This is a genomic window from Streptomyces roseoverticillatus (assembly GCF_000719265.1).
GTDB lineage: Bacteria > Actinomycetota > Actinomycetes > Streptomycetales > Streptomycetaceae > Streptomyces > Streptomyces roseoverticillatus.
Window position 1 is genome coordinate 57,672 of sequence record NZ_JOFL01000006.1, and the last position, 461,373, is coordinate 519,044.

A 461,373-nucleotide genomic window follows, 5' to 3' on the forward strand; every position below is an offset into this window, starting at 1 on the left:
CGCACGCGTCCTGCTCACCGTGCACGGCGACGGCACCGCCGAAGGACCGCTGCTGCATCGTCACCGGCTCCGCCGCGACCCTCACCCCCCGCGACAACGGATGGGATGTGCGCGAAGGCGGTCCGGTCCGGCTGTGGGAGCGGATCGAGCGCGTCCTGAGCGCGTACGACGAGGCGGGCCGGCCGGGACCGGAGACGTTCACCCTGCACGTCTGCAACGGCGGGCAGCACCTGCGGCACCCGCAGCTGCCCGGCCTGCCGCTGCCGAGGCCCTGACAGCGGGTCAGGACGCGGTACGTTCCACCGAAGCCGTGCGCCGCATGATCCACGCCGCTCGCCCGCACGGAGCACGCACAGCTCGCCACAGCCCTATTGCCTGTTTCTGCCTTACTCCGGCTGCCCTCCGAATACGCGCTCACCGAGGCCGGCCGGAGTCTGGACGCCATCGCGGACCAGCTCGACACGTGGGGCCGCTGGTATCGCGACACGTACCGGGCGGCAGACGGCGCGGCGGCGGCCGTTGCGGCGGCGGACGGCGCGGGAGAGGGCGGCCCGGGGGAGGGGAGGTCTGACGGCGTGGCCGGGACTCCCTGAGGTGCGCCCCGGGCGTGCGACGGGAGCGCGGCTCCGTCTCAGACGGCGCCGGCGCGGCGGATCGTGATGTCGCCGGCCGAGGTGATGGCGTAGACCTCGGCCGTCTCGGTGGCGCTGCCCGGGCCGTCGGACACCGTCAGGGAGTTGAGGACGGAGCCGGCCTTGGTCCGTACGTCGAGCCGCGCCGCCGTGCCCTCGGCGATGCCGATCTCGATGCGGCCGCTCGACGTGCCGAGGACGATCGTGTCGCGGACGACCTCGCCGATCCGGATGTCGCCCGAGGTGGTCTTGGCCTCCAGGGTGGCGTGGGCCTTGCCGACGGTGACGGTGCCGTTGGCCGAGCGGACCCGCAGCTCCCCGGTGGCCTCGCCGACCCGGGTCTCGCCGTTGGCGTTCTTGATCACCGCCGAGCCGGCCAGGACGCCGACCCGTACCGCGCCGGATCCGGTTGTGATGCCGGCCGTGCCGTCCACCCGGTCCGCCGTGATGTCCCCCAGCGAGGTGGTGAGGGTGGCCCGGCCGGTCTCCTCCAGCCGGATGTCGCCCGCCGACGTCTTGATCCGGCACTCGCCCAGCAGGCCGTAGCAGTGGAAGGCCGCCAGTTGCCCGGTGCCCTCGATGTCCGAGCCCGCCGGCAGGCCGATCGTCACGTCGACGGACCCGGACCTGCCGAAGAGGCGCGGCTTGGGGCCCTTGACGAGCAGCCGGCCCGCGGTGAACTCGACCCGCGTGTCCTCGGCGGCCTTGGCGTCCGCTTCGCTCCGCGGGTCGCTCGGGCGCACCTCGACGGCCGTGCCGGTGCGGTCGCCGGCGTCGAGGCGGACGTTGCCGATCGCCAGGTCGACGGAGACGGAGATCGGCTGCGGCGTCTCGAAGGACGTCTCGAAAACTGGCATGACTGCCCCTCCAGGTGGACCGGACGGCCGTGCCCGCCGGCCGGATGCGTAGTGCTGCTGCGGTGCCGGGCGGCCGGCGCCGGGAGCGGTCAGGTGACCCAGCCGGTGTAGTGCTGGCCGCCGCGCGGGGCGCGCCGTTCGGGGCGGCGGGCGCGGTCGTCGAACTCGAGCATCGCGGACACCGCCCGGACCAGCCAGGCGTTGACCGAGAGCCCCTCCCGGCCCGCGGCTTCCTCGATCCGCGCCTTCAGGTGCTCGGGGGGCCGGAAGTTGATGCGCGACGTGGCGCCGTCCTCCGCGCCGGCCGGCGGCAGGGGCGCGGCGGGCAGCGGCGGCACGGCGCCGGCGTGCGCGAAGTCGTCGCCGGCGTCGCCGGGGCCGTGCTCGGCGGGGGGAGGAGTGACGACGAAGCTGGGGTCGAGCCCCCGCAGGCGCACCTCCACCGAGCCGGGCGCCAGCTCGCGGGTGATCTCGTCCGCGGCGGCCGACAGGGCGTCGAGCAGGACGAGCCGGACGGCGGAGGAGAGCGGTGCGACGAGCCGCTCGGCGAGCTCGCGCGCTTCCGCGTCACCCGCCTCGGCCGCGACGAGGAGCTCCTGCCGCAGATTGTCGACATACCGCATCAGTTCCATGGCGCCATCCTTGCAGCGCCGTGGCGCCACCAGCAAATCTCCGGTCCCCGCCGGGCCCCGCACGCAGGCCGGGCGCGGACCACGCGCGCAAGACCCTGTCAGCCGTATCGCCGGACTCCTTGGCCGCCGCTGTGCCGCCGCATACGATGTCCCGGCGCGCAGTCCGAAGGTCTTCTGAGTCATTCCGGCCGCCCGGCACGAGGCGGTGACGGCCGGCGCAAGGTGGGGGCTGATGACGACCGATCAGGGGGAAGCCGAGCGCTTCGTGAGGCAGTTCGCCGCCGAATCCGGTCTGGACGACGACGCGCTCCGCGCACGCCTGGCCGCGATACGCCGGGAGATGGCGGAGACCGGCGGCTACCGCCACACTCCCGAGGAACTCGCCTTCGGCGCCAGGGTCGCCTGGCGCAACTCCGCGCGCTGCATCGGCCGGCTGTACTGGCGGAGCCTGCGCGTGCGCGACCGCAGACACGTGACTGACCCCGCGGACGTCGCCGCGGAGTGCCTGGCCCACTTACGCGCCGCCACGAACGGCGGCCGCGTCAGGCCCGTCGTCACCGTCTTCCCGCAGGACGACGCCGAGGGCCCGCCCGTCCTCATCTGGAACGAGCAGCTCATCCGCTACGCCGGCTACTTGCGCTTCGAAGGGGGCTGCACCGGCGACCCCAAGGGGTTCGGCCTGACGGAGCTCGCGACCAAGCTGGGCTGGGAGGGCGCGGGCGGGCGGTTCGACGTCCTGCCGCTGGTCATCCAGACCCGGGAGCAGGGCCTGCAGTGGTTCGGCGTCCCGCCGGAGGACGTCCTCGAAGTGCCGCTGAGCCACCCCGCGCTGCCCTGGTTCGCGGATCTCGGCCTGCGCTGGCACGCCGTTCCCGCCATCTCCCACATGAGGCTGCGCATCGGCGGCATCTCGTACTCCGCGGCCCCCTTCAACGGCTGGTACATGGGCACGGAGATAGGCGTCCGCAACCTCTGCGACGCGGACCGCTACGACATCCTGCCGGAGGTCGGCCGCAGGCTCGGCCTCGACACCTCCTGCGCGCGCACCCTGTGGCGCGACCAGGCCCTCGTCGAGGTCAACCGCGCGGTCCTGCACTCGTTCGACGCCGCGGGCGTCACCATCTCCGACCACCACACCGAGTCGGCGCGCTTCCTGCGCCACGTGGACAGGGAGGAGACGGCGGGCCGGGCCTGCCCCGCCGACTGGTCGTGGATCGTCCCGCCCATGTCCGGCGGCCTCACCCCCGTCTACCACCGCTACTACGACGAGCACCGGCCCCGCCCGGACTTCCACCTGGACGACGGCGCCCGCCTGCGCGCCCAGGGCATGGCGGCGGAGGAAAACCGGCCCGGCGGCCCGCCGTACGGGGGCGCGGGGCCCGCCCGGTGGGCGTCGCGCACGGGCGCGGGGTGACGGGCCGCCGTTCGACGGGGACCCCCGGGTCCGGCGGCACCAGCACGGCGTAGCGGTCCAGGGCCTCCCGGTCGCCCGCCACCGTGAGCGGGCTCGTCCGGGCCGCGGGCCGCAGTCGGGAGGAACGGCGGTCCACCCGCTCATTCCGCCACCGGAGGCCGCCCCGCCTGGAATGATCCGAGCAGGCACAGGGGGGAGCGGGAAGCGTGCGCGTGACGCTGAGGCAACGGCTGCGGTACTGGTTCGACGCCACCATGGACCGCGGGACCCCCGCCCTCATCGGCTGGCTCGCCCTCGCCTCCCTCCTGCTGATCACCTCCATCACCGTCCTGGTGGTGCTGAGCACCGACGAGGAGACCGAGACCAACGGCGGCTGGCCGGGCGTCGCCTGGATGAGCATGCTGCGCACCCTCGACCCGGGCACCATGGGCGGCGACACCGGCGGGCCGGTCTTCCTGGGGCTGATGCTGACGGCGACCGTCGGCGGCATCTTCATCGTCAGCGCGCTCATCGGCGTCCTCACCACCGGTCTGGACAACCGGCTCCAGCAGCTCCGCAAGGGCCGCTCGCGCCTCGTCGAGCACGGGCACACGATCATCCTGGGCTGGTCCGAGCAGGTGTTCACGGTGGTCGCCGAGCTGGTGGAGGCCAATCAGAGCGAGCGCCGCTCGTGCGTGGTGGTCCTCGCCGACCGCGACAAGGTGGGCATGGAGGAGCAGATCCGCTTACGGGTCCCCGGCACCGGCCGCACGCACGTCATCTGCCGCTCCGGCAATCCCCTCAAGCGGGCGGACCTCGAACTCGTGAGCCCGGACACCGCCAGGTCGGTCATGGTGCTGCCCCCGGGCGGGGACGACGGCGACACCGGCGTCATCAAGACGCTGCTGCTGCTCAACAACCGGACCTGGTCCGGCCGTCGCCGCCCCCACGTCGTCGCGGCCGTGCAGGACTCCGGCAACCTCTCGGTGGCCCGCCTCGCCGCGGGAGAGACCGGCCTGGTCGTCGACGCCGAGGACTTCGCCGTGCGGCTCGTCGCCCAGTCGCACCGGCAGACCGGCCTCTCGGCGGTCTGCGACGAGCTCCTCAGCTTCGTCGGCAACGAGATCTACCTGCGGCCCGAGCCCTCCCTGACCGGCATGACCTACGGCGAGGCCCTGCACTGGTACGACCTCGGCGTCCTCATCGGCATGCGCCGGACCGACGGCCGGGTGCTCGTCAACCCGCCGATGGACACGGAGATCCAGGACGGGGACAGCATGGTCGTCGTCGCCGAGGACGACCTGCTCATCCGCCTCGCCGACACCACCGTCCCCGTCGTGCGCACTGCCATCGCCTGCAGGCCCGGGCCGGTGTCCGTCCCGGACCGGACGCTGCTCATCGGCTGGAACTCCCGCGGACCGAAGATCGTCAGCCTGCTGGACCAGCTCGTCCGCCCGGGCTCCGTCCTCGACATCGCCGCTCCGCGCCGGCCCGCGCACGCGCTGGCCGTCCCCCGGGCGAACCTCACCCTGGGCCACCGGGCCTGCAGCCCGACCAGCCGGCGCTCGCTGGAGTCCCTCGGCCTGGGCGGCTACCAGCACATCGTCGTCCTCTCGGACGAGACCGTGCCGCCCGACCTCGCCGACGACCGCACCCTGGTCACCCTGCTCCACCTGCGCGACATCGAGATCCGGCTCGGCGACCCGTACTCGATCGTCACGGAGATGAACGACGACTGCAACCGCGAGATCGCCCAGGTCACCAAGGCCGACGACTTCATCGTCAGCACCAAGCTCGTCTGCCTGCTGCTCACCCAGCTCGCCGAGAACCCGGACCTGTACGACGTGCTGTCCGACCTCTTCGACCCCGCCGGCTCCGAGATCTACCTCAAGCCGGCCGCCCGCTACCTGCGGCCGGGCGCGGAGGCCAACTTCGCGACCGTCATCGAGGCGGCCCGGCAATGCGGCGAGACCGCCATCGGCTACCGGCTCGGCGCGCTCAGCGACAGGCCGCCGTTCTACGGCGTCTTCCTCAACCCGCCCAGGAGCGCGGCCCTCGCCCTCGGCGACGGGGACCACGTGGTCGTGCTCGCCGAGCAGTGACGGGGTGACGGGCGGGGACACGCGCCGTCCGGTGACGGCAATCTTCTGGCCACAGGCGCTCTCCTGAGGGATCTTGTACTGACACCGCAGGAACGGCAAGAGAGAGGACCCGACAACAGTGAGCTCGCCAACCACGGGGGACCCGGGCACCGGCACCGAGGGGTACAAACGGAGCCTGGGCTCCCGGCAGATGCAGATGATCGCCATCGGCGGCACCATCGGCACCGGCCTCTTCCTCGGCGCCGGCACCGCCATATCCCAGGCCGGCCCCAGCCTCATCATCTGGTACGCCGCCGCCGGCGCCGTGCTCTTCCTCGTCATGCGGGCCCTGGGCGAGCTGCTCACCCACCACCCCGTCTCGGGGAGCTTCGCCGACTACGCGCACCGGTTCCTCGGCCCGTTCTGGGGGTACGCGACCGCCTGGACGTACTGGATCATGTGGGTGACCACCGGCATGGCCGAGATCACCGCCGCCGGACAGTACGTCAACTACTGGTACCCCGGCTTCGACCAGTGGAAGACCGCGCTGATCTCCCTCGTGGTGCTGGCCTGCGCCAACCTGATCTCGGTGAAGATCTTCGGCGAGCTGGAGTTCTGGTTCGCGATCATCAAGGTGACGGCCATCGTCGGCATGATCCTCATCGGCCTGGGCGTCCTCATCATCGGCTTCGGCGACGCCGGCGACACCGCGTCCGTCAGCCACCTGTGGGCCGACGGCGGCGTCGCCCCGCACGGCGTGTGGAACTCCCTGATGACCCTGCAGATCGTGCTCTTCGCCTATCTCGGCGTCGAGCTCGTCGGCGTCACCGCGGGCGAGACCAAGGACCCGGAGAAGAACATCCCGCGGGCCATCAACAGCCTGCCGCTGCGCTTCGGCCTGTTCTACCTCGGTGCCCTCTTCGTCATCCTGTCCGTCGTCAGCTGGCAGGAGTTCCACCCCGGCACGAGCCCGTTCGTCGCCGCCTTCACCAGGATCGGCATCCCCGCCGCGGCCGGCATCGTCAACTTCGTCGTCCTCACCTCGGCGCTGTCCTCGTGCAACGCCGGCGGCCTGTACGCCACGGCCCGCATGCTGCGCACCGCCGGCCTGAACGGCCACGGCCCCGAGGCGCTCGGCAGGCTCAGCAAGCGGGGCGTGCCCGCCACGGCCGTCGTCGTCTCGGCCGTGGTCATGGCCCTCGGGGTGCTGATCAACGCCATCGACCCGGAGCACGCGTTCGCCTACATCACGGCGGTCTCCACCGGCGGCGCGATCACGGTGTGGAGCATCATCCTCGTGACGCACCTGAGGTACCGCCGGGCCGTGGCCGCGGGCCTGGCGCGGAAGTCCACGTACCGGATGCCGGGAGCCCCGTACACGAACTGGATCGCGCTCGCGGCCTTCGCCTTCGTGACCGTGCTGATCGCCTGGAAGTCCGAGACCCGCATCGCCCTCTACGTGGTCGCCGTCTGGTTCGCGCTGCTGGGTGCCGGCTACCCCCTCGCACGCCGGCGCGCGGCCCGTACGCCCCTGGCGGCGGTCCCCGCGGACGACCCCGCGACGAGCGCGACGCGCGGCTGACCCCGGCCGGCGCCCCCTCCTCGGGGGCGCCGCTTCCGCATGCCCGCCTGTCAGTTGCCGCCGAAGGCTCCCGCGAACGGCACCCGCGTGGCAGCATTTTCTGACCGGTCGGCGGTGACACACGCCGGCCCGAGGGGGGCTGAGTGACGTGGCGGAGCCTGTGAGACGGCCCTTGGGGACCGAGGGCATCGAGGCACTGTTCCAGGAATGCCGCACACAAGTGCAGGACGGGCGCGCGGCGGCGGGCGGGCGCGGGCTGCCCGTCGTGGTCCTCGTCGGGACCCGCGGCAGCGGGCGTACCACGGCCCTCGAATGGCTCGGCTTCCTCGGCTCGCACCGCCCCCACGCGCTCTACGACTTCGCGTCCGCGGGGCCGCGCCGCCCGCACGAGGTCGCGGGCCGCCTCGCCTACGGGCTCTCCCACCGCTTCGCCCGCCAGCCCGCCCTGCTCTTCCCCCGCCTCACGCTGGGCCTGCTCGTGGTCGACCCCGGCCTCTCGCTCGACGCCCACGACTCCCGCCGCGCCGGCCAGCAGCTGCGCCGGGCCCTGTACGACGCCCACGAGCACACCGTGGCCGCCGACCGGGCCGCCGAAGTCGCGGGCCTCCTGCAGGACCTCAACCTCCTGCAGATCCCCGGCATCGGCCTGCTGGCCGGGCTGATCCGGCGCCCGCCCCGGATGCCGCTCGGCATCGCCCGGCGCACCGGCTTCTCCTGGTACGCCGGTCCGCACACGCCGCTGCACGAGCTCGTCGCCCTCAACCAGCTCAGCAAGAGCGGCACCGACGCCGACCGGGCCGCCGTCGACCGGCGGCTGTGCGAGGCCTTCCTCGCCGACCTGCGCGGCGAGTTCGCGCGCCGCCGCCGCGACCGCAACTGCGTGGTCCTCCTCGACAACATCGACGCCCCGGGCGGCCGCGGCTTCCTGGACCTGCTCGTGCAGCTGCGCGAGGCGAGCGGCACCCCCGACCCGCTGCTCGCCGTCGCCACCGCCTCCGACGCCGGCAAGGTCCCCGGCCCCTTCGCCCCCGGCCCGGCCGGGGTGCGGATCCGCACGCCCGAGCAGGCCTCCTACGCTGACTGGGAGCGGTCCGTGCCCGACCCGCCGCCCGACTCCTCCTGGCGGTGGTACTGCGTCCAGCTGCGCGACCTGACGGCGGGCGAGGTATCCCAGCTCGGCGCCGGCCTCGCCGACCGCCTGCCCGAGGCGCCCCCGCTGGTGCACCGGCTCACCCGCGGGCACGCCTGGAGCGCCCACCGGCTCCTGGAGGCGGCGGCGCACATCCCCGGCCGCGGCGACAACGAGGAGCTGCTGCGCGGCATCCTCGCCCGGCCCGCGCCCCCCGCCGACGAGGAAGCCGAGCCCGGGCCCGCCCCGCTCGGCCGGGCCGTCCTGCAGGGCCTCCTGGAAGACCTGAGCGAGGAGCAGCGCGCCGCCCTCGTCGAATGCTCCGCCGCCCGCGAGTTCGACACCGCCTGCGACACCGACCTGCTGGACGCCTTCTCCCTGCGCACCCGCAACAGCCTGGCCCGCGAGACCGGCAACCGGCTGTGGCTGACCTCCGCCGTCCCCCAGGACGCCGGCGCGCGCGGCGGCCGCGGCTCCGGATACCTGCAGGACGCCCATCCGCGCCCGCTGTCCGCGCACCCCGTCCTGCACCCGTGGCTGCGCCTGCTGCTCCTGCAGGAGCTGGCCCGCAGCAGCTCCCGCTGGGACGAGGTCCACGAGCTGCTGCAGGACTGGCACGCGCGCCACGGCCACCCCCTCGACGTGCTCTACCACGCGCTCGCCCGCGGCCGGCTCGACGACGTCGTCGGCCACCTCGCCCGCGGCCTGACGGACCTGCCCGGCACCGACGCCTGGCTGTACGAGCTCTACGCCGTCACGGCCGCACCCCCGCGCACCCCGGTCCTGCCCGAGCAGACGGCCACCCTGCGCGTGGACCGGCTCGCGGAGGAGCTGGCCCCCGCCTCCTTCGCCGCCCCCGACCGCCGGGCCCTCACCATGCTCGTGACCGCCCTGTGGCTGGCGGGCGACCCGCGCAACCGGATGCCCGCCGCCCGGCCCGAACTCAACGACACGATCAGCTCGATGTTCCAGAGCCTGGCCATGCACTCCGACCCCCGCAGGGTGGGGCTCAGGCACGAGGCCGCGAAGTACGTCTGACCGCGCCGCAGCGCGCGACCGCCGTCCGGCAAGGAGCCCGCCCATGCCCCTGAACCGTCCCAGCCCACTCGATCCCCTGCCGCCCTGGTGGAAGGGCCGGCGGGGGATCGCCGCCCTCGTCCTCGTCCTGGCCCTCCTCGCCGGAGGCGGCTTCTGGCTGCTGGGCGGGGACGACGACGGCGAGGACCGCTGCGCCGAGGACGTCCCGGGCCTCGTCCTGGCCGGCTCCGGCGGCGACCGCGAGTGCATCGGCGTCATGAACGAGACCGCGTACGCCTTCGACCCCCGGCTGAAGGACGTCACCGAGAAGATCGCCGCCGAGAACCGGCGGGTGCGCGACCAGTGGGAGGAGCCCGCCGCCGGCCGCACCCCCGTCCCCTACGTGAAGATCGCCCTGCTCACCCCGATGACCGCGAGCGACAGCAGCGTGCTGCCCATCGAGGAGATCAGGAGCAGCCTCGAAGGGGCCTACACCGCGCAGTGCCGCGCCAACGTCTGCCCCGGGCTCTCCGCCGTGAACGCCACCGGCATCCACGGGCGGACGCCCCAGATCCAGCTGGTCCTCGCCAGCGAGGGCAGGAACCAGGTCCACTGGCGGCCGGTCGTCGAGCAGCTGGCCGGCATGACCGGCGGCGAGCACCCGCTCGTCGCCGTCGCCGGCATGGGCGTCAGCGTGCCCGAGACGCAAGCCGCCGCCGACGAGCTCGCCAAGCGCAAGATCCCGGCGATAGGCGCCGTCCTCACCGCGACCAACGTCAACTCCGAGCGCCTGTTCAAGGTCTCGCCGCCCAACACCGACTACGCCAAGGCGCTGCGCCGGAGGCTGGACCGGCTGCCCGCCGAACAGCGTCGCGGCTACCTCGTTTTCGACAGCCGGGACGACAATTTCGTCCGGACCATGCGCCAGGCCTACGACGAGGTGTTCGCCGACTACATCGACAAGCGCCGCGTCTCCTTCGTGGGCACCACCGGCCCGCGCACCGAGGGCATGCCCAGCCTGTTCTTCAATGCCTTCAACAACATCTGCCTGACCAAGTCGGAGCTCGTCTTCTGGGCGGGCCGCGGCCGCGACCTCGCCGACCTCGTACGGTCGCTGTCCTCGCGCAGCCAGTGCGGGCACGACAAGCCCATCACGATCGTCGTGGGCTCGCAGGGCGCCGTGCAGCAGGCGAACGACGTGACGGGGCTGCTCAAGGACAGCAGGATCACCATCCTGGAGGCGTCGGCGACCGACACCGAGCAGTGGATCAAGGGGAACGGGGCGCCGAGCGGCTTCAAGCCCTTCCTGCAGAGCTTCCGCGACCTCAAGTTCCCCGACAAGGAGCTCTCCGACGGCTACGCCGTCATGCACCACGACGCCGTGCTGACCGCCGTGTGGGCGCTGCGCATGGTCACCGGGCAGACCGGCCGGGAGACGCCGGGCGTGCAGGACGTCTTCAACCAGCTGACCAACCTCCACGACGCCGCCGTGGTCCCCGCCGCCAGCGGGGACCTCAGCTTCGACGACGCCTCCGACGGCTGGCCGCACAACAAGCCGGTGCCCATCATCCAGGTGCCGGGCGGCTCCGCGGATTCCGGGCCGCTGTACAAGACGCCGTAGCGGCGGCCCCGGAAGCGGCCGGGGTCAGTGCCCGAGCTTCCGCTTGAGCTCCGCCTTGTTCATGTGCGACCGGCCGTGGAGGTTGCGGCGCTGGGCCTCGGCGTACAGCTGGTCGTACGTCGGGCCCTCGGAGCCGCTGTGGGAGCGCTGACCGCCCCGCCGGGAGGAGGACATGTCCTGGATCGAGGACTTGCTCGCCGTCTTCGCCTCCCCGGACCGGGCGCGCTCCTTGTTGACGGTGCGCGAGGCGATCTCCTTCGCCCGCTTGGTGCTCTCGCCGCGATCCTCGGCGCTCTCCTTGATGTGCTCGTACTGCCGTTCACGCTTGGGACTGGAACCTCGAGGCATGATGTCCATCCTTATAGCGATTGCTTACGTTTTCACCCTGCCCGCGGTGTCACGGCATCGCAACCGTTCGGGGCGGGCGCGCGGGGCCGGCGCCGGTCACCACAGGGCCAGCAGCGAGACCAGCCCGATGCCGGCCACCGTCCAGGCCACGTAGTCGCCGACGTGCCCGGAGTGCAGCCGGCGCAGCGGCGCGCTACCCGGCACGGCCCGCGACCTGCGGCCCACGGACAGGGCGGCGAGCCCGACGGCGAGCGCGGCCGACAGCAGGCCGAGACCGGCGCCGGTCCACGTCCACCAGTCGTACGCCCCTGCCGGATGTACGGCAGGGCGGCCGTCCAGGACCGCCGCCGCGTAGCCGCCGTGATCGGCGAAGGCCTCCGCGGCGGTGGTGACCGCGCCGGTGAGCCCGGGCACCGTGCCCACGGCCAGCGCCCCGGCCAGCAGCAGCGCCGCCACCGTCACCATGGGGACGGGCGGGCGGCGCACGCGGCGGCCGGTCTCGGGCTCCTCCTCCCCGCCGGCGGTCTCCGGCCCCTCCGACCCCTCCTCGCCGTCCCGGCCCGCCTGCCCCGCGCCGAGGAAGACACGCGCGGCGACCCGCAGCACCGCTCCGCCGGTCACCGCCGAGACGAGCACGAACAGGGCCGGCAGCCAGGGGGACTGCTCCTCCACGAGCGCCTTGCCGAGGCTCGTGCCGAACGGCGGCAGCCCGGCGAGTGCCAGCCCGCCGGCGGCGAAGAGCAGGCCCGTGCCCGCGGTGTCGCGGCCCTTGCCGTGCAGCTCGCACTCGTCGACGCTGCCGTGCCGGTCCAGGAGGATGCCGGTGCAGGCGAAGAGGGCGGCCTTCGCCCCGGCGTGCCCGAGCACGTACAGCGCCGTGCCGGCGATGCCGTGCGGCGTCAGGAGGGCGATCCCGGTGAGGAACAGGCCGGTGTGCGCCACCGTGGAGAACGCCAGCAGCCGTTTGACGTGCCGCTGCTGCCAGCACATCAGCGCACCCGCGAGGGCGCTCACCACCCCCAGCACCAGGAGGGTGCGCCGGGCCCCGGCGGCCGGGACGCCGCCCGGCCCGGCGAAGACCGTCGTGTAGACGCGCGCGGCGCCGTAGCCGCCCATCTCCACCATCACGCCGGACAGCAGCATGCACACCGGCGTCGGCGCCACCGCGTGCGCGTCGGGCAGCCAGAAGTGGAAGGGCACGGCCGCGGCCTTGACCAGCAGCGCGGTCAGGATCAGCACGAACGCGGCGACGACCAGGGCGTCCCCGCCGCGCCCGGACGCGCCGGCTGATTCGTCCAGCGCCCGGCCCGTCTGCGCCATGCCGAGCTCGCCGGTGCGGGCGTACAGCAGGCCGATGCCGAGCAGGGCGGCGTAGCCGCCGAGGGAGTTGACGAAGCCGAAGACCAGCGCGCCCTGCACGGGGCGGGCCTCCTCGACGCGGTAGCCGGTCAGGGCGTAGCCGACGACGCCCATGAGCTCGAAGAATACGAACGCGTCGAAGAGGTCCCCGGTCAGCGCGAAGCCGCACATGCCCGCCTGGAAGAGCAGGACCAGGGCGGGGAAGGCGCCGCCGTGGCCGTGCGGCGGCTCGTCGAAGTAGTGCCAGGAGTAGGCGAGCACGGCGACGACGAGCAGCGAGGTGAGCGCGGCGAGGCCCAGCCCGATGCGGTCGCCGACCAGCACGATCCCGACGCTGTGGCCGTCCCGCGGCCCCCAGGCGCCGAGCCAGGAGACCGCGGGCGGGCGGGTGAGGGCGACGGCGGCGAGCCCGGCGGAGGCCGCGGCGGCCAGCCCCGCGACGGCCTCCGCCACCGGGCGGGGGACGTGGCGGCCGCCCGCCACCAGCAGGGCGGCACCCAGCAGCGGCACCACGACGATCAGCGGGAGCAGCCGGCCCATCGCGGCTCAGCCCTTCAGTCCGGACAGCTCGTCCGGGTCGATGGTGCCGTGCCGTTTGGCGGTCTGGACGACGAGGGCGAGCAGCAGGGCCGTGACGGTCGCGCCCACGACCACGTCGGTGAGGGCGAGCGCCTGGACGACCGGGTCGACGACGGTCGCGCTCGTCGGCGCGTCGGAGAAGACGGGGGCGGTGGCGCCCTTCCGGTAGCCGACGGACAGCAGGAGCACGTACGTGGAGGACTGGGTGACGGCCAGGCACCCGACCGCGTGGATGAGGTTGCGGCTGGTGGCGATGCCGTAAACGCCGGCGAGGAAGATCCACCCGGCGATCAGATAGGGGAGCAGGCTCACGCGCTGCGGTCCTCCTCCCGCTCGCCCTCGATCTCCAGGGCCTGGGCGAGGAAGTGCGCCAGCAGCACGACCACGGCCGAGGTGACCTCGATTCCGACGGCGGCGTTCAGCAGCGGCACCGTCCCGCCCGAGGAGAGGGTGTTGAACGTACCCAGAGGCAGGACGTTGGCCAGGTAGGCCGAGCCGGCGATCAGCCCGGCCGCGCCGAGCAGCACGTAGGCCGCCTCGCCGGCGCCGTCGGCCAGCTCGTACAGACCGAGCGGCCGGAAGCGCTCCAGGGCCGGGTAGTCGACGGCGATGTACAGCAGGTGCAGGGAGGTGGCGGCGACGACACCGCCCTGGAAGCCGCCGCCCGGGCTGAGCTGGCCGTGCGCGATCACGTAGAGACCGATGAGCAGGGTGACCGGCAGCATCAGGCGGCCGTAGCGGCGCAGCGCGGCCGGCACGCGGACCGGCTCCGGCGCCACGCGCTTCTCGTCGCGGGTCCGCCGCAGCAGTACGACGGTGCCCAGGACACTGGCGAACAGGACGCTCTCCTCGCCGAGGGTGTCGAAGGCGCGCAGGTCGAAGTTGACCGAGGAGACGGTGTTCGCGGTCCGCTGCTGCAGCGCGGCGCGCACCGCCCGGTCGCCGTAGGGGTGCCAGGAGCCGCCGAAGCCCGGCAGCTGCGTGCAGGCGGCCGCGTACAGCGCGGCCGTGGCCAGCAGCCCGGCGGCCAGCACCCACAGCCGTACGCGGCGCGTCACTTCGGACGCCCCTTGCGCTGCCGCACCTTGCGGACCGTCAGCAGGATCATCAGCGGGGTCACGGCCGAGCCCACGGCGAGCTGCGCGAGGCCCACGTCCGGCGCCTGCAGGACGGTGAAGAGCACGGCGAGCGCCAGGCCGAGCAGCGAGAGCACGATCGCCTGCCGGGCCGGGTCCCGCTGCAGCACGGCCGCCGTGGCCGCGGCCGCCACGAGCACCAGGACGGCGACGACGAGCGCGTCATCCACGGCGCACCGCCCACGAGGTGACGGCGCCTCCGGCGATCAGGAGCACACCGATGAAGATCAGTTTGATCGTCGCGCGGCCGGGGCCGGCCGCGATGCACATGGGCACGACGGTCGCGGGCGCGCCGATCAGGACGGCGGGGGTCAGCAGCCGCGTCCCGGGCGGCCGCGCACCCGTCTCGTCGCCCAGGAGACGCGTGAAGACCAGGGTGCCGGCGGGCCCCAGCACGGCGACCACCAGGGCGAGGTCGGCATAGGACGGGCGCCCGTAGCCCTGGGCCAGCAGGAGGAAGACCAGGCACAGCAGGAGCGTCGCCATGTTCTGGGCGACGACGCGCCGCCCGGCCGTCCCGCGCGCCGCACCCCACAGGCAGGGCCCCAGGCCACCGACGACGAGCACGCAGGCGGCGGCGAGCCACCAGTTCACCGGTCCGCGGCCCGGCGGGCACCGCGCGCCGCCCACGCCGCGAGCAGGGCCGCGCCCGCTCCGACGGCGAGCTCCAGCGTGTCGGGCCGGCTGATGAGCACGGTCCACACCGCGGTGAGCCCGGCCCACCACGCGAGGACCTCCGCCACGACCCCTACGATGCCGCGCGCCATCCGCTCCACCTCCGCCGCTCGCGGGAATGCCCCAGTATCGGCCTGCGGGCCCGGCGATCCGGCGGACCGGCCGGGCGCGTGTCGCGGGGCGTGTCGTGGGGCGCGTACCCGCCTTCCCGCACACCATGGCCGCGGGCGTGTGCATGCCCGGCACCCGCAGGGGTACTCCGGCCACGGAGAGGAGCGGAGGGACGGCGATGGCGGCGAGCGGAGGGCAGGGCGGTGGTCGCCATGAGTCGCCCGAGGAGCGTGCGGACCGGCGCTGGGGCGAGCTGCTGCAGGAGGTGCGCGTCACCCAGACGGGCGTGCAGATCCTCTTCGGCTTCCTGCTGACCGTGGTCTTCACCCCGCGCTTCGCCACGCTCGACGGCACCGACCGCACCATCTACGTCGTGACCGTGATGCTGGGCGCGGCCACCACCGGCGCCCTGATCGGCCCGGTCTCCTTCCACCGGATCGTCAGCGGGCGCCGCATCAAGCCGCAGACGGTGGCCTGGGCCGCCCGGCTGACGCTGGCCGGGGTCGTCCTGCTGTTGTGCACCGTCGCCTCGGCGCTGCTGCTGATCCTGCGCGTCGCGCTGCACAACGCCGCCGTCCCCTGGCTGGTGGCGGGCATCGTGGCGTGGCTCGTGCTGTGCTGGTTCGGGCTGCCCGGCTGGGTGCTGCACCGGTACCGGCCGAAGGACTGACCCCGCACATCCGCACGAGGGATTCCCCGGATCCCGTGTTTCCCCCGCCCGGGACCGGTCACCCGTACCACTGTGGCGGGAAGCGCGCAGCCCCGCCGCGAGCCGATCGCGACGCCTCTGCGAGAGGGAGAGCCCCATGTCCACCAAGGTGTCCGACCACCTCCTGGAGCGCCTGCGAGAGTGGGGCGTCGACCGGGTGTTCGCCTACGCGGGTGACGGCATCAACGGCCTGCTGGCCGCGTGGGGCCGGGCGGAGGACAACCCGCGGTTCATCCAGTCGCGGCACGAGGAGATGTCCGCGTTCGAAGCCGTGGGCTACGCGAAGTTCTCCGGCAGGGTGGGCGTGTGCGCGGCGACGTCCGGGCCGGGCGCGATCCACCTGCTCAACGGCCTCTACGACGCCAAGCTCGACCACGTGCCCGTGGTGGCGATCGTCGGGCAGACCAACCGCAGCGCGATGGGCGGCTCGTACCAGCAGGAGGTGGACCTGCTGAGCCTGTTCAAGGACGTGGCCTCCGACTTCTGCGAGATGGTGACCGTCCCCGAGCAGCTGCCGAACGTCCTCGACCGGGCCATGCGCACCGCGTACACGCGCCGCACCGTCACCGCGCTGATCATCCCCGCCGACGTGCAGGAGCTCGACTACGCGCCGCCGCAGCACGCGTTCAAGATGGTCCCCTCCAGCCTCGGCGTGGCGCCCTACGCGCCCGTGCCCGCGGACACCGAGATCACCCGGGCCGCGGAGCTGATCAACGCGGGCGAGCGGGTGGCGGTCCTCGTCGGGCAGGGCGCGCGCGGCGCCCGCGCCGAGGTCGAGCAGCTCGCCGACGTCCTCGGCGCCGGGGTGGCCAAGGCGCTGCTGGGCAAGGACGTGCTGCCCGACGACCTGCCGTACGTGACCGGGGCCATCGGCCTGCTGGGCACCCGGCCCTCGTACGAGCTGATGCGCGACTGCGACACGCTGGTCGTCGTCGGCTCCAGCTTCCCGTACACCCAGTTCCTGCCGGAGTTCGGGCAGGCGCGGGCGGTGCAGATCGACATCGACCCCTTCATGGTGGGCCTGCGCTACCCCTTCGAGATCAACCTCGTGGGCGACGCGCGGGAGACCCTCACGCGCCTGCTGCCGCAGCTGAAGCCCAAGGCCCACGGCGACTGGCGGGCCGGCATCGAGAAGAACACGGCCCGCTGGTGGGAGGTGATGGAGCGGCGCGCCGCGGTCTCCGCCGACCCCGTCAACCCCGAGTACGTCTTCCACGCCCTGGACCCGCTGCTGCCCGAGAACGCGATGCTGACCGCCGACTCCGGTTCGGCCGCCAACTGGTACGCGCGCCACCTGCGGATGCGCGGCACCATGCGCGGCTCGCTGTCGGGCACGCTGGCCACGATGGGCCCCGGCGTGCCGTACGCCATCGGCGCCAAGTTCGCCCACTCCGACCGGCCGGCGATCGCGCTCGTGGGCGACGGGGCGATGCAGATGAACGGCATGGCCGAACTCATCACCGCCGCCAAGTACCACAAGGAGTGGCAGGACCCGCGGCTGGTGGTAGCCGTGCTCAACAACCAGGACCTCAACCAGGTCACGTGGGAGATGCGTGCCATGGAGGGCGCCCCGCAGTTCCTGCCCTCGCAGGCGATCCCCGACGTGCCCTACGCCGACTTCGCCCGCTCCATCGGGCTCGACGGTGTGCGCGTGGAGGAGCCGGGCGGCGTCGTCGCCGCCTGGCAGCGCGCCCTCGCCGCCGACCGGCCCTTCGTCATCGACTTCCGCACCGACCCCGCCGTGCCGCCTATCCCGCCGCACGCGACCCTCGACCAGATCGAGGCCGCGGCCGCCGCGGTCCTCAAGGGCGACAGCGACCGCGCCGCCGTCGTCCGGCAGGGGCTCAAGGCGAAGCTGCAGGACATGCTGCCCGGCGGCCACAAGCGCCGCGCGCACGGGGAGGGTGACGGCTCGTGAGCCCGCTGCCGCGCCGGAGGGGAAGGGCCCGGCCGGCGGGCCCGGCGCCCTACGTCCTGGACCGCATGGTGCGCAACGTCCGCCACGGCAGGTTCGAGCGGACGCTGTCCCTGCTGACCGCGGCGGGCTCCCTCGTCACGGCGGCGGAGATCTACCTGGAGCACGACCGCGCGAGCTTCGGCAACCGCGTGATGTGGTGGCCCGTGCTGCTCGGGCCCGTCGGCGCGGCCGCGGGCGTCGCCGGGTTCGCCAGCGAGCGGATGGCCAAGACCGCCCTGCCGCTGGCCTCGGCTGCCATCGCCGCCAACGGCCTGCAGGGCACGTACCTGCACGTCCGCGGCATCGCCCAGAAGCCCGGCGGCTGGTCGATGGCCCGCTGCAACATCGAGCTGGGACCGCCGCTGTTCGCGCCGCTCCTGGTGACGATGGTCGGCGGCATGGGCCTGCTGGCCGCCCTGCTGCGCCGGGAGCGGTGACGGTGACGACACCCGGGCGGCACAACCCCCGGTTCGCGGGGTACGACGTGCTCGCCCGGGCCGGCACCTGGGACGCGGCCACCTCCGGCGTCGTCCTCTCCCGCACGGCCGTCCAGCCGGACCTGCGGTTCTTCACCCTCGCCGAGGAGGCCGTGGCCCGCCCGCTCTTCGACCACCTGCTCGCGCAGTGGGACGAGCCCCGGGTGCCGGTCCTGCAGATGGTCGACGCCCGCCTCGCCGAGATGCAGACCGACGGCTGGCGGTTCGCCGACATGCCCGAGGACGACGAGGCGTGGCGGCGCTCGCTCGCCGGCCTGGACGACGACGCCCGCGCCCTGCACGGCGCCCCCTTCGGCGGCCTCGCGCGCGAACGGCAGGCCGCGCTCGTCCAGGCCGTGCGCGACACCGGCTCCGCCCGCTGGCACGGCATGCCGGCCGGCCACGTGTGGGGCCTGTGGACGCGCTACACCGCGACGGCCTACTACTCCCACCCGTGGGCCTGGAACGAGATCGGCTTCGGCGGCCCGGCGTACCCGCGGGGCTACGTGAGGCTCGGCCTCGGCCAGAGGGAACCGTGGGAGGTCCAGGACCAGCACCCGGTGGACCCCGTAACGGATTCCGAGCAGGTTGTGGGCAGTCGTTCCGCCGGGGCGGAACGGGTGGGCACAACCGACCACCGGGCCGCCCCCGGCCGCCGGCGCGGCCCCGCGGCAGCGGCCCGCGCCGCGGCCGGCACCCTGCGGCTCACCACAGCACCCACCGGCCGCCTCCGCGCCCGCAACGCCTCCGCCTGGCTCCTGCCCCGCAGCGACCAGCGTTTCGACCGCGCCCTCGTCGACGGCATGCGCCGCTACGAGGACGGCGACGAGGTGGACCTCGTCGTCGTCGGCTGCGGAGCCGGCGGCGCCACCCTCACCCAGCGCATGGCCCGGCACGGCTGGTCCGTGGTCTGCCTGGAGGCGGGCCCGTTCTGGAACCCGGACACCGACTGGGTCAGCGACGAGGCCGGCTCGCACCACCTGTACTGGACGGAGCCGCGCGTCGTCTCCGGCACCGACCCGGTCCCGCTGGGCGCCAACAACTCAGGCCGCGGCGTGGGCGGTTCGACCACGCACTTCGCCGGCTACGCGCCCCGCTTCCACCCTTCCGACTTCGCCACGCTCACGGGCGACGGGGTCGGCGCCGACTGGCCGCTGCGCTACGCGGACCTGCGCGCCTCCTACGAGCGGATCGAGCAGGAGCTGCCGGTCGCCGGGCAGTACTGGCCCTGGGGCGACCCGCACCCGTACCCGCACGCGCCGCACCCCGTCGGCGGCAACGGCGAGGTGTTCCTGCGCGGCGCCGCCGCGCTCGGCATCGGGGCGCGCGTGGGCCCGGTCGCCATCGCCAACGGCCGCTTCGGCAACCGCCCGCACTGCGTCTACCGCGGCTTCTGCCTGCAGGGCTGCAAGGTCAACGCCAAGGCGTCCACCCTCATCACGCACGTGCCCGACGCGCTGGCCCACGGCGCGGAGATCCGCGCTGACTGCATGGTCACGGGCATCGAGCTCGACGCGCAGGGCCGCCTGGCCACCGGCGTCCGGTACCTGCGCGAGGGCAGGGAGCGCTTCCAGCGCGCCCGGGCGGTCGCCGTCGCCGGCTACTCCCTGGAGACGCCCCGGCTGCTGCTGAACTCCGCGTGCCGCCGCTTCCCCGAAGGGCTGTGCAACGACTTCGACCTCGTCGGGCGGTACGTCATGGTGCAGGGCGCGCCGCAGACCTCCGGCCGGTTCACCGAGGAGATCCGGGCCTACAAGGCGCCGCCCCCGGAAGTGTCCTCGGAGGACTACTACGAGACCGACCCCGCCAAGCCGTACAAGCGCGGCTTCTCCCTGCAGACGGTGTCCCCGCTGCCCATCGTCTGGGCGGAGCACGTGTCGGCGCAGGGCCACTGGGGCGAGGACCTGCGCACGTACATGCGCGACTTCGTGCACTGGGCGACGCTGGGCGCGCTGTGCGAGCTGCTGCCCCTGCCGGACAACCGCGTCACCCTGTCGCAGGAGAAGGACCGCTACGGCCTGCCCGTCGCCCACTTCTCGTACAGCCAGTGCGACAACGACCGCATGCTCATCCGCGCCGCGCAGACCGTCATGGAGGACGTCCTGCGCGCGGCCGGCGCCACCGAGGTGATCACGATCAACCGGTACGCGCACCTCGTCGGCGGCTGCCGGATGGCCGCGGGCCCCGAGAGCGGCGTCGTGGACGCCGACCTGCGCACCTTCGCCGTGCCCAATCTGCTGGTCACCGACGGCAGTGTGCTGCCCACCCAGGGCAGCGCCAACCCGGCCCTGACCATCATGGCGCTCGTCGACCGCGCCGCCGGCCGGCTGGCGGCCGGGCAGCGCAGCGGTCTGCGCGCGCCCGCGGGAGCCCCGCGGTGAGCGGCCCGGGCCCGGACGGCCCGGTCGTCGAGGGCGTGACGGCGGCCGTCTACACGGTCCCCACCGACGCGCCCGAGGCGGACGGCACCCTGACCTGGAACTCCACGACCCTCGTGCTCGCCTCGGTGCACTCCGGCGACACCACCGGGACCGGCTGGACCTACGGCTCCCCGGCCACCGCCGACGTGATCACCGATCAGCTCGCGGACGTCGTCGCCGGCCGCCGCGCCTTCGACGTGCCGGCGGCCAACGAGGCGATGAGCCGCGCCGTGCGCAACACCGGCCGGCCGGGCCTCGTCGCCGGCGCCCTCTCCGCCGTCGACATCGCCCTGTGGGACCTCAAGGCCCGGCTGCTCGGCCTGCCGCTCGTACGGCTGCTCGGCGCGTGCCGCACCGACGTGCCCGTCTACGGCAGCGGCGGCTTCACCACCTACGACGACGCGCGCCAGGACCGCCAGCTGCGCCACTGGACCGAGGAGCTCGGCATCCCCCGCGTCAAGATCAAGATCGGGGAGTCGCGGGGCGCCGCGGAGGACCGGGACCGCTACCGCGTCGCCCACGCCCGCCGCAGCATCGGCGACCGCGTGGAGCTCTACGCCGACGCCAACGGCGCCTACACCGGCAAGCAGGCCGCACGGCTGGCCCGGCACCTCGACGCCCACGGCGTCGTCTGGTTCGAGGAACCCGTCTCCTCCGACGACCTCACCGGCCTCGCACGGCTGCGCGACACGGTCCTGCCCGACGTCGCCGCCGGCGAGTACGGCTACACCCTCTCCTACTTCGGCCGCATGCTGCAGGCCGGCGCCGTCGACTGCCTCCAGGCCGACGCCACCCGCTGCGGGGGCATCACCGTCTGGCTGCGGGCCGCCGCCCTGGCCGAGGCGGCCGGCATCCAGATCTCCGCGCACTGCGCCCCGCACGTCCACGCCCACGCGGCGGCCGCCGTGCCCAACCTGCGCCACCTGGAGTGGTTCCACGACCACACCAGGATCGAGTCGCTGTTCTTCGCCGGAGCCCTCGACCCGGGCGGCGGATCCGTACGCCCGGGCGCGGAGGGCACACCGGGCCACGGACTCGTGCTGCTCGCCGGCCGCGCCGAGCCGTACCGGGTCCGCTGACCCGCACGGACGACCGCACCGGTCGCCGCCTCCCCAGGGACCCCGAGGGAAGGAAGACCATGAGCCAGACCGTCGTCATCACCGGCGCCAGCGCGGGAATCGGCCGCGCGACGGCCCGCATGTTCGCCCGCAAGGGCGCCCGCGTGGCGCTGCTGGCCCGGGGCGAGGCCGGGCTGGAGGCCGCCGCGGCCGACGTCGCCCGGCTGGGCGGCAAGGCCCTCGTCCTGCCCGCCGACGTGGCCGACCCCGCGCAGGTGGACGCCGCGGCGAGTGCCGCCGAGGAGGCGTTCGGGCCGATCGACGTCTGGGTCAACGCGGCCTTCACCTCCGTCTTCGCCCCCTTCACCCGGATCACGCCCGAGGAGTACGAGCGCGTCACCGCCGTCACCTACCTCGGCTGCGTCAACGGCACCCGGGCCGCGCTGCGCCGCATGCTCCCGCGCGACGCCGGCACCGTCGTCCAGGTCGGCTCGGCGCTCGCCTACCGGTCCGTGCCCCTGCAGTCCGCCTACTGCGGCGCCAAGCACGCCGTCAACGGCTTCACCTCCGCCGTACGGACCGAGCTGCTCGCCCGGCACAGCCGCGTCCACGTGACGGTCGTGCAGATGCCCGCGGTCAACACCCCGCAGTTCTCCTGGGTCCTGTCCAGGCTGCCCAACCACCCGCAGCCCGTCCCGCCGATCTACCAGCCCGAGGTCGCCGCCCGCGCCGTCGTGCACGCCGCACGGCACCCCCGGCGCAAGCAGTACTACGTCGGCGCCTCGACCCTCGCCACGATCCTGGCCGACAAGGCGGCCCCCGCCCTGCTGGACCGCTACCTGGCCCGGACCGGCATCTCCTCCCAGCAGACCGACGAGCAGGCACGCGCGGACCGGCCGCACAACCTGTGGGAGCCGGTGGACGACGCCGGCGGCGGCGACTTCGGCGCGCACGGCGCCTTCGACGAGCAGTCCCACGCGCACTCCCCGCAGGCGGCCGCGGCCCGGCACCCCGCGCTGCTCCCGGCCGCCGCCCTGCTCGCCGCGGGCGCGGCGGCCCGCGCGGCCCTGCGCCGGCACAGGCGCGGGAGGCCCGTACGCGGTGCGTGACGGCCGGGCGGCCGGATGTTTCCCGCCCGGGTGTTTCCCCCGCGTCCCCGTGGATACCCGGGGGCCGAAGCCCCGCCCTCCAGGAGGACACCCCCGATGACGGAATACGGCTACTTCCTGTCCACCGAGGAACACGGCCCCGCCGACCTGGTCGAACAGGCGCGCATGGCCGAGCAGGCCGGCTTCACCTCCCTGTGGATCTCCGACCACTTCCATCCCTGGAACTCCGAGCAGGGCCAGGGCCCCTTCGTCTGGTCGGTGATCGGCGCGCTCTCGCAGGCCACCTCGCTGCCCGTGCGGACCGCCGTCACCTGCCCGCTCATCCGCATCCACCCGGCCGTCGTCGCCCAGGCGGCCGCCACCGCCGCCGTCCAGCTCGACGGGCGCTTCCGGCTCGGCGTGGGCAGCGGGGAGGCGCTCAACGAACACATCCTCGGCGGCGCCTGGCCGCAGGCGGCCGTACGGCTGGAGATGCTGCAGGAGGCCGTCCAGGTGATGCGGCTGCTCTTCGAGGGCGGCGAGGTCAGCCACCACGGAAAGCACTACACCGTCGAGAACGCCCGGCTGTACACGGTCCCCGAGGAGCCCGTGCCCATCGACGTCTCGGCGTTCGGGCCGACCGCGACCGAGCTGGCCGGGCGCATCGGCGACGGCTTCCTCACCATGGCCCCGGACGCCGAGGCGGTCGACCGCTTCCGGCGCAGCGGGGGCGGTGCCAAGCCCGCGCACGGCGGGCTCAAGGTGTGCTGGGGCACCGACCGCGACGAGGCCGTCCGCACCGCGCACCGGCTGTGGGCCACCGAGCAGCTCCCCGGCGAGCTGGCGCAGATCCTCCCGACTCCCCACCACTTCGAACAGGCGAGCGAGCTCGTTCCGGAGGAGCGCGTCGCCTCCGCGGTGACCTGCGGGGACGACCTGGACGCCCACCTGGCCGCGATCGGCGCCTACACCGACGCCGGGTTCGACACCGTCTACATCAACCAGATCGGCCCCGACCAGCGCGGCTTCTTCGACTTCTACCGCAGCAAGGTGCTGCCGCAGCTGCCGGACTGAAGGGCCCGCCCCGGACCCCACGGGAGGAGACTCCATGACCATGCGGATCGCGTTCCTCGCGGCACCGGAGGGTGTCGAGCAGATCGAGCTGACCGACCCCTGGCAGGCCGTCATGGACGCCGCCGGAGCGCCGCGGCTGGTGTCCACGAAAACGGGCCGCATCCAGGCCTACCACCACCTGGACAAGGCCGACGCGTTCGCCGTCGACGAGGACGTGGACACGGCGCGCACCGGCGACTTCGACGGCCTGGTCCTGCCCGGCGGCGTCGCCAACCCCGACTTCCTGCGCATGGACGACCGGGCCGTCGCCTTCGTGAAGGCCTTCTTCGACGCCGGCAAGCCCGTCGCCGCCATCTGCCACGCTCCCTGGACCCTCGTCGAGGCGGACGTCGTGCGCGGCCGCACCCTCACGTCCTGGCCGAGCCTGCGCACCGACATCCGCAACGCGGGCGGCACCTGGGTGGACGAGGAGGTCGCGATCTGCACCGCGGGCCCCAACACGCTGGTCACCAGCCGGAAACCGGCCGACCTCAAGGCCTTCTGCGCCGCCGCGCTCGCCGAGTTCCGCAAGGCCGCGGGCGCCTGATGCCCGGTCCGGGGCCGGAGGGCTACGACGCGGGCCCCTTCGTGCCCGAGAAGGCGGACCTGCGCCGCCTGCGGGAGGCCGCGGCCGGCTGCCGGGGCTGCCCGCTGTACCGCGACGCCACGCAGACCGTCTTCGGCACCGGCGAGGCATCTGCCCGCGTCGTGCTCGTCGGTGAACAGCCCGGCGACCAGGAGGACCGCCAGGGAGAGCCGTTCGTCGGCCCCGCCGGAGGCGTCCTGAAACGGGCGCTCGCGGAGGCCGGCATCGACCCCGCCGAGGCCTACGTCACCAACGCCGTCAAGCACTTCAAGTTCGAGCGGCAGGAGCGCGGCAAGCGCCGCATCCACAAGACCCCCGGCCTGCGCGAGATCAGCGCCTGCAAGCCCTGGCTCGCCTCCGAACTGCGGCTGATCGACCCGGAGGTGGTCGTCGCCCTCGGCGCCACGGCCGGCAAGTCCCTGCTCGGCCCGTCGTTCCGCGTCACGCAGCAGCGCGGCGTCCCGCTGCTGCTGCCCGCGCCGGACGGCACGGGCGAAGGGGACGAGAGTGAGGGGGCGGGGGCGCTCGTGGCCACCATCCACCCGTCCGCGGTGCTGCGCGCGGACGCCGCGGCCCGCGCCGAGGCCTACGCGGGCCTGGTGTCCGACCTCGGCGTGGCGGCCCGGCTGCTGCGCGGGTGACGCGGGTGAGCACACGCGTTTTCCTGCGCGGGAGCGGACTCGCGCGACATGCTGAGTGCATGTCCGATCACAGCGAGCGAGTGCCGGGGTACCGGCAGATCAGGATGGCCGCGCCCGACGCCCCGGTCGCCGCCCTGGCGGACGAGGAGGCGTGGCGGGCCCGGGACGCGTACCCCGGCATCCTCGGTGGCGGCGGGCCCGTCTTCGGCGTGGCGCGCGAGCGCGAGGAGGGGGGCTGGGAGGTGCTCACCCGCTTCGCCGACCCCGCGCCGCAGGACTCCCGCGACACGATGGCCGCCCTCTTCCGCCGGGCCGCCCGCGACGCTGAGGCCGCCGGCGACGAAGCCGCCCGCGATGAGTACCTCGCCGCTGCCGGACAGCTGGACTGGGAGGCCGTCGACGAGATGACCGTCCGGGGCGTCCGCCACCGCGTCGTGCGCGCGGAGCAGTTCATCCGGACGGGCCCCGACGGGCCCGAGCCGCCGCGCCCCTCCGACCCCGACCCGGCTCCGGTCGGCCGCTCCCACGAGGTGCCCGACCCCGTCCGGGGAATGGTCATCGACACCCTCCAGGCCACCGGCATGTCCGAGGGCATTCTCAAGGTCGAGCTGCTGTCCCTCGTCCGCGGCCCGGGCGGCACGCCCGCCGGCGCGCGGGCCGACTCCCTGCGGGCCGCCTCCACCCACCCGGGCGGCGTGCTGCTCCCCGTCACCTACATGATCGCGGAGCGGTCCGGCGACGGCGAGTGGGAGCCCGTGACCGGCGGCTGCCACACCCCCCAGGGCGCGCGCGACGCCCTCGCTCTGGACCTGCGGGTGATGGCGCCGGTGCTGCGCAGGCTGGACGAGGCGGAGCGCGAGGAGTACGCCCGGGCGGCGGACCGGCTCGACGCCGAGCGCGGCCCCGAGGCTGCGGTTGCCGGGCGGCGCTTCCGCGTGGTGCGCATCGAGCGGCTCGTGCGCATCGGACCGGACGGCCCGGAGGGCCCGCGCCCCTCCGACCACGACCCGCAGCCCCCTGTCAAGGTGCACGACCAGCAGCTGCGCGAGGAGGGCCTGGTCCCCGACGAGGAGGACGACGAGTACGGCGAGGAGACAGAAACCTGCCCGGAGGTACGCGAGATGATGGCGCTCGCCGAGAAGGAGCGCGAGCGCAGACGGCGCATCGAGGAAGCGGGATAGTGCAGGATACGGCGGGGCCCGGCAGCGCGGGGCCCGGCCTTTCGTGCCTAAACTGGTGACGTGCAGAGGGGGGTTGGCAGAGGATGAGTGACGAGAGGGGCGGTCCGGAACGGCGCCGCCTCACGGTGGCGCAGAAGCTCGACCACCTGCTCAAGATGCGTGCCGGGCCCAGCGAGAACGGCAAGCCGTCCTACAAGAAGCTGGCCGCGGAGATCGCCGCGCAGTCGGGCGAGACCTTCTCCAGCGTGTACCTGTGGCAGCTGCACCGCGGCGAGCGCACGAACCCGACACTGCGCCACCTGTGCGCGATGGCCTCCTACTTCGACGTGCCCGTCTCCTACTTCACCGAGGACGACGTGGCCCGGCGCATGATCGACGAAGAGGTCCTGGCCGGCCGCGAGCTGGACCAGGCCATGGCGGAGGCGGGGGTGAGCGCGGTCTACCTGCGCGGCGACCTCGCGGCGCTCTCCCCGGAGGGGAAGCGGATGGCCGCCGACATGATCCGCCAGCTCCGCGAGCTGGAGCAGGGGACGCGGCGCCCCTAGCGCGCGCCGGGCCCCGGCCCGCCCCTCCCACGGCCGGAGCCCCGCCCCGGCCCTCCGGCCAGGACCTTGCAGGCGGGGGATCCCACGAGCCACGGACGCCGCACGGCAGGCGGCGTCCGTGGCTCCGTCATGCCGGTTGAAATGCCCCAACTCTCAAGTTAGGGTCACCTCTTGTGTCGCCATAAGCTACGGTGAACCAATCATTGGTCAGTTTGTTCATACGAGTTAACGTCTTCGACTTCACGGTCCGGCCTCCTGAGACACATCACTACCCACGGCATCACGGCAGCAAAGGCCGGGCCGGTAAACGGGGGACCCGGGGGAGTGGCATGCAGCTCCGGGACGGCCCGCCGCCTTACGGGGAGGGCACGCGTGCACGACATCCTGAAGGCCGCCGGCGCCGGCCGCGGCCAGAGCATCCTCATCGAAGGCACGGCCGGCATGGGGCGCACCAGGCTCCTGCGCCACGCCATGGACCAGGCCGGCGAACACGGCCTCCACCTGCTGTCGGCGCGGGCCCGCGCCTCCGAGCAGGACGTCGAGTACAGCGTCGCGCAGCAGCTCATCGCCGGCGCCCGGACCCTCCTGGCGGGCACCGCCCCGGAAGCGGACGGCCCGGTCACCTGGGAGGCCCACCAGGGCTGCCCGGCCCCCTACGCCGCACACCCCGCGCCCGGCTCCGCGGCGCTCCACCCGCTCGCCCGGCTGCTCTCCAGCGGCACCCCGCTGATGCTGGCAGTCGACGACCTCCAGTGGGCCGACACGGCCTCCCTGCGCTGCCTCGGCTACCTGATGGCCCGTCTGGAGAACACCCCGGTCGCGGTCGTCGCCACCGTCGCCCTCGGCGAGACCCCCGGCGACCCCGTCCTGGCCGAGGTGCTCTCCTCCTTCCGCCACCGCACGCTGTTACGGGGACTCTCCGCCGAGGACACCGCCCGCGTCGCCGCCGACGCCTTCGCCGCCCCCGACCTCGCCCCCGACTCCGCCGAGGCCGCCCCCGACCTCCGCTTCGTGGAAGCGTGCCGCACCGCCACCGGCGGCAGCCCGTACCTCCTCGAAGCCCTCTTCCGCGTGATGCGCCTGCACGGCCTGCGCCCCGACGCCCGGGCCGCGGACCGCATCGGCGACCTCGCCCCGGTGGAGGTCGCCGACACCCTCCTGCCGCGCTACGACCGGGCCTACCCCGGCGCCGCGGCGGTGCTCCAGGCCGTCGCCGTCCTGGACGGCTCCGCCACCACCGCCGTGATCGCCCGCCTGCTCGGCCTGGACGCGCTCGGCGCGGCCGACGTCGTCGACTCCCTCGTCCGGGCCGGCGCCCTCACCGGGGAGGACGGCGTCGTCCGCTTCGCCCGGCCCGTCCTGCGCACCGCCGTCCTGGCGCGCGTTCCGCCCAGCCGCCGCGACGCCCTGCACGCCCGCGCCGCCCAGCTGCTCCACGAGTCCGGCGCCCCCGCCGAGCGCGTCGCCGCCCAGCTCCTGCGCGTGCGCAGCACCCTCGGCCTGCACTGGACCTGCACCGTGCTGTACACGGCGGCCGGCGAGGTCATGCAGCGCGGCGACACCGGCCGGGCCCGCGCCTACCTCCACCGCGGCCTGGAGGAGTGCGAGGGAGCGTGCCGGGGCAAACTCCTGCGAGCCCTCGGCCGGATCGAGCTCGCCGCCGACCCCGCCGCCGCGGTGGAACACCTGCGGAGCGCCCTCGCCCTCGAACCCGACGCCGACTGCCGCGCCGACATCCGGCTGTGCACCGCCCACGCCCTGCAGCTCCTGGGCCGCCCCGAGGAGGCCGAGCGCGTCCTGCTGGAAGGCGTGGCCGAGGCCCGCGGCGCCGAGGAGGACACGGCGAGCGTCCTGCGGGCCGAGCGCTGCCTGCTGCGCGAACTGAACGCTGTCGACACGGTCGTTGACGCGGTGGTCGAGGCGGACTGCGCCGGGGCCGCCGAGCCGCTCCCGCCGGCGGCGACGGCGACCCCCGGCGAGCGCCACACCAGGCTCAGCCTCGCGGCCTTGCGCTCCTCGCGCCGCGGCGAGGGGCGCGACCGCGCCGTCCACCAGGCCCGGCAGGCGCTGCAGGAGGAGCACGTCAGCCTCGACTGGCGCATCGCGACTCGCACGGTGCCCCTGCAGGTGCTCGCCCGCGCCGACGAGCTGGACCTCGCCCTGTCCGAGTGCCGCGCGCTGCTGGACCGCGCGCGGGCCGAGGGGTCGCGGACGCTGCTCACCATCGCCCACAGCATGCGCGCCGAAGTGCGCTACCGCTCCGGGGACGTGGCCGGCTGCCTGGAGGACGCGCGGGCGGCCCTGGAGCCGGCCGGGGCCTCGCCCTGCGGGCACTGGAGCCGCACGGGCCAGGCGATGGCGGCGGTCGTCGCCGCGCTGCTGGAGACCGGCGAGCTGCGGGAGGCCAACCGGGCGCTGAGCGACTTCGGCCTGGACGCCGACGTGCCGGAGGGCGCCCACTTCGCGGCCCTGCTCTTCCATCGCGGGCGGCTTCGCGTGGCCTGCGGCCATCCGCAGGCCGGCCTGGCCGACCTGCTGGAGTGCGGCCGCCGGCTCGGCGCTGCCGGGCAGCTCAACCCGTCCGTGCTGTCGTGGCGTTCGGAGGCGGCCCTCGTCCACGCGGCGCTCGGCGAGCGCGACGCCGCGCTCGCCCTCGTCGACGAGGAGCTCGGCCGGGCCCGCCGGTGGGGCGGCCGCCGGGCGACGGGCCGGGCCCTGCGGGCGGCGGGGCTGCTGGCCAAGGGCCTGGGCGGCGAGGAGGCGCTGCGGGAGGCCGTCGAGGTGCTGGAGGACTCCGCGGCCCGGCTGGACCTGGCCCGGGCGCTGACCGACCTCGGCATCCTGATGCGCAAGTCCAGCCGGCTCGGCGAGGCGCGCGAGCACCTGCGGCGCGCGCAGTCCCTGGCCGAGCAGTGCGGGGCGGCCGTGCTGGCCCAGACGGCCCGTCAGGAGCTGCTGGCGGCCGGGGCCCGGCCGCGGCGGCCGACCGAGGTGGGCATCGACGCCCTGACCCCGACCGAGCGGCGCGTCGCGCTCATGGCGGTGGCCAAGTTCACCAACCGGGAGATCGCGGCGAAGATGTTCGTCACCCAGCGCACGGTGGAGCTGCACCTGAGCCGCGTCTACCGCAAGCTGGCCGTGACGGGCCGCTCCGGCCTCGCGGAGTACTTCGCGCGGCCGGAGAGCGGCTCCGCGGCCTCCGACCGGCCGGAGTGCGCCGCGGAGCCCGCCGCCTGGTCGGGCGCCCGCGCCGGGTGACCGCCCGGCGCGGGCGCGCGGCGCCCCTCAGGCGCCGCGGCCGGCGAAGCCGAGCCGTTCCTCGACGGCGATGCCGTACCAGTTCAGCTGCCGCACCTTGTCCGGGTTGCTGGTCAGCAGCCTGACCCGGGAGACGCCCAGGGCCCGGAGCATCTGGGCGGCCGCGTGGTAGTCGCGGGCGTCGTCGGCGAGGCGCAGGCCGTGGCCCGCGGCGCCGGCGCCGCGGCCGCGGTCCGCGGCGCTGTACGCGTCGAGCTTGTCGTAGAGGCTGACGTCCCTGCGGCCCTGGCCCTCCTGGCGCAGGTAGAGCAGGATGCCGCCCTCCTCGGCCACCCGCTGCAGCGACTCGTCCAGCCGCGGCCCGCAGTCGCACCGGCCCGAGCCGAGGACGTCGCCGGTCAGGCACTCGGAGTGGACCCGGACCAGCGGGACGGCGGGGTGGCGGGTGTAGGACACCGCGATGTGCTCCAGGCCGTCGGAGAGCCCGTCGAAGGTGATGACGTGCGCGGTCTGCCAGGAGCCGTCGGCCAGGTGGAGCGGGATCTCCACCCGGGACCGGACGCGGGCCCCGCCCCGGCGGCCGCCCGCCGGGGCCGGCGCCTCGCGGTTCAGCACGTCGCCGTTCAGCACTTCGGGCACTGTTCCTCCCAGGGAGATGCTTGCGCGCCCGGCGCGTCACTCGCACCGGTCGCTCCAGCATCGCCAACGAAGCCGCCGCGGACAGCACGGACCGGCCCGGTACAGCGACCGAAGCTTTTCCGCGTCGCGTACCGAACCGGATCCGTGCCGGGGCGGGATACGGCCGTTGATCAGGCCGTTCGCTCCGATTCCTGGAGCGGTGCCGAGGCTGCCGGCGCCTCCCCGGAGCCGCCGTCGCCCTCGCCGGTGCGCCTGCGGACGGCGGTCCGCAGGCCGGCGGCGATGCCCAGGAGGGCGCACGCGGCGGCGATGACGTAGATGATGCCCAGCCCGCGGCTGTCGGCCCAGTCGTGCGAGGAGCCGTAGGCGGTGATGGCGGTGCCGAGGCCGGTCATCACGGCCACGGACAGGGTCTCGCACAGCTGCAGGCTCGAACTGGCCGAGCCCTCCTTGCCCTTGGGCGCCAGCGACAGGACGATCGTGGTGACGGCCGGGTAGACGAAGCCCATGCCGAGGCCCGCGACGGCCCAGCCGACGATGGCGAGCGGGACGCTCTTGAGGTCCGTGCCGACGGCCAGGGCGATCAGCGCGTCACCGGCCACGAGGAGGACGAAGCCGAGGACGACGCGGGCGTGCCGGCCCTTGCCGCCGCTGCGCGTGTCCAGCTTCGCCTGCAGCCAGGCGCCGCTGACCCAGGTGAGGGCGCCCGCGGACAGCGCGAGGCCGGAGCCGAGCGTGCTGAGGCCGAGGACGCGGGTCATGCTGAGCGGGAAGAAGGACTCGCCTCCGTAGTAGGCGGCGCTGACCAGACCGCGCACGATCATGCCCGCGGGCATGCCGCGGCGGACGGTGAGCGTGCCCGCCGGGAGGAGCTTGTTCAGCACGGGCAGCGTGATCGCGACGCCGGCCACGACCAGCGGCACCAGCACGGCGATGTTGCGGTTCTCCAGGCCGGCGAGGAGCGCGCCGACGCCGAGCACCAGCAGCACCGTCATCGGCAGCCGGTTCTCGCCCGGCGTGCCGTCGCCGGTGGGCTTGAGCCCCCGCATCGCGGGCAGGGTGAGCAGGGCGGCGACGGGCACCAGCGGGACGAGGATCAGGAAGACCACCCGCCAGTTGGTGGCGCTCGCGATCGCGCCCGCGACGGCCGGGCCGAGCAGCGCGGGCAGCGTCCACGCCGAGGCCACGAGCGCGAGCATCCGGGCGCGCAGCGCGTCGGGGTAGGCGAGGCCGACGATCAGGTAGGCCAGGGCCAGCACGCCGCCGACGCCCAGGCCCTGGAGGATGCGGCCGGCGAGCAGGACCCACCAGTTGCCGGCGATCGCGGCGACCACGCAGCCGATGACGAAGACGATGAAGGCCTGCACGTACGGGCGGGTGGGGCCGCCCTTGTCGGCGCCCTGTCCGGCGGCGATGGTGCCGAAGAGATTGGCGAGCATGAACGCGGTGAACGCCCAGCCGAAGAGGTGGACCCCGCCGAGGTCCTCGGCGGCCTCGGGCAGGACCGTGGCGACGCCCAGCCAGAGGAAGGCCACCAGCGTGACCGACGTGATCAGTCCTAATGACAGCGCGCGGTAGCGGGGGGAGAGGACGCCGCCCTCGGCAGGGTCTGCGGCGGGCGCCCCGGTGTTGTCGGTCATCGGACCTCCGAACCAGTTCTACATAGGCAATTTCCTATTTAGGAGATCCACTATATAGGCGCTGTTTGATAACCTGTCAACGTGAGAGAACCAGTGGAGGACAAGACGGACGTCGCCATGCTCCGGGCGCTCGGACACCCCGTGCGGCTGGGCATCATGCGCGCGCTCGCGGCCGAACCCGAGACGTGCGCCTGTGACTTCACCGACCTCTTCGAGGTCACCCAGCCGACCATCAGCCAGCACCTGAAGGTGCTGCGCGAGGCCGGCCTCGTGGTCACCCGCCGCCGCGGCACCCAGATCTGCTACTCGGTCCGCCCCGAGGGGCTCGACCGGCTCCACGAACTCCTGACGGCCATTCAGCCGCCCCGGCTCGCCGCGGCCGGCTGACCTGCCGGGCCCGCCCCGGTGCCCGCGAGGACACCGGGGCCGGCCGGGTGCCTTCAGCGGACCGCCTCGAACAGGACGATGGGCGGATTGGCCGAGAACCCCTCCCAGTAAGCGGCCCCGAAGCGCGCCAGCGCCGCCTCCGGCACGTGCAGCGGCACCCACGACACCCGGGCGAACCCCGCCGCCGCGAACGCCGCCTCGTACACCTCCGGCCGGATCAGGCAGGTCTCGAAGGAGACCGGCGGCTCCAGCGCCGCGGTGACCCGGATCCGGGTGCCGAACGCCGAGGCCTCCAGCGGCTCGAAGGCGAAGCCGTACGGGTCGGGCCGCGGCCCGTCGAAGGAGAAGCGCGGGTTCTGCGTCACCCCGATGAACCGCCCGCCGCGCGGCAGCCGTTCGAAGGCGCCGCGGCACATGGCCGTCAGCGTCTCCTCCTCCCGCGCGTAGTTGAGCAGGTAGGCGGCGGTCACGACGTCGAAGCGGCCGAGGTCCGGCAGGTCCGCCGCGTCCGCGGCCACGTAGCGGGTGCCCAGCGGCGCCCGCTCCTCGGCCGCCCGCGCCGCCGCGACCATCGCCTCCGAGACGTCCGCCCCCACGACCCGGTCCGCGCCCAGCAGCTTGGCCTGACGGGTGTAGAAGCCGTCGCCGCACGCCAGGTCGAGGACGTCCAGCCCGGTCACGTCGCCCAGCAGGGCGAGGAAGCTCGCACGCTCGGGATGGACCGTGGGCAGCGACCGCGCGTCCTCCCAGCGCGCTCCGATCACGTCGTACTGCGCTGTGGTGCGCTCCTGGCTCATGGGGGGTCTCCTCCGGTGGGCGGGGCCCCGGCCGTGACCGGCCCGGGGACGGTGGTGGGGGCGCTCACCGCACCCCGGAGCCGGGCGTGCGGGTCAGCCCGGCCACGTCCTCGGGGCGCAGGGGGATGCGCGGCAGGTCGAGGCCGGTGGCGTCCCGGACGGCGGCCGCGACCGCGGCCGGGCTGGAGATGTTCGGCGGCTCGCCCACGCCGCGCACGCCGTAGGGAGCGTGCGGGTCGGCCAGTTCGAGCACGTCGACGTGCATCGGCGGCACGTCGTGGACGGTCGGGATCAGGTAGTCGGTGAACGAGGGGTTCTGCATCAGGCCGCCCTCGACCCGTATCTCCTCCATCAGCGCGAGCCCCAGGCCCTGCACGGTGCCGCCGTGGATCTGGCCCAGCAAGGCCTGCGGGTTGACGGCCTTGCCGACGTCCTGGGCGGTGGCGATCTCGACCGCCCGGACGAGGCCGAGCTCGACGTCCACGTCGACCACCGCCCGGTGCGCGGCGAACGCGAACTGGAAGACCGAATCGCCCTGCCCGGTGTGCGGGTCCAGGGGGAACGTGGGCCGGTGGTGCCACTCGACGGTCTCCTCGACGGCCTCGTCGCCCAGCACGTCGGCCAGCTTGCACAGTACCTGGCCGCCCGCGCCGGTGACCGCACCGCCGGACAGGCCCGTGGCGGTGCCGGGCCGCCCCAGCAGCCGGTCCGCGCGCTCCAGGACGCGGGCCCGGACGGCTTCCGCGGCCGCCTTGACGGCGCCGCCGGTGACGTACGTCTGGCGGGAGGACGACGAGGGCCCGGCCGAGCCGAAGGAGCTGTCCCCGAACTCCACCGCCACCTGCTCGACGCCGAGTTCGGTCCGCGCGATCTGGGCCTGCACCGTCACCACGCCCTGGCCGACCTCGGCCGCCGCGCTGGTCACCACGGCGCGCACCTGCCCGCCGGCGGACTCCAGCCGGACCCGGGCGGTGGAGTAGTCGTCGAAGCCCTCCACGAAGCCGACGTTCTTGAAGCCGACGGCGTAGCCCACGCCGCGCACGACGGACTCCCCGCGCGAGGCCGTACGGGCCAGGTGGGCGCCCTCGGGCGGCGCCGCGGGGGGCATCGGCCGGTCCCGCACCCGGCGCAGCAGTTCGGCGACCGGCGCCGGGTGGTCCAGGACCTGCCCGTTGGCCACCGCCGACCCCTCGGCCACCGCGTTGCGGACGCGCAGCTCCACCGGGTCCATGCCGAGCTCGCGCGCGAGGCGGTCCATCTGCGACTCGTAGCCGAAGCAGGCCTGCACGGCGCCGAAGCCGCGCATCGCCCCGCACGGCGGGTTGTTGGTGTAGACGACGCGCACGTCCACTTCCGCGTCCGGGACCTCGTACGGGCCGAGGGAGCACGTCGCGACGGTGCCGGCGACGGCGGGGGAACTGGAGGAGTAGGCGCCGCCGTCGAGGACGATCGAGGCCCTGACGTAGACGAGCCGGCCGTCGCGGGTGGCGCCGTGCTCGTAGGCCATCCTCGCCGGGTGGCGGTGCACGTGGCCGACGAACGACTCCTCGCGGGTGTAGCACATCTTCACCGGGCGGCCGGTGCGCAGGGCGAGCAGGCAGGCGTGCGCGTGCATCGACAGGTCCTCGCGCGCGCCGAACGCCCCGCCGACGCCCGCCAGGTGCAGCCGCACCTTCTCCCGCGGCAGGCCCAGGGCCGCCACGACCTGGTCGTGGTCCACGTGCAGCCACTGCGTGGCGACGTGCAGGGTCACGCCGCCGTCCGGGTCGGGCACGGCCAGGCCCGACTCCGGTCCCAGGAAGGCCTGGTCCTGCATGCCGACCTCGTAGACGCCGCGCACCACGACGTCGGCGGTGAGCGGTTCGCCGCGCGCGGCGCGGCCGCGCCGCAGCGGGACGTGGCGCAGGAGGTTGCCGCCCGCGTGCACGGCGGGGGAGTCCGGGGCGAGGGCCGCCTCGGCGTCGGTGACCGGCGGCAGCACCTCGTAGGCGACGCGCACCAGCTCCGCGGCGCGGCGGGCCGTCTCCGGGTCCTCGGCGGCCACGACGGCGACCGGCTCGCCCTCGTAGCGCACGGCGTCCACGGCGAGCACCGGCTGGTCGACGACCATCGCGCCGTGCAGGTTGCGGCCGGGCACGTCGCGGTGGGTCAGCACCGCGTGGACGCCCGGCAGGGCGAGCGCCTCCGCGGTGCCGACGGCGAGGATCCGGGCGCGCGGGTGGGGGCTGCGCAGCGTGGTGCCCCACAGCATGTCCCGCGCCTCCAGGTCGGAGGAGTAGGCGAAGGCGCCGCGGACCTTGAGCGGTCCGTCCGGGCGGGGTGCGCTGTCGCCGACCGCCCCGGGCGTGCGGCGGGAGTCCGGGGTGTGCGGGGTGTACGGGGTCACGGTCGGGCCTCCAGGGCGCGCGTGCGGTCGGCGGCCAGGCGGACGGCGTCGAGGATGTGCCGGTAGCCGGTGCAGCGGCACAGGTTCCCCGCGAGGGCGTCCTTGATCTCGGCCTCGCCGGGGTCGGGGCAGCGGCGCAGCAGGTCCTCGGTGGCCATGAGCATGCCGGGCGTGCAGAAGCCGCACTGCACGGCGCCGCAGGCGAGGAAGGCCTCCTGCACGGGGTGCGGCCCGTCCTCGCCGGCCAGGCCCTCGACCGTCTCCACGCTCCGGCCGTGGGCCTGGGGCGCGGGCACCAGGCACGCGCACACCAGCACCCCGTCCAGGTGGATTGAGCAGGAGCCGCACTGGCCCTGCTCGCAGGCGTTCTTCGCGCCGGACAGGCCGAGGCGCCGCCGGAGGACGGACAGCAGGCTCTCGGTGCCGGCGACGCCGTCGATGTCGTGCTGCTCGCCGTTCACCGTCAGCGTCAGGCGCACGGTGCCTCCTTCGCGCGCCGGTCCGCGCAGTAGTCGTCCCAGGCCCGGCCGAGGGAGCGGCGGGCCAGGACGGCCACCGCGTGCCGGCGGTAGGCGGAGGAGCCGCGCACGTCGTCGGCGGGGGAGGCAGCCGCGGCGGCCAGTTCGCCGAAGCGGGTCAGGACGCTGTCCGGGAGCGGCCTCCGGGACCGCCACAGCCGCCGCTCGGCGAGCTCCCCGGCCACGAACCCCTCGGCCTCGCACGCCGGCAGGGGCCGGTCCGCCGCCGCGCCGATGCCGGTGCCCACCCGGCCCCGCGAGGGCCACAGCGCCACCGCGAAGGAACAGGTCGCCACCACCAGGGCGCCGCGCCGCCCCGCCTTGGCGTAGCCCTGCGGGCCCTCCGCCTCGGGCACCCGCACGGCGCGGACCAGCTCGTCCGGCGCGCGGACCGTGCGGCCCGGGCCGGTGTAGAACTCCCGCACCGGCACCCGCCGGGTGCCGCGCGCGGACACCAGCTCCACCTCCGCGTCGCACGCCAGCAGCACGGGATGGACGTCGCCGCCGGCCGAGGCGGTGCCGAGGGCGCCGCCCACGGTGCCGCGGTTGCGGATCTGGCGGGAGCCCACCGTGCGGGCCGCCGCCGCGAGCCCGGGCAGCGGGCCGGCGAGTTCGTCGGCGAGCCGGGTGTAGGGCACGGTCGCCCCGAGCCGGACCCGGCCCGCCGAGCGCTCCCAGCGGGCCAGGGCGGGGATCCGGGTGAGGTCGACGGCGGCGGGCGGGCGCTCCCGGCCCCGGGCCAGCCGCACCATGACGTCGGTGCCGCCGGCCACGGGCACCGTGCCGGCGCGGGCGGCCATCGCGTGCAGCGCCTCGTCCAGCCGGTCGGGCAGGAGGAAGTCCATGGCGGCCGGCAGGCTCATGCGGCCCTGCCCTCGGTGCACTTGGCGCAGTGGAAGAGCGTCCACGGCGGGTTGGCCCGGAAGTCGTCCCAGTACGCGGGCCCGTGCTCCAGCTCCCCTTCGACGGACAGCCGCACCGCGTCCCAGGAGCAGTCGCAGAAGCCGGCGGCGGCGAAGGCCTCCTCGAAGGCCCGGCCGGACGGCAGGTAGGCGGAGAAGCTGATCCGGGGGTCGGTGTGCGCGGTGACGCGGATCCGGCCGTCGTGCGCCGGGTCCGGCTCCCGCTCGAAGGAGAAGCCGTACCGCTTCGGCAGCGGCCGGTCGAAGTCGAAGTCCGGGTGGGCGACGAAGGCCCGCAGCGCGCCTCCCGCGCGCAGGTTGCGGGCGCAGGTCCGGGCCATGCGCTCCAGCGCTTCGGGCGAGTCGGCGTAGTTGAACAGGTACGCGGCGAGCAGCACGTCGAACTCGCCGAGCCGCGGCAGCGCGGACGCGTCGCCCACGGCGTACTCGACGCCGAGGTGCGTGCGCTCCTCCGCCGCCCGGCAGGCCTCGATCATCTTCGGGGAGATGTCCACGCCGAGCACGCGGCCCGCCCCCAGCCGGCGGGCGTGCCGGGTGTAGACCCCCGTGCCGCAGGCGAGGTCGAGCACGTCCTTGCCCCGGACGTCCGCCAGCAGACCCAGCACGCTGGGCCGTTCCACGAACCACGTGAGCGGCAGCGTCTTGGACAGCTCGTAGTCCTCGCCGATCCGGTCGTACTGCAGGTCGTCGTGGGACGCGCGCGCCGCGCTGCCGTCCGCTGCATCGGCCATGGGGAGCCTCACCTTCTTCCGGAGCTGAGGACTCCAGATTCGGCCGCCCACCGGGTCCGCAGATCACGGAGCGGCCCGTAGCCTTCCCCGGAGCAATTGGGTGCCGGTACCGAGACGACAGCCGGCCGCCGCCGGGGGCGCGTGCCGCCGCCCGCCGGCGGCAGCACGCGTCAGGCGCAGGACTCGGCGGCCTCGGGCTCCGGCAGGTGCAGACACGCCGCGGGCGACAGCCGCTCGTCGTCCGCCGCCAGGCTCAGCGCCCGGCGGTCGGAGATCGACAGCTTGCGGTACACCCGGCTCAGGTGCATCTCCACGGTGCGCCGGGTCACGTACAGCCGCCCGGCGATCTCCCGGTTGGTGAGCCCCTCCGCGGCGAGCAGCGCGGTGCGGCGCTCGGCGGGGGTGAGCGAGGCGGGGCCGATCTCGGTGTCGCGGCGCGGGCGGGCACCGGCCTCGATCATGTCCTGGCGCAGCTCCTGGACGAGGAGGTGCGCCGCGCACTTCTCGGCCAGCGCGGCGGCGGCCCGCAGGTGCTCCCGGGCCTGCCGCGTCTTGCGGGTCCGCATCAGCTCGCGGCCCAGGTCGCGCAGCACCCGCGCCTCGTCGAGCGCGGCGCCCGCCTCCCGCAGCAGCTGGGCGGACTCCGCGAGGACCGCGGCCCGCTCCTCGCCGGGCCCGAGCAGGCCCGCGGCGCGCAGGGCGACGCCGACGGCGTGGGGCGCGCCGAAGTCCCGCGCGAGGGCCAGCTCCTCCCGGACGAGCCGCCGGGCCGCGTCCTCGTCGCCCAGCCGGGCGTGCGCCAGGGCCGCCTCGGAACGCCAGGGCCACAGCGCCGGGTTGGTCCAGCCCCGGTGCAGCAGCAGCCGCCCGCACTCCTCCAGGTCCGCGAGCCCCGGCCCGACCCGCCCCAGCGCGACCTGCAGCCGGCCGCGGTGGAACAGCAGCCCGGGCAGCGTGACGGCGGGCACCGCGTTCTCCAGCCCGGCCTCCAGGAGGACCCGCTGCGCCTGATCGAGGTCACCGGACTCGTACAGGGCGCTGCCCAGCCAGCCGCGGGCCGCGGCGGAGCCCAGCCACTCGCGCCCGGCCGGCTCCGGGCCCCGCTCCAGCGCGCCGTGCGCGGCCTCCAGGCACTCCGTCAGGCGGCCGGAGCGGAAGGCACATTCGGCGAGCACGGCCCGGGCGAGCGCCGCAACGGTGCGCGAGCCCTCCTCGGTCGCCGCGGTGAGCAGGGCCGCGCCGTGCTCCAGGGCCTCCTCGGCGGCGCCCGAGCGGGCCAGGACGAGGACGAGACCGAGCCGCATCAGGGCGTGGTCGTTGACGGTGGTGACCGGTTCGCCGAGCGCGAGGCGGGCCTGCTGGACCGCCTCGGCCCGCTGCGTGCCGCCCCACTGCGCGCCCATGGCCTGCGCCGCGGCCTCGGCGCGCCGCACCCACGGGCACCGGGCGACCTCGCTCAGCTGCGCGGGGAAGGCCGGAGCCGGTGCGCACGACGGCTTCGGACGGGCGCCGCGGCCTTCGAGGAGCTCCAGCAGTCCGCGTACGGCGCGGAAGCCCGCCCGCAGCTCCTTCGGGGCGCCGGAGCGCTCCAGCTCGCCGGACTCCTGCTCGACGATCCGCAGGGCCTCGGGGACGTCGCCGGTCATGGCGGCGGCCTGCGCCAGGTCCAGCAGGGCCATGGCGCGGTGCTCGGTGCCGCCCTGGATGAGGCCGACGGTGCGGCGCAGCCGGGCGACCGCGTGCTCGGGGCCGTCGGCCAGTTCGATGTGGCCGAGCCGGCGCAGCAGTCCGGGCTCCTCTTCCGGCCCGCACTCGGCGAGGCCGCGCTCCAGGCAGACGCGGGCCTCCGCGAGCGCGCCGCCGGCGAGCGCCGCGTCGGCCGCGTCCACGAGCAGCCGCAGCGCCCAGCGCTCGCCCAGGGGAGCGGAGGGCAGCAGGTGCGCGGTGATGCGCTCGCGGGGGGCGCTGCTCGCGTAGAGGGCCCTGGCGGCCTCCGCGTGCAGCCGGGCCCGCTCGCTGGGCGGCATCCGGGCCCGGAAGGAGGCCATGACGAGGGGCTGGGCGAAGCCGATGCCGTCCTGGCCCTCCGTCAGGACGCCCCAGTGCACGAGCCGGTAGAGCAGGTCCGCGGCCTCGCCGGCGCCGATGCCGGCGAGGTGGGCGACGAGCGGGGCGCTCGCCCCGGGCGCGACGATCGACACGGCGTCGAGCACCGCGCCGACCCGGGAGGAGCTGCCGTCGAGCCGGGTCAGGAGGGTCTCGGCGACCTCCACCGGGCCCAGTCCGGCCACCCGGTGCGCGGAGACGACGCCCGGCGCGAGGCCCGTGCGCCGCAGCTCGCGCAGCAGCGCCTGGAGCAGCAGCGGATTGCCGCCGGTGGCCGCGCGGCAGGCCCGTACGAGGCCGGGGTCGGCGTGCTCGCCCGTGAAGGCGGACAGCAGATAGGCGACGCTGTCGCCGTTGAGGCCCTGCAGCACCGCGCGGCGGTGGAAGAACGAGGCGACCCCGGCGGGGGACTCGGCGCTCTGCGGCCCGGCCCCGGGGCCCGCCGGCCCTGGGCGGTCCACGCCGAGGGTGGCCAGCAGGAAGACCGGCAGGCCTTCCAGACGGGCCGTCAGATAGCCGAGCCAGCGCAGCGACGGGGTGTCCGTCCACTGCAGGTCGTCGATCGCGACCAGCAGGGGCGCGCCGGCCGTGGCGGCCGTGATCAGCCGGTGCATGCCGGCGGCCTCCGCGTCCCCGTCGCCCGGGTCCTCCTGCGCCGGGTCCGTGCCGAGCAGGCACAGCAGCTGGTCACGCATCTGGTGCAGGACGCCGTGGGCCCGGCTCCGCTCGCCCGGTCTGGCGCGTGCGGAGACCGTCCCGAACCCCCTGCTCCGGGCGGTCCGCAGCGCGGCCCGCACCAAGTGCGACTTGCCGGTGCCTATGCCCCCCTCCAGCAGCAGGCTGGCCCCCATGCCGGCCTCCGCTGCGGACAGGCCCCCGTCCAGGGCCGTCATTTCGCTGTCGCGGCTCAGCAACAGTCTCTCCCTCCCCTCGTACCTGCCGGGCCGTCACGGCGCCCGGCCCCCCGCCGCCCCCCGTACGCCGGAACCCGTGCGTCAGAAACCGTCGAAGACCCCGTGCCGGTGGCGCTCGCGCCAGGCACCGGTGGCCACGCCCTTCAGGACGACCTCGACCACGTCCTCCGCGAGCGCCGCGGTCACCGGCAGGTGCCCGAAGAGCACCCGGTAGTACGTGCTGGACGCCAGCATGTCCAGCAGCAGGTCGATGTCCGCGTCGGGGCGGATGTCCCCCCGCCGGATCCCGCGTCGCAGCGCCTCGGCCGTCGAGGCCCGGCGCGGGTGGAAGAAGCGCTCCAGGAAGAGGGCGTCCAGCTCCGGCTGGTCGGCGAGGTCGGCCACGAGGGCGGGCAGCACGCGCCGCCCGAGCGCGGTGCCGAAGGCCTGGCTGAGGGTGCCGATCCCGGCGATCAGGTCGCAGTGGGTGCAGCCGGTGTCCGGGGTCGGGGCGGTGCCCATCGTGGTGACCAGCGCGTCTACGACGAGGTGCTGGCGGGACTGCCAGCGCCGGCGCAGGGCGGGCTTGCTCGTGCCCGCACGGGCGGCCACCGCCTCAAGCGTCAGGTTCCCGTAGCCCGACTCGTTGAGGAGCTCCATCACCGCGGCGGGCACGGCTGCGTCGATGCGGCCGTCCCGCGGCCTGCCTGTGCGCTGCTGGCCGGCCTCGCGCTCTTCGGCCACCGCGCCGTTCGGGGTGTTCACCATGCGGCCAGTATAGGTAATCTGCTATTAATTACGTCCCGGAACGGAACGAAACTTGGGAGGTCGTTGTGTCGCAAGATGTGAACGAGAGGACGGAAGGGGCCGGTGAGCCGCTCGCGTCACCTGTCGCGGAGGGGGGCACGCCATCCTCGGCCGAGGTGCCGGCCGGGGGATCGGAGAGCGTGTTCGGCGGGGCCTACCGCGCGCTGACGCTCGGCGTCATCCTCTCCGTGAGCATGGTCGCCTTCGAGTCCCTGGGCGTGGCCACGGTCCTGCCCGACATCGCGAAGGACCTCGACGGCCTGGGCGCCTACGGCTGGGGCCTGTCCGCCCTGATGCTCGCCAACATCATCGGTACGGTGGTCGCCGGCCGCGCCGCCGACCGAAGCGGTCCCGTGCGCTCGATGGCCATCGGCATGCTGGTCTTCGCCGTCGGCTGCGCCGTGGCGGGCGCAGCGCCCACGTGGCCGCTCTTCCTGCTGGGCCGGGCGCTCCAGGGCCTCGGTGTCGGTGCTGTCATGAGCATGGCCTACACGGTGATCGGCCTCGCGTACCCCGAGAACCTCAGGGCCCGCATGTTCGCCCTGCTCTCCTCCGCGTGGACCATCCCCTCGCTGATCGGCCCCGTGATCGCCGGCACCCTCGCCGACTTCACCAGCTGGCGCGGCGTCTTCCTGCTGATGCTCCCCCTGATCGCCATCGCCGCCCTCCTCACCCTCCCGGGCCTGCGCCGCCTCGAGCGCCCGGCCGGCACCGCCGGCAGCAGCGCCCCCGCGGGCCCCTGGTGGAAGAGCCCGCTCGCCGCCAGCATCCTGCTCACCGCCGGCACCGCCCTGCTCCTGCAGGCCCTGCTGCTCAAGAACATCGTGCTGCTCGTCGTGCTCGCCCTCGTCGGCATCGCCGTCGCCGTGCCGACCCTGCGCCAGGTGACCCCCGCCGGCACGCTCAGCCTGCGTGCCGGAGTCGGTGCCGGCATCGGCATCCGCTTCCTGCTCTGCGGCGTCTACTTCGGCAGCGAGGCCTTCCTCCCGCTCGGCCTGCAGGAACTGCGCGGCGTGAACGCCTCCCTGGCCGGCCTCGGCCTGTCCGCCGGCGCCATCACCTGGGTCGTCGGCTCCGCCTGGCAGGCCAAGCGCGACGGCAAGGGCAACGGCCGCACCGGCAGCGTCACCATCGGCTTCACCATCCTCTTCGCCGGCCTCGTCGTCATGGCCGCGGCCGTCCTCGTCGAGGCGATCCCCCCGCTCGTCGCCATCGCCGGCTGGGCCCTCGGCGGCATCGGCATGGGCATCGGCTTCAACGCCGCCACCACCGACACCCTCGAACAGGCCCCTGCCGAGCAGCAGGGTCTCGTCAGCGGCTCCCTGCAGCTCGCCCAGACCCTTGCGACCGGTCTGATCTCCGGCATCGGCGGCGCCGCCATCGCCATGGCCCACCAGCACGACTCGACCACCCGGGCCGGGCTCCTGTTCACCTTCGTCATCACCGCGGTCCTCGCACTGGCCGGCGTCCTCGTCTCCCGGCGCCTGCGCCCCGCCCGGGCCGCCTGACGCCCGGGAACCAAGCACCTCAAGGAAGGAGACCGACCGTGGAGAACGTCCTCCTGCTGGGACTGAGCGCCCCCACCGAAGACGATCCGTACGGTGACCGGCTGCTTCGCGCGCTCTCGGCCCCCGGAGCCTCCGGCACCCGGCTCGTCGTCAGCACGGCGCCCTCCGTGCTGGCCCGCGCCGGCAGCGAGATCATCGCCCCGTCGCACCCCGTGGCCGACGCGCTCCGCCAGATGGCGTCGCTCGCCGACGGCATCGTCCTCACCACGCCCGAGACGGACGGCGCGCCGCCCGCCTCGCTGCGCACGCTCCTGAACTGGCTGACCTGGCCGACCGAGGGCTCGCCCCTCGTGGGCAAGCCCGTGGCCGTCCTCACCACCTGTGAGGAGCCCATCGCCGAGCAGAAGCCGTACTCCGAGGTCGAGCGGATGCTGTTCACGGCCGGTGCCACCATCATCGGCCCGCGCACCATCGTGCCCCGCGTGACCCGGGCCCTGCGCGAGGAGCCCGACGGGCAGGTCTCCTTCGGCGACCCGGGAGCGGCCGTGCGCCTGCTGTTCCACATCCACCGCACGGCCGCGGCCGCCCGGGAGAACGCGGGCCTGCCGCCCGCGGAGGACTTCCGGCCGTGGCTGCTGTGACGGCGGACGCCGGAAGGCCCCGACGGTGAGGACCGTCGGGGCCACGGGGGAACCGGCCCGCTGCCGGGCCGGCCTGCTCAGGCCGCCGTGCAGCGCAGCATCACCAGCGGCGGGTTGGCCAGGAAGTCCGCCCAGAACTCCGCGCCGAACGCGGCGAGACCGTCCTCCGGCACCTCGAGCGGCACCCAGGTGATGCCGGTGAAACCGGCCTGCCGCAGCGCGCCCTCGTAGACCTCGCGCCGCGGGTAGTTGGTCACGAACTCGATGGGCGAGTCCAGGAGCGCGGTGATCCGCACCCGCGGGCCCACCTCGCCCTCGCCCACCGGCTCGTAGCGGAAGCCGTACTTGTCCGTCGGCGGCCCGTCGAAGCGGAAGTCCGGCGCCTGGGTGAGCACGAAGAACTCGCCGCCCGGCCGCAGGTTGCGGTGCACGCCCCGGCACATCCACTCCATCGTGGCCGCGTCGTCGGCGTAGTTGAGCAGGTACACCGCCGTCGCCACGTCGAAGTGCCGGTCGAAGACCGGCAGGTCGGCGCCGTCGGCGACCTGGTAGCGCACCCCCAGGGGGCTGCGCTCCTCGATGGCCCGGGCCGCGGCCACCATCCCGTCGGAGACGTCGACGCCGAGGACGTCCGCCGCCCCCAGCCGCCTGGCCTGCCGGGTGTAGAAGCCCGTGCCGCAGGCCAGGTCCAGCACGGAACGGCCGCTCAGATCGCCGAGCATCCGCACGAAGCTGCCGCTCTCGGGGTAACGCGCCATGGGCAGCGACTTGAAGCCCTCGTAGGCCTCGCCGATGTCGTCGTACTGCTGGACGGTCATATGACTTCCTTTTCGAGGGGGGTGTCAGAGGTGGCGCCCGCGGACACGGGCTCGCGGCGCAGCCGGTCGCCGGCGAGGGCCATGCGCCGGCCCTGGTGCCGGGCGGCCGCCAGCGCCTGCGGGGTGGGCAGGGCCCCCGCCGACCGGGAGTGCGACGTGCCGTACGGATTGCCGCCCGCCGCGAAGACCGCGGGGTCGGTGTAGCCGGGCGGCACCACCACCGCGCCGCCGTGGTGCAGCACGTTGTTCAGGGCGAGCAGCGCCGATTCGCTGCCCGCGTGCGGCCGGGGGGTGCAGGTGAACCCACTGGCCGGCTTGCCCGCCAGCGGTCCCGGGCCGTCCTCGGGCTCCAGCGACTGCAGGAAGCCCAGCATGGAGGCGGCCATGGATCCCGACCGGACGCGTGCTCCGAAGAGCAGCGAGTCCGCCCAGGCCACGTCGTCCGGGGTGACGACGGCCGCCGGCGGGGCGCCGCCCGCGGGTCCGGGCAGGCCCGCCTCCCGCGCGGCCGCGGGCCCCGCCAGCCGGCGCAGCCGCACCTCGGCCCCCAGCTCCCGGGCGCCCGCCGCGCACTCCTGCGCCAGCATGCGGACCGTTTCGTCCTCGGCGCAGTGGACGACCGTGACCCGGGCGCGGCCGGCCGTGTCGTCCGCCCGGTCGGCGCGCCGCACCCGTGCCGTCGTGACGGCCAGCCGGTGGCCGGCCGCCCACGCGGCGGCCAGGTCGGCCTCCCCGACGGTGCCGTCGCGCACCGCCGAGACCGACAGCCCGTACGGATTGCCGCCCGTGGCCCGGCACTCGGCGCTGAAGGGGTCGGAGCCCAGCACCCACGCCCCCCAGTGGTAGACCGTCTGGAACAGCGCCAGCAGGGTGGCCTCGCGGCCGCCGTGCAGACACGTCGACGACGTCATGCCGGTCACGATCCGGTCGGCGAGCAGCCCCTGGGACCACAGCGGCGAGGTGCTCTCCAGGAACCGCTTGAACGGCGAGGAGGGGTTGCCGAAGTACGTGGGCGTGGCCAGCACCAGGCCGTCGGCCCAGAGCACGTCCTCCGGCGCGGCCTCCGGCTCCGGCCACGCCGCCACCGCCTTGTCGTCGGAGACCCGCACCAGCCGCACCTGCGCGCCGTACGCGCGCGCACCCTCGGCCGCGGCCTCCGCGAGGGCGCGCATCGTGCCGCGCCGGCTGTGGTGGACGACGGCGATCTTCGGGGTCACGGCGCCTCCTCCGGCTCCCGGCCGGCGGCGAGCGGGCGGGAGCGCAGCACCAGCCGGACGTCGTCGCCGAGCCGGGCGACCTCGTCCAGCTGCAGCCGCAGCGCCTCGCTCAGGGTGCCGGCCCCGAACCCGTCGAGCACCGCGCGCCCCCCGCCGCCGAGCAGCACGGGTGCGACGTAGGCCACGACGCGGTCGAGCATGCCCCGGGAGGCGAACTCCGCGGCGAGCCGTGCGCCGCCCTCCAGCAGGACGGAGCGCAGCCCCCGCTCGTAGAGGGCGCCCGTCAGGGCCGCGAGGTCGAGCCGGCCGCCGGTCTCCGGGAGGGCCAGGACCTCGTGCCCGTCCGGCAGTTCCGGCCGGGCGGCCGACTCGCCGACCACCACCAGGGTCGGGGCCGCGTCGTCCAGGACCCGCGCGCCGGGCCGGATGCTTCCGGTGCGGTCCAGCACGATCCGCAGCGGCGGCTTCCCAAAGACGCCGTGGCGCAGCCCCAGGTGGGGGTCGTCCGCGCGGAGCGTGCCCGAGCCGACCAGGACCGCGTCGTGCGTGGCGCGCAGTCCGTGGGCATCCGCCCGGGCCTCCGGGCCGGTGATCCAGCGCGAGGTGCCGTCGGGCGCGGCCGAGCGCCCGTCGAGCGTCCCGCCGAACTTCCACGTCACGCACGGCCGGCCGAGCCGGGTCGCGGTCAGCCAGAGCTCGTTGGCCCGCTCGGCCTCCTCGCGCAGCACGCCGCCCACGACCTCGATCCCCGCGGCGCGCAGCCGCCCGGCGCCGCCCGCGTGGCCGGGCACGGGGTCCGGCACCGCGTACACCACCCGGGCGACCCCGGCGGCGAGGAGCGCGTCCGCGCACGGGCCCGTACGGCCCCGGTGCGCGCACGGCTCCAGGGTGACGACGGCCGTCGTGCCCCGCGCGCGTTCCCCCGCGGCGGTCAGCGCCTCGACCTCGGCGTGCGGCCGGCCCGCCCCGAGGTGGAAGCCCTCGGCCACCGTGCCGCCGTCCGCGTCCAGCAGGACGCAGCCGACGACGGGGTTGGGGCTGGTGCGGCCCAGGCGGGTGACGGCGAGCTCCAGAGCCCGGCGCATGGCCGCCCGTTCGGCGGGGGTGGCGGTGAGCGCCGCCGTCACGGCGTCTCCGCGAGCCGGAAGCCCATCGCGTAGATCTCGCGCTTGTACCAGCCGTGCCGGCGCCGGCAGCGGGCGAGGTCGCCGAAGCGGGTGAAGCTCCCGCCGCGGGCGACGCGGTAGGCGCCCTGGGTGACGGCGAGGTCGTCGGCGATGTCCTCGCCGCCGGGGTAGGCGGCGTAGTCGTCGGCCACGTACTCCTCGACATTGCCCGCGAGGTCGTGCACGCCGAACGGCGAGCGGCCGGCCGGGAAGATCCCGATCGGCGTGGTCGCCAGCGGCCCCTCCTCGACGGTGTTGGCGGCGCCGGGGCGCCAGTCGTCGCCCCAGGGGAAGTCGCGCCCGTCCCCGCCGGAGGCGGCGTACTCCCACTCGGCCTCGGTCGGCAGCCGGAACCGGCGCCCGGTCCGGGCCGAGAGCCAGGCCGCGTAGGCGTCGGCGGCCTCGGGGCTCACGGTCCACACGGGGTGGTTGGCGAGCTGCTCCGGGTAGACGCCGAAGCGCCAGCTGGTCGGCAGCTCGGGGCGGCCGGTGTCCTCCAGGAACAGCCGGTACTCGGCGTTGGTGACGGGGTGCAGGGCGATCCGGAAGGCCGCGAGGTCCGCCTCGTAGACGGGGCACTCCTTGGCGATCCACTCCTCCTCGACGCCCGCGTGGCGCCAGCGGCCGGTGACCGCGGCCACCTCGCCGGGCGCAAGGCCGAGCCGGACCCGCGCGGCCGGCACGTCGGCCATCGGCGGGTCCTCGGGGCGGATCCGCGGGTCGCCGGTCAGGCCGAGGACGGTGCCGGCGGCGTGGCGGCGGGCGAACGGCTCGGCGGGGTCCTCCGCCACCCCGACGAGGACGTCCGGCGCGGCGGCCAGGAGGTCCCGGTGCCCGGCCAGGAGGTGCTGCGGGCCCCGTGCGGCGAAGGCGTCGGGCAGGCCCATGGCGGCCCGGTCGGTCAGGGTGTTGGGGTTGGCGAGGACGACCGGCGTGGTACTGCTGGTCATGTATTACCTTCCGTGAACGGCGGGGGCGGGGCTGCCGGCGAGCTCGGCGAGCGGCACGGCTTCGGCGAGGGCCCGGTATCCCGCGTCGTTGAGGTGGATGTGGTCGCCGCCGTCGAACGAGGCCCGGACCCGCTGCGGATCGGCCTGGTCGCGGACGGCCGCGTCGAAGTCGACGACGGCGTCGAAGTCGGCGCGGGCGGCGGGGGAGCGCAGGGCGGCGTTGACCTCGGTGCGCGCCTTCTCGGCCTCCGGGGTGTAGAAGGGCGAGTCCTTGAACGGCGTCAGGGTGCCCACCACGACCCGGATGTGCTGCTCGTGCAGCCGCCGGGCCATGCCGCGCAGCCCGTCGAGGACCTGCGCGGCGCTCGCCCGGGGCTCCAGCTGGAGGTCGTTGATGCCTTCGTAGAGGACGGCGGTGCGCACGCCCGGCCGGTCGATGACGTCGCGCTGCAGCCGTTTCGCGGCGGCCGTCCCGCGCTGCGGCCGGTCGGTCTCGCTGCCGTCGCGCAGGATGCGGTTGCCGCCGAGGCCCTCGTTGAGCACGCCGAGGCCCCGCGTGGCGGGGTCGGCGGTCAGCCGGCGGGCGAGGGCGTCGGTCCAGCGGGCGTTGCCGTCGAGAGTGGACTTCACGCCGTCGGTCTGCGAGTCGCCGAGCGCCACCACGGTGCCGCGCGCGCCCTTGCCCCGGACGTCGACGCCGGTGAGGAAGAACCAGGAGGTCTCGGAGCGGGTGAACGCCCCGTTCGCGGCGTCGGCCGCGTGGTCGCCCGGCTCCGAGACGTAGTTGGTCTGCTGGGCGAGCCAGTGCCAGGTCGTGGGGCCGGTCGGCTTCGGCAGGTGGACGCTCACCAGCAGGTCGCGGTCGGCGGGCACGTCGAAGGGGACGGGGTCGCTGACGACCTCGGCCCCGACGGGCACGGTGGTCCCGCCCGCCCCGTTGAAGGTGACCGGCCGCAGGGTGCCGGCGACAGGGGCGGGGGACGGCCCCGGGCCGGGCAGCGCGACGGTCGTCCGGCCGAGGGACAGCGGGGCGCTGCCGTGGGCGTTGGAGAAGCGCAGACGCAGCTCGCCGCCGGCTGCCGAGGTGTGCACGACCATGCGCACGGTGCGGTTGTCCAGGCCCTCCTTCGAGATGCCGTCGGGCGCGGCGGGCGCGGGGGCCGTGCCCCAGGTGCCGGTCCAGCCGCTCGCGTCGGCGTGCGCGGACGGCGTCCCGAGCAGCATGCAGGACAGCAGCGCGGCCGTTCCTGCCGCGGCGGCGCGGCGGTGGGTGTGACGGCTCATCGGCCGTCACCCTCGGTGCGGCGGAAGGTGCTGACGAGGTAGGTGAGGTCGCCGACGGCGCGGGGCACCTGGTGGGACCCGACGAGGGCGAAGCCGTGCCCGCCGACGAGCCCGGTCAGCTCCTGCTCGGTGAACTCGCGGTAGAGGCGGTTGCCGGCGTTGGCGTACAGGCCGCCCTTGCCGCCCGTCGCGTTGAAGACGGAGAGGGTCAGGAGGCCGCCGGGGCGCAGCAGCTCGTGGACGCGCCGCAAGTACGGTCCGTACGCCTCGGGGTGCTGGTGGTGGAAGCAGCCGTTGTCGAGCACCGCGTCGTACTCGGCGGTGCCCGGCAGGTCGAGCGCGGCCGTGGCCAGGAAGCGGGCCCGGCCCGGGTGCCCGGCGGTGAGGGTCTCCCACTCGGGGGAGGCGACCAGGTCGATGCCGGTCACCCGGTGCCCGCCGGCGAGGAGGATCGCGGCGTCGCGGCCGTGACCGGTGCCGATGTCGAGGACGTGCGCCTCCGGGGCGCCGGGGGCGTCCGCTCCGGCCCGGGCGCGGAGGGCGTCCATGAGCAGGCGCGGGGCCTGCCGCATCGCCTCCTCGCCGGTCCAGATGTCGCGTCCGCCGGCGTAGTGGTCGACGAAGTCGCTGCGCAGGACGTCGGCGTAACGGGTCTCGTCGAGCGGGGTGGCTTCGGTCTGCTCGACCGTGTACCGGTCTGCTATGGAATGGCTTTCGGCCATGAGGGACGGTCCTTCGTCTGCTGGAGCTCGGGTGGTGGTCGGTGCCGGGCGCTCGCGGGCATGGGTCGCGGGGAAGGCGGGCGCAGCCCTCGCCTTCCCCGCGACCGGTCCTGCTCGCCCCCGCCCTAGACGGCGGGCGTGTAGTACACCCGGCCGTCGTACGACGACGCGGCGAACGCCTTGCGCTCCTCGTCCCAGGTGAGGGACGAGATGCCCGCGGTGGTCGGGCGGACGACGGCGGTCCACTCACCGGTGGTGCGGTCGTAGAGCGCGATGCGGCCGTTGTAGCTGCCGGAGGCGACCACGCGGCCGTCGCCGGAGGCGGCGACGCACTTGATCGAGTGGGTGTGCGGGGTGTCGAGGACCTCGGCGCGCTGCTCCGGGTCCCAGATGCGCAGCTTCAGGTCGCGGCTGACGCTGGCGAACCAGCCGTCGCCCAGACCCGCGCAGCCGTTGGCGATCCGGTCGTGCGCGTCCTCGATCGTGGCGACCTTGGTGAGGTCGGAGATGCGGTACCAGGTCGCGGAGGCGTCGGCGGCCACGGAGAAGATGAGGTCGCCGGAGACCGCGACGCCCTTGACGGCGTTGGTGTGCAGCGGCAGGTCCTCGACGTGCTCGGCCTCGCCGGCGCCGGTCAGGCGCAGCAGCAGGCCCTCGCCGGTGTAGGCGCCGACGACCGCGTAGGAGGCGCCGTCGCGCTCGAAGGCGGCACCGCAGTTGAGCGGGGAGCGGTGCTGGTGGAGCTCACGGCCCGTCAGGGCGTCGAAGACCTTGCCGAGCTGGCCGCCGGAGAGGACCAGGCCGCCCAGCGGGGTGAGGAAGTTGCACAGGCTGCCCGTCCCGGCCACGACGGCGCCCTCGCGGTGCACGATGCCCGCGTCGCCGATGGTGAGCGCGCCGGAGGCGGTGGGCAGCACGGCGTTGACGCCCTGGGTGGGCGGCACCTCGGCGCTGTCCCAGGAGCGGCCCTCGTAGTCGTAGCCGCGGTAGCCGGCGCCGAAGGTCGCGAAGACCAGCCGGGAGCCGCCGGCGAAGGCGCAGGAGCGGGGCCAGACGTCGTCGGGCAGGGCGGTGGTGTCGCGCCGCTCGGGGCTGCCCGAGGCGACGTCCCACAGCTGCATGGTGCGGTCGTAGCTGAGGCTGACCAGCAGGTTGCGGGCGTCGTCGAGGACCAGGCGCTTGATGCCCGCCTCGTGGGCCGGCAGCACGGTGCGCTCGGTGGGGCCGACGACGATGATCTGCCCCTCGTCGTTGCCCGCGAAGATGGTGCCGCCGGAGGAGATCGCGATGGTGTCGGTCTCGATGCCGTCCATGTCGAGGTCGGCGATCAGGCCGCCGGTCTCCAGCGACCAGCGCTTGATGGTGCCGTCGTCGCTGGAGGAGATCAGCTCGTCGCTGTCGCGGGCCCACTCCACCGAGATGACGTCGGCGGTGTGGCCGGCGAAGCGGGCGACGAGGGCGCCCGTGAAGTCGTAGACCCGCACCCGGTGGTCCCGGGAGGCGGTGGCTATGAGCTCCTTGGACGGGTGGAAGACCGACATCTCCACGTCGTCCTCCTGGTCGGCGAGGACCGCGACCAGGCGCAGGTCCGGCACCGTCCACAGGCGGGCGGTGTAGTCGCTGGAGGAGGTGACCAGGTGGCGGCCGTCCGGCGAGAACGCGCACTGGTTGGCCAGGTGGTCGTGGAAGGAGCGGGCGAGGGCCGTTCCGGTCTGCTGGTCCCAGCAGATGACCTGGTTGTCGTAGCCGGCGGTGGCGACGTAGGCACCCTGCCACGCCGCGATGCCGCTGATGGGTCCCCGGTGCTGGATCACGCTGTTCCTTCCACGAGTTCGATCGAGTGGCCGCCGTACTCGGCCTTGGCGCGCAGGTAGTGGTCGTTGTTCTCGTTACGGAAGATTCCGGTACGGACCTGCTCCGCGATCTCGATGCCGTACGAGGCGAGCTGCGCGGCCTTGTCGGGGTTGTTGGTGTGCAGCCGGATCCGCGTCACGCCGAGCGCCTGCAGCATCTGGGCGGCCGAGCGGTAGTCCCGCAGGTCGTCCGAGAAGTTCAGCTCGCGGTTGGCGGCGAACGTGTCGAGGCCCTGGTCCTGCAGGCGGTAGGCGTCGAGCTTGTTGTACAGGCCGATGCCCCGGCCCTCCTGGCGCAGGTAGAGCAGGACGCCGCCGGACGCGGCGAGCAGCTGCATCGACTCGGTCAGCTGCGGACCGCAGTCGCACCGCGCGGAGCCGAAGACGTCGCCGGTCAGGCACTCGGAGTGCAGCCGGACCAGCGGGACGTCCGCGATCGGTCCGAACTGCACCGCCACGTGCTCGAGCCCGTCGCCGAGCCCGGTGAACGTCACCATCTGGCCGGGCGTCCAGGCCCCGTCGGCGCGCTGCACGGGGATCTCGACGCGGGCTCTGACGCCCACGGACCCCTCCGGCGGTTCCACCGACGCCCCGTGCAACGGGGTGTCCTCCCCATTGAGTGTTTTGGGCACTGCTTCCTCCCGTAGAACGAGCACGCCCCGAACCCCCGGGGCGCAGTTCCAGCATGGATGCGGAGGGCGGCGCGGACAGCACGGTCCGTACCGGTACGGGTACCGAGATCATTTGACGGCGGTACCGAACCATCCGGTCTGTTGATTGGGAAGACCGAAGCTTTCAGTGCGTCAGTTCGCGGCCCGGGAACCGGACGCTTCGGGATCTTCGGCCGGAGTTACGCACTGGAAAACCGGCCATCCGGTACCGTATTCCGGTTCGGTGGGACCGCAGGCACGACATGCCTGGTTGCACGGGCCGCACGGTCGATCGTCGTCGAGGCCGGCGAGCTTCCGCCACTACTCTTTCGGGCTAATCCCGCGCCCGGCGGGAACCGGCGCCGGGCCCCGCGCGGGTACCCCTCGCGCGTGTACCGCGACCTGCGTAACCGCCCCCCGCGGCGGTCCCCGCGCTGCTACCGTCGCGCGGCATGGAGCAGCTCTTCAGCGACGACGAACTCGCCCTCATCACGGAGGCCGCGCAGGAGTCGGGGATGGACCCCCGCGACTGGGTCCGTGCCGTGGTCCTGCAACTCCTCACCGACGACGCCTACATGGAGGACGATCCGCCGGCCGGCAACGGCCACGGCCGGGGGGACGGCCGCCCGCCGTACCGGCCGGACATGGAGCACGCCGTCTGGCCGGTCACCACGCACCGCGGCTCCGGCCGCAACATGCACGAACTGCACCACGCGGGATGCTGGGTACCGAAGGGCGGGGAGGAGACGATCACCACGGCGCAGGCCCGCGAAGAGCTCCTCGCCCGCAACGCCCTCCCGTGCGAGGCCTGTCAGCCGGAACGGTTCCTTACCCCGCTGGTCTAGCCGTCCCCGACAAGGGCTGCCGAGGCGCGCGGCGGCCCGTGCACGGCCCCGCCGGGGCGCGTGCACGGGCCGCCCGTGCGATCTCCTGCCGCTACGCTGCGGAGGCCGCCACCGGTTCCTCCTCCGGGGCGAGGAGCGAAGCGACGTGGCCGGCCAGGCCCTTGGCCGTCGGGTAGTTCCACAGGACCGTCACCGGCAGCCGCACGCCGAGCAGCTTCTCCAGCTGGGCGCAGACCCGCATCGACATCACCGAGTCGAGCCCGAGGTCGGTCAGCGGCCGCTCCGGGTCCAGTTCGCCCGCCGGCATCTTCATCTCGCGCGCCAGCCGTCCGGTGATCTCGTCGTGGACGCGGGCGGCGAGCTCCTCCGGCGGCAGCTCGCGCCACCGCGACGGCGCATCCGCCGCCTGCGCGCCCTGCGCCTCCGGGCCGGGCGCCGCCGCGGCGTCGTCCGCCGCCGTTCCGTTCTCGTGCAGCGCCCCGAAGCGCGTCCCGGGCAGCCAGGCCCGCAACTGCCCCCGCTCGTCGCTGATGACGATGTCCACGGTGTCCGTCGCCGGGTCCACGAGACGGATGTCGACCCAGCCGGTCTCCGGGGCCTCGCCCACCACCCGGACCTCGCGGATGTGCGCGGGCATGCGGACCGCGGGCGGGCCGCCGTAGATGACGGGGACGATGCCGAGCGCGGCGTCCAGCAGCGGCGCCCACGTGACCTGGTCGCCGGGCACGGCGGGCGCGTGCACGCGGGCGCGGATCACGCCCTCGCCGGTGTGCAGCTCCTCGACCGTCCACGGCCAGGCGATGCCCTCCACGCCGATGGCGTCCAGGCGGCCGATCACCACCGACGGGTCCGCGGCGGTGAGGCCCGCGGGGGCGGCCACGCAGAGCATGCCCGCCGGGAACGGCGGGGCGTCCGCGGCCATCGTGGACGAGGTGGTGTGGGTCAGCCAGTTGCCCGGCCCGGTCGACCCGGACGGGCCCGTGGGCCGCGTGCTCAGCCGCAGCGTCAGCCCCTCCTGCACGACCTGCACCTCGCGCGGCGTCGCCAGGGCCACCGGGAACTTCAGGGAGACGTCGAACAGCGCCTTGCTGCCGCCCTGCCCGGGCGCGGCCTCCAGGAACGTGTGGATGATCGAGGAGGCGGGGACGATCGACGTGCCGTGCAGCGCGTGGCCGCCGGGGAACGGCCGCACGGAGTCGTCCAGATAAGTGTTCCAGATGCGCAGCGGCGTCGTACCGGCCACGTCCACCGGCGGGCCGAGCAGCGTGTGCCCGGTGACGTCGTGCCCGTGCGCGACGACGGCGCCCGCGGGCAGCACCGCGTCGGTCCAGTAGCGGCGGTGCTGCCAGGCGATCGGGGGCAGCTCCGCGACCGGGCCGGCCGGGTAGTGCGCGCTCCAGTCGACCCTGGCGCCGTGGCTGTGCAGCGCGGCCAGGTTCAGCAGCAGCGTGCGCGCCTCCGGCTGGTTGCGGCGCAGGGTGTGGGCGACGTGACCGCCCGCCACGTCCAGGTGGGCCAGGGTCTCGCCGATGGAGTGGGCGACGACCGGGTGGGGCGAGACCTCCAGGAAGCGGCGGTGCCCGTCCTCGGCGGCGGCGGTGACGGCCTGGGCGAGGCGCACGGGGTTGCGCAGGTTGGCCACCCAGTAGCCGGCGTCGTGAAGGGCCCGCGCCCGGGGGTCGTCGAGGGCGGTGCTGTACAGCGGCACCTCGGGCGTACGGGGTTCCAGGCCGGCGAGGGCCTCGCGCAGCGCTTCCGTCAGCGGGTCCATGTGAGCGCTGTGGAAGGCGACGTCGGAGTTGACGGGGCGTACGGGTATGCCTTCGGCGCCCCAGTCCCGGACGAGGGCGGCCACCGCCTCCGCGTCGCCGGAGACCACGGTGGAGCCGGGGGAGGAGGCGATCGCGGCGCAGACCGCGGGGTTCCCGGCCAGCCGGGCGGCCACGTCCTCGAAGGGCAGCGCGGCCATGGCCATCGCGCCCTTGCCGGCGACCCGGCGCAGGAGCGCGGACCGGCGCCCGCTGAGGCGCGCGCCGTCCTCCAGGGACAGCGCGCCCGCGGCGACGGCCGCGGCGATCTCGCCCACGGAGTGGCCGATGACGGCGGCGGGCCGGTGCCCGTACGAGCGCCACACCTCGGCGAGCGCGACCTGCACCGCGAAGATCATCGACTGGGCGCGGTCGACGGCCTCGAAGTCCCCGGAGACGATGGCCTGCCTCGGAGAGAAGCCCAGCTCGGTGCGGAACACCGGCTCCAGGCGGTCGATGACGCCGGCGAACACGGCGTTGTCCGCAAGGAGTTCACGGGCCATGCCGGACCAGTGCGAGCCGTGCCCGGAGAAGACCCACACCGCGCCGTCGCCGGAGCCCGGGCGGGCCGTGCCCTCCGCGACGTTGTCCAGGTCCTGCTCCTCGCCCCCTTCCGCGGCCACGGCCCGGAGGGCGGCCACGAGCTCCGCCCGGCCGTCCGCCACGACGGTGACCCGGTGCTCCAGGTGGGAGCGCCGGACGGCCAGCGTCTGGCCGACCGAGGACAGCGGGGTGTCGGGTTGCCGCTCCAGCCAGTCGGCGAGCCGGCACGCGTACTCCGCGGCGCCCGCCCGGTTCCGGTAGGACAGCGGGAACAGCCGCGGTCCGCCCGGCAGCGGCTCCTCTCCGGCGCCCTCGGCGGGCTCGGGCGCCTCCTCCAGGACGACGTGGCCGATCGTGCCGCCGTAGCCGTACCCCGAGACGCCCGCGCGCCGCGGCGCGTCGCCCTTGGGCCAGACCTGGTGCTCGGTGACCAGCCGCAGCCCCCACTCCTCCCACGGGATGTCCGGGCTGGGCTCGCTCGTGAGGACCGTCGCCGCCATTTCGGCGTGCCGGAGCATCAGCGTGGCCTTGATGATGCCCGCGACGCCCGAGGCCGGCTCGGCGTGCCCGATGTTCGACTTCACCGAGCCGATCCAGCAGGGCTTGTCGGCGGGCCGGTCCACGCCGAAGACCGCGTGCAGGCCGGACGCCTCCACCGGGTCGCCGAGCCGGGTGCCCGTGCCGTGCGCCTCGATGTAGCCCGCCGTCGCCGGGTCCAGGCCCGCCCGCTGCCAGGCCAGCCGGAGCAGGTCGCGCTGGGCGTCGGGGTTGGGGGCCATGATGCCGCTGGTCCGGCCGTCCTGCGCGACGGCCGTTCCCTTGATCACGGCAAGGACGCGGTCGCCGTCGCGCGTCGCGTCGGACAGCCGCTTGAGGACGAGCACGCCGCACCCCTCGGCGCGCCCGTACCCGTCGCCCTCGGCGTCGAACGGCTTGCTGCGCCCGTCCGGGGAGAGCGCGCCGGCCGCCTCCAGGGTGAGGGTGTAGGCGGGGGAGAGGATGATGTTCACGCCGCCCGCGAGGGCGAGCGAGGTCTCGCCCGTCAGCAGGGACTGGCAGGCCAGGTGGACGGCCACCAGGGAGGCGGAGCAGGCCGAGTCCAGCACGAAGCTCGGCCCGTGCAGGTCCAGCACGTGCGAGACGCGGTTGGCGATGCCGGTCAGCTGGGCGCCGATGCCCGTCCAGGGCTCGATACGGGGCAGGTCCTCCAGCAGCCGGCGCCCGTAGTCGTCCGAGCAGGTGCCGATGTAGACCCCGGCGTCGGACCCGGCCACCGAGCGGGGCGCCATCCCGGCGTTCTCCAGCGCCTCCCAGGCGACCTCCAGCACCAGCCGCTGCTGGGGGTCCATCAGCTCGACCTCGCGCGGGGCGATGCCGAAGAATTCGGCGTCGAATCCGTCGACGTCGCCGATGAAGTTTCCCGGCCGCTCGGCCCTGCGCAGGGCCTCGGTGAACTCGGGGCCGATCCGGGTGTAGGCGCGCCAGCGGTCCTCCGGCGTGGATTCCACCGAGACCTTCCCGCCGGCCAGGAAGTCCCAGAAGGATTCGGGTGAGTCGATGCCGCCGGGGAAACGGCAGCCAATGCCGACGAGAGCCACTGATTCTTGAATGGGCATGCGTGTCTATTCCGTTCGTCGCTGCGGGCGCGGATGCATGACTGGACTTACGCACGAGTGAATTCTTGATGGCTTCTTGACGCGTTATGCGGTCCTTGTACAACGTTCACACGCTGTGTATGGCCGGTCCATACAGGACGGCGGACGTTGTCAACTCGGGGAGCGCAACGTCTGCTGTGTGAACGTCACGACCCCGTAGGAAGAGGGGTGTTACCCACGGTCACCCACCGTTTCAGGCCAGTAAAAGCGGCCGGTACGGGGCCGATTTTGCAGTACGTTCCGCCGTGTCCCATGATTGTGACCGCGCGTCAGGCGGATGCCGGCGCTTCACGAGTGCGTGATGCATGCGTTCTCGTTGAACAGTCAACCGGAGGGCGGCGAGCACCGGCTCCGCCCGGCCGGAAACCCATCCCTATTCTCTGAAGCAGGCAAAGGCAGCATGCCCGTCCATCAGCTATCGGACCTCATACGTTATGTCCGTCACAACTCCCCGTTCTATGCGGACCTCTACGCGGACCTCCCGCCGGACGTGGACTGCCTCACCGACCTGCCGGTGGTGGGGCAGAGCGATTTCTGGGCGGCCAACACCCTCCAGGACAATCGCGTCCTGACCGCCCCCCTCGAAGAGGCCTCGGTCTTCAAGACGGGCGGCACCACCGGCGCCCCGAAATTCTCCTGCTACACCCGCGAGGAATGGCAGGAGTTCGTGACCGCCTTCGGCCACGGCCTCGTCGACGCCGGGCTCCGCCCCGGCCACCGCGTCGCGGACCTCTTCTACGCCGGGGAGCTCTACGCCAGCTTCCTCTTCATTCTCGACTCCCTCTCCCACGCGCCCGTGAGCAGCGTCCGCCTGCCCATCGGCGGCGGCGCCCCGCTCGAGACGACCGTCCCCACCCTGCGCGACTTCGCCGCCCAGGTCGTCGCCGGCACCCCGACCACCCTGTGCCGCCTCGCCGAGCACCTGATCGCCGACGGCGAGCAGCTGGCTGACGTCGAGCTGCTGTTCTTCGGCGGCGAGGCCCTCTTCGACGACCAGCGCCGCCTGCTGGCCCGCGCCTTCCCCAACGCCGAGCCCCGCTCGCTCGGCTACGCCAGCGTCGACGCAGGCCTCCTCGGCCGCCCCGTGCCCGGTGCGGCGGACGCCCGCACGCACCGCGCCTTCACCCCGCACACCGTCGTCGAGATCCTCGACGACGCCACGGACGAGCCCATCCGCGAGGCGGGCCGCCCCGGCCGCGTCGTCGTCACCCAGCTCTTCCGCCGCCTCATGCCCGTCATCCGCTACCCCGCGGGCGACCGCGCCGAGTGGACCGACCCCGAGGCGGGCGTCTTCCGCATCCTCGGCCGCGCCGAGGAAGGCGTGCGCGTCGGCCCCGTCTCGCTCTACTCGCAGGACGCCCAGGCCGCCGTCGCCGCCGCCGACACCGACGGCCGCGTGGTCGGCATGCAGCTCGTCGTCCGCCGCTGGGACGGCCGCGACGGCCTCGTGCTGCGCCTCGCCGTCTCTCCTGACGACCCCGGCTCCGAGGACCCGGCCGGGCTGGACGCCCTCGCCAAGTCCGTCGTGACGGAGCTCGAAGAGGCCCGCCCCTTCTACCCCGACGCAGTCAACACGGGCTTCGTCCACCCCCTCTCCGTCGAGTGGGTGCGCCACCGCGACCTCGTCGTCAACCCGCGCTCCGGCAAGCTGGTCCGCGTCATCGACGAAAGGCCCACGGCATGACCGCCGCCCCCGCGGCCGGCCGCCGGCTGCCGCTCGTCCTGCGCAACCGCGCCTTCGGCGCCGTCTGGCTCGGCCAGGTGCTCACCCAGGCCGCCGTCCGCATGTTCCAGGTCGGCGTCTCCTGGTGGCTCGTCGCCTACGCAGTCTCCGGCGGCAACGGCCTCGCCTCCGGCCTCTTCATGGCCGTCAGCACCCTGCCCGCCGTGGCCCTCGCCCCCGTCGTCGCCCGGGCGATCGGCCGCTTCGCCCACCGCTCGGTGCTGCGCACCGCGGCCGGCGGCGCCGCCGTGGCCGCGACGGCCCTCGCCGCCTGGGCGTACGCCAGTGACCTGCCGATCGCCGCGGCCTACGCCGCGACCCTCGTGCTGGCCACCTGCCAGGCCTTCTTCGACCCCTGCCTGACCACCTCCGTCCCCGAACTCGTCGACGACGAGGACATCGAGGCCGCGACCGGCTTCGAGCTGTCCACCCAGTCCCTCGCGAGCCTCGGCGGCGCCCTCCTCGGCGCGCTCATCGTCGACCGCGCCGGCATCCCCGGCCTCGCCGCCGGATGCGCCACCGCCTACGCGGCCGCCGCCGTGCTCATCGCGACCGTCCGCTTCCGCACACCGGCCGCGGGCGAAGGCGAAGGGGAGGCGGGCGACGAGGCCGGCCCGCGCACGCTGCGCCAGGTCCTGGCCGGACTCCCCTTCGTCCGCGCCATCCTGATCTGCTTCACCGCGGCCAACCTCTTCACCACCGCCGTGTTCATCGTCATGCCGCTCTACACCAAGTCGGTGCTGCACGGCGACGGCGCCACGGTCGCCCTGCTGGAGGCCGCGCTCGGCACCGGCACCCTCATCGGCTCCTTCACCGGCGCGCGCGTCCCGGGCCGGCCCACCGCCGTCGGCTCCGCCTGCCTCGGCGCGATGGCCCTCGCCCTCGCCGTCCCCGGCCTCGTCGGCGAACGCCCCGTCATCGCGGGCGCCCTCGCCGTGACCGGCTGGTGCGTCGGCGTCATCGGCGTGCGCTTCGTGGCGCTCTTCCAGCGCCTCGTGCCCACCGCCGACAAGCCCGCCTTCTTCGCCGTCATGCAGGCCGTGCTCGGCGCCACCTTCCCCGTGGCCTCGCTGCTCTTCGGCCTCCTGGGCGACCACCTGTCCGCCCAGACCCTGTGCCTGATCCAGGCGGCCGGCCTCGTCCCCGCGGCGTTCGCGCTGGCCCTGCTCCGCGGAGGTCCGTCGGACGGCCCGGCGGAAGCGGCTGCGGGCGGACCCGCGGACGGGACCACGCAGGAGCCTGCCCGAACGACTGCGGGTGAGCCCGCGACGTCGTTCACGGACGGGTCGCCGACGGCGGCCGCGGGGAAGCCCGCGGAGGCCATCGCTGTGGCCTCCGCGCCGGCACGCGCAGGGGAGTCCGCCGAGGACTTCCCCCGTACCCCGGCGGCGGCCGACGCCGCAGGAGGCGCGAGGTGAGCGCCCCGGCCGTCCCAGCCGTCGAGCAGGCCGCGCCCGGTGACATCGCCGAGCTCCGCCAGCTCTACTACGCCGTCTACGGACCGCACTACCCCACGGCGCTCGGCACCGACCCCGCCGTGATGGCCCGGCTCATCGAGGACCCGCACACCCTCTGGCTCGTCACCCGCTGCCCGCGCACCGGAGCCCTCACCGGCTCCGCCGCGGTGCACGGCGAGCCCGGCAGCCGCCTCGGCCGCCTCGAAGGGCTCGCCGTCCACCCCGGCCAGCGCGGGTCCGGGATCGCCGGCCTGCTCACCGACGCCCTGTGCCGGCGCACGCTGGACGCCGGCCGCCTCGACTCGGTCTACGCCACGGTCCGCACCGTCAGCGCCGGACCGCAGCGCGTCGTCAGCCGCAACGGCTTCCGCCCCATGGGCGTCCTGCCCAACGCCGTGGACGTCGACAGCCGCGAGAGCCTCGCGCTCTACGCGCGTTACTCGCCCGGCGTGCTGGAGCGGCGCGCCCCCGTCGCCGAAGTGCCCGGCCCGCTCCTGCCCCTGCTGCGCACCGCGGAGCGGACCCTGGGCATCAGCTACGAGCACACCCGCGCCACCGCCCCGGCCCCGGCCCCCGCGGCGCCCCCCGCCGCGGAGCTGGAGATGATCGAGGCACCGGCGTTCGTCCGCCGCCGCTTCCGCGACCGCTTCCCCGACGCGGCCCACTGGTTCTACCCCCTGCACACGCCCAACGTGCTGCTCGTGCCCGACGACGGGAGCTTCGAGGTCTACGGCTGCCTCAACCGGGCCGGCGGCTACTGCGCCCTCGTCGCCTCCCACCCCGGCCCGGCCGGCGCGGCCGCCCACCTCGAACCGGTCACCCGCGCCCTGACCCGCGCCGGCGCCGGCTACGTCGAAGCCCTGCTCCCGCTGGACCGGCACGACCTGCTCTCCGCCGGCCTCGCCCAGGGCTTCATCCCCAGCGCCCTCTACCCGGCCATGCGCCGGGAGGGCGACGGCTTCCACGACTACGTCGTGATGTCCCGGACCACCGAGCAGATCGACTTCCGCGGCATGGTCGCCGACGCGGCCCTGCAGCCCTTCCTGGATTCCTACGTGTCGGCCTGGGCGTCGACGTATCTGCCCTCACGCGAGGTTGCCTCATGACACTCACCGCACCCCTCAACCCCCATCTCGCCCCGGTCACCGTCCCCGACCCGGACGCGCTCGCACACGTACAGCGCCTGTGCGACCTGACCGACCCCTACACCTCCGGCCCCGCCGAGGAGGAGCTGTTCGCCGCCGCCATGGCCGAGAGCCACGCCTGGCACCGCGACCGCTCCCCGTTCTTCCGCGACCTCCACACGGCCACCGGTGAGGACGCGCCCTACCGTGCGCCCCTCGTCCACGCCAACTTCTTCAAGCGCCACGAAGTGCTGTCCATCCCCCGCGAGGACGTCCACCTGCACCTGACGTCGTCCGGCACCACCGGGCAGAAGTCGCAGATGTTCTTCGACGAGTGGACCATCCGCTCCGCCCAGCGCATGGTCGCCCGCATCTTCGAGCGCAACGGCTGGATCACCCCCGAGCAGCCCGTCAACTACCTGCTCTACAGCTACGAGCCCGCCCGCGACCTCAAGCTCGGCACGTCCTTCACGGACAACTACCTGTGCGACTTCGCCCCGGCCCGCCAGGTCGAGTACGCCCTGCGCAACACCGGCGGCGGCCACGAGTTCGACCCCTTCGGCTGCATCGCCGCCCTGCGCCGCTTCGCCGAGGACGACGCCCCCGTCCGCATCCTCGGCTTCCCCGCCTTCCTCTGGTTCACCCTGGAGCGCATGCGCGCCATGGGCCTGCCGCCCCTGCGGCTGCCCGAGGACTCGCTGATCATCCTCGGCGGCGGCTGGAAGGGCCACACCGACCAGCAGATCGGCAAGCACGAGCTCTACGCCCGCGTCACCGAACAGCTCGGCATCCCCTCCGAGCGGATCCGCGACACCTTCGGCTCCGTCGAGCACTGCATCCCCTACATCGAGTGCTCCCACCACAACCTGCACGCGCCGGTGTGGTCCCGGGTGTTCATCCGCTCCACCCGCACCCTCGAACCGCTGCCGTACGGCGAGAAGGGCTACCTGCACCTCGTCTCCCCGTACATCACCTCCGTGCCCGCCCAGAGCGTCGTCATGGGCGACCTCGCCTCCCTCCACCCCGGCGAGGAGTGCGGCTGCGAGCTGGAGACGCCGTGGTTCACCATTCACGGCCGCGCCGGAGTGAGCCGCAACAAGAGCTGCGCGGTGGCCGCCGCCGAGCTGATGAAGGGAATGTCATGACCGAGGCAGATTTTTCGATGGATCCGATGAACCACCACTACTGGCAGGGCGCCTTCATCGGCGACGACGAGGCCGCACGCCGCCTGCAGACCCTGCCCACCGCCGTCGAACAGGCGCTTTCCGCCCCGCTCGACACCGAGACCGTCCTCGCCGCCTGCGACACCCTGGCGAAGGCCCTGCGCGACCCGGCCCACCCGGTCCGCGCCCGGCTGGCACCCCACGTGCCCGCCGGCGAGGACGCCGGCGCGCTCCTCGGCGAGCTCGCCGCCTTCCTGGACCGCGGCGCCCTCAGCCGCAAGCTCCGCCGCGAACTGGGCGGCACCGCGCCGCAGCGCCTGACCCGCCCCGACGCCAAGGAGACCGTCTACGAGGCGTGGGCCCCCGTCGGCCTCGTCGCCCACATCGCCCCCGGCAACGCCGCCACCGTCGCCCCCCTCAGCCTGATCGAGGGCCTCCTCGCCGGCAACGTCAACGTCCTCAAGACGAGCAGCGCCGACACCCTCCTCGCCCAGCACCTCCTCGCCGAGCTCGCCGCCCTGGACCCGACCGGCGCCGTCGCCGACCGGGTCATCGTGCTGCGCTTCTCGTCGGGCCGCCAGGCCTGGCTGAAGCTCATGTGCGCCCCGGCCGACGCCGTCGCCGTCTGGGGCGGCGAGGCCGCCGTCGAGGGCGTCGCCGCCCACGTCCCGCCGGGCGCGCGCCTTGTCGAGTGGGGCCACAAGATCTCGTTCGCCTACCTCACGCGCGACGCGTGGGCCGACGAGGCGACGCTCGCCGCCCTCGCCGCCGACGTGTGCCTCTTCGAACAGCAGGCCTGCTCCAGCCCCCAGGTCGTCTACCTCGACACCGAGGACGCCGACGAGGTCTTCGCCTTCGCGGAGCGCTTCGCCGCCGTCCTCGCCGGGATGCCCCCGGCCGAGGAGGAGCCCCTCGACCCCGCCGAGGAGGCCGAGCTCACCACCACCGAGCTCATCGCCCGCCTGGAGGAGCACCTCGGCCTGACCCGCGTCATCGCCGCCCCCGACGGCTCCTGGCGCGTCATGGCCGACACCCGCCCGGCGCTCACCGCCTCCCCGCTGCACCGCAGCGTCTGGGTCAAGCCCCTGCCGCGCAAGGGCCTGATCGGCGCCCTGCGCCCCATGCGCCGCTACCTGCAGACCGCCGGCATCGCCGGCAGCCGCACGGACGTCGCGGAGCTGTCCGCCACGGTCCTCGCCGCCGGCGCCACCCGCGTCACCCCCGTCGGCGCCATGACCGCCGGCTACTCCGGCGAACCCCACGACGGCGTCTACGCCCTCCAGCGCTACAGCCGCCGCGTCGCCGTCCAGGCCGACGAGCGCTTCGCCACGACCGCCTGCCTCGACGACCTGGCCCGCGCAGCCGACTTCCCGGCGCCCACCGGACCGCTGCTGGACAAGGCGGCCGTCCAGGACCTCAACCGCGACGTCGCCCGCGGCGACGCCGAGCTGTACTTCCGCAGCGGCGGCAGCACCGGCGCCCCCGCCCTGTCCCTCTTCAGCTGGGACGACTACGACACCCAGATGCACGCCGCCGCCCGCGGCCTGCTCGCCGCCGGCTACGACCCGGCCCGCGACCGCACCGCCAACCTCTTCTACTGCGGCGGCATGTACGGCAGCTTCATCAGCTTCTTCTCCATCCTGGAGCGGCTGGGCGGCGTCCAGATACCCATGGCCGCGGGCCCCGACCACCGCGCCACCGCCGAGGCGATCGTCGCCCACGAGGTCGACACCCTCTTCGGCATGCCCTCCTACCTCTGGCAGCTCCTCCACGAACAACAGGACGCGCTGCGCTCGTACGGCGGCATCCGCAAGATCTTCTACGGTGGCGAGCACTTCACCGAGGAGCAGCGCCGCACCCTCGCCGAGACCTTCGGCATCGAGGTCATCCGCTCCATCACCTACGGCAGCACCGACCTCGGCCCCCTCGGCTACCAGTGCGCCGAGAGCACCGGCAGCGTCCACCACCTCCACGCCGACCTGCACACGCTGGAGATCCTCGACGTCGCCGCCGACAGGCCGGTGGAGCCGGGGGAGACCGGGCGACTGGTCTTCACCACCCGCGCCCGCCGCGGCCAGCACCTCGACCGCTACGTCATCGGCGATCTCGGCCGCGCCCTGCCCGGCCGCTGCCCCTGCGGCAGCCACGCCCCCCGGTTCGAACTCCTCGGCCGGCTCGGCGACGTGATGCGCGTCGCGACGTACTTCCTCAACTACCGCCGCTTCGTGGCGATCGCGGAGGAGAGCCTGCGCTTCGTCGGCGAACTGCAGGTCCTCCTCGGCCACGACGGCCCGCGGGAGAGCCTCACGGTCCGCATGGAGCGCACGGCCACGACGGACGCGGACGCGGCCCGCGAGGCCTTCCTCGCCGGCTACCCCGAACTGCGCACCGCCGTCGACGAGAAACTGCTCGCCCTCACCGTCGAAACCGTCGACGGCGCGTCCCTGGACCGCACCCCGGCCAGCGGCAAGCTGCGCACGGTGGTGGACAACCGGTAGCAGACGCCCCGCGCATTGACGAGCGCCCGCCCCTGACGGAGCGACCCCGCGTCCCTTAGGGGCGCGGGGAACTGCGCGACCAGCCACGGACGGCCCGCAGGTGTCCAACCGCGCCTCCGGTGGAGGTCTCCGGCTGCCAGTCGGCCGCAAAGGCACGGGCCGGGTTGGCGACGAACACCTGCTGTGTGAAGTCCTCGCCGAGTTCCGCTGCCAACGCCGGCCGAAGCCTGCGCAGCAGGTACGGCATGCCCGGGCCGTCCGCCGACGAGCGGGCCGCGGCCGTCGTGGTGTCGCCGCCCAGCAGGACCCGGTCGGCGTGGCCCGCCCCGGCGAGGGCCGTCAGCGCGTCGAACAGCCGCCAGTCCGTGGCGTGGTGGGCGCGCGACGGGCCGTCGAAGGCGAGGAAGGCCCCTTCCCGGGCGGCCCGGAGCGGCGCGCGCAGGTCGGGGAAGCGGTTGAGATGGCCGAGGACGACCCGGCCGGGCGGGACGTCCAGCTCCCCGCACAGCAGGTCCAGCACCTCCAGGGCGCCCGTGCCGAGTTCTAGGTGGACGGCGACGGCCGCGCCCGTCGCGTGGTGCGCCTGCGCGGCGGCGGCCATGACGTGCCGCGCGTGCTCGTCGAGGCCGTGGAAGCCCCCGGCGACCTTCACCAGCCCGGCCCGGACCGGCCCCTCCGTCAGATCCCGGACGAACAGCTCCGCGAGCCGGTCCCGGTCGCGCTCCAGGTACTCCCGTGCGTAGTGCACCGCCTGGTGCAGCCCCGTCGCGGCGACCACGTGCGCCCCCGTCGCCGAGGCCAGCGCCGCGAGGTCGGCCCGCCGCCGTCCCATCCCACGGGGCGTCCACTGCACCACGGCCTGCCCGCCGAGCGCGCGGAAGGCGCGCAACTCCTCGCCCGCCGCTTCCGCGTCGTCCAGCTCCTGGCCGGGCAGCCGGGGGCTGCGCATGAACAGGTGGTCGTGCGCGTCGCAGACCCCCAGCTCCGCTGCGGGGACGTCCCCCAGAACGGTCCGTACGACAGGCCTCACGACGACTCCTCCGGTCCGGGCGTGCAAGCGACATGATCACTGTAACGGGTGAACCGTTACGATGTCCGCATGACCGATGAGGACCGCCTGGCCTTCCGCTTCGACTGCGGTGCCACCTGGCTCAACCTGCTCGCCACCCGCGGCCGGCACTTCAGCGCGCACCCGGTCGAGCGCCTGGCCACTGCGCAGCGGCTGGCGGAGTGGCTCGACCGCAGCGAACTGCCGCCCGCCCGGCCGCCCGGCGCCGAGGACCTCCGCCGCGCCCACACCCTGCGGGAGACCCTGCGCCCCCTCGCCCTGTCCGTCGCGGAGGAACGGCCGCCGCCGGCCGAAGCCGTCGAGGGGCTGACCCGTTTCCTCGGCGAGGAGCACGATCCCGTACGGCTCGTCGCGGCGGACCGGCTGCTGCGCGAGCCGCCGGCCACCACGGGAGCGGCCCTCGCCCGCATCGCCCGGCAGGCCGCCGACCACCTCACCGGCCCCGAACGCCGCACCCTCTCCGTCTGCCCCGAGCACGACTGCCGCGGCGTCTTCGCCAACCCCACCGGCCGCCGCCGTTGGTGCCCTTCACCGTCCTGCGCGAGCCGCGGCCGCGTCCGGGCCTTCCGCGAGCGCCACCGTACGACCTGAGGCGGTGTCAGCCGTCCGGTGACGCCGCCCGGTGGAGGGCGCGAGCGAGCACCCTCCACCGAGCGGCGGCGAACAGCCTCCGCGGAGCATTCCTCCGGCGCCGAGCAGACCTGACCGCCCGGTACGGCACCACCGGACTCCGTCAGCCGACCGGCTGGCCGCCCGGAGCCCGCACCGGCGCGCGCAGCAGCGTCGTCAGCCGGGTGCCCGACGTGCCCAGGCCCGTCGGGGTGCCCACCGGCGGTGCCGAGAGCGCCGGGGTGGTGGCCTTGTGGCGCAGGAGGTCCTCCTCGCCGTAGCGGCGGCAACCGTGGTGCCAGTTGAGGATCCCGGCCATCCAGTCCTGCAGCTCCCGGGCGTACTGCCTGAGGCCCGCGCGGGCCTCCTCGTCGAGCTCGAAGTCCTCGAAGAGGACCGGCAGCTGATGGTCGACCACGTACTGGAACTCCCGCATCCGGGAGGCCAGGAGATCGCTGACGATGCCCAGCGCCTCCTCGCGCCCGCAGTCGAAGAAGTTCCCGACGACCAGCACGGCGTTGTGGATCTCGCCCTCGAACTGGATCTCCTTCTGGTACGAGAAGACGTCGTTCATCAGGATGGCGTAGTCCATGGCCGCGTTCTCCATGGCCTGCACCGGCTGGGTGCGGTAGATCTCCGGCGGCACCGCCGCGCCGAGGCCGTTGCGGCAGAGCGTCAGGGTCATGTCGGACCCGAAGGTGTGGCGGCGCATCTCGATGTAGTCCACCGGCTCGGGGACGCGGTGCTGCTTCTGGTTCCACAGCTCCCACAGCCAGGCGTCGAGCATCGCCTTGACGGCGGCGTGGAGACCGGCGCGCTCCTCCCTGCTCATGGCTGCGGTGGTGCGCGCCCACAGGTCGGCCAGGCCGAGCTCCAGGACGTGCTCCGGGGGCGGGGTGACGGGGGAGTCCACCGGCATGAACAGCAGGAGCCGCTCCGTGCAGGCCTGCGCCGCGGCCATGCCGGCCGCCCCCGTGTGCCCGCCGAACACCACGGGGTAGTAGTCGTCGCCGTACGTGCCCCAGGTCAGCCAGTCCGTCGCCACGTCGAGCTCCTCGGCGGTGCCTTCCGGGTGGAGTCCCGCGGCGCACAGGGCGAAGTCGTAGTCCGCGAGCTTCTCCTCGGTCCACAGCCCGGAGCCGGGGAGGGCCGGGTCGGGGGCCAGCATCCCCATGCGGTGCCCCCAGGCGAGGTTGTTCCGCCGGGAGGCGTCCAGGTGGGGGTTGAGCCGCAGCGGGTACGGCATGGGGAAGTCGGGCAGCGGCAGGTGGCCCACCGTCTGGAAGGGCACGTGCGTGTGCTTGCGCAGCCGCGCCGGCGTGGACGCCACGACGGAGGCGAACTGGCGCGCCGCTGAGGTGCCCAGCCCGAGCGGCCCGCCGAGCAGCGCTTCGGGGGTGTTGACCGCGTCCTGCGGGGCGTCGTTCATGTAGCGGCTGGAGCGCATGTGCCATTCGTGGCCGCCGGACTGCCAGTCCTGGAGCCCCTTGACGTAGGCGAAGACGTCGTGCCGGGCCTGCGGGTCCAGGCCGTGGAGCTCGAAGAGCGGCGCCAGTTCGGTCAGGGCGGTGTGCTCGAACTGCTGGAGCCGTGAGGTGAGCCAGTCGTTGACGGTGTCGGCGGCCTGCTGGGTGCCGCAGCCCAGGAACCGCTCCAGCACGAGGACGGCGTTGGCCAGCTCGCCCTCGCTCTGAGTCTCCCGCTCGTACGAGAAGAGGTCGTTGCGCAGGTGCACGCTGTCCGCGAAGGTGTCCTTGAGCACGCGCATCGGCCGGCTCGCGGCGATCGCCTCGGGGACCTCGGCGCCCGCCGCGAACTCGACGAGGCCCGCCGACCAGGGGGCGCCGCCCACCTTGCGGCGCATCTCGATGTACTCGACCGGGTTGGCGATCCGGCCCTCGTTGATGTTGGACAGTTCCCAGATCGACTCGTTGAGCAGGTGCCGCGTGCTCTCGGTGAAGCGGCGGCGCCAGTCCTCCGACATGGCCGGGGCCGTCCGGGCCCACAGGTCGGCCAGGCCCGCCTCGACCTGGTTGGTGGGCTCGGGGGTCTTGCCGCAGTCGAGGGGCATGAAGGCGGGCAGCCGGTCGAGATAGGCCTTCGCGCCGGCCATGTCACCGGTGCGCTTGAAGACGTCGAGGAAGTGGTCGTCGAAGAAGAACACCCAGACGTACCAGTCGGTGACGAGATCGAGCACCGGGCCGGAGGCCTCCGGGTGGGTGTACGAGCACAGCAGGGCGTAGTCGTGCGCGTCCAGATCCGCCTCGTCCCAGATGCCGGAGCCCTCCAGCATGTTCATCTCGCGGGCCCAGGCCCTGGAGTGCTCGCGGGCGCCTTCCAGATGGGGGTTCAGGCGCGCGGGGTAAGGCATGTAGAAGGAGGGGAGTTCGAAGGGGTGTGACATGGCCGCCCACGCTAGTTCGCGTGCCCCGGGCAGGTAGATCGGAAGGTCGTATTTCCCCTCAATGAGGTGAAAGCCGGAGCCCGCCGCTTAAGGATCTTTAAAACGGTGACGCCGCTTCCGTGCGGGACGGCGCACCGGCGCACGCCGTCCCGCACGGTGACCGCCGCACTACCTTGCGTACCGAGATCTGTTCGGCCCGCGTAATGTCGGCCCCATGGGCGATGAAGCGCTGCAGAAGGACGTACTGGACGAACTGGGCGAGGACCGCATCCAGGAGCTCGCGGGGGAGCTCGGCACCGACGCCGACGGGGCGACGCAGATGGTGCGCGAGACCGTCGCGGCCCTCCCCGAGGACCTCACCCGCGAGAACGGCAACGGAGCGGCCCCGGCCGGAGCGGCCGGCCTCGGCGGGTTCGGCGGTCTCGCGCAGGGGCTGGGCGGCACCGGCCTAGGCGGCGGGCTGATGTCCGGCGTCCTCGGCAGGATCACCAAACCCGTCGCCGAGACCGTCGCCAAACGTACGGGCCTGCCGGCCGCCCAGGTCGCCCGGGCGCTCGAACTGCTCCTGCCCGTCGTCATGACCGCCATCGCCAAGCGCCGGGGAAGGAAGCGGTAGACCGCACGGCCCGCGGGACGGCCGCCGCACCGCCGCGGCCGTCCCGCCGGGCGGCGGCGGGCGCAGGCCCCGGGGGCGGCCGGCGGCTCCCCGCGGCGGATCCGGCGGGCGCACCGGGCGGCTCGCATAACATCGTGCTGTATCCCGGCCCCGCACAGAGGGCCGCCGCCAGCCGACGATGGACCCCCCGAGTGCCCCGATCCGCCCGTCCCGACGCCGGGAGAGCCGTGCCGCGCCCGCGTACCGCGCCCCGCAGGCGCCCCCTGCGGGCGCTCGGGGCGCTGGCCGCGCTCGCGGCGGCGGTGACCGCGGTGACGGGGTGCGCGAGCGCGGGCGAGCCGGTCGGCGCCGGACGCACGGCCCCCGCCTCGGCGCCCTCCAGGCTCTGGCCGCAGGCGACGCCCGCGCCCTCGCCGAGCGGGCCGCAGCACGACGGCGAGACGGCCGAGAAGGTCCCCGGCGTCGCCCCCGTCCCCTCCGGCGACATCCACAAACTCGATGCGTACGCCCTGGTCAAGGCCGAGGTCGCGGCCAACCGCAAGACCACCGGAGCGGACGCCCTCGACGACGCCACCGCGGCCAAGCTGGCCTCGTCGTGCTCCGCCGCGCGGCAGCAGCGGAACTGCCCCATGCGCAAGCCCGTCTACAGCGACCTCACCGGCGACGGCCGCGACGACCTGGTCGTCGGCATCGAGATGGAGGACCACTTCCTCTCGCTGCGCGCCTACACCCTGGTCAAGGGCGAGCCCACGCGCGTCCTGTCGACCATCGCCCAGCCCTCGTCCATCGAGGTGGCGGGCCGCGACCTCATCGTCTGGGAGCCCTGGACGACCCCCCACTACGCCCTGCGCTCCGTCTACACCTGGAACGCCCAGACCCACTACATGGACTTCCGGCGCTACGAGATCCGCCGCGCCGAGAACCCCGCCTCCTCCGGCACGCAGCGCGACGGCGAGGGGCGCTCGTGACCGCCGCCCGGCCGCGGGGCCTGCGGGCCCGGCTCCGCAGGCTCTCCCGCCTCGGCTCGCTCTACGGGAAGTTCACGCTCTTCCTCGCCGTCGTGTGCTGCGTCGTCGCGACCGTGCTCGGCGTCCTCGTGCACGTCATCGTCACCCGCCAGACCGTTCACCAGGCCCGGTCCGAGGCCCTCGCGCGGCTCGACTCCGCCACCAAGGCCTACGCGTCCGGCGACCCGATGCACCACCCCGCGTCCCTGAACCCGTCCGACCTCCCGCGGCGGCTCCGGGAGATGGCGCTGCGCGGCGAGCGCGGCACCGCCCTCGGCGACCACGACGGCACCCCCACCATGTGGGCCGCCGGGCCCGCCGACGCCGGCGTCATCACCGCCCGCTTCGACTACCGGCACAGCAAGGACACCATCGACGGCCTCGACCGGGCCATCGCCGGCTCCGCCACGCTGGCCATCGGCGGCACCCTGCTCATCGGCGTCTTCGCCGTCTCGCGGGTCACCCGCCGGCTGCACCGCACCGCCGACGTGGCCCGCCGCATCAGCGCGGGCGACCTCGACGCCCGCGTCGCCGACCCGCGCACCACGCGCCCCGCCCGCGAGCAGGACGAGGTCGCCGCCGTCGCCGCGGCGCTCGACGCCATGGCGGGCACCCTGCAGGCCCGGCTGCAGAGCGAGCAGCGCTTCACCGCCGATGTCGCCCACGAGCTGCGCACCCCGCTCGCCGGCCTGCAGGCCGCCGCGGACCTGCTGCCGCCGGGCCGCCCCACCGAGCTCGTGCGCGACCGGGTGCAGACCCTGCGCCGCCTCACCGAGGACCTGCTGGAGATCTCCCGGCTCGACTCGCTGACGGAGCAGGCCGACCTGGACGCGCACTTTCTCGGGCAGCTCACCGAGCGGGCCGTCCGCGCCTCCGGACTGGAGGCCGAGGTCCACGTCGTACGGGACGCGTGCGTGGAGACCGACCGGCGCCGCCTGGAGCGGGTGCTGAGCAACCTGCTCGCCAACGCCCACCGGCACGGCCGCCCGCCCGTCGTCGTCACCGTCGACGGCCCGGTCGTCTCCATCCGCGACCACGGCGAGGGCTACCCGGGCTACCTCCTCGAAGGCGGCCCGCAGCGCTTCCGCACCGAGCCGACGCGCACCGGCGGCAAGGGGCACGGCCTGGGCCTGACCATCGCCATCGGCCAGGCCCGCACCATCCACGCGGAGCTCACGTTCGCCAACGCCCCCGGCGGCGGCGCGCTGACCACCCTGACGCTGCCCGAGTACGACGAGTACGCGGCGCGGCCGGAGGAGCCGGAGTAGCCGGGCGGCCCGGCCGCGGCGGGTCGAGCCGCGGGCGCCGGTGCCCGGCGACGTGCCGGCGCACATTACCTCCCGCCGTAACGGCGTATCACCACGACGGCGGGGGTCCGGCGGACTCCGGAGATCTGTGGATCAGGCCGCTCGAGCCCCGGCGGGGACCGCGGCCCGGGTGCCGAACCAGCGGGACAGCGCGCCGCCGAGCGCGCCGGCCGCGTCCGGGAGGGAAGCCGCGTCCGCGGCCCACGCCGTGAAGCCGTCCGGGCGGACCAGCAGCCCCGCCAGCTCCGGGCACTCCGGCGCCGCGGCGGTCACCACCGACACCCGGTCGCCGTACCCCTCGGCGGCGGCCCGTATCGCGGGCGCGTCCGCGAGGTCCAGGAGGAGGGCGCGGCCGTCGTGGAGGTGGTCGGCGAGCCTGCCGCCGCCGGCGAGTTCGAGGTCCGGGGCGCTGCCGCCGACGAGCGGGTGGTCGCCGGGTGCGGCCATGGAGTCGTGGCGCTGCCACACGCCGGAGATCTTCTTGGTGAAGAACGTCGTGCCGGCGACGGTGTTCGCGTACTCCGCGACCACCTCGCGCAGCGCCATCGCGTGGGACTCGGGCCGCATCAGCGCGACCTGGGCCCGGGTCCACTCCAGCACCCAAGCGCCGATGGGGTGCCGCTCGGCGGTGTAGGTGTCCAGCAGGCCCTCGGGCGCCCAGCCGCGTACGGTGGCGGCGAGCTTCCAGCCGAGGTTCATCGCGTCGCCGATGCCGAGGTTCAGGCCCTGGCCGCCGAACGGCGAGTGCACGTGGGCGGCGTCCCCGGCCAGCAGCACCCGCCCGGAGCGGTAGTCGGCGGCCTGGCGGGCGTTGTCGGTGAAGCGGGTGGCGGTGTGCACGGCGGTGACGGTGACGTCGGCGCCGGAGACGTGGCGCAGGGCGGCCTGCAGCTCCCCGGCGGTGATGGGGGCGTCGCGGTCGGCGGGCGGCCCGTCGAACTCGACGGTGAGGATGCGCCCGGGGAACGGCCCGTGCGCGTAGGTGCCCGTGGGCGTCCGGTTCCAGCCCTTGCCGAGGGCCTCGGCGCCCTCCATCGTCACCATCGCCTGATGCCCCGTGATGGACGGGTCGGTGCCGGGGAAGGCGAAGCCGCCGAGCTTGCGGACCGTGCTGCGGCCGCCGTCGCAGCCCACCAGCCAGCCCGCCCGGACCGCGGTGCCGCCCACGTGCACGGTGACGCCCTCGTCGTCCGCGTCGAAGCCCGTCAGCTCCGCGCCGCGGCGCACCTCCACGCCCAGCTCCGCGGCCCGCTCACCGAGCAGGCGCTCCAGGGGTTCCTGGGGGACGAAGCCGACGTCCCCGGCCGGGCCGGCGCCCGCGAAGTCGGGGTCGGCGGTGTCCAGCAGGGCGCCGCTGAGCGGGATGCCGGCGAAGTGCCCGGCGAACTTGGGCGGCATCTTCACCGGGCCGCCGCGGCCGCCCTGCTGCTGCGCCATGAAACCGCTGATGCGGTCGAGGTTCTCCTGCTGGATCGCGGCCAGGGCGGGCAGCAGGCCGCGCCGGTAGAAGGCCTCCGCGGAGGGCGTGTTGATGGCCCCCGCCTTGATGGTCGTGTCGACCTCGGTCAGCCGCTCGACGACGAGGACGTCCACCCCCGCCAGCCGCAGCTCGCACGCCAGCGTCAGCCCGACCGGTCCTGCTCCTGCCACAACAACGTCGTAGTCCATAGCCTTGACTATAGTCACTAAAAGTTTATGCCGGGTATAGTTTTCTCCATGATTTCCGACCCGGCTTCCCGGCCCGCCCCCGACGACGGACTCTCCCTGCGCGAGCGGAAGAAGCAGCAGACCCGGCAGCGGATCTCCGACGTGGCCACACGGCTCTTCGCCGCCCGCGGCTTCGACAAGGTGACCGTCGCGGAGGTCGCCGAGGCCGCCGGCGTCTCGGCGATGACGGTCTTCAACCACTTCGCGCGCAAGGAGGACCTCTACCTCGACCGGATCCCGGAAGCGCTCGCCCTCTTCACCCGGGCCGTCCGCGAACGGCGCCCCGGCGAGACCGCCGCCGAGCCCGTCCGCCGCCTCTTCCTCGGACTCGCCGACGCGCGCCACCCCCTCGGCGCCCTGGGCGACACGTTCCCGGCGTTCTGGCGCGTCATCCTGGACTCGCCCGCCCTGCGCGCCCGCGTCCGCGAAGCCGTCGAGGAACTGGAAGGCGCCGTCGCGCAGGCCGTCGCCGAGACGACCGGAGCCCGCCCCGGCGACCCGGTGCCCCGGCTGACCGCGGCCCTCACCGTCACCGCCTACCGCACCGTCTGCGCCACCACCATGGCCCGGCTGCTGGCGGGCGAGCGCGCTGACGACGCCGCCCCCGGCCACCGCGCGCTCATCGACACCACGTTCGACGCCCTGGAGGCGGCGCTGCGGGCGCTCGGCGGCCCGGCCCGCGCGCCCGGGAGCCCCTGACGCGCCCGGTGTAGCCTCAGCCGCATGCCACCGCAGCCTCGCCGCCACCGGCCGTGGACCGCGGCCCTCGTCGAGGAACGGCCCCGCCCCGAGCGCATACGGACCCGCGCCGGGGGCTGGCGGCTCGCCGTGGCCACAGTGTGCTTCGGCGCCTTCATGGGCCAGCTCGACGCGAGCATCGTCACCCTCGCCTACGGCGGGCTGCGCAGCGAGTTCCACGCCTCGCTGGCCGCCGTCGAGTGGGTCTCGCTGGCCTACCTCCTCACGCTCGTCGCCCTGCTGGTGCCGGTGGGCCGGCTCGCGGACGCCCACGGCCGCAAGCTGTTCTACCTCTACGGGTTCCTGGTCTTCACCCTCGCCTCCGCCGCCTGCGCCCTCGCCCCGTCCCTCGGCGTCCTCGTCGGGTTCCGGGTGCTGCAGGCCGCCGGGGCCGCGATGATGCAGGCCAACAGCGTGGCCCTGGTGACCACCAGCGCCCCGCGCGGGAAGATGCGCGCCGCCCTCGGCGTGCAGGCCGCGGCCCAGGCCCTGGGGCTCGCCCTCGGCCCGACCGTCGGCGGCGCCCTGGTGGCCGGGCTCGGCTGGCGCTGGGTCTTCGCGGTCAACGTGCCCGTCGGCGTCGCCGCCCTCGTCGCCGGCCAGTACCTGCTGCCCCGCACCCGTACGCGCAGCCCCGTGGCCGGTGCCGACCGGCTCGGCCCGGTGCTCCTGGCGGTCGCGACCACCTCGCTGCTGCTGGGCCTGTCCATGCTGTCCGGCCTGTCCGTGCCCGTCTGGGCCGTCGCCGCCCTGTTCGCCCTCGCCGCCGTGGCGGCCCGGGGCTTCGCGCTGCGCGAGCGGCGCGCCGCCCGCCCGCTGGTCGACCCCGCCCTGCTGCGGCGCCGGGCCGTCGCCACGGGGCTCGCCGGGGCGCTCGGCGCCTACCTCGTCCTCTTCGGCCCGCTCGTGCTCGTGCCGGTCGTGCTGACCGGCGCCGGCTCCTCCGAGCTGCACGCCGGACTGGTCCTGACGGCCCTTCCGGCCGGCTTCGCGCTGGCGGCGACCTGCGCGGACCGCGTCCTGCCCGTGGCGCTCGGCGACCGGGCCCGGTGCCTGCTCGGCGCGGCCGTCGCGGCCGCCGCCCTGGCCGCGATGCTCGCCCTGCCGCTGACCGCCGTACCGCTGGTGCCGCTCCTCGCGCTCCTCGGCCTGGGCCTCGGCACCTTCACGCCCGCCAACAACGCCCTGGTCATGGGGGCGGTGCCGGCCTCCGCCTCCGGCACCGGGGGCGGGCTGGTCAATATGGTCCGCGGCCTCGGGACCGCCCTCGGCATCGCCCTGGTCACCCTCGCCCTCCACCTCTCCGGGGCGGCCGGACCGCACCGGGCCGTCGCCGTCCTGCTGGGCGTCGCGCTCCTCGTCGCCGTCGCCGTGGCGCTCGGCCCGCCGACACGCCGTAACACGAGCCGCACATCACCCGGACGACCCGCACGAGGCGCCGGACGCTAGCGGGACAAGTACCGTCCGCGGCATGAGGTCCGTACTCGCACCCTCCCTCTCCCTCCCCCTCGCCGCCACCCTGCTGGCATGCGGTCTCACCGGCTGCGCGAGCCGTGACGAGGCGGCAGGCCGGCCGGATCTGACCCGCTATTACGACCAGGAGATCTCCTGGGAACCCTGCTCCCGGGAGCAGGACAGGACGGTCAGGGACGAGACGCGCAACGCCGGCCGCACGGCCGAGTGCGCCCGCCTCACCGTCCCCCACAGCTACGACGACCCCGCCAAGGGCGAGCTGCGGCTCGCCCTCATGCGCTACCGCGCCGCGGACCGGGACCACCGCCTCGGCTCCCTCGTCGTCGGCTTCGGCGGCCCGGGCGCGTCCGGGCTCGGACAGCTCGGCGCCCGCGGCCCGGACGGCTTCGGCAAGGCCGCCGGCCGCTACGACCTCGTCGCCTTCGACCCGCGCGGCGCCGGCGCCAGCTCCCCGGTCCGCTGCGGCACCGGCGACGGCCTCCCGGACGCCGCCCGCGGCCGGGACGACGACGCGGACGGCGCAGGCGACGCCTCCGAACTCGCCGACCGCATCGGCGACCGGGCCAAGGCCCTGCACGACTGCGCCAAGCGCACCGGGCCCGTCCTGCCCTACCTCGGCACCGTCCACGCCGCCAAGGACCTGGACGTGCTGCGTGCCGCCCTCGGCGAGGACAGGCTGAACTACCTCGGCTACGCGCAGGGCACCCGGCTCGGCGCCGCCTACGCCCACCGCTACCCGCACAAGGTCGGCCGCATGGTCATGGACAGCGTCGACGACCCGGCGCCCGACCTGCGCAGGAACGCCCTCGCCCGCACCGCCGCCTACCAGAAGGCCCTGCGCCACGCGGTGGAGATCTGCACCCGGCGCGGCGACGAGGACTGCATCCTCGGCTCCGACACCGACCGCGCCATGGAGACCGTCACCGCGGCCTTCAACCGCCTCGACGAACACCCGCTGCCGTGGGTGAACGGCACCACCCTCGACCGGGAGGCGGCCGTCACCCAGACCATGGGCCTCCTGCGGTCCCGCGAGGGCCTCCCCGAGGCCCCCAACCTCCTCGCGGCCATCGTCCACCGGCTGCGCCCCGGGGAGGCCGCGCACATGGCCCGGGAAGCCGTCGCCCGCGCCGGCGGCAAGGACACCGGAGACCGTGCCGGTGCCGGTTCCGCGACGGCGGCCGTCAACTGCGCCGACACCAGGAGCCGTTACACCGCCGACCAGGTAGCCGCCGCCTACGACGACTTCGTCGAGGCGTCCCCCGTCTTCGGCCCCGCCCTGGCCGCCGGCATGGCCGCGTGCACCGGATGGCCGCAGGCCGGGGACGACGGCTCCCACGACGTCGCCGCCCCCCGCGCCCCGAAGATCCTCCTGCACACCCCCGAGTTCGACCCCGCGACCCCCGTGGCGTGGCTGCGCCGCATGGCCCGGGCCCTCGGCCCGTCGGCGGTCACCATGACGGACACGGGCGGCGGGCACGGCGTCTACGGCTCGTCGGACGCCGACTGCGTCAACGAGAAGGTCGACGCGTTCCTCCTGGACGGGAGGCTGCCGGCCGACCGGACCCGCTGCACCTGACGCACCGGCGGCCTTCCGGTGCTCCATTGGAGGGGGAGTGACGGCCGGGCTGATGCGCCACGCCCGGCACCCGGGCAGGCATCAGCCCGTAGGGCGTCACCGAACGAAATGGAGTGTGCAGGATGCGTATGGGACACCGGTTCACGGCCGCAGCGGCAGCCCTCGTCCTGGCGACAGCACCGGCAGGTGCCGCGCTCGCCTGCGACAAGGGGGAGGAGACGGACAAGAAGACGGAGTACACGGCCGAGCACACGGCGGACAAGAAGTCGGAGAAGAAGCCGGGAGAGCAGCACGGGAAGAAGCCGGGGAAGAAGCACGGGAAGAGGACGGGGACCAGGGCGGAGACCGACGGCGCCTTCCTGAGGACGGCCCGCCAGGCCGGTCTGGCGGAGATCGCCATGAGCAGGGACGCCGCGAAGAACGCCGTCATGCCGTGCGTCAAGAAGACGGCCGAGACCCTCGTCAAGGACCACACCACGATGGACAAGGAGCTCAGGGATCTGGCCCGCCGCCTGAAGGTGACCCTGCCCGGCAAGGAGACGACCGAGCAGCGCAGGTCGCTGCGCGACATGCGCAAGAAGGCGCACAAACGGGAGTACGACACGCTCTGGCTCAAGGCCGCGGAGGCCGGGCACGTCCAGGCCCTCGAACTCCTCGACGACGAGATCGCCAAGGGGAAGAACGCCGAGGTGCGCGAGGCGGCCCGGATGGCGAGACCCATCATCGCCGCTCACCTGGCGAAAGTGCAGGTGTGCCAGAAGGAACGCTGACGGGCCGCCGGCCGCGGGCCGCCCCGGCGCTCAGCCGGCCGCGGCCGGCGGCTGCTCTCGGCCCGGATCGTCGAGCGCGGCGTCGGGCTCGGCGTGCGGCCCGGCGGCGCTCGCCTCCTCCGGCGCCGCCCCGAGGAGCACCCTCGCGGCGGGCGGCGCGCGGCAGGTCCGCCCGCCGCCCGCATATTTCAGGCTGCAGCTATCTTTCCCGCCCGAACCGCCACTGAAGCATTCATCTCCGCCGGAACCCATGCAGTTCCCGGGAGGCTCCCGGCCACGGCGAAGCCGATGTATCGGCCAATGAAGTCCCGGCGTGCGTAGCCCTGCTGCAGCCGCCCCCGTCCGTCGTTCTACGGGGGTCGGCCCGTATCTGATGGGGTATCAGTCGGTCGTATCCGGAGAAAAGCGGCCGGGGGACGGCCGGACTGCTACGGAATTGAGACAGGCCTGGTCATGCCCTGCCCTGCCCGCATGGCATCCTGGGCCGTCATGAGTTCTGCCGGACGGGATCGGCGGATGTCCGGGGATTACGAGGATGCATCAATGAGACTCTGCTTCCTGGTGGAGGAGCAGTACCGGCACGACGGCATGCCGGTGGATGTCATCCGCCAACTCAGGTCCTGGGGCCACCACGTGGACGTGCTCAGGCCCGGCGGCTCGCTCCTCAGGCTCTCCGACGCGGTGGCCGCCGGCCGCCACGACGCCTGGGTCCTCAAGACCGTCTCCGGCGGCCCCGGCCTCACCCTGCTGGAAGCCGCGGCCGGCGCCGGCCTCACCACCGTCAACGACGCCCGCGCCATCCGCGGCGTGCGCGACAAGGTGCTGGCCGCCGTGACCGCCGAGCGGCACGGCCTGCCGGTGCCCGTCACCTACGCGGCCCTGCGCATCGAGGACTTCGCGGAGGTTCCCGCGGCCGCCTACCCGCTCGTCGTCAAGCCCGCCGACGGCAGCTCCGGCCGCGCCGTACGGCTCGTGCCCTCCCCGGACCGGCTCACGGACCCGGCCTCCCGCGACGAGTCGCCCCACGGCGGCATGCTCATCGCCCAGCCCTACGTCCCCAACTCCGGCACCGACCTCAAGGTGTACTGCGTCGACGGCCGGCTCTACGCCACCGAGCGCTGCTCCCCCCTCCACCCCGACCAGCCCGCCGTCGAACGGCAGGTGCCGCTCGGCGCGGAGGTGGCCGCCATCGCCGCCCGCGTCGGCGAGGTCTTCGGCCTCGACCTGTACGGCGTGGACGTCGTCCTCGGGCCCGACGGCCCCGTCGTCGTCGACGTCAACGACTTCCCCAGCTTCCGTCAGGTCCCCGACGCGGTCGCCCGCGTGGCCTGGGCGATCCTGCGGCTCGCCGACGCGGGAGGCGAGCGGCCCCTGCCCGCGGCGGGCGCCTCCGCCGCGCTGCCCCTCGGCGGCGCCCCGGGCGGCGACGCATGAGGATAGGCCTGCTCACGCCCTCCCCCGACCACCCGCTGCTCGCCGCCGCCACGGCTCTGCTGACGCCCCGCCACCACGTGGCCGCCCTGGACCCCGCGACCGCCGCCGACCCCCCGGTCGGCGACCTCGCCGACGTCTACCTGCTCAAGACCCGCACCCCCCGTGCCCTCGCCTTCGCCCGCCGCCTCGAAGAGCGCGGCGCGCCCGTGCTGAACTCGGCCGGCTCGACCGCGCAAGTCCAGGACCGGACCGCCATGGCCGGCATCGCCCTGCGGGCCGGCCTCCCCTTCGTCGCCACCGCCACCGAGCCCTCCCTCGTGGGCCTGGCCGCCCGCGGCGACCTGTCCTACCCCGTCGTGATCAAGAGCCGGCACAGCCGCCGCCACGACCTGGTGGCCCGCGTCGACGACCCCGTACGGCTCGCCGTGCTCGCGGCCGAGTGGGGCGACGAGCCCGTCGTGGTGCAGCGCTTCACCCCCAACGACGGCTGGGACCACAAGCTGTGGGTCGTCGGCGACCACGTCTTCGCCGGCCTCCGCCGCTCCGAACTCGCGCCCCCCGCCGGCACGGGCACCGAGTCCCTGCCCACCGACCGGCTGCCGGCGGGCTGGCTCGACGTCGTCCGGCGCGTCGGCGAGGTCTTCGCCCTGGACGTGTACGGCGTCGACCTCCTCGACGTCGCCGGAACGCCCCTCATCGTCGACGTCAACGCCTTCCCGGGCATCCGCGGCCAGTCCGGCGCGCCGGAGGCGCTGGCGTCCTTGACGCTCAGCACGGCGGCGGGCGCGCACCGCCCCCGCGCACTGGCCCCGGCCCAGCCGGTGAGCTGACGGTCTTTCTTCCGCCGCGGCGGCGAGCGACCACTGGCGTGGTGCCCGGCGGTGCCGAACGGTCTGAGGCGTGGACGGCACCGCCGGTCAGGCCGGTGGTGGCTGAGCGCCGCGGCGGCGGGTTCATGGAAGACAGGGCCTGCGTCTGCTGGGAGCGGCCCTCGACCGCGGGTTCGTGGGGGTGCGCCCTGCGCCTCAGGGCGGGCCGCCGTTCGTGCGGATGGTGCGCGAACCCCCGCCCGTACGGGACAAGGGGATTCGACTCATCCGTCCCAGTTGTCCGCCCCGTCACAGTCCGCGGCCCGGGCCGGCCCGGGCCGTGACTCTCTCCCTCCGCAGCCGTTGACCCGGCCAGATCAGTCCTCATGCAAAACGGGGCTGCCGAAGGCCGTACGACGATCCCACCCGGAGCGCCGGCGGGCCCGGGCCCCGCGCCGGCGGAATCCGCGCGGCGCCGGAGACCGGGCTACCGACCGCCGTCCGCGCGGGCCGTCGCGGCCCTTCCGACCGGCGGCCGTCTCTCGGCGCGAATCCGCGCTGTGACGGCGGGAGACGGCCGCCACACCTTCGTGAGGGACACCGACGCCGAGGTGAGGGAACCCGCATGAGCCTGCTCCGCAAGATCCGTGAGACCGGCCGGGTGGCCGAGGACGCCCCGCCCCGCCCGGCCGGGGACCCGCCGCTGGGCGCCGCGGAACTGGCCGGCTCGGCCCACGTGCGCTGCATCGACGCCGGCTCCTGCAACGGCTGCGAGATCGAGATCGCGGCGGCCTTCGGACCGGTGTACGACGCCGAGCGCTACGGGGCCCGCCTGGTGGCCTCGCCCCGCCACGCCGACGTGGCCCTCGTGACCGGCGCCGTCACCCGCAACATGGCCGAGCCGCTGCGCCGCACCGTCGCCGCGATGCCCCGCCCCCGCCTGGTGGTCGCCGTGGGCGACTGCGCGATCGGCTGCGGGGAGTTCGCCGGCGGCCACGGCGTGGAGGGCGCGGTCGGCGACGTCGTCCCCGTCGACCTGCAGGTGCCGGGCTGCCCGCCGGAGCCGGAGCGGATCGTGGCGGCGCTGCGCGTCGTGACCGGCCGGTGAGCCCGTACGGGACGTTCCGGAAGCCGGCGGCGGGGGCGGCGGGGGCCGGAAGACCGGCGCCCGGGAGCCGTTCGATAGGCACTCGCACCCGTACCCGTACCCCCGCGGGGCAGGCCGCATGAGCTCGGCCGAGTCCGCGACGGTGGTGGCCGCGGGCCTCGCCGGCGCGGGGGTGCTGGCGGGCATGCTCCTGCCGGGCCGGATCCGGGTCGTCGCCGTGGGCCTGTGCACGGCGGGGCTGGGCGGCGCGGGAGTCGCGGGCGGCGTCGCGGCCCTGGGCGGCACCCGCTGGTCCGCGCACCTGCCGGGCCTGCTGCCGCTGGCCGGACTGCACCTGGCCGTCGACGCCCTCTCGGGGCTGTTCATGGCCGTCGCCGGCGCCGTGGTCCTGGCGGTCGCCGTGTACGGCATCGGCTACGCGTCGGGGCGCGGCCCGCGCGGCCCCGCCTCGCGCGGCGTCCAGTCGGCCCTGCCGGTCTTCGCGCTGACGCTGGTGCTGGTCCCGGCGGCCGCCTCCGTGTCGTCGTTCCTGCTGCTGTGGGAGGCGATGGCGGTGACGTCGCTCGTCCTCGTCCTGGCGGACCAGCGCGAGCGCTCCACCGTCCGCGAGGCCGGCGTCTGGTACGCGGTGATGACGCACTTCGGGCTCGTCCTCCTGCTGGCGGGCCTCTCCCTGTTCGCGGCCGGCGCGGGCGGCGAGACCTTCGCCCAGCTGCGCGCCGGGGCGAGCGGCATGTCCCCGGGCGCGCGCGGCGCGGTCTTCGTCCTCGTCGCGGCGGCGTTCGCGTCGAAGGCCGGCATGGTGCCGCTGCACCCGTGGCTGCCGCGCGCCCACCCCGAGGCGCCGAGCAACGTCTCGGCGCTGATGAGCGCCGCGATGGTGAACCTGGGCGCGTACGGGATCATCCGCGTGAACTTCGAACTGCTGGGCGGCGGGCCCCGCTGGGGCTGGCTGCTCGTCCTGGCGACGGGCGCCCTGTCCGCCGTCTACGGCATCCTGCAGGCGGCCATGGCGTCGGACATCAAGCGCCTGCTGGCGTACTCGACGTCGGAGAACCTCGGCCTGGTCCTCATCGGCGTCGGCGCGGCGGGCCTGTTCGCCTCCTCCGGCTACCCCGTCCCCGCGGCCCTCGCCCTGGCCGCGGCCTTGCTGCACGTCACCAACCACGCCGTCTTCAAGGCCCTGCTGTTCTGCGCGGCCGGCTCCGTGGTGCGCGCCACGGGCGTGCGCGACCTCGACCGCATGGGCGGGCTGCGCGCGCGGATGCCGGCCACCGCCGGCTTCTTCGCGGTGTCGTCGCTGGCCGCGGTGGCCCTCCCGCCGGGCAACGGCTTCCTCAGCGAGTGGCTGCTGCTGCAGTCCCTGATCCACGGCATGACCGTGCCCGGGGTGTCCACGGCGATCGTGCTGCCGCTCGCGGTCGCCGTCATCGCCCTGTCGGCGGGGCTCGCGGCGGCCGTGTTCGTCAAGGCCCTCGGCGTCGGCTTCTTCGCCCGGCCCCGCAGCGCGCGGGCCGCGTCCGCGGAGGAGAGCCCGCCGCTGATGCACCTCGGCATGGGCCTGCTGGCCATCGGCTGCACGGCCCTCGCGCTCGTGCCCGGCACCCTGGGCAACAGCCTGTCGCGAGCGGTCGCCGCGGCCGGGCTCCACGGCGGCCGTCCCCTGGCGGGCGGCGGCCTGGCGCTGAAGCTGGACCAGGTCGCCGCCTCGCTCTCCCCCCTGTGGGTGACGGCGGCCCTGCTCGCGGGCGTCGTCGCCGCGTCGGGCCTCATCCGCCTCACCACCCGCCGCGGGCGCCGGACGAACGCCCGGCTGTGGGACTGCGGCGGCGGCGCCCCCACGCCCCGCATGTCGTACACGGCGACCTCCTTCGCGGAGCCCCTGCAACGCGTCTTCGACGACGTCCTGGAACCCGAACAGGGCGTCGACGTCACTCCGGTGCGCGACTCCGCCTACCTCGTGGAGCGCGTGCGCTTCCGGCGCAGCGTCCCCGACCGGATCGAGCACCGCCTCTACCGGCCCGTCCTGGCCGCCGTCGAGTCCCTCGGCCGGGCCGCCCGCCGGCTGGCCCCCGGCAGCGTGCACCGCTACCTCGGCTACGGGTTCTTCGGTCTCGTCGCTCTCCTGCTGGCCCTGGCAGTCGGCTGGTGAGCGCCACCGCGCACGAGGAGACGCCGTGAACGGCACCATGACCGCCACCGGCACGGCCGCGGTGACCCTCCAGGTCGCCCTGGTCGCCGCCGGTGCACCCCTGCTCGCCGGACTGATGCGGCAGGTACGGGCGCTGCTGGAGGGCCGGGTCGGGCCGGGGGTCACCCAGCCCTGGCGCGACCTGCGCAAACTGCTGCGCAAGGAGGCCGTGACCCCGGCCGGCACCGGCCCGGCCTTCCGGCTCGGACCGCTGGTGCTGGTCGCCACCACGGCCGTCGTCGCGGCGCTCGTCCCGCTGGCCTCGACCGCCACGCCCGTCAGCGGCGGCGCCGACCTCATCCTCGTCGTGGCGCTGCTCGCGCTCGGCACGGTCGCCCTCGCCCTGGCCGGCCTGGACACCGGCACCGCCTTCGGCGGCATGGGGGCCTCCCGCGAGATGACCGTGGCCGCGCTCGTCGAACCGACGATCCTCCTCGCGGTGTTCGCCCTGTCGATACCGGCGGGGTCGACGAACCTGTCGGCCATCGTCTCCGGCGGCATCCACGACCCGGTCCGCCTCGCCTCCCCGGCGGGGCTGCTGTCCACCGCGGCCCTGGCCGTCGCCGTCCTCGCCGAGACCGGCCGGCTGCCGGTGGACAACCCGGCCACCCACCTGGAACTGACGATGGTCCACGAGGCGATGGTGCTGGAGTACGCCGGACCCGACCTCGCCCTGGTCGAACTCGGCTCCCAGATGCGGCTGACCGTCCTGCTGGGCCTGCTCGCCTCGCTGTCCGCCCCCTGGGGCATCGCCACGACCGCCTCCCCGGCGGCCCTCGTCCTCGCCCTCGTCCTGCTCGCGGTGAAGGTCGCCCTGCTCGGCGCGGCACTCGCCGCGGCCGAGGTGTTCTGGGCCAAACTTCGGCTCTTCCGCGTGCCCGAGCTGCTGGCCGGCTCCTTCCTGCTGGCACTCCTCGCGGTGACCGCCTCCTACTTCCTCACGGGAGAGTGAGTGAGGGACTCATGACCGACAGCGTCTACACCCAGCTGCTCGACCTGGCGTGCGGCGCGTTCCTGCTCGCGGCCGTCGTCGTCCTGTGGCTGCGGCAACTGTCCTCGATCGTCCAGGTGTTCGCCCTCCAGGGCGTCGCCCTGGCCGCCGTCGCCGCCCTCCTCGGCCTGCACGAGGACCGCCTCGGCCTGCTCGCCGTCGCCGCCGGCATCGGCCTGCTGCGGGCCGGCGCCCTGCCGCGCCTCATGCTGCGCGCCCTGACCGCCGGCACGCCGCACCGCTCCCATCCCCACTACGAGGAGGACGTCAGCGAGAGCCGCGAGACGCGACCCCTGGTCAACGTCGCCGCGTCCCTGCTGAGCGCGGCCCTCCTCACCCTCCTCGCCTACGCCGTGTCCCGGCCGCTGGTCGAACTGCACTCCACGCCGGCGACCCGGGCCCTGCCCGTCGGGCTCGCCGTCGTCCTCATCGGCTTCTTCACCCTGGTCACCCGGCGCCGCGCGCTGGCCCAGGTGGTCGGCTTCCTGCTGCTGGACAACGGCATCACCGTCACCGCCTTCCTCGCCGCCTCCGGAGTCCCCCTGATCGTCGAACTCGGCGTGTCCTTCGACGTCCTCCTCGCCGTTCTCGTCCTGCAGATCCTCACCACCCGGATGCGGGCCGCCTTCGGCGGCACCGGTATCGACGACCTGCGGGAGCTACGCGACTGATGACGCACGCCACCACCGCACTGCTGCTGACCGCGCCCATCGTGGTGCCGCTCGCCACGTCCGCCGCGTACGCCGCGTCCGGCCTGCGCGACGCGAAGGCACGCGCCGGGGCCGCCGCCCTCGCGCACCGCACGCCGCGCCGGCGCGGCGCCGCGGCGCCCGTGGCCACGCTCGTCCTCCGTCCGGGCCGCGGCCCCGCCGCATACGGCACGGCACCGGCCGACGGCTCGCCGTACCCGGCCCGGGGCGAGTCCGCCTGGCCGGGCGGGGCGCCCGCGGCGCCTTCGGACCTCGGAGCCGGATCCGGCGGCCCGGCCAAGGGTCCGGGCGTGTCCACCCGGGCCGGCAGAGGCGGCTCCGTGCCGTCCGGCCCCGGCACCGGACCTGACGGTTCCACCGGCCCGGGCAGGGGACCGGGCTCGTCCGCCCGCCCCGGCAGCGGATCCCCGGCACCTTCCGGCCCCGGCTCCGGAGCCGGTACGGGATCCGCCGCGGCCGCCTGGTCCGGCGCTCCGGCCGGCACCGCCCCGGACGGGATCACCCGCTCCGGCAGGGGATCTTCCGTGCCTCCGGGCGGACCCGGCACCCGGGCCGGGGGAGGCGTCCGCCCCGATGCCGGAACCGCCACATCCGCCCGGCCCGGCGCCGGACCCTCCGCGGTGCCGCGGCCCTGCGGCGCCCCCCGCACCTGGGGGGCACTCCGCGCCGCGCGCAGCGGCCCCGTGCCCCGCCCGCTCACCGGCCGGCTCGGGCTCGTCTCCCCGTTCGCGATCCTCACCTGCGGGGCCGCCCTCGCCTGCACCGTCCCCGACAGCGGTCCCGTCACCGCCTACGGGCGGCTGCTGCGCGCCGACGCGCTGACCGTCTGGATGCTCCTCACCGTCGGCGCGGTCGCCTGCCTGGCCTGCGCCGCCAACCCCGCCCACCTCGCCCACGAGCGCACCGACGAACCCGCGGCCCGCCGCTACCTCCTGCTCGTCCACGCCTTCCTCGCCGCCATGAGCGCCGCGGTCCTCGCCGCCAACCTCGGCGTGCTGTGGGTCGCCATCGAGGCCACCACCATCGTCACGGCCTTCCTCGTCGGCCACCGGCGCACCCGCGCCTCCGTCGAAGCCGCCTGGAAATACGTGGTGATCTGCTCGGCGGGCATCGCCCTGGCCTTCCTCGGCACCGTCCTCCTCTACTACGCGGCCCGCCAGGCCGGCATCCCCGAGGCGGACGCCCTGGACTGGCAGGCCCTCAGGGCGCACGCCGACCGGCTCGACCCGTCCGTCACCCGGCTGGCCACCGGCCTCGTCGTCCTCGGCTTCGGCGCCAAGGCCGGCCTCGCGCCCCTGCACGCCTGGCTGCCCGACGCCCACAGCCAGGCACCCGCGCCCGTCTCGGCCCTGATGTCCGGCGTCCTGCTCTCCGTCGCCTTCGCGGGCCTCCTGCGCTACAAGGTGATCGCGGACGCGGCCCTCGGCACGGGCTTCACCCGCACCCTGCTCGCGGGCGTCGCCGTCCTCACCCTCGCCCTGGCCGCCGCCCTCCTGCTGGCCCAGCGTGACTGCAAGCGCATGCTCGCGTACTCCAGCATGGAGCACATGAGCCTGATCGCCCTCGGCACGGCCGTGGGCAGCCCGCTCGCCCTCTCCGCCGTCCTGCTGCACATCGCGGGCCACGGGCTCGCGAAGACCGTGGCGTTCTGCGCCTCCGGCCACATCGCACGGTTGTGCGGCACCACCCGCATCGGCAGGATCCGCGGACTGCTCGCCCACTCGCCCTGCCTCGGCACCGCCTTCGGCGCGGCCGTCGTGGCCCTGCTCGGCCTGCCGCCGTTCGGCCTCTTCGCCTCCGAACTGGGCATCGCGCGTGCGGGGTTCCTCTCCGGCCCCCGCTGGGCCCTGGCCGCCGCCCTCGTCCTGATGCTCGCGGCCTTCGCCGCCCTGGCCGCCCGCGCCGCCCGGATGCTCCTGGGGCCGCCGCCGGGCGAGGACGACGAGGAGGAGCCCGTACCGCTGGGCGCCGACGCCGCGGCCCCCCTGGTCGCCGGCCTGGCCGCCTGCGCGGCCCTCGGCGTCACCACCGGGCCCCTCACCACGCTGCTGTCCGAGGCCGGCGAGATCATCGGAGGCCACTGAGCATGCAACCGGCCACCGCGCACCGCACCGTCACCGACATCGGCCCCGCCGAACTGCCCGGCAGAGCCGCCGACCTCCTGGTCGGCGGCCACCGCCTCGCCCTCGTCGCCGCCCACCACGACAGCGCCGACGAACCCGGCGGCCGGGCCGTCCGCGTCGTCTACCTCTTCGTCGCCGGCCCGCCCGACACCCGCACCGAACTCCACGTCCGCCTCGATCCGAAGGCCCCCGAACTCCCCACCCTCGCCCACCTCTCCTTCCCCGCCGGCCGCTTCGAGCGCGAGATGCGAGACCTGCACGGCATCGTGCCGCTGGGCCATCCGCTCCCGCACCGCCTCGTGCGCCACTTCCACTGGCCCCGCGGCTGGTACCCGATGCACCCCGACGCCGGCCCGCCCCCGCCCTTCGCCGAACCCGAGGGCCCCTACCCGTTCCTGGAGGTCGAGGGGGAGGGCGTCTACGAGATCCCCGTCGGCCCCGTCCACGCCGGCATCATCGAACCCGGCCACTTCCGCTTCTCCGTCGTCGGCGAGACGATCATCAAGCTCAAGGCCCGGCTGTGGTTCGTCCACAAGGGCATCGAGAAGCTCTTCGAGGGCCGCACCCCCGACCAGGGCCTGCCGCTCGCCGAGCGGATCAGCGGCGACACCGCCGTCGGCCACGCACTGGCCTACTGCCTCGCCGTGGAGGAGGCCACGGGCGCCCACGTCCCCCTCGACGCCCGCCGCGCCCGCGCCCTCCTCCTCGAACTCGAACGCCTCCACAACCACGTCGCCGACCTCGGCGCGCTCTGCAACGACGTCGGCCACGGCATCCTGCACGCCCGCGCCCAGCACGTCCGCGAACGCCTGCTGCGCCTGAACCAGGAGGTCACCGGGCACCGGCTGCTGCGCGGCGGCGTCGTGCCCGGCGGCTCCGTGCTGCGCGCCGTGCCCGGACCGGCCCGGCTCCGGGAGCTGGGCCGGGAGATCCGTGACATCGTCACCCTCGCCCTCGGCCACACCACCGTGCGCGACCGCTTCACCGGCACCGCCCGCCTCGACGTGACCGCGGCCCGCGACCTGGGCTGCCTCGGCTACGTCGCCCGGGCCAGCGGCCTGTCCACCGACGCGCGCGCGAGCCACCCCTTCCACGACCACGGGGGAGCGCTGACCATCCCCGTCCACACCACCGGTGACGTCCTGGCCCGCTTCCTCGTCCGGGCCGAGGAGGCCGAGGCCTCGCTGGCGACCGCCGAGCGGCTCGCGGCCGGGATGGAGGCGGGCCGGACCACGGGGACCTCGCTCGCCTGGCCGCCGCTGTTCGCCCGCGGCACCCGCCGCGCCGGCGTCGGCATCGTGGAGGGCTGGCGCGGCACGATCACCACGCGGGTCGAGCTCGGCGCGGGCGAGACGCTCACCCGGGTCAAGACCGTCGACCCGTCCTTCTTCAACTGGCCCGCCCTGCCCGTGGCACTGGCGGACACGATCGTCCCCGACTTCCCCCTGGCCAACAAGAGCTTCAACCTGTCGTACGCGGGCAACGACCTCTGACGCCTACGCGGCCCTCACACGTCGGGGTCGACATTGTGCAGGCGGGCGAGGCGCAGCACGTCGTCGAGCTCGTCGGCCGCGACGGCGGCTCCGTAGGCGTCCCCGTCGGTCTCGGCCTCCGCAAGGGCCTCCCGCGCCTCTCGCACGCGCCGTCGCACGGCCTCGGCGAATTCGCTCACGACGGCCCCCAGCACGATGGGCATGAACAGGCGATTCCTTGAATTCTAGAGCCGATCCGGCCCGGTGGCGCCCCGCGAACCGGCTCCTGGTTCCGCGGTCGTCCGTGCCGACCTGCGGCCCTGATACCCACCGAGTCCGGCACCGGGCCCGGAGCGCAGGTCCTCCTCGATCATCGCTTCCGGTCCCGCCGCCATCCGTTCCCGCAAACGCGCCCTGTTGGCCCTCCAGTCCGGCCCGGCGACGTAATGGCGCGGATGCTCCAGGTGCAGGCAGGCGAGGGAGGCCTCGGTGTGCCAGCCGCGGATCAGCGGGGCGCGCGAAGCCACCTTCACCAGCAGGTCGTCGTCCTCGCAGCCCCAGCCCGTGTAGGCCGTGCAGTACCCGCCGACCTGCGCGAACCACTCCGCCGGCAGGAGGAGCTGGCCCCAGTGGAAGGGCGGCTGGCGCTGCATGTGCTCCGGGAGCCCGAACACGTACGCGGCCGGCGGCGGCCAGACCATCGGGGTGGACATCCGCAGGGAGCCCGCGCCCAGCATGTCCCGTTCCAGCCGTTCACCGGTGTGGGGGACGAGGACCGGGCCGGGGGCCCCCGTGACGTAGCAGACCCGCCCGGCCGGCGCCGCGACGCGGATGCCGACGGGCTCCGGCACGCCGGTGCGGGCCAGGGCCGGGGCGCCACCGGGCAGCCGGTACATCCAGGGCTGCGCGAGCGCGGCGCCGTCCGCCAGCCGCAGGGCCCGCCGCAGGTAGTCCCGGCCGAGCGGGAGGACATCGGTGTCCGTCAGGCACAGGAGGGGAGAGCGGGCGGCCGCGGCGGCGATGTTGCGCAGCACGCCCGCCGAGCGGATCTCCGGGTCCGCGCGGATCACCCGCCCTCCCGGGAGGTCCACGTCCAGGTCGCCGGCGGTCGCCACCACCACTTCGCAGGGCACGTCCTGCGCCAGCCAGGCCGCGGCGACGCCGGCCAGGCCGGCCCGGCCCTGGTGGTCCCCGTAGAGCGGCATGACCACGGTCACTTCGGGCATGAGGACCCCTCCTGCCGGGTGCGGCGCCACCGCGCCGACTGGCTGATCTCGACGCGGTTCTTCCACAGGTGCAGCAGGTGGTGCCAGGCCGCCGGCGCCTGGGCCGCCAGCAGGTCGGCGTGCTTGCCGAGGATGTACTGCTGCTCGTCCACGAACAGCTCGCCGGGGGAGGCGAAGGTGAGCGATGCGGCGTGCCGCCGGTAGGAGAAGAGGGCCCGGGGAATGACGTCGCCCTCCTGTCCGGCCCGCTCCAGCCGTATCAGCAGTTCCACGTCGTCGAGCGTCGGCAGCCGCTCGTCGTAGCCGCCGACCGCGGCCAGGGCCGAGCGGCGCAGGAGGCGGGTGCGTTTGCCGCCGGTGTTGAGGAAGGACATCAGGACGGGCACCGTGCCCAGGGGCGCGTCCATGGCGTTCACCAGGCCGAAGTGCCGTACGTAGCAGGTGACGTGAGCCAGCTCGGGTGCGCGCCGGAGCGCTGCCATGGCGGTCGCCAGGCAGTCGTGGTCCAGCAGGTCGTCCCCGTCGAGGGGAAGGACGAACTCCCCGCCGGCCGCGGCGATGCCCGCGTTATACGCCGACCCGGGACCCCCATTGGGTTTGTCGACCTTGACGACACCGGTCAGCGCGTCGAAGGCGGCGCGGGTCGCGGGGTCGGTGGAGCCGTCGTTGACCACGACGATCTCGACCCGGGGGTGGGTCTGCGCCCGGACCGAGCCGAGGGTCTCGGCCAGCCAGCGGCCCTTGTTGTAGACGGTGATCACCACGGAGACGGTGGGACAGGAGACGGTGGGACAGGCGTCCGGGGCACCCGAGGTGTCCGGGGGAAGAGCCGAGTCCGCCGTCCCCGGTCCGGCGACGGGCTCCCTCCGTGGGCTTCGCCGTGCCTCGCGGTAGGCGTCGACGAGCTGCCGCCCGGCGGTCACCGGGTCGCCGTAGGCCCGGACAGCGGCGGACGCGCGCGGGGCGACCTCGTCCAGGAGCCGTGGACCGGCACCGGTGAGCCGGCCCAGCAGGCGGGCCAGCGCGTCCGCGTCACCCGCCGGCGCGACGAACCCGGACCTCCCGTCCGTGACCAGCTCCGCCGTGCCCCCGCCGGAGGCGCACACGACCGGGCAGCCCTGGCTCATCGCCTCCAGCGCCTCGTAGCGGCAGTTGTCCCAGCGCGCCGGGACCACGCACAGCAGGCTGCTGCGCCACAGGCGCACCCGGTCGGGAACCGCGGCGGGGTCGAGGAAGGTGACGCGGCCGCGCAACGGGCCGGTGACGAGCCGGCCGAGGTTCCGGTCGCCGGGCAGGCCCGGCCCGTGGCGCCCGGGCCGGCGGCCGAACAACGTGAACGTGAGGTCCGGGTCGGACCGGGCGAGCCGGGCGGCGGCGGTGAGGAAGACATCGACCCCGCCCAGGGGCCCGACCGGCCCGGCGAACGTCACCCGCCGCGGCGGACGAGGGCCGTCCGGCGGGCGGGGAACGAGGTCGGCGGGGGAGAGCGGGTAGGGACTGCTGCGGCATCTGTCGTTGAGGGCCCGCGCGTATCCGGCGGCCCGTTGCGAGGGGAGCAGCAGCAGGTCGGCGTGGCGCAGGCAGTACTCCTCGGCGTACGCGGTCATGGCGCGGTCGGTGTCCCCCGGCTGCTCCCCGCTGAGCGGGGCCGTCAGCGCGGCGGGCGCGTGCACCCGGACGGTGAGTGCGGTGTCCCGGAACTCGCCGAGCAGCCGTTTGGCCCGGATGGTGGTCAGGCCTTCGCCGTCGCGCTCCGGGAACTCCACCGCGTCGAGCCCGGATTCCGCGGCGAGGGCGCGCAGAGCTCCGTACACCCGGTCGGCATGGGCATGCGCGGGCGTAGCATAGACGTACCCTTCGGGCCGCACGGGCAGCGGGACGGGCAGCAGGCCGCATCGCTCCGCGGCTGCGAAGTCACCGCCGGCCGCCACCAGGTGGACGCGATGGCCCCCGCGCACGAGCTGCCGGCCGGCGTTGAGGACGTATCGGCTCGTCTGGTCCCACGACGGCCGGAACTCGCGGACCACCAGGGCCACCCGCAGTCCCGCCCGTCCTTCCGTTCCCGCTTTCACCGCTGCCGGCAGCACGGGGCTCCCATCATCATGGCATCGGCGCTTTTCCCCGCCTCTTTCTCCGCCTCCGGTAAATGCAGCACCGTCAGGTTCCTTACGACGGAGCTCGTTCCGTCGTAAGCCGGCTGCGCAGCGATGGTCAGCAATTCCCGCCCCCTCGGCAGTGGAACAGATGTGGCATTTCTTGGCGGCCCCCGGCGTCGCCCGCGCGCTGGCCGAAAATCCCATGGCCCTGTTCTGCGGAACCGGTCCCGGACCTATCGTTCCGGAAATGACCCGGAACATCATTGAAGTGAGCGTGATAATTCCGCTCTACGGGCACCACGCAGGGCGGGCGAGCGTCGCCGCGGTGGCCGCCGCGTGGCTGTCCCAGGACGTGCCCTGTGAGGTGATCCTCGCCACCGCGGGCGACATGCACCTCGGCGACACCGGCGGCGCACGGCTGCTGTGCGCCCCGCCCGGGCTGCGCGCGCCGGGACTGCTGCGCAACGCCGGGGCGGCGGTGGCCCGCGGCAGGATGCTGTACCTCTCCGACTCCGACGTGGCTCCGCTGGGGCGCGACTACCTGAGCCGGGCCCTGGCGGCGGCCCGGGACCACGGCGGCGCCTGGGCGCAGCCCTGGATGTACCGGCTCGACGGGCCCGCGAGGCGTGCCGCCGTCGTCGACCTGCGCCCCGGGCCGGGCACCGGCGGCCGGCCGTACTGCATGGTGACCGCGGACTCCGGCGGGACGCTGCACCCGTGCCCCGGCGAGGTCATCTCCCGTCAGCGCATGGAGCACTGCGGTGCGGTCACCGAACTCCCCGTCATGTACCCGCCGCCCGGCACGGACAGGCACCCCGGCGACCTGCGGGAGTGGCGGGCCCCCTTCCACTGGGGGGCGATGCTGCTCGGACGCCGGCTGTTCGAGGAGGTGGGCGGCTACTGCCGCGGCTACTACGGCTGGGGCTGCGAGGACGACGACCTGTTCGTGAAGGTCGCCTCGCGGGCTCCGGTGGCCATGGGCTGGGCCGATCCCGGCAGCGGCATCGGCTGCCTGCACTTCGAGCACCCCTACCCCTACAGCGGCACGCCCGAGCGGGAGGCCAACAGCACCCTGTACGCGCGGCGGGTGGCCGAGGGAGCGGCCGCGATGATCGAGGAGGATCTCACCGGCGCGCGGGCGGCCCGCGTCTGAGCCGGCGACGCCCGCCGCCCTCACGGGACCAGCTCGTAAGCCTCGACCCCCGGCCGGCCGGCTGCGGTGCTGCGCCGCAGCCGGTGCCGGGGGAACCGCCGCCCGGCCGCCGGCCGCTGCAGCATCCTGCGGTAGCGCTCCAGGGACTGCCCGAGGCGGGCCTGCTCGGCGGCCCGCGGTGTACGCCGGCCCTCGTGCCGCAGATGGAAGGACACCCAGTCCAGGGCCGGCACGACGAAGATGCCGCGGGCCGCCATCAGGGCCCCGAAGGCCAGGTCCTCCACACCCCAGCGGGTGGCGTACTCCTCGGGGAAGCCGCCCGCCGCCACGACGTCGGCGCGCTTGACGCAGAGGCTGTGACTGCTGACCATGCCGGGCAGGTCCCAGAAGCCGATGACCCGGCCGTGCCCGAAATCCTTGAAGCGCCGGCTCTCGCGGACCAGCTCGAAGGAGGCCCGGTCGCAGCGCGGCACGTCCCGGTCGGCGGTGGTCTGCAGATACCGGCCGCCGCCCTGGTCGCTGAGCCACCGCCAGTCCCTGTCGATGCGCGGTGCGTGCGAGCCCGCCGGGGCGAAGAAGACCTCGGGGCCGGTGTCCTCCCGGAAGCCCGTGAACAGGCAGCCCTCGGTGTGCTGCTGGCGCAGCGCCGCCAGGGCCGTCATGGTCGCGGGCACCCGCATGTCGTCGTCCAGGAACACCGCGGTGGAGCCGCGGGCCACGGTCAGCCCGATGTTGCGGGCCGGGCCCGCGCCCAGGCCGACGGGGTTGCGGACGATCGTCACCGGCACGGTGAGGCCCGCGTCGAGCACCACCTGCCGCACCGGTGGACCCGATCCGTCGTCGACGACCACCACCTCGAAGCCCCTCCAGACCTGGGCCTCCAGCCCGGCCAGCGTCCCGGCGAGCGGGCGGGCGCCGTTGTAGGTGGGGACGATCACCGACACCGGCTCCGAGATTCCTTCGGGCACCCGGCGGAGGGGGCCGGTCAGGGCGAGGCCGGTGCGGGCGCGAAAGGACCGCTCGACGCCGGAGTAGTCGTTGCCGTGCGAGCGCAGCCCGTCCGCCGCGGTGACCGCCGTGGCCCCTGTCATGACCGCCTGACCAGGTAGGGCGGCATGACCAGGAGATCGATGTCCGGGCTCGACGCCATGAGGTCCACCCCCTGCCCGGGGGTGAGCACCATCGGCTGCCCCTTGGTGTTGAGCGAGGTGTTGACGACCCCCGGCAGCCCGGTCTCCTCGCCGACCGCGGCGAGCAGCGCCCCGAACCCGGTGTCCGACGAGGGGACCAGCTGCGCCCGTGTCGTACGGTCCACATGGACCCCCGCGGGGGCACGTTCGATGCGCTCGCGGCCCACCAAGTGCATGTTGAGCATGTAGTCGCTCAGCCCCCGGACCGCGGGCTCCATGTCCAGCGCGGCGAAGCCCCCGGCGGTGAGCGAGAGCGCGGCCGGCCGCCATGCCTCACGGCCCTTGACCCGGTTGAGGCGGTCCAGCGTCGTGCGGTGCCGGGGCGAGGCGAGCAGGCTGCGGGCCCCCAGGGCGCGCGGTCCGAACTCGCTCGGCCCGTCGAACCAGGCGACCACCTCGCCCTGGGCGATCGCGGCCGCGGTCTCGGCGAGCAGCCGGTCGTGCTCCACGGCGACACCGGTGCAGCCGACGCGCTCCAGCGCCTTCTCGACCGCCCCGATGGTCACCGGCGGTCCGAAGAAGACGGGCGGGCCCGCCTCGGCAGGCAACGGCGCGGGAAGGTTGCCGGACAGGGCCTCCGCGAGCAGGGCGGCGCCGAAGACCGTGCCGCCGTCGTTGGGCGCGACCGTGCCGGAGACCCGGGCATAGCCGCTCTCCAGCGCGATCCTGCGGTTCATGTGCGCGTTGAGCGCGACCCCGCCCGACAGCAGCAGGGTGTCCTCGCCGGACAGCCTGCGGGCCCGGGCGGCCAGGGCGAGCCCGGCCTCCTCCACGGTCAGCTGGGCGTCGGCGGCGAACGGCGCGTAGTCGAAGGCGTTGGCCGAGGAATCCGTGTACGGGAACACGTTCTCCGCGAAGGCGGTGACCCACTGCTTGCCCAGCTTCTCCCAGCTCAGACCGGTGGCCAGGTCGCCCCGCAGCCGCCGGTCGAGGGAGAAGCCGCCGGTCGAGGCGTCGAAAGAGACGAACCGCATGTCGCTGGTGCGCCCGTAGGAGCTCAGCCCCATCAGCTTGCCGGCGCCCCACCAGCCGAGCTTCGCGTACGCCGCCGCCGCTCCGTAGAACACGCCGAGCGACCAGCTCTTGTCGTAGCGCTCCAGGAGCCGGAACCGGCCGTGGTCCACGTGGAACAGCGACGTCGATCCGTCGCCGCCCCAGCCGTCGGCGACCAGGATGTCCGCCGTGTCGTACGGGTTGAGGAAGTAGGCGCCCGCGGCATGGCACAGGTGGTGGTCGAAGAAGCTGATGTCACGCGTGCCCAGTCGGGACGCGAGGTTCGGCAGGATCGTCGCGGTGAGGGCGTCGGTGACGTGCACCCCGCAGGGGATGCCGGCTACTTCGGTGACGGGCGTGCCGGGAGGAGCGTCCGCCCACGCGTACCCGATCGCCTGGATGTCCCGGGGATGCACGCCGAAGGCGTCCAGCAGCACCCGCACGGCATCCTCCGGGCCCTCCCCGGGGGCGTGCCGCCGGCGGCTGACGCGTTCCTGCTCCAGCGCGCCGACCACCTTGCCGTCGATCGCGAGACAGGCTGCGCCGTCGTGACAGCCGGGGACGTCGGGGCGGCCGATGAGACCGAGGACGATCATCCGCACCTCCTGTGGGGGAAATGACCTGCCGCATCAGAGTGACGCGGTGCGGCCGCGCGGCCGCGCACCTGATTGACGAATGTCCTTATCTCGTCTTTGTTCGGCCGGTTCGGTGGGGTTGCGGAATGCGCTGGAGACGGCCTTTCGGATGGCTCCGGAGAGCGAACGACGAGCAGGGAAACGATTCGCCGGCGGTGTGCTGCAGCGGAATTCCGGCCGCAATTCTGCGCGATGGTTTTCGGCTGCCCGCGTATCGTTTCTGCGGAAGGGTCGGGCGGGTTTCCGAAAAGCTGGTCCCGCTGTTTCACGGGGTTTTCCGGCTCTTCGTCGTGCCGCGCCCTGGTGGCGCAAAAATGACCCCTGGGGCCGCCGAAACCGTTTGCCGCCGCGAGTGACGGTGGGTAGTGTGCGGGCCAATGCCCGTACGTAGCGCAGCGGCAAGCGCGCCGTCACGAGAGCGGAGGTGTGGGAGGCCCCCGGCTTCCGGACGCCGTATGCACTGGAGGGGACCGGGGCCGGCGCGGGCGCGTCGGCGGCGCTCGGGCTCGTCCTGCCGGCCGCCGCGGAGGTGGACGAGGCCGGGCTGGTGCCCGACCGCTCCGCGGCCAACTCCTGGTCCGTGCGCATCGGGGAGCTGGACCCGGCGGAGCTGCTGGAGACGCAGCTGGTCAACGCGCTCGCCCCCGCGCTCCTGTGCGACCGGCTGCTGCCGCTCCTGCTGGCCTCGCCGCACCCGCGCCGCTACGTGGTCAACGTGACGGCGGTCGAGGGCCGCTTCGCCGTGCGCAACAAGTCCGCGGGGCACCCGCACACCAACATGGCCAAGGCCGCGCTCAATATGCTCACCCGCACCAGCGGCCACGAACTCGCCGCCCGCGGCGTCCACATGTGCAGCGTCGACACCGGCTGGATCACCGACGAGAATCCGGCACCGAAGAAGGAGTGGATGGCCGCGCACGGCTTTCGCACCCCGCTGGACATCGTGGACGGCGCGGCCCGGGTCTACGACCCGATCGTGCGCGGCGAGGCGGGGGACCCGGTGTCGGGCGTCCACCTCAAGGACTACCGCGTCGCCGACTGGTGAGCGGGCCCTGGGGGCTCGTCAGGCCGCGCCCTCCACGCTCCACCCCGGCACCTGGAAGCGCGCGGTGATCGCCGAGCCGTCGACCTCCTCGCCGCAGCAGCGGCAGACGACGGCCGGGTCGAGGTCGGCACCGCAGGAGTGCTCGAACACTGTCGGCGGCACGTCCGCCAGATGCCGGTCGCCCCAGCTCATCAGCATGATGAGGACGGGCCGCAGATCGTGCCCGGCAGCGGTGGGGCAGTACTCGAAGCGCGCCGGTCGTTCGCTGTAGGGAACCTTTTCCAGCACCCCCGCTTCCACCAGTCGGCGCAGCCGGGAGGCCAGGATGTCGCGCGGGGCCCCGGTGTTGCGGGCGATCGCGTCGAAGCGCCGGACTCCGAAGAAGACCTCACGCAGCACCAGCAGGGAGTACTTCTCGCCGACCACGCCGAGCGCGTCGGCGATCGAACAGGGGCGCGGCTTCGTCATGTTCCCCATCGTAGAACAGCTGGATTTGCTTCCCCAACCCTTCCGGTGGGGCGCATCCGTTTCATCAGCCGGCCCACGGGTCTCACGGGTGCGCCGCCTCGATCAGCTGCCGCAGCGCGCCGTAGTAGACCTCATGGTCCGTCATGCCGGGCAGGATGACGTCCATGCCGCCCGTCAGGACGGGGAACTCCGCGGGGTCGAGCGCGGCCAGCGCGGTACGGGTGTTCCTGACGGTGAGCGCGGGCTCGCGGTGGTCGACGAAGGTGGCGCTGCCGAGCGTGAGCAGGTACATCCGCCGGTAGGTGCGGAACGCCTGCTCCGGCGTCATCCCCGCGGCGATGCTGTCGGCGAGCGCGGGCTCGACCAGGCGGGCCAGCAACTGGGGGCTGAGCCAGGGGCGCGAGCCGCGCAGGGCGACCAGCCCGGGGTGCGCGGTGAGCAGCTCGTACAGCGCCCGGAAGCGCCGCTCCGTGGCCTCGGCCCAGCCGGTGCCCGGCGGGATCTCGGGCAGCCCGGCGGCGAGGTGGTCCGTACAGAGGTCGATCAGGCCGCCCAGGTCCGTGCAGCGGCGGTGGATCGTCGCGTGGGACACGCCCAGCCGCTCGGCGAGGGAGCGGAAGCTCAGGGCGGAGGGGCCCTCTTCGTCGATGATCGCGAGGGCGGTGCGGGCGATGAGGTCCGGGGTCGCCCGGGCGAGGGAGGGAGATTGCCGCGGCATGTGTAACACCGTATCGTACGGTGTATCACCCGGTTGCCGCACCTGCCGGCCGCCCGTGCTCCGAGGAGAGAACCCGTGCACGACCTCACCTACGGCGACGTCGAAAAGGCCGCCGCCCGCATCGCCGGCCGCACCCGCCCGGTCGCCGTCACCTCCGCCGGCCCCGGCCCCGGCCGCGCGTGGCTGGCCCTGGAGTTCATGCAGCACACCGGTTCCTTCAAGGCGCGCGGCGCCTGGAACTTCCTGGCCGCCCACCGCGAGGCCGGCACCCTGCCCCCGGCCGGCGTCACCATCGCCTCCGGCGGCAACGCCGGACTGGCCTGCGCCTGGGCCTCCCGGCAGCAGGGCCTGCCCGCGACCGTCTTCCTGCCCGGGAACGCCCCGCAGGTGAAGGTCGACCGGCTGCGCGGCTACGGCGCCGACGTCCGGCTCGCCGGCACGGAGTACGCCGAGGCGCTCGCCGCCTGCGAGGAGTTCGCGCGCACCACCGGCGCCCTCGCGAGCCACGCCTACGACCACCCGCTGATCGCCGCGGGCGCGGGCACCCTCCTCGACGAGATCCGCGCCGGCGTCCCCGGCCTGGACACCGTCGTCGTCGCGGTCGGCGGCGGCGGGCTCTTCGCGGGCGTCGCGGCCGCCGCCCGGCACCACGGCATACGGACCGTCGCCGTCGAGCCCGTCGGCAGCCGGGCCCTGCACGCAGCCCTGGAGGCCGGGCACGTCGTCGACGTCACCGTCGACTCGGTCGCGGCGGACGCCCTCGGAGCCCGCCGCGTCTCCGAGACGGCCCTGGCCGCGGCCCGCCACGCGGACGTCACCTCCCTCCTCGTACCGGACGAGGCCGTCACCGCCGCGCGGCAGGCCCTGTGGGACGAGCGCCGCATCGCGGTCGAGCCCGCCGGAGCCACGGCGCTCGCCGCGCTCACGCCGGGAGGCCCGTACGCGCCCGCGGAGGACGAGACGGTCGCCGTCGTCCTCTGCGGCGCCAACACGGACCCGTCGGACCTGGTCCGACGCGCCTAGGCCGGGTCTCTGCGCTCCGACGCGGCCGGTCCGGCACCGCCGGACAGCGCCGTCGTGGTCGCTCGCCGTTGCGGCGGGAGGATGAAGCAGTGCCTCCCCGTATGAACCGCGCCCCTATGTTCCGCCGCTGTGGTGAGCAACCACTGTCAGCGTTTTCGGCGGTGCCGGGTCTACCTCGGCCCAGGGGCCCCGGAAGCGCCGGCACGGCCCCGGCGCACCTGGGGCGACAGCAGCACGGCCGCCGTCGCGGCGACCACGACGCCGGCACAGCACAGCAGGCCGGTGCGGGGCCCGGCCGCCGCGGCGAGCGGGCCGGCCGCCAGCATGCCGAGCGGGGCGCAGGCCAGCGAGCCGAACCAGTCGTAGGAGCTGACCCGGGAGAGGGCTTCGGCCGGCACGTCACGCTGCAGCGCCGTCGCCCACAGCACCCCGAAGACGTCCCCCGCGACCCCGGCGGCGAACGCCGCCGCCGCGGTCGGCCAGACCGGCGCGTGCATCCCCAGCAGCACCATCGGCAGCGCGGCCGGGAAGGTGGCCAGCACCGCGACGAGGATGGGGCGCCGCGGTCGGAGCCGCGCCGCGATCCCCGCGCCCGCGATCGTCCCCAGCGCCTGCGCGGCGACGACGTAGGACCACTCCCGCACCCCGCCGGGGCTCTCCTCGCTCGCCAGGGGCCCGAGCACGCCCACCGCCGCGCTCTGTGCCGCGACGACGAAGGCGTACTGCAGGACCACCGCCCACAGCCACTGGCGGGAGGCGAACTCCCGCCAGCCGTCGCGCAGGTCGCGCAGGCCCGGGCCGCCGCGGCGGCGGTGCGCGCGGGCCGGCCGGATGCCCGCGATCAGTCCGGCGCTCGCCAGGAAGGTGAGGGCGTCGAGGGCCAGCGCCCAGCCCGCGCCGACCCCGGCGACGACCACGCCGGACAAGGAGAGCCCCAGCACCATGGCGACGTTCATGCCGATCCGCAGGGCGGCGTTCGCCTCCGTGAGCCGTTCGCGTGCGACGATCTCCGGGATCACGGCGGTCATCGCCGGCGCGAAGAGGGCCGTGGCCGTTCCGGCCGCCGCGGCGAGCACGGCCAGCGCGGCGAGCGGCGCGTGCCCCGTCAGGCTCATGACGGCGAGGCCCCCGTAGGCCGCCGCGCCGGCCAGCTCCGCCGCGACCATGAGCCGTATGCGCGGTATTCGGTCCGCTATCACCCCGCCCACGAGCACGAACAGCACCTGCGGGAGCACCTGGCAGGCCAGCACCAGCGACAACCGGCCCGGCGTGGCCCCCGGGAGGGCCAGGACCGCGAAGGCCAGGGCCACGCGCGCGAAGCCGTTGCCCAGGACGGAGACCGCCCGGGCCCAGGAGAGCAGGACGAAGTTGCGGTCGCGCAGCGGGGGAGGAGCGGCCACGGGCTCGGACGGAACGGGAGGCGGCGGCAACGGCGGTGACGGCCGTTCGGACGGAGGATTCACTCTTTCAGTGTCCGATGCACTGAAGAACAGAGCCGTCGATTACGGGGCAGAGAGGAGATTTCCGGCCGTTCACGACTGACGCGTCCGTACCTGCCGGAGGGCGGCATCCGGCCTCTACCATGGAGAACTGCGCATGCGGAACAACGATCCGGAGGGCCGGAGCACCAGAACCGGCCGTACGGGAGGGGCCGATGGGAGCGCGCGGCACCGTGGTGCTGGACAATGCGATCGCCGCCTACTACGAGCGCGTCCAAGCAGCGCTCGACCACGTGGCGGCCGCCCGCCACGACCCGCCGGAAGGCTTCTCCCCGGGCCCCCGCCTGCCGCCCCTGACGGAACGGCTCCGCACCTTTCTGTCCGTATCCGGCCTCGCGGCGACGGACCTCGGCGCACACCGCGGCACCCGGCTCTCCCTCCTCGACCTCATGCGCAACCCGGGCACCCGGACCACCAAGACCATGGCCTCCCTCGTCATCGTCGCGCGCGCCGCACACCACGTGCACAGGACCGGGGAGCCCCTGATGCTCCTCACCCCCTCCTCCGCCAACAAGGCCACCGCCCTGCGCGACGCGGTCCGGCGCGCCCTCGACTGCGGCCTCGTCGCCCGCGACGAGCTGCGCATCGCCTGCGTGGTCCCCGAGGCCTCCGCCGGCAAGGTGTGGCGGACCCGGCTCGCCGACGACCCGGAGCTGCGCCGCCGCAACCCGGTCCTGGTGCACGCCGGCCCCGGTGCGGCCGTGAAGGCCCTGGCGAGCGAGGGAGCCGCACGGCACGCGGCGGGGATCGAGCGCCTGACCGGGGTCCGCGTCTGGCACACCCTCGACCTCGACAACTACCGGGCCGCCGACACCGTGCGCGCCTGCTTCGAGCACGCATACCTGCCCCGGCCGGAGGGCAGCACGCGATGGCACGCCCACGCCGTCTCCAGCGCCTTCGGGCTGCTCGGCCACCACCTCGGCACCGTCCTCCTCGGGGAGGGCACCGGCAGGCCCTCCGGCTACCTGCTCGTCCAGCACCTCGCGACCCCCGACATGATCCTCGACCTGCACCGCGGCACCGCCCCCGCCTACCGGCACGACCCCGCCACCGGCCTGTACGCGCAGGACGGCGACCCGCGCTTCCCGGCCGTCACCCACGACCCGGCAGAGGTCCTCGACCCCACCTTCTACACGAGATCGCCCGCCACGGCCCCCGCGATGAGCGGGCTGATCCGGGCCCACGGAGGCGACGGCCTGGTGGTCTCCCGGCACGAGTGCCTCGGCCGGTACGACCAGGTGCGCGCCCTGGTGGCGCCCGCGGGGATCCACCTGCCGGCCGACCCCCGTCGGCTGCGCGAGTGGTCGCTGGTCATGGCGATGACCGGCACGCTCCTCGCCGTCGAACGCGGCCTGGTGGAGGCCGACGAGGTCGTCGTGCACGGCTCCGGCTCCTACACGTGCGACGACTTCACGCCCCTGCCGCCCGCGGCCCGGCAGCCCGCCGGCAGCGCCGGCGACGTCGGCACGGCCCTCCGCGCGGCCGCGCGCCAGGAGCCGGCCTGATGCGTACGGGCATCGTCATCCTCCCCGAACACCCCTGGCCAAAGGCCCGCCGGCACTGGCGGCGCGCCGAGGAACTCGGCTTCCACCACGCCTGGACCTACGACCACCTCTCCTGGCGCTCCCTGCGCGACGCACCCTGGTTCGGCGCGATCCCCCTCCTCGCCGCGGCCGCCGCCGTCACCACCCGCATCCGGCTGGGGCCCCTCGTCGCGACCCCCGCCTTCCGGCACCCGGTGGTGCTGGCCAAGGAGCTGATGACGCTCGACCACATCGCGGGCGGCAGGATCGTCGCGGGCCTCGGATCGGGAGCCCGCGGCTACGACGAGAACGCCCTGGGCGGCCCGCCGCTCGCCCCGGCCGCACACCACCGGCGCTTCGCCGAGTTCGTCGCCCTCGTCGACCGCCTGCTCCGGCAGGACGTCACCGACCACGACGGCCCCGCCTACACCGCCCGCGGCGCCCGGATGATCCCCGGCTGCGTACAGCGCCCGCGCCTCCCGCTCGCCGTCGCGGCCACCGGCCCGCGCGGCATGCGCCTGGCGGCGCGCCACGGACAGGCCTGGGTGACGCACGGTGCGGCCGCCGCAGCGCCCGGCACGTACACCGAAGCCGGCGCACTGGCCCTGCTGAAGCGCCGGTCCGACGCCTTCCAGGAGGCATGCGAAGAGACCGGCAGGGCGCCCGGCGGCACCGACCGCATGGTGCTCGGTACCCGGCTGGTGCCCGGCCTCGCGGACTCGCCCGGACGCCTGCTGGATTTCGCCGGTGCGTGTGCCGCCCTCGGCTTCACCGACCTCATTCTCCACCGGCCCCGTCCGTCGGGGGTGTTCGGCGGGGACGCCGAGGCGTTCGAGGACGTCGTCGCCGGCGCGATCCCGGAGATCGAGCGGCTGTGACCGGCGACGGGAAGAGCACGCGACCCGGCTCCGGCCACGCACCGGACGCCTACGGGAACACCTTCGGCGCCGTGTACGACGACTGGTACCCCCTGGAGTTCGCCCACGGCGCGGAAGCCGTCGCGGCCCTGGCCCGGTACGCGGGCCGCGGCGAGGCCCTCGAACTGGGCGTCGGCACCGGCCGCATCGCCATCCCGCTCGCGCGGCGCGGGGTCCCCGTCCACGGCGTCGACGTCTCGCCGGTCATGCTGGAGCGCCTGCGCGCCAAACCCGGCGGGCACCTCGTCCGCACCGTCCTCGCGGACATGGCCGACCCGGACGCCTGCGACCTCGGCCGCCGCTTCACCCTCGTCTACTCCGTCTTCAACAGTCTCTTCTGCATCCCCGCCCAGGCCCGGCAGACCGCGAGCCTCGCCGTCGCCGCCCGGCACCTGGCCCCCGGCGGCCGCCTCGTCGTCGACCACCAGATGCCCGCCGACGTCGCACCCGGGATCTCCGTCCGGCACTTCCACGCCGCGGACGACGAGGTCCGCTTCTCGCTCGTCGACTGCGACCCCGTCACCCAGATCATGAAGCGGCGCACCGTGGCCGTCACGGACGACGGCGTCACCTCGTACCGCTCGGTCATCCGCTACGTCTGGCCCGCCGAGCTGGACCTCATGGCGGCGGCCGCGGGCCTGGTCCTGACGGCGCGCCGGGCCGACTGGGCGGGCACACCCATGCGCCCCGGCAGCCCGGGCTGCGTGTCCGTCTACCGCCACCGAACCCACGAAGGAGACCCGGCAGGATGACGGCCCCCGCCCTCCCCGCCGACCGCCGCGCCCCGGCCAGGGCCGCGGCGCCCCGCCGCGCGGCCCTGCGGGCGAGGTACGCCTGGGACACCGACCCCCGCCTGGCGGCCCTGCGCCTGCGGTGGGACACCGCCCTGCGCACCGCGCACCCGCTCACCGCCTGTTCACCGCCCCGCAGCCCGGTCCGCCTGCGCTACACCGGGCTGCGCGACGGCGCCCGCCACGTCCTGCCGTTCCTCGCCCGGCAGGGCGTGGAGACCACGGCGGCACGGACCGGAGCGCCGGGGGAGCCGGCGGACATCGAGCTGTCCGGCGTCCCCGCCCGGCAGGCCGGCCCGCCCGGCCCCGCCGGCGTCGTCCTGCCCTTCCGCATCCAGCTCGCCGTCCCGGTCGGGGACGGCCCCGAGGCCCTGCGCGCCCGCATCTCCGACCGCGAGCGCCGCGCCTTCACAGCCCGCCGCGCCGCGGCGCAGTGGACCTGGCACGTCGGCACCGGACCGCACGCCTTCGACCACTTCTACGAACACATGCACCTGCCCACGATGCGCCGCCGGCACGGCGCCGCCACCCGCAGCCTCCCGCCCGGCCTCGCCTACGAGTGCCTCTTCCGGCGCGGAATCCTCTTCTTCCTCGTCCAGGACGGGGTCCGCGTCGCCGGAGTGCTCTGCGCCCGCCCCCGCGACGGCAGCGTCCTGACGATGCGCCTCCTCGGCGTCCTCGACGGGGCCCGCCAGTACTACACCGGCGGCGCGGTGCGCGCCCTCACGCACTTCGCCCTGGAGTGGGCGTGCGCGAACGGCTGCGCGTCCGTCGGCCTCTCCGGCTGCGAGCCCTTCCTGAGCAAGGGCATCTTCCAGTTCAAGCAGCGCTTCCACCCCGAGTGCCGGCTGCCGGACGACCACTTCGGCGGCAAGCGGCTCGTCCTGCGCGTCCTGCGCGACACCCCGGCCGTACGGGACTTCCTCGCGGCCAACCCCCTCGTCGCACTCGGCGGCGACGGCCTCGAAGCCCTCTACTTCCACGACGCGGACCGGCCGCCCCGCACCGACCTGGCCTGGAGGTGCCCGGGCATCCGCCGCGCCCGCCACGTACCGCTCGCCACCTTCACCCGGGGCCTGCCCCGGGAGGACGGCCCACCCCGCGGAGGCAGGCCATGACGACGCACGCCACGCCGCAGCACCACCCCTGGTTCGGCTCGTACGCCCTCGCCCGGCCGCCCCGGCTCGGCGCGGCCGGCGTCCGCGACGTCCTCCTCCGGGAGATGGACGACATCGGATTCCACCAGGACCTCGTCTCCGCCCGGCCCCTGCTCGTGCCCCCGCGCAGCGCCGCCGAGCTCTACGGCGCGGCCGCCCGGCTCCTCGCCCTGCTCCGCAAGGCCCTGCTCGCGAGCGGGCCCACGCCCCGGCACCGGATGGCCGCACTGGGCGCCGACGAGTCCCTGCACCCGCTGTTCACCGACGACCGGACCGAAGAGCGCTACTGCGCCTGCATGGCCCGTCCGGACGCCGTGATCGGGGAGCACGGCCCGCAGTTCCTGGAGTTCAACGTCGGCGGTGCCGTCGGAGGAGCCGTCCACACGCACATGCTGACCCGGGCCTGGCGGCACGTGCACGCGGACGGCGGCCGGCTGCCCTTCGACGCGCCCTCGCTGTTCGGCGCCCGCCGCCGCGTCTTCGCCACCGCCTGCGAAGAGCTGCGGCGGGCCCCGGGCGTCGCCCTGCTCGGCACCCTCCGCGACCTGCCCGGCGTACGGACCACCCGCTACTTCGACGCCGAGGTCCACCACCTGCGCCGGCACGGCTTCGCCGCCGAGTTCTTCGAGCCCGAGGAGCTCGACCGCGGCCACGGCCCCGACGGCCGCTTCCGCTACCCCCTTGGACTGCGCCACTTCACGGTCACCGAATGGCGCCGGCACGGCATCGACCTCGCCCCCGTCCGCAGGGCCCTCGACGCCGGCTGCACCTTCCTCGCCCCGCAGACCGCCTTCCTCGTCTCCAACAAGAAGGTCCTCGGCTGGGTCTCCGAAGGGCTCCCCTGGATGACCGCCGCCGAACGCGCACTCGTGCGCCGCTACCTCCCCTGGACCCGGGTCGTCAGCGACCGCCGCGTGACCTGGCGCCGCCGGGACACCGGCCTCGGCGAGCTGCTGCTGCACCGGCAGCGGCGGTTCGTCCTGAAGAAGGCCGTCGGCATGTGCGGCGACGGCGTGCTCCTCGGCCCGTCCACCGACCCGGCGGTGTGGCGGCGCGCCGTCGAGGCGGCCCTGCGGGACGAGGACAGCATCGCCCAGGAGTACGTCGAGGCCGGCCGCTGCGCCGCCGAGGTGACGGACGGGACGGAGTCCGGCACTCGCCCCGCCACCATCGCCCCGCTCCTCGGCCCGTACGTCATGGCCGGCAGGCCGGCGGGGTGCCTGGTCCGCTACTTCGCCGACGGCACGAGCGGCATCGTCAGCATGTACGGGCACGGAGCCCTCATCAACGTCCTGCTGGCCGCCCGGTAGCCGGCCCCGGTCCGGCCGCGGCCAGCGCCACCACCCCCGTCGCCGTCTCCAGCAGCGCCGGCCGGTGGGTGACCATGACCACCGTCCGGTGCGCCACCAGCCGCCCCAGCGCGGCCACCACCAGCCGCTCCGCCTCCGCGTCGAGCCCCGACGTCGGCTCGTCCAGCAGCACGACCGGCGCGTCGGCGAGCAGGGCGCGGGCGATCCCCACCCGCTGGCGCTGCCCGCCCGACAGCCCGCCGCCGCAGTCGCCGAGCCGCGTGCCGAGCCCGCCGGGGAAGCCGTCGGTGAACGTCGTGACCAGCGCCGCCTCCGCGGCCGCCCGCACCTGGTGCGGGCTCGCGTCCGGCCGCGCGTAGCGGATGTTGTCGGCGATCGTTCCCGCGAACAGGAACGTCTCCTGCAGCACGGCCGTCACCTGGCGGCGCAGCCACTCCTCCGGCAGGTCGGCCGTCGCCGTCCCGTCGATGCGCACCGTGCCGCGCGTGGGCCGGTACAGGCCCGCGACCAGCGCGAGCGCCGTCGACTTGCCCGCGCCGTTCGGCCCGGTGAGCGCGATCCGCTCGCCGGCGGCGATCTCGAGGTCGAGGCGGTGCAGCGCGCGGCGGTCCCCGTAGTCCATCGACACCCCGATGAAGTCGACACGGCCCCGCGCACGGGGCGGCAGAGCCCGCGCGCCGGCCCGTACCGGTGCCCGCAGCGGGCACGGCTCGGCGAGGACCGCGGCGACGCGCTCGGCCGACGCCTGCCCCTGGGCGAAGGTGCCGGAGAGCTTGGACAGCGCCCGCAGCGGGGCCACCATGCCCGTCAGATAGCCGATCGCCACCACGAGGTGGCCGGTGCTCCACCACCCGCGCAGCACCCCCACGCCGCCCGTCCACAGCAGCGCCGCCGTCGCGGCGGCCGTGACCGACTCCAGCAGCGGTACCCGGCGGGCCTGGACGTCCACGGCCTCCAGGCCCGCGCCCAGCACGCCGTGGCTGCGCGTCGCGAAGTCCCGGTCGTGCACGCCGTGCCCGCCGAAGGCGTGCACCGTCCGGATGCCCTGCAGCGCCTCGGCGACCAGGGCCGTCAGCTCGCCCTCCGCCTCCCGGCGCCGCCGCGCCGCCCGGTGGCCGCGCCGCCGGTTGCGGACGCCGAGGAGCAGGACCGCCGGGACGGCCGCGACGCCGATCAGGCCGAACCGCCAGTCCAGCAGGAGCAGCGCGGCCGCGTAGCCGGTGACCGAGAGCACGCCGGGGAAGAGCACCGAACAGAACGCCACCAGAGCGTCCTTGACGTTCCCGCAGTCGGTGATCACCCGGCTCGCGGACCCGCCCACGGTCTGCCGGTCGTGATAGCTCAGCGGCAGCCGCTGCAGGTGGGCGAACGTCTCGCGGCGGATCGCGGCGCTCATCCGCTCGCCCGCGCCGTTCATCAGCCGGTCGCCCGCGTAGTCGAAGGCGGCGGACACCAGCGCCACCAGCACGACCAGGGCCGCGGCAGCGGTGAGCATGGCGGTCCGGTCCGTGCCGAGGACGTCCAGCAGGAGGCCGAGGGGGTTGCCGCGCGAGGCGCCCGCCCCGAGCACGTGGTCGATGACGGCGGCGACCGGCCAGGGCGTCACCAGGTCCGCGGCCGTCTCGCAGAGCCGCATCCCGACCCCGAGGGCGAAGGGCCGGCGGTAGGGGGCGCCGAACCCGCGGAAGAACCGCAGCAACTGCCGGCGCTCCGTGGACGGGTCCTTCATCAGTGCTCCCAGCCGGACCGCGCCGCCGCGGCGGCCGGGCGCCGCCCGCAGGCTGACGTTGTGTCAGCCGTTCCCATGGTCGGCACGGCGGCGCCGCGCGCAATGCGGCACGCTGCCGGGCCGGCGAATCACCTCCGGAAACACCGGGCGCGACCACCATGCGGACGGCGCGGGACGCCCCCGGGCGCGTACGGACGCAGGAGCGGGCCGGCGGCAGGCGAGCGCGGGGAGCCCCGCCCCGCGGCCCGGACGGCGGCCCCGCACGGGCGTACGCCGGCTTGTCCCGTTCCTCCGTCCGGCGTGCGCCGGAGCCACTAGGGTCGGCCGGGTGCGCAGTCGCCTGTACGTCGCAGCGTTCCTGGCCGCCCTCGCCCTGACGGCCTGCAGCAGCTCCGGGCCCCCGCAGCCGCCGGCCCCGTCCGACGGGCGCGCGGCCACCCGGTCCGACGGCGCGGAGCTGCTCTACCGGGGCAAGGGGCGGGCCAGCGCGCAGAACCCCGCCTTCTCGCCGGACGGCAAGTCCGTGCTCTTCACGCTCTTCGAGGACGGCTACAACGAGGGCGCCGCCGCGCTGCGCGTCCTCCCGCTGTCCGGCGGCGGCACCTCCGGCCGCCCGAAGACCCTGCTCGACGAGGCCGACAAGGCCGCGGTCAACCTGCCCGGCTCCAGCTGGCACCCCTCGGCCGGGGTGACCTTCGCCTCGGACCGGGAGGGCGGCCGCGACGAGGTGTGGGTGATGCCGCCCGGGGGCGGGCGGCCCTCCCGCGTCACCGAGCACGGCGGCGACTCCGGCTACCTGGAGCCCAGCTTCTCGCCCGACGGGTCGTGGATCGTCTTCCAGGAGATCCGGGAGAAGGACTCGGACCCGGGGGACGGCGGCAGCGCGCTCGGCTCCCTCTGGAAGGTCCGGCGGGACGGCACCGGGCGCACCCGCCTCCTGGACGGCCCCGCCACCGGCACGGACAACCGCCAGCCCAACTGGTCGCCCAAGGGCGACCGGCTGGTCTTCCAGCGGCGCGAGCGCGGCGCGCGCACGTGGGCGCTGTACGTGATGAACGCCGACGGCAGCGGCCTGCGGCGGCTCACCGACGGCCCCGGGGAGCACACCGACCCGAGCTGGTCGCCCGACGGCGGGTCGGTGGTCTTCTCCTCCACCGCCGGCGGCCTGGAGGTGCCGCAGATCTTCGTGATCCCGGCCGGCGGCGGCCGCCCCGCCCGGGTGACCACGCGCGACGGCGACTACGACGGCGCGCCGAGCTGGTCACCGGACGGGCGGTGGATCGCCTTCGAGTCCCACCCGGGGGACGAGGACCGACCGTCCTCGCTGTGGCGGATCCCCGCCCCCGGAACCGACGGGCCCTGAGGGGCCGGCAGGCTGGTGGTGTCGGCAGGCTGGTGGTGGCTGTGGGCTTGTGGTGACGGCGGTCGGCCGGCAGTGACTGCCGGCCTGCGGTACGGCCGGCCTGCGGTGACCGTCAGCCGGTGGTGACGGTCAGCAGCGAGTACTGGGAGACCGTCAGGGACAGGGTGGCGGTGCCGCCCGCCGTCTGCCAGGCGACCGGCTCCGGAGCCGGCGAGGCCCCGTCCGGCGAGCTCACCGTGGCGGCCAGCACCTGCTTGCCCGCGGGCAGCTTCAGCGCGACCGAGCAGGCGGCCGGCTTGGTGCTGAAGGCCGCCGGGGTGTCACCGAAGCCGGTGAAGTTGACCAGCTGGACGACCGTGTCGGCGCCGAGCCGGCTCACCTCCATGTGGATGCGCCGGTCGCCCGTGAGCTCCACCGCCGGCGGCGCCGCCGCCCGTACGGGCGCGAGCAGCTGGTCGGCGCTCGCCTGGTCCGTCTTCGCGAGGTAGCTGCGGCCGGCCAGGTCCTTGACGTACCAGCACGTCCCCTGGCCGAAACGATTCTGCTTGGTTGCCGGCAGCGGATCGCCCTTGCGGAACCCGAGCACGTCGGCCAGTGCGTACTCGCTGCGGGCCGTGCCCAGCTCGTCGAGGCCGGTCGGCAGGGGGCCCGTGACGACGACCGTCCCGCCGCCCGCCACGTACTCCCGCAGGACCGCGGCCTCCGCGTCGGAGACGGCCTGCAGGTTCGGCAGCATCAGAACGCGGTACGGGGCGAGGTCGGCCGCGGCCAGGTGCGGGCTCGGGACGGTGGCGAAGGGGACGTGGGCGTACACCAGCGCCTTGACCGTGCCGCGGAACTCGCCCAGCCACGCCTGGGTCGTGCAGCTCTCCTCCGCGCTGCCCGAGGCCCACCAGTCCTTGACCCCCGACGGCGCCTTCGCGTTGGCGTACATGCCCGTGCCGGCGGAGGGGCTGACGTAGTCCCGGGAGGCCGAGGAGTGGTAGACGCCGACCTCGGCCGCCGGCACCGCGTCGTAGAGCTTCTGCTGGTTGGCCGCGACGAAGGCGTACATGCGGGTGCGCATCGCTTTGTCGGTCGTCTCGTTCTTGAACGGGCTCTTGACCTCGTACGGATTGCAGCCGGCCGCCAGCAGCTCGGCCATCACCAGCGACGCGTCGTCGGCCTTCCAGCCGTACGAGAACGCCCACGCGGGCTTCGCCCCGCTCGCGGCGCGCGCGTACTTGTACATCGAGATCAGGCACGTCCAGTCCGTCGCCGTGGCGTGGCGCATCCCGTCGTAGTTGCCGAGGATGTCCACCTCCCAGACGTGGCTCACGCCCTCCGCCTTGCGCAGGTACGCCCCGTCGAGGCCCACCAGCGTCGCGTACTGGTAGTCCATGCTCACCGTCTCGACGAAGGTGACCAGGTCCGGGTTGACCGACCGGCCGGCGGCGGCGATGTCGAGCTGCCACTGGTTGAGGTTGCGGTGGCGCCACTCCACGTAGCGGCGGAAGGCCAGGTTCGTGAAGTCGGCCTTGGCCGGGAGGGCGAGGCCGGTGTCGGCCCTGAAGGCGTCCGCCGCCCAGGTGGAGCCGTCGCACCAGCTCATCGCCCCGTCGAAGTAGATCGGCACGTCCGGCCAGACGGCGTCCACGCCCGTGGCCGCCAGGGCCTTGATGCGGCCGAGGTAGTAGTCGCGCCAGGGGGAGTTGGGGCTGAGCCAGCAGCTCTCGTCGCCCGGGTCGACCCAGACGACCAGGCTGCCGTAGAAGACGTTGGGCTTGCCGTCGAGGGAGCGCTGCACCCAGGACTTGCCCTCGCCGTTCTTGTAGAACGACCGGCTGTTCTCGCCGCCGACGCTGATGAGCTCCAGCGACGGGTAGTACATGACCACGCGGATCCCGGCGGCGTGCGCCAGCTCCACGAAGCTCTTGACCTTGCCCATGTGCTCGGTGAACTCGGCGGGCGTCAGCCAGTTCGACAGCACCGTGTCGAGCTCGATGACGCTGACGTTCTGCGCCTTCAGCGACGTGATCACGGGCTTCATGTCGCGCACCGGGTCGGCGTCCTCGTCGAACGTGCCGTCGGCCAGCCGGGCGTAGCGGCTCCACTCGGGGAACAGCCCCTGCCGGGCCGCGGCCGGCGCCCAGGCGGGCTCGGCGCCGGAGGCGTCGGGGAGGCGGGGGAGGAGCTGTGCGGCGAGCGCGCCGCCGCTCACCCCCAGGCCGGTCCGTAACAGGGCTCTCCGGCTGAATCTTCGTATACCGCTCATGGATGTCCCCTCGGTTTCACAACGGTGTGACGGGGTCTGCACGGTGCCCGCAAAGTCTGCCCGACCACCCCCGCGGGGGCGGACGGATTCCGGATACGGCGGCGCGACGACCCCTCGCCGGGGCATCTGCCATCAGAAGGAAATCGGCCCGATATCGCTCCCGTACGGAGTAGCCGCGGAGGCACCTTTCCGGCCTGCGGTTAACACATCTCCAGACGACCGAACCGCGAGGAGTGCTGGCATGGCCGAAGTGAAGCTGACCGCCGAGACGCGCACCGACTTCGGCAAAGGTGCCGCCCGCCGCATCCGCAGGGAGGACAAGGTCCCCTGCGTCATCTACGGCCACGGCGCCGACCCGCGGCACGTGTCGGTGGACGGGCACGCCCTGCTGATGGCCCTGCGGACTCCGAACGTGCTGATCAACCTGGACGTCGGCGGCAAGAAGGAGCTCGTCATCCCCAAGGCCGTCCAGCGCGAGGCCCTCCGTGGCTTCCTGGTCCACGTGGACCTGCTGATCGTCAAGAAGGGCGAGAAGGTCACGGTCGACATCCCGATCCACACCGAGGGCGAGCTCGCCCCCGGCGGCAACCTGCTGGAGTACATCCTCAACGCCCTCCCGGTCGAGGCCGAGGCCACGCACATCCCGGAGGGCGTCACGATCTCCATCGAGGGCATGGAGGCCGGTCACACCATCCACGCCAAGGACATCCCGCTGCCGCGCGGCACCAGCCTCGCGGTCGACGGCGAGGACGCCGTCCTGCAGATCGTCGCGGCACAGACGGAGCCGGTCGAGGAGGAGGAAGCCGAAGAGGAGGAGGCGGAGGCGGCCGAGGGCGCACCGGCGGAGGAGGCTGCCGCTCCGGAGGGCGAGGGGGGCGGCTGAGAGGGGCGGGGCGGCCGCGGCGTACGGGGGGCGGCGGTTTTCCGGATACGGGGCCGGGCCCGGGGCGCGTGCTGCGCCCCGGGGCGGCGGTTCGGGCCGGGGTGGCGGTTCAGGCCGCGCGCGGCAGCGGCTTGAGGACGCCGAAGACCGCGCCGAACTGGTCGGCCAGCCAGGCGATCCGGCCCACGTCGGGCACGTCGTCGGCCGGTGCGACCACCGAGCCGCCGGCCTCCTGCACCTTGGTGACCGTCGCGTCGGTGTCCGTGACCAGGAAGTACGGGAGCCAGCGGGACGGCCCGGCCGCCTCGCCCCCGCCGGGCGCGGGCGCGATGCCGCCGAACGCGGCGTCGTCGCCGCTCGCGCCCGCCAGGGAGATCAGGGTGTAGGTGCCGACGGAGAACTCCTTCTCCTCCGTGCCCCACCCGAACAGGGCGTGGTAGAAGGCCCCGGCCGCCGCCGGGTCCGCGGTGTGCAGCTCGACCCACAGCAGGGTGCCGGGCTCGCAGACCTTCTCCAGGCCCTTGACGGCGCCGGGCTGCCAGAGGGCGAACTCCGCGCCGCCCGGGTCGGTGAGACAGGCGAGGCGGCCGGCGTCCATGACGTCGGCCGGCGCGACCCGCACGGCGCCCCCGGCCTGCTCGGCCGCCTTGACCGTGGCGTCGGCGTCGGGCGTCTGGAAGTACACCGTCCACGCGGGGCTCGCGCCCTCCTCCGTCAGCGGCCCGAGCGCCGCGACGCTCTTGCCGTCCTGCAGGAAGAAGCCGTAGCCGCCGGCGTCGGGCCCGGCGGACTGCAGTTCCCAGCCGAAGACCGCTCCGTAGAACTCGGCGGACGCCGCGGTGTCCGGGCTGCCGAGGTCGAGCCAGTTGGGTGATCCGGTCACGAAATCTGTGCTGAGCATGGTGGGTGCTCCTCCGGCGGATGCGCGCGGGGGCAACGGATACGCGCGAGGCCCCGTCACCGCGGGCGCGGCGCTCGGCGTCCCCCGACGCGTCTCAGTCTTCCACCGCTCCCGGAGCACCGCGCGACGCGGTGACCGAGGGGCCACCGGCGCGCGGAGTCGTTACCGGCGCGGTGCGGGGCGGCCGGAGGACGGGCCTCCGGCCGCCCCGCACCGGGTGACGGTTCAGATCGCTGAGATCAGATCGTCGCGGCGTCGATGACGAAGCGGTAGCGGACGTCGCTGGCCAGCACCCGCTCGTAGGCCTCGTTGATCTGCTCGGCGCGGATCAGCTCGATGTCGGCGCCGATGCCGTGCTCGCCGCAGAAGTCGAGCATCTCCTGGGTCTCCGGGATGCCGCCGATCATCGAGCCCGCCACCGACCGGCGCTGGGTGATGAGGGCGAAAGCGGCGACCGGCTGCGGGTTCTCCGGGGCGCCGACCTGCACGAGCGTTCCGTCGGTCTTCAGCAGGCCCAGGTACGCGTTGAGGTCGATGTCGGCCGAGACGGTGTTGACGATCAGGTCGAAGCTGCCCGCCAGCCGCTCGAAGGTCGCCGGGTCGGAGGTGGCGTGGAAGTGGTCGGCGCCCAGCCGCAGGCCGTCCTCCTGCTTGCGCAGGGACTGGCTGAGGACGGTGACCTCCGCGCCCATCGCGTGCGCGATCTTCACGCCCATGTGGCCGAGGCCGCCGAGGCCGACGATCGCGACCTTCTTGCCCGGCCCCGCCTGCCAGTGCGCGAGCGGGGAGTAGAGGGTGACGCCGGCGCACAGCAGCGGGGCCGCCGTGTCCAGCGGAATGGCGTCGGGGATGCGCAGGACGTAGTTCTCGTCCACGACGACGTGCGTGGAGTAGCCGCCCTGAGTGATCTCCCCGTCACGGCCCGTGGCCCCGTAGGTGCCGACCATGCCGAGCTCGCCGGTGCAGTACTGCTGCAGGCCGGCCTTGCAGTTGGCGCACTCGCGGCAGGAGTCCACGAAGCAGCCGACGCCGACGCGGTCGCCGGCCCGGTAGCGGGTGACGCCGGAGCCGACGGCGGTCACGACGCCGGCGATCTCGTGGCCCGGGGCGAGCGGGAAGTGGCCGTCGTCGCCCCACTCACCGCGGACCGTGTGGATGTCGGAGTGGCAGATGCCGGCGTACTTGATCTCGATGAGGACGTCGTGCTCACCCGGCTCCCGGCGCTGGACGGTGATCCGCTCCAGAGGAGCCTTGGCCGACGGGGCGGCGTATGCGGGAACAGTGGTGTGGGTCATGCCCGCCATCGTGCGCCCGCGCCGGAGGCCCAGCCAGAACCCGGTCGAACGTACGCACGCGGTTCCTACTACTGGCAGTGTCACCCTGGCCCCGCGACCGGCCCCGGCGCCCCGCGCATACTGGTGGGCATGGACCAGCGCACCGAACTGAGTGAGTTCCTCCGCAGCAGGCGGGCCCGGCTGCAGCCCGCCGAGGTGGGCCTCACGCCCTACGGCGGGCGGCGCCGGGTGCCCGGCCTGCGACGCGAGGAGCTGGCCCAGCTCGCCGGTGTGAGCGTCGCCTACTACACGCGCCTGGAGCAGGGGCACGGCCAGAACGTCTCCACGGCGGTGCTGGAGGCGATCGCCGACGCTCTGCGGCTCACCAGCGCCGAGCGGGACCACCTCACCCACCTCGTCCGCCCGAGCGTGAAGAAGGCGCGGCCGTGCCGGCCGGCCCGCCCGCAGCGCGTGCGCCCCTCGGTGCAGCACCTCATGGACAGCATGGAGAACACCCCGGCCTACGTGGTCGGGCGCCGGCTGGACATCATCGCCTGGAACCGGCTGGCCTGCGCCCTCCTCGGCGACTTCGACGCGATGCCCGCCGGGCAGCGCAACCTGGCCTGGCAGATCTTCCTCGAACCCGCCACGCGCGAGCTGTACACCGAGTGGGAGAAGAAGGCCGCCGACGTCGTCGCTTTCCTGCGGCTCGACGCCGGCCGCTGCCCCGAGGACCCGCACCTCGCCGCGCTCGTGGGCGAGCTGTCCGTCAAGAGCCCGGAGTTCCGCTCGCTGTGGGCCGCCCACAACGTGGAGGACAAGGGCTTCGGCGTCAAGAAGCTGCACCACCCGGTGGTGGGTCCGCTGACCCTGTCCTACGAGACGCTCGTGCTCCCGGCCGACCAGAACCAGAACCTGATCACGTACCACGCCGAGCCGGGCTCGCCCTCCGCCGAGTCCCTGCGGATCCTGGCCAGTTGGGCGATGGAGAGCTCGGACATGTAGGGGGAGCGCTGACTTCCCGGGGACCGTCAGGGGCGAGGCGCGCCCATGGGGTTGGGCACGGGCAGCGCGCCGCTGTCGACGAGGTGACGGCTCAGCGGGACGGCGAGGCGGATCGCCTCCTCGGTGCCCTCCGTGCCCAGGGCGACGAGGGGTGACGAGGCCAGCCGGTCGGTGTCCTCCTCCAGCCGCCGGCGCAGCGTGTCACCCGCCCCGGTCAGCCGTCCTTCGCCGTCGAGCACGCCGCGCTCGGTGAGCCTGCGGCGGCTGTCCCCCCACTCGGCCTCTGTCCAGCCGCGGTTGTCCTGGACGGACGCCAGTGGCACGTTACCGGTGGCCACGTGCGTGAACGTGGTGTCCAGACCGCCGAGGCCCGCGTGGACGGCGGCGAGGACGTGGCCGTCACCGCGGTGCTCGCGCAGGACGGTGGCCGCCAGCCAGACGCGCGCGGCGGGGCCGGCGGGCCGGGGCACCCGCGACCAGGCCGCGGCCAGCGGCCTCCCCTCGAAGCCGCAGCCCGCCGCGGCATGCTCCAGGAGCTCGGCGAGGCGGGCGAGGGAGCGGCCGGACCCCGCCGGAAGCGTACGGTCCAGCGCGGCCCGTACGGCTTCGGTACGGGCCTCCAGCACGGCTTCGGGCGAGGCGTACGCCCAGGCGTCGGGGAGCGAACGGGCCACCATCGCCGGAGCGAACACGTGGAACATCGCCGCCACGGGCGCCGGCCCGACCGCTCCGAGCGGGGCCGCCCGGCCGGCGAAGTACCCCATCCACCAGCTCGGCAGACCGAGCGCGCGGGACGCGGCGGCGGGTTCGGGAGCGAAGTAGACGAGGGCGTGCAGGGGTTCGACGGCGGTCCAGAGCCGCCGGGCGGGAGAGGACTGCGGCACGCTTACCTCCAGATCACTTCGAACTCCTGCACAAATGCCGGACGTTGACGCATCCTACGACGGCGGAGCTGCGAGCGAGCCGCCCACCCATTCGCTCACTCGTTCCGCAATCGTGTGGGCGTGGCAATGCCGCGCCCACCGAAGGGTGATTCCGCCGGATGGATCAGCGCCCGTGGATAGCTGGAGGCGTCGCACTGCATCGCACCGCACTGCAACGCTCTGCCACCACGAAAGGAATCCCGTGCGTATCCGCCGCGCCCTTGGAACCGTTGTGTCCGCACTCCTGCTCTCCACCCTCGCCTCCGCACCCGGGGCGCACGCCGCGAACGGCACCCTGAGCGTGGACTACTCGCGCTGCAAAGCGGGCACCGGCATCACCGGAGTGGCCTGCTTCCCCGAGGAAGTGAGCAGGAGCGAGAAGGACCCGCAGGACGGCAAATGCTTCAGCCTCCTCACCGAGAACCGCGCGAAGATCCTCAAGCTCAGCAACAACACCAACCGGACCGTCTTCTACTACACCGACCGCCACTGCACGAAGGGCGCCCGCGGCCTCGGCCCCGGCCGCTCCCTGACCAACCCGGCGGTCCGCAGCGTGCGCTACCCGCTCCCGATCTGATACCGCCCGGCCGCCGGGGACGAGAGGATGACCTCATGACCGTGATCACTCTCGTCCGGGGCGACATCACCGAGCAGCACGTCGACGCCGTCGTCAACGCCGCGAACTCCTCACTTCTCGGGGGCGGCGGCGTCGACGGCGCCATCCACCGCAAGGGCGGCCCCGCGATCCTCTCGGCCTGCCGCGACCTCCGCGCCTCCCACTACGGCAAGGGCCTCCCCACGGGCAGGGCCGTCGCCACGACCGCGGGCAACCTCCCGGCCCGCTGGGTGATCCACACGGTGGGCCCGGTGTGGAGCGCGGAAGAAGACCGCTCGGACCTGCTGGCGTCCTGCCACCGCGAGTCGCTGAAGGTCGCGGACGAACTGGGCGCGAAGACGGTCGCGTTCCCGGCGGTCTCGACGGGTGTTTACCGCTGGCCGGTCGAGGACGCGGCCCGCATCGCGGTCGAGACGGTGCGAGAGACGGAAACGTCGGTGGAGGAGGTCCGCTTCGTCCTCTTCGACGAAAGGGCGTACGAAGCCTTCGCGTCGCAGGCGAGCTGATGCATCTGTCCGTCCGGAGCGTTTGCTGATGCCCGGGCCCTCAGCCCTGCATTTGGGCGTGGTGCGCATATCGGATAGCCGGCGCGTGTGCGAGAAGCAGAATCAGCAGCCCTTCGCCCACCGGACTGACGGCCCCCGAGGACGGTTACGAGCCGACGCCGCCCCCCGCAACCCCACTGGGGGAGTCCGTCACTCCCCGGCCTCGACGTACCGGAATTCCGGACCAAAGGCCATCCCGCTGCCATCCGGCAGTGGGATCTGCATCAGCTGTCGCGCCGGATCTTCCAGTTTGCGCATCTCCCCGACGGCTTTGGTCAGCAATTGTGCCGGCGTAGGCGAACTTGACTGATCCGCCTGCCAGGCCTGTTCGAGGAACCGAAGCATCGAACTGTAATGCTGATTGAAGGTGTCGAGGAGTACGCGCACCTCACTGGCGACCGGAATCCCTCCCTGCTCCCAGCCGCCGCTGGGGACTGTTCCCATGCGGGAGGTCTGTGGCATGGGAATCTCGGCGCCCTGGAAGTCGAACCGCTGCGGGTCGCTTGACACCAGGACCAGTTTTCGGCCGTGGAAAATCTCCCGGAAGGAGTAGAAGTGGGCCAGCTCTCCCGGCGGTCCCGGGAAGGGGTTGTCCGGCGACGCGGCAGTTCCTTCACCCTGTTCCTTGATGATGGTGATGGCAGCCTCTACGTCTTCCAGTGATGCGAGTGCGACGACATCGTTCCCCTTGCCGTGGGACGACATGTTCCTGGTGACCTGCTTGGTTCCCTTGATGAGCTGCGGCTGGCTGCGGAACGCTTCAAGGATTTGCGTGTAGAAGGCCCCGATGGATGTGTGGACTTCCGCGTCCTCGACGACAGGGTCGTCGGGCCGCTCGATCTGGGAGTACATGTCGACCGCCTCCCTGGTCAGTCCGGTGAGCGAAACGGACAGCTCAGGCCGTACGCCGCCGGGCAGTGGTCCGGGATACTTCGGCACCAGCGCCGCGTCGGCGATCCGGGGGGCGCCGCCGATGGTGGTGAGCATGTTGCAGACCAGGCCCATGTGGGACATCTCGTCGAAGACGATTTCCTTGATCGTTTCGGAGACGTCGCCGTCACGGTCCGGATCCTCGATCGACCAGAGACCGCACAAGTAAGGGGGAAGCGTCGCCAGCTCCAGCAGGACCGCCTGCTGCAATGCGTTCTTGAGCCACAGCTCGTCGTGTTCCTCGGCGGGCACCCGCATCAGTTCGACGATCAGATTGCTTCGATAGTTGAGAACCGTGGACACAACGCTCTCCTTCTCGCTTGCGGGATCCTGATTCATTGTGAAACACGGCGCGTGTGCGTCATCGGAGGTGCGAGACTGCGCTGGCAGAGTTCATTCGTACGGTCGGCGTGGGCTGTCATACGCCGGAGCAGTGCTCGGAGAGGAATTCCTGCGGCTCCCGGTAGGGGTTCCCGTGTTGATCACTATCGCTTTCACCTGTTCGGCCGCGGCTCGTCGGAGTGCGAACCGGCACGAATGGACGTACGAGCGTCATGGGCGCCGCGCATCTCGAAGAAGGCAGGCCTTCGCGGAGGTGACCGTAGAAGAGTAACGGTGCTCCTGGAGCCCGCCTTCACCCGCGACGCCGTCGGGCAACCTCGTGCTCGGGTGAACGCAAGTCGGCAGTCGGGAGTAACCGAGGACGCGATGCCCGAGTCGCGCATCACCAAAGAATCCACCAGGCTGGACATCAGGTCCTGCACCGCCCACGGCAACCTTCTGCTGCCTCCGACTGATCCAGGTCAGACGGACCCATCCACGGTAAGGGCCTCTGTTCCGGCACCGGCCACCCTGCATGCCGGCCCGGAAGACGTCACGTTCCAGGCTCGATGAAAGGGTCCGACATGCCCGTCGATCTCAAAAACCCCCTGTCGTGGAAGAATGCCACCGGTGATGCCGACACGATGCTGCAGAATCTGCAGGCCAATATTCTGAAGGGCCACATACGCGAGCACCTTCACATCCTGCTGCTGCAGTTCGGCCAGGGCGCGGAAGGCACTGCGGAGGCGCGGGCGTTCCTGACGGGGCTGGCCCCGCTCGTGAAGCCGGCCAAGACGCAACTTCAGGAAGTGAAGGCCTTCAAGGAGAACGGGCCGGAAGACGTGTCGGACGTGCCCTATGTCGGTGTGGGGCTGACGTTCGCAGGCTACAACCAGCTGGAACTGGCGGACCGGGCCCCCTCCGATGAGGCTTTCAGGAGGGGGATGCGGGACGACGCGACCCGGGAAAAGCTCGGAGACCCGGAGGTCGCGCAGTGGGAAGCCGGCTTCCAGGAGGCGATCCACGCCGTCGTCCTGGTCGGCGGCGCCGAAACCGGACCGGTGGAAGCCAAGCTCCAGGAGATCGAGGGTCTGCTGACGGGCTCGATCCGTGTGCTCGGCAGGGAGACGGGCCGCGGCATGCACAATGAGAACGGTGACGGGATCGAGCACTTCGGCTATGTCGACGGACGCAGCCAGCCGCTGTTCCTCACCGAGGACCTGGAGGAAGAGCGCCGCCGGACCGACGGAGTCTCCGTATGGGACCCGGCCCAGCCACTGGAACGCGTACTGGTCGCGGATCCGGCCGCACCCGACCCCGCGACGGACTTCGGCAGCTACTTCGTGCTGCGCAAGCTGGAGCAGAACGTCCTGGCGTTCAAGCAGGCGGAGGAAGCCCTCGCCGATGTGTTGAAGCTTGAGAACAACGACCGCGAGCGAGCCGGTGCGATGCTCGTCGGCCGCTTCGAGGACGGCACTCCGCTCACGCTGCAGGCCATGCCCGGAGCACACAGCCCGGTGATGAACAACTTCAATTACGCCAGCGACGGCGCCGCCGACAAGTGTCCGTACCAGGCACACATCCGCAAGACCAACCCGCGCGGGTCCGGCGGCTTCGAGTCACCGGAGGACGAACGCGTCCACCTGATGGCGCGGCGCGGGCAGACCTATGGCGAGCGGTCCGAAGGCGACCTTCCCGAGACCGGCGTCGGCCTGCTGTTCATGGCATTCAATTCCGACATCGAGAACCAGTTCGAGTTCACGCAGCACCAATGGGCCAACAGCCCCCGCTTCCCGAAGCGCGCTGAAGGTGAGTCGGCCCCCGGTCTCGACCAGGTCATCGGGCAAGGCGATCGTCCCCCGGCGACCTGGCCGCGGGTGTGGGGCGAGGTGGAGGGCCAGGAAGTCCCTGCCATGGCGCAGGCCGTGACCATGAAGGGCGGCGAGTACTTCTTCATGCCCTCGCTCTCCTTCCTGCGCAGTCTGTGACCGGCACGCACCGGCCACCATGAGCTGGAGGTGCGCTCAGGCCGGGAGCGTGCCGGCTATGTCTGCTCAGGCGAAGGTCTCGCCGGTGGCAGGGGTGAGGGCGGACAGGTCAACGGGCTCGCCGGATGCGAAGCCGGCCAGGGCGATGTCGGCATCAACCGCTTGCCATGCGGCGTCGAACTGGGGCCGGCCGAGCTCGAAGGTAGGGCTGGCGAAGATGCCGTCCGCCGCCAGCGCCGGATCGGGGTGGGGGTTGTGGTGGAGCTGTTCGGCCCGGTCGCGCAGCTCCAGCATGATGGGCACAGCCAGGGCCATGACGCGGGGCTTGCCGTTGAACGCACGGTCCAGGCAGGTGAGCATGGCCGCGTACCGGGAGTTGAACTCCACGGCCTGGGCGTAGACGTCGCTGGTCGCGGCGAACCGCTTGTAGTAAGCGACCTTCGAGTCGCCGCGGATGCGATGGGTGTCCTCCCAGCTGACGTCGATCAGCGGTCCGCTGGGCGGGTCCTTGGGCCGGTCGTGCGGGCCGTAGCTGCGGCCTGTGCGGATCTCGTTGAAGCGGAAGTAGTGGGCGAGCGTCCGTTCCTCCTTGAAGATCAGATCGTTGCTGTCCCAGATGGTGTCGCTCACGCCCTCGCCCTGCTCGCTGATCACCCGCAGCGCCAGGCGGGCGGACTCGGTGTCGTGGACGGCGAAGACCTCGCCACCGGAGTTGTAGAAGTCGTCCGGGCCCACCTGGAGGTGCTCGCGGCCCGGAGGGAAGACTGCGTGCTCGCCCTCCCTGTCCACGATCTGCAGCAGGCCCTGCCACAGGGCGTCGTAGAACTGCCCGATGGAGGTCCATCCGGAGCCCTCCTGCAGCGGGGGTGTCATCGAGCGGGGCTGCTCGATGCGCAGGAACGTCTCCAGCGCGTCGGGCGAGAAATGCCGTAGCGGCACCGGGGGTAGATCATCGCTGCTGAAGGGGAGCTTGGCCGGGTACTTCCCTACGAACTCGGCGCGGCCCACCCGGGGACTGCCGCCGACTGCGTTGAGCAGGTTGGCGGCCAGCGTCATGTGCAGCATCTCCTCCATCAGGACGCTGCGGATGGCGAAGTAGGCGGTGCGGTTGGTGCCGGGGCGGATGGTGTACATCCCGGTCATGTAGACGGGGATGGTCAGGTGCTCGACCTCCATCGCAGCCTGGAGGAAGGTGCGCAGTTCGCCGAGGTCCCGCGGGACGTGGAAGCCCTTCTCGTGCAGTTCGGTCGCGGTGATCACGCCGTCGCCTCCGTCGTCTCGGGGGTGCGGATCTCGACGGGCCGGCGGGCGGTGGCCAGGGAGTCGTGGATCCGTTCGGCGCTGCGCAGGGCCAGCGCCATCATGGTGATCGTGGGGTTGCTGGTGCCGACGGACGCCATACTGCCGCAGCCCACGGCGTAGAGGTTGTCGAACTCGTGGGTCTTCTGGTCCGCGTCGACCACCGAGGTCGCCGGGTCGCTGCCCATGATGTGGGTACCGGCCCCGTGGCCCGCCCCGCTGTACGCCAGGTCCGCACCCTTGTGGACGAAGTGCCCCAGAGGGGGGACACCGTCCCGTGGCGCATGGTCGGTAAAGTCGTACGCTCCCATGCGATGGAAGATCTCCCCGGCCACCGCCCGGGCGGCCAGTGCGCCATCGCGGACGTGCTCGTTGAGGTCGTAGGTGATGACGGGGCGCGGGTTTCCCATGGCGTCGCGGTGGCGGCTATCGAGGGTGACACGGTTGCCGGGGTCGGCAGACTGCTCCACGGCGAGCTGCAATTGCAGCTGGCGGCCGACGGTGGAACCCAGCAGCCGGCGCAGCTCCGGGCCGAAGACGCCGTCCGGCCGCACTTCGCCCTGCTCGTCGCCGCCGATGCCCAGGGCGGTGGCGACGTTGCTCATCGGCGCCCCGGTGGCCCAGCCCCAGCCCCAGTTGCCGATCTCGATGCGGAAAGGAGCCCGGCGGCGGCGCCCTTCGCCGAAGCGGAAGACCTCCCAGCCGGAGGTGTGCCCCGGACCCCGGAACGGCCCGACCGGCCCCTTGCCCTCCGCACCGAGGGCCCAGCTGAGCACGGTGGGGTGGTCCATGAGGTTCCGGCCCACCTGGTCGCTTCCGTTGGCCAGCCCCGAGAAGAGCAGCAACCGGGCGTTCTCGATGGCGTGGGCGGCGAGCACCACCACGTCGGCCTCGACGACGTACGGGCGGCTGACGGGCGAGGCCGGGTCGGTATACGTGCGGTACTCCACCCCGGACACGCTGCGCTCACCCGACGTGCGCACCCGGGTGACCACACAGCGGTTCGCCACCGTGACGGAGCGCGGGAAGGCCGCCTGGATACGCAGGGGCAGGGACTTTGCCTGGACGGGACAGATCGGTACGCAGCTGGCGTTGCCCACGCAACGCTCGCCGAAGTTCGGCAGACCGACCGCGCCCTGGACCCGGAAGGCGGCATCGGGACGGTAGCGGGGGTTGGGCGTGGAGTTGCGGGCCTGCGGCAGGCCGTAGAGGGTCAGCTTGTAGTCCCGCTCGGCCACCGGATCGGTGATGAACTCCCCCTCCACCGCCTCTTTGCAGTACCGGTCGATGTAGCTGTGCGGGATCTCCTGCATCGGGTACTCGTAGCGGGAGTCGTGAACGACGCCGAGGTTGTGCTGCTCCTGCCCGTTACCGGCGACGCCCAAGAGCCGTTCGGCCTCGGCGTACCAGGGCTGGAGCTCCGCGGCGCTGATGGGCCAGTCGCGTCCGTACCCGTAGCGCGTGCGGGTCTCGAAGTCCTCGTCGCACATGCGGGGGACGGCGCCCAGCCAGTGCATGGCGGTACCGCCCAGAGCGCGCAGGTAGTCGGTGCCGTACGGCAGCGGCCCGTTCTGGGCGAAGTAACCGCCCGCGGTGAACTCGGGCTCTCCGGGCCGGGGGTTGCGCACCGGTGCGAGGTCCAGGACGTTGGGCGAGGGCGCGGCGGCGTTGGGCCGGTAGGCGGAGTTCGGCACCTTCGCGACGGCGGAGCGGAAGGTGGACAGGGTATCCAGGAAGCCGGGCCAGGTGTCGGTGTCGCCGTTTCCGGCCTCCAGGACAAGGACCTGCCAGCCCTTGTCGCCCAGCCGCTGGGCGAGCGCGCTGCCGGCCCAGCCGGCGCCGACGATGACGACGTCGTAGCGGCGGCGGGCCGCGGCGTCGGCAGTGATGTGCTCCGTCATGCCCCGCCCTCCTCGACGGTGCCGGGGGCCGTGGCCACGGGAACCTCGGACGGGGGGACATGACGACCGGCCCGGAAGCCGGGCAGCAGGTGGGCGGGGATGTCCTCGGGCGAGACCTCGGCATCGAGGCCGGTGCGGTAGGCGATGTCGCGCACGCCGAGTCCGGCGCGCAGTTCCTGGACCTCGGGCGGTGCGGGCGGTCTGACTCCCCAGGTGCCGAAGCCGGGCGGTTTGGCGCCCGAGGGATGGCCGTGGAAGGTCCGCCACACCAGCCCCTCCACGTAGGCCTCCGGCGCCACGACGAACTCCGTGTTCGCCTTCTCGCGCCGCAGGTCGGAGTGGGCGGCGGGGGCCAGCCGGGGCCAGGCGCCGGTGTACCAGAGGTAGACCAGGGCGCGGGCCACCTCCCGGTGGGTGGGCGTCAGGTCCTGTGGGCCGCCGCCGTCCGTGACCGCCTGTTTCCACGCGGTCCAGAACCTCTCGAAGTGCTCCGGCCCCACCTGGCGGCGCGCGGTGTCCAAATACGCCCCGGCCATATCGGTCGCGTACAGGTCGAATGTGGTGAAGCCGGTGAGTGGCACACAGAACTTCACGAAGTCCTGTACATCTGCCGTCGCCGCCGGATCGGCCATTGCGCTCCTCCTATCGGGAAGGCCCGGTCCCGGGTCCCATTCAACTCTGCCAGGGCAGGAGAACGGCCTGTCCGGGCCGCCACCAACGGGTGAATACCAAGGGCATATTCCAGCCAGCGCGGGCAGAGCGCTGAACGTCCGCGCGACGGTCGGCGGGCTGACCAGTGAAGACGTGCAGGCCACCAGCACGGCCGAGTCGTGGGTGCCCCGTTTGCCCTTTGCCTGATGCGGCTTCCCGCGACCGTGCTTAGCGTCGCCTGGAGAAGGGCCCCTCTCGTCCTGCGGAGGCCCAGCAAACCCCGGAGGACCCCATGCCGGATCCAGCTCGCCCGCCGCTGGTGCTGGACAGTCCGGAGTTCCTTGCGCGAGCCGAGAACTTCGCCAATCTGATGAGCGTCCCGGACTTCCAGCAGCGCTTCTTCAGTGACCCCTCGGGCACGGCGGCGGCAGAGTTCGGGCTGAGGCTTGACACCGCGCGACTCAGCCGGGCCAACCGGCTGACCTACACCCTGCTGGCTGACCCCGCCTTCAACACTTGGGCCGACGACTTTCAGACCCGCGCGACCGCGGTGCTACCCCGAGGCGCCGGAAGTGTCGCGGAGCTGAAGGCTGCGAAGAGCCGGTTCCACGAGGAGTTCGTCGCCTCGATCAGGGCACATCTCGCCCCGGAGACCGTCGCCGGCCTCGAGAGCCTCAAACCCGGCCTGCTGGTAGCCGAGGACGACATCGCCATCCTGCTGCTGGTATTCCTCGTGGTCGTCGTAGTAGCCGGCGTGGAGGCCGCGCGGCCGGACGAGGCCCTGTCCCGCAAGACCGTCCAGATGGTGTTGCGGCAGCTCAACGACGAACAGATCATCCAGATCCGCGCCGGGCAGGCGGCGCTCGATGAATGAGCCCAGCACCGGCACAACCGCGCCACAAGCAGCCGTCGGGATTCTGGACCCGCTTCCGCAACGGCGCATTCTCTCACTGCTCCTGACCTTGCGCTGCACGGCGGAGTGCGGGGAGTGCGGCACTCAGAGCAGCCCACGGGTGAGAACCAGGCTCCCCGAGGAGGAGGCCGCCCGTCTCATTGACGAGGCGGCAGCTGATGACTACAACCTGGTGGCCTTCACCGGCGGTGAGCCGATGCTCTACGGCCGTGGCCTCCCCCGGCTGATCCGGCGGGTGACTGATCACGGTATGCCGTCACGGATGGTCTCCAACGCCTTCTGGGCGCGCACACCGGACAAAGCCGCCCGAGCGCTCGGCCCCCTCGCCGACGCGGGCCTGGGGGAGCTGAACGTGTCGACCGGTGACGAGCACGCACGCTTCGTGCCGATCGAACAGGTCCTGTACGCCATTCGGGCCGGCCTCGACCGGGGTCTCACGTGCGCCGTGATGATCGAGACGAGGGCCGCCAACCGCATCTCCGGGCGGACCCTGTCCGAGCACCCTCTGTTCCACGATCTCTTTACCTCGTCCGAGCGGGAGGCGCTGACGCTGTGCGAGAGCCCGTGGATGCCACTCGACGAGCATGAGCGTTTCTCTTACCCGGAGGGCACAACGATCAACGCCGGCAACCTGTTCCGGCGGAGCGGCTGCGACAGTGTCATCGACACGGTCACCGTCCTCGCCGACGGCCGCATCATGGCCTGCTGCGGGCTCGGCACCCAGTCGATCCCGGAGTTGCAGGTCGGTCAGGTGCCGACCGACGGGGTCCGCGAGAGCCGGCGCCGGGCCGAGGCGGACTTCCTCAAACGGTGGATCCGGGACGAGGGTCCCGAACGGATTCTGGCCTGGGCCGCGGCCCGGGACCCGAGGATCGTTTGGGAGGACCAGTACGCGCACCGGTGCCAGGCGTGCAAGCGGCTCTACAGCGACCCTCTGGTCGGCGACGTCGTACGCGCGCACTACGAAGAGAAGGTTCTCGACGTGCTCACCAGCGAGTGGCTGATGCACCACTCGGTGCACCCGTCCCGTCGTGCGGGTCCGCGGACGCTCCCGCCGGCGCCTGTCCGTCGCAGCTGAGAGCCGGTGTCGTGCCCGTGGACGTGCCGCGGTACGACATCGCTCCATGCCGCAGGACTTGAAACTGACGCAGCGGAAACTTGGACGATCGCTCCGTACGGAACGTACGGCTCACCCGGCGATCCCCATCGGAGGCATGCGTCATGCTGCGCGGCAAAGGCATTCACTACGACACCGGCACCTTCCCCAACGGCGACACCTCGCGCCCCGTCTTCGACCCGCGGGACGCCGAACGGGACATGCGGGTCGTCGCCGAAGACCTGCACTGCACCGCGGTCCGTATCACCGGCGGCGACCCCGACCGGATCGAGACCACGGCGCGGTACGCGGCGGAGGCGGGACTGGAGGTCTGGTTCTCGCCGTTCCCCTGCGAGCTGACGGACGCCGAGATGCTGCCGCTGTTCGCCGACTGCGCCGAGCGGGCGGAGCGGCTGCGTCGCGACGGCGCCGAGGTCGCCCTGGTCACCGGCTGTGAACTCAGCATCTTCGCCCGCGGCTACCTGCCCGGCGACATTTTCAACGAGCGCATCCCGGTACTGGCGGGTCCCGGCCGGGAAGCCGTGCTCCGGGGCATTCCCGAGAAGGTCAACGCCTTCCTGGGGGAGGTCGTCGGCACCGTGCGGCCGCTCTTCGGCGGTCGCGTCAGCTACGCCTCCTGCCCCCTGGACGGCGTGGACTGGTCCCCGTTCGACGTCGTGGGCCTGGACGCCTTCCGGGGCCTGCGCAACGCCGCCACCTACCGGGCCGACCTGCGCGCGGAATGCGCCCGCGGCAAGCCTGTCGCCGTGATGGAGGCCGGCTGCTGCACCTACCGGGGAGCGGGGGACCACGGTGGCGCCGGCTGGTACATGGCCAAGGAGAGCGATGGCGTCACCCTCAAGCCCGGCCTCGTGCGCGACGAGGGCGAGCAGGTCCGGTACCTCGACGACCTCATGACGGTCTTCGAGGAGGTGGGCGTCGACTCGGCCTTCTGGTTCAGCTTCGCCGGCTTCAGCACACCCCACCGGACGTCCGGGCCGGACGAGGATCTCGCCTCCTACGGCATCGTCAAAATTCTCGGCGAAGACAGCGGCTACCCCGCCGGCCGGCGCACTTACCCGGACATGCCCTGGGAACCGAAGGAGGCGTTCCACGCCCTTGCCAGGCACTACAGGGCGTCCGGGGCCCGGCGTTCTGCTGATCTCGGCGTGCGATCCGCCCAATCTCCAGGCACAGCCGACAATTACCGCAACCAGCGATGAACCCCTCTTGAGCGCCTTTACCAATCCTGTGCACCAACCTCAACTGATGTTCCTGGAATTGGCTGGTTATGATCGGCACTCACTCCGAAATGGCCGGCTGTTGTACGAGGACTGATGACTCTCACAGGATCCGAAGGTCCGGGCGAGCCGGTACGAAGAGTCCGACGACGGGCCGTGCACCTGCGTACCTTGCTCGTCTGGCTCGCGGTGGTGCCCACCGTGGCGATGGGCGTCCAGGTGCTCATCAGCTCCGACCGCTCGGTGCAGGAGTCCCGGCACCTGCGCAAGGACGTGGTGGCCGGCAGGCAGACCGGCGTGCCCCTGTACCAGCTGATGACCGCGCTGCAGTCCGAGCGCGCGATCACCGCCGCGTGGTGGTCGGGCATGCCCGTGTCCGGCGCCGATCTGCGCGGCCGCCGGGCCGGCACCGACCGGGCCGTGGCCGTGTTCCTGAAGTCGTCGGACCTCGATCAGGTCCATTCCGACCGGGCGAAGGACCGCCTCCGCGATGTCGCGCGGCGACTGGCCGAACTGGGCGCCCAGCGCGAACGCACTGACGCACGCCACGGCGGCCCGGACGACACCGTCGACTACTACACCGACTTGATCAGCGGAACGATCCGTTGCTACGGAGACTTCAACCACGTCGACGACGGCGGGCTCACGCAGGAGGCGACCTCGCTCGTGGCCCTCTTCTCGGCAGCGGAAGTGGTGGCTCGCGAGGATGCCATCCTCGCGCTGTCGGGCCCCTCCGGAAAGCTGACGTCCGCCAGGTTCCGTGAATTCGTCGAAGCCGTGGGCGCGAGCGACTATCTGTACGACACGATCGCCCTCGATCTGCCTCTCGACGACCAGGACGCCCTCCAGCGGATCCTCACCTCGAACGCCTGGCAGACCAAGTCCCGCATCGAGAACGCGATCGCCTCCGAGCACCGGGACGTCTCTTCCGGCTTCGTGCTGCCGCCGGACGTCAGGGAATGGCGGGCGGCCTACAGCACCTTTTCCGCCCAGTTGAACACCCTCGACGAGAGCGAGCTGCAGGAGCTGCTCGCCCACTCCGACGACCGGGCGGCGCAGCTGGAGAATCAGGTCGTCCTGCTGGTGGCCGCCAGCGGTGCCGCCCTTCTGCTGGTCGTCGCCGTCGTGGTCTTCACCACGCGTTCGGTCCTGCGCCGCCTGCGTTCTCTTCACGATCGCACGGTGACGGTCGCCGAGGAGACCCTGCCGGACGTCGTGGACCGCCTCCAGCGCGGAGAGGCCGTCGGCACCGGCGCACTGCCGCGGCCGGAGGGCGAACAGGATGAGGTCGGACGGATCAGCGACGCCTTCGCCCAAGTCGTCGCCGTATCCGTCGAGGGACACCAGAAGCTCGCCGACGAGCGACAGGGCTTCAGCGTGTTCGCCTCCGGTATCGCCGCACGGACCGGGAACCTGGTCAGCCGTCAGCTCGCCCTCACCGAGCACATCCAGGACACCTACGGCCAGGACGAGGCACTCCTCGCGGACCTCATGAGGTCCGATCAGCTCACGGTGGGCATGCGGAGGCAGATCGAGAACCTGCTCATCCTGGCGGGCGGCGAGGTCCCCGACCCGCACATGGAGCCCATGCGCATCGCCGACCTGCTGCGGGAGGCGGCCGCCGAGGTCGAGGACTTCCGGCGCATCGACCGGCACGCCTTGGACGAGACCAGTGTGGAGGCCGGCGTGATCAGCCAGCTCAGCCACCTCCTGGCAGAGCTGCTGGACAACGCCACGCGCTTCTCCCCACCGACGGCGAGGGTCGCCGTCCGGTCCGAACTGGTCGGGGACGGCCTCTGCATCGAGATCGAGGACCGTGGCCCGCGGGTCACCACCGAGAGGTACGAGGAGATGAACGGCCGGCTGCACTCGGCCCCGCCGTACTCCGTGCTGGCCCGGAACGCGCACCGGCTCGGCCTCTTCGTGGTCGGCCACCTCGCCGACCAGCTCGGGGCGACGGTCACGCTGCGCCGGTCGGCGTTCGGCGGCACGTCCGCCGTGGTGATCGTCCCAAGCGGGCACCTCGTGCCGACCCGGGAGGGCACCGCGGTGCCCGAGCCGGCGAACGAGTCCGCGCCCGTACCGCGGCACGCACAGCCGGCCGAGGAGGGGCGGCCGAAGCTCGTCGTGCAGCAGCGGACCGGTGATCCGGCGGGTGACCCCGCCCCCGGCGCGCCGGAACTGCCGCGCCGCCTGCGGAAGGAGCAGGTACGACAGGCAGGGAACACGGCGCCGGAGGCACCGCCCCGGACCGGCTCCGGAGACGTCCCCGGCCGGCCGGCTCTCCCTGAGCGCGTCCCCCAGACCCACATCGCCCAGCGGCTCCGCGAGCCGCGTGCGGCCGAACCGGCCGGCCAGGACGCCGCCACGCCCGAAGAGGTGGCCGACGCCTGGGCGGACTACGAAGACAGCACCAGGCAAGTGGAACTCGAGCTCCGACAGGACCAGCCATGACGACGACACAGAACGATGCGATCTACAGCATCCTGGACAACAACCTGAGCAGGATCGCGGGGATCCAGGGAGCCGTACTCCTCGCCAACGACGGGATCAAGCTCAGCGCCTACATGCTGGAACGGGACCAGGCCGAACGGGTGGCCGCGGCGGCCTCCGGCATCGCGTCCACCATGAAGGCCATCTCGCGGGAGATCGACGGGGGCGGAGTGATCCGCCAGCTCGTCGAGATGGACGACCGGTACCTGTGCATCGTCGGGTGCGGATCGGGCAGCACGCTGATCGTGGTGGCCTCCCGCAAGGCACGGCTCGGAGAGCTGGGCGGCGAGACGGTCCGCGCCGCGCAGGCGCTCGGCGAGTGGCTGGACACCCCCGAACGCTCACAGGCGCCCACCTCGTAATGGCGGCCGACCCCCAGCCCGGACGGCGCCGCCGGACGCGGCTGTACGCCCTCACCGATGGGCGTACAGCCGCATCCCGGCATGGTCTGACGATGGACACCGTGATCACAGCGGCCGCCGGCCCCGGTCACGGCGGCCTGCCCACGGAGTGGCAGGAGATCCTCACCATGTGCCCGTCGCCGAACGGACGGGCGGTCGCCGAGATCGCCGCCCGGATGCGGATGCGGCTGACTCCCATGGTGGTCCTGCTCGGCGAGCTGCTGGAGCGCGGTCTGATCAGCCACCGGCCGCCGCTGGACGCCTCCGAGACCTCCAACGTCCACCTGCTCATGAAAATCAGGGACAACCTTGCCCGACTATGACACCGCCGCACCGGAAGCGTCCCCCGTCAAGATCCTCATAGCCGGGGGCTTCGGAGTCGGCAAGACGACGCTGGTCGAAGCGGTCTCCGAGATCGATCCGCTGCGCACCGAGGAGCGGCTGACGTCCGCGGGCGTGGGGGTCGACGACCTCGACGGCATCGAGAGCAAGACGGCGACCACGGTCGCGATGGACTTCGGCCGCATCACCCTCACCGACGCCGGAGTGGTCCTGTACCTCTTCGGCACTCCGGGCCAGGAACGCTTCTGGTTCATGTGGGACGACCTGCTGAACGGGGCGCTCGGGGCGATCGTCCTGGTCGACACCCGGAGGCTGGACCGCAGCTTCGCCGCCGTCGACTTCTTCGAGAACCGCGGACTGCCGTTCATCGTCGGCGCGAACTGCTTCAACGGTGAGCAGCCGTACACCATCGAGGAGATCAAGGCGGCACTGCACCTGAAGGACCCGGACACCCCCGTCCTCCTGCTCGACGCCCGTTCCCGGGAGGACGTCCGCGGCTGCTTGCTCTCGCTGCTGGACCGGCTCATCACCCGGGCACGCGTCACCGCGCCCGTCTGACCGCGGATGGCGAGGTGCCGATCACGTCGCGCGCCGGCTGAATGCGTTGGCCGCCCACGCGGCGTCGCGTTTCCCGCCGTCCTGCCGGGCCTGCCGGAGGCGCCGGAGTGCCCGGCCGGGGGCTCCTTTACCCTCGTGCAGTCGGGTCGTCCCACGCCTTACGGAGCACGATGCATTCTCGTACCACCTCGCCCGGTGGGGCCGCCGGCCTGCTGCTCGAGGACTTTTCCCTCGAAATGACCGGCAAGGACGTACCGGCCCTCGAAGAGGCCGGACGGCTCCTCCCCGGGGGCACGCGTGTCAACGTGACCTTCCTCGGCAACGAAGGGCCGGCGATGCGGCTCACCGCCGCCCGCGCGGTGAAGGCCCTCGGCTTCGAGCCCGTTCCGCACGTGTCAGCCCGCCGGATGCCCTCCCGCGCGGCGTTCGAGGAGTTCCTCTCCCGGCTCCGGGCGGACGGGACGTCCGGACAGGTCTTCGCGGTGGGCGGAGACCCGGCCGTGCCGGAGGGGCCGTACGAGGACGCCCTGGCGCTGATCCGGTCGGGGCTGCTGGAGCAGTACGGTGTCCGGCAGGTCGGTGTCTGCGGCTACCCGGAGGGGCACCCGGTCATCACCGGCCCGCGGCTGTGGTCGGCGCTGGAGCAGAAGACCGCCGCGCTCGCCGAGCGCGGCATAGCCGGTCACATCATCACGCAGTTCGGTTTTGACCCCGACCCGGTCCTCGGATGGATCGAGGAAGCGCGGGAGCGCGGTATCCACCTGCCCGTCAGGGTCGGTGTGCCCGGGCCCGCAGGGGTGCGCAGGCTCCTGGGATACGCGGCGCGGTTCGGCGTCGGTACCAGCGCGGGCATCGCCCGGAAGTACGGCCTCTCCCTCACCCACCTCATGGGGACGGCCGGCCCCGACCGGTTCCTCCGCGCCCTCGCCGAGGGCTACGACCCGCAGCGGCACGGCGACGTCAAGTTGCACTTCTACACCTTCGGTGGCCTGCGGGCCACCGCGGAGTGGGTGGCGGGCTTCCGCGAGGCGAGCGCGCCGGCTTCGTAGCGCGCGAAGCCTCGCGGCGTGTCCGGTGCGGGCCGGGGGGCGTCCCGCGCGACGCTCGCCGATCGGCCGGCTCGCCTCGCGCCGGCCGGACGCCTGCGCCCGTGTGACCCGGAGCAGGCCGCCGAGCGCTTCCTCGTCTTGCTCAGCGGCCCCTTGGAGGCCCGCTCCGGGCCGGGCACCCGCCGCGTCCCCGCCGCCGAGCTGCACGGCCTGGCTGACGCGGCCGTGGACACCTGCCTGCGGGCGTACGGCAGCGACTGAGCTTCAGGGACCCGGCCTGCTCTGTGTCCGCGGCAGTGACCGCAAGACGGCGCGGGACACGGCAGCGGAGGGCGGCTCGGTCGAACAGGGATTCACGAGGCCCTGCTGTCCGCGCGGCGTTTCACCCGCACGCCGCGCAGGCAGTATCAGGCTGATGAGCCGTTGTGTCCCTCCGCTGCGGTGGGGATTGACGCCGCCGCAGCTCGCGGCGGCCTTCGCCCGCGAAGTCGCCCGTTCCGCCGAGAGCGTCACGGCGTGAGGGCGGAAGGAGGCGCCGGCCGGAGCGGGGCTCCGCGGGTGCTGGTGGTCTCGGGCAGCATGGGAGCGGGGCACGACGGCGCTGCGCGGGAGCTCGTCCGCCGGCTCCGGGGACGCGGCGCGGACACGGTGTCGCATGATTTTCTCGACGCGTTACCCCCGGTGCACCGGCGACTGCTGAAGGGCTGGCACACGTTCACCGCCCGGCACACGCCACGGCTGTTCGACTGGGTGGCGCGCAGCGAGGAACGTGAGTCGATCGTCCGTGAGCTGACGCAGCGGGTGTGCCGCACGGCTCGAGGCGAGGCGGCCCGCTGGGCGGCCGGCGGCTTCGACGCGGTGGTTTCGGTCTTTCCCCTGGCCACGCAGACGCTGGGCATGCTGCGGGCGGACGGTGAGCTGGGCATCCCCGTGGTGTGCTGTCTGACCGATCCGGCACCGAACCGCCTGTGGGTGCATCCGGGGGTCGATCTGTACCTGACGGCTTTCGAAGCGACGGCGGTGGAGGCCGCGGAACGCTACGGAGTGACGATGTCGGTGGGCGGGCCGTTGGTCGCTCCCGTGTTCCGCCGGCCAGTGGACGAGACTGTGCGGCGGGCGGTGCGTCAAAGGCTGGGGGTGCCACCGGGGCGGCTGATGGTGCTGATGGTGGCGGGGGCCTTGGGCTCGGGTGATGTGATGGCGAGCGTCGCTGCGGTGCGGGAGGTGCCCGGCATCGTGGCTGTGGTGCTGTGCGGCCGCAACGACCGGCTGAGGCGGAAGGCGGCGGGTCTGCCGGGCGTGGTGGCGCTCGGCTGGCGTGACGACGTGCCGCAGCTGATGGCTGCGGCGGAGGTCCTGGTGCACAATGCCGGGGGCCTGTCACTGACCGAGGCGCTGGTCGCCGGCTTGCCGGCGGTCAGCTACCAGGTGCTGGCGGGGCACGGCAGGCAGAACGCGGTCACCCTCGCCCGTGCGGGACTCGTGCCTTGGCCCCGCACGCCCGGGGAACTGGCCGAGGCACTGCACCGACAAGCGTCCCGCGGCCGGGTGCCCCCTCTGCCCGCGGCGTCGCCCGGGACGGCGGAGGTTGTCGAAGCGTTGGCCCTGCGCGGCCGCACGGGGTGACCGGGCCGCGCCGCCTTCGGCGTCAGTCAGCACGGGACTGTCTGATGCGGCGGCGGCCGGGACGGAACGCGCCCGGCCCCGCTCTCCGTTTAGAGGTTGTTGACCGTTTATACAGTGACGCCCGCGATGGTCGAGACCAGTCAGCAAAGTACGTACCAACCCACCGGAAAGGTCTCGCAATGTCGATGGCAACGAACCGCTCGGTCATGACCCGCGCCGCATCCGTCGCGGCCGCCGCGATACTCGCGGCCACCGGGCTCCTGGCCGCCGGCGGCACGGCACACGCCGTGCGCACGGCCTCCGACACCCTCACCAACGGCGGCACCCTGGCCCCGGGCGCCGGCCTGGACAACGGCGACGCCCACCTCGTCATGCAGCGGGACGGAGACCTCGTCCTCTACACTTCCGGCACCAACGGCGCCGACCGGCAGCTGCGTTGGCACTCCGGCACCACCGGCGAGGGCAACAGAGCCGAGCTGCGCGCCGACGGCAACCTCGTCGTCACCGCGCAGGACGGCGCCGAGCTCTGGCAGAGCCGGACCGGCGGCACGGACTGCTCGCACATGCCGTGGACCAAGCTCACCGTCCGTTCCCATGGCGACATGTCGATCCTGGCGGGGCAGGACAGCGAGGCCCCGTACTACGTCCCGCTCTGGTCGGCGTCGTTCGGCCTCCAGCCCTCCTGCGGCCGCTCCGCCCGGTGAACGCCCCCGCCCCGGGACTGAGACTCGCCCTGCTCGGCCCGGTGCGGGCCTGGTACGACGGTGTGCCGGTGGATCTCGGTCAGTCCAGGTCGCACGAGGTGTTCGCGGTCCTGCTGGCCGCCGCCGGCCGGACCGTGGCATTGCCGCTGCTCGTGGAGGGGGTGTGGGACGAGGGCGACCGCCCGTCCCGGGCGGAGCACTCCATCCGCACCCACGTGTGGCGGCTGCGCCGGGCCCTCGCCCAGCACACCGCCGAGCCGCTGCTCGACACCGTCGGGGGCGGCTACGCGCTCCGGGTGCCCGCCCATGCCGTCGACACCTGGACGTTCGAACGCGCCCTGGCGCGGGCCGAGGAGATCCGGGCCGCGGGCGGCACCGCCGGGCAGGCCCGCGACATCCTGGCCGGCGCCCTGGAGCTGTGGACCGGCGAACCGCTGGCCGGACTCCACGGCCCCCACGCCCGCGCGCTGCGCGCCCGCTACGCGCAACTGCGCCGCTCCCTGCTGGAGGCCCGGCTCGAACTCGACGCCGAGCTCGGCGACCGGCCCTGCCTCGTGGCCGAGGCGGGCGCCCTGGTCATGGAACACCCGGCGAGCCAACGGCTGCGCGCGGTGCAGATGCTGGCGCTGTACCGATCCGGCCGCCAGGCCGAGGCCCTGGGCGTGTACGAGGACACCCGGCGCTACCTCGGCACCGAACTCGGCCACCTGCCGCCCGCGGAACGCGCCCCCGGCGCCGGACTCGCCGCGCTGCACCAGCGGATCCTGCGCTCGGACCCCACCCTGCGCCTTCCCGGGACGGATCGCCGGCCGCAGGCCCCGGGCGGTGCCTTCCCTTCGCCCGTCGCCGGCTTCACCGGACGCGACGAGCAGCTCCGGGAGCTCACCGGCATGCTGACCCGCCCGGACACCCCGGCCGTCGTCGTCTCGGCGGTCAACGGCATGGCGGGCGTCGGCAAGACCACCCTCGCCGTGCACGCCGCCCACGCACTCGGCGACGACGCCTTCCCCGACGGACGCCTCTACGCCGACCTGCGCGGCGCCGACGCCGCGCCCCTGGATCCGCATGCCGTACTGGCCACCCTGCTTCGCGGGCTGGGCACCGCGGACGAAGACATCCCGGAGGATGCCGGCGAGCGCACGGCCCTCTACCGCTCACTGCTGGCCGACCGCCGGATGCTCCTGCTGCTGGACAACGCGGCCTCCTGCGAGCAGCTCAGACCGCTGATCCCCGGCGCCGCCGACTGCGCCGTCCTGGTCACCAGCCGCGCCTGGCTCACCGGGCTGGCCGGGGCGCGGCACTTGCGGCTGGACGTCATGCCGCCTGCCGAGGCCCTCGGCCTGCTGCGGCGGACCGCCGGCCGGCGCGCCGTGGACGCCGAGCCCGAGGCCGCCGCCGCGCTCGTGGCCGCCTGCGGTCACCTGCCGCTGGCCCTGCGGATCGTCGCCTCCCGCCTGGCGGCGGAACCCGGCCGGTCCCTCGCCGGCATGGTCCAGCGCCTCGCCGGCGAACGCGGCCGCCTGGACGAACTGCGCTCCGGCGACGCCGCCGTGGACGCCGCCTTCGAGCTCTCCTACGCCACGCTCACCACCGAACAGGCCCGCGCCTTCCGGCTGCTGTCCGCGCCGGACGTACCGGACCTCGCCCTGCCGAGCGCCGCCGCCCTGCTGGGACTCGGCACCGAAGAGGCCGAGGAGCTCCTCGAATCCCTCGTCGAACTCAACCTCCTGGAGTCCCACCGCCTGGGCCGCTACCACTTCCACGACCTCGTCCGCGCCTTCGCCCGGGCCGCGAACGCCCGCGAGGACCCTCCCGCGACGACCTCCCGCGCCGTCGCCCGCCTCCTCGACTTCTGCCTGGCCACCGCCCGCAACGCCGACGCCGTCGCGCACGCGGCCGAGCCCGACGAACGGACGCTCATCGACGCCGCACCGGCCTCGCCCGGCCTCGCCTTCGCCACCGCGCAGGAGGCCACCGACTGGATGCGCGAGGAAACCGCCCTGCAACGCGCCCTGATCGCCCGCGCCTGCGCCGACGACGGCCTGCCGCTGGCCCAGGCCGCCGATCTCGTCGACCGGCTGAACACCGTGCTCTCCGGCATCACCCACCTCACGGCGGTGTCGGAACTGGCCCGTCAGGTCGCCGAGGTCGCCGCCGGGCGCGGCGACCGGCCCTCCGAGGCCCTGGCCCGCTACGTACGGGGGAACGCCCTGTGGCACGCCAACTCCTTCCCCGAGGCCGAGTCGGAGCTCCACCGCAGCCTCGGACTCTGCGACCGCGACGCCGGCCTGCGGCTGCGCGCGTCGGCCCACCTCACCCTGTGCGCCCACGCCCGGGTCCGCGGCCGCTTCGACGACGCGGTCGTGCACGGGGAGGCGTCGGTGCGGCTCTTCCGCACGCTGGGCGCGGCGACCGCCGAGGGCACTGCGCTGGGCGAGCTGGCCTTCAACTACGCCCGTCAGGGCCGCCTTTCCGAGGCGCGGGCGGCGGCCGAGCGCGGAGCGGAGCTGCTCGGCGGCCGGGAGTCGGTGTCCACGGCCATCGGCCTGTACTACCTGGCCCGGGTCCTGCGTCTGTGCGGCGACCGGGACGAGGCCCTGCGCCGGGCCGGTGCGGGCCTGGTCCTCTTCCGCGCCCTGAACGTGTCCTCCTTCGAGGCCGCGTCGGGCAACCTGATCGCCGAACTCCACGCCGAGAAGGAGGGGTACGCGCTCGCGGCACGGACCGCCGAGACGTTCCTGCCGCTGGCCCGCAAGGTCAGCGCGATGCTGGAGGGCGGCCTGCTCAGGACCCTCGGCCGCAGCCTCGTCCACCTGGGGCAGCAGGCCCGCGCCGACGCCTGTCTGAGGGCCGCCCTGGAACTCTTCGAGGGGCTCCACGCCGAGCAGGACGCCGAACAGGTCCGCGGGCTGCTCGCAACGGCTCCGTTCAGCCCGCGGTGAACGGTGGGCGGAAGTCTCCGCGGCACAGCAAGAACCGCCACCCCCCACCGAAACGTCCCCTACGTCGGCGACGCCATGAACGACCAGGCCGGCTCGGTCAGCTTCGACCGCTGACCCCGCACGCTCCGGAGTGCCCCGTGGAACCCCCGGCCGCGTTCGCCGTTCCGTCGGAAGAGTCGGAAGACACGAGCCGGTCGTCACCGTACCGGCGGGACGGCCGCGCGGCGGATCAAACCGGTCGGTCGGGATCCGCAAGTTGCCGGAACAGCCCCCGTGAGGCAGCCGTGCCGGCCCCCGTCGCCGCGAGTCCCCCGCGCCGCAGACGGGCCGGCCTGTTTCTTCTCTCTTCGCTGAGGTGGCTGCCGCCGGTGCTGCCGGTTCCGGCGGCCGGTGCGGCCCGTGGTCGTGGGCTGCGCCGGGTGCCGGCGAGGTGTTCCCGGCCGGACGCGCGGGCTCCGCGGAAGAAACCCGGCGGCTCCATATGTTTTCGTATGCGGGCGGTCACACCTCAAACCGGGCATTCAGGAGTTTCCTTCGGGCATCGAAGGCCGCTCCGCGAGGCCCGGGCCGGTGCCGGCGTGAAGGCGGGAGGCCGGGCGAGCCTCCGGGCAAAACGGTCGAAAGGTGGTGGCGCGCTGTCCGAAACTCCTCTCGGGTGTGACTGAAATCTATCGCCGTGGCGCGAAGTCGCCTGGCTGTTCGGGGGCGTTCGGGGCACTTCGTTCCATGATCAAGAGCTGTGGACACGGCGGATTGGCTGACCCTAGGATCCAGCTGGCCTGACCGGAGAAGGTCGGGGAATTGGCCGAATCAGTCGCTGGCTTTTCGATATCCGGGGGAAAATTCAATGCCCAACCCCACCGTGTGGAATGTCGTGCTCGACGCGGGAGCTGACACCGACATTGTGCTCGCCGCCGATTTCCCGGTGACAGGCCGGAACGAGGGGGGATTCGCCGACCTGGCACCCGGTCTGAACCTCGACTGCGCCCTGTGGCAGACGGTCGCTCCGGTCCGCGACCCCGGAACGGACGCCCTGGGCGACGCGTACCTGGAGCCCTGGCTGTCGGAGGTCGCCGCGAGCGGGCGGAAGGTCCGTGCGGTGATGGGATATTGCGCGGGCTCGGTGTTCGCCGGCGTGCTGGCCGAGAAGATCGCCGCACAGCAGGGGACCGCCCCGCGCGTGATCGTCTTCGACCCCGAGCTGGTCGACGTGCCCACGGTGCACCTCCAGTTCGGGCGCGTGATCGGCAACATGACCACCGTCCTGACGGCGGAGGAGATCGACGAGCTGTCCGGCACCGCGGAGCGGCTCGTCGCGAAATCCGGCATCGCGCCGGCCGAGTTCGCGGCCGGGCTCTACGCCGCCTTCCGCCCGATCGGCTCCGCCGCCCTCCGCCGCGCCGGACTGGACGAGGACTACGCCGGGGAACTGGTCGCCCTGGTCGGCTCGTTCATGTCCTACCTCGCCACCGCGGCCGGCCTCGACCCGCGGCCGGGCTGGCAGCGGGCCACCGTGATCACGTCCGCCAGCGAGCGCAGCGGGCTGAACCGCATGCGCGCCACGCCGGGCATCGCCCCGATCGAGGTCGGCGACGAGCAGCGCTTCGAGGCCGAGCACCGCGACCTGCTGCGCACCCCCGAGGTCACGGCGACGGTGGCCGGCGTGCTGGCCGCCCGGCCGGGAGCGGACGCGTGAGCAACGACCTGCCGGCCGGCCACGTCCGCCCGCCCCGCAAGGAGAGCACCCTCTGGCTGCTCGACGAGCTCGTCCCGGACAGCGGCGCTAACAACCTCTCGCTCGCGATACGGGTGCGCGGCCGCCTCGACGCCGCCGCCACCGCGAAGGCCGTCCAACTGCTGGTGGAGCGCTTCGAGGTGCTGCGCACCGTCTACCACCGCGACGAAGCCGGCCTGATCAAGTCCGTACCGGCGACCATGGCAGCCGGCCTGGAGGAGGCGGAGCACCACGGGGGCGAGGAGGACGAACTCGCCGCCCTGACCGCCTTCGTGGCCAGGCCGTTCACTACGGACGGCAGCCCTCTCGTCCGGGCGCTGCTGCTGCACGGCAAGGACGGGGACGTCTTCTGCCTGGCGCTCCACCACGCCGTGTCCGACGTCCAGTCGACGGCGATCCTGCGTGCCGGGTTCGTCTCCCTCTACGAGGCCGTGGCGGCCGGTGAGCCGCCCGTCCTCGCCGAGGTCCCCGCCTGGCACGGACCGGAGACGTCCGAGGAGAGCCGGCAGTACTGGCGCGAGAAGATGGCGGGCTTCCGCTCGTCCGGCCTGGAACTGTGGTGCGAACAGCGGGAACAGGCGGTGACCACCCTCCGGGGCGACGAGGTCACCCACGTCCTGTCGCCGGAGGCCCACGAGGTGGTGCGCCGCCTGCAGCGCGAGCTGCGGGCGCCCGAGTCGGTCGTCCTCCTCACCGCCTACGCGGTGCTCCTCGCCGCGCACGGCGCCGGGCCCGACCTCACCATCGGCTCGCCGGTCAACACCCGTCCCCGCGAGGCGGTGGACACGGTCGGCTACCACAGCAACCTCGTCACCCTGCGCCTCCTGCTGGAGCAGAACGCAAGCTTCCGGGACCTCACCGCCCTGACCCGGCGGACGTTCATGGAAGCGATGGCGCACATGGACGTGCCCGCCGACGACGTCCTCGACATGGTCGAGCGCGACGGCACGGGCTGGCGCAACACGCTGTTCAAGCACGTGTTCAACTACGTGCCCTTCGTAGAGGACCAGCGCACCTTCTCCGTCGCCGGCACCGAGGCCGAGCTCGTCGTGGTGGAGAACGGGTTCAGCCAGTTCGACCTGGAGTTCTTCGTCTCGGCCAGCCGGGAGACCGCCACCGTGCGCGCCGTGTTCTACACGGGCGTGCTGGACCGCGCGGACGTCGAACTGATGGTCCGCCGCTACGACGCCCTGCTCGTCGCGGCGGGCGCCGCGCTCGACGCCCCGCTCGCCTCGCTGCCCGTCTGGTCGCCGCAGGACCACGCCGTCATCGACCCGGCCAACGCGACGGACCGCGCGATCGCACTGCCGACGGTCCTCGCGGGATTCGCCCGCCGCGCCGCCGCGAACCCCACGGCACCGGCCGTCCGCGACGGCGACAGCACGGCCACGTACGGCACGCTGTGGTCCGCCGCGGCCGACACCGCAGCCCGGCTGACCGCGGCCGGCGTACGGCGCGGCGATGTCGTCGCGCTGCTCCTGCCGCGCGGCGCGGCCCTGGCCGCCTCCGTGTTCGGCACCTGGCTCGCGGGGGCCGCCTACCTGCCCCTCGACCCCAACCACCCCGCGGAGCGGCTGGCGTACCAGCTGGAGGACGCGGGCGCCCGGGCCGTGATCACCGGTGCGGGAACCGAGGCGCCCGCCGGATACGCGACCGTGCCCGCCGCCGACTGGGAGAACGTGCCCGAGGCACTGGTGGACGTGGCGGCGGCGGAGGCCGCCGGAGCCGACGACCTCGCCTACGTCATCTACACCTCGGGATCGACCGGCAAGCCCAAGGGCATCCCGATCAAGCACCGCAGCCTCGTCAACCACATCGTCGACTACGCCGACCGCTTCGGCGTGGCCGGCTCGGCGCGCCCCACCGGCTGGCTCAGCACGTACAGCTTCGACACCTCCTCGCTCGAACTGATGATGCCGCTGCTGCACGGCGGGCACACCGTGGTCCTCCCGGACGCGGCGCGGACGGACGGCGACCTGCTGGCGGCGGCCGTCACCGCCCACGACATCGGCTTCCTGCAGGCGACCCCGACCACCTGGCGGCTGGTCGCCCGCGAGGCCGGCGAGGTGGTGGCCGGGCGCACGATCCTCACCGGCGGCGAACCCCTTCCCGCCGAGCTTGCGGACACGCTGCTCGCGGCGGGCGCCGAGCTCTGGAACGTCTACGGGCCCACCGAGAGCACCATCTGGGCGACCGCGGGGCGCATGAGCACGGACCGCGCCGGAAGGGTGGACGTCGGCTCGCCCGTCGCCAACACCCGCGTCTTCATCGCCGACCCCCACGGCCGGCCGCTGCCGGTCGGGGTGCGCGGCGAGCTGTGCGTCGCCGGCGTCGGCGTCGCCTCCGGCTACCACGACCGGCCCGGGCTGACCGCCGAACGCTTCGGCGAGAACGCCGCGTACGGGCGGTTCCACCGCTCCGGTGACGTGGCCTGCTGGCGGCCCGACGGCCGCATCGACCTGTTCGGCAGGGTCGACCGGCAGGTCAAGCTGCGCGGCAACCGGATCGAGCTGGCGGAGGTGGAGGCCGTCCTGCTCGGCCACCCCGACGTCGAGGCCGCGGCCGTCGTGGTCGTCGGCGATCCGGGCGCGGACGGCTCCCTCGCCGCGTTCGTCCGCGTGCCGGGCCGCCCCGAGGCCGTCGACGAGCTCTGGGACCACGCCCACCGGCAGCTGCCGCGCTCGGTGGTGCCGCATCGCTTCATCGCCGTGGACGCCTTCCCGCGTACGGGCAGCGACAAGGTCGACTACCTGGCCCTCGCCGAGCGCGCGGCCCGGCAGCACGGCCCCGCCATCGGCGGCGGCACCGCCCAGGCCGCCGGCGACGACCTGACCGCGACCGTCCTCGGGCTCTTCGCCGAGCTGCTGGACCGCACGGACCTGGACGCCGGCTCGCACTTCTTCGCCAACGGCGGGCACTCGCTGCTGGCGGCCGCACTCGCCCAGCGGATCAAGGACATCACCGGCATCCGGCTCGCGCTGACCGACGTGTTCGAGACTCCGACCCCGGCTGCGCTGGCCGAGCGGCTGCGCCGGCTCGCCTGACGGCACCGAAAGAGAGACATCCATGGAAATCCTCAAGCTGGCCGTCAGCGGCTGGTTCGCGCGGGCCCTGGCGGTCGCCGCCAGGCTGGAGATAGCGGACATCCTCGACGGCGGTGCGATGACGCCGGCTGAGCTGGCCGAGCGCACCGACACCGACCCCGAGGTGCTGTACCGCCTGCTGCAGATGCTCACCGTGCCGGGCGTGCTCGAACGGGACGGCGAGAAGTTCCGCCTGTCCGAGGCCTACGCCCCGCTGCGCGCGGACCACCCCTTCACCCAGCGCCACTTCGCCATCCTCGCCGCCGAGCTGTACGACGACGCGTTCGCCGGCCTGATGCACACCGTCAAGACCGGCCGCTCCGGCTTCCAGGAGGTCTTCGGGCAGTCGCTCTACGCCTACCTGGAGAACGACTCCGAGACGGCCGAGCTCTTCGACAAGGGCATGGTCGACCTGGCGACGCCGGTCGCCCACTGCCTCGTCGAGAAGCACGACTTCAGCGGTGTGAAGAGCATCGTCGACGTCGGCGGCGGCAGCGGCGGCCTGCTGCCCGGCATCCTGGCCGCCCACCCGGGCGCCCGGGGCACCGTGGCGGACCGCGCCAGCGTCTGCGCCCGGGGCCGCGAGGGCCTGGGCCGGGTCGCGGACGAGGCGGTCCTTACGCGGATCACCTTCACGCCGAGCGACTTCTTCGCGGAGGTGCCCCCGGGCGCCGACCGCTACCTGCTGAAGAACGTGCTGCACGACTGGACGTACGACAACTGCGTCCGCATCCTGAGCACCGTCGCCACCGCCATGGCCGGCAGCGCCGAGGGCGCCCGGCTGCTCGTGGTGGAGCCGCTGGTCGAGAACGACATCGACGGCTGGCGGGCCATGTTCCAGGCCGTGGCCTGCGACGAGGGCACCCTCGGCCTGGACGAGCCGGCCATGCGCCGCGCCCTGGAGGAGGCCGGCTTCACGGTGGAGTCCGTGGCGCAGCTGCCCACCGGCCACAAGGTCCTCGAAGCCTCCCTGCGCGCCGCCTGATGCTCACGCCCGTCTTCCTGTTCGCGGGCCAGGGCTCGCAGTACCACGGGATGGGCAGGTGGCTCCACGGGGCGGACCCCGTCTTCCGCGAGACCCTCGACTCCCTCGACGCGGTCGTCCGCGAGGTGCGCGGCGACTCGGTGGTCGAGGCGATCCACGCGGACGGACACGGCCCCGAGCGCCCGATGACGCGGTTCGCGCTCACCCAGCCGGCGATCTTCATGGTCGAGTACGCCCTGGCACAGATGCTGAGGTCGCACGGGTTCGCACCCGGTGCGGTGCTCGGCGCCAGCCTGGGCGAGGTGGCCGCGGCGGCGGTCGCGGGGGTCTTCGATCCCGGCGACTGCCTGCGGTCCCTGCTGCGCCAGACCGAGCTGTTCGAGGCCGAGTGCCCCCGCGGGGGCATGCTCGCCGTCCTCGCCGACGTGGGGCTGGCCAGGCGCGACCCGGTCCTGGCTGCGGCCCACGTGGCCGCCGTCAACTCGCCGGAGAACTTCGTCCTGGCGGGCACGGCCGGCGACCTGGACCGGATCGAACGGCACCTCGTCGCGACCGGCGTCCTCTGCCAGCGGCTGCCCGTCCTGTTCCCCTTCCACTCGCCCCTGATGGACCCGGTGGAAGGCGCCTTCAAGGACCTGATCGGCGGACTGGCCACCAAGCCCGCCACCGTCCCGCTGATCTCCGGCACCACCGGCGCGACCGTGCACCTCCCCGACCCGGCCCACCTGTGGCGGGTGCTGAGGGACCCCTTCGACCTGACCAAGGCCCTCGCCCCGCTCCTGGAGCGGGACGACCTGCTCTTCCTCGACCTGGGCCCGTCCGGGTCCATGGCCAATCTGGTGCGGGCCGCCCTGCCGGCCGGCAGCACGTCCCGCGTGCTGCCGCTGCTGTCCCCGTACGCCCGCGACGAGGTGCTGTACCGGGCCGTGCTCGACGCGCGCCCGCTCCTCGCCGCCCCCGCACCACGAACCGAGGTGAAGCCCATGAGCACCCCCGTGGCGACGCAGGACCGGACCGCCGCCGGCGGGAAGACCCTCGACGTCTACGTCTTCCCCGGGCAGGGCGCCCAGGCCAAGGGGATGGGCCGGGAGGTCTTCGACCGCTTCCCCGGCCTCGTCGCCCGCGCCGACGCCGTGCTCGGCTACTCCCTCCGCGAGCTGTGCCTGGAGGACCCCGGCCGGAACCTGCGCGACACCCGCTACACCCAGCCCGCGCTGTACGCCGTCGACGCCCTCACCTGGCTGGCGGCCGTCGGAGAGGGCGGGCGGCTGCCGGACTACGTCCTCGGCCACAGCCTGGGCGAGTTCGCCGCGCTGTTCGCCGCCGGCGTCTTCGACTTCGAGACCGGGCTGCGCCTGGTCGCCGAGCGAGGCCGGCTCATGGGACAGGTCACGGGCGGCACGATGGCCGCCGTCTCGGCGGTCGACGCCGCGCTCGTCGAGCGGGTCCTGCGGGACGGCGGCCTCGACGAGATCGACATCGCCAACTACAACGCGCCCAGCCAGACGGTGATCGCCGGTCCCGCGGAGGCGGTGGGCCGCGCCCTGCCCCTGCTGAAGGAGGCCGGAGCCCGCTGCGCGCCCCTCAACGTCAGCGCCCCGTTCCACAGCAGGTACATGGCGGCGGCCGCCGAGGAGTTCGGCCGGCTGCTGGAGCGCACCCCCTTCGCGGCACCGAAGATCCCGGTGATCAGCAACGTCCACGCCAGGCCCTACGAGGCGGGTGAGGTGGCCGCCACCCTGCGCCGCCAGATCGCCTCGCCGGTGCGCTGGACGGACAGCGTCCGGCTCCTGATGGGGCTGGGCGACCTGCGGGTGCGGGAGCTCGGCCCGGGTCAGGTGCTGACGAAGCTCGTCGACCGGATCCGCACCGAGGCGACCCCGATCCCCGCGGCGGAGACCACCGTGCCCGCGGCCCCGGTCCCGCCGGCGCCGGTCCGTGCCGAACCCGCGCGCAGCCGCCCGGTCGCGCCGTCGCTGGGCTCGGAGGCCTTCCGGCGGGACTACGGCGTACGCCTCGCCTACGCCGCGGGCGGGATGCGCCGCGGCGTCAGCTCGGTCGGCCTGGTCGCCCGGATGGCCCGGGCCGGCCTGCTGTCCTACTTCGGCGCCTCGGGGCTCGCCCCCGCCGAGACGGCGGCGGCCGTGCAGCGGATCCGCGAACGCGTCCCCGCCGGAGCGCCGTTCGGGGTCAACGTCACCCATGACCCCTTCGACCCGCGCGCCGAGGACGCCCTGGTGGACGTGCTGATCCGGCACGACGTCCGGTTCGTGGAGGCCGCCACCCACGTCGAGGTGACGCCCGCACTCGTACGCCACCGCCTGACCGGTGCCCGGGTGCTTCCGGACGGCACCGTGCACGTCCCCCGTAAGCTGCTGGCGAAGGTCACCCGGCCGGACGCCGCCCGCCTGTTCCTGTCCCCGCCGCCCGCCGCGCTGACGCAACGGCTGGTGGCCGAGGGGCTGCTGACCGCCGAGGAGGCGGAGGCCGGGCAGCGCGTCGCGCTGGCGGACGACGTCTGCGCGGTCGGCGACGCGGGCGACCACTCCGACCTGGCGACCCTCTGGGCGCTGCTGCCCGCGCTGCGCCGGCTGCGCGCCGAGCTGGGCGGCGTCGCCGAGGCCGTGCGCATCGGTGCCGGCGGCGGGATCGGCACCCCCGAGTCGGCCGCGGCCTCCTTCGTGCTGGGCGCCGACTTCGTCCTCACCGGCTCCGTCAACCTGTGCACGGCCGAGAGCGGGATGAGCGCCGCGGCCAAGGACCTGCTCCAGGACGCCGACGTGCACGACACCGCGTTCGCGCCCTACGGGGACCTGTTCGAGCTGGGCGGGCGGGCGCGCGTGCTGCGCAAGGGGGTGCTCTTCCACGCCCGCGCGGGCAAGCTGCACGACCTGTGGCGCAACTACGACGCCTGGGAGGCGGTGCCCGCCGCGGTGCGTTCCAAGGTGGAGCGCGATTACCTCGGCGCCCCGTTCGACGAGGTCTGGGCACGCCTCGGCCGCACCGCCGAACACGGGCTCGACCCCAAGCGGCGCATGGCGCTGGTCTTCCGCTGGTACTGCGCGCAGGCGAGCACCTGGGCGATCGACGGCACCCCCGGCCGCGTCGCCGACTACCAGGTCCCCTGCGGACCGGCACTGGGGGCGTGCAACCGCTGGCTGGCCGGGACGCCGCTGCACGCGTGGCGGGACCGGCACGCCGACGAACTGGCCGACCGCCTGATGACCGAGGCCGCCGCAGTCGCCGGCCCGGCGGCCTGAACCGCGGCCCGGCACCGGGCGAGGCCGCCCGTGTGCCGGGCAGGGGCCCGAGCCGGGCGCGAAGCGACACCGAGCACGAAACGAAACACACGAGCAAGAAGCGAGGCCGACCGAATGACCGAAACCTCCGCTCCGGAGCCCTCCACCGAACCCGGCACCTCAGCCAGTGAGTTCGACCTGTCCGACCCGGCGTTCATCACCGACCCGGCGGCGGGCGAGCGGTGGCTGGGCGGCCCCCGGCCGGTCTGCCCGGGGAAGTTCGCCGACGGCAGCCCCATCTGGGTGGCCACCGGCTACCAGGACGTCAGGAAGGTGCTGAGCGAGCCGACGCTGCGCAGCCGCCCGCCGGGCGACTCCCACCGGGAGTCCATGCTCAGCCGGGGCATTCCCGAAGACATCGTCGACATGTTCGACTCTACGCTGCTGACCATGGACGGCGACGACCACATGCGCGTGCGGCGGCTCGTCACGCGCGCCCTGTCCGCCCGGCGGATGCAGACGCTCACCCCTGCGATCAACCGCGTGGCCCACCGCCTGCTGGACGACCTCGCCGCCAAGCCCGAGCCCGACCTGATCGCCGACTACGCGCACCCGCTGGCCATCATCGTCATCTGCGAGCTGCTCGGCGTCGACGAGGACTACCGCGAGCAGTGGCGCGAGTGGAGCGAGACCCTGGCAGCGGCCCTGCGCCCGAACCCCGAGCAGTTCGCCCCGGCGGTGCGCGGCATGGCCCGGGTGACCAGGGAGCTGATCGAGGCCCGCCAGGCCGAGCCCCGGGACGACCTCATCTCCGAGCTCGTGCAGATCCACGAGCAGGACAGCGAGCGGCTGACCGACGACGAGCTGGTGGCCCTGGCCATGGTCCTCGTCCAGGCCGGTCACGAGACCGTCCGCAACCTCATCGCGCTCGGCGTGTTCACCCTGCTCCAGCACCCCGACCAGCTGCAGTTGCTGAAGGACGACCCGTCCGTCGCCGGCCGGGCGGTCGCCGAACTCGTGCGCCACACCGCACCGGTGAAGCACACCTTCCGGCGCTTCGCCACCGAGCCCGTCGAGATCGGCGGGGTGACGGTGCAGCCCGGCGAGGCCATCCAGGTCGTGCTCGCCGCGGCCAACCGCGACCCCGGCGAGTTCGACCAGCCGGAGCGGCTGGACCTCACCCGCGAGCACAACCCCCACCTGGGCTTCGGCCGCGGCGCGCACTACTGCCTGGGCGCCAGCCTCGCCCTGATCGAGGGAGAGGTCGCGCTGAACGCCCTGTTCGAGCGCTTCCCCGACCTGGAGCTGGCGGCCGAACCGGCGGAGATCGCGCCGCGCTACCTGCTCTCCATGCAGCGGCTCCCGGTGCGCCTGTCGCCGGTGCCCACGAGTTGCCCCGTGACCGGGTGAACGGAGAGAACATGCTGTACCGAGAGATGTTCAAGTCCAAGATCCACCGGGCCACGGTGACCCAGGCGGACCTGCACTACGTCGGGTCCGTCACCATCGACGCCACCCTGATGGCCGCCGCGAACCTGCTGCCGGGGGAGAAGGTCGACATCGTCGACATCGACAACGGCGCCCGGCTCAGCACCTACGTCATCGAGGGCGAGGCCGGCAGCGGGATCATCGGCATCAACGGCGCCGCCGCCCGGCTCGTCAGCCCCGGCGACCTCGTCATCATCATCTCCTACGCCTCCATGACCGAGGAGCACGCCCGGTCGTACGAGCCCAGCGTCGTCTTCGTCGACGCGGACAACCGGCCCGTCAGCACCGGCTCGGACCCCGCCGGCGTGCCCGACGGCTACGGCCTGGTGCGCGGCGACACCCTCGGCGCGTGACCGCTCCCGCCCCACTCATCGGAGACCGCACATGAGTTCCACACCTGACGTCATGGCCGCCTTCACCAGCGGCCTCGCGGACATCAACCTCGACGACTCCGGCGCCCCCAGCACCAGCGCGAAGTCCGCCGGCATGAAGTCGGCCAGCGCCACCATCTACGACATGGCCGCCACGCTGTCCGGCAAGGGCGACCTGTGGAACTGGGGCATGTTCGACGCGGACCTCGCCGAGGAGATCCGTGCCCGCGTGCCCGGATTCGGCGCGCCGTGGACCGACGGCTTCAGCGAGCAGCTCTACTTCCTCGCCCTGCGGGACCTCCCGATCGGCCTGGACGACTACGCGGGCAAGGAGGTCCTGGAGGTCGGCTGCGGCATGGGAGAAGGCCTGAACTTCCTCTCCCGCGTCGCCCCCGGCGCGCGGATGACCGGCCTGGACCTGTCGCCGAAGGCCGTCGCCCGGGCGACGGCCACGCTGTCCCGGGGCGACGCGCTGCGCTTCGTCCACGGCGACGCGGAGGACCTGCCGTTCGAGGACGGCTCGGTGGACGTGCTCGTCAACATCGAGAGCTCGCACACCTACCCCGACCTCGGCAAGTTCCTGCGCGAGGCCGCGCGCGTGCTGCGCCCCGGCGGCCACCTGAGCCACATCGACGTCTACACCCGGCAGCGCACCGCGACCATGCGGCAGGCGGCCGAGGAGACCGAGGGCCTGGACTGGATCGCCGACAACGACATCTCGGACCGGGTCCGCGCGGCCGTGCGCCGCCGGATGGCACCGAACAGTCACTTCCGCACCATGCTCGGCAAGCAGCGGATGAACCCGCTGATGCGGCAGGTCGTCGCGCACAGCCAGATCCTCATGTTCGGCGGCATGTTCGCCGGCTATCAGCCCCCTTCCTCGATCAAGGTGCTCAGCAAGCTGGGCATCGTGCCGTGGATGAGCGGGCTGCCGATGGAGAGCTACCGCCACCAGATCGCCGTCCGCCGATGACCGGCCGCCCCGCGCCCAGCCGATCAGATTGGAAGGGGGAGCCGTGAGCGTCCAGCTGTTCGCCGTCGCCGCCGGCAGCGAGGACCTCCTCACCGCCGTCCTGTACGCGCACCTGGACCGGATCCGGGCCGGGCGGTCCCTGCCGCCGCTGGCCCGGTACTGTCACGACGCCGCGACGGGCACGGCCGGCCCGCACCGCGCCGCGCTCGCCGTCGAGTCGTACGCCGATCTGGAGCAACAGCTCGAGGAGGTGTGCGCGGGCGAGACGGAACGCATCCCGGCGGAGCTCGCGACCCGGCGGCCCCGGCTCGTGTTCGTCTTCGCCGGACAGGGCGCCCAGTGGCACGGGATGGGCCGCGAACTGCTCGCCACCGAGCCGGTGTTCCGCGACATGCTGCACCGCTGCGACGAGCTGGTCCGCGAGTTCGCGGGCTTCTCCGCGATCGAGCAGCTGCGGCTGCCCGCCGAGGAGACCCGGCTCGGCGACTTGGACGTCCTGCAACCGACGGTGGTGTCCCTGCAGTTCGCCCTGACCGCCCTGTGGCGGAGCTGGGGCGTGACGCCGGACGCGGTGGTCGGGCACAGCATGGGGGAGATCGCCGCCGCGCACACCGCCGGTGCGCTGACCCTGCGCGAGGCCATGATGATCGCCTGCCGGCGCAGCGCACTCCTGCGCCGGATCGCCGGCAAGGGAGCGCTGGCCGCGACGGAACTCTCGCCAGCCGAGGCGCAGGCGGTCGCCGCGGCCAGCGGCGGCGCGATCAGCGTGGCCGGGGAGAACAGCCCCCGGTCCACCGTCCTGGCCGGTGACGACCGTTCGCTCGCCGCGCTCGTCGCGGAGCTGGAAGGGCGGGACGTCTACTGCCGGGTGATCAAGAGCACGGTCGCCTCGCACAGCCGCTACGTCGACGAACTGCGCGAGGACCTCGGCACCGCCCTGGAGTCGCTGGAACCCGCGCCCACCCGGGTGCCGATGTACTCGACCGTGACGGCCGGGCCGGTGCCCGGCACCGAACTCGGCGCCGGGTACTGGATGCGCAACCTCCGCGAGCCGGTGCGGTTCGCCGCCGCGGTGGAGAACCTGTTCGCCGCGGGGCACGAGGTGTTCGTCGAGATCAGCACGCACCCCGTGCTGCTCAGCCCCGTACGGCAGACGCTCGAACACGGCGAGCGGCAGGGCCGGCTGCTGCCCTCCGGCAGGCGGGGGGAGGAGCGCCGCTCGGTGCTCTCCTCGCTCGGCGCGCTCTACGCCTGTGGCCGGGAGCCGGACTGGCCGGCGCTGTTCCCGGGCGGGCGGGCGACCGGCCTGACCCCGTACCAGGCGGCCGTGCTGGACGCCGCGCGGCTGCCCAGGCCCGTACCGGCCGAAGCGGCGGCGTAACAGCGGGAAGGCCGTGGGCCCGAGTCGTTACGGACTCGGGCCCACGGCCTTCCGGGCTTCCCGGGTCTTCCGGGCGTCAGCGGCCCTTGCGGTTGATCTTTATGCTGGCCCGGTCGGTCGACACCGACTGCAGGTCGCGGCAGTCGGCCCCGAGGCGGCGGACGGCGGCGGTGCACAGTTCCTCGGCCATCGCGTGCACGACGTCCTCGGGCTCCTTCTCGTCGGCGGGGATCAGCACGCGGAAGGTGAATCCGTTGAGCGCCCGCTCGTAGGTAACGGTGCCCTCCTCGGTGAACCGGGCGCTGAACACGTCGTGCTGACTCGCGACGGCCTGCAGCGCAACGCGCTGCTCATCGGTCAGCTGTGCGAACTTGCCCTTGGTGAGGACCTGGAAGGTCGTGCTGCTCATATCAGGTGTCTCCAGATGCGTGCGGTGTCGGGGGCTGCCGGTGGCGCGGCTCAGGCCGTCTCCCCCCGCCGCACCCGGTGGTGGGGCAGGAGGAACAGCAGGCCGGCGACCGGTACGAGACCGGCGGCAGCCCAGTACAGGGTGTCGCTGTACGTGGCGACGAACGTCTTGGTGCGGATCTCGCCGAGCGCGCTGCCGATCGCGCTCATGCTCTCGGGGTCGCTCTTCCCGGCGAGCGCGGCACAGCTGCGCGGCACCTTCGTCAGGTCGTCCTGGCCGAGCGAGTCGGTCGCGCAGTCCTTGACCTCCGCGGCCTGCCGGGCCGCCACCGTCCGGTGAGCCGGCAGGACCCGGTCGGCCTGGGGGCCCGCGTTGCCGGCCAGGGCGGAGAAGAAGATGCCGCCGATGATCGCAACGCCCAGCGCGGCACCGAGCTGACCGGTCGCGTTGATGATGCCGGACGCGGCGCCCGCCTCCTGCGGCTTGACCTCCCTGAGGACCAGCGCGGTCAGCGGGGGCATCAGCAGGCCCATGCCGGAACCGAGCAGGATCATGGACGGGACGGCGTGCCACGAGGTGATGTCCGCGCCCAGCCGGTCGGCCGCCCAGGCGTACGAGGCGATGCCCGCCAGCATGCTCAGCGCGCCCGCCACCAGGCAGTACCGGCCGTAGAGCGGGGAGAGCTTGCGCACGGCGAGGCCGCCGACGAGCGGGACGCACACCGAGAACGGGATGGCGGTCAGGCCGGTGTGCAGCGCGGTCCAGCCGAGGCCGCCCTGCAGGTAGAGCGTCCAGCTGAGGAAGAAGCCCGCGGGTACGGCGCTGAAGAGCAGCTGCACGCCGATGCCGGCGCTGAAGGCGCGGACCTTGAACAGGGACAGGCTCACCAGGGGCGAACCGTCCTTGCGGGTCTTGAGGCGCTGGTGCACCACGAACAGCGCGATGACGGGCAGCGCGGCGACGAGCGCGACGATGCTCCAGACCGGCCAGCCGAGCTCGCGCCCGAGTGTCAGGGGCAGCATCAGGAGCAGCAGCCCCACGATGGCCAGCAGCATGCCGACGATGTCCAGCCGCTGGGCGTGCGGGGACCTCGACTCCCGCATCCACTTCCCCGCACCGGCCAGGGCCGCCACGCCGATCGGGAGGTTGACCACGAAGATGCTCCGCCAGCCGAGGTCCAGCGGGCTCCACTCGACGAGGGCGCCGCCGACGACCGGACCCGAGACGACGGCCAGGCCGATCATGCTCGCGTACAGGCTGACGACGCGCCCGATCTCCTGGGGAGCGAAGGAGACGTGGATGAGCGCCAGGACCTGGGGCACCATGATCCCGGCGGTCAGGCCCTGCAGCGCCCGGGAGGCGACCAGCATCTCGGTGTTCTGCGCGGCGGCGCACAGGGCCGACGAGAGCACGAACCCGGCGACGCCGGTGAGGAACATCCGCTTGCGGCCGAAGATGTCGCCGAGCCGGCCGCCGGTGATCAGGAGGACCGCGAAGCTCAGCGTGTAACCGGCCGTCATCGCCTGGACGGCGACGGCCGAGGCGCCCAGATCGCGCTGGATGCTCGGGATCGCCACGGTGATGATGTTGGAGTCGAGCAGGTCCATGAAGGTGGCGACCAGCAGGACGGTCAGCGCGAGCCACCGCTTCGGGTCGGGCTCGGGCGCGTCGGGCAGTAAGGGCGTTTCGGGGGCGGTCGGCTGCTCCGTCTGCCCTGCCTTGTTCATGGATTCTTCTCCAGGTTTTCAGTTGGTTGCGTGTCGGACGGCTGCGCAGGGCCGGTGCCGGCGAGGGCGGTCCAGGACCGCATCAGGAGCTCCACCACGTCCACGACCGTGTCCGTGCTGCTGTCGGCGGGGGAGAGCACGCGCTGGATGGACAGGCCGTCGTCCAGGGCGTGCACGATGAGGGCCAGCAGCTCCACGGGGGCCGGAGTGGTCACGCCGCGCGCGGCGAAGCCCTGCGCCAGCCCCTGGGCCAGGGCCGTCCGGGAGCGGCGCTCGAGATCCGCCAGCACCGGCAGCAGCTCCGGGCTGTCCCGCAGGCCGTAGAGCCACAGTTCGGTGCGCAGGGCGAGCCAGCCGGCGAGGTTCCGGTCGCGCTCGACGTGCCAGGAGCGCAGGTGCTCGATCATCTCGTCGTAGGACCCCGCCCGGCGGCTCATCGCCTGGACTTCCTCCAGCTCGTGGCGGGTCCGCTGTTCGAGCAGGGCCAGGACGAGCTCGTGCTTGCCCTTGAAGTTGCCGTAGAACGCGCCGCGGGTGTAGCCGGCGCGCTCCACGATCTGCTCGACCGACGTGCCGTTCACCCCTTGTCCGGCGAAGAGTTCGCCCGCCGACCGCAGGAGCTGCTCGCGGGTGAGTTCCCGGCTCTGCTGCCGGGTGAGCCGTTTGGTGATGGTGATCGCCTCCCTGGCGAGCCGCTGGGATACGAGACTGTATCCCAATACGGTCCTGTATCTGAAGTGGCGTCAAAAGGCCTCGGACCGCCGACGGCACGGCGAAGGGCCGCCACCGTGCCCGGAGGGTCGGTGGCGGCCCTTGGAGGAGAGGGGCCCGCGGCGGCGGGGTCAGCCGGCCGGCGGCACCGGGACCCGGAAGCGGTTGATGGCCGTCAGGTGCTTCTCGCGCAACTCGCGGTCGCGCACGCCGAGTCCCTCCCGCGGGGCCAGGGCGAGGACCCCGACCTTGCCCAGGTGCAGATTGCGGTGCACGTCGTACAGGGCCTGTCCCGTCTCCTCCAGCGCGTAGGTCCGCGAGAGCGTGGGGTGGATCCTGCCCTTGGCGATGAGGCGGTTGGCCTCCCACGCCTCGCGGTAGTTGGCGAAGTGCGAGCCCACGATGCGCTTCAGCGACATCCACAGGTAGCGGTTGTCGACGTCCTCGCCGCCGGTCAGCTCGCGGATGCGCTTGCCGAAGCGCTTCCACTCGCGCGGGTCCTGCTCGTGCTCGTCCTTCCAGAACTTGTAGCCCTCGGCGGAACGGTCGATGACCGCCTCGGCGCCCATGGCGCGGCAGATCTCCGCCTTCTTCTCGCTGGAGACGACGCAGACGGGGTTCGCCCCGCCCGCCAGCGCGAACTGGGTTGCGAACGCACCCACTCCGCCGGACGCGCCCCAGATCAGGACGTTGTCGCCCTGCTTCATCCCCGCGCCGTTGCGGGACACCAGCTGGCGGTACGCCGTGGAGGCGACCAGCCCCGGGGTGCCGGCCTCCTCCCAGGTGAGGTGGGCCGGTTTGGGCATCAGCTGGTTGGCCCGGACCAGGGCCAGATCGGCGAGGCCGCCGAAGTTGGTCTCGTAGCCCCAGATGCGCTGCTCGGGGTCGAGCATCGTGTCGCCGTGTCCGTCCGGTGACTCCAGCTCCACCGACAGGCAGTGCGCGACGACCTCGTCGCCGGGCTTCCAGGCGTTGACGCCCGGCCCGGTGCGCAGGACGACGCTCGCGAGGTCGGAGCCTATGACGTGGTACGGCAGGTCGTGCCGCCGGGCGAGCGGCGACCGGGCTCCGTACCGGGTGAGGAAGTCGAAGGTCGGCAGCGGTTCGAAGACCGACGACCAGACGGTGTTGTAGTTCACGGAGCTGGCCATCACGGCGACCAGGGCCTCGCCCGGGCCGAGTTCGGGCACCGGCACCTCGTCGAGGTGCACGGACTTACGCGGGTCCTTGTCCCGGCCGGCGAGCCCGGTGAACAGGTCCGTCTCGCTCTTGTGCAGGGTGACGGCCCGGTAGGACGCGGGGAGGGCGAGTGCGGCGAAGTCCTCCGGCGCCGCGTCCCCGCTCACGATGGCACTGACGATGTCCTGCATGCGAACCCCTCGGAAGTTGGGAGGTGTACGGATGGCGCGGTCGGTGCGCGGCCGGCGCACCGAGCGGTTCATGGGACGGCCGGGCCCGGCCGCCGGTCCTGCGGCGCGATCGTGGTCTACCGGGCCGGGCCGGGCGGCGTCGCCGCGTGCCGGCCGGATGCGGCGGGGCGGGGGATGCCGGGTGCGGGCACCGTGATGGCGGTGGCCACGAATGAGGCGCCGTCACGGGTGACGGTACGCCACTGCCCGGTGAAGCCGTCGATCCGGCGCCCGCCGACCACCGGACCGGGCACGTTCAGCGAGCAGTCGAAGGTGCCGTTCTCCGGGTCGGGGATGATGACGCAGTCGCCGAAATCCAGCCACAGGCCGGTGAGCGGGAACCACGTCTTGTACGTGCTCTCCTTGGCGCTGAAGAGCAACCGGTCCCAGTGCACGGCCGGATGGGACCGGGTGAGCCGGTCCAGGACGCGCCGCTCCTCCGGCAGCGCCACCAGCTTCTCGATGCCCGCGGGCAGTGGAGCGTGGGGCTCGGCATCGATCCCGACCGAGGCGACCGCCGTGTTCCGGGCGACCGCCGCAGCGCGGTATCCGTCGCAGTGGGTCATGCTGCCCACGATCCCTTCGGGCCAGACGGGGGCGCCGCCGGGGCCGCGCAGAATCGGCCCGGGGGCCACTCCGAGCCCGGCCAGCGCCGTGCGCGCGCACAGCCGGACGGTCGCGAACTCGCTGCGGCGTTTGCCGACCGCGCGCGCCACGAGGCCGGCCTCCTCGGGGTACAGGTGGGCGTCCGGGGGATCCGCGAAGAGTTCCACGACGGTGACATCCGGAAGTAGCCCTTCCAGAAGGCTGGTTCCGGTACCGGGAACAGCCGTGTTCCGGCCAGGTGCGGATCCGGGGGCAGGAGGAGGGTCCGCGGTGAGCCGCCCTGCCGGGCGGCGTGTCCGTATCAGACTGTTCAGGGACGAACCCGACTCCTGATTACCTGTCATGACTGAAGCCTAACTCTTGCAGAAACGTTCATGATCGGCCAGGATGCGTCTTGTCGAAGCGTGTATTCCAGCCTCGGACCAGCGGGTTCGGACATCGCGTGACCGACAGTTCTGCTGAAGGCCCGCCATCGCGCCGGCGGATCGCCGCGCCCTCGCACGGCCTTCAGAGCAATGCGTCACAAGGGGGATGTGATGTTGGGGTATTGCCGTTTGCCATGGCCTGGGTCGGTTTGTGCCGCCCGGGTTTCTGTGCCTGTCGTCCGATTCGCTTGCGCAACCGCGTGCTGAGCCGTCCGGTAGTTCTCGGCCTGCCCGCGCTCGCCATCGGCGGCCTGTCCGAGAACTGGCTGTTGCGCGAGGCCGGTGACCTCCACTGGTCCCTCATCGGGGAGCACTTCGGACTGCCCGTCGCCGAACTCGCCGACGCGGACGGCAACCGGCTGCTGCCCGCCTTCGTCCGCGCCCGGATCACCGCGGCCGACTCCCTGCGCGCCTTCGCCGAGCACGACGAGGGAACGCTGAGTGGCACGCTGACCAGGATCGACGAGCAGACCTTCGCCAGTGACGTCCGCTTTTGCACGGCGACGGCGAGCGTGGGCGTCCGGCTGCTCACGGCCTTCGTCCGCCGCGGTGCCGGCAACTGGCTCACCCCCGGCACGCCGCAGGGAGAGGGCCGCGCACCGGTGGCCGGGCCCGGCGCCGAACTCATCGAATTCCACCGCGGGTTCCGTGCGCAGCTCGGGGCGGCCCCCGACGGCGCGGAGCTGTACAGCGACACGTACGAACTCAATCCGTTCGCGGACGTGAACGCTGCCGGACTGCTGTACTTCGCCTCGTACCCGCACATCAACGACCGCGGCGAGCGCAAGTTCGCGCAGTCGCGCGTGCCGGACGGGGAATGGGCCGCCGAGGCCGTCACCGTCAGCCGCGACATCGTCTACCTCGGCAACTGCGGCCTCGACGAGACCGTGCGCTACCGGCTCGAGGAATGCCGGCCGGAAGCGGACGACCGGGTGGCGCTGACGTCGTTCCTGCTGCGGGAGAGCGACGGAAGGCCGCTCGCCCGGATCCGCACCGTCAAGTCCCTCGCCCGGCCGGACGCCTTCGCGGCCCTGTGGGGCGACGGCGCAGCCGGGTCCACGGAGCCCGCCCCCGCCGGACCCCGCCCCACGGCACAGCTGCCCGGCGACCTCGAAGCCACGCTCCTGGCACTGATGGAGAACGTGCTCGGCCGGCCCGCCGGTTCGCTGTCCCCGGACGAGGACCTGCGCCACCACGGACTGGACAGCCTGGCGCTGTCGGAGGCCGTCGTCCGGCTCGGTGAGGAGACCGGGCTGGAGATCGACCCCGGCACCATGTTCCGGGCGTTCACCGTCGCCGCGATGGCACAGGTGGTGCGCGGCGAGCACCGGGCTCCGGCCACCTCCCCCGCGGCCACCGCCCCCGCCTCCGGCGCCGGGGCGCCCATCGCCGTGATCGGCATGGCGGGCCGGTTCCCCGGCGCACCGAGCGTGCCCGGACTGTGGGACCTGCTGGGCCGGGACGAGGACGCCGTGCGGGACATCCCGGCCGACCGCTGGGACACCGCCGCGCACCCCGGCATGGTCGGCAAGGCCGCCCTGCTCGACGACATACGCCGCTTCGACCACGAGTTCTTCTCCATCAGCCCGCGCGAGGCCGCACTGATGGACCCCCAGCAGCGGCTGCTCCTGGAGGTCGCCTGGGCGACGGCCGAGGACGCCGGCGTGGACCCGTCCTCGCTGGCCGGCACCCGCACGGGCGTCTACGCGGGCGTGTGCCACTCCGACTACGCCGCGGTGCTCGCCGAGCACGCCGGCGACGACGAGCCCCACTTGAGCGTCGCGGTCTCCCCCTCCCTGGTGGCCAACCGGGTCTCCTACGCCCTCGGGCTGCGCGGGCCGAGCGTCGCCGTCGACACCCTCTGCTCGTCGTCCCTGGTGGCCGTCGCGCAGGCCGTCGCGGCCCTGCGCGCGGGCGAGTGCGACCAGGCGATCGCCGGCGGCGTGAACGTCCTGTGCGACCCCGCCCGGCACAACGCCTACCAGCGCACCGGCGTGCTCAGCCCGCGCGGCCGCTGCCACACCTTCGACGACGACGCCGACGGCTACGTCCGGGGCGAGGGCGTGGGCGCCCTGCTGCTCAAGCCGCTGGACCGGGCGCTGGCCGACGGCGACCGCGTCCACGCGGTGATCCGCGGCGCGGCCGTCAACCACGGCGGCCGGGCACGGTCGTTCACCGCGCCCAACCCGGACGCGCAGGCGGACCTGCTCGTGGCCGCGTACGACGAGGCGGGCGTCGACCCGGCGACCGTCGGCTACATCGAGGCGCACGGCACCGGCACGCGCCTGGGCGACCCGATCGAGATCTCCGGCATGGTCACGGCGTTCGAGCGGCTCTACGACCGGTGGGGCCACCCGCGTCCGGCGGAACCGCACTGCGGCGTCGGCTCGGTCAAGACCAGCATCGGCCACCTGGAGGCGGCCGCCGGCATCGCCGGAATGATCAAGGTGATCCTGGCCATGCGCCACCGGACCCTGCCCGCCGGCCGCAACGTGCGCCGCCCGAACCGCATGATCAGGACCGAGGGCACGCCGCTCCGCCTCCAGCTGGAGCGGACGGCGTGGGAGGCACCCGCCGGCGGCGGACCCCGCCGGGCCGGCGTCAGCTCCTTCGGGATGGGCGGCACCAACGCGCACGTCGTCCTGGAAGAGGCGCCGGAAGCGCCCGTGCCGCCGGCCCTCACGGGCCCGGTGACCGTCCCCGTGTCCGCCCGTACGCCGCAGGCCCTGCGGCGAGCCGTGGCCGCGCTGCTGGACGCGGTCCGCTCGCCCGAAGCCCCGTCCTTGGCATCGATCGCCCGCACGATGCGGACGGGCCGCGCGGCCCTGCCGTGCCGCGTCGCCGTCGAGGCGGCCGACCTCGGCGAACTGGCCGCGAAACTCGCCGCGGTGCTGGAGAACCCACCGGCCGGGACCCCCCTGCCGGACACCGGAGCGCAGGGAACGACCCCCGACGCCCCGCCGGTGTCCCTGCCGACCTACCCGTTCAGCCGTGACCGGCACTGGGCGGCGCCCATTCCCGGCGCCGAATTCCTCACCACCGCCTGGGAGGACGCGCCCGCACCGGCCACCGGCCCCGACGGCCGGTTCCTGGTGGTCACCACCGACCCCGCGCTCGCCCGCACGGTGCTCGCCGAGCGGGGCGTCGCGCACGTCCCCGGCGACCCCCTGCCGGCGCTGAACGGGCTGACCGGCGTCGTCGACCTGGTCGACCTGTCCGCACCCGGCACCCTGGTCACCGAGCGCATCGCCCTGCTGCAGCAGGTGCTCACCGACCTGCCCCGCACCGGGCTGCGCTGCGTGCACGTCAGCGGCGCCGAGCGGTCCGTGCTCGCCGGTTTCTACCGTTCCCTGTCCGGCGAGTTCCCCGGCGTCCACGGGCGGACCGTCCGCGTGGACGGCGGGACGGCGGCCGGCCTGGCCGCCGCCGTCGCGGCCGAGACGTCGGCGGCCGACCGGGAGACCGAGATCCGCTACGAGGGCGCCCGGCGCCGCCGCCCGGCGGCCGTCTTCGCCCCCGCACCCTCCGGTGACGACCTGCTCGCCGGCATCGGCAGCGGCGCCGTGCTGATCACCGGCGGTCTGGGCGGCATCGGGCTGCGCCTGGCGGCCCATCTGGCCGACCGCGGCGCCCGGCACCTCGTGCTGGTCGGCCGCTCCCGGATGCCGGTGCGCAACCAGTGGGCCGCCCTCGCCGCCGCTCCCTCCACGGACCCGGTGCTGCGCGCCCGGCTCACGGCGCTGCTCGACCTGGTCGAGCGCGGCGTGACACTGACCGTGCGCACCGACACCCTCGACGACGTCACCTCGCTGCGCCGGCTGATCGGCCGGGCCAGGAAGGAAGCCGGCTCGCTCGACGCCGTCTTCCACTGCGCGGGCGTGATGGACGCGCCCGCGTCGTTCCTCTCCCGCACGGCCGAGGACGTCGCCCGGGTGCTGCGGCCCAAGGCCGACGGCCTGCAGGTGTTGTGGTCGGCCTTCGGGTCGCGGCCGCCGCGGCTGATGGTGCTGTTCTCCTCGGTGGCCGCGGCCGTGCCGCGCCTCGGCGCGGGCTACCTGGACTACGCGGCGGCGAACACCCTGCTCGACGACTTCGCGGCCGCCCGCGCCGCCGAGTCCGGCTGCACGGTGCGCTCCCTGCGCTGGCCGCTGTGGCGGGGCGTGGGGATGGGAACCGACCGGACGAGCGCGAGCGCTGCGCTCGGCATCCCCGACCTGGCTGCGGGCGACGCCCTGGAACTGCTCGACCTCGCCCTGCGGGTGCCCGGCGAACCCGTGCTGCTGCCCTGCCGGGCGGAGCGCACGTCGGTGGCCGCGGACGAGCTGTACCTGGCGCCGGCGCGCACCGCCCCGGTTCAGCCGGCGCCGCCGGCCTCCGCACCGGCCCTCCCGCCCGTCGGCGGCGCCGGCACCGAGCCCGACGGCGGACCCGGCACGGCCGCTGACCTCGACTGGCTGATCGACCTGGTGGCCCGCACGACCAAGGTCGAGCCCGCGCTGCTGGGTCCCGGGACCGCGCTCGGCGACGTCGGCGTGGACTCGCTGCTGATGGCCGAACTCGTCCGCGACCTGGAGGCGGAGCTCGGCCGCCCGGTCGACCCGAGCCTCCTCCAGGAACACCCGACGCTCGGCGGGCTCGCCGCCGCCCTCGGCGCGCCGGCCGCAGTCAGCGCCTCCCTGCCCGCCGAGCGCCCCGCAGCCACCGCCGCGCCGCGGCCGGTCCCCGCGCCCGACGGGAAGCCGGTGCCCATCGCCGTGATCGGCATGGGCTGCCGCCTGCCGGGCGCCGCCGGCCCCGCGCAGCTGTGGGAGGTCCTGCTGGCGGGAGGCGACGCCGTCACCGAGGTGCCGGCCGACCGCTGGGACGCCGCGTCGCTGCACAGCCCGGACGGCGGGCCGGGCCGCAGCACCAGCAGGTGGGGCGGGTTCCTGGACGACGCCGCCCTCTTCGACCCGGAGTTCTTCGGTTTCGGCGACGAGGAGGCCCGGCACCTGGACCCGCTGGCGCGCAAGGCGCTGGAGGTGTCCGTGGAGTGCCTGCGGGACGCCGGATACCGCGAGGACGAGCTGCGGGGCCGCTCCGTGGGCGTCTTCGTCGGCACCCGGACGGGCAACCACCGCGCGCACCTGCAGCCCCCGAAGCGCGAGTACATCGCCGGGGTCAACCAGAACTTCGTCGCCGCGCACATCTCGCACTTCCTCGACCTCACCGGTCCCAACCTCGTGGTCGACAGCGCCTGTTCGTCGTCCCTGGTGAGCATTCACCTGGCGGCGCAGAGCCTGGCGTCGGGAGAGACGTCCATGGCCCTGGCCGGGGGCGTGGACCTGCTGTTCGACGAGGAGCCGTACCTGATGCTCAGCGCCGGCAAGGCGCTGTCCCCCAGCGGCCGGTGCCGCACCTTCGACGAGTCCGCCGACGGCCTGGTCCCCGGCGAGGGCGCCGGGATGGTGCTCCTCAAGCGGCTCGACGACGCCCGGCGCGACGGGGACCGCGTGCTCGCCGTGATCGAGTCGTCGGGCGTGAACAACGACGGCAGGACCATGGGGCACACCACGCCGAACGGAGCGGCCCAGCGCGCCCTGGTCTCCGGCGTGCTCGCCCGCGGCGGGATCGACGCGCGGACCGTCCGGTACGTCGAGGCCCACGGCACCGGCACGATGATCGGCGATCCGATTGAGCTCCAGGCGCTGACGGCCGTCCACCGGACGTACACGGACGACCGCGGCTACTGCGGCATCGGCAGCATCAAGAGCACGATGGGACACCTGCTCAGCGCGGCCGGCGTCGCCGGTTTCATCAAGTCCGTGCAGATCCTGCGGCACGGACTGCTGGTGCCGACCCTGCACTGCCGGCGGCCCAACCCGCGCTTCGCGTTCGCCGAGTCGCCGTTCTTCCCCGTCACCGGGGTCACGGAGCTGCCGCCCGGCAGCCGCGTCGGCGTCAGCGCCTTCGGCTTCGGCGGCACCAACGCCCACCTCGTCCTGGGCGCCGGCACACCCGGCGAGCCGGGCAGGCCACCGCTGCCGCCGCCCGCCTACGACCGCAGACGGTTCTGGCGGCTGCCCCCCGCGCCCGCCCCGGCCGCGGAACCGGTCCGTTCGGCCCGGCTCGACCTGATCCTCACGTAACCCCGGCACGTCACCGGCGCGCCCGGGCCGCTTCACGCCCCGCCGCGCATCGCCGATCACCAGGAGAGAACACGTGGACCGACGGTCCGTTCGCTGTGCCCTGCTTTTGAACCGGGACAACCCGATCGTCGACGACCACCGGGTGCACGGGGTCCGCACCCTGCCCGGTGTCACCTTCCTCGACATCGTCCACCGGCTGCTCGTCGCGCGCGGCATCCCGCTGGACGGGACCGAGCTGGGCGACGTGCTGTTCGTCGAGCCGGTGGTCACCACCGAGTCCTTCGACCGCGAGCTGACCGTCGAGCTCGTGCCCGACGGCGCCGGCTTCCACGTCACGGCGACCAGCCGCCGCGTGCAGGACGGCACTCCGCTCGACGACGCGGTGACCACCCACCTGAGGGCGACCCTGCGCACCGGCCTGCCCCCGCTCACCGGCACGCTCGACCCGGCGGTTCCCGGCACCCCGGGTGACGTCGATCAGGTGTACGCGACCGGCCGGTCGGCCGGCATCGAGCACCGGGCCTTCATGCGGTGCGCGGGCACCCTGCGCGCCGGCACGGACCGCGTGCGCGCCGAGATCGCGCTCGGCGACGAGGCCCGGGCCACGGTGGGGGACTTCCTCCTCCACCCCGCCCTGCTCGACGGGTCGACCATGCAGTCGTACGCGCTCGCGTTCGACGGGGCCGACGCCGACGGACGCCCGCTCATCCCCCTGCACATCGCCTCCTTCCGCGCCGCCCGCACCCTCGGCGACGCCTGCACGGTCGACCTGCGCCTGAGGCCGGCCGGGGCCGGCGACGAGGCGGCGAAGGACATCGTGAAGGCGGACATCGACCTGTACGACGGGTCGGGCGTCCTCGCCGCGCAGTTCACCGGCCTGACCTTCAAGCGCATCCGCTCCGCGGCGGCGATCACCCGGCTGACGGAGGCCGCGCCGTCCGCCGCTCCGGTGCCCGCTCCGGCCCCCGCCGCCCCGGTCGCCCCCACGGCCACGGACGGCGAACCGGCGGACCTCCGCGCGGAGATCACCGAACTGGTCCGCCGGACCGTCGGCGACCCCGCCCTGGAAGTGGACCCCGACCGCGGCTTCTACGACCTCGGCCTGGAGTCGACCCACCTCCTCACCCTGGTCCGCGCCCTCGAAGAGCGCTGGGACGTCGCGCTCTACCCCACGCTCCTGTTCGAGTACCCGACCGTCGACGCGGTCGCGGCCCACCTCGCCGGCCTGTTGCCCGACGACCCGCGCCCCCGGGCGGCTGCCGCCCCGGCGGAGGAACTCCCCGCCCTGACCGGCGCCCTGACCGGCGTGTGGCAGGAAGCGCCCCGCCCCCGGACGCCGGCCACCGCGTCGCTGCTGGTGATCGGCGACCTGAGGGTCCGGCCCGGGCAGATCACCGTCCGGCGCGGTCCGGCCTTCCGCCGCGTCGCGCACGACGAGTACGAGCTGCGCACCGGCGAGACCGGTGACCTGCGGCTGCTCCTCGACGACCTCGGCACCCCGCCCGAGGCGGTCCTGCACGTGGCGCCGCGCGACGACGCCGGCCTCCCCGAGGACGTGGAGACGGCCTGCCATGAGGTGCTCGCCCTGGCCAAGGCCCTGGCGGCCCGCCCGGTTCCCGTCGTGTACGCGGGCCCGGCACCGGTCGCCGCCGCGGTGTCCGGCCTGGCCCGCACCGTACGCCTGGAGCAGCCGCGCCTCGCGATCACGGCCGTCGAGTGCGACGAACACGCCGAACCGGAGGCGCTGCTCGCCGAGTTCGGCGATCTGTCCGAGGCGTGGGTGCGGCACGCGGCGGGGCGCCGGTACGTCCGCCGTTACCGCGAGGCGGCCCTCGGGACCGCGGCCCCCGTCCGGAGCGGCGGGGTCTACCTGATCACCGGCGGCGCGGGCGGCATCGGCCGGGAGCTCGCCGCCCGGCTGACCGCACGCGGGGCCACGGCCGTCCTGGCCGGGCGCTCACCGCAGCCGTCGCCGCCGGCCGGCCACTACGTCCGCGCCGACGTGACCGTCTCCTCCGAGGTGGACGCCCTGGTCAAGGACGTCCTGGAGACGCACGGCCGGCTGGACGGCGTCGTCCACGCGGCCGGAGTGCTGCGGGACGGCCTGTTCGCCGCCAAGCCGGCCGCGGACCTCTCGGCGGTCCTCGCGCCCAAGGTCCGCGGGACGGTGCTGCTCGACGAGGCGACCCGCCACCTGGACCTCGACTTCTTCGCCGTGTTCTCGTCGGTGACCGGCGTCGCGGGCAACGCGGGCCAGAGCGACTACGCCGCCGCCAACGCCTTCTTGGACGCCTACGCCCGCGAGCGCGGGCTGGTCTCCCTCGCCTGGCCGCTGTGGGCCGACGGCGGCATGCGCACGGACGCGGCGGCCGAGGCGCTCTTCCGCCGCCAGGGCCAGGCCGCCCTGCCGACGGCGGACGGACTGGACGTGTTCGAGCAGGCGCTCGCGCTGTCCGGCACCGAGGTCGTCGTGCTCCACGGCGACCCTGAGCGGGCCCGCGAAGCGCTGGGCCTCGTCGCCGCCGACCCGGCCGCGCCGACCGCCCCTGCCGCTGCGGATCAGCCGGAAGCCCCGGAGCCCGCACGCCGTGCGCCGCGCTCGGCCGCACTCCCGCAGGCGAGCGACGCCGGCGGGGACATCGCGGTGATCGGCGTCGCCGGCCGCTACCCCATGGCCGAGGACCTCGACCGGTTCTGGACCAACCTGCGCACCGGGCGCGACTGCGTCACCGAGATCCCCGCCGAGCGGTGGGCGTCAGCCGGCTTCTACGAGCAGGGCCGCAACCCCGGGCGCTCGTACAGCAAGTGGGGCGGGTTCCTGGAGGGCATCGACGAGTTCGACCCCGCCTTCTTCCGCGTCACGCCGCGCGAGGCCGAGGGGATGGACCCGCAGGAACGGCTGTTCCTGCAGACCTCCTGGCACGCCCTGGAGGACGCCGGCCTGACCCGCGCCGACGTGGCCGGACGCTCCGTGGGCGTCTTCGCGGGCGTGATGTTCACCCAGTACCAGATGCTCGGCCTGGGCGCCGAGGACCGGCTGCCGGTGCTGCCGACGTCGTTCTCCTCGGCCGTGGCCAACCGCGTCTCCTTCTTCCTCGACCTGCACGGCCCCAGCCTGGCGCTGGACACGATGTGCTCGTCGTCCCTGACCGCACTGCACCTGGCCTGCGAGAGCCTCCGGTCCGGCGACAGCGAACTGGCGCTCGCCGGTGGCGTGAACCTCATCGTCCACCCGTACAAGTACCTGCACCTGAGCCAGGTCGGCTTCGTCTCCACCGACGGCCGCTGCCGCGCCTTCGGCGCCGGAGGGGACGGCTACGTGCCCGGCGAGGGCGTCGGCGTCGTCGTGCTCAAGCCCCTGGCCCGCGCCCTGGAGGACGGCGACCGCGTCCTCGGCGTGATCAAGGGCAGCGCCGTCAACCACGGCGGGCGGGCCGGCGGCTTCTTCGTGCCCAACCCCGCCGCACAGGCCGATGTCGTCCGGCGGGCGCTGCAGAAGGCGGGCGTCGAGGCCGCCTCCGTCGGCTACGTCGAGGCGCACGGCACGGGCACGGCGCTCGGCGACCCCATCGAGATCACGGCACTGTCCCAGGCCTACGGCGACGCGCCGGGCCGGCTGGGGTCGGTGAAGTCCGGCATCGGCCACCTGGAGCCGGCCGCCGGCATCGCCGGGCTGACGAAGGTCCTGCTCCAGCTGCGCCACCGCACCCTGGTCCCGTCCCTGCACGCCGCCCCGGCCAATCCCGCCATTGACTGGGACGCCACGGGCCTGAAGGTGCAGCGCGAGGCGGAACCGTGGCCCGCCGCCGCGGACGGCACCCCGCGCCGCGCCGCCGTCAGCGCGTTCGGCGCGGGCGGGGCCAACGCCCACGTCATCGTCGAGGAGTACCCGCAGCCGCCGGCCGCCCCCGCCGCCGCGGCCGGGCCGCAGGTCGTCCTGCTCTCCGCACGCACCCAGGAAGCCCTGCGCGAACTGGCGCAGCGCTACCTGGAGCCGCCCGCGGGCGACCGGCTCGCCGAAGCGGCCGCGCTCGCCGGTCTGACGGGCGCGGACCCGGAGGCCGAACTCGACGAACTCGGCCTGGACGCCGACGACCTGCGCAGGCTGGCGCGCGCGCTCGCGGAGCGCTTCCCCGGCTCCGCCCCGCACGTCGACGCCCGCTCCACCCTGGCCGGCCTCGCCGCGGGCCTGCCCGCCGGCGCGGGACCCGACGCCCCGCTGGCCGACATCGCCTACACCACCCAGACCGGCCGCGAACCCATGGCCGAGCGGCTCGCCGTGGTCGCCTCGGACACGGACGAACTGCGCACGGTGCTCCGCGCCTTCCTGGACGGCTCCCGCACGGCCGGCTACCGGGGCACCGTCACCGTCACCGGCGCGGCCGGCGCCGCCGCCCCGGATTCCACGGACCCCCACGTGCTGGCCCGCAGCTGGGCGGCGGGCGCCGCACCGGACTGGCGCGCCCTGCACCGCGGCCGTACGGCGCGGAAGGTGGCGCTGCCGCTCTACCCGTTCGCCCGCGTACGGTGCTGGGTCGACGCGGCGCCTGCCGTGCGTGCCGCGTCCGCGGCGCCTGCTGTGTCCGCCGCCCCTGCCGGGCCTGCCGCGCCCGTCGTACCCGGTGCATCGGCCGTGTCCGGTGCGCTCGCCGTGCCGGTTGTGCCCGGCGTGCCCGCCGTGTCCGCCGCGCCTGCGGACGCCCCGGCCCCCGCTCCCGCCCCCGCGCAGCAGGGTCCGGAGCCCGCGCCGGAGGCCCTCCCGGTGGACGTCCCTTCCTGGGAGGCTTGTGCCGCCCCCGCCGTGTACCCGGCGCCCGCCGGCCCCGTCGTGGTGCTGCACGCTCCCGGACGCGAAGGCCTCGCCCGCGAACTGTCCGCCCGTCACGAGGGCGCGGTCCTCGTAGAACTGGGCGCACCCGTGCCCGTCACGCCGCGCCTGGTCTACGTCCTCACCGGCACCACGGACGCCTCCGCCGCGCGCGAGACCGACCGCGTCGCGGCCGCCGAGGCCACCGGCGTCAAGGCTCTGGCCCGCTACGCCCGCCAGTGGTCCCGCCTGCCCGCACTCGACTGGGTGGTCGTCACCACCGGCGCCGCCGCCGCACCCGGCCGCGGCGTGAGCGACCCGTACGCCGCCGGTGCCACCGGCTTCGCCCGGGTCCTGGAGAACGAGCACCCCGGCTGGTCGGTCGCCACCGTCGACCTCGACCCCGCCCACGAGTCCGCGCAGCTCGTGACCCCGGCGCCCCGGGGAACCCGGACGGCCTGCACCGGGGCCGTCCGCCACACCCAGGTCCTGCGCCCGGCCCCGGCCACCGGCGCTCCCGTACCGCTCCGCCGCGGCGGCACGTACGTGATCATCGGAGGTGCCCGCGGCATCGGCGCGGCCATCGCCCGCCGGCTCGTCGCGGACCGGGACGCGCAGGTCGTCCTGGCCGGCCGCAGCGAACTGCCCCCCGGCACCGCCCTGGGGGAGCGGATCCGCTACGTGCGGGCCGACGCCACCGACAGCGCGCAGCTCGCGGCCCTCCTCGACCGGGAGGGCCCGGTGCACGGCGTCGTGCACGCCGCCCTGGTCCAGCGCGACCGGCTGGTGCGCAACATGTCCGACGAGGACCTCGCGGAGAGCCTGGCGGCCAAGTCCGGCGTCGCGGCGGCCCTGGCCGACGCGCTGCGCGGACGTCACCTGGACTTCCTGGTGTTCTTCTCCTCCGCGCAGTCCTTCCTCGGCGACCCCGGCCTCGCCAATTACGCGGCCGGTTCCACCTTCCTGGACGCCTACGCCCACGCGCTCGACGCCCGCCTGCCCTACCCCGTGCGCGCGGTCGACTGGGGCTTCTGGGGCACGGTCGGCGCGGTGGCGGGCGACACCCACCGGGACGGCCTGACCGCGGCCGGCTTCCGGTCCATCACGCCCGAAGCGGGATTCGCCGCGCTGCTGGAAGCACTGCGGCAGCCGGCGCCTCAGGCCGTCGTGGTGCCCGGCACCGCGGCGCTGCGGGAGCGGATGGGAGCGACGAGAACGGAGACGACGGACGTGACCACCACGGACGGTGGACAGCAGGGCACCGCCGGACCGCGCGTCGTGGAGGACTTCCACGCGCTCGACCGGCGGATGACGGAGGTCGCCACCGGCGCCCTGCTGGCCCTGCTCGACGACATGGGCGCCTTCGGCGGCCCCGGCCCGGACGCGGACGAGGTGTCCCGCCGGATCGGCGTCACCCCCCGCTACGAGCGGCTGCTGCACACCCTGCTGGACATGCTCGCGCAGCACGGCCTGCTCGAGGCCGACGGCGGACGCTTCCGCCCGGTCCCGGACGCCCTGGCCAAAGCGCGCGCCGGCGGACACCTCCGGCGGCTCGGCGAACTCGCCGGCGCCCACCCCGAGTCCGCGGTCTTCGTACGGCTGCTGGCCCTGTGCCTGGGGCGCTTCCCCGAGCTGCTGCGCGGCGAACTCCTCGCCACCGAACTCCTCTTCCCCAAGTCGGGCACCTCCCTCATGGAGGGCGTCTACCGGGACAACCCCATCAGCGACCTCTACAACGACCTGCTCACCGAGCACCTCGTCGGGCACGTCCGGCGACGCCTGGAGGAGCTCCCGGCGGACGCCAAGGTCCGCATCCTGGAGGTCGGCTCCGGCACCGGCGGCACGTCCGCGGGCCTGCTGCGCGCGCTGAGCCCCTACGGCGAGCGGGTCGAGTACTGGTACACCGACCTGTCGGTCACCTTCCTCGCCCACGGCCGGCAGGAGTTCGGCGAGCGGTACCCGTTCCTGCGCTTCAAGCGCCTCAACCTGGACAGCGACCCCGTCGCCCAGGGCTTCCCGGCGGACGGCTTCGACGTCGCGGTCGCCGCGAACGTCCTGCACGCCACGTCGGACGTGGGCCGCGCCGTGCGCCACCTGCGGGGCGTGCTGCGCACCGGCGGCGAGCTGGTGTTCAACGAGCTGACCACGGTCACCCTGCCCGCCACGGTCACCTACGGCCTGTTCGACGGCTGGTGGGCCCACGACGACACCGGCCTGCGCCTGCCCGGCTCGCCGCTGCTGGACGTGCCCGGCTGGACCCGGCTGCTCGCCGGCGCCGGCTACCAGGTGGCGGCCGCGATGCCGGACTCCGGCGCGACCACCCGCAACTTCCAGCACGTCGTCGTGGCCAGGGCCGTGGACACCGCCGCCGCACCCGGCGGCGAGGCCGCGCCCTCCTTCACCGACGCGCTCCTGACCCTCACGGCGGACGCCTCGGGCATCCCCGTAGGCGACCTCGACCTCGACCGGGCGATCGGGGACTACGGCTTCGACTCCGTCAGCTACAGCCTCCTCGCGAGCCGGCTGAACGACGAGTTCGGCCTGGACGTGACGCCCGCCCTGTTCTACGAGACGCCCACCCTGCGCGCGTTGGCCGACCGCCTCGTGCGCGACCACGCCGGACTGCTGCGCGCCCCGCAGCCCGCCGCTCCCGCACCCGCACCCGCCGGCCACGTCGCCGCCGGGGCGGGGGAGGAGCGGCCGGAGCCGGCCCCCCTCCCGGCACCCGCCCCCGCGGCGCCGGCGTCCGGATCCGCCGGGTCCGAGGAGATCGCCGTCATCGGCATGGCCGCACGGATGCCCGGCAGCCGCGACCTGGACGAGTTCTGGCAGCACCTGGTGGCGGGCGACGACCTGATCACCGACGTGCCCGCCGACCGGTGGGACCGGCACTCCCTCCCCGAGGGCGTGCACGCCGGCCGCGGCGGCTTCGTCCACGACGTCGACGTCTTCGACCCCCTGTTCTTCGGCATCTCCCCGCACGAGGCCGCGGGCATGGACCCGCAGCAGCGGCTCGTGCTGCAGGGCGTGTGGACGGCGCTGGAGGACGCCGGCCTTGCGCCGGGCGCCCTCGCGGGCTCGGACACCGCCCTGTTCATCGGCGCGGGGTCGAGCGATTACGAGGAGGTCAGGAAGGCCGCGGGCGTACCCGTCGACGCCCACGCGGCCACCGCCACCACGCACTCCATCCTGGTCAACCGCGTCTCCTACCTGCTCGACCTGCACGGGCCGAGCGAGCCGGTCAACACGGGCTGCTCCAGCTCCCTCGTCGCCATCCACCGGGCCGCGGAGGCCATCCGGTCGGGGGAGTGCGATGTCGCGGTCGCCGGCGGCATCAACCTCATCCTGTCGCCGCACAACCACGTCCTGCTCAGCCGCACCGGCATGCTCAGCCCGACGGGCCGCTGCCAGGCCTTCGACGCCCGCGCCGACGGGTTCGTCCGCAGCGAGGGCTTCGGCTTCGTCGTCCTGACCCGGGCGGGCCTGGCCCGCGCCCACCGCGTGCGGGCCTGGCTGCGCGGCACCGCCGTCAACCACGGGGGCCGCTCCCGGTCCCTGACCGCGCCCAACCCGGCCGCGCAGGCGGCGATGATCGTGCGGGCGCACGAGCGCGCCGGCACCGACCCGGCCACGGTCGGCTACCTGGAGACGCACGGCACGGGCACCGAGCTCGGCGACCCGGTCGAGATCAACGGCCTGCGGGCGGCCTTCGACGAACTGTTCCGCCGCCGCGGCGTCCAGCCGCCGGCCGAGCCCCACTGCGGTCTCGGAGCGGTCAAGGCGAACATCGGTCACCTGGAGTCCGCCGCCGGCGCCGCCGGAGTCGTCAAGGTGCTGCTCGCGATGGAGCACGCCGTGCTGCCGCCCGTGGCCGGCCTCGGCGAGCAGAACCCGCACCTGCGCCTCGACGGCAGCCCCTTCCGCCTGGTCCGCTCGGCTCAGCACTGGCCGAGCCCGGCCGGCGCCCCGCGGCGCGCGGGGGTCAGCTCCTTCGGCTACGGCGGGGTCAACGCCCACGTCGTCCTGGAGGAGGCCGGACCCGCGCAGCAGCCGCAACGGCCGTACGGCCCCTGGGTGTTCCCGCTGTCCGCCCGTACCCCCGAGGCGCTGCGCCGGTACGCGACGGCGCTGCTGGAGGCCCTGGACCGGGCCCCGGACCTGGCCGACACGGCGCACACGCTCCAGCACGGCCGGGACGCCATGGAGGTGCGGCTGGCGGTGACCGCCGGTGACCGGCACACGCTCGCCGCCGCGCTCTCGGCCGCCGCCCAGGGCGCGGACCACCCCGCGCTGGCCCGGCCCGCAGGCACCACGACCGCCGACCGCTGGGTCGCGGGAGAGCGCGTCGAGTGGCCGCAGGGCGGCGTCCTCATCCCGCTGCCCACCTACCCGTTCGAGCGCCGCCGCTGCTGGGCGGGCCTCGAGGACCCGTCCACCGGGACCGCCGCCCAGGAGCCGTCCGGCGAGAGTGCCGCCACGGCCCCCGCGGGCCGGTACGCGCCGCGCTGGCAGCCCGTCACCGCCCCGGTCGCCGCCTTCCCGGCCGCCGGCCCGGTCTGGGTGCTCGGCCGCGACGACCACCCGGCCGCCGGCGTCCACCGGATCGGTGACGCGCCCCTGGAGTCGCTGCCGACGCCCGTCGCGGTCCACGCCGTGGTCACCGGCGAGGCCGGTGTCCTGGACCTGTTCCGCATCGTCAAGCACCTGCAGTCGCGCCCCGCAGCGGCCGGCGAGCTCTCGCTGACCGTCGTCACGCGCGGCGCCGCAGGAGTGGACTCCGCTCCCGCCGACCCGTCGGCCGCGGCCGCGCTGGGCCTGGCCCGGTCGGTGCGGCACGAGTGCGAGCGCTGGCACGTCAGCACCGTCGACGTCGGAGCGGCCGACCCGGTCACGGTCTCCGTCGCGGTCCCCGGCGACTACGCGCTGCGCGCCGGGCAGTGGTTCCGGGAGGTGCTCCGCCCCGTCGACGGCGGGGCGCCGGCCGCACCCGTGTTCCGCGAGGGCGGCACGTACGTGATCACCGGGGGTACCGGTGACCTGGGGCTGGACATCGCCGAACAGCTCGTGAAGCGATACCGGGCCAGGGTCGTCCTCGTCGCGCGCTCCGCGCCGGACGCGGCCAAGGCCGCCCGCATCCGGGCGATCGACCCGTCCGGGAGCTCGGTGGAGATCCACCGGGCCGACGCCGCCGACCCGGACCGGCTGCGGGCCGTGTTCGAGCGCGTGGGTGCCGTGCACGGCGTCCTGCACTCGGTGACCGTCCCCGGCGACCGGTCGCTGGCGGCCATGGACGAGGAGTGGTTCACGCGCGCGCTGACGGCGAAGAGCCGTACGACCGCCGCGCTCGCCGTGGCGCTGGGCGACCGCCCGCTCGACTTCCTCGCGGTGTTCTCGTCCGTCCAGTCCTTCCTCGGGAACCCCGGTCAGGCCGCCTACGCGGCGGGCTGCACCGCCCAGGACGCCATCGGGCGCGCGCTCGCCGCGCACCTGCCCTACCCCGTCCGGGTCCTCAACTGGGGGGCCTGGGCCGGCTCCGCGCTCACCGAGCGCCACCGCGACCGGCTGGTCGCCGCGGGTGTCCACCCGCTCTCACCACAGGCGGGATTCGAGGCGCTGAGCCAGGTGCTCGGCGGACAGGAGGTTCAGGTGGCAGTGGTCTCCGGTACGGACGGCTTCCTCGCCCGCATCGGCGTCCCGGTGGCGGCCGCGGCCGGGCAGCGGCCCGCGGTCCCGGAGCCGGTCGTCGCCCCGGCGGCCGCTCCGGTGCCCGCCCCCGCGGTGGCCGCCCCGGCCGCCGGCGGATGGCGCGAGGCCGCGGCCGGCGAACTGCTGGGCCTCCTGCACGAGGTGGCGGGGATCCGGCCGGGCGAGCTCACACCGGACGACCTGCTCAGCCGCTTCGGCTTCGACTCGATCATGTACACGCGGCTGAGCCACCTGGCGAACGCGCGCTGGGACCTGGACCTGACGCCGGCCGTGTTCTTCGGCGTGGCCACCGCGAACGACCTCGTCGACAAGGTCCTCCGGGACCACGGGCCGGCCCTGGCTGCCTCCGTGCGTCCGGCGGCCCCCGCGCCCGCCCCCGCCCCGGAGCCGGACCCCGCCCCCGCGGCGTCCGTGCCCGCGCCGGTGCGCACCGCGCCCGCGGCCGTCCCGGCGCCCTTCACCGGTGAACCCGCCGCCGTGGCGATCGTCGGCATGGCGGGCCTGCTGCCGGACTCCGACGACCTGGACGAGTTCTGGCAGCACCTGACGGCCGGTGACGACCTGGTCCGCGAGATCCCGGCCGACCGCTGGGACTGGCGTCGCCTGCACGGCGAGCCGGAGCCCGGCCGGTTCCGCACGACGGCCAAGTGGGGCGGGTTCCTGCGCCGGGTCGACCTGTTCGACCCGCAGTTCTTCGGCATCTCCCCGCACGAGGCCGTCGCCATGGACCCGCAGCACCGGCTCGTGCTGGAGGCCGCCTGGACCGCGATCGAGAACGCCGGCATCCGGCCGTCCTCGCTCTCGGGCACCGACACGGGCGTCTTCATCGGCAGCGGTACCTACGACTACTTTGAGCTGCAGCACGCCCTCGGCGTTCCGCTCGACGGGTACAACACGGTGGGCCGGGCGCACGCCATCATGTCCAACCGTGTGTCCTACCTGCTGAATCTGCGCGGCCCCAGCGAGACCGTGGACACCGCCTGCTCGTCGTCGCTCGTCGCCGTCCACCGGGCGGCCGAGGCCATCCGGCACGGCGACTGCGAGGTCGCGCTGGCGGGCGGCGTGAACGTCATCGCCTCGCCGACGCTGTTCGTGGACATGAGCCAGGCCGACATGCTGAGCCCCGACGGCCGCTGCCGCACCTTCGACGCGAGCGCCAACGGAATCGTGCGCGCCGAGGGCGTCGGCGTGGTGGTGCTGAAGCGCCTCGACGCGGCCATCGCGGACGGCGACGTCATCCACGCCGTCCTGCGCGGCAGCGCGGTCAACCACGGCGGCCGCACCAACTCGCTGACCGCCCCCAACCCGGACGCGCAGGCCGCCTGCATCGTCAAGGCGCACCGCCGCGCCGGGGTGGACCCGCGGACCGTCACCTACGTCGAGACGCACGGCACCGGCACCGAACTCGGCGACCCCGTCGAGGTCGAGGGACTCAAGACGGCGTTCGCGGAGCTGTACGCCGACCACGGCGCCGAGTGCGCGGAAGCGCACGTGACGCTGGGCGCGGTGAAGACCAACACCGGCCACCTGGAGGCGGCCGCGGGCGTCACCGGCCTGATCAAGGCCCTGCTCGCGATGCGGCACCGGGAGATCCCCGCGAACCTCCACCTGGACGCCCTCAACCCGCACCTGCGCCTCGGCGGCAGCCCGCTGCGGCTGCCGGACGGGCGCGAGCCCTGGCTGCGGGTCCGCACGCCCGACGGGGCCGAGGCCCCGCTGCGGGCCGGCGTGAGCTCCTTCGGCCTGGGCGGCGTCAATGCCCACCTGGTCGTGGAGGAGTACGGCGAGGAGGTGCCCGCCGCGCCGTCCGGCGCCCAGGTGTTCGTCCTGTCGGCCAGGGACCCGGAGCGGCTGCGCGGCTACGCGCGGCGGCTGGCCCGCTGGGCCGCGGACAACGAGGAGGTCGCCCCGGCCGCCCTCGCCCACACGCTGCAGACCGGCCGCGAGGTGTTCTCCGAGCGCCTGGCGATCGTCGCCGGCTCGCTGCGCGCGCTGGTGGCGGGCCTGGAGGCCTGGCTGTCCGGCGGCAGTGCCGACGGCGTGTTCACCGGGGACGGCTCGGACGCCACCACGGCGCTGCTGCTGGAGGGCGCGGAAGGCCGCCGCTACCTGCGGTCCGTGGTCGACGCCGGCCGCCTCGACAAGGTCGCCCGGCTGTGGGTCGGCGGTGCTCCGATCGACTGGACGGAGCTGTGGCAGGGTGCGGCCCCGCGCCGCGTACCCGCACCGACCTACCCGTTCGCACGGGAGAGCTACTGGCTGACCCCCGGCCCCCGGTTCGACGCCGTCCAGGCCGCCGAGTCCGGACTGGTCGCCGGCGGTGCCGAGGACCGCGACGCGGCCGCCGTACCCGCCGAACCCACCGAGTCCGTCCAGCAGGTCGAACAGGTCGAGCACGCCAGGCCCGCCGAGCCGGCCGAGGCCGTCCGCCCCGCCGTGCCCGCCGTGCCCGTGGCGGCCGCGCCGGCCGCCGGCAGCGACCCCGAGGCCGCCGTCCGTGAGCACGTGCGCGGACTCCTGGCCGCGCACCTGGGCATGCGGCCCGACCGGCTGCCCGTGGACCGGGTGCTGTCCGACGCCGGAGTCGACTCGCTGGGCCTGCGCCGGCTGAGCCGCCGCCTCGGCGCCGACTACGGCGCCGAGATCCCGGCCCGGATGTTCGGCGTGGCCCAGACGGCGCGCGCCGTGGCCCGCGCCGTGTTCGAGGCGTACGGGCCCCTGCCGGGGCGCGAGGAGGCCGCCCCGGCCCCCGCACCCGCACAGGACGCCGCGAAGGCCCCCGAGCAGACCGGGGACAGGATCGCGGCCCTGCTGACCGGTCTGCGCGACGGATCCGTGCGCGTGGACGACGCGCTGGCCGCACTGAAGGGAGGGACGGGCCGATGAGCACCGAACTGCGCGAACTGCTGGCGGCGATCGCCGCCGGTGAGATGTCCGACGACGTGGCGGAGCTCGTGCTGCGGGGGCTCGCCGAGCCGGCGCCCGCACAGGAGCCGGTCCGGGCGGCGGAGCCGGAGCCGGAGCCGGGCCCGTACCCGCTCAGCCGCGGACAGGCGGCGCTGTGGGCGATCCACGCGAACAACCCGCAAGCGTCCTCGTACAACCTCCCGCTGGGCCTGTGGCTCGGCGACGGCGTCGACCCCGGCCGGCTGGCCGAAGCGCTGGCCGCCGTGGTGCGCCGGCACCCCGGGCTGCGCATCGCCGTCCGGCTCGACGCCGGCGGGCCGGTGCAGGAGATCACCGACCGCCCCGCCGAGGTGACCCGGCTGGACCTCCGCCACGTCACCGACAGCGAATTCGCCGCCCGCGTGCGGAACCTGGTGCGCCGTCCGTTCGACCTCGAGCACGACGCGCTGTACCGCATGTGGCTCATCGCGGCCCCGGACGGCGGCACCCTGCTGCTCCTGGTTTTCCACCACCTGATCACCGACGGCGTCTCCAGCCACCTCCTGCTGCGCGACATCGTCGCCTGTCACGAGGCACTCGCCGGGGGGCGGCAGCTGCCGCCCGCCGAACCCGCCACGCCGTACGCCGAGTTCGTGCGCTGGCAGCGGGAGATGCTCGCCGGGCCCGAGGCCGGGGAACACCGCGACTGGTGGCTCGACCGGCTGACCGGCGCCTCGACCGCGCCGGTGCTGGAGGCGATCGCCGACCGCCCCCGTCGCGCCCCCGCCGCGCACGACGCGGGCGCGATGGTGCAGCTGCGGCTCTCCGAGGCCACCTGGAGCGCGGTCCGCAACACCGCCCGCGCGGCCCGGCTGACCCCGTTCAGCGTCGTCCTCGGCGCCTTCGCCGCCCTGCTGCACCGCCACTCCGGGCACCGCGACATCAGCGTCATGGTGCCGACCGACGGCCGCCCCTCGCAGCGCTTCGACCGCACCGTCGGCTACCTGATCAACCCGGTGGTGCTGCGCCTGGACTGCGACCCCGGCCGGAGCTTCACCGAGCTCATGGACGCCGTCCACGCGCGGATGGCGGAGGCCGAGGACCACGCCGCCTACCCGTTCGCGTCCGTCGTCGACGACCTGCGCCGCACCTCCGACGCCGAAGCGGGCTTCGACATCGGCTTCTACATGCAGCAGGGCGTCGGCGGCGACCAGGACATGGCGGCCGGGCAGACCGTCTTCCGGGACGCGCTCGACCTCACCCAGGAGGGCGAGAACGACCTCGTCGTCGAGGTGGTCGTCCGCGGCCCCGGTGCGCTCGTGTACGTCAAGTACGACCCGGAGCGCTTCGACCGCTCCACCGTCGAGCGGCTCGCCGAGCACTACCGGCTGCTGCTGGAGGCCGTGATGGCCGACCCCTCCCGGCGCGTCGGCGACATCGCACTCGCCACCGACGCCGAGCGCGGGGCGGTCGAGCGGGCCAACGCCACCCGCCGCGAACGGCCGCGCGACGTCACCGCCGCCGGCCTCGTCCTCCGGCAGGCGGAACAGGCCCCGGAACGCATCGCGGTGGTCGACGCCGAGGAGTCGCTGACCTACGCGGAGCTCGCCGGGCGCACCCACGCCCTCACCCGGGTCCTCACCGCCCGCGGCGTACGCCCCGGTGACGTCGTCGGCGTCCTCGTGGGCCGCCGGGCCGCGCTGGTCACGGCCCTGCTCGCGATCCAGGCCGCCGGGGCCGCGTACGTCCCCCTCGACCCGGACTTCCCCGCGGCCCGGCTCGCCCACATCGCCACCGACGCGGGCCTGGCGGCCGTGGTCCTCGACCCGGACCTGGCCGGCCGGCTGCCCGACGGCACGCCCGGCGTCCGCATCCCCCTGACCGGCCCGGAGACGGCCGCTCCCGCTGCCCTGGTTGCCCGCCGCGACGGCGACCTCGCGTACGTGCTCTACACCTCCGGGTCGACCGGAGAGCCCAAGGGCGTCGAGGTCAGCCACGGCAACCTCGTCAACCTGCTCGACTCGACGGCCGTCCGCCCCGGCTGCGCCGAGGACGACACGCTGCTGGCCGTGACCACCGCGGGCTTCGACATCTCGGGCCTGGAGCTGCTGCTCCCGCTGACCCGCGGTGCCACCGTCCGCATCGCGCCCTCGGAGGCGCTGCGGGACGGCTTCGCGCTGGCCGACCTGATCGGCGAGTCGGGCGCCACGATCGTCCAGGCCACCCCCGCCACCTGGGAGATGCTGCTGCACGCCGGCTGGACGGGACGGGTGCGCAGGATCCTGTGCGGCGGCGAGGCGATGACCCCCGAGCTCGCGGACCGCCTGCTGGACCGGTGCGACGAGCTGTGGAACATGTACGGCCCGACGGAGACGACCATTTGGTCCTCCACCCAGCGCGTGCGCCGCAACCGGCCCGTGACCGTGGGCACTCCGCTCGCCAACACCACGTTCCGCACGGCCGGCCCGGACGGCGCTCCCGTGCCGTTCGGTGCCGTGGGCGAGCTGCTGATCGGCGGCGACGGCGTCGCCCGGGGCTACCGCGGCCGCCCGGAGCTGACGGCCGAGCGCTTCGTCGAGGACCCGTCGACCGGCGAACGCCTCTACCGCACCGGGGACCTGGCCCGCTGGTCGCCCACCGGCGAGATGGTCGTGCTCGGGCGGGCCGACCGGCAGGTGAAGCTGCGCGGCCACCGCATCGAGCTCGGCGAGATCGAGGCCGCCGTCCGGCGCACCGGCGAAGTCGGCGACGTCCGGGTGGTCGTGCGCGAGGACCTGGCCGGGCAGCCGCAGCTGGTGGCGTTCGTGACGGGCGGCGCGGACGCCGCGGCGTCCGCCGCACGGCGGATCGCCGCCTGGCTGCCCGACTACATGGTCCCCTCCCGCACCGTGGCCCTGGCGCGGTTCCCCCTGACCCCCAACGCGAAGGTCGACACCGGCCCGCTGACGGCGCTGCCCCTCGACGAACTGGTGCGCCGCTTCGGCCACGGCGGCCCGGCCGCCGGCCCTGCGGCCGTGCCGCCCGTGGCGGAGCCCGCGCGGCCCGCCGCGGCCGGCGGCGACCTCGTGGCGTGGCTGCGCGAGACGACGGCGGGGGTCGCCGGGGTGCCGGCGCAGGAGATCCCCGTGGACCGGCCGCTGGGCGAGGCGGGCTTCGACTCGATCGGCTTCACCCGGCTGGCGGTGGCACTGCGGGAACGCTTCGGCATCCCGGTGCGGCCCACGGTCTTCTACGCCCACCCGGACCTCACCTCGCTCGCGGCCCACCTCGGCGAGGCCCACCCCGGGGCGTTCACCCCGGCCGCCCCGGCACCCGCGCCGTCCGCGGCACCCGCGGTCGCGCCGGCCCCGTCCGCCGCGGCGGACGGCTACCCGCCGGTGGCGATCGTCGGCATCGGCGGGCGCCTGCCGTCCGCCGCCTCCCTGGAGGAGTTCTGGGGGCACCTCGCCGCCGGACGCGACCTGACCCGGCCGTACCCGCTGGAGCGCGGATTCTCCGACCGGGTCTTCCCCGAGCGCTTCCGCGGCTCGTACGTCGACGACGTGGACGCCTTCGACGCCCAGCTGTTCCGCATCTCGCCCCGCGAGGCGGCGCAGATGGACCCGCAGCAGCGGTTGCTGCTGCACGCGGCGCACGAGGCCGTCCTGGACTCGGGGCAGGTCCCGGCCGCGCTGGCGGGCAGCCGCACCGGCGTCTTCGTCGGCCTCAGCGGCGCGGACTACCTGAGCCTGCTCGGCCCCGGCTCCCCGGAGATGGGCGACCACTTCCTGATCGGCAACGTCGCCTCGATCGCGGCCAACCGCATCTCGTACGTCTTCGACCTGCACGGCCCCAGCGCCGTCTTCGACACGGCGTGCTCCAGCTCGCTCGTCGCCGTCCACCGCGCGGCCCGCGCGCTCCAGCACGGGGACTGCGAGATGGCCCTGGCCGGCGGAGCGAACCTGCTGCTCTCCCCGCACGGGTTCACCGGCCTGCGCCGCGCCGGGATGCTCAGCCCCGACGGCCGCTGCAAGACGTTCGACGAGCGCGCCGACGGCTACGGCCGGGGCGAGGGCGTGGTGCTCCTCGCGCTGAAGCTGCTGGACCGCGCCCTGGCCGACGGCGATCCGGTGCACGGCGTGCTGATCGGTTCCGCGGAGAACCACGGCGGGCACACCCACTCGCTCACCGTGCCCAACCCGCAGGCGCAGCGCGAGGTCGTGCTCGCCGCACACCGGGCCGCCGCGGTGGCGCCCGACACGATCGGCTACATCGAGGCCCACGGCACCGGGACGCCGCTCGGCGACCCGATCGAGATCGACGCCCTCAAGGAGGCGTTCGGCCGGCTGTACGGCGACTGGGGCATCCCGGTCGCCCCCGAACGGACCGGTGTCGGGTCCGTTAAGACGAACATCGGCCACCTGGAGGCCGCAGCCGGGGTCGCCGGCATCGTGAAGGTCCTGCTGGCGATGCGTCACCGCACGCTCCCCGGCCTGGTGGACCTGCGCGCGACCAACCCTGAGATCGACCTCTCGGACAGCCCGTTCCGGATCCAGTCCGGACGGCAGGCATGGGAAACACCCGACGGCGCGCCGGCCCGGGCCGGCGTCAGCTCGTTCGGCATGGGAGGCAGCAACGTGCACGTGGTAGTGGAAGAGGCGGGAAAGCGCTGATGAGCCGCAACACCGAAGACAGGACCGCTCGACTGGTCGTGCTGTCGGCCGACGGCCGGGAACAGCTCGACCAGTACCGTGCGGAACTGTCGGACTGGCTGGACGCCCACCCGGCGGCTTCCCTCGACAGCGTCACGCACACGCTGCGGACCGGCCGGGAGCCGCTCCGGGAGCGTCTCGCCGTGGTCGTCACGGACATCGCCGGGCTGGCCGCGCGCCTGCGCGACGGCGACGGCGTCGTGACCGGCACGGCGGCCGCTGACGCGCCCACCGGCGGCCCGGCCCGTACGGACGACCTGACCGAGGCCGCCCGGCTGTGGGTCGCGGGAGCGGACGTCGCCTGGCCGGAGCTGCCCGGCGGCCGTCCCGCCCGCCTCTCCCTGCCCCGCCCGCCCCGGCCGTCCCGCCGCTACTGGATCAGCCCGCCCGCCGCGCTGGCCGACGGCCCGGCCGAACGGCTGCTGACGGGCAACGAGTTCTACCTGCGCGACCACGCCCTGGGCCCGGTCCGGATCCTGCCCGCCGTGGCCGCCCTGGAGTTCGCGGTGGCCGCCGCGGCCCGGCTCGGGCACGGCCGCGCGACCGGCATCGTCAATGTCCTGTGGGCCCGCCCCGTGCTCGTCGAGGACGAGCCCGTGCGCGTGCGCCTGGACCTCCGGCAGGCCGCCGACGGCGTGTCCTACGAGGTCCGGCGGGTGGACGGGAGCGCCGCCGGCGCGCTGTGCTCCACGGGCACGCTCCGCTTCGATGCCCCGCAGGAGGCTTTGCCCCTCGACCTGGAGGCCGTCCGGGCCCGGCTGCCCCGCACGTCGACGGCCGACGAGTGCTACGCGGTCTTCAGCGCGCTCGGCGGCGGCTACGGCCCGAGCCTGCAGGGCCTGCGGTCGGTGCGGTCCGCGCCGGGCGAGGCCCTGGCGCACGTCGCGGTGCCGGAGGCCGCGGACGCTCCCTTCACCGACTTCACCCTGCACCCGTCCCTGCTGGACGCCATGCTCCAGGCCTGCCTGTGGACCGACGAGGACCCGGCCGCCCCGCGCGCCCGGCAACTGCCCTTCGCCCTGGACGCCGTCGACATCTTCGGCCCGCTGCCCGAGCGGGGCTACGTGCACGCCGTCGCGACCCCGGCCGGCCACGACGTGACCCTCGCCGACGAACAGGGCCGCGTGTCCGTACGCCTGCGCGCCGTCGTCACCCGCGCCGTGGACGGTGCCGCCGGGCTCGACGCCACCGTCGCCGCCAACCTGCTCGTGCAGCGCTGGCAGGACGCGCCGGCGCAGGCCGCCGACGGCCGGCCCGTGCGCACGGTGCTCCTCGGCGGGGCGACGCTCCCCGGCGCCGAGCCGGCCACCGAGGACGCCGTCTTCCCGTGCGCAGAGGAGCTCCTCGTCGTCCGCGCCGTGGACGGCGACCCGCTGCCCGGCCTGCTGAGGCTGTTCCGTGCCTGGTCGGCGCAGCCGGCCCCGAAGCCGGTGCGGGTCCTGCACCTGTTCCGCCCGGCCGGTACGGCCGAGGACGCGCGGGTGTACGCCCTGGACGGCTTCGGGCGCGCCCTCGCCAACGAGCACCCCGACTTCCGCGTCGCCGTGGTCGGCACCGGCGACGCCGACCCGGCGGCTGTCCTCGCCGCCGAGGCGCGCGGCGCCCACGAGTTCCGGGTCCGGTACACCTCCGACGGCCGCCGGCAGGTGCTCCGGTGGGGGAGCGTCGAGCCGGCCCCGGCGCCGCTCGCTCCGCGCGGCACCGTGCTCGTGACCGGCGGCGCCGGAGCCCTGGGCCGCCACCTCGTCACGCACCTGGGCGGCACCGCCCGCTACGTCCTGACGGGGCGTTCGGCCCACGCCGGCCTCGCGGACCTGCGCGCCGCCGGTCTCGACGTGCACTACCTTCCGGCCGACCTCGGCGCCCCCGGTGCCGCGGCGGACCTCGTCGAGCGCGTCCACGCCGCGTTCGGACCGATCCACGGCGTGCTGCACCTCGCAGGGACGACCCGCGACGCGCTGCTGATCCGCAAGACCGACGAGGAGACCGCGGCCGTCCTCGGGCCCAAGGTGCGCGGCACCCTGGAACTCGACCGCGCCACGGCCGGCGACCCGCTCGACTTCTTCGTCGCCTTCTCCTCCATGTCCGGCGCCGCCGGCAGCCCCGGCCAGACCGACTACGCCTACGCCAACCGCTTCCTCGACGCCTTCGCGGAGTGGCGGCGCGCGAGCGACCGGCCCGGCCGCAGCCTGTCCGTGCTCTGGTCGCTGTGGGCCGACGGCGGCATACGCGTCGACGCCGACGAGGCCACCGCCGCCCGGATGGCCCGTCAGGTGGGCCTGGTGGCCATGCCGACGGACGCGGCGCTGGACGCGTTCGACCGGGCGCTCGGCCACGACGGCGATCACGTCCTGGTCGCGCACGGCAACCTCGCGCGCCTGCGCCAGGTGCTCGACGCACCGGCGCCGGAGCCGTCCGCACCGGCCGCTCGGCCCGCGCCGGCCGCTCGGCCCGCCGTGGCCGCCGGTACCGCTCCTTCTGCGCCGGCGGGCACGGAACGGCCGGTCGCGGCCATGGCCGAGGACTTCCTGCGCGGGGTCCTCGCCACGGTCTTCGAGTTCCCCACGGAGGAGATCGAACCCGACGTCGCCTTCGAGCAGTTCGGCATCGACTCGCTCCTGATCATGGACTTGACCCGGCGGCTGGAGGACGACTTCGGTTCGCTGCCGAAGACGCTGTTCTTCGAGTACCAGAACCTGCGCGACCTCGCCGACTGGTTCACCGAGCACCACGGCGCCCGGATCACGGAGCTCGCCGCACCGGCCGCCCCGCTCGCACCGGCGGCCGTGACCGAGACCGCGTCCGCGCCCGTGGCCGCGGCCACGCCCGCGGTCATCCCCGCTCCGGCCCCCTCCGCCCCGGCACCGTCCGGCCCCGTGCCCATCGCCATCGTGGGTGTCGCCGCGCGGTTCGCCGGGTCGGACACCCTGGAGGAGTTCTGGGCCAACCTGCGGGCCGGCCGCGACCTGGTCACCGAGATCCCGGCCGACCGCTGGAACTGGCGCGACTACGACCAGGCGACCCCCGCGGACCGGGCCGCCCCGTACAGCCGGTGGGGCAGCTTCCTGCACGGCATCGACAAGTTCGACCCGCTCTTCTTCGGCGTGTCGCCCCGCGAGGCGGAGATCATCGACCCGCAGGAGCGGCTGTTCCTGCAGACGGCCTGGCACACCATGGAGAACGCCGGACGCACCCGCGCGGACCTGCGCGCGCGCCGCGTCGGCGTGTACGTGGGCGCCATGTACGGGCTCTACCAGCTGCACGAGGCCGAGGACGGCCGGATCGGCGCCTCGTCCCACGCCTCCATCGCCAACCGCGTCTCCTACACCCTGGGCCTCACCGGACCCAGCCTGGGCGTGGACACGATGTGCTCGTCCTCGCTGACCGCGATCCACCTGGCCGTGCGCGACCTGCGCGCCGGCGACACCGACATGGCCCTCGCGGGCGGCGTCAACCTGCACGTCCACCCGTACAAGTACCGCTTCCTGGGCCAGGGCGGCTTCACCTCCAGCGACGGCCTGTGCCGCAGCTTCGGCGCGGACGGCGACGGATACGTTCCCGGCGAGGGCGTCGGCGCGGTGCTGCTGCGGCCGCTGGCGGACGCCCTGCGGGACGGCGACCACATCCACGGCGTCATCCTCGGCTCCAGCGTCAACCACGGCGGCCGCACCAACGGCTTCACCGTCCCGAACCCCGTCGCCCAGGGCGAGCTGGTCGAGCAGGCGCTGCGCGAGGCCGGCGCCGACCCGGCGTCGCTCGGCTACCTGGAGGCCCACGGCACCGGCACCGCCCTCGGCGACCCGGTGGAGATCCGCGGCCTGGCCCGCGCCCTGGGCGCGGCCGGCCTGGCGCCGCGCAGCCTGCCCATCGGGTCGGTCAAGTCCAACGTCGGCCACCTGGAATCGGCCTCCGGCATGGCCGGCCTGTGCAAGGTCCTGCTGCAGATGCAGCACGGCGAGCTCGTGCCGTCCCTGCACGCCGACCCGCTCAACCCGAACATCGACTTCGACTCGACCCCGCTGAGCGTGCAGCGCGAGCTCGCCCCCTGGCCGCGGCCGGGCAACGCCCCCCGCAGGGCGGGCCTGAGCTCCTTCGGCGCCGGCGGGGCCAACGCCCACCTCGTCATCGAGGAACACCTCCAGGACCGCGCGGCGGCGTCCGGCGACGAGCCGGGCCCGTGGCTCTTCCCGCTCTCCGCCCGGGCGCCCGAGCGCCTGCCCGTCCTGGCCGCCCAGCTGGCGGACGCCCTCGAAAGCGAGCCGCGGACGCGCCTCGCCGACGTGGCCTTCACCCTCCAGCAGGGCCGGGAGGAGTGGGCCGACCGCATGGTCGTGCTGGCCTCCACCGTCACCGAACTGGTGGCCCGCCTGCGGGGCGCCGGCACCGAGGGGGTCTGGACCGGCAGCGCCCGCGGCCGGGCCGCCGCCCGGGCCGCGAAGCCGGTGAGCGACGCCCCGGCCGACATCGCCGCGGCCTGGGCCGCCGGCGCGAGCGTCGCATGGCCGCGGAACGGCGGCCGGCGCGTGCCCCTGCCGGGCTACCCCTTCGAGGAGCTGCGCTGCTGGCTCACCGACACCATCTGGTCGCCGCCCGCGCGGACCGCGGCCGGCCCGGCCCACCCGCTGCTGGACGAGGTCGACCCGGCCGGCAGCCTCGACGGGCTCACCTACCGGACGGCCTTCGGACCGGAGCACCCCTACATCGACGGGCACCGCGTCGGCGAGACCCGCCTGCTGCCCGCCGCGGCCGTCCTGGAAATGGCCCGCGGAGCCGCCGAGGCGGCGGGCGCGGGGCAGCGGCTCCGGCTCGCCGGCGTGCGGTGGCTGCGGCCCTTCGTCGTGGACGGCACCGAGCGCTCGGCCAGGATGCGGCTGCGCCGCGGTGACACCGGCCTGGCGTTCGACCTGCGCGACGACGCCGGCGAACTGCTCGCCCAGGGCCGGATCGACACCCTCGCCGCGCCCGCCGCGGAGACCGTTCCGCTGGAGGCCCTCCAGGCCCGCATGAACCGCCGCCACGAGGGCGCCGCCCTCTACGCGGACCTCACCGCGGCCGGCCTGTTCTACGGACCCGCCCTCAGGGCCGTCGAGTGGATCGCCGCGGGTGACGGCGAGGCACTGGTGCGGCTGCGGCTCCCCGCCGAGGCCGCTCCCTTCGCCGGCTGCGCCCTGCACCCCTCGCTGGTCGACGGCGCCCTGCACGCGTTCGCGGTGCTGCGGGACCGGAACGCCGGACCCGCCATGGTGCCCTACGCCCTCACCGCCGCCGAGGTCTTCGCCCCGGTGACCGACCTTGCCTACGCACACGTGACGACCGCCGGCACCGACCGCTACGACCTCACCTTCACCGACTCCGCCGGGAGCGTTGTCGCGCGCCTGCGCGACCTCTCCCTGCGCCCCGCCCCCGGCACTGCCCCGCAGCAGGCCGTGGCGGCTGCCCCGGCCCTGGCCCCGGCCCCGGCCGCACCCGCGGCCGCCGGCGCGTCGGCCGACGACCTGATGTTCGTTCCGCACTGGACCGCGCTGCCCGAGCGCCCCGCGGCCCTGGCCGGCGGCACCACCTGGCTCGTGCGCGGCCCGGAGTCCGCCGGGCTCGCGGCCGCTCTGACGGAGCGTCTGGGCGGCACCGTCGTCGAGGTGGGCCCCGACCGGGTCGCCGACGCCACCGGCCGCCCCGACCACGTCGTCCTGCTCGCCCCGCGCGCCGGCGCCCGCACCGACGACATGCACGTCCTCGACGCGGCGCAGGAGCAGGGCGTGCTCGCCCTGTTCCGCCTCGCCAAGGTCCTGCAGCGGCTCGGCTCCTCGGTCCGGCTCACCGTCGTCACCGAGGACGCGCTCAGCACGGCCGGCGAGCCCGTCCGCAACCCGTTCGCGGCGGCCCTGCACGGCCTCGCCCTCTCGCTGGCCCAGGAACACCCCCGCTGGCGGGTGGCCGTCGTCGACCGGTCGTCCGCCGACCAGCCCTCCGCGGACGTGCTCGACGTCCCCGCGGGCGGCCCGTACGCGCTGCGCCGCGGCGTGCTCCACCACCGCCGGCTCGTCCCGGCCACGGCCACGCCGCCCGCGGAGCGCATCCGCCACGACGGCACCTACCTGATCCTCGGCGGTGCCGGCGGCATCGGCCTGGAACTGACCGCGTGGCTCGTCCGCACCCACCGGGCCAAGGTCGTCCTGCTCGGCCGCAGCGAACTGGACGCCGCGCGCCGCGAACGCCTGCGCGCCATCGACCCGAGCGGAACGCTGGTCTCCTACCGGCGCGCCGACGCGACCGACCCCGTGGCGCTGCGCGACGCCGTCGCGTGGACGCGCGCCACCCACGGCGCGCTGCACGGCGTCTTCCACGCCACGATCGTCCTGCGGGACCAGACCGTCGCCACCATGGCCGAGGAGACCTTCCGCTCGGTCCTGGAGGCCAAGACCCGTACCTCGGTGGCCCTGCACGCCGCCCTCGGCGGCTCGGCCGATCTCGACTTCGTCCTGTTCTTCTCGTCCGCGGTGGCCCTCGCCGGCAGCGCCGGCCAGAGCAACTATGCGGCCGGGTCGACCTTCGAGGACGCCTTCGCCCACCACCTCGACGACGTGCTGGGCGCCCGGGTCGCCGTGATCAACTGGGGCTACTGGGGGACCGTCGGCATCGTCGCCGACGAGCGCAACCGCAGCCGGCTCGCGGCCGCCGGAATCCACTCGATCACCCCGGAGGAGGGGATGGCCGCCGTGCACGCCGTACTGGGACGCCAGGACCGTCAGGTCGTCGTGGTCAAGGCCGACGCCTCCGCCCTCGCCGCCGTCGGCGCGCAGCAACGCACGGACGGCCCCGCGGACGGTGAGGCACCGGCGAACGACACCTCTCTGGTGCCGTCGCTGGCGGCCCTCCCGCCCGTCGCCCGCCTGCTCACCGAGGCCGACGACGCCCGCCTGACCGAGGTCATGTGCGGCTGGCTGTGGACGCTCTTCCGGCAGGAAGGCGTCTTCCTGACCGCGACCGAGCAGTGGACCCCCGCGGCCCTCGCCGAGCGGCTGCGCGTCGTCCCCGCCCACGGCAGGCTCTTCGCCGAGCTCCTGCGGCAGCTGACCCTGTCGGGCCACCTGAACGACCGCGACGGGCAGTTCGCCCCCGCCGGGCGCCCGGCCGCCGAGGACCCCGAGGGCGACCTCGTCGCGCTGTGCGAGCAGAAGCCGGCCCTCAACCGCTTCGACCGGCTCCTGCGCCCGTGCATGCAGAACCTGTTCGGCGTCATGCGCGGCACCGTCCGCGCCACCGACGTGATGTTCCCGGGCGGTTCGACCGCACTCGTGGAAGGCGCCTACCGGGGCAGCCCGGTCGTCGACCGCGCCAACGAGCTCGTCGTCGGCGGCGTCCTGGACCACCTGACCGGCCACGACGGCCCGCTGACCGTCGTCGAGATCGGCGCGGGCACGGGAGGCACCACCGCGAGCGTGCTGCCCGCCCTCGCCGCTTCGGGCGCGGACGTCACGTACGTCTACACCGACATCTCCCGCGCCTTCCTGCAGCACGGACGGCAGCGGTTCGCCGAGGAGCACCCGTTCGTCCGCTTCCAGCAGCTCGACGTCTCGGGCGACCCGGCGGCGCAGGGCTTCGAGCCCGGCAGCGCCGACCTGGTCGTGGCCGCCAACGTCCTGCACGCGACCGCCGACCTGCTCGGCACCCTGCGCGCGGTGGCGTGGCTGCTCAAGCCCGGCGGGCGGCTGGTGCTCAACGAGGCCAGCAGCAACGTCCTGACCGCCACCCTCACCTTCGGCCTGCTCGACGGCTGGTGGCTGCACCGCGACGCCGAGTTGCGCTTGCCCGGCTCACCCCTGCTCTCCGCGCCCGGCTGGCGCAAGGCGCTGGCGCTCGCCGGGTTCGCCCGCAGCCGCGCCCTGCCGGCCGACGAGGGGCTGACCCAGCACGTGGTGCTCGCGCACACCGCATCGGACGCCGTGCCCCCGGCCGCCGTGCCCGCGGCCGCCGTCACGGCCGCCGCGACGCCGGCGCGCGCCGGGGAGCCCGCACGCGCCGCCGAGCCGCCGGCGTCGTCCGGCGGGGGCGCCGAGGCGCTGGCCGCGGCCGCCCAGGAGTACGTGAAGGACGCCTTCGAGCGGATCCTCCAGGTGCCGCGCGACCGGCTCTGGCTCGACGAGACGTACGAGAACTTCGGCGTCGACTCGCTGACCGTGCCCCAGATCGTGGACGTGCTGTCCGAGCGCATGGGGGAGCTTCCGGCGACCCTGCTGTTCGAGTACCCGACGATCCGCGAGATCGCCGACCACCTGGCCGACCGGCATGCCGACCGCGTGCGCGCCCTGCTGCCCGAGGCGCCCGCGCCCGCCGCGGCCCCGGCCGTGCGGGTCGCCGAGCGGACTCCGGAGGAGTCCCGCCCCGCGGCCGACCAGCGCATCGCCGTCGTCGGCATCGCGGGCCGCTACCCCCTGGCCGACGACCCGGACGCGTTCTGGGCGAACCTGCGCGCCGGCCGCGACTGCGTGCGCGAGGTGCCGGCCGACCGGTGGGACCACCGCGACATGGCCGACGTGGACGGGCAGAAGCCCGGCCGCTGGGGCGGCTTCCTCGACGGCATCGACGAGTTCGACCCCCGCTTCTTCCAGATGTCGCTGCGCGAGGCCGAGCTCACCGACCCGCAGGAACGCCTCTTCCTCCAGACCTCCTGGCACGCCATGGAGGACGCCGGATACACCCGGGCGCGCCTGCGCGGCAGCCGCGTCGGCGTGTACGTGGGCGTCATGTACGGGCACTACCAGCTGTTCGAGGACGAGCGGGGCCTCGCGGGCGGCATGGGGTACGCCTCCATCGCCAACCGGGTCTCGTACTTCTTCGACTTCCACGGGCCGAGCCTGGCGATCGACACCATGTGCTCGTCGTCGCTGACGGCCATTCACCTCGCCTGCGAGGCCCTGGCGGCCGGGCACGCGGACTACGCGCTCGCCGGCGGCGTCAACCTCGCCCCGCACCCGCGCAAGTACCGTCAGCTCGCGGCCGGCGGCTTCACCGGCGAGAGCGGCCGCTGCCGCAGCTTCGCGGCCGACGGCGACGGCATGGTGCCCGGCGAGGGCGTCGGCGCCGTCCTGCTCAAGCCGCTGGCGGCCGCGGAGCGCGACGGCGACCGGATCCTCGGCGTGATCCTCGGCAGCGCCGTCAACCACGGCGGCAAGACCGGCGGGTTCGCCGTGCCGAGCCCGTCCGCCCAGGCCGAGGTCATCGCCGAGGCACTGCGGCGGGCCGGCGCCGAGCCGGCGAGCGTGTCGTACGTCGAGGCGCACGGCACCGGCACCGCGCTCGGCGATCCGGCCGAAGTGGCCGGGCTGTCCCGGGCGTTCGGCGCCCTGCCGCCCGGCTCGGTCGCCATCGGCTCGGTGAAGTCCTCCGTCGGCCACCTGGAGTCGGCCGCGGGCGTCGCCGCCCTCACCAAGGTGCTGCTCCAGATGAAGGCCCGCGAACTGGCCCCGTCGCTGCACGCGGACACCCTCAACCCGGCCGTCGACTGGAACTCCGTGCCGTTCCGCGTCCAGCGCGACCTCGCGCCGTGGCAGGGCGCCGGTCCGCTGCGCGCCGGCATCAGCGCCTTCGGCGCCGGCGGCTCCAACGCGCACCTCGTGGTGGAGGAGTACCGCGAGGACGCCCGGAGCGGGGCCGTCTCGGGCCCGGCCGTCTTCCCGTTCTCCGCACGCGACGCGGAGGGCCTGCGCGGCGTGGTCGAGCGGACGCTCGCCTGGCTGCGCACGCCGGCCTCCGGCGTCGCGCCCGAGGACATCGCCGCCGCTGCCGGCGTGCCCGTCACGGCGGTGGACGAACCGCTCGACGAGCTGGGGCTCGACCCGGCCACGATCGTGCGGCTGATCGGCCTCGGCGACGCCGTACACCCGGGGACCGTGCACGGCGGGACGACCCTGCGCGAACTGGCCCGCCGCGCCGGCGGCACCGGCGACGCGGACCTCGTCCGCCTGGCGTACACCCTGCAGACCGGCCGGGAGGCCATGGCCCACCGGTTCGCCGTCGCCGCGCGCTCGGCCCGCGAACTCACCGATGCCCTGGAGGCCTTCCTCTCCGGCCGGCCCACCGGGCACACCGCCGTCGTCACGGCGGAGCCCGGCGCGGCCACCGTGCCCTCCGCGGCCGATCCGGACGGCGTGGCGCGCCGCTGGGCCGGCGGCGAGGTCGTCGACTGGGCCGCCGCCTATGACGGCCCGGTGCGCCCGCTGTCCCTGCCCGGCTACCCGTTCGCACGGACCCGCTGCTGGATCGACGCCGTCACTCCGGCGGCCGCCCCGGCGGCCCCGGCCGCCCTGCCGGCCTGTGCGCGGGACGGTCAGACGCTCGGTACGGTGCTGCGCCTGCTGGGCACGGTCAGCGGATACCCGGTCACCGACCTCGACCCCGCGGGCTCCTTCCACGAGCACGGCCTGGACTCGCTGAGCCTGATCCGGCTCGCCGACGAGGTCTCGAACGCCTTCGGCGTGTCCGTAGGCCCCGACCAGCTGCTCGCCACCCCCTCCCCGGCCTCGCTCGCCGCGTGGCTGGAAGCCGAACACCCCGCGGCCGCGGCCGCCGCAGCGCCGTCGGCCGAGCCCGCTCCCGCCGTGTCCGCCCCCGCCCCGGCCGCCGACGACCCGGTCGTGATCGTCGGCATGGCCGGGACGCTGCCCGGCGCGCAGGACCTGGACGCGTTCTGGACCGCCCTGCAGCGCGGCGGCGACCTCTTCAGCGAGGTGCCCGCCGACCGCTGGGACAGCCGTGCGCACTACGGGGACCCGGCGCGGCACCCCGACCGCACCCGGGTCACCCGGGCCGGTTTCATGCCGGACATCGACCGCTTCGACCCGCTGTTCTTCGGCATCTCGCCGCGCGAGGCCCGCTGGATGGACCCCCGGCAGCGGATGCTGCTGCGTACGGTGTGGGCGGCGCTGGAGGACGCGGGCATCGACCCGGCCCGCCTCGCCGGAACCGACACCGGGCTCTTCGTCGGCGTCGGCTCCTCCGAGTACGCCGAGCTGGTGCAGCGCTCCGGCACGGCCACCGACGCGTACTCCTCGACCGGGCTGACCCCGTCCATGCTGGCCAACCGCATCTCCTACCACCTCGACCTGCGCGGCCCCAGCGAGCCCGTCGACACGGCCTGCTCCAGCTCGCTCGTGGCCCTGCACCGCGCCGCCGAGGCGCTGCGGCTCGGCCACTGCGACACCGTCGTCGCCGGCGGCGTCAGCCTGATGCTGTCGCCCGTCACCTTCGCCTCCCTCGAACGGGCCGGGATGCTCAGCCCGGACGGCGTGGGCCGGGCTTTCGACAAGGACGCCGCGGGGTACGTGCGCGGCGAGGGCGTCGGCGCCGTCGTCCTCAAGCGGCTCAGCCGCGCCCTGGCCGACGGCAACCCCGTCCTCGCCGTGCTGCGCGGCACCGCCGTCAACCACGGCGGCCGGTCCAACTCGCTGACGGCCCCCAACCCGCGGGCCCAGGCCGAGGTCATCGTGCGGGCCCACCGCGAGGCGGGCGTCGACCCCGCCACGATCGGCTACATCGAGACGCACGGCACCGGTACGGTCATCGGCGACCCCGCCGAGACCAACGGCCTGCGCCAGGCGTTCACCGAGCTCTACCGCGACTGGGGCCACCCCGCGCCGGCCGCTGCGCACTGCGCCCTGGGCGCGCTGAAGAACACCATCGGCCACCTGGAGCCGGCGGCGGGCATCGCGGCCGTGCTGCGCGTCCTGCTGTCCATGCGGCACGGGCGGATCACCGGTGACCCGCACGGCCCGGAGCGGAACCCCCACCTGGCCCTGGACGGCACGCCGTTCGAGATCGCCGTGGACGGCCGCGCCTGGGCGCCCGCCGCGCCCGGCGTACCGCGCCGCGCCGGCGTGAGCTCGTTCGGCTACGGCGGGGTCAACGCCCACGTCGTGCTGGAGGAGTACCCGGCCGACGAGCCGGCCTCGGACGGCGGCCCGGCCGTCGTCACCCTCTCCGCCCGCACCTCCGAGCAACTGCGCGCCTCCGCGCAGGCGCTCGTGGACGCCCGGGACACCTGGTCCCACGACCTCGCCGGCACCGCGCACACGCTCCAGGCCGGCCGCACGGAACACGCCGAACGCCTGGCGTTCGTCGCGGACTCCGGCGAGCACGCGGTGGCCACGCTCCGCCGCTTCCTCGCCGGAGACCCCTCCGGCGTCCACGTCGGCCACGTCGACCGGCACGCCGACCGCGCGCCGTTCGACGGCCACGGCGACGACGAGACCGCCGCGGCCTGGGCGCGCGGCGCGACCGTCGACTGGTCCGCCCGCACGACGGGGACGCCGAAGCTGCGCTCCCTGCCGCCGTACCCCTTCGCCGCCGAGCGCCACTGGTTCACCGACGGCGCCTCGCCGGCGACGACTGGCAAGGAGCGGAGCGGAGCGGCGCCGGCCGCTGCCTCGGGGCCCGGTGCGGCGCCCATGCCGTCCGGCACCCGTGCGCTGTCGGCGGAGGCCGCACGCGGGTCTGCGACGGGATCCGTGACCGGGTCCGCACCGGGGTCTGCGACCGGGGCAGCGACCGAATCCGCGACCGGGGCCGCCTCCGTGCCCGCCGCAGGCGAAGCCGCGCCCGTCAGCCTCTTCGCCGCCGGGTGGGTGGCCGAGCCCGTGCCGGCCGCCGCGCCGCACGCGGGCCGGGTGCTGGTCTTCGGCGACCTGCCGGTGCCCGGCGCCGTCCACGTACAAGCCGGATCCGCGTACGCGGACGACGGCTCCACCGTCACGATCCGCCCCGGCGAGCCCGAGGACTACGCCCGGCTGCTCGCGACGCCGGCGGACCGGATCGTGCACCAGTGGCCACTGCTCGAACCGGACCGCCAGGACCTCGGCTTCGAGTCGGTGTTCCTGCTCGTACAGGCCATGACGGCCGCGCCCTCCCGCGCCGCGGCACGCATCCAGGTCCTGGCGCCCGAGGGCGCCCTGGCGGAAGCGTGGGGCGGGTTCGACGCGTCGCTGCGCGCCGCCCTCCCCGGCACGGCCTTCGGCGTCGTGCACGTCGCCGGCCGCGTCGCACCGGACGCCCTGATCGCCGAGGTGACGGCCGGACGGCTCTCCGGAGCCGCGATCCGTCTCTCGGCCACCGCCCGTGCCGTGCGCGTGCTCTCGGAGACCTCCGCCCGCCCCGTCACGGACTCGCCCCTGCGTCCGGGCGGCGTCCACCTGGTGACCGGCGGCGCCGGCGGGCTCGGCCTGCTGCTCGTCCGCACGCTGCTGGCGCGCGGTGCCCGGGTGGCCGTCACCGGCCGGTCCTCCGCCGGGGACCGCGCCGCCGAGCTCGCCGCACTGCGCGCGCTCGGTGACGTCCGGTACTTCCAGGCGTCCGTGGACGACCCCGCCGCCATGGCCCGGGTCGTGGCGGCCGTCAAGGACGAGTGGGGCGCCCTGCACGGCGTCTTCCACCTCGCCGCGACCGCCTCGCGCACCCCTCTGCCGGACAAGGACGTCGCGGAGTTCCGCACCCACCTGCGGGCGCGCTTCGAGGGCACGCGCGTGCTCGACGAGGTGACCCGCGACGAACAGCTCGACGTGTTCGTCCTGTACTCGTCCCTCGCCGGACTGCTCGGCGACTACGGCCTCGTCGACTACGCGGTCGGCGCCCGCTTCCTCGACGGCTTCGCCGAGGAGCGCGAAGTGCTGCGCCGGGCCGGCCGCCGCAGCGGCCGCACGGTCTCGGTCGACTGGCCCATGTGGCGTGCAGGAGGCATGCACGTGGACGCCGACGACGAGCGCCGCTACCTCGCCGGCACCGGCTTCCGCTACCTGGAGGCCGACGAGGGCGAGCGGCTCCTCGACCTCGTACTGCGGCTGGACCGGCCCCAGGTCGCCGTCCTGCCCGGCGAACCCGAGCGGATGCGCGAGCGCGTCGAGGCGATGCGGATCCGGGAGACCGAGCCCGCGGTCCGCGCCCCGCAGTCGGTCGCCCCGCAGACCGGCGCGGCGTCGACGGCACCGGCCGATCTGACCGGTCTGACCGGCCTGTTGCGGACGATGGTCGCGGAACTCGTCGGCCTGGCGCCGCGGGACCTCGACCCGGAGGCCGGTTTCGGCGAGTACGGTCTGGACTCCTTCGGGCTCCAGTCCCTGTCCGTGGCCCTGGAGGAGCGCTACGGCGTTTCGGTGCCGACGACGACGCTGTTCGGCGCCAACACGATCGAGAAGCTGGCCCGTCACCTGCTGTCGGAGCACCCCGGCCTGCTGGAGCGCGACGCGCACCCGGCAGCCGTGGCCGTCGCCGCGCCCGCACCCGCCGCCGCGGTCGAAGAGCCGGCCGTCGCCGCCCCTGCCGTCACGCCCGCCGACGGCGACGCCGTCGCCATCATCGGCATGTCCGGGCGCTTCCCCGGCTCGCCCGGACTGGAGGAGTTCTGGCGGAACCTCGCCGAAGGGCGTGACCTGATCACCGAGACGCCCGCCGACCGGTGGGACTGGCAGGAGGTCTCCCGGCGCTTCGGCGGCACCGCGCGCTGGGGCGGCTTCCTGAGCGACGTCGACCGCTTCGACCCGCGGTTCTTCAAGCTCTCGCCCGCCGAGGCCGAGGTCATGGACCCGCAGCACCGGCTGTTCCTCGAACAGACGTGGGCGGCGCTGGAGGACGCCGGCTGCCGGCCCGACCGGCTCGCCGGCCGCCGGGTCAGCGTCTTCGCGGGTGTGCAGTTCAACGACTACGAGACGATGGTCCTGCAGGGCGAGCAGGTGAACCCCCACGCCGGCACCGGGCTGGCGCGGACCATGCTGGCCAACCGCATCTCGTACCTGCTGGACCTCAAGGGCGCCAGCGAGAGCGTCGACACCGCCTGCTCCAGCTCCCTGGTGGCGCTGCACCGCGCCGTGCGCGCACTGCGCAGCGGGGAGAGCGAGATGGCGATCGCCGGCGGCGTGAGCCTGGTGCTGTCGCCGCAGACCGTCGTCGCCGGCAACCAGCTCGGCGTGCTCGCCCCCGACGGCCGCTGCAAGGCGCTGGACGCGCGGGCCGACGGCTACGTCAAGGGCGAGGGCGTCGGCGTGGTCATCCTCAAGCCGCTCTCGCGCGCCCTCGCCGACGGCGACCGGGTGCACGCGGTGATCCGCGGCAGCGCCGTCAACCACGGGGGGCACGCCTCCTCGCTGACCGCCCCCAACCCCCTGGCACAGGCCGATCTGCTGGTCGACGCCTACCGGGACGCCGGGGTGCCGGCCGAGACGCTGTCCTACGTCGAACTCCACGGCACCGGCACCGCGCTCGGCGACCCGGTGGAGATCGACGGCCTGACCCGCGCCCACCGCACCCTGAGCGCCGGACCGGCCACCCCGTGCGGCATCGGCACCGTGAAGAGCAACATCGGCCACCTGGAGCCCGCCGCGGGCATCGCGGGCGTGATCAAGGTGGTGCTGGCCATGCGCCACCGCACGCTGCCGCCGACGCTGCACCTGCAGAAGCTCAACCCGCTGATCGACCTCACCGGCACGCCGTTCCGGCCCGTGCTGGAGGCCGCCCCGTGGGAGCCCGCGGACGCCGGCGGGGCACCCCTGCCGCTGCGCGCCGGGGTCAGCTCGTTCGGTTTCGGCGGGGTCAACGCCCACGTCGTCCTGGAGGAGGCGCCCGCCGCGCCGGCCTCCGTCGTCGCGGACGGCGAAGCGGAAGAGGTGTTCCTGCTCTCCGCCCGCGACGAGGACGCCCTGCGCCGGTACGCGGCGGCGACGGTCGCGTTCCTCGACGGCGAGGACGTCCCGCCGCTGGCCTCGCTCGCCCGCACCTCCCAGACCGGGCGCATCCCCATGGCGGTGCGCCTCGCGGTGGTCGCCCGCTCGACGGGGGACCTGCGCGCGCGGCTGGTCGCCTTCCTCGACGGCGGCCGTGCCCACGGCGGCTCCGACGGCGACCACGGGTGGCTGTCCGAGCCGGAGGGCACGAGCTACCTGGCGCGCCTGGTCCGCGAGGGACGGCTCGACCGGCTCGCGCGGCTCTGGGAGGAAGGCGCCGGCATCGACTGGAGCGCACTGCGCACCGGCCGGCCGCCGCTGACCTCCATGCCCACCTATCCGTTCGCCCGCGAACGGCACTGGCTCCCGGCCGCCGCCGCTGCGGACGTACGACAGGACGAGCAAGGAAACTCCTCCCTGCTGCTGGTGAAGGACTGGGAGGCCGCTCCGCTGCCGCAGGGCGAACTGCCGGGCAGGCTCATGGTCCTGGTCGGAGCCGAGACCGATCCCGGCGCCGCCGCGGCCTTCGGGCCCGGCGCCGTCGTGGTCCGGATCGACGAAGCCGGGAACGGCGGCGGCGACGCCGCCCGCGCGCGGATCGTGGAGTCGGCCGGCCGGGTGGACGCCGTGATCGACATGGCCGACGCCTCGGCCGTGCCGGTCGCCGCCGCGACCGCCGACCCGTTCCGGATCGCGCTGCTGCGCGACCTCGTCGGCGCGCACCGCACCCGCGGTCTCGCCTACCTGCACCTGACCCGCGGCCTGACGACGTTCCGCACCGAGCGGCCGACGCTGCGCGGCGCCGCGTTCGCCGGCCTGGTCAGGATGCTCACGGCCGAGTACCGCGGCGTCTTCGCCCGCACCCTCGACCTCGACACCCTTACGCCTGCCGCCGTGCGGTCGGCGGTCGCCGCCGAACTCGCGGCGACCGACCCGGTGACCGAGGCCTGCGTCCGGGCGGGGGTGCGGCACCGTCCGGTACTGCGCCCGGCCGCCCCGGCCCCGGCGTCCGCCGGCTGGTCGGCGGACCTGGCCGGCCGGACCGTCGTCATCACCGGCGGCACGGGCGCGCTCGGCCGGCTGGTCGCCGCGCGGCTTATCGAGCGGGGAGCCGACCGGCTCGTCCTGCTCGGCCGCTCGCCGATGCCCGCCCGCGACACGTGGCCCGCGCTCGTCGCAGACCCCGGCACGGACGCGGCCCTCGCGGCGCGCCTGCGCGACCTCATGGCGCTCGAACGCCCCGGCGTGCGGGTGACGATCGAGGCCGCCCCGTCGGACCGGATCGCCGAGGTCCTCGACCGGGCCCGGCAGCAGATGGGCCCGATCGCCGGGATCGTGCACTGCGCCGGGCTCGGCGTGATGCGCGACCCCGCCTTCGTCGGCAAGCGGATCGAGGACGTCCAGCAGGTGCTCGAACCGAAGACGACCGGTCTGCAGGCCGTCCTGGACGCATGCGTGAACGACCAGCTGCGCTTCGTCGTGCTGTACTCGTCCATCGCCGGACAGGTGCCCGCGCTGGCCGTGGGCATGAGCGACTACGCGCTGGCCAACTCCGCGCTCGACCGCGTCGCCGAGTACCGGGCCGCCACCGGCGGACCCCTCGTCAGGTCGCTCCAGTGGCCGAGCTGGCAGTCGGCCGGCATGCCCGAGGTCGACACCCCCGCCTACCGGGACCTGGGCCTGCGGACCCTCGACCCGGAGACGGGGCTCGCCCTCCTGGACCGGGCCATGACCGGGGCCGACCCGGTCGTCCTGCCGTGCGTCGTGGACGCCGCGCGCTTCGACGCCGCCGCGCTCCTCGCGGTGCCGGCGCCCGGCCGCAAGCCCGGTTCCCCTGCCGCGGCCGCCCCCGCGGCCGCCGCGCCCGCCGCCCCGGCCGGGACCGGCCTGGTCCGGAAGGTGACCGAGGTGCTCGCCTCGACCCTCCGCATGGACGCGGCGAAGATCGGACCGGACGAGGACTTCGCCGACCTGGGCGTGGATTCGATCATGGTCGCCCAGATCCTCGCCGCCCTGGAGCGCGAACTCGGCGTCGTCGCGGAGCCGTCGGCCATCCTGGAGAACCCGACCGTGACGCTCCTCGCGGCGGCCCTGCGGGACGAGGTCCCGGCCACCGCGTTCGCGGAGCCGGCCCGGGAGTCGGGCGCGGAGCCGGTCGTCGCGACGACCGTCGCGGCCCCCGCGGCCGCGGCCGTGCCGGAAGCGGCGCGTGACGAGGACGGCGCCATCGCCGTCGTCGGCATCGCCGCGCACTTCCCCGGCGCGCCCGACCACCGGGCGTTCTGGCGGAACCTCGTGTCCGGGACGGACTCCGTGACCGAGGTGCCGGCGTCCCGGTGGGACGCGGACCGCCTGTGGCGGCCCGTGCCGGAGCCCGGCACCACCGTCAGCAAGTGGGGCGGCTTCCTCGACGGCATCGAGGACTTCGACCCCGAGTACTTCCGCCTCGACCCGGCCGCGGCCCCGCACGTCGACCCCCTGGTGCGGCAGGTCCTGGAGACCGGTGCGGAGTGCCTGGCCGACGCCGGGCTCACGCCCGAGGAGGTCGCGGGCCGGCGCGTCGGCGTCTTCGCGGGCGCCCGGAGCGCGAACTTCGGTGCGCACCACGGCGCCGCCGGACCGCACTCGATCAGCGGGATGGCACAGAACTTCATCGCCGCGCAGCTGTCGCACTACCTCGACCTGCGCGGGCCGGCCGTCGTCGTCGACTCGGCCTGCTCCAGCGCGCTCGTCGCGGTGCACATGGCCGCGCGCAGCCTGCGGACGGGGGAGTCGGACCTGGCGTTCGCGAGCGGCGTCGACATCCTCCTCGACGAGGTGCCGTTCGTCGGCATGAGCGGTGCGGGCGCGCTCTCGCCGACCGGCCGCTGCCGTACGTTCGACGAGCGGGCCGACGGCATCGTCCTCGGCGAGGGCGCCGGCACGATGCTGCTCAAGCGCCTGGCCGACGCGGTGCGCGACGGCGACCGGATCTACGCGGTCATCGAGGGCAGCGCCGTGAACAACGACGGCCGCACCATGGGCATCACCACCCCGAACCCGCGGGCCCAGCGGGACGTGATCGAGGCGGCCTGGGCCGACGCCGGCGTCGCCGCGGACCGGATCGGCTACGTGGAGGCGCACGGCACCGGCACCATGATCGGTGACCCGATGGAGCTGAAGGCGCTCACCGAGGCGTTCCGCGGCTTCACCGACGAGACCGGGTTCTGCGGCGTCGGCAGCGTGAAGACCAACATCGGGCACACCCTCAGCGCCTCGGGCATGGCCGGCCTGATGAAGGTCGTGCTGTCGGTCCACCACGCGCAGCTGCCGCCGACGCTGCACTGCGAGACCCTCAACCGGCGCTTCCGGTTCGACGAGTCGCCGCTGTTCCCCGTACGGGAGCCGCGCGCGTTCACCGGCCGCGACGGGACGCGCCGCGGCGCCGTCAGCTCCTTCGGGTTCGGCGGCACCAACGCGCACATGGTGGTGCGTCAGGCGCCGGACGAGCACGTGGCGACGCGCTCGCCGCTGGACCCGCCCCGCTACCGGCGGCGCCGGTTCTGGTTCGACGCGCCCGTGGAAGCGCCCTCCGAAACGCCCTCCGAAGTGCGCGCCCAGGCGCCCGTGGAAGCCGACCGCCCCGCCGCGGCGGCGGAACTGCCCGCGCCGTTCTTCGAGCTCAAGTTCTAAAGCATGCCGGAAGGAAAGAAATGAAAGCGTTGGACGGCCTGACCTGCACCGTGGTGGTGCGCGGGACCGACCCGGTGCTGCGCGACCACAGGGTGCACGGCACGCGCATCCTGCCCGGCGTGTCGTTCCTCGACATGATCTACCGGATCCTGCGTGCCCGCGGCGTCGACACCGGCCGGGCCGAGCTGCGCCGCGTGCTGTTCCGCAATCCCGTCGCCGCCGGACCGGAGTTCGACACCGAGCTGCGGCTCGCGTTCACCGCGGACGGCGACGGCTACCGGGTGTCGGTCACCGGCACCCGCCGCCCGTCGGGCGAGGCCGAGCCGGTGCTGGACTGCCGGCTGTACCTCGACGTGCCCTTCCCGGAGGAGTCCGTCGACCTGGCCGCCCTGCGCCGGGCGCCGCACACCGCGGACATGGCGGACCTGTACGCGCTCGTGCGGGGGACCGGCATCGAGCACGGCGACTTCATGATGGCCCGCGGCACCCTGCACGTCGGCGACGGCGAGCTGCTGGCCGACCTGTCCCTGAGCCCGCAGGCCGCGGCCTACGCCGGCTACTTCCACCTGCACCCGGCCGCGCTGGACTCCTCGACGCTGCTGCCCACGCAGTTCGCCGTGGGCGGGGCCGGCACGGCGGCGCGGCCGTACATCCCCATGCTCATCGAGTCGTTCCGGGCCCGCGGGCCGGTCGGGGCCCGCACCCTGGTGCACGCCGTCCCGCCCCGCCCGGCCGGCCCGGACGGCGACCTGACCACGTGCGACCTGCGCTTCCTCGACACGGACGGCGGCGTCCTGCTGTGGTTCCGCGGGCTCACCTCGAAGCGGGTGCGCGACGAGGCCGCCATCACCCGGCTGGACGGCGCGCCGGTGGCGGCGCGGCGGACGGCTGAGACCGTCGTGCGCGGACTGCTCGCCGAGCGCCTCGACCGCGCGGACTTCGACGAGGAGGCCGGGTTCTACGAGCTGGGCCTGGACTCCACGGCGCTGCTGGGCATCTCCGCGGACCTGGAACGGGCGTACGGCACCGACTTCTCGCCCACGCTGCTCTTCGAGCACAACACCTTCGCCGGCCTGGTCGACCACCTCCGGGACCTCCCGCTGCCCGCGGCCGCGGCAACGGCCGCGGTCCCGCGGCCCGTCGTCGCCGCCACGGCCCCGCCGGAAGAACACCCCTCCGAGGTCGTCTGGTTCGAGCCCCGCTGGCGGTCCGCACCGCTGCCGTCGGCACAGGCCCCGGCCCCGGCCTCCGTCCTGACCGTCGACGCGACGACCCCGCGCGACTGGTCCGCCCTGCTCGCGGCGACCGACGCGTCGGACGTGCTCTGGACGCCGGCCGACCCGCAGGACATCGAGGGCGAGGCGGTCGCCCTGACCGGGTTCGCCGCAGCCCTGCTGCGCACCCGGAAGAAGCAGGTCCGGATCGCCTGTCACCTGCCGGCCGACGCACCGGCCGCCACGGCCGCGGCGATCGCCGGCCTGTTCCGCACGCTCCGCATCGAACAGCCCGGCGTGCACGCGGCCGTGGTGCGCTCGCCGCACGCGGCCGACGCCCTCGCCGAGCTCGCCGCGGGCGCGCCCGACGCGGACGTACGGTACGAAGCGGGCGAGCGCCGGGTGCGCGACGTCCGGCCGGTGCCCGCTCCGGACACACCGGCGAGCCTGCGCGAGCGCGGCGTGTACCTGATCACCGGCGGGCTCGGCGGAGTGGGCCTCGCCCTCGCCCGCCACCTGGCGCGTACCGTACGGGCCCGGCTCGTGCTGTGCGGGCGGACGGCGGCCGAGTCGTCGGTGACCGCCGAGCTGACCGCCCTCGGGGCCGAGGTCGCCGTGATCGCGGCCGACGTCTCCCGCCCCGAGGGCGTGCGCGCCGCGATCGACCACGCCCTGTCCCGGTTCGGGACGCTCCACGGCGTGGTGCACGCCGCCGGTGTGCTGCGCGACGGGCTGATCGCGGGCAAGAGCGCCGACGACGTGCGCACGGTGCTGGCGCCCAAGGCCGCCGGGGCCCGCCACCTCTACGAGGCGACCCGCCACTTGGACCTGGACTTCCTCGTGCTCTGCTCCTCCACCGCCGCCGCGTGGGGCAACCGGGGCCAGGCCGACTACGCCTGCGCCAACGGCTTCCTCGACGGCTTCGCGGAGGACCGGCCCGGGGTCGTGTCCATCGGCTGGCCCGGCTGGGCGGACGGCGGCATGCAGCTCGACGCCGGCGCCCTGCGGAGCATGGGCCTGACGGCCATGGACACGCCGACCGCGGTGGACATCATGCTGCGGGCCGTGGGCAGCGGCCGGCCGCACGCGGTCGCCCTCGTCGGGGACGCGGCCAGGATCACCGAGCAGTTCACCCCGAAGGAGCCCGAGGCCGAGCCCGTGGCCCCCGAGCCCGCCGCCGCAGAGCCCGGGCCCGTAGCCCCTGCGCTCGTCGCCGCCGGGGCGGCGCCTGCGCCCGCGCTCCCCGCCGGGGACCCCGGCGACGACGCCATCGCCATCGTCGGGATCAGCGGGCGCTACCCGCAGGCCCGCACCCTCGACGAGTTCTGGGCGAACCTCCGCGACGGCCGCGACAGCATCACCGAGGTGCCCGCCGGCCGCTGGGACCACGGCGCGATCCACACCGACGCCAAGGGCGTCCCCGGCCGCTCGTACGGCAAGTGGGGCGGATTCGTCGACGGCGTCGACGAGTTCGACGCCGCCTTCTTCCACATCTCGCCCAACGAGGCCGCCGTGCTGGACCCCCAGGAGCGGCTGTTCCTCCAGGAGGCGTGGCACGCCTTCGAGGAGGCGGGACACGCACCCTCGTCCTGGCGCGGGCGGGCCGTCGGCGTGTTCGCGGGCGTGATGTACAACCAGTACCAGCTGCACGGCGTCCGCGCCGAACCGGGCCTGGTGCCCTCGTCGTTCAGCGCGTCCATCGCCAACCGCGTGTCGTTCTTCCTCGACCTGAAGGGGCCGAGCATCGCCCTCGACACGATGTGCTCCTCGTCCCTGACGGCGATCCACCTCGCCGTCGAGGCGATCCGGCGGGGCGAGTGCGAGGCCGCGCTGGCGGGCGGCGTCAACCTGCACGTCCACCCCAACAAGTACCTGCTGCTCAGCCAGTCCTCCTTCCTCTCCACCGACGGCCGCTGCCGCGCCTTCGGCGAGGGCGGGGACGGCTACGTGCCGGGGGAGGGCGTCGGCGTGGTCCTGCTGCGGCCGCTGCGCGACGCGCTGCGCGACGGCGACCACGTGCACGCCGTCATCCGCGGCACGATGCTCAACCACGGCGGCCACACCGGCGGATTCTCCGTGCCCAGCCCCGTCTCGCAGGCCGCACTCGTGGAGCGGTCGCTGGCGGCGTCGGGCGTCGACCCGGCCGACGTCGGCTACGTCGAGGCGCACGGCACCGGCACCAGCCTCGGCGACCCGATCGAGATCACGGCGCTGGAGCGGGCCTTCGACCGGGCCGGCGCCGGCCGCGGCCCCTGGCCCATCGGCTCCGTCAAGTCCAACGTCGGACACCTGGAGTCCGCGGCGGGCATCGCCGCGGTCACCAAGGTGCTGCTGCAGATGCGCCACCGCGAGCTGGTGCCCTCCCTGCACGCCGAACCGCTCAACCCGGCCGTGGACTGGGCCGGTTCACGCTTCCGCGTCCAGCGCGCCACCGAGCCGTGGATCCCGCGCGAGGGCGCGCCGCTGACCGCGGCCATCAGCTCCTTCGGCGCCGGCGGCGCCAACGCCCACGTGCTGCTGGCCGAGCGGCCCGCCCCCGAGGCCGCACCGGAACCGGCCCGGCCCCGGCTGTTCGTGCTCTCCGCGAAGGACGCCGCCCGGCTGGACGAGCTGGTCGCCGAGCTGCTCGCCCACCTGGAGCGGGCCGGCGGATCCGGCGCCGGCGCCGCCCTGGACAAGCTCCTGACCGAGGCCGCGGGTTTCCCCGCCGACCCCCGGGAGCCGCTGGCCGAACTGGGCCTGGACTACCCGCGGCTGGCCGCCCTGGCGCAGCGCATCGAGGAGGTCTTCGGCGTCCGGCTGCCCGTCGACGGCAGCACCACCCCCGCCGAACTGGCGGGCCGGCTCGCCGCGACGGCCCCGCCCGTGGACCCCGCGGCCCTCGCCTTCACGCTCTGGGCCGGGCGCGACCACCTCGACGAGCGGCTCGCCGTCGTCGCCACCACCACGGCCGAGCTCGCCGAGGCCCTGCGCACCGGCGAGGGCTGCCACCGCGGCCGCCGGCGACGCGCGGCCGCACCGGCCTCCGGGGACGACCTGCAGGCTCTGGCCCGCGCCTGGGCCGAGGGCGCCGAGATCACCGTCCCCGCGCCCGCACACCCGCGCCGGCTCTCCCTGCCCGGCTACCCGTTCGCCCGCGAGCGGCACTGGGTCGACACCACCCCGGCGGGCGCGACCGGCCCGGCGGCGCTCGCCGAACTGGTGGAGCTGCCCGACCGGCACGTGTTCGCCACCCGGGTCGGCAAGGCGGACCAACCCTGGCTGGCCGACCACACCGTGGACGGCACCGTGCTCGTGCCCGGGACGTACTTCGTCGACCTGGCCCTGCACGCCGGAGCACGGCTCGGCGCTCCCCGCATCGCGGAACTTGTCACCCACACACCGCTGCCGGCGGCCGAAGCCGAACTGCGCCTCGTCGTCTCCCCGCCCTCGGCGGACGGACGGCGCGCCTTCGACATCCACGCCCGCAAGGCCGCGGACAGCGCCTGGACCGGCCACGTGACCGGCACCCTCGCACCCGCCCCCGAGACCGCCCCCGACACGCAGACCCTGCCCGGTGACGCCGAGGAACTCGACGTCACCCGCCTCTACGAGACCCTCTCCGGGTACGGACCCGCCTTCCAGGGCCTGCGCCGCGCCTGGCGCACCGCCGATGCCGTCTACGCCGATGTCGTCGTGCCCCACGGCGACGCCGGGCCCCACGGCCTGCACCCGGTGCTGCTCGACGCCGCCCTGCACACGGTGGCACTCGCCTCGACTCTCGACGGCGACCGCCCCTACCTGCCCTTCGCCTGGTCCGGCGTGCGCGTCCACGCCCCGGGTGCGACCGCCGCCCGGGTCCGGGTCGCCCACCTCAGGGCCGACACGGTCGAGGTCCGCCTCACGGACCACTCGGGCGCCCCCGTGGCGACCGTCGACTCGGTCGTGCTCCGTCAGGCGGGCGCCCCCGCCGACCCGCTCCACCGCATCGAGTGGGTGCCCGTCGACGCGCCCGGGCCCCAGCCGCACGTGCGCTACGCGGTCGTCGGACCGGACCCGGACGGCGCCGGCACCGCCCTGGAGGCGTCGGGCGCCGAGGTGACCCGCGCACCGGAGCTGGCCGCCCTGACCGACGTGCCGGAGGTGGTCGTCCTGCCCGTCGTCTCCGGCGGACCGACCGCCGCCGACGCCCGCGCGCTCACCGGCCGGGTGCTCGGCCTGCTCCAGGAGTGGCTGGCCGGAGACCGCTTCGCGGACTCCCGGCTCGTCCTCGTCACCACCCGCCCCGACCCGGCCACCGCCGCGGCCTGGGGCCTGGCGGGCTCCGCCCAGTCCGAGCACCCCGGGCGCTTCACTCTCGTCGAGGCGGACGACCTCGCGGCGCTGCCCCGCGCACTCGGCACCGGCGAACCGCGGCTCTCGCTGAGCGGGGGAGCCGTCCGGGGCGCCCGCCTGGTCCGCACGCCGGTCACGGCGGCCGCGGCCGGGCCGCGCCGCCACGGCACGGTGCTCGTCACCGGCGCCAGCGGCGCCCTCGCCGCACCGGTGGTCCGCCACCTCGTCGAGCGGCACGGCGTGCGCGACGTACTGCTGGTCAGCCGCAGCGGGCGGCTCCCGGCAGGCCTGGACGGCCTGGAGGCCCTGGACGCCCGCATCGAATCCGCCGCGTGCGACGTGGCCGACCGTACGGCCCTCGCCGCCCTGCTCACGGGCCGTCAGGTGACGATGGCGGTCCACGCCGCGGGCGTGCTCGACGACGGGGTCGTCACCGCCCTCGACGCCGAGCGCCTCGAACGAGTGCTGCGGCCCAAGGCCGACGGCGCCGCCAACCTGCACGAACTGCTGCCGGACGCCGAACTGGTGCTGTTCTCCTCCGTGGCGGGCGTGCTGGGCGGCCCCGGCCAGGGCAACTACGCGGCGGCCAACGCCTTCCTGGACGCCCTCGCCCGGGACCGCGCCCGGACCGGCGGCAAGGCCGTCTCCGTGGCCTGGGGGCCGTGGGCGGTCGAGGACGGCATGGCCGCCGACCGCGACCGGCTCACGCGCGGGGGCATCGAGGCGCTGCCGGCCGACGCCGCGCTGCGTCTGCTCGACGCCGCCCTCGACGGAGAGTACCCGGCGGTCACCGCCGTACGGCTCGTCCCCGGACCGGCCACCGCCGCCGTACCGCACGTGCTGCGCGAACTCGTGGCGCCGGCGCCGGCACCGGCCGCAGCCGCTCCCGAGGCCGGCCCGGGCCTCGCCGGCCTCGGCCCCGACGAGCGGCGCGCCCGGCTCTCGGCACTGGTGCGGCAGCACGCCGCGGCCGTGCTCGGCTACTCCGGAGCCGCGGCGATCGACTCCGACCGCTCGTTCCAGGAGCTGGGCTTCGACTCCCTGAGCTCCATCGAGTTCCGCAACCGGCTGGGCGCGGCCCTGGGCCTGTCCCTGGAGGCCACGCTGGTCTTCGACCACCCCACGCCGGCCGACCTGGTCGCCCACCTCGACGAGCGGTTCGCCGGAGAGTCCGGGGCGAGCGGCCTGCAGGGCCTCCTGGAGGCCTTCGACCGCATCGCCGCCGCGCTCACCGACGCGGCGGCGGACGACCCGGACCGCGGCCGCGCCGCGGAACGCGTCCGCGGCCTGCTCGACAGGCTCGCACCGCGGACCGCACCGGCCCCGGCCGGACCCGCCGTCGACACCGCCACGGACGACGAAATCTTCAACCTGATCGACACCGAGCTCGGCACCCCCCTGCCGGGGCTGGAGGACCACACCCGATGACGAACGAGGACAAGCTCCGCGACTACCTGCGGCGGGTCACCTCCGAACTCCAGTCGGCCCGGCAGCGGCTGCGCGACGTCCAGGACCGGTCCGCCGAGCCGATCGCGATCGTCGGCATGGCGTGCCACTACCCCGGCGGCGTCGCCTCGCCCGAAGACCTCTGGACACTCGTCGCCGAGGGCCGCGACGGCATCACCCCCTCCCCGCGCGACCGCGGCTGGGACCTGGACGCCCTGCACCACCCCGACCCCGACCACCCGGGCACGACCTACGTCCGCGAGGGCGGCTTCCTGCACGACGCGGCCGCCTTCGACGCGGGCTTCTTCGGCATCTCGCCGAAGGAGGCCCTGCACACCGACCCCCAGCAGCGGCTGATCCTGCAGACCTCCTGGGAGGCCGTCGAACGGGCGGGCCTGGACCCGGCGAGCCTGCGCGAGAGCCGCACCGGTGTCTTCACCGGCGTGATGCACCACGACTACCCCGGCGCCCAGGGCGCGGGCAGCGTCGTCTCCGGGCGCGTGGCCTACCAGCTCGGCCTGCGCGGCCCCGCCATCACGGTGGACACCGCCTGCTCGTCGTCCCTGGTCGCCCTCCACCTGGCCGTGCGCGCGCTGCGCCGCGGCGAGTGCGACACGGCCCTCGTCGGCGGTGCGACCGTGATGGCCACGCCCACCGCCTTCGTGGAGTTCAGCCGCCAGCGCGGCCTGGCACTCGACGGCCGGTGCAAGCCGTTCGCCGCCGCGGCCGACGGCACGGCCTGGTCCGAAGGCGTCGGCGTGCTCGTCGTCGAGCGCCTCTCGGACGCACTGGCCGCGGGCCACCGCGTGCTGGCCGTCGTCCGCGGCACCGCCGTCAACTCCGACGGCGCCAGCAACGGCCTCACCGCGCCCAACGGCCCCGCGCAGCAGCGCGTCATCCGCGAGGCCCTGACGGACGCCGGCCTCGCCCCCGAGCAGGTCGACGCCGTGGAGGCACACGGCACCGGCACCCCGCTCGGCGACCCGGTCGAGGCCCAGGCCGTGCTCGCCGTGTACGGCAAGCAGCGGACCGAGCCCCTGCGCCTGGGATCCGTCAAGGGCAACCTCGGTCACACCCAGGCCGCCGCCGGCGTCGCCGGGATCATCAAGATGGTCATGGCCATGCACCACGACGTGCTGCCCCGGACGCCGCACCTGGACGCCCCCACCCCGTACGTGGACTGGTCGGCCGGCGCCGTGGAACTCCTGGCCGACGACGTGTCCTGGCCCCGGGGCGACGCCCCGCGCCGGGCGGCCGTCTCCTCGTTCGGGGTCAGCGGCACCAACGCCCACGTGGTCCTGGAGGAGCCGCCCGCGGCGCAAGAGCCGGCCGAGGACCGGGCGGAGGGCGCGCCCGGCCCGTGGGCCTGGCCCCTGTCCGGCCGGTCGGAGGCCGGGCTGCGCGCCCAGGCCGGGTCCCTCGCCGCCTTCCTCGCCGACCGTCCGGAACTCCACCCCCGCGACGTCGCCTTCTCCCTGGCCACCACCCGCACCGCGCACGAGCACCGCGCGGTCGTCCTCGGGACCGACCGCTCCGAGCTGCTCTCCGCCCTGACCGAACTCGCCGGGGGCAGGCCCTCGCCGGCCGTGCTGGAAGGCACCACCGGCCCGGCGGGCACCGTGGCCTTCCTCTTCCCCGGCCAGGGCTCGCAGTGGCGGGAGATGGCCGTGCGCCTGCTGGAGACCGACGAGGTCTTCCGCGAGCGCATCGCCGCCTGCGAGGCCGCCCTCGCCCCGCACACCGACTTCGACCTGCGGGCCGTCCTGCGCGGCGAACACGACCTCGACCGCGTCGACGTCGTCCAGCCCACCCTCTTCGCCGTCATGGTGGCCCTCGCCGAGGTGTGGCGCTCGCGCGGCATCCACCCCGCGGCCGTCGCCGGCCACAGCCAGGGCGAGATCGCCGCCGCCTGCGTCGCCGGGGCCCTCACGCTCGAGGACGCCGCCCGCGTGGTCGCCCTGCGCAGCAAGGCCCTGACGGCGATATCCGGACGCGGCGGCATGATGTCGCTCGCGTTGCCGGCCGACGACGCCCGGGCCCGGCTGAGCCGCTGGGACGGCCGGCTGTCCCTGGCCGCCGTCAACGGCGCCGCCTCGGTGGTCGTCTCCGGCGACGACGACGCCCTCGGCGAACTCCTCGCCGCCTGCGAGACCGACGGCGTGCGGGCCCGCCGCGTCGACGTCGACTACGCCTCCCACAGCGCCCACGTGGAGGCCGTCCGCGAGCAGGTGCTGGAAGCCCTCGCGCCCGTGCGGCCCCGCGCGCCCCGCGTGCCGTTCTTCTCCACCGTGGACGGCCGCTGGATCGACGGTGCCGGCGACGACACGGCCGCGGCCTTCGACGCCGGCTACTGGTACCGCAACCTGCGCGAGACGGTGCGCTTCGACGAGGCCGTCACCGCCCTCGTCGAGCGCGGCTGCACCACCCTGCTGGAAGTCAGCCCCCACCCCGTGGTCACGACCGGAGTCCAGGAGACCGTCGACGCCCTCGGCACCGACACCGCCGTCGCCCACACCCTGCGCCGCGACGAGGGCGGCCCGGAGCAGCTCCTCGCCTCCCTCGCCCAGCTGCACGTCAAGGGCGTACGGCCCGACTGGTCCGCCGTGTGGCCCGGCGCCCGCCGTGTCGAGCTGCCCACCACCGCGTTCGTCACCGAGCCGTACTGGCTGCGCACCGCACCCGGGGCCGGCGACGCGACCGCGCTGGGCCTCGACACCGTCGGCCACCCCGTCCTGCGCGCCGTCCTGGCCGCTGCCGACGGACAGGTGCTGACCGGAACGCTGTCCCTCGCCGCCCAGCCCTGGCTCGCCGACCACACCGTCGAAGGCCACGTGGTCGTGCCCGGCGCCGCGCTCGCGGAACTGGTCTCCCGGGCCGCCGACGAAGCCGGGTGCGCGGTCGTCGACCAGCTCACCCTGCTCACCCCGGTCGTGCTGCCCGGCGACGCCGACGTCCGGCTGCGCGTCGACGTCACCGAGGCGGCCGGGGACGGCTCCCGCGGACTGACCCTGAACGCCCGGACCGGAGCCGGCCGGTGGACCACCCATGCCACCGCCGTCCTGCGGCCGGCCGGCGACGACGCCCCGCCCGCCCCCGCCGCCTGGCCGCCGCCCGGCGCCCAGTCGCTCGACGTCGAGGAGCTGTACGCGCGCCTTGCGGAGGCGGGCCTGGCGTACGGCCCCGCCTTCCGCGGCGTACGGGCACTGTGGCGGGGCGCCCACGGCGACCTGTTCGCCGAGGTCGCGCTGCCCGGCACCGGCGAACCCGGCGACTTCACCCTCCACCCGGCCCTGCTCGACGCGTGCCTGCACCCCGTCGCGCTCGGTGACTTCCTCACCGGGCAGCAGGGCCCGGCCGGCGAACCGGCCCGCCCCTCCCTGCCGTTCGAGTGGCAGGGCCTGCGCGTCCACGCCCACGGCGCGAACAGCGTCCGCGTCACCCTGTCCGGCACCGGCCCCGACGCCGTCCGCCTCGCCCTCACCGACCCCTCCGGAGCGCCGGTCGCCTCGGTGGACAGCCTCGTGCTCCGCGAGCTCCCCGAGGGCGCCCTCAGCCGCCCGGACCGCGGCGACCTGCTGCTGCCGGTTCAGGTGACCCGGCCCCTGCCCGGCGGCGCGGCGGACGACTACGCCGTGCGCGACGCCGGACTCGCCGCGCTGCTGAAGAAGCAGCCCACGCAGGACGCCGCCCGGTACGTCCTGGTCCCGGCCCCCGCCGGCGATCCCGCCGCCGCGGCGGCCGAGGCACTGCGCCTCGTCGACGACTGGGCGACGGACGAGCAGAACACCGACTCGACCCTCGTGGTGGTCACGCGCCGGGTCCTCGACGACGTGGCGGAGGCCGCCGTCGCCGGACTCCTGCGCTCCGCGCAGCTCGAACACCCCGACCGCTTCCTGCTGCTCGACCTGGCCGACGACGAGGACGCCACCCTCGCCGCGATCCCCGCGGCGCTCGCCACCGGCGAACCGCAGCTCGCCCTGGCCTCGGGCCTCCTGCGCGTGCCCCGGCTGACCCGCGCCGCCGCGGCCGCCGGCGAGGCCGGCGACCTCGGCAAGACCCTGATCACCGGCGCCTCCGGAACGCTGGGGCAGCTCGTCGCGCTGCACCTCGTCCACACGCGCGGCGTGCGGGAGCTGGTCCTGGCCGCCCGGCGCGGGCCCGACGCGCCCGGCATGGCCGAACTCACCGCCGGACTCACCGCGGCCGGCGCGACGGTGGACGTCGTGGCCTGCGACGTCGCCGACCGCACCGCACTGGCCGGGCTGACCGACGGCGCGGACTTCGGCACGGTCGTCCACGCCGCAGGCGTCCTCGACGACGGCCTGGTCACCGACCTCACCCCGGAGCGCCTCCAGCGCGTGCTGGAACCGAAGCTCGCCGCGGCACAGCACCTGCACGAACTGCTGCCCACGGCACGGCTGGTGCTCTTCTCCTCCGCCGTGGGCGTCCTCGGCGGCCTCGGACAGGCCAACTACGCCGCCGCCAACGCCGGTCTCGACGCCCTGGCCCGGCTGCGCCACGCCCAGGGCCTGCCCGGCGTCTCGCTCGCCTGGGGCCTGTGGGACGCCACCAGCGGCATGACCGACGGCGTCGACCGGGACCGCTTCGCCGGCTCCGGTTTCCTCCCGCTGCCGAGCCCCGACGCGCTGGCCGCGCTCGACGCCGCCCTGGCCTCGGACGAGCCGGTGCTCGCCCCGATCCGGCTCGACACGACGGCCCTGCGCGCCCAGGGCGAGGCCGTGCCCGCCCCGCTGCGCGACCTCCTCGGCGCACCGGCGCGCCGCAGCGCCGCCCCCGGCGGACCGGCCGGCGGCTCCGAACTCGCCCTCCGCCTCGCCGGGAAGTCCGGGCCCGACCGGCACCGCACCCTCCTCGACCTGGTGGTCGGCCACGCCGCCGCGGTGCTCGGGCACGCCTCGCCCGACCTGGTCGACCCCGCACGGGCCTTCAAGGACGCCGGGTTCGGGTCGCTCAGCGCCGTCGAACTGCGCAACCGGCTGGCCGGCGCCACCGGCCTGCGGCTGCCCGCCACCCTGGTCTTCAGCCACCCCAGCCCGGAGGCCCTGGCACGCCACCTGGACGAACTGCTCGCCGGAGCCGCCCCGGCGACCGCCACGGCGCCGTCCGCCGGGACCCCGGCCGGCGCCGACGACCCCGTCGTCCTCGTGGGGATCGGCTGCCGGCTCCCCGGCGGCATCCGCACCCCGGACGACCTGTGGGACCTGCTGACCGCCGAACGCGACGGCATCGGGGAGTTCCCCGACGACCGCGGCTGGCCGCTGGAGCGCCTCTACGACCCCGACCCCGCGGCCGCCGGCAGCTCCTACACCCGGCACGGCGGCTTCATGACCGGCGCGACCGCCTTCGACGCGGCCTTCTTCGGCGTGTCACCCCGCGAAGCCGTCGCCATGGACCCCCAGCAGAGACTCCTGCTGGAAACGGTCTGGGAGGCCTGCGAGGACGCCGGCATCGACCCCACCACGCTCCGCGGCACCCGCACCGGCGTGTTCGTGGGCGCCATGTACCAGGACTACGGCCGCCTCCTGGAGACCGCGGCCGCCGAGGGCTTCCTCGCCCCCGGTGTCGGCGGCGGCGTGCTGTCCGGCCGCGTGGCGTACACCTACGGGCTGGAGGGCCCGACGGTGACCGTCGACACGGCGTGCTCGTCGTCCCTGACCGCCCTCCACCTGGCCGCCCAGTCCGTACGGGCGGGGGAGTGCGACCTCGCGCTCGCCGGCGGCGTCACGGTGCTCTCCACCCCCGCGTCCTTCGTCGAGTTCAGCCGCCAGCGCGGTCTGGCCGCGGACGGCCGGTGCAAGCCCTTCGCGGCCGCGGCCGACGGCACGGCCCTGGGCGAGGGCGTCGGCATGGTGCTCGTCGAGCGCCTGTCCCGGGCCCGCGCGCTCGGGCACGAGGTGCTGGCCGTCCTGCGCGCCAGCGCGCTCAACTCCGACGGAGCGAGCAACGGCCTCACCGCCCCCAACGGCCGTGCCCAGGAACGCGTGATGCGCGCGGCGCTCGACGCCGGCGGCCTGCGGCCCGCCGACGTGGCCGCCGTCGAGGCCCACGGCACGGGCACGCCCCTCGGCGACCCCATCGAGGCCGAGTCCGTTCTGGCTGTCTACGGCCAGGACCGGCCCGCACCTCTGCTGCTCGGCTCGCTCAAGTCCAACCTGGGCCACATCCAGGCGGCGGCCGGCATCGCCGGCGTCATCAAGGCCGTCCTCGCCATCCGGCACGGACTGCTGCCGCGCAGCCTGCACATCGACGAGCCCTCGCCGCACGTCGACTGGACCGCGGGCGACGTCTCCCTGCTGACCTCGGCGCAGCCCTGGCCCGAACAGCCCGGCCCGCGGCGCATGGGCGTCTCCTCGTTCGGCATCAGCGGCACCAACGTGCACGTGGTCGTCGAACAGGCACCGGCTCCCACGGCCGTCGAGGCCCCGCTGCCCGCGCTCGAGAACGGGCCGTGGCTGCTGTCGGCACGCTCCGAGGAGGCGCTGCGCGCACAGGCGCACCGACTGCTCGAGGCGGACACCTCCGACACGGCCGCCGTGGCGCGGGCCCTGTCCACCACCCGGGCCGCCCACCGCCACCGGGCCGTGGTGACCGGCGCCGACGAGCAGGCGCTGCGCGCGGGCCTGGAGGCCCTGGCCACCGGCCGCACCGACGGCGGCCTGAAGCGGGCCCGCGCCGGCAGGCAGCGGCTCGCGCTGCTGTTCACCGGCCAGGGCAGCCAGCTGGCGGGAATGGGACGGGGGCTGTACGAGACGTTCCCCGTCTACGCCGAAGCCTTCGACGAGGTGTGCGGGCTCTTCAAGGACAACGGCCTGGACACCGGGCTGCGCGAGGCGGTCTTCGAACGCGAGGACCTGCTCGACCGCACCGAGTACACCCAGCCGGCGCTGTTCGCCCTCCAGACGGCTCAGTTCAGGCTGCTGACGTCGTGGGGCGTCACCCCCGACGCCCTGATCGGCCACTCCATCGGCGAACTGTCCGCCGCCTGCGCCTCGGGCCTGCTGTCCCTCGGTGACGCCGCCGGCCTCGTGGCCGCCCGCGGCCGTGCCCTGGGCACGCTTCCCGCCACCGGGGCGATGGTGTCCGTACGGGCGACCGAGGAGGAGGTGCTCGCCGCGCTCGACGGCCACTCCGGCACCGTGGAGATCGCGGCCGTCAACGGCCCCCGGGCGGTCGTCCTGTCCGGGGACGAGGACGCGGTGCTCGCCGTCGCCCGGGACCTGGCGGACCGCGGGCACCGGACCCGCCGGCTGCGCGTGGGCGTCGCCTTCCACTCCTCCCACGTCGATCCGGCGCTCGAAGAGTTCCGGGCGGTCGCCGCGACCATACGGTTCGGACGGGCCCGCATCCCCCTGATCTCCACCGTCCGGACCGACCACGCCCCGGACACCGCGGACTACTGGGTGGACCAGCTGCGCCGCCCCGTCCGCTTCGCCGACGCCGTCGCCCGGGCGCACGAGACCGGTACCACCGCCTTCCTGGAGGCGGGCCCCGACGCCGTCCTGGCACCGGCAGCCGAAGCGTGCCTCCCGGAGGTCACGGTCCGCCCGGTCTCCCTGCTGCGCCGCGACCGCGACGACGTCCGCACCGCCACCGAGGCCCTGGGCCTGCTGCACACCCACGGCGTGGACGTCGACTGGAAGGCCGTCCACGCGGACAGGCCCGCCGGCCCGGTGCGGCTGCCGAAGTACGCCTTCGCCGAGCGCACTTACTGGCCCGCCCCGGCCGTGCCGGAGCCCGTGCCCGTCCCCGCGCCTGCTTCCGCGCCTGCTTCCGGGCCTGTTTCCACGCCTGCTCCGGCGGAGGCACCGGCCCTGGATCCGTTCTGGTCGGCCGTCGACGGCGCGGACGTCACGACCGCCCTCGGCCTGCTGGAGCTGCAGGGCGACGCGACACCGGCCCAGGTACTCGCGGCGCTCGGCCGGCTGCGGTCGGGCGTGACGCCTGCGCTCCTGGAGCGGGCCCGGTGGCGGCAGGTGCCGGACGTGACCGCTCCGGCCCTCCCGCACGACGTGCTGCTGCTCGTACCCTCCGAGGGCGACGACGACCTGGCCGACGCGGTCGTCGGCTCCCTCGTCCGGCACGGCGCCCGCGTCCGCACCGGCGGCGAAGGAAGGGCGGACCTCGTGGTGGCGCTTCCGGGCACCGAACCGGTCGCCGAGCCGGGCGTGCCCCGCTGGGTGCTCAGCGACGGCGGCCCCGTACCCGAGTGCGAGCACGTCGTGTTCCTCCCGGAGAAGATCGACGCCCTCGCCCGGACCCGGCTCTGCGCGGCGATCGCCGACGGCCTGCGGGAGACGTGGATCCGCCCCGGCGGCATGTTCGTACGCGAGTACGAGCCGGTGGATCCTGCCGGCCCGTGGCAGCCTCAGGGCGACGTCCTCGTGGCCGGCCCCGCGGACGCGCTGACCGAGGCGACGGCCGACGCCGTGCTGCGGTCCGGCGCCCGCCTGCTGGTGGCGGGCGGCGTGCCCTGCCCGCCCGGCGCCGCCGAGTTCGGCGCTGCCGGGGACACGGTGGAGCTCACGGCGGCCGTCGTCCGGGCGGGCAGCGGGTTCGACGACGTGGCGGCACCCCGGGTGGCGCTGGTGTCGGTCGGCGGCCTGCTGCCCGCGGCCCCCGGGGAAGCCGGCGGCGAAGGCCGTACGACGCTCGTGACGGCGGTCGACCCCGGCCTCGACCCGCGCGCCGCCGCGGCCGGACTGCTCCGGGCCCTGGCCGGCGACGAGGCGGCCGTACGCCTCGTCGACCCGGACCGGCGCGCGGACCTCCCGGCACCGGCCACCGCCGGTGCGCCGACGCCGCCCTCCGAGGAAGCCGGACCCCACGAGGAGCCGCTCCCCGCGGAGCAGCCCCCGGCGAAGGAGCCGGCGGCCGCGACCCCGCGGCAGCAGGACTCCGAGCTGCGGGCGGTCCTGGAGAACCTGCCCCGGGAAGAGTGGCCGGAGGCCGTCCTGGACGGCGTACGACGGCTCGCGGCCGCCGTACTGGGCCATGACTCCGCATCGGCGATCGGCACCGAGGACGAGTTCTTCGACCTCGGCCTGACCTCGGTCGCGGCACTCGAACTCCGCGACCACCTCACCACGCTGACCGGTCTGGAGTGGCCCGCGGACGTCCTCTACGAGTGCCCGACCCCCCGCGTCCTGACGGACCTCGTGGTCGAGCGGCTGGTCGCGGACATGGGCTGAGCCCCCGCCGCACCGGAACGGGAGCCCGTCCCCGCAGGAATGCGAGGACGGGCTCCCGTCGTCAATCCGTAGCGTTCCCGGTGTCCCCACCGGGCGGCCGTGGCTAGCGTCCACCCCGCCGGTTCGCGTGAGCAGTCGCTCAGCGAGCCGCACCGCACCCCACCCGTTCCGTTCCGATACGACCCCGAGGGGGAAGGACGCCACGTGCTACACGGTCTCTCCGGACGCGCACTGCGCTTCGTTCTCGCGGCGGCAGTCACCGTACTGCCGGCGTTGGTGACGACGTCCCCGGCCGCTGCGCGAGCCCGGGTAGCCGGATTCGCCGCCTCGTGCCCGGCGGCCGGCTTCATCTCCGATCCCTACGGCGGAGCTCGCAATCACGACGGCATCGACATAGCCAACGACTACGGCACACCGATCTACGCCGCCGGCGACGGCGAAGTCATCAACTCCGGTCCCGCCCAGGGCTACGGCCAGTGGATCCGCATCCTGCACCCCGACGGAACGGTGACCGAGTACGGGCACATGTACCGACGGGACGTGGCCGTGGGGGACCGGGTGACGGCCGGTCAGCAGATCGCGCTCATGGGCGCCGAGGGCGAGGCATCCGGCCCCCACCTCCACCTGCGGGTACGACGCGACACCAGCATGAACCACGGCATCGACCCCGTCCCCTATCTCGGGGAACGCGGCGTGGCCATGCCGTGCACGCCGGGCGGGCGCCCCGCGCCGGCGCCGCTCGTGTATCCGGTGGAGCCGGGCCGGGTGGTGTCGGCGCGGTCGGCCGACGGCCGGCTGGAGATCTTCGCGGCCGGGGCCGACGGGGTGCACCACGCCTGGCAGACTCAGGTCAACGGCGGCTGGTCGGAGTGGGAACGGCTGGGCGGCCCCGGCAACGCGCAGCTCGCGATCGCTCCCAACGCCGACGGGCGCCTGGAGGCGTTCGCGGTCAACGGGGACACCGCCGCGCACCGCTACCAGCTGTCGCCGTCCGGCGCCTGGTCGAACTGGGAGGAATTCGGAACCGGCGGAAGCGCCGTCGCCGCCGGAGTCAATGCCGACGGCCGCATCGAGGTGTTCGCCTCCGGCCCGAAGGGCGTCTTCCACCGGTATCAGACCGCGCCCAACAGCGGCTGGTCGGGCTGGGAGCCCACCGGCGGTGGCCCTGCGGCCGGCCGGGTGAAGATGGAGAAGGCCCCCGACGGCCGTCTTGAGGTGTTCGCGCTCAACGGGAGCGTCTTCCAGCACCAGTACCAGACCGCCGTCAACGGCGCCTGGTCGCAGTGGGAGGACTTCGGCGATGGCGGTCATGACCTGACCGTCGATCACAATGCCGACGGCCGCCTCGAAGTGTTCGCCTCCGGCCCGGTCGGGGTGTTCCACCGGTACCAGACGAACCCCACCAGTTGGTCGGGGTGGGAGCCCGCGCGAGGCCCCGCCGACTCCCGGCTCACGAGCGACCGCACCGCCGACGGGCGCGTCGAGGTCTTCGCCATCACCGGTGGTGCCGCCGCGCACATCTGGCAGAAGGGCCTGAACGCCGCCTACAGCGACTGGGACGACTTCGGCACCGGCGGAAGCGAGATCACTGCCGCCACCAACGCCGACGGCCGCATCGAGGTCTTCGGCACCAGCCGGGACGGGGTCCTCCACAAGTGGCAGACCGGGTTCAGCACCTGGTCGCAATGGGCCCGGGTGAACAGCACCTCCGGCCCTCCGATCACGTGAGCACGACACCATCCACGGCCGGCCGGGCCGACGGGGCCCGGCCGGCCGCGGCACCCCCGCGGGGAGGACCCATGCATCCGATCAGCAGACGCCGCCTGCTCCAGGGCTGCGCCGCGGCGGGCGCACTCGCCCTGCTGGAAGCCGGGGGCGGCACGGCCGCCGGCGCCGCGCCGCCCCCGCCCCACCAGTGGATCGGCGCCGGGTCCTTCACGCACGTCTACGATCCGTCCACCCCCGGCGAGCGGCGCTACCTCAACGACCACACGCTGATCAAGGCGGCCGGCCGGTGGCACCTGTTCAGCATCGCCGGTGCCGGAGCGCCTCCCGGCGAGGCCCCCGACAGCGCGGCCGAGGTCTCCTTCGCCCACGCCTCCGCCCCGGATCCGTACGGACCGTGGACCACGCACGCCGACGCCCTGACCGCCGACCCGGCGTACTTCGGCGAGGAACACCTGTGGGCGCCGCACGTCATCGAGGCGGGCGGCACGTACTGGATGTTCTATGCCGCCGGCGGGCGGAACGGTGCCGCGATCAACCTCGCCACCTCGACCGACCTGTTCACCTGGACGCGCGTCCCGGCCGGCCCGCTCTTCCGGGGACGCGTGGCGCGCGACCCGATGGTGGTGAGGATCGCCGGCCAGTGGGTGATGTACTACACCGAACTGTCCGGCCAGGACGGCCGGCACGCGGTGGCCTTCCGGCGCTCCGACGACCTGTTGCACTGGAGCGAACCAGGAACCGCGTTCACCGACGCGACCACCGAGGCGACGGTGTCGGTCACCGAGTCGCCCTGCGTCGTCGAGCGGGACGGCTGGTACTACCTGTTCATCGGGCCCCGCAACGGCTACGACGGCACCGACGTGTTCGCGTCCCGGAACCCGTTCTCCTTCGGCCTCGACGGTTACGCGGGCCATGTGCCCGGTCACGCGGTCGAGGTGGTCACCGACGGACGGGAGTGGCACGCGAGCGCCGCGGGATGGTTCCGCCAGGGGCTGTACCTCGCCCCCTTGCGGTGGCGGGACGTACCGCCGCCCTGGCAGAGCGCCGACAACCCCGTCGCCGGACTGGACGTCGACGGCCGGCTGACCGTGTGCGCGCTGGACGCGAGCGACGGTGCGTTGCTGCGACGCGTCCAGCTCGACCCGCAGTCCGGCACCTGGTCGCCGTGGGAGGCGTTCGGCGGACCGGCCGGGGCGGTGCCCACGCTCGGCCGCAACGCCGACGGCAGGCTGGAGGTGTTCTCCCTCGGCCCGGGCGGTGCCGGCCTGCACCACCGGGTGCAGCGGCCGGACGGCGGCTGGCACGACTGGGAGGAGTTCGGCGGCGCGGCAGGCGCGGCCCCGGCCGTCGCCCGCAACGCCGACGGCAGGCTGGAGGCCTTCGCACTGGGCCCGGGCGGCACCGCCGTCGCCCGGCGGCGGCAGATCTCACCCGGTTCGCTGACGTGGGAGGCGTGGGACGGCGGTTTCGGCGGGCCCGCGGGTGCACCGCCCGTCGTCGCGGCCAATGCCGACGGACGGCTGGAAGTCTTCGCCCTCTCGCCCGGTGGCTCCGGGATCTACCACCGGTGGCAGGAGACACCCGACGGCCCCTGGGCGCAGTGGAGCCGCTTCGGCACCGCGGCCGGCACTGCGCCGCGCGTATCGCGCGACGGCAGCGGCAGGCTCACGGTCACCGCATCGGCTCCGTCCGGTGTGGCGGCGTTCTCCCGGCGTCAGACCGTGCCGAGCGGAGGCTGGGACGACTGGCAACCGATGTCCGGCTGGACCGCCGCGGCCCCGGCGCTCGTCCCCGACGCCGACGGCAGGCTCGAAGGCTTCGCCCTGTCCCCCGGGGGCGCTCAGCTCAGCCACCGCAGGCAGGTCACCACCGGCGGCTGGGATGCCGGTGACGACTTCGGCGAGCCGGGCGTCCGGCTCGCCGCCCCGCCGGCGGCCGCGGTCGACGCCACCGGACGGATCCACGTCTTCGCCGTCACCACCCAGGGCCGGATACGCACCCGTGTACAGTCCCGGCCCGGCGGCGGCTGGCTCCCATGGACCGCATTCGGCGACCGCCAGGTCGCACCCGTCCCGTCGGGCAGCCCCGCCTACTGGCCTTGACCTCCTGAGCGGGGTGGCCCGAGCCCGGTGGTGGGCTGGAGGAGCTGCCGGACGGTGACCGTACGACGGGGGCGGCGGCGACTGCCAATGCCGCCGAGACGAGGGTCAACGCCGCGGTGCGCCGCGTTGGTTGAAGTCTGCCGGGAGCGGGCCCGTGCTCACGGTGCCGTAAGTGTGTCATGCGTCCGACGCTAGGGGCGTGACCGTCCCCGGATCACTGGGGGCATGCCCCGGCCGGCACGGGGGCCAGCTCCATCCCGCCCTGCGGGGTGTGGCCGACGGACGCGGTCGACGCAGGCCCTGCTTCGTTACGCTGCGCTGATGCGCACAACAGACGACGTGGTCCCTTCGCTGACGTTCGAGCCGTGGCCGGACGACGAGGGGGAGGCGAGCGTGGCGCTGGCCGCGCTGGGGCCTGCGGCTGACTTGGCGATGAGCCAGGGCCGAATGGTCCTGGGCAGAGAAGAGGACGGCGACGTTGTGTGCCGTGCACGAGTGATCCGCGACAGCTTCACGGGGGAACTGGCGGGGGTCGCGGGCTTCCGTCGCTTCCCCGGCCTCCCCGAGGCCCGCCTGGTGTGGACGTACGTCGAGATCGTCCCACGGCTGCGGGAGCGCGGCCTGGGGTCAGCCGCTCTGGCCTACGTGGCGAGGCTGACGAGCGGTATGGGGCTGAGCCCGTGGGGAAAGGCGGTCACCGGCTCCCCGGGTCACCGCTGGATGACCGGCCGCGGTTTCCCCCGCCAACGCCGTAATCGAACGTTTCGGGTGTGCCCCCGGACGATCGGCCCTGTGGAGCACGGCTACGCGATCGAGTGGTATGAGGGGCCCACCTGGTCACCGGACGACGTCATGCAGGCGTGGTGGGACTTCCTCGACGCCCGGGACTGGCCCCACCCCACCTCGCCGACGCCGATGAATGAGGAGCGCCGGGCCTTCTACTGCGAGAGCTACTCGCCTCTCGTGGCGGCCCGCCGCCCCGGCGGCACCGTCGCCGGCATCGGCTTCCTCGATGAATTCCCCGGTGACGACGGTGATTTCTCCGGTGGGCCCGTGGACCCCTCCGACCCCGAGGGGCGCGCCATCGTCGCGGCTCTGCTGGCGGCGTGCGCGGAGCACCTGCCGGTGCAGAGCCTCCTGCTCGAACTCAGTGACAGTGATGGCGAGGACGTCGTCTCCTTCGTCGCGGACCACGCCGTGGACGTCCTGAACGACATGGTCGTGTGCGCGAGGGCCTGACCGACGAGGCCGCCCGGCCGTCAGCTCCCACCACATTGGTGGAGCCACCGCGTCGCGGGCACCGAGGGCACCCGCGCGCCGAGCGAGGAACGTTCAGCCGGCAGGCCGGGCCTCCCGGATTTTTTCGTTGAGGTGCTGGCGTGCGGCGTCCACGTTGATGACGGTGTCTGACGTCATGGCCGTGGTCAGGTCGGCGCAGGCCTGGGCGGCTGCTGCGGCGCGGGGCAGTATCAGGTTTTCGTAGGCGCGGACGGCCTGGTCGAGGTCGTCGTGGGAGGCGATGGCCGTCGCCAGGTCGGTGCCGTCGAGCATGGCGAGGTTCGCGCCGATGCCGTAGGGCGGCATGAGGTGGGCGGCGTCGCCCAGCAGCGTGATGCCGGGTACATGGGTCCAGGTGTGTCCGACGGGCAGGACGTGCTGGGGCCTGCTGACGAAGCCGCCGTCGGAGTTGCGGAGGAGACCGAGCAGGCCGTCGTGCCAGCCGTCGAGCCTTCCCAGCAGGTGTTCGCGGACCGCTGCGGAGTCCTCGAAGTCCAGGCCGGCGCGGACGTGCCAGTCGTGCGGTGCCTCGAAGCCGGTGTAGACGCGGACGTGGCCGCCGCTGTTCCGTTGGGCCAGCAGCGTGGTGCCGGCGGACTTCGCGGCCAGGGTGCCGTTTCCGATCAGGTGCGCCAGTGCGGGGTGACGCGTGTCCACGTCGTCGAGGTAGGTCTCGACCAGCGTCTGGCCCGTGTAGGCGGGGGTTGCCCCGGAAAGGGCCGGACGGATCCGCGACCACGCGCCGTCCGCGCCGACGACCAGGGCGAAGTCCTCGCTCGTGCCGTCAGTGAAGTGCAGACGGGCGGTGCCGTCGCCGGCCCGGGACGCCGAGGCCGCCGGTCGCCCCCAGCGGACGGTGCCGGGAGCCAGGGAGTCCAGGAGCAGGCCGCGCAGTTGGCCGCGGTCGATCTCGGGCGCGGCCACCGTGGCGTCGGCGGGCAGCTCGTGGTGGACCAACTCGCCGGTGACGGGGTCGAGACCGCGGAGCTCCTGGCCTTCGGGACGGGCCAGGGCGCGGAACTCCTCGACCAGGCCCGCGGCGCGGAGGGCGGCCTGGCCGGTGTCGTGCAGGTCCAGCATGCCGCCCTGCCGGCGGGAGCGGGCGGAGGGCTCTCGTTCGAACACGATGACCGGGAGGCCGTATTGCTGGAGGGTCCGGGCGCAGGTGAGGCCGCCGATACCGGCTCCTACGACGGCGATGGGGCTCAGGGCAGACGTCATGGCACGAGGTCCTTTCGTGGTGCGGGAAGAACCGAACCAGGAAAGCGTATCCAATTCATAAGTGTAGTGACTAGTCTTTTGGAGCGGATGTGCGTCGACGGCATATGCTGGGCCGGTGAGTGAACCCATCGGACGCCGCGAGCGGAAGAAGGCCCGGACCCGCCAGGCCCTGGCCGACGCCGCGCTCTGTCTCTTCCTCGAACGCGGCTACGACGCCGTCAGCGTCAAGGACGTCGCCAACGCCGCCGACGTGGCGGTGACCACCCTGTTCAAGCACTTCCCCAGCAAGGAGGCGCTGGTCTTCGACCTCGACGCCGACGTCGAGGCGGCCCTGGTGTCGGCGGTGCGCGACCGGACGCCCGGTCAGTCGATCCCCGCCGCCCTGCGCGACCACGTCCTGGAGCGGGCGGTCCGGATCGTCGCGGATGAGCGGGCGGCCGGGATGCGGCGGATGGTCGAAGAGACCCCGGCACTGAGCGAGTACGCCCGCCGCATGTGGGTGCGCCACGAGACCGCCCTCGCGCACGCCATCGCCGAGGAGTGCGGTGCCCCGGCCGACGACCTCGCCTGCGCCGCGCTGGCCCGGTTCGCGCTGGAATCCGGCCGGCTGGTCCAGCGGCACGCCGACCCGCACGAGGCCGCGGACGTGATCTTCGGCCTGCTCGAAGAGGGCTGGACGGCCCGGCGGCCCGCACCCGACTGAGCGACCAACGGGCGACAACGTCGGCTACGGAGCCGGCGTTCGCCCATACGTGAGAACTGCGGCCCCCGCGCCCGCCCTCAACGCTCCTCGTGATGCCGGTGCCGCCCGGGATGCCGCAGGTGCATCCACACGTTCCGGGCCCGGCGGCCCGCCTCGGTGCGGCTGCGGGCGACCAGCCGCTGCGCCTGCTCCGGCGTCTCCACCATCGGGCCCGAGCCGCGCAGCGGCTTGCCCGCCGTCTCGTGCAGGAAGAGCGCCGAGCAGAAGCCGATGACGCCCGCACCCATCAGGTAGTAGGCCGGCACCATCTCGTCGCCGGTGCTCTCCAGCAGCGCCGAGGCGACCAGCGGCGTGGTGCCGCCGAAGAGCGAGACGGAGATGTTGTACGACACCGACAGCGCGCCGTAGCGCATCCGGGTGGGGAAGAGCGCCGGCAGGGTGGCCGCGGAGGTGCCGGCGAAGACCACCAGCAGCAGCCCGAGCACGGCGCAGCCGAGCGCCGGCAGCAGCACGCCGCCGGCCCGGATCAGCAGCAGCGCCGGCGCGGCCAGGGCGACCAGCGCGGCGCTGCCGGCCATGAACAGCGGGCGCCGCCCCCAGGTGTCCGAGCGGCGGCCCACGGTGGTGATGGTCAGGGCGACGAGGATCATCGTGCCCAGGACGAGCAGCTGTGCGGTGGTGGGGTTCTGACGCAGCGTCTCGGTCATGAACGTCGGCAGGTAGGACGTCACGACGTAGTTGGTGACGTTGTAGACCACCACCAGGCCCATGCAGATCAGCACGGCGTGCCAGTGCCCGGTGAAGATCTCCTTCAGCCGCCCGTGCCCGGACTGCCGGGCCTCCTCGGCGCCGGCCAGTTCCGCCGCGCTCTCCGCGCTCTCCGCCTCCGCGCGGAAGGCGGGCGTCTCCTCCAGGCGCATGCGCATGTACAGGCCGATCAGCCCGAGCGGCCCGGCCACCAGGAACGGCAGCCGCCAGCCCCAGCCGGTCATACCGTCGCTGCCCAGGGCCGCGGTGAGCACGGTCACCAGGCCCGAGCCGAGCGCGTAGCCGACGAAGGTGCCGAAGTCGAGCCAGCTGCCGAGGACCCCCCGGCGCTCGTCCGGCGCGTATTCGGCGATGTACGTGGTGGCCCCCGCGTACTCGCCGCCGGTGGAGAAGCCCTGCACCAGCCGGCACGCGAGCAGCAGGACGGGCGCGGCGACGCCGACCGTGGCGTACGCGGGCAGCAGACCGACCGCGAACGTGCTGACCGCCATCATGATCATCGTGGCGGCGAGCACCTTCTGCCGTCCGATGCGGTCGCCCAGCGGGCCGAAGACCAGGCCGCCGAGCGGGCGCACCACGAAGGCCGCGGCGAAGGTGGCGAAGGCGGCGATCACCTGGGTGCCGGAGGAGCCGGAGGGGAAGAAGACCTTGCCGAGCGTGGCCGCCATATAGGCGTACACCCCGAAGTCGAACCACTCCATCATGTTCCCCAGCGCCGCGGCGGAGACGGCGCGGTGGACCTCGGGGCGGTCCGTGACGGTGACGTCCTCGATGGTCAGCATCTTCTTGCGGCGCCGCAGCAGGGTCCTGAGCATCCGGTCGGTGGCCGACGTGCCGCCGCGCTGCGGGGCGCCGCGCCCGGGCGTCGTCCTCTTCGGGAATCTTCTGCGATCGGCGCTCAATGCTCCACCTGCAGGGTCGGGGGCGGGGTGCGGGAGGCCGGCGGCTCGTCGGACGCTCCCGGCACGGGACCGCTTCTGCCCGGCCGGTCGCACTCCACACGCCCGAGCCGTCAGCGGCGGAAGCGTTACCCGCAGTCACTTCCCTGAATCTTCACACGTGATGAGCGACCCTGCTCTGGTGAGCCTCCTCGGGCCCGGGGCGTTGCTCAGGCCCCCGGCAGGGCTCAGTGGGTTTCCGTTGTTGCCCTGCCGGATGTCGCCCTGCCGGAAACTGTGCAAGCCTGATGTGGGGAGCAGTCGGGCGATTTCATGCGCGGGGGCGAGAGGCAAGCGCCATGAGTTATCCCTCCAGCGAATCCAACGAATCCCGTGCGTTCCACGAGGCCTACGCGGCTGCCGGTGAGCCCGGTGAGCCCGGTGAGCCTGGTCAGTCCGGTGAACCCCGTGCCCAGGACCCCACCGGCATCCCCACCGGCCTGACCATGCTGGCCGATGCCGGCTGGCAGGTGCTGGTGAGCGCCGGCGTGTTCTCGATCGCCCTCGGAGCCGTCGTCCTGGCCTGGCCGGAGGCGAGCCTGACGGTGGTCGGCGTGCTGTTCGGCATCTATCTGCTGGCCACGGGTGTCTTCCAGCTGGCGGGCGCCTTCGGCAGCCACGTTCCGGGGCACATGCGTGCTCTGGGGTTCGTCAGCGGCGGGCTCTGCGTGCTGCTGGGACTGGTGGCCTTCCGCGGGCCCGCGCAGTCGGTGCTCCTGCTCGCGCTGTGGATCGGGTTCGGCTGGCTGCTGCGCGGCTTCATGCTGATGGGCGTGGCCCTGTCCGTCCCGGCGCTTCCCGCCCGTGGCTGGCAGGTCTTCCTCGGCATCGTCAGCGTCCTGGCCGGAATCGTGGTGATCACCTCGCCCTTCGCGTCGATCGCCGTCCTCACCATGGTCGTCGGCATCATGCTGATCGTCATGGGAGTGATCGAGGTCGGGCACGGCATCCGGTTGCGCACGCGCCTCGGAAAGCTTTCCGCGCCCGGCGCGCAGCGGAGCAGCCGGGGCGGCCGCGGCCACCGGTGGCACCCCCACCCGCAGCACTGACGGCGGCAGTTGTGACCCGCCACCGGACGCGCGCGGCCGCCACCCCTCAGTGGGGTGGCGGCCGCGCCGCGGGTCACCGGGACCGGATCAGTGCACCGGTGCCGGGTAGGTCGGGTACTCCACGCCGGACACGTGCTGGACGACGCGGATGACCTGGCACGAGTAGCCGAACTCGTTGTCGTACCAGAGGTAGAGGATCGCGTTGTCGCCGTCGACCTTGGTGGCGCCGGCGTCGACGATCGAGGCGTGCCGCGAGCCGACGAAGTCCATGGACACGGCGTCGGGGGCGGTGGTGAAGTCGATCTGGCGCTTCAGCGGCGAGTTCAGGGAGACGTCGCGGAGGTATTCGAGGACCTCCTCGCGGGTGGTCTCGCGGCCCAGGCGCAGGCTCAGGATCGCGATCGAGACGTCCGGGACGGGGACGCGGATCGAGCTGCCGGTGATCGGCGCCTTGAGGTCGGGAAGCGCCTTGGCGACGGCCGAGGCGGCGCCGGTCTCCGTGATGACCATGTTCAGCGGCGCGGAGCGGCCGCGGCGGTCGGCCTTGTGGTAGTTGTCCAGCAGGTTCTGGTCGTTGGTGAACGAGTGGACGGTCTCCACGTGGCCGCGCAGCACGCCGTACTCGTCGTCCATCGCCTTCAGCGGCGGGACGATCGCGTTGGTGGTGCAGGAGGCGCAGGACAGGATCTGCTCGTCCGGCTTGATCGTGTCGTGGTTGACGCCGTGGACGATGTTGGGGACGTCGCCCTTGCCGGGCGCGGTCAGGACGACCTTGTCGATGCCGGGGCGCAGGTGCTTGGAGAGGCCCTCGCGGTCGCGCCACTTGCCGGTGTTGTCGATGAGGATGGCGTCCTTGATGCCGTACGCCGTGTAGTCGACCTCGGACGGGTCGTTGGCGTAGATCACCCTGATCGCGTTGCCGTTGGCGACGATCGTGTTGTTCGCCTCGTCGACGGTGATCGTGCCCTGGAACTGGCCGTGGATGGAGTCGCGCCGCAGCAGCGAGGCGCGCTTGACCACATCCTCGGCGGCCCGGCCGCCGCCCGGTCGGACGACGATGGCGCGCAGCCGCAGGCCGTTGCCCGAGCCCGCCTTCTCGATGAGGAGCCGGGCCACGAGGCGGCCGATGCGGCCGAACCCGTAGAGGACGACGTCGCGGCCCTCGCAGCCCTCGATCTTGTTGGCGCCCGTGGCGCCGGCGACGGCCTCGGCGGTGAAGGCCTCCACCGTCAGACCGCGGTCGTCGGTCTTGTAGGTGGCGGCGAGCATGCCGATGTCGATCTGGGAAGGGCCGAGGTCGAGCGTGGTCAGCGCCTGCAGGAACGGCAGCGTCTCGGTGACCGAGAGCTCCTCGCCGGCTATCTGCCGGGCGAATCGGTGGGTCTTCAGGATGCTGACCACCGACTTGTTCACCAGGGAGCGGCTGTGGAGGAGGACCGTGACGTCCTGCTCGCGGTGCAGCTTCCCGATGATCGGGATCATCGACTCCGCGATCTCCTCGCGGTTCTTCCAGTCAGTGAACGAGTCGTCGTTGACAGTCACAGGCTTTTCTCTTTCGAGCTAGGCAGCGCTCACATGCTAACCCCATGTCATTTTGATCGTTCAAGGGGTGTCGTCGGCGGCCGGGCGAAGCCTGCCCGTGAGCGTGAGAAAGGCGACGAACGCAATCAAAACCACCCAGCCGGGCCACCCGCTGATGCCGATCGTCACACTCGCCGAGCTGACGAACGCGTGGCCGATCACGGGTGGGCACGACCGAGCCGGAGCGCAGGCAGGCGCAGACAGGTGAGGACGGGCGGCACGTGGGAGAGGCCGGTGGCGGAGGTCGGTCACATTTCCCCTGCGCCACGAGTCATAGGGGTAACAGCATTCGACGGAAGGCACGGAAGGTACCGCTTCGATGATCGGAAAGCCCCTCGCACGCGCCGCAGTTCCCCTGGCGGCGGCCCTGCTCGCCCTGGCTCCTTCGGCCGCCCCGGCCGCCCCGGCCGCGGACCGGAATCAGCCTTCCGGGCAGCAGCCCTCAGGGCCGCGGCCGTGGACCGCCGCCTGGACGGCCGCTCCCCAGGCCCCCGCGCACACCGACTGGTATCCCAACTGGTCGGAGGCGGGCTTCGAGAACCAGACCGTGCGCCAGGTGATCCGGGCCGGCGCAGCGGGAAGCGAGCTGCGCGTGCGGCTCTCCAACGCCTACGGCAAGACGCCGCTGCGGCTGGCCGGCGCCACCGTCGCCCTGTCGGACGGGGGAGCCGCCGTACGGCCCGGGACGGTGCGCCCGCTGCGCTTCGGGGGCGCGGGCAGCGTGGCGGTCCCGGCAGGCGGGGAGCTCGTGAGCGATCCGGCGGCCCTCCCCGTCGAGGCCTTCGGGAAACTCGCCGTCACCCTGTACTTCCAGGCCCCGAGCGGCCCGGCCACGTTCCACAACCTCGCCCTGACCGGCTCGTACCGGGCGGCCGGGGACCACAGTACGGACGTCTCCGCGGGTGCGTTCACCGAACCGCCGAGCCTGTCCTGGTACTACCTGGCCGGGGTCGACGTGAAGGGCAGCCCTCGCGGCAGGGGCAATACGGTCGTCGCCTTCGGTGACTCCCTCACCGACGGCTACGGCTCGGACTTCGGCGCCGACAACCGCTACCCGGACGTGCTGGCCGAGCGCCTCGCCGCGGCCGGCAGCCCGCGCACCGTCGTCAATGCGGGCATCGGCGGCAACAAGCTCCTCAACGGCTCCGACTGCTTCGGCGAGAGCGCCCTGGCGCGCTTCCGGCGCGACGCCCTCGACCGGACGGACGTGGGCACGGTCGTTCTCCTGGAGGGCACCAACGACATCGTCCAGCCCGACGATCCCGGCCGCTGCACGACGCCCGCCCCGAAGGTCACCTCCCAGGACATCACGGGAGGCCTCCGGCAGCTCATACGCGAGGCCCGCGCACGCGGCGTCCGGGTCCTCGGCGCGACCATCCCGCCGTACCAGGGCTACGGGCACTGGACCGAGCGCGGCGAGCGGGTGCGCAACGAGGTCAATCAGTGGATACGCACCAGCGGTGCCTACGACGGCGTCGTGGACGTCGACCGCGCCGTGGCCGACGGCCCCAGGATCAGGAAGGAGTTCGCCTTCACCGACGGCATCCACCTCAACGGCGCGGGCTACCGGGCCGTGGCCGAGGCCGTGGACCTCGACCGGCTGTGACCTACGGCGCTCCGGGCCGGATTCCGTACGGGCCGGGCTCAGACTCCGGCCTTGGTTCCAGCTCCGGCCTTGGTTCCAGCTCCGGCCTTGGTTCCAGCACCGGCCCTGGTGCCGACTCCGGCCCAGGTTCCGGCGCCGGCGCCGGCCCAGGTTCCGGCGCCGGCGCCGTCACCGACTCCAGGTCCGGTCCCGGCACGGGCGCCGATTCCGATTCCGACTCCGGATCCGGTCCCGGCCTCGGTCCCGGTTCCTTCAGTGCCCTGCCGCCCTTCCGCCGGCGCACCAGCCAGCCCGCGAGCACCGCGATGCCCGCCAGTGCGTAGGCCACGGTGCCGAGGAGGCCGGAGTCGTCGACCGCCCGGCCTCCCACGTACTTGGCCGCCCCGGCCATGGCGACGCCGAGCCACTCCCAGCGTCCGTCGAGCGCGACGAGGGCGATCAGGAGCAGGGCGTACCAGGAGTATCCGGGGGTGGTGAGGAGGAACGCCGCCCCGGTCACCAGGAGCGCGCTCCGCCAAGGCCGTCCGGGGTCTCCCCGCCGCAGCACGTACGCCACCACGGCGGCGCAGAGGACCAGGACCGCGGGCTGGGACCAGGAGGCGGGCAGGACCAGCCGGAGGAGGGCGTAGCGGTTCTTGACGGTGGGGTCGTCGTAGCCCTCCTCCTCGGCGTAGCCGCCGAGGTAGCCGAGGACCGAACCGTGGGAGATCAGGAGGTACGGCAGGTAGCCGAGGCCGACGACCGCCGCCGCGGGCAGCAGCACGGCGAGGGAACGGCGGAGCGGGCGCGGCGGCCCCTCGCCACCGGCGGCGCCGTCGGGCCGGCGGGGCCGGGGCGCCGCCGCCCCCGCGAGCGCTCCCGGGAGGACGACCGCCGGCAGCAGCTTGGTGGCGATCCCCGCGCCGATCAGGGTGCCGCCGCGGACCCGGTGCGCGCGGACCGCCGCCAGGCCTGCGACCGCGAACAGCACGCCGAGCACGTCGACATGAGCGTTGTTGACGGCCTCGGCGGCGACCGCCGGGCACCACGCCCAGTACGCGGCCCGGTGGGCGCGGCCGCGGCGGCGCAGGACGGCCAGGAGCAGGGCCGAGACGGCGACGGACAGCACCGCACCGCCCACTTGGAAGGGCTTGTGCCGGGCGTCCGCGGGCGAGAGCGCGTGGACGAGGAGGAAGTACCCCTCGGCCACGGGCGGGTAGATCGTGTGCACGGAAGGGCGGTTGATGAGCGTGCAAGTGGCGACGGCGGTGCCGGACGGGGCGGCGGCCGGAGCGCCTTCCGCGGCCGCCACCCCGAACCGCTCGGGCCGTTCGCATTCCGTGCCCCGCGGGAACAGCCGGTCGTCGCGCAGCCGGGACAGTGCGGGGTCGCCGGGCACGTGGTCGTACGGCGAGATGCCCGCGGCCTGGACCCGGCCGTCCCAGACGTAGCGGTAGACGTCGGAGCTGGTACGGGGTCCGGCGACCAGGCCGGCGGCGGCGACGGCCACGGAACCCGCCAGCACCAGCGGTGCCACGTGGCGGGCCGGTACGTGCCGCAGGGCCCACGCCGCCGCGCCGAACAGCGCCCAGGCCAGCGCGTACCAGCCGGCGAGCGCGGCGGGATCGGTGACGTAGGCGTCGCTGCGGACGGCCCGCACCAGGACCGCGGTGAGCGCGGCGAGTGCGGCCGTGGTGACGGCGGTCATGACGGCGGGGCGGCGGGGGAGGGCGATCACCCGGCCAGCCTGGCACCGGGGCGGGCGGATGACGTCCCGGCCGGGGCGAACGTCCGCGTTCCGTAAGGACTCCGCACCCCCTTCCCGGCCCCCGCTCGCGTTCTGATGAAGGCATGAAACTCCCCCTCCGCCTTCCCGGGCCCCCGTCCCTCCCCATTTCCTTCTCGGGGAGGCTGCACGACGCCCGTACGGCCACGGCCGTCGGCCGCCTGCTCGGCGCGGCGGTCGCGGTGTGCTTCGTGACCGGGCTGGTCAGCCACGTCCTGCAGCACCCGCCGGCTCTGCTCGCGAACAGCCTTCCCAGCCGCCCCTCCTGGGGCTACCGGTTCAGTCAGGGGCTGCACGTCGCGAGCGGGATCGCGGCCGTCCCCCTGCTGCTGGTGAAGCTGTGGACGGTCTACCCGCGGCTCTTCGCCGGGCCGCCCGCGCGCTCGGTGCGGCACGCCCTGGAGCGGCTGTCCGTCGCGGTGCTGGTCGCGTCGGCGCTCTTCGAGCTCTTCTCGGGGCTGTTCAACACCGCGCAGTGGTATCCGTGGCCGTTCTCCTTCGTGCCCGTGCACTTCGCCGTCGGATGGCTGCTCATCGGGTCGCTGCTCCTGCACGTGGCGGTCAAATTGCCGGACATCGCCGCCCATTGGAGGCGCCGCTCGCCCGGGACGCTGTCCCTCCCCGCCGAGGACGCGACCGACCGGCGGTCGCTGCTGGTCGCCACGGGCGCCGCCGTCGGAGCGGTGACGCTCACCACCGTGGGCCAGTCCCTGACGCCCCTGAAGAGCCTGGACCTCCTGGCCCCGCGCCACCCGGACCACGGCGAACTGGGCCTGCCCGTCAACCGCACCGCCGCCCGCGCGGGAGTGACCGCCGAGTCCGTGCGCGGCTGGCGGCTGCATGTCGGGGGCCCGCGACCGTACGAGATCACCCTGGACGAACTGCGCGCCATGCCGCAGCGAGAGGTCATCCTGCCGATCGCCTGTGTGGAGGGGTGGAGCCGGTCGGCGCGCTGGACGGGCGTACGGGTGCGCGACCTGCTGGACCGTGCGGGCGCCCCGGAAGGGGCCCTGATCCGGGTCACGTCACTGGAGCGGCACGGTGCCTACCGGGTGATGGTCATGCCGCACACGTACGCCCGCGACCCCCTCACACTGCTGGCCGTGCGCCTCAACGGGGAGGAACTCCCGCCCGACCACGGGTATCCGGCCCGGATCATCGCCCCGAACAGGCCCGGCGTCCTGCAGACCAAGTGGGTGTCCCGGATGGAGGCGCTGTGATGCGCGGGGGCCGGGCCCTGCCGGTGATCCGCGCGGTCGCCGGTGCGTGCGGAGTCGCCCTGATGGGGGTGGGCCTGTGGGCCGCGTGGCGGGGCGACGACCCGCAGGACCCGTGGCAGGTCGTGCGGTGGCCGGCCGGCGCGGTGCTCGTGCACGACGGGATCGTCGCCCCGCTGACGCTCCTCGCGGGCCTCGTGGTGGTACGGCTGCGGGCGCGGCGTGCGGTGCGCGGCGGTCTGCTCGTCGCGGCGAGTCTGACGGCGGTGGCTTACCCGGTTGTGTTCCGGCCGGGTGTTCCCCGGAACTCGTCGGTGCTGCCGCTGGATTACGTAGGCAACTGGCTCTTCGTGCTGGCGCTGACAGCCGTGGCGACCGTCGTGACCGCACTCGCAGGGGCGTGGGCGCGGCGGCTGCGGACACGGAAGGGGAGCGACGGGCGGAAGGCGCCGCGGGGCTCGTGACACGAGGGCGGGGCGCCTGCCGGCCGGGCGGGCCGGGGGAGCGCCCCACCACGGTCCGGCCGGCGGCCCGGCGCTCGCGCGGCACAGCCCGGGACGGCGGGCGGCAGGCGCGCCGCGGGGCTCGTGACGCAGCTGTGGGGCCCTCCGCCGGGCGGAGGGCCCCACCAACAGCCGCGCCCCGCTCTCAGCGGCGCAGGGCCACGAACGCGCGCCCGGACACGGCCCACTGTTCCGCTGCGTACCACCCGGCCCGGCTCGCGTAGCGCGTCAGGGCGGTCACTCCGACGCGGGCCCACGGGAAGGGCGGTCCGGTCCGGCCACGCCCGTCGTCGACGCGCACCTCCACACGCTCGTCGACGTCCGCGGCGGCGGCCTCGGCGAGGAGGAGCCCCCCGGGCGCCGTGACACGGGCGACACGTCCGAGCAGTGCGGCGGGGTCGCCGCCGATGCCGACGTTGCCGTCGATCAGCAGCGCCGTGCCCCAGCGCCCCTCGCCGGGGAGGGGGTCGAACACGGACCGGCACAGGGCGGTGCCGCCGCTGCGCCGGGTGCGGTCGACGGCGGCGGGGCTGAGGTCGACACCGAGCACCGGGTGGCCGCGGGCGGCCAGCGCGGTGACGAGTCTGCCGGGGCCGCAGCCGATGTCGATGACAGGCCCGTGGCACCGGTCGAGGACCGTCAGGTCGGAGGGATCGGCTTCCGCACACCACCGTTCGACTTCGAGGGGCAGCATCCAGCCGTCCGTCCGGCGCAGGAACAGCGGCCCCCGTCCGGCGCTCACCGCGTCGGCGTAGGGGTCGCTGCGCCAGGGGGCCGGTATCCGGGCCGGCGGCGTCAGTTCGCGGGTCGGCACGGCCGGCCACCTCCGCCCGGGGAGGGGGAACCCGGCCGCGCACCGGACACCGGCTCCCGCTGCGGCGGCACCCGCCGCCCCAGGCGGTCCACCGCGGCTGCGAAGCGAGTGCCGGGCGCCGCCGCGGCGACGCGCACGGCGTCCGCCGCCGTGTCGACGTCGAGCAGCTCCGGGAGATCCCGGACGCGGAGCCCGGCCGCCACGAGCCGGCGGCGCTGGGCGGCACCGGTCCCGGCCGTGGACATGGGAACGCCGCGCAGCAGACGGGGTTGCGGTTCGGCCAGCCCCAGGGCCCAGAAGCCGCCGTCGGCGGCGGGCCCGAACCAGGCGTCGCAGTCCTGCCAGCCCGCCGGGCCCAGGGCCGGGGCCAGCAGGCCCGCCGTGAGCTGCGGGGTGTCCATGCCGACGAGCAGGGCGGGGCCCGTGCAGGCGGCGAAGGCGGCGGCGAGCCGTTCGTCGAGACCGCCCGCGCACTGCGGCAGGACCTCGAAGCCCGGCGGCAGCCACGGACCGGGCCGGCCGTCCAGGACGAGGACCCGGCGGCGCGCGGGCACGGCCCGTACGGCCCACAAGGTGTCCGTCAGCGCCGCTTCGGCCAGCAGAGCCGCCTCGGCGGGCTCGTACGGCGGGGTGAGGCGCGTCTTGACCCGCCCGGGCAGCGGTTCCTTCGCGATGACGAGCAGGGTCGTCGGCCCGTCCGGGGCCGGGCCCGCGGCGGTGGCCGCGCTCACCCGGCCGTCACCTCCAGCGGCACGGCGGGCGCCCGGAGCACGGCGCGCATGTCCCGCACGGCGCGCCAAGTGCCGCGCCAGGTGCCGGTCACCTTCGAGCGACCGGTACGGGGCAGGTAGGGGACGTCGGTCTCCGTCACCCGCCACCCGGCGTCGGCGGCACGCACCACCATCTCCAAGGGGTAGCCGCTGCGGCGGTCGGTCAGGCCGAGGCCCAGCAGGGCCTCCCGGCGCGCGACGCGCATGGGGCCCAGGTCGTGCAGCCGCAGCCCGGTGCGCCGGTGGAGCATCCGGGCCAGCGCCGCGTTGCCGAGGCGGGCGTGGAGCGGCCACGCCCCGCGCCCCTGCGGGCGGCGGCGGCCGAGCACCAGATCGGCGTCGCCGGCGCGGACCGCCGCCGCGAGGCCGGGCAGCAGGCCGGGGTCGAGCGAGGCGTCGCAGTCGCAGAAGCACACGAGATCGGCCTCGGCGGCGGCCAGTCCGGCGTGGCACGCCGCGCCGAAGCCGCGGCGCGCCTCGTGGACGACGGTCGCACCGAGGGAACGGGCCAGGTCCGCCGAGCCGTCGCGGGAGCCGTTGTCGACGACGATGGCCCGCCAGCCGGCGGGCACCCGGGCCAGGACCCGGGGCAGGGCCGCCGCTTCGTCGAGACAGGGCAGCACGACGTCCGCGGTGGGAGTGGTGGAGTGAGTCACGATGCTCACCCTACGGAGCAAATTCCGGCATTTCGGACGCCGGATCCTTACGAAACGAGGACGCCGATCCGCGGAGGGGGAGGCCCGGCCCCGCCGTCTCCCGGCCGGTGCGAGGCTGGAGGCATGCACAACGAATCTCCCGCCCGTGTCCTCGTCGTCGACGACGACCCGACCGTCGCCGAGGTCGTCTCCGGCTACCTCGGCAGGGCCGGCTTCGCCGTCGACCGGGCCGCCGACGGCCCGGCGGCGCTGGAGCTCGCCGCCGCCGTGCGACCCGACCTCGTCCTGCTCGACCTGATGCTGCCGGGCATGGACGGCCTGGAAGTCTGCCGCAGGCTGCGGGCCGGGGGACCCGTACCCGTGATCATGCTGACGGCGCGGGGCGACGAGGAGGACCGCATCCTCGGGCTGGAGATCGGCGCCGACGACTACGTCACCAAGCCCTTCAGCCCCCGGGAGCTGGTGCTGCGCGCGGAAGCCGTGCTGCGCCGGGCCCGGTCCCGGGCCGACGTGCCGCCGCCCGCCCCGGCGCTGCGCGCCGCCGGGATCGTCCTCGACCCCGTGGCGCGGCAGGCCACCAAGGACGGCGCGGCGCTCGCCCTCACCCTCCGTGAGTTCGACCTCCTCGCCTTCCTGCTGCGGCACCCGGGGCGGGCCTGCGGGCGCGAGGAGCTGATGCACAAGGTGTGGGGCTGGGAGTTCGGGGACCTGTCCACCGTGACCGTGCACGTCCGACGGCTGCGCGCCAAGATCGAGGACGACCCGGCCCGGCCGCGCTTCATCCGGACGGTGTGGGGCGTCGGTTACCGCTTCGATGCCGATGCCGATGCCGATGCCGATGCCGATACCGGGGACGGGGACGGTGGCGGCTCCGATGCCGATACCGGGACCGCCGGCACCGTGCGCGATGAAGAGGCCGGGACCGATGCGTGACATCGTGCTGATCGCCCTCTACGCCCTCGCCGGAGCGACCGCGGCCGGAGCGCTCGGCGCGCTCGCCCTGCGGCTGCTCCGGCACCGCTCGGTCGCCGTGTCCCTGACGGTCGTGGCCGCCGTGTCGGTGACGGCGATGCTGGCCGGAACGCTGACCGTGGCCTGGGCGATGTTCCTGTCCTCGCACGACCTGACCGTCGTGACGACGGTGTGCGCCATGGCCGCCGTGGTCTCCCTGGCCACCGCGCTGCTGCTCGGCCGCTGGGTCGTGGCCCGCAGCAACGCCCTGACCCTGGCCGCGCGGGACTTCGGCCGCAGCGGCAGCTTCGCGGCCCCGGACGGCAACGCCACCGCCGAACTGGCCGCGCTCGGGCGGGAACTGGCCGCCACCAGCGCCAAACTGGAGGAGTCCCGGGAACGGGAGCGCGCCCTCGACGCCTCGCGCCGCGAACTCGTGGCCTGGATCTCGCACGACCTGCGCACCCCGCTGGCCGGGCTGCGCGCCATGGCGGAGGCCCTGGAGGACGGCGTCGTCGAGGACCCGGCGCGGTACCACCGGCAGATCCGCACCGAGACCGACCGGCTCAACGGGATGGTGAGCGACCTCTTCGAGCTCTCCCGCATCCACGCGGGCACGCTCTCCCTCAGCCCGAGCCGGATGTCCGTGTACGACCTGGTGGGCGACGCCCTCGCCGGGGCCGAGCCGCTGGCCCGCGAACACGGCGTCCGTCTGGTCGGGGAGAACCTCGGGGAAGAGGCGGACGGCGTGCCCGTCGAGGTCGACGGCCGGGAGATGACCCGGGTCCTGGGCAACCTCCTGGTCAACGCCATCCGCCACACACCCGCCGACGGCACCGTCGCGATCGCCGCGCGGCACGAGGAGGCGACGGACACGGTCGTCCTGTCCGTCACCGACGCCTGCGGCGGCATCTCCGAGGAGGACCTGCCCCGCGTCTTCGACACGGGCTGGCGGGGCTCCGAGGCCCGCACGCCGCCCGCGGGCGCGGGCCTCGGCCTGGCGATCGTGCGCGGCATCGTCGAGGCCCACGCGGGACGCGCGACGGTCTGCAACGTGCGGGGCGGCTGCCGGTTCGAGGTCGTCCTGCCGGCAGCGCCGTAGCGCCTGCCTCAAGCCCACGGCAGCCCGGGCACCGGCACGAGGCCGGTGCCCGGGCTCGCGCGTCACCCGCTCGCCGGCCGCCGCTGCGGGGCGTGCGCGAACTCCGCCATGCCCGCCGCGAAGTCCACCTGCGGACACCAGCCGAACTCCTCGCGGAGCCGCCGCGAGGTCGCCGTGATGTGCCGGACGTCCCCGAGCCGGAACTCGCCGGTGACCACGGGGTCCGGCCCGCCGCGGGCCCCGCTCAGGGCTCGGGCCATGTCACCGATCGTGCGGGGCGTGTCGCTCCCGCAGTTGTACGTCCGCGAGCTTCCCGCGGGACGGGCGCCGAGCCCCTCCAGCGCGAGGACGTTCGCCATGGCCACGTCGCGGACGTGCACGAAGTCCCTGCGCTGGCGCCCGTCCTCGAAGACGCGCGGCGCCTCGCCCCGCGCGAGGGCCGAGCGGAAGAACGAGGCGACACCCGCGTACGGGGTGTCGCGCGGCATCCCCGGCCCGTAGACGTTGTGGTAGCGCAGCGACACGGCACGGCCGCCCGTCATCCGCGCCCACGAGGACGCCAGGTGCTCCTGGGCGAGCTTCGTCGTCGCGTACACGTTGCGCGGGTCGGCCGCGGCGTCCTCGCCGACGAGCCCCGGCGCGAGCTGCCTGCCGCAGCGCGGGCACAGGGGCTCGAAGCGGCCCGCTTCGAGGTCCCCGGCCCGCCGGGGCCCGGGGCGGACGGGGCCGTGCTCCGCGCAGTCGTAGCGCCCCTCGCCGTAGACCACCATGGACCCGGCCAGGACGAGACCGCGCACCCCGGCACCGGCCATCGCCGCCAGCAGCACGGCCGTGCCGTGGTCGTTGCAGCTCACATAGGCCGGAGCGTCGGCGAAGTCCTTGCCCAGACCGACCATCGCCGCCTGGTGACAGACGGCGTCGACACCGCGCAGCGCCCGAGCGGCACCGGCGGGATCGCGTACGTCGGCCTCGCACCAGGCCACGCCCTCGGGCACGGGAGGCCGCACCGGGTGGGCGGCGGGCAGCAGGGCGTCGAGGACGACGGGGTCGTGCCCCCGGGCGAGCAGGGCGGAAACGATGTGCGAGCCGATGAAGCCCGCTCCTCCGGTGACGAGTACGCGCATGCGTCCGACGTTAGGGCCGCCGGCGGCCACCCGGCCCGGCTGCGCGCGGTACGTCACCACTCCGTAAGAAGCCTTGCCCACCGGCCCGTACGCTCCTCAGTTCTGCGTCAGTACCTCCCGGAGCACGGCCGCCGCGCTGATGTCGCGGCTCTTGGTCGCGGTCAGCAGGGTGAGCGTGCCGTGCCCGGACAGCTCCCTGAGGTGCCGGAGAGCGGCCTCGTGGGGTTCGTCGCGGAGTTCGGTGCGGTAGCGGCGGGCGAACTCCTCGAAGCGGGCGGGGTCGTGCCCGTACCACTTGCGCAGCCCGGTGGAGGGCGCGACGTCCTTGCACCACTCGTCCAGCGCGGCCGCTTCCTTGCTCAGCCCGCGCGGCCAGATGCGGTCGACGAGCACCCGGCTGCCGTCCGCCTCTCCGGGCGGATCGTAGACCCTCCGCATCTGCACCCGCCGTGACCGCGCCATGAGCCCATCGTCGTCGCCGGGCGGCCGGAACGCACCCGGAGCGGCGGCGCGGCGGACCGGCAGGGCAATTCCTTTGCCCGGCCGCAGGATCGGAGGAAGGATCGGCTCCGGGGACGGGACCGTCGCCCCACGACGCGACAAGGAGTAAAGGACGCATGCCGGAAACCTCGTTCCAGGGCCAGGACGTCGACACCGCACGACCCGCCTCCGCCGCCTATCTCGTCATCGGCATCCCGGGGTCGGGGAAGAGCTCGGTGTCGGCGGGGCTGGCCCGCCGGTTCGCCCTCGGCGCGCACATCGAGGGCGACCACCTCCAGGAACTGATCGTCGCGGGAGGCCGCCTGCCCTCGCCGGAGGCGGACCTCGAAGCCGACCGCCAGCTGCTGCTGAGGGCCCGCAACGCGTCGGTCCTGGCGCGTAGTTTCCATGCCGCGGGCGTCGTCCCGGTCATCGACGACGTCGTCGTCCGGCGCGCACACCTCGACTTCTACCTGGAGCACCTGAAGGACCTGCCGCTGCGCCTGATCGTCCTCGCGCCGTCGGCGGAGGTCGTCGCCCGGCGGGTGGCCGAGCGGGACAAGGTGCTGGCGGACGACTGGTCGTTCCTGGACGAGGCGATGCGCACCGAGCTCGGCGGCCGGGGCACGTGGTTCGACACCTCCCGGATGACCCTGGAGGAGACGGTCGACGCCGTCCTGGCGAAGGGCTGATGGTCCAGCATCCCGGCAGCGAAGACGATGGGACATCTTCTGAAGATCCAGGGATATTCATCGGCTCATTCGATCTCCCTAACGTGGGGTGCACAACAGGAACCCACCAGGGAGAGACCCACCATGCGCGCTGTCATCCAGAAGTCCTTCGGAGGCCCCGAGGTCCTGGAGGTCGCCGAGATCGACCGTCCCACCCCGCTTCCCGGGGAGGTCCTCGTCCGGGTCCGCGCCAGTTCCGTGAACCCGGTGGACGTGGGCGTCCGGTCCGGTGCCTACCCGCTGCTCGGCGAGCCGCCCTTCGGGGTCGGCTGGGACATCTCCGGCGTCGTCGAGGAGGCCGGCGCCGGGGCCCGCTTCCGGCCGGGGGACGAGGTGTACGGCATGCCGTTCTTCCCGCGCGCCGCCACGGCCTACGCCGAATACGTCGCCGTGCCCTCCCGCCAGGTGGCCCGCAAGCCCGCGACCCTGGACCACGTGCACTCCGCCGCCCTCCCGCTCGCCGCGCTCACGGCCTGGCAGGGCCTGGTGGACGCCGCGGGGCTCGGCGAGGGGCAGCGGGTGCTGATCCACCGCGCGGCCGGCGGCGTCGGGCACCTCGCCGTCCAGATCGCCAAGGCCCGCGGTGCCCACGTGACCGCCCTGGCGAGCTCCCCCAAGCACGAGTTCGTCCGGGGCCTGGGCGCCGACGAGGTCATCGACTACCGCACCACCGACTACACCGAGGCCGTCAAGGACGCCGACGTCGTCTTCGACTCCTCGTCCGAGGGCGTGCGCGCCCTGTCCGTCCTGCGCCCCGGCGGCACGCTCGTCAGCATCATGGAGCACGGGGACCGGGAGCTCGCCGCCCGGATCGAGGCCGCCGGCCGCCGCTTCGCCGGCATCGCCGTCGAGCCCGACTACGCCTCGCTGGAGGCGATCGCCGCCCTCGTGGACGCCGGCCGCATCCGCCCCCACGTCGCCGGGACGTTCCCGCTCGCCGAGGCGGCCACGGCCCACGAGCGGGTCGCGTCGGGACGGACCCAGGGGAAGATCGTCCTGACCGTCGACTGACCCGTTGACCGGTCTGAGCACGCCGTAGGCTGGGCGCCCGGTGGGAGAGGGGACGGCAGTGGACATCCTGAGCGAGACGCTGGGCTCGATGCGGACCGGCCTGCCCAGGTCCGTCCGCACCCACGGTCGCGCCCCCTGGGGCCTGCGCCTCTCCCCGGTCGCCGGCGCCGGCTTCCACGTGGTCCTCTACGGCACCTGCTGGCTCGTCCCCGAGGGGGACGCGCCGCACGCGCAGCCGATCGCCCTCAGCCCGGGCGACGTGGTCTTCCTGCGCGACGGCCGGGGGCACGTCCTCGCCGACCACCCCTCCACCCCGCCCCAGGAGGCGCAGCCCGCGGAGTTCCGCCCGGGCGCGCCGCTCGGCACGGTCACGATCGGCGCCGACGGCCCCAGCACCAGCCTCCTGTGCGGCCACTACCACCTGGACCAGGGGCGCCCCCACCCCCTGGTGCGGCAGCTCCCCGAGATCATCCACCTGTCCACCCGGCACGGCCGCCACTCCGAACTGTGCGCCGCCGTCCAGCTCCTCGGCTCGGAGCTGGAGAACCCCCGCATCGGATCGGCCGGCATCGTCCCCGCGCTGATCGACTCGCTGCTCCTCTACATCCTGCGCGCCTGGATCGAGGACCAGCCGGCGACGGAGGCCAGGGGCTGGGCCGCCGCGCTCAGCGACTCCGCGGTGGCGCCGGCCCTCGCCGCCGTCCACGAGGCCCCGGCCGCACCGTGGACGGTCGAGTCCCTGGCCGGCCGGGCGGGCCTGTCCCGCGCGGCCTTCTCACGCCGCTTCACCGCCCTCGTGGGCGAGCCGCCCATGGCCTATCTGACCCGCTGGCGGATGACCACGGCCGCCAGGCTGCTGCGCGAGTCCGATGCCCCGCTCGCGACCGTCGCGGCCCGCTCCGGGTACGGCTCCGAGTACGCCTTCGCCAAGGCGTTCAAGCGCGAGTACGGCCAGGCCCCCGGCGGCTACCGCCGCAACGCACGCGCCGTCTGAAATAGGCGGCCTGACAGTACGTTATCGGCCACCTCGGCCGCACTCCCAGATCATGGCATAGCGGATATCGCCACCGCTCCCACCAGCACCGGGCCCGCATCGCGCCGCACGAGTCCCATTCGAGTGATGGCGCAAAAGCGACGGTACGGTCCCAGCCGTCTCGACCAACATCATTACGCGCTGCTTCACTTGCGCGGCAGGAGCCCCATAGCCCGAACGGGCTAATCCGGGGGCTCCTTCTTGACGCACGCGCCCAGACGGACCAGAGGGAAAGGACCGGGATGCCGACCGCAGCGCACCGGCAGCAGCCGGAGCAGCCCGAGCAGCAGGCGGGCCGGGCACAGCTCAGCCTGGGGATCGCCGCTGCGCGGAACCTCGCGACCACCACCAAGACCGCCCCGCAGATGCAGGGCGTCAGCTCGCGGTGGCTGCTGCGCACCCTGCCCTGGGTCGAGGTGAAGGGCGGCACGTACCGCGTCAACCGGCGCCTGGTGTACGAGGTCGGCGACGGCCGGGTCACCTTCGTCCAGGAAGGGGCCGCGGTCAAGGTCGTCCCGGCCGAGCTGGGCGAACTGCCGCTGCTGCGCGGGTTCGACGACGCCGAGGCGCTGCGGGCGCTGGCCGAGCGCTGCCGGCAGGAGGAGTACGAGCCCGGTCAGGTGATCGCCGAACGCGGCCGCACCGTCGACCACGTCTACCTCATCGCGCACGGCAAGGTCGAGAAGGCGGGCACCGGCAAGTACGGCGAGGAGACCCGGCGCGGTGTGCTCGCCGACGGCGGCTTCTTCGGCGGCCGGGCCGTGGCCGCGACGCCCGGCACCTGGGAGTTCACGGCGCGCGCGATGACGGCGTGCACCGTACTGGCCCTGCCCCGTGCCGCGTACGAGGAGGTGGCGGGCCGCAACGAGCGGCTGCGCGCCCACGTCCGCCGGCGCGAGGCCGAGCAGGACCGCCCGCAGAACAAGAAGGGCGAGGCGGAGATCGCCCTCGCCTCCGGGCACACCGGCGCGCCCGTGCTGCCCGGCACCTTCGTCGACTACGAACTCTCCCCGCGCGAGTACGAGCTGAGCGTGGCCCAGACGGTCCTGCGGGTGCACAGCCGCGTCGCCGACCTCTACAACGAGCCGATGGACCAGGTCGAGCAGCAGCTGCGGCTGACCATCGAGGCCCTGCGCGAGCGCCAGGAGTCCGAGCTCGTCAACAACCCCGAGTTCGGCCTGCTGCACAACGCCGACCACAGCCAGCGCATCTCCACCCACTCCGGCCCGCCCACCCCCGACGACATGGACGAGCTGCTGAGCATGCGGCGCGGGACCAAGGCGTTCTTCGCCCACCCCCGGGCCGTCTCCGCCTTCGCCCGCGAGTGCAACAAGCGGGGCCTCGCCTTCGACAGCGCCGACGTGGGCGGCCACGCGGTGCCCGCGTGGCGCGGCGTGCCGATCCTCCCCTGCGGCAAGATCCCCGTCTCGGAAGAAGGCACCTCCTCCATCCTCGCCCTGCGCCTGGGCGAGGCCGAGGAGGGCGTGGTCGGCCTGCGGCAGACCGGCATCCCCGACGAGTACGAGCCCGGCCTGAACGTGCGCTTCATGGGCATCAACGACCAGGCCCTCATCTCCTACCTGGTCAGCACCTACTACTCGGCGGCCGTCCTCGTGCCCGACGCGCTCGGCGTCCTCGAGAACGCCGAGGTCTTCCACACCCCGTCCTGACGGGCACCGCCCCCGGCACAGAGAGAAGAACCGTGTCACTGCTGTCCCGGATCACCGCGCCCACGGCCCGCCACGACGCGGCGCGGCTCGCGGCGGCGCTGCTGGCCCACCAGGGCGTCCCGGCCGCGCCCAGGACGCTCCGCCCGTCCGCCGGGCCGACGGGCCTCGGCACCTCCGCGGCCCGGGTCGCGCCCCGGCGGCCGGCCGCGCCCGCCGCCCCCTCTTCCTCGTACCGCGTCCCGGAGCTGTACTGCCCGCCCGCGCTCCGGGACGACCCGGCCCTCGCCCGGGAGGTCAACGACCGCCTGCTGGCCTGGGCCGGCGAGACCGGCATCTACGACGGACGGCTCGACCGCGTCCGCGCGGCCGGCTTCGGGCGCCTGATGATGCTGGCCCACCCCGACACCGACGACCCGGACCGGCTGCTCGCGGCCGGCAAGTGCGCCCTCGCGGAGTGGGCCACGGACGACTACTACTGCGACGACGGGGCCGGGCCCGAACTCCTGGGCTCGCACCTCGGGCCCGCCTACGCGGCCCTCGACCCCGCGCACCTGCCCGCCCGCTACGCGCTCGCCTGGGAGCGGGAGATGCAGGGCGACCCCGTCCGCGTCGCCCTGCGCTCCGCACTGGGGCACCTGGCCCGCTACGCGGAACCGTCCCAGCTGGCCCGGCTCCGCCACGAGGTCGCCGTCCTCTTCGTCGGCTACGGCCAGGAGGGCTCCTGGCGCTCGCGGGAGTACCTGCCCACCGTCCCCGAATACCTGGCGCACCGGCAGACCAACAGCTTCCTGCCCTGCATCGCGCTGGCCGACGTGGTGGGCGGCTACGCGCTCCCCGCGGCCGAGTACGCCGATCCGCGCGTGCGCCGCGCCGTGACCATGGCCGCCACCGCCGCCACCCTCGTCAACGACCTGTACTCCATGACCAAGGAACACCACGCCACCGGCGTGGAGTTCAACCTGCCGGCCGTGATCGCCGAGCGGGAGCGGTGCTCGCCCCGCGAGGCGATCGAGCGCAGCGCGGAGGTCCACGACGAGCTGGTGCGCAGCTACGAGGCCGAGGCGGCCGCCCTCGCCCTCACCGGCTCGCCGCAGCTGCGCCGCTTCCTCGCGGGGGTGTGGGCCTGGCTCGGCGGCAACCGCGCGTGGCACAGCGGCAGCCCCCGCTACAACAACGCCTGAACCGGCCTCACCTTCCTTGCACGTCCTAAGGAGCACGTCCATGTCCACCGCCCCCGCCCCCGCCCCCGTGCTGCGCACCGCCTACCAGAAGGCCGTCGCCGAGTACTGGAACAACGAGAAGGACCCGGTCAACCTGCAGCTGGGCGACGTCGACGGGCTCTACCACCACCACTACGGGCTCGGCGACTACGACCCGTCCGTCCTGGAGGGCCCCGAGGCCGGCCGCGACGCGCGCATCACCGAGGAGCTGCACCGGCTGGAGTCGGCCCAGGCCGACGTCCTCCTCGACCACCTGGGCCCCATCGCCCCCGAGCACCGCCTGCTGGACGCCGGCTGCGGCCGCGGCGGCACCAGCATCATGGCCAACGCCCGGTTCGGCTGCCGCGCCGACGGCGTCTCCATCTCCCGGTCCCAGGTCGACTTCGCCAACGAGCAGGCCCGCAAGCGCGGCGTGGACGACAAGGTCCGCTACCACTTCGCCAACATGCTGGACACCGGCCTGCCCACCGGCGCCTTCCAGGGCATCTGGAACAACGAGTCCACCATGTACGTGGACCTGTTCGAGCTCTTCGCCGAGCACGCCCGCCAGCTGGCCTTCGGCGGCCGCTACGTCACCATCACCGGCTGCTCCAACGACGTCACGGGCCTGCGCTCCAAGGCGGTCAGCCGCATCGACGAGCACTACACCTGCAACATCCACCCCCGCAGCGCCTACTTCAAGGCCATGGCCGCCAACGGCCTCGTGCCCATCAACGTCGTCGACCTGACGGCCGCCACGATCCCGTACTGGGAGCTGCGCGCCAAGTCCTCCCTGGCCACGGGCGTCGAGGAGCCGTTCCTCACCGCGTACAAGGAGGGCAGCTTCCACTACCTCCTCATCGCCGCCGACCGCATCTGACCGGCGTGCCCGCGCCCCCGGCCCGAGTGCCGGGGGCGCGCCGGCCGTCAGAACTTCGAGTGGGCGGCCCAGCGCGTCAGCAGGCCCTCGTCCCCGCTGACCTCGAAGGCGGGCGCGTCGCGGTGCTGACGGCCGTAGGCGAGCAGCAGCAGGTCCGCGGCGGAGCCCTGAACCGTCGTGTCGGCGCCGGCGGGCGACGGTTCGAGGCCGAAGCCGTCGGGGCGCAGCCGTACGGTCCAGTCGCCGCCGGTGTCGGTGGCGCGGAAGCGCAGCGTCTCGCCGGTGCCGCGCAGCTCGGCCACGCCGGGGGCGAAGGGCGTCGCGAAGGGCAGGTTGACGAGGAACTCGTCGACGCCGTCGGTCGCGAGTGCGGGGTCGATCACGGGCGTGAGGCCGAGCGCGAGCTCCGCGTCGGCGCGGTGCACCAGCGTCTCGAACAGCATGCGCCGCGCCCAGAACCCCGCGTGCTGATCGGCGCCCCACGCCCACATCGGGGCGTCCGGGTCGACGCCCGCGAACGCGCTCGCGGCCTCGGCGGCGCTGTCCGCCAGCCAGTCGGCGTAGCCGTCCTCGCTCTCCGGCAGCCGCAGCTCCACCTCGCGGCTCAGCGGCCGCTCCTGGACGCGCTTGCGGAGGAGGGCCGCGAACCAGCGCTGCACGCTGCCGGTGTGCCGGACGAGGTCGGCGAGCGTCCAGCCGGGGCACGTGGGCACCGGTGCGGCCAGGTCCGCGCCCCGGAGCACCTGCACGAAGCGGGCGGTCTCCGCGGCGACGGCGTCGCGGTGGGTGGCAAAAGCGGACGCCCGGTCCGCATGATCCGTCGTGTTCACGTCGCCGCGTTCCTCGCTCGGTCCGGCCCGGCGGCCCTCCCGGCCGGGCTTCTCCCCGCAGCCTGCCACAGGCCCTCCGCCCGGCCGCACCCGGGACACCGGGATGCACCGCCGGGTGTTCCGTGGATGGATGGGGGAAGGGGCGGGGAGACCGGCCGCACGCCGGTCCGCACGGGCAGCCGATCCGGGAGGAAGGTCCCATGCCGAAGGAGACGGTGGCGGAGCAGTTCGTCGGCATCCTGGCGCGCGCCGGGGTGCGGCGGCTCTACGGGGTCGTCGGGGACAGCCTCAACCCGGTCGTGGACGCGGTGCGCCGCAACCCCGCCGTCGACTGGGTGCAGGTCCGCCACGAGGAGGCGGCCGCCTTCGCCGCGGGCGCCGAGGCCCAGCTGACGGGAAAGCTGGCCGCCTGCGCGGGCTCCTGCGGCCCGGGCAACCTGCACCTCATCAACGGCCTCTACGACGCCCACCGCTCCATGGCCCCGGTGCTCGCGCTCGCCTCGCACATCCCGAGCGGCGAGATCGGCACCGGCTTCTTCCAGGAGACCCACCCGGACCAGCTCTTCCGCGAGTGCAGCCATTACTGCGAGCTGATCTCCAGCCCCCGGCAGATGCCGCGCGTGCTGCGGACCGGCATCCAGAACGCCATCGGGCGCGGCGGCGTCAGCGTCATCGTCCTGCCCGGCGACGTCGCGGGCGAGCCGGCCCCCGGACGCGCGAGCGAGCACTCCCTGGTCACCGCCCGCCCGTCGGTACGGCCCGGGGACGCCGAGATCGACGCGCTCGCCCGGATGGTCGACGAGGCGGGCAAGGTGACGCTGTTCTGCGGCAGCGGCACGGCGGGCGCCCACGAGGAGGTGATGCGGTTCGCGGAGAGGGTGAAGGCCCCCGTCGGGCACGCGCTGCGGGGCAAGGAATGGATCCAGTACGACAACCCGTACGACGTCGGCATGAGCGGCCTGCTCGGCTACGGGGCGGCCTACGAGGCCACCCACGAGTGCGACTTGCTGATCCTGCTGGGCACCGACTTCCCGTACAACGCCTTCCTGCCGGACGACGTGAAGACCGTGCAGGTGGACGTGCGCCCCGAGCACCTGGGCCGCAGGGCGGCGCTCGACCTCGCCGTGTGGGGCGACGCCCGCGAGACGCTGCGCTGCCTGACGCCGAAGGTGCAGGTCAAGAGCAGCCGGAAGTTCCTCGACAAGATGCTCGCGAAGCATGCCGACGCCCTCGAAGGCGTCGTCAAGGCGTACACCCGGAAGGTCGGGAAGCGCACGCCCATCCATCCGGAGTACGTGGCCTCGGTGCTGGACGAGGAGGCCGACGACGACGCGGTCTTCACCGTCGACACCGGGATGAACAACGTGTGGGCGGCCCGCTACCTCACCCCCAACGGCCGCCGCCGCGTCATCGGCTCCTTCACCCACGGCTCGATGGCGAACGCCCTGCCCCAGGCGATCGGGGCCCAGTTCCTCGACCGCGGCCGGCAGGTCGTCTCGATGTCCGGCGACGGCGGGTTCGCCATGCTGATGGGCGACTTCCTGACGCTGGTCCAGTACGGCCTGCCGGTGAAGGTGGTGCTGTTCGACAACTCGTCCCTGGGGATGGTGGAGCTGGAGATGATGGTGGGCGGCCTGCCCGCGTACGGCACCACCAACCACAACCCCGACTTCGCGGCGATCGCCACCGCCGCCGGCGCGTACGGCGTACGGGTGGAGAAGCCCAAGCACGTGCGGGGAGCCCTGCGGGACGCCTTCCGGCACAAGGGGCCGGCGCTGGTGGACATCGTGACCGACCCCAACGCCCTGTCGATCCCGCCGAAGATCACCGCGGACATGGTGGGCGGATTCGCCCTGTCGGCGGGACGGATGGTCCTGGAGGGTGGCGTGGGCCGGATGGTGCAGATGGCGCGCTCCAACCTGCGCAATGTCCCGCGCCCCTGACGACCGGTCAGCCGGCGGGCGCCGACCCGCCCCAGATCCTCCGGTACGCCGCGCGGTAGCCGGGCGGGTCCCAGGACGTGGCCCCGCCGCTGTTGGCGGCGGTGGTGATGTGCACGGGGGCCACGTAGCCGCTGGCCGGCCTGCCCGCGAAGGCGCGGTTGAACTCGTCGACGATCTGCCAGCCCTGCTCGGAGAGCGCCTCGGGCACGGTGGCCGCCTGGAACTGCCGGCTGCTGATGCGCTGGAAGGCGGACGGGTCGCCGTCGCCCGCGCCGATGTTGAAGGGCGCGCCCGCGCCCTTCCTGCGGGCCGCGCGCAGGGCGGGGGCGGCGTCGGCGAAGTACACGTCGTTGATGGCGACGGAGTGGGTCCACCGCTCCGGGAAGCGGGAGAGGAGCGAGGAGACCTCCTGGGGCGTCCGGCTGCTCGTGTCCGCCAGCGGGATGTTCTCCTCCGCCAGGAGCCGCACGCCCGCGCAGGTGCCGAGCTCCTTCGTGATCAGATCGGACTTGTTCCGGGCGAACGGGATCGAGGCGTCGGTGAACACGACGACCCCGGCGACGCCGTGCGCGTGCGCGATGACCCAGTCCGCGCTGACCCGCGCGACGTCACCGACCCGGGTGGTGACGTTGGTGAACAGCGCGGGGTCCCTGCTGGGGCCGGGGGAGGCGACCGCGTGCCAGCCGATGAGCGGGATGTGCTCCGCCCCGGCCTGCGCGACCTGCTGCGACGTCAGGCGGGGATCGAAGCCGGCGATGACGATGCCCGCGGGCCGCAGGGCGAGGGCCTGCCCGAACGCCGCCTGGATCCCGGCGGGGGTGCCCTGGCCGTCGATGACCCGGACGTCCCAGCCGATGGCCCCCGCCGCCTCCTGCACGCCCCCGGCGACGCCCGCGACGCCGGGGTTGGTCATGGACTGCGCGACGAGGACGAGGGACCTGCCGAAGACGGCCCGGGGCCCGGTGGTGGGCCCGTCCCACGCGGCGTCGGTCCGTTCGGCCCGCCGGACGGCCGCCTCGGCCCTGGCCAGGGCCGAGGGGCAGCCGCTCCTCGACGGCGTGGCCGGGGGCGGGGCGGGGCCGGCCGACGAACCGCGCTCGCAGCCGGTGAGGGCGGCCACGGCCACGGCCAGGACGGCCGCGCCCATCGGCACGGCCGTGCGGTTCACGGGCCGGCTCCGTGGCGCAGCTGCCGGCGCGCCGCGTAGCCGGCCAGGCCGACGGCGATGAGCAGGGTGACGCCGTTGAACATCGGCGTGACCCAGAACCGGGCGCCGAGCTGGCCGATGCCGGCGAGGCCGATGGCGAGGACGGTGACGGCCACCAGCGTGCCCACGGCGTTGGCGCGGCCGGGCCGGATCGCGGTGGAGCCGAGCAGCGCGCCGACGAAGGCGGGCAGCAGGTAGTCCATGCCGACGCTGGGGTTGCCGGTCCGCTGCTGCGCGGCGAGCAGGGTCCCGGCGATGCCGACGACCAGGCCGGACGCGGTGAAGGCGCCGGTGACGTAGCGCCGCGAGGGGATGCCCACCAGGTCGGCGGCGCGCGTGTTGGACCCGATCACGTACAGGTACCGGCCCAGCGGCAGCCGCTCCAGGAGCAGCCACAGCACGGCGGTGAGGGCGAGGACGTAGAAGGCGGAGACCGGCAGGCCGAGGAACCGGGAGTCGTAGAGCGCGGTGAAGCCGGCCGGCAGGCCGAGCGGGCCGGGGACGATCCGGGCCCCTCCGGTGATCCAGCCGGTGAAGGCGTACATGACGCTGCCGGTGCCGAGCGTGGCGATGAAGGAGTCGATCCGCGCGAACTCGACGACGGCGCCGTTGACGGCGCCGACGGCCGCACCGCCGAGGACCACCACGAGGCAGACGACGGGCCACGGCCAGTGGCCGGCGACGAGGAGCTGCATCGCCACGACGTGCGCGAGCCCGAGGCCGTAGCCGATGGACAGGTCGAACTTGCCGGTGGCGATGGGGATCGTCGCGCCCAGCGCGAGCATCGCGGGGATCGAGTGGTTGGACAGGACGGCGGAGATGTTGTCCAGGGTGGGGAAGGTGTCCGGCAGGGCGAGGGAGAAGGCCGCGAACAGCAGGACGGTGAGGGCCAGGAGGCCGTAGGCGCCGACGAGGTGCCCGATCCGGTGCCGGACCGCGTGACGGGTGGGCGGCGCCATCGTCACGGCGTCCCGGTGAGCGGGGCCATGGCCGAGGCCGCGTGGGTGAGCGCGGTGACGGTGAGGGCCTCGCCGCTCAGCTCGGCCGTCGCCTTCCCGCGGACGAACACCAGGGCGCGGTGGCACACGCCGGCGACCTCCTCGAAGTCGGTGGAGATGAGCAGCACGGCGAGGCCGTCGGCCAGCGCGTGCTGCAGCAGGTGGTAGATCGCCGCCTTGGCGCCGACGTCCACCCCGGCGGTCGGCTCCTCCAGGATCAGGAGGTTCCGGTGCGGCCCGAGCCACCGGCCGATCATGACCTTCTGCTGGTTCCCCCCGGACAGGGTGGCGATCGGCACCTCGCTGTCCGGCGGGCGCACGGCGAACCGCTCCATGAGGACGCCGGCCTCGGCGCGTTCGCGCCGGGGGCTGATCCAGTGGGCGCTCCGCAGCCCGCCCGCCCGGGGGTTGGCCAGGAAGTTCTCCCGTACGGTCAGCTCCGCCGCGCAGCCCTCCTCCAGCCGGTCGCTCGTCACGAAGCCGATGCCGGCGTCCACCGCGGCGGTGACCGTGCCGGGCCGGTACGGCCGGCCCTCCAGCAGGGCGCTCCCGCCGAGCAGGGGGCGGGCGCCGGCGAGGGCGCGGCCCAGTTCCATGTGCCCCGCGCCGGTGAGGCCGACCATGCCGAGGATTTCACCGGCGCGCAGCTCCAGGCTGACCGGTCCGGTGCTCTCCGTCCGCACGCCGTCCAGGCTGAGGACGGCCGGTCCGGCCGCGGGGGCGGTGAACGCGTAGCCGCGCGGTTCGTGGCCGACGATGTCGTGCACGAGCCGGGCCGGGGGGTAGTCGGCGAGGGGGCCGTGGCTGACGATGCGGCCGTCGCGCAGGACGGCGAAGGCGTCGGCGACCTTGAACACCTCGTCGATCCGGTGGGTGACGAAGACGACGGCGCGCCCGCGGTCGCGCAGGGCGTGCAGGACGTCGAAGAGCCGGGCGCAGTCGGCGGCCGGGAGGCTGGCGGTCGGCTCGTCCAGGACGATGAGCCCGGCCCGGGTGCACAGGGCGCGGGCGATGGCCACCAGGGAGCGTTCGGCGCGGGTGAGGCCGGAGACGACGGCGTCCGGGTCGAGGTGGGCGGCGACGATGCCCAGGGCCTCGGTGCACTGCCGGCGGGTGCGCCGCCAGGACACCAGCCCCGCGCGGCGGGCGTATCCGGTGCCCAGCGCGATGTTCTCGGCGACGGTCATCCAGCCGACCAGCCCGAGGTCCTGGTGGATGAACGACATGGCGCGGGAGGCCGCCTCGGTGCCGAGCGGGTGCCCGTCGACGGTCACCTCGCCCGCGTCCGCGCGGTGGACGCCCGCGAGCACCTTGATGAGGGTGGACTTCCCCGCGCCGTTGGGGCCGAGCAGGGCCAGGACGCTGCCGCGGCCGATGTCGAGGTCGACGGCGTCGAGCGCGAGCGTGCCGCCGAACCGCTTGCCGAGCCCGCGGATGCGGACGAGGGGCTGGGAGTTCGGCACGTTCGTCATGCTACGACCCCTTTCGCCTCGGGGCCCGGATGGGCCGTCAGATGGCGGGGATGTCGTCGAGGTCGATCCGCAGCGCGGCGGGCCCGGCCTTGCCTCCCGGCACCTCCAGCGCGCACTCCGCCCAGATGACCTTGCCCTCCGGGGTGTAGCGGGTCCCCCAGGACTGGGAGAGCTGGGCGACGAGGAACAGGCCGCGGCCGCCCTCGTCGGTGGCCGCCGCGTGGCGCAGGTGCGGGGAGGTGCTGCTGGTGTCGGCGACCTCGCAGGTCAGGGCGCGGTCGTAGAGCAGGCGCACCTGGATGGGGCCGGAGCCGTACCGGATCGCGTTGGTGACCAGCTCGCTGAGGAGCAACTCGGCGGCGAAGGCCGTCTCCTCCAGCCCCCAGTCGGCCAGCCGGCGGGTGACGGCGGCGCGCACGGAGGAGACCAGCGCCGGGTCGGCGGGCAGGTCCCAGGTGGCGATGCGGTCCGGGTCCAAGGCGTGGGTGCGGGCCACCAGCAGGGCGATGTCGTCATCCGGGTGGCTGGGAACCACGGCCTCCAGGACGGCCCGGCAGGTGTCCTCGGGCGGGCGGTTCGGGTGCGACAGCGCCCGGCGCAGGTCCTCCAGGGCCGTGTCGAAGTCACGCCGGCGGTCCTCGATCAGCCCGTCGGTGTAGAGGACCAGCTGGCTGCCCTCGGGCAGCAGGAACTCCGCGGTCTCGAAGGGGAGGCCGCCCAGCCCCAGCGGAGGACCGGCGGGCAGCTCGGGGAAGGTGACGATGCCGTCGGGACGCACCAGCGCGGGCGGCGGGTGCCCGGCCCGGGCCATGGTGCACTCCTGCGTGGTGGGGTCGTAGATGACGTACAGGCAGGTGGCGCCGATGATGCCCGGGATGCCGGCGCAGGGGTCGCCGCCGCCCTCCTCGCGGTCGAGGCGCCCGACGAGGTTGTCGAGGTGGGTGAGCACCTCGTCCGGGGGCAGGTCCAGCTCGGCGAAGTTGCGCGCGGCGGTGCGCAGCCGGCCCATGGTGGCGGCGGCGTGCAGCCCGTGGCCCACGACGTCGCCGACCACGAGGGCGACGCGGGCGCTGGAGAGGGGGATGACGTCGAACCAGTCGCCGCCGACGCCGGACTCGGCCGGCATGTAGCGGTGCGCGACCTCCACGGCGTTCTGCTCGGGGAAGCCCTGCGGCAGCAGGCTGTGCTGCAGGGCGAGGACCATCGCGTGCTCGCGCGTGTAGCGGCGGGCGTTGTCGATGCAGATGGCGGCCCGTGTGGCGAGCTCCTGCGCCAGCGACCGGTCGTCGTCCCCGAAGGGGGCGGGGTCACGCGCCCGGTAGAAGCTCGCGATGCCCAGGGCGATGCCGCGCGCGAGCAGCGGGACGGCGATGAGGGAGTGGACGTTGTGCGCGAGGATGCGCTGGGCGGCCACGGGGTCCTGGGAGACCCAGCCCGGGGCGTCCCGCAGGTCGGGCTCCAGGACGGTCTGCCTGCTGGTCAGGCAGCGGAGCTGAGGCGTGGTCGGCTGCAGGTGGACCGGCTCGCCGACCGGGTAGAAGGGGCAGTCCCCGCGGAAGCCGTGGACCACCGTGCGCTGGAGGCCCTTGGTGGGGTCGGACGGCTCGTCGCCGCGCAGCACCGCCTCGGGGAGGTCGATGGTGACGAAGTCGGCCAGGCGCGGGACGGCCATCTCGGCGAGTTCGCGGGCGGTGCGGCTCACGTCCAGGGTGGTGCCGATCCGGGTGCTCGCCTCGGACAGCAGCTCCAGGCGGCGCCGCGCCGCCACGGCGTGCCTGCCCACGCCCGGCTCCCCGACCAGCAGCAGACCGCCGGCCGCGGCGGCGGGGGAGCGGCCGGCGCCGGGGGGTGCCGCCGGGCCCGGCGCGCGGGCCGTCGCCGCGGGCCGGGCGGGCAGCGGGGCGAAGCGGGCGAGGGCCTGCTCGGCCAGGAGGCCGGGCGCGGCGGCCGCGGTTGCGGGGGAGGGGACGGCCGCGGTCCCGGTCCCGGCTTCGCGGGCGACCGTGAGGGGCTCCTGCCGTGTGCCGAGCACAGCCTCGACGACCACGCCCTCCACTCCGGAGGCGGTGGTCACCGGGCGGCTCAGCAGGGTGACCCGCCGGCCGCCGGGCAGCGACACCTCGGCGGCGGCCCGCTGGGCCGACGCGATCAGCTCGGTGGCCCGCTCCTCCAGGATCATCCGGTCCCGCCAGTCCAGGCCGCTCGTGAGCGGCTCGCCCAGCTGCCCGTTGACGGCCGTGGCCCCGGCGGGCGCGCGGTGCCTGGCGTCGAGGTAGGCCTGCAGCAGGGCGCGCTCGCGCGCCGAACTCTGCTCCAGCAGCCGCCGCTCGATGGCGCCGGCCGCCTTGCGGATCACGATGTCCAGCGACGCGTCAGCGTCGGTGCGGGGGAATCCGAAGCACAGGACTCCCTCTATACGGCCGTTGAGCAGGTCCCGGATCGGAATGGCGGCACAGGCGTTCGACTGGGAGCGCTCGGCGAAGTGCTCGGCGCCGTAGACGTTGACCAGGCGCCGGTCCGCGAGGGCCAGGCCGATGCCGTTGGTCCCGGCGTACTTCTCGGCGAAGACGAAGCCGGGGACGCTCTGGATCGCGGCCAGCCGCCGGACCATGGAGGCGTCGCCGAAGCGGCGCTGCAGCACCGCCCCGCGCCCGTCGGCCAGGGCCACGTTCATGTTCCGGCCCGTGAACCGGGCCTGCAGGCGGTCCAGCACGGGAGCGGCGGCGCGGACGAGGCGGCCGTCGAGGTCGATGTCCTGGAGGTACGGGAGCTCGCAGCCGTCCGGAGAGAGCCCCAGGGACCGGCTCCGCTGCCACGAATCGATGATCGGGCTGCGCACGGCACCCACGACCGGCGCGCCCGCGAAGAACTGCTCGCGGGCGAGTATGGGGCCGAGGTCGTCCGTCACGAGCCCCATCCGGATCACTTCCCCGTACGCTCTGCGCGCCTGCACCGATGTTCCATTTTAGAACTTTGCGGACATAGGGGATCCCTGGTCACAGGACAGCGACCGGGTTGACGGGCGAGCCCGTACCGCCCGGGACGTTCAAGGGGGACACGAGGAGCAGGAACTCGTAACGGTCTGTGTCCGCGCAGGCGGCCGCGAGCTCCTCGACGTCGGCGTTGTCCAGCAGCGGCACGCCCATCGCCGCGACGGCGAGCGTGTGGACCGGCGAGTGCACGCCCTCGACCGGCGACGGCCGCACGTCGCTGTCGCCGTCGCCGCCCAGCAGGGCGATCCCGCGCCCGGCCAGCAGCGGCACGGCGTCCACGTGGAACCCCGCGCAAGCCGCGTCCGCGTCCCAGGGGCCCAGCTCCCGGCGGCGCCGGAAGCGGCCGGTCCGCAGCAGCACGGCGTCGCCCTCGCCGATCTCCACGCCCAGAGCCTCCTCCGCGGCGGCGACGTCCCCGGCGCGCACGGCCTGCCCCGGCTCCAGCCAGGTGACCCCCTGTACGGCGGGCAGGTCGAGGAGCACGCCCCTGGTCACCAGGGGGCCGAGCGCCCCGACGCCGCCGAAGCGGGCACCCCCGGCGCCGACGAGCTCGCGCGCCGCGCCGCCGCCGTAGAGCCGGCCGCGATAGGCGACGTGGGACAGGGCGTCCAGATGAGTGATGCCCTTGCCGTGGAAGTCGGCGCCCACGAAGTCCTTGTGGGTGGAGGGCTCGGAGGGCTCGACGTCACCCAGGTCGGACATGTAGTGCAGGGCGGGCCTGCGGTTGTCCGGGCCGGCCGCCGTGTCCCACGGCCGGCCCAGCGGGACGACGGTCCCGGACCGCACCAGGGCGGCCGCCCGCCGGACGCGGTCCGCATCCACCCGGTTCCAGGCCCCGCGCTCGGCGGCCGCCCAGCGGCCCCACGTACGGACCCTCTCGAACAGCGCGTCGAACTCCCGCCGGGAGACGGCCGGGCCGTTGCTCGTCGCGCTGCTCATCCCCCCATTCTTCGACGGCCCTGCCCGCGGCGCGCGCGGGCGGGAGGCGCCTCCCGGGCCTCTTCACGCCGTCATACGGTGACCACGATCTTGCCGGTGAACGTGCTGGAGTCCATCAGGCGGTGCGCGTCCGTGATGCGGTCCAGGCCGTCGAAGGTCTCGGCGATCACGGGCGCCAGCGCGCTGCTCGCCAGGCCCGAACCGATGAAGGCGGCGGAGCGGCGGCGGTAGGCCGCGTCCCGGGAGTGGGCGCCGTTGGAGTACCCGTGGACGCTGAGCGGCCAGTTCATCGACAGCTGGACGGGGCGCCGGTCCAGCGTGCCGTAGATCACCGCCGTACCGCCGGGCACGAGGGCGTCACCGACGGCGGCGAAGCCGGGGCCGCCCACCGCGTCGAAGGCCAGCTCCGCGCCCCGGCCACCGGTGATCCGCTTGACCTCCTTCACGAGGTCCTCGGAGCCGGCGCTGATCACATGGGCGGCGCCGAGCTCCAGCAGCCGCTCCCGCTTGGCCTCACCGCGCGTGACGGCGATCGGGATCGCGCCGATCCGCAGGGCCGTCTGGATCGCGGCCGTGCCGACGCCGCTGGACGCGGCCGTGATCACCACATGGTCGCCGGGGGCCAGGCCGCCGGTCTCCACCATGCCGCCGTACGCCGTCGAGTACGTCAGCCACATCGCCGCGGACGTCACCGCGTCCGCTCCCTCGGGCCGGCGCACCAGCGCCTCCTCGGGCAGGACGGCGCGCTCGCCGTACACCCCGTGGACGCCGAAGTCGAAGGCGGGAACGGACATCACCGCGTCGCCGGGCGAGAACCCGGTCACGCCCTCGCCGACCGCCTCGACCACCCCGGCCGCCTCGTAGCCGAGCCGGGACCCGGGCAGCGTCGGCTGGTAGTAGTAAGCGCCCGCACGGAAGAGGGCCTCGGCCCGGTTGAGGCCGATCGCCTCGACACGGAAGAGGACCTCGCCGGGCCCGGGCTGCGCCAGCGGCACCTCCTCGACCTTCAGGACCTCGGGACCGCCGAGCTCATGGAAGAGAACCGCCTTGGTGACTGCCTTGCCTGCAGAAGAAGTTGTCATGAGAACGACCGTACGGAGGCGGCGGGAGACGATCCATATCCACAAACCTCCTGGTTATGTCCCAGCGTCTCGTGATCACGACGGTAGGGTGCCGCCATGGACGTACTGAGCGACGCGATCGCCGCCATGCGCACCGGGCTTCCCCACTCCTCGCGCTCCGTCAAGCGCGCGCCCTGGGGCGTCCGCTTCCCGGCCTCCGACGGCGCCGGCTTCCACGTGGTCCTCCAGGGATCGGCCTGGCTGCTGCCGCCCGGCGGCGCCGAACCCGTCCGCCTCGGCCCGGGCGACGTCGTCTTCCTGGCCCACGGCTACGGGCACGGCCTCGCCGACCACCCCGGCACCCCGCTGGAGGACGCCCGGCTCAAGGCGGACGGCTCCTGGCCGTCGATCCGTGACCGAGGGCCCGTCAACGGCGACGACACCCTCATGCTCTGCGGCGCCTACCGGCTGAACAAGACGCGGGCGCACCCCCTCCTCGCCGACCTGCCGCCGTTCATCCACCTTCCGGCCCGCATCGGCGCCCACGACCGGCTGCGCGCCGCCGTCGGCCTGCTCGGCGCCGAACTGGCCGACCCCCAGCCCGGATCCGACGCCGTCGTGCCCGCGCTCCTCGACACCCTGCTGCTCTACTTGCTGCGCACCTGGTGGCTGACCGAGCGCCCCGAGGAGACCTCCGGGTGGGCGGCGGCCCTGAGCGACCCGGCCGTCACGGCCGCGCTGCACGCCATCCACGACGATCCGGCGCGGCCCTGGACGGTCGGGGAACTCGCCGCCCGGGCGGCGCTCTCCCGCGCCGCCTTCGCCCGCCGCTTCACCGCGCTGGTCGGCCAGCCGCCGCTCGCCTACCTGACCTGGTGGCGCATGACGACGGCGGGCCGGCTGCTGCGCGGGGGCGACGCCCCGCTGCGCACCGTCGCCGAACGGTCGGGATACACCTCGGAGTTCGCCTTCGCCAAGGCGTTCAAGCGCGAGTACGGGGTGGCGCCGGGCCGCTACCGCAAGGAAGGGACCGCCCGCCCGGCCTGAGCCGCCTGGTCAGCCTGCCCTGCCGCGTCCCGTCCTCGCGCGCCCTCTCACCAGACCGCACACGATCAGCACCGCTGCCCAGGTCCCCGTGCACAGGACCTGCGTACGGGAGTCCGGTTCGAGGGCCATCACCACCAGGACGGCGCCGATCCCGAGCAGCGCCAGCCGGGTGAGGTGGGGGAACAGCCACATGCGCACCGGCGGTTCCGGATCCCCGCGCCGGGCGCGGCGGCGGCGCAGGCGCAGCTGGGACAGGCCGATGAGGAACCAGACGATCAGAATGGTGGCCCCCACGGCGTTGAGCAGGAAGCGGAAGACGCTGTCCGGCCAGACGACGCTGAGGACGACCGCCACGAAACCGAACGCGGAGGAGGCGAGGACGGCGCCCCGCGGAACGCCGCCCGGGGTGACGCGGCCGAGGGCGCGGGGCGCGTCGCCGCGGTGCACGAGGGAGTAGAGCATGCGGGACGAGCCGTAGATGTTGGCGTTCATCGCCGACAGCAGGGCGACGAGGACCACGGCGTCCATGGCGCGCCCGGCGCCGGGGACCCCGATGCGCTCCAGGGCGCCGCTGTACGGGCCGGTGCGTGCGGAGTCGCTGTCCCAGGGCAGCAGGGTCACGATGACGGCCATGGAGCCGATGTAGAAGAGGCAGATGCGCCAGACGACCGTCCTGGCGGCGCGGCCCACCGCCCTGACCGGGTCGGCGGATTCGGCCGCGGCGATCGTGACGGTCTCCAGCCCGCCGTACGCGAAGACCGCCGCGACGAGGCCGAGGGCGAGCCCGTGCCACCCGTGGGGCATGAAGCCGCCGTGGCCGGTGAGGTGCGCGGTGCCCGGCGCGGCGGTGCCCGGCAGGAGGCCCGCCACCGCGAGCGCCCCCAGCAGGAGGAAGACGCAGATGGCGGTGACCTTCAGCCCGGCGAACCAGAACTCGAGGTCGCCGAAGCGCCGGACGGCGGCCAGGTTGCTGCCGGTGAAGGCGGCCATGAAGACGGTCATCCACGTCCAGCCGGGTATGCCCGGGACCAGGCCCGTCATGATGTCCGCCGCCCCGATCGCCTCCGCGGCGACGCTGACCACCAGCAGCGACCAGTACAGCCACCCCGCCGTCAGGCCGGCCCAGGGGCCGAGCGCCTTGGCCGCGTGCACGGAGAAGGAGCCCGTGGCCGGGTCGGCGGCGGACATCTCGGCCAGCATCCGCATGACCAGCAGCACCAGGCCGCCGGCCAGGACGTAGGCGACGACGATCGCGGGCCCCGCGGCCCTGATCCCCACCCCGGAGCCGACGAACAGGCCCGCCCCGACGGCACCGCCCAGCGCGATCATGGACAGGTGACGCTGCTTGAGGCCGCGCGGGAGCGCGGCGGCCGGGCCGGCCGGCGCGGTGGTGGTGTCCGGGGCGGCCCGGGCGGTGCCGTCGGGGGAGGGCGCGAGCATGCTGACCGTCCTGTGGCTCATGGGGAGTGCACGGGGCACTGCCGTGGAACCACTTACCTACCGGCCGGCGGGGTGCGGCACCCCTGGACGCCGTCCGCTCTGTCAGGTCGGCTCGGTCAGTGCCGCTCCGTCAGGCCGGTGGCGCGAAGCGGTCGATGAGCGCGGTGACGCCGGCGGCGAGCTGCTCCTCGCCGCCGCGGGCGGCCAGCCCGGGCCCGAGGGCCCGGAGCCGTGGGAACTCCTTGACGGGCAGCCGGTGCAGCCCGAGCCGGAAGGCGGGATCGGACTCCTCCGGATTGTCCACGAACTCCCGGAGCTCGGTGACGATGTAGCCCAGCACCCAGGAGATCCACGCGCGGTACAGCTCCAGCGTGGCGCGCTCGCCCAGCTCGGCCCGCTCCAGCCGGGTCAGCAGCCGCTCGTGGGCGCGGAGCACCGCCGGCGGCCGCCGGGTCAGGGGGACGGTGAACGGCCGGAGCGCCATAAGGGGCACGACGTGCGGGTGGGCGAGCGCGACGCGGTACATCGCCCGGGCGACGCCGACGAGCGCCTCGCGCCACGGAGGAGCGGTCTCGGCGTCCCCGGCGGTGAGGGCCGCCGGGCCGAACGGGGTGCTGCCCAGGCTCTGCTCCAGCTCGATGAACAGCCTCTCGACGAGGCCGTCGAGCAGCTCGTCCTTGCTCGGCGTGTACCGGTAGAGGGCCATCGTCTCGACGCCGAGCTCGTCGGCGACCCGGCGCATGCTCAGGCCGTCGAGCCCCTCGTCGTCCACGACGCGCAGTGCTGCGTCGATGACGCGGTCCCGGGTGAGGCGGGTGCGGGCAGCCATGGCGACGGCCTCCCCTCGGCGGGGCGATCCCGCCCTTGACAAAGGGTGGGAACCGGGATGAGCTTGTACATATACAGCATAAACGGAAACCGTATATTTGCCTGATAAATATACGCACAATCGTGTGATCGAACGACTCCGGTGAGTGATCGCCATGCGACACGCCTGTATGACGCGGCCCTGCCCGGTGCCGCTTTCCCCCGACGCCCTGGCCCGGCTCTACACCCGCTACCTCGACCTGGTGGCACTGGGCCGGCTGCCGAAGGGCACCACCTTCGAGGACTACTACTCGGTCTGGCGCTCCTCCCGGCGCGGCGAGAAGCGCGTCGGCCTCGACGACGGCGCCGCCGGGGTCGGGCCGGCCTTCGCCGGCCGCGAGCTCATCGCGCGGCCCTCCAAGAAGCTGAAGGGGACCGTCCACACCTTGGTGCTCCTGGTGGACTTCCCCGACCACCCGCACGACGCGACCCACCGCCCGGGCCACTACGAGCAGTTGCTGTTCAGCACGAACGCCCTGCCGACCGGCAGCATGCGCGACTACTACCGCACTGTGAGCGGGTTCCAGTCGTTCGGCGAGAACGGCATCGACGTCCAGGGCGAGGTCCACGGCTGGTTCCGCCTGCCGCAGCCGCTGTCCTTCTACGCGGACGGGAATTCCGGCCTGAACGAGAACACCTTCCCCCGCAATTCACAGGGAATGGCGCGGGACGCGGTCCGGATCGCCCTGGAGGAGGGCGTCGACTTCACGCCCTTCGACGTGCTGGGCGAGAAGACGGTCACCGCACTCTTCGTCGTCCACGCGAGCCGCGGAGCGGAGGAGATCGACGGCCCGGAGGGCCTCGACGAGCTCTGGAGCCTCAAGTGGGGCATCCCGGACGGCATGAAGGTCGCTCCCGGTCTGAAGGTGGAGACCTTCCTCACCGTGCCGGAGGACTGCGCCATGGGCGTCTGCGCCCACGAATGGGGCCACCTGGCCGCCGGCTTCGCGGACTACTACGACACGGGCCAGCTGGAGGCGACCAAGTCCAACGGCCTCGGCAACTACTGCCTGATGGCCTCGGGCAACTGGGGAAACCACGGCCTCACACCGGCCCTCCCGAACGGCATGCTCCGCATGTTCCACAACTGGGTCGCGCCGCGGAGCATCTCCGCGACGACCAAGGACGTGGTGCTCCGCCCGGCGGCGGAGAGCGGTGACCTGCTCTTCGTCCAGAACCCCGACACCATGACGGACCTGCAGTACCTCATCGTCGAGTACCGGCGCCGCCGCGGGCAGGACACGGCCCTCCCCGACGAGGGCATGGCCGTGTACGTCGTCGACGAGGCCATCAAGGACGTCAACCGCGAGGACCGCCTGGCGATCGAGCTGATGCAGGCCGACGGCAGGCGCGACCTCGGCGCGATCTTCGGACGCGGCAACCGGGGCGACTCCGACGACCTCTACCCCTCCCTGGGCAACGCGACCCTCGGCGAGTCGACGAAGCCCGCGCTCAACCTGCCGGGCGGGAAGTTCTCCGGCGTCACCATCGAGGTGCAGGGGAACCCCGGGGACAAGGAGATGGGCGTCGACATCCACATGGAGTGAGGCCTGCCGGCATCCAGTGAGGCTTACCCGGCGCATCACGGGTAACGCGGAGAAGTGAGGGAGGGGCCGCCCGACCGCGATCGAAGGGACTGACAGCCACATGGATCGCCACATGGACTGGCGACAGTACGCCGCGTGCCTCCACGAGGATCCCGAACTCTTCTTCCCCGTCGGCAGCCGGGGCCCCGCCGTCGTCCAGACCGAGGACGCCAAGTCGGTCTGCCGCCGCTGCCCGGTGCGGGAGGACTGCCTGCGCTGGGCGCTGGAGTCCGGGCAGGAGAGCGGCGTGTGGGGCGGGACGAGCGAGGCCGAGCGGCGGACGCTGCGCCGGGCCGCGGGGACCCGGCGCGGAGCGTCACCCGCGGGGCGGGTCCGGCCGGCGGCTCAGCCGAAGAACTCCAGAAGGGCGCGCGTGACGGCCTCCGGCTGCTCCTCGACCAGGTAGTTGCGGCTGCCCTCGATCTCGGCCATGCGGACGTCGGTGCCCTGCTGGGGGAACACCCGGCTCATGTACTCGAAGAACGTCCCGTACGCGAGGCCGAGCATCGGCACGGAGATCTTGTCGTACGACTCGAAGTCCGCGATGTCCTGCTGGTAGGACTGGAACCAGCCCTTGCTCGCCCGGATCGCCTCGGCCGACGAGTACGCCTTGGCGTAGATGTCCCGGTCCCGGTCGGTGATGTTGTCCGGGTTCACCAGGCTGAGGCCGAACATGTAGTCGATGATGTGGCGGTAGCGGCCGGTGAGGATCTGCTCCGGGAAGTCGGCCACCTGGTTGAAGGCGAGCCACCAGCGGTGCGGGCCCTTGTCGCCGGACTTGGGCAGCATGGGGAACTCGTAGTAGCTCTGGTCCGCGTGCGTGGTGTTGAGGATGGCCACCTTCTCGGTGGCCTCCGGGTGGTTCGCGGCGTAGGCGAAGGCGACCATGGCGCCGATGCCGTGCCCGGCGATGCGGACCTTCTCGTGGCCGAGGTGGCGGACGAGCTCGAGGATGTCGCGGGCCATTGACTTCTTCTCGAAGCCGGACCGCGGCTTGCTGGAGCCGCCCATGCCGCGGATGTCGACGGTGATCACGCGGAAGCGGGCCGCGAGCGCGGGCATGACCTTGCGGTACTCCCACCACGTCTCGGGCCAGCCGGGCAGCAGCACCAGCGGATCGCCCTGACCGCCGGTCACGTAGTGCAGCCGGACGCCGTTGACATCGGCGTACTCGCTGGTGAAACCGCCTTCGAGGGACGCCGCGAGCTCCGCGTTCAGAGCCTTGAGCTCCTCGGCGTCCGTGACCGTCGCCGCGTTCTCTGCGTTCTCTGCGTATGCCGGCACTTGCTCCCCCTTGTCGTCGGCCAGTGGCGCGCCGGGTGAGTTTGAACACCCAACTCTCTGGTGGCGTCGACGATAACAACATCCACTTCGCCGGGCCATGGGTTGTGGATCACACCGGCCCGGCCGGCTCCCCCGGCGCACAGCGCGTGGGGGAACCGGCCGGGCGGGGACGCTCGCCGCCGTCAGCGCTTGACGGCCGGCCCCTCCTTGGGGGTGTTGGCGGCGGTCACGTTCACCCCGGCCCAGGCGGCGTCGACCGCCTTGTACTCGGTGCTCTGCTCGCCGTACATGTCCGCGGCGGCCTGCAGCGTGGCGGTGCGGGCCTCGTGGAAGTCGGTGGTCGAGACCATGTAGCGGGTCAGCGCGCGGTAGAAGATCTGCTGCGCCTTCTCCCGGCCGATGCCGGTGACCGCCTTGCCGTCGTGCGTGGCGGAGTCGTACTCCACGCCGCCGATGGTCTTCTTGCCGCTGCCCTCGGCCAGCAGGTAGAAGGCGTGCGAGGAGACGCCGGAGCCGGCGTGCACCTCGCGGTCGTAGGAGCCCTCGTCCCAGTAGTCGACGGTGCCCTCGAGGACGTCCAGCGACGGCTTGTCCATGCGGCGCAGGAACTTCTGCTCCAGGCCGAGCTTCTCGCCGAGCAGGTAGTTCGGCGGGTTGCCGGCGTTGTTCGTGCGGAACTCCACGCCCGCGCCGAAGATGTCCGCGAGCGACTCGTTGAGCGAGCCCGCCTCGCCGAACTGGTTCTGGCGCGCGTCCACCCGCGTGGGCTGGAAGTCGGCGGTGGCCTCGATCACGCCGTGGCTGAGCTCGTGGCCGGTCACGTCCAGGGCCACCAGCGGCTGCTTGAACGTTTCTCCGTCGCCGTCGCCGTAGAGCATGCAGCCGCACTCGGGCGACCAGAAGGCGTTGCCGACCTTGTCGCCGAAGTGCACGAGGGCGCGCGGGCCGGCGCCGTCGTTCTTGATGCCGTTCCGGCCGAACGTGGCCTTGTAGTAGTCGTACGTGCTGGTGATGCCGTACTGCGCGTCGACGGCGGCGGTGGCGGCGTCCGTGGTGGTGCCGTTGCCCCAGCGGTTGTCGGAGTCCGTGAGCACCTTGCCGGAGGCGAAGGAGTCGAGCTCCTTGGCCCCGGCGTCGCGGGTCTCGCCGCCGCCGCGGCTCGGGTCCTTGAGGGTGAAGGAGTCCTTGGCGGTCTGCGTCGTCGTCAGCGGGACGTCGCCGGCGAAGAACGAGGCGCCGGTGCCGCTCGCCTGGGCCGGGAACCCGGCGCCGGGCTGCGCCTTGGCCGGCGGCGCGGACTTCGTGTTCTTGCGCGGCTCCGCCTTCCGGCCCTGGTCGCGGAGAGTGGCCTTCAGGCGGGGGGAGATGAAGCCGTCGCTGAGCGGCGTGCTGCTGATGACCTTGCCGCTGCCGGCATCCACGACGACGCTGTGGCTGACGCCCGTCTCGGCCTTGCCGCCGCCGGTGACGGTCACGCGGTAGGCGAGGACCGGCTCGGTGCTCCGCGCGTCGACCACGAGCTCGGTCTTCGCGGCCTTGCCGGACACGGACTGCGCGGCCTTGGCCGCGGCCTGCGGCGCGGTCAGCTTCGGGGCGACCGAGGGCACGGCGACCCGGTGCTTGATGGCCCGGGTGACGCCGAGGTAGTTCTTCTTGGCGTCGAGGTGGACGACGAGGTCGCCGCCGACCACGGGGACGCCCTGGTAGGCGCGGACGAAGCGGACGTGGCGCTTGCCCTCGGGGTCGACGAGGGTGTCCTTGACCCGGAGCGTCTCGTTCTTGCCGACGCCCGTGGCGTCCGCGTGGGCGAGCGCCGCGGCGGTGGCCGCCTTCACGGTCTCCGCGTTGGCGGCGAGGGCGGCCGCGTTGAAGGAGGAGTCGGCGGCCGACTCGCGGGCCCGGTCCCGGGTCGCGTCGCTGACCTTGTCCACGGACTGGGACGGGGCGGCGGACGCGGTGCCCGCCATGGTGGCCGCGGCCACGACGGCCACGGCGACGGCGAGTATTCGGTTGTGGGTTGTGGGGGTTGTACGCAAGTTCAGCGCCCTTTGCGTCGAGGGCGGTTCGGGGCGTGCCCGGCCGCCTGCATGCACGCGGTGCCGTCACTCGCGCACCGCGGGAACCTGTGGTCCCGCGGAGGACTCTGCCCGCACTGGCATGGGCATGAAAAGATCAGATAGGCGTGATGTCCGGACAGTTGATCAACTGTTAACAATGACCGAACGGAAGGTACCTATGTGGTGACTTGGTGTCAGCTGCAGGTCAAGATGCGGGCCGCGGAGTGAAGGTTGCCGATGATCGTCGGCGTCCCGGAATGTGAGACGCAGGGCTACTGCGCCCCGGGCCAGCTCCCGCCCGTCACCCGCGTCCCCGCCGCCCGCAGCCGCCGCGCCGTCCGCTCCGCCGCGAGGTACACCCAGGCGCGGACCGCGCCTTCCCCGCCCTCGGCCAGCACCGGCCGCACGACCCGTACGTACATCTCGCCCGTGCCGTCCGGAGCGCAGCCCTCCAGCTCGTCCAGGGACGCGAGCACCGCCGCGTAGACACCGGGCACCACCCGGACCAGCTCGCCGCGGACCTCGCCGCCCGGCTCCGCCACGGCGTACGGGTACCCGGGGCCCTCGAACAGCACAGCGCCCCGCAGCCGCGCCGGCTCCTCCGCCACCGTGCGGCCCCGCAGGAAGCGGCCGTGATTGGCCTGACCGGGCCGCAGCGTCCCGTAGACGAACACCGGTAGCCGCTCCTGCTCCGCCGCCATCCCGGGCTCCCTCCGCCGTCCTCGCGCGCCCCAGCCGTCTCGGCCGCCCCACGCCGCCGGAAGGCGGGGGAGGGCGGCCCGCCGTAAAATTACCGGTATGGGAGAGCGGCCCGTCGTGCCCTCCGCCCCCGAACTCGTGGTCGAGTCCGACGGCGGCTCGCAGACGATGACTCCGAGCCGCGTCTACCAGGTGGGGCGCGACCCGCAGAGCGACATCGTGCTGCACGACGCCCGGGTCTCCTGGCACCACGCCGTGCTGCGCCCGGTCGCGGACCACTGGACCGTCGAGGACACCGGCAGCACCAACGGCACCTGGGCCGAAGGCCGGCGGGTGCAGCTCCTCGACATCGGCCCCGGCACCGTCCTGCGCTTCGGCAGCCCCTCCGACGGGCCCGCCGCCGTCCTCAAGAGCGCCCCGCCTCCGGCACCGCCGCCCCCTCCGCCCCCGGCGTCACTCGGGGAGCGCCCGACCTCCGTGTCGCAGCCCGCCGCCACCGGCACCTTCCGCCAGCCCACCTCCGTACGCCCTCTGCCCTCCCGCACCATCCGCATCGGCCGCGGGCCCGACAACGAGGTGACCGTCGACGACCTGGTGGTCTCCCGGCGTCACGCCGAACTGCGCGCGGGGCCCGGCGGCGACTACGAGATCGTCGACCTCGGCAGCCACAACGGCACCTTCCTCAACGGTCACCCCGTGCGCCGCGCCCCGGTGCTCCCCGGCGACATCATCGGCATCGGCCACTCCGCCTTCTGCCTCGTCGGCGACCAGCTCCAGGAGTACGTCGACAGCGGCGAGATCTCCCTCGACGTCCAGGACCTGTGCGTCCACGTCGACGCCGAACAGGGCCGCAAGCGGCTCCTCGACGGCGTCTCCTTCCCCGTCGAGGAGAAGTCCCTGCTCGCCGTCGTCGGCCCCAGCGGCTCCGGCAAGTCCACCCTCCTCAACGCCCTCACCGGGCTGCGCCCCGCCGACCAGGGCGCGGTGCTCTACGACGGCCGCGACCTGTACCGCGACTACGCCGAACTACGCGCCCGCATCGGCCTCGTCCCCCAGGACGACATCCTGCACGTCCAGCTCACCGTGCGCCGCGCCCTGTCCTACGCCGCCGAACTGCGCTTCCCCGGCGACACCGCCAAGGCCGAACGCCTGGCCCGCGTCGAGGAGGTCATCCGCGAACTGGGCCTCGAACAGCGCGCCGACCAGCCCATCCACAGCCTCTCCGGAGGGCAGCGCAAGCGCGTCAGCGTCGCCCTGGAACTCCTGACGAAGCCCTCCCTGCTCTTCCTCGACGAGCCGACGTCCGGCCTCGACCCCGGCATGGACCGCTCCGTCATGAACACCCTGCGCACCCTCGCCGACGACGGCCGCACCGTCATCGTCGTCACCCACAGCGTGCTCAGCCTGGACGTCTGCGACCGGCTGCTCGTCCTCGCCCCCGGCGGGCGGACCGCCTTCTACGGGCCGCCCGGGGACACGCTCGGCTTCTTCGGGTTCAAGGAGTGGCCCGAGGCGTTCGAGGCCTTCGAGAACGACAAGGACCGGGACTGGCCGGGGGAGTACCGCGCCTCGACCCAGTACCGGCAGTACGTCGAGACCGCCGCCGCGCAGCCGCGCCCCGCCGGGCCGTCCGCCGCGGAGGCGGAGCCCGCGTCCGCACCGCCCAAGCCCCAGAGCTGGGGCGCCCAGCTGTCGACCCTGATGCGCCGCTACGTGCGGGCGCTGAGCACCGACCGCACCTTCCTGATCATCATGATCGTGCTGCCGTTCGTCACCGGCGCGATGGCCCGGCTGTCCTCGGGCACCCGCTTCGCCTCCGCCGACAAGGCCAACACCGCCCTGCTGATCCTGTGCGTGGGAGGCGTGCTGACGGGCGCCGCCAACGCCGTGCGCGAACTCGTCAAGGAACGGGTCATCTACCGGCGCGAAAGAGCCGTGGGCCTGTCCAGGTCCGCCTACGTGATGTCGAAGGTCATCGTCCTGGGCGTGATCACGGTGACGCAGGCGATCGTCCTGGCCGTCGTCGGCCTCGGCGGGGTGGACACCCGCGCGCCCCACGGCCGGGGCGTCCTCATGCCGCCCCTCCTCGAGATGATCCTGGCCCTGGCGGTGCTGTCGTTCACGTCCATGCTGCTCGGCCTGCTCGTGTCGGCGATCGTCCGCAGGGAAGAGGTCACCATGCCGCTGCTGGTCCTCATCACCCTGGTCCAGGTCGTCTTCTGCGGCGGCATGATCGAGCTCAACAACAAGCTGGCGCTCGAACAGCTGTCCTGGCTGGTGCCTTCGCGATGGGCGCTGGCGGCCATGAGCTCCACGATCGACTTCACCCGCATCCCGCCGGCCGCCGGACAGCTCCCGCCGTCGGCAGGGGGAGGCGACCCGCTCTTCCGGCACGCCGCCGGCATCTGGCTGCTGGACATGGGCATGATGCTGGTCCTGGCCCTCGTGTACGCCCTCCTGGTGGCCCGCCTCCTGCGCCGCCACGAACCCGCGGTCATGCGGAAGTGACGGAGACGCAGCGATGAGCACGGTCCCCATGGCGCCCGGCGGCGCGTCCGGCATCCCCGGCTTCCTGCCCACCCACGTCGTGCCCCCCGACGGGCTCGCCACCTGGACCGCCCCCGACGGGGCCGAGCCCACCGCACCGCTCGACCCGCTCCTGCCCGTACGGCTCGTGGAGCGGCGCGGCGACTGGGGCCAGGTGCTCTGCTCCAACGGCTGGGCCGCCTGGACCGACGCCCGGCTCCTCGTCGTCCTCCCCCAGGGCCCGCCCGCCGCCGGCGGCCCGCTCGTCCGGACGGAAGACGCCCGCACGCTCCTCACCCGCGTCCAGGAGACCCTCGGTCAGTACCGCCGGGCGATGGAGGACCTCGCCGCCGGCCGCACGGACACCGAGACCTTCGGCCGCACGACCCGGGGCCTGCGCGTCGGGGCCGTCGTCGACGGCGACGCCCTCTGGCTCTACGACGCCGAACGCGACCTGTGGTGCTACTGCGACGGCACCGCCATGGCCGCGCTCGCGTCCACCGCCGGGCCCGGCGGTGACCGCTGATGGCCCCGGCCGGGGACCCGCCCGCCGAGCCGGCCGGCCGCCGCATCGCCGGCTACGAGGTGGAGGACGAACTGGGCCGCGGCGGCATGGCCGTCGTCTACCGCGCCCGCGACCTGCGGCTCGGCCGGATCGTCGCGCTCAAACTGCTCGCCCCCGAACTGGCCCGCAACGACACCTTCCGTCAGCGCTTCGGGCACGAGTCGCGCGTCGCCGCGGCCATCGACCACCCGCACATCGTCCCCGTGTTCGAGGCCGGGGAGGCCGACGGGGTGCTCTACATCGCCATGCGGTACGTGGCCGGGCTCGACCTGCGCGCCCTGCTCGACCGCGACGGGCCGCTGCCGCCCGTCGTGGTCTGCCGCATCGCCGGCCAGGTCGCCTCCGCGCTCGACGCGGCCCACGCGCACGACCTCGTCCACCGGGACGTCAAGCCCGGCAACATCCTCGTGGCGGAGGGCACCGACAGCGACCACCCCGAGCACGTGTACCTCACCGACTTCGGGCTGACGAAGAAATCCCTGTCCCTGACCGGGTACACCCGTGTGGGCCAGTTCGTCGGCACCCTGGACTACGTCGCGCCCGAACAGATCGCGGGGAAGCCGGTCGACGGGCGGTGCGACGTGTACAGCCTGGGGTGCGTCGTCTTCGAAATGCTCACGGGAGCGCCGCCGTTCCGGCGCGAGGACGACATGGCGCTGCTGTGGGCACACCAGTACGACGCGCCGCCGCGGCTGTCGGAACGCGTCCCGGGCCTGCCGGCCGCGGCCGACGACGTCCTGGCCAAGGCCTTGGCCAAAACCCCGGACGAACGTTTCGACAGCTGCCTGCGGTTCATCGCGGCGCTGAGAACGGCGACGGCGGCGCCACCGGGCGCAAGACGGGTCCCGGAGCCGCCGGGGTGGGCGGGGGTGGTGTTCCCGGAGCGGGGTGCCTGACGGCGGGTCGGCTGCCGCCGGGGCTGCGCTCTTGCTCCGGGGAACGGCCGGGCCGGCACGTGGGGCTGCGGCTCTTGCTTCGGGGAACGGCCGGTCCGGCACCGCCGGACAGCGGCGTCGTGGTTGCTCGCCGTCGCGGCGGGGGAACAGGTGGCCGGCCGCTTCAGCGGATGTGCCACCCGACGCCGCCGCCGCGGCGCGTAACACCGCGGACCGTTCCGGCGGTGCCGTACCGAGGGCCCGGGGTGCCCTCGGCCTGAGTTCCGGGCCGCGCCCGTCTCACCCCGCCGCCGCGGCGCGCAACTACCGTGGACCGTTTCGGCGGTGCCGGGCCTGCCTCGGCCAAGGGCCCTGGCGCCCCTGGCTTGAGTTCCGGGCCGTGCCCATCCCACTCCGCCGCCGTGGTGAGCAACCACCGCCAACTGGTCCGGCGGTGCCGTGTTCACCTCGGGCGGGGATCCGGCGGGTGCCGCAGGCAAGCGGCGGTGCCGGACTCAGCTCGGCTCAGGGCTCCCGGGCTCGCCGGCAGGGCCCCGGCGCCGGACCCGGCGGGACAGGACGCTTCCCGCCAAGCCCGCCACCGCGCCCCACAGCAAGCCCAGCCCCACCAGCGTCAACAGGTGCGGCCGCAAGGCGATCTCGCCGCCGAAGGCGGACATGTCGGTGATGCCGAGGATCGACAGGCCGAAGCGGGCCGAGATGCGGGTGAAGGTGCCGATGACGAACAGGGTGACCGCCAGCGCGGCACCCAGCTGCACCGCGTGCTCCCACGGCCGCGTCGTCGCCGGTGACCGCGCGGCCATCAGGAACGCCGCCGCGAGCAGGGCGATCGCGGCGACGGCCACGAGGAGCCACGCCCGCCCGTCGTGCTGGGCCAGCGAGGAGACGCTGAGCGTGGACGGCTGGTCGCCGCGCTCGCGGAGCACCGCCGTGAGCGGCTTGGGCATGGGCAGCCCGAGGGACGTGCCGGGCACGCGGCCGTCCCAGGACCCGCCGAGGCCGAGGCCGAACGCCGTCCAGGCCAGGTTGGGCAGGCCGAGCAGGAGCACGGCCATCGTCTCCCCGGGGTGTCCCCGGACGGCGGCGGAGACGAGTCCGATGACGAGTCCGAGCAGCACGTAACCCAGCAGCAGCACGACCATGGCGAACGCCACGGGCCGCACGGGGTCCTGGAAGCGCAGCAGCCGCGACGGCAGGGGCGTCTTGCGGGAGGCCGCCACGGCGACGGCGAGCAGGACGAGCAGCCACAGCAGGCCGTAGCCGAGCGTGGGCCCGAGGGCCGCGCGGAAGCCGACGCGGGGGGCGACGTCGAGGGCTTCGCCGATGTCGCCGAGGAGCGAGTCGCCCAGGTCGATCCGGAAGTCGTGGCGCGCGCCGAGGGTGATGAGCAGCAGGGCGAGCAGCCACAGGACGGCCGTCCGGGCGACCCGGGCGAGCAGCCCGCGCCCGCTCGTCACGGCGTGGTGCCGCAGCGGGAGCAGGAAGACGACGGCGAGGGCGACCGCGCCGGCCAGGGTCACCGACAGCGGGACGACGGCGATGCCCGCCCCCGTACGGCCCAGGACGCCCGCGTCGCCGGACAGTTCCACCGTGCCGCCGACGGCGGTGACGACGGTGGCCGCCGTCACCGAGGGGAACGCTCCGCCCGGCAGCCCGCCGGCTCCGGCCGCCCACAGGCCGAGCGCGGCGACGGCGAACATCGCGGCGACCCCGGCGGCGACGGCGGCGAGGGCGTCCCCCCAGGCGCGGACGGAGGAGGGCGCGCCCCCGGGCGGCTGGCTCACACTGCCTCCGCGTGCGTCGTCGACGGTCGGACACCCGGCCTCCGGCGGGGAGGCCCGGAAGCCCAACGTACGCCCGTGCGGCCCGCCCCACCTGTCGAGGGCGAGCGCCGTGCGCCCGACCCGCGCCCGTCGCGAACCCCATCCTTCCCGGAGGGAACCCCGCTTGCGGGCCGCGCCGGTTTGCGGCACACAATGAGCCCGTAAGCATGCTGATGAGGACAAAAGCGGAGGAGCAGGGCCCGTGTCGTCCGAACCACCGTCAGAAGACCGGCCCACCGGCCCGCCCTCCGGCCCCCTGTCCGGCGGCGGAGGGAGCGGGTCCGGCAGCCCCGGCCCGGCCGGACCGCCTGCCGAGCCCACCCGCCCCGACTGGCACTCGACCCCGTCGGGCGAGGGCTCCACCCGGATCAGCGGCCCCACGGGCGCGCAGCCGCCGGAGCCGCCCGGCCCGCCGGCCCCGCCGTCCGGCGCCCACGGCGCACCCCCTCCCGCGGGGGAGCCGGGCAGGGCCTGGTGGCGCTCCGCCCCCAAGGTCGCCCTCCTCGCGGGCGTCCTGGTCGCCGCGGCGGCGCTCGTGGTCTTCTTCCTCCGCCCGGAAGGCGGCGGGGAGGTCTTCCTGCAGGCCGCGTCGGCCCACGGCAACGACCCGTTCACCGCGTCCACGGCCAAGGACACGGGCACCAAGGAGACGACCGCCGCCCCCGCCACCCCCTCCGAGGGCGGCACCCGTACGTACCAGGGCTCGACACCGGGCCTCTACGGCGGCACGCAGAACGCGGCGAGCTGCGACGTCGAGCGCCAGATCCGCTACCTCGGCGACGACCAGGCCAAGTCCCGCGCCTTCGCGAGCGCCGCGGGCATCCAGCAGGGTGAGATCCCGCGCTACCTGCGCGGCCTGACGCCCCTGCAGCTGCGCTCCGACACCCGGGTCACCAACCACGGCTACAAGGACGGCGCGGCCACCACGTTCCAGTCCGTCCTGCAGGCCGGCACGGCCGTCCTGGTCGACAACCGGGGCATGCCGCGCGTGCGCTGCGCCTGCGGCAACCCGCTCGGCCCGCCCGTCGCGGCCAAGGGCAGCCCGAAGACCAAGGGCGAGGGCTGGGGCGCGTACAAGTCGTCGAACGTGGTCGCCGTCACCCAGGCCACGACCGTCGTCTACGTCATCGTGGTGTACGACCCCGTGACCGGCCGGTGGTTCGAGCGGCCGGTCGGCACCGACGGGGGGAGCGACCGCCCGGTCCCCAAGCCCGGCGGCGCCATGCCGTCCGGTCCGGCCTCGCAGGGGTCGGAGGAGCCGGGCAGCGGCGAGCCGTCGAAGCCGTCCTCGTCCGCCCCGCCGCCCCCCTCCACGGCCCCGCCGTCCCCGCAGAAGCCGCCGGCGACCGAGCCCGGCCCCGCCTACGGGCCGCAGAACCGCGGGCTCGCCGGACCCGGAGGGGCGGCATGAGCGGAGCCGCCGCCCGGCGGGCCTGAGACGGCCCCGATGAGCGGCGCGCCCACCGAGTCCCGGCCGGGGGAAGCAGTCCCCGGCCGGGTGACGGCCGCCGGCGTGCCCCCGGAGGACCCGGGCGGGGCCCGCCGGGCGGCGTGGCCCCTGGCCGTCGCGGCGGTGGCGTACAACGCGTGGGTGCTGGAGTTCCTGCTGCCCACCGGCCTGGACCCCCGGCACTCCTACGTCAGCGAGCTCTACGCCGCCGACCAGCCCTTCCACGTGCTCTTCGGCGTCGTCGAGGTCGTCACCGCCCTGCTCGTCGCCGCTGGCGCGGCCCCGCTTCCCCGCCGCCCGACCAGCGACCGCCGGTCCGTCGCCGGGCGGTGGTCGCTGGTCGCCTTCGCCGCGTCCTCCGTCGCGGACGTCGTCGTCCCGATGCGGTGCGCACCGTCGGTGAACCGCGCCTGCGAGGCGGTCAACCCCTGGCACACCGCCACCAGCGCACTGGCCCACACCGCGCTGTTCGCCTCCATGGCCCTGATGGTGACCGCCGCGGCGCGCGGCACCCGGTGGCCGCTGATCCGCCGCTGGGGGCCGTGGGTCCTGGCGGCCGCGCTCGTGACGTCCGTGTGCACGGTCGGCGCGCTGCTCGGGCGGCCGGGCTGGCACGGCGTTCCGCAGCGGGCGCACCTGCTGCTCGTCGGCGCGTGGCTGGCCCTGCTCGCCGCCTCGCCGGGCAGCCGCCGCATCCGGGGGAAGGGCCGCCACCGCCGGGCCGAGTAGTGAGCTTCCGGTGTCACGCGAGATTCCCCGGCGATCGAATCTGGTCGATTGCGCGGGAGACGGACCGGCTCCGGACATCGCCGACCGGTGAAATCCCTCCGCACTCATGAGGAAGGCCGCGCTGCTCAGCGCCCCCATGAACAGAGTCTGTTCACTTCTGAACAGACTGTCGCCGCGTCAACGATGAGTGTTTTAAGGCCATGACGTATTGCTGCAGTCTTGTGAACGCAATGTTGCCGACAAGACGATCACCCTCGTTACCCACACCGAGGAGGTCCTCATGAACGATCGGCTGAGTCTCAGCCCGGACGCGGCACGGCAACTCGCGACCACCACCAAGACCACCCCGCAGATGCGCGGCATCACGCCCCGCTACCTGCTGCGGGCCCTGCCGTGGGTGGACGTCGAGTCCGGCGTCTACCGCGTCAACCGCCGGCGGACCTTCATCCTCGGTGACGACCGGATATCCACCTTCAGGAACGACGACGCCCACCAGGTCGTCCCCGAGGACCTCCGGGAGATCCCCTTCCTGCGCGAGGCCGGCGAGGAGCTGCTGCGCGAACTGGCGTGCGCCTTCACCGAGGTCACCTTCGACGCCGGCCGGCAGCTCCTCCAGGAGGGCGAGGCCGCGGACAAGCTCTGGATCCTCGTCCAGGGCCGCGCCGAGAAGCGGACGACCGGCCGCTACGGCGAGGACGCCCTCCTCGACATCATCGGCGACGGCCAGTTCTTCGACCTCGACGCCTGGGCCTGCGGCACGCCCGCCGCCTACCGCGTCAAGGCGCTGACCCCGGGCACCGCCCTGTGCGCCGACCGCGAGCACCTGACCCGGCTGGCCGGCCGCGACGAGGCGCTGCGCGCCGCCCTCACGGCCTTCACCTCCGGCGAACGCACCGTCCCCGGCGCCGAGGTGCCCGTGGACCTGAGCGCCGGGCACGTCGGCGAGCCGGACCTGCCGGGCACCTTCGTCGACTACGAGGACACGCCGCGCGAGTACCACATGACGCTCGCCCAGACCGTGCTGCGCGTCCACTCCCGCGTCGCCGACCTCTACAACGAGCCCATCGACCAGACCCGCACCCAGGCCGACCTGACCGTCCAGGCGCTGCGCGAGCGCCAGGAGCGCTCGATGCTCCACCACCCCGAGTACGGCCTGTTCAACAACGTCGCCCCCGGCCAGCGCGTCCAGACCCGGACCGGCGCGCCGACCCCCGACGACCTGGACGAGCTGCTCAGCAAGGTCTGGAAGCAGCCCTCCTACTTCCTCGCCCACCCGCGCGCCATCGCCGCCTTCGGCCGCGAGTGCACCCGCCGCGGCGTGCCCCCGGTCATCGAGAACCGCTTCGGCAGCCCCTTGCTGACCTGGCGCGGCGTCCCCCTGCTGCCCTCCGACAAGGTGCGCATGACCGGCCCGAACGGCGCCGGCACCACCGAGATCCTGCTCATGCGCGTCGGCGAGGCCGAGCAGGGCGTCGTGGGCCTGCGGCCCGCGAAGGTGGCCGACGAGGTCGAGCCGGGCCTGTCCATGCGCAACATGGGCATGGACCAGAAGGGCATCACCCAGTACCTGATGACGGCGTACTTCAACGCCGCGGTGCTGGTCGAGGACGCCCTCGCCGTGCTCCAGAACGTCGAGGTGTCCAAGTACCATGACTACTCCTGACATGCCGTGGGGCGCGTACGCCCCGGGCATGGCACAGCTCCCCGGCCCGCAGGTGCCCGGCACGGCGCTGCCCGGCATGATACCGCCGGGCGCGGCGCCGCCACCGGGCACGGCCGGCCTCCCGGCGCCCCAGCAGGCGCCCGGAGCCGTGGTCCCGCCCGGGCAGCCCACCGCCGGCAGCGCCGCCACCCGCAGCGGCCAGTTCACGCCCGAGGCCGCCCGGCGGGACGTCCCCGTCCTCCAGCGGCCCGTGGGCGGCCGCCCCGTCGTCTGGCTGGACAACGGCGCCACCACCCAGAAGCCCCGCCAGGTCATCGAGACCCTGGCCTCCTACTACGCCACCGCCAACTCCAACATCCACCGCGGTGCGCACACCATGGCCCGCGAGGCCACCGAGATGTACGAGGGCGGACGGGCCGCGGTCGCCGGATTCCTGGGCGCCCCGTCACCGGACACCATCGTCTTCACCCGCGGCACCACCGAGGCCGTCAACCTCGTCGCGCAGAGCTGGGGACGCGCCAACCTCGGCCCCGGCGACGAGATCCTGGTCTCCACCCTGGAGCACCACTCCAACATCGTCCCCTGGCAGCTGATCGCCAAGGAACGGCGGGCCCGGGTCGTCCCGGTCCCCCTCCTGCCCGACGGCAGCATCGACCAGGACGCCTACGCCGACCTGCTCTCCTTCCGCACCCGGCTCGTCGCCGTCAGCCACGCCTCCAACGTGCTCGGCACCGTGCCGCCGGTGAAGGAAATGACGGCACTGGCCCACCGCTACGACGCCAAGGTGCTCGTGGACGGCGCCCAGGCCGTCGCCCACTTCCCCGTGGACGTCCAGGACCTGGACAGCGACTTCTACGTCTTCTCCGGGCACAAGCTCTACGCCCCCACGGGCATCGGCGCGCTGTACGCCAAGCCGGAGGTCCTGGCCGGCATGCCACCGTGGCAGGGCGGCGGCAACATGATCGACCAGGTGGAGTTCGGCCGCGTCACCTACGCGCCCGTGCCGCACCGCTTCGAAGCCGGCACCGGGCACATCTCCGGCGTCGTCGGACTCCGGTCCGCCATCGACTGGCTGAGCTCGTTCGGCCGCGAGGCGGTCGCCGCGTACGAGACCGCCCTGCTCGGCCACGCCCAGCAGGCCCTCGCCGCGGTACCCGGCCTCACCGTCCTCGGCGACGCGCCCGAGAAGATCGCGGTCCTCACCTTCACGCTCGCCGGCCACGACCCGATGACCGTGGCCCGGTGGCTGGACCGGGCGGGCATCGCCGTCCGCGCCGGCCACCACTGCGCCCAGCCCTCACTGCGCCACTACGGGCTGGAGACCGCGACGCGGGCCTCCCTCGCCCTGTACAACACGGCCGAAGAAGTGGACCAGCTGGCCGCGTCGCTGACGCAGCTTCAGCTGCAGGGCGCCGGCTGACCACGGCGTGCCGTGGTGCTCACAGCGTGCCCCGGCGCACCCGCGCGGGGGCACGCCGCCGCATCCGGTCCTGCGGCATCCGGGGCGTCCCGCCGGACCCATGCGCGGCACAACTACGAGATTCCGCGGTATTTCCGGTGCCACAGGGAACCATCAGCTACGGAAGACAATCTCGTACGTCGGAGACGCACGAGTGTGCGTACGAACCCGGAAGCAGGGGGCGGTACATGTCACGAAGAGTCGCGCAGCGGCGGTCGCCGGCGGTGCGGGGCGTCATGGGACCGGTGGCCGCCCTCGCGGCCGGCCTGGTCCTCGTCGCGGGGACGGCCGGGACGGCCACCGCCATACCGGCCGACGGCGGCGCGCGAGCCGCCGCCGTGGGCTGCGGCGGTGTCCAGGATGCGAAACAGCCGTCCGCCGCCGCGGCCGCCGCGGCCCGCGGTGCCACGGCCGAGCCGCCGGCCGCCGCGACCGGCACCGCCGCGGAGAAGATCTCCTACAGCCTGCCGTCCCAGCTGCCCATCGGCATGTGGTCGCGCTCCGGCGTCACGCTCCGCACGCCCGTCACCAAGGGCACCGTCCGGCTCGACGTCCGCAGCCGCGGCTTCGGCACCGACTCCCTCACCGTCCAGCGCTACGTGCCCAAGACGCACAAGTGGACGGACCTCAAGAGCCGCTCCACCGGCTCGGACACCCACGGCGTCTTCACCTTCCCGGTCACGGGCGACGCGAGCGCGGCCCACCCGCACAGCGTGGCGCTGCGCATCCAGGACCTCGACCGGCCGGGCACCCTCACCGTCACCGCCTCCGTCGACGACGGCAAGGGCCGCACCTACCGCGCCCCCGCCCGCACCGCCACCACCACCCGGCCCGACGTCTCGGTCACCGGCTGGCGCAGCGGGGAACGGCTGGGCCGCGGCGGCGCGCCCAGCGCACCCTTCACGGTCACGGTCAAGAACACCACCGACCGGCCCTACCCCGCCCTGTACGCCTCCTACTTCGCCTACGGCGCCGGCAAGAGCCACGCCCTGGCCCCCAAGGACCTCGTCCTGCAGCAGTACCGGCCCGGCCACGGCTGGGAGCGCGTCCCGCTCGTCGCCGGCGGCTGCGACCCCGGCATGAGCGCGGCGCTCCTGCCGGTCATCAAGGGGCCGCTCGCGCCCGGCGCCACCGCCTCCTACCGGCTGCGGATCGCCGTCGCCGGATCAGCCCCCCGCGACGTGTCGCGGGCGGACGCCGGGGTGACGGTCGGCAACGGCGACCTGTCCTTCCACCACCAGGAACTGCCCTTCGCGATCCGCTAGCGCGCGCAGTCCCGAAACCGCGGGCCGGCCCCTTCCGGGCCGGCCCGTCGGCGTACCGGGACACGGATCAGGCCGGGCCCGGGTCCCCGTCCTTCGTACGGTCGAACGCCGCCCAGCGCGACAGGGCGAACTTGGAGCCCTCCCGGCGCACTTCGGCGGCCCCGTGACCCGGGAAGTGCGCCGGGAACACCAGGGCGCGGGTGTCGGCGGCCTCCTCCAGGATCCGCCGCCGCGAGCGGGTCGCCTGCGCCTGGTCCTCGCTCAGGCACGTGTCGCAGTCCGGCTCGGCTATCTGCAGCGGGCTGTGCACCAGGTCACCGATGAACAGGGCGCGGTCCGCGCCCGACTCCAGCCGCACGACGGCCGAGCCCGGCGTGTGCCCGGGAGCGGCCTCCAGCGTCAGGCCCGCGTCGATGCGGTACGTGTCCCCCTCCCACAGCACCATCTGCCCCGCCCGGTGCACCGGGCGGACGCTGTCCTCGAACACCGTGCCGATGCCCTCGGCCAGGCTCAGGTCCCCGAGGACCCCGCGCGGCGTGTGCGGCCCGTCCGGATCCCAGTACGCGAAGTCGGCTCTCGCGACGAAGTACGTCGCGTTCGGGAACGTCGGCACCCACGCACCGTCCTGCAGCCGGGTGTTCCAGCCGATGTGGTCCGAGTGCAGGTGGGTGTTGACGACGACGTCCACGTCCTCCGGGCGGACCCCGGCCGCGGCGAGCCGCTCCAGGTAGCCGGTCCTCAAATGCGACCAGTCCGGCATGTGCGGCCGGTCCTTGTCGTTGCCCAGCCCCGTGTCCACGAGCACGGTGCGGCCCTCGCTGCGCAGCACCCACGTCTGCACGTTGCACACCAGCTGGTCGGTCGCCGGCCGCCAGAAGTCCGGCGCCAGCCACGACTCGTTCTCCTTCCACATCCGCGGGGTGCTGGAGGGAAAGATCGCGGAGGTGGGGGCGACCGGGGAGTGCCATTCCACGACGCGGGTGACGTCCACGCCACCTAAGGTGATCGTCTGCATGCCATTGACGCTATGCATCCCAGGCGGAACCGCCAAGAGGCAGATGGCACCGTTGCGTTGATACGGCGCCGCTGCCCCGACGTGCCTGCGCCGCTAGGACCGGGCCCACCCGTCTTCTTCCGCCGCGACGGCGATCAGTCACCGGCGAGGTGTCCGGCGGTGCCGTTCCGGCGCGCGGTGGGATCGGCACCGCCGGATTCCGCTGTGGTGGCTGATCGCCGCTGCGGCGGTCTCAAGGATGCGAGGCATCCTTGACCTGGGCGAACCGGGCCCGCGTTCCGGCGGCGGCCGGCATGCTTCCCCCGCCGCGGCGGCGATCAGCCACGGACGGCCTGTCCGGCGGTGCCGGACCACCTCACCCCGTACGTCAATGTTCCCGCCGGACCGCGAGCAGCGCCGCGTCGTCCGAGAGCTCGCCCCCCGCGTACGCGAGGAGGTCGGCGACGACGCGGTCCAGGAGCGCGGCCGGGGACGCCTCCGGCATGGCGGCGAGCCGCTCCGCCAGAGGGTAGAAGCGGCCCGCCGCGTCCCGCGCCTCCGTCACCCCGTCGGTGTACAGCAGCAGGAGGTCGCCCCGCTCGAAGGCGAAGGGCCGCCCCCGGTACGCGCCGCCCGCCATGCCGAGGAGCGCCAGCGGCGGCTGGGGGTCGGGGGTGGGCACCTCGTCCACGTCCATGCCTCCCGCCCGCCCCGGCCGGCACCGCAGGGGCGGCAGGTGGCCGCAGTTCACCAGTTCGGCCCGGCCCGGCCCGGTCACCTGCACGAGGGCCGCGGTCACGAACTCCTCGCCCGGCCGCCGCCGCCCCATCGCCGCGTCGAGGCGCCCCGCGACCGCCGCGAGCGAGGGCTCGACCTGCGCGGCCTCCCGGAACGTGCCCAGCACGGCCGCCGCCGTGTCGATCGCGGCGAGCCCCTTGCCCCGCACGTCGCCCATCAGCAGCCGCGTCCCGAAGGGCGTGACCAGCGTTTCGTACAGGTCGCCGCCGACCCGCGCCTCGGCCGCTGCGGCCAGATAGCGCACCGCGACCCGCAGCCCGTCGAGCCGTTCGGGCGGCGGCCGCAGCAGCGTGTGCTGGGCGGCCTCGGCCACGGACCGCGACTCCAGCAGCTCCCGTTCGCGCGTGGCGACGAGCACCACGTTCGCGGTGCTGACGGACGTGATCGCCAGTACGGTGAACGCGGACGTCAGGTGGACGAGCAGGGGCACCTGGTCGTCGGCGAGCGCCAGCGGGGCGACGAGGACGAGCGCGCCCAGGCCGACGAGCAGCGGGACCCGGGGCCGCCGCGTGCCGATGCTGGCGAGCACCGGCGCGGTGGCCAGGACGGGGGACACCGTCCATTCCGGGCTCTGCGCCAGGTCCATCGCGACGGCGGCGGACAGCAGGACGTACGCCGCCACGACGAGGAGCCGCGCGCGGTGCGGCAGGCGCGGCGCCTGGGGCTGACCGTCCGGGCCGGTGGCGTGCGTCATGATTGATGTCCACCATCAGCCACACCCGCCCCGCCCGCAACCGCGGGCTCAGCGCTCCCCGGCCCCGCCGCCGGGCACGAAGTGCCAGTACGTCTCCGCCCGCGGCTGCCAGCGCCGCGCCAGCGGGTCGCGCACCCTGCGCCGGCACCACCCCCACGGGGTGACGGCCAGGTAGTACACCGCCGTCAGCAGGAACGTCCGCACGGCGTCACACCTCCTTCCACGGCAGTCAGTCCATCGGGATCCCGGCACGCCAGTCCCGCTCCTCCTGCCACGGCGGCTGCTCCTGCTTGCGCAGCAGGAAGCCGCCCAGCGCCAGCAGATCGATGTTGGTCCGCATGAAGCAGGCGTACGCCTCGCCCGGCGTGTTCACGATCGGCTCGCCGCGGACGTTGAACGACGTGTTCACCAGCACCGGGCACCCGGTGCGCTCCTTGAAAGCGAGCAGCAGCCGCCGCAGCCGCGGATGCCGCCCGTCGACGGTCTGCACCCGCGCCGAGCCGTCGACGTGGGTGACGGCCGGGACCGTCGAGCGGGGCACGTGCAGCAGATCGAGCCCGCTCACCCCGCCGGGGACGTCGGCGGCGAGCCGCTGCGCTTCCGCGACCTTGCCGACGATCAGCATGTACGGGCTCTCCTGGCGCAAGGCGAACCAGTCCTTCGCGTCCTCGGCGAGCACCGCGGGCGCGAACGGCCGGAACGACTCGCGGAACTTCGTCCGCAGGTTGAGCGCCGACTGCATGCCCGGGTCGCGCGGGTCGGCGAGGATGGACCGCGCCCCGAGCGCCCGCGGCCCGAACTCCATCCGGCCCTGGAACCAGCCCACGATCGCCCCGTCCGCCAGCGCGCCCGCCACCCGCCGCGCCACGCCCTCGAACCCCGGGCGCTCGTACGGGATGCCGCGCGCGTCGAGATACGCGCCGATCTCGTCGTCCGAGTACTCCGGGCCCAGCAGCGCGCCCGCCATCGCGTCGTGCCCGGCGGCGGGGTGCGCCCGCGGGGCGCCCCGCTCGTACGCCTCGGCGAGCGCCGCTCCGAGGGCGCCCCCGGCGTCCCCGGCCGCGGGCTGCACCCACAGCTCCGTCAGGCCCGCGTCCTCCAGGAGCCTGCCGTTCGCGACGCAGTTGAGGGCGACGCCGCCGGCGAGGCACAGCCGCGGCTCCCCGGTCAGCCGCCGCGCGGTGCGCGCCAGCTTGACCATCACCTCCTCGGTCACCTGCTGCACCGACGCCGCGAGGTCGAACTCCCGCTCGGTCAGGGGCCCTTCCGGCTGCCGCCGCGGACCGCCGAAGAGCTGCTCGAAGCCCGCGCCGGTCATCACCCGGCCCCGCAGGAACTCGAACCTGCGCAGGTCGAGCCGGAAGGAGCCGTCAGGCTTGACGTCGATCAGCCGCTCCTTGATCAGCGGAGCGAAGCGGGGAGTCCCGTACGGGGCGAGGCCCATCAGCTTGTACTCGCCCGAGTCGACCTTGAAGCCGCAGAAGTACGTGAACGCCGAGTACAGCAGCCCCAGCGAGTGCGGGAACCGCAGCTCGGCCAGGTAGCGCAGCCGGGTCCCCACGCCCTGCCACAGCGTGGTCGTCGCCCACTCGCCGACGCCGTCGACGCACAGCACGGCGGCCGACGGGTAGGGGCTCGCGAAGAACGCCGACGCCGCGTGGGACTCGTGGTGGCGCCGCGCCACCACCTCCGGCACCACCGCCCGCCCCCCGGGCCCGGCCAGGTGCTCGCGCACGGCCCGCGTGGCGGACCGCTTCCAGCCGAGCCAGGCCGGAAGCCCCTCGACGAAGGACGTGAGGCCGTGCGGCGCGGCCCCCGCGTACGTCGCGATCACCCGCCGGAACTTCAGCGCGGGATCCTCGTAGTACGCGATCGCGGACACGTCACCGAGCTCCGCGCCCGCCTCCCGCAGGCAGTAGCCGACCGCCCCGCGCGGGAACGACGGGTCGTGCCGTCTCCGGCTGAACCGCTCCTCCTGGGCGGCCGCGACCGGGACGCCGTCGGCGACCAGCGCGGCCGCACTGTCGTGGTAGAAGGCCGACAAACCCAGAACCAGCTGCGTCACGCGGCGCCCCCGGATCAGAACATGGGATAGATGGACGCGTCGTCCGCCGGCTGCGGCTTCAGCGCCCGCTTGCGGCGCAGGCGCAGGCGCAGCAGCCGTGCCAGGACTCTGCGGAGCAGTGCCATGCGACCCCTCCCCCCTCCGGTCTCAGGCGGTGCCGAGGCGGTCGGCGAGGACCCGGGCGACGGCGTCGTACCCGGCGTCGACGCAGTGCACCCGGTCCACGAACAGCCAGTCCCCGGGCCCGGTCGCCGCGCCGAGCTCCGCGTTCATGTCGACGAAGGGCACGCCCAGCGCCGCACAGCCCTCGCGCAGGGCGGCCGCGTAGGCGCGCCCGACCTCCATCGAGGCGATGTCGTTGTGCAGCCGGCGCCAGTTGGAGACGTCGTCCAGCTCGTCGAACAGCGCCTTCTCCTGGGGCGCGGGCTGCTCCCGCACCCAGGGCGCGAGCGGCTGCAGGACGAACGTCAGCCGCGCCCCGAGCGCCCGGGCCAGCAGCTGCCACCCGCCGAGGTGCCGCACCGTCAGCGCCGTGGCGTGCGCGATGCGCTCGGCCGGGGCCGGCACCGCGGACGGGTCCGGCGCGGGTCCGCACTCGAAGAAGGCGCCGTGCCGGCCGTGCTGCGCCGCCGGCAGCCGGCTGAGCACGAGGTTGTTGACGCCGGAGTACAGGACGATCTCCGCGACCTCGGGCAGCAGGTGCTGGAAGAGCGTCAGCAGCATCAGCTCCTGCGCCGAGTTCAGGCTCTGCCCCGAGAAGTTGAGCCAGGGCCGCCCGGGCGCGTGCCGGCTGCCCAGGCGCGAGGAGATCGTGGCGTGGTCCCCGCTCGCCCCCACGCCGAACACGGCGGAGCTGCCGGCCAGCAGCCGGACGGGCCCCGGCGGGCGCCCGTCGGCGACCGTCGCCGTGCCGTCCGTCGTGCGGGTGACCCGGAATCCGCACGAGTCGGTGGAGTACACCGGGGTGCGCTCGTTGCCGTACTGGAAGAAGCCGATGTACGGCTGGTCCTCCAGGACGAAGGTGTAGTGCTCCATGTGGGGGACGAGTTCGGCGCGCGGGGACTTCATGGGGCAGGGCTCTCCTCGGGGATCCGGGCCGGCCGGTGGTGGCGGGTCAGTGGGCGGCGGGCGGCAGGTCGTAGAGCGCGCCGGGCCGGTCCTCGCGGATCAGGTCGGCGTTGACGGCCATGGCGGCGAGCCCGCCGCTGGCCGCGGCCATGGCCGCCTGCTGCATGTTCTTGCCCAGGTCACCGGCCACGTACAGGCGGGGGAGCGAGGTGCGGCCGCGCTCGTCGGTCTGGGCCTCCGTGAGGTCGGCGGCCTGGAGCCAGGGTCGCAGCGGCTCCACGCGCGGCTCGGTGTCCATGTGCAGGAACAGCGCCGTGAAGGTGAGCGAGCGACCGTCCGCCAGGTCGACGGCGACCCCGTCGGGGTGCGCCGACACGCTGGTGATCTTGTCGGGGACGGTGGCGACCCCGGAGGCGGCCAGGAAGCCCCGCTCCTCCTCGGGCAGCTCCCGCCGGTCCGACAGATAGGTGAGCGAGGACGTCCACGCGGTCAGGGTCGCGGCGAGGCACTCGCCGGGCACCGCACCGCCGTACACGCCGAAGTGCCCGTCCCGCACCTCGTAGGCGTGGCAGTACGGGCACTCGAACACGCCCTTGCCCCACAGCGCGGCGAGCCCCGGCACGTCCGGCACCTTCGAGCGCACGCCCGCCGCGTACACCACCGTCCGGCTCGTGTACGCCCCGGACTCCTTGGCCACGGTCACCAGGCAGTCGCCCTCGGGGGCCACGGAGATCACCTCGTCGTCCACGAACTCCACGCCGTAGCGGGCGATCTCGGCGCGGGCGCGGGCGCGGAAGTCCGCGATGGTCACCCCGTCGTTGGTCAGCATGTTGTGCATGACGCCCGCCGCCATGTTCCGGGCGTCGCCCGAGTCGACGAGCGCGACGCGCCGGCGCGAACGACCCAGGTACAGCGCCGCGCCCAGGCCCGCCGGGCCGCCGCCGACGATCACGGTGTCATACAGTTCCGCGGTCATGCTCTCCTCTTTCGGTGTCGGTGTGCTGCCGCGGCACGCGGGAGGCCTCCGGCTGTTCGCCGGTGAGCACGTCCTGGCGCAGCGGTGCGAGCAGGGCGACGGATCCCAGGATCAGGACGGCCCCGGACGCGACGAAGACGGTGGTGACGGACGTGGTGCGGGCGAGCAGCCCGCCGAGGGCCGCCCCGATCGGCATCGTTCCCCACGAGCACAGGCGTGACACGCTCATCACGCGGCCCTGCAGCTCCGGCGGCGCGAACCGCTGGCGCAGGGACAGCACCGGGATGTTCCAGCTCATCATGAAGACGCCGTTGCAGAACATCGCGGCGCCGGCGGCCACGACGTGCCCCGCCAGGCCGAGCCCCACGTAGGCCGCGCCCGACAGGATCAGCGACCACTGCGCCATGACGAGCGTGGGCAGCCGCCGGGAGAGCCGCGGCGCGAGCCACGTCCCGGCGATCGAGCCGACGGAGCCGACGGTCAGCAGCAGGCCGTAGCCGGTGGCGTGCAGGTGCAGGGTCCGGTAGGCCAGCAGCACCAGCATCGAGAACGTCGCCGAGTACACCAGGCCGTAGAGCGCGCTGGCGGCCAGCGTGCGGGTGAGCGCCGCCCGGGTGAGCACGAAGGAGACGCCCGTGCGCAGGTCCTGCCACATGGAGCGGGCCGCGGACGTGCCGGGCGGGGGAGCGGTGCGCGGGGCCGCCTTGACGCCGGCCAGCCCCAGCAGCAGCATCGCGGCCAGCCCGTACAGCGCGCCGCCGGTCGCCAGCGCCAGCGTCGCGCCGACGCCGACCAGGAGGCCGGCCAGCGGCGGGCCCGCCATCTCGTTGAGGATGACCTGCGGCGCGAAGAGCCGGCCGTTGGCGTGCTCCAGGTGCTCGGAGGCCACGATGTCGGGCAGCATCGCGGGCGCCGCGGTCTCCGCCAGCGTCTCGGCGATGCCGAGGACGAACGAGAGCGCGAACAGCACGGCCAGCGACGTGCCCGCGGCGAACGCCCCGACGGCCGCCAGCAGCGCGGCCGCCCGCGTGAGATTGCTGAACAGCAGGATCCGCCGCCGGTCGTGACGGTCCGCCAGGACGCCCGCGGGTAGCGCGAACAGCAGCCACGGCAGCATGTTCACCGCCGTGAGCCCGGCCACCACCAGCGGCTGCGGGTGGCTCGCGACCACCAGCAGCGGCAGCAGGGTGCGGGTGACGCCGTCCCCGGCGTTGGACGCCACGGACGACGACCACAGCCAGCGGAAGCGGCTGCCCAGCACGGGTGTACGGGCAGGTGCGCCGGTCTCGGTCAAGGGACTTCACTCCGCGTCCGGCCGCGCACCGCCGCCCCGCCGCCCGGCCCGGTCACGACCAACTCGTGAGCCCCAGAAGCCGCTCGCCCAGCGGGGTGAGCTCGGCGCGCCCGTACAGCTCGCGCTCCTTCTTGCGAGGGCTTCCGTGGTGCTCGTGCTCGTGCGGCGGGATGCGGTCCCGCCAGAACCGTACGCGGCTGTCCCGGAGCGCGGCGTCGTCCTCCAGGGCGGGCGCCATGGAGATGTACTGTGCCATACGCACCCGGTCCGCGGAGCGGTTCGGACGCACTCCGTGCGGCAGCAGGCTGTTGAAGATGATCAGGTCGCCGGGGTCGACGCGCAACGTCTCGATCGCGTAGCCCGTGATGTCGGGCGTCATCGGGTCGCGGTCGGGAGGCTGTTCCTCCAGCCAGGCGTCCAGCTTCTCGAAGATGCCCGGCACGCACTGGAAGCCGCCGATCTCCTCGTTGCCCTCGCTGAGCGAGAGCACGCCCTGGCAGCTGATGGGCAGCGGCCGCCGGGAGGTGTCGACGTCCCAGTGGACGAACCCCTCGAACGCACGGGTGCCGCGGTTCGGCGGGTTGACGTTGGCGAAGTCGATCACGACCCACAGGCCGGTGGTGTCCCAGATGTCGACGAAGGCGTCGTACACGCGCTGCGTCTGCCGGTTGTCCCACATGGCCTGGTGGTTGTAGATCTCCACCAGACCGCTGTGGCCCGGCAGCCGCTGGTTGTCGGTGCGGTCCGCGTACCAGGTCGCGGGGTCGCCGGGCACCATGTCCTCGAACTCCCACAGCGCCCGCGTCAGCCGCTCCACGTTGTCCGCGGAGACGGCCTGCCGGACGACGACGTATCCGCGGGTGGTCCAGTGCTCCCAGTCCTCGGGGGACAGCACGCGCAGCGGAAGCTTCTTGCGGATGTCCCTGAGCTGGGTCCTCGCCATGGTCGGTGCTCCTTGCTCCTGGTCAGGTGATGACGGTCCGCTCGTCGGCCAGGACGACCGCGTCCAGAGCCGTGGTGTCCAGCAGCTCCAGAGCCTCCGCGAGGTCGTTGAGGATGGGCCGGCCGCCGGCGTTGGCGCTGGTGTTGATGAGGATCGGCAGCCCCGTGCGGCGGGCCACCGCGTGGCACACGCGGTGCAGCAGCGGATGCCGGCCGGCGTGCAGGGTCTGCAGCCGTGCCGTGCCGTCGATGTGCCGCACCTCGGCGAGCAGCTCCGCGTGCTCCTCGCGGACGCGCACCGCGAACAGCATGGTGTCGGTGTGGTCGAGCGGACCGGCGAAGTACGTGCCGGCCACCTCCGCCGGGCACAGCGGCGCCACCGGCCGGAACCACTCGCGCCGTTTGATGGTCTGCGAGACGTGGCGCCGGGCGCCGGCCCAGTGCGGCGAGACGAGCAGCGACCGGTGCCCGAGGGCGCGCGGCCCGGTCTCCATCCCGCCGCCCAGCCAGGCCACGCACTTGCGCCCGGCGAGCATGCCGGCCACGTGCTCGGCCAGGGCGGCGTCGCTCGCGAGGGTCGTACGGGTGTGCCCGGTGCGCACCGGGCCGCGCGTCGTGAGCGTCGGACCGCCGTAGGCCAGATCCGCTCCCGGGTGCCGTCCTGCCGCCGGCCGGTCTTCCGGGGCGGCCACGGCCAGCGCCGCGCCCAGCGCGATCCCGGAGTCGTCGCAGCACGTGGGGATGTGCACCCGGGAGAACAGCCCGCTCTCCGCGATCCGGGTGTTCGCCGTGATGTTCAGGGCGCAGCCCCCGGCGTAGCAGAGCACGGGGTGGCCGGGCCAGCGGGCGTGCAGCCCGGCGACGAGGTGGGTGAGGTCCTCCTCCACGGCCGCCTGGAGCGTCGCGGCCAGGTTCCGGCAGACCGGGTCGCCGGGGCTGTGCCCGACGAGGAACCGGTGCCCGCGCGGCGTGCGGATCTCGTCGGGGAACACCCCGCCGTAGGAGTGCACCACGTCGTCGTCGGTGGCGTCGCCCAGCAGGCCGTCCAGATAGCCGCCCGCGTCCTCGTCGTACGGGTACCAGGTGTCCTCGTAGCGCAGGGCGCTGCCGGCGGGCGCCTCGCCGCCGAGGGGAGCGAGCAGGTCGGGCGCGGCGCGCCGGGCCCGCTCCCCGGCGAGCATGGTGCGCAGCACGGGCAGGAGGCCGGCGTCGACGGTGCCGGTGGCGGCCAGGCCCAGCAGCTTGCCCGTGTCGAACTGGCCGCCGTGCACCCGGCGGGCCAGCGCCTCGTAGACCAGCCCGAAGCGCGGACCCGTGCGGTTGCTGAACGACAGGACGGGGGTCAGCGACGTGCCGTCGCCCAGGCACACCATGCCGCACTCGGCGTAGTTGCCCGTCCCGTCCAGGGCGAGGACGAGCGCCTTGTCCGCCCCGGAGGTGTAGTAGGCCAGGGCGGCGTGCGCGTAGTGGTGGCGCACGGCGATCACGGGCAGCGGGCCGGCCGGGCCGTCGGCGAGCGGCCAGTCCACGGACTTGACCGGGCGCAGGACGGAGGTGGCCAGCGCGTCGCCCGGGCGGCTCCACGTGATGTCCTCGGAGACGAGCTCCACGAGCCCGCCGGGCAGGATCCGGCACGCCGGCGTGTACCAGTCGGCGACGGCGACCGCGGTGACCGGGCCGCGCGCCAGCGCGTGCAGCCGGTTCACCCAGTCGCCGACCGACGCCGCGAACCCGGCGTTGCCGCCGCACACGTGGCGCAGCCCCACCTGCCGCTCGCCCTCGATGACGTGGACGCCCGTCGGCTGGGCCAGGGCCGCGCCCCCGTCGTGCCCGAAGTTCAGACCGATCACCGGCATCTGCCCGGACCCCTTCAGACGCCCGTGCAGACCTGGGCGTGGTGGCGCTCCAGCAGCCCTTGCACGACCTCGCGCATGTACGCGCAGTAGCCCGGCGACATCACCTGGATCGACCCGTTCTCCTCCTCCAGCGCGCCCGCGGATCCGCCCGAGCAGGTGCCCTGCAGCTCGCAGCCCTGGCAGCCGGGGCCGTTGGTGTAGGCGCGCATGCCGTAGTCGCGGTAGGCCGACGAGTTGAACACGCCCCGCCAGTCGTCGATCGTGCCGAGCTTGCGCGCCGTCGCCTTGCAGGCGAACACGCTGCCGTTGGGCTCGATGGACAGCTGCCGGCCCACGGCCGGGCACGTCTTGTAGTCCGCCTGGGCCGCCCATTTCGCCTCGTCGGCGATCATCTGGAACGTCTGGTACCAGTAGCCGCTGAGCTGCACCCCGCGCTCGCGCCCGTAGTCGACGGCGGACAGCAGCTTCTGCGCCACGTCGTGCGGGCTGTGCTGCTCGAAGAACTCGCGGGCCTGGAAGGAGACGATCACGTCGAGGGAGTCCAGGCCGGCCTCGGCGACGAAGTCGATCAGGGGGGTGCCCCACTTGTCCCAGGTGTACTGCGACAGGACCGTGGTGATGCTGACGGGCACGCCCGCGGCCTTCATGTCGAGGATGGCCTTGCGGACCACGGGCCACGGCGTGCGCTGCTGCTGCCCGCCGCGGAACTCCCCGGTTTCGGGGACGAGGTAGTCGATCGAGACGGTGGTGGAGACGCGGTAGTCGGCGAGCGCCTTCAGCAGCTCGGCGTCGATGCGCGAGCCGTTGCTCGTCATGTCGTACGACAGCGTCACGCCGTCGTAGAAGTGCCCGAAGGTGCGCAGGATGTGCAGGATCGTGTTGCGGGCGAGCGTCGGCTCGCCGCCGAAGAACGACACGGTGAGCTCGCCGCCGCCGTTGGCCTTGCGCAGTGCCACCGCCTCCCGCAGCGTCTTCTCCGCGACCTGCGGGGACATGTGCATCGAGGGGTTGCGGGCGCCGTCGGTGCCCTCGTTCCAGTCGCCGCGGGCGAGCGTCGGCCCGCTGTCGCCGCGCGCCGTGCGCAGCTGGACGAGGACCGGGCCGGGCTTGACGGACTCCCCGGAGGTGTTGCGCTCCTCGACGCCGCCGTCGAAGTTGTAGGCGAAACAGCCCTGACAGGAGAAGTTGCAGGCGTTGGTCAGCACGAGCTGGATCGAGGAGTGGAAGACGCCGCTGCTGAGCGCCTCGCCGCGGGCGGCGAGGAGTTCGTCGATCTGCGCCGCCTCGTCGTGGCCGGCCTCCACCAGGTACTGCGCCTCGATGAGGCTGTCCACGGTCTCGCTGCCCGCTCGCGCGCGCAGCGTGTCCAGCGGGATGCCGTCGGCCGCCTCGTGCAGCAGCGCGACCGTGTCGCGGTCCACCAGGCGGGCGTTGCCGAAGAGGGAGTGGAAGGCCACCGTGCGCTCGGTGCCGTCGTAGGCGTCGAGCCGGCCGCCGAACCGCGAGAAGTCGCGGTCCCGGGCGGTGCGCATCGTACGGACGTAGCGGGAGGACTGGTAAACCGGAGCTGACATCGGTGGACTTCCTCCTGGATCTGGTGCGGACCGAACGGGGCCGGGGCGCCGGCCGGGGGAGCGCGACCGTGGAACGGGCCCGCCGCAGGCGTGGATCGCGGCGGGCCCGTCGGAACCGGTGCGCCGGGACTGCTACGCAGGGGTGACCGTTTCCTTCGCCTCGGAGACGTCCGTGCAGACCGACTCCGCCTTCGGTACCGGCGTGATCGTCGGGGCGTTGCCCTTGTCGGGCGAGACGAACCCGCAAGGGCGGGACGACGCCGTGGGTGTCGGAGTGATCATCTTCTTGACTTCGGCCATCAGTCTCTCCTCGCCGTGGTCTGGCGGTATGCGTGCATACGCGGTCAGCGAATCATGGCCGGGTCGGGCCGGGGGATATTCGTTCCGGCCACTTTTTTCGGAGCGTATTACTTGATCGGGACTGCTGGTATTAGCGCATGAACGGTATGGATTCCTGTTCGAGAACGAGGCGGCCGGCCTTGCGGGGATCGAGGGTTTCCGGCGCCACCAGGGAACATGCGGAAAATGCCGCCGCCGATGCCCCTTCCGGATATGCATGTGCATGGCATGGATCAATTGCCAGGACCTCACCGGCCGTTACGGACCGGGCCGGGAAGGGGCTCGGCGCGCCCGATGATCTGTGGCCCGCTCTTTTCCAGTGGCGCCCGGCACTCTTCCCGGACGGCGGCATTGCGGCCGGGCGTGTGCGCGAGGGAGCGCGCCGGAGGACGGGAATGCGCCTCCCGGCCGCTCCGCGTGCCCGTGCGCGCGCCCTGCCGCAGGCTCGCGCGGCCTGCGGCAGGGCGGAGGGAATGCGGGGAGGGGCCGGGGAGCGGCAGCGGTCAGTGCAGGTCGTCCCAGGTGATGACCGGGCTCGCGGAACGCAGGCCGAAGTCCACGGCCGGGTTTCTTACGGGCCACTTCAGGCGCAGCCAGCAGGGCACGGTGGCGGCAATGCCGTCGTCGGCCGCGAGATGCCAGAACGTATTCGAATCCTGGCGGGCAAAATACGGGCAGAACAGTGAGATCACCAGCGTCACCCGGTGGCCCTTCGTCACGGGCGTGACCGCGTGGAAGATTCGGCTGCCGTGGAGGAACAGCGTCGCGCCGCGCTCGCCGAGATCCGCCTCGCGGAACCGGGAATCATCCGCCACCGGCCCGGGGAATTCGTCGGTACGCCCCCGGAAGTAGGTGAAGCGACCGCCGTCGTAGTCGTCGTAGCCGCTGAGCTGAATCGTGAAGACGTAGTCCATGCCGTCGCGGTGCCAGCGGACGCCGCCCTGCCGGCCCCCGCCCTCGCCGTAATTGATCTGGGTCGTGGGAAGCCGCAGCGGATGGGGAATCAGCGGAATTCCGACCAGTCGCGAACAGGTGAGGAGGAATTCGCGGTCGCGGATCATGTTGGCGAGGAACGGCGAGAGGAGATCGGCGGCGCGCAGCCGCCGCGTCGCGGTGAACCCCGCGTCCTGCGCCGCCGCTTCGAGCTGCTCGCACACCGCGGTCAGCCGCTCCAGCCCCTCGTCCGTCAGGAGGCGCCACGGCCCCGCGACGGCCGTGTCGTCGACGCGCCCCTTCGCCCGCAGGAGTTCGCCGTCGTGATACCCGAACTCCCGCAGCGACACCCGCGGTACGGCCGCGCGGGGCGCGACGAACCGGCTGTGCCAGGGCGGCTCCGCGGGCAGCCGGGCGCTGCGCAGCGGAGGCCGGGCGCGCAGCGCCTTCATGACCTTCCGGAATCCGTCGGGGGCCTGGGGCAGATCGAGTGCGCTCGGTCTGCCGCTCACTTTCGGCGCTGTGGGCACGGGGCATCTCCTTTTCGGGAAACGCATGCGGCGGAACCGGCCGACGGGCCATCCGAGAATCTCCCACCGGGCCGGGCCACTGGCAAGAGCCGTGGCACACCTTCCTGAGTTGCTGCATTTATGGAGATATGTAGCATTTTCAGGGAGGTGCGATGGATGCAGATCTCCGCAGGCCCGCTGGACTGGTCCCTGGTGAGCGGATGGATTCCGGTCGCCCTCCTGGCCGTGGGAGTGTGCGCCCTCGCGGCGCTCCTCTTTTCCCGCCGCCGCACCTGGTGGACCCGGTGGGCCCCGGCGGCCGTCCTGCTCGCCGCCGCCGCGACCTGGCTCCTGCGCACCGCCGTCGACGACTGGTGGCAGCCCTTCCCCGACCCCCTGCCCACCGGCGTGGTGGTCTGGGCCGGGATCGCCGTCCTCGGCGTGTGCCTCGCCGCCTTCCGCATCCCGCTGCTCCGCCCGCGGCACTGGGCCGGCGCCGTCCTCGCCGGCCTCCTCGTCGTCCTCCTCGGCGCCTCCGAGATCAACCGGCACTTCGACCAGTACCCCACCGCCCGCAGCGCCCTCAACTCCTGGCTCACCAAGACCACGAGCATCACCGAGGCCACCGGGCGCACCGAACCCGTCCTGCGCGTCCCCGCCGGCAGGACCGTCGCTGACGTCTGGCGCCCGCCCGCCGGCATGGCCGAGCGCGGCACCCTCTCCAAGTCGTCCGTCCCCGGCATCAGATCCGGCTTCCACGCCCGCAGCGCCTACGTCTACCTGCCGCCCGCCTACCGGGCCACGCCGCGACCCCTCCTGCCGGTCGTCGTCCTCATGGCCGGCCAGCCGGGATCGCCCGACGACTGGATCAGCTCGGGCCGCCTCGTCGACATGATGAACGCCTTCGCCGCCGAGCACCGCGGCCTCGCGCCCGTGGTCGTCGTCGTGGACCCGCTCGGCTCCCAGTTCGCCAACACCCTCTGCCTCGACTCCCGGCTCGGCAACGTCCAGACCTACCTCGCCACCGACGTCCCCGACTGGATCCGCTCGCACCTCCAGGTCGCCCCCGCCCGCACCTCCTGGGTCATCTCCGGCATCTCCTTCGGCGGCACCTGCTCGATCCAGCTCGGCGTCAACGCCCCGCAGGTCTACGGCGTCGTCAACGACATCTCCGGCCAGGAGGCCCCCACCCTCGGCAGCCGGGAGAAGACCGTCGGCAAAGCTTTCGGTGGCGACACCGCGGCCTTCACCGCCGTCAATCCCCTCGACGTGATGGCCCGGCAGCGCTTCCCTGACACCAAGGCCGCCTTCGTCGCCGGCGGCAGCGACAGCACCTACCGCCCCCAGCAGCGCAAGGTCTACGACGCGGCCGTCAAGGCCGGCATGCGGGCCGAGTGGGTCCTGCTCCCCGGCGGCCACAGCTGGCAGGTCTGGCGGCCCGGCCTGGAGCGCCAGCTCCCCTGGATCTCCCGCGAGACGGGGCTGACCCGATGAGCCACTCCCGTGAGGCAGGGCCGATCCGATGAGCGAGACCACCGCCCCGCCGCCCGCGCCCACCCCCGGCGACAGCACCCACCCCTGGCGCGTCACCCTCGACCGGCTGCTCGCCCCCGTCCGGCACGCCCCCTTCACCCTCGGCTTCCTCGCCGTGCTGTGGATCGTCGGAGCGGTCACCGGAAGCCTCGGCAGCGGACCGAGCCGGCACCGCATGGAACACATCGGCGCCGGCGTCCCCGCCCTCGCCGAAGGCCGCTGGTGGACCCCCGTCAGCTCCCTGCTGTGGTGCCCCGGACTCGGCGGCTACCTCGGCGCCACCGCCATCGTCCTGCTGCTCGTCACCCCCTCGGAGCGGCGCCTGGGCGTCGCCCGCACCGCAGCCGTCCTCATCGGCGGCCAGATCCTCGGCACGCTGCTGGGCACCGGCATCGTCCAACTCGGCAACGTCGCGGGGGAGTGGTGGCTGGAAGAGCTCGCCGGTTACCTCGCCGTCTCCCCGACCGTCGGCGCGCTCGCCGTCGGCGGCGTCCTCAGCTACCGGCTCACCGCCCTGTGGCGGCGCCGCACCCGCCTCGGCATCGTCGCCTTCGCCCTCGTCATGACCCTCTACGTCGGCCATCTCCAGGGCGTCCTGCGCCTCGGCGGCGCCGCCGTCGGCCTCCTCCTTGGCGCCGTCCTGTACCGCCGGGCCGGGCCGCTGCGCCTGCGGCACTCCTCCCACACCGAGGCCCGCGTCCTCGTGGCGCTCGTCGTGGCCGCCGCCGCCATCGGCCCCATGGTCGCGATCCTCTACCGCGACGCCTACGGGCCGCTCAACTCCTTCCAGATCTACGTCTCCGTCCAGCCCACCGGCCAGGAGGTCGCCGATGCGTGCGCCGCCTCGGCCGAGGACTGCCACTTCGTGCACGCCCTGCGGAACTTCTACGACTCGCCCGCCGCCGTCATGGCCGTCCTCGTTCCCGCGCTGATGCTCGTCCTCGCGGAAGGGCTGCGCCGCGGGCTGCGGCTCGCCTGGACTCTGGCGGTGCTGGTCCACCTCGCCTGGATCGCCCTGTTCTCCTGGTGGCTGCACGACTTCCTCAGCCACCCCGCCGGCTGGGCCGAGCCCGCCGAGCGCTCGACGTACGCCCAGGCCTTCGCGGAACAGATGCTGCTGCCCGTCCTCATCGTGGCCCTCCTGATCGTCACCCGCGCCCGCTTCGGCCTGCGGCTCCCGCGCTCCGCGACCCGCGGCCTCGCGGCCGTCGCCGGCGGCTCCCTCGTGCTGGCCTGCGCCGCGTACGTGGGCATCGGCTACGCCGCACGCGACCAGTACGACCCCGCGGCCACGCCCTCGGTGCTCTTCTCCGGGCTGGCGTCGGAGTTCCTGCCGCCCACCCTGCTCGCCACCTTCACCGATTGGCCGGTCCCGGTCGGCGGCACGGCCCAGGCCCTGTTCCACTACTGCGGGCTGGCCTTCTGGCTCGTCACCCTCGTGGCGCTGCTCGTCACCTTCCGCCGCCCGCGCCTGCACACCGACGCCGACGCCGCCGTGCGCGCCCGCGAGCTCCTCACCGCACACGGCGGCTCGACGCTGTCGTTCCTGACGACCTGGGACGGCAACTACTACTGGTTCGACGCGGCCGGCCGCTCCGCCGTGGCCTACCGGGTGATCGCCACCGTGGCCCTGACCACCGGCGAGCCGTTCGGCGCGCCGGACGCGCGGGCGTCCGCCGTCGGCGGTTTCGCGCGCCACTGCGACGAGCGCGGCTGGACGCCGTGCTTCTACAGCGTGGGGGAGGAGGCCCGCGCCGCGGCGGAGGCGCTCGGCTGGCGCTCGGTGCAGGTCGCCGAGGACACCGTCGTCCCCCTGCCCGGCCTCGCCTTCACGGGCAAGAAGTGGCAGGACGTCCGGACCGCCCTCAACAAGGCCAAGAAGGAGGGCATCACCGCCGAGTGGTGGTCCTACCCCGAGGCGCCGGTCGCCCTCACCGACCAGATCCGGTCCATCTCCGAGGAGTGGGTCGCCGACAAGGGCCTGCCGGAGATGGGCTTCACCCTGGGCGGCCTGGAGGAGCTCGACGACCCGGCCGTGCGCTGCCTCATCGCCGTGGACGGCGACCGCACCGTGCACGGCATCACCAGCTGGATGCCGGTGTACGAAGCGGGCCGGCCGGCCGGCTGGACGCTGGACTTCATGCGGCGCCGGGCCGCCGGCTTCCGCGGCTCCATGGAGTTCCTCATCGCCTCGGCCGCGCTCGGCTTCCAGGAGGAGGGCGCCCGCTTCCTCAGCCTCTCGGGCGCCCCTCTCGCCCGCAAGGCCACCGAGGAACCCCCGGCGGCCCTGCAGCGCATCCTCGACTACGGGGGCAAGGTCCTCGAACCGGTCTACGGCTTCCGGTCGCTGCTGAACTTCAAGTCCAAGTTCCAGCCGCAGTACCACCCCATGTACATGGCCTACCCGGACCCGGCCGCCCTGCCCGCCATCACCCGCGCCATCGGCAAGGCGTACCTGCCGCACATGACGGCGGCCCAGGGCGTACGGCTGATGCGGCAGTTCTCCGCCTGAGCCGGGCTGTCCAGGACGTGTCCTACGGCAGCGTCAGCACCCGCGGGCCGTCCTTGGTGATGGCGACCGAGTGCTCGATGTGCGCGGCGCGGCTGCCGTCGGCGGTGCGTATCGTCCACCCGTCGGCGTCCGTGCGGTAGGCGTTGCTGCCGCCCGCCATGAGCATCGGCTCCAGCGCGAGCACCAGGCCGTGCCGCAGCGTCATGCCCCGGCGCGGACGGCCCCGGTTGGGCACGTGCGGGTCCTCGTGCATCTCCCGGCCGATGCCGTGGCCGCCGAAGTCCGCGGGCATGCCGTAGCCCCCGGACCGCGCGACGGTGCCGACGGCGTGGGAGATGTCCCCGATGCGGTTGCCGGGGACGGCCGCTGCGATGGCGGCGTCCAGCGCCCGCTGCGTGGCGTCGATCAGGGCGGTGTCGGCCGGGCGTGCCGTGCCGACGACGAAGCTGATGGCGGCGTCGCCCGTCCAGCCGTCGAGCTTGGCACCGCAGTCGATGCTGACCAGGTCGCCGTCGCGCAGCGCGTAGTCGCCCGGGATGCCGTGCACGATGACGTCGTTGACGGACGCGCAGATCACCCCCGGGAACGGCGTGGGGGCGAAGTCGGGCTTGTAGCCGAGGAAGGGGGAGCGGGCCCCCGCGTCCTTGATGACGGCGTGCGCCGCCTCGTCCAGCTCCCGCAGCGTCACGCCCGACTTCGCCGTGTCACGGACGGCGGCCAGCGCGTTGGCCACGATCCGGCCCGCCTCGCGCATGGCGTCCAGCTCGCCGTCGGTCTTGATCTCCACCATGGTTCCGGAACTCCCCTGGCTCGTCACCAATTCTTATACCGGTATTAGTATCACGGTCTAGAATCCGCCCCATGGTGAGGACCCCCTTGACCCCATGGGAGCGGCGGCGCGGCGAGCGGCTCGGCGCCCTGCTCCGCCAGGCGCGCGGCGACCGCAGCATGGTGGAGATCGCTGCCGCCGCGGGCCTGTCCGTGGAGACGCTCCGCAAGATCGAGACCGGCCGTGCGCCCACCCCCGCCTTCTTCACGATCGCGGCGCTGGCCTCCGTGCTGGGCCTGTCCATGGAAGAGCTGGCGGCCGCTGCCGCGGCGGGCGCCGACGCGGAGGAGCGTGACGCGCTGACGGCGTGAAAAGGGCCGGGCGGCCCCGTTCCTGACGGCTCTTCCGGCCCTCGCGCGACAACGACTGACCGATCGGTTAGATTACTGACCGATCGGTCAGAGTCATGCTCGGCGAGAGGCGGAACGCATGGAAAGCACGACGTGCTGCGTGGTGGGCGGAGGCCCCGCAGGGATGATGCTGGGGCTGCTGCTGGCCAGGGCCGGGATCCGCGTGACCGTCCTGGAGAAGCACCGCGACTTCCTGCGCGACTTCCGCGGCGACACGGTCCACCCCTCCACCCTGCGCCTGCTCGACGAGCTCGGCCTCGGGGAGCGGTTCGCGGAGCTCCCCTTCCCCAAGCTGGAGGAGATGCGCATGGAGCTCGCCGGCACCACCGTCGTCGCGGCCGACTTCCGCCGCATCCCCGGCCGCCACAAGTACATCGCCATGGTCCCCCAGTGGGACTTCCTCGACCTGCTGGCGAGCGCCGCCGCGGCCGAGCCTTCCTTCACCCTGCGCATGTGCACCGAGGTCACCGGCCTGCGCGGGGAAGGCGGCCGGGTGACCGGCGTCCGCTACACCGCCGAGGACGGCACCCCCGGAGAGATCGCGGCGGACCTCACCGTCGGCTGCGACGGCCGCCGCTCCGTCGTCCGCAGGGAAGCCGGCCTGGTCCCGGACGAGTTCGACGTCCCCATGGACGTGTGGCAGGTCCGCGTGGACGCGCCCCGCGGCGGCATCAAGGACGGCCGCGTCTTCGCCCGCTTCCGCGACGGCCAGGCCGCCGTCACCATGGACCGCGGCACGTACTTCCAGACCTCCTACCTCATCGCCAAGGGCCGCGACGCGGAACTGCGCTCCCACGACATCCAGTGGTTCCGCGACCGGCTCGGCGGCCTCTTCGGCTGGGACGCCGGCGTGACCGCCGCGATCGGCTCCTGGGACGACGTCAAACTGCTCGACGTGTCCATGGGGCGGCTCCCGCGCTGGCACGGCAACGGCGTGCTCTGCATCGGCGACGCGGCCCACACCATGTCGCCCGTCGGCGGCGTCGGCGTCAACCTCGCCGTCCAGGACGCCGTCGCGGCCGCCCGCATCCTCGCCCGGCCGCTGCGCGAGGGCACGGTCCGCGGCCACGACCTCGCCCGCGTGCAGAAGCGCCGCGCGCTCCCCACGGCCCTCCTGCAGCAGTCGCAGCAGGGCGAACACCGGCTGATCCGCAGCGCCCTCGACGGCACCCTGCGCCCCGGCACCCTGCCCCTGCCGATGAGGCTGCTGCGCCGGGCCCGTCCCCTGCGCACCGCCACCGCGTTCCTCGGCGGGATCGGGATACGGCCCGAGCGCGCGCCCGCCTTCGCGCGGGCGTAGGAACGCTCCCGGCGGACGGGCTCAGTCCTGGGCCCGCACCGCGTTCAGGGTGAACGTCACCAGCTCGTCGGCCGCGGCACCGAGATCGATCTCCGGGTCGGCGAGCCAGTGGGAGACCACCCCGTCGATCGCACCGCCGATCGCGAGCGCCGTCACCCGCGTGTCGAACGCGCGCAGCCGGCCCGCCGCCTGCCCCGCCGCCAGCAGCTCCACCAGGCCCTGCAGGCGGCCGCCGGTCCGGTGCCAGCCCGGCGTCTTCAGCCGCGTGCCGCCCTCGTCGTCGAGGAGCATCTCGGTGATCACGCGCACATGGCGCCGGTTGGCCTGCTGGTAGCCGACCATCGCCCGGACGTAGGCGACGAGCGCGTCCAGTGGGTCGGCCTCCCGCTCCACGCGCTCGGTGACGTACGCGGTGAACTGCTCCAGCACCTGCGTCAGCGCCGTGCGCGTGAGGTTGTCCTTCGACGAGAAGTGGTAGAGGACCGCGGCCTTGGAGATGCCCGCAGCCTCCGCGATCGCCGACAGCGACGCCGCCGGGTACCCCCGCGTGGAGATCAGGTCGATCGTGCTCTCGACGATCTGCTGCCGGCGCGCTCGCTCCGTGAAGGTCGGCCCGCCGGGGGCGGCACTCCGGCGGGGACTCATCGTGACGCCACCTCTGTTCTTCTCGCGCTCCGGCCCGGTCCGCCGTCCTCGCGGACGACACCCGACCGTACACCGCGCCGCCCGCGGCAGGGCCACCGGGAGGGGCCCGGATCCCGGCCCGGGATCAGTCCCACCAGTTGAACAGGACGTCACCCAGGCACCCGGGCTTCCAGTAGCGGATCTCCGTGAGCTCGGCCGGCGACAGCTCCGAGACGTCGACCTCCTCCAAGGGGGTCATCAGCTCCTTGACCCCCATCACCCGCAGCCCCGCCGTCTCGAAGACCTGCGCCCACAGCGGCGGGTCCGCGAACCCGGGCACCGGCTCGCCCTCGCGGACCGCGTCCGTCGTGAAGGCGACCACCGGCAGATGGACGTGGCCCAGGGCGGTGAACACACGGCCGTACCCGTCGCTGAGCGTCGCCCGGCGGAACGTCTGCACCTCACCGGGGACCACCTCGCCGGCCCGCCCCCGGGCCTCCATGGCCGCGGTGAAACAGGCGGCCCGGAACAGCGCCGCCTCGGTCCGCGGTAGAGGGGCCTCGTGCGGCCCCCGGAATCCCGTAGCGCCCCGCGCCAGACGGATCAACGTGCCTTCCTTCCCGTCCCACCCCTCGCCCGCAGTCACGCCCGTGTCTTCCGTGACGTGCTGCTCCTCCCTACCCAGCACAACGCGCGAACCGCTGCTCCGTACGCCCGTCCCGCAGTGCGCGCGGCCTGCCGCGCCACGGCACGCACCCCCCGGCGTGCGGGCGGCAGGCGCACCTCCCCCGGAAATTCGTTCGCCTGCCCGCAACCGGCCCCACTAGCGTCGTGCGAGTGACGACGACCGGCGAACGAGCGGACGGCGGGCGGGGCGGCCCCGCCGGGAACTGGCGCGAGGACAACCGCGCGCTGTGGGACGAGCGGGTCCCCCTCCACACGGAGAGCGCCTTCTACGACGTGGCGGGCTTCAAGGCCGGCCGCAACGACCTGCGCGGGTTCGAGGCGGACGAGGTCGGTGACGTCACCGGCAAGTGCCTGCTCCACCTGCAGTGCCACATCGGCACCGACACCCTGTCCTGGTCCCGCAAGGGCGCCGCGGTGACCGGCCTGGACTTCTCCGGCCCGGCGGTGGAGGCCGCGCGAGCGCTGGCGGCGGAGGTGGGCGAGGAGCGGGCCCGGTTCGTCGAGGCCGACGTGTACGACGCGCCGGCCGCGCTGCGGGGCGAGACCTTCGACATCGTCTACACCGGCTTCGGCGCCCTGTGCTGGCTGCCCGACCTGACGCGGTGGGCGCGCACGGCGGCGCAGCTGGTGGCGCCGGGCGGCTTCCTGTACCTGGCGGAGTTCCATCCGGTGGCCATGTGCCTGGGCGAGGACGGCAGTGCCTTCGCCGAGGACTACTTCACCCGGGGGCCGTTCACGTACGACGAGCCGGGCTCGTACGCCGACCTGGCCGCCCCGACGCGGCACAACCGCTCGGTGGAGTGGCAGCACCCCCTGGGCGACGTGGTCAGCGCGGTCGCCGCGGCGGGCCTGCGGCTGGAGTTCCTGCACGAGCACGACTTCACGCTGTTCGAGTACCTCGACGGCATGGTCCGGGCGCGGGACACGAGCGGCAGCCGGGGCGGCGAGGCCACCGTCTACCGGCTCCCGGAGGGCCGCCCGCGCTTCCCGATGGTCTACTCGCTGCGGGCCTCCAAATAGCAGGGCACCGGTGCGCGCCGCGGAACGTGCGCGCACCGGTGCCCTCACCCCGCGTGCGGGGACCTACTTGCGGCGGGAGCCCGTCGAGACGGTGCCCTCGCCGCCCGCCAGCTTCCACTCCTTGTGGAGCGAACCCAGCGGGATCGGCTTCTCGAAGATCGGCGTGCCGAAGACCTGCAGTTGGAGCTGGAGGGCTCCCGCGAGGTCCAGCCCGCCGTAGGCGCCCCACTTGCCGGTGGCCGAGGCCTTGCCGTCGGCGGACGCCGTGGCACTGCCCTCCGCCTCGGCCCGCAGGTACGGGGCGACGTCGGCCTTCACCCCGACCGCGCCGTACAGACCGACGGACGCCTCGGCGCCGAGCGCCGCCTTCACCTTGCCGGCCGCGGTCACGGACGCCTGCGGCGAAGTGGCCGAGAAGTCGGAGGTGTTGACCGGCGACCAGCCCTTGCCGCGGTTGTACGCGCCGCCGACGCGGAAGCCCCCCTTGAGGTCCTCCTTGACGTCGACGTTGGCGTGGCCGTCGGCGTCCACCTGCAGGTAGCAGGTGAGACCGAGGTTGACCACGACCGGCACCGGGCCGACCTGGATGACCGGCGAGGCGTGCAGCTTGGCGAACGGCACGCGCAGCGGCTTGCCGTCCGTCGAGGCGGCCGCCTGGCCCTTGAGCTCCCACTGGGAGGACCAGTCGCCCGACAGCGAGACCGAGGCGCTGGCGGGCGTGCCGCCGAAGCCCGCGCCGCCGCCGTCGTAGGCGAAGTCGACCTCCGGAGCGAGCTGGACGAAGCCCGAGGCCGACGCCGCGGCGGACACCGGAGCGTCCTTGGCGGTGGCGATGGAGGTGCCGACGTCGAGCCGCAGGTTGCCCAGCGGCACCTTCGCGCCCTTGGGCCCGAAGTGCACGTTCCCGGTCTTCGTCCACGAGGCCTTGACGCCCTTGACGAGCGGCTCGACCTCGACCGTGGACGGGTCGACGGGCACCGATCCCTTGGCCTGGGAGTCGCCCAGCAGGGCGCCCAGGGTGGCGGGAGAGGTGTTGACCTCGGTGCCCTGCTCGGTCTTGCCGAGCACCTTGGTGACCTTGGCGAGGACACCGTCGGGGGCACCGGGGGCGGGTGCGCTGGCGATGATGTCGCCGACGGCCACCTGGTTGCTCTTCTCGGGGGAGGCGCTGCTTCCGGCCCCTGCCGAGCCGGACGGCGCGGGGGTGCGGCCGGGGGCCACGCCCTTGGGGGGCTTCGCCGCGCCGGAGATGACGGCGCGTCCGCTGCTCTTGTCGAAGGAGGCGACCTTCAGCGCGGACTTCTGCGCCGTCTTACCGGAGCCGGAGGGGCGGGCCACGGCGCTCGGGGCGCCCGCGCCCTCGGGCGCGGCCCGGACGGCGAGCTGGGGTTCCGCGGCGGGCGGACGGGCTGCTGCCGCCTTCTCGGTGCCGGCGCCGGGGTCACTGCCGGACGGCCCGGAGGCCGCGGAGCACCCGGTGGCGAGCAGGGAGGCAGCGGTGATGGCGGGTAAAGCCATGAATCGTGCGGACTTGCGCAAATTCGATCCTCGGGAGCGTGAGGTGGGGGCGGGCCGAAGGGGTCGACACCTCGGCCCGCATCACACGGCATGGGCGGGAAACCGGATGGCTACCCGCCGGTAACAGCATGATCATGCCATGGCCGCAGGGGCCCTCAGAAGTCCTAAACCACTGGCGGGCAGTGATCTGGATCACTGCCCGCCAGTGGGGTCGCCCGGCTCCAAGTCGTTTAGTTTTTGACCGCCTTGAGGATGACGAACTTCGCGTCGCTCGCCACGATCTCGCAGTTGCCGAAGAGCCGGCGCAGCTTCACGTGGTAGCCCAGGTGCCGGTTGCCGATGACCCACAGCTCGCCGCCGCGGCGCAGCGCGGCGCGCGACCCGGTGAACATGCGCCAGGCCGTCGCGTCGGTGGTCGACTGGTGGGAGTGGAAGGGCGGGTTGTTCAGCACCAGGTCCACGGACTCGGCGGGCACGCCCGCCAGGCCGTCGCCCACCCGGAACTCGGCCTTCGCCCGCGGGCCCGCGTTCTCCCGGAACGTGGCCTCGGCGGACGCCACCGCCTGGTAGGACTCGTCGACGAACATCACCTCGGCCTGCGGGTTGGCCAGCGCCGCGGCCGTCCCGACGATGCCGTTGCCGCAGCCGAGGTCCACGACGCGCTCCGGGCCGCGCCGCCGCGGCAGGTTGCGCAGGAAGAACCGGGTGCCGATGTCGAGGCGGTCGGCGCAGAAGATCCCGGCGTGGTTGGCGACCGTCAGCCCGGACGCCGGCCCGATGCCCAGGGGCAGGGCGTAGTGGTGTGGCCAAGGGCTCCTGGACCGCGGGATCGCGGGGTCCGGCGAACAGAAGATGAGCCGGGCCTTCTTCACGGCCAGCGAGGTGCGGGTGGGGCCGGCGATCCGCTCGAACAGCTTGAGCGTCGAGGTGTGGATCTCCGTCACCTTGCCCGCACCGGCGACGACGCTCCCGGCGTGCAGCCGGGGCGCGAGCCGGTGCAGCTGGTCCTCCAGGAGCGCGAGGCTCTTGGGCACGCGGACCAGCAGGACGTCGATGCGGTCCGGCGGGGTGTCCCGGGTCGACAGGAGCGTGACGGCTCCGGCGTCGACGCCGTTGCGCTCCAGGTTCCGCAGCGTGGCCTGCCGGGCCAGGAACGAGTCGGTGATCTGCACGGGCCGGGCGCCCTGCCGGGCGAGGGCGGTGGTCAGCGCGCCCCACCGGTCGCCCAGCACGGCCACGGTGCCGGACAGGTCCGTGGGGCCGTCGGCGCTCTCCGCGCTCCCCGCCAGGTGCTGGAGCAGGTATTCATCGGCGGCGTCCCAGGCACGGAGCTGGTCGCGGGGGTCCTCGGGGGAACGGGTCAGGACCAGCTCGCCCCACGGCGTCATCAAACGGTTCATTGTGCCCACAGGCTAGTCGAGACCCCTGGTGCAGGTGAGCACGGCCGCCCCGTAGCGCGGGTCCGTACGTGCCCCGCCCCGCGGACCTGGTCCACCGGACCCTGCCCCCGGGCACTGGGTAACCTGCCCCCCGAACACTGGGTAAAGTGTCGCCGCCGTACGAAACATCGCAGGTGAAACGGGGTCAGGGCATGGGCATACTCAACCGGGTGAAGAACCTGGGCGACCAGGTGGGAACGGCGGCGACCGTCTTCGGCAAGGACGTCGCCCACGCCGTGCAGCGCGGCGTCGACGCCGGGCGCACGGGCACGAACGCCTCCGGCGACTGGGTCCTCTCCGTCCTGCGCTCCCTGCCCGCCCCCGCCGCGCCCGCCCCCGCGGAGTGGGAGTTCTCCCTCGGCGCCCTCATCTGCCGCCACCCCAGGGTCCCCGCCGTCACCGCGAAGGCACTGCGCTCGCTGGACGGCATCGGCGCCCTGCGCTTCGGGCCCGACACGGTCGGCTTCGACGGCGAGGACATCCCCTGGGACAAGGTCGTCCACCTCCAGCTGCACGACGCGTTCAGCGCCATGACCACGGAGGCGCTCGACGCCGAGATCGACCGGATCCGGGACCTGCTGCCCATGCTCCCCGGGCGCAAGTGGGTCGTCACCAAGGTCGTGGAAGGCCTCGCCTCCGTCATGCTCGCGGCGCTGGAACAGGCCGGCGAACAGCGGCTGGAGACCGTCGACGTCGCCTGCGAGATCACCTACCGAGGCGCGCTCGGCATGAAGAAGACGCTGCGCGCCAACATGTTCAGCACGGCCCTGCTGGCCCAGCAGGCCGAGGTCATGCACAGCCTCGTCGTCACCGCACAGGCCAAGGGCGTCCCCGTCCTCCCCGCCGAGCCCCCGCTGCACGGCACGAAGACCGGCGAGCGGGTGCTCGCACTGCGGGCCCGGACGGACGCGGTGGCCGCCCAGCTGCGGGCCGAGCAGGGCGCGGATGCGCCGGCGCTGGACCCTGCGCCGTAGGCGCGCTCCTGCTGCCGGCTCAGCCGTCGGCTCCCGCGCACGGTGGCGCTGCTCCGGACTCCGGAAGGTGACGCGGGCGACGACATCGGTTGGCTGGAACCGCACGGGTGTGAAGTGCGGCTTTCCGGGTGATGGTCGAAGCTGATCCCTGGTCAGGGGACTGTTGCTCACAAGGAGCAATACGACCGATTGTTTGTGCAAGGGGGCCGGCAACGGCCCGCGAGCCGGCCCCCTTGCGGCACTCCGTCCGCCGAGCGGTCAGCGCGTCGCCGCCGCGGCCTCCGCCTCGCGGCGGAGGAACTTCTTGTCCGGCTTGCCGGCGTCCGTCAGGGGCAGCGCGTCGATGAAGGAGATGTGCGCGGGCTCGTACATCGCGCCGCGCTCGTCGCGGACCAGCTCGCGGAGCTCCTTCTCGTCGAGTTCGCTGCCGGGGGCGCGCACGACGGCCGCGTAAACCTGCTCCATGCGGTTGGCGTCCGGGACGCCGAAGACGGCGCTCTGCAGCACCTGCGGGTGGGTGTTGAGCAGGTCCTCCAGCTCGGTGGTGTACACGTGGCCGCCGACCACGACGATCATGTCCTTGATCCGGTCGACGATGGTCAGGTACCCCTCGTCGTCGAGGAAGCCGATGTCACCCGTGTGCAGCCAGCCGTCCCGCAGGACCTCGGCGGTCAGTTCGGGCTGCTTCCAGTACCCGGTCATGATGTGCTCCGAGCGCACGCAGACCTCGCCGTGCTCGCCGGCGGGCAGGTCGCGGCCGGACTCGTCGCGGATCGCGATCTCGACGCCGTTCATGGCCTTGCCCGCGGTGCGCAGCCGGGCCGGGTTCTCCGGGTCGTGGTCCTCCGGGCTGAGCACGCTGATGCCGCCGGCCTCGTTCTGCCCGTAGAACTGGGTCAGCACGTGTCCGAAGCGCCGCACGGCCGAGGCGAGGCGGGCCGGGGAGGACTGGCAGCCGCCGTAGGTGACGTTGCGGAGGCTGGAGGTGTCGGTGCCGTCCACGTCCGGGTGGTCCATCAGCTGGTACAGCAGGGGCGGCAGCAGGAACATGTGGGTGATGCGCTCGCGCTCGATGGTCGCGAGCGCCTCCGCCGCGTCGAAGTCGTCGAGGAGGACGACCGTGCCGCCGTCCGTGCGGAGGGTGACGTCGGCCAGCAGACCGGCGGCGTGGGCGAGCGTCGTGCACACCAGCTGCCGCATCCCGTCGTCGCTCTGTCCCTCCGGCTCCAGGATCTCGTCGACGTCGTCCTGGAAGCCGGGCAGCCGCTCGAAGGCGGTGCAGATGGCCTTGGGGTGGCCCGTGGTGCCGCCGGTGTGGCGGATCATGCAGATGTCCTCGGGGCGGGCGAGGCCCGAGAGCGGCTCGGCCGGCTGCCCGGCGGACAGCTCCAGCAGGTCGGTGCCCACACTGCCCGGACCGAGCAGGAACACGTCCTGGACGCCGGTCAGCTCCGCCAGCTCGGCCGCGCGCCCGGCGTAGGCGGGGTCGGCTATGAGGGCGCGCGTCTCGACGTCGCGCATGATGGTGGCCTGCACGTCGGCCGACAGCTTGTTGTAGAGGTGGTTGACCGCGCAGCCGATCAGATTGGCCGCGTAGCGGGCGGCGATCGTCTCCGGCAGGTTGCCGCTGAGCAGGGTGACGACCTGTCCGCGCTCCACGCCCCGGGCGCGCAGCGCGCGTGCCATCCGGTGGACGAGGTCGCGGAGTTCACCGGCGGTGACGCGACGGTCGTGGTGGACGACGGCTGTCCTGGCGGGGTCGGCTTCCAGGATGTCGAGGTTCCGCTCCACGTATGTGCGGAACTGCTGCGCCGTGGCGGTCATGCGTGATTCCTCCTGATGCGGCAAGGCGATTGCCAGCAGTTGACTTAGGCAACCAGTTCGATGCTAGTGCCATTGATCAACAGCTCCAAGTCGGGAGGGGCCCCGGGCGGGGCATGCCGGGCCGAAACGTCGATATTCGGTCAACGGGCGGTCGGGGTGCCCACCCGCAGCCGGTTGCCGTCGGGGTCCCGCAGCTCGATCTCCCGCGCCCAGGGGGCGGTTTGCGGGGGAACGCCGAACTCGGCGGCGACCGCGTCGACATCGCGCACCCGCAGATAAACCAGCGTGCCGGGCCGGGCGTCGCCCTCGTGCTCCGACAGGAACAGCCGCACCGGCCCGCGGGCCACCTCGACGAAGGCCGGAAGGCCCGGTTCGAAGCGGTGCTCCCACTGCTCGGCAAATCCGAGGCGCGCATACCAAGCGACCGCCGTCCTCGCGTCCTCGACATAAAGCACCGGGATGACTTCTTCGTCCACGGGTCCATCATTCCAGAACCCCGGGAGGGCCCGGTTGTTGTGCTTTGCCGACGAATTGCTCTCTTCGGGGGCTCTGCCGGCCCGCCGCTTCACCGGCCCGAATTCCCGCGATCTTGGTTCACTCGCCGGGAACCTCCCGCTAATGTGGGCGGGCCTAGGCAGTTCCCCCCACGTGTCGGCAGCGAACTGCGTGCCCGCGAGAAAGCGGAGTCACGGATTTCGAAGTGCGGCTTCCTTCCTGCCCGTTCCGATCGTGGAGTTGCCCGAGCATGTCTTCCCGTATATCCCTCCCGGCCTTTCGCCGCCGCCGGGCCGCCGCCTGTGCCATCGCCCTCGCGGGTGTCCTCGCACTGGCCGGCTGCACCGGGGGCGACGAGGACGCCTCACCGGCGAAGAAGCCCTCGCCCTCCGTCTCCGCACCGGCGTCCGCGGCCCCCTCCTCGCCGTCGCAGGCGCCTTCGGCCTCCCCGGCCGCGCTGCCGTCCCGCAGTGTCACGCCGGCGCCGGTCCTGCCGAAGCCGTCCCGCAAGCCCGCGACGCCGCCGGCCGCCGGGCACACGAGCGCGGCCGGCTCCTCGGAGCGCACGCAGGCCCCGCGCGAGGCCGGTACGACGTGCGAGCTCCGCTCCAGCGCGGGCAACTGCTACAAGGCGGGCCAGTACTGCCGCACGGCCGACGTGGGGGCGAGCACGCACGACGCCCAGGGACGGCTCATGAGCTGCGGCGGCAGCGGCAAGCCGCGCTGGCACTACTAGCCCGTCCGGCGACGGCCCTGGCCCGTTCCGCCCGGGCCGCCGGGCGTCCCGGATCACCCGTCAGGGCGGGGCACCTCGCATAGGGGAGGTTGACCTCGCCGGTGACCTCGTCGAACGCCGCCTGGGCGTCCGCCGGCATCTCGCGGCCGGCCCGGCGGCCGGGAGGGGCCGGTCGGTCACTTACCCGTGATCCGGCTTCACGGAGCGGCCGTCAGGCGGGTCCACGGGCAGCCCGGCGGGTGGAGCGGCAGGTGTGGGCCCACCGTCCGGCGCACTGCCCGGCGCACTGCCCGGCCCGGATGGCGGCGCGGCGGTCGGCGGGGCCGGCACTGGAGCCGGGGGCACGGGAGCGGGAGCCACGGGCGCGGGCGCCGTCGCGGGGCCGGAAGCAGCAGGGGGCGCCGAGGCGTCGCCGGCGGGCGGGCGCCCGGGAGCGGTCCCGGGAGGCGCGGCCGGCGGCGGGACCGGCACTTCCGGCTCCCCGGGCTCCAGCGACGGGCGCGTGGGCCGCCCCGGTGCGGCACGGGCGAGTTCGAGCGCGTACTCCGCCCACCAGCGGCCGGCCGGCGGCGCGCCGCGGCAGGCGCCGTCGGACTCCCCGGGCCGTTTGATCCACAGGAACGCGTCGACGCGCGGGTCCCCGGTGGCGGTCGTGGGGGGCGCGCCGAGGGCCCGCCCGGGCGGGTTGCACCAGGACTCGGGCTCGTGCTCGCCCTCCTGCTCGTGCTGGGGCTCGGCCTCGTGCACGTCCCCGTGCCCGGCCTCCTGCTCGTGCTCGCCCTCGCGCTCGGGCCCCTGCTCGACTTCGTCCCCTTCCGTCCCGCCGGCTTCCATCTCCTCGGCCTCGTCCAGTTCCTCCAGCTCCTGGAGGACGTCCAGCTCCTCCGGCTCCCCGGGGTCCCCCCTCCCCGCCGCGCGCCGGGCTTCGGCCGCGGCCGCGGGAGCGTGAGGCCGGCTCTTGGGCGGCCGCTTCTTGGACAGGCCGCTCTTCGGCCGGCCTTGCTTCTTCTTCCCCTTGTCCTTGCGGGGCGGTTCGGGCAGCGGCCCGTTGCCGTTGCGGCTCGTGTCGATGACGTAATGAGCGCCGCCGAGCAGCGCCGAGAGGTGGTCGCCGTAGGCGCGTGTGACGGGCGTCGTGTGGAAGTTGGAGACGTTGAGCGCGAAGCCGTCCGCCTCCGCGATCCCCGCTTCGGTGAGCGCCGTCACCATCAGGTTCTGGTCCTTGATCCAGCCGGGGTTGCCGGCGTCGATGTAGACCGAGACCCCGGGCCGGGCCTTGAAGGTCCGCACCGCCCGGGCGATGAGCGCCGTCCGCTGCTTGGCCGCCGCGGCGGGCACGCAGCCGGACGCCCACTGGGCGAGCGCGTCCGGTTCGAGGACGATCCAGGCCCGGCGCGCGCCGATCCCGGCCGCTGCCCGCGAGGCCCACGTGCGGTAGTGGGCGGCGTCGGGGGCGCCGCCCGAGGAGTACTGGCCGCAGTCGCGCTGCGGGATGTTGTAGGCGACCAGGACGGGGATGACCCCGGCGCGCTCGGCCTGACGGGTGACGTTCTCGGCCTGCGCCTTGGGGTCGTCGCCGGTCAGCCAGACCGCCACCGGCTCGCGCGCGATGCGCTGCAGGACCCGCGCGTCGTCCTCGCGCCCCCGCTCCCGCCACACCTCCACCTGGCGGGCGGCGGGCCCCCGCGGCTCGACCCAGAACGGGGACGCGGCGTCGAGGCTCTCCTCGCCGTCCGTCAGCGCCCCTTTGGCCGGCCAGGCCAGGGACATCGCACCGGCGCACGCGCAGGCGGCCGCCACGAGGGCCGCACCGCACCGCAGCGTCTTCTTCCTTCCGGCCGCGGGCGCCCGGCCCCGGTGGGGCCGGGCGCGTCGCCGCCGAGCGTCGTATGGCATCGATCCCCCGCACTTCATATTGGCTGATCGGTCCATTTCAGACACGGTGACAGGTGCCGACCCGTCAGACACGTCGGGTTACGCCGAACGGGACGCGGTGAATCGCTCTGTCGACACATCGTCAGTTACGCGCGTGCGGTCGCCGGGAAGCCGAGCCGCATGGTGCAGATCGGCTACACGATGATGACCGAGCAGGCAGGCCCCCGGGACCTGGTCGCGCACGTGGTGGGCGCGGAGGAGGCCGGGTTCGACTTCTCCGTCACCTCCGACCACTACTTCCCCTGGCTCGCCTCGCAGGGCCATTCGCCCAATGCGTGGGCCGTCCTGGGCGCCGCGGCGCAGGCGACGTCCCGGATCCCGCTCATGACCTACGTCACCTGTCCCACGACGCGCTATCACCCGGTGCTCGTCGCCCAGCAGGCGGCCACCCTCCAGCTGCTGTCCCAGGGGCGGTTCCGGCTCGGGCTCGGCTCCGGCGAGAACCTCAACGAGCACGTCGTGGGTCACGGCTGGCCCGGCGTCAGCGTCCGCCAGGAGATGCTCGAAGAGGCCGTGTTCATCATCCGGGCCCTCTTCGCGGGAGACCTCGTCAACCACCACGGCACGCACTACGACGTCGACCACGCCAGGTTGTGGGACGTGGCCGTGCCCGCCCCGCCCATCGGGATCGCCGTCTCGGGCGAGCGCTCCTGCCGGCTGGCCGGGAGCGCGGCCGACCTGGTCATCGCGACGGAACCCAAGCGCGAGCTGCTGGAGGCCTTCGACCGCCACGGCGGCGCCGAGAAGCCCCGTATCGGGCAGCTTCCCGTCTGCTACGACACCGACCACGGCGCGGCGGTCGAGCGGGCCCACGAGCAGTTCCGCTGGTTCGGGCTGGGCTGGAAGGTCAACGCCGAGCTGCCGCACGACGCCTCTTTCGCCTCCGCGTCCGCCTCCGTCACCAAGGAGCAGGTCGCCGAGGGGATCCCCTGCGGCCCGAACGTGGACCGCTTCGTGGAGGCCGTACGGGCGTTCACCGACGCGGGGTTCACCGAGGTCGCGCTCGTGCAGATCGGCGGCGGACATCAGGAGCCCTACCTGGAGTGGGCCAGGAGGGAGCTGCTCCCCGCCCTGCGCACGCTCTGAGCGCGGGCCGCCCGGCGGGGCGGCCGTCCGTCACAGCGCGAGGATGTCGGCGAGCTTGTAGTCCGCCGGCTCCTCCAGCTGGGCGTACGTGCACTGGTGCGGTTCGCGGTCGGGGCGCCAGCGGCGGAACTGCGTGGTGTGGCGGAAGCGGTCGCCCTGCAGGTGGTCGTAGGCGACCTCGCACACCCGCTCGGGACGCAGCGGCACCCAGGACAGGTCCTTGGTGCCGGTCCACCGGCTGGGTCCGCCCGGCAGCCGGCCGGCCGCCTGCGCCTCCTCGCTGGTCCACTCCTGCCACGGGTGCCCCTCGGCCGTGGGCATCCGCAGCGGCTCCAGCTCGGTCATGAGCTCCTGGCGGCGGCGCATGGGGAACGAGGCGCAGACGCCGACGTGCTGCAGGCGCCCGGCCGGGTCGTAGAGGCCGAGCAGCAGCGAGCCCACGACGGGCCCGCTCTTGTGCGGGCGCAGCCCGGCGACGACGCAGTCGGCCGTCCGCTCGTGCTTGACCTTGGCCATGGCCCGCTCGCCGGGCCGGTACGGGGAACCGGGCGGCTTGGCGACGACCCCGTCGAGCCCGGCCCCCTCGAACTGCTCGAACCACGCGTGCGCCGTCTCCAGGTCGTACGTGGCCGGTGCGACGTACACCGGGGCGGAGACTCCTCGCAGCGCCGTGGTCAGGGCGTCGCGCCGGTCCCGCTGCGGGGTGGCGAGCAGGGACTCCTCGCCGAGGGCGAGCAGGTCGAAGGCGATGAAGCTCGCCGGGGTGACCTCGGCCAGATGGCGGACGCGGGAGGCGGCGGGGTGGATGCGTTCGAGCAGGGCGTCGAAGTCCAGGCGCCCGCCGCGGGTGATGACGATCTCCCCGTCGAGCACGCAGCGGGGCGGCAGCTGTGCGCGGAAGACCTCGACGAGCTCCGGGAAGTAGCGGGTCAGGGGCTTGCTGGAGCGGCTGCCCAGCTCGACGTCGTCGCCGTCGCGGAAGACGATCGCCCGGAAGCCGTCCCACTTCGCCTCGTACAGCATGCCGGGCGGGATGGCCGCGACGGACTTCGCGAGCATCGGCTGCAGCGGCGGCATCACGGGGAGATCCATGACCGCGATTGTGCGGGCCCCGGGCCCCGGCCGCCTCTCCGCGAGCCGTCCGCAGGCGCGGCCCGGCGCCGCCCTCTAGCGTGAGGGCATGGCACAGGAGGCGCTGGAGCTCACCGTGGGGGAGCGGACGGTGCGGCTGTCGCACCCGGACAAGGTCTACTTTCCCGAGCGCGGCTACACCAAGTACGACCTCGCCCGTTACTACCTCGCCGTCGCCGACGGCATCGTCCGGGCCCTGAAGGACCGCCCGACCACGATGGAGCGCTACCCGGACGGGGTGCAGGGGGAGTCCTTCTTCCAGAAGAGGGCGCCGAAGAACCTCCCCGAGTGGATCCCGACCGGGCGCATCGCCTTCCCCAGCGGCCGCTACGCCGACGAGATCTGCCCGGGCGAGGCGGCGGCCGTGGTGTGGGCCGCGAACCTCGGCTGCGTGACCTTCCACCCCTGGCCGGTGCGCCGGACGGACACCGAGCACCCTGACGAGCTGCGCATCGACCTCGACCCGCAGCCGGGCACCGGGTACGCCGACGCGGTCCGGGCCGCCGTCGAACTCCGCGACGTCCTCGACGGCCTGGGGCTGACCGGCTGGCCCAAGACGTCCGGGGGCCGCGGGCTGCACGTCTTCGTGCCCATCGCGCCGCGGTGGACCTTCGTCCAGGTCCGCAGGGCCGCCATCGCCGTCGCCCGGGAGCTGGAGCGGCGGATGCCGCGGGAGGTCACCACGGCGTGGTGGAAGGAGGAGCGCGGCGCCAAGGTGTTCGTCGACTACAACCAGACGGCCCGTGACCGCACCATCGCCAGCGCCTACTCGGTGCGGCCCCGCCCGCACGCTCCGGTGTCCGCGCCGCTGACGTGGGACGAGGTGACCGGCGGCGCGGTGCCCGAGGACTTCGACCTGGCGACCATGCCGGCCCGGTTCGAGGCCGTGGGCGACGTGCACGCGGGCATGGAGGAGGGGCCGTGCGGCCTGGAGTACGCCCTGGAGCTGGCCGACCGGGACGAGCGCGAGCACGGCCTGGGCGATCTGCCGTACCCGCCGGAGCACCCGAAGATGAAGGGCGAGCCGAAGCGCGTCCAGCCGAGCCGGGCCCGGAAGGGGCCGGACGAGGGATCATCAGACACGAAAGAGTGAGGGGGAATTGCCCTGGTTTATCGAAGATTGCGGCGTGGTACGTCGGCATTGCGTCATCCACTCCGCAGACCAGGGAGCCCCCCATGCCCAGGACATTCGCAGTCCGCAGCAAGAAGTTCTCGACGGATGCCATCGCTGCGGCCGCCTTGGCGGGCTCGCTGCTGGTCGCCGGCTCGGCCCAGGCGGCCTCGGGCCCCGGCGTCCCACCCGTCCCCCAGCAGCCCGCCGGCAAGATCATCAGCGCCTCGGGCGTCAACGAGCGCATGTACCCCAGCACGGACTCGGCGGTGCGCGGCACCGTGGCCCGCGGCGCCAAGATCACCCTGCGGTGCAAGGTCCGTGCCCAGACCGTCGGCGGCAACAACATCTGGTACCTGCTCCGCAACCGCAACACCTGGGTCGCGGCGGCCTTCGTCGGCAACGCCGGCGCCGGCGCCGTCCCGCTGTGCAGAGACGTCGACCGCACCCCTCTGGACAACGCCCCCGCCACCCGGGCCGCGATGGGCTGAGTCACCGTAACCGACGAAGAGGGCAGCCTCTGCCGGCTGTCCTCTTCGTCGTATCTTCCCCGCGCCGATTACTCCGGGTGGCTGAAGGTAACGGATTGTGCCGCCATCTCGGGTGGCGGGCGGAATAATGGGCCATGTCGTTGTTTCCCGGCCGAATGCTGTCGTGATGCTGTGTAAGGACTGTCTGAATCCGGTTATCGAGGGCCCCGAAGGCGGCTACGTCTGCGGTCAGTGCTTCCACGTCGTGGAGCCCAACGGCTACGCGGAGCGCCGGGCCGAGGGGGTGCGGCGGGCCGCGGAGGAGCGCCGCATCCGCACCGAGGAGCGCCGCGCCCGCGCCCAGGCCCGTAACCGTGCCTGGCCCTGAGAGCGCCCTGAGCGTCCCGGACGCCCCGGGCCTCAGCGGCCCGCGGGCGCCGTGCCCCCGGCGGGCGCGGCGGCGGGCGGCTGGTCGCTGCCGCAGTGCAGGCACTTGACCGCCGCCGCGGGGAGGCCCTCCGACAGGCACGCCGGGCAGGTCTTGAGCGGGCCCGGCTCCCCGAAGACGACCACCCCGCGCCGCGCCTGCACATGCTTGTACGGGACGACGATCAGGAAGTACACCACGGCCATGAAGATGAGGAAGTAGACGGCCGCCGAGAGGAACGAACCCAGGTCCAGGTAGGTGTTCTTGTTGCCCGCCCGGCCCAGCTGCCACCCCAGCCCCATCGAATGGCCGCCCTGGAACCGGGCGATGACCGGGTTGATGACGAAGTCGGTGAACGCCTTGATGAGCGTGCTGAGTGCCAGTGCGATGATCAGGCCGACGGCGACGGTGACGATGTCGCCGCGCATGACGAAGTTCTTGAATCCTTTGAGCATGACCGTCCTCCGCACAGCACGCTACATTCCGTCAAGCGGTCCTCAGCGGTACGGCACGCGCAAGGGCCGCTCTCAGGCGGCGGAGCCGCCGAATTCCCGCACGGCGTCCTCGACGATCGCCTCCAGCCGGGCGTGGTGCGCCCCGCGCCAGTACACGCGCCCGCAGGCGGTGCACTGCGCGAACACGTCGTACGTGCGCCGCGTCCCGTGCTCCAGCCGCTCCGCGACCGTGTCCTTCTCGGCGTCCGCGAGCCGCCCGTTGCAGGCGGTGCAGCGCGTCCACGGAGCCAGCACGGGGGCGAACCTGCCGAGGACGTCCCGCAGTTGCTCGTCGGGCCGGTCGCTGTAGACGTAGGCGCCGGCCCATATCTCGCGCCGCCGCAGCAGCCCGCGGTCGCGGCTGAGCAGCACCCGCCGCTCCGCCGCGGACAGCGCGGCCAGGGCGGGGTCGCCGATGTCCTCGCTCTCGTAGGCGGCGTCCACGCCCAGCAGCCGCAGCCGGCGCGCGAGCGTCCCCAGGTGCACGTCGAGGAGGAAGCGCAGCGGCGCGCCGGGCACCTGCTGCGGGCGCACGACCGCGCACACCTCGACGGATTCCCCCGCGAAGGGGACGTGGGACACCGGGACCGCGCGGCCGTCGACGAGCAGCGTGCCGGCTTCGGTCAGCGGAACGCCCAGCGACTCGACGACGTGTCCCAGGGACGAGGACGTGTCGATCGTGACGGGCGCCCGCTCCCGGCGCAGCTCGGAGTTGACGAAGAGCCGCAGCTCAGGGGCGAGGGTGACGTGGATTTCCGGTCTGCTCACGCCGTCAGCATGCCACCACCCGGCGGCCCGCCGGGCGCGGGGGCGCGGGTCGCGCTGCCGGCCCCGGGCCCGGCCCCTGAGCGGGGCCGGAGCCGGGGGGCGCTCCGACAGGACGTCAGGAGGCGCTGGGCAGGGCCGGTACCCGGTGCGTGGGGCAGGTGTAGCCGTTGCCGTGGATGTAGGTCCAGCCCAGCTCCTCGATGTGGGGCGTGGCGGTGTGCGTGTGGTGCAGGAGGTGCCCCCACAGGTCGTCGTCGCGCGAGGGGCCGGGATCGGTGATGACGAGGTCGAAGGTCGTGTGCGTGGTGCAGCCGTGGTGGTCGCACGCGAGGTAGAAGCGGACGGGGCCCGGGGTTTTGCCTGCGGTGGTGAGGCTCATGGGGGTAACTCTCGGGGGACGCGCGGGGCCGGGGAGGGCGGATCGGCGGATGTCTCCCTCGCTCCGGTGACGCAGCGTGTAATGACGGCCGGGGCCGGGTAGTCCTCTTCCCCTGGCGCACCTTCGGTTTTCCGTGTCATCCGCTCAGGAGTTCTGGCGGGTTGATTACCGTGTGTTGTTATTGGTGGACGGTCAGGTGGTCGTTGGCGCCTGCCTGGAGGGACTTCAGGGGAGGACGGAGGAGGTCGCGGCCCGACCACTGGTCGGCCGCGGCACGGGCCTCGGCAAGGCCCGTGCCGCCCTTGCCGGCTGATCCGTGCTCAGCCCAGAATGCCTCCCAGCACCCCGCCGATCAGCCCCGTCAGCCCGCCGACGACACCGCCGAGCGCGCCCACCAGGCCGCCCAGCACGTTCGTCACCAGGTCCAGCAGCCCCGGGCCCCCGCCGTCGTACCGTTCGTGCCCGTGTCCGTGCCCGTGCCCATGCCCGTGCCCGGGAGACGGGCCCCGCTTGGACACGTCGACCCCGTCCTTCGCCAGGTGCGCCGTGGCCGCGGCCGCGTCCGTGGCGGCCGCGGTCATCCTCTCCAGGTCCGGGTGCGCGGCCGCGGCCTCCTCGGCCAGCACGGCCCGGGCCCGGTTCAGGCCGCCGAGGTGCTCCTCGACCTGCGCGCACGACGGACCCCGCTGCGCCTCGCCGGCTGCCTCCGCACCCGGCTGCCCGGCCGCCCGGCAGGCCTTGAGCGCCTCCGCGGCCCGCTGTCCGACCACGTTGCGGTCGATGGCCCGGGCCCCGCCGGAGGCGGCGTCGCGCAGCGACTCGGGCGAGGGCGCCGGGGCCTTGGACGCCGCGGGTGACGTGGGCGGCTTCGGGGGCGGGAAACCGGCCGACGCGCCGGCGGTACCGGCCGCACCAAGGGCCAGTGCACCGCACAGGGCACCGGAGACCATGAGGGCGGTTCTGCGGGAAGCACCCATGAACGAACTCCTTCGGGCAGGACGGGCGATCAGGACGGCGATCGTTACGGTCACCTTGCGCCCGCCCCCGGCCCCCCGCAATTCGTTCGCCGGTGCTTTGCGCCGATCAGCCGAAGGCCCATCAGAAGGCCCCGCGGCAGCGTCCCGCCAGGCCCGGCCCGGCGAGCGCGCGATCGTATAGAGACACAAGCGGAAAAGCCAATGACGACCACGCGTGAGTGAAAGCAGCCCCTACGTCCTGGCCCCGCACGCCCCCGCAGGGCAGGCTGCCAGGCGCACCACCGCGCTCCTTCCACACCGCCCCGCCCTGTGTACCTTCCCGCTCAACTCCGCCGACGGAAGAGCCCCCCTCCCTCATGCCCGACAGCAATCCCCGCCCCGACCTCTTCGACAAGGCCCCGTCCTCCCCGTTCCTGCGCGCCGTCCACGCCACGCCCGTACGGCCCTACTACCGCCCCCTGCGGGCGCGCGACGGCGAGGCGGTCGTCGACGGGCGCAAGGTCGTGATGGCGGGCTGCAACGACTACCTCGGCCTGGCCACCGACCCCCGGGTCACCGCCGCGGCCGCCACCGCCCTCCAGACGTACGGGACCTCCTGCTCGGGCGCCCGCACGCTCAACGGCACCCTCCCGCTCCACGGCGAACTCGAGGCCGCCGTCGCCGACTTCCTCGGCACCGAGGACGCCGCCGTGGTCACCACCGGCTTCCAGGCCAACCTCGCCCTCGCCGCGCTCTTCGGCCCCGGCGACGCCGTCTTCAGCGACACCGCCAACCACGCCTCGCTCATCGACGGCATCCGCCTCGGCGCCGCGCACCGCCTGCGCTACCGCCACGCCGACCCGGCCCACCTCGACCGGCTCCTCGCCGACGCCGACCCCGCCGCGGCCAAGGCCGTCGTCACCGACGGCATGTTCTCCATGGACGGCGCCCTCGCGCCGCTGCCCGCCCTGACCGCCGCCGCCCGCCGCCACGGCGCCCGCACCCTCGTCGACGGTGCCCACGACATCGGGCTGCTGGGGCCCGCGGGCCGCGGCGCCGCCGAACTCCTCGGCGTCCACGAGCGGGTCGACCTGTTCACCGGCACGTTCTCCAAGTGCTTCGGCTCCACCGGCGGCTTCCTCGCCGGGCCCGCCCGCGTCATCACCCACCTGCGCTACGCCGCCCGCGCCATCCTCTTCTCCGCCTCCATGCCCCCGCCCGCCCTCGCCGCGGCCATGAGCGCCCTGGAGATCAGCATCGACGAGCCCTGGCGCCGCCACCGCGTCCTGGACCTCGCCGCCCGCCTGCGCACCCGGCTCACCACCCTCGGCTACGACACCGGCCCCGCGCACGCCGACCCCGCCCCGCCCGGCGCGCCCCCGCCCCCGGGGCCGGTCATCGCCGTACGCACGGGGGACCCGGCCGACTGCGTCCGGCTGTGGCAGCACCTGCTCGACGCGGGCGTCTACACCAACCCCGTCGGCCCGCCGGCCGTCCCCGAAGGCTCCAGCATCATCCGCGTGACCCTCCAGGCCACCCACACCGACACCCACGTCGACCGCATCGCCGAAGCCTTCGCGACCGCCCGGCGGACCCCGCGGCCCGCCGCCCCCGTGCTCGCCCGCCCCCGCCAGGACCTCGCCCCGGAGACCGCCCGATGACCGACGTGACCGTCACCCCGGTGCGCGGGCGCGCCGCCACCACCGCCTTCATCCGGCTGCCCCACGCCCTCTACCGCCACGACCCCCACTGGGTCGCCCCGCTCGAACACGAGCTGCGCGCCTGCCTCGACCCCCGCCGCAACCCCTTCCACGCCACCGGCACCGCCCAGCTCTTCCTCGCCCGCCGCGGCACCACCCCCCTCGGCCGCATCGCCGCCCACATCGACCCCCGGTACCAGCAGCGCCACCAGGAACGCACCGGCCACATCGGCTTCTTCGAGTGCACCGACGACCCGGCCGTCGCCGGCGCCCTCTTCGCCGCCGCCGACCGGTGGCTCGCGGCCCGCGGCGCCGACCGCGTCCTCGGCCCCCTGAGCTTCACCACGAACGACGAATGCGGCCTGCTCGTCGACGGATTCGACGGCCCGCCCACCGTCCAGATGCCGCACAACCCCCCTTACTACGCCGACCTGTTCACTGCCTGCGGCTTCACCAAGGCCAAGGACCTCCATTCGTTCACCGGCCCCGTGCCCGCCGACGGCGAGGCCCCCGAGGCCGTCCGCCGTGCCGCGCAGCGCGCCCTGGCCGACCCCGGCATCCGCATCCGCCCCCTCGACCCCCGCCGCTACGACGCCGACCTCGCCGCCGTCCGGCGCATCTACAACGAGGCCTGGGCCGAGAACTACGCCTCCGTGCCCTTCACCGACGCCGAGTTCCGCCGCGCCGGCCGCCGCCTCAAGCCGCTCCTCGTCCCCGACCTGCTGCAGATCGCCGAAGTCGGCGGCGAACCCGCCGGCTTCACGCTCTGGCTCCCCGACGCCAACCAGGCCCTGGCCGCGGCCCGCGGCCGCCTCACCACCTACGGCCTGCCCATCGGCCTCCTCCGGGCCGCCCGGGCCCGCCGCCGCATCACCCGCACCCGCGCGTCCACCGGCGGCATCCTCAAGGAACACCGCCGCCGCGGACTGATGGCCGCCCTGTTCTACCGGGCCCTGCAGGCCGCCGCCCGCCTCGGATACACCGAGAACGAGTACTCCTGGACCCTGGAGGACAACCACGACATCGCACGCCTCGTCCGGGCCATGGGCGCCGTCCACACCCGCACCCACCGCCTCTACCACCGCCCCCTCGGCCCCGCCCCGGCCGCCTCATGAGGTACGCCGTCACCGGAGCCACCGGATTCATCGGCACCCGCCTCGTCGCGCACCTCACCGTCCTCGGCCACGACGTCACCGCCCTCGTCCGCGACCCCCGGCGCCCCGTGCCCGGCGCCCGCACCACGGCCGTCGACCTCGTCACCGGGGCCGGGCTGCGCGAGGCCACCGCCGACGCCGACGTCGTCGTCCACCTCGCCGCCCTCACCCACGCCGCCGACCCCCGGGCCCTCGCCACCGTCAACACCGGCGGCACCCGCCGGCTGGCCGCCGCACTCGCCGCCCAGCCCCGCCCGCCCCGGCTGGTGTACTGCTCCTCACTGGCCGCCAGCGGCCCCGGCCGGCTGCGCCACGAGGACGACATCCCCGCCCCCGTCTCCGCCTACGGCCGCAGCAAACTCGGCGGCGAGGACGCCCTGCGCCGCGCCGGCCCCCGGCTCCCGGCCGTCACCGTCCGGCCCCCCATCGTCTACGGACCGGGCGACCGCCACTTCCTGCCCCGCCTCGCCGCGGCCGCCCGGACCGGCCTGCTCCCCGCCGTCGGCCCCCGCGGCCCCCGCCGCTACTCCCTCCTCCACGTCGACGACCTGTGCCGGGCCCTGCTCGCCGCCGCCCGGCACGGCAGGCCCGGCGCCGTCCACCACGTCGGCGACGGCGTCGAACACCTCTGGAGCGACATCGGCGCGGCCGTCGCCGCCGCCCTGGGCAGACGCCCGCCCCGCGTGCTCCACCTTCCCGCACCCCTCGCCCTGGCCGCGGCCCACACCCTGGGCCGCACCGGCATGCTCAACCCGGACAAGGTCGGCGAGGCCCGCCACCCCTCCTGGACCACGGCCCCCGGCGCCCTCCCCGCATTCACCCCGCGCATCACCTGGCCCGAGGGGCTCCGCACCAGCCCGAGCCCCGCACTCCTCGACATCCGGAGCAGCACATGACCGTGCGCCGACCCCTCTCCCCGTACGAACGCGCCGTGTGGGCGGCCGGTGAAGCGCTGCCCGCCACCGTCGCGGCCGCCGTGCACGTCGAGGGCGCCACGACCCCCGGCAGGCTGCGCGACGCCGTCGCCGCCGTCCGCGCCCGGCACCCCCTCCTCGGCTCGCGCGTCGAGCGCAACGGCCCCTGGCGCGCCTGGTTCACCACCCGCGGCGTGCCCGAGACGCCCCTGCGCGTGGAGTACCCCGTCGCCGGCCGCACGGCCGCCCGCGTGCTGGAGGAGGAGCTCCAGCGCCCCTTCGCCACCGCCGACGGGCCCCTGGCCCGGTTCGTCGTCGTCGACGGCGGGGACTCCTTCGACCTGATCGCCGTCTTCCACCACCTCGTGGCGGACGGACACTCCGCCGCCGTCGTGTTCCGCGACATCCTCCAGCACCTGGCCACCCCCACCGGCCGGGCGCCCGCCGTCGCCGCCCCGCCCGCGGACGGCCTCCTCCCCGGCCCCCGCGTCCGCCCCGCCGACCTCGTCAAGCTCTCCCGCTCCCTGCGCCTGCCCCGCCAGGCCGGCGCCCCGGCCCTGCCGACCGGCCCCGCCACCGACCTGACCTGCCGCACCTGGACGCTGGACGAAGAGGAGACCACCGCGCTGCTCGACCGCTGCCGCGCCGAGCGCACCACCGTGCACGCCGCCCTCTGCACGGCCTTCGCCCGCGCCCACGGGACCCCCGGGCCGGCCCGCATCGCCGTCGCGGCCGACCTGCGCCGCATCCTCGCGCCCGTGCCCGAGGAGTCCGTCGGCCTCTACGCGGCCAGCTTCCTGCTGTCCGTGCCGGCGGGCCGCCCCCACGACGACCTCTGGGACGGCGCACGAGAGCTCAGGGAGCGCCTCCACCGGCGGCTGAGGCCGGAGGAACTGCGCCCGCTCGTCGCGGGGTTCCGGCTGATGCCCCTGCCCGACGGGATGATCACACGGCTCCTGCACCGCAGCGAGAGCAAGGGAGCACGCTTCGACGTCTCCCTCAGCAACTTCCTCACGTCCATCCCGGACACGTACGGCGACCTGCGCCTGACCGCCTTTCACGGCGCGGCCCACACCAGCCTCTCCGGCGCCCCGCTGGTCATCCTGATCGGCTTCGGCGGCAGGCTGTTCTTCAGCGTCACCTCCACCGACCCCGACGCGGCGCGCCTGTGCGAGAGGGCCATGTCCCACCTCAGGAAAGCGGTGGCACCCGCCCGGCCGGCGGGTGCCCGCCTCTGACCCCCGGGGCCGCGGCTCCTGCGCCGCGGACCGCCCGCCCCATCAGTGGGCGCCCGCGTACACCTTCGACGCGAACTCCGCGATCTGCTTGTCGGAGAGGTTCTGGGCGAGGTTGGCCTCGGAGATCATGCCGACGAGACGGTGGCCGTTCTGCACGTCGATCACCGGCAGCCGCTTGATCTGGTGCTGCTCCATGGAAGTCAGAGCATCCGTCGCGGACGCGTCCGCATCGATCCAGTGCAGCTCCCCGCCGAGCGAACCCGCCTCCACACTTGCCGGGTCCACGCCGTCGGCCACGCACTGGACGACGATGTCCCGGTCGGTGACCAGGCCCTGGAGCCTGTCGTCGTCACCGCAGATGGGCAGCGCGCCCACGTGCAGCTCGCGCATCATCTTCGCCGCGTCCAGCAGCGATTCGTGCTCGCCGACGCACTTCGCGCCCGCCGTCATGATGTCGCGGGCCTTGAGCGGCTTGTTCCGTGCCATGATCGCTCCTCCCGTCGTGGCAGGTTCTTCCTTCCTCCATCGCAACACGGATGTCCCACCGACGCCATGCGCACACGTTCACTGTCCGCGACCGGCCATGTGCTGCTCGAACGTGCTGATCTTTCCGTCCAGCAGGCCGGGCCTCCCGGGCCACAGGTCGGCCTTCAGCACCAGCTGGACCCGTGGCGCCCTCGCGGCGACGGCTTCCGTGGCCCGCCGGACGACGTCCATGACCTCCTCCCACTCGCCCTCGATCATCGTGTACATGGAGTCCGAGCGGTACGGCAGCCCGGACGTGCGAATGATCTCCACGGCGTCGGCTATCTCGTCGGGGAAGCTCTCTCCGACGCCGACGGGCGTCAGGGTGAAGGCGATGAGCATGGTGGTCAGCCGTCCTCTCTCTTCTCTCGGTTCTCTTCTCTCAGGTCCCCGCGCGCGGCGAGGCGGTCGTGGCGGCGTGATAGGCGGCCGCGACCAGCAGGAGATGGTCGATCTCGTGGGTCAGGCTGCGCGCCGAGGGCCCGTCCTGGTCGCCCGGCCCGGTGAGGTTCGCCGTCTGGGCGTGGGGCTTCCGGCCCTCGCGCTTGTTCCGCAGCGCGGCGGTGAGCCAGCGCGCGGTGATGTGCGCGTCCACCAGGTGGTCCGGCAGGGACTGCGCGTTCACGCTCTGCCGGATGGCATCGAGCGTGGCGGGCGGGATGTAGTTGCGCAGGACGATCATCGCGTCGCGGATCTCGATGACCCGCCGGTAGAGCCGCAGCTGGAGGGGAACGGCAGCGGCGCCGATGCGGTTGGCCGGGCGCAGCACGACGTCCGGGGTGTGCGTGGTCAGGTCCTGCCACAGCCGCTCCAGTCCGTGGTACGACCTGCGGTACTGCAGGTGGGTCCGGATCCGGGCGAACACCGGGAGGGCCACCCCCAGCGCCATGCACAGGGCCTCCACGCCGGTGACCGGCGAGAACAGCGGGGCGAACACCGGTGATCGCGTGGACAGATAGACGAGCTTGAGCAGCCACAGCACCGAGGCCAGCAGGATGCCGGAGCCGAACAGGCGCAGCCCGTAGCGCAGCAGGCGCGGCGTGCCGTGACGGCCGTGGCTCCAGCACACGAGGCCGCAGACCGTGTCGGCCGTCAGGTGGAAGGCGAAGAACACCCACCAGTAGGCGTCCGGCACGCTCGGCGTGGCCCGGGACGGCGCGATCCGGTTCCTCTCGTGCACCGGTCCGAGCACGTCCAGCAGGACGAGCGAGACCATGACGGCCGCCGCGGTGCCGAAGAGCACCCCGGTGTGGCGCCGGCGGCCGGCCGCGCCGTGGATGAACCACAGGACGGCCGCCGCGTCGACGATGCTGAACAGGTGGGTCGTCAGATCCACCCAGTGCGCCCCGGGCACCATCCGGGCCAGCACGGCCGTGACGGGTTCGAGGTGCATCGACATCGCCAGGGCGATCATGACGACGGCGAACCACAGCGGCCGCTGCTCGCGGTGGCGGACCGCCTGCGGAGCCCGTACGAGGGCCGCCGACCACAGGGCGGCGATCCCCGCGTTCTCGATCCAGGCGAGCTTGTCTATCCAGGCGAGCACGACGCTCCCGTCGGCCGGCCGACCCGCAGCCCCATCGCCGATTCCAGACCGCCGAGCATCCCCGACAGCAGCGTCGGGGCGGGCACCCGCCCGGCCGCCTCCAGGATCAGCGTGGCGATCATCTCCGCCTCCTGCTCCTGCTCGTCGCCGTAGCGGATCCGCGGCAGCACCCGGCGCACCGACTGGGGATCGGTGATGTCGAGGTGGCGGTACAGCCGGGTGTCGTCGAGGGCGGAGCGGTGGTTGCACACCAGGTGCCCGATCTCGTGGACGATGATGTGCTCCTGGTGCAGCGGGCTGGTCTGCCCGTCGTAGAGGATGAAGTCCTCGGTCTCGACGGACAGCAGCATCCCCGAAGGCGTTCCGGGGACGGTCGGGGTGGGCAGGGCCAGCAGCCGCAGCGGACGGTCGCGCTCGGCGGCGAGGCGGTCGCACAGGTCCTGTGCGGAGAACGGGTCGGGCACAGGAATCCCGCCGATCACCTTCTGGCATCGGCGGCGCAGATGCCTCCAGTGCATCTCAGTCGTTTCTCCCGCAGTCGTAGGGACGGGCGGGCACATGACCCGGTATCGGCGCCGGGTCATCGCGGTCCCCCGGCCCGCACGGCGGCCCCCAAGGCGGTCAATGGCAGTACCACGAGCCCCCCTCGCACATGTGCCCCGGCCGCCTGCGATCGTAGATCGCCGCGCGCTGTCACGCCAGGGTTGCGGAACGTCGCGGTCCATGGAGGGTGCGGGAGGGGGCCGGCGGGCTAGCCGAGGGTGCTGCGGCGGCCGTAGCGGCTCTTGCGGAGACGCTGCACGACGCGGTGGAGACGCGGGTAGCGCTCGCGCTGTTCCCGGGAGCGGCGGTCGAGTTCCTCCGTGAGCCGTTCGGTGCGCTTCTCCACGTCGAGCTCGTCGAGGATGCGGTCGATCTCCGCGAGCAGCGCCCCGTGCAGCTGCCACTGCCGGGGGTGCTGCTGGACCTGATGGAGCAGCAGGCGGGCGGCCCGGTCACGGGTCCGGCGGGCGGCGTCGAGCTCCCGCGTGAGGTGTTCCTCGGCGTGCTCGGCGCTGGTGGTGACATGCGTGGTGATGACTACGGCGAAGTTCTCCACGGCCAGGGCCATGTGCCCGAAGACCTCTTCGAGGGCGGCGGCGGTGTCGCCGGGGAAGAGCGGCTCCTGCGCGCGGTGCACGGCCAGGTCGGTGAGGGTCCGGCAGGTCACGCGCAGCACGACGGCCGTGATCTCCAGCGCGTCGAGCCCCGTGCGCAGCACCACCCGGAACAGGAGCCCCTCCTTGACGCGCGGATTGAGCCGGAGGCTGTCCTCGGCCTGCCGGAGCGAGGCGTCCACCTCGACGATGTCGTGGTCGAGCCGCCGCGCCGCGTGCAGCCGGGCCGCGGCCTGCTCCACGGGCGTGTGGCCGGTGATCTCCTCCCCGATGTCCTGCAGGAGGCGGCGCATCCGGCGCGCGAGGTCCTCGATCGCCTCGCCCGCGGGCTGCACCCACACCGGCGGGACGAGCAGGACGTTGAACAGCAGCCCGACGACCGCGCCGATCAGGGTCTCCAGCACCCGGTCCCAGGCGGTCTCCGCGACGCGCGTCACCCCCAGCACGAGCATCGCGCTGATCGCGACCTCGGGGACGAACTCGCCCGCCTTCACGAACCGCCCGATGACGAGGGAGGCGAGGATGATCAGCCCGAGGCTCCACCACGTCAGTCCGACCAGCACGCTGAAGCCGATCGCGATCAGGACGCCGACCACGACGGAGTTGACCCGTCGCACGCTCGTGGTGAGTGTGGAGTAGAGGGTGACCTGGACGACCAGGAGCGCGGTGAGCGGTGCGGTCAGCGGGGCCGGTTCGTTGCTCAGCCACAGCGCCACGGCATAGGAGATCACCGCGGCTGCGGTTGACCGTACCGTCTGCACGACCGCCGGTTCCCTGCCGCGCCTCACCAGCATCGTCAGGGGGTCACGAAGCCCGGGCACGTGGCCCTCCTTCCCCTTCCCGCCGACCTGTCAGCCGCCGATGCGCCACTTGGGGCACGGGGCCGGGAAGAACGGCCGGTCCGGGATGGCAGGATTTCGGCCATGACTGATCATCAGGGATTTCTCGCCGGCAAGAGTGTGCTGATTACGGGGGCGAGCAGCGGCATCGGCGCTGCCGCAGCGAAGGTGTTCGCGCGCGAGGGCGCCGCGGTGGTGCTGACGGCCCGCCGGGGCGAGCGCCTGGAGGCGCTGTGCGAGGAGATCCGGGGGAGCGGCGGCGACGCCGCGTACGTCGTCGGGGACATCCGCGTGGAGGACGACGCGCGGCGGGCGGTGGAGTGCGCCGTGGAGCGGCACGGGCGCCTCGACGCCGCCTTCAACAACGCGGGCATCGGCTGGGACCAGGAGCCGATGCACTTGATGAAGGACGACGCCTACGACGCCATCATGGACACGAACGTACGGGGCGTCTGGAACCTCATGCGCCACGAACTCGCGGCCATGGTGGAGTCGGGGACGGGCGGCTCCGTCGTCAACAACAGCAGCGTCGCCGGCATGGTGGCCATACCCGCGGCCGCTCCGTACGTCGCCTCGAAGCACGCGGTGATCGGCCTGACCAAGGCCGCGGCGGCGGAGTACGCGCCGCACGGCATCCGGGTGAACACGGTCGCCCCCGGCACGACGCGGAGCGAGATCATCGCCGGCTGGTTCGAGCGGAACCCGCACATCGAGCCGGAGCTGCACCGCCTGACGCCGCAGGCCCGTACGGCCGAGCCGGCGGAGATCGCGGAGGCCGCCGCGTGGCTGTGCAGCGACCGGGCGTCGTTCGTGACGGGCGCGGTGCTGCCGGTGGACGGCGGCTTCACGATGGTGTGACGCGGCGGGGGAGAGGGCCCGGCGGCCGGTTCACGGCCGCCGGGCCCACGCGTCAGGCCGCCGGGCCGGTGTGCGTGGTGGTGAAGACGGCCTCGCCGTTCTGGTGCCCGACGGTGGTGTGGGTCGTCGTGCGCGACGTCGTGTGACGCTCGGTGGCGATGCCGATGGGGGCGTCGAACTCGGCGTACCGGTGGAAGGTGGTGTGCGTGGTGGTGGGCTGCGGGCGGTAGCCGGAGGCCGCCGCCGGGTCGCAGGCGCAGGTCCCGGCGGCGCCGTCCACGGGACCGGTCGCGGTGAACGCGGCCTGGTTGGCGGCTTCGATCAGCACGAGGCCGGGGACGTGGTCGACGGCGTGGTCGTAGAAGACCGTGTTGTCGAAGGGGTGGCGCAGCTGCCAGCCGCGGGGCTCGTCCGTGGGGCTGAGCAGGACCTCGTCCGGCCTGTCCCGGCCGACGCTCGCAGGCGGGAGATGCGGCGTGAGGGGCGGCAGCTCCGAGGGAGGCTGATGGTGCTCACCGCGCAGCCGCCGGTAGACCGCCGGGGGAATCCACTCGAACGTGGTCTCGGCGGTCACGAGGGCCGGGCCGGAGGCCTTGCCGTCAGCGGCCGCCGGCCCCGCGCCGGGCTCCGCGGCGGTGATCGTCATGCCGACGTGCAAGGCGGTGACGCGCTTGTTGCGCAGGGTCGTCGGGGTGGCGGTGACCTCGATGTGCAGCGGGGTGGCCCGCTCGGTGTCGAGGGCCGCGCCGGGGTTGAGGGTGTAGTTGAAGGTGTGGAGGAGCGTGGCGTGGCTGAGGGGGGCCTCGAACGCGGTGTGGGCGAGGAGGAGACCGACCTGGCGTATCGTCTGGGCGACGGTGAGGGTCTCGTAGTGGGTGCCGTGGCCGGGCACGTGGTGCGTGGTGTGGGCGGGCCAGCTGCCGGTGACGGTGTAGTGCGTGGGGTCCTGCTGCTCCCAGCGGGTCACGAACACGGCGTCCTCGAAGCTCAGGTGCACGAGCTCCTTGGCGGCGGGTCCGCCGGCGGTTCCTTCGCCGATTCCGCCGCCGTCGTGGGCGGGGTGTGCGCTGCGGGCGCTAAGGTCTGGGGGCGAGGCCTGCAGCCCGCCGGACGCATCGGTTCCGTCAGCCGCCGGCCGGACGAGCCGGCACTCGGTGACGTGGTCGGCGAACTGCCGCGGGGTGCCGTGGGCGGCGGCGACTGCGGGGCGGAGCAGGATCTGAGACACGTCTCTCCTCGGAGTGGATTCGTGCGTCCCGGTTGTTAACCGGCCCGGTGATAAGATACGGACTATCCGGTTTGCTTTAGGGTTTTCGCTCGTGCTTGCCCTGGCCGTCGATTCCGGGCCCTGCCCGGTGCGTCCGGCGTGGCGCACCCGGCGGCCGTGGTCGGCCGGGCGTTCGTATCGGCGTGTTGCCGGTGAACGGGAGGTAGTCAATGGCGAAGCAGGCGCGGGCGATTCACACGCGTCGCCTGATTCTCGAGGCGGCGGGTGAGGTCTTCGACGAGTTCGGATACGAGTCGGCGACGATCGCGGAGATCCTCGGGCGTGCGGGCGTCACCAAGGGTGCGCTGTACTTCCACTTCGCGTCGAAGGAGGAGCTGGCGCGCGGAGTGCTGAGCGAGGCGCTGACGACGGAGGGCGTGCTGCCCCAGGAGTCGCGCCTGCAGGAGTGGGTGGACGTCGGCATGGTGCTGGCGCACCGGCTGCCCGCGGAGCCCTTGCTGAGCGCCGCGATCCGACTGTCGGCCGACCGCAAGGCGCGGGACCTGTTCGGCACGTCCTGGCCCGGGTGGATCGAGTTCATCGCGGGGCAGCTGACCGCGGCCAAGGAGCAGGGGGAACTGCTGCCCCACGTGGACGCGGAGCGGACGGCGATGCTGTTCGTGAGCGCCTGGACGGGCGTCGAGATCCTGGCGACGGCGCACCCGGAGGGCGACTCCCTGGAGGAGCGGATCGCGCTGCTGTACGACACGTTCCTGCCGAGCGTCGCGGTGCCGGGAGCCCTGCGGATGCTGGACACCGCCCCCGACCGCGGTGCCCGGGTCTGGCAGGCGCACCGGTCCCAGCGCGAAGAGGCGGAGGCCGCGGCCTCCGGCTGACGCACCGCGCGCGTCCCGGCTGCGACGTCGGGCGCGCGGAGGGTGTCCGGGCGGCGGGCTGGACAGGACCGCTGCCTGATGACGTCCACGCTTTCCCCCTGAGTGTCCGGCCGATGCCGCTGCGGGCGCACGGCGCCAACGGGCCACGAGCCCCCCTCGTCACCCCTGCACGGCATCGGAAACCTGTCCGGAGGCGGCTGCTCGTCGCGGCGGATCCTCCGGTGATCCGATGCCAGGACGCTAACAAACCGGATATCCTGTTTGTCAAGGGTGAACGACTTTCCATATGCGCTTCACCTGGGTGGATGCCCTGCGGGCCCAGGGGATGGAAGGGTGGATTCCGGGGTGAATTCCCCGGGCATGGCGAAGGCCCGCAAGGTACTTGCGGGCCTGAGGGCGGCGGCGCGCCGCCGCCTGGTGCTGCTGTCGGGGTCATCAGCCGCCGGGCGCGTGGGCCGTGGCGAACTGTGCAGGGGCGGGCCCGGTCGCGTTGATGACCGCTTCCGTGCCCGCGGCCTGAAGCTGCGTCAGCGCCTTGGGGGTGGCCAGCTGCGGCAGGAGGGTGTGCCAGAGGCCGGTGAGGGTGGGGCGCGAGAGCCAGTTGTGGTCCTGGCGGGCCAGGGCCTCGAAGCCCGCGGTCGCCCCGACGACCGTGGCCGTCAGCTCCTCCTGCGCCGCGTGGAGCGGCGTCTGCCCGTGGGCCGCCGAACGCTCCAGCGTGCGGCGTACGCATTCCAGCCACTCCTGGTGCAGATTCACCTCTGAGTGGTGTGCGGTACGGCAGTTGAGGTGAAAACCGGCGCGCACCACGACGTCCCGGCGCAGCTGCTGGGCGATGACGTGCGAGGAGTCGACGAGCGCCTGCAGGGGGGAGGGGCTCTTGCGGCGGGCGTGCCGGGCCAGGGCGTGCAGGGTCCTGGTGGCCTCGGACTCGACGGCGGCCGCCATGGCCGCCTTGGTGTCGAAGTGGAAGTGCAGGGCACCCGAACTCACCCCGGCCCCGGCGCTGATGCCGGCGAGCTTGGCGCGCGTGTAGCCGAACTCGTCGAAGGCCTGCGCCGCGGAGCGGATCAGCGCGTGCCGGGTGTTCATGGCCCGTTCTTGCTTCGTCACCGGGAGCTCCTGCGGAGGTTCGACAACATCATGAACACATGAAACCAACTAACTGGTTTGATTTCTACTTCGTGCGCCCGGAATGTGCCCCATGGTGAGCTATCTGGCGGGCCGACTTCCTGGTGATCGGTAGCGTCGGCAGTGTGGGCGGGGCGGGGCGATGGGGCAATGATTCATGGATGTGCCGAATTGTGGCGTCCGCTCGAAGTGATAAACCAGCGGTCCGGTTTGTAATTTCCGGCGATCTGACGTTCGCCGCCCCGCCGGCGCGGTGCTCAGCGTCGGCAACCTGCTGTTCTTCGCCCCGCCGACCGCCGTGCTGTGGGAGCGCAGTGGCTGATCCGCGGGCTCAGACGCCGTCCGCCGCCGGCTCCGCGCGTCTCTCCGGCGTCGTCCCCGCGCGCTTCTTCAAGGCCTCGTTGAGTGCCTCGAAGTCCGCGACGGCGGCGGCGATGCTCCGCCGCAGGAACGGCACCAGCACCCCGAAGAACCTCTCGCTCTGGACGACGCGCGTGCCGCCCCCGTCCAGGTCGGTGAGGACGAAGCGGTGCTCCCCGGTGAAGAGTCCGGGCAGGAGGGTCCGGCCGCGCCACCGCAGCTCCTCCGCGGGGGCCGCGACCCTGACCTTCGGGTGCAACGTCATGGGCCTGCGGCCGGCCGGGAAGACCCGCAGCCGCAGCCGCCCGCCGGGCGACACCGTCCCTGACGCCTCACGGATGAAGGGATTCCACTCCCCGTAGCGCTCCAGGTCCGTCAGGATCCGCCAGACGTGGCCGGGTGTGGCGGCGATGTCCACCACGGTGGCTATTTCCCGCATCGGCGTGCCTCTTCTCGTGCTGAGTGCCTCGTTGCCGCAGTTCCTCGCCGCCGCGGTTCCCGTGCCGCAGCTCCGCCGCGCGGAGGACCGTCCCGAGTTCCGTCGCGCGGAGGACCGTCCCGCAAAGCTCAGTATTGGCCTGAACCGCCCTCTCGGCCCGTCCTGGCGGTGCGGGGGCGCCCGGGTGGATCTGGAGCGGCGGCCGTTACCGCCCGCGGCCACCGGGCACACCTGCAGCTGGCAGGTCCTTCCGGGACGCCGGGGAGCCCCTGCCCCGGTGCGGAACGGACGAGAGGGCGGACGCTCGCATGATCACGTTGGGGGTGGAGGAGGAGTACCTGCTCCTGGACCCCGTCACGGCGCTGCCCGTGCCGCTGGCGGAGGAGGTGCGGGCGGCCTCCGGCCTGCAGGCGATGACCGAGGCGCGGGAGATCAAGTCCGAGCTGCTGCAGGCCCAGCTGGAGGCCGCCACCCCCGTCTGTACCGGCCTCGCGGAGGTCGGCGGGCACCTGCTGCGGCTGCGGCACGCGGTCAGCGCGGCGGCGCAGAAGGCGGGGTGCCGGCCCGTCGCCTGCGGCGCCGCGCCGCTGGCCGGCGGGGCGCCGGTCCCGGTCACCGGCGAGGGGCGGTACCTGGCGCTGCAGGCGCAAGGGGCGCGCCTGGTGGACGAGCAGCTCGTCAACGGCATGCACGTGCACGTGGGGGTGCCCGGCCGGGCCGCGGCCGTCGGCGCCCTGAACCGGCTGCGTCCCTGGCTGCCGGTGCTGGTGGCCATGGGAGGGAACTCCCCGCTGTGGCGGGGGAGGGACACCGGGTTCGCCAGCTGGCGCACGGTGGTCTTCGGGCGCTGGCCGGTCAGCGGCCCCCCGCCCCGGTTCGAGGGGCCGGACGACTACGACCGGCGGGTCGGCGCCCTGCTCCGGGCCGGGGCGATCATGGACACCGGCCAGCTCTACTGGCAGGCGCGCGTCTCCGAGCGCTATCCCACCCTCGAAGTGCGGGCGCTGGACGTCCAGCTCACCGTGGAGGACGCGGTCCTGTTCGCGGGCATCGTCCGCGCCCTGGTCACCACCGCGCTGCGCGAGGAACGGGAGGGCTTGCCGCTCGCGCCCTGCCCGCCGGAGATGCTGCACGCCGCGAACTGGCACGCCGCGCGCTACGGGCTGCACCGCGGTCTCATCGACGCCCACGGCCGGCGCCGCGGTCCCGGCGAGGCGGTCGGCGGCCTGCTCGCGCACATCGGGCCGGCCCTGGACGAGGCCGGGGACACGCGCGAGGTCAACCGGCTGCTGCGGCTCTTCCTCGCCCGCGGTGCCCCGGCCGACCGCCAGCGCCGCGCCCTCGCCGCGGGCGGTCTGACCGCCCTGACGGCTCTGGCGAGCACGGAAAGCCCGGAGAGCGCGGAGGACCCGGGGAGCCCGGAGAACTAGCGGCATCCGCAGGTGTGTTGACTTCTCCGCACCTCCGTGGGAGAGATGACATGTTCACGTCACTCCTGCCGGTGGTCTTCCGGCAGCCCTTGTCCTCGGATCCGGCCGCCCGCCGCGGCGCCGGACGGAAGGAGCACGGCGATGAGCATCCCCCACACCCGGGCGCAGCGGAACCGCAGCAGGATGATCACGGGCACGGCACTCGCCGCCCTCCTTGCGGGGGCGGGCACCGTGCTCGGCACCCCGCCCGCCGCGGCCGCCGACGCCGTCACCGTCGGCTACACGTGCACCGGCCCCGGCGCCCCCGGCGGCGTCCAGTCCCTCCTCGTGACCGTGACCGCACCCGCCGGCGTGCCGCAGGGCTCGACCGCCGACCTGTCCGTCGAGGTCACCACCGCGCTGACCGTGCCCATCGACGTGCCCGCCCGCGCCGCCACCGGCGAGATGACCCTCGAACTCGGCGGCGCGGCGACCGGCTCCGTGACGGCCACCGGCTTCACCAACGCCGCCGCGGTGCCCAGCGGCTCCACCGTCACCCTCACCGGCGGCACCGCCTCGGTCGGCCTCGGCACGGCGGGAGCCGCGACCGTCACGCCCGGCGCGGCCGGCGTGCACGTCTTCGGCGTGACCGTCGCTTGCGAGGTCTCCGGGACCGCACCCGTCGCGGCCACGATCGACGTCACCTGACGCGGCCGGACGGACGGGTGCGCGCGGTCGTACGGGTTCACGCGGTCGCAGGGGCTCGTGCGGTCAGACGGGCTTCAGAGCGGTCGCCCCGAAGGAGACGTCGAAGCGGTCGCACCAGATGCTGACGCTGGTGTAGCGCGACAGGTCCACGTCGGCGGGCACGACGTAATTCTGGTCGCCCTTGTTCCCCTTGAGGGAGCCCAGGCTGCGGTGCGCGCCGTCGTCGAAGACGTGCCACCCGTCCTGCCCCGGCTTCACCGGGGCGTCGCTGAGCAGCACCTTAAGGTCAGGGCCGTTGCTGGTGTCGAGGTGCTCCAGGCGCAGCACGCGGCTGCCGTCGGGCAACCGGAGGATGCGCACCGACCCGCTGGTGCGGTGCTCGTGGCTGATCAGCTCACCGGTGGCCAGCGTCCGCACGCCGTCCGTGCCGCCCGGCCGCGCGGTGCCGGTGGCCACCGGCACGGACTCCCGTACGGTCTCGTTCACCCACAGCTTCCACGGCTGGAACCACACCAGTCCCGCGGCCACCGCGAGCACCCCCGCGACCAGCACCCCGATGACGGCCGGCTTGCGCAGCACCCGTCGTACACGTCCCATCTCTGCCTCCGAAAAGCCGGCGTGTTCTCTCACTCCTTGGAACGCTTTTTGGCCTGTTCCGGGTCCGGGTTTCCGGTGACGAAAGTCTTACGTCCCCGTCCGCCACGCCCCGTCTGGTGGCGCTGGGGTGGCTGGGGCGGGGTGTTTCTGGTGATCTGTAATGGTCCCGGAGGCCGCGGCGGTAGGAGAACACCCATGGACATCGGCGACCTGACCGACGAGATCCTCCGCGATCTGCGTAAAGAGCGCGCCTATCCGGCGGTCTCGCTGCTCGTGCCGACGAACCGGCGTTCCCCCTACAGCCCCGAGGACCCCGTCCGGCTGCGGAACACCGTCGCGGAGGCCAAGCGCCGGCTCGCCGAGGACGCCGGGGTCTCCCGGTCCGCCCGGGCGGACGTCGAGGGGCAGCTGGACACGGCCGTCGCCGGGGTGGACCTCACGCACTCCAGCGACGGGCTGCTGGTCCTCGCGGCCCCGGGCGAGCACCACGTGTGGTACCTGCCGCGCTCGGTGCCCCAGCGCGTGGTGATCGGAAAGACCTTCCTCACCCGCAACCTCGTGGCGGCCGCCCGGATGGAGGAGCCGTACTGGGCCCTGGCCGTGACCAAGGGCGAGTGCCGTCTGTGGGACGGCGCGGGCGACGCGCTCACCGAGTTCACCGGCAACGGCTTCCCCGTACGGCCCGCCCTGCCCGACCACGTGGACGCGCTGCCCGGCAAGAACTACAGCATGCCCATCCGCGAGGAGGGCGGGGTCGAGCGCGAACGGCAATACCTGCGGTCGGTCGCCGCCGCGCTCGCGGGTGTCCTGGAGAGGCAGCCCCGGCCTCTGTACCTCGTGGGCCTGCGCGAGCTCACCGCGCACTTCAAGGAGGCCTTCCCCGGCCAGGGCGCGATCACCGCCGTGGTCGAGAACGGCAGCGGCACCGCCAAGAGCGGCCACGAGCTTCTGGAGGTGCTCCGCCCGGCCTTCGACGAGCGCCGCGAGGCGCGCCGGGGCGAGGTGCTGCGGAGGCTGAGCGACGCGCGCGGGGCCCGCCGCTACACCTCCGGCCTGGACGAGGTCTGGCAGACGGTGCGGCAGGGCCGGGTGGCCCTCCTGGCCGTAGAGGACCACTACCAGGCGACCGTCCGCACCGACGGCAACGGCGGCCACCCGCAGGTGGTGGAGGAGTCCGCGGAGCCGCTCAGCGCGGACGCCTCCCTCATCGAGGACGCCGTCGACGAGATCGTCGAGAGCGCGCTCGACAGCGGCGCGGACGTCGAGTTCGTCCCCGACGACACCCTGGCCGAGGAACACCGCCTCGCCGCGGTCCTGCGGTACTGAAGCGGCGGGCCGGCCCGGGTCACCGGGCGGGCCGGAACTCCAGCCCGCAGACGTGCTCGCGGGTCGTGGTGCCCAGGAGCACGAGCGAGGCGGCCTCCGCGACCTCAGGCGGCACGGCCCCGCTCCCGCCGCCCGGCTCCGCGGCGCCGTCGAGCGTGCGGAGCAGCCGGCCCAGCCCGTGCGCGTGCCGGGTGAAGACGCGCCGGCCGACCCGGCGGCCCCGCTCCCGCTGGCCTTCCAGCGCCTGCGCCGCGCCCACGTCCAGCAGCACCAGGTGCAGTTCGTGGCCCCGGCGGCCGGCCTCGCGGGCCAGCCAGCGCCGCATCCACGGGCGGCTGCCGCAGTCGTGCACCAGAACGGGCTGCCCGCTGCGCACGGCCGCCCGGATCCGCAGGAAGTGGTCCAGCCGGGCGCACGGCCGGTAGACGGCGTACGGCAGCCGGTCCGGCATGCGCGCCTGCCACCGCTCGTGGGCGGCCCGCGGGTCCACGGCGGGGGCCGCCGCCGACCAGCGGCGCATGAGGGTGCTCTTGCCGCTGCCGGGCAGCCCAGACACGACGACGACCGACCCCGCCGGGTACGACAGCACCGCCGGTGCCCGGCGGCCGGCCGCCCGCAGGTCGACCACCCCGCGGGGGCGGAACCCCGCCGCGGGCCCGGGCCCGGCCTGCGCCGCCCGGCCCGCGGGATCCGCCGGTCCGCCGGCGGGTATGCCCGCCGGGGTGCTGCTGTCTGTCGTGCCGGTCCGGCTCACGGTCTTGTGTCCCCTGCCCTTGGCTGCTGTCCGCGCCCGCCGCCTCGGCAACGGGTGCAGTCCTTCAGACGCCGTGGCGCACCCTGCCGGTTCACCGGACGTCCTCGCGGGTTCACCGGACCGGGGGCGAACAGGCCCGTGGCCGCGCCGGAGGGGATGAGGGCGCGGCCACGGGCGGCCCCGGAGGGCCGGAGGGGAAGGGCGGGGGTCAGCGGCCGTCGGCCGCGGCGGCCAGGGGCCGGCCGTGGTGACGGCTGATGTTCTTCTCCAGCAGCGACAGGCACTCGGCGACGCCGACGCTGCCGGAGGTGTGCTCGGGCAGCCGCCCGTCCCGGGCCTTCAGGCCCGCCAGCGCACGGTCCATGGCCGTCTGCGCGGCGAAGAGGCAGGGGGTGCTGTAGATCGCCACGTCCACGCCGAGCCCGGCCAGCTCCGGCAGCGACAGCCGGGGCGACTTGCCGCCGGCGATCTGGTTGAAGAGGAGGGGTTTGTCGCCGATGACGTCCCGGACCTTGCGGATCCACTCGACGCTGCGGACGCCGTCGACGAGCAGGACGTCCGCGTCGGTGGCCGCCAGGGCCTTGGCGCGCCGCAGGATCTCGTGCTCCTCCGTGGCGTCGGTGCGGGCGACAACCACGAGGTCGCGGCGGGAGTCCAGGACCATGTCCAGCTTGTCCAGGTACTCCTGCAGGGGAAGGATCCGCTTGCCGTCGACGTGCCCGCAGCGGCGGGGCCGCTGCTGGTCCTCCAGGATCACCCCGGAGGCGCCTGCGGCCTCCAGCTGCTGGACGGCGTGGCAGGCGGTCTCGGGGTCGACGTAGCCGTCGTCGATGTCGACGAGCAGGTGCTGCGCGGGGAAGGCGAGGCGCAGCCGCTGCACGAAGGCGACGATGTCGGGCCAGGCGATGAAACCTATATCGGGAAGGCCGTAGTGGGAGGCCGCGAAGCCGAAGCCGGAGACGAACATGCCGTCGTAGTGCTGGGCCGCGACGGAGGCGGAGAACATGTCGAAGATGCCGATGAGGGGAGTGGTGCCGTCCGCGGCGATGGCGTCACGTAGCCGGGCGGGGTGGTTCACGGGTACCCTCCGAAGACTGGTTTGGCGTCGGTTGGGCCCGCTTCGGCTGCTGTCTTTGACGGAAGCCCGCAGCCGGTGCGGGAGACGATGACCGACCGGAGGTCCCTGGGGTGCGCCGCGCGAAGGCGTGCCCCAGGGATTTTTGCTGCGCTCTGCTGCTGGTGGTGCCGGTCGGTGCCCTCGGGAGATTAGTCAAGAGATAGTCATGCGGCAATATAGACAAGGTAAAAGCGGGTGGTGGGCGATGCATTCACGCCGACCACCCGCACCTCCGGAGCGCCGTGCGGCGCACACCCGCCCGTGCTCGCCCCGCAGCTGAGGAGCCCCTTCCGGCCTTCCGGCAGCCTCCGCGCATATGCCCGCGGATCGTCCGGATCTCGCGGGTCCGATCACCTCGTGGAGGGCCGGGTCCGCGCCGGCGTCTAGTGCTTGGAGAGGTTCCGTGCTTCGGCGCGGCCCTTGAGCTCCAGCTGCTCGGCGAGGTCGCGCAGGGCACGGGCGCCGGCGATCTCCTCGCCGACGCGCGGTTCGTTCGGATCGCGGGCGTCCCGCGTGGAGCTGGTCCGGGCGCGGAGCTCGGTGCCGTCGCGCAGTCGCAGGAGGGCGGCGGCCCGGGTGCGGGATTCGTCCTCGTCGAATTCGATTTCTACGTGCCAGCCGGCGACCTGCATGGGCAAAACACCTCCGCCGTGTTGCAGCTTTCTGTGGCGGCCACTGTAAGTCGCTCCCCTCCGCCGCCCGCGGCCCGCGCGCCCGGCCGGCTCCAGGTCCACCCGTCCGGCTGCCCGCCCACCCGAATGCGGGGGGTAATGAATGCATAGGGCATGAATGTAGAAGGCATGAATGCAGGCGACATGTATCGCCCTGGGCAAACAACGCAAGATCAAATCCCTGTGGCCTTGATCACATGGGACAGGGGCAATGCGCGAAAACGGTCATGTACGAGCACGCCTTTCCCGTCGTGCGAATCCCTTTGTGCGCCCGGGAAATGCCCGTCCCACCCCGCTCTGACCAGCACTGATCGATCACTTACCCACGGAAATATCAATTCCCCGTGAAGTCTTGACGCCGCCCTTACACGCCTCACACCATTCACGGCATGGAGTCCACCGACAGCCGGCCGAGCACCGGGACGCAGCAGCGTCCCGGCGCCGTACCGTGCCACCGGGCGCAAGCGCCCCACGGCAGGCCGGCCCGTCGGGCGACACCCGGCCGGCGGCGGCCCTTAAAGGGCTGACCTCCCCGCGCCACCCAGCGGCGCCCAGGACGGCAGCGACAGCACGCCGGTCCCGGGCCACGCACCTCGTGCCCGCTCCCCCTGCCCGACCGCAGGCGACCCCCACCCGGGGCCGCCCGCATCCGGCCGGAGGGCATGCCCGGCTCACTGCCGGCGGGCATCGCATCACCCCTCGGAGAACGGCGTCGCCAGCCGGACCTCCGGGTAACCGGGCCCACCCCCTCGAAGCAGCACCACGGCCCGGTCCTGCCCCCTCCAAAGAAGGCGAAGTACCACATGAGTGACCGCACCCTCACTGCGGCCGAAACCCAGCCCGCCGCCACGGCGGCGCCGACGGCCTCCACGCACGTGGACGCCGGCGATGCCGGGTACAGCAAGGACCTCAAGTCCCGCCACGTCAACATGATCGCCATTGGTGGAGCGATCGGCACCGGACTCTTCCTCGGTGCCGGCGGCCGCCTGGCGAGCGCGGGACCCTCCCTCTTCATCGCGTACGCCGTATGCGGCCTCTTCGCCTTCTTCGTCGTCCGGGCACTGGGCGAGCTCGTCCTCTACCGCCCGTCCTCCGGCGCCTTCGTCTCCTACGCCCGTGAATTCATGGGCGAGAAGGGCGCCTTCACGGCGGGCTGGCTCTACTTCCTGAACTGGGCCACCACCGGCATCGCCGACATCACGGCGGTCGCCACGTACACGCACTACTGGAGCATGTTCAGCGACATCCCCCAGTGGGTGCTCGCGCTGATCGCCCTCGCGGTCGTGCTCACCGTGAACCTGATCTCGGTGAAGTACTTCGGTGAGATGGAGTTCTGGTTCGCGATCATCAAGGTCGCCGCGATCAGCGTCTTCATGGTTGTCGGCATCTTCCTGCTGGCCAGCCAGCACAAGGTCGGCGACGGCACCCCGGGTCTGTCCAACATCGTCGACCACGGCGGCATCTTCCCGACCGGCGTGATGCCCATGCTGATGGTCATCCAGGGCGTCGTCTTCGCCTACGCCTCCGTCGAGCTGTGCGGCGTCGCCGCCGGTGAGACCAAGAACCCCGAGAAGATCATGCCGAAGGCGATCAACTCGATCATGTGGCGCGTCGGCCTCTTCTACGTCGGCTCCGTCATCCTGCTCGCGGTGCTGCTGCCCTACACCGCCTACCACGGCGGCGAGAGCCCCTTCGTCACCGTCCTGTCGAAGATCGGCATCCCGTACGCGGCCGGCGTGATGAACCTCGTCGTCCTCACCGCGGCGCTCTCCAGCCTGAACTCCGGCCTCTACTCCACCGGCCGCATCCTGCGCTCGATGGCCATGTCGGGCTCCGCGCCGAAGTTCACCGGCCTGATGAACAAGGGCCAGGTCCCCTACGGCGGCATCCTGCTCACCGCGTTCTTCTGCGTGCTGGGCGTCGGCCTGAACTTCGTCGTCCCCGCGGACGCCTTCGAGATCGTGCTGAACTTCGCCGCCATCGGCATCATCGGCACCTGGGGCATGATCATGGTCTGCTCCCTGCTGTTCTACCGCCGCTCCAAGGACGGCCGGGTCACCCGCCCCGGCTACAAGCTCCCCTGGGCCCCGTACACCCAGATCGTCACGCTGGTCTTCCTCGCCGGCGTCCTGGGTCTGATGGCGTCGGAGCCGGGCGCGAGCCGCACCACCGTCCTGTGCCTGCCGATCATCGTCGCGATGCTCATCGGCGGCTGGTACCTCGTCCGCGGCCGGGTCGCCAAGACCCAGCGCGAGAACGAGCTCGCCCGTGCGGAGGCCGGCCAGTCCTGACCGGTGACCGACCGGCAGCCTGACCGGTGACCTGATCGGTTGAAACACGAGAGGCGCCCACCCCGGAACACCGGGGTGGGCGCCTCCGCGTGTGCCTACGGCTTGGCCGAGTCCACCCCCGCGCGCCCGGCGCGCCACAGCCCCCGCGTGAAGTCCGGGATCTCCTGCGGCGCCCCCTTCGCCCTGATGGAGGCGTGGCTGAGCGGCACCGGCGCGCTCCACGTGGCCGCGTCGTACACGTCGAAGTCGGGCACCAGGCCCTGCTGCATGCACTGCATGAGCCGGAAGACCATGATGTAGTCCATGCCGCCGTGCCCGCCGGGCGGGTTCGCGTGCTCCTTCCACAGCCAGTGGTCCCACTGCGCGTACGCCCCGAAGTCCCCCCACTCGTCCCCGGACGCATCCGGCTCCAGGTAGATCCGCGGCGGGTAGTCCTCGAACACGCCCTTCGTGCCGCCCAGCGTGTTCACCCGGCTGTACGGGTGCGGGTTGGAGACCCCGTGCTCCAGGCGGATCACCCGCCCCTTCGCCGTCTGTACGAGGCTCACCGACAGGTCGCTGCCGACGTACGTCTCCTTCCAGCTCGGGTCACCCGGTGGCATGTGCTGCGCGCGGTAGGCGGCCAGCCCGGCGGCGGGGGAGCCGACCGTCGAGATCCGCACCGCGCGGTCCCCGCGGTTGACGTCCATGTAGTTCGCCACCGGCGCGAAACCGTGCGTGGGGTAGACATCGCCCCGCAGCCGGGTGTGCCACTGCCGCCGCCACGGGCCCTCGTAGTACGTCGGCGAGAACATCAGCTCCCGCAGGTCGTGCAGGTACGCCCCCGCCCCGTGCAGCAGCTCGCCGAAGACGCCCGCGTGCGCCATCCGCAGCACGCGCATCTCGTTCTTGCCGTAGCAGCAGTTCTCCAGCTGCATGCAGTGCCGCCGCGTGCGCTCGGACAGGTCCACCAGGCGCCACAGCTGCTCCAGCTCCATGGCGGCCGGACACTCCACCCCCACGTGCTTGCCGGCGGTCAGGGCCGCCTCGGCCATCGGGAAGTGCCACTCCCAGGGCGTGGCCACGTACACGAAGTCCACGTCGCCGCGCCCGCACAGCTGCGCGTAGTCGTCCTCGCCCTTGGTGTAGAGCGCCGGCGCCGGCTGACCCGCGGCTCTGACCTTGGCCGCGACCTTCTCGGCCTTCGCCCGCACCTTGTCGCACAGCGCCACCACGCGTACGCCGGGCACCGCCAGGAACAGCTCCGTCATCGAGGCGCCGCGGTTGCCCAGCCCGACGATCCCGACCCGCACGGTGCCGCGCCGCTCGAACGGCACCCCGATCATGGTCGCGCCCTGTCGCCGCGGCGCCGCCGCGGGGGCGGGAGCCGCCCCGGCCGCCCCGGCCGGGACCGCCCCGAGGCCCACGCCCGCGCCCGCGGCGCCGGCGGACTTCAGGAGGAAGCGGCGGCTGACGTCGGAGTCCTGGGCGTGGCCGGGCGTCCCGGGCTGCCGGGGGTTCTGCGGGGCTGACTCGTGCATCGGTCCTCCTGGACACAAGGGGCTGATGTGAGCTGCGGCGCGTGCATGAACCTCGCTGACTTCGGTAAGTGACCCTGACGGGTGTGACGCAGGCAACGCAAGAGGGCTCGCGCGGCGAGATTCCGCCGTTCGTCCGGGGCGGATCACGACCGCCGCGGGGCGGTCCCTAGGCTGACGCGATGGGCAACGTCTTCGGCAGCGGCAGCGGCAGCGGCAGCACGGGCGACGACCTGTGCCTGTCCAACGGAGGGACGGCCGCCTTCCTCGACGCGCTGTGGCTGGCCGTGTCGGACCTGGCCCGCCGCCCCTGGGACTTCCGGTTCGCCGCGTTCCTGGCCCTGCGGGACCAGAACGTCATGGGGCGCGGGGTCGTCGGATTCGACCTGGAAGACATCGACTGGGGCGGCACCCCGGCCGAGCGGGCACGGGCCAAGGACTTCGTGCTGAGGGTGATCGACCTCGCGCTGGAACGGCACCGCTGGGACGAGCTGACCTACGAGCCGCCGTACGTGCCCGGCTACCTGCGGCGCTACCGCGCCATGGTCGAGGCCTTCACCCCGCCCCCGCGCCCCGCCGGCGAGGACGTCTTCCCCGGCCCGGACGCCGCCGTCACGGCCTCGTGCGTCCGCCACCGGGTCCTGGACGCCCTGCCGTACTGGGAGGGCTGCGTCTTCTGCACCGGGGGGACGATGCGGTCGCCCGCCGACCGGGCCGGGAAAGAGCCCGCCGCCACGGCGCAGTACCCCGGCGGCGAGGGTCCGGCGGAATGACCAGGTCTCCGCGGGCCCGCGGCCGGTGATCCGCCGGGCAGGCCCTGGCGCACCGCGGCGCCGCCGCACCCCGCGCCCGCACCGCGGCCGTGCGACGCTGGTGAGGTGATGCTGACGGACCTGGTCCGGCTCCGCCGGGCGCGCGACACAATGGACCGCGACTACGCGGAGCCCCTCGACGTCCCCGCGCTGGCCCGCGCGGCCCACATGTCGGACGGCCACTTCTCCCGCAGCTTCCGCGCCGCGTTCGGCGAGACTCCCTACAGCTACCTCATGACCCGCAGGATCGAGCGGGCCAAGGCCCTGCTGCGGCGCGGCGACCTGTCGGTGACGGAGGTCTGCTTCGCGGTCGGGTGCACGTCACTGGGCTCGTTCAGCTCGCGGTTCACCGAGCTGGTGGGCGAGAGCCCGAGCGCCTACCGGGCGCGCCCGCACGAGCAGGGCGCGGCCGTCCCGGCCTGCGTCGCCAAGATCTTCACGCGGCCGCTTCGGAGAGCGGAGCCGGCCGGGAGCCCGGAGCCGGCCGGGAAGGCGGGACCGGCCGGCCGTGCGGAACCGGCAGGGAACGCGGAACCGGTCAGGATCGGAGAAGCGCAGCACGCGGCCCGCCCGTAGCGTGAGCTGCATGGACATCAAGCTTTCACAGTGCTTCATCGCCGTCGACGACCACGACAAGGCCCTCGCCTTCTACCGGGACGTGCTCGGATTCGAGGTGCGCAACGACGTCGGGTTCGAGGGGATGCGCTGGGTGACGGTCGGCGCCCCGTCGCAGCCCGACGTGGAGATCGTGCTGGAGCCGCCCGCCGCCAACCCCAACGCCTCGCCGGCCGACAAGCAGGCCATGGCGGAGCTGCTCGCCAAGGGCATGCTGCGCGGCGTGATCTTCTCGACCGACGACTGCGACGCCGCCTTCGAGCGGATCCGGGCCTCGGGCGCCGAGGTGCTGCAGGAGCCGATCGACCAGCCGTACGGGGTCCGCGACTGCGCCTTCCGCGACCCCGCGGGCAACATGCTGCGCTTCACCCAGCGCCGCGCCGGGTGAGCCGTCCGCCGGCGGCCTACGGCGCGTCGTCCTCGAAGAACTGCGTCTCGTAGAAATCCATGAGCTGCTCCGCCGTGTGCCCGGTCGTACGGGCGAAGTCCTGAGCGACCGCGGCGGCCCAGTTCCCCAGCGACAGGGCCAGCGCCAGGATGCCGTCCGTGCCGTGCTTGGCCTGGATGGCCTTGATGGTGGCCAGGTTCACCCACGGCACGACGCCGGGCTCCTTCTCCGCCACGGTGCGGCGCAGGAGTTCGATGACGGTGCGGGTCATCTCCGGCTGCAGCGGACGCAGCCGTTCGCGCTCCTCCGTGACCCTGGCGACGATGCGGGCGCGCTGCTCCTTGTCCACGGACCTTCCCCTCGCTCGGCGGTGGCGACCGCCTACCGTAGGGCCGCGGCGGGCGCCCGGGGGAGGGTTTGGTGCGATGGTCAGCGTACGGGTGAGGCGGTATGGACGGGCGGTGCGTAGGGGGTCACCGTTGACGAAGGATCGTCGGCGGGGGTCATGATCCGGCGGCCGAGCGCGAAGGTCCCGGCGAACTCGACCGGGACGTCGAGCTGCAGCGCGGTCACCAGCTCCCCGGTGAGCGGCGGCCGCTCCGTGCCGATGCGGTACGCGGTGCGGATCAGCTCGTCGTCCGGACCGCTGTTGTCCACGGTCTCGAACCCGTCCCCGGATGGCCCCCACTGACCGCTGACCCGCCACGTGTACCGCAGTTCCAGCAGGCCGGGGGAGGGCAGGCGCCAGGTGAACCGCCCGATGCTCAGCTCGCCGCTGAAGCTCTCGAAGCGGCTCCATCCGCGGCCGCCGGCCAGGAGGACGAGCTCGCTCGTCTCCATCGCGCCCGCGTCGAAGGGCGCGCTGCGCCACTGGCCGGTCACCTGCTCGTCGAGGGAAGTCACCCGGGGATTATGCGCACACGGCCGGGCCCTACGGGCCCGCCGCCCCCGGGCTGCCCGGTAGGCCAGGGCGTGCGCAGCCCGGTGGGAAGCGGCAGCGGGACGGTGCGGTGCCGGGAGCCCCGGCACCGCGGTCGCCGGCTCGGCGGTGGTCACCGGAGGGAGATGCGGCTGGAAGCCTCCTTGGGGAGCTTGTCGTTGACGAACGAGACGGTGTCGCCCACGGGGCTGTCCTCGACGTCGGTGAGGTGTGCGAGCCGGTTCATCAGCGGCCGCGGGCTGAGCCCGCCCCCGCCGGCTGCCTGGGCGGTGCCGGATGCGGAGACGGCCCCGCACACCAGGAGGGCCGAGCCCACAGCAATACGCGTCACGATGCGGTTCTTCATGCTCTGCAGAACGACGATGGGGGCGAACCGACACGGATGGGATCATCAGCCCCTGGAAAACACATGAAAGGCATTAAGGACACAGGGGTGTTGGCGCCCCGGCCGGGGCGCTCGCGCAGCCGGGGAAGGTGCGTACGAAAAATTCCCGGCGCAAAGATGATTTTTTACCCGCCCGTGCGGCGGGGCAAAAATTTCTGCCCCGCCGATCAAGGTTCCGTGCTACTGTCTTTTCAGTTGCAGTTGTGGTTCCCAAAGACTTGCAAGTGTTCCTCACCGGCCTACCGGTCGATGGCGGCACTTTTTGTATTTCCGGCTTATTTCCGGACGGGGTAATCATCGCGGCGATGCGGGGCCCGCAGGGTGCGGACCCCGGGTACTGCCCCGAAGGAGATTTGACATGGCTACTGGCACCGTGAAGTGGTTCAACGCGGAAAAGGGCTTCGGCTTCATCGAGCAGGACGGCGGCGGCGCCGACGTCTTCGCCCACTACTCGAACATCGCCACCCAGGGCTTCCGTGAGCTCCAGGAGGGCCAGAAGGTGACCTTCGACGTCACCCAGGGCCAGAAGGGCCCCCAGGCGGAGAACATCCTTCCTGCCTGACGCCCGTCGTCCGACGCGCTGAACGCGGCCGGGGCCCGCACTTTGGGTGCGGGCCCCGGCTCGTTGCATTTCCTCCCCGCTTATCCGGCCGGACACCACCGGACCACCGGGAGTGGCTCGCCGGACGCCGGGGAATTCCTCGCCTTCTCCTCCTACCTCGTTGAGGCACTATGCGCTGCGTTATCGCCCGTTTCCCCTTCGACCTGGTCAAGAGCGAGGTCGAGCACATGATGAAGGGCGTTACGCCCGAGCCCGCCACGGGTGCCTGCGTGGTCATCGGCCGCCGTACGTACCCCGTCAAGCAGGTCGGGCAGGTGATCACCAGGCAGGACCGGCGTGACTTCACCGCCGACGAGGTCACCCGCGCGCTGACGCGGCTGGGCTTCACCTGCTGCTCCGTGTCCGCCGAGCCCGCCGGTCCCGTGCTCGGAACTTTCTGAGCGAGTCCGCGAGCCCCCGCCCGCGAACCCGCCCGCGGCCCGTCGGCCCGCCGGGATCAGCCGCGGGCCTACTAGGGGGGCACCACCGCCGGAGAGGGTGAGCTGGCGCGGCCCGGTTCCGCCGGCCGGGTGCAGCCCCGCCGACCCGCCCGCCATACCCTTGCCCCGCCCTCCCTTCCTGCGGAGCATGCGGCACATGGCAAGTTGCGAAGTATGCGGTAACGACTACGACCTGGCCTTCTCCGTGGAGACTCAGGACGGCTCGCGTCACGTCTTCGATTCCTTCACCTGCGCCATCCACAAGATGGCCCCCGTCTGCGAACACTGCCAGGTCAAGATCATCGGCCAGGGAGTCGAGGCGGACGGCCACTGGTACTGCGGAGCCCACTGCGCACGCTCCGAGGGGAAGGTGGGGATCGTGGACCACGTCTGACGGTCTGCGGACCGCGTCCGGCAGACCACGGACCGCGTCCGACGGAGCGCGCGCCGGGGGCCGGAGCGGCCGGCGCGGCGGTACGGGGCAGGGCCGCATGGCATTGTGATCATGTGATTCTCCTGGTCTTCATGCTCCTCCTCGCCGTTCCCGTGGCCGCCTGCCTGCTGCTCGTGAGGGCCGTGCGTGCCGTGGCGACCCGGCGGCTGACCCACAGGGAGGGCGCTGCTGCCTGGGCGGAGGCGGCGGGCTGGCTGCTGTGCTGCGCGGTGCTGGCGTACGGGGTGGGCGTGGGGTTCATGTTCCTGACGCCCTGGCCCGACTGGTGCCCCGTGGTGAAGTTCAGCGACGCCCCGGACCCCTCGGCCGCGCCCCCTCACCCCCGCGTGGAGAACGGCTGGTTCCCGCTGAAGGCCCGGTGCGTCTCCGACGTGCACACCCCGGTCGACTTCATCCCCGCGGCCGTCAACCCCGTCCTGCTGGGAAGCCTCGCGGGTGCGGCGGGCTGTGCGTCGATGAGCGTGTGGCGGCGGCGGAGGCCGGCGACCTGAACCGGAGCGCAGTGCACCCGGCGTTCTGCCTCCTTACTCTCGTTGCAGGAGCACACACGGCGGCCCACGCGGAGCCTTCTATGACCACAGCACGGGATCTGATGATGACGGCCATGGACGCGGCGACCACGCGCCCCGTGGAGCCGGGCGATCTGTCGCTCGCGCTGGCGGGAGCGGAGGTGATCGACCTCCTGGCCGCAGGGGCCGCCACGCTGGACGGCGACAGGATCGTGCCGGGCGACCGGACCGCTCCGGCCGACCGCGTGCTGGACGAGGCCGCGGCGGCGCTCGTCCGGGAAGCACCGTACGAGCCGGTCGGCGACTGGCTGTGGCGCAGGGGCCGCGGCCTGGCGTCGGTCTACCTGGCCGCTCTGGAGGCGGACGGGCAGCTCACGCGGCGAGGCAGCCGCTGGATGCCCTTCCGTGCGGGCAGGACGGTCCCGGCCGATTCGGCCGACCACCGCCGGGCCGAGGAACGCCTGGCGGCGGACGAGCCCGTCCTCGCCGCCCTGGCGGCGGCCGCCGGGCTCCGCGACAAGAGCGGTGAGGAAGCGCCGGCCGAGGCCGGCGACGCGGTCGAGAGCGTGCTCGCCGCGGTCAATGACGCGTTGCTCGACCTGGAGGCCGTACGGCAGCGGCGCGCCATCGAGCAGGCGGCCTTCGACAATGTCTGGCGAGGCGCCTGACGGCACGCGGCGGACGGGCGGGCCGGAGGCGGCCGTCCGGGGTTGTCGTCAACCGGCCTAGGCCCGGCGCGCGGCCGGACTTGGTTCCCCGGGCCGATACGGGGGCGGGCGACCGCGCCTAGCGTGCTCCGTATGGACATCACGGACACCAGCGGCGTACTCGATGAAGCGCTTCAGCGGCTGCACGCCGCGGGCCCGGAGCGGCTCGGACGGCTCACCAACCACGCCCCCATGGTGGCCGAGGCGCTCGTCGCCCGCGGCCGCCCGGATGCGGTGCACCGCTGGCTCGATCTTTACGAGGAGCGGCTGGAGGAGTTCCCGGCCGCCGTGGCGCCCGTCACGGACGCCGACTGGGCCGGCGCGCTCGGCGACCCGCGCCGGGCCGCCGACTGGATCGCGTACTTCGGGCGCACGCTCCCCGAACACGGCTGGCAGAGCGTGCTCGCGACGTGGTGGCCCCGCCTGCTGCCGGGGATGTACGGAGGGTCGACCCACCCCGTGATCCGCGTCGGTCACGCCGTACGCGCACTCCTCCGCGACGGCGCGAGCGAGCCCCGGCTGACCGAACTCGCCCACGGGCTGGGCTACTGGGCCGCCCGCCACCACCCGCTCGCCGGGATCACCTGGTTCCCCGCCGCCCCGCACGCCGCCGCGAGCCTGCACGCCGTACCCCCGATCCGGGACCTCGACGGCGGTTTCCCCATGCGGCTGGCCCGCATCGAGCGGCTGCCCGCCTGGGCCGGTGACGTGACCGACCCGGCCACGGCCCGGGACCGGCTCGCCGAGCTGGTGCGCGCCGCGACCCACCGCTACGCCACCCACGGCCACGGAGAAGCGACCATGCTCGTGCATGCGGCCACGGCTCCCAGCGCCGTCCTGCGCACCCTTCCCGCACTGCCGCGGGCCCTGTGGGCGCCGAGTCTGCACGCGGCTTGGACGGCATCGGCCGCGGTCACGGCGATGTACGCCCCGGCCGAAGCCGCCTCGTACGTGCCCCCTGGCCGCGTCGCCGCCGGAGACGTGATCGAGCGCGCGGTGGCGCACGGCGACGAACACGTCATCAAATTCGCCGACACGGCGCTCGATGTCGCTGACAAGACAGACAAGACAGACGAGGCAGACGGGGCGGACGAGCAGGCGCATGCCGCCGTGCTGCGTGCGATCGAGCTCAGCGAGCCGCTCGCCTGAGGCCCGCAGGCAGGGGCTACTCGGCCGGGCCGGCTCCCAGCCGGGTGACCAGGTCGTGCCAGGTCGCGTCCAGGCGGTCGGGGGACATGCCGCGCTCGACGGACAGGTGGTGGATGAGGGTGGTGTCGAGGTAGCCCAGCAGCGTGTGCGCGAGGAGCTCGGCGTCGCCGTCCACGCCCGCCTCGCGCAGGAGCATGGCGACGTGCGTGAGGCGCAGGTGGCGGGCGGGGACGCTGTAGGCGCGCAGCGGATCCGTGCGGGTGGCCAGGATCAGGTCGTGGTGGTCGCGCTCGTGGCGGATGACCGCGGGCCCGAAGGCGTGCAGGCGCTGCGCCGCGGGGGCGCCGGGGCCCAGGGGCGGCGGGCCCGAGATGAAGGCCGCCTGGAGCTGCTGTTCGCGGTGGTCCAGGAGGGCCAGCAGGAGACCGGTGCGGTCGCCGAAGCGCCGGAAGACCGTGCCCTTGCCGACCCCGGCGGCCGCGGCCACCGCCTCCATGGTCAGGTTCGCGGCCCCGCACCGGGCCGCCAGCCGCGACGCGGCCTCCAGCAGGCGCGTGCGGTTGCGCGCCGCGTCGGCCCGCAGCTGCGGGGGCTCGCCGACCGGGATGAGAGCGAGACCCGGGTGCTCGCCCCGGGTGCCGTCAGGAGTGCCGTCGGGGGTGCCGTGGTCCGGGCTGGGCGGGGGCGGGGTGAAGCCGGTCATGGGGCCAGCGTAGCGCGTCGGAACAATAACTGGACCGCGGTCCGGATAAGTGCTACAACTTTAAACAGGACCTCGGTCCGGTTTTAACTCTTGTCGATCACCCCCCTCTGGAGTTCCCCATGTCTGTCCGCATCCTCGCGCTCGTCGGCAGCCTCCGCGCCGGGTCCCACAACCGCCAGCTCGCCGAGGCGGCCGTCAAGATCGCCCCCGCGGGCACCGACGTCCAGCTCCTCGAGGGCCTCGCCGACGTGCCCTTCTACAACGAGGACATCGACGTCGAGGGGAGTGTCCCGGAGGCCGCCGCCGAGCTGCGCGAGGCCGTGGCCCGCGCCGACGCCCTCCTGCTGGTCGCGCCCGAGTACAACGGCACGATGCCGGCCGTGCTGAAGAACGCCATCGACTGGGTGTCGCGCCCGTTCGGCGCCGGTGCGATCGCAGGCAAGCCGGTCGCCGTGGTCGGCACCGCCTACGGCCAGTACGGCGGGGTCTGGGCGCAGGACGAGGCCCGCAAGGCCGCCGGCATCGCCGGCGGCGCGGTTCTGGAGGACGTCAAGCTCTCGATCTCCGGGTCCGTGACGCGCTTCGCCGACCTGCACCCCGTCGAGGACGCCGAGGTCACCACCGCCCTGACCGCGGTCATCGAGCGCCTGGCCGAGGCCGCCGCCGAGTGACCTGCCGGCCCGCACGTCTCGGGCACGCGGGCCCCCGGAGCGCCGTCAGCGCTTCGGGGGCCTCACCCATCCCTTCTTGACCAGCTGGTCGCAGTGCCACTTGCCGTAGCGCTTGCTCTCCCCGCGCTTCTTGGTGGCCTTGATGCAGTCCGCGTAGGGGAAGGGCGGCTTGTCGGCGGCCATGTGCGCGGCGGGCGGGTGCGCAGCCGGTTGTCCGGCCGGCATGTGGACGGCGGGCGGGGCCGCGGGGGCAGGTTGTGCGGCCGCTGCGGGCGCGGCCAGGGCACCGGCCATGACGGCCGCGGCCAGAGCGATTCTCATCCGACGCACAGTTTCTCTCCGCCTTCTCGTTTTCCTACCGGCCTGTGCCGGTTCGTACGGGTCCTGGCGTTTTTCGCGTACATAGGCCAACGAGCCGGAGTACCGCGGGAAACGTTTCCCGGGAGGGCTTTCACCCCGAGGGCGGCGGGGCGGCCTGCGGGGCCGCTTCACACTGCTTCACACCGCTTCGCACCGCTTTCACGCCGCCGTACGGGCGATCTGGGCGTCCAGGGCGGCGCAAAGCCAGTCGTGGGAGGCCCCGGGAGTCGGCTGGGCCGGGCCCCACAGTTCGGCGGCGAGCTGCCAGTAGAGGTCGATGCGGGGGTCCGCGGCGAGCTGGCTGCTGAGCTCGCGGCGGAAGGCCGGGGTGTCACGCGTGCCGCGCGAGCGCGCGTAGGCCTCGACGAAGCAGTCGAGCGCCTCACCGTCGTACGGCGCCCGATGCGCCCGCAGTGCGGGCGACGCCAGTGCGTACGCCTCACTGAGGCCCTCGTAGAGCACCGCCGGGCGGTAGCCGCCCCCGGTCCGGTGCGCCGCAGGCTGCCAGTCGCCGGCGCCGGCCGCTCCGGGGCACGGGCCCGAGACGAGGGCGTGCAGCCGGGCGAACGCCAGGACCTGCGCCGGGGTCGGATCCGCGGGCGGCTGCGGAACAGCCTGGTCGACGACCGCGGCCAGCACTCGGGCCGGAAGCCGCGGGGGCAGCCAGCCGCGCCAGAACCGGGCCAGCGCGGCCGTGCTGGGCGGGGCGGACACGGCGCCGACCAGGCGCAGCCGGTCCGCGCGCTCCCCGGCCGGGCAGTCCCGGACGAGCTGAAGGGCGGCCTCCCGCCAGCGCAGGGCGGCCAGTTGCGAGCCGAGCTCCCGCAACTGCCCTGCGACGGCGTCCTCCAGAGCGTCCTCCATCGCGTCCTCGCGGTCGAGGACCCGGCCTACGTCCGGAACCGGCAGGTCGAGGGCGCGCAGGGAGCGGATCAGGCGCAGCCGGCCGAGGGCCTCGGGGCCGTACCGGCGGTGGCCTCCGGCGCTGCGGCCCGCCTCGGGCAGCAGACCGCGGTCCGAGTAGAAGCGGACGGTCTTGACGGTGACGCCCGCGCGCTCGGCGAGCTCTCCGATGCTCCACATGCCGTCAGGTGACACGGCTTGATCCTCCCCCAGCAGGAGCTTTTACCGTACCGGCGAACGCGGACGGCCCGTCGGGCCGGGCCCGCGGACCGAGACGGACGGGCACGGGAAGGCCCGCGAAGGCTTGCGAGGAGGAGAGATCATGACGGCATTCGTTCTGGTGCCGGGCGCCCACACGGGCGGCTGGATCTGGGAGGACGTGGCCGCCCGGCTGCGGGAGGCGGGGGCCGAGGCCCATCCCGTGACGCTGACCGGCATGGGCGGCGGCCACGACGAGCACGACGAGGCGGACACGAGCGCGCCTGCCGGCACCGACCTGGAGACGCACGTCCAGGACCTGGTGCGGCTGATCGACGAGATCGACGCGCCGGAAGTGGTCCTGGTCGGACACTGCTACGGCGTCCACCCGGTGCTCGGCGCCGCCGGACGGCGCGCCGAGCGGGTCGCCCGCATCGTCTACGTGGACACCACCGTGCCCCAGGACGGCGCCCCCGCCCTCGAACTGATACCGGATCAGGCCCTGCGCGACGGGCTGCGGAAGCGGGCCGGAGAGACCGGGGCCGACGGCCTGCTCTCCCCGCCGGCAGCCGCCGAATGGCAGCGGTGGGGCAGCCCCGCAGGTATCCCCCAGGACGCGCTGGACCGGTTGACCGGCCTCGCCGCGCCGCAGCCCCTGGCCACGCTCACCCGGCCGCTCCGCGTGCCGGGCGGGGCGGTCTCCGAGCTGCCGACGACCGGCGTCCTCTGCACCGCCAACGGAGCCGGCATCGCCCTGGTCGAGTCACTCCTGGAGCTGGGGGACCCGCGCCTCAAGGAGCTCGCCCACCCCCGGACCGGCTTCTTCGAAATCGGCACCGGACACTGGCCGATGCTCTCCGCCCCCGGCGAACTGGCCGCGATCCTGCTCCGCGCCGCCGCGGGGGAGGGGCACCGGCTGTCCGCGCCCGCGAGCGAAACGCCGCCCCACCTGCGGCCCTTCCTCCTGGACGTACCGGAGCAGCGCCGGGAGCGCGTGGGACGGGTCGATCTGCACCTGCCCGACGCCGATGGTCCCCGCCCTGCGGTGGTCTTCGTCCACGGCGGCCCGGTCCCCGCCGGCCTGCGGCCGACGCCGCGCGACTGGTCGCTCTACACCGGCTACGCGCAATACGCGGCGAGCCTGGGAGCGGTCGGCGTGATGCTGGACCACCGGCTTCACGACATCACCGACTACGAGCGCGCCGCCGAGGACGTCGCCGCGGCGGTCGAGCTCGTACGGGCCGACCCGCGCGTCGACGGGGAGCGGGTCGCGCTGTGGTTCTTCTCCGCCGGCGGGCTGATGTCGGCGGACTGGCTCGCCGCGCCGCCGCCGTGGCTGCGGTGCGTGGCGGCGACCTACCCCCTCCTCGCGCCGCTGCCGAGCTCGGGGCTCGCCGGCTCCCGCTTCCGTCCCGCGGCCGCGGTGCGCGCGGCCGGGCCCTTGCCGGTGGTGCTGACCCGGGTGGGCCGGGACTTCGCGGAGCTCGCGGCGACCGTCGGGGAGTTCCTCACCGCCGCCGGGGAGTGCAAGGCCGCGGTCGAGGTCATCGACGTGCCCGACGCCCGGCACGGCTTCGAGACGATCGACCACAGCGAGCAGGCGCGCGACGCCGTGGAACGCGCGATGCGGTCCGTACTGGAGCACTTGGCCGTACCGGAGCACTTGCGCGACTCATGACCGGCCGGCGGCGTGCCACGCACGGGCGAGCTGACGGACCGACGCGAACCGCTGCCCTGGATCGGTCCGGGTGGCCCGCTCCACGACCGCGAGCCGACCGGGCCCGCCCCGCCAGGCGTGCTCGCCGTCACCGGCGTCGAGGAGCAGGCGAGCGGCACGCCCGAGGGTGAACACGGTGGTGCGGATGTCGATGACGGCCCCGCGCAGGAACTCCTCGGGCGCCATGAACCGCGTGGAGCCCGGCAGCCGCCCGTCCTCCAGGACGAACGGGCCCGGGCGGTATTCGTCGAGGTCGACGAGGTGCAGGGTGCTGCCGGCGAAGTCGTACAGAAGGGAGCCGTCGTAGAAGTCCACGGCGACGTGACCCGCGTCCTCCACCGCGAGGTGCGCGCTCAGGATCCGCTCGAAGGCGCGCAGGACGAGGGGGAGGGGCAGCGCCCGGAAGCGCGCCATGGCACTGCCCGGGGCGGTGCGGTCCGCGGCTCCGCGGACGGCGGGGTGGTAGAGGACCTCGCCGTCGCGCCACGGCATGACCACCGCACAGCCGCCCCGTACGGCGATCCGGTGCACCTGAGGGACGATCGCCGGGTGCCGCACGGCCCGGTGGAAGGCCCAGGCCCGGTCAAGGGACCGCCGCGCGTCGCGGGTGACGGCTTCCTTGACGAACCACCGCTCTCCGCCGGCGAGACGGACGCCGTAGGACACGCACCCCGAGTCCTGTTCCCGGAAGGCGGTGAAGATCCTTCCAACCCGGTCGAGATGAGCCTCGATGGATACGGACGAGGTCTGAGAGACGTCCAGTAACGGATGAGGTGGCATGCCGTCATCGTGCCACCTCCGCCGTCGTCGCGTCGGCGGCCGGGAACGGCGCGGTCCCCACCGCGTGGGTGGGGGCCGCGCCGTTCGCGTTGCCGGACGCCGGCCTGCTTACTCGACGACGAGCTCGACGGCGATGTTGCCCCGGGTGGCCTTCGAGTACGGGCAGACCTGGTGGGCCTGCTCCACGAGGCGGGTGCCCGTCTCGCCGGCGAGGCTGTCGGGGAGTTCCACGCGGAGGGTGACGGCGAGGCCGAAGCCGGTGTCGTCCTTGCCGATGGAGACCTCGGCGGCGACGGAGACGTCCTTCGTGTCGACCTTCGCCTCGCGGCCGACCAGCCCGAGCGCGCTCGCGAAGCAGGCCGCGTAACCGGCGGCGAAGAGCTGCTCCGGGTTGGTGCCCCGGCCGTTGCCGCCGAGCGCGGGAGGCATGGCCAGGGCGAGGTCGAGCTGCCCGTCCGAGCTCACGGTGCGGCCTTCGCGGCCGTTGGCGGTGGCGACAGCGGTGTACAGCGCATCCATGGGGAGTTCCTTCGGTTCGGCGGTCCCTGTACGGAAGCGGCGCCTCCGTACAGTCGAAAGCATTGCACACGATTGAGTTGTGCACAATTCAATGGGGTGCGGGTTACCCTTGGGGCATGACCGCTCCGCCCTCCCCCCTCCCGGACGCCCCCCTCCCGGACGACGCGGAGCTGCTCCGCCTCGACCACCAGATCTGCTTCTCGCTGCACGCCGCGGCCCGCGCCTTCGGCGGCGTCTACCGCGACGCCCTCAAGGACCTCGGCCTCACCTACCCGCAGTACCTCGCCATGCTCGTCCTGTGGGAAGAGCCCGACCCCCAGCCGGTCAAGGCCATCGGCGAACGGCTGCGGCTCGACTCCGGCACCCTCTCCCCGCTGCTCAAGCGGCTCGAAGCGGCCGGCCTCGTGGTGCGCGAGCGCAGCGCGGAGGACGAGCGCTCGGTCGTGGTCCGCGTGACGGACGCCGGCGAGGAGCTGCGCGAGCGCGCCCTGCCGGTGCCCCGCCGCATCGTCGCCGCGTCGGGTCTGTCCCTGCAGGACGCCTTCACACTGCGCGGGCTGCTGGAACGGCTCACCGAGAACCTCGACGCGTCACAGGCGGGGCAAGCGGGGGAGCGCTGACCGCTCGCCCGCGACGCGCGGGCCCGGCCGTGCCGTACCCGGATTGTGAGGATCATCCACTTATCGTGACCCCATGGGTGATCCCACGGGTGACGAGAGCGGCCCCGGCGCGCCCCGCGCCCCTATCCGCGCCCCCGTCCGTGCCCGGCGGCGCGCCCGTACCCGCCGGCACGCGTTCCGCCACTCGCCGTTCTTCCCCGCCACCGTGCTCCTGCTGATCGTGGCCGCGGCCGCCGGGCTCTTCGCCGGCTCCTACTCGTACGCCATGGCCAATCCGACCCCGCACAACATCCCCACCGCGGTCACGGGCGTCCCCGCCCCCGAGATCAAGCGGGCCGAGTTCGTCCAGGGCATGGAGGAGGCGCTCGGGGCCGAGCTCCGGCTGCGCCACTTCGCCACCTACGAGGCCGCCCGGAACGCCGTCGACGACCAGCAGGTCTACGCCATCCTCCAGGACCGTCCCGGCGCTGCCGGGCTGGACGTCTCCGGCGCCTCCGGCGCCACCGTCGCCCAGCTCCTGACCGAGACCGCGCCGGAAGCCGGAAAGGCCGTCGGCGTGCCCGTCACCGTCAAGGACATCAACCCCCTGCAAAAGGGCGACCCGCGCGGACTCGCGCTCTTCTACATCACCCTCGCCGCAGTCATCGTCGGATTCGTCGGCGCCATTCAGATGGGCGTCCACGCCTCCGCGCTCAATCCCGCCGAGCGCATCGCCTTCACCGCCGGATACTCCGTGCTGGGCGGCTTCACCATTGCCGCCGTCGTGGACTGGGTGCTGGGCGCCCTGAAGCTGCCGTTCGCGGAATCCTGGTTCATTCTCGCGCTGACCATGTTCACGTCGGGAATGGTCTTCACGATGTTCAACGCCTTGTTCGGGCGGTGGGCGATGCTGCCGACCTGGGGGCTCATGGTCCTGCTGGGCAACCCCTCCTCCGGCGGCGCCGTCTCCTGGCCCCTGCTGCCCTCCCTCCTCGGCGAGATCGGCCGCTGGCTGCCGCCCGGCGCCTCCGTGAACGCCCAGCACACGGCCGTCTACTTCCGGGAGCACCAGCATTTCTTCCCGTTCGCCGTCCTGGGCGCCTGGGCCGCCGTCTCCTGCGCCGTCTTCTGGATCCGGCGCCACCGCCACCCCGGCGGACGCGAGGCGAACGCCGGCGTTCCTGAGTGAGTGCGCGCTCGCGTGGAGTGACGCGCGGGGGTCTGCGGTGTGAGGCCGCCCATGAGGCGTGGGTCACTTACGAATCGCGTTAGTGGACGGGGTGGCGGAATGAGGGGGAAAGGGCCGCATATTTCTGAGTCCTATGAATGGGGGTAGTAGGTCACGGTGCTTGTCAGGGGTTTTCGCTGCCGCTAACAATTGCGGGGTCGCTGGGCGCCGTCGACCGAGGAACGGCGCTTCGTTATTGCGCCGCTTCAGGGCCGGGCGACATCCGCGATTGGAAGGTCAGCAGACCACTGCCGCCGTTACGGCTGCCAAGGCCGACGCCGGCAAGGTGAGCGCCGAGAAGGAGCGTGCGGAGAAGCAGGCCGCTAACCGTTCCACTGAGCGCAAGGCCCTTGAGGCCAAGCCCGCCGCCGCGAAGCCGGCCGCCCCCGCGAAGCCCGCTGCCCCCGCGAAGAAGGCTTACGCGGACAACGTGGACGGCTGGATCAGCGAGGCCCTGGACATTCTGCGGGCCAAGGGCATTCCGGCTTCGTACGAGGGCATCAAGAAGAACGTGATGCGTGAGTCGACCGGTAACCCGCGCGCCATCAATGACTGGGACGTCAACGCGGTCAACGGCGTTCCCTCGAAGGGTCTGCTGCAGATGATCGACCCGACGTTCAAGGCGTACCACGTCGAGGGCACGTCCTGGGACATCTACGACCCGGTCGCCAACATCACCGCTGCCTGCAACTACGCCGCCGACAAGTACGGCTCCATGGACAACGTCAACTCCGCGTACTGATCCACGACAGGCGTCGCGAACCATCGCAAGGGCGGTGGCACCCCGGACCTCCGGGGCGCCGCCGCCCTTCGCGTCGTACATAGTCTATTTAGACTGTTAGAGTTCGACCATGCCACGACGCACTCTGGACAACCCCATCGTGCTGGCGGTGCTGGGCCTCCTGCTGGAACAGGCCTCGCACCCGTACCAGATGCTCGCCGAGCTTCGGCAACGCAGCGACAGTCACGCGGCCGCCGTCACCCGGGGCACGCTCTACAACACCGTCGCCGCCCTCAACGAGGCGGGCTGGGTGGCCGTTCAGGGTCAGCAGCGTTCGGGGAACCGCCCCGAGAGGACCGTCTACGCGCTCACGGAGGCGGGGCGCGAAGAGCTCGTACGGCGGCTGGACTCCCAGATCCGCAACCCCGAGCGGGAGTTCACCCGGTTCCTCGGCGCCGTCACCTACCTCGGCGCGCTCGGTCCGGACGGCGCCGTGGAAGCCCTCACCGAGCGGGCGCAGCGGCTCCGGGAGCGCACGGCTGCCGACGAGGAGCGCCTGGCTTCCGCGCGGGCGGCCGGTGCACCCCGCCTGTTCGTCATCGAAGCCGAGTACGCGCTGTGCCTCGCACGCGCCGAAACGGCATGGATCGACTCGGTCGTCGACGACATCCGTACCGGCGCACTCACCTGGCCCGCCGTCTGATCCGGCCCTCCGCTTCACCCGACAGCTGAGAGGAACCGCCCCATGACGCCGACAGCGCATGACGGAATGCTCTTCGGGATATACCCGGGCAGTGTCACCGGTGACGACGCCGGAGGCCTGGCCGCCGGCCCGCCCGACGACCCGTCCCGCATCACGGCCGCACTCGACCTGCTCCAGGGGAGGACCGGCCGCCCCTTCCTCGTCCGCGCCTACATCAGCTTCGACGACACCACCCGGCCCGGCCGGCCCCACGCCACGTCCACACCGGCCGCCGCTGCCCAGTACGCGGTGCGGGGCCGCCGCCTGGATCTCGTCGCCCAGTACCAGTCCGCCTCCGGTGACGTCGAGGGCTACTGCGCCTTCCTCCGCGAACTGGTCGAGCAGTACGGGGACGTCACGAGCACGCTGCAAGTGACGGAAGAGCCGAACGTCACGTCGGTGGCCACCCTGGACGGCGCCTATCCGGACGTGCGCGAAGCGATCGTCCGGGGCGTGACCGCGGCGAAGGAGCACGCACGCGCACTCGGGCACGCCCACCTGCGGGTCGGCTTCAACACCACGCCCCTCTTCGGGCCGGCCGCGTCCTTCGTCACCGACCTGACCGGCCGGGCAGGGGACGCCTTCCTCGCCGACCTGGACTACGTGGGCCTGGACTTCTTCCCCGACGTCTTCCAGCCCGTCGCCGCGCCCGGCCTCCCGGGCGCCGTCGAGGGACTGCTGAACCACCACCGCCACACTGTCCTGGCCCCCGCCGGCCTCGGTCACCTGCCCCTGCACATCACCGAGCACGGCTGGCCCACGGGCCCCGGCAGGCCCGCCCACCGGCAGGCCGAGGTCGTCGAGACCGTGGTGGGCGCCGTCGCCGCCCTTGCCGGGCCGCTCCGGCTGAGCGGTTACACACACTTCGCCCTGCGCGACGCCGACAGCGCGAATCCCGGTCTGTTCCACCGGTTCGGGCTCATGACCGACGACTACGCGCCCAAGCCCGCCTTCGGCACTTTCGCGAAACTCGTCGAACGCTTCGGCTGAGACGGCCGTGATCGCGCCGCCCACCGGTGCCCGGCACCGGTGGGCGGTGGCTGGTTTCCCGCCTTGGGGGTTCTGTGAAGAGCGTGGAGAATCCGCACCGTTACGCCATGCATCTCGAGTCACATCAGTGAGGAGAAGCCATGCGTTCGGTGAAGACGGTTCTCGCTCTCGGCGTCGCGGCGCTCGCCGCGGCGGGAAGCCTCACGACTCCCGCGGCGGCGGCCGCACCCGCTGCCGACTCCGGCGGCAAGGCCATGACCTGGAACCTGATGGCGGACGGCCCCGGTGGAACCGTCCAGGTCGGCGGCGGCCCCCTGAGCAACCCGTACCAGGGCGACACCGCCACCACCACGGCCCTGCCCGTACTCTGCCTGAGGATCGACGGCCGGGCCGCCCCCGCCGGCATCACCCCCGGCTTCTACGCGGGGTGGGCCCGGGGCGAGGTCGCGGCCACCAACCCCCTCCGCGGCACCCGCCTGACCAGCCGCGCGGCCGCCGACGGCGTCTGCGCGAACACCTTCGGCACGGGCTGGCGCATGGCCGAGTTCCACGACGGCAGATACGGTCCCGACCTGGAGAACTCGGGAGGCTGGAGCTTCTGGGCCTACGGCGACGTCCCCGCCGGCACCCGCTTCTGGACGGCCATCAACGACCAGCCGGCCAACCCCTGGAACAACTGACCCCGACGGCAGCCACGTATGCGAACGCGTACGCGTGTACGTACGTGAGTACGTGACTGAGTACGCGTGCTCAGGCCGGTCCCGCGCGGATCACGGACGCTGGGACCATGACGACGCCTCACCCCCACCTCACCCTTCCGCCCGCGCCCCCGGCCTCTTCCCCCTCCGGCCGGGGGCCGGGCAACCGGCGGACGATGGTGGCCGGTGCCGTGGCGGCCCTGGTTCTGCTGCTGGTCGCCGGGGTCGCCGCCGGGTGGTGGATGACGACGCGTGACGAGGACACGGCGCCGTTCGCCGGCAGGCCCCGGGTCACCGACGCCGCCGCCGGACTCTCCTACGCGATACCCGAGGGGTGGGAGCACGACGGGCAGCAGAAGCTGATCAGCGCTTTCACCTCGTCGGTCACCAAGAAGCAGACGGGCGGAGAGGGCGGCAGCACCGTGCTCGCCGGCCGCGCCGGAGCGGTCCCGCAGGCGGCCCTGCAACGGCAGGCGGAGCGGGCCGCCCGCTCGAACGCGGAGTTCTTCTACCCGGATGGCAGTTCTGAACCGGAGGAGTCCAGGCCGACGACGGTCGACGGGCGGCCCGCGCACACGGTGGCGCTGAAGGTCAGCCCCGGCAAACCCGGCACGGGCACCCCGGGGCACCTCCGCCTGACCCTGATCGCCGTGGACGACAGCCGCTCGGCGTTCCTCCTCGGTGTCGCGCAGCCGGGCGAACCGGAGGAGAGCCGGGAGCTGGACAAGGTGATGGAGAGCGCCGCGCTGGGGAAGTAACGGGCAGCGCCTCGCCGGATCCTCAGTCGGTGCCGCGGAGGTAGACGCGGCTGGTGCCCTCGCCGGCCCGCGCCACCGCGACGTCGAGGGAGTTCAGGTCGCCCTGGCAGGGGGCGCACACCTGACCTTCGCGGACGTCGGGCAGGGACTCCGGCTCCGGCAGCCCCAGATGCGCGAACGGCGTCGTCGGCTTCACCGCTCCGGCGACCGGCTCCTGCCGCGTCCGCAGCGGTCGCTCCGGGGCCAGCTGCGCGACGAATCCGTCGACCTCGCTGCTGGGCAGGACGAAGGCCAGGAGCAGCCCGTCGTCCTGGAACCCCTTCTGGTGGGCGGCCCTGACCTCGGTCGCCGTGGCCGGGACCGCCACGTGCAACTGCTGCGCGACCGCCGGCGGTGCGGCCCCGTCCAGCCAGTACGGCACCTGCCGGCCCGGAGACCGGGGTGCGTCCCGCGCGCCGTCATGCGCCGTCGCCCCGCCGCATCCCGCCATCAGCCCCGCAAGCACGGCCGCGCCACCGGCCAGAACGGCACACCGCCCCCGCCGCCGCATCCCCTTCACCGGGCGTCCCCGTTGCGGCCGATGTCCGTACGCGTCCCGTCCCGTCCCGGGTCCTCCGGGTCGGGCCAGGCCCCCTTCGACCCCAGCTCGTGGTGTTGCACGGAACCGCTGCCTCTCATGTCGAACTCCCTGGCCAGTCCTGTCGTGTGCAGCCGGGCCATGTCGGCGTCGGTGACCGTGGTCGGCCCGATGGGCGTGGCCTTGCCCGGATCCCAGTTGTAGCGGTCCCAGACGTTCACCTGGTAATCGATGCCGATCTTCGGCTTGCCGTCGGGGCCGGGCACGGCCGTGACCACACCCGTCGAGTTCGACATGCCGCTGCCCACGGCCAGGTACCAGTTCCGGTCCGTGTGGGTGTATCCCTTGCCGGAGGTCTCCACGGGTATGGCCACCGGCTTGCCGCCGGACTTCTCGAACGCTTCCAGCGCTTGTCTGCGCCAGTCTTCCTGTTCGTCGGCACGCGCCTGCTCGGTCACCTGCCGCAGCGCCGCATCGTCGGTGAGCATCCGGTCGACGTCGAGGTCGAGGGTCTTGCCGGTGCCGCGCAGGTAGTGGTCCATGTGGCGGGCGGCGTCCGTGTTGCCGATGAAGTCACCGGCGTTCGATATCCCGTTGGCCTGGAACTGGATCCAGTAGTCGTGCGCGCCGGGCGAGGCGATGTCGTACGGTCCTGCGCCGCGGTCCGCCGAGACCCGCTTCACCTGCGGAGTCAGCAGGCCGGCCGCCAGCAGGTCGTCCTTGTGCTGCGTCCATATCCGGGCCCGGGCCTCGGGGCTGAGGGATTCCCACAGCCTGCGCAGCTCCTGCCGCTGCTTCTCGCCGGCGTCCTTCCCCAGCCCGGCGAGTTTCACGGCCCGGGGCAGCATGTCCTCGTCGAGGGAGGTGTACGTCGCGTGGCCCGCATTGACCGGATCGTTGCCGTGACTGGCCCGCAAGGCACGTACGGCGGCGGCGTCGACCTCGGTGGCGTGGCTCACCAGGCCGGTCAGCGTGTCCGCGTACCAGCGCATGGTGTCCAGCTGTTTCTGCCCGGGCCCTTCGACCGTGCACATGGCCTCGGTGACCTTGACCGTGCCGTCCTTGCGGTCCATGACGAGGTAGCCGTCCTTGCGGGCCGCCTCGGTCAGGTGCTTGGCCCTGGCCTGGAGGGCCTTCAGTTCGTTGTGCGCGTCATCGATGACGCTGAAGATGCTCTTGGCCTCTTGGTGCAGGTCTTCGAACTCCTTCACCGTCTTGTCGACGAACACCCGCGTCACTCCGGCGTTGGCGCCCTCCCACCGGGCCTTGTCCGACTTGGACTTCAGCCCGTCGCGAGCATTGCCGCCCAGCTTCTGCAGGTCTCCGGCCATCCGTTTCCAGTCGGCCACGGCCGTTCCCAGTTTCCCGAGGTCGGCCTCGAGCAGTTGGGTGTAGTTCATGACGAGAGCAGCTCTCCGTGCTTGACGTGCTTCGGACTACTTGAAGTACTCGGACAGGCGGGAGACCGACACGGCCGAGCCGTCCCGGTGGCGGAACGTCGCCGCAAGGGCCGCGTCGTCCGCGGCGTGCGCCGCCGTCGAGTGGTCGAGGTGGTTCGAGACGTGCGCGCACGCCTGCAGGACGGCCTTCACCTGCGAGGTCCACATGGTCACGGTCGTCTCCAGCTCGCCGCCGAGAGCGAAGCTGCTCTTCTTCAGCTCCGCCGCGGCCTGCATCGTGGATCCGGAACCGTCCCGGCCGGCGCCGGCGCCGGCAATGTCCGCCTGTTTCTGCAACTCGCCGTGGAGGACGAACGCCTCGTGGCCCACATCGCCCAAGTCGTCCTGATGCACGACAAGATCAGCGTTTCCCGTACTGCTCCCGGGGCCGCCGGGCAGCTGATTGAGCCGCGTCGCCACCTCCCGGCCGGCCTCGGCCTTCACGTCTTCCCACTCGGACCAAGTCATCGCGCCCCCGTTACGCCATGGTCACGTCATTCCATCGTGCGCCACTATAAGGGCCCGGTCAGGAGGCCGGCCGCAGTCCCAGGCGGGGCTCCCGGGCCAGGTACAGGCCGGCGACGGCGCGGTCCGGGGTGGTGGGCCAAGGGGTCATGTGGCCGGTGCCGTGCCCGCCGAGACCATGGGGGGAGTGGCCGGGCAGCGGCGTGTGCAGCCGGGCGAACAGCGAGGAGGCGGTGGCGGTGTGCTCCGCGTCGTGGAGGTCCTCGACGCCGCTGATGATGTTCAGGAACGACTCGTGGAGCCGGAGGTTCTGCTGGTCGCGGTGGCTGAGGGCCTGGGCGCGGCGGAAGTACGCGTCACGGCCCCTGTGGACGTCGTAGAAGGCGCCGACGTGGATGAGCAGCCGTTCGTAGGCGTGCCGGTAGGCGCCCTGGTAGAAGGCCTGTACCGCGGCCTCGCCGGCCTCGCCGTGCCGTACGGTGGCGATGGCCGCGGCGGCGAGCAGGCCGCTGTACATGGCCAGGTGCACGCCGGTGGACAGCAGCGGGTCGAGGAAGCAGGCCGCGTCACCGGCCAGGTAGTAGCCCGGCCCGCAGAACCGCTCGGCGGTGTAGGAGTAGTCGCTCTCCACCTTGAGGGGCGAGACGAGTTCGGCGCCGCCGAGCAGCTCGCGCAGGGCGGGGACGGCGCGCAGGCGGGAGGCGTAGACGGCGGCGGTGCCGCCCAGGGCCTGCCGGGCGGCGGAGAAGGAACGCTTGTCGGTGACCAGGCCGACGCTCAGGGTTCCGTCGTGGAGGGGGATCGCCCAGAACCAGCCGTGGTCGGGGAGGGAGAAGACGCAGATCGCCCCCTCGGGGGCGGACGCGACCGGGGCGGCGCCCCGCCAGTACCCCCACGTGGCCACATTGCGGAAGACGTCGTGGAAGCGCCGGGTGCGCAACTGCCGCGCGGCGAGCACTCCGGCCCGGCCGGAGGCGTCCACGAGGTGTCCGAAGGCGATCCGGCCGCCGTCGGTGCCGGTGCCGGTGCCGGTGCCGGTGCCGCGGCCAGTGCCGCGGTCGCCGTCGCCGTCGCCGTCGCCGTCGCGCGAGGCGTACACGGCTTCCGCCGGGCGGCCTTCGCGGAACGTGATCCCGCGGACGCTCACGCCCTCGCGGACGACGGCGCCGGCCTCCCGCGCATGCTCCAGCAGCACCTGGTCGAAGACCGAGCGGACGACCTGGAAGCTGTAGCCGGGGGCCGGGCCGTCATCGGCGCCTGCCCCTGCCCCTGCACCCCCGCCGAGGCCGGCGAAGCGCAGCGCCCACTGCTGGCCGCCCCAGTCGTAGTACGCCCCCGACTTCCGGACGAAACCCTGCCGTTCGACCGCCTCCCGGGCCCCCAGGAGGTCCAGCACCGGCAGCACCGACGGCAGGAGCGACTCGCCGATGTGGTAGCGGGGGAAGTGCTCGCGTTCCAGCAGCGTCACGTCCAGGCCCTCGCGGGCCAGGAGCGCCGCTGCCGTACTGCCGGCGGGACCACCGCCCACCACGAGGACTTCCGTCCGGTCGGCCGCTCGCTCGGACACCCGGCCCCCTCCACGGTCGAAGGCAGAACCCCTGCCGCAAGTGAACCGCAGCCACGTACCGGCGGGACAGTCCGTCCTCCGTCATCCGGGGCGGCGGCAACCTACGGCCGAGGAGGCCTCATTGACAGCGGCCGGCCGTCCGGCAAGGTGGTGGCCGCGCGTCCTTCCGCCGGCGGCCGATCACCACCCGGGCGTGCGGGGGCGAAACGGACGTGGTGCAGGATGTCCTCTCGCGATGATCCACTTCCGTGGCCCTCGCCCGCACTCACGATCCGTCAGGACAGACAGGTACAAGGTGACGAACCACTACTCCGGGCTTCCGGCAGCCTGCGACGCCGTCGCTCCGCTCTCCGCAACGGCAGGGGGACACCGATGAACCGCGACCTCACCCTGCACGACGCCATCGTCGCCGGCATCGCGGTGGCCGCCGGCGTGGCCGTCGCCCTCCTGCTGCGCGTGATCCTGCGCTGGCTCGGCAAACAGGCGGCCCGGACCGCGTGGGAGGGCGACGACATCATCGTCGACGTCCTGCGCACCGTCGCCCCGTGGGCCGCGGTGGCGGGCGGCGTGGCGTCCGCGGCAGCGGCCCTCCCGCTGACCAGCCAGGTCGGACACGTCGTCAACCAGACGCTCATCGCCTTCGTCATGCTGACCGCGACGTTCACCGCGGCCCGGGTGATCAGCGGCCTCGTGCGGTCCGTCGCGCAGTCGAGGTCCGGCGTGGCCGCATCGGCCACGATATTCGTCAACATCACCCGCATCGGGATCCTGGCGATGGGCTTCCTCATCATCCTGGAAACCCTCGGCATATCCATCGCCCCGCTGCTCACCGCCCTCGGCGTGGGCGGTCTCGCGATCGCCCTCGCCCTGAAGGACACGCTCGCCAACCTCTTCGCGGGCGTCCACATCCTCGTCTCGAAGACGGTCCAGCCCGGCGACTACATACGGCTCAGCAGCGGCGAGGAGGGCTACGTCCGCGACATCAACTGGCGCATCACCGTGGTGGAGCAGCTCAACAACAACCTCGTCATCATCCCGAACGCCAAGCTCGCCGGCACGAACATGACCAACTTCAGCCGGCCCGAGCAGAAGCTGTCCGTCACGGTGCAGGTGGGCGTCGGCTACGACAGCGACCTGGAACACGTCGAGCGGGTCACCAACGAGGTCGTCGAGCACGTGATGAAGGACATCGCCGGCGCGATCCCCGACCACGAGCCCGCCGTCCGGTTCCACACCTTCGGCGACTCCCGCATCGGCTTCACGGTGATCCTCGGAGTCGGCGAATACAGCGACAAATACCGCATCAAGCACGAATTTATCAAGCGCCTGCACCAGCGGTACCGCGAGGAGGGCATCCGGATCCCCGCCCCCGCGCGGACCGTCTCCCTGCAACAGGCGGGCGCGGAAGCCGTGATCCCCCACCCCCGCGAATCCCTCGACGTCGCGGGCTGAGAGCGGGCCGCCGCTGTGGAACGGAGGCCGCTGGGTGAGCGGGTGCCGCTCGGTCGCAGCCGGGCATGGACCACCCGGCTCGCCTTCGGAGCGGCCGGAATAGGGAACCTCTTCACCGCCGTGTCCGACGAGGACGCCGCCGAGGCGGTCGGCGCGGCGTGGGAGGCGGGCATCCGCTCCTTCGACACCGCGCCGCACTACGGGCTCGGGCTGTCCGAACGCCGCCTGGGCACGGCGCTGCGGGGGCGGCCGCGCGGGCAGTTCACCGTCTCCACGAAAGTCGGGCGGCTCCTGGAGCCCGTGCGCGCCGCATCCGCGGGGGAGCTCGCCGACGAGTTTGCCGACGACTTCGCCGTGCCCGCCACCCACCGCAGGGTCTGGGACTTCAGCGCCGACGGCGTACGGCGCAGCCTGGACGCCAGCCTGGAGCGGCTCGGCCTGGACCACGTGGACATCGTCCACCTCCACGACCCGGACGGACACGAGGACGACGCCCTCCGCCACGCCTACCCCGCCCTCGAACGCCTTCGGGCCGAGGGCGTGGTCAAGGCCATCGGGATCGGCATGAACCAGTCGGCGATGCCGGCCCGCTTCGTACGGGACACGGACGTGGACGTCGTCCTGCTCGCCGGCCGCTACACCCTCCTCGACCAGAGCGCCCTGTCCGACCTGCTGCCCGAGGCGGCGCGTCGCGGCGTCGCGGTCGTGGCCGCCGGCGTCTTCAACTCCGGCCTGCTGGCCGCCCCCGCCCCCGGCGCGACCTACGACTACGCCGCCGCGCCACCCGGCCTGCTCGCACGGGCCCTGCGCCTGCAGGCGACCTGCGAACGCCACGGAGTGCCCCTGCGGGCGGCGGCCGCCCGGTTCCCGCTGGGGCACCCGGCCGTCGCCGGGATCCTGATCGGCCTGCGGAACGCCCGCGAAGTCGCCGACGCGGCCCACCAGTCCCACCGGCCGATCCCCGGCGCTCTGTGGCGGGACTTGCTGGCGGAAGGGCTTCTCCCCGAAGGAACGCCATTCCCGGAGGGCAACTGAAGGGCAGTCACGCTCGGACGCGCGCGAGAACCGTTTCCTTCGGCGTACGTGCTACGTGGAGCTCGACCGGGACGTCCGGCAGTTCACCATGGCGCTCAACCACCACCTGCACGTCTTGCGCGAACGGGGCGTGGAGGCCGCCGACAGGACTGAGAGGGACACGCCGCGCGCGCCGAGCCGCCACGATCAGCCGCCGGCGGCCGGGCGGGCGCCGGGCCGTGTGACTGCCTCCGCGCCGGCCCGGCAGCCCCGCCGCGCGGCCGTCGCCGGGTCGTGGCCCGCCAGCCGGGCGGCGAGGAAGGCCCCGGTGAAGGCGTCGCCCGCGCCCGTGGTGTCCACGGCGGCGGCCGGCTCTCCCGGCACCCGGGCGGTGATGGCGCCCGAGGCGGCGACCAGCGCTCCCCGGGCGCCTTGCGTGGCGACCACGAGGGGGAACTGCCGGCTCAGCTTGGCCGCCGCGTCGGCAGGGTCGGGCAGGCCGGTGAGGAGCTCCGCTTCGTCGTGGTTGGGCAGGAGGACGTCCGCTCCCGCGACGGCCTCCAGGAAGCGGTTCACCCCCAGGCGGGCGATGAAGCCCGCCGAGGCCGGGTCGATGCTGACCGGCACGGAGCGGGCGCGGGCGGCGTCCAGCGCGGTCCGGGCGGCGCTGCGGCTCGGCTCGGCGAAGAAGAGGTAGCCGGAGAGGTGGAGATGACCGGCTCCGGCGAGGAGATCGTCATTCCAGTCGGTGGGGGACAGCCGTACGACGGCTCCGCTGTCGGTGAGGAACGTCCGCTCGCCGTCCGCGCCGACCAGGCAGACGACCGTACCGGTGGGGACCTCGGGATCGACGACCAGATGCGGCCGGACCCCGGCGTCGCGCAGCGCGCGCTCGTGCCCGTCCGCCGCGTCCGCGCCCACCCGGGCCAGGAGGCGGACGTCCGGGGCTCCGGAACGGGCGGCCCAGCAGGCCACGTTGGCGCCCGCGCCGCCGGGGAGGATCGCGATGGCGGCCGCCGTGTCGGTCGCGGGGGCGAGCGGGGCGCGGTGACGGGCGACGACGTCGGTCACCACGTCACCCACGACGAGCAGCGCCCCGGCCCGGACACCCGTCATGAGGCGTACGCCACGGCGATCTCGGCCGCCAGCCGCGCATTGCCCCGCACCGCGGCCACGTTGGCTTCCAGGGACGCGCCGCCGGTGTGCCGCACGAGGTGGTCGAGGAGGAAGGGGGTGACCGCCTGCCCGGTGACGCCCTCCCGCGCACACGCCGCCAGCGCCTCGGCGAGCACCCGGTCGTGCAGCGCCGGGTCGAGCTGCTGCGCCACGGGAACCGGGTTCGCGACGATCAGGGCCGACTCCGGACCGCCGAGCGCGTCCTGGGCGCGCAGCACGCCGGCCACCTCGGCCGCGGACCCGGCCGTCCAGTCGACCGGCTCGCCGGAACCGCTGAGGTAGAAGCCCGGGAACTCCGCCGTCCGGAACCCCACCACACTCACGCCCAGCGTCTCCAGGCGCTGCAGGGTCGCCGGCACGTCCAGGACCGACTTCACCCCCGCGCAGACCACCGCGATCCGCACCTGCGCCAGCAGGCGCAGGTCCGCCGACTCGTCCTGCGTCTGCGCCCACTCGCGGTGGACGCCGCCCAGGCCGCCCGTCGCGAAGACCCGGATCCCGGCCCGGGCCGCCAGAAAGGCCGTCGCGGACACGGTCGTCGCCCCGCTCGCCCTCGCCGCGACCGCCGACGCCAGGTCCCGGTGTCCCAGCTTGCGGATGCCGTCCTCACCCGCCACCCGCACCAACTGCGCCTTGTCCAGCCCCACGTGCGGCCGGCCGTCCAGCACGGCGACGGTCGCGGGGACGGCGCCGCCCTCCCGCACGAGCGCCTCCAGCTCCTCCGCCACCTGCAGGTTCCGCGGCCGGGGCAGGCCGTGAGCGATGATCGTCGACTCCAGGGCGACCACCGGCCGGCCACGCTCCAGCGCCTCCCGCACCTCGTCCGATACCACCGGCAACTGTGGCTGCCCGTACGGCACCACCGGCCACCGAGGCTCCTCGCCCGACACCTCTGACATCGCAGGCCCCTCCCGTCACGCCGAATACGGCGCTGCTCACCGGATCCCTGATGCACCCCGGTGCCCCCTGGTGCACCCCTGATGCACAGAGCCGTTCCCCGGCCCGTGGCATCGCAAGCCTTGGCGCACGACGGGTGGACCGGGCCCGGCAGGCAGGCTCGGCTTCGCTCACCTTTCACATCCAGTCCAGGAGGGGAACCATGCGCTGTCTCGCACGAGCCACGATGCTCGTCACCGCATGGGGCGCCTGCACGGTGACCGCCGCCCTGCCCGCGGCCGCCGGCGCCCCGCACCAGGGCCCACGTACGGAACGGGATGTGAGCCGGCGAGGGCCGGGTGATGCCGCTCGCTCGGCCGCGGACGTCAGGAGCGGCGTCGGCGTGCCGACGACCGTTCAGAACGTGCGGGTGCACGTACTCATCTCCGCCCCATCCCGGCCTCGTCGTGACGGCGGCCCGCGCTGAAGCGATCGGCAGCGATCAGCAGCGGTCATCTGGTCGTGCCCACCGCCTGGGGCCATCATGGGAGCCGCCGTCGTACTGGTCACCGGGAAGGGAACCCCCATGCAGGACGCGAGGGACGCGCAGCACCGGAGCCACGACTACATCGTGGTGGGGGCGGGATCGGCCGGTTGCGTACTGGCCGCGAGGCTGAGCGAGGACCCTGGCGTCCGCGTGCTGCTGGTGGAGGCGGGGCCGCCCGACGACGCCGCGGAGATCCACGTCCCGGCGGCGTTCGCCAAGCTGTTCCGGACCAAGTACGACTGGGACTACACGTCGGAGCCCGAGCCGGGCCTGGGCGGCCGCCGCTGTTTCCTGCCGCGCGGGAAGACCTTCGGCGGCTCGTCGTCCATGAACGCGATGATCTACATCCGTGGCAACCGCAGGGACTACGACGCCTGGTCGGACGCCGGCGCCAAGGGGTGGAGCTGGGACGAGGTCTTCCCGTACTTCCTCCGCGCCGAGGACCACCACGGCGGCGCCTCCGACTGGCACGCCGCCGGCGGCCCGCTCACCGTCAGCCGGGGCCGCTCACGCCACCCGCTCATGACGGCGTACGTGGAGGCCGCGCAGGAGGCGGGCCACCCGTTCACGCCGGACTTCAACGGCCCCGAGCAGGACGGCTTCGGCTACTACGACCTCACCCAGCGCAACGGCCTCCGGTGCAGCACGGCCGACGCCTACCTGCGCCCCGCCCTGGAGCGGCCGAACCTGACCGTGCTCTCCGGGGCCCAGTGCACCCGGCTGCTCTTCTCGGGCGACCGGGCCGCCGGCGTCGAGGCCGAACACCACGGGGAGCTGGTGGAACTGCGCGCCGAACGGGAGGTCATCCTCTCCGCCGGCGCGTACAACTCCCCGCAGCTGCTGATGCTCTCGGGGATCGGTATCGCCGCGGAGCTCGAAGCGCTCGGCATCACCCCGCGCTCCGACCTCCCCGTAGGCGAGAACCTGCAGGACCACCCGCACCTGCCCCTCATCCACCTCACCGACACCGAGTCGCTGCTGACGGCGATGACCCCGGAGAACCTCGCCCTCCTGGAGTCCGAGGGCCGCGGGCCGCTCACCTCGAACGCGGGGGAGGCGGGCGGATTCGTACGGACGCTGGCCGGGCTGGAGGCACCGGACGTGCAGATCCACGCGCTGCCGGCCATGTTCCACCAAGAGGGCCTCGGTATTCCGACCGCCCACGCCTTCCATCACGGCGCGGTCCTGCTGGACGCGACCAGCCGGGGAAAGGTCTCCCTCCGCTCGGCCCTGCCCAGCGCCAAGCCGCGCATCGTGCACAACTACCTGTCCACGGAGGAGGACCGCGCGGCCGCGGTCCGCGCCCTGCGGGTCCTGCTCGCCATCGCGGACCGGCCCGCCCTGCGGGCGCACCGGCGGTCCGACTTCCTCGTGCCGCGCTCGGACAGCGACCGGGACCTCCTCGACCACGCCCGGCGGGAACTGCACACGCTCTACCACCCCGCGGGCACCTGCGCCATGGGGCCGGTCGTCGACAACGAGCTGAGGGTGCACGGGGTGAGGGGCCTGCGGGTGGCCGACGCCTCGGTCATGCCGACCCTGGTGCGGGGCAACACCAACGCACCCACCATCATGATCGCGGAGAAGGCCGCGGACCTGGTCCGGGGCGCGTAGCCCGGCACCGGCCGGCAGCAGCAGTGGGGGAAACGTGAGCATCGCGCTGTTCGCACTCGGAGGCACGATATCGGTGTCGGGGCGCGCCAGGGGGGAGCGGCTGACCGGGGCCGAGATCACCGCGGCCGTACCCGGACTGGACGAGCTCGGCGTGCCTCTGGACGTACGGGACGTCCACGCCGTACCCAGCGGAAGCCTGACCTTCGCGCAGGTGCTCGACGTCGTCGACACCGCCTCGCTGGCCGTGACGGACGGGGCCGTCGGCGTCGTCGTCACGCAGGGCACCGACACCCTGGAGGAGACCGCGTTCCTCGCCGACCTCGTCTGGCCGCACGACGCGCCCTTCGTCCTGACCGGGGCGATGCGGCAGCCGGGCACGGCCGGCGCCGACGGTCCGGCCAACGTGCTCGCGGCCGCCCGCGTCGCCGCTTCCCCCGCGGCGCGCGGGCTCGGCGCGCTCGTCGCCTTCAACGACGAGGTGCACGCGGCGAGATGGGTGCGCAAGTCCCACAGCACGAGCACGGCGGCCTTCGTGTCACCGAACGCCGGCCCGGCGGGTCGCGTCGCCGAAGGAGAGGTGCGGGTCCTGGCACCGCCGCCGCGCCGCGCCGTCCTGCCCGCCGGCATCGGCAGAGCGCGGCTCGACGCCGCCCGCGTGGCGCTGCACTGCGTCACGCTCGACGACGACCCCGGCCGGCTCGAAGGGCTCGCCGCGACGTACCGGGGCCTGGTGGTCGCCGGCTTCGGGGCCGGACACGTACCCGCGTCCCTCGCACCCGTGCTGGGCGCCCTCGCCGACCGCATCCCGGTCGTCCTCACCTCCCGCACCGGCGGCGGCCCGGTGCTCCGGCACACCTACAGCGCGCCCGGCTCGGAGACCGACCTGCAGCGGCGCGGACTGATCAACGGCGGGCTGCTCGACCCGTACAAGGCGAGGGTGCTGCTGCGGCTGCTGCTCGCGGCGGGCGCGGGACACGACGAGATGGCCGCGGCGTTCGCCGAGCACGGCTAGCGGGCCCCGCGCGGAGCACGGAGGCGCCGGGGGAGGGGAGCGCAGGGCACCCCCGAACTCGGCCTGATCTTGCCGGTGCACCGGCCATTTTCCGCCAAGGGCAGCCGGATCATGATCATTTGGCCCGGGGGAGGGCGTAGGGTGACCGGCATGCGTTCGACAGTGCTTGCGCCTCCCGCCGCCTGACGCGGGCCGCCACCTCTCCCTAGCGCGCCGGGCCCTTCGAGGCCGACGCGCTTTGCGGTTGTGCCCGCGCACGGGAGTCCCCTGACCATCCGCTCCGTCTGGAGAACGCACTGTGTCCGAATCCGTGTCCGAAGCTTCCGTAGAGCCGTCAGCTTCCACAGAGCCGTCGTCCCCGACCGGCGATCCCGGCGCGAGGGCGTCGCGCTCCGTGGGGCGCGGCCTCGCCTACCTGGCCTTTGCCGGCACCACCTGGGGAACGACCGGCGCCGCAGTGGACATCATCTACCGGTCCAGCGACCTGGGCCCCATGGCCGTGTCCTTCTGGCGGTACGTCAGCGGCCTGGCGCTGCTGCTCGCCGCCCGCGCCTTCCTCCCCAACCGGCCCGCTCGCTCCTCCGCTCCCCGCGTCGCGCGGCCACGGCTGCGGGGGCAGCGGCTGCTGCTCCTGGTCGGCACGGGCATCGGCCTGGCCGTCTTCCAGACCGCCTACTTCGGGGCGGTGCAGGAGACCGGGCTGGCCGTGGGCACCATCGTCACGCTCGGGGCCGGGCCCGTCTTCACCGCGATCGGCGGGCGGCTGCTGCTGAACGAGCGGATAGGCAGGGGCGGCGTCCTCGCCGTGTGCGGGGCCCTGGCCGGCCTGGCCGTGCTCGTCCTGGGCGACCAGGCCGGCACCGTCGACCCCCTCGGGGTGGGCCTGGCGCTGCTGTCCGCCGCCGGATACGCCGTGGCCACGCTCCTGGCCCGCTGGACGGGCCGCCGCGGCGGCGGGGGCGAGGACCCCTACAGCCTGACCATGTGGTCCTTCGGCATCGGCGCGGCGGTCCTGCTGCCCCTCGCCTGGGCCGAAGGCATCATCCCGCACACCGACCACCTCGGGCGCATCCTGCTGCTCATGGCCTACGTCGCCGCCGTCACCACCGCACTCGCCTACCCCCTCTACTTCGCCGGCGTCGCAGCCGTCCGCGCGACGACAGCGGCAGTGGTGATGCTGATCGAGCCGGTCAGCGCCGCCATCCTCGCCGTGACGCTCCTCGGCGAACACCTCACCGCAGCCACCATCGCCGGCACGCTCCTCCTGCTCACCGCGGTCGCCGGCCTCGCCGTGGCCGAATCCCGGCTCCCGGCGCCGGCAACCGCCTGAGCGAACCCCGGCCGGGGCAACTGCAGCACCGAGCCGCCGCCTTCGCGCACATGCACCGTTGAAGGCGGCGGCGACCGCCTCGGCCGGGGCTTCCCCTATGCGGCTATAGGTCCCAGAGCGCTCCGAAGGCCAGGAGCTCGTCGCGGTACTCGATCCGCCGCACCCAGTCCTGCGGCCGGGCGCCGGCGCCGAGGTGCGCCCCCGCGAACGCGCCCGTCAGACAGGCGATGGAGTCGGAGTCGCCGGAGGTGCAGGCGGCCCGGCGGAGGGCGGTGACGGGCTCGGCGGGAATCCGGAGCCATGCGCCGCCGAACAGCCGCCGCCTCAGCCCTGCTTGCTGCCGCAGCCGTCCTCGTCCCCGCAGCCGACCCGGCTGCAGCAGCGCCCGCCGCGCCCGCCGGCGCCCACGGCGCGGACAGGGAGGCCGCGAGCCCGGCCGGCAAGGCCGCCGTACGGCCTGGGCCTGGAGAGCAGGTCCGGCTACTGTCCCGGCGAGAAGCCGGTGTGGGGCCGCACCGGTAGCGTTCCGGGCTGCAGCACCCTCAGCTTCACGTCGGCCGACGGCGACCGGCAGGTCACCCTCGCCGTCAACACCAGCCTCTCACGATCCCTTGGGAAGGCCGACGACGCCGCGGTGAAGGCGTTCAGTGCGGCGCTGTGCAAGAAGTAGCCCGCCTGCCCGGGTGCGTTCATGACAATGACATCTCTCCGTCACCCGGACGTCCTTCCGTGCTGCTGATCTTTCTGACCGACAGGTTGATCAGTGGACCATCGGAAGGAACGGGTTCATGTCCGTCAGGAAGTTCCGTATCGCCGCCCTCGCCGTGCTGACGGCAGTCGTGCTCCCGGTCGCGTCGCCGGCGGTCGCCGCCCCGGCGGAGACCGCCGCCTCGGGGCGGGGAGTGCCGGATTACCAGACCTGGCAGGCCGACGTGGAGAAGGCCGTCGCCCCCGCCATTCCGTGGCTGCGCGGCCGTTCCGCCGAGCGTGGTGGAAATCCGGCCATCGTCCTGGACATCGACAACACCGCGCTGGAGACGTACTACCACCCGGGGCGGGCCGACAAGCCGGTGCTGGAGGTGGCCGAATGGGCGCACAAGCACCACATGGCCGTGCTGTTCGTCACCGCCCGCACCTCCTCCTCGTCCGCCCGGCAGCAGCTCGAGGACGCCGGATATCCGGTCGACGCCATGTGCACGCGGGAGCACGGCGAGAGCAAGGAGGAGGGCAAGGCGCGCTGCCGGAAAGAACTCACCCGGGACGGCTATATCATCACGGCCAACATAGGAAACCGGTCGACCGATTTTATTGGCGGCTACTTCGAAAAGGGCTTCAAGCTGCCTGACTACGACGGCGGGCTTTCCTGACGGCAATTCGGTTGGTTGCGCCTGTCAAGAGCGCCTTTTGCGACAACATTGCCGGGAGTCTTGCCCGCCCGGCAGGCGTACGCGTTGAATTCGATCACTCGATCGAAGGTCGCCGCCGGTGAGGACGCGCTCACCGCATCACCACCCGCATCTCCCGGTGGCGGCCCCGCACGTCGCACAGCAAGAGGAGCACAACCCGTGACACTTGACGCAGTGGACACCAGCGCGAACGAACGCACTGCTCAGGCAGAACAGTCCGAAGGCCCCGTGTGTTCCTACACCGAGTGGGACCCGCTGGAGGAGGTGATCGTCGGCATCGTCGACGAAGCGAGCTTCCCGTCCTGGCACATGGCCCTGCCGCCCGTCCTGCCCGGCAACCAGCACGAGACCTTCCGCCGCAACGCCGGACAGCCCTTCCCCGCCGAGCAGGTCGCCGCGGCGCACAAGGAGCTGGAGGAGTTCGCCCACATCCTCACGAGCGAGGGCGTCAAGGTCCGCCGCCCCGAGCCCATCCCCCAGCGCACCGAGTACAGCACGCTGGACTGGAAGAGCACGGGCATGTACGCGGCGATGCCCCGCGACGCCCTCCTCGTGGTCGGCGACGACATCATCGAGTGCCCGATGGCCTGGCGCTCGCGCTACTACGAGAACCTCGCCTACCGCCCGCTGCTCAAGGAGTACTTCCGCGGCGGCGCCAAGTGGAGCGCCGGCCCCAAGCCCGAGCTGACGGACGAGCAGTTCGACCAGAACTGGACCGACCCGGGCGAGGACGGCCCGCAGCGGCTCGTGGTGACCGAGTTCGAGCCGACCTTCGACGCCGCCGACTTCACGCGCTGCGGCCGCGACATCATCGCCCAGAAGAGCAACGTCACCAACGACTTCGGCATCGAGTGGCTGCGCCGCCACCTCGGCGACGACTACCGCATCCACGTCTTCGAGTTCAACGACTCGCACCCGATGCACATCGACGCGACGCTCGTCCCGATGGCTCCGGGCAAGCTGCTCATCCACCCCGAGCGCGTCCCCGAGGTGCCCGCCCTCTTCAAGGGCTGGGACGTCATGACCGCGCCCGCGCCGGTCATCCCCGACTCGCACCCGCTGTACATGACCAGCAAGTGGATCAACATGAACATCCTCATGCTGGACGAGGAGCGGGTCATCGTGGAGCGGCAGGACCAGCCGATGATCGACGCGATGAAGAAGTTCGGCTTCAAGCCGATCCCGGTCAACTTCCGCAACTTCAACAGCTTCGGCGGCTCGTTCCACTGCGCCACGCTGGACGTCCGCCGCCGCGGCACCCTGGAGTCGTACTTCTAATGACGACCGGGGGGATATGGAAACACACACCGCGGGACGCGCTCCTGCTGGTGTTCAGCGTGGCCCAGTTCGCCGTCACGATCTGGCTCGCCACCGCATGGGAGGGGGCTTCGGTCCCCTGGCGGGCCGGCAGTTACGCCCTCCTGGCGGTGATGATGGCCTACAACATCATCGTCATTTCCCACCTGTTCACGCACGTGCCGTGGTTCGCCTCGTCCCGGCTCAACGGACTGGTGTCGCTCCTGAACTCGGTCAACATCGGCCAGTCGGTGCAGGCGTACCACCTCACCCACGTACGCAACCACCACCGGTTCAACAACGACCTCCAGGACGCGGACGGCACGACGCGGGACACCTCGTCCACCTACCGCGACGGCAAAGACGGCGAACACGCGCCGCTGCTCTACTTCGTGGTGAAGGGCGCGCTGGACTCGCTCGTGGGCCGGGGCAGGGAGATCCTCTACGTGGTGCGGTTGTGGCGCGTAGGAGCCGGCGACGCCAACCTGCTGTCGCTGGCCGCCCGCAGGGAGCCGCGCCGCAGCAAGGAACTGCGCCAGGTGCGGGCCGACCGTGCCGCGCACTGCCTGTCCCTCGTGCTGTTCGCGGTGATCTCCTGGCAGTGGACGCTGTTCTGCTACCTGCCCTCGTTCTTCATCGCCCTGGCGATGGTGAACGTGCAGAACTACTACCGGCACTACGGGGCCGACCCGTCCTCGCGGGCGACGGACTCGGTGAGCCACTACGGCCGCCTGTACAACGCGCTCACCTTCAACGACGGCTACCACCAGGAGCACCACCTCAGCCCGGCCACGCACTGGTCACAGATGCCGGTCGTACGGGAGAGGCGCCGGGGCGAGCTGGACAGCCGGCCGCGCATCATCAGCCCGGTCCCGGCCATGCTCGGCTTCCTCGACCGCAGGCGCCCGCTGCTCCACCACGGCACCGCGGCCGGCGGCGCGCCGTCCACCGCGACCGAGACCCGTCGGAGGAGCGCATGACCACCGGCACCACGGCACCGCAGATCACCGGCAGCGCCCTGCCGCCGGACCAGTTCCGGGTGCACGAGACGCACGGCAGCCTCGACGTCGAGGCCGTCCTCCGGGTGCTGCGCGGGGAGCTGGCCGCCTACCGGGTGACCGGCTTCGTCCCCGAGGAGGACCGCCGGCGGATCGTGGAGAACTTCTGGGCCTCCGCGCACCGCACTCCCCGCTACGGGGAGGGGGAGGACGGCGTCGAGGGGTACATCGTCGGCGCGTCGCACATCGAGAAGACGACGGACGCCTACCTGACCGAGGTGGAACGCTCCGCCGACGCCGTACGCGCCCTCTACGAGGGCACGACCGACCCGGTGGCCGCGCTGCGCGACCGGCTGGCCGGGCACGGCAGCCTCGCGGGGGTCCGCCCCGCGGTGCACGAAGGGCGTGCCGCCGGATACTCGAAGGCCGTGCTCTGGAACAACACCGGCACCTTCCTGCTCATGCCGCACGACGACCTCGCCCAGCTCCGGGACCCGCTGCAGGCGGGCTTCGAGATCCAGGAGCTGCGCCGGGTGATGGCGGTCAACGTCTACCCGCAGGTGCCCGGGGGAACGGGGCAGATCAAGCTGTGGAACGTCGAGCCCGACGACCGCTCCCGCGAGCGGCTCGGCCTGACCTACAGCGGCTTCCCCTACCCGCCGGAACAGCTGGAGGGCCACCCCAGCATGGTCGTCCCGGTCGAGAGCGGGGACCTGTGCGTGATCAACGGCAACCTCGCCCACGCCGTCCTCGGCGGGGAGACACCCGCCGGCGACGCCAAGCGGCTGCTGCTGACCTGCTTCACGGCCCTGAACGACGAGAACGAACTCCTCTGGTGGACGTGACGGTGCACCTGACGGTGGACCCGATCACGCGCAAGCGGTGAGGGCCGGGGGCGCGGGGAACGATCCCCGCGCCCCCGGGCCCGTTTCAGGCGTTCTTGCCCGACGCCTGCTGGACGACCTCGAAGGACAGCAGGCTGGAGCCCGTGGCCGCCGGCTTCGGGCGGGCGCCCTCGCCGCCCTGGTGGCCCTGTCGCATCGGGCCGTTCATCCAGTTCTGGTAGTCCTCCTCGCTGCGCCAGCGGGTGTAGACGAAGTAGTCGTCCGTGCCCTCCACGGGCCGCAGGAGCTCGAACCACTCGAAGCCGTCGCTGGACTCCACGAGCCCGGCACGCGCGGAGAAGCGCTCCTCCAGGACGGCGCGCTGCTCGGCGGGGACGGTCAGGACGTTGATCTTGACTACGCTCATGCCCCAATGGTGCCCGATGTCCCCGTTACGGGTGTGGCGGGGGTGCCGGTGTGGCGGCGGGGCCGCCGTGAGCACGGCCGGCACGAACCCTTGTGCCGGGCGCGGCGATGTAGTGCGCTGGCACGCATGGGGAAGCAGAGTGCTCTCGTACTGATGGCCGCAGTGGCGGTGGGGCTGGGATCTCTCGTGACAGGCGTGCCGGGCGTTCGCGCGCAAGCCGCCGAACGCGACGCCGGTGGCGCACCGCCGCCGGACGGCCCTCCACCGGCGCTGCCCGTCGGCCTCGACGAGGTGACGATCCCGGAGCTGCAGGCCCGCATGGCGGACGGATCGCTCACCTCGTCGGCGCTGACCGCCGCCTACCTGCGGCGGATCGCCACCGTCGATCCCAGGATCAACGCGGTGCTGCGCACCGATCCCACCGCCATGCGCCAGGCGGCCGCCAGCGACGCCCGGCACCGGCGCGGCAGCGCCCGCGGACCACTCGACGGCATTCCCGTCCTGCTCAAGGACAACATCGACACCCGCGGCATGCCCACGACCGCCGGATCGCTGGCACTGGCCGGCAGCCCGCCGCACTCCGACGCGGCCCTCGTCACCAGGCTGCGGGAGGCGGGAGCGGTGATCCTCGGCAAGACCAACCTGTCCGAGTGGGCCAACTTCCGCGCGGCGAAGCCGACGTCGGGGTGGTCGGCGGTGGGCGGCAGACCAGGAACCCCTACGTAGGGGTCCAGCCAAGGTGAGTCCAAAAGCCGCCACGGGATGATCTTGGTGCGTTAGTTCCCCTGCTGTCCCTCTATCACCAGGAGCTGGATTCTGTCCCGGGTTCCGTGTTTCTGATCTTGCGGGGCTTGTCGGCCGGTGATGATCACGCGCGGGCGCGTGGGCGCCTTCCAGCAGGGGCTGGGTGTCGAGTGGGGTGGGGATGACGTCGATCGAGCGGACCGCGTACCCGCGGTTCAAGCGGTTGACCACCGCGCGTGAGCTGCATGTGTTCTTCACGCCGGGTGAGGAGGAGTGGGCCTGGGCGGAGGGGGTGACGGACTCCGACGAGCATCAGCTCGCGTTGCTGGTGACGTTGAAGTTGTACCAGCGGATGGGCTGTTTCCCGAAGGTGCACGACGTGCCGGAGCAGGTGGTGGAGTTCGTGCGGCGGGCGGTGGGGCTGCCGGAGAGCACGCTGCTGGTGTACGCGTCGGGCCGTACGGCGGAGCGGTACCGGTCGTGGGTGCGTGAGCGGTGCGGGGTGCGTTACGACGGCCCGGCGGCGCGCAAGCTGGCCGAGGAGGCGATGCGGCTTGCGGCGGCGGCGAAGAACAACCCGGCGGATCTGATCAACATCGCGCTGGAGAAGCTGGTGGAGGCGGGGCTGGAGATACCCCGGTTCTCCACGCTGGACGCGATGGCCTCCACGGTGCGGGGCGAGGTCAACGAGGAGATCCTGGCGGGCGTCCGGGACCGGATGACGCCCGGGGAGCGGCGCCGGCTGCTGGGGCTGGCGGATGTGGTCGGGCTGGATGGCAAGACGCTGTTCAACGCGCTCAAGCAGAATCCCGGGAGGGCGACCTGGTCGCATTTCAAGCGGCTGAAGAGCCACCTTCAGTGGGTGGACGGGCTGGGCGAGACCGCCACGTGGCTTGAGGGGGTCGCGCCTGCGAAGGTCGCGGACTTCGCCGGCGAGGCCGAGGCCCAGGATGCGGCCACGCTGAAGGACTACACCGAGGACAAGCGGGTGGCGCTGACCGCGTGCCTGGCCGCCAAGGCCCGCATGCGCGCGCGGGACGACATCGCCACGATGTTCTGCAAGCGCATGGCGGCGAAGGCGAAGAAGGCCCGCGAGGAGCTGGCGGAGATCCACCGTCGGCAGCAGGAGATCGTTGAAGCCCTGATCGGCAACTACCGCACCCTGCTCCAGCAGGTCGACAAGGAGGGGCCCGTGCAGACGGCGCGGGCGAGGGCGGCGGCACTGACGAAGCAGGCCCTGGACGCGCTGGAGGGCATGGAGGAGGACGCCAGTGCGGCCGAGGTGGCAGGGCGTCTTCAGGGGAAGGTCTCCCCGGCGTTGCTGGTGCTGGCCGAGGGGCTGATGGTGCAGTCGAACGGCCTGGGCTCGCTGCTGTCGGCCGTGGAGCGGCTGGGCGGGTTCGAGACCCAGTACGCGCAGATCGAGAAGGTCTCCGCCCACCACGGCGACAACTGGGAGGTGCTGTTGCACGGGCACCTGAAGGCGGACCGGCCGGTGATGTTCGACCTGACCGGCGTGATCGAGCTGAAGGCCACCAGCGAGGACGGAAGCGTCCTGGACGCGCTGGAGCACGCGAAGGCGTACCGGACGCCGGCCCGCGACTACATCCCCGACCGTGACGCGGAGGGCAAGGAGATCAACGTCTCCTTCGCGACCCAGAACTGGCAGAAGGTCATCCGCGACCGCCGCCGGCCCGGCTACTTCGTGCGCCGTCATTTCGAGGCCATGGTCTTCTACTACCTCGCCGAGGAACTGCGGTGCGGCGACGTGGCGGTCATGGGGTCGGAGGAGTACGCCGACTGGTCCGAGCAGCTGCTTTCGTGGGAGAAAGTGGAGGCCAAGCTGCCGGAGTACCTGGTCGAGGTCGGCCTGCGCGAGGCCGGCGATGCCACGCCGTTCGACGGCCGCGCGCTGGTGTCCCTCCTGCGGGCGCGGCTGAGCGAGGCGGCGGCGAAGGCGGACGGGGACTACCCGGACAACGACGAGCTGTTCATCGACCCGGACACCGGGGTGCCCAAGCTCAAGCCGCGGCGTGCGGCGAAGCCGCGCAAGAGCGCCGAGCGGCTGGAACAGGCGCTCAAGGAGCGGATGCCGGAGCGGTCGCTGCTGGGCATCGTGGCGCGTACGGCGTACTGGATCGAGTGGTGGCGGCGGTTCGGGCCGGCTTCCGGCAACGACCCGAAGCTGAAGGACCCCTTCGGCCGCTACGTGATCACCACGTTCGTCAAGGGCACGAACATGACGTTCGCCGAGGCCGCCCGGCACATCGCCGGGGTGAGCGCGCACGAGCTGTCGGTCGCGGCCCGCCGGCACGTGACGACCGCCAGGCTCAACGAGGCGCTCACCGACGTGGTGAACGCGCACGCCAAGCTCGACGTGTCCCGCGCCTGGGGCAACGGCACCACCGCGGCGGCCGACGGCACCCACATGGACACCTACCTGGACAACCTCCTCGCCGAGACGTCCGTCCGGTACGGGGCCGTGGGCGGCATCGCGTACCACCACATCTCGGACCTGTACATCGCGTTGTTCACGCACTTCGTGCCGTGCGGGGTCTGGGAGGCGGTCTACATCATCGAGGGCCTGCTGAAGAACGCCAGCGAGGTCCAGCCGGGCACCATCCACGCCGACACGCAAGGCCAGAGCTATCCGGTGTTCGCGCTCGCGCACCTGCTCGGCATCGATCTGATGCCCCGCATCCGCAACTGGAAGGACTGCCTGTTCTTCCGCCCCTCCCGCACCACCGTCTACGAGCACATCGACGCCCTGTTCGGAGAGCCGGGCCGCAACGTGACCGACTGGGACCTGATCGCCACGCACTTCAAGGACCTAATGAAGGTGACGGTCTCGGTCCGCGAGGGCGCCATCTCCTCCGCCCTGCTGCTCAAGCGGCTGCGCTCGGGCTCCCGCAAGAACGCCACCTACACCGCCTTCCGCGAGGTCGGGCGCGTGATCCGCACCGTCCAGCTGCTCCGGTATCTATCGGACGCGCCGCTGCGCGGCCGGGTGACGGCCGCGACCAACAAGGTGGAGGCGTTCAACGGCTTCAGCGACTGGGTGCGGTTCGGTCAGCGCGGCACGGTCGCGCACAACGACCCGGTCGAGCAGGAGAAGGACGTGAAGTTCACCTCGCTGCTGGCCAACCTGGTGATCTTCCACAACACCCTGGACATCGCGGACGTGGTGCGGCAGCTGCAAGCCGAGGGCCACGTGATCGACCCACTGGACCTGGCCCAGATCTCGCCGTACCTGACCGAGCACATCAACCGGTTCGGCGCCTACTCCACCCACGAACTCGGGATCACCCCCGAGGACTACGACACCCGCCTCGACGTCGACTTCAGCGCGCTGGAAGACGACCAGGTCCCATCTGCCGCATGACCGCACCGCCCGGGCCGGGAGGCTGATCGCCTTCCGGCCCGGGCGCCTGCGGGCCTACCGGGACAGATGCAGGTCCCAGCCGTCCGTGGTGCGGGTGAGGGCGGGGGTGTAGGTCTCGGGTGCCGGGCGTCCGGCTTTCTCCCAGGCGGCCAGCCAGCTGTGCAGGACCGACGGGGAGGGGCAGTCGGGCCGGTCGGCGAGGATGGTGCCGTCCTGCTGGATGACGGCGGCCGTCGTCGGGGTGGAGTGGCCGATGGCCCACAGATCCGGGCGGAGCCCGGCCATGGTCAGGTGCCCGTTACAGGGAGGTGGCGAAGGTCCGCCAGGACGGCCAGTCGACGTCTGCATGGCCGTACGGCTCGGTGTGCGCGTCCTTGGCCAAGCGGTCGACTGCGGTCCGGGCGCCGGTGTTCAGGTGGTCGTCCTGCTCGCGCCATGCGATTCCCTTGTCGGTCCACCGTCCGGGCAGGTCCAGTTGTCTTTCGGGGAGGCCCTTCGATATAGCCGCCGCCTGCCGCTGCCGTACCGCGATGCCGGCTGGCCGGGGGCGGTTGCCCCGCGCAACGCGGAGGCGTGCGTTGGCATTCGACGGCGCGCACATGGGGGGCGCGCGGTTTTCGTGCGCCGTGTGCTGCGGATATATCCATGCGTTGTGGCGCAGGGAGTTGACTATTCCGCTTCAGGCGGGCTCACTGAACGTAGTAATTCAGCCACGGTGTGCGCGGTGAATCGCCTCGCCAGTACCCCAGCCCTGGGTGGTGCGTCCTCCCGGTGACCGGTGGGTCTGTCGAACGTCCCGACATTTCAGGCCCTGCCCTAGGACCAAGCCGACCTCGCATCTGCGCAGAGTGATGGCCCTCAGTATGCCATCGCGCGTGGTGCGGACCGGCGAGGGGCCGTTTCCCCGGGCCTTGACGGCCCTTCCTCAAGTCATCTGACGGTGCCTGGCGCTGTCTGCGGAACACCCTCGGCAGAAAGGTCTTCTCGATGAGGGCGATCGTGTTGAGGGGCGGGCCGGCAGGTCTGCTCCGGGTGCACCACATAGCGGGGACCGAGATCCCGGAGAAGGTGACGGTGGCCTACTACGGGCTGCACGTGCATTTTGTGCCGGCCGGTGACGTCGAGGTGGTCGACGGGGAAGAGCTGCCGGTGTTCCGGTTCAGCTACAGCACGGTGATCGCGGAGTAGGCGGGGTGGGTCATGTCGGCTTCGGAAGCAGAACCGATTGCGATCATCGGGATCGGCTGCCGGTTCCCGGGCGGGGTGGATTCGCCGGGCGGGTTGTGGCGGCTGGCGGCGGAGGGGCGGCAGACGGCGGGGCCGGTGCCGGCCGGCCGGTGGGATGCGGCGCGGCTCGCGGCCTTGCATGATCCCGGGCTTCAGGCTCCGGCGGCTGTCGGCTGTTTCCTTGAGGGGGATGTGTGGGCGTGGGAGCCGGAGGCGTTCTCCATCGCGCCGGTGGAGCGGGAGTGGGTGGATCCGCAGTCGCGGGTGATGATGGAGGTCGCCTGGGAGGCGGTGGAGCACGCGGGCATCCCGGTGGACCGGCTGCGTGGCTCGCGTACTGGGGTGTACATGGGCACCTATGCTCCGGACAATCTCTTCCGTGAGGCACGGCCGGTCGAGGACGCCCCCAACAGCGCGTATCTGTTCGGGAATTACACGGCCGGTACGGCGGGCCGGGTGGCGTTCGCGATGGATCTGCGCGGCCCGGTGATGGTGGTCAGCACCCACTGCTCCTCCAGTCTGGTGGCGCTGGATACGGCGTGCGGGGCGCTGACCTTGGGCGAGTGCGATATGGCGCTGGCCGGCGGGGTGCTACTGATGCTCGCGCCGCAGACCCAATACTTCGAGGCCCCACTGCTGCTGTCACAGCGGGGAGCTTGTCATGCCTTCGATGCGCGCGCTGACGGGTATGTGCGGGGCGAGGGCGCCGGCGCAGTGTTCCTCAAACGCCTGGCGGACGCGCGACGCGATGGGGACCGGGTGCTCGCGGTGATCCGCGGCAGCGCGGTCAACAACGACGGGCAGGCCACGCGGCTCACCGCCCCTTCCACGCAGATGCAACAGCAACTGTTCCGGGAGGCCGTCCACAAGGCGGGTATCGATCCGGGTGAGGTGGGGCTGGTGGAGGCGCACGGTCCGGGCACCGGGGTGGGCGATCCGGTCGAGTACACCTCCATCAACGCCGTCTACGGCCAGGGCAAGGGCCGCTGCGCCCTGGGGTCCGTCAAGACGAACATCGGGCATTCAGAGCCGGTGTCAGGCATCGCCGGGGTCATCAAGGCGGTGGAGTGCCTGCGTCGCGGCGTGATCCCGCCCAACCAGAATTTCGACGCATGGAACCCGGGCATCGACCGGGCCGAGACCTCCCGGCTGTTCGTGCCGACCGAGCTGACCCGCTGGCCGGTTCCCGGCACCGGCCGACTGGCCGCGGTCTGTTCCTACGGGGTGAGCGGAACCAACGCCCATGTGGTGCTGGAGAAGGCGCCTGCCGCGCACGGGCGGCGTGACAAGGGCAGGAAGCTGCAGCCGGCTGTCGGCGAGAAGCGGTTGTTCCTGCTGTCGGGCAATTCGCCGCAGTCCCTGACCGAGGCAGCCACGCGCCTGGCCGAGTGGATGGACGGCCAGGGGGCGACGGCGGAGCTCCGCGATGTGGCGCACACCCTCGCCCTGCGCCGCTCCCACAGCGACCACCGTCTCGGCATTGTTGCCAACACTGCCGGTCAGCTGGTTGAGCGGGCCCGGGCTTTCGCCGCCGGGGAAGGCCCGGACGGGGTGGTCGCCGGAACGCCGGTCCTGCCGCCGGGACACATAGGGCCGGTGTTCGTCTTCACTGGGCAGGGATCGCAGTATCCCGGCATGTGTCAGGGACTGCTCGCCGACGAACCGGTATTCGCCGCAGCGATCGACGAGCTGGAGCCACTGATCCACACGGAGTCAGGTTTCTCCTTGCGGGAGATGATCCTGGAACCCGCGGGGCTGGTCGGGGTGGACCGGATCCAGCCCACCTTGTTCGGGGTGCAGGTGGCGCTGGCGGCGTTGTGGCGGTCCTGGGCCGTTGAGCCGGCCGCGGTCATCGGCCAGTCCCTCGGCGAGGTCGCCGCGGCCGTCGTCGCCGGCGTGCTCACCCCATTGGACGGCGCAAAGGTGATCTGCCGCCGGGCGACCCTGCTGGCCCGGATCGCCCACGGGGCGATGGCCTCGGTGATGCTCAGCGCGAGCGACACCCAGGCCGCCATCGACGCGGCCGGCGCCGACGGAGTCTCCCTCGGCGTGCTCACCGCACCGTGCACCACCGTCATCTCAGGCGACGCGGCACAGGTCCGTGCCCTGGTCGAAGGGTGGAATGTGGCCGGCACGGTGGCCCGGATGGTCGACGTCGACGTCGCCTCGCACTCCGCGCAGGTCGACCCCATCATCGACGAACTGCACACCGTTCTCGGCGACCTGCCAGCCAACCGCCCGCAGGACACGGTGTTCTTCTCCACCGTCAGTGACGATCCCCGCGATCCCGGCTCGCTGGACGCCTCGTACTGGGTGCACAACCAGCGCGACACCGTGCACTTCCAACGGGCGGTGACCGCGGCGCTGGAGGACGGGCACCGGCTGTTCATCGAGTGCACAGCCCACCCGCTCGCCGCACGCCCCATCGCTGACATCGCCGCCGAAGCCGGTATCCCGGACGCGGTGGCCGTGGGCAGCCTGCACCGCGGCATGGAGGACCAGGAAGCATTCCTGACCCACCTGGCCACCGCGCACAGCGCCGACTACGGCGGGATCGACTTCGCCACCCGCTACGGGGACGGCGAACTGGCCGAGGTCCCGGGAACGGCATGGAACCGCACTCGCCACGGCGGCGACCAAGCACCGTACGCCCTCATCGCCCCGCACCTGCCCGCAGCTGCCCAGCACCCGCTGCTCGGCGGCCACGTGACCGACCCCGACCACCCCGACCGGCACCTGTGGCAGACCCCGATCAGCCCCAAACGGCTGCCCTGGCTCGGCGACCACCAGGTCGCCGACACCCCGGTCCTGCCCGGCACCGGACTCGCCGAGATGCTCCTTGCCGGCGGCACGCACGTCTTCGGCACTGGCCGCATCGCGCTGAGCGACCTGCGCATCGACGCGCCGCTGGTCCTGGACCCGGAACCCGAGGTCATCACCCGCCTCGAACGAGCATCGGACCACGCACGAGCCGAGGTCCTCACCTGCACCCCAGACGGCATCGTGGTGCACGCCCGAGCTACCGTCCGGCCCCTGCCTGACCAGGAGATGCCCCCCATGCTGGATGCGGACCTGCTGCCCTCTGCCCAGTGGGCCGACTCCGATCCCGCCGACCTGCACCGGCACTTCCGCGAACACCACCAGGTCTTCCACGGCCCCGCCTTCACCGCCATCGACCGCATCCAAATCCACCCCGACCACGGCCGCGCCACCGCCCGGCTGCACATCGCCGACTGCGCCCGCGTCTCGGCCTGGCGGATGGCGCTGCACCCCGCCCTCGCGGACGAGTTCGTCCAGACCGCCGTGGCCGCCTGGCTCGACTTCTGCCCCACCAGCCCCGGCCCCGTGGTTGTCGCCGGATTCGACGAGATCCGGCTGTACGGGCCCACCGCACACGCCCGCCTCGCCTGCATCGAAATCCACCACGCCGACGACCTCGCCTGCATCGCCTCCGGACAGCTCGCCACCGACGACGGCGCCGTCGTCGCCGAACTCCGCGGCCTGCGCCTGACGAACATCACCCCACCCGAACAGCGCTACACCGCCCGGCTCTCCCATCTGGCCTGGTTGCCCGAGCCCCCCGTCCCGGTGCCACAGGCCAGCGATCAGCAATGGCTCATCGTCGGCCCCGAGGACACCCCGTGGGCCGGACGGCTCGGCCGCCTGCTCGGCAAGAAGACGGCGGGCAGCCGCCGGCTTGCCCATCCGGGTGACCGTCCGCTGGATGTCCAGCAGCTGGCCCAGGCCCTCGACGCCGAGACCGAACCGCCGTGCACTCATGTCCTGCTCGTCCTGGGCCGTCACGACATCGCCCCCACCCCGACAGCCGCCCGCGCCGCCGTACAGCGCACCCTGGCCGTCCTCACCCATCTGGCCGGGCGGGAGACGCCGCCGAGACTGTGGGTGATGTGGCGGGGCGACACCCCGATGGCCGCCGCCGGGGTGCGCGGACTCCTGCGGACCGCAGCCTTCGAACACCCCGAACTTCATCCCAGCAGCCTGGAGGTGGCCGGGGACACCCCGCTGGAGGCGGTTCTGGCCGATCTCCTCGCCGATGACCAGCCGATCACCGAGATCGCCTGGCGGCACGGGGTCCGCTACCTGGCCCGTCTGCAGCCGGGCCCCGGCCCTGCCGCGGACGGCCTGCCCGATCCGGTCAGGGCGGAGGGGAGCTATCTGGTCACCGGCGGCCTCGGCGGTCTGGGCCTGCTGACCGCGCGCCGGTTCGCCGAAAAGGGCGCCCGCCGCATCGTGGTCTGCGGCCGCAGCGCCCCTACCGAGGCCGCCGCACGAGTACTGGGAGATCTGCGCACCACGACCGGTTGCGCGATGGAGGTGGTGCGCGGCGACATCGCCGACCTCGACACCGTCCAGGAGGCGCTGAAGGCGGCCACCGACGGCGGTGTCCCGCTGCTCGGCATCGTGCACGCGGCCGGCGTCGTCGAGGACGCCACCCTCGCCAACCTCGACCCGGCCCTGCTGGAGCGGGTCTGGCGTGGCAAGACCGAAGGCGCCTGGGCCCTGCACCAGGCCACCCTCGACCTGGAGCTGGACTTCTTCGTTGTCTATTCCTCCCTCGCCTCTCTGATCGGCTCCCCCGGCCAGGGCGCCTACGCTGCCGCCAACGCCTACCTCGACGCCCTCACCGCCCACCGGCAGAGCCAGGGCCTTGCGGCTACCGGCATCCACTGGGGCGCCTTCAGCCAGGTCGGCCGCGGCCAGCACCTCGCCCGACAAGGGTTCGTGCTCATCAACCCCGCCGACGGCATGGACGCCCTCGAAAGGATCCTCACCGAAGGCCACCGCCGGATCGCCTACAACCCCATCGACCCCGCCCAGTGGACCGCCCCCTACCCGGCCCTGCGCCACTCCACCCTCCTGGCCCACCTGCTCGCCGACACCCCCACCGCCGACACCAGCGACTCCCCCGTACGCGACGAACTCCTCGCCGCCGGCAGCGAGACGGAACGCCACCGGATCCTGGAGGACTTCATCACCGGCCAGATCCGCGAACTCCTCGGCAACACCACCCGCCACATCGGACCCCACACCAGCCTCGTCCTCCTCGGCCTCGACTCCCTCGGCGCCGTCCAGCTCCAACAACGCATCCAGCACACCCTCAAGACCGAGGTGAAGCCAGGCGTCATCTGGGTCAAACCCACCCCCGCAGCCCTGGCCGACTGGCTCCTGAACGAGATGGGCCTCGCTGGACCACTGGAGCATGCCGGATCGGCTCCGGGCTCCGCCGCCAAGGAGGGGATCAGGTGATGCGCCCGGAGCAAACAGGCACAGGCCGGGGTGGTGACGTCAGGGTGGCGCCTGAACATCACACCGGTGACCTGGTGGGCCACCATCGCGCTGGCCCTGGCCGGGGCCTGCCCAGCCAACGGTCTAACTCATCCGATGACCAGGACACCTTCCCCACAGCCGTCCACTCTGCCGGATACCGCGGGATCGACTGTGCCTCGCGCCGTGGCACCGGCGCACTCGGTTCGCCTGGACAAGCCGCCTACGCCGCCGCCAACGCGTTCCTGGACACCCTGGTCGTGTGGCGGCACGCCCAAGGGTTGGCCGCGACCGCAATCCACTGGGTTCCATGGAGCCCAGTCGGACACGGACGACACCCCGCCAAGAAGGCGTCCTGGGTACCACTACCAGCGGAATCGTCACAGCCAGCGCGATATTGGGCCGCGACCTGTACTCCGAAGTCCGCTGCGGCCGGGTCTTCGCGGACCTGGCCCGACTCACCGCGATCGAATCTTCCTGGGATCCGCTGACAGCGTCACGGCGGCTCGGTCGGGGCGCATGACCATTCTCGGCAACAGCCGCCATGCACGAAGAAAACCGGAGGCGAACCAAATGAATGAAAACAGGACACTACGGTGGGCGGGGCTGTGCGGGGCAGCGGTGCTCCCACCCACCATCGTCATTCTGGCGCTGAACGATTTCCCCTACCCGGACGACACCCTGCCGGGCCAGGCGTATTGGGACTACATGATGCCCCATTACACGGCGGAGGTTGGGGGGATCATCTGGATCTACACCGTCGCCAGCGCCCTGCTCTTCACCCTGCTGTTGGCGCGGGCCTACCACCTGCGGGCTGGCCACACGACAGCAACCGGTATCGCGATGAGCGGGTGCATGATCGCGTTCGTCTCCAACACCTTCATGAACTGCACCGCCTACATGGTGCCGACGATGATGGCGCGCGGGCTGCCGTCATTCGGCACAGAAGCCGACCTCCAGCTGTTCACCTACTCGTGGAACTTCACACAGTTGGGCAATGCAGTGAGCACGTCCCTGCTCGCGATCGTCTGGGGCGCGATATTCATTGCCAACCGGAGCCATCCGATCCTGCCGCGGTGGCTAGGCCACTGGGGAGCCGGACTCGCGGTCGTGGTCAACGTCATTTCCCCGGTCTTCGTACTGCTGCCCACCGGCCCGTGGTCGCCGAGCTCCCTCTTCCACTTCCTGATGCAAGGGGGACCGACCTGGGGTTGGATCACCGCTGCGGGAATCTACCTGCTCCTGCGGAAAGCGCCGACCGCCCACGCCGAGTCAAACCCGACTGACCACACACAGCCGCACCGTATCGAGAAGGGAAGCAACGGGTGAGTCGCGCGACGTTGAAGATATCTACCGGCACTTATACGCGCAGCGCGATCGTACTCGGTGCGGGGGCGGCGGGATTGGCGGCAGCGGGCGCACTGGCCGAGTACTCGGACTGCAGCTGGAACTTCATCCGGCGCGCTCCGCTGACGCAAGGGGGTGTCGCGGAACCGGCATTCGCCAGGGACGGTATGCCGCATACAAACCTGGAGCGGGACAGCCCTACGGGCATGCCGATTGTGTGGGTGAGTGGCCCGACTGGTTTCGTTCGAGTTTTCCCGTGGGCGGGCACCAAGGTTCCGGTTCGGATGACGGTGGATCACTACGGCCAGCATATGCATTTAGGTGTACCGAGGAGGTCGCGGTCGTGGAGGGCCGTGATAATCGCTGTTTTCCGGTTGGTCTACAGGACAATGATCGCCGAGTGGGAGGCTTGTGATGTCTCCATCGAACGGTTCCACCGGCGCTGATCCGGGCAATGCGGTCGTGATCGGTGCGGGTGTCGCGGGGCTTCTGGCCGCGCGTGTGCTCAGCGGCGCCTTCGAGCGTGTCACCCTGGTGGAACGTGACCGTTTGCCTGCAGTTCCGCGGCCACGTAGGGGGGTGCCCCAGGGCTGCCATACTCATGCCCTGCAGGCGCGGGGCCTTCAGGCGTTGGAGGAGTTGCTTCCCGGCCTCTCGCGGGAGCTGGCGGCGCACGGGGCGCCGCTGGTGGATTTCTGCCGGGACTCGCGGTTCCAGCTGCCGCACAGGGTGCTGTCGGTGATGGAGTCCGGCATTCTCATCCAGCCGGTCAGCCGCCCGCTGCTCGAAGCCGCCGTCCGCCACCGTGTCCTGGGGCTTGGCAACGTCGTCCTGCGTGAGGAACGCACCGCCACCGGCCTGCTCACGGACGGCGCGGGCCGCCGGGTGACTGGGGTCCGCCTCACCCGGCGGGCCCGGCGGCCTCGTGAGGCCGCCGAGGAAACACTGACGGCCGACCTGGTTGCCGATGCGTCCGGCCGCAGCTCGCACCTGCCCGACTGGCTCCTCTCCCACGGCCTGCCGCGTGTCGCGGAGACGAGAATCGATGCCCGCGTCGGCTATGCCACCCGCTCCTACCGCACCACTCCCGACGCCCCGGCCCCCTGGCGTGCCCTCTTCGAAACCCCGCAGGCCCCCCACAGCCCCCGGGGCGCCTTCGCCCTCCGCATCGAGGACAACCGCCTGCTCGTGACCTTGCACGGTGCGGGCGGCGACCACCCGCCCGTCGGCGAACAGGGCTTCGACACCTTCATGAAATCCCTGTCCAGCGACCTGTACGACACCGTGCGCCAGCTCCGCCCGGACTCCCCGATCAGGCGCTACGCCCGCACCGCCAACCGCCGCCTGCACTACCACCGCCTCACGCCCTGGCCCCAACAGCTCATCGTGCTCGGCGACGCCGCCTGCACCTTCAACCCCGTCTACGCCCAGGGCATGACCGTCGCCGCGCTCGAAGCCCTCGCGCTGCGCGACCTCCTCGCACAGCGCACCGGTCCGCCGCCACCGGATTTGGCCCGCCGGTTCCAGCGCCGGCTCGCCCACCTCACCACCTGGCCCTGGCTCCTGGCCACCGTGTCCGACCACGCCTGGCAGACCAACAGATCCCCGTCCCTCCTCACTCCCCTCTACCGCGCCAGCCAGTGGTACATGGACCAATGGCTACGCGGCGCGACACAGGACCCGGGCATGCTCTACGACCTCGCCAGGGTCACCAACATGCTGGCAGGGCCCGCGCCCCTGTTCCATCCCCGGCACATCATCCGTATCGGCCAGGGCGCTCTCACACCTCGACACGGCACAGCCCGCAGCACGGGCACAGCAGAAGCACATGCCGGTCAGCCGAGTTGTCGCGGCGCGCCGGGCGGCCACGCCACCGAGACCACCGAAGGCGCAGACCGACCGGAGCGGGAAGGCAGGACAGGCCGATGACGGACTCACAGCACTGGGACGCCATCGTGGTGGGCTCCGGCCTGGCCGGGCTGACCGCAGCCGCATACCTGACCGCCAACGGGATGCGCACTCTGGTGTTGGAGCAGTGGGAGGTGGCCGGGGGCTACTCCCACGTCCTCCGCCGCCGCGGCCAGTACGAATCCGACGTGGGAATCCACTACATCGGGGACTGCGAGCCCGGCGGCACTACCCCAGCCGCCCTCATGCGGATTGCCGCCCAGCTCACCAGAGGGCGAAAAACGGCCCCTGCCCCACCAATAATGAGGTGATCATCGACCTCCTATCGCACTCGGAACAACACCAGGAATCATCCCGCCGTGGAAAGAATCAACATGGTTCAGCAACGCATGACCCAACCCGCCACAACACTCCCGAACCTCAAACACCACAGTCAATAATCCCATGGACGCCACGCCAACGACACTGAAGCCGACACCGAGGTGGCGCACACCAGTCATGGTGTGGGCCGTGATCGGGTCCTTCTTCCTGATCGCCGAGGTGTGGGTGATGGCCCGATGGGCCATTAACGGCGGGGGATGGTCCCCTACCTACTCCAACGTGAGTACCACGTGGAAAGTGCTGCTATGGGCAGTCATGCTGATTACCATCGCCACGATCGTTTTCTATTTGACCTGGACGGTTATCCAGGTCACGAAGCGACGCACCCTCACCATTGAGGCGATGCTGCTTTTCGGCTACTCCACCACGTTCTGGCTTATCCCGGTGATCAACTACACCGGAGAAAACATGATCCAAAACAGGTACCTCATCAGTACCACCAGTTGGGGGCCGTACATGCCCGGGTGGCGCGGCCCGAACTCTGAGCCGCAACAGCTGTTCTCCTCGTGGTTTGGCCTCTGCTCAGCAATGGTGTACTTCGTCCCGACCCTCTGGCTCCTGCGGGTTGTCGTGCTGCGCCGATGGCCTCACCTGACTGGCCCGAAACTCGTCCTGGCCGCGGTCGTCGTCTCAATAGTCCTCAATCTCGTGCTTGAGCCCCTGATGATCTTGGGCTCCTACAGCTTCGTCAAGGCCGTACCCTGGCTAACCTTGTTCGCCGGGCACTGGTATCAATTCCCGGTCTACGAACTGATCACCACTGGTATCGCGTACGGTGCGGTACCCGGCCTGATGTGCTACTACCACCAGCACCATCCTCGGGGCGCGCCCATCCTGCGCGGTGTCGAGCAGTTCCCCCGCGCCGCACGGCCGTGGATCGCGACGTTGTCCGCCACTGGCCTGGCCCAGGTCATCATCCTGTTCTGGACAGCCAGCAACGCGGTCATCGCCCTCGCCGGAGTACCCCTCACCGGCATCCCCGCACGCCTGCGCTAGGACCAGCCATGCGTGATCAGAGCAGCGGCGACGCCGCGCACCCGAACCGACACCAGGAGGCGCTGTGGCCGAGGCTGAACGCTGGGAGGCGATCGTTGTCGGCGCGGGACTTGCCGGTCTGACGGCGGCCGCGTACCTGACCGCGAATGGCCTGCGCACACTTGTCCTGGAGCAATGGGAGGTCGCCGGCGGATACTCGCACGTGTTCCGCCGCCGCGGTGGCAGATACGAGTTCGAGGTAGGCGTCCACTACATCGGGGACTGTGAACCGGCGGGCGCGATCCCCACTACTCTGCGTGGTCTTGGCCTTGACGGCCGGATCACATTCTTGCCGATGGACCCCGACGGCTTCGACACGCTCGTGTTTCCTGACCTCACCTTCCGCGTGCCACGGGGCTGGGACAACTATCTGGACGCCCTGGTCACGACGTTCCCCGCACAGGAACACGGACTGCGCAAGTGCGTCCGGACCCTGCGTGCGATCGGTGGGGAATACGAGCGCGTCGCCCCACCGGAGACGCTGATACAGACCGCCGCCTTCGCGGCACGGTGCCCACGTACGGTGTACTGGTCCATGCGCCCGCTGTCCGTGCTACTCGACGCGTGCGGGCTCGACGAGACCGCACGCGCGGTGATCTGCGGACAATCCGGCGACTACGGAGCCGCACCTGATGTCGTGCCCGCCGCCGTGCACGCCGTGCTGCTCAACCACTACATCAAGACTGGCGCGTACTTCCCCCAGGGAGGTGGCCAGGTGCTGGCCGCCAACCTGATCGACGTGATCCACGGTCATGGCGGCCACATCCGGACCGGTGTCCGGGTCGAGCGGATCCTGGTCCAGCACGGCCAGGCACAGGGAGTCCGGCTCCGCGACGGACAGGTCTTCCACGCGCCGATTGTCGTCTCCAACGCCGACATCAAGCGGACCTACCTTGAGCTTGTCGGCACCGAGCACTTGCCGGCCCGCCTCGTGCGCACGGTGCGTGGGTACCGCATGGCCCCGCCGTTCTTCATCGTCTACCTGGGGCTGGACACCGATCTGCGGCAGTGGATGCCCAATACCAACTACTGGCTGCACGAGAGCACCGAGGCCGGGATGTTCTACCGTGGCCTGCGTCCCGGCACGCCACACCGCCTCGGTGGCCTGTTCGCCAGTTCGGCCTCGCTCAAAGACCCCGATTCCCCGCATATCGCCCCACCCGGCCACGCCTCACTAGAACTACTGGCGTACGTCCCGGCCGACTACTCCTTCTGGCGCCTCACCACCGACCCCGCCAGCGACAAGCGCTACCGCCGCAACCCCGGCTACCTGGCCCGCAAGGAAGACCTCACCAACGCCATGATCGACATGGCCACCCAGCACTTTCCCCGCCTGCGCCGGCACATCGTCTGGCAGGAAGCCGCCAGTCCCGTCACCCAGGAGCGCTACACCCTGGCCACCGGCGGCTCGTGCCTGGGGCTCGAACTGGCCACCGACCAGTTCGGCCTGCGCCGCCCCAGAGCCACCACCCCCATCCGCGGCCTCTACCTCACCGGCGCCAGCACCCGCTCCGGCCCCGGCGTCCTGGGCACCACCACCAGCGGACTCGTCACCGCCGGCGCCATCCTGGGCCGCGACCTGTACACCGAAATCCGCCAAGGTCGGGTCTTCGCCGACCCGGCCCGGCTCACCGCGGGCGGCCCCGGCTGGGACCCACTCCATGCCTCACGCCGTCTCGGCCGCCACAGTGTCAGAGAGGGCTCCCGCCACCGACCACGCACCTGAGCCGCAGTCCACCGTCACGGAGTGATCTGTTGACCAATTGGCCAACAGGGTCATGGCTTCTACAACAGCCGGCGCATCCAGCAGCAGCTCGGCTACCTCATCCCCGTCGAGTTCGAGGAGAAACACTACGTCGGCCAGGCAACGGTCGAACAAGCGAACCGCCGGGGGAAGCTCACCCTCGACCTTCTGCGAGAGGCCTGGAGTCGGTCACGTTTCCGCAGGTTGTGATTCGCAGAAGTCCTCTCAGAACCAAGGAGTTGTGCGAGACACTTCTGAGGTGGACCTGACGCCCGATCAAGCCGCAAACGCGGTAGAACGAAACGACTGTCCGAAGTGCGAAGCCCCGGCCGGCAGTCCCTGCCGGACCCGCGGAGGGAAGACCGCGACGAAGTACCACACCGCCCGCTTCATCCTCGTCCCCGCCCTGCGGGAGGAACTCGACGTCCTCGTGCCGGAAGACCGGGGACCGGGGCGGCCGTGGAAGCCGGGCCCGCCCGCCGAGGCTCAGCCTGCCACCGCGGCGACCAAGCCCATCCGGATCGGGTACGCCCGCTGCTCGACCGCCCAGCAGGAACTCCAGAGCCAGCTCGATGCGCTCGCACCCGTCTGCAAGCGGATCTTCTCCGAGAAGATCAGCACACGCGTGAAGACGCGGCCGGAGCTGGAGAAGGCGCTGGGGCTCGCGTACGACATCAAGGAGGCAGCCCCCGACCAGGAGGTCATCCTCACCGTCCACGAGCTCAAACGCCTCGCCCGCAACGCCGCCGAGCTGATGACCTTGTCCGGCCAGCTCCAGGCCGCCGGCGTCCAGCTCGAACTCCTCACCGGCCCGCTGAGTGGCATCTATGACCCAGGCGGCATGGGCGCGATGTTCTTCGCCGTCCTGGCCGCCGCCGCCCAGATCGAGCGCAACTACATCCGCGAGAAGACCCTCGAAGGCCAGGTCTCCGCCGCCGCAAAGGGCAACCACGGCGGCCGGCCGAAGGTCATCGACGAGGACTCCCTCCTCTTCGCCCGCGCCCTGAAGGACCGCGGCGTCCCCGTCCCGGAGATCGCGAAGAAGCTGACCATCAAGACCGGCAAGAACGCAGGGCGTCACCCCTCCGTCGCCTCGCTCTACCGCGCGCTCGCCGAAGCCGAGGAAGACGCCGTGCCGGCCGGGGCAGAAGCCATCGGGCCCCGGCGGCCCATCCGGGCCCGCATCACCGGCCCCAGCAGCGGCACCGACTCCGAGCTGATGAAACGCCTCCAGCAGCAGGCCCCGGACACCGCCCCCGACGACGTGACGGCGCTGCTGGCCGCACACGCTCTGGACCAAGGAGACGCCGAATGATCCCCCTGCCGCCGCACCGTACGAAGGGACCGGGCATGCTGGGAGCCCCCGGCCCCGGCAGCGACGGACCGTTCGGCTGCTGGCCCGACGATGCCGACAACGACCAGGGCGACGATGCCGGCCGGGACGAGTAGCCACCCCGCCGCAGAGCGATCCTGGATGCGTGGCCCGTATCCGCTTCTGCGACTCGTGTGGGGCCCGGCGGCCGAGGGGCTCCTCGGCCCGGCGCCGGTACTGCGACGACGTGTGCCGGGCCCAGTCATACAGGGACCGCAAGCGCGCCGACCACGCCTTCGGGCTCGGGCTGATGCTCGGCGAGGCGGAGTGGACCGGCGACGAGGGCATGATCCGGCTGCTGACTTGCCCCGAGTGCGGCCAAATCACCTTCGCGGGAGCCACGCGGCGCAGCGACCTGATTTACTGCTCCGGACGCTGTCGATCAATGTCTCGTCTCATTGGATCTTGCCTGCTGGCAAGGCTGTGACCAGGACTGATGCAAGGGAGGGTGAGATAGATCTTTGGTGAAGTCTCATCTGGTGTTGTCTCCCAGAACGACTTTGCCGGGGTTGTCTCACTTGACGTTGCCGGTCAGTTGGCCGTCCGGGGGGCCTTGGGGTTAGCCAGAATGGGTGGCATGAACCCTCGTTTCGTCGGCATCCCCGAGCTGACTGAGATCCCTTCCGTGGCGGTCGTCATCGACGTGATGCGCGCCTTCACTGTTGCTGCCTGGGCTTTTGCGCGCGGCGCCGAGCGCATTGTGCTGGCATCCTCCGATCACGAGGCTCTGGAACTGAAGGAGGGCCACTCGGGTTGGCTGGCGCTAAAGGACGGGGCCCCGGCAGCCGGGTTCGACGCAGTGAACTCACCGGGCCTGATCAGATCCGCCGACCTGGTTGGTCGCACGGTCGTGCAGAAGACGACTGCGGGAACCGTGGGAGCTCTGGCGGTCGCGAACGCGCCGCTCGTCTTGTGCGCGAGTTTCGTGGTGGCTGGCGCGACGGCGGACTTCTTGCGGGCCAAAGGTGCTGGTCCGGTGACGTTCGTCGTCACTGGCGAGGACGGACGGGCCGACGAGGACCTGGCCTGCGCCGAATACATCGGGCAGCGCGTCGCCGGAGGCGATGACGAGGCAGCCCCGTATCTCCATCGCGCGCGGGTGTCCCGTGCAGCGGCCGATCTCGCCGACGGGCTGCGGCGGGGATACCGGGGAATCCATCCGGACGACGTTGAGCTCTGTCTGGAGCCCGACAGATTCTCGTTCGCAATGGTGGCGCGCAAAGAGGAGTTGAGGACGGTGCTGCGTCCCGTTGCGGTGCCTGGCAACTGAGCCAGCGAGGATTTCCCGGTGGGTTCAAGCGGTCTGGCGGGGTGTTGTCCGACAGCGGGAACAGAATCAGTCAGTCGTCTTCGACGGCCTTGCGCTGACGGAAGGCCGCTTCTCGGCATCTGTGTGAGCAGTAGCGGGCATCGCGACGTCGGTCACTTCCAACCATCCAAGTGGTGCCGCAGACCGGGCACTCTGCCTGTTTCGTGCTGGAGGATGCATCGCGGAGTGCGCGTTGCCGCTGTTGGCGCCTCCAGTTGCGTGATCTGCATACGGTCGAGCAGAAACGCATCCTCGGGCTGGCGTCCTTCAATCGGGTGCCGCAGCTGACGCACTGACGCTGGCTGTCGGATTCGGGAGCGAGGATGGCGTTGAGTCTGCGGGTGAGGTCTTCCAGCGTGTCCGGGTTGTGTGTCCGGGGTTCGTTCGGCATCGGGAATGGGTGGTTGGGGAGGGTGCGGTAGTAGCGCTCTTCCTCGATCCAGCGGGCGAGCGGATCGGCGACGCCGGCGGCTTCGTAGCGGTAGCCGGGGGCGGCTCGTGCGCGGACTTCGCTGATGAATAGGTGGAAGTCCCGGTCCCGGCCGGTGAAGGGCAGGTTCCGAAGCTTGGGCGAGGCCAGGAGGCCGGTGAGGGCGATGATGTCGGGGTAGCTGCTGGCGACGAGCCGGGGGTCCTCGCGATAGGTGCCTCCGCCAGGAGGAATGAGGAGTTTCAGTCTGCGGTCGCGCTCCTTGTGGAACCTGCGGCTGTCCCACCAACGCCAGCACCATCCGGCGGCCTGACGCATGGCGATCGCGACGGTCTGCCAGCCATGTTCGCGGACGAGGCGGCGATGGTCGCGCTGTGCCTGGATGATCTCGGGCAGCAGGCTGACGTCGAACTGCGTGTGGTAGGTGTCCGTCCAGCGGCCGTGGCGGAGGCAGAGCCGGGTGTCTTTGGGAACCCAGTGTCGGGCCTGGGTGAAGACGCCCTTGGCGGCCAGGCAGAGCGTGCAGACGGCTTGGACGTGCCAGCCGTCATCGAGCAACTGGCAAGCGGCGGGGAGCCCTCGGACGAGGTCGGAAGTCCGCAGGTCGGGCAGTGCCTTGAGGAGCCGGTCCCGGGGGTGGCCGGACAGGTGGCTGATGGCGTCGAGCAACGGCAGCGGAGCGGGGTGAACCCGGTGCCGGTCGTTGATGTGTTCGTGGAGTACGAGGTGGGAGATCCGGTTCGCCTTCGCGAGTCGGCTGACGTAGGAGTCCCAACTTTCGCGGTGGAGCGGGGTGAGCGTGTGCGGGAGCCGCCGCAGCCGGGACGGCGGCAGATGGCTGATCACGCCGCGTCCCCGACCTCGCCGTTGTCCTCGGCATCGGCCGTGCCGGAGCTGGCGGACTGGGTGTTGTGATCGACTGGGATGGACTTGAGCAGTGGGCGGGTGACGTGTTCGCTGCCGTCGGCGATGGCGCTGATGGCGGCCGCTCGGACGAGGTGGGACAGGCTGCTGATGCTGCCCTCGGTGCGGGTGTGGAGATACTTCGCCATCCGGACCAGCGTGCCGGGCTCATGGCGGTGGAGCCGTAGCGAGTCCTCCATCAGCTCGACCATCGAGCGCCATTCGGCCTGGTAGGGGAAGTTCCCGGTGTACTTCATCACGCAGCGGGCGGCGATCTGTTTGCCACGGACCCCCGTGAACAGGCCCTCGCGCTGGACGTTGATGCCTGCGTAGACGAACGTGGCGGGAATGTGCTCTGCGAAGTACTTCAGATGGTCCGACAGGTCCTTGCCGGTGGACGTGGCCATGTTGATGTTGTGAATCTCGTCGACCAGGACCAGATCGCAGCGGGCTTCGGTGAGGATCTCGCAGACCGCGTCGGCGATGTCCATCTCGTTGTGCCGGGCCTTCATGGGCAGGCCCAGGAAGTGTGCGAAGCGGGTGGCGAGCTTGCGGGGAGAGCCGTTGGGCGGTGCGGAGACGTAGACGACCGGGATGCGGTCGTGGTCGGGGAAGCGCTGGCGTACTCGTAGTTCGTGGGCCCGGCCGAGCTGCTTGAGGGCGGTGGACTTGCCCGTCGCCCAGGGCCCGGAGACGATCAGACCGCGGCGGGCGCTGATCTCCCGCCGGTTGACCAGAGTCAGCAGCCGGCCCTGGTGCAGGACGTCGCGAACGGTCGGAGTCTCGACGATGATCAGCTCGGAGTGGTAGTTGACCCGGCCCTCGTCGTACTCGTCCCGGGCTCTGGGATCGAGGTCTTTCCACTCCTCCTCGGGCAGAAGGTCGAAAGCGATCGGGTCTTCTTCGACGAACCGGCGCCAGCCCTCCAGCGTGGTCGTGGGCATCCGCCGGTCCTCGGGCAGCCCGAACTCGGGTGCGTTCACCACCATTTCCGTGCCTCCTTGCGTGCGTCGAAGACTTTCAGCGGGACGACCTCGGCGACCGCGTCGTCCTCCTCGTGCTCTGCGTCGTCCTCGACCGGAGACGACGGCTCGGCCGGCGGAGGCGGCGGGGGTTCGGGCCGTGGCCATGCGGGCTTGCTGGTGCCGCCTCTTCCTCCGGGCCGCTGGCGGCGCGGTCGAGCAGGTCGCCGACCGCCTCAGCGATGGCGTCCTCGGTGACCGGCTCGCCCTGTTCACGCAAGTCTCGGGCGGTGTGGCCCCAGGCCAGCTCGCCGAAGGGGGTGGCAGTGGTGGACAGCAGCCGCCAGGGGACCGTGATCCACTGTCCGGTGCGGTGGTTGCGGAGCCAGACGAGCCGGATGTCGTAGGGATCATGACGGACCTCCCAGCGGTTCTTCCGCTCCGTGATCCCGGACTTCTCCCGCCGCAGATCGTTGAGTTCGTCGCAGTTGTAGATCCGGTGATTGATCTTGATGCCGTAGGAGTTGATGGCCTGCCAGCGGGCCGGCAGTAGTTCCAGGTAGTCCTCCGCGGTCAGCGCGAGCGGGAGGAATCCGGCCGACTCGACCAGCGCGGCGTACTTCTCGTTCGGGGAGAACGTCCGCCCCGGCGCGAGCGGATCACGTAGCGAGTCGTGAGCCCTGTTTTGCCACTTGGCGCTGATCCATTGCTCCAGCAGTTCCTGAAGCTGGTGCAGGGAGAACAACGGCTCGTCCTCGACCTTTCGGCCGCGGTATTCCGTCGACCGGCCGGTGTAGCCGGTGAGGAACTGGGCGAACAGTGAGGCTGCCGAGCCCAGTGTTCTTTCGATGTGGGGCTTGTGAGTTGGGGTGCGGGGAGGAGCGTGGATCACCTCGGTGCCGAACGCGTTGCAGGCGGCATGGAAGTTCTTCGACAAGAAGGCCTTGCCGCCGTCGACCACGACCGTTTCCGGGATGATCAGCGGGACCGCGGCCGCATGCCGCAGCCTCTCGTCCACCGACAGCAGCCGCTCGTAGGGCAGCACCGAGTGCTCCATCCGCAGGGCCTCCGGCCAGCCCGGCCGCATCGGCGCCGGGGTCACCGAGCGGGCCAGCAGCAAGGCGGCGTCCACCGACTTCGTGGTCGGCCGCAGCACCGCCGCGGTGATGGACCGCGTCGCGACATCGACCATGCCGACCAGTTCGCACCGGTCCACGACCCCGTTCTCCAGCCGGACCAGCACGTCGAACGGGGTGGAGTCGATCTCCATCAGCTCGCCCGGACGACAGACCGTGACCTGGTCGAAAACCCCGTCGGGCTGGTTGGCCAGAGAGCGGCGGGTGCGGGCCGATCCGGTCGTGTGGCGGCCAGCCTCCAGCCGGTTGAAGAGACGGTAGAAGGTCGCCCGCGAGGGCATCTCGACCGGCGGTCCCTTCAGCTTCTTCACCGCTGGGCCGACGCGTTCGAAGTAGTAGCTGACGGTGTGGGTCGAACCGTCGGTGGCCTGGTCCATGAGTTGTCGCAGGATTTCGACGACCTCCGGGGCGACCTGGCCCAGGACCGGGCGGCGTGGGGCCTGGCGGCCATCGACCATCGACCATGCCCATCACGCCACGCTTTTGATAGCGGCGTCGGCGCCAGCGAATGGTGTGCGGGCTGACCGGACGGCCGGTCTCGCGCGACAGCTCGACGGCCTTGGCCGCCTCGCGCTCGGCCAGGTTCCGGGTCACCGGGTCGTATTCGGGCCGAGGCATGGCTCCCGCCGAAGCGTCCGGCGGCAGTCCTGTGAGTACTTCGCTCATGTGCCGGTGCCACCACAGAGCCCGGTCGGCTTCGCCGGGCGGCAGTCCGTCCAGCAGGCCGGGAGCAAGCCGGCGGGCCCCGCCCGAGCCGATCACCTCGAACCCCGGGGAGGTCATCAGTGTCGGCAGATGCATCGCGCTGGACTGCCCGTGTTCGTCGGCCAGCCGCACCAGGACGCCGGAGATGCCGACCACGGTGTGCACCATGCCGTCGAACCTCACCCGGTCACCGGGCCTGACCACCAGCGGCCGTCTCACTGGGCCGTCACCGCCCGGCAGACCATGCTTCGCGGCCCCAGCGGGACCGATTTCAGGTCGACTTCCAGAACCCGGCGCCAGAGCAGGTGATAGAGGACCGGCAGCACCGCCAGGCGGTCACCGACCCGCCCGGCCCCGACCATCAGCGCCTCCGGCTCGGCGAAGGCCTTCGTCAACTCCGAGGCGACAGGCTCCCGGTGGTTGCGCGGGTGCCTGTAGCCCGCCAGCCACTTGACGTTCGCCAATAGCACCGGATCGATCGCCCCCACCCGTCGGAAGGCCCATCCTGCGAGTTCGCAGGCTCGCGCCGTGGCTGCGAACGCCTCCGCGTCATCCGGCTCGATCCGATCGTCCGGACGGACGTCCACCACCAGACCGCCGCCGTCATCAAACCGGGCGAAGAAGTCCGGGACGTGCCCGCGGCGTCCCCGCCGGCCGGGCCAGAACAGCCGGAACGGCTGGCTGACCAGACCTGTGACCTGCGGGTCGAAGTCCATCAGCATCGCGTGGTGCCGTTCCAGGTGCGACTCACAGGACAACTGCCCGGCCGTCGTGGCCGCCCAGTAGTCACGGGTCACGGACTTCTGCCCTTGGTAGGACTTGACCGTACGCACCGGCGACAGCCGCTCGAACCTCAGCGTCCAGCAGGCCGACAACGGCTCACGGCGGCGTACGTAGTCCTCATCGACGTACCCAACCTCGAACGCGGCCTGCCCCAGCCTTCCAAGATCCACCGCCCAACTCCCGGATCGATCACACAGAACCGATCCAAGCGAAGTCGTCAGCAGGCACCGCCGCCAGCGGTATGCCCTCAAACCGCCCGCGAGAGGGAACGACACCTGAGACAGAGCATGGTCAGCGGCAACTCCAGCCGAGACGCCGGTCCGAGTCTGCCCAGGTCAGGGATGACACCCGCAAAATGACGAAGGAATGAGCATGAATCACCTTGACTCGCATGGGATCGGCCAGGCACCCTGATCGTGCGAATCATTCGTCATTGCGTCGCCATTTAAACGGGAGGGGTTGGACAACATGACCATCACCATCACGCTCAAGTTCACCGAAGATGACGACGAGTTCGGCAGGAGGCTGATGCAACTGCTCGGCGAGCACGGGGCTGTCCTGGAGCACGACGAGGAAGAGGGTTGGACCATCAATCACGCGAAGGAGCTGATCCACGAGCTGAACTCCCACGCGAAGCTCCTCCTCCGCGCATGTGCTGATGGGGAGGGGTGGGTGAGCGGTGGAGAGTTCCGTGAACAGCACGGCGATAGGGCCCTGTACGGCCCCACGGCAGCTATCACGAAGGCAGTGAAGCGCTGCATTCGCAATGGCAAGCTCCCCGAAGGCTTCACGAGCCCAATCAACCCCACCTACAACCCGGACAACCCAAGTTGGCAAAAGACCGGCGGGTACACGATGACCAAGTCGGATGCGAAGGCGTTCGCGGAAGCATTCGCTGAACTCGACGGCCAGTAGAAGGAACCCCTCGCGGGCGCAGAGCTGGGGCGAACCCGACTGAGTGACAACGTCACGTGAGAATCAGTCTCTGCCCCGGCAATTGCGACAACGTCACCTGAGACCAGCCGCGAATCCAGCAAGGTCATGTGAGACAGCGAGAACGTTGCGGGAGACGGGACAATCAAGAGCGTGGCGCCGCCGCACAGCCCGTCACGCCAGGCAGCGAGCGTGACGTCCACCCGTCACAAAAACGCGCTCTACCAGCGCGTATGACGGCTCTACGTCACGCTATCCCGGAGCATCCAAGATCATCCCGTGGCGGCTTTTGGGCTCACCTTGGCTGGACCCCTACGTACTGGACCGGAATCCGTGCGGATCGTCCGCAGGCTCGGCCGCCGCGCTCGCCGCGTCGCTCGCGCAGGTGGCGATCGGCACCGAGACGGACGGCTCCATCGTGTGCCCGGCCGGGATGAACGGGGTGGTCGGCCACAAGCCCAGCCTCGGGCTGGTCAGCGGGGCCGGCGTGGTGCCGATCTCCGCCGAGCAGGACACCGCGGGGCCCATGGCGCGCAACGTGACCGACGCCGCCCTCACCCTCGCGGTCCTCCGCCCCGGCGGAGCCCCGCGCCCCGCCGCCGCCCTCCTCGACGGCCTGACGCGGCAGCCCGGCGGACTGCGCGGCAAGCGGATCGGCCTGTGGCGGCTGCCCTCGCTCGGGCCGGAGGTGGACGCCCTGATGACCCGTACGGCGGAGAAGTTGCGCGACGCCGGTGCCGTGCTCGTCGAGGTGACGCCCCCGTACCAGGAACGGCTCGCCCAGCTCGAGTACCCGGCGCTGCTGAGCGAGTTCCACCGGGACATCGACGCCTACCTCGCCACCCGCGAGGGGCCCCGCGACCTCGCCGGCCTGATCGCCTTCAACCGCGCCCACGCGGCGGAGCGGACCTGCTTCGCCGGCCAGGAGCTGTTCGAGCAGGCCCTCGCCGCGCCCCCGGTCACCGACCCCGGGTACCGGGCCATGCGCGCCGAGCTGAAGGACCTCTCCCGGCGCTCCCTGGACGAGACCATGGCCGCCCACCGGCTGGACGCCATCGCCGCACCGGCCAACCCACCCGCCTGGACGACCGACTGCGCGCGGGGCGACAACGACGTGATCCCGTCCTCGACGCCCGCGGCCGTGGCCGGGTACCCGTCGCTGTCGGTGCCCGCCGGGTTCGTGGGCGAACTCCCGGTCGGCCTCCTGCTCATGGCCGGCGACCGGCAGGACGGCGAACTGCTGTCGCTGGGGGCTGCGGTGGAGAACAGGCTGAAGGCCTGGCGGGCACCACGCTATCTGCCGACCGCAGGGCCCGGCGCCTCTTGCTGAACGCTCACGGGGCCCGGCCGCGGCCCGGCCCCGTGACGCAGGCCCGGCCGGCTCAGCCGGCTCCGACGGGCAGCGGGCTGACCTGCGCCTCCAGCCAGGCAGGCAGGTCCAGCAGGCGCACGCCCTCCTGCTCGTCCGGATCCGTCCGCGCGACCAGGCACACCATGTCCTCGATGCCGTTGTTCACCGGCATGTGCGGGGTGTCGGCCGGGATGTAGAGGTAGTCGCCCGCGTGCAGCACCACGTGCTCGGCCAGGCCCTCACCGTGCCACACGTCGACCCGGCCGGACTGGATGAAGATGGCCGATTCATGGCCCTCGTGCAGGTGAGGCCGGCCCCTGGTGCCGGCGGGCATCACCAGCCGGTGGAGGCACAGGCCCGTGGCCCCCGCCGACTGCGCGCTGATGCCCGCCCCGAACAGACCGCCCTGGATGCCCTCGTACTGCCCGGTGCGGACCACCGTGCACTGTTTCTGATCTTCCATGCGCGCAGTACAACAAGTGTGCCTGCGGCATCCGATCAGTTCGAGCCAGGCACCGTGCGGGATTCCGGGCCCGTCGGCGTGTATGCGGATTGCGCATGGTCGTTGGTAGGGTGTACGGCATGAGCTCGGGGTTGGAGGAGTCACTGCGCCTGTCGGTGGCCGCGTTGATGCGGACGACGGGGGAGTCGCAGCGCGTGGTCGCCGAGGTGCTGGGGCTGACGCAGGCACAGGTGTCGCGCAGGCAGTCGGGCACGGCGTCGTGGACGCTGGGCGACGTGGACGCCCTCGCCGTGCATTACGGCATCGGCGCCCTGGACCTGCTGGCCGGTCCGGCCCGCGCGTGCGAGGCGCTGCCGACCGCCCGGCGCCGGCCCGCCGCGGCCGAGCGGGGGGTGCGGTCCGGTGGCTGACTTCGACGCGATCGACTCGCTGCTCGCCGCCGTCGGCCCGGAGGCCGCGCTGCCCGCCCCCGGAGTGCGCCGGGAACTGCGGGAGCGGGCCCGGCTGTCCAAGGCCCAGGTCGCCCGGGCGCTCGGGGTGAGCCCGTCCACGGTGGCGGGCTGGGAGGATGCCCGGGAGCCGTCCGGTGAGATCCGTACGAGGTATGCGTATCTGCTGGACGGACTGGCCGCCAAGTTTGAGGCCGGGGCCGAGCCGGAGTCGGCGCCGGAGCCGGAGAAGGCCCCCGCCGCCACGGCCGTTTCACCGGACCCCGGCCAGGAGGATTCCGGCGAGGGAGACGACGTCGAGTCGCTCGCCGTGCCGGAGCCGTGCGTGCTGTGCGGACGTCCGGCGGGGAGCCGGGTGGCGGGGTTCGCCCAGCATCTGGACCCGGCGGACTGCCAAGCCGTGACCCGTGCCGTAAGCGCTCCCGCCCCTCCCGCCTCCGGGGCGGCCGAAGCCCCGGCGCGGCAGGAAGACGCGCCGCGTTCGGCGCGCCCTTCCGGGCGTTCGCAGGGCCCGGCCCGGCGCGCGTTCCAGGAGCCGTCCGGCCCCGCCGACCTGATCGGCGAGGCGGTCCGGTCCGCCCTCGCCGAGCATCAGGGCGACGTGGAAGCTGCCACGGCCGCCCTGCTGAAGCGGGCGATCCCGGATGCGATGCGGCTGCTGGACGAGACGCGCAAGGGCGCCCGCTACGACATCGTCGCCCACCCGTGGATCCCCGGCATCCTCAAGAAGCAGACTTCCCGCGGCGCGGACCAGATCTGGGAAGCCCGCCCCAAGTGGACTCGCGGCCAGCTCCCGCCGGGCCGCCATGAGGTGACCGCGCTCGACATCAACGGCGCCTACCTCTCAGCCCTCAAGACCCATCTGCCCCTCGGGCAGCTGGAGCACTCCGCCGGCCTCGCCCACGACCGGCGCCGCGCGGGCGTCCACCTCATCACGCCACCCGCATGGGAGCACGAGGACGTGCTGCCGAACCCGATCGGCCGGCGGGACGAGCCCGGCCCGCTGTGGGTCACCGAACCCACCCTCCGCCTGCTCCTGCGCCTGTCCGGCCCGAAGTACGGGCTGTGCGCCCCGCCGGAGATCCACGAGTCGTACACCTCGGGGGCCACGGAGAACCTGCTGGAGAAGTTCCGCGTCGCCCTCAAGGACGCCCGCGACGCGGCGATCGCCGCCGGGGACGAGATCACCCTGGAGTACGTGAAGGCGATGTACTCCAAGTTCGTCTCCACCATGGGGGAGTCGAACTACAACCGGGAGCTCTACCGTCCGGACTGGATGCACATCATCCGCTCCCAGGCGTTCGCCAACCTCTGGATGAAGGCCCTCAAGGCCCACGACGAGGGGTTGACGGTGGTCCGTGCGATGGGCACCGACGAGCTCCACGTCATCGGCGACTGGCGCCGTGTCTTCGCCGAGGGCCGGGGCGTTACCGAAGTCAAGGTCAAGGACGCCTATGCCGCTGCCGCGGGAACGGGGGAGGAGGAGTAGATGCCGCAGAAGACCATCGACTTCGGCAAGTACGGCGCCCGGGGCATCAAGGGCAGCGAAGCCGTCGCCCGCAAGCTCGACGAGCTCGCCGGCGGCATCACCACCCCCGTGACCGCCCGCCGCGGCCTCATGGCCCGCCTGCACTACCTGACGCGGACGGCCCATGCGCGCAAGGCCGCGCACGACGCCGGCCTGACCGTCACCGACCGCACCCTCACGGCATGGTTGGGGGGAAAGCGCCGCCCGTCGAAGGCCAACCTGGAACGGATCGAACGGGCCTACCGCTCGGTACGCCGCCAGAACGTCGCCCGCCACCTCCTGCGGCGTCTCAACTCTTCCGGCGGGACGCGCGTGGAGATCCACCCGCTCAACCAGTCCCAGGTGCCGCGGCCGCTGCAGCGCGTGGTCGAGTACCGGACGATGAACGTCCGGCGCTGGGACCGCATCGTCGCCGCGTGGGCCGCCGGAGACGACCAGGGGCTCGACGACGCCTGGACGGACACGATCGTCGACCTGGGCTCTCAGTGGGGCCAGTACGAGTACGTCACGAACGTCGGGTTCGCCGCCTGAGGGCTGTCCGGGCGCACAGTGGCGCGGTGACCGCCGCCGGAGTCACCCCCTCATGTCCGGCTCCGGCCCGGGCGTCGGGACCGGACAGCGCTCGGCGGTCATGGTTTCCACGGCCGGCGATCTCCCCTGTCGAGCGGGCGTACCGCGTCGGCGCCGTGCAGCTTGTCCGGGTTGCGCATGACGTAGAGGGCGGTGATCCGGTCGTCGTGGATCTCGAAGGCGAGCAGCCAGTCGACTTCGCCGTCGGTGAGGGACCGTGCCGCGGGCATGCCGTTGTAGGTGGCGTGTTCGAGGCGGGTCGTCGGAGTGATGCCGGTGCGGGCCACGCCGAGGACGTAGCGGGCGACCTCGGCGCTGCCGGTGATCGGGCGGCGGGCGGCGGTCGCCTTCCCGCCGCCGTCGGAGACCTGCACGACGTCGGGCGCCAGCAGGTCCATCAGCGCCTGGACCTCGCCGGTCGACGCCGCGAGCAGGAACCGCTGGACGACCGCCCGGGCCGCACCGGAGTCGGGCTCGAAGCGGCGGCGGCGCGCGTGGACGTGCCGGCGCGCGCGGTGCGCGATCTGCCGGACGGTCACCTCCGTCTTGCCGATCGACGCGGCGATCTCGCCGTGGGTGTAGCCGAACACGTCGTGCAGCACGAACACCGCGCGCTCGGCCGGGTTCAGCGTTTCCAGGACGAGCATCATGGCCATCGACACCGACTCGGCCAGGATCGCGTCCTCGCTCACCCCGGGCGCCGTACGGATCGGCTCGGGCAGCCACGAGCCGACGTACTCCTCGCGCCGCGCCCTGAGCGTGCGCAGGTGGTTGAGGGCCTGCCGGGTCACCACGCGGACCAGGTAGGCCCGCGGGTGCTCGACCGCAGCCGGATCGACCGCCCTCCACCGCAGGTAGCTCTCCTGCAGGACGTCCTCGGCGTCGGCGGCGCTGCCCAGCATCTCGTAGGCGATGGTGAACAGCAGCGGGCGGTGCTCGGTGAAGGCGTCGTCCTCAGCCATGGTCAGCCTCCGTCATGGGTCGCACCCGGTTCCTCTCGTCGGATCGTCGGAGCGTCGGATGCCCATCGAGACACGCCGCACCGGCGAACCGTGACAGTCCGCCGCTGTGATCCCCTTCACAACGCGGACGCGGCCCGGTGTCTCTGTAGAGTGACCGCCGTGAAATCGAAGATCGTCTCAGTGCTCATAGCCGGTGCGGTGTGTCTCGCGGCCGCCGGATGCGGGGGTGGAAAGTCCGGCGCGGACGGCGCCGGCAGCAAGCCGAAGCCGGCCGGCACCGTCCTGCCGCAGCGGCTGGACGAGCCGCCCGCCATGCCCGACGAGAAGCCGCAGCCCTCCCCGGCCGCCGACGCCTCGTTCAGCGAGAACCTGGAGTACGAGCTGCGCCGCAAGACCCGGGACATGGCCGGTGCGACGGGCAGCATCACCGCCGAGTGCCCCAAGGACCTCGCGTCGAAGAGCGGGACGCAGACGACCTGCAAGACCACGTTCGAAGGCCTCCAGGTGGAGTGGGACGTGCGCATCGGCGACAAATCCGCCTGGTCCGGCAGCATGGTGACGTACAAGGCGACCCCGCGGCAGGGGATCCTCACCCGCGACGGCGTCGCCCGTCTGCTCTACGGCAACTTCAGGGGCAGCATCGACTACGCCCTCTGCAACGACATCCCCAAGGCCGTGCTGGCGCCCCTGGGCAGCCCGTCCACATACCGCTGCGACGTGGTCATGAAGGGCGAGAAGCCGTCGGGCTTCCCCCAGCCCGTGCGGGCCACCGACTCCGGACCGCGGTACTACTGATGGTGACCGGACCGGCCTGGAACGCGGCGGCGCTGCGGCTCCTCGACGACCCCTACACCTTCGTGGCCACCGGCCCCCGCCGGCACGAGGACTGGGCGCACGACGTCCTCGCCGTGCTGTACCGGGCGGTGCCCGACCCGCGCGGCTGGATCCGGCTGGACGGGGAGATCAACGACATCGGAGGTCCCGCGCTGCCCGCGTACCCCTTCGACCCGCCGGCCGCGGCGGAGTTCCCCGGCCGCCTGTACCGCTTGGAGGCGGAGGCGGCGGTCGCCGCGCTCGCCGTCATGACGGAGGAGTGGCAGGCGGAACCCGCCCCCGTCCGCTCCCGCGAGGACCGGGACGCCGTGCTGGCGGACGCCCGGACCCTGCTCGGCAGGTACGGCCCCGGCGCGGGGTACTGGACCAACGCGACGGCCGCAGCCTCCGACCCGGCCCCGGACTTCGTCGGGGCGGGCCTGCAGGGCACGCGTTCCCACGGCTTCCTCACCTCCGCGTACCTCTGCGGCCTCGACCTGTTCGACGACCTGGGCCTCATCGTGGTGAGCGACGACGAGGTGGGCGTCTTCTGGTCGATCGGGGCGTACTGACGCCCGGTGCCCCTGGCCGGCCGGCGGTCAGTGCCCCAGCCGGCTCAGGGCCTGCTCCGGGTAGCGCGCCCCGGCCACCGCTTCGGCGGGGACGGCGTCGCCGATCCGCGCCAGCTGCTCCGGCGTCATGACCAGGTCCACGGCCGCGGCGTTCTCTTCGAGGCGGGCGAGGCGTTTGGTGCCGGGGATCGGAATGATGTCGTCTCCCTGGCCGAGCAGCCAGCCGAGCGCGGCCTGCGCGGGAGTGCAGCCGATCTCCCCGGCCACGGCTTCGAGGGCGCGTACGAGCGCGAGATTGCGGTCGATGTTCTCCGCGGAGAACCGGGGCCAGCGCCGCCGGTTGTCCCCTTCGGAGAGCTCGTCGCGCGAAGAGACGGCGCCGGCGAGCATGCCGCGCCCCAGCGGCGAGTACGCCACCACGGCCGTGCCGAGCTCCCGGCACGTCGCGAGCATCTCGCCCTCCACCACCTCCCGGGTGGCCAGCGAGTACTCCATCTGCACGGCGCTGATGGGATGCACGGCGTGCGCGTCCCGCAGCGTCCGCGAGCTCACTTCCGACAGCCCGAGGGAACGCACCTTGCCGGCGGCCACGAGTTCCGCCATGGCTCCCACGGTCTCCTCGACCGGGACCTCGGGGGAGCGGCGGTGGACGTAGTACAGGTCGATGTGGTCGACGCCCAGCCTGCGCAGCGAGGCGTCACAGGCCCGCTTCACGTGCTCCGGCGAGTTGTCGACCCGGTCGACCCGTCCGCTGACGGGGTCGTGCCGCAGCCCGAACTTGGTGGCGAGGAAGAAGCTCTCGCGCGGCCGTCCCCGCAGCCAGTTCCCCAGGAGTTCCTCGTTGGCGCCGCGCCCGTAGGCGTCCGCCGTGTCGAGGAAGGTGATGCCCAGTTCGGCTGCGCGGTCGAGGGTGCGCCGTGCCTCCGCCGGATCGGCGGGGCCGTAGGCGATGGACATGCCCATGCATCCGAGACCGACGGCCGAGACGGTCGCACCGCTGCCACCGAGTCTGCGGTTCTTCATGACCTGTTTCTCCTTACGCGTCCCATGGTTCACAGCCCGCTGCCCTGTCCCCGGTTCACTGCTCGCTGCTCTGCCCCTGTTTCACCAGGGCGGAATAGGCGCGGGCCACTCCGATCAACCGGGAGACCTCGCCCGCGTAGTCCACGTCCGAAGGAACGAAGGACGTCACGGTCGGCGGCTCCTCGGCCAGTTCGACTTCCCGCATCTTCGCATCGATCGCCGCCGCCACAAGTGCCGCCTCGGCATCCGCGGTCGCGCCGTCCGGCTCCTCCGGCATGTACGGGCGCAGGGCGAGGATCCCGTCCTGGATCTCGATGACGCGCCGGTAGAGCCGGTAGTTGATGTCGTACGGCGCGAAGCGGACGAGCCGCGAACGCTCCGGAGGGCTCAGCGCGATGTTCGGACTGGCGGCGCAGAGGTCGCTCCACAGCCGGTGGAGCTTCTGGTGGGCGAGGAAGTGGTCCGTGCGCTGCCGGGCGGCGGAGAGCCGCGGGCCCCAGGACGGCATGGTGAGCCCCGCGGCGAGGAAGGTGATGCCGATGCCATTGGCCACGGGGGTGACGGCTTCCCAGTTCAGCGGGGTCAGGCCCAGCTGCACCGCCACGACGGCCCAGGCCCGGTTGAGGCAGTAGACGAGGTAGGCGGCGGCGCCGGCCGCCGTGCAGTGCAGACCGCGGCGCAGCCACGCGCGGCCGGAGACCCTGCCGTACCGGAGGCTGAGCCGGATGATCTCGACCATGCTCGCACCGAACGCGGTGACGTACAGCAGCAGATAGGCGGCCGTGACGGGCCGGTGCGCGTTCTGCAGCAGGTAGTGCTGCGAGCGCTGACCGGACCCGTCGTCGCCGGCCCACCACAGGATGATCATGGCCGTGCCGCAGAGAGCGGTCGCGGTCAGGAGCATGCGGGTCCTTGCGCGCGCCACGTCCCGCGGATGGACCCAGTGCACGATCGCGATCAGGAAGGCGGCGCTGGAGGAGGCCCCGCCCATGAGGTGGATGCCGAGGGCACCCAGGTTCCGGACGCCGAATAACGCGTCGACGCCGGCCGACACCGCGGGGGTCGACAGGACGAAGGAGACGCCCTTGCAGAGGAAGGCGGCGAGGAGGGCGATCAGCGCCGGGTCCCGGCTTCCCCTGCGCACGTCGAGGAGCTTGTACAGGAAGGCGACGGCGCAAAGGGCGGCGCAGACCGGGAAGATGACGCTCTTCAGGCCCAGCACGGTGCCTCCTCGGCGAGGAGCGGTGAGGTCACAGTGACCTCTCTATGCGGGCCACGGTTTCCGCGTCCACCGAGGGAACCGCCCATTTGCTTTCCAGCGGCGGGCGGGTGACGTGCTCCAGGATCAACGACGCCATGATTTCGGCTTCCTGCTCCTCCTCCGTCGAATAGCTGGTCCGGCCGAGCGCATCGCGCACCCGCTGCGCGTCGAGGTGCGGGAACATCGTGAAGAGGCCCGAGGTGCCGACCGGATCGCTCTCCCCCCGGTGGCTGCAGATCATGTGCGCGAGTTCGTGCGCGATGATGTGGTCCTGATGGAGCCTGCTGGTGTTGGCCTCGAAGATGACGATGTCGGCCGTGTCCAGTGCCACCCACATCCCGCACGGGTAGGACGCGCCCATGATCACCGGAGCGAGGTGGAGCGGCCGGTCCCGCTCGCGGCTCAGGTGTTCGCACAGCGTCACGATGTCGCAGTGGTCCGGCAGTTCGAGCCGGGTCAGCAGGGCGGTGGCGCCCCGGCGCAGCCGCCGCAGCGCTCGCCTGGATCCGTGGCGGGCGGCCTCGGATCCGGAACCATCGGCGTGGACGTGATGTGCTCCCACTGACTCTCTTTCACCCGCTCGTTCCAGAAGACCAGAAGACCAGAAACCAGAAACCCGGCGGACGCTTGCCGGGTGCTATGCGTCGTCGGTGCGCGGCATCCGCGGCAGCCCCTCCAGCACACGGACCCGTTCGATCACCTCGCTGATCGACTGCAGGCTCTCGGGCGACAACCCCGCCGTTCTGAGGGCGACATGGTGAACGCGGGAATCCCGGAGGGCCACGAGCAGGTTCAGCTCGGCATTCACCGTGGAGGTCACGCCGTCGTCGAAGAAGTACGCCGGCGGTACGCCGAAGAACCGTGCCAGTCCCTCCAAGTGGCGCAATGTGGGGTTGTCGCGCTGTCCTTTGCGCAGCAGCCAGATGTAGCTCGCCGAGATCGGCGCACCGTCCGCCGTGATGGCACGGGCGACCTCGTCGGTGCTGTACTGACCACGACCAGGTGGAATCACATTCGTGAACAGATGGTTCAGTTTGCCGGCCAGCGTGGTGTCGCGTCCGTCAGCAATACCGTCCAAGGCACACCCCCTCGGCGGGAGAATCTACTCGCCCACCGGTCGGCAAGTCGATATACGGTCGGCGCCCCCGTGGGGAGGCGGCGAAGGGCAATGCCGGGACGGGTGGCGTCCACGGCCCGCACTCTCCGGCGTCCGCCCGGTCCACACTAGAGTGTCATGATCAGATGCCGCGCCTGCCACACCAGTTGACATGAGTATGGCCTGAAAATAGCATCCACGTCCGTCGGGTTCCCGCCCGGCACAACGGATCCCAACCGCAAATCCTCCGAGAGTTGAGGCGGCTCCCCCCACCAGCACGGATCCTCGTGGAGCCCCGCCGAGGAACAGCGCCGATATGGCCAGGACCGCGCACAGGACGAGGGGATGTTCACATGGTTTGCGGGCCGTACAGCCGATCGTGTCCGGAATGTTTGCAGATGGAAATCTGTAGGCAGTCCTCCGCCGGGTCGGCGCTTCCGGCCGGCCAGGATGGCCGGGATGGGGAGTCCCGGGCGGCGACGGTGATGGTGCCCGTCTCGGAGCTTCTGCCGTCCGACTCGCCGCGCCTGAGGGGCGAGGACGCGGAGCACGTGCGGTTGCTCGCCGAGGCGGACGAATGGCCGCCCCTCCTCGTCAGGCGGTCGACGATGCGCGTGATCGACGGCATGCACCGGCTGCGCGCCGCTCAGCTCACGGGTCAGAGCCGCGTCCCGGTCCGGTTCTTCGACGGCACCGAGGAAGCCGCCTTCGTCGCGGCCGTGAGGCTGAACGCGGAGCACGGCCTCCCGCTCAGCCGGGCCGACCGGCTCGGCGCGGCGGCACGCATCATCGCCTCGCACCCCCAGTGGTCGGACCGGCGCATCGCGGAGACCACCGGGCTCGGGGCGAGCAGCGTCGCGTCGGTGCGGGCCCGTTCGACTGCTCCGCACGAGCAGTTGAAAATCCGGGTGGGCCGCGACGGGCGCGCGCGGCCCCTGGACCCCGCCGCGGGGCGCCTGCAGGCGAGCCGGCTGATCGCGGCCAAGCCCGGCAGCACGCTGAAGGAGATAGCCGAGCAGGCCGGCATCAGCGTCGCGACCGCGAAGGACGTACGGGACCGGGTGCGGGCCGGACAGGACCCGCTGCCGCGGAAGCAGCGTGACGCCGTGGCGCACGGCGCGCGACCCGGGAGTGGTGCCGGGATGATCGGCGCCCGCAGCGACGGCAGGGCCCCCGCCCCCGCCTCCATCGATCTCAGCGCCGTTCTGGAACGCATGCTGCGCGACCCCTCCATGCGTACGGACACCGGCCGCGCCCTGCTGCAGCTGCTGCGGCCGCACGCCGAGGGGAAGTGGAGTCAGCTGGCCGCCGGCGTACCGGAGCACAGGGCGGCCACGGTGGCCCGGGCCGCGAAGCTGTGCGCCGAGCAGTGGCTGCGCCTCGCGCAGCAGCTCGAAGCCGTCCACGCCGAATGAGCCCTCCGGTGCGCGGCCGAAGGGCCCGTGCCCTCCGGCCGCGCACCGGGCAACTGCCTGCCCGCACTGATGCGGAGCCGTTGGGAGCCGTTGGCCCCTCACGTCACATTTGCGGCGTGCTGCACCAGGGCGGCAGCGGCGCGGTGCCGTGCGACCGCGTCGTTGTTGGCGCACCTGACGGTGCAGTAGGAGCGCCTGCCGTTGCGGGAGATGTCCACGAAGGCCCGGTCGCACGTGCCGCGTGCGCACCGGCCGAGCCGCCCCGGCCCCGCGGAACATACGACGTAGGAGAGCCCCGCGGCCGTGACCGCTTTGATGTGGGCCGCCGGATCCGCGCCCACGGCGCTGTAATGCATGTGGGGAACGCCGTCGTGGAGCGATATGTAGGGCCGGCTGGCGGCATCGGCCAGCAGCGCGTTGATCTCCGCGCAGCGCTGCGCGAGCGGCTGCGCGCCGAAGCACGCCGCCAGTCGCCGGCTCCAGTCCCAGATCTCCGCGGCCTGCGCCGGCGTGAGGACACGCTCCACGATGCCGTGGGCTTCGAGGACCGGTTCGAGTTCCCGGGGCGTCCACGGCAAGAGGCCGTTGGCCAACTCCGCAGCCAGGCGGGCGGATTCACCGCCGTAATGGTTGAAGTGCATAGGGTCATTACAGCATCGTGATCACGGGCCGTCGACCTGAATGCCTTTACCGGAGCGAGAGTTGATGACCCCGCTCGTGCGGAAGCTTGTGCAGAAGCGCGTTCAGAAGCGCGTACGGGAGTGTGTACAGAAGCCCGTACGGAAGTCAGAAGGCAGCCGACCGGAGTAGGTGTCTAAAGCACATGTCAGTTCTCGCTCACGAAACCACCCGATTTTCCATCGAGAAGTCCGTGGCGGACCTTGCCGCCTCGGTGCACACGAGCGCGGCGCTGAACAACGAGTTCTACGACCGCTGGATGGGCGGACCGCTGTCCTTTCCGGAGGTCAGTGTCTTTGCCGAGCAGTATCTGCACCGCACGGTGAACACCAGCGTCATGGTGGCGCTCTCCGTGCTCAACACGCGCGATCTCGCCGCCCGTGTGGAGTGCGTGAAGAACCTGTACTCCGAGTACGGCAACGGCGACGCGTCGAAGGCCCACCTGGTGCTGCTGGAGTCTTTCCTCGCCGACCTGCTGTCGCGCGTCAAGGGCGCGCCGGTCTCGGCGGAGGACATTAGCGGTGTCCCCGCGCTCCCCACGACGACCGCCTTCAGCGCCGGGCAGCGCGAGCTGTTCGAGTCGGACGACCAGCGCACCGTGCTGGGCGCTCTGCTGGCGCAGGAGCACCTGGCCTATTCCATGCTCACGCGGCTCTACGAGGGGGTGCGCAACTACAAGAGCGTCTACGCGACCGACGACGAGTTCCACGAGGCGTGCGAGTACTTCTACGTGCACATCGGCGAAGCCGAGAAGGACCACAAGGCTCAGGCCGTGGCGTCCGCGACCGCGGTCTGCCGCGACGAGGACGACCTGGCCGTGGTCGAGAAGGGCTTCAGGGGGTTCGTGGACCTCACCGCCGCCTACTGGGGTGGTGTCGCCGCGGAGATGACGCGGCGGCGGACGGCCTGAGGTCACCCCGGCGGCCGCAAGGACGGAGCGGTGAGGACCAAGCGGTGAGGACCGAGTGATGAGGACGGAGCGATCGTGAAGGACGGCCGGCCCCTCCGTGGCCGCGAGCTCGCCCCCTTGCTCGTGCTGGCACAGATCAGCAGCCTGCAGCTGGGTTCGGCCGTGGCCAAGGAGGCCTACGGCACGGTCGGGGCCACCGGCCTGGCCGGCATGCGCCTGCTGTTCTCGGCCGTCGTCATGTGGGTGCTCGTCCGTCCGCGCCTGCGCACGATCGCGGCACACCAATGGCGTGCCGCGATCGCGCTGGGCGTGGTCTTCGCGGGCATGAACGCCGCCTACTTCAAGGCGATCCAGCACCTGCCGATCGGGGTCGCCTCGACCGTGGAGCTCCTGGGGCCGCTGGCCGTGGCCGTCGCCCTCTCCCGGCACGTCAGGGACCTCCTGTGCGTGCTGACGGCGGTGGCGGGAGTCCTGCTGCTCGCGGCTCCCGGCGCTTCCCTCCCGGTGGGCGGCCTGCTGCTGGGCGGCCTGGCCGCGGTGTTCCGGGGCGCCTACGTGCTGCTCAACCGCAGGGTGGGGCGCCTCTTCGACGGCTGGAGCGGCCTGACCGTCGCCCTGGCCGTCGGCGCATGTCTGCTGACCCCGGTCGCGGCGGCGACCGAGGGCGGTGCCGTCGTCCGCCATCCCGCGGTGCTGGGCACCGGATTCCTGGTGGCGCTGCTCTCTTCGCTCATTCCCTACTCGCTCGACACGACGGCCCTGCGCCGCATGGACGCGCGGGCCTTCGGCGTCCTGCTGTCGCTGAGCCCGGCCGTGGGCGCCGGCGTGGGGTTCGCGCTGCTGCACGAGCACATCACTGTGCGGCAGGGGTGCGCGATCGCCCTGGTCGTCGTCGCGAGCGTCTGGTCGGTGCGACCGGGCCGGTCCGCCGGCCGGTCGGCGGACCGGTTGCGGGGCGGGGGATCCGCAGAGCGCGGGGGAGCCGGAGGGACCGCGGACGCTGCCGGGCCGTCCTCCGGGCGTACGGCCGGGCGGCAGGGGCCTCCGGAGTGAGCGCCGGAAGCCACTGAATCCCATAAACCCCATGAATCCCATGAATCACCGAGGGAGAATCCATGGACGTCACCACCGCGATACTGACCCGCCGGAGCGAGCACCTGCTGCTCGATCCGGCGCCCGACGACGACGAGTTCACCTACCTGCTGAGGGTGGCGGCCGCGGCCCCCGACCACGGGCTGCTGCGTCCCTGGCGCTGGGTGCTCCTGCGGGGCGACGACCGAGAGGCCCTCGGGGCCTGCCTCGCCGAGGAGGCGCAGGAGGACCGGCGGGCCCGGACCGCCGCGAAGGTCCGGAGGGCCCCTCTGCTCGCCTCCTTGGTCTTCACCCCCGTGCGCGAGCACAAGGTGCCCTCGTGGGAGCAGCTCGCGGCGACGAGCGGTATGGCCCACACGCTCATGCTGCTCCTGCACGCGCGGGGCTACGGCAGCATCTGGCGCACGGGGGCCCAGGTGCGGTCGCCGCGGGTGCACGGGCTGCTGGGCCTCGAAGAGGGCGAGGAGTGCCTGGGCTGGCTCTACATCGGCACCCCGGACCCCGCGGCCACCAGGAGGCGCCGCGAGCTGTACGACGTCTCGGGCCGGCTCACCACGCTGAGCTCCCGTCAGCACTCCGACGCAATGGCGATGTAGATCGTGATGGAGATCGTGATGGCGATGGCGATGGAGATGGAAATGTAAGGGCGACGTAATGGTTGTAGTGAAGTAGAGCATTACATGAGGCTGTGGGGCATGCCCGCCGAATCCCCTGACGCCGCACCGGACCTCTGCCCTGTCTGCTCGACCGCGGTGGAGGACGGCGCGGCGTGGATCCTGCTGTCCCGGCATGCCACCCGCCGGGGCGTCGTCGAGTACTGCCTGTCCGTCTGCGGCTGTCTGGTCGTGCTGCTCGACGGCGAGCTGGTCAAGGCCGTCGCGGGGCGGTCCCGGGGTGGTACCGCGGCGGGCCCGGGGCGGTCCCGGGAATCCGGACGCTTTTTCCTTCCGCCGGCCGGAATCCGTGCGCAAAAGGGCCGGTGATTCCCGTAATCCTGCCCAGTCCCCAATGCGATGTGCACTTCCCGGGGTTCGGGTCTTGACCGGCTCTCGAATTCTCGTTTAGCGTCCTCTCATCCGGTCGGCATCGAGAGATATCCCGGGGGAATTTCTCGGTACGGGCCGGACTGTCAACCGAAATCTGCCACTCGCATTCTGGAGGCAATCATGCCCGGTATCGTGATCGAGGAAGAGTTCGACCTCGACCTGGACGTTCAGGTCATGGACAGCAAGGACGACGACCCCGCCAAGGTCGGTTTCGTCACCATGACGTGCTGGGTGACCTGCCCGATGTGCTGATGACGGCACGTCAGTGAATGCCGGGTGGGGCCGCGCGCCCCACCCGGCTTCGCTGTCGGCCGGCACCTGCGACATTCCGTAGGCGAAATGCCGGAACGGAAATCGGGAAGACCGGAACGGAAACGAGGGGAACGGGGTTGCCATGGCCGCACAAGGTCGCCAGGATCCGGAATTCGACTGTCCCGGCCCGGTGCTGCTGCGAGCCGCCGCCCTGCCGTCGTCCGCGGGAGACCACGGCGCCGCCGAGGCTTCGGGGGAGGGCGCCGCCCCCCGGCCGGTCGCCGGCCCGGACGACGAGCCGGGGATGCGGGCGCACGTGACGGCCCTGGCCGCCGTGCCCGAGCTCATGGCGGCCGTCGCCCTCGCCAGCTCCAGCCTCGCGCACGACGTGCGCCGCATAGCCGGCGGACATCCCGTACGGGCCAAGGTGCTGCGCCGGGCGACCCTCGCGCTGACCAAGTACCACCTGCGCATGACCGAACGTCCCACCCCCTTCGGCATGTTCGCCGGCGTCGCCCTCGCCGACCTCGGCACGCAGCCCCGGCTGGACGCCGGAGGCGCGCACCGCACGGCGAGCCGCCCCGACGCGGGCTGGCTGCGGGACGTCCTGGAACTCCTCCTCGCCGAGCGCGCCGTACTGCGGCGCACCCGCCTGGTCGCCGGCAACCTGCACACCGTGCGGGACGGCCGGCTCGAACTCGTCGACGTCCACAGCAGCACCGGCAGCCGGGAACTCGTCCCTTCCGTCCGCTTCACGTCGGTCGTCCGCACGGTCATGGAGGCGGCCCGCGAACCCGTCGCCTGGGACGACCTCCTGCAGCAGGTGCGGGACCGGTTCCCCCGGGCGACCCCGGAAGCGGCCGAGGGCTGCCTGGAGCAACTCGTACGGGGCGGCTTCCTGCTCACCGACCTCACGCCCCCGCCCGACTGCGGCACCCCTCTGGACCACGTCCTGGACCGGCTCGGCGGACTCGCCCACCCCGTAGCCGGAGAACTGCGTGCGATCCGGGTGGCACTGTCCGCCTTCGACGCCGCCCCGCCGGCCGAGCGCCCCACTGCCCTGGCCGCGGTCACGGACCGGATGTGTGCGCTCTCCCCGGCCGAATCCCCCCTCCAGTGCGACCTGGTGTTCGACGCCCGGCTCACCCTCCCCGCCGACGTGGGCCGGGAAGCGGCGCGCGCCACGGCCGTGCTGTGGCGGCTCGCCCCCGGGCACGCCGGCGACGGTGACGAGCGGATGCGCGCGTACCACGCCCGCTTCCTGGAGCGGTACGGTACGGAACAACTCGTTCCCGTACTGGAGTTGCTCGACGAAGCGCGCGGACTCGGCCTCCCGCGGACCCCGGACGCGGACTCCACCGACGACCCCGCCGCCGCCCGCACGCGGGACAGGCTGCTCGGCGAACTCCTCTGGGACGCCGCCCGCCGCGGCGCGCACGAGATCGTCCTCGACGAGCACACCGTGGACCAACTGGCCCACGACGGCCCCCGGAAGACCCCGCACTCCGTCGACGTGGGCGCCGAGGTCGTGGCGGAGGACTGGGAGGCGCTGTGCGCCGGCGACTTCCGCCTGGTGCTGGGCCTCGGCCCGGTCTCCCACCTGGCCACGGCCGCGTTCGGGCGCTTCGCTCCCGCCCTCGGAGCGCCGGCCACGGCCCGCATCCGGCACCTCGCCGAGCAGGGCCGGGAAGCGGACGGGGGCGGGATCGGGGGAGCGGGCAGGGACGGGGAAGCGGACAAGGATGGGGAAGCGGGCAGGGACGGGGACGGCCGGATGCCGGCAGCGGTCGCTTTCCGCCCCACGGTGGCCCGCTCCGCCAACGTGGCCACCGTCCCGCAGTGGCCGGCCCACCGGATCCCCCTCGGAGTGGGCCCCGCCACGGCACCCGGCGCCCAGGACCTGCGCCTGGACGACCTGGCCATCGAGGCCACCGCCGAGCGCCTGGAACTGGTGCACACGCCCACCGGGCAGCGGGTGCGCCCCATGTCGTACTCCATGCTCAATCCCCGCAGCGGCCACTTCCCGCACGTGGCCCGCTTCCTGGTCGAACTGGGCCGGCAGGGCGAGGAGCCGTACGGGGCCTGGAGCTGGGGCACCTGGACGGCGGCGCCCGCGCTGCCCCGGATCCGGTACGGCCGGTCCGTGCTGTGCCCCGCCCGCTGGAGGCCGGACGAAGCGCTCGCCGCCGCGGCGGCCGGGGGCGACGACGCGCAGTGGGCCGGTCACGTCCAGCGGTGGCGGCAGCGCTGGTCCGTCCCCCGGCACGTCCTGCTGGGGAAGGTGGACCACCGCATCCCCGTGGACCTCGACGACTCGCTGCACCTGATGGTCTTCCGCGACGAACTGCGCCGGACGCCCGGCCTGGCCGTGCTGGAACGCTTCGGCGGCGCACCCTCGAACGGCTGGTTCCGCGGCCCGGACGGGCCGCACTCCTGCGAGCTGGTCTTCCCCGTCCTGCCCCGCCGCCGCACCCCGGCGGCACCGGCCCGCCCCGGCCGCGCCACCCCACCCGCCGCGCACCGCGCCCGGGGCGGAGACAGCAGGCCGCCGCGCCACTTGCCCGGCGGCGAGTGGCTGTACGCGAAGCTCTACGTTCCCGAGCGCCACCAGCCCGCCGTCCTCGCCGGCCACTTCGGCCGGCTCAGCAGCGCGCTGCAGGCCTCCGCCGGCGAGCCCGGCACGTGGTTCTTCCTCCGCTACACCGACCCCGACCCGCACCTGCGGGTGCGCTTCCACGGCAAACCGGAAGCCCTCTGGACGCAACTGCTGCCCTCGCTGCACGCGTGGGCCGCGGAGCTGACCGACGCCGGGCTCCTCGCCCGCCTGGCCCTGGACACGTACGAACCGGAGGTGCACCGGTACGGGGGAGCGGCCGCCCTCTCTCACGCCGAGCGGGTCTTCCACACCGACAGCGCGGCCGTCCTGCACCAACTCGCCCGGCCGGAAGGCCCACTGAGGGACCTTCCCCCCATCTCGGCGGCCGCACTGGGCGTCCTCGACATCCTGTCCCACCTGTGCTCGCCCGCCGAGGTGCTGCACCATCTCGGCACCGAGCGGGTCCTGGCCGTGCGCGGCGGTGTCCCGCGCGCCGACAAGAGCACGCTGGGTGCGCTGATCGACCCGCAGGGCAGAGCCGCACCGCACATGGCCGGAGCCGGCTGGGAGGCCCGCCGGGCGGCGCTCCGCGCCCTGCGCGACGAACTGCGCGCAACGCCGCAGGACACCGCCGCAGACGTGCCCTCCGTGGCCATGAGCCTGGCCCACATGCACTGCAACCGGCTCCTCGGCATCGACCGGGACAAGGAACTGCTCACGTACGCGACAGCCCGCGAGGCCCTCGGCCTGCGGCTCGGCAGAACGAGGCACGGCCGATGACCCGGACGCCCCCCCGAATGATGACCCGGACGACCCCCGGAATGAGGTGTGGCCGATGACCCGCACGACTCCCCGGAATGCGGCGCGGCCGATGACGGGGACGACTCCCCGCACCGATGCGGTACTCGCCACCGTCCACGCGATCGCCGAGCGGCTCCGTAAGCCCGGGGACGTCGGCTCCCGCACCCGGCAGGCGCACAACCGGGCCCCGGCCGGCATCACCCTCTCGCCCTGGCAGCCCGCACAGCTGCTGGTCGGCCACACCGGGATCGCGCTGCTGTACAGCCGCCTCGCCCACGACGACGCCGACTGGGCCACGGTCGCGCACGCCCACTTGTCGGCCGCCCTCGCCGGCGTGACCCCGGGCACCGTAGGCGACCTGCTCCTCGCGGCCCACCTGCACGCCCGCGCCCACGGCGGATACGCCCGCCTGCTGGAACGGGCCGCCCCGGCCCACGAGTCCGCGGCCCGCAGCTCGCTCGGCGGACTGACGGCGCGCCTGCGCACCGAGGGCCCCGGCCTCGCCTACGCCGAGTACGACCTCGTCAGCGGACTGACCGGGAGCGGGCGCCGCCTGATGGCCGGAGCCGGCCTCGGCGACGAACGGTGCGCCGCCACCCTGCACGAGCTGCTCGGCCTGCTGACCCGTATGGCGGAACCCGTCCGCGTCCACGGCGCCGAGGTCCCCGGCTGGTGGACCGCCCCGCACCTGCCCCTGGTCCCCGAAGCGGACCGGGCGGCCTACCCGCTCGGCGACTTCAACCTCGGCGTCGCCCACGGCATCTGCGGCCCGCTGTCCCTGCTGGCCACCGCGCACCGGGCCGGGCACCGCGTGCCGCACATGACCGGCGCCATGCGGGTCATGGCCGACTGGCTGCTCGCCAAGCGCCTGCGCGACGAGTGGGGCGTGTACTGGCCCGGCCGCGTCGGCTTCGAGGAGGAGACCGGCCGGGCGGGAGGCAGGTCCACGACCGCCCGCAACCGCTCCGGCTGGTGCTACGGGGCCGCGGGCGTGGCCCGCACGCTGTACCTGGCAGGGCGGGCGCTGGAGGCCCCGGAGCTGACCGAGGCGGCCGTGGACGCGATGCGGGCCGTCTTCCGCCGGCCGTACGACCGGGCGGCGATTCCCGACGCCACGTTCTGCCACGGCCGCGCCGGAATCCTCCAGGCGGCCGTGCGGACCGCGGCGGACACCGGGGACCCGGAACTGTGGGCGGGCGCCGACCGGCTGGCCCACGAGCTGGCCGGGGACTTCGACCCCGCGAGCGACTTCGGCTACCGCTTCCCGCTGCACCTTGCGCCGGGCGCCCCCGGGGTCGACGAACCGGGCCTCGTCCAGGGCGCCGCGGGCGTTGCGCTGACCCTGCTCTCCTACGCCGACGCCCGCGCAGGGCGCCCCCTCGGCGCGGACGCGTGGGACACGGTGCTCCTCATGGCATGACGGCGCTACCGCCCCACGCGCAACGAAGCTGCGATCGCCTTCTACGTCCGGCACGGCTTCCGCCTGGCCGACACGAACGACGGCAGCCGCAACGAGGAGAACGAGCCTGACGCCACGTACCACTGGAGCCCCGCCGCCGGCTGACGCCCGCGGCGGCTCGCCGCCTCCGGTGTGCCGGCTCCCGGTGCCGGCCACAGGCGTGCCCGGAATCCGGCCGGTGCTTCCCCGGCCGCCGTTTCCCAGGAAGCCCTTCCGCCGTATCTGGACCGCAAAGCGGCCGGATAAACATACACAGCTACATACGGATGAATGTGTGCCGCTACTGCTGTGCAAGGAGTCTCCCGGCCCGTCAGTCTGCTGACCGGAGAACTCCGGCATCGCGGACCGCCGTTCGCGATGCCCGCATGCGTAGCGAAGGGACCCCCGGATGCCCCAGCTTGACGGCGCCTCTCCGCTCCAGGCGGGAGCGCACAGTGCCCTCCGCCCGCACGACGCCGCAGCCGGCGGGACGGGGCCGGCCCTGGCGGAGGCGGTGCACGGCCTCCTCGCGGGGCCGACGGGGCTGGGGACTTCGGCAGCCCGCCTGTTCCGTACGGCCCTCACCGACGCCGGCCCACTGCCAGAGGCTCCTGCCACCGCACCGGAACCCGTACCCCCGGCCGAGCAGGACGCCGCCCGGCCCTCGGACGAGGGCTCGGAAGGGTCTTCCGTCGTCGTGCCGCCGCTCTACTGCCCGGACGCCGAGCGGGACGACCCGGCCCTCGGCGAAGAGGTCAACAACCGGCTCGTCGAGTGGGCCGAGGAGACCGGCATCTTCAAGGGCCGCCTCGAACGCCTCCGGTCGCACAACTTCGGCCGGCTGTTCATGCTCGCCCACCCCGACACCGACGACCCCGAGCGCATCCTCATCGCCGCCAAGTGCGGGCTCTCCGAATGGGCCGTCGACGACCACTGGGTCGACGAGGGGGAGGACACCAGCCCCGAGCTGATCGGCTCGCGCCTGGCCATGGCCCACGCCGTCGTCGACCCCGTCCGGCTCCCGGCCCGCTACCTGGCGGAGTTCGAGAACCTCGTCCGGAAGGAGCCGGTGCTGCGCGCCTTCCGCTCCTGCCTCGACCACCTGGCGGAGATCGCGAGCCCCACCCAGGTCGCGCGGCTGCGCCACGAACTCGCCGTGATGTTCGTGGGCTACAACCAGGAGGCGGAGTGGCGCAGCTCCGGGCGGACCCCCGCCGTGTGGGAGTACATGCTGCACCGCTACGAGAACGCCTTCTACCCGTGCATGGTCCTGATCGACCCGGTCGGCGGCTACGAACTCCCGGCCGCGGAGTTCGCCGACGCGCGCGTACGGCGGACGTACCTGTACGCCGGGACGGCCAACGTGCTGCTCAACGACCTGTATTCGATGACCAAGGAAGACCCCACCGACACCAACCTGCCCAACCTCATCGCCGCCGAGGACAACTGCTCGCTGCAGGAGGCCGTGAACCGCGCGGCGTGCATCCACGACGAGCTGATGCACACGGTGGAGGCCGAGTGCGCCCTCCTGAGCGCGGCCGGCTCCCCCGAGCTGCGGCGCTACCTGACCGGGCTGTGGGCGTGGATGGGCGGCAGCAAGGAGTGGCATGCCACCAGCCCCCGCTACCGCGAGGCACCGGTCAAGTGACCCGGTGACCCGGCGATTCCCGGCGATCTCAGAGACTCCCTTTCAGTTGAGTTCCTATCCGTTCACCCGCTATCGGAAAGAGAAGACACGGTGACCATTCAGGAGACCCCCGCCCCGGTCCTCGCCAGCGCGTACCAGCGGTCCGTCGCCGATTACTGGAACCGCGAGAAGAACCCGGTCAACCTCCGCCTCGGCGAAGTGGACGGCATCTACCACCACCACTACGGCATCGGCGACGCCGACTGGTCGGTCCTGGACGGGCCGGAGGAGACCCGCGACGAGCGGGTCACCGCCGAGCTGCACCGGCTGGAGTGCGCCCAGGCGGACCTGCTCCTGAGCCACCTGGGCCCCATCACCCCGGACGACCACCTGCTGGACTCCGGCTCGGGCCGCGGCGGCAGCAGCCTCGTCGCCAACCAGCGGTTCGGCTGCCACGTCGACGGCATCTCCATCTCCGAGACCCAGGTGGCGTTCGCCAACGAGCAGGCCGAGAAGCGCGGAGTCTCCGACAAGGTGCGCTTCCACCTCAAGAACATGCTGGACACCGGCTTCGAGACGGACCGCTTCCGGGCCATCTGGAACAACGAGAGCACCATGTACGTCGACCTGTCCCAGCTGTTCCCGGAGTACGCCCGGATGCTGCGGCACGGCGGCCGGTACGTGACCATCACCGGCTGCTACAACGACAGCTACGGCCTGCCCTCCCGGGCCGTCAGCGAGATCAACGCCCACTACATCTGCGACATCCACCCGCGCAGCAGCTACTTCAAGGAGATGGCGAAGAACCGCCTCGTCCCGGCCGCCGTGGTGGACCTGACCGAGGCCACCATCCCGTACTGGGAACTGCGTGCCCAGTCGCCCCTGGCCACCGGCATCGAGAAGGCCTTCCTGACCGCGTACAAGGACGGCAGCTTCCAGTACCTGCTCATCGCGGCCGACCGGGTCTGACGGAGCGCGGCGCCTCCTGGTCCACGGCGGCCCACCGCCGGGGACCAGGGGGCGCTCCTGTTCTCAGCACTCAGTTCTCAGTTCTCAATCTCAGCCTTCGTCTCCCGGATCAGCCTTCGTCTCCCGGTTCTTCCGCTCGCTCCAGGCCGTTGCAGGCGTCCAGGAGAGCGGCCAGCCGGCAGGAAAGTGAATGGGGGCGGACCGCCAGGTACGTACGGACGGCGGGGGCAGGGGCCGCGAACGGGCGGAAGGAAACGCGGGGAGCCGGCTGGACGCGCGCTTGCGACGCGTAATAGACCGTCCAGCTCGGCCTGCCGGTGGCGATCGCGGCCAGAGTGTCCTGGTCGGTGGTGAACGCCGCACCCATGACCGGCTCGAAGCCCGCGGCGCGGCAGGCGCCGACGACCGTGTCGAACAGGTGCGGGTTGGTGTCACGGGACGCGATCCGCAGGGGCAGGCCGGCCAGGTCGGAGAGGGCTACGTGCGGCCCTGCGGCCAGGGGATGGCCGGCGGGCAGGGCGGCGACGAGGGTGTCGCGCCACAGGGGAAGAAACTCCAGGCCGGGGCTGTGCGCGTCCGCGCCCCGGATGAAAGCGGCGTCCAGCTCGCCGTCACGCACCTGCTGGAGCCGGGCCGCCCGGGGCGCGCTGACCAGCTCGACCATCAGCTGCGGGGCCCGTTCGGTCAGCGCGGTCAGCACCGCGTCCAGACGGAGGCCGAGCCCGGTGGTGGTGCCGACCCGCAGAGTCGATTCCTGCTCGGCGTGCAGCGCGGCCATGGCTTCGAGTGCTGAACGCTCGGCCTCCAGGACGGCGTGGGCGTGTGCCAGGAAGGCCCGCCCCGCGGCGGTCAGCGTCACGGTGCGGGTCGTGCGGTCGAACAGCTTGAGGTCGAGCTCGCGCTCGAGCCGCCGGATCTGCTGACTGACCGTCGGCTGCACGATGTGCAGCCGCTCGGCGGCGCGTCCGAAGTGCAGTTCCTCGGCCACCGGGGGCGCGGCCCGGGTCGGCTGACCGCCGGCGTTGCCGGAGGGAACCGGGGGCGTCAGGCGGAGCCGGGGGCGTCAGACGGGGCCGGGGCGTCGGGTGGATCCGGGGCCCGTCAGGGGAGTGGGATGACCGTCCTGTATTTGCCGCCGGGCGTCTGCCGGGGCGGCTCCTCGGCCCGCTGAACAGCGACGTGGCCGAGGCCGTTGCCGGCGAGCAGGCGGGTCAGCTCCTGGAGGACGGTCTGCCACGTGCGGTCCGGGTCGGCACCGGCAGCCGGGAGCAGACGTACACGCAAGGTCGACGGGGCCGTCTGCTCGATCTGGAACAGTTCGATGCCGGGAGTGCGGTCGAAGAGCGTGCCGAAGGCCAGAGGGGAGAGGCTGACGTGGCCGCCGCTGCCGGTGGGGAAGGTGAGGACGTCACCGGCGCGGCCCCGCACGCGGATCGCCGGGAGCGGGCTGCCGCAGGGGCACGGGCCGGGCCGGAGCAGGACGCTGTCGCCGAGGTCGTAGCGGAGGAACGGCTGTACGCGGTTGGCGAGGTTGCTGATCAGGACGGTGTGGGAGAACTCCCCGGGCGGGGTGGGCCGGTGGCCGGCGTCGACCGGCTCCAGCACTGCCCAGTCGCTGTTGACGTGGTACCAGCCTTCCGCGCAGCTGTGGCTGAGGTAGGTGCACTCGGTCGCTGCGTACGCCGTACGGACCGTGGTGCGGAAGGCGCGGGCGATGCGGTCGGTGTCGCGCGTTGTCATCGTCTCGCCCGCGGGCAGGATGAGCAGCGGGTCGATGTGCAGGCGGCCGGCTTCCTGTTCGGCGGTGAGCAGCATGATGGTGCTGGTGTAGCCGATGACGACGGTGGGGCGGTACGCATTGAGCCGGGCGACGAGCTGCGGCATCGGTGTGTGCACGGAGAACGCGCGGAGCAGCTTTCCCCGCCGGCCGCCCTCGCGGATCACACGGGAGTATCCGGCGAAACTCGCGTAGTGCCCGCCGGTGGCCACCAGGTGGGCGAAGCGCCCGCCGCGGAGGGCGGCCCGGACGATGCCGGCCGGACCCAGCCAGGAGGCGAGCGCGCGGGAGATCAGGGCGGAGCCGACGTCCATGTACCGGTCGTCGAGCACGAACAGGCCGCGCCGGCCGCTGGTGCCCGAGGTGGTGGCCACCAGGTACTTCCCGGCGAAGCGTCGCCCGATCAGATCCGGGTCGCCGGCGAACGCCCGTACCTTCTCCTGGGTGACGTCGCGGTCGGTCACCCAGTCGTCGAAGTGCCCCATCAGCGTCTTCTTGTCGGTGACCGGCAGCAGCGCCGGATCCTCCACCCGCTCGGGGAGGCCGCGGTAGAGCTCGCGGTAGTACGGCGATGCGGCGCGGGCGTAGGCGACCAGGCCGGCCAGCCGGTCGCGCTGACGCCGCATGATCGCGGCCGTGCCCTGCCTGCGGGCCCGCCGGATGTCCCGCCCCAGCCACGCCTTGCTCTCGCTCATCGACCGGTACTCCTTCGGGGGACGGGTACGACGGGTACAGGTGCGGGTACGGCTGACGGCCGGTAGCCGGCCTGACGGAGGACGGCGGCGAAGTAGGCCCTGACCTCATCCGCGCTGGTGGTGTCGGGGTGAGCGGCGAGGTGCTGCAGCGCCGCGCCGCTGAGCATCTGCTGCAGGACCTCCGGGTCGCTGCCCGGAGGGAGCCGGCCGGCCGCGCGGGCCCGTTCGAGTACGGCGCGCACGGCACGGCCGCGGTGGCGGCCGTGCGCGCCGTGGTAAGCGCGCAGCAGTTCGGGGAGGTCGTCCACCGTGGCGTAGAGGCGGCGGGCCAGCCGGCGGGAGCGGGGGCTGCTGAGGTGACCGGCCCAGTCCGTGATCATGGCGTCGACGTCCGGCCAGTCCAGCGAGCCCGGGCCGAGGTCGCGGTACTCCCACTCGATCGCCCGTACCAGCAGGTCGGTCAGGGTCGGGAAGCGGCGGTAGACGGTGGCGCGGGTGACTCCGGCGCGGCGCGCGACCTGCTCGATGCCGGCCCCGCCGGCGCCCCGCTCGATCAGCAGGTCCAGCGCCGCCGAGAGGATCGCCTCGTCCGCCTCCCGGCTGCGGGGGCGGCCGGGAGGCCGTGCGTCCGGGGCCGGCGGGGCGGTGCTGCTGCTGTTGGTGCGTTGGGCGTTGTCGCCTCCATGGCTCATGGATTTACGATACAGCGCACATCTGTATTGTAAATGCGTTTCCATGACCGGGCGTTGCGGAGCAACGCCGGTGCGGCGCCGTGGCAACGGCTGTTGGCCGGAGGCCTCTGATCGGTAGCGGCGGGCGCGTACGGGGGTGGCGCGGGGCGGTGGCAACGGGTGGCATCGTTGCGTTACTTCCGGGATCGCGAAGCGCAACGGGTCCGCGGCCCTTCATCCTGTGATTCCTGACCGGCTGTGAATTCTGACCGGCTGTGAATCCTGAGTGATCGGTGCGACGGCGGGAGCCTTGGCGCTGCCGGGCCCGGCGCAGGAGAGAGGAGGAGGTATGGGCGAGCTTCGGCCGCTGGGCGACGACCTGACCGACACGTCCCGGGCCCTGGCCCAGGCGTTGCGGGAGCTGTTCGAGGGAATGGAGGTGTCCGTGCGGCGGTACGCGGCCCGCCGCCGGCGCGATCCGGGAACGTTCTCGCGCTACCTGAACGGGACGCGGTTACCCCCGTGGCAAGTGGTCATGGACTTGTTCGCGGACCTCGCCGAACACCGCGGAACCGCAGTCACCACCGAGGCCATCGAGTTCGTGCGCGGCCTGTACGGGTCGGCCGTCGACGCCGGCTCCTCTCCCAAGCACGCGGTGGAGATCCTGGAGCAGCAACTGGCCGACGCCGACCGGGTCTCCCGGCGCTCGACCGTCCGCGGCGACGTGCTGGGCGATGCGCTGCTGGACCGTACGCACCGCATCGCCGACCTGGAAGTGCGCCTGAACCAGCTGGAGGCCGACCGGAGCGCCGAGCGGGAACGGGCGGACAGACTCGCGGCGGCCCACCCGGATGTCTCCGACCTCCTGCAGGAACGCAATGCCCTGGAGGCCGAAGTGTCGCGGCTGGGAAGGGAACTCCGCGAGGCGCGGGAACAGCGTGCTGCCGCAGAGGCCCGGTGCGACCTGCTCGAACGGCAGCTGGAGGCCGTCGAGCAGCAGCAGTCGGCCCCAGCCCTTGCCATGCCCACGGCTCTGCCTTCCGCTGCCTCCGACCGCGGCTCCGGCTCCGACCGCGGCTCCGGCTCCGATACAGGCTCCGGCTCCCAGGCCCTGCCCAAGATCCTGATTGTCGACGACCAGCCGGACAACCTGCTTGCGATGAGAGCCGTACTGGAGACGCTCGACCAGGACCTGGTCACCGTCTCCTCCGGGCGGGAGGCGCTCAAGGCGCTGCTCGACCACGACGACTTCGCGGTCATCATCATGGACGTGCAGATGCCGGAGATGGACGGCTACGAGACGTGCGCACACATCAAGCGCCGGCCCCGCACCCGTGACGTGCCCATCATCTTCCTTACGGCGATGGGCGTGGACCCGGAACACTCGGCCCGCGGGTACGCGGCCGGCGCGGTCGACTACATCAGCAAGCCCTTCGACCCCTGGGCCCTGCGCGCCAAGGTCGCCGTGTTCACGTCCATATACCTCGAACGGCACGCCGGGCGGTGACGCGTGGGCCGGAAGCCGCCCGCATCGTGGTCGGTTCGGGGGCGCCGCGCCCCGGCGTCACCCGTTCCGGTGATTGAGGCCCGGCGGCCCCTGCCCGACCCTGGGCCGGGAAGGGCGCGTGTGAACGTGCATGAGGGGGAGGGGCCGATCACGGATGCCGGCGTTTGCCGACGGAGCCGGCCCCGCGCGACATCGTTTACGCGGCGACGATGCACAACAGCGTCTACGCCTTCGACGCGCACGACCCCGCCGCGACCGCCCCGCTGTGGCGGGCCCCCTCGGGCCGTCCGCCCCGCTGCCCGACCCGCAGATCGGACCGTCCGGCTACCGCGACATCGCCGTCGAGGTCGGCATCGTCAGCACCCCCGTCATCGACACCGCGCGGCAGGTCCTGTACGCCGTGGCGTTCACGAAGGACGCCGACGGCCACCACCACACCCTGCACGCACTCGACCTCGCCACCGGGCGGGAGTCGCTCGGCGGCCCGGTCCGTATCGCCGCAGAGGTCCCGGGCACCGGCGAGGGCGGCAGCGGAGGCCGGATCGCGTTCGTCAGCAGGCGGCACATCCAGCGGGCCGCGCTGACGCTGGCCAACGGCCGGGTGTACATCGCCTTCGCCGCATACGGGGACCGCCGCCCCTACCATGGCTGGGTCCTCGCCCACGACGCCGCAACCCTCGCCCTCACGGGTGCCTACCTGACGACGCCGGGCACGCGCATGGGCGGGATCTGGCAGGCGGGGCAGGGCCTCGCGGTCGACGACAGCGGCTGCCTGTACTTCATGACCGGCAACGGCGGATTCGCCGCCGACGGCAGCGAACTGGGCGACAGCGTCGTCAAACTCACCCCCGACCTCACCCTCGCCGACTGGTTCTCGCCGTACAACAACGCCGCCCTCGACGCCCAGGACGCCGACCTCGGCTCAGCCGGCCCCCTGCTCCTGCCCGGCACGTCACTGCTGCTGGGCGGCGGCAAGGAGGGCAAGTTCTACCTGCTGGACACCGCGGACATGGGCCACTTCCACGCCGGATCCGACTCCCGGATCCCGCAGAGCTTCTACGTCGTGACCCCCGACGGCAACCGCCACCACATCCACGGCGGACCGGTGTACGGCGACTTCCCGGGCGGCCCCCGGGCCTACGTCTGGCCCGAGAACGCCTTCCTGCGGGCCTACCGCTTCGACGGCCGGCGCTTCGCCACCACACCGGTGACCACGAGTACCACCACCGACCCCACCGGCGTCCCCGGCGGCTCCCCGGGCATGCCCGGCGGCATGCTCTCCCTCTCCGCCCACCGCACGGACCCCGCCACCGGCCTGCTGTGGGCCTCCCATCCCTACCGGGACGACGCCAACCAGGCGGTGGTGGAAGGAATCCTGCGCTGCTACGAGGCGACGGACCTCACCCGCGAGCTGTGGCACAGCAAGATGAACGCCGCCCGTGACGATGTGGGCCTGTTCGCCAAGTTCGTGCCGCCGACCGTCACGGGCGGCAAGGTGTACGCGGCGACGTTCTCCGGCGCGCTGCATGCCTACGGGCTGCTCTCGCGGCCTTGACCCCTGCTGTGCCTTGCCTCCGGTCAGGACCAGAACTCGTCCTCGGCTTGCTGATCCCCCTGGAACTCGCGGAACGCGACGGCCTTGCCGTCGGCGATGGCCCAGACGTGCACTTCCGGTGACGACCACGCCCGGCCGTTGACGATTCACACCGTAGGGGCCGGCGCGCGCTCAGTACGGGTGTCTGTTCGGCTTGTTCGTCCACGCGTCGTAGGCCTGGGCGCCGATTTCGGGATGCATCTGCTCGATCTTGATCCTGCGTTCGTCGAGCGGCTTCCCGAAGTCCTCGTACTGGAACGAATCGTCGAAACCGATGCGCCGGGTGTCGTCCAGGGCGCAGCTGAAGTAGACGGCATCGATCCGGGACCAGTAGATGGCGCTCATGCACATCGGGCACGGAGCGCCGCTGATGTAGATGGAGCAGCCCTGGAGCATGCGTGCTCGCGCGGCCACGGGGTCCGGTGAGCCTTCAGGGCGGGGAACGTATTCCAGGGTGCTCTCGTTCTGGTGCTCCTCGGCGATCGACGGCGCCTCGGGGTTGAGGCACTGCACGGCCTTGCGGATGGTCTCGACTTCTGCGTGTGCCGTGGGGTCGCCGGTCAGGAGGACCCGGTTCTGCCCGCGCGCGATGATCTCCCCGTCGCGGGCGATCACTGCACCGAAGGGGCCGCCCCAGCCGTTCTCCACGGACTCGGTGGCAAGGCGCACCGCCTCGGTGATGAGTTCTTTGTGTTCCATCACGGAGTCTCCCATCGGCGTCGATTTCCCGCTGCGGAGGGACTCACGGAGCAGGCAATCAATTGCCCGGTTTGCCGTATAAATACCGTATGAACTAGGCTACTCCACGTGAGTCCACGTGCAAGCCGTGACTCCGCGGCCGACAGTGCCACCGTTGTGACCTCGCAGAAAGTGCGACCGGGCCACGCCGACGAGTATCAGCGCTGGCAGAACCGGACGAACGAGGCGGCCCGCGAATTCGACGGGTTCGAGGGCTCCGAGGTGTACCCGCCCGGTGCCGGTTCCGAGAACGAATGGGTCACGGTCTTCCGGTTTTCCGGGATCGGCTACCTGACCGCCTGGCTGGAGTCGGACCGCCGGCGGGAGCTGCTCGCCGAAGGCCAAAGATTCTTCGAAGAGGCCCCGACACAAGAGGTGCTCCGAGGCGGCTCCCCGGCCGAACGGGCCCCCGAGACCGTCACCGCCGTCATCTCCCACGACGTGAAGCCCGGACGCGAAGAGGGCTTTCTGCGCTGGCAGGAGAAGGTCCTCAAAGCGCAGGAGAAGTCTCCCGGATTCATGGGGTCCGAGTTGTTCAGACCGGTCGAGGGGGTGGAGGACCGCTGGGTCGCCGTCTTCCGGTTCGACTCCCGCGAGCACCTCGAGGAGTGGCTCGGGTCCGATGCCCGCAGCAAGCTGCTCGAGGAGGGGCGCACCTACTTCGCCTCCTACGACGTACGCAAGGTCGGCTCCGCGTTCAGCGGCTGGTTCCGTTTCGGCAAGGGCGCACAGGACGCCGCTCCGCCGAACTGGAAGCAGGCCATGTCCGTGGTTTTGGCGCTCTATCCCACCGTCATGGTGCTGAACCTGACCGTGGGTTTCGAGCTGGACCACCTCGGCATTCCGGGATACGTGGGCCTGTTCATCGGCAACGTGCTCAGCGTCAGCGCACTGACGTGGCTGCTGATGCCCCTGGTGAACAAGACTCTGGCGTTCTGGCTCGTGCCCGGCCGCGCACGCAGCTTGCGCGTCCATGTGGCGGGTGCCGCGGCAGTGGTGATCTGTTATCTCCTGTTCATTGCGATCTTCGGCCTGATAACCCGCTGACCCCGACCCGACCCCGCCCCCTGCCGCGACCGGCCCACCGAGGAGGAGGTCATGATGCCCGGGCGTTCTCCCGCAGCACGCTTCGAAGGGGCCCTGCTCCGGCGGGGCGACCCCGCGTACGACACCGCCAGGGCCGCCGCGGTGTGGAACGGGCTCAAGCCGGAGCGCTTCCCTGAGGCCATCGTGCAGGCGGCCTCCGAGCAGGACGTTCCGGAGGCCCTCTCCTATGCGCGCTCCGAGGGTTTCCGCGTCTCGACGCGTTCCGGTGGACACAACTGGTCCGGCTCCCAGCTCCGCGACGGGAGCCTGCTCATCGACCTCTCCGGGCTCCGGCAGTGCAGCATCGACCCTGGGTCGATGACGGCCACCGCGGGGCCCGCCGCCACCGGAGGGGACCTGGTCCAGGCACTGGCCCCGCACGACCTCGCCTTTCCCGTGGGCCACTGCCCCTCCGTCGCGGTCGGTGGATTCCTGCTCAGTGGTGGACTCGGGTGGAACTCCCGCATGTGGGGACCGTCATGCGCCGACGTCCTGGAGATCCGGGCCGTCACCGCCGACGGCCGGACGGTCACGTGCAGCGAGACCGAGAACGCCGACCTCTTCTGGGCCGCCCGCGGCGCGGGGCCCGGCTTCTTCGCCGTCGTCACCCGTTTCCGGCTCCGCCTGCACCCCCACCCGGCGGCCATCGTGACCACGAGCCTCACCTTCCCGCTGACTGCGACCGGCCCCGTGGCAGCCTGGGCGGAAGGGGTCGCACGCGAACTCCCGGCCAACATCGAGACGGCTCTGGTCCTCACGGCTTCCGGCGAACCGACCGCCACCGACCCGCCCGGTCCGCGGATCCTGGTCGGCATGACCGCGTTCGCCAGGACGCACGAAGAGGCACTCGCCGCTCTCTCGCCGGCAGAGTCCTGTCCCCTCGCCGACAGCGCCGTCGCCCTCCAGGCACCCGAGCCGACCTCGTTCGCCCGCCTGCACCGGGGCGCCGACGCGGTATGGCCCTCGGCGCACCGGTACGCGGCGGACACGCTCTGGTCAGAGGAGACCTACGAGACGCAGCTGAACCGTATGGCCGCCGCGATAGCCCGCGCCCCCTCCGGCAGGTCTCTCGTCCTCGCGCCGGTACTGCCCGTCTCCGAAGACCCGGCACTGCTCCGGAACATGGCCTTCTCCCCGCTCGGCGCGTCCTACCTCGTGTGCTACGCGATCTGGGACGCCCCCGCCGCCGACGGGACCAACGCGCAGTGGCTGCGGGATGCCATGACCTCGGCCGATCCGTCGGGCCACGGCGGACACTACATCGCCGAAACGGACCTGGAAGCAGACGCCTCCCGGGCCCGCCGCTCGTACGCACCCGCCGACTGGGACCGCCTGCAGGAACTCAAGGCCGCATGGGACCCGGAGAATGTCTTCCACTCCTACCTGGCGCCGTGACCTTCGAATAACTTGCCTTTCCCGGAGAAAGTGCCGGCAGGCCGGCCTCGACGCCTGGGTCGCCGAGAAGCTGGCATTCGATGTCGGCCCAGAGGCTCCTGTGTTGGTGAGTGAAGTGCAGTGCCTGAGGTTCGCGCAGGCGCACTCGCCCCCCCCCCGCTCACCCCGGACGAACCTCGAACCTGCGCTGTCGCCATCCGCCGGTCGGCAGGTTCTCGAGGCCGGGAGCCGTGCCGGTATCCTGGATTCCTTTTGCTGGGAGGCAGTGGGCAGATGGAATTCCGGTTGCTCGGAGCGGTGTCAGTCGTCACCGAGGCCGGCGGTCTGCCGCTCGGCCCCGTCAAACGACGCAGCCTGCTGGCCGCCCTGCTGTTGCGCCCCGATTCCCCGGTGCTGGTCGATCACCTGACGGCCGCTCTGTGGGAACAGGAGCCGCCGGCGCGCGCCCGCAGTGTCATCCAGGGGCATGTGTCGCGGCTGCGGGCCTTGTTGGTCAGCGTCGACGCCGGGGCATACGGCGTCGAGCTGATCACCCAGGGCACTGCGTACGTCCTGCGCATGCCGAAAGAGCGGGTGGACGCGCACCGCTTCAGGGCTCTGGTGGCTCTGGCCCGTGAGCAGCGCGGCCCGGCCGAGGCTGTGACGATGTACCGGGAGGCGTTGTCGCTGTGGCGGGGGCCCGCGCTGGCCGACGTCTGTCCGAGCCCACCGCTGCAGGCCGCCGCGCAGGCGCTGGAGGAGCTCCGGCTGGCCTCGGTGGAGCAGCTGGCCGCGAGCTACGCGCAGTTGGGCGAGCACGGCCGGGCCGCCTCCGTGCTGCGCGCCGAGGCGGTTGCCCACCCGCTGCGTGAATCGCTGTCCGCTGCTCTCGTGACGGCGCTTCATAGGGCGGGCCGCCGACCGGAGGCGCTCGACTGGTTCCACCACACCCGGCGCCTGCTCGCCGACGAACTGGGGATCGGCCCGGGCCGTGAGCTGGCGGACGCCTACGCGACGGCCCTGTGCGAGGAGGCCGACGACGCGGCGATCGAGGCAGAGGCCACGTCCCGGGCTGCCACGGTGCACGCCGCGGCTCTCCCGCCCCTAGCTCCGGCCACCTTCCACAGTGGCGGGGCCGACCTGCTGCCGCGGGCGCCGCGTGGCTTCCACGGGCGGGCGCGGGAGCTTGCCGTCCTGTCCCGGGCCGCCGCGGGCGAGGCGCCCGTCTGTCTGGTCACCGGGCCCGCAGGGGTCGGGAAGACCGCGCTGGTGGTGCAGTGGGCCCACCGCAATCGCGCCGGGTTTCACGGCGGCCTGCTCTACGCCGACCTGCGTGGCTTCGGCGATACAGGCGAGGCGACCCCCGCCGAGGTACTGCGCGAGTTCCTGCTGGCTCTGGATGTCGCGCCGTGCCGGATGCCGGAGTCTGTGAACGGCGCGGCCGCGCTGTTCCGGTCGCTCGCCGCCGACCGGGAGCTCCTCGTCGTACTGGACAACGCGCGCGACTCCGAGCAGGTCAGACCGCTCCTGCCGGGCGGTCCCCGCTGCGTCACCGTCGTGACCAGCCGGTACCGGCTGCCGGGGCTGATCGTCACCGACGCCGCCCGTCCCGTTCCCGTGGACGTACTCACCCCGGAGGACGGCACGGCACTTCTCGCCGGTGTGCTCGGCACGGAACGGGTGCTCGCGGACCCGGTGGCCGCGCGACGGCTTGCCGAGCTGTGCGGCGGGCTGCCCCTCGCACTGCGGGTGGCGGCCGCCAGGCTGGCTGACCGGCCGGACTGGGCATTGAGCGCGATGAACGCCGAAATGCTTGATTCGACCCGCAGGCTGAGCCTGCTGGACGTCGAGGACACCGGCATACGCGCGGCCCTGCGACTGACCGTGCGGCAGCTCCCCGAGCACGTCGCCCGCCACTTCGCCTGTCTCGGCCGCCACCCCGGTACGCACTTCGACCGGTACGCGACGGCAGCCCTGACACAAACGGACCCGGCCACCGCAGAAACCACGCTGGAACGACTGGTCGCTTCGCACCTCGTCACGGAAACCGCGCCGGGACGCTGGACACTGCACGATCTCGTACGGCTCTACGCGCGTGGCCTGGACGCCCGGCCCGATGCCCTCACCCGTGTGCTCGACCACTACATCGCCACCGCCCTCGCGGCGGCGACCGTGGCCGAACCCGGCAACGAGACGTGCGTCCCGCTGCCCCCGGACTTCCTCGCGCCCACGGCCGTGAGGACGTTCACGGACCGGGACGACGCCATGGCCTGGTACGCGGCCGAGCGGGACGACCTCGTACTGGCGGCGGCCGCCGCGCGTACGGCCGGACTGCACAGCAGGACCTGGCGGATCGTCATGCTGCTGTGGCCGCTCATGACGCGGTGGGTTCTGGACGACTGGCCCCCGCTCCTGGAGACCGCGCTTGAGGCGGTACGGGCCGATGCCGATCCGGCCGCCGAGTCGCGGGTGCGGGCCCTGCTCGGCTGGGTACTGACCGAGCACGGGCGCAGCGACGAGGCGCTGACGTGTGTGGAGCCCGCCCCCGCGCTCTCCGCCCGGGCAGGCGACCTGCGCGGCGAGGCGACCGCCCTGGTCGTCCTGTCCTGGGCGCAGGCCGTGCTGGGACACCCGGACGAGGCCGCGGAAGGATGTGCACGGGCGGTGGAACTGGCCCGCAAGGCCGACGAACGGTACATCGAACGACTGGCTCTGTACCACCTCGCCCGGTACCGGCTGGACACCAGGCAATGGCAGGCGGCTCTCGACACCGCGACCGAGGCCCTCGCCTTCGAAAACCTCCCCGGCGTCGTGATCGGGTCCCGGGTGCTGCTGCTCACGGCGGCGGGAGAAGCACTGCTGGGGCTCGGGGACGAGCCCGAGGGCATCCGGCGGCTCGGCTCGGCGGTGCGGGAGGCGGAGACCACCGGTTACGACGACGGGGCGGTACGGGCGCTCACCGTACTGCTGCGGGTATCGCCGGACGAGGAACTCCAGGCACGGTACGACGCGGCGGTCGCGCGGCTCACGACGCGGACGTGAGCCGCCGGCCCAGGAACGCCTCCGCCCTCGGACGCCTGCCGGCGCGGCTGGACGGGGACACGGCCGACGATGCGGTGGGCGTCCGGCCGGCCCGCCGCGCCACCGGCCCGGTCGACGAGAACGTCAGCGGGACGTCAGTGGGACGTCAGCGCCAAGGCGGCAGAACGTTAGCGGCGGTCCCTAAGCTCAGGAATGCCTGCAGGTCAGGCGCGGCTTTGCCGGAGAGAACCAGGCGTTTGCCGCACGCTCACCCCCCAAGGGAATTCCCATGCGCACGTTTCACACCCGCACCGCCACCGTCCTCACCGCCACGGCCACCGCCGTGCTCGCTCTGACCCTCACCGCCTGCGGCGAGGACGGTTCCGGCAGAAAGTCCGCCGGACCGGCGGTCGGCACCCTCGCATCAGCGCCCTCGTCGGCGCAGTCCGCGAAGGGCACCGCCAACGGGGAGAACGCCGACAGCGCACGGGGCACCGGGGCCGCGAAGGCCCCCACCGGACAGGCGGCCGCGAGCACGCCCGTCTGCACCACCAAGAACGTCTCCATCAGCGCCGCCTACCAGGACGGGCCGCCTTACACCCACATCGTCCTGACGGCGAAGAACACCTCGGGCCACAGCTGCAAGCTGAACGGCTTCCCGGAGATCCAGTTCCTCGAAAGCCACCGGGAGAACGTGCCGCCGGTCGCCAAGAGCAAGCCTGCCACGCCCGTCGTGCTCACCGCCGGTGCCCCCGCCTACGCCGTGGTGAAGGTGTCGGACGGCGGGCGCACGGAGAACACCGAGCCCGTGACGGCCTTCTCCGTCACGCTCCAGGGTGGCGGCGGCATGGCCGCCGTGAAGGCTCCGGGCGGCGGCATCGCCGTCGACCCGGCGAAGTGGGCGACCGGCTACTGGACGAGCGAGCTGCGCAACGGCGCCGACGACTTCTGAGCCGTCAGTCCCGCTCGCCCGCTCCCACCGGCATCAGCACCAGCACCAAAGGCAGCCAGGCGCGTACCTTCCATCGACCGGCTGCGGAGCCCGGACCGGGGAGACGACGTCGCGTGGACGGAGTCGCCCCATGTACACACCGTTTCCTGTCGGCGAGATGATCGTCCGCCGCGAGATCCTCGACGGCCGGGAGTGGATGAGCTACCCGGTGCGGGTGGCCGCCGATGACGGCCACACCCTGGCCGTCTATCTGGCCAAGAACACCCCGCTCACGTTCGGGACCGGCGACTTTCGCTGGGGGCCGCACCCCTGGAGCGCGTTCGAGCACGTCTGGCAGTCCGACGGCGTGCTGCAGCTGCAGCGCCCCGGGGACGGCTATGCGGTGTGGGCACGCTGGGACGGGCCCCGATTCGATGGCTGGTACGTCAATTTCCAGGAGCCCATGCGCCGCACGCCGAGCGGATTCGACACCCTGGACCAGGAGTTGGACATGTGGATCCCCGGTGACGGGTCACCGTACCGGTGGAAGGACGTAGACGACTTCGAGGAGCGGGTGAGCTCCGGCGGCTTCACCGCGGAAGAGGCGGCGTCCGTGCGGACGGCCGCCGCCGAGGTCGCCGACCTCGTGGAGCGAGGGGCTGGTTGGTGGGAGGAGTGGCGCGAGTGGCGGGCGCCGGTCTCTTGGGAGGGTCCGGCGCCCGTCGCGCCGACGACGCTTCAACCCCACTGAAAATCAACAAAGGCGGGTGCTCGGGGACGAACCTCCGGCGACCCCTGCCTCCACCCGTGCCCCGGCACGGGTCCGAAAAGGATTGACATGGTAAACGAAGTTATTGTCGCGACGCTTTCCCGCCTCTGGGAAGAGGCCCTCGGTGAGCCCGTCACCGACATCGACGCCGACTTCTTCGAGCTCGGCGGTGATTCACTGCTGGCCTTGACGATCGCCACCCGCGCGATTGACGCGGGCATCCCCATGCCGCGTTCCGGAGTTCTCCGCCGGAGCACCATCCGAGAGCTCGCCGAAGCGGTCGAGAACCCGGCGCTTTTCGAACACATCTGATCACGACCATTGCCGTCATGTACGGCATCAGGGGACCACGTCCGTCCCGGCCTCACGCGCGGCAGACAGCGTTCTCCATAGCGCGGCCGCGGTCCGGGCGCTGCCCGGAATCAACCATGACCGCGTTGACGGAACGCGTGGTCGAACTGCTCAGCTTCGACTTCGAGGGGCAGCCCGTCACCCGTACTGCCGGTGAACTCTTCGCCGGCAGCTGACCCGAGGCCCTCCCGCCGTGAACGGGGACCCCCATGCCTAAAAGCCCCCTGTCCAAAAACCCTCTGTCCAAGACATCCGTCATCCCGCTCGGCATGCTGGGCGACCTGGTCCCCGGCCCCGGCGCGGCCCGCCGGATGGCCGTCCTGATGTTCGCGCAGTCGCTCGGTACCGGCCTCTTCCTCACCTCCAGCGCGGTCTTCTTCACCCGGACCGAGGGCTTCTCCACCGGCCAGCTGGCGTTCGCCATGTCGGTCGCCGGGCTCTGCGGCTTCCTCTGCTCGATGCCGGTCGGCCGGATCGCCGACCGACTGGGGCCCCGGATGCCGCTGGCCGTCGGCTACGCGCTGCTCGGACCGCTCTTCCTCGTCTATCCCTTCGTCGGCAACGTGGCCGAGTTCGCCGTGGTCGCAGCCCTCATCGGGATCTGTGAAACCGGTGGCGGACCACTGCGCGGCGCTTTGATCCACGCCCTGTTCGGCGCCGATGCGTCGAGGGTGCGCGCCCAGATGCGCAGCGTCTTCAACCTCGGCTTCACCGCCGGGGCGGCCATGGCGGGCCTGGCGCTGGCTTCCGGCAGCCGATCCGCGTTCGTCGCCGTCACGTCGGCGAACGCGGTGATGCAGCTGGGCTGCGCCGTCATCGCCGTCCGGCTGCGCCCGCCGAACGGAACGGAGCCGCCCCCCGCGCCGCCCGCCGAGCGCTCCTGGGCCGCGGTCAAGGACCGGCGCTTCCTGCTCGCGACCGGGCTCAGCGGTGTGCTGGAGCTCTACCTGCCGGTCCTCACCGTGGGCATGCCGCTGTGGATCGTCCACCGGACCGACGCGCCCGGATCCCTGACCGCCGCCCTGACCGCGCTGAACGCCGTCCTGGCGGTACTCCTCCAGGTCGCCGGGAGCAAGGGCTCCGACACCGTGCGCGGTTCCGGGCGGCTGCTCGTACGGGCCGGCGTGCTGTTGTCGGTCGCCTGCGCCCTGTTCGCGCTGTCCGGCAGCGGAGACGCACTCTGGTCCGTCCTCTTCCTGGTGCCCGCCCTGGTCGTCCTCACCCTGGGCGAACTGGCCCAGGCGGCCGGCAGCTGGGGCCTGGCCTTCGCGCTGCCGCCACCGGGCCGCATGGGCGAGTACCAGGGCGTGTTCGCTCTGGCCCGCGGCTTCCAGCAGTTCCTGGGCCCCGCTCTCGTGACGGTGCTCACCATGAGCCTCGGGCCCACCGGCTGGCTGACCCTGGCCGCGCTGTTCCTCGTCGCGGGTCTGGCCGCCGGCCGGGCCTTCGCCCGAGACACCCCCACCCCACCGGCCCCGGCGGCAGCCGCTGATGCCGCCACACCCAAGGAGTAACTCCGTGATCCGCAACACCTACCCGTCGTTCCGCCAGGTACTGGCCGACAACCCCCTCACCAAGGTCGCCGGCGCCCACTCCTCCCTGGGCGGCCTCATCGCCCAGCAGAGCGGCTTCCAGGCGGTGTGGGCGTCGAGCTTCGAGATCTCCGCGGCACGCTGCCTCCCCGACGCCAGCCTGCTGAGCATGACGGACTACCTGGAAGCCGCGGCCAACATCCAGAAGGCGCTCTCCGTGCCCGTCGTCGCCGACTGCGACACCGGGTTCGGCAACAGCATGAACGTCGCCTACATGGTGGGCGAGTACGAGAGCGCCGGCATCACCGCCGTGAGCATCGAAGACAAGATCTTCCCGAAGATGAACAGCTTCGCCGCCGCCGACCACACCCTGCTGGACGTGCGCGCCTTCGCCCACAAGATAGAGACGGCGAAGAAGGCGCAGAGCAGCGACGACTTCTTCGTCATCGCCCGTACGGAGGCGATGATCAGCGGTCTCGGCGTCGACGAGGCCCTCAAGCGGTGCGCCGCCTACGCCGACGCCGGCGCGGACGCGGTGCTCGTGCACTCGAAGCAGAAGACCAAGGACCAGGTCCTCGAGTTCCTCGGCCGCTGGGACGACCGGCTGCCCGTCGTCGTGGTACCCACCACCTACCCCGAGTGGCACGCGGACGACGCCCGGAAGGCCGGCGTCTCGGCCGTCATCTACGCGAACCAGGGGCTGCGCGCCACGATCACGTCGCTGCGCACCACCTTCACGTCGATCTACGAGACCGGCCACACGGCCCACCTCGAGGACAGCATCTCCGGGGTCAAGGACGTCTTCGAGCTTCAGCGGCTCGCGGAGTGGCAGCAGCTGGGCGTCTGACGGCCCGCCCCAGGGCTTGTGACGTGCCATCAGTCGTGAACCAGAAAGGGACATAGTGTTGTTGCAAGACGCGGCCACGGTGCGCCGCCGGGCGGCGCGCGCCAGGGCGCTCGCACTGACCACGGTCAGTACCGCCAGGACCGGCCACATCGGTGCGGACCTCTCCGCCATGGACATCCTGTGCAGTCTCTACTTCGGTGTGCTGCGCGGCGGCCCCGGCGACGCCGACCGGGACAGGTTCGTCCTCAGCAAGGCCCACGCCTCCGCGGCCATGTACAGCGTGCTGGCCCTCAAGGGGCTGATCCCGGAAGAGGAGCTGGCGACCTTCGGCGGCGCGGGCTCCCGCCTGAGCACCGTCGTCTCCACCCGGGTGCCGGGCATCGAGTTCAACACCGGCTCGCTCGGCCACGGCCTCTCCCTCGGCGTCGGCTCGGCGCTCGGGGCCCGGGTCCAGGGCTCCACGCGGCGCACCTTCGTCCTGACCGGTGACGGCGAGCTCCAGGAAGGCAGCAACTGGGAGGCCGCGATGCTGGCCGCCTCCCGGAACCTGGACAGCCTCGTCGTGATCGTCGACAGGAACCTCGCCCAGAAGGGCGCGAGCACCGAGGACATCAACGCCCTGGAGCCGCTGGACGAGAAGTGGCGCTCCTTCGGCTGGGAGGTGCGCACGCTCGACGGGCACGACGTCGACGCCCTCCTCGACGCGCTCCGTGCGGCGCCCCTCACCCCCGGTAAGCCGACCTGCCTCATCGCGGCGACGGTCAAGGGCAAGGGCGTCTCCTTCATGGAACGCAACCTCGAATGGCACAGCCGCCAGATCACGCCGGAACTCCTGCAGCAGGCGCTCCAGGAACTCGAGGAGGTCCCCCATGACTGACTGCGCCACCGCCTTCTCCGCCGAGCTGCTCCGGCTCGCGCGCAACGACGAGCGGATCTGCATCGTCAACAACGACTCCGCCGAGACCCACTCCGCGCTCGGCTTCCAGTCCGAGTTCCCCGAGCGGTTCGTCGACGTGGGCATCGCCGAGCAGAACCTCGTCGGCGTCTCGATCGGCCTGGCCAACAGCGGGCTGCGCCCGCTCGTCTACTCCGCGTCCTGCTTCATGGCCTCCCGGGCCCTGGAGCAGATCAAGAACGCCGCCTACACGGACGCCGACGTTATCTTCTGCGGTTTCGTCAGCGGGCTGGCCTACGGCGCGCTCGGCGGAACCCACCACGCGGTCGAGGACCTGGCATGGATGCGCGCCATCCCGCGTATGAAGGTGCTCTCCCCGGCGACGCCCCGGGACACGGTCGCCGCCCTCCACGAGGCGCTGGCCCATGACGGCCCGGTTTACATCAGGATCGTCAGCAAGCTCGACACCCCCGAGCTCTTCCCGGCCGGACACACCTTCTCCTACGGCGGCTCGGCGCAGCTCCGCTACGGCGGTGACGTCACCCTGATCGGCAGCGGCCTGCTCACCTCCCGGCTCGTGGAGGCGGCCCGCCTGCTGGCCGAGAACGGTGTGGACGCCCGCGTCCTGCACCTGGGGTCCATCGAGCCGATCGACGCCGACGCCATCGCCAGGGCGGCACGGGAGACGGGCCGCCTCGTGGTCGCCGAGGACCACGTGGTCAACGGCGGCCTGGGCGGCGCGGTCGCGGAGGTCGTGGTGCGCACGAACCCGGTGCCCGTCCTGCAGATCGGCATACCGCAGGTGTTCGCTCCCATCGGCCCGGCCGGCCATCTCTACGACCACTTCGGGCTGACCGCACCGAAGCTGGCACAACGGGTGGGGGAGTGGCTGCGATGACCGTGCGTGTGGCCGACTACGTCGCCTCCTACCTGTACGGCCTGGGTGTCCGTACGTGCTACAGCCTCTCCGGCACCGGTTCGATCCACCTCGACCAGGCCTTCGCCGTGCACGCCGACCTGGTGAACGTCTGCGCCCGGCACGAGACGGCGGCCACGCTGATGGCGACCGGTGCCGCCAAGCTCGACGGCAATCTGGGGGTGGCGCTGGTCACCAGCGGCCCCGGTGCGGTGAACGCGCTCGCGGGGCTGGTCGACGCCTACGCCGACGGGGTACCGGTCCTGGTGATCTCCGGCCAGGTCGAGACCCGGCACATCGACCCGGGGGCCCGGTCGTTCGGCGTGCAGGGCTTCGGCGTGGTGGGCAGCGCCCGGAGCCTGACCAAGTACGCGGCGCTGGTGGAGCGGCCCGCCGACATCAAGATGCACCTGGACCGGGCGGTCCGGGAGGCGCTCTCCGGGCGGCCGGGCCCGGTGTGGCTGGACATCCCGCTCGACGTGCAGGCGGCCGAGATCGACCCGGCGGCCCTGCGCGGGGCGCCTTCCGCCACCGCCGGACCGAGGGGCGCGGGCGCCCGGCAGGCCGCCCGGCAGATCATGGCCATGCTGCGTGCCGCCGACCGGCCGCTGGTCGTCGCCGGCCAGGGCATCCGGCAGGGCGCGGCCGAGGAGCAGTTCCGGACGCTCGTCGAGCGGCTGCGGCTTCCGGTCGTCGCCTCCCGGCTGGGCAATGACCTGCTGCCGTACGACTCGCCGCTCTGGTTCGGCCAGGGCGGTATCCGCGGGCGGCTCTACCCGGGCCTGATCATGGCTCAGGCGGATCTGGTCATCAGCCTGGGGTCGAGCCTGTCGATCGGCTTCGTCGGCGAGGACGCCGACGGCTTCGACCCGGAGGCGACCGTCGTCGTGGTGGACATCGACTCCTCCCAGCTGAAGAAGAAGGGAGTGCGCATCGACTTCCCGGTCTGCATGGACGTCCGGGACCTGCTCGACGCACTGCTCCTGGAGTCGGCGGAGACGGCGGGGCCGGTCACGAGCGAGAGCTGGCCGGCCGCTTGCGCCGCGCTGAAGGCGGCGCACCCCACGATCGCCGGCGGCGAGCCGCGGGAGCCCCTCAACTCGTACCGCTTCGTCGAGCGGCTGGACGCGCACACCGGCCCCGGCCACGTCTTCGTGGTCGACACCGGGAGCGCCTACTACGTGTCCGGACAGACCCTGGAGTTCTCGGCCTCGCAGCGGGAGATCACCTCGGCCGCGTTCCTCAACATGGGGGCCGCCGTGCCCATGGCCGTGGGCGCGGCCTTCACCAGGCCCGACGCTCAGGTGCTGGTCCTCGTGGGTGACGGGGCCATCGAGCTCAACATCCAGGAGCTGGCGACCATCAGCCAGTACGGCCTGGATATCAAGGTGTTCGTGCTGAACAACGGCGGGTACGCCTCCATCCGGGAGTCCCAGGAAGCCCTGTGCCCAGGCCCCGCCATCGAGGAGCCGGAACCGCTGAACTTCCGCGACGTGGCGAAGGCGTTCGGCCTGCCGTACCGCAAGCTGGAGCGGGCCGCCACGCTCGACGACGACCTCGCAGGGCTGCTCGCGCACCGGGGCCCCGAGCTCATCGAGGTGATGTGCGACCCGGAGCAGCAGCTCCTGCGCCCGCTGCGGGCGGACGGCGGCCTCCGCGCCCACGACGGTGCCTCGATCGTGCGGCCGGTGCCGGTGGGGGAGCTGAACCATGCGTGAGTCGATGCCGGCCTCCTGGAACCAGCGGCACCGGCTGGGCCAGACGCTGGAGGACGCCGGGGTGGGCGTCTTCAACCCCCACCACAGCACCCTCCCGCTGGAACTCACCGGGCCCGTGGACCTGGACGCCATGAACCGTGCCTGGCACGCCCTCCAGCGGCGCCACCCGGTCCTGCTGAGCGGCTTCGACCTGGATGCCATGGTGTGGCACATCGGACTGGCCGAGCCGGCGGACATTCAGCGGACGGCCACCGCCGGGAGTGAGGACGCCGATCTGGCGGCCCTGCGGTCGGCCTGTGCGGCCCCCTTCGACCTGGAGCGGGGCCCGGTGGCCCGGCTGCTGGTGACGGAGCGGGCGGACGGCCTGACCTACCTCGCCCTGGTCACCGAGCACCTGGTCAGCGATGGCTGGTCGCTCAACGTCCTGATGCGCGACCTGTCGGCGCTGTACGCCGCCGAGCGCGGCGGCACCCTTCACGAGCTGCCGCCCGTACAGACGTCCTTCCCCGACTTCGTCCGGCAGCAGAACCGGATGGCGGCCTCCCCGGAGGGGCAGCGGGCCGTGGACCGGCTGGCGGAAGCGCTGGCCGGGGTCGGGGCGATCCCGGCGATGCCGATCTCCGGCTTCACCGGGCGCTCGCCGGTCCGCTACGAGAACAAGGACGGGTTCAGCCGCCGGCTGCCGCTCGAACTGTGCCGGAGCCTGGGCACGGTGGCGAGGCCGCTGAGGATGACCGCCTTGAACCTCATGCACGCCGCGCTGCACCGCTCGCTGTTCACCCTGTCCGGCAGCGGGACGGTGGCCACCACGCTCTCGACCGCCAACCGGGAGCTGCCCGCTCTGCACCAGACCGTCGGCTGGCTGGCGAGCAAGGCCGTCCTGACCAGTGAGCCCGGCGGGCTGCCCGGGACGGCGGACTACCTGCGGCACTTCCGCCGCCGGATGCTGATCACCCTCGATGACGGTGACGTGCCCTGGCCGGTGCTGATCGACCGGATGGACCCGGCGGCCGTGGGACGGCAGTCCCGCGTCCCCTACGTCACCTTCAACGCCCGCCCCCTCGGCATGCGCAAGACGGTGGGCACCGTCGGCATGCCAGGTGTGGAGAGCCGGCCGCTGCCGGTCGCCGTGGGATGGCACGACGCCTCGATCGCGACCTTCTGGGACGAGGACGAGGACGGTGTGACGGCAACGATCAACTTCAAGACCGACTGGTACGCGCGAGCGGACGTCGAGGCCCTGTGGAACGGCATCGAGACGTCGCTGCGCGCCTGGGCCGCAGAAGCGGGCCACTGACCAGCGTGTTCCCTGTTTCCCGGAAAGGATCCCTCATGCAGATTTCCACCATGCGCGACTCCACGCTGATGACGGAGCGCGAGCGCGACTGGGCGCCGCTGACGGAGGAGCAGTTCGCGAGCTACGAGCAGAACGGCTACATCCACCTCAAGGGCGTCTTCGATCAGGACGAGGTGGCCCGAGGTCTCGCGGTCATCGACGAGGTGGTCGCCAAGGGCGCCCCGACCATCGAGAACCACGCGAGCTTCACCGACCGCAGCCACACCGTCCGCGTCCGCGACGCGGTCAGCCGGACCGACGGGATGGACTACTTCCTCGACCACCCCAAGATGGTCGGGCCGCTGATGTCGCTGCTGAACGGAAGCGTCCAGATCCTGGGCACCGAGATATTCGTCCGGTCCCTCCAGGAGGAGGCCCTGGAGTACTGGCACACCGACGGCGGCGAGTACCTGCAGCGGGTGCAGCTGGCCCCGGGCAGCCCCGGCCTCCAGGTCAAGGCCCAGGTCTTCTTCACCGATGTCACCGAGCCCGGCAGCGGCAACTTCCTGCTGATCCCCGGCAGCCACCGCAAGCTGCCCACCAGCAACAACGCCCTGTGCTACATGGAGGAGCTGGACGAGCCGCTGCGCCGCGGGGTGCTGCCCGACGACGCCGTCGAGGTCAAGGCAGAGCCCGGCGACGTGCTCCTCTTCCCGTACTCGCTCTGGCACGCCGTGGCACCCAACACCAAGCGCGAGCGGAAGACGTTCATCCTCCGCTACGGCCAGCTGTGGCACCGGCCGCACGACTACCACACCCAGCCCCGCGAAGTCCTGGACCGCATGGCGCCCCGACTGCGGCGCATGTTCGGCGACTTCGGCGACGACGCACACCCCACCGACTACTACAAGCCGGTCGACCAGGGCGACGTCATGGCCGCCGGAGGCACCTATGCACAGCGCTGAGCCACTGGCCGGAGCCCGCACCCTGACCGACCTGTTCGCCGGGTCGGTCCGGCTGCGGCCACAGGCCCCGGCCCTCACCGAGAACGGCCGTGACACCACCTACGCGGAGCTCGACAGGGCCTCGGACGACATCGCCGCGCTGCTCGCCGACGCCGGGGTGGGCCGTGGCGACCTGGTGGGCGTGCTCCTGGAGCGCTCCCACCGGATGCCCGGCTGGATCATCGGGATCCTCAAGGCCGGCGCGGCCTACGTGCCGCTCGACCCGACGTACCCCCGCGAGCGGTTGCACTACATGGTCGCCGACGCCCGGGTGAAGATCCTGGTCGGCGACCCGGAGCAGGCGGCCCTCTGCGGCCTGGACGGAGTCCGGGTTATCGACCCCGGCACACCGGCCCCCGCGGCCACGCCCGTCGGCACACCGGACCCGCAGGACCCCGCGTACGTGATCTACACCTCGGGGTCCACGGGCCGGCCCAAGGGCTGTGTCGTCACCCACGCCAACGTGCTGGCGCTCCTCGACGCCATGCTGCCGCTCTTCGACTTCGGACCGCGGGACCGCTGGTCGCTCTTCCACTCCTTCAGCTTCGACTTCTCCGTATGGGAGCTGTGGGGGCCCCTGGCCACCGGCGGTACCGCCGTGGTGGTCCCCGCCGCCGCGGCCCGCGCGACCGAGGACTTCCTGCGGCTGCTCGGGGCCGAAGGCGTCACGGTGCTCAACCAGGTGCCCTCCGTCTTCCGGTTCCTGGCCCGGGAGTACGCCGACTCCGGCGCGCCCGGCCTCGCCCTGCGCTATGTGATCTTCGGCGGTGAGAACGTCGACCTGGACGTCGTGAGGGCGTTCACGGAGGCCGCCGGGGAGCGGGCGCCGACGTTCGTGAACATGTACGGCGTCACGGAGACCACCGTGTTCACCACGGGCAGGACACTCACCCCCGAGGACCTCGCCGGGTCCGTGCGCTCGCCCATCGGCGTGCCCCTGCCCCATCTGTCGGTCGAACTCCGCGACGACGCGCTGGAAGCGGTGGCCGACGGCGAGGTAGGCGAGATGTGGGTGGCCGGCACCGGAGTGACGGCCGGCTATCTGCACCGGCCCGACCTCACCGCCGACCGCTTCCGGACGTCCGGCGGCCGGCGCTGGTACCGCACCGGCGACCTCGCCCGCCGCCTGCCGGACGGCGCCCTGGAATACCTGGGCCGCAACGACCAGCAGGTCAAGATCCGCGGTCATCGGGTCGAGCTCGCCGAGGTCGAGGAGGCGCTCCGGGCCGCCGCGGCCGTCCAGGACGCGGCCGCCGCCGTGACGCGCGACCCCGACGGCACCGCCATGCTCGTGGCCCTGGTGGTCGCCGCGGACGGCGACGCCTTCAGCGTCGCCGCGCTGCGCCGCCACGCCCGCGCCACCGTGCCCGCCCAGCTGGTGCCCAACCGCTTCGTGCGGGTCGACACCCTGCCGCTGACCCCGTCGGGCAAGCTGGACCGGCGCGCGGTCCAGGAGCTCGCCGACGCCACAAGCGCCCCGCGGCAGGCACCCGCCGGCCCGCGCACCCGGGTACTGGTCGTGGACCCCCTTCACGAGAGTGCCCTGGCGGAACTGCACCGCACCTACGACGTCCACGTCGAACTGCGCCCCTCCGCCGACCGCCTGCTGCGGCTGGTGGAGGACGCCGAGGTCATCGTGGTACGCAGCGGCGTGCGCATCGGCGCGGACGTCATCCGGGCGGCGCCCCGGCTGAAGGTCGTGGCCCGGGCGGGCTCCGGCGTCGACAACATCGACCTGGACGCCGCCGCGGCCGCCGGGGTGACGGTGTTCAACATCCCCGGCGTCTCCGCGCCCGCCGTCGCCGAACTGGCCCTGGGCCTCATGCTGTCGGCCGCCCGCCACATCGTGCTGGCCGACCGCCAGGTGCGGGCCGGGGTCTGGAACAAGGCCGCGCTCGCGGGTGCCGAACTCGGCGGGAAGACCCTGGGCCTGGTGGGCGTGGGCCGTATCGGTTCCCGCCTCGCCCGCCTCGCCCGGGGGCTGGACATGCGGGTCGTCGCCACCGTCGACCGGGACACCCCGCAGCGCCGCGCGGAGCTGGAGGACCAGGGCATCGAGCTGACCTCCCCGGAGCAACTGCTGGCCACCGCCGACGTGGTGTGCCTGGCGGTTCCGCTCACCGACCGCACCCACCACCTCATCGACGACGAGGCGCTGCGGGCCATGAAGCGTTCGGCGCTGCTGGTCAACATCTCCCGGGGACCCGTGGTCGACGAGGAGGCCCTCTACCGGGCGCTCACCGACGGAGAGATCGCGGGCGCCGCACTCGACGTCGTGGCCGAGGAGGGCAACCCGGGCCGCCTCGCCGAGCTGGACAACGTCGTGATCACCCCGCACATCGGGGCGATGTCGGCGGACTCCCAGGAGCGGATCGGCCGGATTCTCCTCGACTCGCTGCGCGAGGCGCTCGCCGGACGGAAGGTCGCCACCGCATGCCGATGAACAGCGCCGTGCTCACCGAGTACGGGCGGATCGAATACCGCAGCGGCCCGGTGCCCACCCCCGAGGGGGAGGAGCTCCTGGTCCGCGTGCTCGCCACCGGCGTGTGCGGGTCGGACCTCGCCACCTACCGAGGCGCCCACCCGTACAAGACCGCACCGGTGGTCCTCGGCCACGAGCTGTGCGGTGTCGTGGAGCGGGCGGCGGGCGGCTTCGCCGTCGGCGACCTGGTCTGCGCGGCGGCCTACGCGCACTGCGAGAGCTGCGACCGGTGCGCCGAGGGGCTGACCAACCTCTGCCGGAACAAGCGGAATCTGTGCCACCAGGGATGGGAGGGCTCGTTCGCGGAATACCTGACGCTCCGGCCGAACATGGCCTTCGTCCTGCCCGCCGGGCTCGACCCGGAGCTCGGCGCCCTCGTCGAGCCGCTCTCCATCGGCCTGCACGCCATCCGGCTCGCCGGGCCGGCGGAGAAGCGCACGATGCGTGTCATCGGCTCCGGCAACATCGGGCTGGCCTGCCTGACAGCGGCCCGCCGGCTCGGCTTCGGCCGGATCACCTGCACCGATGTCGGACCGGAGAAGGGAGCCCGGGCCCTGGCGCTCGGCGCGGACGAGTACCTCTCCGCGCCCGGCGCCGGAACCACGGAGACGGACGTCGTCGTCGTGGCGTCGAGCCACCCGGGCGCGCTCGACGAGGCCGTCGGCGCCGTGCGCGCCGGCGGAACCGTGATCGTGGTCAGCTTCTTCGACGGCTCCGTGCCCCTGGCGGCCAATGCCGTCGTCGGCAGGGAAGTGACCGTCATCGGCTCCTCGCTGTCGACCGCCGAGGACTTCCGCACGGTGATCTCCTGGCTCGCCGCCGGTGAGATCGACCCCCGGCCCATGGTCACGCACCGATTCGCCTTGGCCGACGCGGCGGCGGCCATGGCCTTGATGGCCGAGGGCAGGACCACCACAGGCAAGATCATCCTTACTCCGCGAGGTGACGCATGACCCTCCGCACCGGCATCGTGGGAGGCACCGGCTACGCGGGCGGCGAGCTCGCCCGGCTGCTGCTCAACCACCCGGCAGTCGCTTCCATCACGCCCACGGCCCGGGGCGGCGAGGAGTTCGACCGTGTCCACCCCAACCTGCTCGGCTGCGGGCTGAGCTTCGTGGCGGTGGACGAACTCCGGCGCCGGGCCGGCGATCTCGACGTGGTGTTCTTCTGCACCCCGTCCGGCGAAGCGATGCGCTCGGCGTCCTTCTTCCTGGACCACGGGGTGAAGGTCATCGACGTCAGCGCCGACTTCCGGTTCCGCGACCCGCAGCGGTACGCCGAGGTCTACGGCGCACCGCACGCTGCCCCGCAGCTGCTCGACGAGGCGGTCTACGGCGTGACCGAGCTCCACCGTGAGCACATCGCCCGCGCCCGCCTGGTGGCCAACCCCGGCTGCTACGCCATCACCACCGTGCTCGGGCTGGCCCCCCTGCTCCGCAGCGGCCTCGTGGACCTGGACCTGCCCCTCCACCTCGCGGCCGTCAACGGCACCACCGGAGCCGGGAACAAGCCCGTCACCGAGGTCATGCACGCCGAGGCGTTCGCCTCCATGCTGCCCTACAGCCTGGAGGGCCACCGCCACGCCCCGGAGCTGGAGACCCACCTCGCGCCGCTGGCCGGCCGGGAGCCGTGCGTCGACATGACCACGGCCCACGGCAACTTCGCCCGGGGCATCTACATCCAGGCGAGCCTGTCCGTGCGGCCCGAGAAGCGCGCGGGAACCGACCGGGCGGCACTGCTGGACCTCTACGAGCGCTACTACGCCGACGAGTTCTTCGTCCGCGTCAACACCGCGCCGAAGAAGGCCGGCCTCAACGCCAAGGAATACGGCGTGTACCCGAGCCTGACCGCCGTCACCGGTTCCAACTTCTGCCATATCGGCGTCGACTACGACGCGGCCCGGGGCTTCGTCAAGGTCATCGCCGTGACGGACAACCTCGTCAAGGGCGCGGCCGGATCGGCGATCCAGAACATGAACGTGATGGCCGGTCTGGACGAGCGGACCGGCCTGCACCACTACGGGCTGTGAAGACGATGAGACTGCTGAGCGAACACACCGTCCTGCCCGGGGAGCGGTGGGTCTACTCCGCCGGATGCAACGCCGGCCCCGCACTGACGGACACCGGCCGGATCGACACCGAACTCGACGACCTGCGCCGTCTCGCCGCAGCCGGCGCCCGGGTCGCGCTCCTCAGCCACCAGGGCAGCGCCAAGGACGGCACGGCCCGGCACCTGGAATACCTGGCCGACTACCTCGGCAAACGCCTTGGCCAAAAGGTCCGCTACTTCCCCGAGTGCGCCACGGACCCGGCCCGGCGCCGTGCGGCGGAGCTGCGCGACGGGGACATCGTCCTGTTCGGCAACGTCCGGTTGGACGCGCGTGAAGAAGACGGTGACCGGGAACTGGCCGCCGCGCTCGCCCGCCTGGGCGACCGGGTGGCGATCGGCGGATTCTCCAAGGCGCACCGGCGCCATGCCTCCAACGTCGGCATCCTCGGCTTCCTGCCGGGCTACGCGGCCGCGAGCCTCGTCCGCGAGACGGAGCTGCTGCGGCCGTGGCGGGCCGGCAGCGGTGCGGCGGCCGGTTCCGTGGCCGTGCTGGGCGGCGTCAAGCCGGAGAAGACGACGGTGGGGCTGGAGAGCCTCACCCGTACGTACGACCTCGTCATCCCCGGCGGCGCGGTGCTCAACACGATCCTGGCGGTGATCGGCTACGCCGTCGGGGACTCGGAGCTCGGCGCCGACCCGGAGCGCTGCGCCGCGGTGACGCGCGCCGTGCTCGCTCGCTCCAACCGGGCCCGGATCCACCTGCCCCGCACGGTCGTGATCGCCGGCCCCGCGGGCGCCACCCGTGCCGTCCCCGTCGAGAACGGTGTGCCCGACGGCTGGGCCGTCGTCGACTTCCACCTGGAGCAGTGGGCGGTGGACGCGGTCCGGCAGGCCGGCCGGGTCCTGGTGGCCGGCACCCCCGGCCGGCACACCGAGGGCAACCACCGGGCCGCGGCCGCGGTGCTGGGCGCCCGCGCGCCGGGCGACCCGGCGACGCTCCTGCTGGGCGGCGACACCGTCGCGGAGCTGCCCTGGGCCGGCCCCCGGTCCACCGGCGGCGGCTCCGCGCTGCACTACCTCGCCGACGGCACCTGCGCCGTCATCGAGGCGCTCGACGGCAACCGACACAAGGAGAGCAGTGAACATGCGGCTTGAGTTGCCGGTACCCACCCAGGTGGTCTTCGGCCGCGGCGCCCTGGACCGCGTCGGCGCGGCGGCGGCACCGTGGGGCGGCCACGCGCTGATCGTGTGCGGGCGCACCGCCATGCACCGGCACGGCTTCCTGGCCAGGGCGCAGGCATCGCTGCGCGCGGCGGGCCTGACGGTAACGGTCTTCGACAGGATCAGCGCCAACCCCCGGTCCGACGAGATAGACGAGGCCGTGGCCCTGGCCGGAGCCCGGTCCTGCGACGTCGTGGTCGGCCTCGGCGGCGGCAGCGCCATCGACGCGGCCAAGGCCGTGGCCGTGGCCGGCCCGTACGACACCGTGCGGGACATCATCGGCGAGACGCTCGCGGTGTCCCCGTCCGCGCTGCCCGTCGTCGCCGTGCCGACCACGGCCGGCAGCGGCTCGGAGGTGACCAAAGGCGCCATCGTCACCGACGTGATCCGGGGCTTCAAGTCCGGTATCCGCGGCGACGACGTCTTCCCCAAAGTCGCCGTCGTGGACCCCGACCTCACCGCGCCGCTACCGGTACCGATCGCCGTCGAGACCGCGTTCGACGCGCTCGCCCACGTCATCGAGGGCTATGTGGCGGCCCGCGCCACCGAGGAGAGCCGGGCCCACGCGCGGCGCGCGATCGTCCTGATCCGTGACCACCTGCCCCTGGTCGCCGCCGGGGACACCGGCCACGGAACCCGGGAGGCGATGGCCCTCGCCGCGCTCCTCGGCGGTGTCAACGTGGCCTGTGCCAGCACCTGCCTGCCGCACCGCCTCCAGCAGGCGATGGGCGCGGTCCGGCGGATCGAGGTGCCCCACGGCAGAGGCCTGGCCCTGCTCTACCCCGCCTGGCTGCGCGCGGCCCACCCCCACGCCACGGACGGCTTCGCCGACATCGCCGACGCCCTGGGCCACGACGACGTCCACCAGGCCGTCGCCGCCGTGCTGGACACGGCGGGGCTGGCGAGCGGGCTGACGGACTGGGGGTTCACCGCGCACGACATCGACGCCTTCGTCGACGGGATCAGCGGAAACCTCGACAACGACCCCACCCCTGCCGTCGACACCGACCTGATCCGGCACATCTACACGGATTCCCTCGGTACGCCCTGAACGCTCCGAAGGGCCGACGCATCAGTGCAGTGCCTGTCAGCTGCCCGGGCGCCGAGGTCCGGATCCGGGGCGAGGGCTCCGGATGGTGTCGTCGGGGATCGCGTCGGCGGGAACGTCGCAGATCAGGTAGGGGATGCGCCGTTCGCAGGGGCCGCAGGAGTGAGCCGTCCAGGAGCAGATCTCGCCCTGGCCGCGCCACGGCTCGCTGTCCTTCTTCGGGTCCTTCGGGACGTAGTCCCGGCCCTTGTAGTACTCCTCAGCGATGAGCACTTCGGCTACCGGTCCCCAGGGATCGGAGCGAGGGATTGCCTGGGAGAGTCCGAGCAGGAGTCTCATGGCCGCGCACGGACTGGTGACACCTTTTATCGATTCGGGGAAATTGACCCTGTCACCCCGGATGTTCTGCCAGTTCTTGCGGCCGTTGGGCACGGTGGGGTACACGAACTTCCAGCCGCTGACGTTCTTCAGGTGTTCGGCCGTAATCCATGGAGCGTCTTCGCGTCCGCTGCACGAGACGAGACGGTACTTACGTCCGCGTATGGTCGCCTGGATCACTCCGATCATGAACGCATTGGTCCTGATGCGCTCCGAAGTGTCCGTGCGGAGTGCCGTTTTTATCAGCCCGAGGACCCTTCTCAGCTCCTCGCTCTCGGTGATCTCCGGTACCCCATGACCCTTGTTTCGCAACTTTCCGCAGCGCGGGCAGGTACCTATCCTGCTGCCGCCGTGCAGAAGGTTGTTGGTGCGGTCCGGGGCCTTGGGCCTTCTGGGTTTCGTGTCGGGCATGCGCCTCGTCCTGGAATCGTCGACTGGTCCGGCAGGGTGGCACGGTACGCTCGCGCGGGACGGCGTCGGCTTTTTTCGGACGGCCGGAGCATGTCGCCATGAGCATGTTTTCAGACTGTCATGGCCGCGAGGAAGCGCAGGTCATGGCCGGTTCCCGCCGGGGTGCTGCTACAAGATGCGCGACATCACGACAAAACGGTCGGCAGGGGGCTGGCTCAATAATTGCCGACCATGATCCAGATGTTGCTACCGTCCCGCCGGATTTGTGTTTCGACACCCATGACGGCCCGTGCCCAGCGCGGCCAGAACGGTCGGGAGGGAATGCGTTGTGGCAATGACCGTCGGCGAGCTCAAGGAATGGCTCACCGGACTCGCCCCGAAGTCGGGGCTGACTCTTCCGGATGGCCTCCCCGAAGAGATGGGGGACCTCAAGTATGCTGTCAATCCCGACGCTCTTGAGAAGTGGTTCACCGTGGGCGCCGAGCTCACGGACATCGATGCGGATCCCGCGAATCTGAGGCTCAGCGGAACCATCTCAACGGATACCCCCAGGGTTTCGCTGTGGTTCTTCGCCGAGGTCGACAATCCTGGTGACGGGGACGAAGTCACCGGCGTTCAGATCGCTCTCTCCCTGAGCGGGAATTCTGTCCTCGGGGCGTTCGCCGACCTCGGTCTGCGGGACCTCATGCTGGTCTACGAGATCCGCATGCTCGACGGCGCGGCCGCCCGCAGGGTCTTCGCTCAGGCGGACATCGAGTTATCCGGCGAGGAAGCGCTCACCCTTACCTGCGCGCTCGATTTCGAAGCCGACCGCACGAGCTACGAGTTCATGATCGAGCCCGAGGACGGCAAGGAGTTTCACGTCGCCGATGCGTTCTTCGGGCTGTTCGGCGTCGCGCCGCCGCCCGTGCTCAAGGGCATCGGGCTCGAGCGCCTGGTGCTGGGGTACGACCGGGGCGAGAGCCCGGGGTTCCGGGTCGAGGCGGACGCCGCGTTCCCGTTGGGGGACGTCACCGCGGACTTCGGCGTCCGGGCCGCTCTGACCAAGCGGACGGGCGAGGGAGCGGTCGGCTACGACCAGCAGTACGAGGCCCACCTCTCGCTGACCCTGCCCGCCCCCGAGGGCACCGACCCCCGTGTCCTGACCTTCACCGTCGAGGACGCGCAGCACGCGGACTTCTCCGCCGGCTGCAAGGACACCAAGGGCGTCACCCTCGCCGACCTGGCCGCCCTGCTGGGCGTGACGGATGACACGGCCGCCGATGTCCTGGCCCGGCTGGGGAGCGTCGGCAAGCTCACCTTCGGCTACTCCGCTGCCCGCAAGGCCATCGTGCTCGCCGCCGAAGGCGACCAGGACAACGGCGGCGGCTCGCTGGCTGTGGTGTCGGATCAGCCGGTCGCCACCGAGGCGCGGGCCTGGGTGGTGCGCGTCGGCCTCGGGCTGAACGCCATGCTGTCCCAAGTGCCCTTGCTGCAGGGACAGACACCCGACGGGCAGGACGCCGGCCTACGCGGGCTGGGGGTGCTGATCGCCTCCCAGGACCTGGACGCCGACCGGGTCGGCGAGCTGAACAAGGCCCTGTCCGAGAGCGGCGGGACGCTGCCCGCCCTGCCCGTCGACGGGCAGGCACAGGGCCGGACCAAGGTCCTGGCCAAGGGCCTGGCCTTGCTCGTCGACCTGCAACTGCCGGGCCACTCCACGACCACCTCGCTCGTCGTGCGCGGCGGCGCGAGCACCAAGGCCCCTCCCGCACCCGCGCTCTCCCCCTCCCCGCAGTCGCCCCGGCTGATCCGCGAGGACGGCAGCCCCGTCGCCGCCGAGCCCGCCCCGGCCACCGGCCTGCCCCTGGTCGCCTGGGCCGACGTGCAGCGCTCCGTCGGTCCCCTGCGCCTGCGCCGGGTCGGCGCGGGCTTCGCGGGCGACACCGTCTGGGTGCTCTTCGACGCCTCCCTCGGCATGGCCGGGCTCGAACTCGGCGTCGAGGGGCTCGGCGTGGGCATTTCGCTCAAGACCGGAGATCTGCACGTCCGGCTCGACGGTCTCAGCGTCGCCTACTCCCGACCGCCGCTCGCGATCAAGGGCGCGCTGGTCAACCGGACCGACGACCCGGACTACGCCCCCCTGGTCGAGGGCGTGCTGGCCGTCTCCGCCGAGAAGTTCGGGCTGACCGCGCTCGGTGCGTACGCGCGTAAGGCGAAGAGCTCCGACGAGCCGTCGATGTTCCTGTTCGGCAAGCTGACCGGCGAGTTCGGCGGCCCGCCGCCGGTCCAGATCACCGAGATCATGGCCGGATTCGGCTTCAACACCGATCTGCGGCTCCCCGAGGGCGACGAGGTCCTGAAGTTCCCGTTCCTCAAGGACATGACCGCCCCCGAGCCGGACGCGGACGCCGACCCCATGACCGTCCTCGAGACGCTCATGGGCAGCGGCGCCGACGCCTGGGTGCGGCCGGCGACGGGGCAGATGTGGTTCGCGGCCGGGCTGGGCTTCAAGGTCTTCGAGTTCCTGGAGGGGCAGGCTCTGCTCGTCCTGGAGGTCGGCGACGACTTCGCCGTCGCCGTTCTGGGCACGGCGGAGGCGCGCTTCCCCAAGGACGTGGGCCTGAAGGCGTACGCGCGGGCGCGGCTGGGGATCTCCGCCAAGTACCGGGAGAGCGAACGCACCCTGAAGATCGCGGCGCAGCTCGCGCCGGGCTCGTTCCTCATCGACGAGGCGTGCGTCCTGACCGGCGGCTTCGCGCTGTACACGTGGTTCGACGACGCGCACGCGGGCGACTTCGTCCTCACGCTCGGCGGCTACCACCCCGACTTCCCCGTGCCGGCGCACTATCCGCAGGTGCCCAGGCTGGGCTTCAACTGGCCGGTCACCTCCGAGCTGACGATCAGCGGCGGTTCGTACTTCGCCCTCACCCCGGGCGCCGTCATGGCCGGTGGCGCGCTGGACGTGAACTACCGTTCCGGCGACCTGCACGCCTGGCTGAAGGCCGGTGCCAACATGCTCATCGAGTGGGCCCCGTTCCGCTTCGATGCCGGCATCGACGTGAGCATCGGGGTGAGCTTCGTCCTCGATCTGTGGCTGGTGCGCGAGACGATCAGCGTTGAGGTCGGCGCGTCACTGCGGCTGTGGGGGCCGCCGACGGCCGGCGAGGTCACGGTCCACCTGTGGTTCATCTCCTTCACCATCGCCTTCGGCGACGGCAGCGCGAAGGACGGCCGCGCGGCCACCTGGGCCGAGGTGATTCAGCAACTGCCGGCGGCGGACCCCGTCCGGCTGACGCCCATGGACGGCCTGTCCCCGGCACGCGCCAAGGACGCGCAGGGCAACGAGCTGTGGGTAGTGGGACCCGGCGCCTTCTCCTTCGCCGTCCGCACGGCCGTCCCCGTCTCCGAGCTGCGGCTCGGTGCGGGCAACGACCCTAAGACGGTCACCGGCCACAAGGTTGACATCCGGCCCCGGCGCGAGGACGGCAAGGGCCTGGACTCGGTCCTCACCGTCACCCTGGCCAAGGACAAGGGCCCGGACCAGCCCGATCTGGGCACCT

350 protein-coding genes and 6 pseudogenes (2 of these 356 running past the window's edge) are annotated in these 461,373 nt (G+C 73.3%); 210 read left to right on the top strand and 146 right to left on the bottom strand.

Translation table 11 applies throughout. From position 1 onward, the window contains the following. Positions 1-275, top strand: a pseudogene (locus IF61_RS33980) (methyltransferase domain-containing protein) (its annotated part extends 269 nt beyond the left edge of the window); the annotation flags it as partial. Positions 276-631: 356 nt separating this feature from the next. On the opposite strand, the gene IF61_RS0107755 reads toward IF61_RS33980, so the two are convergent. Together IF61_RS0107755 and IF61_RS0107760 are read right to left on the bottom strand one after the other, a co-directional pair. Beyond that, on the bottom strand, positions 632-1,489 hold the full coding sequence (locus tag IF61_RS0107755) for a DUF4097 family beta strand repeat-containing protein (RefSeq protein WP_030365516.1): 858 nt from the start codon (positions 1,487-1,489) through the stop codon (positions 632-634). Between the two features lie 89 nt (positions 1,490-1,578). Next, complete coding sequence (locus tag IF61_RS0107760; RefSeq protein ID WP_030365517.1) at positions 1,579-2,121, bottom strand: hypothetical protein; 543 nt, start codon at positions 2,119-2,121, stop codon at positions 1,579-1,581. 232 nt (positions 2,122-2,353) lie between these two features. Here IF61_RS0107760 and IF61_RS0107765 point away from each other — a divergent pair, with 232 nt between their 5' ends. From IF61_RS0107765 to IF61_RS35755, 5 genes are all read left to right on the top strand, one after another. Continuing rightward, a complete protein-coding gene (locus IF61_RS0107765; RefSeq protein WP_078660038.1) occupies positions 2,354-3,535 on the top strand; it encodes a nitric oxide synthase oxygenase in 1,182 nt (393 codons plus the stop codon). A 206-nt stretch (positions 3,536-3,741) separates the two neighbouring features. Beyond that, a complete protein-coding gene (locus IF61_RS0107770; RefSeq protein WP_245684438.1) occupies positions 3,742-5,616 on the top strand; it encodes a CASTOR/POLLUX-related putative ion channel in 1,875 nt (624 codons plus the stop codon). Between the two features lie 118 nt (positions 5,617-5,734). Continuing rightward, positions 5,735-7,177, top strand: coding sequence for an amino acid permease (locus tag IF61_RS0107775; RefSeq protein WP_052392489.1), 1,443 nt, complete (start codon positions 5,735-5,737; stop codon positions 7,175-7,177). 148 nt (positions 7,178-7,325) lie between these two features. After that, positions 7,326-9,344 carry a hypothetical protein gene (locus tag IF61_RS35750; RefSeq protein ID WP_030365521.1) on the top strand — a complete coding sequence of 673 codons (2,019 nt, stop codon included), beginning with the start codon at positions 7,326-7,328 and terminating at the stop codon, positions 9,342-9,344. Between the two features lie 43 nt (positions 9,345-9,387). Then, positions 9,388-10,944 (top strand): type 1 periplasmic-binding domain-containing protein, encoded by a 1,557-nt coding sequence (locus IF61_RS35755; RefSeq protein WP_030365522.1) that lies wholly within the window; start codon positions 9,388-9,390, stop codon positions 10,942-10,944. A 24-nt stretch (positions 10,945-10,968) separates the two neighbouring features. Here the strand turns inward: IF61_RS35755 and IF61_RS0107790 are convergent, their stop codons facing one another. From IF61_RS0107790 to IF61_RS36225, 7 genes are all read right to left on the bottom strand, one after another. Next, positions 10,969-11,292 (bottom strand): hypothetical protein, encoded by a 324-nt coding sequence (locus tag IF61_RS0107790; protein ID WP_030365523.1) that lies wholly within the window; start codon positions 11,290-11,292, stop codon positions 10,969-10,971. A 96-nt stretch (positions 11,293-11,388) separates the two neighbouring features. After that, positions 11,389-13,191, bottom strand: a complete 1,803-nt coding sequence (locus IF61_RS0107795) for a complex I subunit 5 family protein (protein ID WP_030365524.1) — start codon at positions 13,189-13,191, stop codon at positions 11,389-11,391. Positions 13,192-13,197: 6 nt separating this feature from the next. Continuing rightward, positions 13,198-13,542, bottom strand: coding sequence for a sodium:proton antiporter (locus IF61_RS0107800; RefSeq protein ID WP_030365525.1), 345 nt, complete (start codon positions 13,540-13,542; stop codon positions 13,198-13,200). Next, the gene (locus tag IF61_RS0107805) at positions 13,539-14,288 is read right to left on the bottom strand and encodes an MnhB domain-containing protein (RefSeq protein WP_030365526.1); all 750 of its coding nucleotides are present in this window, start codon (positions 14,286-14,288) and stop codon (positions 13,539-13,541) included. The genes IF61_RS0107800 and IF61_RS0107805 overlap by 4 nt, the downstream gene beginning before the upstream one ends. Then, positions 14,285-14,536, bottom strand: a complete 252-nt coding sequence (locus tag IF61_RS0107810; RefSeq protein WP_030365527.1) for a Na(+)/H(+) antiporter subunit B — start codon at positions 14,534-14,536, stop codon at positions 14,285-14,287. The genes IF61_RS0107805 and IF61_RS0107810 overlap by 4 nt, the downstream gene beginning before the upstream one ends. After that, positions 14,529-14,960, bottom strand: a complete 432-nt coding sequence (locus tag IF61_RS0107815) for an MrpF/PhaF family protein (RefSeq protein WP_030365528.1) — start codon at positions 14,958-14,960, stop codon at positions 14,529-14,531. The genes IF61_RS0107810 and IF61_RS0107815 overlap by 8 nt, the downstream gene beginning before the upstream one ends. After that, entirely contained in the window at positions 14,957-15,133 is a 177-nt protein-coding gene (locus IF61_RS36225) for a hypothetical protein (protein ID WP_169748805.1), read from the bottom strand. The genes IF61_RS0107815 and IF61_RS36225 overlap by 4 nt, the downstream gene beginning before the upstream one ends. 197 nt (positions 15,134-15,330) lie before the next feature. On the opposite strand from IF61_RS36225, the gene IF61_RS0107825 reads away from it, so the two are divergent. The 12 genes from IF61_RS0107825 (at position 15,331) to IF61_RS0107880 (ending at position 30,184) form a co-directional block, all read left to right on the top strand. Beyond that, a complete protein-coding gene (locus tag IF61_RS0107825) occupies positions 15,331-15,822 on the top strand; it encodes a DUF6328 family protein (RefSeq protein ID WP_030365529.1) in 492 nt (163 codons plus the stop codon). 136 nt (positions 15,823-15,958) lie between these two features. Then, the gene (locus IF61_RS0107830) at positions 15,959-17,779 is read left to right on the top strand and encodes a thiamine pyrophosphate-requiring protein (RefSeq protein ID WP_030365530.1); all 1,821 of its coding nucleotides are present in this window, start codon (positions 15,959-15,961) and stop codon (positions 17,777-17,779) included. Next, positions 17,776-18,255 (top strand): hypothetical protein, encoded by a 480-nt coding sequence (locus tag IF61_RS0107835; RefSeq protein ID WP_030365531.1) that lies wholly within the window; start codon positions 17,776-17,778, stop codon positions 18,253-18,255. Before IF61_RS0107830 ends, IF61_RS0107835 begins: the two co-directional genes overlap by 4 nt. A gap of 2 nt (positions 18,256-18,257) precedes the next feature. Next, positions 18,258-20,675: a GMC family oxidoreductase gene (locus tag IF61_RS36235; RefSeq protein WP_211264844.1), complete on the top strand. Its 2,418-nt coding sequence runs from the start codon at positions 18,258-18,260 to the stop codon at positions 20,673-20,675. Continuing rightward, positions 20,672-21,793 (top strand): enolase C-terminal domain-like protein, encoded by a 1,122-nt coding sequence (locus IF61_RS0107845; RefSeq protein ID WP_030365533.1) that lies wholly within the window; start codon positions 20,672-20,674, stop codon positions 21,791-21,793. The genes IF61_RS36235 and IF61_RS0107845 overlap by 4 nt, the downstream gene beginning before the upstream one ends. A gap of 59 nt (positions 21,794-21,852) precedes the next feature. Further along, positions 21,853-22,881 carry an SDR family oxidoreductase gene (locus tag IF61_RS0107850; protein ID WP_030365534.1) on the top strand — a complete coding sequence of 343 codons (1,029 nt, stop codon included), beginning with the start codon at positions 21,853-21,855 and terminating at the stop codon, positions 22,879-22,881. A 96-nt stretch (positions 22,882-22,977) separates the two neighbouring features. Next, positions 22,978-23,934: a TIGR03557 family F420-dependent LLM class oxidoreductase gene (locus tag IF61_RS0107855; protein WP_030365535.1), complete on the top strand. Its 957-nt coding sequence runs from the start codon at positions 22,978-22,980 to the stop codon at positions 23,932-23,934. Positions 23,935-23,974: 40 nt separating this feature from the next. After that, a complete protein-coding gene (locus IF61_RS0107860) occupies positions 23,975-24,520 on the top strand; it encodes a type 1 glutamine amidotransferase domain-containing protein (RefSeq protein ID WP_030365536.1) in 546 nt (181 codons plus the stop codon). Next, positions 24,520-25,200: a UdgX family uracil-DNA binding protein gene (locus IF61_RS0107865; protein WP_030365537.1), complete on the top strand. Its 681-nt coding sequence runs from the start codon at positions 24,520-24,522 to the stop codon at positions 25,198-25,200. The genes IF61_RS0107860 and IF61_RS0107865 overlap by 1 nt, the downstream gene beginning before the upstream one ends. Positions 25,201-25,259: 59 nt before the next feature. Then, complete coding sequence (locus tag IF61_RS0107870; protein ID WP_030365538.1) at positions 25,260-26,381, top strand: DUF5954 family protein; 1,122 nt, start codon at positions 25,260-25,262, stop codon at positions 26,379-26,381. Between the two features lie 83 nt (positions 26,382-26,464). Then, entirely contained in the window at positions 26,465-26,926 is a 462-nt protein-coding gene (locus IF61_RS0107875) for a hypothetical protein (protein WP_030365539.1), read from the top strand. A gap of 372 nt (positions 26,927-27,298) precedes the next feature. After that, positions 27,299-30,184, top strand: a complete 2,886-nt coding sequence (locus IF61_RS0107880; protein ID WP_052392491.1) for a helix-turn-helix transcriptional regulator — start codon at positions 27,299-27,301, stop codon at positions 30,182-30,184. A 27-nt stretch (positions 30,185-30,211) separates the two neighbouring features. Here IF61_RS0107880 and ribA read toward each other — a convergent pair whose 3' ends face one another. Then, positions 30,212-30,823 (bottom strand): GTP cyclohydrolase II RibA, encoded by a 612-nt coding sequence (gene ribA, locus IF61_RS0107885; RefSeq protein WP_245684439.1) that lies wholly within the window; start codon positions 30,821-30,823, stop codon positions 30,212-30,214. A 170-nt stretch (positions 30,824-30,993) separates the two neighbouring features. After that, positions 30,994-32,463 (bottom strand): MFS transporter, encoded by a 1,470-nt coding sequence (locus IF61_RS0107890; RefSeq protein WP_030365542.1) that lies wholly within the window; start codon positions 32,461-32,463, stop codon positions 30,994-30,996. A gap of 81 nt (positions 32,464-32,544) precedes the next feature. Between IF61_RS0107890 and IF61_RS0107895 the strand changes: the two genes are divergently transcribed. Then, entirely contained in the window at positions 32,545-32,850 is a 306-nt protein-coding gene (locus tag IF61_RS0107895; protein ID WP_342667976.1) for an ArsR/SmtB family transcription factor, read from the top strand. Between the two features lie 53 nt (positions 32,851-32,903). Here IF61_RS0107895 and IF61_RS0107900 read toward each other — a convergent pair whose 3' ends face one another. From IF61_RS0107900 to IF61_RS0107930, 7 genes are all read right to left on the bottom strand, one after another. Then, the gene (locus tag IF61_RS0107900) at positions 32,904-33,647 is read right to left on the bottom strand and encodes a class I SAM-dependent methyltransferase (RefSeq protein ID WP_030365544.1); all 744 of its coding nucleotides are present in this window, start codon (positions 33,645-33,647) and stop codon (positions 32,904-32,906) included. Positions 33,648-33,711: 64 nt separating this feature from the next. Beyond that, the gene (pucD, locus tag IF61_RS0107905; protein WP_043188199.1) at positions 33,712-36,033 is read right to left on the bottom strand and encodes a xanthine dehydrogenase subunit D; all 2,322 of its coding nucleotides are present in this window, start codon (positions 36,031-36,033) and stop codon (positions 33,712-33,714) included. After that, entirely contained in the window at positions 36,030-36,512 is a 483-nt protein-coding gene (locus IF61_RS0107910; protein ID WP_030365546.1) for a (2Fe-2S)-binding protein, read from the bottom strand. Before IF61_RS0107910 ends, pucD begins: the two co-directional genes overlap by 4 nt. After that, positions 36,503-37,396 carry an FAD binding domain-containing protein gene (locus tag IF61_RS0107915; RefSeq protein ID WP_030365547.1) on the bottom strand — a complete coding sequence of 298 codons (894 nt, stop codon included), beginning with the start codon at positions 37,394-37,396 and terminating at the stop codon, positions 36,503-36,505. Before IF61_RS0107915 ends, IF61_RS0107910 begins: the two co-directional genes overlap by 10 nt. Before the next feature lie 14 nt (positions 37,397-37,410). Continuing rightward, positions 37,411-38,205 carry a class I SAM-dependent methyltransferase gene (locus IF61_RS0107920; RefSeq protein WP_052392494.1) on the bottom strand — a complete coding sequence of 265 codons (795 nt, stop codon included), beginning with the start codon at positions 38,203-38,205 and terminating at the stop codon, positions 37,411-37,413. Between the two features lie 170 nt (positions 38,206-38,375). After that, the gene (locus IF61_RS0107925) at positions 38,376-41,225 is read right to left on the bottom strand and encodes an AAA family ATPase (protein WP_157848558.1); all 2,850 of its coding nucleotides are present in this window, start codon (positions 41,223-41,225) and stop codon (positions 38,376-38,378) included. An 81-nt stretch (positions 41,226-41,306) separates the two neighbouring features. After that, positions 41,307-41,972, bottom strand: a complete 666-nt coding sequence (locus tag IF61_RS0107930) for a TetR/AcrR family transcriptional regulator (protein ID WP_043188202.1) — start codon at positions 41,970-41,972, stop codon at positions 41,307-41,309. 179 nt (positions 41,973-42,151) lie between these two features. Between IF61_RS0107930 and IF61_RS0107935 the strand changes: the two genes are divergently transcribed. Further along, positions 42,152-43,519: an MFS transporter gene (locus IF61_RS0107935; RefSeq protein ID WP_043188355.1), complete on the top strand. Its 1,368-nt coding sequence runs from the start codon at positions 42,152-42,154 to the stop codon at positions 43,517-43,519. A 38-nt stretch (positions 43,520-43,557) separates the two neighbouring features. Next, entirely contained in the window at positions 43,558-44,160 is a 603-nt protein-coding gene (locus tag IF61_RS0107940; protein WP_030365552.1) for an NAD(P)H-dependent oxidoreductase, read from the top strand. A gap of 77 nt (positions 44,161-44,237) precedes the next feature. On the opposite strand, the gene IF61_RS0107945 is transcribed toward IF61_RS0107940, so the two are convergent. The 8 genes from IF61_RS0107945 to IF61_RS0107985 form a co-directional block, all read right to left on the bottom strand. Beyond that, entirely contained in the window at positions 44,238-44,978 is a 741-nt protein-coding gene (locus IF61_RS0107945; protein WP_030365553.1) for a class I SAM-dependent methyltransferase, read from the bottom strand. Continuing rightward, positions 44,975-46,195 carry a flavodoxin family protein gene (locus IF61_RS33245; protein WP_052392495.1) on the bottom strand — a complete coding sequence of 407 codons (1,221 nt, stop codon included), beginning with the start codon at positions 46,193-46,195 and terminating at the stop codon, positions 44,975-44,977. Before IF61_RS33245 ends, IF61_RS0107945 begins: the two co-directional genes overlap by 4 nt. Next, entirely contained in the window at positions 46,192-47,280 is a 1,089-nt protein-coding gene (gene ribD, locus IF61_RS0107960; RefSeq protein WP_030365554.1) for a bifunctional diaminohydroxyphosphoribosylaminopyrimidine deaminase/5-amino-6-(5-phosphoribosylamino)uracil reductase RibD, read from the bottom strand. Before ribD ends, IF61_RS33245 begins: the two co-directional genes overlap by 4 nt. Before the next feature lie 38 nt (positions 47,281-47,318). Next, positions 47,319-48,311, bottom strand: a complete 993-nt coding sequence (locus tag IF61_RS0107965) for a formylglycine-generating enzyme family protein (protein WP_030365555.1) — start codon at positions 48,309-48,311, stop codon at positions 47,319-47,321. Positions 48,312-48,314: 3 nt separating this feature from the next. After that, the gene (locus IF61_RS0107970) at positions 48,315-49,595 is read right to left on the bottom strand and encodes an SGNH/GDSL hydrolase family protein (RefSeq protein WP_052392496.1); all 1,281 of its coding nucleotides are present in this window, start codon (positions 49,593-49,595) and stop codon (positions 48,315-48,317) included. After that, entirely contained in the window at positions 49,592-50,317 is a 726-nt protein-coding gene (locus tag IF61_RS0107975; protein ID WP_043188204.1) for an SAM-dependent methyltransferase, read from the bottom strand. The genes IF61_RS0107970 and IF61_RS0107975 overlap by 4 nt, the downstream gene beginning before the upstream one ends. Positions 50,318-50,442: 125 nt before the next feature. Continuing rightward, the gene (locus tag IF61_RS0107980) at positions 50,443-52,131 is read right to left on the bottom strand and encodes a WD40 repeat domain-containing protein (RefSeq protein WP_030365558.1); all 1,689 of its coding nucleotides are present in this window, start codon (positions 52,129-52,131) and stop codon (positions 50,443-50,445) included. Then, a complete protein-coding gene (locus tag IF61_RS0107985; protein WP_078660086.1) occupies positions 52,128-52,667 on the bottom strand; it encodes a GTP cyclohydrolase II in 540 nt (179 codons plus the stop codon). Before IF61_RS0107985 ends, IF61_RS0107980 begins: the two co-directional genes overlap by 4 nt. A gap of 605 nt (positions 52,668-53,272) precedes the next feature. Between IF61_RS0107985 and IF61_RS0107990 the strand changes: the two genes are divergently transcribed. Further along, entirely contained in the window at positions 53,273-53,665 is a 393-nt protein-coding gene (locus IF61_RS0107990) for a DUF6233 domain-containing protein (RefSeq protein ID WP_030365560.1), read from the top strand. Between the two features lie 91 nt (positions 53,666-53,756). Here IF61_RS0107990 and IF61_RS0107995 read toward each other — a convergent pair whose 3' ends face one another. Continuing rightward, complete coding sequence (locus IF61_RS0107995; RefSeq protein WP_030365561.1) at positions 53,757-57,632, bottom strand: type I polyketide synthase; 3,876 nt, start codon at positions 57,630-57,632, stop codon at positions 53,757-53,759. A 439-nt stretch (positions 57,633-58,071) separates the two neighbouring features. Between IF61_RS0107995 and IF61_RS0108000 the strand changes: the two genes are divergently transcribed. Genes IF61_RS0108000 through IF61_RS0108020 form a run of 5 tightly spaced genes read left to right on the top strand, consistent with a single transcriptional unit; the run spans position 58,072 to position 65,636 of the window. After that, complete coding sequence (locus tag IF61_RS0108000; protein ID WP_030365562.1) at positions 58,072-59,355, top strand: phenylacetate--CoA ligase family protein; 1,284 nt, start codon at positions 58,072-58,074, stop codon at positions 59,353-59,355. Then, positions 59,352-60,812: an MFS transporter gene (locus IF61_RS0108005; RefSeq protein WP_078660043.1), complete on the top strand. Its 1,461-nt coding sequence runs from the start codon at positions 59,352-59,354 to the stop codon at positions 60,810-60,812. The genes IF61_RS0108000 and IF61_RS0108005 overlap by 4 nt, the downstream gene beginning before the upstream one ends. Beyond that, positions 60,809-61,957 carry a GNAT family N-acetyltransferase gene (locus tag IF61_RS0108010; RefSeq protein ID WP_030365564.1) on the top strand — a complete coding sequence of 383 codons (1,149 nt, stop codon included), beginning with the start codon at positions 60,809-60,811 and terminating at the stop codon, positions 61,955-61,957. Before IF61_RS0108005 ends, IF61_RS0108010 begins: the two co-directional genes overlap by 4 nt. After that, positions 61,954-63,120 (top strand): LuxE/PaaK family acyltransferase, encoded by a 1,167-nt coding sequence (locus tag IF61_RS0108015; RefSeq protein WP_030365565.1) that lies wholly within the window; start codon positions 61,954-61,956, stop codon positions 63,118-63,120. Before IF61_RS0108010 ends, IF61_RS0108015 begins: the two co-directional genes overlap by 4 nt. Next, on the top strand, positions 63,117-65,636 hold the full coding sequence (locus IF61_RS0108020; protein ID WP_245684440.1) for an aldehyde dehydrogenase family protein: 2,520 nt from the start codon (positions 63,117-63,119) through the stop codon (positions 65,634-65,636). Before IF61_RS0108015 ends, IF61_RS0108020 begins: the two co-directional genes overlap by 4 nt. A gap of 55 nt (positions 65,637-65,691) precedes the next feature. On the opposite strand, the gene IF61_RS0108025 is transcribed toward IF61_RS0108020, so the two are convergent. After that, the gene (locus tag IF61_RS0108025) at positions 65,692-66,666 is read right to left on the bottom strand and encodes a phosphotriesterase family protein (RefSeq protein ID WP_052392497.1); all 975 of its coding nucleotides are present in this window, start codon (positions 66,664-66,666) and stop codon (positions 65,692-65,694) included. Positions 66,667-66,735: 69 nt separating this feature from the next. Between IF61_RS0108025 and IF61_RS0108030 the strand changes: the two genes are divergently transcribed. After that, entirely contained in the window at positions 66,736-67,296 is a 561-nt protein-coding gene (locus IF61_RS0108030; protein WP_030365568.1) for a CGNR zinc finger domain-containing protein, read from the top strand. Between the two features lie 142 nt (positions 67,297-67,438). Here the strand turns inward: IF61_RS0108030 and IF61_RS0108035 are convergent, their stop codons facing one another. After that, entirely contained in the window at positions 67,439-69,718 is a 2,280-nt protein-coding gene (locus tag IF61_RS0108035; protein ID WP_211264845.1) for a terpene synthase family protein, read from the bottom strand. 214 nt (positions 69,719-69,932) lie between these two features. Between IF61_RS0108035 and IF61_RS0108040 the strand changes: the two genes are divergently transcribed. From IF61_RS0108040 to IF61_RS36860, 3 genes are all read left to right on the top strand, one after another. Next, the gene (locus tag IF61_RS0108040; RefSeq protein ID WP_030365570.1) at positions 69,933-70,334 is read left to right on the top strand and encodes a DUF937 domain-containing protein; all 402 of its coding nucleotides are present in this window, start codon (positions 69,933-69,935) and stop codon (positions 70,332-70,334) included. A gap of 227 nt (positions 70,335-70,561) precedes the next feature. After that, positions 70,562-71,302, top strand: a complete 741-nt coding sequence (locus tag IF61_RS36855) for a hypothetical protein (RefSeq protein ID WP_052392498.1) — start codon at positions 70,562-70,564, stop codon at positions 71,300-71,302. Next, positions 71,299-72,609 carry a sensor histidine kinase gene (locus IF61_RS36860; protein WP_397945263.1) on the top strand — a complete coding sequence of 437 codons (1,311 nt, stop codon included), beginning with the start codon at positions 71,299-71,301 and terminating at the stop codon, positions 72,607-72,609. The genes IF61_RS36855 and IF61_RS36860 overlap by 4 nt, the downstream gene beginning before the upstream one ends. 132 nt (positions 72,610-72,741) lie before the next feature. Here IF61_RS36860 and IF61_RS0108055 read toward each other — a convergent pair whose 3' ends face one another. After that, on the bottom strand, positions 72,742-74,316 hold the full coding sequence (locus tag IF61_RS0108055) for an FAD-dependent oxidoreductase (protein ID WP_030365573.1): 1,575 nt from the start codon (positions 74,314-74,316) through the stop codon (positions 72,742-72,744). 48 nt (positions 74,317-74,364) lie between these two features. Between IF61_RS0108055 and IF61_RS0108060 the strand changes: the two genes are divergently transcribed. From IF61_RS0108060 to IF61_RS0108120, 12 genes are all read left to right on the top strand, one after another. Beyond that, entirely contained in the window at positions 74,365-75,054 is a 690-nt protein-coding gene (locus tag IF61_RS0108060; RefSeq protein ID WP_030365574.1) for a TetR/AcrR family transcriptional regulator, read from the top strand. Between the two features lie 24 nt (positions 75,055-75,078). Next, a complete protein-coding gene (locus tag IF61_RS0108065; protein WP_052392499.1) occupies positions 75,079-76,542 on the top strand; it encodes an MFS transporter in 1,464 nt (487 codons plus the stop codon). A gap of 22 nt (positions 76,543-76,564) precedes the next feature. After that, positions 76,565-78,142, top strand: coding sequence for an alpha/beta hydrolase (locus IF61_RS0108070; protein WP_052392500.1), 1,578 nt, complete (start codon positions 76,565-76,567; stop codon positions 78,140-78,142). Between the two features lie 122 nt (positions 78,143-78,264). Then, positions 78,265-78,912, top strand: a complete 648-nt coding sequence (locus IF61_RS33250) for a DUF4142 domain-containing protein (RefSeq protein WP_078660045.1) — start codon at positions 78,265-78,267, stop codon at positions 78,910-78,912. 543 nt (positions 78,913-79,455) lie between these two features. Next, on the top strand, positions 79,456-80,346 hold the full coding sequence (locus IF61_RS0108085) for an ATP-grasp domain-containing protein (RefSeq protein WP_052392502.1): 891 nt from the start codon (positions 79,456-79,458) through the stop codon (positions 80,344-80,346). Beyond that, complete coding sequence (locus IF61_RS0108090; RefSeq protein WP_052392503.1) at positions 80,343-81,176, top strand: ATP-grasp domain-containing protein; 834 nt, start codon at positions 80,343-80,345, stop codon at positions 81,174-81,176. Before IF61_RS0108085 ends, IF61_RS0108090 begins: the two co-directional genes overlap by 4 nt. A 604-nt stretch (positions 81,177-81,780) precedes the next feature. Then, positions 81,781-82,263, top strand: a complete 483-nt coding sequence (locus tag IF61_RS0108095; RefSeq protein ID WP_030365580.1) for an NADH-quinone oxidoreductase subunit B family protein — start codon at positions 81,781-81,783, stop codon at positions 82,261-82,263. A gap of 118 nt (positions 82,264-82,381) precedes the next feature. Next, a complete protein-coding gene (locus IF61_RS0108100; protein WP_030365581.1) occupies positions 82,382-84,415 on the top strand; it encodes a proton-conducting transporter transmembrane domain-containing protein in 2,034 nt (677 codons plus the stop codon). A 25-nt stretch (positions 84,416-84,440) separates the two neighbouring features. Beyond that, entirely contained in the window at positions 84,441-85,406 is a 966-nt protein-coding gene (locus IF61_RS0108105) for a respiratory chain complex I subunit 1 family protein (protein ID WP_245684441.1), read from the top strand. A gap of 11 nt (positions 85,407-85,417) precedes the next feature. Next, on the top strand, positions 85,418-86,116 hold the full coding sequence (locus IF61_RS0108110; protein ID WP_030365583.1) for a hypothetical protein: 699 nt from the start codon (positions 85,418-85,420) through the stop codon (positions 86,114-86,116). Further along, positions 86,116-88,239 (top strand): proton-conducting transporter transmembrane domain-containing protein, encoded by a 2,124-nt coding sequence (locus IF61_RS0108115; RefSeq protein ID WP_245684442.1) that lies wholly within the window; start codon positions 86,116-86,118, stop codon positions 88,237-88,239. The genes IF61_RS0108110 and IF61_RS0108115 overlap by 1 nt, the downstream gene beginning before the upstream one ends. A 2-nt stretch (positions 88,240-88,241) precedes the next feature. Further along, positions 88,242-89,771, top strand: a complete 1,530-nt coding sequence (locus tag IF61_RS0108120) for a hydrogenase large subunit (RefSeq protein WP_052392504.1) — start codon at positions 88,242-88,244, stop codon at positions 89,769-89,771. Positions 89,772-89,785: 14 nt separating this feature from the next. Here IF61_RS0108120 and IF61_RS0108125 read toward each other — a convergent pair whose 3' ends face one another. Genes IF61_RS0108125 through IF61_RS33255 form a run of 3 tightly spaced genes read right to left on the bottom strand, consistent with a single transcriptional unit; the run spans position 89,786 to position 93,012 of the window. Continuing rightward, entirely contained in the window at positions 89,786-89,974 is a 189-nt protein-coding gene (locus IF61_RS0108125) for a hypothetical protein (protein WP_030365586.1), read from the bottom strand. Positions 89,975-89,995: 21 nt separating this feature from the next. Further along, positions 89,996-90,976 (bottom strand): glycosyltransferase family 2 protein, encoded by a 981-nt coding sequence (locus tag IF61_RS0108130; protein WP_030365587.1) that lies wholly within the window; start codon positions 90,974-90,976, stop codon positions 89,996-89,998. Then, complete coding sequence (locus IF61_RS33255; protein WP_030365588.1) at positions 90,964-93,012, bottom strand: glycosyltransferase; 2,049 nt, start codon at positions 93,010-93,012, stop codon at positions 90,964-90,966. The genes IF61_RS0108130 and IF61_RS33255 overlap by 13 nt, the downstream gene beginning before the upstream one ends. A gap of 307 nt (positions 93,013-93,319) precedes the next feature. On the opposite strand from IF61_RS33255, the gene IF61_RS0108140 reads away from it, so the two are divergent. Next, complete coding sequence (locus IF61_RS0108140) at positions 93,320-94,225, top strand: galactosyltransferase-related protein (protein WP_030365589.1); 906 nt, start codon at positions 93,320-93,322, stop codon at positions 94,223-94,225. A 20-nt stretch (positions 94,226-94,245) separates the two neighbouring features. Here IF61_RS0108140 and IF61_RS0108145 read toward each other — a convergent pair whose 3' ends face one another. Together IF61_RS0108145 and IF61_RS0108150 are read right to left on the bottom strand one after the other, a co-directional pair. Continuing rightward, positions 94,246-95,316 (bottom strand): glycosyltransferase family 2 protein, encoded by a 1,071-nt coding sequence (locus IF61_RS0108145; RefSeq protein ID WP_030365590.1) that lies wholly within the window; start codon positions 95,314-95,316, stop codon positions 94,246-94,248. Then, positions 95,313-97,004 carry a carbamoyltransferase C-terminal domain-containing protein gene (locus IF61_RS0108150; protein ID WP_030365591.1) on the bottom strand — a complete coding sequence of 564 codons (1,692 nt, stop codon included), beginning with the start codon at positions 97,002-97,004 and terminating at the stop codon, positions 95,313-95,315. The genes IF61_RS0108145 and IF61_RS0108150 overlap by 4 nt, the downstream gene beginning before the upstream one ends. 469 nt (positions 97,005-97,473) lie before the next feature. On the opposite strand from IF61_RS0108150, the pseudogene IF61_RS0108155 reads away from it, so the two are divergent. Beyond that, positions 97,474-98,088: pseudogene (locus IF61_RS0108155) on the top strand (SDR family oxidoreductase); the annotation flags it as partial. Positions 98,089-98,106: 18 nt separating this feature from the next. On the opposite strand, the gene IF61_RS0108160 reads toward IF61_RS0108155, so the two are convergent. Beyond that, positions 98,107-98,556: a winged helix-turn-helix transcriptional regulator gene (locus IF61_RS0108160; protein WP_107043012.1), complete on the bottom strand. Its 450-nt coding sequence runs from the start codon at positions 98,554-98,556 to the stop codon at positions 98,107-98,109. Between the two features lie 82 nt (positions 98,557-98,638). After that, on the bottom strand, positions 98,639-99,274 hold the full coding sequence (locus tag IF61_RS0108165; RefSeq protein ID WP_030365594.1) for a TetR/AcrR family transcriptional regulator: 636 nt from the start codon (positions 99,272-99,274) through the stop codon (positions 98,639-98,641). A gap of 75 nt (positions 99,275-99,349) precedes the next feature. Here IF61_RS0108165 and IF61_RS0108170 point away from each other — a divergent pair, with 75 nt between their 5' ends. Continuing rightward, entirely contained in the window at positions 99,350-100,297 is a 948-nt protein-coding gene (locus IF61_RS0108170) for a serine/threonine dehydratase (RefSeq protein WP_030365595.1), read from the top strand. Positions 100,298-100,467: 170 nt separating this feature from the next. On the opposite strand, the gene IF61_RS0108175 is transcribed toward IF61_RS0108170, so the two are convergent. Then, entirely contained in the window at positions 100,468-101,697 is a 1,230-nt protein-coding gene (locus IF61_RS0108175) for an MFS transporter (RefSeq protein WP_043188213.1), read from the bottom strand. Between the two features lie 254 nt (positions 101,698-101,951). Here IF61_RS0108175 and IF61_RS0108180 point away from each other — a divergent pair, with 254 nt between their 5' ends. The 5 genes from IF61_RS0108180 to IF61_RS0108200 are packed head-to-tail and all read left to right on the top strand — an operon-like array spanning position 101,952 to position 107,494. Continuing rightward, entirely contained in the window at positions 101,952-103,301 is a 1,350-nt protein-coding gene (locus tag IF61_RS0108180; RefSeq protein WP_052392505.1) for a DUF6002 family protein, read from the top strand. Continuing rightward, positions 103,301-104,197 (top strand): LLM class flavin-dependent oxidoreductase, encoded by an 897-nt coding sequence (locus tag IF61_RS0108185; protein ID WP_030365598.1) that lies wholly within the window; start codon positions 103,301-103,303, stop codon positions 104,195-104,197. The genes IF61_RS0108180 and IF61_RS0108185 overlap by 1 nt, the downstream gene beginning before the upstream one ends. Further along, positions 104,194-104,988, top strand: coding sequence for a class I SAM-dependent methyltransferase (locus IF61_RS32100; RefSeq protein WP_052392506.1), 795 nt, complete (start codon positions 104,194-104,196; stop codon positions 104,986-104,988). Before IF61_RS0108185 ends, IF61_RS32100 begins: the two co-directional genes overlap by 4 nt. Then, positions 104,985-106,145 carry a hypothetical protein gene (locus IF61_RS0108195; protein ID WP_030365600.1) on the top strand — a complete coding sequence of 387 codons (1,161 nt, stop codon included), beginning with the start codon at positions 104,985-104,987 and terminating at the stop codon, positions 106,143-106,145. The genes IF61_RS32100 and IF61_RS0108195 overlap by 4 nt, the downstream gene beginning before the upstream one ends. After that, positions 106,142-107,494, top strand: coding sequence for a hypothetical protein (locus IF61_RS0108200; protein ID WP_030365601.1), 1,353 nt, complete (start codon positions 106,142-106,144; stop codon positions 107,492-107,494). The genes IF61_RS0108195 and IF61_RS0108200 overlap by 4 nt, the downstream gene beginning before the upstream one ends. Here the strand turns inward: IF61_RS0108200 and IF61_RS0108205 are convergent. Beyond that, the gene (locus IF61_RS0108205; RefSeq protein ID WP_030365602.1) at positions 107,469-109,223 is read right to left on the bottom strand and encodes an ABC transporter ATP-binding protein; all 1,755 of its coding nucleotides are present in this window, start codon (positions 109,221-109,223) and stop codon (positions 107,469-107,471) included. The genes IF61_RS0108200 and IF61_RS0108205 overlap by 26 nt on opposite strands. Positions 109,224-109,551: 328 nt before the next feature. On the opposite strand from IF61_RS0108205, the gene IF61_RS0108210 reads away from it, so the two are divergent. Continuing rightward, positions 109,552-110,586, top strand: a complete 1,035-nt coding sequence (locus IF61_RS0108210) for a PD40 domain-containing protein (protein ID WP_030365603.1) — start codon at positions 109,552-109,554, stop codon at positions 110,584-110,586. Between the two features lie 112 nt (positions 110,587-110,698). Here the strand turns inward: IF61_RS0108210 and IF61_RS36495 are convergent, their stop codons facing one another. Continuing rightward, the gene (locus tag IF61_RS36495; RefSeq protein ID WP_030365604.1) at positions 110,699-112,840 is read right to left on the bottom strand and encodes a type 1 glutamine amidotransferase family protein; all 2,142 of its coding nucleotides are present in this window, start codon (positions 112,838-112,840) and stop codon (positions 110,699-110,701) included. A gap of 241 nt (positions 112,841-113,081) precedes the next feature. Between IF61_RS36495 and IF61_RS0108220 the strand changes: the two genes are divergently transcribed. After that, positions 113,082-113,723, top strand: a complete 642-nt coding sequence (locus IF61_RS0108220; RefSeq protein ID WP_030365605.1) for a 50S ribosomal protein L25/general stress protein Ctc — start codon at positions 113,082-113,084, stop codon at positions 113,721-113,723. 109 nt (positions 113,724-113,832) lie between these two features. Here the strand turns inward: IF61_RS0108220 and IF61_RS0108225 are convergent, their stop codons facing one another. Beyond that, positions 113,833-114,624, bottom strand: a complete 792-nt coding sequence (locus IF61_RS0108225) for a VOC family protein (RefSeq protein WP_030365606.1) — start codon at positions 114,622-114,624, stop codon at positions 113,833-113,835. A gap of 239 nt (positions 114,625-114,863) precedes the next feature. After that, positions 114,864-115,919: an NAD(P)-dependent alcohol dehydrogenase gene (locus tag IF61_RS0108230; protein WP_030365607.1), complete on the bottom strand. Its 1,056-nt coding sequence runs from the start codon at positions 115,917-115,919 to the stop codon at positions 114,864-114,866. A gap of 129 nt (positions 115,920-116,048) precedes the next feature. Between IF61_RS0108230 and IF61_RS0108240 the strand changes: the two genes are divergently transcribed. Continuing rightward, entirely contained in the window at positions 116,049-116,903 is an 855-nt protein-coding gene (locus IF61_RS0108240; RefSeq protein WP_052392507.1) for a helix-turn-helix transcriptional regulator, read from the top strand. Positions 116,904-116,929: 26 nt separating this feature from the next. Here IF61_RS0108240 and IF61_RS0108245 read toward each other — a convergent pair whose 3' ends face one another. Then, positions 116,930-117,787 (bottom strand): SCO6745 family protein, encoded by an 858-nt coding sequence (locus IF61_RS0108245; RefSeq protein ID WP_030365609.1) that lies wholly within the window; start codon positions 117,785-117,787, stop codon positions 116,930-116,932. 271 nt (positions 117,788-118,058) lie between these two features. Between IF61_RS0108245 and IF61_RS0108250 the strand changes: the two genes are divergently transcribed. Beyond that, entirely contained in the window at positions 118,059-118,403 is a 345-nt protein-coding gene (locus IF61_RS0108250) for a hypothetical protein (RefSeq protein ID WP_030365610.1), read from the top strand. Positions 118,404-118,438: 35 nt separating this feature from the next. Continuing rightward, positions 118,439-118,948: an O-acetyl-ADP-ribose deacetylase gene (locus tag IF61_RS0108255; protein ID WP_030365611.1), complete on the top strand. Its 510-nt coding sequence runs from the start codon at positions 118,439-118,441 to the stop codon at positions 118,946-118,948. A 189-nt stretch (positions 118,949-119,137) separates the two neighbouring features. Here IF61_RS0108255 and IF61_RS0108260 read toward each other — a convergent pair whose 3' ends face one another. Continuing rightward, complete coding sequence (locus tag IF61_RS0108260) at positions 119,138-120,220, bottom strand: ferritin-like domain-containing protein (RefSeq protein ID WP_030365612.1); 1,083 nt, start codon at positions 120,218-120,220, stop codon at positions 119,138-119,140. A gap of 602 nt (positions 120,221-120,822) precedes the next feature. Between IF61_RS0108260 and IF61_RS0108265 the strand changes: the two genes are divergently transcribed. Continuing rightward, the gene (locus IF61_RS0108265; protein WP_030365613.1) at positions 120,823-122,226 is read left to right on the top strand and encodes a Dyp-type peroxidase; all 1,404 of its coding nucleotides are present in this window, start codon (positions 120,823-120,825) and stop codon (positions 122,224-122,226) included. Between the two features lie 66 nt (positions 122,227-122,292). Here IF61_RS0108265 and IF61_RS0108270 read toward each other — a convergent pair whose 3' ends face one another. Genes IF61_RS0108270 through IF61_RS0108280 form a run of 3 tightly spaced genes read right to left on the bottom strand, consistent with a single transcriptional unit; the run spans position 122,293 to position 126,058 of the window. Beyond that, positions 122,293-123,486, bottom strand: coding sequence for a ferritin-like domain-containing protein (locus tag IF61_RS0108270; protein WP_030365614.1), 1,194 nt, complete (start codon positions 123,484-123,486; stop codon positions 122,293-122,295). Continuing rightward, positions 123,483-125,426, bottom strand: a complete 1,944-nt coding sequence (locus tag IF61_RS0108275; protein WP_030365615.1) for a GMC family oxidoreductase — start codon at positions 125,424-125,426, stop codon at positions 123,483-123,485. Before IF61_RS0108275 ends, IF61_RS0108270 begins: the two co-directional genes overlap by 4 nt. Further along, a complete protein-coding gene (locus tag IF61_RS0108280) occupies positions 125,423-126,058 on the bottom strand; it encodes a hypothetical protein (RefSeq protein WP_030365616.1) in 636 nt (211 codons plus the stop codon). Before IF61_RS0108280 ends, IF61_RS0108275 begins: the two co-directional genes overlap by 4 nt. Positions 126,059-126,369: 311 nt before the next feature. On the opposite strand from IF61_RS0108280, the gene IF61_RS0108285 reads away from it, so the two are divergent. The 20 genes from IF61_RS0108285 (at position 126,370) to IF61_RS0108380 (ending at position 152,697) form a co-directional block, all read left to right on the top strand. Further along, positions 126,370-126,951 (top strand): hypothetical protein, encoded by a 582-nt coding sequence (locus IF61_RS0108285; protein WP_157848559.1) that lies wholly within the window; start codon positions 126,370-126,372, stop codon positions 126,949-126,951. After that, the gene (locus IF61_RS0108290; RefSeq protein WP_078660049.1) at positions 126,944-128,068 is read left to right on the top strand and encodes a radical SAM protein; all 1,125 of its coding nucleotides are present in this window, start codon (positions 126,944-126,946) and stop codon (positions 128,066-128,068) included. The genes IF61_RS0108285 and IF61_RS0108290 overlap by 8 nt, the downstream gene beginning before the upstream one ends. Before the next feature lie 143 nt (positions 128,069-128,211). Then, complete coding sequence (locus IF61_RS0108295; RefSeq protein ID WP_245684443.1) at positions 128,212-129,309, top strand: glycoside hydrolase family 113 protein; 1,098 nt, start codon at positions 128,212-128,214, stop codon at positions 129,307-129,309. Between the two features lie 174 nt (positions 129,310-129,483). Next, positions 129,484-131,781, top strand: coding sequence for a sensor histidine kinase (locus IF61_RS0108300; protein WP_245684444.1), 2,298 nt, complete (start codon positions 129,484-129,486; stop codon positions 131,779-131,781). Beyond that, positions 131,778-132,182, top strand: coding sequence for a roadblock/LC7 domain-containing protein (locus tag IF61_RS0108305; protein WP_030365621.1), 405 nt, complete (start codon positions 131,778-131,780; stop codon positions 132,180-132,182). The genes IF61_RS0108300 and IF61_RS0108305 overlap by 4 nt, the downstream gene beginning before the upstream one ends. Next, entirely contained in the window at positions 132,182-132,544 is a 363-nt protein-coding gene (locus IF61_RS0108310; RefSeq protein WP_030365622.1) for a DUF742 domain-containing protein, read from the top strand. The genes IF61_RS0108305 and IF61_RS0108310 overlap by 1 nt, the downstream gene beginning before the upstream one ends. After that, the gene (locus IF61_RS0108315; RefSeq protein WP_030365623.1) at positions 132,531-133,121 is read left to right on the top strand and encodes a GTP-binding protein; all 591 of its coding nucleotides are present in this window, start codon (positions 132,531-132,533) and stop codon (positions 133,119-133,121) included. The genes IF61_RS0108310 and IF61_RS0108315 overlap by 14 nt, the downstream gene beginning before the upstream one ends. 170 nt (positions 133,122-133,291) lie before the next feature. After that, positions 133,292-134,170: a methylenetetrahydrofolate reductase gene (locus IF61_RS0108320; protein ID WP_030365624.1), complete on the top strand. Its 879-nt coding sequence runs from the start codon at positions 133,292-133,294 to the stop codon at positions 134,168-134,170. Positions 134,171-134,188: 18 nt separating this feature from the next. Continuing rightward, entirely contained in the window at positions 134,189-134,431 is a 243-nt protein-coding gene (locus IF61_RS0108325) for a TetR/AcrR family transcriptional regulator C-terminal domain-containing protein (RefSeq protein WP_030365625.1), read from the top strand. Positions 134,432-134,728: 297 nt separating this feature from the next. Beyond that, on the top strand, positions 134,729-135,796 hold the full coding sequence (locus tag IF61_RS37415; protein ID WP_052392509.1) for an MGDG synthase family glycosyltransferase: 1,068 nt from the start codon (positions 134,729-134,731) through the stop codon (positions 135,794-135,796). A 179-nt stretch (positions 135,797-135,975) separates the two neighbouring features. Continuing rightward, positions 135,976-136,500: a hypothetical protein gene (locus IF61_RS33260; RefSeq protein WP_052392510.1), complete on the top strand. Its 525-nt coding sequence runs from the start codon at positions 135,976-135,978 to the stop codon at positions 136,498-136,500. Beyond that, complete coding sequence (locus IF61_RS0108340) at positions 136,497-139,442, top strand: AfsR/SARP family transcriptional regulator (protein ID WP_043188227.1); 2,946 nt, start codon at positions 136,497-136,499, stop codon at positions 139,440-139,442. The genes IF61_RS33260 and IF61_RS0108340 overlap by 4 nt, the downstream gene beginning before the upstream one ends. Positions 139,443-140,289: 847 nt before the next feature. Next, on the top strand, positions 140,290-141,138 hold the full coding sequence (locus tag IF61_RS35765; RefSeq protein ID WP_030365629.1) for a hypothetical protein: 849 nt from the start codon (positions 140,290-140,292) through the stop codon (positions 141,136-141,138). Then, on the top strand, positions 141,135-144,221 hold the full coding sequence (locus tag IF61_RS0108350; RefSeq protein WP_030365630.1) for a non-ribosomal peptide synthetase: 3,087 nt from the start codon (positions 141,135-141,137) through the stop codon (positions 144,219-144,221). Before IF61_RS35765 ends, IF61_RS0108350 begins: the two co-directional genes overlap by 4 nt. A 22-nt stretch (positions 144,222-144,243) precedes the next feature. Continuing rightward, entirely contained in the window at positions 144,244-145,245 is a 1,002-nt protein-coding gene (locus IF61_RS0108355) for a methyltransferase (RefSeq protein WP_052392512.1), read from the top strand. After that, positions 145,245-148,505 carry an ACP S-malonyltransferase gene (gene fabD, locus IF61_RS0108360; protein ID WP_030365632.1) on the top strand — a complete coding sequence of 1,087 codons (3,261 nt, stop codon included), beginning with the start codon at positions 145,245-145,247 and terminating at the stop codon, positions 148,503-148,505. Before IF61_RS0108355 ends, fabD begins: the two co-directional genes overlap by 1 nt. Before the next feature lie 114 nt (positions 148,506-148,619). After that, positions 148,620-149,894 (top strand): cytochrome P450 family protein, encoded by a 1,275-nt coding sequence (locus tag IF61_RS0108365; protein ID WP_030365633.1) that lies wholly within the window; start codon positions 148,620-148,622, stop codon positions 149,892-149,894. 14 nt (positions 149,895-149,908) lie between these two features. Beyond that, a complete protein-coding gene (gene panD, locus IF61_RS0108370) occupies positions 149,909-150,325 on the top strand; it encodes an aspartate 1-decarboxylase (RefSeq protein ID WP_169748810.1) in 417 nt (138 codons plus the stop codon). A 31-nt stretch (positions 150,326-150,356) separates the two neighbouring features. Then, the gene (locus IF61_RS0108375; protein WP_030365635.1) at positions 150,357-151,316 is read left to right on the top strand and encodes a class I SAM-dependent methyltransferase; all 960 of its coding nucleotides are present in this window, start codon (positions 150,357-150,359) and stop codon (positions 151,314-151,316) included. A gap of 43 nt (positions 151,317-151,359) precedes the next feature. Further along, a complete protein-coding gene (locus IF61_RS0108380) occupies positions 151,360-152,697 on the top strand; it encodes an acyltransferase domain-containing protein (RefSeq protein ID WP_052392513.1) in 1,338 nt (445 codons plus the stop codon). A 76-nt stretch (positions 152,698-152,773) separates the two neighbouring features. Here the strand turns inward: IF61_RS0108380 and IF61_RS0108385 are convergent, their stop codons facing one another. The 5 genes from IF61_RS0108385 to IF61_RS0108405 form a co-directional block, all read right to left on the bottom strand. Then, positions 152,774-153,106: a DUF6204 family protein gene (locus tag IF61_RS0108385; RefSeq protein ID WP_030365637.1), complete on the bottom strand. Its 333-nt coding sequence runs from the start codon at positions 153,104-153,106 to the stop codon at positions 152,774-152,776. A 50-nt stretch (positions 153,107-153,156) separates the two neighbouring features. Beyond that, the gene (locus IF61_RS0108390) at positions 153,157-154,833 is read right to left on the bottom strand and encodes an MFS transporter (RefSeq protein ID WP_030365638.1); all 1,677 of its coding nucleotides are present in this window, start codon (positions 154,831-154,833) and stop codon (positions 153,157-153,159) included. After that, positions 154,830-155,552 (bottom strand): TetR/AcrR family transcriptional regulator, encoded by a 723-nt coding sequence (locus IF61_RS0108395; RefSeq protein WP_245684445.1) that lies wholly within the window; start codon positions 155,550-155,552, stop codon positions 154,830-154,832. The genes IF61_RS0108390 and IF61_RS0108395 overlap by 4 nt, the downstream gene beginning before the upstream one ends. Before the next feature lie 123 nt (positions 155,553-155,675). Further along, a complete protein-coding gene (ccrA, locus tag IF61_RS0108400; protein WP_030365640.1) occupies positions 155,676-156,914 on the bottom strand; it encodes a crotonyl-CoA carboxylase/reductase in 1,239 nt (412 codons plus the stop codon). 116 nt (positions 156,915-157,030) lie between these two features. After that, entirely contained in the window at positions 157,031-157,726 is a 696-nt protein-coding gene (locus IF61_RS0108405) for a 4'-phosphopantetheinyl transferase superfamily protein (RefSeq protein WP_052392514.1), read from the bottom strand. 458 nt (positions 157,727-158,184) lie between these two features. On the opposite strand from IF61_RS0108405, the gene IF61_RS0108410 reads away from it, so the two are divergent. The 9 genes from IF61_RS0108410 (at position 158,185) to IF61_RS0108450 (ending at position 222,830) form a co-directional block, all read left to right on the top strand. Next, entirely contained in the window at positions 158,185-164,112 is a 5,928-nt protein-coding gene (locus IF61_RS0108410) for a beta-ketoacyl synthase N-terminal-like domain-containing protein (RefSeq protein ID WP_043188420.1), read from the top strand. A 106-nt stretch (positions 164,113-164,218) separates the two neighbouring features. After that, positions 164,219-177,511 carry an SDR family NAD(P)-dependent oxidoreductase gene (locus tag IF61_RS0108415; RefSeq protein WP_245684446.1) on the top strand — a complete coding sequence of 4,431 codons (13,293 nt, stop codon included), beginning with the start codon at positions 164,219-164,221 and terminating at the stop codon, positions 177,509-177,511. Further along, positions 177,508-182,163, top strand: coding sequence for a non-ribosomal peptide synthetase (locus tag IF61_RS0108420; protein WP_030365644.1), 4,656 nt, complete (start codon positions 177,508-177,510; stop codon positions 182,161-182,163). Before IF61_RS0108415 ends, IF61_RS0108420 begins: the two co-directional genes overlap by 4 nt. Further along, positions 182,163-201,578, top strand: a complete 19,416-nt coding sequence (locus IF61_RS0108425) for an SDR family NAD(P)-dependent oxidoreductase (protein ID WP_030365645.1) — start codon at positions 182,163-182,165, stop codon at positions 201,576-201,578. The genes IF61_RS0108420 and IF61_RS0108425 overlap by 1 nt, the downstream gene beginning before the upstream one ends. A gap of 20 nt (positions 201,579-201,598) precedes the next feature. Continuing rightward, a complete protein-coding gene (locus IF61_RS0108430) occupies positions 201,599-208,534 on the top strand; it encodes an SDR family NAD(P)-dependent oxidoreductase (RefSeq protein WP_052392515.1) in 6,936 nt (2,311 codons plus the stop codon). Next, entirely contained in the window at positions 208,531-217,761 is a 9,231-nt protein-coding gene (locus IF61_RS36875; protein ID WP_030365647.1) for a type I polyketide synthase, read from the top strand. Before IF61_RS0108430 ends, IF61_RS36875 begins: the two co-directional genes overlap by 4 nt. 204 nt (positions 217,762-217,965) lie before the next feature. Continuing rightward, complete coding sequence (locus IF61_RS0108440) at positions 217,966-219,489, top strand: DUF8189 domain-containing protein (protein WP_030365648.1); 1,524 nt, start codon at positions 217,966-217,968, stop codon at positions 219,487-219,489. A gap of 71 nt (positions 219,490-219,560) precedes the next feature. After that, positions 219,561-221,591, top strand: a complete 2,031-nt coding sequence (locus IF61_RS0108445) for a DUF8189 domain-containing protein (RefSeq protein ID WP_030365649.1) — start codon at positions 219,561-219,563, stop codon at positions 221,589-221,591. 321 nt (positions 221,592-221,912) lie between these two features. Then, the gene (locus tag IF61_RS0108450) at positions 221,913-222,830 is read left to right on the top strand and encodes a hypothetical protein (protein WP_157848560.1); all 918 of its coding nucleotides are present in this window, start codon (positions 221,913-221,915) and stop codon (positions 222,828-222,830) included. Positions 222,831-222,923: 93 nt separating this feature from the next. Here IF61_RS0108450 and IF61_RS37420 read toward each other — a convergent pair whose 3' ends face one another. Further along, positions 222,924-224,090, bottom strand: a complete 1,167-nt coding sequence (locus IF61_RS37420; protein WP_052392516.1) for an FAD-dependent oxidoreductase — start codon at positions 224,088-224,090, stop codon at positions 222,924-222,926. 115 nt (positions 224,091-224,205) lie between these two features. Here IF61_RS37420 and IF61_RS0108460 point away from each other — a divergent pair, with 115 nt between their 5' ends. Further along, positions 224,206-224,793, top strand: a complete 588-nt coding sequence (locus IF61_RS0108460; RefSeq protein ID WP_030365652.1) for a TetR/AcrR family transcriptional regulator — start codon at positions 224,206-224,208, stop codon at positions 224,791-224,793. 77 nt (positions 224,794-224,870) lie between these two features. Here the strand turns inward: IF61_RS0108460 and IF61_RS0108465 are convergent, their stop codons facing one another. Continuing rightward, positions 224,871-226,376 (bottom strand): MFS transporter, encoded by a 1,506-nt coding sequence (locus IF61_RS0108465; RefSeq protein WP_078660055.1) that lies wholly within the window; start codon positions 226,374-226,376, stop codon positions 224,871-224,873. 422 nt (positions 226,377-226,798) lie between these two features. Between IF61_RS0108465 and IF61_RS0108470 the strand changes: the two genes are divergently transcribed. Beyond that, the gene (locus IF61_RS0108470) at positions 226,799-227,548 is read left to right on the top strand and encodes an HdeD family acid-resistance protein (RefSeq protein ID WP_078660056.1); all 750 of its coding nucleotides are present in this window, start codon (positions 226,799-226,801) and stop codon (positions 227,546-227,548) included. A gap of 87 nt (positions 227,549-227,635) precedes the next feature. On the opposite strand, the gene IF61_RS0108475 is transcribed toward IF61_RS0108470, so the two are convergent. Beyond that, positions 227,636-229,090 carry a glyceraldehyde-3-phosphate dehydrogenase gene (locus IF61_RS0108475; RefSeq protein WP_030365655.1) on the bottom strand — a complete coding sequence of 485 codons (1,455 nt, stop codon included), beginning with the start codon at positions 229,088-229,090 and terminating at the stop codon, positions 227,636-227,638. Positions 229,091-229,448: 358 nt separating this feature from the next. On the opposite strand from IF61_RS0108475, the gene IF61_RS0108485 reads away from it, so the two are divergent. After that, positions 229,449-230,735, top strand: a complete 1,287-nt coding sequence (locus IF61_RS0108485; protein ID WP_030365656.1) for an SGNH/GDSL hydrolase family protein — start codon at positions 229,449-229,451, stop codon at positions 230,733-230,735. A 1-nt stretch (position 230,736) separates the two neighbouring features. On the opposite strand, the gene IF61_RS0108490 is transcribed toward IF61_RS0108485, so the two are convergent. Then, positions 230,737-232,452, bottom strand: coding sequence for a glycosyltransferase 87 family protein (locus tag IF61_RS0108490; protein ID WP_342667978.1), 1,716 nt, complete (start codon positions 232,450-232,452; stop codon positions 230,737-230,739). A 113-nt stretch (positions 232,453-232,565) separates the two neighbouring features. On the opposite strand from IF61_RS0108490, the gene IF61_RS0108495 reads away from it, so the two are divergent. Together IF61_RS0108495 and IF61_RS0108500 are read left to right on the top strand one after the other, a co-directional pair. Beyond that, positions 232,566-233,720: a molybdopterin-dependent oxidoreductase gene (locus tag IF61_RS0108495; RefSeq protein WP_052392517.1), complete on the top strand. Its 1,155-nt coding sequence runs from the start codon at positions 232,566-232,568 to the stop codon at positions 233,718-233,720. Next, positions 233,720-234,181 (top strand): hypothetical protein, encoded by a 462-nt coding sequence (locus IF61_RS0108500; RefSeq protein ID WP_030365659.1) that lies wholly within the window; start codon positions 233,720-233,722, stop codon positions 234,179-234,181. Before IF61_RS0108495 ends, IF61_RS0108500 begins: the two co-directional genes overlap by 1 nt. Before the next feature lie 184 nt (positions 234,182-234,365). On the opposite strand, the gene IF61_RS0108505 is transcribed toward IF61_RS0108500, so the two are convergent. Genes IF61_RS0108505 through IF61_RS0108515 form a run of 3 tightly spaced genes read right to left on the bottom strand, consistent with a single transcriptional unit; the run spans position 234,366 to position 236,469 of the window. After that, on the bottom strand, positions 234,366-235,034 hold the full coding sequence (locus IF61_RS0108505; RefSeq protein ID WP_245684447.1) for a methyltransferase domain-containing protein: 669 nt from the start codon (positions 235,032-235,034) through the stop codon (positions 234,366-234,368). Then, a complete protein-coding gene (locus tag IF61_RS0108510) occupies positions 235,016-235,765 on the bottom strand; it encodes a TIGR04282 family arsenosugar biosynthesis glycosyltransferase (protein ID WP_078660057.1) in 750 nt (249 codons plus the stop codon). Before IF61_RS0108510 ends, IF61_RS0108505 begins: the two co-directional genes overlap by 19 nt. Next, the gene (locus IF61_RS0108515) at positions 235,762-236,469 is read right to left on the bottom strand and encodes a glycosyltransferase family 2 protein (protein ID WP_030365662.1); all 708 of its coding nucleotides are present in this window, start codon (positions 236,467-236,469) and stop codon (positions 235,762-235,764) included. Before IF61_RS0108515 ends, IF61_RS0108510 begins: the two co-directional genes overlap by 4 nt. 114 nt (positions 236,470-236,583) lie before the next feature. Here IF61_RS0108515 and IF61_RS0108520 point away from each other — a divergent pair, with 114 nt between their 5' ends. Beyond that, positions 236,584-237,393, top strand: a complete 810-nt coding sequence (locus IF61_RS0108520) for a response regulator transcription factor (protein ID WP_043188240.1) — start codon at positions 236,584-236,586, stop codon at positions 237,391-237,393. Continuing rightward, positions 237,386-238,513, top strand: a complete 1,128-nt coding sequence (locus tag IF61_RS0108525; RefSeq protein WP_030365664.1) for a sensor histidine kinase — start codon at positions 237,386-237,388, stop codon at positions 238,511-238,513. The genes IF61_RS0108520 and IF61_RS0108525 overlap by 8 nt, the downstream gene beginning before the upstream one ends. 62 nt (positions 238,514-238,575) lie before the next feature. On the opposite strand, the gene IF61_RS0108530 is transcribed toward IF61_RS0108525, so the two are convergent. Both IF61_RS0108530 and IF61_RS0108535 read right to left on the bottom strand, forming a co-directional pair. Beyond that, positions 238,576-239,637, bottom strand: a complete 1,062-nt coding sequence (locus IF61_RS0108530) for an NAD-dependent epimerase/dehydratase family protein (RefSeq protein ID WP_030365665.1) — start codon at positions 239,635-239,637, stop codon at positions 238,576-238,578. Positions 239,638-239,733: 96 nt separating this feature from the next. Then, complete coding sequence (locus IF61_RS0108535; protein WP_030365666.1) at positions 239,734-240,099, bottom strand: DUF488 domain-containing protein; 366 nt, start codon at positions 240,097-240,099, stop codon at positions 239,734-239,736. 155 nt (positions 240,100-240,254) lie between these two features. On the opposite strand from IF61_RS0108535, the gene IF61_RS0108540 reads away from it, so the two are divergent. The 6 genes from IF61_RS0108540 to IF61_RS0108565 all read left to right on the top strand — a co-directional run bounded on the left by IF61_RS0108540 (position 240,255) and on the right by IF61_RS0108565 (position 246,641). Continuing rightward, positions 240,255-240,809 carry an AAA family ATPase gene (locus tag IF61_RS0108540; RefSeq protein WP_030365667.1) on the top strand — a complete coding sequence of 185 codons (555 nt, stop codon included), beginning with the start codon at positions 240,255-240,257 and terminating at the stop codon, positions 240,807-240,809. Positions 240,810-240,932: 123 nt separating this feature from the next. Continuing rightward, positions 240,933-241,859, top strand: coding sequence for an NADP-dependent oxidoreductase (locus IF61_RS0108545; RefSeq protein ID WP_030365668.1), 927 nt, complete (start codon positions 240,933-240,935; stop codon positions 241,857-241,859). A 58-nt stretch (positions 241,860-241,917) separates the two neighbouring features. Continuing rightward, the gene (locus IF61_RS0108550; RefSeq protein WP_030365669.1) at positions 241,918-242,853 is read left to right on the top strand and encodes an AraC family transcriptional regulator; all 936 of its coding nucleotides are present in this window, start codon (positions 241,918-241,920) and stop codon (positions 242,851-242,853) included. Positions 242,854-243,134: 281 nt separating this feature from the next. Then, a complete protein-coding gene (locus IF61_RS0108555) occupies positions 243,135-244,562 on the top strand; it encodes a family 2B encapsulin nanocompartment shell protein (protein ID WP_030365670.1) in 1,428 nt (475 codons plus the stop codon). 32 nt (positions 244,563-244,594) lie between these two features. After that, positions 244,595-245,743: a family 2 encapsulin nanocompartment cargo protein terpene cyclase gene (locus IF61_RS0108560; protein ID WP_030365671.1), complete on the top strand. Its 1,149-nt coding sequence runs from the start codon at positions 244,595-244,597 to the stop codon at positions 245,741-245,743. Between the two features lie 40 nt (positions 245,744-245,783). Beyond that, entirely contained in the window at positions 245,784-246,641 is an 858-nt protein-coding gene (locus tag IF61_RS0108565; RefSeq protein WP_030365672.1) for a geranyl diphosphate 2-C-methyltransferase, read from the top strand. Between the two features lie 47 nt (positions 246,642-246,688). On the opposite strand, the gene IF61_RS0108570 is transcribed toward IF61_RS0108565, so the two are convergent. Beyond that, on the bottom strand, positions 246,689-247,471 hold the full coding sequence (locus IF61_RS0108570; protein ID WP_030365673.1) for a maleylpyruvate isomerase family mycothiol-dependent enzyme: 783 nt from the start codon (positions 247,469-247,471) through the stop codon (positions 246,689-246,691). A gap of 200 nt (positions 247,472-247,671) precedes the next feature. Between IF61_RS0108570 and IF61_RS0108575 the strand changes: the two genes are divergently transcribed. After that, positions 247,672-249,414, top strand: a complete 1,743-nt coding sequence (locus IF61_RS0108575) for a pyruvate dehydrogenase (RefSeq protein ID WP_030365674.1) — start codon at positions 247,672-247,674, stop codon at positions 249,412-249,414. A 7-nt stretch (positions 249,415-249,421) separates the two neighbouring features. Here the strand turns inward: IF61_RS0108575 and IF61_RS0108580 are convergent, their stop codons facing one another. The 6 genes from IF61_RS0108580 to IF61_RS0108605 all read right to left on the bottom strand — a co-directional run bounded on the left by IF61_RS0108580 (position 249,422) and on the right by IF61_RS0108605 (position 258,105). After that, positions 249,422-250,561, bottom strand: a complete 1,140-nt coding sequence (locus IF61_RS0108580) for a substrate-binding domain-containing protein (protein WP_030365675.1) — start codon at positions 250,559-250,561, stop codon at positions 249,422-249,424. A gap of 17 nt (positions 250,562-250,578) precedes the next feature. Next, positions 250,579-251,580, bottom strand: a complete 1,002-nt coding sequence (locus tag IF61_RS0108585) for an ABC transporter permease (protein WP_030365676.1) — start codon at positions 251,578-251,580, stop codon at positions 250,579-250,581. A gap of 2 nt (positions 251,581-251,582) precedes the next feature. Then, positions 251,583-253,091, bottom strand: a complete 1,509-nt coding sequence (locus IF61_RS0108590) for a sugar ABC transporter ATP-binding protein (protein WP_030365677.1) — start codon at positions 253,089-253,091, stop codon at positions 251,583-251,585. Positions 253,092-253,128: 37 nt separating this feature from the next. Next, complete coding sequence (locus IF61_RS0108595; protein ID WP_030365678.1) at positions 253,129-256,008, bottom strand: SpoIIE family protein phosphatase; 2,880 nt, start codon at positions 256,006-256,008, stop codon at positions 253,129-253,131. A 79-nt stretch (positions 256,009-256,087) separates the two neighbouring features. After that, entirely contained in the window at positions 256,088-257,023 is a 936-nt protein-coding gene (locus tag IF61_RS0108600; RefSeq protein ID WP_030365679.1) for a cyclase family protein, read from the bottom strand. Positions 257,024-257,094: 71 nt separating this feature from the next. Next, on the bottom strand, positions 257,095-258,105 hold the full coding sequence (locus IF61_RS0108605; RefSeq protein WP_030365680.1) for a zinc-dependent alcohol dehydrogenase family protein: 1,011 nt from the start codon (positions 258,103-258,105) through the stop codon (positions 257,095-257,097). Positions 258,106-258,201: 96 nt separating this feature from the next. On the opposite strand from IF61_RS0108605, the gene IF61_RS0108610 reads away from it, so the two are divergent. Then, on the top strand, positions 258,202-259,131 hold the full coding sequence (locus tag IF61_RS0108610) for an AraC family transcriptional regulator (protein WP_030365681.1): 930 nt from the start codon (positions 258,202-258,204) through the stop codon (positions 259,129-259,131). 9 nt (positions 259,132-259,140) lie between these two features. Here IF61_RS0108610 and IF61_RS0108615 read toward each other — a convergent pair whose 3' ends face one another. Next, positions 259,141-260,592 carry an amino acid permease gene (locus IF61_RS0108615; RefSeq protein ID WP_052392518.1) on the bottom strand — a complete coding sequence of 484 codons (1,452 nt, stop codon included), beginning with the start codon at positions 260,590-260,592 and terminating at the stop codon, positions 259,141-259,143. Positions 260,593-260,701: 109 nt separating this feature from the next. Then, the gene (locus tag IF61_RS0108620; RefSeq protein ID WP_030365683.1) at positions 260,702-261,400 is read right to left on the bottom strand and encodes a TetR/AcrR family transcriptional regulator; all 699 of its coding nucleotides are present in this window, start codon (positions 261,398-261,400) and stop codon (positions 260,702-260,704) included. 187 nt (positions 261,401-261,587) lie between these two features. Here IF61_RS0108620 and IF61_RS0108625 point away from each other — a divergent pair, with 187 nt between their 5' ends. Next, positions 261,588-262,985, top strand: coding sequence for a M6 family metalloprotease domain-containing protein (locus IF61_RS0108625; protein ID WP_211264846.1), 1,398 nt, complete (start codon positions 261,588-261,590; stop codon positions 262,983-262,985). A gap of 112 nt (positions 262,986-263,097) precedes the next feature. Beyond that, positions 263,098-263,334: pseudogene (locus tag IF61_RS0108630) on the top strand (WhiB family transcriptional regulator); the annotation flags it as partial. 35 nt (positions 263,335-263,369) lie between these two features. On the opposite strand, the gene IF61_RS0108635 reads toward IF61_RS0108630, so the two are convergent. The 3 genes from IF61_RS0108635 to IF61_RS0108645 all read right to left on the bottom strand — a co-directional run bounded on the left by IF61_RS0108635 (position 263,370) and on the right by IF61_RS0108645 (position 267,066). Then, on the bottom strand, positions 263,370-264,308 hold the full coding sequence (locus IF61_RS0108635) for an alpha/beta fold hydrolase (RefSeq protein ID WP_245684448.1): 939 nt from the start codon (positions 264,306-264,308) through the stop codon (positions 263,370-263,372). A 182-nt stretch (positions 264,309-264,490) separates the two neighbouring features. Beyond that, positions 264,491-266,275: a M4 family metallopeptidase gene (locus IF61_RS0108640; RefSeq protein ID WP_052392570.1), complete on the bottom strand. Its 1,785-nt coding sequence runs from the start codon at positions 266,273-266,275 to the stop codon at positions 264,491-264,493. Between the two features lie 362 nt (positions 266,276-266,637). Further along, the gene (locus tag IF61_RS0108645; protein WP_030365688.1) at positions 266,638-267,066 is read right to left on the bottom strand and encodes a gamma-glutamylcyclotransferase family protein; all 429 of its coding nucleotides are present in this window, start codon (positions 267,064-267,066) and stop codon (positions 266,638-266,640) included. Between the two features lie 97 nt (positions 267,067-267,163). Between IF61_RS0108645 and IF61_RS0108650 the strand changes: the two genes are divergently transcribed. Genes IF61_RS0108650 through IF61_RS0108660 form a run of 3 tightly spaced genes read left to right on the top strand, consistent with a single transcriptional unit; the run spans position 267,164 to position 271,051 of the window. After that, positions 267,164-269,572, top strand: a complete 2,409-nt coding sequence (locus IF61_RS0108650) for an FHA domain-containing protein (RefSeq protein ID WP_030365689.1) — start codon at positions 267,164-267,166, stop codon at positions 269,570-269,572. Positions 269,573-269,585: 13 nt separating this feature from the next. Then, entirely contained in the window at positions 269,586-270,116 is a 531-nt protein-coding gene (locus IF61_RS0108655; protein ID WP_052392520.1) for a hypothetical protein, read from the top strand. After that, positions 270,116-271,051 carry a serine/threonine-protein kinase gene (locus tag IF61_RS0108660; RefSeq protein WP_030365691.1) on the top strand — a complete coding sequence of 312 codons (936 nt, stop codon included), beginning with the start codon at positions 270,116-270,118 and terminating at the stop codon, positions 271,049-271,051. The genes IF61_RS0108655 and IF61_RS0108660 overlap by 1 nt, the downstream gene beginning before the upstream one ends. A 494-nt stretch (positions 271,052-271,545) precedes the next feature. On the opposite strand, the gene IF61_RS0108665 is transcribed toward IF61_RS0108660, so the two are convergent. Next, positions 271,546-272,835, bottom strand: a complete 1,290-nt coding sequence (locus tag IF61_RS0108665; protein WP_052392521.1) for a streptophobe family protein — start codon at positions 272,833-272,835, stop codon at positions 271,546-271,548. A gap of 241 nt (positions 272,836-273,076) precedes the next feature. On the opposite strand from IF61_RS0108665, the gene IF61_RS0108670 reads away from it, so the two are divergent. From IF61_RS0108670 to IF61_RS0108690, 5 genes are all read left to right on the top strand, one after another. Next, a complete protein-coding gene (locus tag IF61_RS0108670) occupies positions 273,077-274,285 on the top strand; it encodes a DUF6777 domain-containing protein (RefSeq protein WP_052392522.1) in 1,209 nt (402 codons plus the stop codon). A gap of 36 nt (positions 274,286-274,321) precedes the next feature. Further along, positions 274,322-275,053: a DUF998 domain-containing protein gene (locus tag IF61_RS0108675; RefSeq protein WP_078660059.1), complete on the top strand. Its 732-nt coding sequence runs from the start codon at positions 274,322-274,324 to the stop codon at positions 275,051-275,053. 280 nt (positions 275,054-275,333) lie between these two features. Continuing rightward, on the top strand, positions 275,334-276,716 hold the full coding sequence (locus IF61_RS0108680) for a family 2B encapsulin nanocompartment shell protein (RefSeq protein WP_030365695.1): 1,383 nt from the start codon (positions 275,334-275,336) through the stop codon (positions 276,714-276,716). After that, positions 276,703-278,136: a cysteine desulfurase gene (locus IF61_RS0108685; RefSeq protein WP_043188246.1), complete on the top strand. Its 1,434-nt coding sequence runs from the start codon at positions 276,703-276,705 to the stop codon at positions 278,134-278,136. Before IF61_RS0108680 ends, IF61_RS0108685 begins: the two co-directional genes overlap by 14 nt. A 227-nt stretch (positions 278,137-278,363) precedes the next feature. Beyond that, a complete protein-coding gene (locus tag IF61_RS0108690; protein ID WP_052392523.1) occupies positions 278,364-279,440 on the top strand; it encodes a hypothetical protein in 1,077 nt (358 codons plus the stop codon). A gap of 67 nt (positions 279,441-279,507) precedes the next feature. Here IF61_RS0108690 and IF61_RS0108695 read toward each other — a convergent pair whose 3' ends face one another. The 12 genes from IF61_RS0108695 to IF61_RS0108755 form a co-directional block, all read right to left on the bottom strand. Then, positions 279,508-280,455: an MBL fold metallo-hydrolase gene (locus tag IF61_RS0108695; protein ID WP_030365698.1), complete on the bottom strand. Its 948-nt coding sequence runs from the start codon at positions 280,453-280,455 to the stop codon at positions 279,508-279,510. 367 nt (positions 280,456-280,822) lie between these two features. Continuing rightward, a complete protein-coding gene (locus tag IF61_RS0108700; protein WP_030365699.1) occupies positions 280,823-281,926 on the bottom strand; it encodes a PP2C family protein-serine/threonine phosphatase in 1,104 nt (367 codons plus the stop codon). 48 nt (positions 281,927-281,974) lie between these two features. Then, the gene (locus tag IF61_RS36245) at positions 281,975-282,130 is read right to left on the bottom strand and encodes a hypothetical protein (RefSeq protein ID WP_169748806.1); all 156 of its coding nucleotides are present in this window, start codon (positions 282,128-282,130) and stop codon (positions 281,975-281,977) included. A 25-nt stretch (positions 282,131-282,155) separates the two neighbouring features. Further along, positions 282,156-283,991: a carbamoyltransferase family protein gene (locus IF61_RS0108710; RefSeq protein WP_030365700.1), complete on the bottom strand. Its 1,836-nt coding sequence runs from the start codon at positions 283,989-283,991 to the stop codon at positions 282,156-282,158. Positions 283,992-284,138: 147 nt separating this feature from the next. Continuing rightward, the gene (locus IF61_RS0108720; protein WP_030365701.1) at positions 284,139-285,059 is read right to left on the bottom strand and encodes an SGNH/GDSL hydrolase family protein; all 921 of its coding nucleotides are present in this window, start codon (positions 285,057-285,059) and stop codon (positions 284,139-284,141) included. 46 nt (positions 285,060-285,105) lie between these two features. Beyond that, entirely contained in the window at positions 285,106-286,035 is a 930-nt protein-coding gene (locus IF61_RS0108725) for an NAD(P)/FAD-dependent oxidoreductase (protein WP_030365702.1), read from the bottom strand. Next, complete coding sequence (locus tag IF61_RS0108730) at positions 286,016-287,329, bottom strand: MFS transporter (protein WP_078660061.1); 1,314 nt, start codon at positions 287,327-287,329, stop codon at positions 286,016-286,018. Before IF61_RS0108730 ends, IF61_RS0108725 begins: the two co-directional genes overlap by 20 nt. Positions 287,330-287,381: 52 nt before the next feature. Then, positions 287,382-288,272: a phytanoyl-CoA dioxygenase family protein gene (locus IF61_RS0108735; protein ID WP_030365704.1), complete on the bottom strand. Its 891-nt coding sequence runs from the start codon at positions 288,270-288,272 to the stop codon at positions 287,382-287,384. Positions 288,273-288,294: 22 nt separating this feature from the next. After that, a complete protein-coding gene (locus IF61_RS0108740) occupies positions 288,295-290,127 on the bottom strand; it encodes a carbamoyltransferase C-terminal domain-containing protein (protein ID WP_245684449.1) in 1,833 nt (610 codons plus the stop codon). Between the two features lie 14 nt (positions 290,128-290,141). Then, on the bottom strand, positions 290,142-291,701 hold the full coding sequence (locus tag IF61_RS0108745) for a radical SAM/SPASM domain-containing protein (RefSeq protein ID WP_030365706.1): 1,560 nt from the start codon (positions 291,699-291,701) through the stop codon (positions 290,142-290,144). A gap of 132 nt (positions 291,702-291,833) precedes the next feature. Then, positions 291,834-292,001, bottom strand: coding sequence for a hypothetical protein (locus IF61_RS35770; protein ID WP_157848561.1), 168 nt, complete (start codon positions 291,999-292,001; stop codon positions 291,834-291,836). Positions 292,002-292,543: 542 nt separating this feature from the next. Then, positions 292,544-293,503: a 2OG-Fe(II) oxygenase family protein gene (locus IF61_RS0108755; protein WP_157848562.1), complete on the bottom strand. Its 960-nt coding sequence runs from the start codon at positions 293,501-293,503 to the stop codon at positions 292,544-292,546. Between the two features lie 156 nt (positions 293,504-293,659). On the opposite strand from IF61_RS0108755, the gene IF61_RS0108760 reads away from it, so the two are divergent. Both IF61_RS0108760 and IF61_RS0108765 read left to right on the top strand, forming a co-directional pair. Then, positions 293,660-294,976, top strand: a complete 1,317-nt coding sequence (locus IF61_RS0108760; protein ID WP_030365708.1) for an alpha/beta hydrolase — start codon at positions 293,660-293,662, stop codon at positions 294,974-294,976. 28 nt (positions 294,977-295,004) lie between these two features. After that, a complete protein-coding gene (locus tag IF61_RS0108765) occupies positions 295,005-297,527 on the top strand; it encodes a bifunctional lysylphosphatidylglycerol flippase/synthetase MprF (protein ID WP_052392525.1) in 2,523 nt (840 codons plus the stop codon). 22 nt (positions 297,528-297,549) lie between these two features. Here IF61_RS0108765 and map read toward each other — a convergent pair whose 3' ends face one another. Beyond that, positions 297,550-298,317, bottom strand: coding sequence for a type I methionyl aminopeptidase (map, locus tag IF61_RS0108770; protein WP_030365710.1), 768 nt, complete (start codon positions 298,315-298,317; stop codon positions 297,550-297,552). Between the two features lie 71 nt (positions 298,318-298,388). Here map and IF61_RS0108775 point away from each other — a divergent pair, with 71 nt between their 5' ends. Further along, on the top strand, positions 298,389-298,667 hold the full coding sequence (locus IF61_RS0108775; protein WP_030365711.1) for a helix-turn-helix domain-containing protein: 279 nt from the start codon (positions 298,389-298,391) through the stop codon (positions 298,665-298,667). 118 nt (positions 298,668-298,785) lie between these two features. Next, complete coding sequence (locus IF61_RS0108780) at positions 298,786-300,006, top strand: FAD-dependent oxidoreductase (protein WP_078660062.1); 1,221 nt, start codon at positions 298,786-298,788, stop codon at positions 300,004-300,006. A gap of 21 nt (positions 300,007-300,027) precedes the next feature. Here the strand turns inward: IF61_RS0108780 and IF61_RS0108785 are convergent, their stop codons facing one another. Together IF61_RS0108785 and IF61_RS0108795 are read right to left on the bottom strand one after the other, a co-directional pair. After that, positions 300,028-300,651 carry a TetR/AcrR family transcriptional regulator gene (locus IF61_RS0108785; protein WP_030365713.1) on the bottom strand — a complete coding sequence of 208 codons (624 nt, stop codon included), beginning with the start codon at positions 300,649-300,651 and terminating at the stop codon, positions 300,028-300,030. Between the two features lie 124 nt (positions 300,652-300,775). After that, on the bottom strand, positions 300,776-301,237 hold the full coding sequence (locus tag IF61_RS0108795; RefSeq protein WP_030365714.1) for a hypothetical protein: 462 nt from the start codon (positions 301,235-301,237) through the stop codon (positions 300,776-300,778). Positions 301,238-301,467: 230 nt separating this feature from the next. On the opposite strand from IF61_RS0108795, the gene IF61_RS0108800 reads away from it, so the two are divergent. Continuing rightward, positions 301,468-302,337 (top strand): class I SAM-dependent methyltransferase, encoded by an 870-nt coding sequence (locus IF61_RS0108800; protein ID WP_052392527.1) that lies wholly within the window; start codon positions 301,468-301,470, stop codon positions 302,335-302,337. A gap of 63 nt (positions 302,338-302,400) precedes the next feature. On the opposite strand, the gene IF61_RS0108805 is transcribed toward IF61_RS0108800, so the two are convergent. Together IF61_RS0108805 and IF61_RS0108810 are read right to left on the bottom strand one after the other, a co-directional pair. Beyond that, the gene (locus IF61_RS0108805) at positions 302,401-303,855 is read right to left on the bottom strand and encodes a hypothetical protein (protein ID WP_030365716.1); all 1,455 of its coding nucleotides are present in this window, start codon (positions 303,853-303,855) and stop codon (positions 302,401-302,403) included. A 230-nt stretch (positions 303,856-304,085) separates the two neighbouring features. Beyond that, on the bottom strand, positions 304,086-305,255 hold the full coding sequence (locus IF61_RS0108810; protein ID WP_030365717.1) for a methyltransferase: 1,170 nt from the start codon (positions 305,253-305,255) through the stop codon (positions 304,086-304,088). A gap of 191 nt (positions 305,256-305,446) precedes the next feature. On the opposite strand from IF61_RS0108810, the gene IF61_RS0108815 reads away from it, so the two are divergent. Further along, on the top strand, positions 305,447-306,268 hold the full coding sequence (locus IF61_RS0108815) for a hypothetical protein (protein ID WP_030365718.1): 822 nt from the start codon (positions 305,447-305,449) through the stop codon (positions 306,266-306,268). 258 nt (positions 306,269-306,526) lie between these two features. Here the strand turns inward: IF61_RS0108815 and IF61_RS0108820 are convergent, their stop codons facing one another. Next, positions 306,527-308,092, bottom strand: coding sequence for an AMP-binding protein (locus IF61_RS0108820; protein ID WP_030365719.1), 1,566 nt, complete (start codon positions 308,090-308,092; stop codon positions 306,527-306,529). 140 nt (positions 308,093-308,232) lie between these two features. Further along, complete coding sequence (locus IF61_RS0108825; protein ID WP_030365720.1) at positions 308,233-308,568, bottom strand: glyoxalase superfamily protein; 336 nt, start codon at positions 308,566-308,568, stop codon at positions 308,233-308,235. A gap of 269 nt (positions 308,569-308,837) precedes the next feature. Here IF61_RS0108825 and IF61_RS32105 point away from each other — a divergent pair, with 269 nt between their 5' ends. Further along, on the top strand, positions 308,838-309,323 hold the full coding sequence (locus IF61_RS32105; protein WP_043188254.1) for a hypothetical protein: 486 nt from the start codon (positions 308,838-308,840) through the stop codon (positions 309,321-309,323). Positions 309,324-309,866: 543 nt separating this feature from the next. Here the strand turns inward: IF61_RS32105 and IF61_RS35775 are convergent. Next, positions 309,867-311,255, bottom strand: a pseudogene (locus tag IF61_RS35775) (glycoside hydrolase family 6 protein); the annotation flags it as partial. A 123-nt stretch (positions 311,256-311,378) separates the two neighbouring features. On the opposite strand from IF61_RS35775, the gene IF61_RS0108840 reads away from it, so the two are divergent. Beyond that, a complete protein-coding gene (locus tag IF61_RS0108840; RefSeq protein ID WP_030365722.1) occupies positions 311,379-312,344 on the top strand; it encodes a TIGR03557 family F420-dependent LLM class oxidoreductase in 966 nt (321 codons plus the stop codon). Positions 312,345-312,374: 30 nt separating this feature from the next. Here IF61_RS0108840 and IF61_RS0108845 read toward each other — a convergent pair whose 3' ends face one another. Next, the gene (locus IF61_RS0108845; RefSeq protein WP_030365723.1) at positions 312,375-313,436 is read right to left on the bottom strand and encodes an ATP-dependent DNA ligase; all 1,062 of its coding nucleotides are present in this window, start codon (positions 313,434-313,436) and stop codon (positions 312,375-312,377) included. Between the two features lie 88 nt (positions 313,437-313,524). Here IF61_RS0108845 and ligD point away from each other — a divergent pair, with 88 nt between their 5' ends. The 3 genes from ligD (at position 313,525) to IF61_RS0108860 (ending at position 315,444) form a co-directional block, all read left to right on the top strand. Then, positions 313,525-314,568: a non-homologous end-joining DNA ligase gene (gene ligD / locus IF61_RS0108850; RefSeq protein ID WP_043188258.1), complete on the top strand. Its 1,044-nt coding sequence runs from the start codon at positions 313,525-313,527 to the stop codon at positions 314,566-314,568. A gap of 83 nt (positions 314,569-314,651) precedes the next feature. Then, positions 314,652-315,077, top strand: coding sequence for an SH3 domain-containing protein (locus IF61_RS0108855; RefSeq protein ID WP_078660063.1), 426 nt, complete (start codon positions 314,652-314,654; stop codon positions 315,075-315,077). A gap of 166 nt (positions 315,078-315,243) precedes the next feature. Next, positions 315,244-315,444: a hypothetical protein gene (locus IF61_RS0108860; RefSeq protein WP_052392529.1), complete on the top strand. Its 201-nt coding sequence runs from the start codon at positions 315,244-315,246 to the stop codon at positions 315,442-315,444. Positions 315,445-315,476: 32 nt separating this feature from the next. Here IF61_RS0108860 and IF61_RS0108865 read toward each other — a convergent pair whose 3' ends face one another. From IF61_RS0108865 to IF61_RS0108885, 4 genes are all read right to left on the bottom strand, one after another. Further along, a complete protein-coding gene (locus IF61_RS0108865) occupies positions 315,477-315,938 on the bottom strand; it encodes a large conductance mechanosensitive channel protein MscL (protein ID WP_052392530.1) in 462 nt (153 codons plus the stop codon). Positions 315,939-316,010: 72 nt separating this feature from the next. Then, positions 316,011-316,745, bottom strand: coding sequence for a Mut7-C RNAse domain-containing protein (locus IF61_RS0108870; protein ID WP_030365728.1), 735 nt, complete (start codon positions 316,743-316,745; stop codon positions 316,011-316,013). A 115-nt stretch (positions 316,746-316,860) separates the two neighbouring features. Further along, positions 316,861-317,124, bottom strand: coding sequence for a hypothetical protein (locus tag IF61_RS0108875; protein ID WP_052392531.1), 264 nt, complete (start codon positions 317,122-317,124; stop codon positions 316,861-316,863). A gap of 320 nt (positions 317,125-317,444) precedes the next feature. Then, complete coding sequence (locus IF61_RS0108885) at positions 317,445-318,101, bottom strand: hypothetical protein (RefSeq protein WP_157848564.1); 657 nt, start codon at positions 318,099-318,101, stop codon at positions 317,445-317,447. Positions 318,102-318,457: 356 nt separating this feature from the next. Here IF61_RS0108885 and IF61_RS0108890 point away from each other — a divergent pair, with 356 nt between their 5' ends. Genes IF61_RS0108890 through IF61_RS37425 form a run of 4 tightly spaced genes read left to right on the top strand, consistent with a single transcriptional unit; the run spans position 318,458 to position 323,086 of the window. Further along, positions 318,458-319,741, top strand: a complete 1,284-nt coding sequence (locus IF61_RS0108890) for an aminotransferase class I/II-fold pyridoxal phosphate-dependent enzyme (protein WP_052392532.1) — start codon at positions 318,458-318,460, stop codon at positions 319,739-319,741. Further along, on the top strand, positions 319,738-320,895 hold the full coding sequence (locus IF61_RS0108895; RefSeq protein ID WP_043188261.1) for a GNAT family N-acetyltransferase: 1,158 nt from the start codon (positions 319,738-319,740) through the stop codon (positions 320,893-320,895). Before IF61_RS0108890 ends, IF61_RS0108895 begins: the two co-directional genes overlap by 4 nt. After that, positions 320,892-321,830 carry an NAD-dependent epimerase/dehydratase family protein gene (locus IF61_RS0108900; protein WP_030365733.1) on the top strand — a complete coding sequence of 313 codons (939 nt, stop codon included), beginning with the start codon at positions 320,892-320,894 and terminating at the stop codon, positions 321,828-321,830. The genes IF61_RS0108895 and IF61_RS0108900 overlap by 4 nt, the downstream gene beginning before the upstream one ends. Next, a complete protein-coding gene (locus IF61_RS37425) occupies positions 321,827-323,086 on the top strand; it encodes a condensation domain-containing protein (RefSeq protein ID WP_030365734.1) in 1,260 nt (419 codons plus the stop codon). Before IF61_RS0108900 ends, IF61_RS37425 begins: the two co-directional genes overlap by 4 nt. A 42-nt stretch (positions 323,087-323,128) precedes the next feature. Here IF61_RS37425 and IF61_RS0108910 read toward each other — a convergent pair whose 3' ends face one another. The 5 genes from IF61_RS0108910 to IF61_RS0108930 form a co-directional block, all read right to left on the bottom strand. Further along, entirely contained in the window at positions 323,129-323,572 is a 444-nt protein-coding gene (locus tag IF61_RS0108910; protein WP_030365735.1) for a CBS domain-containing protein, read from the bottom strand. A 78-nt stretch (positions 323,573-323,650) separates the two neighbouring features. Next, the gene (locus tag IF61_RS0108915) at positions 323,651-323,953 is read right to left on the bottom strand and encodes a thiamine-binding protein (protein WP_030365736.1); all 303 of its coding nucleotides are present in this window, start codon (positions 323,951-323,953) and stop codon (positions 323,651-323,653) included. 40 nt (positions 323,954-323,993) lie between these two features. Beyond that, on the bottom strand, positions 323,994-325,157 hold the full coding sequence (locus IF61_RS0108920; protein WP_043188264.1) for an MAB_1171c family putative transporter: 1,164 nt from the start codon (positions 325,155-325,157) through the stop codon (positions 323,994-323,996). Further along, positions 325,142-325,675, bottom strand: coding sequence for a M48 family metalloprotease (locus IF61_RS0108925; RefSeq protein ID WP_157848565.1), 534 nt, complete (start codon positions 325,673-325,675; stop codon positions 325,142-325,144). The genes IF61_RS0108920 and IF61_RS0108925 overlap by 16 nt, the downstream gene beginning before the upstream one ends. A 233-nt stretch (positions 325,676-325,908) precedes the next feature. Continuing rightward, a complete protein-coding gene (locus tag IF61_RS0108930; protein ID WP_030365739.1) occupies positions 325,909-327,108 on the bottom strand; it encodes an FUSC family protein in 1,200 nt (399 codons plus the stop codon). 129 nt (positions 327,109-327,237) lie between these two features. On the opposite strand from IF61_RS0108930, the gene IF61_RS0108935 reads away from it, so the two are divergent. Further along, complete coding sequence (locus IF61_RS0108935; protein ID WP_030365740.1) at positions 327,238-328,011, top strand: SDR family NAD(P)-dependent oxidoreductase; 774 nt, start codon at positions 327,238-327,240, stop codon at positions 328,009-328,011. Positions 328,012-328,063: 52 nt separating this feature from the next. Here IF61_RS0108935 and IF61_RS0108940 read toward each other — a convergent pair whose 3' ends face one another. Continuing rightward, on the bottom strand, positions 328,064-329,239 hold the full coding sequence (locus tag IF61_RS0108940; RefSeq protein ID WP_030365741.1) for a ScbA/BarX family gamma-butyrolactone biosynthesis protein: 1,176 nt from the start codon (positions 329,237-329,239) through the stop codon (positions 328,064-328,066). A gap of 209 nt (positions 329,240-329,448) precedes the next feature. Here IF61_RS0108940 and IF61_RS0108945 point away from each other — a divergent pair, with 209 nt between their 5' ends. Continuing rightward, complete coding sequence (locus IF61_RS0108945; RefSeq protein WP_030365742.1) at positions 329,449-330,114, top strand: ScbR family autoregulator-binding transcription factor; 666 nt, start codon at positions 329,449-329,451, stop codon at positions 330,112-330,114. A 435-nt stretch (positions 330,115-330,549) separates the two neighbouring features. Here the strand turns inward: IF61_RS0108945 and IF61_RS0108950 are convergent, their stop codons facing one another. Beyond that, a complete protein-coding gene (locus IF61_RS0108950; protein ID WP_245684451.1) occupies positions 330,550-331,227 on the bottom strand; it encodes a ScbR family autoregulator-binding transcription factor in 678 nt (225 codons plus the stop codon). A 349-nt stretch (positions 331,228-331,576) separates the two neighbouring features. After that, entirely contained in the window at positions 331,577-332,044 is a 468-nt protein-coding gene (locus tag IF61_RS0108955; protein ID WP_052392535.1) for an SRPBCC domain-containing protein, read from the bottom strand. 308 nt (positions 332,045-332,352) lie between these two features. On the opposite strand from IF61_RS0108955, the gene IF61_RS0108960 reads away from it, so the two are divergent. After that, a complete protein-coding gene (locus IF61_RS0108960; RefSeq protein ID WP_030365745.1) occupies positions 332,353-333,474 on the top strand; it encodes a carboxylate-amine ligase in 1,122 nt (373 codons plus the stop codon). A 141-nt stretch (positions 333,475-333,615) separates the two neighbouring features. After that, positions 333,616-334,161, top strand: coding sequence for a hypothetical protein (locus tag IF61_RS0108970; protein WP_157848566.1), 546 nt, complete (start codon positions 333,616-333,618; stop codon positions 334,159-334,161). Positions 334,162-334,224: 63 nt separating this feature from the next. Here the strand turns inward: IF61_RS0108970 and IF61_RS0108975 are convergent, their stop codons facing one another. Then, complete coding sequence (locus IF61_RS0108975) at positions 334,225-334,758, bottom strand: DM13 domain-containing protein (protein ID WP_030365747.1); 534 nt, start codon at positions 334,756-334,758, stop codon at positions 334,225-334,227. A gap of 195 nt (positions 334,759-334,953) precedes the next feature. Here IF61_RS0108975 and IF61_RS0108980 point away from each other — a divergent pair, with 195 nt between their 5' ends. Next, positions 334,954-336,084, top strand: a complete 1,131-nt coding sequence (locus IF61_RS0108980; RefSeq protein WP_030365748.1) for a baeRF3 domain-containing protein — start codon at positions 334,954-334,956, stop codon at positions 336,082-336,084. Positions 336,085-336,103: 19 nt separating this feature from the next. On the opposite strand, the gene IF61_RS32110 is transcribed toward IF61_RS0108980, so the two are convergent. From IF61_RS32110 to IF61_RS0108995, 3 genes are all read right to left on the bottom strand, one after another. Then, positions 336,104-336,838, bottom strand: coding sequence for an AAA family ATPase (locus IF61_RS32110; RefSeq protein WP_245684452.1), 735 nt, complete (start codon positions 336,836-336,838; stop codon positions 336,104-336,106). 208 nt (positions 336,839-337,046) lie between these two features. Continuing rightward, the gene (locus IF61_RS0108990) at positions 337,047-337,916 is read right to left on the bottom strand and encodes an isocitrate lyase/PEP mutase family protein (protein WP_030365750.1); all 870 of its coding nucleotides are present in this window, start codon (positions 337,914-337,916) and stop codon (positions 337,047-337,049) included. Positions 337,917-338,338: 422 nt separating this feature from the next. Next, positions 338,339-338,587, bottom strand: a complete 249-nt coding sequence (locus tag IF61_RS0108995) for a dsRBD fold-containing protein (protein ID WP_030365751.1) — start codon at positions 338,585-338,587, stop codon at positions 338,339-338,341. An 842-nt stretch (positions 338,588-339,429) separates the two neighbouring features. On the opposite strand from IF61_RS0108995, the gene IF61_RS0109000 reads away from it, so the two are divergent. Next, on the top strand, positions 339,430-340,917 hold the full coding sequence (locus tag IF61_RS0109000; RefSeq protein WP_043188270.1) for an amino acid permease: 1,488 nt from the start codon (positions 339,430-339,432) through the stop codon (positions 340,915-340,917). A gap of 95 nt (positions 340,918-341,012) precedes the next feature. On the opposite strand, the gene IF61_RS0109005 is transcribed toward IF61_RS0109000, so the two are convergent. Next, positions 341,013-342,437 (bottom strand): Gfo/Idh/MocA family protein, encoded by a 1,425-nt coding sequence (locus IF61_RS0109005; RefSeq protein WP_030365753.1) that lies wholly within the window; start codon positions 342,435-342,437, stop codon positions 341,013-341,015. 179 nt (positions 342,438-342,616) lie between these two features. On the opposite strand from IF61_RS0109005, the gene IF61_RS0109010 reads away from it, so the two are divergent. The 3 genes from IF61_RS0109010 (at position 342,617) to IF61_RS0109020 (ending at position 344,249) form a co-directional block, all read left to right on the top strand. After that, complete coding sequence (locus tag IF61_RS0109010; RefSeq protein WP_245684453.1) at positions 342,617-343,207, top strand: hypothetical protein; 591 nt, start codon at positions 342,617-342,619, stop codon at positions 343,205-343,207. Between the two features lie 108 nt (positions 343,208-343,315). Continuing rightward, positions 343,316-343,822: a helix-turn-helix transcriptional regulator gene (locus IF61_RS32115; RefSeq protein ID WP_052392536.1), complete on the top strand. Its 507-nt coding sequence runs from the start codon at positions 343,316-343,318 to the stop codon at positions 343,820-343,822. A gap of 10 nt (positions 343,823-343,832) precedes the next feature. Further along, a complete protein-coding gene (locus IF61_RS0109020) occupies positions 343,833-344,249 on the top strand; it encodes a VOC family protein (protein ID WP_030365756.1) in 417 nt (138 codons plus the stop codon). 16 nt (positions 344,250-344,265) lie between these two features. Here IF61_RS0109020 and IF61_RS0109025 read toward each other — a convergent pair whose 3' ends face one another. The 3 genes from IF61_RS0109025 to IF61_RS0109035 all read right to left on the bottom strand — a co-directional run bounded on the left by IF61_RS0109025 (position 344,266) and on the right by IF61_RS0109035 (position 345,520). Beyond that, a complete protein-coding gene (locus tag IF61_RS0109025; protein ID WP_030365757.1) occupies positions 344,266-344,598 on the bottom strand; it encodes a hypothetical protein in 333 nt (110 codons plus the stop codon). 80 nt (positions 344,599-344,678) lie between these two features. Then, on the bottom strand, positions 344,679-345,152 hold the full coding sequence (locus IF61_RS0109030; protein ID WP_030365758.1) for a hypothetical protein: 474 nt from the start codon (positions 345,150-345,152) through the stop codon (positions 344,679-344,681). A 149-nt stretch (positions 345,153-345,301) separates the two neighbouring features. Continuing rightward, positions 345,302-345,520: a hypothetical protein gene (locus IF61_RS0109035; protein ID WP_157848567.1), complete on the bottom strand. Its 219-nt coding sequence runs from the start codon at positions 345,518-345,520 to the stop codon at positions 345,302-345,304. 412 nt (positions 345,521-345,932) lie between these two features. Between IF61_RS0109035 and IF61_RS0109040 the strand changes: the two genes are divergently transcribed. The 6 genes from IF61_RS0109040 to IF61_RS0109065 all read left to right on the top strand — a co-directional run bounded on the left by IF61_RS0109040 (position 345,933) and on the right by IF61_RS0109065 (position 349,434). After that, positions 345,933-346,136 carry a cold-shock protein gene (locus IF61_RS0109040; protein WP_030365760.1) on the top strand — a complete coding sequence of 68 codons (204 nt, stop codon included), beginning with the start codon at positions 345,933-345,935 and terminating at the stop codon, positions 346,134-346,136. A 170-nt stretch (positions 346,137-346,306) separates the two neighbouring features. Continuing rightward, positions 346,307-346,576 (top strand): SCO5918 family protein, encoded by a 270-nt coding sequence (locus tag IF61_RS0109045; RefSeq protein ID WP_043188272.1) that lies wholly within the window; start codon positions 346,307-346,309, stop codon positions 346,574-346,576. Between the two features lie 196 nt (positions 346,577-346,772). Further along, complete coding sequence (locus IF61_RS0109050) at positions 346,773-347,009, top strand: hypothetical protein (RefSeq protein ID WP_030365762.1); 237 nt, start codon at positions 346,773-346,775, stop codon at positions 347,007-347,009. A 113-nt stretch (positions 347,010-347,122) separates the two neighbouring features. Then, positions 347,123-347,560, top strand: coding sequence for a hypothetical protein (locus IF61_RS0109055; protein ID WP_030365763.1), 438 nt, complete (start codon positions 347,123-347,125; stop codon positions 347,558-347,560). An 80-nt stretch (positions 347,561-347,640) separates the two neighbouring features. Then, positions 347,641-348,246, top strand: coding sequence for a GOLPH3/VPS74 family protein (locus IF61_RS0109060; RefSeq protein ID WP_030365764.1), 606 nt, complete (start codon positions 347,641-347,643; stop codon positions 348,244-348,246). Between the two features lie 132 nt (positions 348,247-348,378). After that, the gene (locus IF61_RS0109065; RefSeq protein WP_030365765.1) at positions 348,379-349,434 is read left to right on the top strand and encodes a questin oxidase family protein; all 1,056 of its coding nucleotides are present in this window, start codon (positions 348,379-348,381) and stop codon (positions 349,432-349,434) included. A 16-nt stretch (positions 349,435-349,450) separates the two neighbouring features. On the opposite strand, the gene IF61_RS0109070 is transcribed toward IF61_RS0109065, so the two are convergent. Then, positions 349,451-350,137 carry a TetR/AcrR family transcriptional regulator gene (locus IF61_RS0109070; protein ID WP_043188274.1) on the bottom strand — a complete coding sequence of 229 codons (687 nt, stop codon included), beginning with the start codon at positions 350,135-350,137 and terminating at the stop codon, positions 349,451-349,453. Positions 350,138-350,256: 119 nt separating this feature from the next. Between IF61_RS0109070 and IF61_RS0109075 the strand changes: the two genes are divergently transcribed. After that, the gene (locus IF61_RS0109075; RefSeq protein ID WP_030365767.1) at positions 350,257-350,808 is read left to right on the top strand and encodes an NADPH-dependent FMN reductase; all 552 of its coding nucleotides are present in this window, start codon (positions 350,257-350,259) and stop codon (positions 350,806-350,808) included. A gap of 45 nt (positions 350,809-350,853) precedes the next feature. Here the strand turns inward: IF61_RS0109075 and IF61_RS0109080 are convergent, their stop codons facing one another. Both IF61_RS0109080 and IF61_RS0109085 read right to left on the bottom strand, forming a co-directional pair. Then, entirely contained in the window at positions 350,854-351,129 is a 276-nt protein-coding gene (locus tag IF61_RS0109080; RefSeq protein ID WP_030365768.1) for a hypothetical protein, read from the bottom strand. Between the two features lie 198 nt (positions 351,130-351,327). After that, positions 351,328-352,251 carry a helix-turn-helix domain-containing protein gene (locus IF61_RS0109085; protein WP_030365769.1) on the bottom strand — a complete coding sequence of 308 codons (924 nt, stop codon included), beginning with the start codon at positions 352,249-352,251 and terminating at the stop codon, positions 351,328-351,330. A 142-nt stretch (positions 352,252-352,393) separates the two neighbouring features. On the opposite strand from IF61_RS0109085, the gene IF61_RS0109090 reads away from it, so the two are divergent. Continuing rightward, on the top strand, positions 352,394-353,947 hold the full coding sequence (locus tag IF61_RS0109090) for an alpha/beta fold hydrolase (protein WP_030365770.1): 1,554 nt from the start codon (positions 352,394-352,396) through the stop codon (positions 353,945-353,947). Here IF61_RS0109090 and IF61_RS0109095 read toward each other — a convergent pair. Both IF61_RS0109095 and IF61_RS0109100 read right to left on the bottom strand, forming a co-directional pair. Then, a complete protein-coding gene (locus IF61_RS0109095; RefSeq protein WP_030365771.1) occupies positions 353,942-354,766 on the bottom strand; it encodes a serine/threonine-protein kinase in 825 nt (274 codons plus the stop codon). The genes IF61_RS0109090 and IF61_RS0109095 overlap by 6 nt on opposite strands. Before the next feature lie 108 nt (positions 354,767-354,874). Next, positions 354,875-355,285, bottom strand: a complete 411-nt coding sequence (locus tag IF61_RS0109100) for an organic hydroperoxide resistance protein (protein ID WP_030365772.1) — start codon at positions 355,283-355,285, stop codon at positions 354,875-354,877. Between the two features lie 116 nt (positions 355,286-355,401). On the opposite strand from IF61_RS0109100, the gene IF61_RS0109105 reads away from it, so the two are divergent. The 7 genes from IF61_RS0109105 (at position 355,402) to IF61_RS0109135 (ending at position 361,021) form a co-directional block, all read left to right on the top strand. Continuing rightward, positions 355,402-355,905, top strand: coding sequence for a MarR family winged helix-turn-helix transcriptional regulator (locus IF61_RS0109105; protein WP_030365773.1), 504 nt, complete (start codon positions 355,402-355,404; stop codon positions 355,903-355,905). Between the two features lie 73 nt (positions 355,906-355,978). Next, positions 355,979-357,073, top strand: coding sequence for an ABC transporter permease (locus IF61_RS0109110; RefSeq protein ID WP_245684454.1), 1,095 nt, complete (start codon positions 355,979-355,981; stop codon positions 357,071-357,073). A gap of 268 nt (positions 357,074-357,341) precedes the next feature. After that, positions 357,342-357,854 (top strand): transglycosylase SLT domain-containing protein, encoded by a 513-nt coding sequence (locus tag IF61_RS0109115; protein WP_425428218.1) that lies wholly within the window; start codon positions 357,342-357,344, stop codon positions 357,852-357,854. 109 nt (positions 357,855-357,963) lie between these two features. After that, positions 357,964-358,536 (top strand): PadR family transcriptional regulator, encoded by a 573-nt coding sequence (locus IF61_RS0109120; RefSeq protein ID WP_030365776.1) that lies wholly within the window; start codon positions 357,964-357,966, stop codon positions 358,534-358,536. A 42-nt stretch (positions 358,537-358,578) separates the two neighbouring features. Continuing rightward, entirely contained in the window at positions 358,579-359,565 is a 987-nt protein-coding gene (locus IF61_RS0109125; protein ID WP_245684455.1) for a glycoside hydrolase family protein, read from the top strand. 140 nt (positions 359,566-359,705) lie between these two features. After that, positions 359,706-360,245, top strand: a complete 540-nt coding sequence (locus IF61_RS35110; RefSeq protein WP_052392537.1) for a hypothetical protein — start codon at positions 359,706-359,708, stop codon at positions 360,243-360,245. A gap of 107 nt (positions 360,246-360,352) precedes the next feature. Next, entirely contained in the window at positions 360,353-361,021 is a 669-nt protein-coding gene (locus IF61_RS0109135) for a DUF8017 domain-containing protein (protein WP_157848568.1), read from the top strand. A 22-nt stretch (positions 361,022-361,043) separates the two neighbouring features. Here the strand turns inward: IF61_RS0109135 and IF61_RS0109140 are convergent, their stop codons facing one another. The 4 genes from IF61_RS0109140 to IF61_RS0109155 all read right to left on the bottom strand — a co-directional run bounded on the left by IF61_RS0109140 (position 361,044) and on the right by IF61_RS0109155 (position 365,069). Beyond that, the gene (locus IF61_RS0109140; protein ID WP_052392538.1) at positions 361,044-361,442 is read right to left on the bottom strand and encodes a hypothetical protein; all 399 of its coding nucleotides are present in this window, start codon (positions 361,440-361,442) and stop codon (positions 361,044-361,046) included. A gap of 134 nt (positions 361,443-361,576) precedes the next feature. Beyond that, positions 361,577-362,998 (bottom strand): hypothetical protein, encoded by a 1,422-nt coding sequence (locus tag IF61_RS0109145; RefSeq protein WP_030365781.1) that lies wholly within the window; start codon positions 362,996-362,998, stop codon positions 361,577-361,579. A 36-nt stretch (positions 362,999-363,034) separates the two neighbouring features. After that, entirely contained in the window at positions 363,035-363,505 is a 471-nt protein-coding gene (locus IF61_RS0109150; protein ID WP_030365782.1) for a hypothetical protein, read from the bottom strand. A gap of 58 nt (positions 363,506-363,563) precedes the next feature. Next, positions 363,564-365,069 (bottom strand): NAD(P)/FAD-dependent oxidoreductase, encoded by a 1,506-nt coding sequence (locus IF61_RS0109155; RefSeq protein ID WP_030365783.1) that lies wholly within the window; start codon positions 365,067-365,069, stop codon positions 363,564-363,566. 372 nt (positions 365,070-365,441) lie between these two features. Between IF61_RS0109155 and IF61_RS0109160 the strand changes: the two genes are divergently transcribed. Both IF61_RS0109160 and IF61_RS0109165 read left to right on the top strand, forming a co-directional pair. After that, positions 365,442-366,521 carry a mechanosensitive ion channel family protein gene (locus tag IF61_RS0109160; protein WP_030365784.1) on the top strand — a complete coding sequence of 360 codons (1,080 nt, stop codon included), beginning with the start codon at positions 365,442-365,444 and terminating at the stop codon, positions 366,519-366,521. 42 nt (positions 366,522-366,563) lie between these two features. Then, on the top strand, positions 366,564-367,556 hold the full coding sequence (locus IF61_RS0109165) for an aldo/keto reductase (protein ID WP_030365785.1): 993 nt from the start codon (positions 366,564-366,566) through the stop codon (positions 367,554-367,556). A 186-nt stretch (positions 367,557-367,742) separates the two neighbouring features. On the opposite strand, the gene IF61_RS0109170 is transcribed toward IF61_RS0109165, so the two are convergent. Both IF61_RS0109170 and IF61_RS0109175 read right to left on the bottom strand, forming a co-directional pair. Continuing rightward, positions 367,743-368,651: a carbohydrate kinase family protein gene (locus IF61_RS0109170; RefSeq protein ID WP_030365786.1), complete on the bottom strand. Its 909-nt coding sequence runs from the start codon at positions 368,649-368,651 to the stop codon at positions 367,743-367,745. Next, positions 368,648-369,550, bottom strand: a complete 903-nt coding sequence (locus tag IF61_RS0109175; protein WP_030365787.1) for a pseudouridine-5'-phosphate glycosidase — start codon at positions 369,548-369,550, stop codon at positions 368,648-368,650. The genes IF61_RS0109170 and IF61_RS0109175 overlap by 4 nt, the downstream gene beginning before the upstream one ends. A 623-nt stretch (positions 369,551-370,173) precedes the next feature. On the opposite strand from IF61_RS0109175, the gene IF61_RS0109180 reads away from it, so the two are divergent. From IF61_RS0109180 to IF61_RS0109190, 3 genes are all read left to right on the top strand, one after another. Further along, positions 370,174-371,748: a GMC family oxidoreductase gene (locus IF61_RS0109180; RefSeq protein WP_030365788.1), complete on the top strand. Its 1,575-nt coding sequence runs from the start codon at positions 370,174-370,176 to the stop codon at positions 371,746-371,748. 34 nt (positions 371,749-371,782) lie between these two features. Further along, complete coding sequence (locus IF61_RS0109185) at positions 371,783-372,760, top strand: asparaginase (RefSeq protein ID WP_030365789.1); 978 nt, start codon at positions 371,783-371,785, stop codon at positions 372,758-372,760. Positions 372,761-373,154: 394 nt separating this feature from the next. Further along, positions 373,155-374,090 (top strand): DMT family transporter, encoded by a 936-nt coding sequence (locus IF61_RS0109190; protein ID WP_030365790.1) that lies wholly within the window; start codon positions 373,155-373,157, stop codon positions 374,088-374,090. A 103-nt stretch (positions 374,091-374,193) separates the two neighbouring features. On the opposite strand, the pseudogene IF61_RS34000 reads toward IF61_RS0109190, so the two are convergent. Then, positions 374,194-374,382: pseudogene (locus tag IF61_RS34000) on the bottom strand (ADP-ribosylglycohydrolase family protein); the annotation flags it as partial. A gap of 496 nt (positions 374,383-374,878) precedes the next feature. On the opposite strand from IF61_RS34000, the gene IF61_RS0109200 reads away from it, so the two are divergent. The 4 genes from IF61_RS0109200 to IF61_RS0109215 all read left to right on the top strand — a co-directional run bounded on the left by IF61_RS0109200 (position 374,879) and on the right by IF61_RS0109215 (position 378,635). Beyond that, the gene (locus IF61_RS0109200; protein ID WP_030365791.1) at positions 374,879-375,457 is read left to right on the top strand and encodes an HAD family acid phosphatase; all 579 of its coding nucleotides are present in this window, start codon (positions 374,879-374,881) and stop codon (positions 375,455-375,457) included. A gap of 198 nt (positions 375,458-375,655) precedes the next feature. Continuing rightward, positions 375,656-376,774 (top strand): amidinotransferase, encoded by a 1,119-nt coding sequence (locus IF61_RS0109205; protein ID WP_245684456.1) that lies wholly within the window; start codon positions 375,656-375,658, stop codon positions 376,772-376,774. A 59-nt stretch (positions 376,775-376,833) separates the two neighbouring features. Further along, the gene (locus tag IF61_RS0109210) at positions 376,834-377,772 is read left to right on the top strand and encodes a fatty acid desaturase family protein (RefSeq protein ID WP_211264848.1); all 939 of its coding nucleotides are present in this window, start codon (positions 376,834-376,836) and stop codon (positions 377,770-377,772) included. Then, on the top strand, positions 377,769-378,635 hold the full coding sequence (locus tag IF61_RS0109215; protein WP_030365794.1) for a hypothetical protein: 867 nt from the start codon (positions 377,769-377,771) through the stop codon (positions 378,633-378,635). Before IF61_RS0109210 ends, IF61_RS0109215 begins: the two co-directional genes overlap by 4 nt. A gap of 85 nt (positions 378,636-378,720) precedes the next feature. Here the strand turns inward: IF61_RS0109215 and IF61_RS0109220 are convergent, their stop codons facing one another. Beyond that, entirely contained in the window at positions 378,721-379,041 is a 321-nt protein-coding gene (locus tag IF61_RS0109220) for an antibiotic biosynthesis monooxygenase family protein (protein WP_030365795.1), read from the bottom strand. 126 nt (positions 379,042-379,167) lie between these two features. Here IF61_RS0109220 and IF61_RS0109225 point away from each other — a divergent pair, with 126 nt between their 5' ends. Beyond that, positions 379,168-379,767 (top strand): amidase family protein, encoded by a 600-nt coding sequence (locus tag IF61_RS0109225; protein WP_078660068.1) that lies wholly within the window; start codon positions 379,168-379,170, stop codon positions 379,765-379,767. A gap of 199 nt (positions 379,768-379,966) precedes the next feature. Next, entirely contained in the window at positions 379,967-383,167 is a 3,201-nt protein-coding gene (locus tag IF61_RS0109230; RefSeq protein WP_030365797.1) for a Tn3 family transposase, read from the top strand. Between the two features lie 54 nt (positions 383,168-383,221). Here the strand turns inward: IF61_RS0109230 and IF61_RS33270 are convergent, their stop codons facing one another. Together IF61_RS33270 and IF61_RS33275 are read right to left on the bottom strand one after the other, a co-directional pair. Further along, the gene (locus tag IF61_RS33270; RefSeq protein ID WP_030365798.1) at positions 383,222-383,452 is read right to left on the bottom strand and encodes a hypothetical protein; all 231 of its coding nucleotides are present in this window, start codon (positions 383,450-383,452) and stop codon (positions 383,222-383,224) included. 13 nt (positions 383,453-383,465) lie between these two features. Next, positions 383,466-383,768 carry a hypothetical protein gene (locus IF61_RS33275; RefSeq protein ID WP_030365799.1) on the bottom strand — a complete coding sequence of 101 codons (303 nt, stop codon included), beginning with the start codon at positions 383,766-383,768 and terminating at the stop codon, positions 383,466-383,468. 386 nt (positions 383,769-384,154) lie between these two features. Between IF61_RS33275 and IF61_RS0109245 the strand changes: the two genes are divergently transcribed. The 11 genes from IF61_RS0109245 (at position 384,155) to IF61_RS0109300 (ending at position 398,737) form a co-directional block, all read left to right on the top strand. Continuing rightward, positions 384,155-384,355 (top strand): DUF5988 family protein, encoded by a 201-nt coding sequence (locus IF61_RS0109245; protein ID WP_030365800.1) that lies wholly within the window; start codon positions 384,155-384,157, stop codon positions 384,353-384,355. Between the two features lie 12 nt (positions 384,356-384,367). Continuing rightward, positions 384,368-389,662: a type I polyketide synthase gene (locus IF61_RS0109250; RefSeq protein WP_078660069.1), complete on the top strand. Its 5,295-nt coding sequence runs from the start codon at positions 384,368-384,370 to the stop codon at positions 389,660-389,662. After that, positions 389,662-390,171 carry a KR domain-containing protein gene (locus IF61_RS37705; protein ID WP_157848569.1) on the top strand — a complete coding sequence of 170 codons (510 nt, stop codon included), beginning with the start codon at positions 389,662-389,664 and terminating at the stop codon, positions 390,169-390,171. Before IF61_RS0109250 ends, IF61_RS37705 begins: the two co-directional genes overlap by 1 nt. Positions 390,172-390,199: 28 nt before the next feature. Then, the gene (locus tag IF61_RS0109255) at positions 390,200-391,009 is read left to right on the top strand and encodes a hypothetical protein (protein WP_157848570.1); all 810 of its coding nucleotides are present in this window, start codon (positions 390,200-390,202) and stop codon (positions 391,007-391,009) included. Between the two features lie 432 nt (positions 391,010-391,441). Beyond that, on the top strand, positions 391,442-392,956 hold the full coding sequence (locus tag IF61_RS0109265) for an FAD-dependent oxidoreductase (RefSeq protein ID WP_342667979.1): 1,515 nt from the start codon (positions 391,442-391,444) through the stop codon (positions 392,954-392,956). Further along, positions 392,953-393,246, top strand: a complete 294-nt coding sequence (locus tag IF61_RS0109270; protein WP_030365804.1) for an NAD(P)-binding protein — start codon at positions 392,953-392,955, stop codon at positions 393,244-393,246. The genes IF61_RS0109265 and IF61_RS0109270 overlap by 4 nt, the downstream gene beginning before the upstream one ends. Before the next feature lie 133 nt (positions 393,247-393,379). Further along, on the top strand, positions 393,380-394,312 hold the full coding sequence (locus IF61_RS0109275) for a spirocyclase AveC family protein (RefSeq protein ID WP_078660071.1): 933 nt from the start codon (positions 393,380-393,382) through the stop codon (positions 394,310-394,312). Between the two features lie 64 nt (positions 394,313-394,376). Next, entirely contained in the window at positions 394,377-396,077 is a 1,701-nt protein-coding gene (locus tag IF61_RS0109280) for a phytoene desaturase family protein (RefSeq protein ID WP_043188282.1), read from the top strand. A gap of 259 nt (positions 396,078-396,336) precedes the next feature. Beyond that, positions 396,337-397,410 (top strand): recombinase family protein, encoded by a 1,074-nt coding sequence (locus IF61_RS0109285; protein ID WP_245684457.1) that lies wholly within the window; start codon positions 396,337-396,339, stop codon positions 397,408-397,410. Beyond that, complete coding sequence (locus tag IF61_RS35780; protein ID WP_157848572.1) at positions 397,407-397,544, top strand: hypothetical protein; 138 nt, start codon at positions 397,407-397,409, stop codon at positions 397,542-397,544. Before IF61_RS0109285 ends, IF61_RS35780 begins: the two co-directional genes overlap by 4 nt. A 500-nt stretch (positions 397,545-398,044) precedes the next feature. After that, positions 398,045-398,737: a 2-phosphosulfolactate phosphatase gene (locus IF61_RS0109300; RefSeq protein WP_030365809.1), complete on the top strand. Its 693-nt coding sequence runs from the start codon at positions 398,045-398,047 to the stop codon at positions 398,735-398,737. Between the two features lie 70 nt (positions 398,738-398,807). On the opposite strand, the gene IF61_RS32130 is transcribed toward IF61_RS0109300, so the two are convergent. The 4 genes from IF61_RS32130 to IF61_RS0109320 form a co-directional block, all read right to left on the bottom strand. Further along, a complete protein-coding gene (locus IF61_RS32130; RefSeq protein WP_043188285.1) occupies positions 398,808-400,052 on the bottom strand; it encodes a TniQ family protein in 1,245 nt (414 codons plus the stop codon). After that, complete coding sequence (locus IF61_RS0109310; RefSeq protein ID WP_030365810.1) at positions 400,049-401,098, bottom strand: ATP-binding protein; 1,050 nt, start codon at positions 401,096-401,098, stop codon at positions 400,049-400,051. Before IF61_RS0109310 ends, IF61_RS32130 begins: the two co-directional genes overlap by 4 nt. Before the next feature lie 31 nt (positions 401,099-401,129). After that, positions 401,130-402,665, bottom strand: a complete 1,536-nt coding sequence (locus IF61_RS32135; protein ID WP_245684458.1) for a Mu transposase C-terminal domain-containing protein — start codon at positions 402,663-402,665, stop codon at positions 401,130-401,132. Positions 402,666-403,127: 462 nt separating this feature from the next. Continuing rightward, positions 403,128-403,865 (bottom strand): TnsA-like heteromeric transposase endonuclease subunit, encoded by a 738-nt coding sequence (locus IF61_RS0109320; RefSeq protein ID WP_030365811.1) that lies wholly within the window; start codon positions 403,863-403,865, stop codon positions 403,128-403,130. A 298-nt stretch (positions 403,866-404,163) separates the two neighbouring features. On the opposite strand from IF61_RS0109320, the gene IF61_RS33285 reads away from it, so the two are divergent. Together IF61_RS33285 and IF61_RS0109330 are read left to right on the top strand one after the other, a co-directional pair. Further along, positions 404,164-404,610, top strand: coding sequence for a hypothetical protein (locus tag IF61_RS33285; protein WP_030365812.1), 447 nt, complete (start codon positions 404,164-404,166; stop codon positions 404,608-404,610). 325 nt (positions 404,611-404,935) lie between these two features. Further along, positions 404,936-405,958: pseudogene (locus tag IF61_RS0109330) on the top strand (amidase family protein); the annotation flags it as partial. A 52-nt stretch (positions 405,959-406,010) separates the two neighbouring features. On the opposite strand, the gene IF61_RS0109335 reads toward IF61_RS0109330, so the two are convergent. Further along, positions 406,011-406,442 carry a cupin domain-containing protein gene (locus IF61_RS0109335; protein ID WP_030365814.1) on the bottom strand — a complete coding sequence of 144 codons (432 nt, stop codon included), beginning with the start codon at positions 406,440-406,442 and terminating at the stop codon, positions 406,011-406,013. Between the two features lie 119 nt (positions 406,443-406,561). Between IF61_RS0109335 and IF61_RS0109340 the strand changes: the two genes are divergently transcribed. From IF61_RS0109340 to IF61_RS0109350, 3 genes are read left to right on the top strand one after another with little or no spacing between them, the layout of a single operon-like run. Then, complete coding sequence (locus tag IF61_RS0109340; RefSeq protein WP_030365815.1) at positions 406,562-406,852, top strand: helix-turn-helix domain-containing protein; 291 nt, start codon at positions 406,562-406,564, stop codon at positions 406,850-406,852. After that, on the top strand, positions 406,845-408,380 hold the full coding sequence (locus IF61_RS0109345; protein WP_030365816.1) for a helix-turn-helix domain-containing protein: 1,536 nt from the start codon (positions 406,845-406,847) through the stop codon (positions 408,378-408,380). The genes IF61_RS0109340 and IF61_RS0109345 overlap by 8 nt, the downstream gene beginning before the upstream one ends. After that, a complete protein-coding gene (locus IF61_RS0109350) occupies positions 408,381-408,950 on the top strand; it encodes a hypothetical protein (protein WP_030365817.1) in 570 nt (189 codons plus the stop codon). Between the two features lie 98 nt (positions 408,951-409,048). Here IF61_RS0109350 and IF61_RS0109355 read toward each other — a convergent pair whose 3' ends face one another. Further along, on the bottom strand, positions 409,049-409,951 hold the full coding sequence (locus tag IF61_RS0109355; protein WP_030365818.1) for an RNA polymerase sigma-70 factor: 903 nt from the start codon (positions 409,949-409,951) through the stop codon (positions 409,049-409,051). Positions 409,952-410,110: 159 nt separating this feature from the next. Between IF61_RS0109355 and IF61_RS0109360 the strand changes: the two genes are divergently transcribed. Continuing rightward, entirely contained in the window at positions 410,111-410,746 is a 636-nt protein-coding gene (locus IF61_RS0109360; protein ID WP_030365819.1) for a hypothetical protein, read from the top strand. Beyond that, positions 410,746-411,336, top strand: a complete 591-nt coding sequence (locus IF61_RS0109365; protein WP_052392544.1) for a hypothetical protein — start codon at positions 410,746-410,748, stop codon at positions 411,334-411,336. Before IF61_RS0109360 ends, IF61_RS0109365 begins: the two co-directional genes overlap by 1 nt. A 27-nt stretch (positions 411,337-411,363) precedes the next feature. Here IF61_RS0109365 and IF61_RS0109370 read toward each other — a convergent pair whose 3' ends face one another. From IF61_RS0109370 to IF61_RS0109385, 4 genes are all read right to left on the bottom strand, one after another. Then, positions 411,364-412,359: an aldo/keto reductase gene (locus IF61_RS0109370; RefSeq protein ID WP_030365821.1), complete on the bottom strand. Its 996-nt coding sequence runs from the start codon at positions 412,357-412,359 to the stop codon at positions 411,364-411,366. Positions 412,360-412,414: 55 nt separating this feature from the next. Then, positions 412,415-413,581 (bottom strand): MAB_1171c family putative transporter, encoded by a 1,167-nt coding sequence (locus IF61_RS0109375; RefSeq protein ID WP_052392545.1) that lies wholly within the window; start codon positions 413,579-413,581, stop codon positions 412,415-412,417. Between the two features lie 28 nt (positions 413,582-413,609). Beyond that, positions 413,610-414,182: a hypothetical protein gene (locus tag IF61_RS0109380; RefSeq protein WP_030365823.1), complete on the bottom strand. Its 573-nt coding sequence runs from the start codon at positions 414,180-414,182 to the stop codon at positions 413,610-413,612. Between the two features lie 75 nt (positions 414,183-414,257). Then, complete coding sequence (locus IF61_RS0109385) at positions 414,258-414,698, bottom strand: helix-turn-helix domain-containing protein (RefSeq protein WP_211264850.1); 441 nt, start codon at positions 414,696-414,698, stop codon at positions 414,258-414,260. Between the two features lie 503 nt (positions 414,699-415,201). Between IF61_RS0109385 and IF61_RS0109390 the strand changes: the two genes are divergently transcribed. Then, positions 415,202-416,131, top strand: a complete 930-nt coding sequence (locus IF61_RS0109390) for a ParB/RepB/Spo0J family partition protein (RefSeq protein ID WP_107043006.1) — start codon at positions 415,202-415,204, stop codon at positions 416,129-416,131. Positions 416,132-416,229: 98 nt separating this feature from the next. Here IF61_RS0109390 and IF61_RS0109395 read toward each other — a convergent pair whose 3' ends face one another. Then, complete coding sequence (locus IF61_RS0109395) at positions 416,230-416,772, bottom strand: CGNR zinc finger domain-containing protein (RefSeq protein ID WP_043188287.1); 543 nt, start codon at positions 416,770-416,772, stop codon at positions 416,230-416,232. Positions 416,773-416,954: 182 nt separating this feature from the next. Here IF61_RS0109395 and IF61_RS0109400 point away from each other — a divergent pair, with 182 nt between their 5' ends. From IF61_RS0109400 to IF61_RS0109440, 9 genes are all read left to right on the top strand, one after another. Continuing rightward, entirely contained in the window at positions 416,955-417,719 is a 765-nt protein-coding gene (locus IF61_RS0109400; RefSeq protein WP_052392547.1) for an iron-containing redox enzyme family protein, read from the top strand. A 75-nt stretch (positions 417,720-417,794) separates the two neighbouring features. Then, positions 417,795-418,772 (top strand): EamA family transporter, encoded by a 978-nt coding sequence (locus tag IF61_RS0109405; RefSeq protein WP_052392548.1) that lies wholly within the window; start codon positions 417,795-417,797, stop codon positions 418,770-418,772. A 62-nt stretch (positions 418,773-418,834) separates the two neighbouring features. Beyond that, positions 418,835-419,407: a nitroreductase family protein gene (locus tag IF61_RS0109410; protein WP_030365829.1), complete on the top strand. Its 573-nt coding sequence runs from the start codon at positions 418,835-418,837 to the stop codon at positions 419,405-419,407. A gap of 99 nt (positions 419,408-419,506) precedes the next feature. Continuing rightward, positions 419,507-419,794: a hypothetical protein gene (locus tag IF61_RS33290; RefSeq protein ID WP_052392549.1), complete on the top strand. Its 288-nt coding sequence runs from the start codon at positions 419,507-419,509 to the stop codon at positions 419,792-419,794. A 183-nt stretch (positions 419,795-419,977) separates the two neighbouring features. Continuing rightward, entirely contained in the window at positions 419,978-420,109 is a 132-nt protein-coding gene (locus IF61_RS36525) for an FDLD family class I lanthipeptide (RefSeq protein WP_211264851.1), read from the top strand. A 142-nt stretch (positions 420,110-420,251) separates the two neighbouring features. Next, complete coding sequence (locus tag IF61_RS0109425; RefSeq protein ID WP_078660074.1) at positions 420,252-423,485, top strand: lantibiotic dehydratase; 3,234 nt, start codon at positions 420,252-420,254, stop codon at positions 423,483-423,485. 55 nt (positions 423,486-423,540) lie between these two features. Then, positions 423,541-424,926 carry a lanthionine synthetase C family protein gene (locus tag IF61_RS0109430; protein ID WP_078660075.1) on the top strand — a complete coding sequence of 462 codons (1,386 nt, stop codon included), beginning with the start codon at positions 423,541-423,543 and terminating at the stop codon, positions 424,924-424,926. Between the two features lie 427 nt (positions 424,927-425,353). Further along, positions 425,354-426,592: a family 2 encapsulin nanocompartment cargo protein terpene cyclase gene (locus tag IF61_RS0109435; protein WP_245684459.1), complete on the top strand. Its 1,239-nt coding sequence runs from the start codon at positions 425,354-425,356 to the stop codon at positions 426,590-426,592. 90 nt (positions 426,593-426,682) lie between these two features. Next, positions 426,683-427,540 carry a geranyl diphosphate 2-C-methyltransferase gene (locus tag IF61_RS0109440; RefSeq protein WP_030365834.1) on the top strand — a complete coding sequence of 286 codons (858 nt, stop codon included), beginning with the start codon at positions 426,683-426,685 and terminating at the stop codon, positions 427,538-427,540. A 109-nt stretch (positions 427,541-427,649) separates the two neighbouring features. On the opposite strand, the gene IF61_RS0109445 is transcribed toward IF61_RS0109440, so the two are convergent. The 3 genes from IF61_RS0109445 to IF61_RS0109455 all read right to left on the bottom strand — a co-directional run bounded on the left by IF61_RS0109445 (position 427,650) and on the right by IF61_RS0109455 (position 430,704). Further along, complete coding sequence (locus tag IF61_RS0109445) at positions 427,650-428,528, bottom strand: LysR family transcriptional regulator (protein ID WP_030365835.1); 879 nt, start codon at positions 428,526-428,528, stop codon at positions 427,650-427,652. 113 nt (positions 428,529-428,641) lie between these two features. Then, the gene (locus IF61_RS0109450) at positions 428,642-430,012 is read right to left on the bottom strand and encodes a coenzyme F390 synthetase (RefSeq protein ID WP_030365836.1); all 1,371 of its coding nucleotides are present in this window, start codon (positions 430,010-430,012) and stop codon (positions 428,642-428,644) included. Beyond that, entirely contained in the window at positions 430,009-430,704 is a 696-nt protein-coding gene (locus IF61_RS0109455) for a TetR/AcrR family transcriptional regulator (protein WP_078660076.1), read from the bottom strand. The genes IF61_RS0109450 and IF61_RS0109455 overlap by 4 nt, the downstream gene beginning before the upstream one ends. A 328-nt stretch (positions 430,705-431,032) precedes the next feature. Between IF61_RS0109455 and IF61_RS0109460 the strand changes: the two genes are divergently transcribed. Beyond that, positions 431,033-432,190 carry a response regulator gene (locus tag IF61_RS0109460; protein ID WP_030365838.1) on the top strand — a complete coding sequence of 386 codons (1,158 nt, stop codon included), beginning with the start codon at positions 431,033-431,035 and terminating at the stop codon, positions 432,188-432,190. A gap of 265 nt (positions 432,191-432,455) precedes the next feature. Beyond that, the gene (locus IF61_RS0109465) at positions 432,456-433,745 is read left to right on the top strand and encodes a hypothetical protein (RefSeq protein WP_030365839.1); all 1,290 of its coding nucleotides are present in this window, start codon (positions 432,456-432,458) and stop codon (positions 433,743-433,745) included. Between the two features lie 171 nt (positions 433,746-433,916). Here IF61_RS0109465 and IF61_RS0109475 read toward each other — a convergent pair whose 3' ends face one another. Continuing rightward, positions 433,917-434,483, bottom strand: coding sequence for a nucleoside deaminase (locus IF61_RS0109475; RefSeq protein ID WP_030365840.1), 567 nt, complete (start codon positions 434,481-434,483; stop codon positions 433,917-433,919). A 108-nt stretch (positions 434,484-434,591) separates the two neighbouring features. Between IF61_RS0109475 and IF61_RS0109480 the strand changes: the two genes are divergently transcribed. From IF61_RS0109480 to IF61_RS0109570, 18 genes are all read left to right on the top strand, one after another. Next, positions 434,592-435,569 carry an antibiotic biosynthesis monooxygenase gene (locus IF61_RS0109480; protein WP_030365841.1) on the top strand — a complete coding sequence of 326 codons (978 nt, stop codon included), beginning with the start codon at positions 434,592-434,594 and terminating at the stop codon, positions 435,567-435,569. A 54-nt stretch (positions 435,570-435,623) separates the two neighbouring features. Beyond that, positions 435,624-437,003, top strand: coding sequence for an FAD-binding oxidoreductase (locus IF61_RS0109485; RefSeq protein ID WP_043188498.1), 1,380 nt, complete (start codon positions 435,624-435,626; stop codon positions 437,001-437,003). 273 nt (positions 437,004-437,276) lie between these two features. Further along, complete coding sequence (locus IF61_RS0109490) at positions 437,277-440,024, top strand: AfsR/SARP family transcriptional regulator (RefSeq protein WP_030365843.1); 2,748 nt, start codon at positions 437,277-437,279, stop codon at positions 440,022-440,024. 268 nt (positions 440,025-440,292) lie between these two features. Further along, complete coding sequence (locus IF61_RS0109495) at positions 440,293-440,955, top strand: DUF4232 domain-containing protein (RefSeq protein ID WP_030365844.1); 663 nt, start codon at positions 440,293-440,295, stop codon at positions 440,953-440,955. Positions 440,956-441,085: 130 nt separating this feature from the next. Beyond that, a complete protein-coding gene (locus IF61_RS0109500; protein ID WP_030365845.1) occupies positions 441,086-441,685 on the top strand; it encodes a ribonuclease FAU-1 family protein in 600 nt (199 codons plus the stop codon). Positions 441,686-441,772: 87 nt separating this feature from the next. Next, positions 441,773-442,015 carry a phosphopantetheine-binding protein gene (locus IF61_RS0109505; protein ID WP_030365846.1) on the top strand — a complete coding sequence of 81 codons (243 nt, stop codon included), beginning with the start codon at positions 441,773-441,775 and terminating at the stop codon, positions 442,013-442,015. A 248-nt stretch (positions 442,016-442,263) separates the two neighbouring features. Further along, positions 442,264-443,568, top strand: coding sequence for an MFS transporter (locus tag IF61_RS0109515; RefSeq protein WP_078660077.1), 1,305 nt, complete (start codon positions 442,264-442,266; stop codon positions 443,566-443,568). 4 nt (positions 443,569-443,572) lie between these two features. Continuing rightward, positions 443,573-444,433 (top strand): isocitrate lyase/phosphoenolpyruvate mutase family protein, encoded by an 861-nt coding sequence (locus tag IF61_RS0109520; protein WP_052392551.1) that lies wholly within the window; start codon positions 443,573-443,575, stop codon positions 444,431-444,433. A gap of 55 nt (positions 444,434-444,488) precedes the next feature. Beyond that, positions 444,489-445,310, top strand: a complete 822-nt coding sequence (locus IF61_RS0109525; protein ID WP_211264852.1) for a transketolase — start codon at positions 444,489-444,491, stop codon at positions 445,308-445,310. Continuing rightward, on the top strand, positions 445,303-446,226 hold the full coding sequence (locus IF61_RS0109530) for a transketolase family protein (RefSeq protein ID WP_030365850.1): 924 nt from the start codon (positions 445,303-445,305) through the stop codon (positions 446,224-446,226). Before IF61_RS0109525 ends, IF61_RS0109530 begins: the two co-directional genes overlap by 8 nt. Beyond that, the gene (locus IF61_RS0109535) at positions 446,223-447,962 is read left to right on the top strand and encodes a thiamine pyrophosphate-binding protein (RefSeq protein ID WP_030365851.1); all 1,740 of its coding nucleotides are present in this window, start codon (positions 446,223-446,225) and stop codon (positions 447,960-447,962) included. Before IF61_RS0109530 ends, IF61_RS0109535 begins: the two co-directional genes overlap by 4 nt. Then, positions 447,955-449,259, top strand: a complete 1,305-nt coding sequence (locus tag IF61_RS0109540) for a condensation domain-containing protein (RefSeq protein ID WP_030365852.1) — start codon at positions 447,955-447,957, stop codon at positions 449,257-449,259. The genes IF61_RS0109535 and IF61_RS0109540 overlap by 8 nt, the downstream gene beginning before the upstream one ends. 35 nt (positions 449,260-449,294) lie before the next feature. Next, positions 449,295-450,203, top strand: coding sequence for a phytanoyl-CoA dioxygenase family protein (locus tag IF61_RS0109545; RefSeq protein ID WP_030365853.1), 909 nt, complete (start codon positions 449,295-449,297; stop codon positions 450,201-450,203). Beyond that, entirely contained in the window at positions 450,190-452,685 is a 2,496-nt protein-coding gene (locus IF61_RS35125) for an amino acid adenylation domain-containing protein (RefSeq protein WP_107043007.1), read from the top strand. Before IF61_RS0109545 ends, IF61_RS35125 begins: the two co-directional genes overlap by 14 nt. Next, the gene (locus IF61_RS0109555; RefSeq protein WP_052392552.1) at positions 452,676-453,677 is read left to right on the top strand and encodes a zinc-dependent alcohol dehydrogenase; all 1,002 of its coding nucleotides are present in this window, start codon (positions 452,676-452,678) and stop codon (positions 453,675-453,677) included. Before IF61_RS35125 ends, IF61_RS0109555 begins: the two co-directional genes overlap by 10 nt. Beyond that, entirely contained in the window at positions 453,674-454,753 is a 1,080-nt protein-coding gene (gene argC / locus IF61_RS0109560; protein ID WP_030365856.1) for an N-acetyl-gamma-glutamyl-phosphate reductase, read from the top strand. Before IF61_RS0109555 ends, argC begins: the two co-directional genes overlap by 4 nt. Before the next feature lie 5 nt (positions 454,754-454,758). Continuing rightward, positions 454,759-455,928, top strand: coding sequence for a phosphoglycerate kinase (pgk, locus tag IF61_RS0109565; protein ID WP_245684464.1), 1,170 nt, complete (start codon positions 454,759-454,761; stop codon positions 455,926-455,928). Beyond that, positions 455,918-457,045, top strand: coding sequence for an iron-containing alcohol dehydrogenase (locus tag IF61_RS0109570; RefSeq protein WP_030365858.1), 1,128 nt, complete (start codon positions 455,918-455,920; stop codon positions 457,043-457,045). Before pgk ends, IF61_RS0109570 begins: the two co-directional genes overlap by 11 nt. 36 nt (positions 457,046-457,081) lie before the next feature. Here the strand turns inward: IF61_RS0109570 and IF61_RS35785 are convergent, their stop codons facing one another. Then, on the bottom strand, positions 457,082-457,831 hold the full coding sequence (locus IF61_RS35785) for a hypothetical protein (RefSeq protein WP_157848573.1): 750 nt from the start codon (positions 457,829-457,831) through the stop codon (positions 457,082-457,084). Positions 457,832-458,165: 334 nt separating this feature from the next. Here IF61_RS35785 and IF61_RS0109585 point away from each other — a divergent pair, with 334 nt between their 5' ends. Beyond that, positions 458,166-461,373, top strand: the 5' portion of a protein-coding gene (locus tag IF61_RS0109585; RefSeq protein ID WP_030365861.1) for a DUF6603 domain-containing protein. 1,481 nt of this gene lie beyond the right edge of the window; the window shows 3,208 of its 4,689 coding nt (coding positions 1-3,208); its start codon is at positions 458,166-458,168; its stop codon lies off the right edge, out of view.

Excerpts from the sequence above, each read along its gene's own strand:
- IF61_RS0107755 (WP_030365516.1), bottom strand. The coding sequence starts at position 1,489 with ATGCCAGTTTTCGAGACGTCCTTCGAGACGCCGCAGCCGATCTCCGTC.
- IF61_RS0107760 (WP_030365517.1), bottom strand. The coding sequence starts at position 2,121 with ATGGAACTGATGCGGTATGTCGACAATCTGCGGCAGGAGCTCCTCGTC.
- IF61_RS0107765 (WP_078660038.1), top strand. The coding sequence starts at position 2,354 with ATGACGACCGATCAGGGGGAAGCCGAGCGCTTCGTGAGGCAGTTCGCC.
- IF61_RS35755 (WP_030365522.1), top strand. The coding sequence starts at position 9,388 with ATGCCCCTGAACCGTCCCAGCCCACTCGATCCCCTGCCGCCCTGGTGG.
- IF61_RS0107790 (WP_030365523.1), bottom strand. The coding sequence starts at position 11,292 with ATGCCTCGAGGTTCCAGTCCCAAGCGTGAACGGCAGTACGAGCACATC.
- IF61_RS0107795 (WP_030365524.1), bottom strand. The coding sequence starts at position 13,191 with ATGGGCCGGCTGCTCCCGCTGATCGTCGTGGTGCCGCTGCTGGGTGCC.
- IF61_RS36225 (WP_169748805.1), bottom strand. The coding sequence starts at position 15,133 with ATGGCGCGCGGCATCGTAGGGGTCGTGGCGGAGGTCCTCGCGTGGTGG.
- IF61_RS0107825 (WP_030365529.1), top strand. The coding sequence starts at position 15,331 with ATGGCGGCGAGCGGAGGGCAGGGCGGTGGTCGCCATGAGTCGCCCGAG.
- IF61_RS0107830 (WP_030365530.1), top strand. The coding sequence starts at position 15,959 with ATGTCCACCAAGGTGTCCGACCACCTCCTGGAGCGCCTGCGAGAGTGG.
- IF61_RS0107850 (WP_030365534.1), top strand. The coding sequence starts at position 21,853 with ATGAGCCAGACCGTCGTCATCACCGGCGCCAGCGCGGGAATCGGCCGC.
- IF61_RS0107855 (WP_030365535.1), top strand. The coding sequence starts at position 22,978 with ATGACGGAATACGGCTACTTCCTGTCCACCGAGGAACACGGCCCCGCC.
- IF61_RS0107860 (WP_030365536.1), top strand. The coding sequence starts at position 23,975 with ATGCGGATCGCGTTCCTCGCGGCACCGGAGGGTGTCGAGCAGATCGAG.
- IF61_RS0107865 (WP_030365537.1), top strand. The coding sequence starts at position 24,520 with ATGCCCGGTCCGGGGCCGGAGGGCTACGACGCGGGCCCCTTCGTGCCC.
- IF61_RS0107870 (WP_030365538.1), top strand. The coding sequence starts at position 25,260 with ATGTCCGATCACAGCGAGCGAGTGCCGGGGTACCGGCAGATCAGGATG.
- IF61_RS0107875 (WP_030365539.1), top strand. The coding sequence starts at position 26,465 with ATGAGTGACGAGAGGGGCGGTCCGGAACGGCGCCGCCTCACGGTGGCG.
- IF61_RS0107890 (WP_030365542.1), bottom strand. The coding sequence starts at position 32,463 with ATGACCGACAACACCGGGGCGCCCGCCGCAGACCCTGCCGAGGGCGGC.
- IF61_RS0107900 (WP_030365544.1), bottom strand. The coding sequence starts at position 33,647 with ATGAGCCAGGAGCGCACCACAGCGCAGTACGACGTGATCGGAGCGCGC.
- IF61_RS0107915 (WP_030365547.1), bottom strand. The coding sequence starts at position 37,396 with ATGGACTTCCTCCTGCCCGACCGGCTGGACGAGGCGCTGCACGCGATG.
- IF61_RS0107920 (WP_052392494.1), bottom strand. The coding sequence starts at position 38,205 with ATGGCCGATGCAGCGGACGGCAGCGCGGCGCGCGCGTCCCACGACGAC.
- IF61_RS0107930 (WP_043188202.1), bottom strand. The coding sequence starts at position 41,972 with ATGGTGAACACCCCGAACGGCGCGGTGGCCGAAGAGCGCGAGGCCGGC.
- IF61_RS0107945 (WP_030365553.1), bottom strand. The coding sequence starts at position 44,978 with ATGACCGTCCAGCAGTACGACGACATCGGCGAGGCCTACGAGGGCTTC.
- ribD (WP_030365554.1), bottom strand. The coding sequence starts at position 47,280 with ATGCGCCGGGCTCTGGAGCTCGCCGTCACCCGCCTGGGCCGCACCAGC.
- IF61_RS0107965 (WP_030365555.1), bottom strand. The coding sequence starts at position 48,311 with ATGACCAGCAGTACCACGCCGGTCGTCCTCGCCAACCCCAACACCCTG.
- IF61_RS0107970 (WP_052392496.1), bottom strand. The coding sequence starts at position 49,595 with ATGAGCCGTCACACCCACCGCCGCGCCGCCGCGGCAGGAACGGCCGCG.
- IF61_RS0107975 (WP_043188204.1), bottom strand. The coding sequence starts at position 50,317 with ATGGCCGAAAGCCATTCCATAGCAGACCGGTACACGGTCGAGCAGACC.
- IF61_RS0107985 (WP_078660086.1), bottom strand. The coding sequence starts at position 52,667 with ATGGTGACGTTCACCGGGCTCGGCGACGGGCTCGAGCACGTGGCGGTG.
- IF61_RS0107990 (WP_030365560.1), top strand. The coding sequence starts at position 53,273 with ATGGAGCAGCTCTTCAGCGACGACGAACTCGCCCTCATCACGGAGGCC.
- IF61_RS0107995 (WP_030365561.1), bottom strand. The coding sequence starts at position 57,632 with ATGCCCATTCAAGAATCAGTGGCTCTCGTCGGCATTGGCTGCCGTTTC.
- IF61_RS0108000 (WP_030365562.1), top strand. The coding sequence starts at position 58,072 with ATGCCCGTCCATCAGCTATCGGACCTCATACGTTATGTCCGTCACAAC.
- IF61_RS0108005 (WP_078660043.1), top strand. The coding sequence starts at position 59,352 with ATGACCGCCGCCCCCGCGGCCGGCCGCCGGCTGCCGCTCGTCCTGCGC.
- IF61_RS0108015 (WP_030365565.1), top strand. The coding sequence starts at position 61,954 with ATGACACTCACCGCACCCCTCAACCCCCATCTCGCCCCGGTCACCGTC.
- IF61_RS0108020 (WP_245684440.1), top strand. The coding sequence starts at position 63,117 with ATGACCGAGGCAGATTTTTCGATGGATCCGATGAACCACCACTACTGG.
- IF61_RS0108030 (WP_030365568.1), top strand. The coding sequence starts at position 66,736 with ATGACCGATGAGGACCGCCTGGCCTTCCGCTTCGACTGCGGTGCCACC.
- IF61_RS0108035 (WP_211264845.1), bottom strand. The coding sequence starts at position 69,718 with ATGTCACACCCCTTCGAACTCCCCTCCTTCTACATGCCTTACCCCGCG.
- IF61_RS0108040 (WP_030365570.1), top strand. The coding sequence starts at position 69,933 with ATGGGCGATGAAGCGCTGCAGAAGGACGTACTGGACGAACTGGGCGAG.
- IF61_RS0108055 (WP_030365573.1), bottom strand. The coding sequence starts at position 74,316 with ATGGACTACGACGTTGTTGTGGCAGGAGCAGGACCGGTCGGGCTGACG.
- IF61_RS0108060 (WP_030365574.1), top strand. The coding sequence starts at position 74,365 with ATGATTTCCGACCCGGCTTCCCGGCCCGCCCCCGACGACGGACTCTCC.
- IF61_RS0108065 (WP_052392499.1), top strand. The coding sequence starts at position 75,079 with ATGCCACCGCAGCCTCGCCGCCACCGGCCGTGGACCGCGGCCCTCGTC.
- IF61_RS0108070 (WP_052392500.1), top strand. The coding sequence starts at position 76,565 with ATGAGGTCCGTACTCGCACCCTCCCTCTCCCTCCCCCTCGCCGCCACC.
- IF61_RS33250 (WP_078660045.1), top strand. The coding sequence starts at position 78,265 with ATGCGTATGGGACACCGGTTCACGGCCGCAGCGGCAGCCCTCGTCCTG.
- IF61_RS0108085 (WP_052392502.1), top strand. The coding sequence starts at position 79,456 with ATGAGACTCTGCTTCCTGGTGGAGGAGCAGTACCGGCACGACGGCATG.
- IF61_RS0108090 (WP_052392503.1), top strand. The coding sequence starts at position 80,343 with ATGAGGATAGGCCTGCTCACGCCCTCCCCCGACCACCCGCTGCTCGCC.
- IF61_RS0108095 (WP_030365580.1), top strand. The coding sequence starts at position 81,781 with ATGAGCCTGCTCCGCAAGATCCGTGAGACCGGCCGGGTGGCCGAGGAC.
- IF61_RS0108100 (WP_030365581.1), top strand. The coding sequence starts at position 82,382 with ATGAGCTCGGCCGAGTCCGCGACGGTGGTGGCCGCGGGCCTCGCCGGC.
- IF61_RS0108110 (WP_030365583.1), top strand. The coding sequence starts at position 85,418 with ATGACCGACAGCGTCTACACCCAGCTGCTCGACCTGGCGTGCGGCGCG.
- IF61_RS0108115 (WP_245684442.1), top strand. The coding sequence starts at position 86,116 with ATGACGCACGCCACCACCGCACTGCTGCTGACCGCGCCCATCGTGGTG.
- IF61_RS0108120 (WP_052392504.1), top strand. The coding sequence starts at position 88,242 with ATGCAACCGGCCACCGCGCACCGCACCGTCACCGACATCGGCCCCGCC.
- IF61_RS0108125 (WP_030365586.1), bottom strand. The coding sequence starts at position 89,974 with ATGCCCATCGTGCTGGGGGCCGTCGTGAGCGAATTCGCCGAGGCCGTG.
- IF61_RS0108130 (WP_030365587.1), bottom strand. The coding sequence starts at position 90,976 with ATGCCCGAAGTGACCGTGGTCATGCCGCTCTACGGGGACCACCAGGGC.
- IF61_RS0108140 (WP_030365589.1), top strand. The coding sequence starts at position 93,320 with ATGACCCGGAACATCATTGAAGTGAGCGTGATAATTCCGCTCTACGGG.
- IF61_RS0108145 (WP_030365590.1), bottom strand. The coding sequence starts at position 95,316 with ATGACAGGGGCCACGGCGGTCACCGCGGCGGACGGGCTGCGCTCGCAC.
- IF61_RS0108150 (WP_030365591.1), bottom strand. The coding sequence starts at position 97,004 with ATGATCGTCCTCGGTCTCATCGGCCGCCCCGACGTCCCCGGCTGTCAC.
- IF61_RS0108160 (WP_107043012.1), bottom strand. The coding sequence starts at position 98,556 with ATGACGAAGCCGCGCCCCTGTTCGATCGCCGACGCGCTCGGCGTGGTC.
- IF61_RS0108165 (WP_030365594.1), bottom strand. The coding sequence starts at position 99,274 with ATGCCGCGGCAATCTCCCTCCCTCGCCCGGGCGACCCCGGACCTCATC.
- IF61_RS0108180 (WP_052392505.1), top strand. The coding sequence starts at position 101,952 with ATGGGAGCGCGCGGCACCGTGGTGCTGGACAATGCGATCGCCGCCTAC.
- IF61_RS0108185 (WP_030365598.1), top strand. The coding sequence starts at position 103,301 with ATGCGTACGGGCATCGTCATCCTCCCCGAACACCCCTGGCCAAAGGCC.
- IF61_RS0108195 (WP_030365600.1), top strand. The coding sequence starts at position 104,985 with ATGACGGCCCCCGCCCTCCCCGCCGACCGCCGCGCCCCGGCCAGGGCC.
- IF61_RS0108200 (WP_030365601.1), top strand. The coding sequence starts at position 106,142 with ATGACGACGCACGCCACGCCGCAGCACCACCCCTGGTTCGGCTCGTAC.
- IF61_RS0108205 (WP_030365602.1), bottom strand. The coding sequence starts at position 109,223 with ATGAAGGACCCGTCCACGGAGCGCCGGCAGTTGCTGCGGTTCTTCCGC.
- IF61_RS36495 (WP_030365604.1), bottom strand. The coding sequence starts at position 112,840 with ATGAGCGGTATACGAAGATTCAGCCGGAGAGCCCTGTTACGGACCGGC.
- IF61_RS0108220 (WP_030365605.1), top strand. The coding sequence starts at position 113,082 with ATGGCCGAAGTGAAGCTGACCGCCGAGACGCGCACCGACTTCGGCAAA.
- IF61_RS0108225 (WP_030365606.1), bottom strand. The coding sequence starts at position 114,624 with ATGCTCAGCACAGATTTCGTGACCGGATCACCCAACTGGCTCGACCTC.
- IF61_RS0108230 (WP_030365607.1), bottom strand. The coding sequence starts at position 115,919 with ATGACCCACACCACTGTTCCCGCATACGCCGCCCCGTCGGCCAAGGCT.
- IF61_RS0108240 (WP_052392507.1), top strand. The coding sequence starts at position 116,049 with ATGGACCAGCGCACCGAACTGAGTGAGTTCCTCCGCAGCAGGCGGGCC.
- IF61_RS0108255 (WP_030365611.1), top strand. The coding sequence starts at position 118,439 with ATGACCGTGATCACTCTCGTCCGGGGCGACATCACCGAGCAGCACGTC.
- IF61_RS0108265 (WP_030365613.1), top strand. The coding sequence starts at position 120,823 with ATGCCCGTCGATCTCAAAAACCCCCTGTCGTGGAAGAATGCCACCGGT.
- IF61_RS0108275 (WP_030365615.1), bottom strand. The coding sequence starts at position 125,426 with ATGACGGAGCACATCACTGCCGACGCCGCGGCCCGCCGCCGCTACGAC.
- IF61_RS0108280 (WP_030365616.1), bottom strand. The coding sequence starts at position 126,058 with ATGGCCGATCCGGCGGCGACGGCAGATGTACAGGACTTCGTGAAGTTC.
- IF61_RS0108285 (WP_157848559.1), top strand. The coding sequence starts at position 126,370 with ATGCCGGATCCAGCTCGCCCGCCGCTGGTGCTGGACAGTCCGGAGTTC.
- IF61_RS0108290 (WP_078660049.1), top strand. The coding sequence starts at position 126,944 with ATGAATGAGCCCAGCACCGGCACAACCGCGCCACAAGCAGCCGTCGGG.
- IF61_RS0108295 (WP_245684443.1), top strand. The coding sequence starts at position 128,212 with ATGCTGCGCGGCAAAGGCATTCACTACGACACCGGCACCTTCCCCAAC.
- IF61_RS0108305 (WP_030365621.1), top strand. The coding sequence starts at position 131,778 with ATGACGACGACACAGAACGATGCGATCTACAGCATCCTGGACAACAAC.
- IF61_RS0108310 (WP_030365622.1), top strand. The coding sequence starts at position 132,182 with ATGGCGGCCGACCCCCAGCCCGGACGGCGCCGCCGGACGCGGCTGTAC.
- IF61_RS0108320 (WP_030365624.1), top strand. The coding sequence starts at position 133,292 with ATGCATTCTCGTACCACCTCGCCCGGTGGGGCCGCCGGCCTGCTGCTC.
- IF61_RS33260 (WP_052392510.1), top strand. The coding sequence starts at position 135,976 with ATGTCGATGGCAACGAACCGCTCGGTCATGACCCGCGCCGCATCCGTC.
- IF61_RS35765 (WP_030365629.1), top strand. The coding sequence starts at position 140,290 with ATGCCCAACCCCACCGTGTGGAATGTCGTGCTCGACGCGGGAGCTGAC.
- IF61_RS0108355 (WP_052392512.1), top strand. The coding sequence starts at position 144,244 with ATGGAAATCCTCAAGCTGGCCGTCAGCGGCTGGTTCGCGCGGGCCCTG.
- fabD (WP_030365632.1), top strand. The coding sequence starts at position 145,245 with ATGCTCACGCCCGTCTTCCTGTTCGCGGGCCAGGGCTCGCAGTACCAC.
- IF61_RS0108365 (WP_030365633.1), top strand. The coding sequence starts at position 148,620 with ATGACCGAAACCTCCGCTCCGGAGCCCTCCACCGAACCCGGCACCTCA.
- IF61_RS0108375 (WP_030365635.1), top strand. The coding sequence starts at position 150,357 with ATGAGTTCCACACCTGACGTCATGGCCGCCTTCACCAGCGGCCTCGCG.
- IF61_RS0108385 (WP_030365637.1), bottom strand. The coding sequence starts at position 153,106 with ATGAGCAGCACGACCTTCCAGGTCCTCACCAAGGGCAAGTTCGCACAG.
- IF61_RS0108390 (WP_030365638.1), bottom strand. The coding sequence starts at position 154,833 with ATGAACAAGGCAGGGCAGACGGAGCAGCCGACCGCCCCCGAAACGCCC.
- ccrA (WP_030365640.1), bottom strand. The coding sequence starts at position 156,914 with ATGCAGGACATCGTCAGTGCCATCGTGAGCGGGGACGCGGCGCCGGAG.
- IF61_RS0108420 (WP_030365644.1), top strand. The coding sequence starts at position 177,508 with ATGAGCACCGAACTGCGCGAACTGCTGGCGGCGATCGCCGCCGGTGAG.
- IF61_RS0108425 (WP_030365645.1), top strand. The coding sequence starts at position 182,163 with ATGAGCCGCAACACCGAAGACAGGACCGCTCGACTGGTCGTGCTGTCG.
- IF61_RS0108430 (WP_052392515.1), top strand. The coding sequence starts at position 201,599 with ATGAAAGCGTTGGACGGCCTGACCTGCACCGTGGTGGTGCGCGGGACC.
- IF61_RS36875 (WP_030365647.1), top strand. The coding sequence starts at position 208,531 with ATGACGAACGAGGACAAGCTCCGCGACTACCTGCGGCGGGTCACCTCC.
- IF61_RS0108445 (WP_030365649.1), top strand. The coding sequence starts at position 219,561 with ATGCATCCGATCAGCAGACGCCGCCTGCTCCAGGGCTGCGCCGCGGCG.
- IF61_RS0108450 (WP_157848560.1), top strand. The coding sequence starts at position 221,913 with ATGCGCACAACAGACGACGTGGTCCCTTCGCTGACGTTCGAGCCGTGG.
- IF61_RS37420 (WP_052392516.1), bottom strand. The coding sequence starts at position 224,090 with ATGACGTCTGCCCTGAGCCCCATCGCCGTCGTAGGAGCCGGTATCGGC.
- IF61_RS0108465 (WP_078660055.1), bottom strand. The coding sequence starts at position 226,376 with ATGCTCAGGACCCTGCTGCGGCGCCGCAAGAAGATGCTGACCATCGAG.
- IF61_RS0108470 (WP_078660056.1), top strand. The coding sequence starts at position 226,799 with ATGAGTTATCCCTCCAGCGAATCCAACGAATCCCGTGCGTTCCACGAG.
- IF61_RS0108485 (WP_030365656.1), top strand. The coding sequence starts at position 229,449 with ATGATCGGAAAGCCCCTCGCACGCGCCGCAGTTCCCCTGGCGGCGGCC.
- IF61_RS0108495 (WP_052392517.1), top strand. The coding sequence starts at position 232,566 with ATGAAACTCCCCCTCCGCCTTCCCGGGCCCCCGTCCCTCCCCATTTCC.
- IF61_RS0108500 (WP_030365659.1), top strand. The coding sequence starts at position 233,720 with ATGCGCGGGGGCCGGGCCCTGCCGGTGATCCGCGCGGTCGCCGGTGCG.
- IF61_RS0108520 (WP_043188240.1), top strand. The coding sequence starts at position 236,584 with ATGCACAACGAATCTCCCGCCCGTGTCCTCGTCGTCGACGACGACCCG.
- IF61_RS0108525 (WP_030365664.1), top strand. The coding sequence starts at position 237,386 with ATGCGTGACATCGTGCTGATCGCCCTCTACGCCCTCGCCGGAGCGACC.
- IF61_RS0108530 (WP_030365665.1), bottom strand. The coding sequence starts at position 239,637 with ATGCGCGTACTCGTCACCGGAGGAGCGGGCTTCATCGGCTCGCACATC.
- IF61_RS0108535 (WP_030365666.1), bottom strand. The coding sequence starts at position 240,099 with ATGGCGCGGTCACGGCGGGTGCAGATGCGGAGGGTCTACGATCCGCCC.
- IF61_RS0108540 (WP_030365667.1), top strand. The coding sequence starts at position 240,255 with ATGCCGGAAACCTCGTTCCAGGGCCAGGACGTCGACACCGCACGACCC.
- IF61_RS0108545 (WP_030365668.1), top strand. The coding sequence starts at position 240,933 with ATGCGCGCTGTCATCCAGAAGTCCTTCGGAGGCCCCGAGGTCCTGGAG.
- IF61_RS0108555 (WP_030365670.1), top strand. The coding sequence starts at position 243,135 with ATGCCGACCGCAGCGCACCGGCAGCAGCCGGAGCAGCCCGAGCAGCAG.
- IF61_RS0108565 (WP_030365672.1), top strand. The coding sequence starts at position 245,784 with ATGTCCACCGCCCCCGCCCCCGCCCCCGTGCTGCGCACCGCCTACCAG.
- IF61_RS0108575 (WP_030365674.1), top strand. The coding sequence starts at position 247,672 with ATGCCGAAGGAGACGGTGGCGGAGCAGTTCGTCGGCATCCTGGCGCGC.
- IF61_RS0108580 (WP_030365675.1), bottom strand. The coding sequence starts at position 250,561 with ATGGGCGCGGCCGTCCTGGCCGTGGCCGTGGCCGCCCTCACCGGCTGC.
- IF61_RS0108585 (WP_030365676.1), bottom strand. The coding sequence starts at position 251,580 with ATGGCGCCGCCCACCCGTCACGCGGTCCGGCACCGGATCGGGCACCTC.
- IF61_RS0108590 (WP_030365677.1), bottom strand. The coding sequence starts at position 253,091 with ATGACGAACGTGCCGAACTCCCAGCCCCTCGTCCGCATCCGCGGGCTC.
- IF61_RS0108595 (WP_030365678.1), bottom strand. The coding sequence starts at position 256,008 with ATGGGGCTCGTGACGGACGACCTCGGCCCCATACTCGCCCGCGAGCAG.
- IF61_RS0108600 (WP_030365679.1), bottom strand. The coding sequence starts at position 257,023 with ATGAGCAGCGCGACGAGCAACGGCCCGGCCGTCTCCCGGCGGGAGTTC.
- IF61_RS0108605 (WP_030365680.1), bottom strand. The coding sequence starts at position 258,105 with ATGACAACTTCTTCTGCAGGCAAGGCAGTCACCAAGGCGGTTCTCTTC.
- IF61_RS0108610 (WP_030365681.1), top strand. The coding sequence starts at position 258,202 with ATGGACGTACTGAGCGACGCGATCGCCGCCATGCGCACCGGGCTTCCC.
- IF61_RS0108615 (WP_052392518.1), bottom strand. The coding sequence starts at position 260,592 with ATGAGCCACAGGACGGTCAGCATGCTCGCGCCCTCCCCCGACGGCACC.
- IF61_RS0108620 (WP_030365683.1), bottom strand. The coding sequence starts at position 261,400 with ATGGCTGCCCGCACCCGCCTCACCCGGGACCGCGTCATCGACGCAGCA.
- IF61_RS0108640 (WP_052392570.1), bottom strand. The coding sequence starts at position 266,275 with ATGGCGGGCACCGCGTCCGCCGCCCCGTCCCAGTCCGTGGACAAGGTC.
- IF61_RS0108645 (WP_030365688.1), bottom strand. The coding sequence starts at position 267,066 with ATGGCGGCGGAGCAGGAGCGGCTACCGGTGTTCGTCTACGGGACGCTG.
- IF61_RS0108650 (WP_030365689.1), top strand. The coding sequence starts at position 267,164 with ATGGGAGAGCGGCCCGTCGTGCCCTCCGCCCCCGAACTCGTGGTCGAG.
- IF61_RS0108655 (WP_052392520.1), top strand. The coding sequence starts at position 269,586 with ATGAGCACGGTCCCCATGGCGCCCGGCGGCGCGTCCGGCATCCCCGGC.
- IF61_RS0108660 (WP_030365691.1), top strand. The coding sequence starts at position 270,116 with ATGGCCCCGGCCGGGGACCCGCCCGCCGAGCCGGCCGGCCGCCGCATC.
- IF61_RS0108675 (WP_078660059.1), top strand. The coding sequence starts at position 274,322 with ATGAGCGGCGCGCCCACCGAGTCCCGGCCGGGGGAAGCAGTCCCCGGC.
- IF61_RS0108680 (WP_030365695.1), top strand. The coding sequence starts at position 275,334 with ATGAACGATCGGCTGAGTCTCAGCCCGGACGCGGCACGGCAACTCGCG.
- IF61_RS0108685 (WP_043188246.1), top strand. The coding sequence starts at position 276,703 with ATGACTACTCCTGACATGCCGTGGGGCGCGTACGCCCCGGGCATGGCA.
- IF61_RS0108690 (WP_052392523.1), top strand. The coding sequence starts at position 278,364 with ATGTCACGAAGAGTCGCGCAGCGGCGGTCGCCGGCGGTGCGGGGCGTC.
- IF61_RS0108695 (WP_030365698.1), bottom strand. The coding sequence starts at position 280,455 with ATGCAGACGATCACCTTAGGTGGCGTGGACGTCACCCGCGTCGTGGAA.
- IF61_RS0108700 (WP_030365699.1), bottom strand. The coding sequence starts at position 281,926 with ATGACGCACGCCACCGGCCCGGACGGTCAGCCCCAGGCGCCGCGCCTG.
- IF61_RS0108720 (WP_030365701.1), bottom strand. The coding sequence starts at position 285,059 with ATGAAGTCCCCGCGCGCCGAACTCGTCCCCCACATGGAGCACTACACC.
- IF61_RS0108725 (WP_030365702.1), bottom strand. The coding sequence starts at position 286,035 with ATGACCGCGGAACTGTATGACACCGTGATCGTCGGCGGCGGCCCGGCG.
- IF61_RS0108735 (WP_030365704.1), bottom strand. The coding sequence starts at position 288,272 with ATGGCGAGGACCCAGCTCAGGGACATCCGCAAGAAGCTTCCGCTGCGC.
- IF61_RS0108740 (WP_245684449.1), bottom strand. The coding sequence starts at position 290,127 with ATGCCGGTGATCGGTCTGAACTTCGGGCACGACGGGGGCGCGGCCCTG.
- IF61_RS0108745 (WP_030365706.1), bottom strand. The coding sequence starts at position 291,701 with ATGTCAGCTCCGGTTTACCAGTCCTCCCGCTACGTCCGTACGATGCGC.
- IF61_RS35770 (WP_157848561.1), bottom strand. The coding sequence starts at position 292,001 with ATGGCCGAAGTCAAGAAGATGATCACTCCGACACCCACGGCGTCGTCC.
- IF61_RS0108760 (WP_030365708.1), top strand. The coding sequence starts at position 293,660 with ATGCAGATCTCCGCAGGCCCGCTGGACTGGTCCCTGGTGAGCGGATGG.
- IF61_RS0108765 (WP_052392525.1), top strand. The coding sequence starts at position 295,005 with ATGAGCGAGACCACCGCCCCGCCGCCCGCGCCCACCCCCGGCGACAGC.
- map (WP_030365710.1), bottom strand. The coding sequence starts at position 298,317 with ATGGTGGAGATCAAGACCGACGGCGAGCTGGACGCCATGCGCGAGGCG.
- IF61_RS0108775 (WP_030365711.1), top strand. The coding sequence starts at position 298,389 with ATGGTGAGGACCCCCTTGACCCCATGGGAGCGGCGGCGCGGCGAGCGG.
- IF61_RS0108780 (WP_078660062.1), top strand. The coding sequence starts at position 298,786 with ATGGAAAGCACGACGTGCTGCGTGGTGGGCGGAGGCCCCGCAGGGATG.
- IF61_RS0108785 (WP_030365713.1), bottom strand. The coding sequence starts at position 300,651 with ATGAGTCCCCGCCGGAGTGCCGCCCCCGGCGGGCCGACCTTCACGGAG.
- IF61_RS0108805 (WP_030365716.1), bottom strand. The coding sequence starts at position 303,855 with ATGGCTTTACCCGCCATCACCGCTGCCTCCCTGCTCGCCACCGGGTGC.
- IF61_RS0108810 (WP_030365717.1), bottom strand. The coding sequence starts at position 305,255 with ATGAACCGTTTGATGACGCCGTGGGGCGAGCTGGTCCTGACCCGTTCC.
- IF61_RS0108815 (WP_030365718.1), top strand. The coding sequence starts at position 305,447 with ATGGGCATACTCAACCGGGTGAAGAACCTGGGCGACCAGGTGGGAACG.
- IF61_RS0108820 (WP_030365719.1), bottom strand. The coding sequence starts at position 308,092 with ATGACCGCCACGGCGCAGCAGTTCCGCACATACGTGGAGCGGAACCTC.
- IF61_RS32105 (WP_043188254.1), top strand. The coding sequence starts at position 308,838 with ATGTCTTCCCGTATATCCCTCCCGGCCTTTCGCCGCCGCCGGGCCGCC.
- IF61_RS0108840 (WP_030365722.1), top strand. The coding sequence starts at position 311,379 with ATGGTGCAGATCGGCTACACGATGATGACCGAGCAGGCAGGCCCCCGG.
- IF61_RS0108845 (WP_030365723.1), bottom strand. The coding sequence starts at position 313,436 with ATGGATCTCCCCGTGATGCCGCCGCTGCAGCCGATGCTCGCGAAGTCC.
- ligD (WP_043188258.1), top strand. The coding sequence starts at position 313,525 with ATGGCACAGGAGGCGCTGGAGCTCACCGTGGGGGAGCGGACGGTGCGG.
- IF61_RS0108855 (WP_078660063.1), top strand. The coding sequence starts at position 314,652 with ATGCCCAGGACATTCGCAGTCCGCAGCAAGAAGTTCTCGACGGATGCC.
- IF61_RS0108860 (WP_052392529.1), top strand. The coding sequence starts at position 315,244 with ATGCTGTGTAAGGACTGTCTGAATCCGGTTATCGAGGGCCCCGAAGGC.
- IF61_RS0108865 (WP_052392530.1), bottom strand. The coding sequence starts at position 315,938 with ATGCTCAAAGGATTCAAGAACTTCGTCATGCGCGGCGACATCGTCACC.
- IF61_RS0108875 (WP_052392531.1), bottom strand. The coding sequence starts at position 317,124 with ATGAGCCTCACCACCGCAGGCAAAACCCCGGGCCCCGTCCGCTTCTAC.
- IF61_RS0108885 (WP_157848564.1), bottom strand. The coding sequence starts at position 318,101 with ATGGGTGCTTCCCGCAGAACCGCCCTCATGGTCTCCGGTGCCCTGTGC.
- IF61_RS0108890 (WP_052392532.1), top strand. The coding sequence starts at position 318,458 with ATGCCCGACAGCAATCCCCGCCCCGACCTCTTCGACAAGGCCCCGTCC.
- IF61_RS0108895 (WP_043188261.1), top strand. The coding sequence starts at position 319,738 with ATGACCGACGTGACCGTCACCCCGGTGCGCGGGCGCGCCGCCACCACC.
- IF61_RS0108900 (WP_030365733.1), top strand. The coding sequence starts at position 320,892 with ATGAGGTACGCCGTCACCGGAGCCACCGGATTCATCGGCACCCGCCTC.
- IF61_RS37425 (WP_030365734.1), top strand. The coding sequence starts at position 321,827 with ATGACCGTGCGCCGACCCCTCTCCCCGTACGAACGCGCCGTGTGGGCG.
- IF61_RS0108910 (WP_030365735.1), bottom strand. The coding sequence starts at position 323,572 with ATGGCACGGAACAAGCCGCTCAAGGCCCGCGACATCATGACGGCGGGC.
- IF61_RS0108915 (WP_030365736.1), bottom strand. The coding sequence starts at position 323,953 with ATGCTCATCGCCTTCACCCTGACGCCCGTCGGCGTCGGAGAGAGCTTC.
- IF61_RS0108925 (WP_157848565.1), bottom strand. The coding sequence starts at position 325,675 with ATGCACTGGAGGCATCTGCGCCGCCGATGCCAGAAGGTGATCGGCGGG.
- IF61_RS0108930 (WP_030365739.1), bottom strand. The coding sequence starts at position 327,108 with ATGCTGGTGAGGCGCGGCAGGGAACCGGCGGTCGTGCAGACGGTACGG.
- IF61_RS0108935 (WP_030365740.1), top strand. The coding sequence starts at position 327,238 with ATGACTGATCATCAGGGATTTCTCGCCGGCAAGAGTGTGCTGATTACG.
- IF61_RS0108945 (WP_030365742.1), top strand. The coding sequence starts at position 329,449 with ATGGCGAAGCAGGCGCGGGCGATTCACACGCGTCGCCTGATTCTCGAG.
- IF61_RS0108955 (WP_052392535.1), bottom strand. The coding sequence starts at position 332,044 with ATGCGGGAAATAGCCACCGTGGTGGACATCGCCGCCACACCCGGCCAC.
- IF61_RS0108960 (WP_030365745.1), top strand. The coding sequence starts at position 332,353 with ATGATCACGTTGGGGGTGGAGGAGGAGTACCTGCTCCTGGACCCCGTC.
- IF61_RS0108970 (WP_157848566.1), top strand. The coding sequence starts at position 333,616 with ATGAGCATCCCCCACACCCGGGCGCAGCGGAACCGCAGCAGGATGATC.
- IF61_RS0108975 (WP_030365747.1), bottom strand. The coding sequence starts at position 334,758 with ATGGGACGTGTACGACGGGTGCTGCGCAAGCCGGCCGTCATCGGGGTG.
- IF61_RS0108980 (WP_030365748.1), top strand. The coding sequence starts at position 334,954 with ATGGACATCGGCGACCTGACCGACGAGATCCTCCGCGATCTGCGTAAA.
- IF61_RS0108995 (WP_030365751.1), bottom strand. The coding sequence starts at position 338,587 with ATGCAGGTCGCCGGCTGGCACGTAGAAATCGAATTCGACGAGGACGAA.
- IF61_RS0109000 (WP_043188270.1), top strand. The coding sequence starts at position 339,430 with ATGAGTGACCGCACCCTCACTGCGGCCGAAACCCAGCCCGCCGCCACG.
- IF61_RS0109005 (WP_030365753.1), bottom strand. The coding sequence starts at position 342,437 with ATGCACGAGTCAGCCCCGCAGAACCCCCGGCAGCCCGGGACGCCCGGC.
- IF61_RS0109010 (WP_245684453.1), top strand. The coding sequence starts at position 342,617 with ATGGGCAACGTCTTCGGCAGCGGCAGCGGCAGCGGCAGCACGGGCGAC.
- IF61_RS32115 (WP_052392536.1), top strand. The coding sequence starts at position 343,316 with ATGCTGACGGACCTGGTCCGGCTCCGCCGGGCGCGCGACACAATGGAC.
- IF61_RS0109020 (WP_030365756.1), top strand. The coding sequence starts at position 343,833 with ATGGACATCAAGCTTTCACAGTGCTTCATCGCCGTCGACGACCACGAC.
- IF61_RS0109040 (WP_030365760.1), top strand. The coding sequence starts at position 345,933 with ATGGCTACTGGCACCGTGAAGTGGTTCAACGCGGAAAAGGGCTTCGGC.
- IF61_RS0109045 (WP_043188272.1), top strand. The coding sequence starts at position 346,307 with ATGCGCTGCGTTATCGCCCGTTTCCCCTTCGACCTGGTCAAGAGCGAG.
- IF61_RS0109050 (WP_030365762.1), top strand. The coding sequence starts at position 346,773 with ATGGCAAGTTGCGAAGTATGCGGTAACGACTACGACCTGGCCTTCTCC.
- IF61_RS0109060 (WP_030365764.1), top strand. The coding sequence starts at position 347,641 with ATGACCACAGCACGGGATCTGATGATGACGGCCATGGACGCGGCGACC.
- IF61_RS0109065 (WP_030365765.1), top strand. The coding sequence starts at position 348,379 with ATGGACATCACGGACACCAGCGGCGTACTCGATGAAGCGCTTCAGCGG.
- IF61_RS0109070 (WP_043188274.1), bottom strand. The coding sequence starts at position 350,137 with ATGACCGGCTTCACCCCGCCCCCGCCCAGCCCGGACCACGGCACCCCC.
- IF61_RS0109075 (WP_030365767.1), top strand. The coding sequence starts at position 350,257 with ATGTCTGTCCGCATCCTCGCGCTCGTCGGCAGCCTCCGCGCCGGGTCC.
- IF61_RS0109080 (WP_030365768.1), bottom strand. The coding sequence starts at position 351,129 with ATGAGAATCGCTCTGGCCGCGGCCGTCATGGCCGGTGCCCTGGCCGCG.
- IF61_RS0109085 (WP_030365769.1), bottom strand. The coding sequence starts at position 352,251 with ATGTGGAGCATCGGAGAGCTCGCCGAGCGCGCGGGCGTCACCGTCAAG.
- IF61_RS0109090 (WP_030365770.1), top strand. The coding sequence starts at position 352,394 with ATGACGGCATTCGTTCTGGTGCCGGGCGCCCACACGGGCGGCTGGATC.
- IF61_RS0109095 (WP_030365771.1), bottom strand. The coding sequence starts at position 354,766 with ATGCCACCTCATCCGTTACTGGACGTCTCTCAGACCTCGTCCGTATCC.
- IF61_RS0109100 (WP_030365772.1), bottom strand. The coding sequence starts at position 355,285 with ATGGATGCGCTGTACACCGCTGTCGCCACCGCCAACGGCCGCGAAGGC.
- IF61_RS0109105 (WP_030365773.1), top strand. The coding sequence starts at position 355,402 with ATGACCGCTCCGCCCTCCCCCCTCCCGGACGCCCCCCTCCCGGACGAC.
- IF61_RS0109110 (WP_245684454.1), top strand. The coding sequence starts at position 355,979 with ATGGGTGATCCCACGGGTGACGAGAGCGGCCCCGGCGCGCCCCGCGCC.
- IF61_RS0109120 (WP_030365776.1), top strand. The coding sequence starts at position 357,964 with ATGCCACGACGCACTCTGGACAACCCCATCGTGCTGGCGGTGCTGGGC.
- IF61_RS0109125 (WP_245684455.1), top strand. The coding sequence starts at position 358,579 with ATGACGCCGACAGCGCATGACGGAATGCTCTTCGGGATATACCCGGGC.
- IF61_RS35110 (WP_052392537.1), top strand. The coding sequence starts at position 359,706 with ATGCGTTCGGTGAAGACGGTTCTCGCTCTCGGCGTCGCGGCGCTCGCC.
- IF61_RS0109135 (WP_157848568.1), top strand. The coding sequence starts at position 360,353 with ATGACGACGCCTCACCCCCACCTCACCCTTCCGCCCGCGCCCCCGGCC.
- IF61_RS0109145 (WP_030365781.1), bottom strand. The coding sequence starts at position 362,998 with ATGAACTACACCCAACTGCTCGAGGCCGACCTCGGGAAACTGGGAACG.
- IF61_RS0109150 (WP_030365782.1), bottom strand. The coding sequence starts at position 363,505 with ATGACTTGGTCCGAGTGGGAAGACGTGAAGGCCGAGGCCGGCCGGGAG.
- IF61_RS0109160 (WP_030365784.1), top strand. The coding sequence starts at position 365,442 with ATGAACCGCGACCTCACCCTGCACGACGCCATCGTCGCCGGCATCGCG.
- IF61_RS0109170 (WP_030365786.1), bottom strand. The coding sequence starts at position 368,651 with ATGACGGGTGTCCGGGCCGGGGCGCTGCTCGTCGTGGGTGACGTGGTG.
- IF61_RS0109180 (WP_030365788.1), top strand. The coding sequence starts at position 370,174 with ATGCAGGACGCGAGGGACGCGCAGCACCGGAGCCACGACTACATCGTG.
- IF61_RS0109200 (WP_030365791.1), top strand. The coding sequence starts at position 374,879 with ATGTCCGTCAGGAAGTTCCGTATCGCCGCCCTCGCCGTGCTGACGGCA.
- IF61_RS0109215 (WP_030365794.1), top strand. The coding sequence starts at position 377,769 with ATGACCACCGGCACCACGGCACCGCAGATCACCGGCAGCGCCCTGCCG.
- IF61_RS0109220 (WP_030365795.1), bottom strand. The coding sequence starts at position 379,041 with ATGAGCGTAGTCAAGATCAACGTCCTGACCGTCCCCGCCGAGCAGCGC.
- IF61_RS0109225 (WP_078660068.1), top strand. The coding sequence starts at position 379,168 with ATGGGGAAGCAGAGTGCTCTCGTACTGATGGCCGCAGTGGCGGTGGGG.
- IF61_RS0109230 (WP_030365797.1), top strand. The coding sequence starts at position 379,967 with ATGACGTCGATCGAGCGGACCGCGTACCCGCGGTTCAAGCGGTTGACC.
- IF61_RS33270 (WP_030365798.1), bottom strand. The coding sequence starts at position 383,452 with ATGGCCGGGCTCCGCCCGGATCTGTGGGCCATCGGCCACTCCACCCCG.
- IF61_RS33275 (WP_030365799.1), bottom strand. The coding sequence starts at position 383,768 with ATGTGCGCGCCGTCGAATGCCAACGCACGCCTCCGCGTTGCGCGGGGC.
- IF61_RS0109245 (WP_030365800.1), top strand. The coding sequence starts at position 384,155 with ATGAGGGCGATCGTGTTGAGGGGCGGGCCGGCAGGTCTGCTCCGGGTG.
- IF61_RS0109250 (WP_078660069.1), top strand. The coding sequence starts at position 384,368 with ATGTCGGCTTCGGAAGCAGAACCGATTGCGATCATCGGGATCGGCTGC.
- IF61_RS37705 (WP_157848569.1), top strand. The coding sequence starts at position 389,662 with ATGCGCCCGGAGCAAACAGGCACAGGCCGGGGTGGTGACGTCAGGGTG.
- IF61_RS0109255 (WP_157848570.1), top strand. The coding sequence starts at position 390,200 with ATGACCATTCTCGGCAACAGCCGCCATGCACGAAGAAAACCGGAGGCG.
- IF61_RS0109265 (WP_342667979.1), top strand. The coding sequence starts at position 391,442 with ATGTCTCCATCGAACGGTTCCACCGGCGCTGATCCGGGCAATGCGGTC.
- IF61_RS0109270 (WP_030365804.1), top strand. The coding sequence starts at position 392,953 with ATGACGGACTCACAGCACTGGGACGCCATCGTGGTGGGCTCCGGCCTG.
- IF61_RS0109275 (WP_078660071.1), top strand. The coding sequence starts at position 393,380 with ATGGACGCCACGCCAACGACACTGAAGCCGACACCGAGGTGGCGCACA.
- IF61_RS35780 (WP_157848572.1), top strand. The coding sequence starts at position 397,407 with ATGATCCCCCTGCCGCCGCACCGTACGAAGGGACCGGGCATGCTGGGA.
- IF61_RS0109300 (WP_030365809.1), top strand. The coding sequence starts at position 398,045 with ATGAACCCTCGTTTCGTCGGCATCCCCGAGCTGACTGAGATCCCTTCC.
- IF61_RS0109310 (WP_030365810.1), bottom strand. The coding sequence starts at position 401,098 with ATGGTGGTGAACGCACCCGAGTTCGGGCTGCCCGAGGACCGGCGGATG.
- IF61_RS32135 (WP_245684458.1), bottom strand. The coding sequence starts at position 402,665 with ATGGTCGATGGCCGCCAGGCCCCACGCCGCCCGGTCCTGGGCCAGGTC.
- IF61_RS33285 (WP_030365812.1), top strand. The coding sequence starts at position 404,164 with ATGACCATCACCATCACGCTCAAGTTCACCGAAGATGACGACGAGTTC.
- IF61_RS0109335 (WP_030365814.1), bottom strand. The coding sequence starts at position 406,442 with ATGGAAGATCAGAAACAGTGCACGGTGGTCCGCACCGGGCAGTACGAG.
- IF61_RS0109340 (WP_030365815.1), top strand. The coding sequence starts at position 406,562 with ATGAGCTCGGGGTTGGAGGAGTCACTGCGCCTGTCGGTGGCCGCGTTG.
- IF61_RS0109350 (WP_030365817.1), top strand. The coding sequence starts at position 408,381 with ATGCCGCAGAAGACCATCGACTTCGGCAAGTACGGCGCCCGGGGCATC.
- IF61_RS0109355 (WP_030365818.1), bottom strand. The coding sequence starts at position 409,951 with ATGGCTGAGGACGACGCCTTCACCGAGCACCGCCCGCTGCTGTTCACC.
- IF61_RS0109365 (WP_052392544.1), top strand. The coding sequence starts at position 410,746 with ATGGTGACCGGACCGGCCTGGAACGCGGCGGCGCTGCGGCTCCTCGAC.
- IF61_RS0109370 (WP_030365821.1), bottom strand. The coding sequence starts at position 412,359 with ATGAAGAACCGCAGACTCGGTGGCAGCGGTGCGACCGTCTCGGCCGTC.
- IF61_RS0109390 (WP_107043006.1), top strand. The coding sequence starts at position 415,202 with ATGGTGCCCGTCTCGGAGCTTCTGCCGTCCGACTCGCCGCGCCTGAGG.
- IF61_RS0109395 (WP_043188287.1), bottom strand. The coding sequence starts at position 416,772 with ATGCACTTCAACCATTACGGCGGTGAATCCGCCCGCCTGGCTGCGGAG.
- IF61_RS0109400 (WP_052392547.1), top strand. The coding sequence starts at position 416,955 with ATGTCAGTTCTCGCTCACGAAACCACCCGATTTTCCATCGAGAAGTCC.
- IF61_RS0109410 (WP_030365829.1), top strand. The coding sequence starts at position 418,835 with ATGGACGTCACCACCGCGATACTGACCCGCCGGAGCGAGCACCTGCTG.
- IF61_RS33290 (WP_052392549.1), top strand. The coding sequence starts at position 419,507 with ATGCCCGCCGAATCCCCTGACGCCGCACCGGACCTCTGCCCTGTCTGC.
- IF61_RS36525 (WP_211264851.1), top strand. The coding sequence starts at position 419,978 with ATGCCCGGTATCGTGATCGAGGAAGAGTTCGACCTCGACCTGGACGTT.
- IF61_RS0109425 (WP_078660074.1), top strand. The coding sequence starts at position 420,252 with ATGGCCGCACAAGGTCGCCAGGATCCGGAATTCGACTGTCCCGGCCCG.
- IF61_RS0109430 (WP_078660075.1), top strand. The coding sequence starts at position 423,541 with ATGACCCGCACGACTCCCCGGAATGCGGCGCGGCCGATGACGGGGACG.
- IF61_RS0109435 (WP_245684459.1), top strand. The coding sequence starts at position 425,354 with ATGCCCCAGCTTGACGGCGCCTCTCCGCTCCAGGCGGGAGCGCACAGT.
- IF61_RS0109450 (WP_030365836.1), bottom strand. The coding sequence starts at position 430,012 with ATGAGCGAGAGCAAGGCGTGGCTGGGGCGGGACATCCGGCGGGCCCGC.
- IF61_RS0109455 (WP_078660076.1), bottom strand. The coding sequence starts at position 430,704 with ATGAGCCATGGAGGCGACAACGCCCAACGCACCAACAGCAGCAGCACC.
- IF61_RS0109460 (WP_030365838.1), top strand. The coding sequence starts at position 431,033 with ATGGGCGAGCTTCGGCCGCTGGGCGACGACCTGACCGACACGTCCCGG.
- IF61_RS0109475 (WP_030365840.1), bottom strand. The coding sequence starts at position 434,483 with ATGGAACACAAAGAACTCATCACCGAGGCGGTGCGCCTTGCCACCGAG.
- IF61_RS0109485 (WP_043188498.1), top strand. The coding sequence starts at position 435,624 with ATGCCCGGGCGTTCTCCCGCAGCACGCTTCGAAGGGGCCCTGCTCCGG.
- IF61_RS0109490 (WP_030365843.1), top strand. The coding sequence starts at position 437,277 with ATGGAATTCCGGTTGCTCGGAGCGGTGTCAGTCGTCACCGAGGCCGGC.
- IF61_RS0109495 (WP_030365844.1), top strand. The coding sequence starts at position 440,293 with ATGCGCACGTTTCACACCCGCACCGCCACCGTCCTCACCGCCACGGCC.
- IF61_RS0109500 (WP_030365845.1), top strand. The coding sequence starts at position 441,086 with ATGTACACACCGTTTCCTGTCGGCGAGATGATCGTCCGCCGCGAGATC.
- IF61_RS0109505 (WP_030365846.1), top strand. The coding sequence starts at position 441,773 with ATGGTAAACGAAGTTATTGTCGCGACGCTTTCCCGCCTCTGGGAAGAG.
- IF61_RS0109515 (WP_078660077.1), top strand. The coding sequence starts at position 442,264 with ATGCCTAAAAGCCCCCTGTCCAAAAACCCTCTGTCCAAGACATCCGTC.
- IF61_RS0109530 (WP_030365850.1), top strand. The coding sequence starts at position 445,303 with ATGACTGACTGCGCCACCGCCTTCTCCGCCGAGCTGCTCCGGCTCGCG.
- IF61_RS0109535 (WP_030365851.1), top strand. The coding sequence starts at position 446,223 with ATGACCGTGCGTGTGGCCGACTACGTCGCCTCCTACCTGTACGGCCTG.
- IF61_RS0109540 (WP_030365852.1), top strand. The coding sequence starts at position 447,955 with ATGCGTGAGTCGATGCCGGCCTCCTGGAACCAGCGGCACCGGCTGGGC.
- IF61_RS0109545 (WP_030365853.1), top strand. The coding sequence starts at position 449,295 with ATGCAGATTTCCACCATGCGCGACTCCACGCTGATGACGGAGCGCGAG.
- IF61_RS35125 (WP_107043007.1), top strand. The coding sequence starts at position 450,190 with ATGCACAGCGCTGAGCCACTGGCCGGAGCCCGCACCCTGACCGACCTG.
- IF61_RS0109555 (WP_052392552.1), top strand. The coding sequence starts at position 452,676 with ATGCCGATGAACAGCGCCGTGCTCACCGAGTACGGGCGGATCGAATAC.
- argC (WP_030365856.1), top strand. The coding sequence starts at position 453,674 with ATGACCCTCCGCACCGGCATCGTGGGAGGCACCGGCTACGCGGGCGGC.
- pgk (WP_245684464.1), top strand. The coding sequence starts at position 454,759 with ATGAGACTGCTGAGCGAACACACCGTCCTGCCCGGGGAGCGGTGGGTC.
- IF61_RS0109570 (WP_030365858.1), top strand. The coding sequence starts at position 455,918 with ATGCGGCTTGAGTTGCCGGTACCCACCCAGGTGGTCTTCGGCCGCGGC.
- IF61_RS35785 (WP_157848573.1), bottom strand. The coding sequence starts at position 457,831 with ATGCCCGACACGAAACCCAGAAGGCCCAAGGCCCCGGACCGCACCAAC.